Source organism: Pseudomonas sp. NPDC090752 (assembly GCF_055584805.1).
In genome coordinates, this window is the sequence record NZ_JBVJLI010000002.1 from 57,672 (window position 1) to 473,071 (window position 415,400).

Sequence of the window (415,400 nt, forward strand, 5' to 3'; positions counted from 1 at the left end):
CGGCTTGCTCTACGAGGAAGGCCTGGATCGCGGTCTCGAAGAAGCCGTGCACGGTCGCACCGGCGATGTGGCCGTTGTGGTCGTTGTCCTGCGGGCGGGTGAGGATGGGATGGAAATGGGAGAAGGCGTTGCGGTTGGGGGATTCGGTCATGAGATATCCATAATTGGCGTCACCGTGAGGAAACTTCCCACAGCAAGACAGGAAGGACTATAGTCGCAATCTACTATAGATTGCATAACATGGTTCATCCCGATGAAACCGAGAAATACCCCGATGCCTACCCATCAATTAGATCATGCGAATTTGAGCCGCATGGTGGAAAACGGAAGAATCAACGCCACCCATATTGTCGGCCAGCCAGGCGGCTGGGCCATCCAGGTCGACGTCAATCACCAAGAGCACGTGCTGATTGCCCAGCGCAGTGGCAACGTACGGCTATTCAAAAAATTCGAAACACTGGTGAGCTACCTGCTTGAGATGGGTATCGACCATTTCGAGGTGGATACCTCAGCGTTTGATCCCGGCCAGATGAGCACCTATCAGCGCCCTGATCGTGCACAAGCCCTGAAGCGAGCCCATGAAGCGGCGGCTTACGAAGCATGGTTTGTCGATCAGGTAGAAGGGAGCTTGAAAGACCCGACGCAGCCCATGGAGGATGAGGAAGCAGAGCGGTTATTCGCAGCCCGCCGAAGCGAACTCAAAGCCAAAATCCGCTGATGCGCCTGGTGTGGCGCGACATGGCACGCAAAGACCGACTGCGTATCATGGACCACATTGCACAAGACAACCCGGCGGCGGCGATCTTACTTGACGAGAGCTTTGCAGAAAAAGCTCGACGTGCTGCTCGAAGCCCATCGATCTATAAGCCGGGAAGGTACCCAGGGACGCGTGAAATCGTCATCCGCCCCAACTATGTGATGGTCTATCGGAGAGTGGATGACAACGTAGAAATCATCCGCATTCTGCATGCAAGGCAGCAATGGCCTTGAACGAGAAGGCCGCCCATTTGGGCGGCCTTCACATTGCAACCGGCGACCGCTTACAGCTGCGGGCCAGCAGCCTTGATAGCGTCGGACACGTCGAACTTCGTGAAGTTTTCGGTGAACAGCTTGGCCAGACCCTTGGCCGCTTCGTCGTAGGCGGCTTTGTCAGCCCAGGTGTTGCGTGGGTTGAGCAGCTCGGTTTCGACGCCTGGAACAGCCTTCGGTACGTCCAGGTTGATGATGTCCAGGTGCTCGGTCTCGGCACCCACCAGAGCGCCGCTCTGGATGGCCGCGATCACGCCACGGGTGGTCGGGATGCTGAAGCGCTTGCCAACGCCGTAGCCACCGCCGGTCCAGCCGGTGTTGACCAGGTAGACCTTGGAGCCGAAGGCCTTGATGCGCTTGATCAGCAGCTCGGCGTAGACGCCAGCCGGGCGCGGGAAGAACGGCGCGCCGAAGCAGGTGGAGAAGGTCGACTTGATGCCGCCGCCCGAACCCATTTCGGTGGAGCCGACCAGCGCTGTGTAGCCGGACAGGAAGTGGTAGGCCGCCTGCTCGTTGTTGAGGATCGAGACTGGCGGCAATACGCCGGTCAGGTCGCAGGTCAGGAAGATGACCGCGTTCGGCTCACCGCCCAGGTTCTTCTCGGAGACCTTGGCAACGTGCTCCAGCGGGTAGGCGGCGCGGCTGTTCTGGGTCAGGCTGACATCGGTGTAGTCGGCGTGCTTGGCATCGTTGATAACGACGTTTTCCAGCACGGCGCCATGCTTGATGGCTTTCCAGATGACCGGCTCGTTCTTCTCCGACAGGTCGATGCACTTGGCATAGCAACCGCCTTCGATGTTGAAGACCACGCCCTCGCCCCAGCCGTGCTCGTCGTCACCGATCAGGTAACGGCTTTCGTCGGCCGAGAGGGTGGTCTTGCCGGTGCCGGACAGGCCGAAGAACAGGGTCACGTCGCCTGCTTCGCCAATGTTGGCGGCGCAGTGCATCGGCAGCACGTCGGCAGCCGGCAGCAGGAAGTTCTGCACCGAGAACATGGCTTTTTTCATTTCGCCGGCGTAACGCATGCCTGCGATCAGCACCTTCTTCTGGGCGAAGTTGATGATGACGCAGCCGTCGGAGTTGGTGCCGTCACGCTCTGGCACGCACTCGAAGTTGGCAACGTTCAGCACCTGCCACTCGTCGCGGCTAGCTGGGTTGTACTTCGCCGGGTTGATGAACAGGCAACGACCGAACAGGTTCTGCCAGGCAGTCTGGGTAGTCATCTTCACTGCCAGGTAGTGGTCGGCAGCAGCCCCTACGTGAACGTAGGAAACGAAGTGATCCTGGGCGTTGTTGAACGCCTCGACGCGGTCCCACAGGGCATCGAACTTGTCGGCCGGGAACTTGCGGTTGATCGGGCCCCAGCCAATCTGGTCCTGGGTGGAAGGTTCTTCGACGATGAAACGGTCAGCCGGCGAACGGCCAGTACGGTGGCCAGTTTCGACGACCAGTGCGCCAGTATCGGCCAGCACGCCTTCACCGCGGGACAGCGCTTCTTTAACCAGCTCATCGACGCTCAGGTCGGTGTACACGGTGTTGTTGGCTTGCGTCATGAGATACCCCATCCGGCCCGAGGCCGAGTGCTCCAAACGTTTTGTAGTTGTCTCGAAAAAACTACTACAGCGAAAAAAGTGGCCGGATTATGCCAGAAACGCCCAAAAAAAGTAGGCCCCTCCTGTCGTAACCGCGCTTTTGCGCAATTCGGCAGGAGAATCCCCTGTGATTAAACGTTTCAGTGGTGAGTTTCTGACGCTGCGTCCGTGCCGCCACCGGCAAACAGTTGCGTCACATCGCTGGCATCGAAGAAATAGCGCTCGTTGCAAAACTGGCAATCGATCTCCACCTTGCCGCCACACTCGTCCACCAACGCCTTGGCATCTTGTTCGCCCAAACTGACCAGCGCATTGCCGGAACGTTCGCGGGAGCAACTGCATTTGAAGCGCAGTGGCTGAATGTCGAACAGGCGTACGGCGTCTTCATGGTAGAGGCGATGCAGCAGCGTCTCGTTGTTCTCGGCCCACTCTTCAGTCTTGAGGGTCTTGCCCATGGCGATCACGTGCTGCCAGCTGTCTTCACGCTCTTCATCATCCGGCTGGCGATCTCGCGGCAGTTGCTGCAACAGCAGGCCACGGGCCTTGCCGCCTTCGGCATTGAGCCAGAAGCGGGTGTTGGTCTGTTGCGACTGCAAGAAGTAGTTGGTGAAGCATTCCGACAGGTTGGCGCCGTCGAGGTCGACAGTGCCCTGGTAGCGCTGGCCCTTGATCGGGTCGATGGTCAGGGTCAATTGGCCGTCGGGCATCAGCTGCGCCAGCGTGGCATCGGCGGGAATCTGCTCAGCTTCGTAACGCGCCATACCACGGATGTCGCGCTCGCTGGAGCACTCCACCATCAGCATCGGGATCGGGCCAGCCGAGCGCGCCTGCAGAATCAGCAAACCGTCGAACTTCATCGCACCGACCAGCAACGAGGTGGCGGCCATCAGTTCGCCGAGCAGCGTCGCCACAGGCTGTGGGTAAGGGTGACGCGCCAACACCGCAGCGTAGCTGTCATCGAGCGCCACCCACTCGCCGCGCACATCGCGGTCGTCGAAGATGAAACGTTGGGTGAAATCGGTATCCGGCAAATCGCTCATAGGTTTTGGCTATCTAAAATTGATGACAAAATGGTTACACGGGGTGTCGAAAACAAGCGAGGGCCCGTGACAGAGCGCTCACAAGGCGCTCCGATTCCTGTTTGCAATAGAGGTATTTTATGGACAATCGACCACTGTTCCAAGCCAAGTGGTCCTGGGGCCCATTGGCAGCCTGCACCGTGCTGCCGACAGCTCTACTGTGTTTCTGGTTATGGCCTTTTGGCCAGATCCTGTGCCTGACTTTCGACGAATGGCTGTTCCATAGCCTCAATGCGCCGTTGGCCGATAACACCCTATGGCGGTCTATCTGGACCGTCGGCAGCCTGCGCCCGTTCGACATCGTCGTCGGCCTGATCCTGCTGACCGTGCTGATCCGCGGTGATTGGGTGTTCAAAGCCAGCCAGGTGCGTGAAGCCTTCTTTGGCTTCCTGGTCACGCTTATCCTCTTAGTGGTGGTTCGCGCGCTGTTTTCCAAGTGGGTGGATGCAATGGGTTGGCAACACGATAGCCCGTCGATGGTGTTCGACAATGTCGTGCACCTCAGCGACTACTACCCGAACCTGGAGAAAGCCTGGGAACTGAAAGACCGCTCCAGCAAGAGCTTCCCGGGCGATCATGCCTCGGTGCTGCTGATCTGGGCGCTGTTCATGAGCCTGTTCAGCCGCCGCCTGGTGCAACACCTGGTGATCTGGGGCCTGGCGTTGCTGTTCATGCTGCCACGTCTGGTGGCGGGTGCGCACTGGGGCCAGGATGACTACATCGGCGGCTTGCTGATGGCGGTGCTGGCAGTGGGCTGGAGCTGCCATACGCCACTGGCGGCTAAAGGCAGCGCTTTGCTGATGCGCTGGACGGCTCCATTGTTCAGGCTCGCAGCTAAGCTACCGTTGATCGGGCGACTGGCGTTAATGCGCTAGATCCCGTGGCCGCTTCGAGCCCCATTCGCGGGGCAAGCCCGCTCCCACAATGACCGCGCAGGCCGTATCTTGTGGGAGCGGCCCGCGAAGGGGCTGCAATTGATTACTCAAAACTGCCATGCAGCTGATGGATCTGCCGCCGCTGCTTCTTGTTCGGTCGGCCATCGGTGGTGACCCCCATCGTGCCCGCCTTGCGCATCGCCGCGGCCTGCTCACGACGGCGCATACTTTCCTCGGTTTCGGCATACAGCGTCTGTGCTTCGGGCGCCCCACGGCGCACCACCGACAGCGCCTTGACCACCACCGTGCGCTCATCGAAACCGGTACGCAGCACAAACTCGTCACCCACCCGAGGCTCCTTGCCCGGCTTGCAGCGCTCACCCCGGCAATGCACCTTGCCGCTCTCGATAGCAGCCTTGGCCAGTGCACGGGTCTTGTAGAACCGCGCCGCCCATAACCACTTGTCCAAACGGACCTTATCGTCTTCTTCGGCTTTGTGTGCCATCCCGTTACCTCGAATTCTGTCTTTAACCGAACTGTACTACCGTAACTGACGGATGCAAAAAGTCCCCGCCGTGCTTAAAGTTCACCACCTTATCCCCAGGGTGTGCTTAGTGAAGACATTTGACCATCTGACTGTGATCGGCCTGCGTGAGTGGGTCGCCCTGCCCGACCTCGGCGTGGCGGGCCTGCGCGCCAAGATCGACACCGGCGCCAGTACCTCCAGCCTGCATGCCACCGAGGTGGAACCTTTCGAGCGCGACGGTCAGCCGTGGGTACGCTTTACCGCTCACCTGGGCTCGGTCGTGCAACTTCGCCACCGCCGCTGCGAAGCGCCGCTGGTCACCATGAAGACCATCAAGAGCTCCAACGGCCATGCCCAGACCCGCTATGTGATCCGTACCCCGCTGGCCCTCGGTGACCGTGTCTGGCAAGTCGAATTTACCTTGGCCTGCCGCAAGAGCATGCGCTATCGCCTCTTGCTCGGTTCCAAGGCCCTCGTGCATGGCCAGTTGGTGGTCAACCCCGGGCTTAAATACGTGCAAGACAAACCGGCCTTTCCGGCCACCCTTACCCCTGTCACAGGTGCTGCATGAAGATCGCTGTGCTGTCGCGCAATCCGCGTCTGTATTCCACCCGCCGCCTGGTCGAGGCCGGCACCCAGCGTGGCCACGAAATGGTGGTGATCGATACCCTGCGGGCTTACATGAACATCGCCAGCCACAAGCCGCAGATCCACTATCGCGGCAAGCCGCTTGAGGGTTTCGATGCGGTAATCCCGCGTATAGGTGCCTCGGTCACCTTTTACGGCTGTGCGGTGCTGCGCCAGTTCGAGATGATGGGTGTTTATCCGCTCAACGAATCGGTGGCCATCGCCCGCTCCCGTGACAAGCTGCGCTCGCTGCAGTTGCTGTCGCGACGTGGCATTGGCCTGCCGATTACCGGTTTCGCCCACTCGCCGGACGACATCCCTGACTTGATCCAGATGGTCAACGGCGCGCCGCTGGTGATCAAGGTGCTCGAAGGCACCCAGGGTATCGGCGTGGTGCTGTGCGAGACCACCCAGGCGGCCGAATCGGTAATCGAGGCGTTCATGGGCCTCAAGCAGAACATCATGGTTCAGGAGTACATCAAGGAAGCCGGCGGTGCCGATATTCGCTGCTTCGTGGTGGGCGACAAGGTGATCGCTTCGATGAAGCGCCAGGCCAAGCCCGGCGAGTTCCGCTCCAACCTGCATCGAGGCGGGGTCGCCAGTCTGATCAAGATCACGCCTGAAGAGCGGATCACGGCCATTCGTGCAGCCAAGGTGATGGGCTTGAGCGTGGCGGGGGTGGATATCCTGCGGTCGAATCATGGCCCGCTGGTGATGGAGGTGAATTCTTCACCGGGGCTGGAAGGGATTGAGGTAACCACCAGCAAGGACGTGGCCGGGATGATCATCGAGCATCTGGAGAAGAATGGCGGGCCTAACCAGACCCGGACCAAAGGGAAAGGTTGAGGTTGAACACACCGGCCTCTTCGCGGGACAAGCCCGCTCCCACAGGTTCAGTGAAAGCCGAACCCTTGTGGAAGCGGGCTTGTCCCGCGAAGAGGCCAGCACAGCCAATGAAGATCAAACAGCGTTACGCGGCAGCAAAAGCCCCAACGGCAACCGCACCCGCGCCTCGATCCCGCCGCCGGACCGGTTGCGCAATTCCACATTGCCGCCATGCTGGGCCGCAATCCGCTTGACGATCGCCAACCCCAGCCCGGTGCCCTTGCCACCCCGGGCGCGGTCGCCACGAATGAACGGGTTGAAGATGGTTTCAAGCTCCGACTCGTCGATCCCTGCACCCCGGTCCAGCACGCTGAGCACGACGTACGGCGCGCTCTCATCGCCCGATACATAGGCGGCCACCTCGACACCTTTACCAGCATGATGCAGGGCATTACCAATCAGGTTACCCAACATGCGCTTGAGCGATACCCGGCGCACCGGAAACGGCGGAATCGGCTCCAGGCACAGGCGCACGCGTTGTTCCGGCTGGTTGTACGGCGCTACCACGTCGCGTACCAGGTCAGCCAGATCGATCTCCTCCACCGGTTCGTCGCGGCCATCGCGGATGAAGGCCAGGAACTGATCGAGAATCGCGTCCATATCCTCGATGTCGCGGACCATGTCATCGCTCAGATCGTTGTCGCTGTCGAGCAACGACAACGACAGCCGCAGCCGCGTCAACGGTGTACGCAGGTCGTGGGATACGCCGGCAAGCATCAGTTCGCGTTCCCGCCCGGCCTGTTCGACATCCTCGGCCATCTGGTTGAACGCTCGGTAAACCTCGGCCATCTCACTCGGTGTATCGCTGATCGGCAACCGCACACTGCGCCCCTGGCCTAATTGACGGGCCGCAAATACCAGGCGCTTGAGTGGCTGGTTCAACTGACGCACGAAGATCCATGCCGAAGCGGTCGACAACAGGCCGATAGCCAGGAACCAGCCCAGCACGTTCCAGATCTTCTGGCCACGCAGCGGGTGCGGGTACAACGGCACCTTGAGCCAGCCCGGACCAAGGCTGGGCGCATTGACCCACAACGCTGGCGGCGCGTGAATGCGCAAGCGTACTTCGGTGTCTTCGCCCAGCTCAGCCTGCATCTGCCGTTGGTAGATTTCGCTGTAGGGCCAATGCTGCTCACCTTCCGGCACACCGGCACCGGTCACCCGGATCAGGCCTGCGGCCTCGGCAATCTTGTCGCGGTTTTCCTCGTCGGCCGCCCAATAGGCACGCAGCGTCAACGCCACACCGTGGCTGTATTGCCGATCAACCAGCACGTCCTCGTTCATCAGCAGGTAGACCAGGGTCAATGCCTTCGAGAACAGGACGACGATCAGCACCAGCCACAACGTGCGGGCGAAGAAGCTTTGCGGGAACCAGAGCGGTGTTTTCATCGACGAAGAGGCATCATTTACCGGCGTTTCCGTCCGGTACGAAGACGTAACCCACGCCCCACACAGTCTGGATGTACCGCGGTTTGGACGGATCCGGCTCGATCATGCGGCGCAGACGCGATATCTGCACATCGATGGACCGCTCCAAAGCGTCCCACTCGCGGCCACGGGCCAGGTTCATCAGCTTGTCGCGGGTCAGCGGCTCACGGGCATGCATCACCAGCGCCTTGAGCACGGCAAATTCACCGGTGGTAAGCATGTGCACTTCGTCGCCGCGCTTGAGTTCGCGGGTGGCAAGCGAAAGCTCGTAGTCACCGAAGGTGACCGACTCGTCTTCGCTGCCCGGAGCACCCGGCACGCTCGGTGCCTGGCGGCGCAGCACGGCCTTGACCCGCGCCATCAGTTCGTCTGGGTTGAACGGCTTGCCCAGGTAATCATCTGCGCCCAGCTCCAGCCCCTTGATGCGGCTGAGTTCGTCGCCCTTGGCGGTGAGCATGATGATCGGGATCTGGTTGTTCTGCTGGCGCAGGCGCTTGCACGCGGACAGGCCGTCTTCGCCCGGCAGCATCAGGTCGAGCACCACCAGGTTGAACACCTCGCGCTGCAGCAGGCGGTCCATCTGTTCGGTGTTGGGAACCGCGCGGGCTCGGTAGCCCTTGCTGGTGAAGAAACGTTCCAACAGGCTGCTGAGCCCGGGATCGTCGTCGACGATGAGAATCTTTTCACCTTCAGCGGTGTTCGGGGTGCCGGTCATGAATAACTCCTCTGGTATCGCCGCGCATTATGGCGTAGCCATTGCCACGCGTGCCGTGAGCATTGTTAGCAGATTTTTCCCCCGACGCCAGTTCGAGACCTGAACGACTGGCCTGGCGCCATCACCGCAAGCCGTCTTCGATGGGTATAATGCGCGCCTTTCATCCAGCGCCGCCGGGCGAAACACGCGCCTTGCAGCCCCCGTATTCACAAATGTCAGGTGGTTTACATGGACAGCATCAACAGCCGTATCGCCGAGGAACTGGGCGTGCGCCCTCAGCAGGTCGAGGCGGCCGTGGGCCTGTTGGACGAGGGCTCCACCGTGCCCTTCATCGCCCGTTACCGCAAGGAAGTGACTGGCAGCCTGGACGACACCCAACTGCGCCACCTGGAAGAGCGCCTGCGCTACCTGCGCGAACTCGACGAGCGCCGCGCGAGCATCCTCTCCAGCATCGACGAACAGGGCAAGCTGACCCCTGAGCTGGCGCGCGAAATCAAGCTGGCCGACACCAAGACCCGCCTCGAAGACCTTTACCTGCCGTACAAGCAGAAGCGTCGCACCAAGGGCCAGATTGCACTGGAAGCCGGCCTCGGCGAGCTGGCAGATGGCTTGTTCAATGACCCGCAACTGGCGCCGGAAAGCGAAGCCGCACGTTTTGTCGATGCGGAAAAAGGGGTAGCCGACGTCAAGGCCGCGCTGGAAGGCGCCAAGTACATCCTCATGGAGCGCTTCGCCGAAGACGCCGCCCTGCTCGACAAGCTGCGCAACTTCCTCAAGCAGGAAGCAGTGCTCAGCGCCCGCGTGGTCGCTGGCAAAGAAGAGGAAGGCGCCAAGTTCCGCGACTATTTCGCCCATGACGAACTGCTGCGCAACGCGCCGTCACACCGCGCACTGGCCATTTTCCGTGGCCGTAACGAAGGCGTGCTGAGCGCATCGCTGAAGGTCGGCGAAGAACTGCCAGGCACCCTGCACCCCTGCGAAGTGATGATCGGCGGCCACTTCGGCGTGGAAAACCGCAACCGTCCCGCCGACAAGTGGCTGAGCGAAGTGGTGCGCTGGACCTGGAAGGTCAAGCTCTACACCCACCTGGAAACCGACCTGTTCGGTGAGCTGCGCGACAACGCCGAAGGCGAGGCGATCAACGTCTTCGCCCATAACCTGCACGACCTGCTGCTGGCTGCCCCAGCCGGCCCGCGCGCTACCCTGGGCTTCGACCCGGGCCTGCGCACTGGCTGCAAGATCGCCGTGGTCGACGCCACCGGCAAGCTGCTGGACTACACCACGGTCTACCCCCACGCGCCGAAGAATGATTGGGACCGCACCCTTTCCGTCATGGCCGCGCTGTGCGCCAAGCACTCGGTGGAGCTGATCGCCATTGGTAACGGCACCGCCAGCCGTGAAAGCGACAAGCTGGTGGCCGAACTGGTCAAGAAATATCCAGCGCTGAAGATCACCAAGATCATGGTTTCCGAAGCCGGTGCCTCGGTGTACTCGGCATCGGAACTGGCAGCCCGCGAATTCCCCGACCTGGACGTGTCGATCCGTGGCGCTGTGTCGATCGCCCGGCGCCTGCAGGACCCGCTGGCCGAGCTGGTGAAAATCGACCCGAAATCCATCGGTGTCGGCCAGTACCAGCACGACGTTTCCCAGCTGAAGCTGGCGCGTGGCCTGGACGCCGTGGTCGAGGACTGCGTGAACGCCGTGGGCGTGGACGTCAACACTGCCTCCGTGGCGCTACTGACCCGCATCTCCGGTCTCAATGCGACCCTGGCGCAGAACATCGTCAGCCACCGCGACGCCAATGGCCCGTTCGCCACCCGCGCCGCGCTGAAGAAAGTCAGCCGCCTGGGCGAAAAAACCTTCGAGCAGGCTGCCGGCTTCCTGCGCGTGATGAACGGCGATAACCCGCTGGACGCTTCCGCCGTGCACCCGGAGGCCTACCCGCTGGTCAAGCGCATTGCCGCCGACACCGATCGCGATATCCGCTCGCTGATCGGCGACAGTAGCTTCCTCAAGCGCCTCGACCCGAAGAAATTCACCGACGAAAGCTTCGGCCTGCCGACCGTCACCGACATCCTGCAGGAGCTGGACAAGCCCGGCCGTGACCCACGCCCCGAGTTCAAGACCGCCACCTTCCAGGACGGCGTAGAAGACCTCAAGGACTTGGAGCCGGGCATGATCCTCGAAGGTGTGGTTACCAACGTGACCAACTTTGGCGCGTTCGTCGACATCGGCGTGCATCAGGATGGCCTGGTACACATCTCGGCGCTGTCGGAAAAGTTCATCAAAGACCCGCGCGAAGCGGTCAAGGCCGGTGACGTGGTCAAGGTCAAGGTCATGGAAGTGGACATCCCGCGCAAGCGCGTCGGCCTGTCCATGCGCATGAGCGACACCCCGGGCGAGAAGGTCGAGGGCAACCGCGGCGGTAACCGTGGCAACGGCGGCAACCGCCAACCGCAGGCCCAACGCCCACGCGAAACCGCCACCGCAGCCCCGGCCAACAACGCCATGGCTTCGCTGTTCGCCAACGCCAAGCAGCTGAAGAAGAAGTGATGGAGATCCCCAAGGAGCTGGTTGAAAGTGCCTACAGCCAGCTCCTCGGCTGCCGCGTGCAACGCCTGGACACCGGCGTTGCCGAGGTGGCCCTGGCGCTCGAACCGCACCTGCGCAACCGCGGCCAAAAGCTGCACGGCGGGGCCATCTTCAGCCTGGTGGACATCGCCATGGGCCTGGCCTGCTCGGCCAGCCATGGCTTCGATCAGCAGAGCGTGACCATAGAATGCAAAATCAACTACATGCGTGCGATCAGCGACGGTGAGGTATTGTGCACCGCCCGTGTGCTGCATGCGGGCCGCCGCACCCTGGTGGTCGACGCCGACGTAGTCCAAGGCGACAAGCTGGTGGCGAAAGCTCAGGGAACCTTCGCGGTTCTCTAGCTCACCAAGCGGTATCTGCGGTATTTTTCGGCAGTGCGCTGGCACTGCCGGAACCGCGTAAACCAGGCGACAACGCCAGTTCCTTTCTTCCTACCCTTGTAGACCGTCAACTCTACCCCCATATTGGGGCGACTGATGCGTGAAGGAATCCATCTTGAGCGACCTCCTCAACCGCCGCCTGAGCCTGCTCGGCGCCAATCTTCCCCTGCTCAAGCAGTGCCTGCACGGTATTGAGCGCGAATGCCTGCGCGTGACCGACGAAGGTCGCCTGGCCCAGACCCCGCATCCTGAAACCCTGGGTTCGGCGTTGACCAACGAGCAGATCACCACCGATTATTCCGAGTCCCTGCTCGAATTCATCACCCCGGCCCTGCCCGACCCGGCCAAGGTTCTCGAAAACCTCGAAGAAACCCACCGCTTCGTCTACAGCAAGCTCGCCGGCGAATACCTGTGGAGCCCTTCGATGCCGTGCACGCTGCCGGCCGAGGAAGACATCCCGATCGCCGAGTACGGCACGTCGAACATCGGCAAGCTCAAGCACGTGTACCGCAAGGGCTTGGCCCTGCGTTACGGGCGCACCATGCAGTGCATTGCAGGGATTCACTACAACTTTTCGTTGCCCGAAGCGCTGTGGCCCCTGCTGCGCGAAGCCGAAGGCAGTACTGAAGATGATCGCGACTATCAGTCTTCGGCCTACATTGCCTTGATCCGCAACTTCCGCCGCTACAGCTGGTTGCTGATGTACTTGTTCGGTGCTTCGCCAGCGCTGGACAAAGGATTCCTGCGCGGTCGCCCGCACCAACTCGAAGAGCTGGACGCCGAAACCCTGTTCCTGCCCTACGCTACCAGCCTGCGCATGAGCGACCTGGGCTACCAGAGCAACGCCCAGGCTGGCCTGACGCCCTGCTACAACAACCTGGCCAGCTACACCGACAGCCTGCGCAAGGCGGTGGGTACGCCCTACCCGCCCTATGTCGAAGTCGGCACGCACGTGGATGGCGAATGGGTGCAGTTGAACACCAACATCCTGCAGATCGAGAACGAGTACTACTCGAACATCCGGCCCAAGCGCGTCACCTACACCGGCGAACGGCCGATCCAGGCCCTGACCTCGCGCGGTGTGCAGTATGTCGAAGTGCGCTGCCTGGACATCAACCCGTTCCTGCCAACGGGCATCGACCTGTCCGAGGCTCGCTTCCTCGACGCGTTCCTGCTGTTCTGTGCGCTGGAAGACAGCCCGCAGCTGGACAACGGCGAATGCGGCCAGTGCACAGACAACTTCCTGACGGTAGTCAAGGAAGGCCGGCGCCCAGGCCTGGAACTGAACCGTGACGGCCAACCGGTTGCCCTGAAGACATGGGCCACCGATCTGATCACGCGTATCGGCCAGTTGGCCGAGCTGCTCGACCGTGCCCAAGGCGGTGACGAGCATGCCAAAGCCCTGGAGACACAGCAGGCCAAGGTCGATGATCCGGAGCTGACGCCATCGGCTCAAGTGCTCGCGCGCATGACCGAACACGACGAAAGCTTCATCGAGTTTTCCCTTCGCCAGAGCCGCCTGCACGCCGAAACCTTCCGCGAGCAACCGCTGTCCGTCGAGCGTCAGCACGCCTACGAAACCTTGGCCCGTGAATCGTTGGCCGAGCAATCGCGCCTGGAACAGCAAGAAGTCGGCGACTTCGACCTGTTCGTCGGCGCCTACCAGGCCAGCATCCTGGCAATCAGCAACTGATGAACCGCACCGCCACCCCGCGCAAACCGCGCGCCAGCAGCCAGGCCAGGATCGAAGCGATCCTGGCGGCGGCTCGCGAGTTGTTGGCCGAGCAAGGGGTGGTGGCGCTGTCGATCTACAGCGTGGCCGAGCGGGCGCAAATACCACCGTCTTCGGTGTATCACTTCTTCGCCAGCGTTCCGGCGCTGCTCGAAGCGCTCACCGCCGATGTGCACCGGGCGTTTCGCGACGCTTTGAGCGCACCGATCGACAGCAGCGCGTTGACCACGTGGCAGGGACTGTCGCGGTTGATCGAGCAACGCATGCTCGACATCTACAGCGAAGACGCTGCAGCACGTCAGTTGATCCTGGCACAGCATGGCCTGAGCGAGGTGGTGCAAGCCGACCGGCAGCACGACATGGAACTGGGCGATTTGATGCACAAGCTGTTCGACCAGCATTTCCGCTTGCCACAGATGCCGGGGGATGTGGATGTATTCGCCTTGGCCATGGAACTGAGCGACCGCGTGTATGCGCGCTCAATGCAAATGCACGAGGCGATCACCCCGCGCCTGGCCGAAGAAGGCAAGCGGGTATTCGAGGCCTACCTGGGCTTGTACCTGCCGCCCTACCTGCCACGCCGCCAGGCCTGACTCAGCAACATATACCGCCCAGACGGCAACGTGGATTGCTGGAATGAACGCTCATTCAACGTTCATTGCGAAAACCCACCATGCCCGACGCCCCCCTTGACGACAGTGCCTACCTCGACGCCAGCGACACTCCGCTAACCACGCTGCCAGACGGCGGCCACCTTCAGTTCGCAGCGCGCAGCGATGCGTTGCTGGACGCGGATCAGCGTCGGCAGGACGCCGCGAGTGCCTTGCATGCGCTCAGCAAACAAGCCCCGATGCTGCGCGCCACGTTGCACGACACGTTGAGCAAAATGCTGAACTTGGACCCCAGCGCCTGCGGCCTGCAGAACGGCCACAGCCAAGTAACACTGCTCACGCTTGCTGCACGGGTTTACGCGGACCCGACGGCTGTCCAGGCGTTCGCCAGCTGGCGAACCTGGGGCCTTGCCTCGCCATCCGGACGAGACGCCTGGACCGGTGGCGAATGGATTGCGGCACTCACCCCAATGGTGACGAATACGCTGGAGCGTGCACAGGCAGATTACTGGGCATCGCGCAAAGTCGGTACGGCCGACTCGCGTCAGGCTCACCTGGTGTACCAGTTACGTGCGCATTTTCTGGCAAGCCAGGACCTTGCTTTCGGCCTGAACAAAATTGGCGCCAAGGCCTGGGCGCAGGGGCGCTCGCCGGCAGCGCAAGGCCACGCCCTGGTGCAATGGCGGCATGCCGACGGTACTCACCAGACGTGTGCTTCAGCCCTGCTGTTTGTACCACGCGCAGGGCAGAGCCAATGGCTGCTGTATCGCCCGGATGCCAATCAGCCGGTGCGCAGCTTCCAGCATCAACTGGCGTTGCAGGCCTGGATCCACGAGCATCGCCAACTGCTCTGGCCTCAGCCAAGCGTTGCGCTGGAGGCGGACAGTGATGATCAGGCGATTACCGTCACGCCCCTGAGCGAGGACGGTTTCACCCGGCTTGCACTACAGATACAGCATGAAAATCTGCGGCTGACCCTGCATCACGTGCGCCAGGCCGCACAACTGAACGCGACCGATCCGTTGCCGTGGAGCGACGTCGAGGCCTGGGAGCAGACCCGCTACCTCCAGCCGGTGCTAGTGTTGCCGGCCAGTCTTCGCCAACTGATCGATACGCAAGTTGCCGAAGATACGGCGCTGGCCGCGCAGGAGCTGCATTTTGACAGCCTGCCGGATAGCTTGCCCAGCGGCTGGCGCCAGCAGCGCATCGAACGCCAGGAAGACCTGCTTGCCCGCTACCTGGGCAGCGACCTAGCCCCCGAGTCGGCGCCAATGGCCGCATTGCGGGCGCTCCAGAGCCCGCTGCAAGCCGTGCAGTTGCAACAGCAACAGCTGCTCGAGGACCTGCCAGCCGATGTCAGCCACTCTGCATGGGCAGAGCGCTATGGCGAAACTGGCCGTTTCGATCAGTTGAGCGCAGGCTTCAGCCAGGCACTGCGGCTTGAAGGCAACCTGCAAAACCTGTTGGGCGAGCTGTCGGCCACCCACCTGAACTGGGTCGAACAGATCTGCGAAATGCCCGAACCCAGTCTGCAGCGCCACGTTCATCCTTGCGCGTTATATCTGGTGATCGGCGCGCGATCGTGGCATCTGAGCGGTCTTCTCACCGTGCATGACAGCAACCCGCAAGACACCTCGCTGCTGCTCTACAAAGTTGGTAACAACGGCGGCCTCATGGCCTTCGAAGACGCGGCCCAGCTCACTAAGCGCCTGCTCGACACACTCGAGGGTTGCTTCCCTGAAACGCTGCTGGAAAGCATCTGGCCACAGGAGATACAGGCCCTGCTCACGGCGCTGGACGACACCAACGAGGTACCTTCCATCACCTTCAAGCCCATCGACTCGCACCTCTTCGACTACTGCACGCAAACCGTGATAGCCAGCCTTGCGCTCCCCGACAACAACGCGCCGGTGCCCCGAGAAGCGGCCAGCAGGCGACTGCGCATCAGTGTCAACCAGGCCAGGTTGCAAGCCTTCGCTCGGCATGCCGAACGTAACCGCACCGCCAACTTGCTGGAGCGGCTGCACCCCCTGCGGCACCTGGATCTGGCCCAGCGCACGCGCCTGGCAGAACAGGTCGACGCACTGCGCAAGGCCATGCTGGCCAACGCTCGCTTGCTGGACAGAGACCTGCCGGAGCGCGGCCAGTTCGCCGTCGCCAGGCTGGAGCAGCGCCTGCGCGAAGATTTCACGCCCGGCTCGATCCCTGCCATCACCTTGAACATGGCCGACAGGGTGTTCGAGCAGCGGGTCTCGCTTGCCGAGTCTGGCCAGGCGAATGCCTACAAGCAGGTCAAGGTGTTCAGCCAGGAACGCAGCGATGTTGCACTGGAGCATTTGCTGCCATGGGCGCTTGATGACGACCTGACCCTGCGCCTGGGCAATGCCACCATCCACTTCGAAGGCGGCAGCGCCGATCAAGCGCTGCGCCTGGGTGTCACCCACACCTACATCGCCAACCTGGTCAAGCAGCTGGATATTGCCGGCGCCTACGAGCGGATGATCCTGGAAGCATTCCAGGGAAAAACCGGCGAGACGCGCTGGCAGGCCGAACTGCGCCGGGAAACCCTGCGCGCGCCCTTCGCTCGGCAACTCGAGATCATAGCCGCCAGCCGTCACCCGGGGTTGGACGCAACTGGCCAACAACTGCTCGAACGCTTCGTCCAGGAACAACTGACGGCCACCGCTGTGCGTACCGTCGACTACCACACGCTGGAACTCAAACCTGGAGTTGCCGCCGACGGCTCATCCCAGGCGACCACCCTGAGCGGCATCTTCGTGCTCAAGGCGGCCAGCGGGCCGGCTTTGCTATTACTACCGGAGGCCCCCAACAACCAGATCGTCAGCCAGTACGAGGATACGACCCAAGCATGCCAGGCATTGGCTGACATGGCCGTGGACGACGCCATGCACAGCTACCTCGCGAAACTGCCGATCGGCGGCAACGAAGCCGCACACCACAGCTACATCAAGACGGCGCTGATCAAGAATTTCTCAGGCTTCATCGGCCTTGGAATTACCCGCCCCGAGGCCCTGCCGAGCTTGCTGGCCAACCTGCAAATGGGCCGCTTGGTACTCACGAACCGTACCACCTCGCGAAGCCAGGTCGACCTGTACCTGGAAACCGAAGCGGTGCGCCACGGCCACGTCTATGACTATCTCAAGATGGCCCTTGGATTTATCCCGCTGGTCGGCACCGCCATTGGCCTGTATGACGGCTGGCACTTCGCGACCGCCAGCGTTGAAGCGTTCTTGCGCGGCGATCCAGAGGCCGGTGTCGAGTTCCTCAACAGCGTGTTCGTATGCCTGACCGAAGCCCTGCTGGACCTGACCCCACTGGCGTTGTTCAACAACCCTTCCAGCATTGCGCGCCTGGCGACTCAGCGGCGCCAGCGCCTGGCCGTACCCCGCTCGTTGCGCCTGAATCCGCAGCGCAACGCCAATCCTTTCAGTGGCTATGAAAGCGATGTTCCCGCAGGGCGTTGGTCAGACCATCCCTCACCGCATGGCATCGGCGTACATCGGCATAGCGAAACCGGCGTCGATTACATCACCCGCCATGGCCGTTATTATCCGGTCGACTGGGATGACACCTACCGCACCTGGCGCTTGGCAGGGAACGATGCCACTACCTACAAACAACCGGTCAAGCGCAACGCCCAGGGCAGCTGGGAAGTCCATGGCAGGCTCACTGGCCAGTTGATAGAGGGTGGCCTGGCAGGCGGTGGCGCCCAGCTGAGTGCGCTGTACAACCGAGGCTGGGCAGCGGCGCGTGAAGTGCTGAGGCGCCAGCCGGCAATGCTTTCGCCACGGCAGGTATTACAAGATATCGTTGATACCCAGCACAAACACCGGGTCCAGACAAAGGCCCACGTCGAGGCCTACAACCAGGCACGCGGTGTGGGCCCCAACGGCCCAACGGGTGCCGTCGCCTCCGAACAGGTCATAGCCCAGGCCCAGCAGATGGCGACCGAGCACGTTCAGGCCTACGTGGCATTCGGCGAGCAAAGCCTGAAACGCTTGCACGGGCTGCGGCCAGACTTCAAGCACAGCGACTACGTCGCGTTCCAGCGCGATCTGGCTCTGGACCTGAGCAAACAGAACATCCTGTTGATGAAGTTGCATCATGCGCGTCTGCAGAATCGCTTGCGCCGCAGCCATCAACTGCAACAGGCAACCGACGGCCTGAGCCAGGGCGAGGTGTTCGACCACCTCAGAAAGATTCATAACGTCTACGGCGAGCTTGCCGAATCGCTGCACCACTTTGAAGCCGACCTGCATCGGCACGAGCGTATCCGTAGTCAGTTGAAAGGCGCCGACCTTACCAATTACGACCGACAGGTGCACGGCCTGGACATGCACCTGGAACCGCTGGACTACCGCCTGATGGAGATGTCGACGCGGATTGGCGGCATCATCAACCCCCGCAGTTCAATCGACTACGAGTTCGTTCTGTTCTTGCGCACCATCAACCGCGAAATCGTCGATGTGCGCAGCACCTTGTTCAGCCAAGGCGAGATGCGCCTGGCCCTGCTCAGCCGGCGCGATGAACACCGTATGCTGACCCAGCTCAAGACGCGCTACCAGCGGTTCCAGGCGCACCTGCGCAGGTGGCGGGATGATTTCCCCGACTACGTCTCGAGCCCTGCGATCCAGCGCGCTGAACAGGCCATGGCCGAACTGACGGCAGAAGTCGACACCCGCCTCGCCGCCACTGTCCCGATCAGCAGATCGAAACCGCGCAGCCACCAGGGAGCCAGCAAACCAAGGCTGTTCGAGACTGTAGACCAACAGCTGCTGATTGGCCGCGAAGTCAGTGTCGAAGGCCAGCGCCGCCTACAAATCAGCCAACCTGTGGACAACGTGCCCCATGTCACCTTCACCCCTGGCGCCGATGGCCTGTGGCACAGGGTTCAAGGCCCGCTGGCCCCCCCCACGGCCAGCATGCAAGTATTGGAGCTGACGGCCACTGGCCGCCTGGCCAGGATCACCCAGCAAACCGCCGACCTGCACCGCTACAAGACCCTGAACATGCTGCCCAGGGACCTGCAAGACCTCGCCGAAGGCCATGGCGCATCACTGCGCGACATTGCCGGCGACCTGACCCGCAAGGCCGGTGAGCACATCACTGACGCGCAACGCGCCCTGGTGCAACGTCTGCAGCAGGGCGCAGAGCAACTGGACACCCTGGGCCGCACCTTGCGTATCGAGCAGACCAAGGTCGGACAGCAACCCAGCATCGCGCATCTGGAATACCTCAAGGAACAGGGCGAAATCGAGGTGCGCTGGTCACGCGAACTGGAGCCGATGAAAGACAATCGAGGCCAGCCGCGGGAGTATTTGGAGGAGTACCGCATTGACGACGCCAAGACCGGCGAAGCGCTCTGGTATGCGCATTTCCATTTCAAGAAAAAACCCAGCACCGGCTTTCCCCGCCTCGAGGCTGGGCATATCAAACTGGCCAGTGAGCGCAACCAGAAAGCCGGAGCCTGGCGCGGGCCGGTGAACGAAGCGCAAGCTACCCAGCATTTCGCTGGCTTGCGTCCAGCCAGCAGCTGAAACGACGACGCCCCGGGGCGCAGTACCCCGGGGCCCGTCCCTCACAGCTTGGCGATGGACACTTCGGTCGACTTCACGAAAGCAATTACCTCGCTGCCCACCTGCAATTCCAGCTCTTTCACCGAGCGGGTAGTGATCACGGAGGTGACGATACCGGAAGCGGTCTGCACGTCGATTTCCGACAGCACAGGGCCTTCGAGGATTTCTTTCACGGTGCCTTTGAACTGGTTGCGGACGTTGATGGCTTTGATAGTCATGATTTGATTCCTTCTCGTTGGCTTCAGTCTGGTGAGTGAGTCATTCAGTGCGCCCACCGCAGTTGCGTGGGCAAAGGGGCTACAGGATCCGGCTCGGGCGCAGTGCCCGGGGCCGACAGCACACGGTTGAGCACTTCGCTTTCCAACGCAGCCAGGCGGTGCGAACCACGCGCCCTGGGCCTTGCCAGGTCGACGCTGAGGTCGAGGCCAACCTCGCCGTCCTCGATCAGGATCACCCGGTCAGCCACGGCCACCGCCTCGCTGACGTCATGGGTGACCAACAGCACGGTGAAGCCATGCTGACGCCACAGGCGTTCGATCAGCTGCTGCATCTCGATACGCGTCAAGGCGTCCAATGCACCCAGCGGCTCGTCCAGCAACAGCAGACGTGGCTGGTGGATCAGCGCACGGGCCAGGGCCACACGCTGTTTCTGGCCGCCGGACAAAGCCGCCGGCCATTCATGGGCGCGGTCCGCCAGGCCGACCGCCTCCAGCGCATCCAGTGCACGTTGACGCCAGTCACCGCTCAGACCCAGGCCGACGTTGTCGATCACCTTCTTCCAGGGCAGCAAGCGTGCGTCCTGGAACATCAGGCGGGTTTCTTCACGGGCCTCGGCCAACGGCGCGGCACCGGCCAGCAGCTCACCGGCGCTGGGCCTGTCGAGCCCGGCCAGCAAGCGCAGCAAGGTGCTCTTGCCGCAGCCGCTACGCCCGACGATGGCGACGAACTGGCCGGCCGGGATGTGCAGGTCGATACCCTTCAGCACTTCGCGCTGGCCAAAGGTCTTGCGCAGGCCGTTGGCGGCCAGCGGGATGCCACGCAGCAGGCGTGGCGGCTGTTCTTTGAGCACGGTCATGCGCCCTCCTTCCTGGCAACCTGATAGGCCGGGTGCCAGCGCAGCCACACACGTTCCAGGCCGCGAGCGGCGAGGTCGGCGAGCTTGCCGAGCACGGCGTACAGGACGATGGCCAAGACCACCACGTCGGTCTGCAGGAACTCACGGGCATTCATTGCCAGGTAGCCGATGCCGGCGTTGGCGGAAATGGTCTCGGCGACGATCAGCGTCAGCCACATGAAGCCCAGGGCGAAGCGCACGCCGACCAGGATCGACGGCAGCGCACCCGGCAGGATCACCTGACGGAACAGGCCAAAGCCGGACAGGCCATAGCTGCGCGCCATTTCCACCAGCGCTGGGTCAACGTTGCGGATGCCGTGGTAAGTGTTCAGGTAGATCGGGAACAACGTCCCCAGCGCGACCAGGAAAATCTTCGCCGACTCGTCGATGCCGAACCACAGGATCACCAGCGGAATCAACGCCAGGTGCGGCACGTTACGGATCATCTGCACCGAGCTGTCGAGCAGGCGTTCGCCCCAGTTCGACAGGCCAGTGATGAAGCCCAGCACCAGGCCGATACTGCCGCCGATCACGAAGCCCAGCCCGGCACGCCAACCACTGATGGCCAGGTGGGTCCAGATTTCGCCGCTGCGCACCAGCTCGACACCGGCGCTGACCACCGCACTCGGTGCCGGCAGGATGCGCGTCGACAGCCAGCCCGCGCTGACCGCCAACTGCCAGACTGCCAGCAGCAGTACCGGCAGCGCCCACGGCGCCAGGCGCTGGGTCAGGGTGGAGGAAGTTGCACGACTCATGGCCAGCCCCTCAGCTCTGCGACACGGACTTGGGCAGGATGTCGTTGGCCACCATCTCGCCGAATGGGCTCACGTAGCCGCCCGTTTTCGGTTGCTCCGGGCGCTGCACATCCAGGTGCGGGAACAGCAGTTCGGCCACACGGTAGGACTCTTCCAGGTGTGGATAACCCGAGAAGATGAAGGTATCGATGCCTAGTTCGGCATATTCCTTGACCCGCGCCGCAACCGTCGGGCCATCGCCGACCAGTGCAGTACCGGCACCACCACGGACCAGGCCGACGCCCGCCCACAGGTTGGGGCTGACTTCCAGGTTGTCGCGGTTGCCGCCGTGCAGGGCAGCCATGCGCTGCTGGCCCACCGAGTCAAAGCGTGCCAAGGATGCCTGGGCACGGGCGATCGTCTCATCGTCCAGGTGCGAAATCAGGCGATCGGCAGCGGCCCAGGCTTCTTCGTTGGTTTCCCGCACGATCACGTGCAAGCGGATGCCGAAGCGCACTTCGCGGCCTTGAGCGGCAGCTTTTTCGCGCACTTGGGCGATCTTCTCGGCAACGGCCGCCGGTGGCTCGCCCCAAGTCAGGTACAGCTCGACCTGCTCGGCCGCCAGGTCTTGTGCCGCTTCGGACGACCCCCCGAAATACAGCGGTGGGCGAGGTTGCTGAATCGGTGGGTAGAGCAGCTTGGCGCCCTTCACCTGGATGTGCTTGCCGTCGTAGTCGACATTTTCCCCTTCCAGCACCTTGCGCCAGATACGGGTGAACTCGACCGAGGCTTCGTAGCGTTCCTGGTGATTCAGGTGCAGGCCGTCACCGGCCAGCTCGTCCGGGTCGCCGCCGGTCACCAAGTTGAACAGCGCCCGGCCGTTGGACAGGCGATCCAGTGTTGCTGCCTGGCGGGCCGCCACGGTCGGCGAAATGATGCCCGGACGCAGGGCGACGAGGAATTTCAGGTGCTGGGTCACCGGAATCAGCGACGCTGCCACCAGCCAGGAGTCCTCGCAGGAACGCCCGGTCGGGATCAACACCCCACCGAAGCCAAGGCGGTCGGCGGCCTGGGCGATCTGTTGCAGGTAGCCATGGTCAACCGCACGGGCGCCGTCGGAGGTGCCCAGGTACTTGCCGTCACCGTGGGTGGGGAGGAACCAGAAAATGTTAAGGCTCATTGGAGTTGTCTCCTCAAGGGTGGCGGGGGCCACGCGGCGCCCCGGCACAGGCATATCAATCAAGGCGCGCTAGCGACCTTGGCCGGGGGTGTCCAGATCACATCCTTGATGCTCAGCGGCTTGGGGATCAACTTGAGCGCCTGGAAGGTGTCGGCGATTTTCTGCTGTGCGGCCACGACCTCGGGGGTCAGCGGCGCGGCACCGTAGCCTTGGCGCTTGACCGCAGTGAGGGTGATGTCGGCCGGCAGGCCGAGCAGCGGCGCGACCTGGTCGGTGACTTGCTGCGGCTGGGCCTGGGACCATTCGCCCACGGCGCGCACTTCTTCGATAAGGGTGCTGATCACTGCCGGGTGCTGGGTCGCGTAGTTGCGGGTGGCCAGGTAGAACTGGTGGTTGTCGACCAGGTCCTTGCCATCACGCAGGGTGCGCGCCTGCAGCTGCTGCTCGGCGGCAGCCTGGTAGGGGTCCCAGATCACCCAGGCATCGACGCTGCCACGCTCGAAGGCGGCGCGGGCATCGGCTGGGGGCAGGTAGACTGGCTGGATGTCGCTGTACTTCAGGCCCGCGTCTTCCAGGGCGCGGACCAGCAGGTAGTGGACGTTCGAGCCTTTGTTGAGGGCAACTTTCTTGCCTTTGAGCTCTTTCACCGACTGAATCGCCGAGCCTTTCGGCACAAGGATCGCTTCGCTGTGTGGCGCAGGCGGCTCGTAAGCGACGTAGAGCAGATCTGCGCCAGCTGCCTGGGCGAACACGGGCGGGGTTTCGCCGGTGACACCAAAGTCGATGGAGCCGACGTTCAGGCCTTCAAGCAGCTGCGGGCCGCCGGGGAATTCGGTCCATTGCACCTGGATGCCCTGCTCGGCCAGGCGCTTCTCCAGCGTGCCCTTGGCCTTGAGCAGCACCAGGGTGCCGTATTTCTGATAACCGATACGCAGGCTTTCGGCCTGAGCTTGGGTAATCGCGCCGAAGGACACAGCCGCCGCAAACAGGGCGACCAGACCGCGACGCAAGAAGACTGTGCGCATGGCGCTCTCCTGTGCGATGGGGTTCGGGTTGCACCTGCTGCCTCGTTGACGGGCTAGTAAGGTGGGGTGATGCTGGGTGTAGATCGATGGAGTGACAGTACCAGTGTCTACATATATCTAGAAATCATATTTTTTCATTTGTTTATTCTTTTTAGGCCTAAGCATCCTGACAATCTGCACGCATAAAAAAGGGCCGTCGAAACGGCCCGAATATCCCTGCTATGGCTAAGAGCAATGCAACGAGAATTCTTCAGCGGTTGGGTTGCGGAGTTAGGCGCAGATACGGTTTTACTGCCCGGTAGCCTTTGGGGAAGCGCTGCTTGATCTCTTCCTCGTCTTTCAACGAAGGCACGATCACCACCTCGTCACCGTCCTGCCAGTTACCTGGCGTGGCGACCTTGTGGTTGTCGGTCAGCTGCAGCGAGTCGATCACCCGCAGAATTTCGTTGAAGTTGCGCCCGGTACTGGCCGGATAGGTGATGGTCAGGCGCACCTTCTTGTTCGGGTCGATGACGAACAGCGAACGCACGGTCAGGGTGTCGCTGGCGTTCGGGTGGATCAGGTCATACAGGTCGGAAACCTTGCGGTCGGCGTCGGCGATGATCGGGAAGTTGACCACGGTGTTCTGGGTCTCGTTGATGTCATCGATCCACTTGTGGTGCGAGTCGACCGGGTCTACCGACAGGGCGATGGCCTTGACCCCGCGCTTGGCGAAATCGTCCTTGAGCTTGGCGGTCAGACCCAGCTCGGTGGTGCACACCGGGGTGAAGTCCGCCGGGTGGGAGAACAGCACACCCCAGCTGTTGCCGAGCCACTCGTGGAAGCGGATCTTGCCGGCGCTGGAATCCTGTTCGAAGTCGGGGGCGATGTCGCCGAGTTTGAGACTCATGGGGTGCGGCTCCTGTGCTGTGTTCTGGCCTTGTGGGGTTCAATGTGCCTGCATCCGGTTAAAAATAAAAAGAATAAATAATGATTTATTTATAACCGTAAGGAATACAAAATTGCAGACACAAAAAAGCCTCGCACTAGGCGAGGCTTTCTCTATGGCTACGGCTTACAGGAAGCTGTAAGTGTAGTTCACGATGAAGCGAGCTTGGTCCTGGTCGGCGCTGCTTTCGCCTGCACCACGGTAGACGCCCTGACGCAGGCTGAAGCCCAGGCCTTTGAGGGTGCCTTCCTGGATGGTGTAGTCGACGCGTGCGTCGCGTTCCCACTCGTTGTAGGTGCCATTACCCGATTTGTTACGGATATCGTCACCACGCAGGTAGGCAACCGAAGCTTTCAGGCCCGGTACACCCAGCGCAGCGAAGTCATACGAGTACTGACCGAAGGTGGTGTTCTCACCGGCACGGGCGAACTGGTTGATCATGCTGTCGGTGAACAGGTAGAAGCTGGAACCGCCAGCGCCTTCCGACGTGCCGCTGTCGTTGGTCAGGTTGCCCTGGTTCAGCCACACGAAGCCGCCGTCGTCGCCGATCTGCTGATGACCGAGCATCAACGCATGGCCACCCAGGGTATAGGTGAACATGGCGGACCAGGTCTTGTTGTCGATCTCGCCGGTGTTCTTGGCGTAGCCACCATTGTTGTTGAAGTTGTAAGCGCTGTCGTTGCCGTTTTTACCGTCGCTGCTGCTGTCGAAGTAGCGCAGGTCGGTCTTGAACGACTGGTTGTCAGCGATCTTGAAGACGTGGGTCGCACCCAGGAAGTGCTGTTTGTAGAAGTCTTCCAGGTTCGAGTAGTAGTACTGCAGGGTCAGGTCTGGAGTGAGCTTGTAGTCCAGGCCGCCGTAGCGGAACTTGTTGCTTTCGGCATTGGAACCGGCCACCGACAGACCGGTGCGGTTGCTCGAAGCACGACCCATGGCGTGGGTCAACTGACCGGCGTTGATGGTCAGGTTGTCGATTTCCTTCGACTGGATGGTGCCACCTTCGAAGGTTTGTGGCAGCAGACGACCGTCGTTGGAAACGAGGATTGGCAGGTTAGGAGCCAGGGCGCTACCGAAGTGGGCTTCGGTCTTGGAGAAGCGAGCCTTGGCATTGCCGCCGAAGCGAGCCCACTGAGCTGCGGAACCTTTGCCGTCATCCGGGAAGAAACCACCTTTGTGGTAACCCTCGCCACCGTCCAGGTGGATACCCCACAGGGCCTGGGCGTCGACGCCGAAGCCAACGGTGCCTTCGGTGAAGCCGGAGATGTAATCCAGCTTGAAGCCTTGGCCGGATTCACGCTGATCAGGGCGCTCGAAGTTGGTGGAGGCGCTTGCATGCGCTTCACGGTTATCGTTGTTGAAGTACATGGTGCGCGAGCTGAGCGACAGTTTGCTGTCTTCTACGAAACCGGCAGCGCCTGCTTGTTGGGCGAGAACCCCCAGTGCCACGGCCAGAGCCAGGCTGGACTTGTACATGTTTTGCTCCTCTACGTTCTAATTTTTGTGTATCTCTGGCGGTGGGATCTTTTGCCCCGCTCACCGTGGATTGGCGATTTAGTCGCAAAGCGTGACCGGTAAGTCAATCGTTACCGAAGATTTCACGACTTTGGTCTAAGGCCACCTGCGCTACAGGATAATGACAATCCTATAAATCCAAAATGACCGTTTTATGAATTTGTAAGATTTTTACGGAATATGGTCGGAACCATTACTACCAAAAGCTGTATCGGCACCTCCGTTTGATAGCTTTAGGTTATTTGCAAACGTTTGCTCATAACCTTATTCCGCGTCGTTCTGTAAAGCCGATGAAGCCTAGCAGGCTCGCCGCGTTTCGCCATTGAGCATCGTCAAGCCCCAAGGCTTAAAGCTTTTGGCTCCTAAGCTAATTCTAAAAAGTTATTTATTTAGCATTTCTTAGATCATCTAGTCTTCTCGCCATCCATCACATCGATTGCCTGACGAGAGGTTCAACCATGATCCCGCATGCTCCCCTGCGCCTGTTCGCTGCCCTGACCCTCGCCGGCACCAGCTGGTTTGCCCAGGCTGCCGATCTGACCGTGGCCTACCAGACCACCGTCGACCCGGCCAAGGTGGCCCAGGTAGATGGCAGCTACGAAAAAGCCAGCAAGGCCAGCATCGACTGGCGCAAGTTCGATAACGGCGCCGACGTGATCACCGCCGTGGCCAGCGGCGACGTGCAGATCGGTTACCTCGGTTCCAGCCCGCTGGCCGCTGCCGCCACCCGCAAGCTGCCGGTCGAAACCTTCCTGATCGCCACACAGATCGGCGCCGGTGAAGCGCTGGTAGCCCGCGACAGCATCAAGACTCCGCAAGATTTGATCGGCAAGAAGGTCGCCGTGCCTTTCGTTTCCACCGGACACTACAGCCTGCTGGCCGCGCTGAAGAGCTGGAACATCGACCCGTCCAAGGTGCAAATTCTCAACCTCGCGCCACCGGCGATCATCGCCGCCTGGAAGCGCGGTGACATCGACGCCACCTACGTCTGGGACCCGGCCCTGGGCGTGGCCAAGGAGAATGGCAAGGTACTGATCACCTCCGGCGAACTGGCCAGCAAAGGCGCACCAACCTTCGATGCCTGGATCGTGCGCAAGGACTTCGCCGACAAGCATCCTGACGTGGTCAAAGCCTTCGCCAAGGTCACCCTCGACGCCTACGCCGACTACCGCAAGGACCCAAAAGCCTGGCTGGCCGACCAGGCCAACGTCGACAAGCTGGTCAAGCTGTCCGGCGCCAAGGCCAGCGACATCCCGGTGTTGCTGGAAGGCAACGTCTACCCCCTGGCCGCCGACCAGGCCAACGCCTTGGGCGCGCCGACCACCCAGGCCCTGACCGATACCGCCACCTTCCTCAAGCAGCAAGGCAAGGTCGATTCGGTGCTGCCGGATTATTCGCCGTACGTCAGCGCCAAGTTCCTGCCTAACTGAAAACCTGATTCGGAGCCCGTCATGGCCTTGCTTGAACTGGAGCGCATCAGCGCACAGTACCCTGGCGCCAGCACCCCGGTGCTGGCCGACATCAACCTGAGCCTGGGGCCGCGCCAGCTGCTGGTGGCCCTCGGGCCGTCCGGCAGTGGCAAGACCTCGCTACTGAACCTGATTGCCGGCTTCGTCGCCCCCAGCGGCGGGCGCATCAGCCTCGACGGCGTTCCCGTGCAAGGCCCTGGTGCCGAGCGCGGCGTGGTGTTCCAGGACGACGCCCTGCTGCCCTGGCAGAACGTGCTGGGCAACGTCGCCTTCGGCCTGGAGCTGGCCGGCGTGGCGCGTGCCCAGCGCGAGGCCAAGGCCCGCGAGATGTTGGCGCTGGTTGACCTGGAAGGGTTTGCCGAACGGCGCATCTGGCAATTGTCCGGTGGCCAGAAGCAGCGCGTCGGCCTGGCCCGCGCGCTGGCAGCCGACCCCCGGGTACTGCTGATGGACGAGCCGTTCGGCGCCCTCGATGCGTTCACCCGCGAGCAGATGCAGGAACTGTTGCTGCAGGTCTGGCAGCGCACCGCCAAGCCAGTGTTCCTGATCACTCACGACATCGAAGAGGCCGTGTTCCTCGCCAGCGAACTGGTGTTGCTGGCACCCAACCCCGGTCGCGTGGTCGAGCGCCTGCAGCTGGACTTCGGCCAGCGCTACGCCGCAGGTGAATCAGCCCGGGCGATCAAGTCCGACCCACGCTTCATCGAAACCCGCGAGCATGTGCTGGCGCGGGTCTTCTCCCAACGCCAAAGCCTGCAGGAGCGCACATGAGCAGCCTGGACCTGCCGGTCGTCGACAAGCGAAACAACCCAACCCGGCCCGCGGTAAGGGCACGCCGCCAGCTGTCCACCCGCTGGATCAGCACGCTGACCCTGGCCAGCCTGTTGCTGGTGTGGTGGCTGGTAACCGCCGCCGGTTGGATCGAGCCCCTGTTCCTGCCCGCACCCGGCGACATCCTCGCCAGGGCCTGGACCCTGCTGACCCAGGGCTACATGGATGCCAGCCTGTGGCAGCACCTGGGCGCGAGCCTGGGCCGCATCGGCCTGGCGCTGGTCGCCGCGACCTTGACCGCCATCCCGGTCGGCATCGCCATCGGCTACAACCGCGTGGCCCGCGGCATCCTCGACCCGCTGATCGAGTTCTACCGGCCGATCCCACCACTGGCCTATTTGCCGCTGATCGTGATCTGGTGCGGCATCGGCGAGCTGTCCAAGGTGCTGCTGATCTACCTGGCAATCTTCGCCCCGATCGCCATCGCCACCGCCACCGGCGTGCGCACGGTCGATCCGACCAAGCTGCGCGCCGCGCAATCGCTGGGTGCCAGCAAGGTGCAACTGATCCGCCACGTGATCCTGCCCAGCGCCCTGCCCGACATCCTCACCGGCATCCGCATCGGCCTTGGGGTCGGTTGGTCGACCCTGGTCGCCGCCGAGCTGATCGCCGCCACCAGCGGCCTGGGTTTCATGGTGCAGTCGGCGGCGCAGTTCCTGGTTACTGATGTGGTGGTGCTGGGCATCCTGCTGATCGCCCTGATCGCCTTCGCCCTGGAAATGGGCCTGCGCGCCCTGCAACGCAAGCTGGTGCCTTGGCACGGCCAAAGCCACTGAGACGAGAAAAGACATGAGCCTGACCGTTACCCCCCTCAGCCCGGCCCTCGGCGCGCAGATCAGCGGCGTGGACATCAGCCGCGAAATTACCGCCGAACAGCGCGATGCCATCGAGCAAGCACTGCTCAAGCACCAAGTGCTGTTCTTCCGCGACCAGCCGATCAACCCCGAGCAGCAAGCCCGGTTCGCCGCGCGCTTCGGCGACCTGCACATCCACCCGATCTACCCCAACGTGCCGGACACCCCGCAGGTACTGATTCTCGACACGGCGGTGACCGACGTGCGTGACAACGCCGTGTGGCACACCGACGTGACCTTCCTGCCGACCCCGGCGCTGGGCGCGGTGCTCAGTGCCAAGCAGTTGCCGGCCTATGGCGGCGATACGCTGTGGGCCAGTGGCATTGCCGCGCTTGAAGCGCTGTCGGCGCCGCTGCGCGCGATGCTCGACGGCCTGACTGCCACCCACGACTTCACCAAGTCGTTCCCGTTGGAACGCTTTGGCACCACACCGGACGACCTCGCACGCTGGGAAGCGACCCGGCGCAACAACCCTCCGCTGTCGCACCCGGTGGTGCGCACCCACCCGGTGAGCGGGCGCAAGGCGCTGTTCGTCAATGAGGGGTTCACGACGCGGATCAACGAATTGAGCGAACTGGAAAGCGAAGCGCTGCTGAAGCTGCTGTTCGCCCATGCGACGCGGCCGGAGTTCACTGTCCGCTGGCGCTGGCAGGAGAATGATGTGGCGTTCTGGGACAACCGGGTGACGCAGCATTTTGCGGTGGATGATTACCGGCCGAACCGGCGGGTGATGCATCGGGCGACCATTCTTGGGGATGCGCCGTTCTGAGGTGTTCTGCACTGCCTCTTCGCGGGGCAAGCCCGCTCCCACAATGATCAGTGTTGCCAGGACCATTGTGGGAGCGGGCTTGCCCCGCGAAGAGGCCGGCACAGACTTCTACCTGACCAGATGCAAATACTGCATATGCCGCTCGTACTGGTCGAGAATGTCGTTGATGATCTGCTCCTTGCTGTAGCCCACCAGGTCGTAATTCTGGCTGCCCTCGCTCAAGTGCACCTCCGCCCGGTAATAGCGACGGTTCTTCAACTCCTGCGTGCCCAGCCCGCCCAACGCGAACGACGGCGTGAAGTAACCGCGCATCTGCACCTGGTAGATGAACGGTTGCTCCTCACCATGGCCGACCTTCAGGCTGACGTTGTCATGGCTCGGGTCATCCTGGGTCACCAGCACCAGGCCCTTCTGCTCGAACACCTCGCGCACCTCGGCAATCGCCGGGCGCACCACGTCGTCCATGAAGCGGTACACCTCATCGCGTGACGGGAAGTGCACGGCCTGGCTCAGGCGCTGGCGCCAGCCGCCACGGCCCCGGCGCGACTGCGCGAAGGGTGCCAGCGAATGCATCTGCGCGATCTGCCGTTGCGATTCCAGGTAGAACGCCTTGTGCAATCCCCACATCATGCACAGCAAGATCAACGAGAACGGCAGCGACGTCAGCACCACGGCGGACTTGAGCGAATCGATGCTGCCGGCGAACAGCAGGCTGCTGGTGATCAGTGCGGTCATCGCGCCCCAGAAGATCCGCAGCCAGTTCGGGCCGTCTTCGTCAGCGCCGCCATCCTTGGCCGACAAGGTCGACAGCACCACGGTGCCGGAGTCGGCCGAGGTGACGAAGAACACGAAGCTGATGAACACCGTCACCGCGATCACGGTCTTGCTCCACGGGTAGGTTTCCAGCAGCAGGTACAGGCTCATCGACGGATCGTCCAAGGCCGATTGGCCGAGGGCGGTCATGCCGTGGTTTATCACCTGGTCCAGCGCGCTGTTGCCGAAAATCGACATCCACGCCAGGGTGAAGCCCAGCGGGATCAGCAGCACGCCGAAGACGAACTCCCGGATGGTCCGGCCACGCGAGATACGCGCGATGAACAGCCCCACGAACGGCGCCCAGGCAATCCACCAGGCCCAGTAGAACACTGTCCAGCCACCCAGCCAGTCGCGGTTTTCGCCATAGGCGTACACATCGAAACTTTTGCGCGGCAAGGCGCCGAGGTAATCGCCGAGGTTCTGGATCAAGGTGTTGAACAGGTGCTGGGTCGGCCCTGCGAACAACACGAACAGCAGCAGCGCGCAGGCCAGGAACAGGTTGATGTCGCTCATCACCCGCACGCCCTTCTCCACCCCGGCGACCGCTACTGCCACTGCCGCGCCCATCATCAGGGCGATTAGGATGACCTGCACCCACTGGCTATGGCTGATACCGAACAGGTAGTCGAGGCCGGCGTTCAGGTGCAGCACACCGAAACCCATGTCAGCGCCCAGGCCGAACACCGTGGCGATAATGCCGAAGCCGTCCACCGCATAGCCGATCGGCCCGTTGATGCGCTTGCCGATCAGCGGGTAAAGCGCCGAACGCAGCGCCAGCGGCAGGTTGTGGCGGTAGGCGAAATAGGCCAGCGCCATGCCGACGAAGGCGAACACGCCCCAGCCATGCAGGCCCCAGTGCAAGAACAGGATCTGCATCGCCTGGCGCCCGGCCTCGGCCGTGCCCGCTTCGCCTTGCGGCGGCTGGAGCATGTGGGTCAGCGGTTCGGAGACGCAGAAGAAGAACAGCGTGATGCTGATGCCGGCGGCGAACAGCATGCCGGCCCACGACAGGTAGCTGAACTCGGGCTCGTCGTGGTCGGCACCGAGCTTGATCTTGCCGTAGCCGGACAAGGCGGTGACCACCACGAACACCAGGTACAGGGTCATGGCCAGCATGTAGTACCAGCCGACCGTGTTGGCCGCCCAGTTCTGCGCCGCCAGCAGCCATTGACCGGCTGCTTGCGGTTGGGCAATGACCACAAGGCCGAAGATGAGAATGAAACTTGCCGCGAAGTAGAACACCGGAGGGTTCATGCGGATCGTGCTGTTGGCAGGGGTCGGTGCACTCATGCTTCATGCACCTCGTCGAAGGACGTGAGGTTCGGGTTGAACGGGTTCAGCAAAGGAATCCTCCTGTTGAACACCGGCAGCGGACCAGCGTTTTTTCGTTGAACAAGCGTTCAAGTTAAACATGGATAGGCATTCGATGCGACCCGGGGTGCTGATCGGCGCGGCCTACCGCGGGCAAGACCGCGCCTACAAAAACCCTACAGGCCGCGTAGGCGCTGGTTTGCCCTCGATACGATCAGAAAAGCCTACAAAATTCAGGTCAGTTCTTGTCCTGGCAATCCAACTGTAGATTGGCCTGGGTAATGTTGCTTTCTGCCGGCACGCTGCGAGTCAGCCATACATTGCCACCAATGGTCGAACCTTTGCCGATGGTAATCCGTCCCAGGATGGTCGCCCCCGCGTAGATCACCACGTCATCCTCGACGATCGGGTGCCGCGCCAGGCCCTTGTGCAGCGTTCCCGACTCATCGCTCGGGAAGCGCTTGGCGCCCAAGGTCACGGCCTGGTAGATGCGCACACGCTCGCCAATGATCGCGGTCTCGCCGATCACCACACCGGTCCCGTGATCGATGAAGAAGCTCGGCCCGATCTGCGCACCTGGGTGGATGTCGATACCGGTGGCCGAATGCGCCAGCTCCGAACTGATCCGCGCCAGCAGCGGCAAGCCGGCCTGGTACAGGTGATGGGCCAGGCGGTGGTGGATGATCGCCAGGATCCCCGGGTAGCACAGCAGCACTTCATCGACGCTGCGCGCTGCCGGGTCACCGTGGTAGGCGGCCAGCACATCGGTATCAAGCAACACACGCAGGCCTGGCAAGGCGGCGGCAAAATCCTGGATCAAACGCAGCGCTTGGCTGTCGACCGCAGCCAGGTCGGCCTTGCTCTGCCGCGCGGCGTAGCGCAGTTCCAGGCGCGCCTGGGCCAGCAGCGCGGTCAGCGCGGCATCGAGGGTGTGGCCGACGTAGAAATCTTCACTCTCCTCGCGCAAGTCAACCGGGCCCAGGCGCATCGGGAACAGTGCACCGCACAGTTGTTCGAGGATGTGCCGCATGGCCTCGCGCGACGGCAACTCGCGCCCGCCCTGTTCGCCAATGCTGCGGCCATTGCGGCTGCGCCACTGTTCGCGGGCGCTGCGCAGGCCGCTGACGATGCTGTGCAACTGCCAATGCGCGGATGAGGGGTGTTCGCTCACGGTAATCTCCTGACAGGCCTATCAGATAGTTTGCAAACCACTTTACGGCAAATCCGGCTCTTGGAAAAAACAACGCTTTATTCCATCCTGCGCTAAGTCGGGCATAAGCTGCGCTACCCTCAATGCAGCCTATGCATGGCCAAAAGCAAAAAAAGCATAAGAACATAAGTTTTTATTATTTCCTGGCCTATAAAGCCAATTCTATAGTCGCCACCCACAACTTCCACAACAAGCGCGGGGCCTGACATGTCGAAATTCGCCAAACCACTTCTCAATGCCAGTCTGGCTATCCTGCTGGGTACCGGGCTGCTCAGCCAGGCATTTGCCGGCGAGCAGTTGAAGACCATCCAGGAAAAAGGCGTGATCAACGTCGGCCTCGAAGGGACTTATCCACCGTTCAGCTTCCAGGACGAAAACGGCAAACTGGCCGGTTTCGAAGTAGAACTGTCGGAACTGCTGGCTAAAGAGCTGGGGGTCAAAGCCAAGATCCAGCCGACCAAATGGGACGGCATCCTTGCCGCACTGGAATCCAAGCGTCTGGACGTGGTGGTCAACCAGGTGACCATCTCCGAGGAACGCAAAAAGAAGTACGATTTCTCCGAGCCCTACACCGTTTCCGGCATCCAGGCGCTGATCCTGAAGAAGAAAGCCGAACAGCTGAACATCAAGACGGCGCAAGACCTGGCCGGCAAGAAGGTTGGCGTGGGCCTGGGCACCAACTACGAGCAGTGGGTGAAGCAGGACGTGCCGAAAGCCGAAGTGCGCACCTATGAAGACGACCCGAGCAAGTTCGCCGACCTGCGCAACGGCCGCATCGACGCCATCCTGATCGACCGCCTGGCCGCGCTGGAATACGCGCAAAAAGCCAAGGACACCGAGCTTGCCGGTGATGCCTTCTCGCGCCTGGAAAGCGGCGTGGCCCTGCGCAAAGGCGAACCTGAGCTGCTGGCTGCCCTGAACAAGGCGATCGACAAGCTCAAGGCTGATGGCACGCTGGCCAAGCTGTCCGAAAAATACTTCGGTGCTGATGTCACGAAATGATCGCTGAAAGCCTGCAACTCGTTGTCGATTCCGCGCCCTTCCTGCTCAAGGGCGCGGGCTACACGGTGCTGCTGAGTGTCGGCGGCATGTTCTTCGGCCTGGTGCTGGGCTTTGCCCTGGCGCTGATGCGGCTGTCGAAGATCCTGCCGCTGGACTGGCTGGCACGTATCTATGTGTCGTTCTTCCGTGGCACCCCGCTGCTGGTGCAGCTGTTCGTGATCTACTTCGGCATGCCGCAGATCGGTATCGAACTCGACCCGATCCCGGCCTCGCTGATCGGCCTGTCGTTGAACATGGCCGCGTACATCTGCGAAATCCTGCGGGCGGCGATCTCCTCGATCGACCGTGGCCAGTGGGAAGCCGCCGCCAGCATCGGCATGACCCGGACCCAGGCCATGCGCCGGGCAATCCTGCCGCAAGCCCTGCGCACCGCGCTGCCACCGCTGGGCAACAGCTTCATCTCACTGGTCAAGGACACCGCCCTGGCGGCGACCATCCAGGTGCCCGAACTGTTCCGCCAGGCGCAGCTGATTACCGCACGCACCTTCGAAGTGTTCACCATGTACCTGGCGGTTGCGGTGGTCTACTGGATCCTCTGCAGCATCCTCGCGCACTTCCAGAACCGCATGGAAGCGCGGGTCAACCAGCACGACCAGGAGCACTGAAGATGATCGTAGTAGAAGGCCTGACCAAGCAGTTCAAGGGCCAGACCGTGCTCAACGGCATCGACCTGACCGTGCAACCCGGCGAAGTGGTGGCCATCATCGGCCCCAGCGGCTCGGGTAAGACCACCTTCCTTCGCTGCCTCAACCTGCTGGAAACGCCCGATGCCGGGCGGATTCAGATCGGCGCCATCAGCATCGATGCCAACCGCCCGCTCGGCAGCCAGCAAAGCGCGATTCGGCGTTTGCGCCAGCAGGCCGGGTTCGTGTTCCAGAGCTTCAACCTGTTCCCCCACCGCACCGCGTTGGAGAACGTCATCGAAGGGCCGGTGGTGGTCAAGAAGACGCCACGTGCCCAAGCCATGGAACTCGGCCGCAAGCTACTGGCCAAGGTTGGCCTGGCGGGCAAGGAAGACGCCTACCCCCGGCGCCTGTCGGGCGGCCAGCAGCAGCGCGTGGCCATCGCCCGGGCATTGGCCATGGAGCCCGAGGTAATCCTGTTCGACGAACCCACCTCGGCGCTCGACCCGGAGTTGGTTGGCGAAGTGCTGGCAACCATCCGCGGCCTGGCCGAGGAGAAGCGCACCATGATCATCGTCACCCACGAGATGAGCTTTGCGCGCGATGTGGCGAACCGGGTGATCTTCTTCGACAAGGGAGTCATCGTCGAGCAGGGCGAGGCCAAGGCCTTGTTTGCCAACCCGAAGGAAGAGCGGACTCGGCAGTTCTTGCGCAAGTTTTTGGGCACCGCCGCTTCTGAGTAAGACTCTCGGGCCCTTTCGCGGGGCAAGCCCGCTCCCACATGAACCTGGAGCGGGCTTGCCCCGCGAAGAGGCCGGCACATCCAACACAAATCCCCACTTCTATATATATTCCAAAAGGTTAGTTCATAAACCTTTAATAAGCCTTTAGGGTATATAAACCGGACCACCGGACCAGCAAACGTTGTCGCCATCAGCTGAAGCGACGCATCCACTTTGTGAGGTTCGGTACTGATGTCCACCCTGCCAAAAATCCCATTCCACAGCGACCTCGACAGCTCGCCCCTGCTGCTGCCGGCCAAGGTCCTGCGCAACGACGCCGAAGCCCTGCAAGCGGCCCGCGAGCTTGCCGAGAGCGCCCGCGCGCAAGCGTCCCGGCGCGACCAGCAACGCAAGCTGCCCTGGGCCGAAATCGAGCAGTTCACGCGCAGCGGCCTGGGCAGCATCAGCGTGCCCAAGGCCCACGGCGGCCCCGATGTTTCGTTCGCCACCATCGCCGAAGTGTTCCGCCTGATCAGCGCCGCCGACCCGGCCCTGGGGCAAATTCCGCAAAACCAGTTCGGCATGCTGCAACTGCTGCGCCTGACCGCCACCGAGGCGCAGCAGGCGCTGATCTTTCGCAGCGTTCTCGACGGCTGGCGCATCGGCAACGCCGGGCCAGAGCGCGGCAGCAAGGACACCCTGACGCTCAAGGCCAGGATCACCCGCAACGGCGACGGCTATCGCATCAGCGGTGAGAAGTTCTACTCCACCGGGGCATTGTTCGCCCACTGGGTCGCGGTCAAGGCGCTGGACGACGAGGGCCGTCAGCGCCTGGCCTTCGTCCGTCGCGGCGCGCCGGGGCTGCGCATCGTTGACGACTGGTCCGGTTTCGGCCAACGCACCACCGCCAGCGGCACCGTGCTGCTGGACCAGGTGCCAGTCGATGCGGACCTGGTGATCGACAACTGGCGCCAGCGTGATACGCCGAACATCCAGGGCGCCGGGTCACAGCTGATCCAGGCCGCCATCGATGCCGGTATCGCCGAGGCAGCCATTGAAGATGCCATCCGTTTCGTGCGCGAAAAATCCCGCCCTTGGGTAGACGCCAATGTCGAGCGTGCCAGCGACGATCCCTACGTGATTGCCGACATCGGCCACCTGAAGCTCGAACTGCATGCTGCCGAAGCGCTGCTGCAAAAGGCGGCGCGGGTGCTCGACGAGGTCAATGCCGGGCCGATCGATGCTGCCGCCGCCGCGCGAGCCTCGATCGCTGTGGCCGAAGCCAAGGTGTTGACCACCGAGATCTCGCTGCAGGCCAGCGAGAAGCTGTTCGAGCTCGCTGGCAGCCGCGCCACCCTGGCCGAGTTCAACCTCGACCGCCACTGGCGCAATGCCCGGGTGCACACGCTACACGACCCGGTGCGCTGGAAGTACCACGCGGTCGGCGCTTACTACCTGAACGGCACCCTGCCTGCGCGGCATTCCTGGATCTGAATTTTGGCCTTTTGGGGCTGCTTTGCAGCCCATTCGCGGGCAAACCCGCTCCCACAATTTCGAGGAGTGTGCCGTCACTGTGGGAGCGGGCTTGCCCCGCGAATGGGCCGCACAGCGGCCCCAGCGGTCTGGAGAACACCATGACGACAACACTAATCACCAGCGACACCCAAGCCCTGGCCATCGCCGAAGAAATCGCCCAGCAACTGCGCCGCGACAGCGCCCTGCGCGACCGCGAGCGCCGCTTGCCGCACGCCGAACTCGACCTGTTCACCCAATCAGGCCTCTGGGCCATCAGCGTGCCCAAGGCTTTCGGCGGCGCCGGCGTATCCAACGTCACCCTGGCCCAGGTCATCGCCCGCATCGCGCAAGCAGATGCCTCCCTTGGCCAAATCCCGCAAAACCACTTCTACGCCCTGGAAGTCCTGCGGGTAAACGGCAGCTCCGAACAACAGCAACGCCTCTACGCCGAAGTTCTGGCCGGCCAGCGCTTGGGCAACGCCCTGGCCGAACTGGGCACCAAGACCGCCCACGACCGCACCACGCGGCTGACCCGCGAAGGCGACGGCTACCGCATCAACGGTCGCAAGTTCTACGCCACCGGCGCCCTCTACGCCCAACGCATCCCGACCTCGGTGATCGATGAACAGGGCGTGCAGCAGCTGGCCTTCGTTCCCGCCGATAGCCAAGGCCTGCAGGTGATCGACGACTGGAGCGGATTTGGCCAGCGCACCACCGGCAGCGGTTCGGTGGTGTTCGACAACGTATTCGTCCGCGCCGACGACGTGGTGCCGTTCCAATCGGCCTTCGAGCGCCCTACCCCGGTCGGCCCGCTGGCGCAGATCCTTCACGCCGCCATCGACACCGGCATCGCCCGGGCCGCCTATGAAGATGCCCTGCACTTCGTGCGCACACGCAGCAGGCCGTGGGTCGACTCCGGCCTGGACAAGGCCAGCGAAGACCCGCTGACCTTGAAGAGCTTCGGCCACCTGACGATTCGCCTGCACGCCGCCGAGGCCTTGCTCGAACGCGCTGGGGTTTACCTCGACCGCGCCCAGGCCGACAGCAACGCCGATACCGTCGCCGCCGCTTCCATCGCCGTCGCCGAAGCCCGCGCGATCAGCACCGAGATATCCCTCGCCGCTGGCACCACGCTGTTCGAGCTGGCCGGCAGCCAGGCCACACTGGCCGAGCACAACCTCGACCGCCACTGGCGCAACGCCCGCGTGCACACCCTGCACGACCCGGTGCGCTGGAAGTACCACGCCATCGGCAATTACTACCTCAATGCAGAAAACCCACCGCGCCGGGGGACCATCTGATGCCTAAGCAAATCCTCCTCAATGCCTTCAACATGAACTGCATCGGGCACATCAACCATGGCCTGTGGACCCACCCACGCGACACCTCGACCCAGTACAAGACCCTCAGCTACTGGACCGACCTGGCACGATTGCTGGAGCGTGGGCTGTTCGACGGCCTGTTCATCGCCGACATCGTCGGCACCTACGACGTCTACGGCCAGTCGCTGGACGTGACCCTGAAAGAGTCGATCCAGCTGCCAGTCAACGACCCGCTGTTGCTGGTCTCGGCCATGGCCGCCGTCACCCGCCACCTCGGTTTCGGCCTCACCGCCAACCTCACCTACGAGACGCCATACCTGTTCGCCCGGCGCCTGTCCACGCTCGACCACCTGAGCAACGGCCGGGTCGGCTGGAACATCGTCACCGGCTACCTCGACAGCGCCGCCCGCGCCATGGGCCTGGAGCAGCAGCCGGAACATGACCGCCGCTACGATCAGGCTGATGAGTACCTGCAGGTGCTGTACAAACTCCTTGAAGGCAGCTGGGCCGACGATGCGGTGGTCGAAGACCGCGAGCGGCGGGTGTACGCCGAGCCGGAAAAAGTGCGCAAGGTCCAGCACCATGGCGAGTTCTACAAAGTCGAGGGTTACCACCTGTGCGAACCCTCGCCGCAACGCACCCCGGTGCTGTTCCAGGCTGGCAGCTCGCCACGCGGCCTGACTTTCGCCGGCAACCATGCCGAATGCGTGTTCATCAGCGGCCAGGACAAAGCCGCCACCCGCGCCCAGGTCGACAAGGTGCGCGCCGCTGCCCAGGCGGCCGGCCGCAATCCCCAGGCGGTCAAGGTGTTCATGGGCATCACGGTCATCGTCGCGCCCACCGAGCAGCAGGCCCAGGCCAAGTACGCCGAGTACCTGCGCCATGCCAGCCCGGAAGCGGGCGTTGCGCACTTCGCCGCCTCCACCGGCATCGACTTTGCCGCTTTCGAACTGGACGAGCCAATCGGCGCCAGCCAGGGCAACGCTATCCAGTCGGCCACCCGCCAATTGCAGGAAAACGCCTGGACCCGCCGCCGCCTGCTGGAACAGCACGCCCTCGGCGGGCGCTACGTGACCCTGGTCGGCGCGCCCGAACAGGTTGCCGAACAGTTGATCGCCTGGATCGACGAAACCGGCCTGGACGGTTTCAACCTGACCCGCACCGTCACCCCGGAAAGCTTTGAAGACTTCATCGACCTGGTGGTCCCGCACCTGCAACAGCGTGGCCGCTACAAGACCGCCTACGCCGACGGCACTCTGCGCGAAAAGCTGTTCCAGAGCGACCACCCACACCTGCCGGCCGACCACCCCGGCTCGGCCCATCGCCACACCTCTCCCCCTGCCACGACTGGAGTTGCACACCATGCTTGAGAAACTGTTCCGGCCCGTCGCGGCCATCGCCGTCACCCTCGGCCTCGCCGGCGGCGCATCCGCTGCCGAGCCGCTGAAAATCGGTACGACCTCGGCCTTCGCCATCCCGCTGGAAGCCGCGGTGGAAGAAGCGCACAAGCAAGGCCTGGAAGTGAAGCTGATCGAATTCAGTGACTGGATAGCCCCAAACGTCAGCCTCAACAGCGGCGACATCGACGTGAACTACTTCCAGCACATCCCGTTCCTGGAGAACGCCAAGGCCGCGGCCGGCTTCAACCTGGTGCCGTTCGCTCCCGGCATCATCAACAACGTCGGCCTCTATTCGAAGCAATACAAAAGCTTTGCCGAACTGCCCGAAGGCGCCAGCGTGGCCATCGCCAACGACCCGATCAACAGTGGCCGTGGCCTGCAGTTGCTGGCCAAGGCCGGGCTGATCACGCTCAAACCTGGTGTCGGCTACAAGGCCACCGAGGATGACATCGTCGCCAACCCGAAGAAGCTGAAAATCCTTCAGGTCGAGGCCGTGCAGCTGGTCCGCGCCTACGACGACGCCGACCTGGTGCAGGGCTACCCGGCCTACATCCGCCTGGCCAAGACCTTCGATGCCACTTCGGCGTTGCTGTTCGACGGCCTGGAAAACAAGGAATATGTGATCCAGTTCGTGATCCGCCCGCAGAGCAAGGACGACCCGCGCCTGGCCAAGTTCGTCGACATCTACCAGCATTCGCCCGCCGTGCGCGAAGCGCTGAACAAGGCCCATGGCAGCCTCTATCAAGCCGGTTGGGAAGGCTGACATGAGCCAGGCCAGCGCCCTCAAGGCGCCCACCGCTCAAACCGCGCCGCCACCGGCTCGGGAGCAGGTCTTGCGCCCGGAGGTCAACCAAGCCCATGTGCGCTTCGTCGGCCTCGGCAAGACCTACCCGGGCCAGGCGCAGCCGGCACTGCAGGGTATCGACCTGAATATCCGCCGTGGCGAGATCTTCGGCATCATCGGCCGCAGCGGCGCCGGCAAATCGTCGCTGCTACGCACCATCAATCGCCTGGAGCAACCCAGCCAGGGCCGGGTGCTGATCGACCAGGTGGACATCGCGCCGTTCGATGAAGACCGCCTGGTGGCGCTGCGCCGGCGCATCGGCATGATCTTCCAGCATTTCAACCTGATGTCGGCCAAGACCGTGTGGCAGAACGTCGAACTGCCACTGAAGGTGGCCGGCGTGGCCAAGGCCGAGCGCCAGCGCAAGGTCAGCGCCTTGCTGGAGCTGGTCGGCCTGCAGGAAAAGCATCATGTATACCCGGCACAACTGTCGGGTGGGCAGAAGCAGCGAGTCGGCATCGCCCGAGCGCTGGTGCACGACCCCGAAATCTTGCTGTGCGACGAGGCCACCTCGGCGCTGGACCCGGAAACCACCGCATCGATTCTCGAACTGCTGCGCGACATCAACCAGCGCTTGGGCCTGACGGTGGTGTTGATTACCCACGAGATGGCGGTGATCCGCGATATCTGCCACCGCGTGGTGGTATTGGAGCGCGGCGAAGTGGTCGAACAGGGCGACGTCTGGCGGGTATTCGGCTCGCCGCGGCATGACGTCACCCGCACCCTGCTGGCGCCGTTGCAGGCCAAGCTGCCTGCGGCTTTGCAGGCAAACCTGCGGGCCAGCCCGGTGGGCCGCGACAGTGCGGTGGTACTCAAGCTGACCGTGCTCGGCGAACCCGCGTTGTCCGACCTGTTCAGTGACCTGGGCGGCCGTGTGCGCTTGCTCCAGGGCGGCGTGGAAACCATCGGCGAGCACGCGCTCGGCCAGCTGATCCTGTCGATTCAGGGCTCGCCGCACGACACCCATCAATTGCTGGAACGCGCCCGCCGCTGGGCCGAAGACGTGGAGGTACTGGGCCATGTGGTTTGATCGCTTGCTCGAAGGCTTGCTCGATACCCTGCTGATGGTCGGCGTGTCGTCGCTGATCGCACTGCTGCTGGGCGTGCCGATGGCGGTGCTGCTGGTCACCAGCGACAAAGGCGGCATCTTCGAGGCGCCCCTGCTGAACCGGGTGCTCGGCGCCTTCGTCAATCTGTTCCGCTCGATCCCGTTCCTGATCCTGATGGTCGCACTGATCCCCTTCACTCGCCTGGTGGTCGGCACCACCTACGGCGTCTGGGCCGCTGTCGTACCGCTGACCATCGCTGCCACGCCGTTCTTCGCACGGATTGCCGAAGTGAGCTTGCGCGAGGTCGACCATGGTTTGGTGGAGGCCGCACAGGCCATGGGCTGCCGGCGCTGGCACATCGTCTGGCATGTGCTGTTGCCCGAGGCACTGCCGGGGATCGTTGGCGGGTTCACCATTACCCTGGTGACGCTGATCAACTCCTCGGCCATGGCCGGTGCGATCGGTGCCGGGGGGCTTGGGGATATTGCCTATCGGTATGGGTACCAGCGGTTCGACAGCCAGATCATGCTGACCGTGATTGCCATGCTGGTGGCGTTGGTGGCGGTGATTCAGCTGGGTGGGGACAGGCTGGCGAAAGGGTTGAACAAGCGGTGAGTCTTTCGCGGGTCAAGCCCGCTGCCACAGGTACATTTTTGCCCTCAAGGCTTGTGCTGTACTTGGACTGCCCCCGAAAAGTTGGACAGTTTCAGCTAGCAACCTGAGTCCTGTACTCGACAGGGCTCAGGCCGTTAAGCCTTAGCTTGATGCGGTCATGGTTGTAGTAGTGAATGTACTCATCCAGACCTGCTTTCAGTTCTTCAACGCTTTCAAACCGCTTCAGATAGAAAAACTCAGATTTGAGCGTACCGAAGAAGCTTTCCATAGCCGCGTTGTCGAGGCAATTACCTTTGCGCGACATGCTCTGCTTCACCCCGCGCAGGTAGAGTTTACGTCGGTATTGGGGCTGCTGATAGTGCCAGCCCTGGTCTGAGTGGATCACCAGCTTTGGCTTCTCTCCCAAGCCATCCAGCGCCTTGTCCAGCATGTCTCCAACCAGGCTGTAACGCGGGCGGTTGGCCATTTCGTAGGCCACGATCTCGGCGTTGTACAGGTCCATCACGGGTGAGAGATAGAGCTTCTGATCGGCGACTTTGAACTCAGTGACATCGGTCACCCATTTCTGGTTGGGCCGTTGAGCCACGAAGTTACGCTCTAAAAGATTCATTGCCACCTTGCCCACAGCGCCCCGATAAGAACGGTATTTCTTGGGTCGCACGACCGAATGCAGGCCGAGCTCAGCCATCAATCGCTCAACGACCTTTTTGTTGACCAACGTCCCACCCTTTCGGATCGCGAGCGCCACACGGCGATAGCCGTAGAGCTTTTTATGCTCGTGATAAACCTGCTGTATCTGCTCTTTGAGCGCGGCATGCTTGTCCGGCTTCTGCTGGCTTTTGACCTGATAGTAGAAGGTGCTGCGCGCCAACTCGACCAGCCGTAACAGGTCAGGTAAAGGGTATCGGCGCTTGAATTTGCAGACGATCAGGACTTTTTCGTCTGTCTTCGTTCCTTTTCCTCCCGCAGAGCCTTTAATTCCTTTAGGACATCGTTCTCCATGCGCAGGTATTCGAGTTCAGACAACAACTGCTCTCGGCTTTTTACCTCGTCGTTGGTATCGGTGGGCTTTATTGGCTTAATTTTCTTGGGCACGGCGGTAGGCTTACTTTTGGCGGCAGTGGGCGCTGCGGGGCTACCACTGTAGTACCGCCGTTGCCAGATGCCTATCTGCGAAGACTGTCCGAGATCAAAGTGAGCCGCCGCTTGGCGCAACGAGAGACGATGCTCGTGCATGTACGTCAGCACCCGGCGCTTGAAGTCGTCGCTGTAGCGGTGTCCAGATGAGCGATTGCCGGTACTGGCTCCAGCCTCATGACTGGCGACCCATCGGCGTAGCAAACTGAAGTCGACGCCGAAGTGGCGGGCTACTTTTCGGAAACCATCGCTGCCATCCAGATAGGCTGCAATCGCGGTGAGCTTGAGTTGCTCGGTGTACTTGCCCATAGATCCCCCAAGGGTTGGATTGGTGTCCAACTTCTTGGGGGCAGTCCAACTTGTGGGAGCGGGCTTGCCCCGCGAAGAGGCCCTCAGCCCCAGCGCAGCTCCCCAGCCGGCACCGGCCGCCCAAACCAGTACCCCTGCCCCAGCTGGCACTGCTGCTCCAGCAGAAACCTGGCCTGCTCCGCTTGCTCGATGCCCTCGGCATGCACCTGCATGCCCATGCTGTGCGCCAGGGCAATGATCACCCGCACGATGGCGATGTCGTCGTCATCCATCGGCAGCCCGGCGACGAAGCCCTGGTCGATCTTCAGCTTCTGCACCGGCAGGCGTTTGAGCCGCAGCAACGACGAATACCCAGTGCCAAAGTCATCGATGGCCAGGCTCAGGCCCAGCTCGCGCAAGCGGTGCAACTGTTCCAGCGCAACCTCCGGGTCTTCCATCACCGCACTCTCGGTCACCTCCAGCTCCAGCAGCCCCGGCGCCAGGCCGGTTTCGTGCAGCACCTGAGCGACCTGCCGGTACAGCTCGCGCTGACCAAACAGCCGGCTGGATATATTCACCGCGACAAATGCCAGCGTGCGCCCATCGGCCTGCCAGCGAACCATCTGCTGACACGCCTCGCGTAGCACCCATGCATCGATCTCGGCAATCAGCCCGGTACGCTCGGCGATGGGGATGAACTCGGTCGGAGGCACCAGGCCACGCAGTGGATGTTGCCAGCGCACCAGCGCTTCTACCCCGACCATTTTCGAGGTGAGCAGGTCGTAGACCGGCTGGAAGAATACCCGCAGTTCATCCTGGGCCAGCGCGTGGCGCAATTCACCGGCGGTTTCCACCCGCTGCTGCGCGTGCGCCGTCAGCTCTTCGGTGTACAGCGCATAGCACGCGCGGCCATTGTGCTTGGCCTTGAACAGCGCCGCGTCGGCGTTGCGCAGCAGCTGCTCGGCGCTCAGCGCATCGCTGGGGAACAGGCTGATGCCGACGCTTGCACTGATGAACAACCGATGCCCGTCGAATTCGAACGGTTCACGCATGCGCTCGATCAGCGCCTGCGCCAGCTTGCCGGCTTGGCCGACTTGCTGACAATTCTCGGCCAGCACACCGAACTCATCACCGCCCAGGCGCGCCAGGGTCACGCCATTGCCCAACACCTGGGCCAAGCGCTCCCCCGCCAGTTTAAGCAACTGGTCACCGACGGTATGGCCAAGCCCATCGTTGATGCTTTGAAAATGGTCGAGGTCAAGCAGCAACAGGGCGCATCCGCGCTTGTTGGCTTGCGCCGAGGCCAGGGCCTGCTCGACGCGGTCGCTGAACAGTAAGCGGTTGGGCAGGCCGGTGAGCGGGTCGTGGTGGGCCAGAAAGGCCAGCTCCTGCTCTGTATGCTTGATCGCGCTGATGTCGCTGAACACCGCCACGTAATGGCTAAGCTCGCCGTTGTCATCGCGAATGGCGCGGATCGTCTGCCATTGCGGGTAGATTTCACCGCTCTTGCGCCGGTTCCAGATTTCCCCGCTCCACTCGCCCTTCTCGGCCAGCGTGGCGTAGATCTGTTGATAGAACGGCACACCGTGGCGGCCCGACTTGAACTTGCTCGGACGCTGGCCCAGCACTTCGTCCTGCTGGTAGCCGGTGATGCGCATGAAAGCGCGGTTCACGTGTACGATCAGGCCTTGGCGGTCGGTGACCAGCACACCTTCCAGGGTGCAATCGAATACCGCCGCCGCCATGCGCAGGCGCTCTCGATCCTCTTTACGCTGTTGCACGCCGCTACCAATGAAGTTGAGCACTCGAGCTGCAGCTCTGCGTAAGGCCTCGCGAACAGAAACAGACATCATGTCGGGGGGAAAAGCCCATGAAAAAAGATGGGGCATTATAAAGGTAGAAACATGCCGTGACGTCCTATCTGAAAGGCTGACTGGTTTTATTTCCCCGCCAAGGGATAATCACAACTTTCCCCTGTGTCTTCGAGGGTTTTGACACCTATGTGGTACAACGGTCTGCTCGATTTGTCGGCCTGGCAACTGGTTGGCGTTACCCTGCTGATGACTCACGTGACCATCGTCAGCGTTACCATCTACCTGCACCGCTACTCCGCGCACCGCGCGCTGGAGCTCAACGGCGCGCTCAAGCATTTTTTCCGCTTCTGGCTGTGGCTGACCACGGCGCAGAACACCCGCGAGTGGACTGCCATTCACCGCAAGCACCACGCCAAGTGCGAAACCCCGGACGACCCGCATAGCCCAGTACACAAGGGCCTGAGCACGGTGTTGCGCAAAGGTGCCGAGCTGTACCGCGAAGAAGCGCGTAACCCCGAAACCCTGCGCATCTACGGCAAGAACTGCCCGGAAGACTGGATCGAGCGCAACCTCTATTCGCGCTACAAGCTGGGCGGCATCGCCTTGATGGCGGTGATCGACCTGCTGCTGTTCGGCACCATAGGTATCACCATCTGGGCGGTGCAGATGATGTGGATTCCGTTCTGGGCGGCCGGTGTGGTCAACGGCCTGGGGCATGCGTTGGGCTATCGCAACTTCGAATGCCGCGACGCCGCCACCAACCTGGTGCCGTGGGGCATCATCATCGGCGGCGAAGAACTGCACAACAATCACCACACCTACCCCAACTCCGCCAAGCTGTCGGTCAAGCGCTGGGAGTTCGACATGGGCTGGGCGTGGATACGCCTGCTGTGCCTGCTGCGCCTGGCCAAGGTGCAACGTGTGGCGCCCATCGCCCACCGCGTCGAAGGCAAGGCCAGCCTGGACATGGACACCGCCATGGCGATTCTCAACAACCGCTTCCAGATCATGGCCCAGTACCGCAAGCTGGTGATCGGGCCGTTGGTCAAACAGGAGCTGGCCAAGCTCGATGCCTCGGTGAGCCACCGTTTCCGTCGCGCCAAGCGCCTGCTGTCGCGGGAAACCAGCCTGCTCGAAGACCGCCATCATGTGCGTATCGAATCGCTGCTCGCGCAAAGCCAGGCACTGAAGACCATTTACGAGAAGCGCCTGGCGCTGCAGCAGATCTGGGCCCGTACCAGTGCCAATGGCCACGACATGCTCGCCGCCATGAAAGATTGGGTGCACGAGGCTGAGGCCAGTGGCATCCATGCCCTGCACGACTTCGCCGCGCAACTGAAAACCTACTCCCTGCGCCCAACCGGCGCCTGATCGCCGTTGATCGGCACGCCCTGCAACAGGGCGTGCCCGCCGGAACTTCCCCCCTGAAAACTGACTCAAACCCGGCACATCGCCCGCGTGGCGGGCCGGTCTGTGGCCGCACGCTCCCCCGTCGAGATCCGCTCCGTGCACATGGCCAAGAACACCCATTCACCACTGCCCGGCAACGCCCCTCCTGAAGCTGCCCAAACCTTGCTGGCCTTGCTGCATGCGCAAGGCGAAGTCGCCCGCCTCAGCGAACGTGAACAGCTCTACAGCTCGTTGCTCGACAGCGTCAATGCGGTGCTCTGGGCCTTTGACTGGGAAACCCGCCAGGTGCTCTACGTCAGCCCCGCCTACGAGCGCATTTTCGGCCGCCCGGCCAGCCAGGTGCTGGCCGACTTCAACGAGTGGCGCGACAGCATCTACCCCGACGACCTGGAGTACGCCGAACGCAGCCTGGCCCAGGTGCTGGTCAAAGGCGCCGTGGAAGACCGCGAATACCGCATCATCAACGCCAGCGGCCAGGTGCGCTGGCTGAGCGACAAGTGCTACATCAACCAGCAACGCGAAGGCGACCGGGTGATCATCGTCGGTATTGCCGAGGACATCACCGAAAAGAAGCAGCTCGAAGGTGAACTGCAACGCCTGGCCACCACCGATGTGCTGACCCAGAGCAGCAACCGCCGACACTTCTTCGAATGCGCCCAACAGGCCTTCGACAGCGCCCGTGACGAGGGCACCCCGTTGGCCTTCCTGCTGCTGGACATCGACGACTTCAAGCAGATCAACGACAGCTACGGCCATCAGGAAGGCGATCAGGTCCTGCAACGCATCGCCGACGCCGGTAAAGCCGTGCTACGGCGGGGCGACCTGTTCGGGCGCATTGGCGGAGAGGAATTTGCGGCGGTGTTCCCAGGCTGCACGGCGCAGGTCGCGGAACAGATCGCCGAGCGCCTGCAACGTGAAATCCAGCGGCTGAGTTTCAGCCATGGCGAGCAGGTGTATGGGGTGACGGTAAGCCAGGGGCTGACCGGGCTTGGCGATGAGGATGAATCGCTGGATACCTTGTTTGCTCGGGCTGACGAAGCGATGTACCGGGCCAAGCGGCAGGGGAAGAATCAGATCGTCAGCAGTTAAGGATCAAAAGGCCAAAATCCCTGTGGGAGCGGGCTTGCCCCGCGAACACCGGCGAAGCCGGTGCCCTCCACTGCGGTGCTTTTTTCGCGGGGCAAGCCCGCTCCCACATGAGTCCTATGAAGAGGCCTCTGGTTCTGCAACTGGCGGCTCTTCATCCCTGATCTCAACGACCGGAGCTTTGACCTGCTCCTGCGGTTTGACCAACGAGTTATCCACCCTGCGCAACCGGCTCAACTCCGGCAACCCAACCTTGAGCAAGCGTGCGGTCTTGCTGTCGGCGACCTTTTCCACCCCCTGGTCTGCCGACAATCGCGATAATTGGCCAGCCAGATTCATGGCCAGAATTTCCCGCGAATACACACCGCCACCCAGCTGGTAGATCGCCGCAATCAGCTCACGCAGGTTCAACGGCAGGCGCCAGCGAGTACGCAGTGCCGAGCCGAATGCTGCGCCGAATTCTTTGAGTGAAGACTGCACAAGGTCCTCGTTCAGCTCACCACCGGCCAGACGCCACTCCTGCAGAGAACGCAGCACCGCCAAATCACCCAGGCAGTGCAGCAGCCCGGCGCAATAGCAGCGTTCAGCGTCCAGTTCGAGCATGCGCGCCAGGGTGCGAGCGTACTCGGCAGTGTGCAGCGACAGGTTCCAGAAATGCGCCGCAGGCTGTGCCAGCAGCGGATCGCTCAAGCGCGCACTGCGTTTGAGGGTCAAGCCAAGCATCAGGTTCATGCTCTGGGTACTGCCAAGCTTGTTCAGCGCTTGCAGCAACGTTTGCACCGGTGCGTCGCGGTGCAGGGAAGCGCTGTTGGCCGCAGCGATCAGCACGGCGGTAACCTGGGGATCGTTGCGCACCTCCTCTTCAAGGACCTTGAGGTCCAACCCCTGTGGGTTGAGTGCGCGCTTGATCGCCAATTGCACATCGGCGAACAATGGGCCGCCGTCGGCGGTGGCGCGGCGCTGCTCGAGGTAGGCCGGCAGGCTGGCACCGGGCTTCAATGGCGGCACAGGGCAAGCAATCTGTTCGCCCACGGCCAGCAGCAGTTCTTCCAGGCTCTTGCGCAGTTTTTCCATGTTCAGCGGCTTGCTCAGGTACGCCGTAGGTCGCAACGGCAGTGCCTCGCGCACGCTGGCGCTGTCACTGTGACTACTGATAAGGATGAACGGCAATCCCGAGCCTTTGGCGCGCACCTTGCGCAGCAGGTCAAGGCCATCGACGCCGGTCAGTTCGCGGGCGGCGATGATCAGGTCGGGCTTGCTGGCCAACGCCGAGAGCGCTTGCGAGCCATCGGCGCACACCTGCAGCCGGGCATCGCAGCGCACGCTGAGCAGCATCTCACGCAGCATGTCGCGTACCCAAGGGTCGCCTTCGGCAATCAGTACGCTAGGTGGGGTGGGGTCTGCAGCGTTCATGGCCAACTCCTGAATATCCCTGACACGCAATCCGTTGCAGCTTCCAAGGCAAGTCCTGCAACAACCATAGCGCCACGGGCCTTTGTTGGGCACAAAAAAAACCCGCCTAGGCGGGTTTTTTTATGAAGCGCGTCACATCAAGCGAGTTCAGCGAAGCACTCTTCGATGATGGCCAGGCCTTTGTCCAGCAGTGCGTCTTCGGCGGTCAGCGGAACCAGGATACGCAGAACGTTACCGTAGGTGCCGCAGGACAGCAGGATCAGACCCTTGTCGCGTGCCTTGGCGACTACTTGCGCAACAGCGGCGGCGTTCGGGGTGTGGGTGCCTTTTTCGAAAACTTCCACAGCGATCATCGAGCCCATACCACGGACGTCGCCGATGATCGGGTGCTTTTCCTGGATCTGGCGCAGGCCAGCGGTCAGGCGCTCACCGACAGCTTTGCTGCGGTCCAGCAGCTTCTCTTCCTCGAACACCTGGATAACGGCCAGAGCCGCGGCGCAGGCGATCGGCGAACCGGCGTAGGTGCCGCCCAGGCCGCCCGGGGCGATGGCATCCATGTACTCGGCCTTGCCGCAAACACCGGCCAGCGGGAAGCCGCCAGCGATGGATTTGGCGAAGGTGGTCAGGTCAGGCGCGACGCCCATCTGTTCCATGGCGAAGAAGGTGCCGGTACGGCCAGCGCCGGTCTGTACTTCGTCGGCGATCAGCAGGATGCCGTGCTTGTCGCACAGCTCGCGCAGGCGCTTCATCAGCTCTTTCGGCGCTGGCAGGAAACCGCCTTCGCCTTGCACCGGCTCGAGGATGATCGCGGCGATGTCGCGCGGCTCGGCATCATTCTTGAAGATGCGCTCGACCGAAGCGATGGCGTCGTCAACGCTGACACCGTGCAGCTCGCTCGGGAACAGAGCGCGGAAGATGCCGCCTGGCATCAGGCCCATGCCAGCAGAGTACGGCACAACCTTGCCGGTCAGGCCCAGGGTCATCATGGTACGGCCGTGGTAGCCGCCGGTGAAGGCGATCACACCAGCGCGGCCGGTGGCGGCACGGGCGATCTTCACGGCGTTTTCAACGGCTTCGGAGCCGGAGGTGACCAGCAGGGTCTTCTTCTCGAAGTCGCCTGGAACCAGCTTGTTGATTTTTTCGCACAGCTCTACGTAGGGTTCGTAGGCCAGCACCTGGAAGCAGGTGTGGCTGACTTTGGTCAGCTGCTCTTGCACGGCTGCAACCACTTTCGGGTGCAGGTGGCCGGTATTCAGTACAGCGATGCCGCCAGCGAAGTCGATCAGTTCGCGGCCTTCAACGTCGATCACGGTCGAGTTCTTCGCGCTTTCAACGAAGATCGGGTGGATCTGGCCAACGCCACGTGGGACGGCGGCGATACGACGTTGCATCAAGGATTCGTTGGTCTTGCTCATAATGCCCTCATTTGCACCGATCATCGGCGCTTTTATTCGGGGGCGGCTGGGAGTGTTCGCGAACAGTATTCGTTGATCGACTGCCGTGAACGCCCTGGCCACCAGGTACTGCTATGTCAAAAAGGCCAGCGAGACGTCGCTCTCGCGCCCCGCTGGCAGAGGTAAAGCCTTTACTGTGCGATCAAACGCTGATGCACAGGTATTTGATTTCGAGGTAGTCCTCGATACCGTACTTGGAGCCTTCACGGCCCAGACCCGAAGCCTTGATGCCGCCGAACGGCGCGACTTCGTTGGAGATCAGGCCGGTGTTGATACCCACCATGCCGTACTCCAGGGCCTCGGCGACACGGAACACACGGCTCATGTCACGGGCGTAGAAGTACGAGGCCAGGCCGAACTCGGTGTCGTTGGACATGGCGATGACTTCGGCTTCGTCCTGGAAGCGGAACAGCGGCGCCAGTGGGCCGAAGGTCTCTTCCTTGGCGACAGCGGCAGTCTTCGGCACGTCGACCAGGATCGTTGGCTCGAAGAAGTTGCCTTCGATCAGCTTGCCACCGGACAGCACCTTGGCGCCTTTGGAGACGGCGTCTTCGATGTGTTCCTGAACCTTGGCGACAGCCTTGCCGTCGATCAGCGGGCCAGTGGTGGTGCCGTCTTCCAGGCCGTTACCGATCTTCAGCTTGGCCACTGCAGCGGCCAGCTTTTCGGCGAACGCGTCGTAGACGCCGTCCTGCACGTAGATACGGTTGGCGCAAACGCAGGTCTGGCCGTTGTTGCGGTACTTGGAGATGATCGCGCCTTCGACCGCCTTGTCCAGGTCGGCATCGTCGAACACGATGAACGGGGCATTGCCGCCCAGCTCCAGGGAAACTTTCTTGATGTCCTTGGCGCATTCTTCCATCAGCTGGCGACCGATTTCGGTCGATCCGGTGAAGGACAGTTTGCGTACCAGGGAGTTGCCGGTCAGCTCGCCGCCGACTTCGCCAGCGCTGCCGGTAACGACGCTCAGCACGCCAGCCGGGATACCGGCACGGGTAGCCAGCTCGACCAGGGCCAGGGCGGAGTAAGGGGTTTGCGAAGCGGGCTTGAGCACCATGGTGCAGCCAGCGGCCAGGGCCGGGCCGGCTTTACGGGTGATCATCGCGGCCGGGAAGTTCCATGGGGTGATGGCCGCGGTAACGCCAATTGGCTGCTTGATGACGATCAGGCGCTTGTCAGGCTGGTGGCCCGGGATGGTGTCGCCGTACACGCGCTTGGCTTCTTCGGCGAACCACTCGATGAACGAGGCGGCGTAGGCGATTTCTCCCTTGGCTTCAGCCAGTGGCTTGCCTTGCTCGGTGGTCATCAGGCGAGCCAGGTCGTCCTGGTTCTCGATCATCAGTTCGAACCAGCGACGCAGCTTGTTCGAGCGCTCTTTGGCTGTCAGTGCACGCCAGGCCGGCAGGGCCTTGTCGGCGGCTTCGATAGCGCGGCGGGTTTCCGCGGTGCCCATCTTTGGCACGGTACCGATGACTTCACCTGTGGCCGGGTTGGTCACATTGATGGTCTGGCCGCTGTCCGCATCCAGCCACTCACCGTTGATGAAGGCTTGCTGGCGGAACAACTGAGCGTCTTTGAGCTGCATGTCGGCTTCCCGAATTGTTGATTGTTGAAAAGCGCCCAAGGCAGGGCATCGAGCGTTTGAAATCTCAAACGAATGCTAAGCGGCTGCTGGGGTGTAGGACAATAGGCTGTTCGAAAAAAAGAACGAATGGTTGAACAGGCCGGGCAAAATTTCATGATTTTGCACAATGGCAACTGGCCTCTTCGCGGGCAAGCCCGCTCCCACAGGTACCCCACAGCCTTCAGAAACTGTGAGAATCCTGTGGGAGCGGGCTTGCCCGCGAAGAGGCCATTACAGGTTAGACGAACGAGTTGAAAAAAGTGTGAATCAGAATGCCTTGGCCAGGTCGATCACCAGCGCCCGGTACCCAACACTCCCCGGCTGCCGACTGTGAACCTTCAATTCCACCAGCACTTCCTGCGTCCCCCGCCGCACCTCATTAAGCACCGTGGTAGTGAGCTTCTCAGGCGTCAGGAAATTCACCGAGGCCGAATAGATGAACTGGGTGTCGGTCTCCGGCCGATAAGCCACCACCGAGGTCACCGGGCTGTACCACTCGTCGCCACGTTCCTTGCCGTATTCCCAGACCTGCTCGACCGAGCCCTTGGCCTCGTCGATCTTGTACTCCACCGCCCGGCTGTAATTGCCGCTGAGCTTTGTCGGGGCGAAGTCACGCCCCCAGCCATTGTCGAAAACGGTCAACGTACCTTTACCGGTCAGCCATGCAGTGTGCTGAGTCCACGACCAATCGAAGCCTTCACCAGCAACTGGCTTGAGCACCTTATTCTGCAGGCGCTGCGGCCAACCTTGCGGCGAGGCGAGAATCCACTTCACCGCTTTGTCTCGGCCGATCTTGACCACGCCCTGATGGCGAGCTGAAACGATAATGCTGTCGTCATCGGCATCGTAGTCGATGGCATTGACGTGCGCCCAGTTGCGCCCGGTGCCGACACCCGGGGTGTCACCGAACGGAAGATCGCCTTCCGCCAGTTCGTTGGCCAGGCGCTCGTCCTGTTTCTGAACGCCATCCGGCAGTTGGATGGCTGCTTTGCCGAGGGTTTCCAGCAGGTCACCGCGATAGGGATCGAGAATCTGGTTCAGGTCCCAGAAGTCCAGCACATCGCCGGCCTCGTTGACCTCGATGATGTGGTCGCGGATTGAGCGCACGCGTTTGCCATCCGGGCGGCGGTAGTCACTGGTGCCGACGCGCAGCAGGTAGGTGCCGTTGCTCGTCTCGCGGATCTCGTGGGAAAAGTCGGCAAATTTATCCGGCAGGTTGCGCTGCCAGATGCGCCGGCCCAGCAGGTCGTACTTGGAGTAGGTCTGGCCCTGGCCCCAGATCAGCTTGCCATCACGGGTCTGCTGGAAGCCCATGGTGCCGCCCAGGCCGTCGCGGCGGTTGGAATCGTGGATCTGCTCGATATCCAGGTACCAGCGCACGTCGCCGTTGCTGTCGGATATCCAGTTGTTGCCGACCTGGTCCCACTCGGCGGCGCCACCCAGGCCATTCCACTTGAAGGCACGCGCGCCCGGAATATCACCCTGCAGGTGGTTGAACAGGTACAGGCGGTTCTCGAAGCCCGCCGCGACCTTGATCGGCTCGACTTCCGGCAATGCGGCAGTCTGTTTCGCCACCACTGGCAGACGCACGGCCGGGGCGTAGATCTGATAGCGCTCGCGAATGCGCTCGCCGTCCAGCTTGTAGCTCACTTCCACCTGGTTGACGTAGTCCGGGTACAGCCCGAACACCGGGATGCCGCCGTAGGTCCAAAGCGAACGGTCGGACACCTCATAGGTGATATCCACCCCGCGCTCGCCACGGCCCAGCACGCGCACATGGGCAGCGCTCAGGGTACGCCCACCGTCACGGATGATCGCGGTCAGCGGCGCCAGGCGGTACGGATTGACCACCACATCACCGAGCAGCGCTGCGTCACGCTCGGGGACCTTGGCCGTGAGGCAGGCGCCTTCAGGCAGTGCGGGGGTTTCAGTCTTGGCATTCATGGCAAAGCTCCTTGTGCTCAGAAGTCGTAACGGGCGGTGGCGCCAAAGGTGCGCGGGGTACCGAGCACGCCGGCATAACCACCGTTGGCGGAGTTCCACAGGCTGGTGAAATAGGTCTTGTCGCCGGCGTTCTTCACCCACAGCGACAGGTCGACCACGCCGTCGCCCTGGTCCAGGCGCACGCCGGCGGAGAGGTTGACCAGCGCATAGCTGGGGATCTGGCCGAAGTCAGAATCGTCGATGGTGCCGACTGCCTTCGAGCGGAAGGCGTAGCTGGCAGTGACATAGGGTTCGACATGCTCGGTGGCCTGCCACTTGTACTGGGTGTTGAGGTTGGCGATGTACTTGGAGGCGCCGACCACCTGGTGGCCGGACAAATCGCAGGTGGCGGTGGCATTGGCCAGGCTCACTTCAGGCGGGCATGGCGCGTCGTCGTACTCGGTGTAGCGCACGTCGTTCCACGAGCCGTTGAAGTTGACCGTCAGGCCACGAATCGGCAGCGCCGTGGCTTCGAACTCCAGCCCCCGCGAGCGCACCTGGCCGGCGTTGGCCAGGTACTGGACGCGGTTGACCTGGTCGTAGACGTTGGCCTGGTAGCCATGCACCTCGGCCCAGAACAGGTTGGCGTTGAGTTGCAGGCGGTCGTCGAACAGGGTGCTCTTGAGGCCGATTTCGGCGTTGTTGACGCGCTCGGTGCCAACCAACAGCGAGTCGGTACCCAGCCGTGGCGCTGCGCCGACGGTGAGGTTGATGCCGCCAGACTTTTCGCCGTGGGTCAGGGTGGCATAGCCCAGCAACTGCTCGTTGAAGCGATAGCTCAGGCCAAGCAGGCCGGAAGGGCTGAAGCTGTACTGGTTGAGGTCGCCGGAATCGTAGGCGCCCACCCTCCCTTGGCGCGCCGTGGCGGCAGCACCGGTCACCGCTGCGCCGCCGCTTGGCGCATCGCGGGTCACCCAGGCGCTTTTCTCTTCATAGGTGCCGCGGATGCCGGCGGTGAAGTCGAGGCGGTCGGTGACGTGCCAGGTGCCCTGGGCGAACAGCGCATAGCTGTCGGTGTCGATGTGCCCGTCGCCGATCGTGTTGACGTTGTTCAGGGCGCCCGCCGGGGTGAGGTTCCAGACATCCGCCTGGGGGCCGTAATAGGTGAAGGACTTGTTATCCAGGTCCTGCTTGAAGTAATACGCGCCCAGCACATAGTCGAAAGCACCACCGGTGGGCGATGCCAGGCGGATCTCCTGGGAATACTGCTTGTCGCGTACCGACACGCCGGCGCTGTAGAACACCGGCACGTTGAGGCCGTCATCGTTGCGCGGGGTGAAGTCCCACCAGCGGTAGGCGGTAATCGAGGTCAGGGTGAAATCGTTGGGCAGCGTCCAGTTGGCCTCCACCGACGTACCGCCCTGGAACACCGTCACCTGCTGGTCGGCGTCGAAATTGACCTTGCGATCCTTGCCTGACACCAGCGTGGCGCCGGCCTGGGCGGCCAGGCTTTCGTAGCGGTTGACGCCGTTGATGGTCGGCCCGGTGCTGTACAGGCTGAGGATGCCGTTGTTGGAGTCCTCTTCGTTGTACTCGCCGATCCAGCGCAGGTTGAACGTTTCGCTCGGCTGGAGCAGCAGCTGGGTGCGAAAGCCCTGGCGCTTGCCGCCGTTGAGGTCATCGCCGTTGTGGATGTTTTTCACGTACCCGTCGTCTTCAGTGCGGTAGGCACTGATGCGCCCGGCCAGGGTGTCGCTGATCGGCCCGGAGAAACTGCCCTGGGTCTGCAGGTAGCCATCTTCGCCGATGGACTGCTGGATGCTGCCCTCGCGGTGGAAGGTCGGCTTGCGCGTGGTGATATTCAGCACCCCGGCCGTGGTGTTCTTGCCAAACAGCGTGCCCTGCGGGCCGCGCAGCACTTCCAGCTGCTCGACATCGAGCAGGTCGAACACCGCCATGCCGGGGCGGCCGAGGTAGACGTTGTCGAGGTAGATGCCGACGCTGCCTTCAAGGCCATCGCTGGCCGGGTTGTTGCCCAGGCCACGGATCGAGATGCTCGATTGGCGGGCATGCACATAGGCCACGTTGGTGCTGGGCACCAGCTGTTGCAGATCCTGCACACGGTAGATGCGCTGGGTTTCCAGGGTTTCGCTGTTCAGCACGCTGATCGGCGTGGGCACGCTCTGCGCGGTTTCTTCGCGGCGGCGTGCATTGACGGTGACGGTGCCAAGCTTGGCCTCCTGTTCCACGGCAGGCGCGGTGCTGTTCGGTTCTTCGGCATAACTGCCATTGGCAGCCGCCAGCAACACGCCGGCTGCCAGGGGTTGCAAAGTGAAACGCGACGCGCGCGCAGGCCAACGGGAAAGTCGGGTCATGCAAATGCTCCTTGAGGCATTGGCCCTGGCGAGCATTTCCGTTGACGGAACCGAATCGCGGTCTGCTGGGCTTATATTCTTTTAAGAGATATAAATATGTTCAATTCATATTTTGTGGAATAAGTAACACCCTTTATAAGGGGGCTCACCCTCTTCATCAATTGCATTCGACCGAAGATTTTCATGTAGAAAATGCATATAGACCTCCGCCAGCTCCGCCACTTCATCGCCCTTGTCGAGCACCGCAGTTTTGTCGCTGCTGCGGCGGCGGTGAACCTGTCGCAATCGGCCTTCAGCCGTAGCATCCAGACCCTGGAGCACAACATCGGCTGTCGCTTGGTCGACCGCGCCAGCAAAGAGCTGGCCCCCACCCGCCAGGGCCTGCTGGTGCTGGAGCATTCGCGGCGGCTGGTGCACGGCGCGCATAACCTGGTCAACGAGATTCATCAGTTCAACGGCGCCACCACCGGCGTGGTGCGCTTCGGCTCAGGCCCTGCCCCCGCAGGCGGATTGGTGCCGCGGGCAGTGGCGCGCTTCGTCGCTGAATACCCGGCGGCGCGCACCTGTTTTCAGGTGGATAACTGGCAGGCGCTGAATCGCAAGCTGATGGCCGAAGAGATCGAATTTTTCGTCGCCGACACCCGCCAGTTCGAGTCAGACCCGGACTACCGCGTGCACAAGCTGGCACCGCAGCGCTGGCATTTCTGCTGCCGCGCCGGGCATCCGCTGACCCAGCGGGACCAGGTGAATGCCCGGGATGTCTTCGATTACCCGCTGGCGACCACCTTCCGCCCACCGAATATCCGCAAGATCCTCAGCGACCTCAGTGGCAGGCAGGACTTTCTGCCGACGGTGGAATGCGAGCACGGTTATGCGCTGCTCAATGTGGTGCTGCACTCGGACACCATTGGCATTGCCTGCAGTGCCAATTTGCGGCCGTATCAGTCGGGGCAAGGGCTGGTGGCGCTGCAGCTGGCGGACCTGGCGGCGGAGCAGGAGGAGTCGTTCTATACCCGCTATGGGGTGGTGAGCCGGGTGGGATATGGGTTGTCACCATTGGCGCAGGGGATGGTCAGGCAGTTGATTGCTTGTGATGCCGATATCTGAGATTTCAAACACGGATCTGGAAGCTGATCACCGAACCTGTGGGAGCGGGCTTGCCCGCGAATGCGTCGGGGAATTCACCATCGTATTCGCGGGCAAGCCCGCTCCCACAAGGTTCTCTGCTGGCCTTAGCCCTTGCGGGTCGTCCGGCTTAGCTGGCCATCCACGCCAACCGGCACTTCACCGGCCAACGTCACCCGGCGCACGACACGCGGCTGGGTACCGTAGTCATCCACCGCATAATGCTGCGTCGCGCGGTTATCCCAGATCGCCACATCCCCCGCTTCCCAGCGCCAGCGCACGGTGTTCTCCAGCCGCGTCACATGCCCTTGCAGCACCGCGAACAGGTGTTGTGAATCGGCCAGCGAATAGCCTTTGATGCGCTTGACGAAGTGCCCCAGCTGCAACGCCCGCTCACCACTGACCGGGTGTACCCGCACCACCGGGTGCTCGGTCTCATACACCGTCGAGGTGAACACCTTGCGGTAACGTTCGAGCTTGGCCGGGTCGACATCCGGCTTGATGCTCGCGTAATCGTATTCGTTGCTGTGCACCGCCCACAGTTTGTCGGCCAGTTCACGCAGGGGTTCGGGCAGCTCCTGGTAGGCCGCTGCGGTGTTGGCCCACACCGTATCGCCACCGGAAGCCGGGGCGACCACGCTGCGCAGGATCGAGGCCTTGGGGTAGGCATCAACGAAAGTCACGTCGGTATGCCACGAGTTGGCCCGCTGGCCTTCGGCACCATCGAGCTGCAGCAGGTAGCTGGTGCCGTCGACCACCGGTACGGTGGGGTGGGCGACCGGCTCGCCGAGCAGCTTGGCGAAGCCTTCCTGGCTTTGGTCATCCAGATGCGCCTGGCCCCGGAAGAAGATCACCTTGTGCTGCACCAGGGCAGCTTGAATGGCTTCGATCGTGGCGGCATCCAGGTCGGCGGACAATTTCACTCCACGGATCTCGGCACCGATCCGGCCGGCGACAGGGTGGATATCGAGTTCGAGGGATTGCGGCGCGGTGGCCAGTGCTGCATTGCTCATGGTCGTGGTCCTTACGGTCATTGTCGGGGTTGATTGAGATTCAACGGGCGGCTTGTACGGCGTGTTCCTGCTTCAGGGCGGCATCGAGAAAGCGTGGTTCGATCCAGTCAGCAACCTGGAAGCTTTTGCGGATCAGGCGCTCGCGCGCGGCCAGGTCGACGCCTTGCTGTAACTGGGCGACAAAGCCGGCGTCCAGGCGTGGGTCGAAGTAGTGGGCAAGGTCTTCCTTGGCCAGGTCGTCACTGAGGATGCTGCGCGGCCAGCTGGCGTTGTTCGCCACCAGGTCGACGAAGGCGTCGCGATTGTGTTCGTCGCGCAGCCAGTGGGTAGCGCGCTCCTGGGCGTTAACCAGTCGCTGCACCAGCTCGGGGTACTGGCGGATGAATTCACCGGTACCCAGCAACACGGCCTGGGTACTGCCGGCGCCCTCCAGGTCGCGCGAGTTGACCGGCAACTCGACCAGGCCGCGCTCACGCAGCGAGAGCAGGTTGGACAGGCCCCAGGTGGCGTCGATCTGCTTGGCGGCGAGCGCAGCGTTGGCGGCGTTGAAATCCAGGTTGATCACTTTCAGGTCGCGCTCGGACAGCCCTTGGCTGGCCAATGCGCTGGCGAACGACAGCTGGTTGGCGGTGCCGCGGAACACCGCCACACGCTTGCCCTTGAGGTCGTGCAGGGTCTTGATGCCAGAGCCCGGCACCACGCCCAGGTAGCTTTTCACACCACGCACACCGGCAGACAGCACGCGGGTGTCGAGGCCATTGGCCTTACCAACGATTGCCGCCAAGTCGCCGAGGTAGGCGAAGTCAGCCTGGCCGTTGGCCAGCGCTTCGTTGACCACCGGACCGGCCCCCTTGAAGAAGTGCCAGTCGATGCGGATGCCGTCTTTGGCGAATTCCTTTTCCAGCAATTGCTGATCGCGCAACACATCGACCACGCCGCCAGCACTGTGCTTGCTGCCGGCGCTGAGGTCGGGTACGGCGATGCGGATACTCTCGGGCTTGGCCGATTCGGCAGCCTGGGCGCTCAGGGCGAAGAAACCGACCAGCCCGAGGGCGGTGATCAGGTGGCGCAGTGGGGTGTTCATGGCAAGGCTCCTTGGCAGGCTGCCACCGGCGATGGCCGGCGCTATGGCCAGAAGCTAGGCAGGTCTGGTTAGAACCTACAAAGATCAAAACTTCATTTTTTAGTAACCAGAAGACATAAACCAAGGGCTGCGCGGCTCGCCGGGCGGGTTGCGGAATACGCATGGAAAATATGAGGAAAACGCAACGGCGGGAGGCTTCCACATGCGGGGCGTGCATGCTCTTATCTCTTGAAAGCCACATATGGAAGTTTTTAATTCCATAAGTGCATAACCTTGAAACGCTTCGAGAGACGGCTGATGAATGGAATTCTGAGCAGGAATCGGGGGGGGCCGCTGCGCGGCCCATTCGCGGCACAAGGCCGCTCCCACATTGACCGCGCCCTGTTCTTGCCTTGGTTATTGCCGGTGTTGATTGTGCTGCTTTGGGTTTTGGCCAGCCGACAGCACTGGATGAGCGAGCAGATTCTGCCGGCGCCTTCGCTGGTGTGGCAGAGCGCGGTGGAGTTCGGCACTGGCGAGCTATGGGAGCACTTGTGGATAAGTTTGCAGCGGCTGTTCTGGGGGTTGCTGGCGGGGATCGCCAGCGGTTTGCTGCTGGGGACTTGGCTGGGGACTTCGCGCACGGCGCAAACGCTGGTGCTACCCACCTTCGTGGCACTTGCGCAGATACCCACCCTCGCCTGGATTCCACTGTTCATGCTGTTTTTTGGCATCGGTGAACTGCTCAAGCTGGTGGTGCTGGTGAAAGCCGTGGTAGTGCCGGTCACCCTGCATACGTTGGTCGGCGTCCGCGATGCCCAGCCCAAGCTACGCGAAGCCGCCGCAGCCTTGCGCCTGTCGCGTCACCTACTGTTCCTGCGGCTGTTGCTGCCCGCTGCCCTGCCCGCTTTCCTCACCGGCGTACGCCTGGCCCTGGCCACCGGCTGGACTTCATTGCTGGCCGTGGAGCTGCTGGCCTCAAGCGAAGGCATCGGCTACCTGATGGTGTGGGGCCGGCAGCTGTTCATGCTCGACCTGGTGCTGCTGTGCATCCTGGTCATCGGTTTGGTCGGCGCGCTGATGGAGCGCGGCTTTTCTGCCCTGGAAAAACGCCTGCTGTACTGGCCGCAACCGGCCACTGGCGAGCAGCCGCGCGGGCCCGTCCCCAAGGGCTGGCAAAGCCTGTTGCTGCCTGCGGCACTGCTGGCCCTGTGGCAGGCCAGCAGCAGTCTGGGGTGGGTCGACCCGAACATCCTGACCTCGCCTTTGGGTGTGGTGCACACGTTGTTCGCCGGGCTGGCCGATGGCTCACTGCCGCAGGCCATGCTGCTGAGCCTGCAACGCACGCTCAGCGGCCTTGTGCTCGGCGGCGGCGCGGGATTGCTGACCGGCCTGCTGCTGGGCTTGTCTCGCCCTGCCGAACGCGTGTTGGGGCCCAGCCTCTCGGCCTTGCGCCAGGTGGCACTGTTTGCCTGGGTGCCGCTACTGACCGCCTGGTTCGGCCTGGGTGAAGGCGCCAAGAACGTGTTCGTCGGCCTCGCAGCGTTCTTCCCGCTGCTGATCGCCACCCAACGCGGCATCGTCAGCCTATCGCCGCAACTGGGCGAAGCCGCCCGCACGCTGCGCCTGAACCTGTGGCAGCGCCTGCGCCTGCTGGTGCTGCCCGGCGCGGCACCGGCGATTTTCGCCGGCCTGCGCCTTTCGCTGATTTACGCCTGGCTGGGCACCATCGGCGCGGAATACTTCATGCCGTCGGACGGCGGCATCGCCAGCCTGATGATCGGTGCGCAACAGCTGTTTCGCATGGATCAGGTCATGGCCGCCATGCTGCTGATCGGCCTGGTCGGTGCCCTGCTTGGCATTCTCGGACAACGCCTCGAATCGCGCGCCACGCGCTGGAGAACTGCATGAACGCTTTCAACACATCACACCTGCTGGCGGCCAATCAACCCGATGCCACGCCCGCGCTGGTCAGTTTCGAGGGGGTCGGCAAGGTCTTTAGCGTCGATGGCCAGCCTCTCGAGGCCATCCGCAATTTCAACCTGGCGGTCAAAGAAGGCGAATTCATCGCCATCGTTGGCGCCTCCGGCTGCGGCAAGTCCACCCTGCTGCGCTTGCTGGTGGGGCTGGACACCGACTACAGCGGCAGCATCCGCGTCGATGGCCAGGCCGTGGGCGGTATCGGTGGTGAACGGGGCATCGTGTTCCAGGAGCACCGCCTGTTTCCGTGGCTGACGGTGGAACAGAACATTGCCCTGGGCCTGGTCAACGAACAACTGACCCAGGGCGAGCGCGCCCGTCGGGTGCATGAATTCGTGCTGCTGGTGGGCCTGGTCGGTTTCGAGTCGGCTTACCCGCACCAGCTGTCCGGCGGAATGGCCCAACGCGTGGCGATCGCACGGGGGCTGGTGGCAAGCCCGCGCATTCTGCTGCTGGACGAGCCGTTCGGTGCGCTCGATGCATTGACCCGCCAGCAACTGCAGGACGAGCTGCTGGCGATACGCGAACGCGCGGGCATTACCACGTTGCTGGTGACGCATGATGCCGAGGAAGCGACGTACCTGGCGGATCGGGTGGTGGTGCTGGAGCCGCGGCCAGGCAGGATCAAATCCGTGGTCGACATCGACCTGCCGCACCCGCGCCTGCGCACGGGGGTGGCGTTGCATGGGTTGCGTGAGAAGGTGTTGCATCAGATAACTGGAGATGGCGGGTACCTGCCGCCGGTGCGGAGAGTCGAAGGTTTGCGGCCAGAGCTGATTGCATTGTGATAATGCGTCCAACCTGTGGGAGCGGGCTTGCCCCGCGAAGAGGCCAGCCCAAACACCCTGGGTGGATGGCCAGGGCTGCGCCCTGGTTCGCGGGGCAAGCCCGCTCCCACAGAGTTCTCGGCTGATCAAGACAAGTCGTGCAAATAGCCCCAGGGATAAATCCCCCGCTCATGTCCGTCGCTGAACACCAACTGCACGCCATAACCCTGCGACTCGATCCGTTCGATGCGCACCTCAGCGGCCACCACCGCAATCGCGCCCAATACCCGCGCCGCCCGGCATTGCGAGCAAGGGCAGGCACCGCGCAGACGAGCATGGCTGATGCTGTGCTCGCCGTCCTCCCATTGCAGTACCAACTGCCCAACCCCACGCAAGTTGCGGATCGCGGCTGGGGCTTTCATCAAACTGCCCCGCGCAATTGCGCCAGGGCAATACGCACCGCCTTGCGCACCTCAGGGTCGCTGTCGGCCTCGGCAGCCTGCAGCACCGGAAACGCACGCGCCTGGCCCAGCTCACCCAAGGCCAGTGCCGCTTCCTTGCGCAGGTTGGCAATACCATGCCCGAGCAGTTCGCCGAGCGCGTCGAGTGCAGCGGCATAACGCAAACGGCCCAGCGCGCGCGCTGCACGCAAACGCACCTGCCAGAAGCCATCGCCCAGCGCCGCCACCAGCGCCGGGCCGGCTTGCTCCTGGCCTACTTTGCCCAAGGTCGTCGCGGCTTCTTCGCGCACTTGCCAGGCCGCATCCTGCAATGCCGATATCAGTGCTGGCAGCACCGCGCTGCCACGCGCAAGGCCTAGCGCGCCAATGGCCGCGCGGCGCACTTCGGTGTCCGGTTCGGTCTCGGCCAGCCTGGCCAGGGCCGGCAACGCCGGCTGGTGCTTGAGCCAACCTAGAATGCCCACCGCCTCGCGCCGCACAGCCGCATCGTCATCCGCCAATGCCTGCAGCGCCGGCGCGGCGGCGTCTTCCAGGCGCAGCTCGCGCAAAGCCCGCAGAGCACTGGCACGCACGAACGCATCGGCGTGCTGGAGCCATGGCAGGATCAACTGCCCGGCTTCGAGGCTCTTGAGTTCGCTCAGGCTCTGCGCGGCTGCCAGGCGTACCGGCTCGGCGGTGTCGGCCAACGCTGCGCACAGCGCCTGCACTACCTCGGGTTCTTCCCAGGCTTCGAGCAGCCGCGCGGCCTCACTGCGGACTTCGTCTGCCGTGTCGACCAGCAGCGCATCGGTCAGCCACGGCAGGCCATCCGGGTCTTCCAGGTCGGCCAACTCGATCAGGGCGATGCGGCGCACGCCCGGGTCGGTGGCTTCGAGGCGCGGCAGCAGGGCAAGGATGTCGAGGTTGTCGGTTGTTCGTTCAGTCATAGCGCGATCCGTAGCGGAGGGTGGTCAGTGTCCGGCAGCCCCAGTGGTGTCAGGCGCGGCAGTTCGCGGCCTTCCTCGTGGCGCAGCAGGGCCAGGCAGTGACGCTTGAGGTGGGTGAAGGCCGGGCTGGTCAGCAAGCTGGCACGGCGCGGGCGGGGGAAGTCCAGGCGCAGGTCCTCGATGAAGCGCCCGGGACGCGGGCTCATCACCAGGATGCGGTCAGCCAGGAACAGGGCTTCATCGATGTCGTGGGTGACGAACACCACGGTGGTGCGAATGCGCGTCCAGATCTCCAGCAGCAGCTCCTGCATTCGCGCACGGGTTTGCGCATCGAGGGCGCCGAAGGGTTCGTCCATCAGCAACAGGCGCGGCCGGTTGATCAGTACCCGGGCGATCTCGGCACGCTGCTGCATGCCGCCTGACAACTGGCTGGGCCAGCGCCCGGCGAAGTCGGCAAGGCCCACCAGCTGCAGCATCTCTCGCGCCTGGCGCTGCCGTTCGGCCTTGCCCAGGCCTTGCATCTTCAGGCCAAAGGCGACGTTGTCGAGCACGCTGCGCCAGGGCAGCAGGGTGTGATGCTGGAACACCATGCCGCGCTGCGGCGATGGGCCGTCGATGGCCTGATCGTCCACGGTCAGTTGGCCCGTGCTGGGCACCAAGTGCCCGGCCAACGCGCCGAGCAGGGTGGACTTGCCGCAGCCGGACGGCCCAAGGATGCACACGAACTCACCGGGGGCGACGGCAAAATCAAGCCGTTGCACCGCTTCGAACGCATCGGCGCCCTGCCCCAGGCGGATCGACATACCACGCCCTTCGATCCGCCCAGGTTCCTGGGCCTGTTGATAACTGCTCATCAGGCCGCCCTCCGCGTGCGATACCACGGCGTGGCCAGCGCGCCGAGGTGCTTGACCAGGGCACTGCTGCCCATGCCCAGCACGCCGATCAGCAACATGCCGACGATGATGTCCGGGTAGTTCTGCAAGGTGTACGACTCCCAGGTGTAATAGCCGATGCCGAACTGCCCGGCGATCATCTCGGCGGTGACCAGGCAGAACCACGAGGTGCCCATGCCGATGGCAAGCCCGGTGACAATGCTCGGCAGCGCGCCAGGCAACACCACCTCGCGCAGAATGGCCCAGCGCCCGGCGCCCAGGCTGCGCGCCGAGGCCACCAGCCGCGGGTCGACCGCCTCGACACCGTGCACGGTGTTGAGCAGGATGGGGAACAGCGCCCCGGTGAAGGTGATGAACACCATCGACAGCTCCGACGACGGGAACATCAGTATGGCCAAGGGGATCCAGGCCACCGCCGGAATCGGCCGCAGCACCTCCAGTGGCGGCAACAGCGTGTCTTCAGCCCATTTCGAGCGGCCGATCAGCAGCCCCAGAGCCACGCCGAACAATGCCGCGACGGCATAACCGGCGAACACTCGCGACAGGCTGCTGCCCAGATGCGCGAGCAAGGCACTGGAAGTGAGCAACTGCCAGGCCGCCTCCAAGACCGACCTGGGCGTAGGCACATAGGTGAAGGTGAACAAGCCAAAGTCGAGCCTGGCGCTGGCAGCCACCTGCCAGAACAGCAGGCAGGCGAGCAACGATGCCAGGCGTACGGGCCAGCGTTTGCGGGTCATGAAAATGCCTCCCGGTCAGCGCTGGGCGACCAGCTTCTGGTTGGCGCTGACGAAGTCCAGCGCTTCACCGCCATGTGCCTTGGCGTACTGTTCGGCCTGGCCCTTGAGCAGGAAAGCCGCCAGCTCGCCCTTGCCGTTGCGCACGAACCAGGCCTGGTTGGCCAACAGCTTGATGCCACTGTCGGCAGCCTGGGCGTAGATGGCGCGGATGTCCTTGCCTTCCTGCTCCAGCTGGGCCAGGGCACTCAGAGCAGCCTCAGGTGACGCGTAGTGGCGAACCTTGTCTTCACCACGCACCCAGATCTGCGCCAAGCGGCTGAAATCGGTGATCGGCTTGCCGGTCAGCGCATCCACGGCCTTGAGTGGCAGCGGGTCGTAGTTGTTCAGCGCCTTGTCGTAGTCCACACCCGCTTGCTTGAAGGCGGCGCGGATGTATTGGTCGTCGATGAACTGCTGGGTGTCGAGACCGCGGTCGGTCTTCTTCAGCAGCTTGAGCGTATCGATGGAAGTAGCGACGGCCTGGCGGTACTCGGGCTTCCAGGTCAGGTCGCGGGTCTGCAGGCCCAGCGGGCCGTGGAACAGGTAATTGACCTCGGCTTCGATGCCGGTGACCTTCTCGATAAGCTCGCTGTACTTCTCCGGCTCGGCGGCTATCAGGCGGTCGGCCTCCAGGCTGGCGCGCAGGTAGGCGGTGACCACTTCGGGGTATTTGTTCGCGTAGTCGGCATCGACCAGGGCGCCGTGGAAGGTGGGCGCGTTGGCCTGGGCGCCATCGTAGATCTTGCGGGCGAAACCGCGGTTAGGGAACAGCTCGGCGAACGGCACGAAGTCGGCGTGTGCCTCGATGCGGTTGCTGCGCAGCGCGGAGCCTGCGATTTCGGGTGCTTGGGCGATGATCCTTACGTCTTTCTGCGGGTCCCAGCCTTGTGCGGCGACGGCGCGCAGCAACATCCCGTGGGCCGTGGAGGCGAACGGTACGGAAATGGTCTTGCCCTTGAGCTCGCTCAGCGACTGCACAACAGACGACGCCGGCACGACGATGCCGTTGCCGCTGCCGTGCACGCTACCCGACAGCACGCTGATGAACAGGCTGCGTTTGCCGGCATCCAGGTGGGCGACGCCGTTGAACGAGCCCGGGAAGTCGGCCATGGCACCGAAGTCGAGCTTGCCCGCGACCATCTCATTGGTCAGCGGCGCGCCGCTGGTGAAGTTTTTCCATTCGATCTGGTACTGCGCATCCTTGTACTTGCCGTCGTGCGGCAGGTACTTGTCGAGCAGGCCCAACTCGCGGACCAGCAGCCCGCCGGTGGCGCAGTTGATGGTGGTGTCCTGGGTGCCGATGGCAATACGGATAGTTTCGGCGCTGGCGTTCAGGCCAGCGAGCGCCAGCGCGAGGCCGGCCACGGTTGCTACAAGGCGCATGGGTGTTCCCCTCGAATCGTTATAGGTATTGAGGTCGTCTCCGCCACCAGGCTTGGGTGGTGGGAAACGAGGGGCATTGCAGGTGGGCGTCCGGTGGTTCGCCGGATGGCAGGCGTGGTTCAGCGCAGCAGGTATGGGATCTCGACCTTCACTGCACCGGTGGGGCAGTCTTTTTCGCAGGGCATGCAGTACCAGCACTCGTCGAAGGCCATGTAGGCCTTCTGTGTGGCCGGGTTGATGGCCAGCAAGTCCATGGGGCAAACCTCGACGCACACGGTGCAGCCTTTTTCGGCGATGCACTTGTCCTCGTCGATGGTCACCGGGGCGCTGCTGCGGAAGAAGATTTCTTGCGGCTGGTAGGCCATTTCACGGTTTCCTCGGGCCGTCTTGGGCACCTTTATCTATAAGCTTGCACAACCCCCTGTGGGAGCGGGCTTGCCCCGCGAACACCGGCACAGCTGGTGCCATACCACGCGTTGTTTTCTTCGCGGGGCAAGCCCGCTCCCACAGGGTTTGATGTCGCCTAGGCGGCATCGGCCTTGACGCGCAGCCGGTCGTAGGCGGTCTGCTCCTCGGCATCCAGGGCAATCAAGTAGGGCTCGACAGCTTTCTTGAAGCTGGTCATCTCGCCGTTTACGCCCTTCTTCAGGTGGCAATGGCAGAACCAGTCGCCATCGTTGCGCTCGGGGAAGTCGACCCGGTGGTGATACAGGCCCCAGCGGCTTTCTTGGCGGAATAGCGACGCGCGTGCGGCCATCTCGGCGCAATCGCGGATCACGGCAACTTCCATCGCGCGCATCAGTTCATGGGGGCTGTTGGCCTTCATCTGCGCAAGGTCACGCTCGATCTCGGCGAAACGCGTCAGGCCGATTTCCATCTTTTTGGTCACCTTGGGCGGCTGAAGATAATCGTTGACCAGGCGCCGCAGTTTGTACTCGACCTGGGCCGGCGGCAGGCCGTGCTCACGGTGCAGCGGCGCGAACACACGCTCACGCTCACGCTCGACCTGGGCGACATCGACCTCGGCCAGCTCGCGCCCGACCACGTAGTGCGCCGCGTTCACACCAGCGAACCAGCCATAGGCGAAGGCGCCGAGCATGTAGTTGTGCGGCACCGCAGCCATGTCGCCCGCCGCATACAGGCCTTTGACGCTGGTCTCGGCCTTTTCGTTGACCCACACCCCCGAGGCCGAGTGCCCCGAACAGAAGCCGATCTCGGAGATGTGCATTTCGACCATGTGCTGGCGGTAGTCGGTGCCGCGCCCGGCATGGAACTGGCCGCGGCTGGGGCGCTCGTTGCTGTGCAGGATCTCTTCGATGTTCTGGATGGTTTCCTCGGCCAGGTGGTCGAGCTTGAGGAACACCGGGCCATTGCCGCCTTCGAGTTCCTGATGGAACTCCCACATCATCTGCCCACTCCAGTAGTCGCACTCGATGAAGCGCTCGCCCTTGCTGTTGGCGGTATACCCGCCGAGCGGGCCGGTCACGTAGGCGCAGGCCGGGCCGTTGTAGTCCTTGATCAGCGGGTTGATCTGGAAGCACTCCAGGTTGGCCAGTTCGGCACCCGCGTGGTAGGCCATGGCATAACCATCGCCGGCGTTGGTGGGATTTTCGTAGGTGCCCATCAGGTAGCCCGACGACGGCAGGCCGAGGCGCCCGGCGGCACCGCAGGCTAGGATCACGGCCTTGGCGCGGACCACGCGGAACTCGCCGCTGCGGCAATCGAAACCGAGCACACCGGCCGCCGCCCCTTCGCCATCGAGCAGCACGCGGGTGCAGACCATGCGGTTGCTGATCTCGACCCGGACGCGCTTGAGCTGGCGGTAGAGCACCTTCTTGATGTCGTGGCCTTCGGGCATGGGCAGCACATAGGCGCCCATGTGGTGGACCTTCTTCACCGCGTAGTCGCCGGTCTCGTCCTTCTCGAACTTCACGCCCCAGCGGTCGAGCTGTTCGATGGTTTCAAAACTGTGGGTGGCATAGGCATACACGGCGGCCTGGTTGACGATGCCGTCATTGGCCACAGTGATTTCCTTGGTGTACTGCTCAGGCGTGGCGTGGCCGGGGATGATCGCGTTGTTGAGGCCGTCCATGCCCATGCTGATGGCCCCGCTGCGCTTGACGTTGGCCTTGTCCAGCAGCAGCACGCGCAGGCTTTTGTCCTGCTCCTTGGCCTTGATCGCCGCCATCGGCCCGGCGGTGCCGCCGCCGATGACGATGATGTCGTAGTCCTGGGTCTCGATACTCATGCCTTGCCCCCCTTCTGGCGGTCGATGCGCAGGCGGTACTGGAACGCATCGCCGCGGTAATAGAGGTGTTCGAAGTCCAGCGGCGTACCGTCAGCGGCGTGAGTGAGGCGCTCGATGCGCATGATTGGCGAGCCCTCTTCCACGTCCAGCGCCAGGGTCAGGTCGCTGTCGGCCAGCACGGCGTCGATGGCCAGGTCGGCGTGGCCGAGCGCGATGCCGCAGTCGTTTTCCAGCAACAGGAAGATGTCGCGGGTGACCAGGTCGGCCTTTTCCAGTTTTTCGCCGACGGCCTTGGGCAGCCAGGTGATCTCCAGCGACACCGGCTCACGGTTGATCAGGCGCACACGACGGATCTCGGTGACCAGGCTGCCCTCCTCGACCTGCAGCCGCGCCGCCACCAGCGCATTGGCCGGCACATGGCGCAAGCTGCGCAGACGGTTCAGTACTTCGTAGCCCATCTGTGTCATCGACTCGGCCAGGCCCTGCAGGGTACTGACGTTCTGAAACGCCTTGGGTTTGGCGACGAAGGTGCCCTTGCCATGGATCTTGAAGATCAGCCCCTCCTTCTGCAGGTCGCCCAGCGCCTGACGCACGGTGATGCGGCTGACATCGAACGCCTTGCCCAGTTCGCTTTCAGAAGGCATGCGGCTGTGCGGCGGGTAGGTGCCATCGAGGATGCGCTCGCGCAGCAAGTCCTTGAGCTGGGTGTAGAGCGGTACCGGGGACAGGGGGAGCAGTTCGGCCATGGGTCTCTTCGCTGAGTGGTGACTTGTTATAACAAGTTGTAACCAGAGAATAGGGGCATAAGAATCCGCAAGGAAATACCGATATTGCATATATATAGATACCTTTGGGTTGCCTGTTCCGCCCTCTTCGCGGGACAAGCCCGCTCCCACAGTTACTATGCGAACCCAATAGGAAAAAGGGCCACAGATCAAGGCGATGGACGCCACCGAATCAGATGGGTATCATGCGTGCGCGTTGCACTCGTAGCTCAGCTGGATAGAGTACTGCCCTCCGAAGGCAGGGGTCGTGGGTTCGAATCCCGCCGAGTGCGCCATATCAAAAAGCCCTGGGCCTGTGCCCGGGGCTTTTTCGTTTGTGCGACATATCGCATTTCTGGCACTCCCGTGCCATGGGTCATTGGTGATAGCGTGGGTGCCTTCCCGTTTCCTCGACGGGTATCCCATAACAATGATTTGCGAAGGAATGCGCGCGCCCATGCATTTGAAAAAATTCACTGCGACCACCTTGTTGCTGGCCAGCATCGGCCTGTTCACCCAGTCCGCCCAGGCCAACCTCACCCAACAACAGTCCGCCGCCATCGTCCAAGCCTTCGACGGCACCGACCCAAGCGACTTCAAACAGTTCCTCGGCAAACTCAAGGGTAGCGAGCAGGCCAAGGCCGACAACCTCGGCGCAACCCTCGACGCCTACCTGGCCAGCAAGCCACTGAACGCCGAGCAACAGAACGAAATCAACCGCTTGCTTGGCCTGTATACCCGCATCAAATATGGCAAGGCCGCCACCGAAACCCTGCGCGAGCTGGTGGCCATTCCCACCTTCAGCGTCGACGGCGTGCCGCAGCACGAGAACCCTGAGTTCCTGAAGATCGCCGACAAGATCAAGGCGCTGGCCGAGGGCTTTGGCCTGGCCTTCCGCAACGTCGACAACCGCGTCTATGAAATCTCGCTGGGAGCCGGCAAGGACGTAGTCGGCATCCATGCCCACGCCGACGTGGTGCCGGTCAACCCAGACAACTGGAAGCTGGCCGACGGCACCAAACTCGACCCGTTCAAGGTCACCCTGGTGGGCGACCGCATGTACGGCCGTGGCACCGAAGACGACAAGAACGGCATCGTCGTCGCGCTGTATGCGCTGAAGGTGGCGAAAGACGAAAACCTGCCACTGGCTCGGCAGTTCAAGCTGCTGATCGACACCACAGAAGAAACCAGCGGCGATGCCATTCCTTATTATTTCGAGCGCAACCCCACGCCCGCCTACAACCTGGCGCTCGACGGCGGCTACCCGGTGGTGATCGCCGAAAAAGGCTACGGTACGGTCATGGCCAGCTTCAGCAAGCGCCCGGGCAAAGGCGAGGGCGCGGAAATTATCGACCTCACGGGCGGCTTGGCCACCAACCAGATCCCCACCACCTCGGTGGCGACCCTGGTCAGCGACAACCCGGAACAGTTGGCCAAGCAGCTCGAACAAGCTGGTGCCAAATACGTGAAGGACAATGGTGGCGACTTCAGCATCGCGGCCAAGGTTGATAGCAAAAACGTGTTGCTTACCGTGACGGGGGTCTCGGCCCACTCCTCCGAGCCGGAGTCAGGGGTCAACCCTGTGGCGCGCATGCTTGGCTTCATCAATGGCCTCGGCCAGCAGGTGCCGCTCAAGCAAAACCACTTCACCGATGCTGCCCGCTACACCGCCGACAACTGGGGCCTGGATTACCTGGGCAAGAAGCTCGGCGTGGACTTCAAGGATGAGTTCATGGGCCCGCTGACCGCCTCACCAACCTTTGTCGGCGTGAATGAAAAAGGCCTGAAGCTGGCAGTCAACCTGCGCATTCCCAAAGGCAAGCCGCTGGCCACGATCAAGGACGAACTGGCCGACAAACTGGGTAAATGGACCCGCCAGAGCCACACCTCGGTCGCCTTCGACTACAGCCTTGACGAGCCGATGTACCGCAACCCCGAGGGCGAATGGGTCAAGGCCCTGCTCGATGTGGCCAGCGAGAATCTGGGCATGAAGCACGCCTTCGGCACCTCCGCCGGCGCCACTTCGGTGCATGACCTGCCCAACGGCGTGCAGTTCGGCCTGGCCATGCCGGACGTGAAATACACCGGGCACAATGACAACGAGTTCAAGACTGTGGAGCAGTTCATGCTGGACTTGCAGGTGGTGAGTGAAATGGTTGCGCGGATTGGGCAAATGCCGAAGCTTTGAGCCAGCAGAGATGATTGCCCATGACGTTTTTCAATCGCCTCCATGCCGTTTCCTGCATTGCCGTGCAGAGCGTCGTGCTGGATGCTTTATTTACTCCAAGAGCCCGTTTTTTCCACCCGCAGAGGCCTGTATGAAGAACGTCGAACAAATCCTCAAGACCAAGCTGCACCATCAGACCGTGCACACCATCGGCCCTGATGAGTCGGTATTGGAGGCCCTGAAAAAGCTGGCAGAAGAAAACATCGGTGCGCTGCCCGTGGTAGAGGACGGCAAGGTGGTGGGGATCGTCAGTGAGCGCGACTACGCCCGCAAGCTGGTACTCAAGGGCCGCTCCTCAGCAGCCACGCCGGTGCGTGAAATCATGAGCGCGCCAGTGGTCACGGTGGAGCCCAAGCAGAACCTCGAGTACTGCATGAACCTGATGACCAACCGCCACCTGCGCCACCTGCCGGTGGTTCACAACGGCGAACTGCTGGGCTTGCTGTCGATCGGGGACCTGGTCAAGGAAACCATCGCCGAGCAGGCCAACCTGATCCAGCAGCTGGAGCAATACATCCGCGGCGAATGAACAAGCCTCAGTGATAGGCGCGCTCCAGCTCGTCCAGTTGATGGTCGAAGCTGCGCAAGCGCGCCGACCAGGTATACACCAGCACTTCCAGGTCCCGATTGAGCACTGCAGTGTTGCCATGGCCAGTGCTCGACGGTTCGCACAAATCCAGCTGATAACGCTCGCGGGCCATGGCCGTGGCCACGCTGGACAGGTCGCGGGCATTGGCCAGCCAGTGGTGGTGGTGATCGTGGATCTCGCGGTCAAGCGTTCGGCATTGGCGTTTCAGCGCATCCAGGCTCTGCTCCAGCGGCGTCCCCTTGAGCTCGCCCATGACCTCCTCGAAGGTGCGCCCTGAGTGCCAGTAACTGCCCCAGAAATAGCGGTCGAACACCGTTTCCACCCGGCGCAACGCGACTTTGGTGTTCCAGATGGTGAGCAACGTTCGCCCCTGGATCACTTCGCGCTTGTTCAGGTGCAGCTGCTGCCAGGCAATCCACGTCAGCCCCAGCAGCGCCACCGCCGCAGCGACTGCGGCAGCAGCGTACAGGAACTGCACGGCCTGGTTCATCTGGTGGGTATGGCGGATGCCGTAGAAGTAACCGGCCGTCAGTGTGCCCAGGATCGTCACGGAGCACCAGAATCCTGGTGCGTAGGGATCTTTCATGGCGCCTATCCCCTTATTGTTTTCCTGAGCATAGCAACGGCCCAACACTCGTCAGGTGCCGCTCGGCGCTTTATTTTCGGGGGCGGCGTAACGCTTCGTTGAGTTGATCGAAGGGCACTGCCCAATCGGCGTCTTCAATGATGCTTTCCTTGAGGAAAGCGCGTTGAGAGTCGGACCAGAACGGTGCATCCACCAGCTTGGTTTCGTTTCTCAGCGGTGAATGGCTGGTGATGAATTGGTCGATACTCTGTGCATCGTCGGGCAGGCCCAACTGCTTGAACAACTCGGCAAATGGATGGATCGGCGCTTCCATGTTTCCTCCTCTGTGCCGGGCGAGCCGTCCACGACGCCAGCCCGGCATTGGCTTGAGCACATCAGCACAGCTCGCGAACTTCGGCTTGCGGTACCAGTTTCAGGTACTGCTCCATACTCATGTGGATCAGGTGATCGTGGTCACCCGCCTCCAGGTAGACATCGCCCTGGCGGGTAAGACTCGAATCGAGCAGCATCTTTATCTGGTAAGCATCACCCATCGCCGGAATGGCGCCGCGCTCGCAATCGCCGAACAGGCTCGGCAGGCCGCTTTCACGGGTCATTTGCCAGGCGCCGGTCATGCGCACCTTGCTCATGTCCAGGTGCCGGTTGGCCGGTAGCACCGCCATGATGTAGTTGCCATGGCGGTCGTCGAGCATGACCGACTTGGCCACCCGCTCGGCAGGTACACCTGCGGTGCGAGCCGACTCCAGGCTGGTCGCCGAGTGGGGATGGGGAATGATGTCGTAATCGCAGTTGGCCTGGTCCAGGCGCTGCTGCAGGGTCTTGGCCATACGCATGATGCACCTCCGGTTTCGCCCCCTCTCCAATTTTAGGCCGTGCCGGGGCAGGCATGACTAAACTTCGTATATAGAGGCGAACAAGGTGACGACAGGTGATCGCTCGCTGCTGGCGCTGCTGGTTGCTGGTGCTGATGCTTGGCCTCGCCCCGGGCAGCCAAGCTGCGCCTGGTGCGGTCTGGGTACTGAGCATCGACGATGCCATCGGCCCCGCCAGCGCCGACTACGTGCTGCGCGGGTTGGACCAGGCTCGGGATCAGGGCGCGCAACTGGTGGTAATCCGCATGGACACACCGGGTGGCCTGGACAGCGCCATGCGCCAGATCATCAAGGCGATCCTCGCCAGCCCCGTGCCGGTGGCCAGTTTCGTTGCCCCCAGCGGCGCGCGGGCCGCCAGCGCCGGCACCTACATCCTGTACGCCAGCCACCTGGCGGCCATGGCTCCCGGGACCAACCTCGGCGCGGCCACGCCGGTGCAGATCGGCGGTACGCCGAAGGATGACCAGGCTAAACCCGGCAGCGATGAAGAGACCCTTGCACGCAAACAGGTCAATGATGCCGCCGCGTATATCCGTGGCCTGGCGCAGTTGCGTGGGCGTAATGCCGACTGGGCGGAAAAGGCCGTGCGCGAGGCGGTAAGCCTGCCGGCCAGTGAGGCGCTCAAGCAGAAAGTGATCGATCAGCTGGCCAATGACCTGCCGGACCTGCTGCGTCAGCTCGACGGCAAGACGTTGCTCGCCGCCGACCAGCCGCGCCAGCTGCACACCCTCAACGCCAGCGTGGTCGAGCACCTGCCGGACTGGCGCACGCGACTGCTGGCGGTAATCACCAACCCCAGTGTGGCGCTGATTCTGATCATGATCGGCGTCTATGGCCTGCTGTTCGAATTCATCAACCCAGGTTCCGGGGTGGGCGGAGTGGTCGGTGGCATCTGCCTGCTGCTGGCCCTGTATGCCCTGCAGCTGCTACCGGTGAGCTTCGCTGGCATGGCGCTGGTCCTGCTCGGTATCGCGTTCATGATCGCCGAGGCGTTTCTGCCCAGCTTTGGCGTGGTCGGCTTTGGCGGGATAGTCGCATTCGTGGTGGGGGCGGTGATCCTGATCGACACCGACGCCCCTGGCTTCGGCATTCCCCTGGCACTGATCGCCACCCTGGCGGTGCTCTCCGCGCTGCTGATCGGCGGCGTGCTGGGCATGGCCCTGAAGACGCGCAAGCGCGCGCTGGTCAGCGGCGATGCCGGCCTGGTCGGCAGCCTGGTCAGCGTCACCCAGGTGCAAGCAGGTAACCCGTTCTGCGGCTCGGTACAGGCCCAGGGCGAACAATGGCAGGTGCAGTGCACCACGCCGCTGCAGCTTGGCCAAAACGTGCGGGTCACCGCGCGGCATGGCGTGATGCTGGAAGTGAGCGCTGCCGCCCCTACCGTGCAAGGAGACTGACGATGTTCGTGCAATTGGGTTTCGGCGCCCTGCTGTTGCTGCTGGGCGTGCTGTTGTTGTCCGCATTTCGCATCTTGCGTGAGTACGAGCGCGGCGTGGTGTTCCAGCTGGGGCGCTTCTGGCAGGTCAAGGGGCCGGGGCTGATCCTGCTGATTCCGGTGATCCAGCAGATGGTCAGGGTCGACCTGCGCACCGTGGTGCTGGACGTGCCGCCGCAGGACGTGATCACCCGCGACAACGTCTCGGTGAAGGTCAATGCGGTGCTGTATTTTCGTGTGCTCGATCCGCAGAAGGCGATCATCCAGGTCGAGGACTTCCTGGTCGCCACCAGCCAGCTGGCCCAGACCACCCTGCGCGCAGTGCTGGGTAAACACGAACTGGACGAGCTGCTGGCCGAGCGCGAACAACTGAACCTGGACATCCGCCAAGTGCTCGATGCACAGACCGACGCCTGGGGCATCAAGGTCGCCAACGTCGAGATCAAGCACGTCGACCTCAACGAGTCGATGGTCCGCGCCATCGCCCGCCAGGCCGAAGCCGAACGCGAACGCCGGGCCAAGGTGATCCATGCCGAAGGCGAACTGCAGGCGTCGGAGAAGTTGATGCAAGCGGCGCAGATGCTCAGCAAGGAGCCGGGCGCCATGCAGCTGCGTTACATGCAGACGCTGGGGTCGATTGCCGGGGACAAGAGCTCGACCATCGTGTTTCCGATGCCGCTGGATCTGCTCAAGGGGATGATGGACAGGGACAGGTGACAGGGGCCTCAATGAGGCCCCCGCAATGAATCAGATCGGCGCGCGACGCAGGGTCGCCAGGAAGGTCGCCGCACCGATGAACAACCCGGCAAAGGTGCGGTTAAGGCGCTTCTGCTGCTTGGGCGTGCGCAGCAGGCGCAGCACCCGCGACGCCAATCCGGTGTAGCCCGCCATGACCAGCATGTCGACACTGATCATGGTCACCGTGATCGCCACATACTGCGGCAACAACGGCGCATGCGGGTTGAGGAACTGCGGCAGCACTGCCAGCATGAACACCAGCGCCTTGGGGTTGCTGACGTTCACCAGGAAGCCACGGAACACCAGGCTCAGCGGCTTGCCGATCGGGCGTACAGCGGAATCTTCGGTCATGTCCATCGGCAATGCGCGCCATTGCTTGTAGGCCAGGTAGACCAGATAAGCGACACCGAACCATTTGATGAGGGTGAAGGCGGTGGCGGAAGCCGCGAGGACGGCGCCGACACCGGCGGCGATGATGGCGATCTGCACGATCAGGCCAATCTGCAGGCCTAGCGCGTTCCAGTAGCCGCGCCAAAAACCGTACTGCAGGCCGCTGGACATCGAGGCAATCGCCCCGGCCCCAGGTGAAAGGCTGATCACCCAACACGCAGCAAAGAAGCCCAACCACACTTCCATCGACATCACACACCTCGCTCGAACAAATGTTGCAAAACGTTAAGCTAAGGTGTTGGCGAAAAAATGACCAGTAAATTCTGTGGGATTTCTGTCGTCAGCATTGGCCTCTTCGCGGGCAAGCCCGCTCCCACAGGTTCACCCCTGCCCGCGAGAGCGGCGCGGTACCTGTGGGAGCGGGCTTGCCCGCGAAGAGGCCAGTACAGACAACATCAATAAATCAGGACAATGCCTCGAGTTCGGCCTGCATGCTTTCCAGCGTCTCCAGCGCCTCCATCCAACCTTCTTCAAGCTCGCCTTCGCGCTGCTTGAGCTTGGTCTGCCGTGCCAGCAGATCACGCAATTCATCCTTGCGCGCCGCCTCATACACACCACTGTCACCCAACGCAGTTTCGATCTCGGCCAGTTGCGCATGCACCTGATTGAGCTCGGCCTCAAGCTTGTCGGCAGCCTTCTTGTGCGGTGCCAGTTGCTGACGCAAGGCCGCGGCGGCCTGGCGCTGGGCCTTTTTGTCGGTCTTGTCCGGGTTGACCGGAGCGTTGCTCACCGGCGCGCTGCGCTGGCGGTACTCGACCAGCCAACGGCTGTAGTCGTCCAGGTCGCCATCGAAAGCTTCGACTTTGCCATCGGCTACCAACAGGAAATCGTCGGTGGTGCTCTTGAGCAGGTGTCGGTCGTGGGAGACCACCACCACGGCACCGGCAAACTCCTGCAACGCCATGGTCAGCGCCAGGCGCATCTCAAGGTCCAGGTGGTTGGTCGGCTCGTCGAGCAGCAACAGGTTGGGCCGTTCCCAGGCGATCAGCGCCAAGGCCAGGCGAGCCTTTTCACCCCCGGAGAAGTTCACCACTGGCTCGTCGACACGATTGCCGTGGAAGTCGAAACCGCCCAGGAAGTCGCGCAGGGTCTGCTCGCGCTCGGTCGGCGCAATGCGTTGCAGGTGCAGCAGCGGGCTAGCCTTGTCGTCCAGCGAATCGAGCTGGTGCTGGGCGAAGTAGCCAACGGCCAGGTTTTCACCCAGCACCAGGCGGCCAGACAGCGGTTCGAGTTCGCCGGCGAGGTTTTTGATCAGGGTCGACTTGCCGGCACCGTTAGGGCCGAGCAGGCCGATACGGGCACCCGGAACCAGTTGCAGCTTGACCTTGTCGAGGATCGCCTTGTCGCCATAACCCAGGCAGCCTTCGGAAAGGCTCAGCAGCGGGCTGGAGATTTTATGCGACTCGCGGAAGACGAAGTCGAACGGGGAATCGACATGCGCCGCCGACAGCTCTTCCATGCGCTCCAAGGCCTTGATCCGGCTCTGTGCCTGGCGGGCCTTGGTCGCTTGAGCCTTGAAACGGGCAATGTACTTTTCCATGTGCGCCCGCTGCGCCTGCTGCTTCTCGTAGGCTTGCTGCTGCTGCGCCAAGCGCTCGGCACGGGTGCGCTCGAAGGCGCTGTAGCCGCCCTTGTACAGGTTGAGCTTGCGCTGCTCGACGTGCAGCACATGGTCGACCACGGCATCAAGGAAATCGCGGTCGTGGGAAATCAGCAGCAGCGTGCCTGGGTAACCTTTGAGCCAGTCTTCCAGCCACAGGATCGCATCGAGGTCCAGGTGGTTGGTCGGCTCGTCGAGCAGCAGCAGGTCGGACGGACACATCAGCGCCTGGGCCAGGTTCAGGCGCATCCGCCAACCCCCGGAGAAATCGCCAACGCGGCGGTCCATCTGCTCGTTGGTGAAGCCAAGGCCGGCCAGCAACTTGCGCGCGCGGGCGTCGGCGGTATACCCGTCGGCGCTTTCCAACTCACTGTGCAGTCGCGCCAGGGCGGTGCCGTCGTGGGCCGTTTCGGCCACCGCGAGCTCGGCCTGGACCTTGCGCAGGCGCACATCGCCATCGAGCACATAGTCCACCGCCAGGCGATCAAGGGTGTCGACCTCCTGGCGCATGTGGGCAATACGCCAGTCGCCGGGCAGTTGGCAGTCGCCGGAGTCGGGCGACAGCTCGCCGCGCAGCAGGGCGAACAGGCTGGATTTTCCGGCGCCGTTGGCACCGATCAGGCCGGCTTTGTGGCCGGCGTGCAGGGTCATCTCGGCGCCTTCTAGCAAGCGCTGCGGACCACGCTGTAAAGTGAGGTTGGATAGTCTGATCATGATGGTCGCGGAGTCTACCAGCTTCCTCGACCCGGAGCGTAAGTCGAATGATGCACACCGACCTGTGGAATCACGCCCTGGCCCTGTATGCCCGACCCGGTATCGAAGGGGCCTGCCTCAGTGCTCAGGCATTGGGCAGCGATGTTTGCCTGCTGCTGTGCGCAACCTGGTTGCAATGCCGTGGGGTTGCGCCGAACGCCGAGCGCGCTCAGGCCTTGCGCGCACTCGCCGAGCCTTGGCAAGGGCAGGTGGTCACGCCGCTACGCAGCTTGCGCCAGCAATGGCGAACGCAGGCGCAGCACGACCCGCAACTGGCGGCGTTGCGCGAGCAGGTCAAAGGCTTGGAACTGCAGGCTGAAAAGCAATTGCTGCAACGGCTTGAGGCCTGCGCGCAACAATGGCCGACAGGCTCGCGAGAGCCTGTCGATGATTGGCTGGCCTGGCTGGCGCCCGACCAAGCCCGTGACCACGACGCGCTGGGGCAACTGCGCGTCGCGGCCGCAGGGCTTCAGGAGGCCGAAGACGGCGCCTGAGCCGGGGTGCTTGCCGGGGCCGCTGGGGCTGCCGGGGTCGCAGAGTTGGTCACCGCTGCGCTGGTAGCGGGGGTGGCTGGTTTGCTCGCAACCGGCTTGGCGGCGGCGGGTTTCGCCGGGGCTTTGGCAGCGGGTTTGGCAGCTGGCTTGGCGGCAGGTTTAGCAGCGGGCTTGGCCGGTGCTTTGGCGGGTGCTTTGGCAGCTGCAGGCTTGGCGGCAGTCGTCCTGGCGGGCGCTTTGGCTGCAGCTGGTTTGGCAGCAGGCTTCGCGGCGGCAGTTCGTGCCGGTGCCTTGGCGGCTGGCTTCGCGGCGGCAGCTTTGGCCGGTGCTTTGGCAGCCGCAGGTTTCGCAGCAGGCTTGGCCGCAGCAGTTCTTGCGGGTGCCTTGGCGGCAGCTGGCTTGGCAGCAGCAGCCCTGGCAGGCGCCTTGGCAGCAGCAGGCTTGGACGCTGCGGCGCGAGCCGGAGCCTTGGCGGCGGCAGTTTTTGCTGGCGCCTTGGCAGCAGGTTTTGCTGCTGGCTTGGCCGCAGGTTTGGCAGGCGCTTTTGCAGCCGGTTTAGCAGCAGCCGGTTTAGCCGACTTGGCGGCCACCGCACGCTGATCCAGTGCCTTGCCCGCTGCCTCGCGCACTTTGCCAACACCCTGGGCAAGTTTCAGGCTGTCCTGGGCATCGCGTTTGAGTTGCTGGATATAAGTACGGGTTTGCGTCTGGCGATCTTTGAGCGAGTCGAGCAACGACTCAAGTTCACCGATGGCTTTCTGCGCTTTACCCTGCGCCTTGGCTTTGCCTGCCTTGGCCGCGCCCTGCAACTTCAGGCGACCGGTGTGCAGTTTTTCCTGGGCCTTGCCGCGCTGCTTTTCCAACTTGGCCAGCAGTTTTTCAGCATCAGCCAGCGCTTGCGAGCAGGCATCTTCCAAGTGTTCGAGCAGGCTGCCCGAAAGTTGCTGGAGCAGGTGTAACGGCGTACTTACTGGCTTCTTCTTGGCCGACATGGTTTACCTCCTGGCTGACGAAATTGCGGCTCATACTATGCTTCTGCTGCTACCGCCGCTAGGGCATGTTGACAGTCTCATTAGCGCCGCGTTGCATGCCTGGGCAAAGTTGTTATCTTGCAGCTCCGTGCAAGTGTAGTTGCTTAACAAATCGTTGCCGATATTTACGCAAATCACCTCATCAAGGCTGGCATACTTCCCAGCTCTTGAGCTTGGAGTTAAGCATGCCTCGTTACTTTGTTCTCGGCCTGTGCCTGATGACTCCTTTGGCACTTGCCGCCGACGAAACGCCCCCCGGCAACGATCATGACCTGGCCTACAGCCTGGGCGCCAGCCTGGGTGAGCGCCTGCGCCAGGAAGTGCCGGGGCTGCAACTGGACGCACTGGTCGAAGGCCTGCGCCAGTCCTATCAGAATCAACCACTGAGGCTCGACCAGGCGCGCATGCAGGCCATCCTTCAACAGCACGACGAGCAGGCGAGCAACGCCGCAGAGCAAGCCGAAGTAGCCAAACTGCAGGCCGTCGAAGCGCGTTTCATGGCCAATGAACGGGCGCGCGCTGGCGTGCACGAGCTGCCTGAAGGCGTGCTCTACAGTGAACTGAAAATTGGTAACGGCGCGCAGCCCAAGGCCAATGGCAAGGTGCAGGTTCGCTATGTGGGCAAGCTGCCGGATGGCACGGTGTTCGACCAGAATCAGCAGCCGCAGTGGTTCACGCTGGACTCGGTGATCGAAGGCTGGCAGGTGGCGCTGCCGCACATGAAAGCGGGGGCCAAATGGCGGCTGGTGATCCCTTCGGCTCATGCCTACGGTGCCGAGGGCGCGGGGGACCTGATCGCGCCCTACACGCCGCTGGTATTCGAGATCGAGTTGCTGGCGGTCGGCGACTGACGCCGAACGTCAGGCCTCGACCGCGTCCTCTTCCTTGTGCGCGTTATGCAGCACCTCGATCAGGCAGTCTTCGAGTTCGAAGCGCTCATGCAGCAAGCTGCCCAGCTTGCCCAGCTTCTCTGCAAAGCGTTCGGTGTCTTTGCACTCGCCCTTTTCGCAGTGATCGTTGAAAGCCAACGCAATCTGAGTGCTGTCGTTGATGCGCGGATTGATCTCTTCCGCCAGCTTCAGCGCCTTTTCGTCACCGAAAGCCTTGGCCTCGGTCACCAGCTGCTCGCTGACTTCGAAATGCCAAGCTGACACGTAGTCGACCAGCACCGCGCAAAAATCACGGTTCTTGTCCTTGTCCGCAAACGCCGGTTTGGCATCGCGCAAGGCACGAAAAGCCTGCACCAGCTCTTCTCGCTCCTTGAGCCAGCGGTCGATCAGCTTGTGAACCCCACCCCAGCGTTCCTGGGCGTTCTGACAACTATCGAGCATGGCAATCTCTTCCCTTCTGGGTAGATGCCGCTGCACCTCGCACCACGACCGTGCGGCACAAAGGTGACATCAGCAGGACGGCATCGAGCAGTTGTATTTTCGGTGTGCGTGCTGGGAGATTATTCCCGCACGTGCTGCCCATCAAGGTACGCAGCAGACAAAGTTCATACAAGTGTTTAATACCCTGCTGCACCACCGCTGGTCGCGCTATCGCTCAGTGCTTGCGCTGGGTCATGCTTTGCCAAGGCTGCGGAAACGATACGCCAGCAGGAATGACAAGGGCAGCGCAGCCAGCAGCAGAAAAGCCAGCAGGCTCCATTCGGGCAGCGTCAGGTCGAGAAAGCTCCAGGTCAACGAACTGCAGTCCGGTCCGCCGAGCACCAGTTGCCGGGCAGCCTCGCCCCAGGAGCTTTCCAGCACTTGGCGTAGCGACGCCGGGCAGGCATGGTCGATTCTGGCCGCGCCCTGCAACCAGACATGCCTGGCCGCCAGTAGCGCGCCAACAGCCGCAAAGGCCAAGGCCGCCTGCCCATAGCGCCGAACACCTACATCGCCCGGCGCGTGCACGGCCGCGCACAAGCAGACGATTGCGTACGCACCCAGAAAAAAACGCTGACTGAAACACAGTAGGCATGGCACCAAACCCAGGCTGATTTCCAGGTAGAAGGACGCGGTCAGCACCGCCAGCGAGACAAGGCAGGCAGGTAGAAAAAACGTGCGCAGGCGGGCCGGCAACATGGGCGGTGGGCGTCCGGGGTAAATGAATTGGTTTGAAACGGTAGAGGAAACGCGGGCTTTGTTTCAAGGCGCGACAGCAGAGGTAATTCACCGAGAGGCGCTAGAAATTTCTTCCTCGGTAGTAGGAAATTTCTCATGAAAGGTGCTGCAGATAGAACAGGCGTCGCGGGATAAGACGCCAATACCCATGAGCCCGCAGCCATTGCGGGCCCATGGGTTACTCAGGCGCGTACGCCTTCTGGCAGCGGCAGGGCCAACAGACGCTCGTCCAGCAGGCCGAGGCCTTCCTGGAACAATTGGTTGCTGCGCTCGGTTTCGCCCAACCCGGCCAGCAATCGGGCCAGCTCGGCGCAGGCTTCCGGGTTGCGCTCCATGCTCAGGCTGCTTTCCAGGTAGTCCCGAGCCTTGCCCCACAAGCGGTTCTGCAAGCTCAGGCGGCCAAGCGTAAGCAGCAGACTAGGATCCTGCGGATGCGCCTTGAGCCAGCCTTCGGCCGTTTGCAGCTGGCGAGCGGGATCATCGCCACGCACCAGGCCATACAGGCGTGCAAGATGGCTTTCGTATTCACGCTTGAGGGCAGTGCGCAACACCTGCTCGGCTTCACCCTGGGCGCCAACCTGACGCAGTTGCTCGGCATAGGCCAGTACCAGTCGCGGCTCCTGGCGCTGCGCTGCAGTCAGCTGCTGCCACGCGCGCTCCAACGCCTGACGGGCACTCTGATCATCGTCGCCACGGGTTGCCGCGAGGCTCAGATTCTGGCCCCAGGCGCGCTGTTCAAGCGCGGCGAGTTCTTCGGCCGGCAGCACTTTGCCTTTACGCAGGTCGGGCAACAGGCGGATCAATGCCGACCAGTCACCGCGCTCCAGATACAGGCGTTGCAACAGGCGCAGGACTTGGCTGTTGTGCGGGTGACGCTCCTGCATGGCCAGCAGGGTTTCCAAAGCACCCTCGCTTTCGCCCCGGTCCATCTGCAATTGCGCGTGGGTCAGCGCGATCGCAAGCTCGGCTTGGGGCTGGCGCTCAAGCGCTCTTTCCAGCAGGTTGTCGCTGTCTTCGGTGCGCCCCTGTTCATTGGCGGCACGGGCCGCACCGAGGTAATACAGCAGCGGCTGACGTTCAGCCTCGGCTGCGCGGTGCAAGTGGCGCTGGGCACTGGCCCAACGGCCTTCGGCCAGGTCCAACTGACCTTGCTCGATGGCAATGCGAAGGCGTCGGCTGCGGTTGCGGCGCGACCATGGGTTGACCACGCCGCTGGAGGTCAGTACCAGGCCAACCAGGTAACGCAGAAGCCACAACAGCACCACCACGGCAACCAGCGCTGCAAGCGCCGCCCACAGCCCGGACTGGTAGCGGAAGCTACCGTAGGAAATCAGCACGTAGCCGCTGTGCTTGGCCACCGCTATACCCAATGCCGCAGCAACTACGATCGCCAGCACGGCCAACAGGTAGACACGCTTCATGGCTTGCCCCCTTCACCCTCGGCAGGCAGATGGCGACGCTGGATGTAGGTCTGCACCGCTGCCAGGCTGTCGCTCAGGTCGGGGGTAACCACCGAAACCGGTTGCTCGGCCAGCGCGTTGAGGCTGTCGAGCATCGCCTTGCTCTGTGCGTTGTCCGCGTTGAAGTTGGCCAGCAACACACTGCGGGCATCATCCAGCGCCTGGCTGTAGACCTTGGCCTCGCCATTGAGCGCAGCCCACTGGGCTTGCTCGATGGTCAGGCTGAGGGCCAGACGCAGTTGATTGAGCGACTGCCCGGCCAGCAGCGGCCGCACATTGTCGTCGGCGTCGAAATCAATCTGGAAGTACTTGGAGATCTCTGCCCACCACTGCGACAAGCGGCTGGCGCCATCGCCATCGGCAGTCAGCGCACCGAGCGCGTCGGCATTGCTGTCGAATTCGGGCGACTGGGCACTGAGCTGCTGCACCAGTTCACGTTGAGCGGCCAGCTTCAGGTACAAGCCGGTGCGATCGGGTTGCTGGGTGCTGTTGAGCGTCGCCAGGCTACGCGCCAACTGCTCGCGGGCGGCGAACGAACCAGGGTCGCTCTGTTCACGCAAAATCTCGTCGGCACCTTCGACCAGCGCCTTGGCACTGGTGATGTCCTGCAAGGCCGAAAGCCGCAGCGTGGCCAGGCGCAGCAGATGCTCGGCTTCGGCCAGGCGCCATTCCTTGCGACTTTCGCCCAGCACAGTTTCCACGCGCTGGCTGAGACGCTGTTGATCACCCTGCAATTGCGCCACCAGGCGGCGGCGGTCTTCCAGTTCGCTGGCCGCCGGCAGGCTGGCCAGTTGGGCGCTGATCTGCTGTTCGCGCTGCTGCAAGGCCGCTGCACGCTGGTTCAGCGCTTCGAGATGCTCGCCCTGGCTCAGTTCACTGCCCTGCAGATGTCGCACCTGCCAGACACCCCAGCCGCCCACGGCGACCCCGGCCGCGCCAACCAACAGCGCCAGCAAGGCCAGGCCAGTGCCGGAACGTTTGGCGGGTGCAGGGGTGACCGATTGCGCCGGCTCCTGCGCCGACGGCTGATCATTGTGTGACAAGACAGTTTCGCTCACGTATCCATCCTTTGCATGGGGGCGCATCGCACTGATGCTTAGCGCCTTAAGAGGCAGGTACAGCGCTGCGCTGCACGGCTGCCAGCAAGGCCGCGGCACTCGCGCCACGGCAATCCACAACCTGTAGAGCCCCTGCGGCTCTGGCCTGTTCGGCGACCCGTGGGCTCGGCACGAACAACGGCAGACGCGCCACCTGCAACCAGTCGGCGGCAGCCATCTGCTGCAGGTGTTCAAGACCCTGCCCACTGCTGACCACTACGCCATTGAGCCGTTCCGCTTGAATGCGGCACATCAGCGTGCCTGCAGCGTACGCCGGCAGGCAACGACGATACAGTTCCAGATATTCGACACTAGCACCTTGCTCTGCAAGACGCTCGGCCAGCAGTTCACGACCTCCGACACCACGGACAATCAGGACGCGTGCTGTAGGAACAGCGACAGCCTCGCGCAAGCCCGGTAGCGCAAGCAAGGCCTCACTGTCGTCGCCTTGCGTAGGGAAAGTCACCTTCAGACTGGCGGCCTGCAGCACCGCCGCCGTTGCCTCACCTACGGTAAACCAGGCCACTGTGGGGGCCTGCAAGTCTGCGCGCGAGTGGTGGTCCAGTAGCAATCTGGCTGCCGGTTTGCTGACCACGATAATCGCCTGATACTGACCCAATGCCGCGATCTGGCGACGCTGCACGTCATTCAACGTGACCGGCTCGATTGCCAGCAAGGGCAGGCAACTGCTGGCCACGCCAGCAGTTGCCAAGCTCTGCGCCAGCGCCGCGCAGTCCTCTTCAGGCCGGGTCAGCAACAGGCGCCAGGGGCTCACGGGTGGCCGGCCTCGCCGTAGACTTCCTTGAGGATGGCTTCGGCACCTTGGCCCAGCAGGGCTTCGGCAACCTGCACACCCAAGGCTTCGGCGCACGACCGCGGGGCGCGGGCATCGGCCACCAGCAGGGTGCCACCACTCGGCTGGCCCACCAGGCCACGCAGCCACAACTGTTCCCCTTCAAGCACGGCGTAGCAGGCGATCGGTACCTGGCAACCGCCATTCAGGTGCTTGTTCAAGGCACGTTCGGCCACCACCCGGTCAGCTGTATCGGCATGGTGCAGGGGCGCCAGCAGTGCGTGGATCTCACTGTCGGCGCTGCGGCACTCGATGCCTACGGCGCCCTGGCCACCGGCAGGGAGGCTGTCATCGACGCTGATACTGGAAGTGATGCGGTCTTCGAAGCCCAGGCGGATCAGCCCCGCCGCCGCCAGGATGATAGCGTCGTACTCGCCAGCATCGAGCTTGGCCAGGCGGGTGTTGACGTTGCCGCGCAGGAAGCGGATTTCGAGGTCCGGGCGACGCGCCAGCAGTTGGGCCTGGCGGCGCAGGCTGGAAGTGCCGACGATGCTGCCGGCAGGCAATGCCTCCAGGCTGGCGAAGCGGTTGGACACGAACGCGTCACGCGGGTCTTCGCGCTCGCAGATACAGTACAGGCCCAGGCCTTCAGGGAAGTCCATGGGCACGTCCTTCATCGAATGCACGGCGATGTCGGCTTCGTTGTCCAGCAGGGCGGTTTCCAGCTCCTTGACGAACAGGCCCTTGCCACCGATCTTCGCCAGCGGCGCGTCGAGCAGCTTGTCACCGCGGCTGACCATGGGTACCAAGGTCACCAACAGACCGGGATGCGCCTGTTCCAGGCGGGCTTTGACGTATTCGGCCTGCCACAGGGCCAAGGCACTTTTACGGGTGGCAATGCGGATTTCGCGAGTGGACATGGAACGCCCCGATGCTTAGGAATGCCGTCGATGATAACAGCATCGTCGGGATCGCTAGCAGATGTGGGTCAGCAAGTGGGCCTCTTCGCAGCTCAAGCCGCTCCCACAGGTTCACCACTGCTGTAGGAGCGGCTTTAGCCGCGAACAAGGGCGAAGCCTTGCCGTGCAAAATCAGAGGGTCTGCATCATCTTGCGCACACCAGCCACGTGCCGCCGGCTGACGGTCAGGGCATCACCATCGAGGCCTTTGAGGAACAGCTGGAAATGCCCCAACGGCGTACGCTGCAGGCGTTCGATGCGCTCGCGGGCGACCAGGGCGTTGCGGTGGATACGCACGAAGCGTTCACCAAACTCATCCTCCAGGGCCTTTAGCGGCTCATCGAGCAGCACTTCCCCGGCTTCGTGGCGCAGCGTTACATATTTATGGTCGGCAATGAAATAGATCACCTGGGGCAGCGGGATCAACTCGATGCCCTTGCGGGTCCGCGCGCTGATATGGCTTCGCGGCCCCCCGCCTTCGCTGCCAGGCCGGGTCAGCGCCGCCAGCTGGGCGCGGTTGGGTTTTTCCGCCTTGCGCAGGGCATCGCGCAGGCCTTGCGGCTGGATCGGCTTGGTTACATGGCTGAGGGTGCTGTCCTTGAACGCCTCGGCGCCGTATTCATCGTCGCCGGTGCAGAACACCACGGTCGGCGGCGCCTCGCGCTCGCACAGGCGGGCCGCAACCTGCAGGCCATCGAGGCCCGGCATGCCGATGTCCAGCAGGACCACATCGGGCTTGAGGCTATCGATCAAGGCCAGGGCCTCCTCGCCGTTGGTGGCGCTGGGCTCCAGCACGTTGTACCCCTCCAGCTCCCCGAATAGCCGTGTCAGGCGTTCACGGGCTTGGGATTCGTCATCAACGATCAGGACATTCATAATTGCTCTGGATTCCTGAGTGAGTCTCGCACAGGTATAGCGTAGACAGATGCAGGTCGAGCGACACTGCGGTCACGCTCTAGACCGATACGAAGGCCAAAGATTCACTGAGCCGGCAGATTCGCTGCCAGTCCTTTGTCCAACTGTAGACGGTCCGTGGAACACTGCCGTTCAATCGGTAAATATCGTCTTTGCCCGCCCTGGCCAATGTTTGCTGACGATTTCTCTCGACCGGCGTCCTTCGGCGACACGCTCAAGCCTGCTATTATCGGCGCCTCTTTTTCGTTCACGCCTTCCACGAGTGAATCCATGAGCACCGACAAGACCAATCAGTCCTGGGGCGGCCGCTTCAGTGAACCCGTCGACGCCTTCGTCGCCCGCTTCACCGCCTCGGTCGATTTCGACAAGCGCCTGTACCGCCACGACATCATGGGTTCGATCGCCCACGCCACCATGCTGGCGCAGGTCGGCGTCCTCAGCGACGCCGAGCGCGACACCATCATCGACGGCCTGACCACCATCCAGGGTGAAATCGAGGCCGGCAACTTCGACTGGCGCGTCGACCTCGAAGACGTGCACATGAACATCGAAGCACGCCTGACCGACCGCATTGGTATCACCGGCAAGAAACTGCACACCGGCCGCAGCCGCAACGACCAGGTGGCTACCGATATCCGTCTTTGGCTGCGCGACGAGATCGACCTGATCCTCGCCGAGATCACCCGCCTGCAGCAGGGCCTGCTGGAGCAGGCCGAGCGTGAGGCCGAGACCATCATGCCGGGCTTCACCCATTTGCAAACCGCACAGCCGGTTACCTTCGGCCACCACCTGCTGGCCTGGTTCGAAATGCTTAGCCGCGACTACGAGCGCCTGGTCGACTGCCGCAAGCGCGCCAACCGCATGCCGCTGGGCAGCGCCGCGCTGGCCGGCACCACCTACCCGATCGACCGCGAGCTGACCTGCAAGCTGCTGGGCTTCGAAGCCGTGGCCGGCAACTCGCTGGACGGCGTCTCGGACCGTGATTTCGCCATCGAATTCTGCGCCGCTGCCAGCGTGGCGATGATGCACCTGTCGCGCTTCTCCGAAGAGCTGGTGCTGTGGACCAGCGCGCAATTCCAGTTCATCGACCTGCCTGACCGTTTCTGCACCGGCAGCTCGATCATGCCGCAGAAGAAGAACCCGGACGTGCCAGAGCTGGTGCGTGGCAAGACCGGCCGCGTGTTCGGCGCCCTGACCGGCCTGCTGACCCTGATGAAAGGCCAGCCGCTGGCCTACAACAAGGACAACCAGGAAGACAAGGAGCCGCTGTTCGACGCCGCCGATACCCTGCGCGACTCGCTGCGTGCCTTCGCCGATATGATCCCGGCCATCAAGCCCAAGCACGCGATCATGCGCGAAGCGGCACTGCGCGGCTTCTCCACCGCCACGGACCTGGCCGATTACCTGGTGCGCCGCGGCCTGCCGTTCCGTGATTGCCACGAGATCGTCGGCCATGCCGTGAAGTATGGCGTCGACACCGGCAAGGACCTGGCCGAGATGAGCCTGGACGAACTGCGCCAGTTCAGCGACCAGATCGAGCAGGACGTGTTCGCCGTGCTGACCCTGGAAGGCTCGGTGAATGCCCGTGACCACATTGGTGGTACGGCGCCGGCGCAGGTGCGGGCTGCTGTCGTGCGTGGCCAGGCCCTGCTAGCTTCGCGTTAAGCCCTATTGCGAGGGCTTCGCCCTCGTTCGCGGGGCAAGCCCGCTCCCACAGTTACAGCGCCGTTCTAAAGAGCAGTGGAGTATTTGTGGGAGCGGGCTTGCCCCGCGAATGGCCTCACACCAATTTCAGCGCTTGCCGCTGCGAATCATCTCCATGAAGGCCGGCATCGCCGCCTCCTTGTCCGCTACGATCCGCGCCATGTGCGGGTTTTTCCCCAGCAACTCGAGCAAGGCTTTCGCCTCAGGGAAGTCCGCCAGGAAGTCGATGTTCAGCACTTTCTTGCCCACGGCATAGGCCAGATCGACCGAGAAGCAGAACATCAGGTCGGCTACGGTCAGCTCTTCACCCGCCACATAAGGCGCAAAACGACCATTACGTTTGAGCGTGGCAAACCCTGCCAGCAGCTCGGTACGCGCGCGCTCCTTGATCAATGGCTCGACCGGCATGCCGAAGAACGACTCGGCATAGCAGGTACGTGCCGGCAGCTCGATATACAACTCGATCTCCTTGAGCAGCTCGCGCACCTTGGCCTGCTCAAACGGGTCGGCCGGCAGCAGCGCCTTGCCGCCACAGGTCTGCTCGATGTAGTCGAGGATCACGCTGGTCTCGCTGAGGAAGCCGTGCTCGGTCTCCAGCACCGGCACCTTGCCGCGCGGGCTGACTTCCAGCGCCTGCGGTGCTTGGCCACCGAAGAAGGTGACCTCTTCAAATGGCAGGCCTTTTTCCAGCAGGGCCAGCTTGACCATGTTGTAGTAGTTGCTGACCGAGAATCCGTGAAGCTTGAGCATGGGTAACAGCCTCCAGGCCGTAAGGGGATGGCCGGGCTTTTATAGCCCCTGTGCCTGCGCCTGACCAGCGTCATGCACCCGGTCGATGACCGGGCATTGCCGACGCGGGCGTGGCAAACTGTGCGTCCACCCACAGGAGTACCGCCATGAGCGAGCCCACCGACATCGACAATGACGACGAAGCCTTCGCCGAGGCGACGCTGACCCAGGCCATCGAGAACCAGATCGAAAGCGGCGAGCCTCCGGCAGCCAAGGCCACCTTCAACAAGCTGAAACTGGTCGGCTACGAGCGCGAAGACATCCTCAATCTCATGGCCCACGTGCTGGCCATCGAGATCGACAAACTGCTCGAAGAAGACCGCGCGTTCGATACCGAGTGGTACGAAACCGCCCTGCGCGCGCTGCCCGACCTGCCACCTGAGGCAGATCAAGGCGAGGACGAATAACCCGACTACACTCCAGGGTCAGGCACCGCTGGCGGTGCCGCCATCCTTGTCTGGAAGTCAGGAGTCGCCATGTCCTTCACCCCCGAACTGATCGCCGAACTGGAAGTACTTGCCCTGTTCAATCTGGACAGTCACCAGGAAGGCATCAAAGTTGGCAGCAACGCTTCCCCCGCCTTGGTCGCCGCAGCCAAGCGCCTTCATGAAAAAGAGCTTACCGATCAGCCCGATGGCGGTTACCTCACCAGCCTCGGGAATGATGCGGCTGAAAGCGTCCAGCTGTTGCTGAGCATCCTCAAGTCTCCACAGCCCGCATAAGTCTGTACCGGCCCTTTCGCGGGGCAAGCCCGCTCCCACAGGTATTGCACAAGCCTCAGAATGTGGGAGCGGGCTTGCCCCGCGAAGAGGTCGGTACTGCCATCAAGAAATTGACGTCAAGGAATCATATTCCGCTTATCCGAGTGTACTACTCAGGCTAAACTCGCCACAGCTCCCCTGCCTACCCTGAGTGTGCAATGAACCACGAAATCCGCCCGGACCTCGACGAAGGCATCGATCGCAAGGTGCTGGCGAATCTGCGTGCACGTTTCCTGCGCCTGAACGCAGGCAGGTTGCAACGCGCCACGGACGGGCTGTCGACCCGTCAACAACAGGTGCTCACCCTTCTGCCGCTGTTGTTCCACGTCAACCACCCGCTGCTACCAGGTTACGTATCCGGCAGCACACCCGCCGGCGTGTCTGGCTTCGAACCCGATGCCGAGCTGGTCGCCGAAGGCCAGCGGCTGGCCCGTTCGTTCTCCTACAAGACACGCCTGGGCAACCCCAATCGACCTATCCACGGCCTATTCCTGATGGGCAGCCTGGGCTCGCTGGCACAGGCCGAACAGAGCGACATGGACCTGTGGGTCTGCCACGCGCCTGGCCTGGCTGAAAGCCAGTTGGATGAGTTGCAACGCAAATGCCAACTGCTGGAAACCTGGGCGGCCAGCCTGGGCGCAGAAGTGCACTGCTTTCTGATCGACCCGCAAAACTTTGCCCAGGGGCGTCGCGACAGCCAACTCAGTTCTGATGATTGCGGCACCACCCAGCATTACCTGCTGCTCGACGAGTTCTACCGCACCGCCATCTGGCTGGCGGGGCGTACGCCATTGTGGTGGTTGGTGCCGGTATATGAAGAGCACAGCTATCAGCGCTATACCGAAACCCTGCTGTCCAAGCGCTTTATCCGCAGCACCGACGCCCTCGACCTGGGCAACCTGGCCCACATCCCGTCCGGCGAATTCGTCGGGGCCGGGCTCTGGCAGCTATTCAAAGGTATCGACTCTCCGCACAAGTCCCTGCTCAAGCTGCTGCTGACCGAGGTCTACGCCAGCGAACACCCGGCCGTGCGCTGCCTGAGCCTGGATTACAAGCAGGCCGTATTCGCCAACCACCTCGACCTGGACGCGCTCGACCCTTATGTGATGGTCTATCGGCGCATAGAACGCTACCTGCAACAGCGCGGCGAAACCGCACGCCTGGAGCTGGTGCGGCGCAGCCTCTACCTGAAGGTCAACAAGAAGCTCAGCGGCCTGGACCCCACGCGCAACACGGATTGGCAGCGCCGCTTGCTGCAGCGCCTGGCTGATGAGTGGGGCTGGGACGAACGTCAGCTCGCCTTGCTCGACAGCCGCAGCCAATGGAAGGTGCGCCAGGTGGCCATCGAGCGCCGCGAACTGGTGGCCGAACTCAACCACAGCTACCGATTCCTCAGCCAGTTCGCACAGAACCAGAACGCCAGCAGCCGTGCCGATCAGCGCGACCTCAATGTGCTGGGACGGCGTTTGTACGCCGCCTTCGAGCGCCGCGCCGGCAAGATCGAGGTGATCAACCCAGGCATTGCTCCGGACCTCGCCGAGGACACCCTGACCCTGGTCCAATCGCCGAATCGCAAGGAGCCCGGGAGCCACCACTGGGGCCTGTACAACGGCAATCTGGGGGTGCACGAGTGGGAGCACTTCACCCCAATCAAGCGCAGCCGCGAGCTGCTCGAATTGTTGACCTGGGCCCACCGCAACGGTGTCATCGACAGCACCACGCGCCTTGCGCTGCACCCCGGTGAAAGCGACCTGAGCGAATTCGAGCTGTTCAACCTGCTCGGCAGCCTGCAGCAGAGCATCCCCTTGCCGTTGGAAACCGTCGGCGAAGTACGCCTGCTGCAGCCGAGCGTGGCCGACGAGATCTTGCTATTGGTCAACGTCGGCGTCGACCCGCTGCGCCACCACCGCGACCTGAACATTCTGATGACCACCGAGCGTACCGACTCGCTGAGCTATGCAGGCGTGCGCGAGAATCTGGTGCTCACCCTCGACCAAGTCACCCTCAACAGCTGGAACGAAGTGCTGGTGCAGCGCTATGACGGCGAGCACGCCCTGCTACGCTGCTTGCGCGATTTCCTCAATAGCCTCGGCCAGCGCAGCCACCGGCCGCGCGTGCGGGTGCGCTGCTATTGCCACAACCGCGCCCAGGCCATCAGCCAGCGGGTCGAGGAAATTTTCGACACCGTGCAACTGCTGCTCGACCAACGCCAGAACCACCGCTACCTGCTGCAGGTGGCGCATTTCACCCACATACTGGAGCTGCTGCCCGGCCAGGTCAGCCTGGCGACCCTGGCCGATCACGACGCGGTGCTGGATTACCTGAGCGAGGAACGCAGCACCTACAGCCCACTGCACCTGGATGCCAATGCCCTGCAGGACCACGACCTGCCGTTGGTACTGGAACAGGGCCGTCCCGGCTGTATCCAGGTGTTCTACCGCCTGCTCGACGACTGGGCCGACCTGTATGTGCTGGATGAACACAATGCTTTGTGGCAGCAACGCCTGCCCTTGCACGACGAAAACCACCTGCTGCTGCCACTGCAGCGCTTTTTGCGTTCGGTGCTGATGCGCCACGACGCCCGCATGCCGCTCGACAGCCTGCAGCAAGCACCGCTGCACATCGACTATGCCCAGCTGCTGCCCTCGGGCCCAGGCAAGGCGCGCAGCTTCGAGCCGCGGCCGACGCCAAACGACAGCAACCCTCAGCCCTACTATGAGGTGCAGGCCATTCTCCAGGCAGGCACAGGTGATGGCGTGCATGTCACGCTCTATTGCAACCAGCAGGAGTTCTCCGAGCTGGATCACGGCGACGACCTTTACACCGTCGTCGCCCGGCAGATTTTAAGCCAGCGCCGCAGCGCCGGGCACTATCGCTGCTACATCACTGACCTGGATTTGTCCGAGCTGCTCGATGATGATCAGGGCTCGACCCTCCTGTACCTGCGCTACAAGCGCGAACTGGAACAGGCGCTCAATGATGGGCTAACCCAGTTGCAGGCAACCTTGGCGCCTTGAGCAGGCCCTGATCAATCAGAGATCGAAATCACCTGCGGCTTCTGGTTGATACTCAACCGCCAACAGCTCCAATTTCAGGGTCTTGCCACCGGGCGCAGGCCAGTCGATCTGGTCGCCCACCGACAACCCCAGCAGCGCGCAACCAATCGGCGCCAGGATCGAAACCTTGCCTTCGCCACCGGCATCCTTCGGGTACACCAGGGTCAGGTGGTAGTCCTTGCCGCTGGCTATTTCACGGCAGTGCACCCGCGAGTTCATGGTCACCACGCCGGCCGGCACTTCCTCATGACCGACAACCTGCTCGGCGCGGTCGAGCTCGTCCTGCAGGGCGAGCACACCCGGGGTACTTTCGTCGAGGCTGTCGATCAGGCGCTCGAGACGCTGTACGTCCAATCGGGTGAGGGTGAGGGAAGGCTTGGTGCTCATGATCCAGTCAGACTCCATTGAACAGGCGATTTACCGTGGGCAAATAAAGCAAAACCCCGCCCAAGGGCGGGGTTTGTGAATGCTTTGGCGTCACCGACGCACTACCCGACACTACCACAGCCGGGTAAATACTCAAGCCCGTGCGCGCAGGGCCTCGGCTTCACGGCAGATCTGCCGGCGGCGCTCGTCATCGGCCGAGCGCCACTCGCGGATGTGCTCGACGTGACGCTGGCAACCGGTGCAGACGCGCTGCTCGTCCAGGCGGCAAACGTTGATGCACGGCGAAGGCACTGCAGGGCTGACATTGCTGTAGAGCGGCTTGGGCGGCCGGGTTGGGGCAGTCATATCAGATCTCGTCGAAATCCAGCTTCTCGCCGGCCCGCTCCCAGACGATGCGCTCGAGCATCTCGCCGAGAAGCTCTTCGCTCTTCTCGCACACCCACTTGCCGCTCTCCTGGTCGTAATCGAAGTGGAAGCCACCCGAACGGTCGGCCAGCCAAAGCTGACGCAACGGCTCCTGCCGGCTGAAGATCAGCTGGCTGCCATTGTCGAACTTGATGGTGAGGACGCCGGCGGAATTCTCCATGTCCAGGTCCATACCGCTCTCGTCGAACAGGTCTTCCAGGGCCTGTTGGGTCGCGTCGACCAGATCATGGAAACGCGCTTCGCTCAAACTCATTGCAGGAACCTCGAAATTGGCTGCGTGACAGGCAAGCCGGGCAAGATACGGGCGCTTGGCGCCGAATGCAAAGGTTAGCCGCCAGGACACAAGGATAGCCCGCTCGACGGACCGGCCCTTGCATAGGCAATCTGGCGGTCGCTCGGTATACTCGGGCGCAATACTGCATATTTCAAAGGATTTCACCCATGAAGCGCCTGATTTCCTCGCTCGCGGCGCTGGTCGCGGTTGCCTGCCTCGTTTCGGCCTGCGGTCAGAAAGGCCCCCTGTACCTGCCGGAAGACGGCAAGGACGGCAAAGGCAGCCACAAGTCGCACCAGCACCAGCACGCTCCGGCGGTCCAGCCGCAAGAAGAGCAGCCGATCCAGCCCGAGCAGACGCCAGAGCAGTAAGGAAATCAGATGAACGCTTTCAATTACCGCGACGGTGAACTGTTCGCGGAAGGCGTGGCCCTGTCGGCCATTGCCGAACGTTTCGGCACCCCGACCTACGTTTACTCGCGCGCCCATATCGAAGCCCAGTACCGCAGCTACACCGATGCCCTGCAGGGCGTCGAGCACCTGGTGTGCTTCGCGGTCAAGGCCAACTCCAACCTCGGCGTGCTGAACGTGCTGGCGCGCCTGGGCGCAGGCTTCGACATCGTGTCCGGCGGTGAGTTGGAGCGTGTGCTGGCCGCAGGCGGGCGTGCTGATCGTGTGGTGTTCTCAGGCGTCGGCAAGACCCGCGAAGACATGCGCCGTGCGTTGGAAGTCGGCGTGCATTGCTTCAACGTCGAGTCCACTGACGAGCTTGAGCGCCTGCAGGTGGTAGCCGCCGAAATGGGCAAAATTGCCCCGGTCTCGCTGCGGGTCAACCCGGACGTTGATGCCGGTACCCACCCGTACATCTCCACCGGCCTCAAAGAGAACAAGTTCGGCATCGCCATCGCCGACGCCGAAGCCATATACGTGCGCGCCGCGCAACTGCCGAACCTGGACGTGGTCGGTGTCGACTGCCACATCGGTTCGCAGCTGACCACCGTCGACCCGTTCCTCGACGCCCTCGACCGCCTGCTGGACCTGGTCGATCGCCTCGCCGACTGCGGCATCCACCTGCGCCACCTGGACCTGGGCGGCGGTGTTGGCGTGCGCTATCGCGACGAAGAGCCGCCACTGGTGGCCGACTACATCAAGGCCATCCGCGAGCGCGTCGGCACCCGCGACCTGGCCCTGGTGTTCGAGCCGGGCCGCTACATCGTGGCCAACGCCGGTGCCCTGCTGACCCGCGTGGAATACCTCAAGCACACCGAACACAAAGACTTCGCCATCATCGATGCGGCGATGAACGACCTGATCCGCCCGGCCCTGTATCAGGCCTGGATGGGTGTCAGCGCGGTCAAGCCACGTGAAGGCCAAGGCCGTGCCTACGACCTGGTAGGGCCGATCTGCGAAACCGGCGACTTCCTCGCCAAGGACCGCGAACTGAACCTGGCAGAGGGTGACCTGCTGGCCGTGCAGTCGGCAGGCGCCTATGGTTTCGTCATGAGCTCCAACTACAACACCCGTGGCCGTTGCGCGGAAATCCTGGTCGACGGCGACCAGGCTTTCGAAGTGCGTCGTCGCGAGACCATCGCCGAACTGTACGCTGGCGAAAGCCTGCTGCCGGAGTGACCCCATGCTTCTGCGTTTTACCAAGATGCATGGCTTGGGCAACGACTTCATGGTCCTCGACCTGGTCAGCCAACACGCCCACATCCAGCCCAAGCATGCCAAGCAATGGGGTGACCGCCACACCGGCATCGGCTTCGACCAGCTGCTGATCGTCGAGGCACCGAACAACCCGGAAGTGGACTTCCGCTACCGGATTTTCAATGCCGACGGCTCCGAGGTCGAGCAGTGCGGCAATGGTGCGCGCTGCTTTGCCCGCTTCGTGCTGGACAAGCGCCTGACCGCGAAGAAGCGCATCCGCGTGGAAACCAAGGGCGGCATCATCGAGCTGGACGTGCAGAACGACGGCCAGGTGTGCGTCGACATGGGCCCGCCGCGCCTGATCCCGGCCGAAATCCCCTTCATCGCTGACGCGCAGGCGCTGAACTACCCGCTGGAAGTCGACGGCGAATTGCATTCGATCGCCGCCGTGTCCATGGGTAATCCACATGCCGTGCTGCGCGTCGATGACATCCACACTGCGCCAGTGCATGCCCTGGGCCCGAAGATCGAAAACCACCCGCGCTTCCCGCAGCGGGTGAATGCCGGCTTCCTTCAGGTCATCGACCGCCATCGCGCCAACCTGCGGGTCTGGGAGCGTGGTGCCGGTGAGACCCAAGCCTGCGGCACCGGCGCTTGCGCTGCAGCCGTGGCGGCCATCAGCCAGGGTTGGATGGATTCTCCGGTGTCCCTCGACCTGCCCGGCGGCCGCCTGCACATCGAATGGGCCGGCCCCGGCAAGCCCGTGTTGATGACCGGCCCGGCCGTACGCGTCTACGAAGGACAGGTTCGTCTCTAAGCGAGTAACCGCCATGACCGATCAGCCCAAGGTTGTACCCCAGCACGCCACCGAGCTCGACGCCGAGGCGGTGATCGCCTACCTGCGCGCCCACCCGGCGTTCTTTGCCGAACACGATGAACTGCTGCTCGAACAACGCATCCCCCACCAGCGCGGCGACAGCGTGTCGCTGGTGGAGCGCCAGCTCAAGCTGTTGCGCGACCGCAACATCGAGATGCGCCATCGCCTGTCGCAATTGATGGACGTGGCCCGGGACAACGACCGGCTGTTCGACAAGACCCGGCGGCTGATCCTCGACCTGCTCGATGCCGGCAGCCTGGAGGAAGTGGTGATGGCCGTCGAAGACAGCCTGCGCCAGGAATTCCAGGTGCCGTTCGTCAGCCTGATCCTGTTCGGTGACAACGCCGCGCCCGTTGGCCGCTGGGTCAGCAATGCCGAGGCCCAGCAGGCAATCGGCGGCTTGCTCGGCGGTGGCAAGACGATCAGCGGCAACTTGCGCGAGAAAGAACTGGCCTTCCTGTTTGGCGATGAGCAACGCCTCGAAGTAGGCTCCAGCGCCGTCGCGGCGCTGGAATACCAGGGGCTGCATGGCGTGCTGGCGATCGGCAGCCGCGACCCGCAGCACTACAAGAGCAGCGTCGGCACCCTGTTCCTTGGCTACATTGCCGAAGTGCTCGGCCGCGTAGTCCCGCGCGTTACTCAGACCCTGCGTCCGGTGCGCTGATGGAGCGCCAGCTGGAGGCTTATTGCGCTCACCTGCGCAACGAGCGCCAGGTATCCGAACATACCTTGCTGGCCTACCGCCGTGACCTCACCAAGGTCATCGAATACTGCGATACCCAGGACATCGCCGGCTGGGACGCGCTGCAGATCCAGCAACTGCGCCAGCTGATTGCCCGCCAGCACCACCAAGGCCAGTCCTCACGCAGCCTCGCCCGGCTGCTGTCGGCGGTGCGCGGCCTGTACCGTTACCTCAACCGCGAAGGCCTGTGCCAGCACGACCCGGCCACTGGCCTGAGCGCGCCCAAGGGCGAGCGGCGGTTACCCAAGGTGCTCGATACCGATCGCGCCCTGCAATTGCTCGACGGAGGCGTAGACGACGACTTCATCGCCCGCCGTGACCAGGCCATCCTTGAGCTTTTCTACTCTTCCGGCCTGCGCCTGTCCGAGCTGACCAACCTCGACCTGGAACAGCTCGACCTTGCCGCCGGGCTGGTACAGGTACTCGGCAAGGGCGGCAAGGCCAGGGTGCTGCCCGTTGGCCGCAAGGCCCGCGAGGCACTGCAGCAATGGCTGCGCTTGCGCGGCATCGGCGGCCCGCGTGACGGCGCCGTGTTCATCACCCGTCAAGGTAACCGCCTGGGGCCGCGCGCCATCCAGCTGCGGGTCAAGGCGGCTGGCGAACGCGAACTGGGCCAGCACCTGCACCCACACATGCTCCGCCACTCATTCGCCAGCCACGTGCTGGAATCGTCCCAGGACTTGCGTGCCGTACAGGAAATGCTCGGCCATGCCGACATCAGCACCACGCAAATCTATACCCACCTGGACTTCCAGCACCTGGCCGCGGTGTACGACAGCGCCCACCCTCGGGCCAAACGCAGCAAAGGCACAGACTCATGAGCATCCAGCTGATCACCTTCGACCTCGACGACACCCTGTGGGACACCGCGCCCGTGATTGCCAGCGCCGAAGTGGTGCTGCGCGACTGGCTTGAAGCGAACGCGCCGATTCTTGGCGGGGTACCGGTTGAGCACCTGTTCGCCATCCGTGAACGCCTGGTACTGGCCGAGCCTGGGCTCAAGCACCGCATCAGTGCACTGCGCCGGCGCGTGCTGTTCCACGCCCTGGAAGAAGTCGGCTACAGCGAAAAGCAGGCCCAGGAACTGGCCAATGAAGGGTTTGAAGTGTTTCTACATGCTCGGCATCAGGTCGAGGTGTTCCCCGAGGTTCAGCCGGTGCTGGAGATCCTGCGCCACCAGTACACCCTGGGCGTAGTGACCAACGGCAATGCCGACGTAAGCCGCCTGGGATTGGCGGACTACTTCAAATTCGCGCTGTGTGCGGAAGATCTGGGGATTGGCAAACCGGACCCTGCGCCGTTCCTGGAGGCCCTCAAACTGGGCGGGGTAGAGGCCGGCGCAGCGGTACATGTGGGCGACCACCCCGGCGACGATATCGGCGGCGCCCAGCGCGCCGGGTTGCGTGCTGTGTGGTTCAACCCGCAGGACAAGGCCTGGAAGGGCGAGCAGGCGCCGGATGCCGAGATTCAGCGGTTGTCGCAGCTGCCTGACGTGCTATCTCACTGGCGCTGACAGGCACCTGTGGGAGCGGCTTCAGCCGCGAAGCAAGCGACGCGGTGGATGGCACCGGCTTTGCCGGTGTTCGCGGGACAAGCCCGCTCCCACAGGGATCGCGCAGCTTTCTAAGTTTTGTGGAAGACAGTTGCTCCCACAGAGGCCGGCACAGGCCTTATATAACTGACAGGCACAAAAAAGCCCGCAGCGACGGCGGGCTTTTTTGCATGCGAACATTTAGATAGGGCGGCTGCCGTACTTGTTGTCCGGCTTCTTGGGCGGGTCGGCGACCACATTGGCCTCGACTTCCTGCACCTTGCCACCGCGCGAAAGGAATTCTTCCATCGCCTTGGCCAGGGCATCACGCTCCTTCTGCTTGGCTTCCATGCTCGGCATCTCGTCTACCGAGACAGCCGCCTTGGATTTGCCCTTGGCAGCGGGTGCCGGACTGCTGTCGTCATCGCCAGCGTCTTCGGCGCCATCATCAGCCGCCGCTTCAAGGCCCTCATCAGCCTCGTCTTCGTCACCTACTTCGAGGTCATCATTTTCCAGATCGTCGTCGCTCATGTTCTACCTCATGACTTGCGAAAAGCAGGTTAGTTATAGACCAGTGCAGCCGTAGACCGGCAGCCACCAGTGAAAATTCAACTGGCCGTGGGTTAGGCCACTGCCCTTGGGTCAGCGCTCCTGATGGGAGGCGGCACCCAGCAGGCCCTGCTCCTGGCAGGGCCTGACAAATCCTTCAGCCCCTGCTGGCCACGCGCTATTGGCAAGCCTAGCAAAGGCTGAGCGAGCGTGCGGACATCTCGTCCCACACCCCTCGGCGCGCATTCTAGCGCGCCCGTGGAAAAAGCAAAGCTCCATAAATGCCCTACACGTTGTAAGTTTTTGGCCTACGTCGCGAACGGGAGTGATAAACCGTTTGCACTGCGCGAAATAGCAAAAAACAGGCAAAAAAATGCCCGGCATGCCGGGCAATTTTTTCCAGCGTCGCAGTTACAGGTTGTAGCCGCGTTCGTTGTGTTGAGCCAGGTCGAGGCCGACCGACTCTTCTTCTTCGTTGACCCGCAGGCCCATCACGACGTCCAGCACCTTGAGGATCACGTAGGTGACGATAGCGGTGTAGACGACGGTAAAAATCACGCCCTTGGCCTGGATCCAGACTTGCGCACCAATGTCGGTGACCGCGCCGAAGCCGCCCAGCGCGGGCGCTGCGAACACGCCAGTCAGAATCGCGCCAACGATGCCGCCGATACCGTGCACGCCGAATGCATCCAGCGAGTCGTCATAGCCCATCTTGCGCTTGAGGCTAGTGGCGCAGAAGTAGCAGATCACACCCGATGCCAGGCCGATCACCAGGGCGCCCATCGGGCCAACGGTACCGGCGGCCGGGGTGATGGCGACAAGGCCCGCGACCACACCCGAGGCGATCCCCAGGGCGCTCGGTTTACCGTGGCCGATCCATTCGGCGAACATCCAGCCTAGCGCGGCGGCGGCCGTGGCGATCTGGGTCACCAGCATGGCCATGCCGGCGGTGCCGTTGGCGGCGGCGGCGGAACCGGCGTTGAAGCCGAACCAGCCGATCCACAGCATGGCCGCGCCCATCAGGGTGTAGCCCAGGTTGTGCGGGGCCATCGGCGTGGTCGGGTAGCCTTTGCGCTTGCCCAGCACCAGACAGCAGACCAGGCCCGCGATACCGGCGTTGATGTGCACCACGGTGCCGCCGGCGAAGTCGAGTACGCCCCAGTCCCACATGAGCGCGCCGTCACCGCTCCAGACCATGTGCGCGATCGGTGCATAGACCAGGGTGAACCAGATGCCCATGAACACCAGCATCGCGGAGAACTTCATGCGCTCGGCGAATGCACCGACGATCAGCGCCGGGGTGATGATGGCGAAGGTCATCTGGAAGGTGATGAATACGGCTTCTGGGAACAGCGCGGTGGCCGAGGTCAGGCCCTCTGGCGTGACGCCGCTGAGGAAGGCCTTGGAGAAGCCGCCAACGAAGGAATTGAAATTGAGCACGCCCTTTTCCATTCCGGTGGTATCGAAGGCCATGCTGTAGCCGTAGATGACCCACAGGATGCTCATCAGACCGGTGATGGCGAAACACTGCATCATCACCGAAAGCACGTTCTTGGAACGCACCATGCCGCCGTAGAACAGGGCCAGACCTGGAATGGTCATGAACAGTACCAGCGCCGTTGCGGTCAGCATCCACGCGGTGTCACCGGAGTTCAGCGCTGGGGCAGCCTCCTCTGCCAGGGCAAGGCCTGGCATTGCGAGGGACAATAGGGCTCCTAGCCCTGCGATCTTACGCAGAGTCATGTTGTTTTCTCCTGGGGCGTTGGGTTTGGTGAGGCTTTTTTTGGCGCTTAGATCGCGTCGGTATCGGTTTCGCCGGTACGGATGCGGATTGCCTGCTCCAGATTCACCACGAAGATCTTGCCGTCACCGATCTTGCCGGTGTTGGCTGCCTTGGTGATGGCTTCGATCACGCGATCGAGGTCCTTGTCGTCGATGGCGACGTCGATCTTCACCTTGGGCAGGAAGTCGACCACGTATTCCGCACCGCGATACAACTCGGTGTGACCCTTCTGCCGACCGAAGCCTTTGACTTCGGTGACGGTGATGCCCTGCACGCCGATTTCCGACAGTGACTCGCGCACGTCGTCCAGCTTGAACGGCTTGATGATGGCTGTGACTAGCTTCATGAAACTCTCTCCCGATTTGGTGGACTTGCCCCAGGAAAACAAACCCGTCTCAAGTCTAAGCGCAGCGGTTGGCTTTGTAACGCGTCGTCGGCATCCGGCTCCGCGTGCGCACTGCCTGGTCACAAGGAACTGCATCAGTGCATGGCTCGTACTGGTCTTTGCAGAAACCTTGCCAGTTCCGTTAAACCACGGGAAAACAGCGCGTTACGCGAAACGGCCAGGATTGGCCAGTCGCCAGCATCGAAAAGATGCACGGCTTTGGTGCGCTGCAATGCACAACGCCGCTCGAAAAGCGTGCAGCCGGAAGCAAAAGGGCGCCGTGCTACACTGCGGGCCATTTTCAATCTCCGTGGACAGCCGAACATGCTCGCGCCCAAAGCCCTTCTCGACGCCCTGAGTGACCAGGCCTCGCGCCTGTTCAGCGGCGACACCGCCCAACCCCGCGCCGAACTGGAAAGCCAGTTCAAAGTGCTGATGCAGGGTGCCTTCAGCAAGCTTGACCTGGTGAGCCGCGAAGAATTCGACAGCCAGATGGTCGTTCTGGCCCGCACCCGTGCCCGCCTGGAGGCCCTGGAGAAACAAGTTGCCGAGTTGGAGGCGCGCCTGGCGCCAGCGGCGCAGGAGTAAGGTGCACGCGCCTGCGCTCAGGCGGAGGCGCGCAGTCGATCATGGTCTGCGCCGTTCACCTTGGGCGGGAGTTCATTGGCGTGCAGGTCCCCGCGGAACAACGCGGCTCCACACACCGTGAACAGTGTCTTGAACAGGTTGTGCGAATTGCGAATTTCGACCTGAATAGCTTCGATGGCCGAATTCCCCGGCTGTAGCACGACCGCTCGGTTGGCCCACTCGATAGCCGCGAAGCGGCTCTGTTTGCGTGTACCTTGCCCGTGCATCCAGGCCAGGCCAAGTTCGGCGCTGGCACGCGCGGCAATGCCGCAATCCGGGAACTCGACCAGTTCGAGCAAGTAAGCCACCGCCTCTTCACGCTCGCGCGAATCACCGAACTTGCGCTGCAGAATGGCCACCTGCAGGCGCGCCTGGGCATCGAACGCTTCATTCCCCAGGCAGTCGAGCAGCAAGCGCCTGACCGCCAACATCGCACTGCGCTCGCTCAGGTCTTCGTCATCGCGCATGCGCTGGCAGGCCAGGTCGTACTTGGCCATCTGGCTGCCTGACTCGACGGCACGCATCAACCAATCCGCCGCCGCCCCAGCATCCAGGTAGTGGGCCGGCGTAGCTTCCAGCTGACCGCTGTGCAGGGCGTATAGCGAGGCCGCGGCATCTGGCAGCTTCCACTCGGCACATTGCTCATAAAGATAAAAGGCCGCTTCGTACTGTTGAGCCGCCCACAAAAGGCGCGGTACCTCGATGACGTCAAACCCCATGCCCTCTCGCCCACACTGGCGTTTTACCGCAGCGTGCAACCAGGTACGTGCCTGTTCGTCGCATTGGACAAAGCCCCACAGCCCGAACCGGTGCCCCACGGCCCGCAACGCACAGGCCGCCGCTTGCCTGCGGTTATCGCACAGCCGCTCGATGGCGATACGAAACGCGTGCGTATCATCCTGCACGTCGTGAAACAGCACGAGACAGACAAAACTGCGAAATGGCTCACCGATGGCCGGAACGAACCCTTGGTCAGGATAAAGTCCGACACTGGTTACGAAGTCTTGCATGGCCCCGAGGGGGTCATGCAGCGAGGTGCTGCGAAACGCCGCACGGTGGGCCAGCATCGTGGCGTGTTCCCTGGGTCGGAGCGGGCGTTTGGCCCATGCATCGAAGAGACGCTGCCATGCAGCAGTCTGCTGCGACTCACCGCCTTCAGGTAGCCAGAACTGATCTTCGAGTGCCCGCCAGCGAATCGCGTTACGCAGCTTCTCGCTCCAGCCCTGGCACAAGGGCCCGCCAGCAACCGCCTCGATGGCTTCATAGCTTCCCCCCCAGCGAGGTGTGCGGTAGCTGGCGTAGGTTTCAACCGCCTCGAAGCAACCGGGAAACCAGGCCAATGCATGACGCAGCCAGTAATCCTCGGCACGCTCTTGGGTGGCGCGCGAACTCAGGCACGCTGGCAACACGTGCGGTAACTCGACCAACGGCGCCAGGCCATATCTCACCAGCCAAGGTGCTGCGGCTTCTTGCACTTCGACATCGGCATGGGTACTGGGCCGAGACCGCGCCACCTGGCCATTGAACAACTCGACCAGCCAACCCGGCTCACGGAAATGCGCGCTGATCCGCAACAAGCCGATTGCCGCCGCCACAGGTTGCGGGCACCGCTGCATGGCCCGCAAAAAGTGCGCCGCCGCCTTCTCACATGCCTGCTCGGCGGCCAACCAGCGCTCTGCGCAGACCTCACTGGCCGCCTGCGTCCCGCGGATGTGGCATGCACGGTTGAGGCAGTGAAACCCCATGGCCACCTGCGGGTGGTAGGCCTTTGGGCAGGCGTCGATCCAAGTCCTGAGCCGCTGCGTCAACGCCTTGCTGCCGTCGACATCCCAATCGACCAGCATGTGCCCCTGAACGGCTTCCAGATAAGCCGGGCACTCCCCAGGCGGCGTTTGCTGCCAATGCGCCTGGAGGGCATCAAAGAAACGGTTGAGTTCAGCGAAATCATTGGCCTGCAGCCGTTCATGGATCTGCTGGCGGGTGCGAGTGAGCGTTTGCACGGGCAGTACCTTAAGTCCATTTTCAGAAGCCGCGCTGCCATCCCATGGCAAGGGCAGTAACGCTTGAACACTAAGCCATAGCGTTGCATCGCGCAAAGATATTGGATCCATTATTTGCCGAAATGTATGAACAACCAGGGGAAATCCCTGACCTGAAAAACAAAGACGCACTCTTCTTGCGGCCGCAGTCGCCCCATTCGCTAAGCTTGCCCAAGCCGCAGGAAGCGGCACACATCAGCGACAATGGAGTGCCCATGTCCCTTGCCCTCGTCCATAGCCGCGCCCAAATGGGCGTGCAGGCGCCTGCGGTCAGCGTAGAAACCCACCTGGCCAACGGCCTGCCCCACCTCACGCTGGTTGGCCTGCCGGAAACCACTGTCAAAGAAAGCAAGGACCGGGTGCGCAGTGCCATCGTCAATTCTGCGCTGAATTACCCGCAAAGGCGCATCACCCAGAACCTGGCACCCGCCGACCTGCCCAAGGATGGCGGGCGGTACGACCTGGCCATCGCCCTGGGTATTCTTGCCGCTGACGGCCAAGTACCGCTGGCGGGCCTGGTCGACCTCGAATGCCTGGGCGAACTGGCGCTTTCCGGCGCCCTGCGCCCGGTACAGGGCGTGCTGCCTGCCGCACTCGCAGCACGCGAGGCGGGCCGGGCACTGGTGGTACCACGTGAAAACGCCGAGGAAGCGAGCTTGGCGGGCGGGCTGGTGGTGTATGCGGTGGGTCATTTGCTTGAGCTGGTGGCACACCTCAACGGCCAAGTACCTTTACCGCCTTTTGCCGCCAATGGTTTGATCCTGCAAAGTCCGCCCTACCCTGATTTGAGTGAAGTACAGGGGCAGATCACCGCCAAACGCGCGTTGTTGCTGGCCGCGGCCGGTGCGCACAACCTGTTGTTCACCGGCCCACCGGGCACCGGCAAGACCCTGCTCGCCAGCCGTCTGCCCGGCCTGTTGCCGCCGTTGGATGAACAGGAAGCACTGGAAGTGGCGGCAATTCAGTCAGTCAGCGGTCACACCCCGCTCAGTAGCTGGCCGCAACGGCCCTTTCGCCATCCTCACCACTCGGCCTCAGGCCCAGCCCTGGTCGGCGGCGGCAGCCGACCGCAGCCGGGTGAAATTACCTTGGCGCACCATGGCGTCTTATTCCTGGATGAGTTGCCCGAGTTCGAGCGTCGCGTGCTGGAAGTGCTCCGCGAGCCGCTGGAGTCCGGCGAAATCGTGATCGCCCGGGCCCGAGACAAAGTGCGCTTTCCGGCGCGTTTCCAACTGGTGGCAGCCATGAACCCGTGCCCGTGCGGCTACCTCGGCGACCCCACCGGCCGCTGCCGCTGCAGCACAGAGCAGATCGCGCGCTACCGTAACAAGCTGTCCGGCCCCCTGCTCGACCGCATTGACCTGCACCTGACCGTGGCGCGTGAAACCACTACCCTCAACCATCAGCCCAGTGGTGAAACCAGTGCCGCTGTGGCTGCCTTGGTCGCTGAAGCGCGCGAAGTTCAGCAACGTCGCCAAGGCTGCGCCAATGCGTTTCTCGACCTTGAAGGACTGCGCCGACATTGCCCGCTTGCAGCGGTCGATCAGGCCTGGCTGGAAAGCGCCTGCGAGCGGCTGACGCTGTCCCTGCGCGCTGCCCACAGGCTGTTGAAAGTAGCGCGCACCCTGGCAGACCTGGAAGGCGTCAGGTCGATTGGCCGGGCGCATCTGGCCGAAGCGCTGCAGTACCGGCCGGGCAGCCCCTGACGTCAGAGACTCTCTTCGCTGCACCGGCACAGCAATGTACGCACTCGATGAAAGTCATAGCAGCAATGTATTTTGCGCCCAAAATAATTGAGCGCAATATTACTTCCAGACAGCAAGCAATCGTCGACACCCCTGACTGAATCTGGAGAACGACCATGACCCTTCGCAACGTTTTCGCCCTCACCCTCGCGCTCGGCACCAGCGCAGGTGCGTTTGCCCAGCCCACCGAAGCAGCGCCCTACCGCTATGGCATGGATCTGGATATCGCCCAAGTGATCAGGCTGGAGCCTTCAGCTACCACTCAAGGCCACACCAGTACCGCCACAATGACCTACCGAGACACAACGGGCCAAGTGCGCACCATTGAGTACTATCAGCCCGACACCACGCAAGCCAACCAGAACTGACACCCACGCAAGATCGAAAAAAGGCCGCACTCGCGGCCTTTTACAATGGACCCTGAAACACTTTGAAATATCTTCATATAAAATGTAGTTGTACGACATCCTATCTACTGTGTTCGACTGCGCACGTTTCAACAAGAACAATAATCGGAGACATCCCATGTCGAGCATTCATTCGGCCGAGGGGAGTGCTGCCGCACCCTCTCAAAGCCGCGTCACACGGCTGATAAAGCTGCTGGGCCCTGGCATCATCGCGGTACTGTCCTGGCTTGGCGCAGGTGATCTGATAACCTCATCCGTAGCCGGCGCCAACTACGGTTACGCCATGATGTGGGTACTGGCCGTTTCGCTGCTGCTCAGGTATCTGATCGTCAACATCATTGCCCGCTTCCAGCTGTGCAATAACCAAGGCATGACCATCCTCCAGGGCTACGCGCAACTGCACCCAGTGTTCGCCTGGTTCATGCTGGGCTATGCGCTGTTGATGGGTCATCTGATGAACGCCTACATGATCAAGGGCGCAGGCGAAGCGCTGGCGATGCTGCTGCGCATCGACTATCCGCTGCTGTGTTCGATAGCCGTGGTGCTGGCAGTGTGGATGCTGGTCGGGCGCAACATCTACGCGATGATCGAAGGCGTGATGAAAATCCTGCTGGCCGTCATGACCCTGGCCTTCCTGGCCCTGGCCGTGATGTCCGGCCCCGATGTCGCCGGCATCGTCAAAGGCACCATCGGTTTCAGCATTCCCGCCGACGAAGGCGTGCACGGCGCCCTGCTGGTGGCTGTGTCGGTAATCGGTGCGGTGGCAGGCTCGGTGGCCAACTTCGTGCACCCGTACGTGATGCGCCAGAAAGGCTGGGTCGGCCCGCAACACAAACGCATCCAGCGCAACGACCTGCTGTTCGCGGTGTTCATCGGCATCATCATCAACCTGGCGATCTGGATTGTCGGCGCGGAAATCCTGCGACCCAACGGTATCGAAGTGAAGACCCTCGGCGACCTGGGCAAGGCGCTGGAAATATTCTTTGGCCCGATCGGCTGGTACATCTTCTTCATCGGCGTGTTCGCCACGCTGTTCGCCAGCATCTCCGGCAAGACCACAGCGTTCCCGATGCTGATTACCGATGCCTTCCAGCATGTACAGCCGCAGCGGCGCGAGCGCTACGGTAAAGAGTTCCACAAAGACCCGATGCACAAGTGGTTCATGCTGTTCATCCTGGTCACTCCGCTGGTCTGGTCCATCCCCGGCATGCCCGACTTCGTGACGCTGACCATTGGCGTGAGTGCGCTGAACATCATTGGCTTGCCAGTGATTTCTCTGGGCCTGTTGATCATGTCCAACCAGAAGTCGCTGCTGAGCAAGGAGTATCGCAACAACCTGTTCGAAAACATTGCGCTGGCGTTTGCGACCGGGCTGGCATTGTGGGTGGCGTTCCAGCTGGGTGTGGATCTGTTCGCATAAGGCTGAGCGTTGCAACTACTGGCCCTTTCGCGGGGCAAGCCCGCTCCCACAGAGGCTGTGGTGTACCTGTGGGAGCGGGCTTGTCCCGCGAAAGGGTCGGTGCGAAATGCACTGGCCTACCGTCCAGCCAGTGCCTCTTCCACCACTTTCAGCAACACCTCTTCGCTGAATGGCTTGCCCAGGCAAGCCACCGCCCCCTGGTGCAGCGATGCCTCCATAGCGAGGTCATCCCAATGCGCCGACATGCAGATCACCGGCAACCGCCAGCCCAGGCGCGCCAGCTCTCGCTGTACCTCAAGGCCGGTCAACCCCGGCATCTTCAGGTCCAGTAGCACGCACCCCGCGGCAGGCGCCTGGTCCGACGCCAGCAGCTCTTCACCCGAAGCGAACAGCAACGAGACGAAACCGGCCGAACGCAGCAGGTTGGCCAGGCTTTTGCGCACCGAAGCATCGTCGTCGACGATGCACACCTCTCTGTTCATGCGGCGCCTTGGCCCTCGGCGCGTGTGGCGATCAGGTGGTGCATGGCGACCAGCTCGACCAGCGAGCGGGACTGCATCTTGTTCATGATGTTCTTCTTGTGGACCTTGGTCGTCACCTCGCTGGTGCCGATCTGCCTGGCAATCTGTTTGTGCGACAAACCATCCACCACCAGGGCGAACACCTGGCGCTCCCGCTGGGTAAGGCGCTGGTATTTTTCCTTCACCTGCCGCCCGTGGTGCCATTTGCGGCCTTGCACCAGGGCGCGCGCGCGCGCTGCATCGAGCACTGCCAACAGCTGGGTTTCGTCGAAAGGCTTGGTCAGAAACTCGACCGCACCGGCGCGCATGGCCTGCACCGTCATCGGGATAGTGCCGTGGCCGGTCATGAAGATGATCGGCCACGGCAATTCGAGCCGGTGCAGGGCAGCCTGCACTTCAAGGCCGCTGGCCTCAGGCAGGTTCATGTCCAGCAGCAGGCAGGCATAGGGCGTGTCGACCTGGCCATCGAGCAGTTCTTCGGCCGAGGCATACAGCCGGTGGGCGATATCCTGTGAACGGAACAGCCGCCCCAGGGCTGTGCGCACCGAGGGGTCATCATCGACTACCAATACCGGCACGCTCGTGCAGTCGCCAACAGGTTCGATGACCTCGGCCAGATTACCCAGCAGTGATTGGCTGGGCGCCATGCACGGCACGTCGAGGGTGATATCGACCGCCAGCCGGTAGCCCCGGCGCGGCACTGTCTGGATCAGGCCGGGGTTGCCAAAGGCCTTGCGCAACAGCGAAACCTGCACCTGCAGGTTGTTGTCTTCGACCACCGTGCCAGCCCACACCTGGCTGAACAGCTCGTCCTTGGCGACCACCCGGCCCTTGGCCCGGATCAACGTGGCCAGCACCTCGAACGCGCGCCCGCCCAACGGGATCGGCTTGCCATCGAGCAAAGCTTCTCGCCGCTCCAGTGACACCTGGGCATTGCCTAATCGGATCATCGACTTCTCTCGCAGGCGCGGGCGGTTGCGCGGCCTTGTGCAATCTAGGCCAGCACACGCATTGATACAATTATCCCGTGGGATAGGTTGGCCTTAGGATACAAGCGCCCGCTTTTCTGCTGGGTACCATAACGGTCAAGATGGTACCCGTTCCTGCCAAGCCGTCTGCACGCGCCAGCATTCAAGGACCCGCTGCGTATACTCGCGTCTCATGATGTCGCTGCCAGGGGGTGCCGGATGCTCGATGAACGCCTTGCGCAGAGGCCTGTCGATTACGATCAGTCGATCGACGAGGGCTGGTTGAACCGGTGCGACATCACGCAACTGGGCCAGGAAGGTGACCTCACCTACTTCCGCCTGCGTGACCCTTTCACCCGGCAGACCTGGCTGGCCGTGCGCGCACCGGTCGAAGCCCCGGCGGCCTGCCAACGCCTCGAACGCGACTACCGCCTGCCGCTGGACCCACAGTGGGCCGTGATCCCCTCCGCTTTTCTGCGTTCGGCCGAAGGCCCGCTGCTGGTGTACCCGGCCGGCCGCTCCGTCGCCGACCTGATTGCCCAGGGCCCCACAGCGCTGGAGCCCTTTTTCGAGGTGGCCGTGAACGCCGCCAACGCACTGGCGCAGGCCCATGGAGGCGGCGTGCTGCATGGCGCGCTGCAACCCGAGCACGTGTGCATCGAGCAGCCACAACGCGTCCGGCTGGGCTGCTTTCGTGCCGACAGTGCCGAGCTGGTCAGCGGTCAGGATGCACTGATCGGTAATTGGTCATACCTGGCACCCGAGCAGATCTGCCCCCACGGCAGCAGCAGCGATCAACGCAGCGACATCTACGCCCTCGGCGCAATCCTCTACCAGCTGCTGCTGGGTGAGCTGCCGCTGAACGGGCGAGACAAACTGCACTGGCGGCAGTTGCATGCAGGGGTGCAACCCCGGCCTGCCGACGAAATCGACCACAAGGTGCCACTGCCGCTCAGCCGCCTCCTCGCCAAGGCCTTGGCCAAAGAGCCCGACGCGCGCTACCAGAGCGCCCAAGCCCTGGCCATCGACCTTGCCCATTGCCAGCGGCAGTGGGCCACGAAAAAGGCCATCGAACCCTTCGAGCCGGGCTGCGCCGACAGCATTGCGACCAGCCACAAACGCTTGTATGGCCGCAGCGCCGAACTGACGGCCATCGCCTTGTTGCTGAAATCGTTGCGGCGCGGCGGCACGGCACAGGCGTTGTTCATCCATGGCGCCGCCGGCATGGGCAAATCCAGCCTGGTCGATACCGCGCTGAAGGCCGGCGCTGACGGTTACTGGGCGACCGGCAAGTGCATCAGCCCTGAACAGGCCGTGCCCTACGGGCCCTGGATCGAAATCCTGCAATCGCTGACCACCCAGTTGCTGGCGAAGAACAGCCAGGACCTGGATGCGCTGCGCCGCGAGATCCTGCGCCGCATCAAAGGCCGGGGCCGGCTGCTGGGCAAGCTGGCCCCGGACCTCAAGCTGATCACCGGCCCGCTGCCTGAACTACCGGAAAAACCCACACGCCTGGCCTTGCAGAAGGAGCTGCGGGCCATTGTCGAATTTCTTCATGTATTCAGCCGCCCCGGCCACACGCTGGCGTTGTTCCTCGACGACATGCAATGGGCCGACGATGCCACACGCCACCTGCTGGCGGAGCTGCTCGAAAAGCCACCGCACAACCTGCTGCTGATCGTCGCCCAGCGCAACGATACGGCGCCTTGCAGCACCGCCGCCAGCGCCCCTGCGGCCATTCGCAGCACCACCTTGAGCCTTCGCCCGCTCACCGTTGGCGCCGTGATGGAGCTGATTGGCGAGCGCTACCATGCGCCGCCTGATGCCGCATTGCAGGTTGCCGAACTGGTACACGCCAAGACCGCCGGCAACCCGTTTTTCATCAATCAGATTCTCACCGCCATGGTCGAGGATCGGCTGTTCACCTTCGACACCCATGCCATGTGCTGGACCTGGTCACTGGAAGCGGTGGCGCGCCACCGTTATGCCGACAACGTTGCCGACCTGATGGTCCAGCGCCTGGCGCGCCTGCCGGCGGCCCAACGCGATGTGCTGCGCATGGCCAGCGCCATCGGCAACCATTGCGATGAGCGATTGCTGCAGCGCCTGTTGGCCCTGCCCGCCGAGCCACTCAAGGCCTTGATCACCGCAGGCTTCCTGCTGCCTGGGCGCAAGGGACTGGGTTTTGCCCATGACCGCGTGCAGGAAGCCGCCTACGAACTCACGCCAAAACGTGAGCGGGCGCTGCTGCATGCGCGCATTGCGCAGGCCATGCACCACACCTGGCAAAACGAGCCGCGCGATGGCGTATTCGCGATCGCCAACCAGTTACAGCGCGCAAGCCCACGGGCCATCGCCGCCGAGGACTGCGAGGTGTTCCTGCCCTTGCTGTGCGACGCCGCACTGCGCGCTCGCGACAACGGCGCCGTTGACCAGACCGCCGGCTACCTGAACACAGCCGATCACCTGTTACGCCTGACTGCCGCGCCCGGCACCCATGCTACCCACGCCTTCGCCATCGCCTGCATGGCGGCCGAGTGCGACATGCAGCTGTCGCGCACAACCCAGGCTGAAGCACGCATCATCGAATGCCGGCAACGGGCGCGCACGGCGCTGGATCTGGCCAGGGTCTGCCGTCTGCAGGCACGTCTGCAGACGATGCAAGGCGATTATCAAGCGGCCATCAATGCAGCGGTTAGCGGCCTCGAGCTGCTGGGCATCACCCTCTCCCGCGGCATTGATCAGGCGCAGGTCGAGGCCAGCCATGCCCGCGTGCAGGCGCTGATCGAACAGAAGGGCCGGCACTGCCTGGAGTCGCTGCCACGCACCGACTCGAAAGAAGTGACGGTTGCCATCGGCCTACTGGCGACCCTCTCGTCCTCGTTTTTCGTGCAGGACGACATCGGCTTTCTGCACCTGGCCAAGCTCATGGAGCTATCCCTGATCCATGGCGTCGCGCCCGGCAGTACCTACGGCCTGGCCTGGTACGGAGTGATGATCGCGGAGCGCTTCGATGCCTACCATGACGGGCATGCCTACAGCCTGGCAGCGCTCAAGCTGATCGAACGGCACAGCTTCGAGGCCGACTTGACCAGCGCGCTGCTCGCCCTCGACCAGGTCAGCGCCTGGACCGCGCCCATGGAGTTCGCCCGGCGCACGGCGCTGGAGGCGATAGATTCCGGCCGCCTGAGCGGCGACCTGGCCATGAGCTGCTACGCCTGCAACCACCAGGTCTCGGACTCGCTGTTCATGGGCCGCTACCTGCAGGAAGTGGCCGAGGAGGTCGTGCAAGGCCTGGCCACTGTAGGCCGTTATGGCTACAGCGATGTTGAGCAAATCCTGCTGGCCCAGCAGGCGTTCGTCGCCAACCTCCGTGGCAGCCCATTGTCAGGCTCGACCGCGGAGGTGAAGTCGCACACGACGCTGTTTTTCAAACACCTGTTCAGCGGCATGTCGGCTTTCTATCTGGGCAACATCAATCAGGCCATGCGCAGCCTGGCCAGCGCCGGCGAGCACGCCTGGGCGGCACCGGCGCACATCAACCTGGCCGACTACCACCTGTTCCACGGCCTGACCCTGGGCAGCCCCGAAGCCCCCGGCAGCCTCGCCAGCAAACAGGTTACGCTGCAGGCCATACGCGAGCGCTTCGCGGGCTGGGCGAACTTCAACCCGCTGACCTTTCGCAACAAGCTGCTGCTGATCGAGGGCGTCATCGCCAAGCTCGACGGCGACGGCCTGGCCGCCATCCGCTGTTTCGACCAGGCGCAGATCGCCGCCACCGCAGCCGGCTTCATCCACGAGCAGGCCCTGGCCCATGAGCAGCTGGCCGAAGTGTGTATCCCCAGCGGGCTGATCTCTGGCGCCAACCTGCACCTGCGCATCGCCCGCGACTGTTTTCATATCTGGGGCGCGACCGGCAAGGTTCGCCAGCTGGAGACCCTGCACCCGTTCCTGCGCACGCAGCCCGTGCAGGAAACCTACCGCACCTCCAGCCAGGCGCGGCTGGATCTGGAAGCCGGTATCGAAGCGGCGCGGGCGCTGTCCGAGGAAGTGCTGCTCGAAGGCCTGATCGAAACGCTCATGGGCCACCTGACCCAGCATTCCGGCGCCGATCATGGCGCCCTGTTGATCGTCAGCGGCGCCGAGTTCCAGATGGCGGCCCTGGCCGACATCGACGACACCGGCCTGCACGTGCGCATGGACAACTGCCAGAAATTCCTCACTCAGGCACCGCTGTCGATCATCAACGCCACCTTGCGCACCAAGAAACCGCTGGTGCTCAACGACGCCCTCAGCGACTGCCCGGAAGCCTTCCGCCAGGACCTGCACGCGCGCAATGCACGCTCGGTGCTGTGCCTGCCACTGGTGATCCAAGGTGTGCTGATCGGCCTTGTCTACCTGGAAAACCGCCTGGTGCCGAACCTGTTCGGCAGCCAGCGCCTGGCCATGCTGGAGATACTGGCCTCGCAGGCGGCAGTGTCGCTGCAGACGGCCAAGTTCTATACGCGGCTGGCCGAGGATAACCAGGCCCGCGCGCAGATGGAGGAAGAACTCCGCCGCTCACGCGCGGAGCTGGCCAGCAGTGCGCACCTGCAGGTGATGAACGAGCTGTCGGCATCGATCGCCCACGAGATCAGCCAGCCGTTACTGGGCATCGCCTCCAACGCTGCGGCCAGCCTGCGCTGGCTCAAGCGCGAGCAACCCGACCTGGACGAAGCGATCGCCGGCCTGGAAGACATCCGCAACGACAGTGAACGCGCCGCCAACATCGTGCGGGCGCTGCGTTCACTGGCCAAGCAATCGCCGATGCAGCTCAAGGCCGTCAAGCTCGATGAGCTGATCCTGCAAGTGGTGCGGCTGACGTCGGCGGATGCCGGCAAATGCGCGGTGAACGTGCAGACCCAGTTGCAAGCGGCAGTCAACGTGATGGCCGACCCGGTGCAGTTGCAGCAGTTGGTGTTCAACCTGATCACCAATGCGCTGGAAGCGCTGTCGGGGTATCGCAGTGATGGGGTGTTGCAGATTTCATCTGCAGTGCTCGATGACCGGGTGCAGATCTGTGTGGACGACAACGGACCCGGGATCGCGCCGGAAGAACGCGATCGCGTGTTCGGGGCGTTCTACACCACCAAGAGCGGCGGCCTGGGCATGGGGCTGGCGATCTGCAGTTCAGTGGTGCAGGCCCATGGTGGGGAGTTGCACGCGCAGGTTTCGCAGCTGGGTGGGTGCCGGATCAGGTTCAGTTTGCCTGTGAGCCCTGCATAGCCTGTAATGGCCCTTTCGCGGGGCAAGCCCGCTCCCACAAGGTGGGGTGCCGGCCTTGTGGGAGCGGGCTTGCCCCGCGAAGAGGCCGGCACAGAACTACATCAACGCGCGGTCAACGCCGAATAGCTGTTCATCAGGTTGCGGTAGTTGGGAATGCGCTGCGACAGCAGGTTGCCCAACCCTTCGATGTCGTTGCGCCAGTCGCGGTGCAGCTCACAGGCCACCGAGAACCAGTTCATCATCTGCGCGCCCGCCTGGGTCATGCGCACCCAGGCCGCTTGCTGCACGGTCTCGTTGAATGTGCCCGAGGCATCAGTCACCACGAACACCTCAAAGCCCTCGGCCAGCGCCGACAGTGTCGGGAACGCCACGCACACATCGGTCACCACGCCGGCGATGATCAGCTGCTTGCGGCCGGTGGCCTTGATCGCCTTGACGAAGTCTTCGTTGTCCCATGCGTTGATCTGGCCAGGGCGGGCAATGTACGGCGCGTCCGGGAACATCTCTTTCAGCTCCGGCACCAGCGGGCCGTTCGGGCCTTGCTCGAAGCTGGTGGTGAGGATGGTCGGCAGGCCGAAGAATTTGGCCAGGTCGCCCAGGGCCAGCACGTTATTCTTGAATTCGTTGGGCGAGAAGTCCTGTACCAGCGAGATCAGGCCGGTCTGGTGGTCGACCAGCAGGACCACGGCGTCGTCTTTGTTCAGGCGCTTGTAATCAGGTTGGCTCATGGGGGGTAACTCCTTGGGTTGGGATAAAGGCCCGGCACTGTCCTGAAGGGCTTATACCGAGGGATAGAAACGGCTTAAGGGTGAGCGTCGAGGCGCGCCGACTGGCGCCAGGCCTTAGGTGGCTGGCCGACCAGGCGGCTGAAGGCGCGGGTGAAATGGGCCTGGTCGCAGAAGCCGCATTCCAGGCTGACATGGGTGATCGGCGCTTCGGTGGCCAGCAGCCGCTTGGCCTTCTCCATGCGCGCGAGCAGGCGCCAGGCCTGCGGCGACAGGCCGGTGTTGACCTTGAAGGCACGGGAGAAATGGCTGCGGGTGAGGTTGCACACCCCGGCGATCTCGATGATCGACAGCGCGCTGCGCAGCATCAGCTCCTTGGCCTGGCGCAGGCGTGCGGGGGTCAGCGCGCCGGGGGCATGGGGGTTGTCGTGGGGTGTGCCAGGGTGCATGGCGACTCTCCTGTTCAATGCAGAAAGTCTCGCCTGCCCCACATGACAAAGTCCTGAGCCAAAGCTGAATAGTTCTTAATTATGTCGTACTGGCCCTTCGGCCATGGCGATACCTTAAACTGCGCCTCGTACTCAGTTTCAGGCGAATGAGCCATGCAAGAAAATCGCGCTCCTCGCACCGTGGCCATGGTGCTGTTCAATGATGTGCTGTTGCTGGATGTCACCGGCCCCATGGATGCCTTCGCCATCGCCAACCGCTTTCTCCCCGAAGACCGGCGTTACCGGCTGGTGACCGTCGCTGAAAGCCAAGGCGCCATTCGCGGCTCATCGGGTTTGAAGGTGTTGGCCGACCTGCGCCTGGAAGACCTGCCGGCCAGCGTCGACCTGCTGCTGGTGCCGGGCGGGCCGGGGGCCTATGACGTTGCCCTGCCCACCTTGGAGCGCTGGTTGCCGCAGGCGGTGCGCAGTGCCAAGCGCTTCGGTGCCATCTGCACCGGGGTGTTTCTACTCGGCCGGGCGGGCTTGCTCGGCGGGTACCGCTGCACCACCCACTGGAACTACGTGGAACGCCTGGCGCGCATGTTTCCCGAGGCGAAGGTCGAGACCGAGCAGATCTACGTAGTCGACCGCGACCTGATCACCTCTGGCGGCATCACGGCGGGCATCGACCTGGCGCTGGCCATCATCGCGGAAGATTACGGCAAGGCGCTGGCCCTGGAGGTCGCCAAGGTATTGCTGGTGGCCCGCCATCGTCAGGGTGGGCAGACGCCCTACAGCCCGCTGCTGGCTGCGGTACCGCGCGATGGCTCGGCGGTCGCACGGGTGCAGGCCTATATCGTCGACCATATCGACCAGGCGTTTACCGTGCAAAAGATGGCCGATCTGGTGGCGATGAGTGCGCGCAATTTCGCCCGCAGCTTTCAACGCGAGGTGGGTATCACGCCGTTGCAGTACCTGCAGAACGCGCGCATCGACCAGGCGCGCAAACTGCTTGAAGGCAGCGATCGGCCGTTGAAGGTGGTGGCGGCGCAGTGCGGGTTTGGCAGCGACCGGCATATGAGGAAGGTGTTCTGCGAGCGGATCGGCATGACGCCGGCGCAGTATCGGGCACAGTTTGGCGAAAGCTGACTGTCACTTTTTTCAGGACAATGTTTCTCCAGCCGCCCAGATTGTCTGAAGCGACCGTAGCCGCCAGAATTGTCCGCCACACTGTTCGAATGCTGCCCCGGCAGCTCATGGAGTACGAGCCAATGCCACACGAAGGCAGCCTTCTGCAAACCGCGGTGATTTTCCTGTTCGCCGCCGTCATCGCCGTCCCTTTGGCCAAACGCCTGCAACTGGGAGCTGTGATCGGCTACTTGCTGGCCGGCGTGGCCATCGGGCCGCAAGCGCTGGGCCTGATCCGCGACACCGAAAGCGTGGCGCACATTTCCGAGCTGGGCGTGGTCCTGCTGCTGTTCATCATCGGCCTGGAATTGTCGCCCAAGCGCCTTTGGCTGATGCGCAAATCGGTGTTCGGCGTCGGTACCGCGCAGGTGCTGCTGACGGGTGCCGCCATCGGCGCTATCGCCCTGTTCGGCTTCGGCCAGTCACTGGCGGCGGCCCTCGTGGTCGGCCTGGGCCTGGCGCTGTCGTCCACCGCCCTCGGCCTGCAGAGCCTGGCCGAGAGCAAGCAGCTCAATGCCCCACATGGCCGCCTGGCGTTCGCCATTCTGCTGTTCCAGGACATCGCCGCGATCCCGCTGATCGCCCTGGTGCCGTTGTTGGCCGCCAGCGGCCCGGACACCAGCCACGGCGACAGCCTTGAGCATGGCCTGAAGGTATTCGCCAGCATTGCCGTGGTGATCGTCGGCGGCCGCTACCTGCTGCGCCCGGTGTTCCGCATCGTCGCCCGCACCGGCCTGCCGGAGGTGTCCACCGCCACTGCGCTGCTGGTGGTGATCGGCACCGCCTGGCTGATGGAGGAAGCCGGTATTTCCATGGCGCTGGGCGCTTTCCTTGCCGGCCTGCTGCTGGCCGACTCGGAATACCGGCACGAGCTGGAGTCGCAGATCGAGCCGTTCAAAGGCCTGCTGCTGGGGCTGTTCTTCATGAGCGTCGGCATGGGCGCCAACCTCAGCCTGCTGCTGGAAATGCCGCTGGTGCTGCTGGGCCTGACCCTGCTGCTGGTGGCGGTCAAACTGGGCCTGCTGTTTGGCGTCGGGCGTCTGGCCGGTGGCCTCAACAGCGCCAGCGCCCTGCGCCTGGGCATGGTCCTCGCTGCCGGTGGTGAGTTCGCCTTCGTGGTGTTCAAGCTGGGCAAGGATCAGGGGCTGTTCGATACCCAGACCTACGACCTGCTGCTGATGACCATCACCCTGTCGATGGCCATCACCCCATTGCTGATGCTCGGCTGCGCCCGCGCCCTCAAGCGCCCGCAACCGGCGCGTGAAGTGCCCGAGCAATACAAGACCATCGATGCCGGCACCCCGCGTGTGGTGATCGTCGGCATGGGCCGCATGGGCCAGATCGTCTCACGCATCCTGCGGGCGCAGAAGATACCCTTCGTTGCCCTGGAAACCTCGGTGGATGCCATCGAGATGACCCGCATGTTCGAACAGGCCCCGGTGTTCTACGGCGACCCGCTGCGCCCCGAGGTGCTGCATGCGGCCAAGGTCGGTGAGGCGGAGTATTTCGTCATCACCACCGACGACCCGGAAGTCACCACGCGCACGGCGGAACGGGTCAAGCGCCTGTACCCGCACCTGAAAGTGCTGGCCCGTGCGCGTAACCGGCAGCATGTGCACAAGCTTGTGGATGTGGGTGCGGAGCCGATTCGTGAGACGTTTTATTCGAGCCTGGAGATGAGCCGACGGGCGCTGGTCGGGCTGGGGTTGAGTGATGAACAGGCGACAGACCGGATCGAGCGGTTTGCCCAGCATGACGAGGAAGTGCTGGAGGCCCAGGGGCACGTGCGCGATGACCGGGCCAAGGTGATGCAGACGGCGAAGGAGGCGCGGGTGGAGTTGGAGCGGTTGTTTGATTCGGATGCGGATTAACGCGATTGCCACTCATCATAGGCGGCCTGCTCAGCCAGGTACTGGCGGGCAGCGCCCAAGCCAGCGGCCTCTAACTTTTGGGCCAGGTCGAGGGAAATGGGTGCACGCCCATTGAGCACAGCGGCCATATGGTCATCTGGATAACCTAACAGGTTCGCTAAATCCGCTACGGTCATTGAAATTGCGGGCAACACGTCCTCACGCAGTGACTCTCCTGGAGACGGTGGGTTGAAGAGGGGCATGGGAAATCTCCTGGAATGGCTTCCTGATGCTCCTCCTTTTCCTCGCTGGATATCAGTTCATGATGTCTGAACGTATTGTCAGATTTCTCCAAGTCCCTTCTCACAGACAGGGCTGCTTTGCAGCCCTTCGCGGGCAAGCCCGCTCCCACAAGTTATTCGCTGCCAGTCAAGCTTGCGCACCTCCTGTGGGAGCGGGCTTGCCCGCGAAGGGCCGCCAGCGGACCCAATAAGCCGCCTCTCAGCAGCGTCCTACTAAATTGCGAACCATGTCCTACGGAATCGCAATAGCTGAAGAATTACCCTACAAACCGTGTCGACGCCCGTCTGATTGTCCGGGGAAGGCCTGCTCTCTAGGCTGACCCGGTCGCTGTCGGTTCAGCGATCGGGCGTGGAAACCCGGGAGGTGCTATTGGAACGGCTGTCGATATGGCAGCTGTGCGCGGGAGGCCGAATGGCCTGCCGGGGTTCCGATAGCCCGGCTTTCCACCCCGCGTACAGCCGCCACCCTTCGCGTGGAAACGGATGGTGCGGTCAATCTCTATCGGAAATTGACTATGAAAAAGATTGTCCCGATCCGCCCCTACCCCCAACTGCCCACCGCGCGTTCGACCGCTGCGGCGCTGGCCATCCACCCCTTTTCTCCGTCAACCCCAACGTCCCTGCCCACGATGCCTTGGTGCATGTGGCCCAATACCTGCGCGGCGCATACGAGTCTGGCTATAAAGCCCTTGAGCACTTGGACGAAACGGGCAAGAGCCTGTTCTGGAGCAACCTCAATGCCATCGAAATGGCTGAAGGCGTGGTCGAGGCTTTGCTGGATGGGATTGAGTCTCAGCCTGTGAATTGATGTGGTCTGTGCTGGCCTCTACGCGGCTGAAGCCGCTCCCACGGGATTATCACCGCTCTTTAGTTGAGCGCTGTCCATGTGGGAGCGGGTTTATCCCGCGAAAGGGCCGGCACAACAACAAAAAAGGCCGGCACCCACAAAGGGAACCGGCCTTTTCACTTAAAGCTTGTTAGCTATTACTTACCCGCAGTAAGCGCGTTATAGCTGGTCATCAAATTCCGATAATCCGGAATGTGGTTAGAGCACAGCGCCGCCAGCCCTTCTACGTCATTGCGCCAGTCGCGGTGCAGCTCACAGGCCACGCCAAACCAGGTCATCATCTGCGCACCCGCCTGGCTCATGCGGTCATGGGCCGCGTCGCGGGTCATCTGGTTGAAGGTGCCGGAAGCATCGGTCACCACGAACACATCGAACTCTTCTTCCAGGGCAGCCAGGGCCGGGAAGGCGACGCAAACTTCAGTCACTACGCCAGCAATGATCAGCTGCTTCTTGCCAGTGGCTTTCACCGCCTTGACGAAATCTTCGTTGTCCCAGGCGTTGATCTGGCCTGGGCGAGCGATGTAAGGGGCGTCCGGGAACAGTTCTTTCAACTCCGGTACCAGCGGGCCATTCGGGCCTTGCTCGAAGCTGGTGGTGAGGATGGTCGGCAGGTTGAAGAACTTGGCCAGGTCAGCCAGGGCCAACACGTTGTTCTTGAACTTGTCCGGCTCGATGTCACGGACCAGCGACAGCAGGCCCGCCTGGTGGTCGACCAGCAGTACGGCGGCGTCGTCTTTGTTCAGGCGGTTGTATTTGAATTTGGTCATGTTCGTCGCTCCAGAGATTTAAGAAGTTTTCAGCAATTCGGGGTGTTTCGCGTTGATGGGCACAGATTAAAATCATCCCTATCGCGGCGGTAGACGGCAAAAATTGCCTTTAGCGTTCCATCTGGAGAACGATCATTGGAAGACCTCAACTCCCTCTACTATTTCACCCAGGTGGTAGAGCACGGCGGCTTCGCGCCGGCCGGGCGGGCGCTGGACATGCCCAAGTCGAAACTCAGCCGGCGCATCGCCGACCTTGAGGACCGCCTGGGCGTGCGGCTGCTGCACCGCACCAGCCGGCACTGCTCGCTGACCGAAATCGGCCAGGCCTACTACAACCGTTGCCTGGCCATGCGCGTGGAGGCCGAGGGCGCAGCGGAGATCATCGAGCGCAACCGCAGCGAACCGCGCGGCCTGGTGCGCATCAGCTGCCCGACCACCCTGCTCAACTCGTGGGTCGGGCCGATGCTCACCCGCTACATGCTCAAGTACACGCAGGTGGAACTGTTCATCGAGAGCACCAACCGCCGCGTCGACCTGCTGCACGAAGGCTTCGACGTGGCGCTGCGGGTGCGCTTCCCGCCACTGGAGAACACCGACATGGTGATGAAGGTGCTGAGCAACAGTACCCAGTGCCTGGTGGGCCAGCCGCAGTACCTGGAGCAACTGCCCGAAGGCTTTGACCCGCAGTTGCTCGGCACGCTGCCCAGCGTGCATTGGGGCAGTGCCCAGCGCGAGTACCAGTGGGAGTTGTTCCAGGGCGAGGACATGAGCCGCAGCATCGTGATCCCGCACACGCCGCGCATGGTCACCGACGATCTGTTCGCTCTGCGCCACTTCGTGGTGGCCGGGGTTGGCATCGCGCACCTGCCGCGGGTTGCCGTGCGCGAAGACCTGGCCGAGGGGCGGTTGGTGGAGCTGATCCCCGAATGGCACCCGCGCTGCGGCATTGTCCATGCGATCTTCCCGTCGCGGCGTGGGTTGTTGCCGTCAGTGCGGTCATTGATCGATCACCTGGCAGAGGAATTCGCCACCTGCGACATGGCTTGACGGTCCATCCAGCACACGCTTACAAGACCCCTGGCCTACCCTTGCTCCACAGTCCCGGATCATTCACCCCGGAGCCCCCATGATCCGCGCCACTCACGGACCAGGCCGCGCCCTGCTCGCCACCCTCGCCCTCTGCCCGGTCCTCAGCCAGGCAGAAGAATCTGGCTGGTCGCTGCTCAGCCGCAACTATTTCCTGCACAGCGACTTCCGTTCACCTTCCGCCAGCGGGCAGAACTATCGCCAGGAATGGGCCCAGGGCTTCATCGGCGAAATCCGCTCGGGCTTCACCGAAGGCACCCTCGGTATCGGCATCGACGCCCACGGCTTTCTCGGCCTAAAGCTCGACGGTGGTCGTGGCCATGCGGGTACCGGCCTGCTGCCCCGCGACAGCGATGGCCGGGCCGCGTCCGACTATTCCAGCGCCGGCGCCGCCCTCAAGCTGCGCATGGGCAACACGTACTTGCGCTACGGCGAAATGACCGTGGAAACCCCGGTGTTCGACACCGGTGACAAACGCCTGCATCCGGAGTACGCCACCGGTTGGTTGGTGGAAAACACTGACCTGCCCGACTGGCGTCTACAGGCCGGCCGCTTCACCGCGTTCAACAATCAGGACAACAGCTCGACCCACGACGACTTCAGCGGCTACGGTGCCACCACCCATGGCCGCGCGATCAGCCTGGCTGGCGCCACCTTCGCGCCTGCAGGCCCGTTTGGCGGCGCGCTGTATGCCGGCCAGCTGCAGGACACCTGGCGACAGGCCTACCTCAACCTGAACCTGGCCGAGGGCAACTGGCGCCTGGACGGCAACCTGTACCAGACCCGTGACACCGGCAACGCCAGTGCTGGCGCCATCGATACCCTCGCGTACAGCGTGGCGGGTAAATACCGCTTCGGCGCCCAGGCCGTAACCTTGGCTTACCAGAAGATCGAAGGTGACACCCCGTTCGACTTCGTCGGCGGCGACTCCATCTACCTGGCCAACTCGATCAAGTACGCCGACTTCAACGGCCCCGGCGAGCGCTCGTGGCAACTGCGCTATGACCTCGACTTCGCCACCCTCGGCGTACCCGGCCTGAGCCTGATGGGCCGCTACGTCAGCGGCAGTGCGATCGATGGCACGCATGCACCGGCAGGCGGCGCCTACATGGGCCAACAGGGCCAGGGCGGCAAACACTGGGAACGCGACATCGACCTGAAATACGTGGTGCAGTCGGGCGCCGCCAAGGACCTCAGCCTGTCGTTCTCCCACGTCAGCCACCGCGCCAACCAGGCCCAGGCCGGCGACGACATCGACCGTATCTACCTGATCATCGAATACCCACTCAAAGGCAGCTTCTGACATGAGCACCCCCTCTTCCGGCGCCTGGAGCCCCTTGCGCAACACCACCTTCCGCATGCTGTGGATCGCCACCATCGCCTCCAACATCGGCACCTGGATGCATGAAGTCGGCGCCGGCTGGCTGATGACCACGCTATCGGCCAGCCCGCTGCATGTGGCGCTGATCCAGGTGGCCGGCGCGCTGCCGATGTTCTTCCTGGCCCTGCCGGCGGGGGCGGCGGCGGACATCGTCGACAAGCGCCGCTACCTGCTGCTGGTGCAGGTGTGGATGTCGGCCGTCGCCGTCGTGCTCGCCGCGTTGACCCTGCTGGGGCTGATGAACGTGCCCCTGCTGCTGACACTGACCCTCGCGCTGGGCATCGGCACGGCCCTGATGATGCCGGCCTGGAGCGCCCTTACCCCGGAGCTGGTGGGCAAGGAGGACCTGGCCAACGCGGTGGCCATCTCCAGCGTCGGCATCAATGTCTCCCGCGCCATCGGCCCGGCCCTGGCCGGTGTGGTGGTGAGCCTGGTCGGCCCCTGGCTGACCTTCGCCCTGAATGCCGTGTCGTTCGCCGGGGTGATCGTGGTGCTGTTGCTGTGGAAGCGCGAAGTGCAGGCGCCGCTGCTGCCGGCCGAGCGCTTCGTCGGCGCCATGCGCACCGGCCTGCGTTTCGCCCGTAGCTCGAAGCCCTTGCAGGCGGTGCTGGTGCGGGCATTGGCGTTCTTCCTCTGCGCCAGCGCCGGCACCTCGCTGCTGCCATTGATCGTGCGTGGCGAGATGCACGGCACCGCGGCCGACTTCGGCCTTCTGCTCGCCGCAATCGGCATCGGCGCAGTGGCCGGCGCGACCTTGCTGCCGCGCCTGCGTGAGCGCATCAGCCGCGATCGGCTGGTGATGCTGGCCAGCCTGCTGTACGCACTGTTCCTGCTGGCCCTGGCGCTGGTGCGCAACTTTTATGTGCTGCTGCCGGCGATGCTGCTCAGCGGCGCGGCGTGGATTGCCGTGCTGTCCAACCTGCAGGTGGCGGCGCAAACGTCGGTGCCGGCCTGGGTGCGCGCGCGGGCATTGTCGGTGTACATCCTGATCTTCTTCGGCGCCATGGCCTGTGGTGGATTGCTCTGGGGCAGCGTGGCCAGCCATGCGTCGATCACCTTGAGCCTGCTACTCGCAGCAGGCGGCCTGGCGCTGGGGACGTTGCTGACCTGCAAGGTCACGCTGCCGGAAACCACCGCCGAGGAGCTGACGCCGTCGCTGCACTGGCCAGTGCCGGTGTTGAGCGACGACATGGACAATGAAGCCGGGCCAGTGATGGTCACGGTCGAATATCACATAGAGCCGGCCAAGGCCGAGGCGTTTCAGCAGGCCGCGCGGGAGCTCGAAGCCATGCGCAAGCGCAATGGCGCACTGTCGTGGGGGCTGATGCGTGACAGTGCGGAGCCTTCGTTGTGGCTGGAGTTCTTCTTCGAGGAATCATGGCTGGAGCATCTGCGCCATCACCATCGGGTGACCCGTGGCGAGCTGAAGATCGAAGCGCGGGTGAGGATGCTGCAGACCGAGGGAGTGCCAGTGCGGATTCGGCATCTGTTGGCAGGGCAAGAGCACAAGGCTCAGCATTCAGAGTGATCTGACCGGCCCTTTCGCGGGACAAGCCCGCTCCCACAGGTAACCCACTGAACCTCTGAACAGTGGCGTACTTGTGGGAGCGGGCTTGCCCCGCGAAGAGGCCAGCATAGACTGCACAAAAAAGGGGCCATTCACTGGCCCCTTCTTCATTTCAGCTTAGAACGCGAAACACGAACAACCCAGTGCGCCCCAGAAACCCTGGTAGTCATTCACCGGCACGCTCGACTTGCGGGCCGTGTCATGACTGTGTGCATGCACGCCACACGGCCCGCTGCACACGTGCACCGCCGCCGCCAGCGATGGCGTACCCACACGCCAGTGCCCAGGCACCTTGGCCACCGGCGACCATTCCGGCAGCACCGGCACCTGCGGTGGGCCAAGCCGGTCGAACTCGCCAGCGCCGTACACCACCTTGCCATCGACGATGGTCAGCACCGACTCGATGCCCTTGATCGCTTCTTCATCAACGCTGAAGAAGTCCAGCGACAGCGCCGCCAGGTCCGCCAGCTGGCCTACCTTGAGCTGGCCTTTCTTACCCTGCTCGCTGGAGAACCAGGCACTGCCCTGGGTGAACAGCTGCAGCGCGGTGTCGCGGTCCAGACCTTGCGGGTACAGCTCCATACCCCCTACGGTCTTGCCGCTGACCAGCCAGTACAGCGAAGTCCAGGGGTTGTAGCTGGAAACGCGGGTAGCGTCGGTGCCGGCACCCACCGGCACGCCCATCTCAAGCATGCGCTTGATCGGCGGCGTCTGTTCGGCGGCCTTGGCGCCGTAGCGGTCGACGAAGTACTCACCCTGGAAGGCCATGCGGTCCTGGATGGCGATACCGCCGCCCAAGGCGCGAACGCGCTCGATGTTCTGCGGGGTGATGGTCTCGGCATGGTCGAAGAACCACGGCAGGCCATTGAACGGGATGTCGCGGTTGACCTTCTCGAACACGTCGAGCATGCGCGTGATCGATTCGTTGTAGGTAGCGTGCAGGCGGAACGGCCAGCGCTGCTCGACCAGGTGACGGACCACCGGTTCCAGTTCTTCTTCCATGGTTTGCGGCAGGTCCGGGCGCGGTTCGAGGAAGTCCTCGAAGTCGGCGGCGGAGAACACCAGCATCTCGCCGGCGCCGTTATGGCGCAGGAAGTCGGTACCGCTGTGCAGCTTGACGCTGGAGGTCCACTTCTTGAAGTCGTCCAGCTCTTCCTTGGGCTTCTGGGTGAACAGGTTGTAGGCGATGCGCACGGTCAGCTGGTTGTTGTCGGCCAGCTCCTGGATCACCGAATAGTCGTCCGGGAAGTTCTGGTAGCCACCGCCGGCATCGATGGCGCTGGTCAGGCCCAGGCGATTGAGCTCGCGCATGAACTGGCGGGTCGAGTTGACTTGGTATTCCAGCGGCAGCTTCGGCCCTTTGGCCAAGGTGGCGTAGAGGATCATCGCATTGGGGCGGGCGATCAGCATACCGGTCGGGTTGCCGAACTTGTCGCGCTGAATTTCGCCACCCGGCGGGTTCGGCGTGGCCTTGTCGTAGCCCACGGCTTTGAGTGCGGCGCGGTTGAGCAGTGCGCGGTCGTACAGGTGCAGCAGGAACACCGGGGTGTCGGGCGCGGCCTGGTTGATTTCGTCCAGGGTCGGCATGCGTTTTTCGGCGAACTGGAATTCGTTCCAGCCACCGACCACACGCACCCACTGCGGGGTTGGCGTGCGTGCGGCCTGGTCCTTGAGCATGCGCAGGGCATCGGCCACCGACGGCACGCCTTCCCAGCGCAGCTCCAGGTTGTAGTTCAGGCCGCCGCGGATCAGGTGCAGGTGCGAGTCGTTGAGGCCCGGGATCACCGTGCGCTGCTTGAGGTCGATGATCTGCGTGGCAGCGCCCTTGTGGGCCATGGCCTCGGCGTCGTTGCCCACGGCGATGAAGCGGCCGTCCTTGATGGCGACGGCGGTGGCCGTGGGGTTTTCACGGTCGACCGTGTGCAGCTTGCCGTTGAACAGAATCAGGTCGGCGGTCATGGAACCTCCTTGGATGGATGCGTGGGCGGAACCGGCGGAGCCGGTGAAGGGCAATGCGGACCAGAGCGCGCCGGCGGCACCGAGCACGGTGCTCTTGGCGAGGAACTGGCGACGGCTGTTGTCGTTGGGGTCCTGGGACATGGTCTTCTCCGTCTATGTGAGGCGGCAGGCGCAACTGCGGAGCATGCCGGTTCCAGCCTGGTCAGGGATTGCATGGATGTGCGGTGGGTGAAGGTTAGCCTTGATCAGATTTTGTGCAGCCCGTCTCGGCTCAGCCACGCAGCCAGTCGGCGCAGCGGCGGGTGACCCACGGCATGATGAAGAACACCACGGGCAGGATGACGAACAGGTTGACGATCAGGTTACTGGTAATCACCCCGCCCAACTGCGGGAAGCGACCGAAGAACGGCGCCAGCAGTTGCGGAATGATCATGGTCATCGGGCAGATCACCAGGTAGGTCAGCAGTGCCTGCTTCCAGCGCGGCGGCTGCGGGGCACTGGTATTCGGAGGGGTGAACCAGAACTCCGGGTCTTCGTGCACCTGGGTGTTATCGCCGCCGTTCAGCAGGGGCAGCACTTCGTTGACCAGCGCTTGCCGCTCACTGGAGTTGACCCAGGCCTGCAGCAGGCTGGCGTCGGCGAAGCGCACCACGGTGGTGAAATGCAGCCCGCCGTCGTCGGGGCGGATGACGTTGACGTCGAGGTGCCCCGGCTGGCGCCGCGCAGTGCTGACCGTACGCTTGAGCCAGGCTTCATAGACGGCCAGCGACTCGGCGCGGACCTTGTGCTGAATGACCAGCGTCACCACGTTGCGGTTGTCTTGGAGTGCGGTGTTCATCGGCGTTCCTTGGGATGAGCTTGCCCGCATCCACTGTGCAACGGCGGACGGGCTGAGGATTGGATGGGTGTGCTGCCCTGGGCGGGCACCGACTGGCGGTGCCCCGGGCTCGGCTTACTTGCTGGCGTTGAAGGCGTTGTAGCTGGTCATCAGGTTGCGGTAGTCCGGGATGTGGTTGGAGCACAGCGCGGCCAGGCCTTCAACGTCGTTGCGCCAGTCGCGGTGCAGCTCACAGGCGACGCCGAACCAGGTCATCAGTTGCGCGCCGGCCTGGCTCATGCGGTCGTGGGCGGCATCGCGGGTCATGGCGTTGAACGTGCCGGAAGCGTCGGTCACCACGAACACGTCGAACTCTTCTTCCAGGGCAGCCAGGGCCGGGAAGGCGACACAGACTTCAGTCACTACGCCAGCAATGATCAGCTGCTTTTTGCCGGTGGCTTTCACCGCCTTGACGAAGTCTTCGTTGTCCCACGCGTTGATCTGGCCAGGGCGAGCGATGTAGGGGGCGTCCGGGAACAGGGCTTTCAGTTCCGGTACCAGCGGGCCGTTGGGGCCTTGTTCGAAGCTGGTGGTGAGGATGGTCGGCAGGTTGAAGAACTTGGCCAGGTCAGCCAGGGCCAGCACGTTGTTCTTGAACGCGTCCGGCTCGATGTCGCGGACCAGGGACAGCAGGCCAGCCTGGTGGTCGACCAGCAGAACGGCGGCGTCATCTTTGTTCAGGCGGTTGTATTTGAAGTTGTTCATGGGGTAGCTCCTAAGGGTTTTGATTTTGAGTAAGTTGGGTGTTTCGCGTTGATGGGAGAAGATTAAAACCAATGCCTTTGGAGCGGTAGATAGTGGTTTTTGGCTTTAGCGTTCTGTTTTAGGAACGATGGTTTTTGTGAGTCTGTGCCGGCCCTTTCGCGGCTGAAGCCGCTCCCACGGGGAATGCACAGGCGTCAGTATCTGTGTCGTTATCTGTGGGAGCGGCTTTAGCCGCGAAGAGGCCAGTTCAGGCACCCATTGCTTGCCTGCCCAACCTGCTCTATTACTACCCACAGCCTCCCCTCACTCCCGAGACCATCATGCTGGCGTTCATCCAGTCGTCCCCGTTGTTGCTCGGCTGCACCCTGATCCTGCTCGACCTCATCCTCTGGCAACTGATCCCCATCCAGCGCCGCGCCTGGCGCATCGGCGCTCGGCTGGCGATCTTCCTGCTGTTCAGCTGGGTGCTGGTGGCCGCCGGGATGAGCCCGCTGCAACCGCCACCCTGGGTCGACGATGTGTCGCGCAACCTGATGGCGACCGTGCTGGCGATTGGCTGGTGGCTGTTCGGAGCGCGCACGGTGACGGTGGTGTTCGGACTGCTGCTGGTGGCGCGTGGCAGCCATGGCGGGCGGTTACTGCAGGATGTGCTGGGAGCGCTGATCTTTCTGGCCGCCGTGGTGGCCGCGGCAGGTTATATATTGCAGCTGCCGGTCAAGGGTTTGCTGGCCACCTCCGGAGTCATGGCGATCGTCATCGGCCTGGCCTTGCAAAGCACCCTGGCCGACGTGTTCAGCGGCATCGTGCTGAACACCACCCGGCCTTATCAGATCGGCGATTCGATCTCCATCGATGGCACCGAAGGCAAGGTGGTCGATATCGACTGGCGCGCCACGCGGATGATCACCGGCACCGGCAGCCTGGCGGTGATCCCCAATTCGGTGGCGGCCAAAGCCAAGCTGCTCAACCACAGCCGACCGGCCGACCGGCATGGCGTCTCGATCAGCGTGGTGGTGCCCGCCAAGGTACGCCCGAGAAAAGTCTTCGACGCGCTGGAAAAGGCCTTGCAAGGCACCAGCGCCCTGCTACTTGCGCCCGCCCCCAAGGTGTCGGTGAAAACCTCGACGCTGGAGTCGGTGGAATACGAAGCCAGCGGATTTATCGCCGACGTGGCGCGCAAGACCGAAGTGCGCAATCAGCTTTTCGACCTGGCCCACCGGCACCTTGAGGCCAGCGGGGTGATGTGGAACGTGGACCTGGCCATGGCGCCGCGCAGTCGCCAGCGTGAGGTGCTGGACGAGGTGCGGGTGTTCCGTTCGTTGAATGACGAAGAGCGCGATGCTCTGAGCCAACGCATGACCGCCGTGGAGTACCTGGCCGACCAGGTGATACTTGGCGTGGGCGAGCATTCCGATCATCTGTTGGTGATTGGCAGCGGCGTGATTTCGGCGTCGGTGCGCGATGGCGACAAATTGCTGGAGGCCGGGCGCATGGGGCCGGGGGAAGTGCTGGGGATCGAGGGCATCATCGATGAAGATGACTCGTTTGCCGAGTTCCGCACGTTGACCAGCTGCGTGCTTTACCGCATCGACAAGGAGCAGGTGAAGAGCTGCCTGGTGCAGCGGGGTGAGGTGCAGACGGCATTGACCAAGCTGCAGCGGTTCAGGCGCCAGAGTCGGGAGTCGTTGTTGTTGCAGAAGCCGACACTGATCAAGAAAGGTGGGTTTCTTAGCTGGTTGCACAAGTAATCCATTGCCTGTCCTGGCCTCTTCGCGGGCAAGCCCGCTCCCACAGGTACCCCACAGTTGCTGAATGCTGTGGAGATCCTGTGGGAGCGGGCTTGCCCGCGAAGAGGCCGGCAGTTACAGCACAACTCTCAAGCATTGCCCCGCGTGATACAGCGAGAACCCTGACTCGTAGAACGCCGTGCGCAACGACGGCGCACTCACCCCGGTCATCGCCGAGAACGGAATCGGCAAGCTGTCCGCCTCACCCTTGAGCAAGAATTCGGCAAACGCCCGGCCGATCACGGTCCCAGTGGTATTCCCCCGCCCGTTGTAGCCGGTAACCGCAACCAACCCAGGCGCCGGCTCAAACAGGCGCATCAGGTGGTCAGGCGTAAAATCGATGCAACCCGTCCAGTGCATCTCCCACTCGACCTTACCCAATTCCGGGTAGTAATGGCTCTGGATGCGATCAGCCCAGCTGCGCACGAACCACGCCGGCTTGTTGTCGACCCGGCCAAGGCTGCCGAGCAGCAGGCGGCCCTGATCGTCGCGGCGGATGCTGCTGAGCACGGTGCGGGTGTCCCATGAACCCTGGCCGTGGGGCAAAACCTTATCAGCCGCAGCGCCGTACAGCGGTTTAGAGGCCACTTGGTAGTAGTAACCGCGGAAGAACTGTTTCTGCAGGTTGCTCCAATCGCCTTCGGTGTAAGCACCGGTGGAGATCACCACCTTGTCGGCACACACAGAACCGCTCGCAGTCTTGACCCACCAGGCGTCGCCGTCGCGCTCCAGGCCCTCGACGGCCGATTGCTGGAACAGCTTGCCGCCCAGGCGCGCAACCGCTGCGGCCAGTCCTTGGGTGTAGGCCATGGGGTTGATGGTGCCGGCGCGGCGGTCGAGCAACGCGGCGGAAATCTTGTCGGTCCCGCAGTATTCCTGGCACTGGGCGCCGGTCAGCAGCTCGACATCGGCGCCGCGCCGGCTCCACTGCCCATGGCGTGCTTCGAGGTCGGCGATGCCGGTGGCGTTGTGCGCCATGTGCAGAGTGCCTTTGTGCTGCGCCTGGCAGTCGATGCCGAGGCGCTCGATCATGGCGAACACCTCGCCAGGGGCCTCGCCGAGCACCTTGTTCAGGCGGCTGCCCTGTTTCTGGCCCAGGGTCGCCTCGACATCGTCGGGGCGAATCCAGGTGCCGGCGTTGACCAGGCCGACGTTGCGTCCGGAGCCGCCGTGGCCAATCTTCCAGGCCTCCAGCAGGATCACCGACTTGCCCTGTTCGAGCAGGTGAATGGCCGCCGACAGGCCGGTAATGCCGCCGCCGATGACGCAGACATCGGCCGTGTGCTCGCCGACCAGGGCCTGGGCGGCGACGGTCGGTTGGCTGACGTGTTCCCACAAGCATTGTTGACGCAGTTCGGACATGGCCCGGCTCCAACCGTATTGTTCTTGTTGGGCGCGCGCTGTGCGGCCCTTTCGCGGGGCAAGCCCGCTCCCACAATGATCCTGCCAACACCGATCATTGTGGGAGCGGGCTTGCCCGCGAACCGGGGGCTATGCCCCCGGCCATACAGCATCAATCAAACACGATACCCTGCGCCAGCGGCAGCTCGCGCGAGTAGTTGACGGTGTTGGTCTGGCGACGCATGTAGCCTTTCCAGGCATCCGAACCGGACTCACGCCCACCGCCGGTTTCCTTCTCGCCACCAAACGCACCGCCGATCTCGGCACCGCTGGTACCGATGTTGACGTTGGCGATGCCGCAGTCGCTGCCCGAGGCGCTCTGGAAGCGCTCGGCCTCACGAATGTCGGTGGTGAAGATGCACGACGACAGGCCCTGTGGCACTTCGTTGTTCAGGCGCAGGGCCTCTTCGAAGTCGTCATAGGCCAGCACGTAGAGGATCGGCGCGAAGGTTTCGTGGCGCACCACGTCGCTCTGCGCGGGCATCTCGGCGATGGCGGGGGAAACGTAGTAGGCGTTCGGGTACTGGGCGGCCAACTGACGCTCGCCACCGAATACTTCGCCACCTTCGTCGCGGGCCTTGGCCAGCGCGCCCTGCATGGCGTCGAACGACAGCTTGTCGATCAGCGGGCCGACCAGGTTGTCTTTGCGCGGGTCGCCGATGCGCACTTTGCCGTAAGCGGCTTTGACACGGGCAACCACGTCGTCCTTGATCGAACGGTGCACGATCAGGCGGCGCAGGGTGGTGCAGCGCTGGCCGGCGGTGCCGACGGCGGAGAACAGGATGCCGCGCACGGCAAGGTCCAGATCGGCGCTTGGGGCCAGGATCATGGCGTTGTTGCCGCCCAGCTCCAGAATGCTGCGGCCAAAGCGGGCCGCCACGCGCGGGCCAACTTCACGGCCCATGCGGGTGCTGCCAGTGGCGCTGACCAGCGGCACGCGCGGGTCGTCGACCAGGGCTTCGCCCGCTTCGCGGCCACCGATGACCAGTTGCGCCAGACCAGCTGGGGCGTCAGCGAAGGCTTTCAGGGCTTTTTCGAACAGTGCCTGGCAGGCCAGGGCGGTCAGCGGGGTTTTCTCGGACGGTTTCCACACCACCGCGTTGCCGGCCACCAGCGCTAGCGCGGTGTTCCAGGCCCACACAGCGACCGGGAAGTTGAAGGCGCTGATCACCCCGACCACGCCCAACGGGTGCCAGGACTCGCGCATGTGGTGGCCCGGGCGTTCAGAGGCGATGGTCAGGCCGTACAGCTGGCGCGACAGGCCCACGGCGAAATCGCAGATGTCGATCATTTCTTGCACTTCGCCCAGGCCTTCCTGGGTGATCTTGCCGGCTTCGATCGACACCAGCTCGCCGAGGTCGGCCTTGTGCTCACGCAGCACTTCGCCGAAAAGGCGCACCAACTCGCCACGGCGCGGGGCCGGCACGCTGCGCCAGGCTTCGAAAGCGCTGTGCGCCTGATCGATGATAGCGGTGGTCTCGGCCTTGCCGAGCAATTTCACCGTGGCGATCTGGCTGCCGTCGATCGGCGTGTGAACAGGGTAGTCGCCCTGAGTGTAAGCCGTGGCGGCAACGCCAAGGCGTTCGAGCAATCCAGCAACCATTTGTGCATCTCCTACATCGGGTGATGGGTTGGAAAAATGATGGGGATCAGTATTAATCCGATCACATCGGTGCAACAAACGACCTTTATTCCGCATATCATTCCGTCAGGTAATGATTTGAGCCGCAGAGAAACCTATGTCCAAACGCCTGGTGCCTTCCATGACCGCCCTGCAGTGTTTCGAGGCTGCAGCCCGCCACTTGAGCTTCACCCGCGCCGCCGAAGAGCTGCACCTGACCCAGAGCGCGGTCAGCAAACAGGTGGCGCAGCTCGAAGAAATGCTGCGCCACCACCTGTTCCTGCGCATCCGCCGGCGCCTGCAGCTGACACCCGCGGGCAGCCTGTACCTGGCCGAGGTCAACAAGATCCTCACTCAGGTCGACATGTCCAGCCGCTATGTGCTGACCTACGGCGAACAGACCGAGATATTGAAGGTAGCCACTCAACCGAGTTTTGGCGTGCGCTGGCTGATTCCGCACCTCAAGGGCTTCGGCAAGCGCCACAGCAACATCCACCTGGACATCCGCAACGAGATGGAGCCGTTCGCCTTGCTACAAGGCTCGGCGGACGTGGTGTTCTTCTATGGGCAAGGCACCTGGCCGGGGGCGACCTGCATCGAGTTGTTCGGCGAAGAAGTGCTGCCGGTGTGTGCGCCGGAGCTGCTGGCGGGGCGCGAACTGAGCGGAGCCGCAGAGTTGGCCGAGCTGGTGCTGCTGCAGAGCACCTCGCGCCCGGAGGCCTGGCACGAGTGGTTCCTGGAACTGGGATTGAACAGCGTCAACGCCTACCACGGGCCGCGTTTCGATACCTTCTACATGGCACTGAGTGCAGCCGAAGCGGGTTGTGGGGTGGCCTTGGTGCCGCGTTATCTGGTGGCCAGGGAACTAGCCGAGGGTAGCTTGGTAATTGCTTGGGACCATGCGATGCCGAGTGCCGGGAAGCATTACCTTGCGTATGCCGAGCACGCGGCGGAGGTGCCGAAGGTGCGGGCTTTGGTGGAGTGGATTCGGGAGCAGCTCTAGGCGTGAGGGCCTCTTCGCGGGGCAAGCCCGCTCCCACAGAGGATTGTTGTAGCGGGCATGCCCCGCGAAGAGGCCCTGAAGGTCGATCAAAAAAGGAATGACACACCTACTTTTTTTCGCTTGTAGCCGATGTACATTCCCAGCTTTCATGTAAATGTCCAAACCTAACCAGGAAGCTAGCGATGCCCGCCCACGATTTCGTCAGCCCCGACAGCATTCGCGCGCAGTTCTCTGCCGCCATGTCGCTCATGTACAAACAGGAAGTGCCGCTGTATGGCACGCTGCTGGAGCTGGTGAGCGAAATCAACCAGCAGGTCATGGCCCAGCAGCCCAAGGTGGCCGAGGCTCTGCGCTGGACCGGTGAAGTCGAGCGCCTGGACCAGGAACGCCACGGCGCCATCCGCGTCGGCACGGCCGAAGAGCTGGCCACCATCGCCCGGCTGTTCGCCGTCATGGGCATGCAGCCGGTCGGCTACTACGACCTCAGCTCGGCCGGCGTGCCAGTGCACTCCACCGCATTCCGCGCCGTGCACGAACAGGCGCTGCACATCAGCCCGTTCCGCGTGTTCACGTCGCTACTGCGCCTGGAGCTGATCGACAATCCAGCCCTGCGCGAGCTGGCCCGGAGCATCCTGGCCAAGCGCAAGATCTTCAGCGCCCGTGCTCTCGAACTGATCGCGCAGTGCGAGCGCGAGGGTGGCCTGAACGCGGCCAACGCCGAAGCTTTCGTGCAGGAAGCGCTGCACACCTTCCGCTGGCACCAGGACGCCACGGTCAGCGCCGAACAGTATCAGCAGCTGCACGACCAGCATCGCCTGATCGCCGACGTGGTGGCCTTCAAGGGCCCGCACATCAACCACCTGACGCCGCGCACCCTGGACATCGACGCGATTCAGCTGGGCATGCCGGCCAAAGGCATTCCGCCGAAAGCCGTGGTCGAAGGGCCGCCCACCCGCCGTCACCCGATCCTGCTGCGCCAGACCAGTTTCAAAGCGCTGCAGGAGACGGTTGCATTCTACGATCACCAGGGTAGCCATACTGCCCGTTTCGGCGAGATCGAGCAGCGTGGCGCGGCGCTGACGCTGAAGGGACGTCAACTGTATGACCGTTTGCTCGACGCTACCCGTGCGGCATTGGGTGGCGCGCCTGCGGAGTCGAATGCCGAACGATACGGGGCGCTGCTGAAGGAGCAGTTTGCTGAATTCCCTGATGATCTGGTGCAGATGCGTGAGCAGGGGCTGGCGTATTTCCGCTATTTCGCCACCGAGAAGGGCCTGGCCGCGCGTGAGCAGGCTGATCGTCCAACCACCTTGCAAGGCTTGATCGACGCGGGCCATGTGCACTTCGAGGCGCTGGTGTATGAGGACTTCTTGCCGGTGAGCGCGGCGGGGATCTTCCAGTCCAACCTGGGCGATGAGGCCCAGGCCGACTATGGCAGCAATGCCAACCGCGACGCCTTCGAGGCAGCGCTGGGGCTGCCGGTGCAGGATGAGCTGGCGTTGTATGCGCAGAGTGAGCGGCGGTCGTTGCAGGCGTGTGCGCAGGCGTTGAATCTGGGGGCCATTTAAGGTTTCTGGGCCTCTTCGCGGGCAAGCCCGCTCCCACAGGCTGAGCGCTGACCTCACGGCCGATGCTGTACCTGTGGGAGCGGGCTTGCCCGCGAAGAGGCCGGTACTACCAACCTTTATCTACACCCGAAACCGATCCACTTCCTGGCGCAACTGCGCCGCCAACCCTTCCAGTTCCCGGGCGGTGAAGGCCAGTTCATTGGCCACATCACGCTGCTCGCTGTTGGCCTGGGCAATGCTCTGCAGGTTGCGGCTGAGCACGGTCGCGGTGCTGCTCTGCTCCTGGGTCGCGGTGCTGATCACGGTGAACTGCTCACCTGCCGCGCGGCTCTGCTCATCGATGCGCGCCAGCGCATCGGCGACCTTGTCGTTGCGCTGCAAGCCTTCCTGCATCAACTGATTGCCCTGCTCCAGGGTACTGATGGCATGACCAGTCTGCTGCTGGATGCTGGCAATCATCCCGGAGATCTCATCGGTCGCCTGACGCGTGCGCGCCGCCAGGCCACGGACCTCGTCGGCGACCACGGCAAAGCCGCGGCCCTGCTCGCCGGCACGGGCCGCTTCGATCGCTGCGTTGAGCGCCAGCAGGTTGGTCTGCTCGGCAATCGCGGTAATCACTCCGACGATGCCGCCGATTTCCTGGGAACGCGCGCCCAGGGTATCCATAACCGTCGCAGTGCCGCCCAGGGCCTCGGCGATCTGGCGCAGCGAGCTGGACGCTTCATCCATGGCCGAGCGGCCAATGCGCGTCTGCTGGGCGTTGTCGCGGGCCATACGCTCGGTGCCGGCCATGTTGTCGGCGATGTTCATCGAGGTGGCGCTGAACTCTTCCACCGCACCGGCCATGCTGGTGATTTCGCCGGACTGCTGGTCCATGCCTTCACAGGCACCCGCCGACAGGCCGGCCAGCGAGCGGGCGCGGCCACTGACCTGCTCGGACGCGCCGCGGATGTGCTCGACCATGGTCGCCAAGGCTTCGCCCATCTTGTTGAAGCTGCGCGCCAGCTGGCCGATCTCGTCATGGCTGGTCACCGCCAGGCGTGCGTTCAGGTCGCCGGCGCCCAGCGCCTCGGCCTGACGCACCAAATCATCCAGCGGGCGCAGCTTGCGGCGCAGCAGCCACAGCGTGGCGGCCACTGCCAGCAGCATGGCCAGCAGGCTGCCGATGGCCAGGCGCAGGCCGACGCTCCAGGTCACCTCGCGGATTTCTGCCTTCGGCATGCTCGCGACCACGGTCCACGGCCCCTCAGCAAAAGGTGCCGAGGCGCTGAACAGATCCTGATCGGCGTTGGCAGGCGGCACTAGCCATTGGCCTTGCTCGTCACGAATGGCCAGCGAGCCGGTTTCGCCGATACGAAAGCGCTTGAGGTTGTTGAACTGAGCGTTCTGCGCGTCGGTGTAGTCGAAACCCACGAACAGGACGGCAATCACCCGACCATTGCCGTCGTTCACCGGTACATAGCGGGTCATGTAATTGCGCTCGAACAGCACAGCCCGGCCGACGTAGGTCTGCCCAGCCATCAGCTTGGCATAGGCCGGATGCTGACGGTCGAGTTGGGTGCCGATGGCGCGGCTACCGTCCTGCTTCTTCAGGTTGGTGGTAACCCGCACGAAATCATCGCCGCTGCGCACGAACAGCGTCGCGATGCCCGCCGTCATCTGCTGGAATTCGTCGACCACAGCGAAGTCGTTGTTCAGCAGGTGTTCGCCCAGATACAACGCCGGGGTGGTCTGGCCTGCGACCTGTACGGTCTCACCGGCATGCAGCGCCAGGCCCGAGGCAAAGCGGCGCTCGAAAAGGCCGCTGAGGCGCTGGGTGTTGTCCTTGAGCGAACCGTGGAAGGTGTCCAGCTGGTCGGCCAGCAGGCGCGCCTCGCTGGCCAGGTGCGCCTGGCGGGTGGCGAGGTTGGCGTCGTCCAGGGAACGTAGGGCGAACAGGGTACTGCCTGAGATCACCAGCGCCAGTACGACGGCGAGGGCGATACCGAGCTGCGAGGCGATGCGGGCACGCGGTTGAGACATAAAGAAGCTCCTGGCAAATGGCCGGGATCATCCTGATCACGCTGACCGCCTGCTGGTTATCGACGGAGATGCGCGCCCTCTTTCCGGGACGCTGGTGCAAGTAAGTCGGCGGCGCGGGTGAATACTTGAGTGTCGGGCCGGGATATTCGCAAACCTTTGCGTTTTTCTTTGCCGGCCTCGTCGCGGGGCAAGCCCGCTCCCACAATGACCGAGGCACCACCGACCACTGTGGGAGCGGGCTTGCCCCGCGAAGAGGCCGGCAAAGACAATCAAAGAGCTGGCAAAATTTGTACATCCGGCAAATTCACCGCCGCCGCCTCTTCCTGCAAGAACACACTCAAGCGCCGCAACCGCTCACCCCCCGGCCGGGTGCGCGGCCATACCAGGTAGTAATCCATGCCACTGGGCACCGCGGTCGGCCACGGCAGGCTCAAGCGCCCATGAGCCACATCCTCGGCGACCATCAGCAGATCACCCATGGAGATCCCGTAGCCCCGGGCTGCGGCGATCATGCCCAGCTCCAGCGTGTCGAACACTTGCCCTCCCTTGAGCGAGACACTGTCGGCCAACCCCATTCGTTCCAGCCATTCACGCCAGTCACGCTTGTCAGGAGTAGGGTGCAGCAACTCGATGCCGGCCAGCCTGCGTTCGTCCCAGCGACCTTCCTTGAGCAGGTCCGGCGCACCCACCGGAATCAGCAACTCGGCAAACAGCCGCCGCACCTCCCAGTCCGGCGGGAACACGCCATCACTGAGCAATACCGCGCAGTCGAACGGCTCTTGGTTGAAATCCACATGATCGACGTCCATCCAGGCGCTGGTCAGTTGCACTTCGTTGCCCGGCTGCAGATGGCGGAACTGGCTCAGGCGCGCCAGCAGCCAGCGCATGGTCAGCGTCGACGGCGCCTTCATGCGCAGGATGTCGTCCTCGCCGCGCAACGTGTCGCACGCCCGCTCCAGCGCCGCGAACCCTTCACGCACGCCGGGCAGCAGCACCCGTGCGGCCTCGGTCAGCTGCAGGCTGCGGCCGCTGCGGATGAACAGGCGGCAGGCAAAATGCTCCTCCAGGGTGCGGATGTGCCGGCTGACCGCGCTCTGGGTGATCGACAGCTCCTGACCGGCGCGGGTGAAAGAGCTGAGCCGGGCGGCGGCTTCGAATGCGCGCAGCGCATACAGCGGAGGCATCTGGCGGGACATGAGGCACCTGCATTCGGGGCGGAGAAGGAATGCTCAGAATCATATAGGCATGAGTTCAACTCATGCCAACCATCGTTTTTATCCTTTTGTGCAAAGTTGACCAAAGCCTCAGAATCGTCCCTCGCTCACAGAGTCAGGCCAAAAGGACTACATCCATGCACGTTGCGCCCACCACAGAACTCAAGGCTTTGCTGCGCCTGGCCGGGCCGCTGATCGCCTCGCAGTTGGCGCACATGCTGATGGTGCTCACCGACACCCTGATGATGGCCCGCATCAGCCCGCAGGCCTTGGCCGGCGGCGGCCTGGGCGCGGCCAGCTATTCGTTCGTGTCGATCTTCTGCCTGGGCGTGATCGCAGCGGTCGGTACGCTGGTGGCGATCCGCAAGGGTGCCAATGACATCGAGGGCGCCACGCGCCTGGCGCAGAACGGCCTATGGTTGGCCTGGGGACTGGCGCTGGTCGCGGCGCTGGCACTGTGGAACCTGAAGCCGGTCCTGCTGATGTTCGGTCAGCAACCTGAAAACGTCGACGCGGCCATGGAATTTCTCACCTTGCTGCCGCTTGCGTTACCCGGCTACCTGACCTTCATGGCCCTGCGCGGCTTTACCAGCGCCCTCGGCCGCTCGACGCCGGTGATGGTCATCAGCCTGGTCGGCACGGTGCTCAACTACCTGTTCAACGTCGCGCTGATCGAAGGCATGTTCGGCCTGCCCAAGCTGGGGCTGATGGGTATCGGCATGGTGACCGCCGTGGTATCGATGGGTATGGCCATCGCCCTGGCGCTGTACATCCGCTGGCACCCGGCTTATACCGCCTACCCGCTGCGCAAGGGCCTGTCGCGCCCTTCCCTGCCGGCCCTGCGCGAGCTTTGGCGGCTTGGGCTGCCCATCGGTGGAACCTACATGGTGGAGGTCGGCCTGTTCGCCTTTGCCGCGCTGTGCATGGGCGTACTGGGCAGCACCGAACTGGCGGCACACCAGATCGCGCTGCAGATCGTCTCGACCGCATTCATGGTGCCGACCGGGCTTTCGTATGCAGTGACCATGCGCGTGGGGCTGTATTACGGCGCCGGCAACCTGCTGGCGGCGCGCAGTGCCGGGCGGGTAGGCATGAGCTTTGGCGCGATGCTCATGTTCGCCTTTGCCGCGCTGTTCTGGCTGCGTCCGGAAATGCTGGTGGGCCTGTTCATCGATGGCAATGACCCGGCGTTCGCGGGGATCTACAAATTGGCGGTGAGCTTGCTGATGGTCGCGGCCTGGTTCGAGTTGTTCGATGGCGTGCAGACCATTGCCATGGGCTCGATCCGCGGGCTGAAGGATGCCAAGACCACCTTCCTGATTGGCCTTTGCTGCTACTGGCTGGTCGGGGCGCCGAGCGCCTGGCTGCTGACCTTCACCCTGGGCGTCGGCGCTGTCGGTGTGTGGTGGGGGCTGGCGCTGGGGCTGGCCTGTGCCTCGGTGGCACTGACCCTTGCCTTTGAGTGGCGGATGAAGCGGATGCTTGGGAAGGCCAGGGTTGTGGCCATTGCTTCGGCCTGACTTCATGGCCTCTTCGCGGGCAAGCCCGCTCCCACAGGTGCTCCACTGAACTCAAGAACAATGAGATACCTGTGGGAGCGGGCTTGCCCCGCGAAGAGGCCCTAGATGACTTCCACCAGCTTGCGCTCGGACGCCTGCTGCAGATACTCCACTAATTCCTCCACCGGCAGCGGCTTGCTGACCAGGAACCCCTGCACCTGGTCACAGCCGAACCCGCGCAACAAAGCCATCTGTTCGTGGCTCTCGACACCTTCGGCCACAACCTCAAGATTGAGGTTGTGCGCCAGGTTGATCATCGCGTGTACCAGCTTGCGGTTTTCCTCGCGCATCTCCATTTCGGCGACGAAGCTGCGGTCGACCTTGAGCAGGGTGATCGGCAGGCTGTTCAGGTGCACGAACGAAGAGAAACCGGTGCCGAAGTCGTCCAGCGAGAAGCGCACGCCCAGACGCCCCAGGGCATCCATGGTCTGGCGGACCAGCTCGTTGCGACGCATCACTGCCGTTTCGGTCAACTCGAACTCCAGCCAGCGAGCATCGACACCGTGCTCGATGATCAGGCGGCTGAGCGTTGCCAGCAGCTGGCTGTCCTGAAACTGGCGAAAGCTCAGGTTCACCGCCATGTGCAGCGGCGCCAGGCCGCTCTCGCGCAGGGCCTGCATGTCGCGCAGGGCGCGGGAAATCACCCAGTACCCCAGCGGCACGATCAGACCGCTCTGCTCGGCCAGCGGCACGAATTCGCTCGGTGGCAGCAGGCCGCGCTCGGCATGCCGCCAGCGCACCAGCGCCTCCAGGCCGACGATGCGGCCATCGGCCAGGTTCAACCGTGGCTGGTAGTGCAGCTCCAGCTCGTCGCGGCGCAGGGCGCGGCGCAGCTCGCCTTCGAGGTCGGCCAGGCTGCGGGCGTTGCGGTTGATCCGCTCGTTGAACACATGGAAGGTGCAACCCTGGCTGCTCTTGGCCTGGCGCATGGCGATGTGTGCATGCCACATCAACGGGTCGGCGCCACTTTGCGCGCGGGCGTGGGCCAGGCCCAGGCTGCAGCCGAGCAACAGGCTTTCGCCGTCGATCCAGTAAGGTTCGGCCAGGGCTTCGACAATGCGTTCAGCGATCCACTCGGCGCGGCCAGTGTCGCGGCGGGTGTCGATCAACAGGGCGAACTCGTCGCTGCCTAGACGCGCCAGCTGGTCGCCGGCCTCCAGTTGCTGCTTGAGGCGCGACACCACTTGCAGGATCAGGCGGTCGCCCCCCTGATGGCCGAGGGCATCGTTGACGTGGCGGAAGTTGTCCAGGTCCAGATGCCCGAGGGCCACGCCGCGTCCGTCGTTCTCAGCCAGGCGTGCAGCCAGCAGGGCCTGGAAGCCCTGGCGGTTGGCGATGCCGGTCAGGGGGTCCTGTTCGGCCAGGCGCTGCAAGGTCGCGACCAGCACGCCGCGTTCGCGCACGTGGCGCAACGAACGGCGCAGGGCATCGGCGTTGAGTTGGTCACGCACCAGCCAGTCGCTGACGCCGGTGGGTGGCGCCTCGGGCTCGTGGTCGAGCAGCAGGATGGCCGGCAAGTCGCAGCGCCCCGGCGCCGGTTGCAAATCAGGGGTGGCCAATATCACCGCCTGGCGGTCATGGCTGAACAAGGTGTCGACCGCCGCCCAGTTAGGTGCGGTCAGCAGAACTGCCGTGCCGTCCAGCGGCAGCAGGCACTCGCGCAGCAAGGCGGCCCATTCCGGCTCATCAGCCAACAACAGCAAACGCAGAGGTTCGACAGGCGTGGACAAGCGGGCTCCTTAAAGCATGGGCGGTGACACGAGGGAGGTCGGGTATGCTACTGCATAAATGAAAATGATTTTCACTTTTAGACATATCCTTGCCCACAGCGCGTCCCGACACATTTTGACGTGCATCCTGCTCGAAAGTCGTGAAACCGGCAATTACGATTTTTTCCGTGAATAACATGAGCCTGACTAATGGTAATTCGGCAGGCAGAAAGTCTGACTCAGACGTCAGACGGTCGCGCCACAACTGCCGCATGCCTGTTAGAATGCGCGGCTATTTTCTGGCGACCCCCGGTTTCTAGCATGTCCCGACTCAATCCCAGGCAACAGGAAGCCCGTGACTACGTCGGCGGCCCTCTTTTGGTGCTCGCCGGTGCAGGCTCCGGCAAGACCAGCGTGATCACGCGCAAGATTGCCCACCTGATCCAGAACTGCGGCATCCGTGCCCAGTACATCGTTGCGATGACCTTCACCAACAAGGCCGCACGCGAGATGAAGGAACGGGTCGGCACCCTGCTGCGACCGGGGGAAGGCCGAGGCCTGACGGTGTGCACCTTCCACAACCTGGGGCTGAACATCATCCGCAAGGAGCACGACAAGCTCGGCTACAAGCCAGGCTTCTCGATCTTCGACGAGTCCGACATCAAGGCGCTGCTGTCGGACATCATGCAAAAGGAATACTCAGGCGACGACGGCATCGACGAGATCAAGAACATGATCGGTGCCTGGAAGAACGACCTGATCCTGCCCCCCGAAGCCCTGGAAAAAGCCCGCAACCCGCGCGAGCAGACCGCCGCCATCGTCTACACCCACTACCAGCGCACGCTCAAGGCGTTCAACGCGGTGGACTTCGACGACCTGATCCTGCAGCCGGTCAAACTGTTCCAGGAGCACCCCGAAGTGCTCGAGCGCTGGCAGAACCGCGTGCGCTACCTGCTGGTGGACGAATACCAGGACACCAATGCCAGCCAATACCTGCTGGTGAAAATGCTCATCGGCCTGCGCAACCAGTTCACCGTGGTGGGCGACGACGACCAGTCGATCTACGCCTGGCGGGGTGCGCGCCCGGAGAACCTGATGCTGCTCAAGGAGGACTACCCCTCCCTGAAGATCGTCATGCTCGAACAGAATTACCGCTCCACCAGCCGCATCCTGCGCTGCGCCAACGTGTTGATCGCCAACAACCCGCACGCGTTCGAGAAGCAGCTGTGGAGTGAAATGGGCGTGGGCGACGAGATCCGCGTGATCCGTTGCAAGAACGAGGAAGCCGAAGCCGAACGCGTGGCCATGGAAATCCTCACCCTGCACCTGCGCACCAACCGCCCGTACAGCGACTTCGCCATCCTCTACCGCGGCAACTACCAGGCCAAGCTGATCGAGCTGAAGCTGCAGCACCACCAAGTGCCGTATCGCCTGTCGGGCGGCAACAGTTTCTTCGGCCGCCAGGAAGTCAAGGACCTGATGGCCTACCTGCGCCTGCTGGTAAACCCGGACGACGACAACGCCTACCTGCGGGTGATCAACGTCCCGCGCCGGGAAATCGGCTCCACGACCCTGGAAAAGCTTGGCAACTACTCGACCGAGCGCGGCATCTCGATGTACGCCGCCAGCGAGGAGCTGGGCTTGGGCGAACACCTGGACGCGCGATACACCGAGCGTCTGCAGCGCTTCAAGCACTGGCTCGACGGGGTGCGCCACAAGGTTGCCCTGGAAGACCCGATCGCCGCGCTGCACGAGATGATCCGCGACATCGACTACGAGAACTGGATCCGCCAGCAGACTGCCAGCGACAAGGCGGCGGAGTTCCGCATCAGCAACGTCTGGTTCTTGGTCGAAGCGCTGAAGAACACCCTCGAGAAGGACGAAGAGGGTGACATGACCATCGAGGACGCCATCGGCAAGCTGGTGTTACGCGACATGCTCGAACGCCAACAGGAAGAGGAAGAGAACGCCGAGGGCGTGCAGATGATGACCCTGCATGCCTCCAAGGGCCTGGAATTCCCCTACGTGTTCATCATGGGCATGGAGGAGGAAATCCTCCCCCACCGCTCCAGCATCGAAGCCGACACCATCGAAGAAGAACGCCGCCTGGCCTACGTGGGCATCACCCGCGCGCGCCAGACCCTGGCCTTCACCTTTGCCGCCAAGCGCAAGCAATACGGCGAAATCATCGACTGCACGCCCAGCCGGTTCCTCGACGAACTGCCGCCGGACGACCTGGCCTGGGAAGGCCTGGACGATGCGCCCGTGGAGGTCAAAGCCGCGCGCGGCAACAACGCACTGGCCGATATTCGGGCAATGCTCAAACGCTGATCACCCCTTATTCTTTAACTCTGCCGCTTTATGCGGCCACCATTGCTACATCGGAGATACACAGTGGAAGCACTGCAGCAGAAGATTCGCGAAGAAGGCATCGTGCTTTCCGATCAAGTTCTCAAAGTCGACGCGTTTCTCAACCACCAGATCGACCCTGCGCTGATGCAGCTGATCGGTGACGAGTTCGCCCGCCTGTACGCCGATGCCGGCGTAACCAAGATCGTCACCATCGAAGCCTCGGGCATTGCCCCGGCGGTGATGACGGGCCTGAAGCTGGGCGTGCCGGTGATCTTCGCGCGCAAGCACCAGTCGCTGACCCTGACCGAGAACCTGCTGACCGCTTCGGTGTATTCCTTCACCAAGCAGACCGAGAACACCGTGGCCATCTCGCCGCGCCACCTCAACAGCAGCGACCGCGTGCTGGTGATCGACGACTTCCTGGCCAACGGCAAGGCGTCGCAGGCGCTGATTTCGATCATCAAGCAGGCCGGCGCTACCGTTGCCGGCCTGGGCATCGTCATCGAGAAGTCGTTCCAGGGCGGCCGTGCCGAGCTGGACAGCCAAGGCTACCGCGTTGAATCGCTGGCTCGGGTGAAGTCGCTGGAAGGTGGCGTGGTCAGTTTCATCGATTGATCGTGTCGTCTTCTTCGCGGGCAAGCCCGCTCCTACAGGCTCACCGCAGGCATCAAGCTTGCGCGGTCCCTGTGGGAGCGGCGGTGCGGCGATCCGACTTGCCCGCGAATGGCTTCACACTGCCCTATCTGGCTGCCGCCAACCCCGCCAGCAGCAACCGCTGATAAAGCTCTTCCTTCAGCCCATGCGGCTTATCCAGATGCATCCTCGCCAGATGCGCTTCATACCCCTCCGGCCCCGGCGCATCCAGCGCGGCCTTACCTAGCTCCAGCACCTCGCTCAAACGGAACTTACTCTTCAGCCAGTTCAACGCCCGCAGCAAGTCCCGCTCCTCTGCCGTGAAATCAGTCCCCAGCGGATACTCGGGGAACAGCCGCGCATGCCGCCCTCGAATGGCCTCCAGCCGCTCCGGCGTGTTGTCGGTAAACCGCGCATCCAGTTCAAAGTCCCTGGCCAACTTGCCGGCCCTTTTAGCCTGCTCGATCAGCTCGGCCTGGAACCGCGAATCACTGATCGCCAGCAACCGTGCAATCACTTCACTGTCGGTCTGCCCGCGCAGGTCGGCGATGCCGTACTCGGTCACGACGATATCGCGCAGGTGCCGAGGGATGGTGCAATGGCCGTAGCTCCACAACAGGTTCGAGCTGACGTCGCCTCCCGCCTCACGCCAGCTGCGCAGCAGCAGGATCGAGCGCCCGCCCTCCAGCGCATGGCCCTGGGCGACGAAGTTGTACTGCCCGCCTACCCCACTGAGCACGCGGCCGTCTTCAAGCTGGTCGGCCACGCCGGCGCCGAGCAGGGTCATGCTGAACACCGTGTTGATGAAGCGAGCATCCCGGCGCTGGCGGCGTTTCAGTTCTTCCTGGCCATACAGCTCGTTGATATAGCTGATACGGGTCATCGCAAACTGCGCGCGCTGTTCCAGCGGCATTTCGCGCAAGCGCTGGTAAAACGCCCTTGGGCCGAGGAAGAATCCACCATGCACCAGCACGCCCTGCTCGTCGGCCGGGCGCCGCACCACGCCGGCTTCAACCAGCGCCAACAGGCCGTTGACGAACATCTCGCTACAGCCGTAAAGCCCTTGAGCGAAGGTATTTAGCCCTCCTTCGCGCTCGATCAGCGCCTGCCAAGGGCCGACATCCAGCTCATTCATCAAGGCTCGATAGCCTGCATTGTCGCCCTGTCGCGCCAGCAACGCGGCGGCCACAGCATCGCCCATGGCGCCGATGCCGATCTGCAACGTGCCGCCATCGCGCACCAGGGTGCTGGCGTGCAAGCCAATGCAGTGGTCCTGGGTGGTGACCGGCATGTTCGGCGTGGAGAACAGCCGGCGTTGCTCGACCTCATCGATCAGCAGGTCGAATGCCTCCATGCCCAGCTCCGCGTCGCCGGGCATGTAGGGCAGCTCGGCGTGCACCTGGCCAAGCATGAGGATGGTTTCGCCGGCTTCGCGGCGCTTGGCGATCATCGGCAGTAGGTCGAGGGTGATGTCGGGATTGCAGGAAAGGCTCAAGTGCACCGGCTTCTCCGGCGTGGCGGCCACCAGCTGGGCGATGAGGTTGAGGCCCTTGGCGTTGATGTCGCGGGCGGCGTGGCTGTAGTTGCTGCTGACGTAGGCCTGCTGGGCGGAATCACTGTGCAGAAGGCTGCCGGGCTGCATGAAGAACTGCTCGACGCGGATGTTGGGTGGCAGCGTGTCGTTGCGCAGGTCGGCGAGGTAGGTGAGTTCTTCGTAGTCGGCGAAAACGCGTTCGATGAAGGGTTCGAGGAAGCGCCGTTGCAGGCCATCGCCCAAGGGTGGGCGGCCCAGGGACAAGGCTGTGTAGAGGGTCAGGCGCCGCTCGGGCAGATCGCGAACCCGGGCGTACAGCGCGTTGACGAAGGCATTGGGTTTGCCAAGGCCCAGTGGCAGGCCCATGTGGATGTGGGCCGGCAGGCGAGATAGCACCTGCTCTACGGCTTGATCGATGGAGCAGAGGTGCATCTGGGCCTCCTGAGTCTTCTATGGGTTCAGGGGTTGGACAGGCGCTTGGGTTGATTCGTTGCCAGTGCGGGCCTCTTCGCGGGGCAAGCCCGCTCCCACAGGTTCTGCTGCGCTGGGGACTCTGTGGGAGCGGGCTTGCCCGCGAAGAAGCAGATACTGACTCCACATAAACAAAGCCCGCCATGGGAGGCGGGCTCGGTGTGATTCAGCTGTATCTCAAAGCCCAGACATCTTCTTGATCGCACCCTTCAGGTCATCATCCGAGCAATCCGCGCAGGTGCCTTTCGGTGGCATGGCGTTAATGCCGGTAATGGCCTTGGCGAGGATGCCGTCCAGGCCACCCTGGTGGTCTGCACGCTCTTTCCACGCAGCAGTATCACCAATTTTCGGCGCACCCAGCAGGCCCGTGCCATGGCACGCATTGCAGTGCTTGGCAATGATGTCATCCGGCGTCTTGGCACCGCCCCCGCCCGCCGTGGCAGCCACTTCCATGCCTTTGCATTCCTGGCCCTGGACGCACACCTGACCGACCGGCTCAAGGCGCTTGGCGAGGTCGTCATTGGTCGCAGCGGTTGCGCTGATTGCCCAAAGGGCGAAAACGGCTGCTGGTACGGCCAGCATCTTCTTGATTTGGTTCACGCGTACACCCTCATGGTGGCTAATCACGCCCGCGGCCACGGTAGTGCGAGCGTTGAAAAGTATAGCGGGAACCCAGAAGGCGTGAAACGACCCTACTTGGGAAAGGGGTATTGCCGAGTCAATGCACTGCGCTGGATCAAAAATTCGACGGCGTGGCGGCACTGATCAGCCGGGCAGGCTCATCGAAAGGGTTGCGAAAGCGGTGCGGGCGGGTGCTTTCGAAGTAGTAGCTGTCGCCTTGTTCGAGGATGAAGATCTCGGTCCCCACCACCAGTTCCAGGCGGCCTTCGAGGAGGATGCCGGTTTCTTCGCCGTCGTGGGTGAGCATCTCGGCGCCGGTGTCGGCACCCGGTGGATAGACCTCGGTGAGAAACGCGATCGCCCGGTTGGGGTGCGACTTGCCCACCAGCTTCATGGTCACCGCGCCGTCGGAAATGTCGATCAGTTCGTCGGCCTTGTAGACGATCTGCGCGGACCTTTCAGCTTCAAGTTCGACCGAAAAGAACTCGACCATCGACATGGGAATCCCGCTAAGCACCTTGCGCAGCGAGCTGATCGAAGGACTCACGCTGTTTTTCTCGATCATCGAGATGGTGCTGTTGGTCACCCCCGCGCGCTTGGCGAGTTCACGCTGGGACAGGCCCTTGAGCTTGCGGATGGCTTGCAGTCGTTCGCCGACGTCCAAAGCTGGAGCCTCCTGAAACGGTGAGATGGCGGGGTGAATGTGAACGATATCATGGCAATGCCGTTCAGTATTTACAACACACCGCCCCTCAGGCTGTCTGCTTCAGCGTGTCATTCGCCGAAATAGTCCAGTGGTACGCGCTTCAAGTTGCAGAAAATCTGGTACGGAATGGTGCCAGCGTGCATCGCCACTTCGCTGGCCAGCACCTGCTTGCCCCACAACTCGACCGGGCTGCCGATGGTAGCCTCGGGCACGTCGGTCAGGTCGATGCACAGCATGTCCATGGACACGCGGCCGATCAGCTGGCTGCGCTTGCCCGCGACCATCACTGGAGTACCGGTGGGGGCCTGGCGAGGGTATCCGTCGGCGTAGCCCATGGCGACCACACCCACGCGAGTCGGCCGCGGGCTGATGAACTGGGCGCCATAACCCACCGGCTCGCCGGTGGGCAGCTCACGCACGCTGATGACCCGCGATTGCAGGGTCATGACCGGCTGCAGGCGCTCGGCCTGGGCCTGCTGCACCTCGAATGGCGTGGCGCCGTAGAGCATGATGCCTGGGCGCACCCAATCGCTTGGGGCCTGCGGCCAAGCCAGCACGCCGGGCGAGTTGCGCAGGCTGCATTCGGCCGCCAGGCCCTGGCGGGCGGCGTCGAACACGGCGATCTGTTGGGCGGTGGCGTCGGCATCCAGTTCGTCGGCGCGGGCGAAGTGGCTCATCAGCACAATGCGCGAAACCTTGCCACTGGCCAGCAGGCGCTGGTAGGCCGCGTGGTAGTCCTTGGGGTGCAGCCCGGCACGGTGCATGCCGGTATCGAGCTTGAGCCAGAGGGTCAGCGGCTTGTGCACCGACGTTTGTTCGATGGATTCCAGTTGCCACAGCGAATGCACCACGCACCACAGGTCGTGCTCGGCTATCAGCGCCAGCTCGCTGGCTTCGAAGAAGCCTTCGAGCAGCAAGACCGGGGCTTTGATGCCCGCCGCACGCAGCTCCAGCGCCTCTTCGATGCAGGCCACGGCAAAGCCGTCAGCTTCCGGCTCCAGGGCCAGGGCGCAGCGCACGGCGCCGTGGCCATAGGCATCGGCCTTGATCACCGCGAGGGCTTTGGCGCCGGTCAGTTCACGGGCGAGGCGGTAGTTGTGGCGCAGGGCCTGGAGGTCGATCAGGGCGCGGGCGGGACGCATGGCGGCTGCCTTATGGTGGTTCGGGTTGAAATAAGTGTTGCCTTCTTCGCGGGCAAGCCCGCTCCCACAGGATCTGCGCAGTTCCACAGATTGCACTGTACCTGTGGGAGCGGGCTTGCCCGCGAAGAGGCCAGTACAGGCGACCTTATTGCTGGTGGGCAGGCTCGGTCCGCCCGTGCTTGGCCACTTCCCGAGTATTGCCATACCGGGAAATATCCAGCCCCTCAGCACTGATCTGCGGCTTCTTGCGCGCAATCAGGTCGGCCAGCAAGCGACCGGAACCACAAGCCATGGTCCAACCCAACGTGCCGTGACCGGTGTTGAGGAACAGGTTACGGAACTTGGTCGCACCCACGATCGGCGTGCCGTCCGGGGTCGCCGGGCGCAGGCCGGTCCAGAAGCTGGCCTCGCTCAGGTCACCGCCGTGAGGATAAAGGTCGTTGACGATCATCTCCAGCGTTTCGCGCCGACGCGGGTTCAGCGACAGGTCAAAACCGGCAATCTCCGCCATGCCGCCCACGCGGATGCGGTTGTCGAAACGGGTGATGGCGACCTTGTAGGTCTCGTCGAGAATGGTCGAGGTCGGCGCCATGTCGGCGTTGGTGATCGGCACGGTCAGCGAGTAGCCCTTGAGCGGGTACACCGGCGCCTTGATGCCCAGCGGCTTGAGCATTTGCGGCGAGTAGCTGCCCAGCGCCAGCACGTAGCGGTCGGCGGTTTCCAGCTTGCCGTCGATCCACACACCGTTGATGCGGTCGCCGGCGAAGTCCAGCCGCTGGATGTCCTGGCCGAAGCGGAATTCGACACCCAGCTTCAACGCCATGTCGGCCAGTTTGGTGGTGAACAGCTGGCAGTCGCCGGTCTGATCGTTGGGCAGGCGCAGAGCACCGGCGAGGATGTCCTTGACGCCAGCCAACGCCGGTTCGACGCGGGCGATACCCTCGCGGTCGAGCAGTTCATAAGGTACGCCGGACTGCTCGAGCACAGCGATATCCTTGGCGGCAGCATCCACCTGCGCCTGGGTGCGGAACAGCTGGGTGGTGCCCAGGGTGCGGCTTTCGTAGGCGATACCGGTTTCGGCGCGCAGTTCGTCGAGGCAGTCGCGGCTGTACTCGGACAGGCGCACCATACGCTCCTTGTTCACCGCATAACGGCTGGCGGTGCAGTTGCGCAGCATCTGCGCCATCCACAGGTACTGGTCGACGTCGCCGGTCAGCTTGATGGCGAGAGGCGCGTGGCGTTCCAGCAGCCACTTGATGGCTTTGAGCGGTACGCCTGGGGCTGCCCAGGGCGAAGCGTAGCCTGGCGAGATCTGGCCGGCGTTGGCAAAGCTGGTTTCCATGGCCACCGCCGGTTGGCGATCGACCACCGTGACCTCGTAACCTTGCCGGGCCAGATAGTAGGCACTGGCGGTTCCGATGACACCGCTACCAAGTACCAGAACTCGCATTGTTGATCCCTCGCACGCGGCGCACCGCATTTTTGTTGAAATGGCATGGATGCGCGCAGTATAAAAATTAGAGGCCAGTGCAATTCACTATATAAAAGCCTATATTTGGCGAGAATTCTCGGCAAAATCGCCTTTCACGGAGGGGCATCCCCTATGAGAACCCAGCACCAGAGCAAGCGTGAACTGGACAAGATCGACCGCAACATCCTGCGGATCCTGCAGAATGACGGGCGTATTTCCTTCACCGAACTGGGCGAGAAAGTTGGGCTTTCCACCACCCCTTGCACCGAGCGCGTCCGCCGCCTGGAGCGCGAGGGCATCATCATGGGCTACAACGCCCGGCTCAACCCGCAGCACCTGAAGGGCAGCCTGCTGGTGTTCGTCGAAATCAGCCTGGACTACAAGTCGGGCGACACCTTCGAGGAGTTCCGCCGCGCGGTGCTCAAACTGCCGCACGTGCTGGAATGCCACCTGGTCTCGGGCGATTTCGACTACCTGGTGAAGGCGCGTATTTCCGAGATGGCGTCATACCGCAAGCTGCTGGGCGACATCCTGCTCAAGCTGCCGCACGTGCGCGAGTCGAAGAGTTACATCGTGATGGAAGAAGTGAAAGAAAGCCTCTGCCTGCCGATCCCGGACTGAGGCTAGACCAGCACCTGGCGGGTGGTGGCAATGAACCGGTGAACCAGCTGCTCGGCTTCGGGCTCGATCATCGGTTGCGGGCCGCGCCCGCGTGGGCAGGCCATGCGTGGGGTGGTACCGAACAGGCGGCAGATCATCGGCCGCTCTTCGTACACCGTGCAGCCTTCGGGACCCAGGTGCACGCAGTCCAAGCGTTCCAGCGCAGCGTCCTGCTCGGCCTGCGACTTGCGCGGCAGGCGGGCCATCTCTTCGGCTGAAGTGGTCACCGGCCCGCAGCAATCGTGGCAGCCGGGTTCGCATTCGAAAGAAGGGATGAGTTCACGCAGGAACTGGATCTTGTGGCGGTTGCAGGACATGGCTGGGTACAAAGCAGGAATTCAGGCAAGATTATAGGCCCATTCGCCCAGGACCTGCCCAATGATCCACAGCGCGCAGCACGCCGCCTCCTACTACGCCGCCAGCAGCGCGCCACACGCCGACTACCCCTTCCTGCAAGGCGAGCACAGCGCCGACGTGTGCATCGTCGGCGGCGGCTACTCAGGCCTGAACACCGCCATCGAGCTGGCCGAACGCGGCCTTTCGGTGATCCTGCTGGAGGCGCGCAAGCTGGGCTGGGGCGCCAGCGGGCGCAATGGCGGCCAGTTGATCCGTGGCGTCGGCCATGGCCTGGAGCAGTTCCTCCCGGTGATCGGTGAAGAAGGCGTGCGCAGCATGAAGCTGATGGGCCTTGAAGCCGTGGAGATCGTCCGTGAGCGTGTCGAGCGCCACGCCATCGCCTGCGACCTGACCTGGGGCTACTGCGACTTGGCCAACAAGCCCGGTGAGCTGCAAGGCTTTGCTGAAGACGCCGACGAACTGCGCAGCCTGGGTTACCGCCACGAACTGCGCCTGGTGCAAAAAGACGAAATCCACAGCGTGGTCGGCTCCGACCGTTACGTCGGCGGCCTGATCGACATGGGCTCGGGGCACCTGCACCCGCTCAACCTGGCACTCGGCGAAGCCGCCGTGGCCAGCCGCCTCGGGGTGCAGCTCTACGAGCAATCGGAAGTCAGCCGCATCGAGTACGGCCCCGAAGTGAAGGTGCACACCGCCCAGGGCCGGGTGCGCGCCAAGACCCTGGTGCTGTGCTGCAACGCCTACCACAACGACCTCAACCGCGAGCTGGGCGGCAAAGTGCTGCCTGCTGGCAGCTACATCATCGCCACCGAGCCGCTCGGTGAGGAGCGCGCACGCCAGCTGCTGCCGCAGAACATGGCGGTGTGCGACCAACGCGTGGCACTGGACTACTATCGCCTGTCCGCCGACCATCGCCTGCTGTTCGGCGGCGCCTGTCATTACTCCGGCCGCGACCCGCAGGACATTGCCGCCTACATGCGGCCGAAGATGCTCAAGGTATTCCCGCAGTTGGCCGACGTGCACATCGACTTCCAGTGGGGCGGCATGATCGGTATTGGCGCCAACCGTCTGCCGCAGATTGGCCGCCTGGCCAGCCAGCCGAACGTCTATTACGCCCAGGCCTATTCCGGTCACGGTCTCAACGCCACGCACCTGGCCGCACGCCTGCTGGGCGAGGCGATCAGCGGCCAGCAGAGCGGGCGTTTCGACCTGTTCGCCAAGGTGCCGCACATCACCTTCCCCGGCGGCAAGCATCTGCGCTCGCCGCTGCTGGCGTTGGGGATGCTCTGGCACCGGCTGAAAGAGCTGGTCTAGATCACCTGAGTACCTGTGGAAGCGGCTTTAGCCGCGAAACAAACGACGCGGTGAATGACACCGGCTTCGCTGGTGTTCGCGGCTGAAGCCGCTCCACAGGTTGGGAGTCAATCTCTCCAGAAAGGTTTGCTACCTTCTTCCCGAGCCTGTTCCCAGCTCAACCCGATATCCCGCAACTGGTTGTCATCCAACTGCAGCAGCGCCCTGCGGGTGTGCCAGCGGTGCAGCATCAAGCCCCAACGGCCAAGGCCTGCCGGCGCATCGAAAACCTGGGCCTGCTGCCCCGCTTCCAGTTCCTTGGCCATCAGTTGCAAGCGCACATCGCTCATGCCACCCATCGCTGCGTTCTCCCATTCAGTGGTTACCGTGGAGAAAGCATGCGCGCTGGCAGCGTCGACAATACAGAACCACCACAGGGTTATTATTCCCATACAGAATTGGCGGCACACGGGCTGAATGCTGTATTTTCAGCGCAACTGTACTGGTCGCTGCTGCAATGCTGCGCAGGAGTATGCCGTGACGCTCTACCTGAACCTAGCCGAGCTGCTCGGCGCCCGCATCGAGCAAGGCCTGTACCGCCCCGGCCAACGCCTGCCGTCGGTACGCGCCCTGAGCGTGGAACACGGCGTCAGCCTGAGCACCGTGCAGCAGGCTTACCGCATGCTGGAAGACAGCGGCATGGTCTCGCCACGGCCCAAGTCCGGCTACTTCGTCAGCGACCACCGCCACCTTGCCGCCCTACCCGCCGTCAGCCGCCCGGCCCAGCGCCCGGTGGATATCTCGCAATGGGAGCAAGTGCTGGAACTGGTCCGCAGCACCCCGCGCAAGGATGTGATCCAGCTTGGCCGCGGCATGCCCGACATCGACAGCCCCAGCCTCAAGCCCTTGCTGCGCAGCCTCGCCCAGCTGAGCCGGCGGCAGGACATGCCGGGGCTGTATTACGACAACATCCACGGCAACCTCGCCCTGCGCGAGCAGATCGCCCGGCTGATGCTCGACTCCGGCTGCCGCCTGAGCCCGGCCGACCTGGTGGTGACCACCGGCTGCCACGAAGCGCTGTCGTGCAGCATCCGCGCGGTGTGCGAGCCCGGCGACATCGTCGCGGTCGACTCGCCGAGCTTCCACGGCGCCATGCAGACCCTCAAAGGCCTGGGCATGAAGGCGCTGGAAATCCCCACCGACCCAACCACTGGCATCAGCCTCGAAGCCCTGGAGCTGGCGCTGGAGCAGTGGCCGATCAAGCTCATCCAGATCACCCCGAGCTGCAACAACCCGCTCGGCTACATCATGCCCGAAGCGCGCAAGAAGGCCCTGCTGAGCCTTGCGCAACGCTACGACGTGGCGATCCTCGAAGACGATGTATACGGCGACCTGGCCTACACCTACCCGCGCCCGCGCACCCTCAAGTCATTCGACGACGACGGTCGCGTGCTACTGTGCAGTTCGTTCTCCAAGACCCTCGCCCCCGGCCTGCGCATCGGCTGGGTGGCGCCGGGGCGTTACCTGGAGCGCGTGCTGCACATGAAGTACATCAGCACCGGCAGCACCGCCACCCAGCCGCAACTGGCCATCGCCGACTTCATCGCTGCCGGCCATTACCAGCCGCACGTGCGGCGCATGCGCAGCCAATACCAGCGTGGTCGCGACCAGATGAGCGACTGGGTGAGCCGCTACTTTCCGCCAGGCACCCGCGTCAGCCGACCCCAGGGCGGGTTCATGCTATGGGTAGAGTTGCCTGAACATTTCGACACGCTGCGGCTCAATCGCGCTTTACTGGAACAGGGCGTGCAAGTGGCGGTGGGCAGCATCTTCTCGGCTTCGGGCAAGTTCCGCCACTGCCTGCGAATGAACTTTGCCGCACGGCCAACGCCACAGATCGAGGACGCGGTGCGCAAGGTGGGTGAAACCGCCCTTCGTCTACTGGATGAAGACAGCACCGACGGGTAACGTTGCGCCGCTCTCCAGGGTCCAACTTCTCAGGCATTTGCTGCACAGGACGATCCACCATTGAGATTCCAGCGCGTTCTGCCTCTGCTGCTGGCCCTGCTCGGCCTTGCAGGCTGTGCCAGCGTCGGCGCACCCCGCGAAACCAGCCAGGCCCTGCCGGCCAAGGATTCTGCCTTCGGCCGCTCGGTACTGCGCCAGGCCATGCCCTATGCAGGGCGCTCAGGCTTTCGCCTGCTGCCCAACAGCAACGAGGCGTTCCGTGCCCGCGCCGAGCTGATTCGCAACGCTCAGGCGAGCATCGACCTGCAGTACTACATCGTCCATGACGGCCTGAGCACCCGCGCCCTGGTGCACGAGCTGCTGCGCGCCGCCGACCGTGGCGTGCGTGTGCGCATCCTGCTCGACGACACCACCAGCGATGGTCTGGACACCATCATGGGCACCCTCGATGCCCACCCGAACATCCAGATCCGCGTGTTCAACCCACTGCACCTGGGGCGAAGCACCGGTGCCACGCGCGCCGTAGGGCGGCTGTTCAACCTGTCGCGCCAGCACCGGCGCATGCACAACAAGTTGTTCCTGGTGGACAACAGCATGGCCATCGTCGGCGGGCGCAACCTGGGCGACGAATACTTCGATGCCGAGCCCAACCTCAACTTCACCGACATCGACCTGCTCGGGGTCGGCCCGGTGGCCGAGCAGCTGGGGCACGGTTTCGACCAGTACTGGAACAGCGCCCTCAGCCGACCTATCGGTGACTTCCTCTGGCAACAGCCCGATGCCGACGACCTGCGTGCCAGCCGCCATCGCCTGGAGGTGTCGCTGGCCGAGGCGCGGGTGAAGCGCAAGGCGCTGTATGACCGCTTGATGGCCTACCAATCCCAGCCGCGCCTGGATGTCTGGCGCAACGAGCTGATCTGGGCCCACAGCTCGGCACTCTGGGACGCGCCGAGCAAGGTACTGGCCGATGACGAACCAGACCCGCATCTGTTGATGAGCCAGCAGTTGGCGCCGGACCTGGCCAGCGTGCGCAAGGAGCTGATCCTGGTGTCGGCCTACTTCGTACCAGGCGAGCCGGGGCTGCTGTACCTGACTGGCCGTGCCGATGCCGGGGCTTCGGTCAAACTGATGACCAATGCACTGGAGGCCACCGATGTGCCAGCGGTGCATGGCGGCTATGCGCCGTACCGCCGCGCACTGCTCGAACACGGCGTGCAACTGTTCGAGCTGCGCCGCCAGCCGGGCGACCCCAGCGCCGGGCGACTGAGCTTCCATGGCAGCTCCGATTCGAGCCTGCACAGCAAGGCGATCGTCTTCGACCGGCGCAAGACCTTCATCGGCTCGTTCAACTTCGACCCGCGCTCGGTGCTGTGGAACACCGAGGTGGGCGTGCTCGTGGACAGCCCTGAGCTTGCAGAATACACCCGCGAACTAGCGCTGCAGGGTATGGCGCCTGCGTTGAGTTATCAGGTGAAGCTGGCCGATGACAAACTGGTCTGGGAGACCGAGGACAACGGCCAGTTGCACACGCTGGTGGCGGAGCCGGGTGGGCTGTGGCGGCGCTTCAACGCCTGGATCAGCAAGGCCGTGGGCCTGGAAAAAATGCTCTGAGGCTCAGGCAGGCGCAGCTTCGAAAGCCCCGCGCCGCCGAGTCAGCACCACCAGCCCCGCCGCCCCGGCCGCCATCAGCCACAACAGCGCATGGCCGCTGACCCACTGGCTCCCGGCCCCGGCCAGCAACGGCCCGAGCAGGCAGCCGATGCCCCAGAGCTGCGCCACGTGGGCATTGGCGCGCACCAGCGCATCATCACGATAACGTTCGCCGATCAGTATCAACGACAGGGTGAACAAGCCACCGGCGCTGGCCCCGAACAACACCCACAGCGGCCAGATCACCGGCGTCTCCAGCAGCAGCGGAATCGCCAGGCTGGACACCATCAAGATCACCGCACAACCGGTGAACAGTTTTTGCCGTGACATACGGTCGGCCAATGCACCGATCGGCAGCTGCAGCACCGCATCACCCACCACCACGGTACTGACCATGAACAGGGCGATCTCGGTACTGAAGCCCTGCTGCAGGCAGTACACCGGCAGCAGGGTAAGGATCATCGCCTCGAAGGCGGCGAACAACGCGATGGCCCAGGCAATCACTGGCAGCCGACGGCAGAAGGCGAACAAGTCGCCGAAGGTGACGCTGCAGGCATTGGTGCTCGGGGCCCCGCCACGCCCCAGCAATAGCAAGGGGGCCAGCAGCAACAGGCCGGTCGCGGCCCAGAAGCCGAAGTCATCGTCAGAGCCGAGAAAACCCAGCACCAGCGGCCCGGCCAGCTGGCTCAAGGCATAGCTGCTGCCATACAGCGCCACCAGGCGGCCGCGCCACTGCTCGACCACCAACTGGTTGATCCAGCTTTCACCGAGGATGAACACCACAGTCAGCGACATGCCGATCAGCAAGCGCAGCGCCAGCCACAGCGGGTAGCTCGGCAACAGCGCCAGCAGGCCAATCGACATCGCCCCGCCCCACAGGCATAGGCGCATGGCCGCAGGCACGCCGACCCAACCAGCCAGGCGGCTGGCCAGGCTGGCGCCGAGCAGCACGCCGAGCGCCGGCATGGCGGCCATCACGCCGATGGCAAAGCTGCCGTAGCCCCAGGCCTCCAGGCGCAGGGACACCAGCGGCATGCTCACGCCGAGCGCGAGCCCGACGCTCAGCACCGATGCCAGCACGGCAAAGTAGGTTCCCCAGCGCATAAAGGCCTCCCAGGCAGAATTCTCATGACCCATTCGCGGGCAAGCCCGCTCCCACAGGCACCCCACTGTTTTCAAATACAGTGGATGACCTGTGGGAGCGGGCTTGCCCGCGAAAAGGACCTACTGGATTACAGTTTGATCCAGGTCGCTTTCAGCTCGGTGTACTTCTCCAGCGCATGCAGCGACTTGTCACGGCCGTTGCCCGACTGCTTGAAACCACCGAACGGCGCGGTCATGTCGCCGCCGTCGTACTGGTTGACCCAGACGCTGCCGGCGCGCACGGCACGGGCGGTCTTGTGGGCCTTGGAAATGTCCGAGGTCCAGATACCAGCGGCCAGGCCATACGGGGTGTCGTTGGCGATGGCGATGGCCTCTTCGGCGGTGTCGAAGGCGATCACCGACAGCACGGGGCCAAAGATTTCTTCCTGGGCGATCTTCATGGCGTTGGTCACGCCGTCGAAAATGGTCGGCTCGACGTAGGTGCCACCGGTCTCTTCCAGGGTGCGCTTGCCGCCAGCCAGCAGCTTGGCGCCGTCCTGGTGGCCGGCGTCGATGTACGACAGCACGGTATTCATCTGCTGGGTGTCGACCAACGCACCGACGGTGGTCTGCGGATCCAGCGGGTTACCTGGCTTCCAGCCTTTGAGGGCCTCGACCACCATGGGCAGGAACTTGTCCTTGATCGAACGCTCGACCAGCAGGCGCGAACCGGCGGTGCAGACTTCGCCCTGGTTGAAAGCGATGGCGCTGGCGGCGGATTCGGCAGCGGCTTGCAGGTCCGAGGCGTCGGCGAAGACGATGTTCGGGCTCTTGCCACCGGCTTCCAGCCAGATGCGCTTCATGTTCGACTCGCCCGCGTAGATCATCAGCTGCTTGGCGATTTTGGTCGAACCGGTGAACACCAGGGTGTCAACATCCATGTGCAGGGCCAGGGCCTTGCCGACGGTGTGGCCGTAGCCTGGCAGCACGTTCAGCACACCGGCCGGAATACCGGCTTCGATGGCCAGCTGGGCGATGCGGATGGCAGTCAGCGGCGATTTTTCGGATGGCTTGAGTACCACCGAGTTACCGGTGGCCAGGGCCGGGCCGAGTTTCCAGCAGGCCATCAACAGCGGGAAATTCCACGGCACGATGGCACCGACCACACCTACTGGCTCGCGGGTAACCAGGCCAAGTTGGTCATGTGGGGTTGGCGCGACTTCGTCGTAGACTTTGTCGATGGCTTCGGCATTCCAGTGCAGGGCTTGCGCCGCGCCTGGGATATCGATGGTGGAGGAGTCGCCGATCGGCTTGCCCATATCGAGGGTTTCGAGCAGCGCCAGCTCTTCTACGTTCTTGCGCAGCAAGTCGGCGAAGCGGATCAGCTTGGCCTTGCGCTTGGCCGGGGCCAATTGCGACCAGACGCCGGAATTGAACGTGGCGCGGGCGTTTTCCACGGCGCGGTTGGCGTCGGCCAGATCGCAGCTGGCGACCTTGGCCAGGAAGCGTCCGTCGACCGGGCTCAGGCAGTCGAATGTTTCACCGGATGCGGCGTCGGTGTATTCGCCGTTGATGAAGGCGCGACCTTCGATCTTCAGTTGCTGGGCACGTTGTTCCCAGTCCGCACGGGTCAGGGTGGTCATACGAAACTCCTCCTCTTGTTTAGGTGCAACGCCGCACTGAGGACTCACTGGCGTTGTCAGAATTCTGGCCGGGCGACAAGCGCACACGGGCAAGCGATACCCTAAACCAGGCCAGGCAAACTATCAATATATTTGACACGAATGGCCTAAACGCCTACTGATGTTCATTTTATTAAACAACAACAGGAGCCGTACCATGAGTATCGCCAGCATCATCGACTTCGCCCAAGTGCTCACCGAAGCCGAACGCTACCGCCCGGCGGCGGAAAAAATCCTCAAGGGCGAGCCGGACCAGGCCGTCTACAACCATTACTCCAGCCCGTGTGGGCAGTTCGCTGCGGGCGTGTGGGAAGGTGAAGTCGGGCAATGGACGGTGAACTACACCGAGCATGAATATTGCGAGATCGTCCAGGGCGTTTCGGTGCTGCGCGATCAGGATGGCGGCGCCAAGACCCTGCGTGCCGGTGATCGGTTTGTTATCCCGGCGGGCTTCAAGGGCACCTGGGAGGTTCTGGAGCCGTGCCGAAAGATCTATGTAATTTTCGAGCAGAAGTAATTATGTAACACAGGTGCGTTTCATCGCTGGATGACGATGGCCCAGCCCACTCCGGGCCATCAGCAACCACAAGGTAACGCACCATGACCAACGACGAAGTCCAACAAGCCCTCGCCCACCTGATCGGCACCGCCTACCAGCCCTCGGTGAAAGACACCATCACGTCCCTCACCGGCCGCACCCGCATCGTCGGACCAGGTGAGCCAAGCACCCGCATGTTCGACCCTAACCGGATTCACGTGAGGGTGGACGCCCAGGGCCTGATCACCAGCTTCATGTTCGCCTGAGCCTGAACCGCAGGCATAAAAAAACCCGCGTCCTTTCGGATGCGGGTTTTTTTTCAGGTCGCCGATCAATTACTTGATCTTGGCTTCCTTGTACACCACGTGCTTGCGAACAACGGGATCGTATTTCTTGATCTCGATTTTGTCCGGGGTGGTGCGCTTGTTCTTGTCGGTGGTGTAGAAGTGGCCGGTACCGGCACTCGAAACCAGACGGATCAATTCACGCATGATGTTCTCCCTTAGACCTTGGCGCCAGCTTTACGGATGTCAACCAGAACGGCGTCGATGCCGCGCTTGTCGATGATACGCATGCCTTTGGCGGAAACGCGCAGACGCACGAAACGGTTCTCGGATTCAACCCAGAAACGGTGGTGCTGCAGGTTCGGCAGGAAACGACGACGGGTTTTGTTGTTTGCGTGGGAAATGTTGTTCCCGGTTACTGGACCCTTACCAGTAACTTGACAGACTCTCGACATGACTCAGCCCTCTAAAACCACATGCCCAACCCGGCATGGGTTGGCCGCTTAATCTCTCAGTCTTTGGCGCCAGGCGCCGTGATTCTGGAGGTCTTATCGACCGGATCCGCTGATGCGACAGGCCGAGCCCCTAGAAAAGAGCGCTGCTTTATACCAGAAAGACTGCGTTGCAACAACAGATGATGAGCATCTGACTGAGACAAATCGTGCGCGGGCAGCATAGCGACTCGCCCGGCGCGCTGTCGACCACTCGTCGCCAGGCGGTCGAAAAAGAGGGTGGTCATTTGCCGATGCGCACACTAGGGTAGGACGTTTCCAGACTGCACCGGCAGATGGGCCACAGATCAGCCAAGGAGCCACCATGCGTGCTGCCGCCCTTTCCTTATTGTTCACCTCGCTGTTTGCCGCAGGCGTTGCCCAGGCAGCTCCGCTGAGCGTCTGCAGCGAAGCCAGCCCTGAGGGCTTCGACGTGGTTCAGTACAACTCGCTGACCACCACCAATGCGTCGGCCGACGTGCTGATGAATCGCCTGGTCGAATTCGACGCCACGCAAGGCAAGGTCGTACCGAGCCTGGCGCAAAGCTGGACGGTGTCGGCCGATGGCCTGGTCTACGACTTCAAGCTGCGTGATGGCGTCAAGTTCCACACCACGCCGTACTTCAAGCCCAGCCGCGAATTGAATGCCGATGACGTGCTGTTCAGCTTCCAGCGCATGCTCTACCCCGCCCACGCCTGGCACAAGACTGCGCCCGGTGGCTACCCGCACGCGCAGTCGTTGCAACTGGGCAGCCTGATCAAGTCGATCGAGGCCGCTGACGGCGACACTGTGCGCTTCACCCTGACCCATGCCGACGCCACGTTCCTGGCCACCCTGAGCATGGGCTTCGCTTCGATCTACTCCGCCGAGTACGCCGACAAGCTGCTCAAGGCCGGTACCCCGGACAAGCTCAACAGCCAGCCGATCGGCACCGGACCGTTCGTCTTCCAGCGCTTCCAGAAGGACGCCGTGGTGCGTTATCGGGCCAACCCCGACTACTTCGACGGTAAACCGGCGGTCGACCCGCTGATTTTCGCCATCACCACCGACGCCAACGTGCGCCTGCAGAAGCTCAAGCGCGGCGAGTGCCAGGTGGCCCTGTCGCCCAAGCCACTGGACGTCGCCGAGGCGGGCAAGGACGGCAACCTCAAGGTCGCCACCACGCCGGCCTTCATGACCGCGTTCGTCGCCATCAACAGCGAACACCCACCGCTGGACAAGCCCGAGGTGCGCCAGGCGATCAACCTGGCCTTCGACAAGCAGGCCTACCTCAAGGCCGTGTTCGAAGACACCGCCACTGCCGCCAACGGCCCCTACCCGCCCAACACCTGGAGCTATGCCAAGGACCTGCCCGGCTACCCGCTGGACCTGACAAAAGCCAAGGCGCTGCTGGCCAAGGCCGGTTTGGCCGAGGGTTTCAGCACCACGATCTGGACCCGCCCTTCGGGCAGCCTGCTCAACCCCAACCCGAGCCTCGGCGCGCAGATGTTGCAGGCGGACCTGGGCAAGATCGGCATCAAGGCTGAGATTCGCGTGATTGAATGGGGCGAGCTGATTCGCCGCGCCAAAGCCGGCGAGCATGACCTGCTGTTCATGGGCTGGGCCGGTGACAATGGCGACCCAGACAACTTCCTCAGCCCGCAGTTTTCCTGTGCGGCAGTCAAGTCGGGGACCAACTTCGCGCGGTTCTGCGACAACCGCCTGGATCAGTTGATCAGCGCCGGGCGCACGACCAACGATCAAAGCGTGCGCAGCCGGTTGTACCAGCAGGCGCAGACGTTGATCCAGCAGCAGGCGCTGTGGGTGCCATTGGCGCATCCTACGGCGGCGACGTTGTTGCGGGAAGGAGTCGAGGGGTATCAGGCGAGCCCGTTTGGGCGATTGGATTTCAGTAAGGTTTCGGTGAACCGCTGAACCTGTGCCGACCTCTTCGAGGGCAAGCCCGCTCCCACAGGTATCGCACCCGCCTCAAGTGCTGTGCGGTCCCTGTGGGAGCGGGCTTGCCGAGACGTCGGACCGCCGCGAAGAGGCCGGTACTGTCAGCACAAAGCCCTAGACCACGATCCACCCCCGCTCCACCATCGACAACGGCTCCCCGTCGCCAACGATGATGTGATCCAGCACCCGCACATCGATCAGCGCCAGCCCTCGCTTCAACGACACTGTCAGGTGCACATCATCCTGGCTCGGCTCGCTGTTACCCGAAGGATGGTTGTGGCACAGAATCAGCGCCGCCGCGTTGTGTTGAAGTGCCCGCCGCACTACCTCCCGAGGGTAGACACTTGCCCTGTCTATCGTGCCTCTGAACAAAATCTCGAACGCCAACGGTCGATGTTTGGTGTTCAGAAACAGACAGCCGAACACCTCGCTCGCCTCATGTCGCAACATGGCTTTCAGATAACTGCGCACTGCCGCCGGGCTGTCCATGACCGACTCGCGCTCAATGGTGGTTGCCAAGTGCCGTCGCCCGATCTCCAGCAGGGCCTGCAACTGGCTGTACCTCACCGGCCCTAGTCCAAGCTCACCAACGAAGGCTTCCCGACTGGCCTCCAGCAGCTGACGCAGCCCGCCAAACTTAACCAGCAGCCCTCGTGCCAGCTCCACGACATTGCGGCCGCGGACGCCCGAGCCGAGAAACACGGCCAGTAGCTCCGCATCAGTCAGGCTGCCTGCCCCACGCAACAACAACTTTTCCCTCGGCCGTTCATCCGCCGGCCACTCCCTGATATTCATCCCTGCTCCCTGGTCCTGCTGCGGCCCGTTTGGCCCCTGTGTTAATCTATTTCGCCTCGTACATGCGACGTTGTGCCGCAGGCATTCGTGCAACGTCGCCGCCCGCTCTCACTGGAATAAGGCAAGCCTATGCAGCGGCTGTATCGCAAGCGCATCGTTCTCGGCGTGGGGGGCGGCATTGCCGCCTACAAGAGCGCCGAGCTGATCCGCCGTCTCCTGGAGCACGGCGCGCAGGTGCGCGTCGTCATGACCCGTGGTGGCGCTGAATTCATCACCCCGCTGACCCTGCAAGCATTGTCCGGCCACCCGGTGCACATGGACCTGCTCGACCCTGCCGCCGAAGCGGCCATGGGCCACATCGAGCTGGCCAAGTGGGCCGACCTGGTGCTCATCGCCCCGGCCACTGCCGACCTCATGGCGCGCATGGCCCAAGGCATGGCCGACGACCTGCTGACCACCCTGGTGCTGGCCACCGACGCCACGGTCGCCGTGGCGCCTGCGATGAACCAGGCGATGTGGCGCGACCCGGCGACACAAGCCAACCTTGAACTGCTCAAGACCCGCGGCATCCAGGTGTTTGGCCCGGCCTCCGGCAGCCAGGCCTGCGGCGACGTCGGCCTGGGCCGCATGCTCGAAGCCACCGACCTGGCCTGGTGCGCCGCCGAGAGTTTCAAGCGCCAGGCGCTCACCGGCAAACACGTGCTGATCACCGCCGGCCCGACCCAGGAAAACATCGACCCGGTGCGCTACATCACCAATCATAGCTCCGGGAAGATGGGTTTCGCCCTGGCCGAAGCGGCCGCCGAAGCCGGGGCTCGGGTGACCCTCGTCACCGGCCCGGTGCACCTGCAGACGCCCGACCGGGTCAACCGCATCGACGTGGTCAGCGCGCGGGACATGCTCGCCGCCTGTGAAGCCGCCATGCCCTGCGACCTGTTCATCGCCTCGGCAGCGGTCGCGGACTACCGCCCAGAAGTGGTTGCTGCGCAAAAGCTCAAGAAGGATCCTACGACCGGCGACGGCATGCTGCTGCAGATGGTGCGCAATCCCGATATCCTTGCCACCATTGCTGGCCGCGCCGACCGCCCGTTCAGCGTCGGCTTCGCCGCCGAGACCGAACACCTGCTCGATTACGCCACGCGCAAGCTCAAGGACAAGAACCTCGACCTGATCGTCGCCAATGATGTGGCCAACCCCAGCATCGGCTTCAACAGCGAAGAAAACGCCCTGACCGTGATCGACCGCCAGCAGCACCAGACCCTCTTCGCGCAGACCAGCAAGGGCAAGATCGCCCGGCAACTGGTCGCCTTCATCGCCGAACGGCTCAACAAGGTTCAATAAGTTACATGCACGCTCTTCAAGCCAAGATCCTCGACCCACGCCTGGGCAGCGAATTTCCGCTGCCGCAATACGCCACCCCTGGCTCCGCTGGCCTCGACCTGCGCGCCCTGCTGAAAGAGGACACCGTCCTCGAGCCGGGCCAGACCCTGCTGATCCCGACCGGCCTGTCGATCTACATCGGCGACCCGGGCCTGGCGGCCATGATCCTGCCGCGCTCGGGCCTGGGCCACAAGCACGGCATCGTACTGGGCAACCTGGTCGGGTTGATCGACTCGGACTACCAGGGCGAGTTGATGGTGTCGTGCTGGAACCGCGGCAACACGCCATTCACCATCGCCGTTGGCGAGCGTATCGCCCAGCTGGTGCTCGTGCCGGTGGTACAGGCGCATTTCGATATCGTCGAGGCCTTCGATGAAAGCCAACGCGGCACCGGCGGCTTCGGCCACTCCGGCAGCCACTGAGCCGCCCGGCGGCCGTTTCAGGCCATGGATGGCGAACTCTCTGGCGAAACCACCGTCCAAGCGTTCAGTTTACGCCTCCCCAGGCAGCCCTTGACTACTGGAGCTCCCGAGATGAACGACATGGCCCAACTGGTCCCTGCTTTGCCTGACAGCATTTTCCGCGCCTACGACATCCGCGGCGTGGTCGGCAAGACACTGCACGCTGAAACTGCCTACTGGATCGGCCGAGCCATCGGCGCGCAGACCCTCGCCCAGGGCGAACCACAGATTTCCGTTGGCCGTGACGGCCGCCTGTCCGGCCCGATGCTGGTCGAGCAATTGATCAAAGGCCTGGTCGACGCCGGTTGCCAGGTCAGCGACGTCGGCCTGGTACCGACCCCCGCGCTGTACTACGCCGCCAACGTGCTGGCCGGCAAGTCGGGGGTGATGCTCACCGGCAGCCACAACCCTTCGGATTACAACGGCTTCAAGATCGTCATCGCCGGCGATACGTTGGCCAACGAACAGATCCAGGCCCTGCTGACCCGCCTGAAAACAGACGACCTGACCCGTGCCGAAGGCAGCGTGCAGAAGGTCGAGATCCTTGAACGCTATTACCAGCAGATCGTCGCCGACGTGAAACTGGCGAAAAAACTCAAGGTGGTGGTGGACTGCGGCAACGGCGCGGCCGGCGTGATCGCGCCACAGCTGATCGACGCCCTGGGCTGCGAAGTCATCCCGCTGTTCTGCGAGGTGGATGGCAACTTCCCCAACCACCATCCGGACCCAGGAAAACCAGAAAACCTCGAAGACCTGATCGCCAAGGTCAAGGAAACCAACGCTGACATCGGCCTGGCCTTCGACGGTGACGGCGACCGCGTCGGCGTGGTGACCAATACCGGCAACATCGTCTACCCCGACCGCCTGCTGATGCTGTTCGCCCAGGACGTGCTGGCGCGCAATCCGGGTGCCGAGATCATCTTCGACGTCAAATGCACCCGCCGCCTGACTCCGCTGATCGAACAGCACGGCGGCCGTGCGCTGATGTGGAAGACCGGCCACTCGCTGATCAAGAAGAAGATGAAGCAGACTGGCTCGCTGCTGGCCGGCGAGATGAGTGGGCACATCTTCATCAAGGAGCGCTGGTACGGCTTCGACGACGGCATCTACAGTGCCGCACGCCTGCTGGAGATCCTCAGCAAGGCCAATCAGGATGCCGAAAGTCTGTTCGCCGCGTTCCCGAACGATATTTCCACGCCGGAAATCAACATTGATGTGACCGACGAGGGTAAATTCAGCATCATTGATGCACTGCAACGCGACGCCGACTGGGGCGAAGCCAGCCTGACCACCATCGATGGTGTGCGGGTTGACTATGCCCAAGGCTGGGGCCTGGTGCGCGCCTCCAACACCACGCCGGTGCTGGTGCTGCGCTTCGAGGCCGAAAGCGACGCCGAATTGCAACGTATCAAGGATGTTTTCCGCGCGCAGTTGCTGCGGGTTGCCCCTGAGCTGCAACTGCCGTTCTGACCGACTATCTGTTCCTTACAGGAGCCCTGCATGACCCTCGATCGCGATGCCGCTTCCCATGTAGCCGAAGTTTTGTCCGAGGCGCTGCCTTACATTCGCCGCTTTGTCGGCAAGACGCTGGTGATCAAGTACGGCGGCAACGCGATGGAGAGCGAAGAGCTCAAGACCGGCTTCGCCCGGGACATCGTGCTGATGAAGGCCGTGGGCATCAACCCGGTGGTCGTGCACGGCGGCGGCCCGCAGATCGGCGACCTGCTCAAGCGCCTGTCGATCGAAAGCCACTTCATCGATGGCATGCGCGTCACCGACGCGGCGACCATGGACGTGGTTGAAATGGTCCTGGGTGGCCAGGTCAACAAGGACATCGTCAACCTGATCAATCGCCACGGCGGCAGCGCCATCGGCCTGACCGGCAAGGACGCGGAGCTGATCCGCGCCAAGAAGCTCACCGTAAGCCGCCAGACGCCAGAGATGACCCAGCCGGAGATCATCGACATCGGTCATGTCGGCGAGGTGGTCAGTGTCAACACCGACCTGCTGAACATGCTGGTGAAGGGTGATTTCATCCCGGTGATCGCGCCAATCGGCGTGGGTGCCAACGGTGAGTCCTACAACATCAACGCTGACCTGGTTGCCGGCAAGGTAGCCGAGGCGCTGAAAGCCGAGAAGCTGATGCTGCTGACCAACATTGCCGGCCTGATGGACAAGCAAGGTCAGGTCCTGACCGGCCTGACCACCGAGCAGGTCAACGAACTGATCGCCGACGGCACCATCTACGGTGGCATGCTGCCGAAGATCAAGTGCGCGCTGGATGCCGTCCAGGGCGGCGTGACGACCTCGCATATCATCGACGGTCGCGTGCCGAATGCGGTGCTGCTGGAGATCTTCACCGACAGCGGCGTGGGCACCCTTATCAGCAACCGCAAGCGTCACTGATTCACCTGATTCATGCACATCGCCGGCTTGCCGGCGATGTTTTTTTCAAAAGTCATGGCACAATGCCTGCTCGCTGAACTGTGTTCTGTCTTTTGGAGAAAACGCGTGAAATACGCATCACACGGACTCGTGCTGGCAGCCGCCCTGGCTGTCGGGTCCATCGCCGGCTGCGCCACCGAAACATCCACCGCCGTTGCCGTGCAAAAGGGCGAGAGCGTCAACCGCCCCTACAGCGGCTTGCGTGCGCCGATTGCCGTCGGCAAGTTCGACAACCGCTCAAGCTACATGCGCGGCATCTTCTCGGACGGCGTCGACCGCCTCGGCGGCCAGGCCAAGACCATCTTGATCACCCACCTGCAGCAGACCAACCGCTTCAGCGTGCTCGATCGCGACAACATGAGCGAGATCCAGCAGGAAGCAGCGATCAAGGGCCAGGCCCAGCGCCTCAAGGGCGCCGACTTCGTGGTGACCGGCGACGTCACCGAGTTCGGCCGCAAGGAAGTCGGTGATCACCAGCTGTTCGGCATCCTCGGCCGCGGCAAGACCCAGATCGCTTACGCCAAAGTGGCACTGAACATCGTCAATATCAGCACCTCCGAAGTGGTCTACTCGAGCCAGGGCGCAGGTGAGTACGCCCTGTCCAACCGCGAAATCATCGGTTTCGGCGGCACCGCCAGCTACGACTCGACGCTCAACGGCAAGGTCCTCGACCTGGCCATGCGCGAAGCCGTAAACAAGCTGGTGGGCGCAGTAGAAAGTGGCCAGTGGAACCCCAAGGCTCAGTAACCAGTTCATTCCAGGAAGGACGTACTCATGCTTATCACCCTCCCGGCCCTGCGCAGCTGCGCGGGCCTGCTGCTGGGCGGCCTGCTGCTGACCGGCTGCAGCGGCCCGAAGACCCTGTACCAATGGGAAAGCTACCAACCCCAGGTCTACGGCTACCTTAAAGGCGATGCGAAAGAAGAACAGGTCACCGCCCTGGAGCGCGACCTGGAGAAGATCAAAGCCAAGAACGGCGCCGTGCCGCCGGGCTACCACGCCCAGCTAGGCCTGCTGTACTCCAGCCTGGGCAAGGATGACCAGATGATCCAGCAGTTGCGCACCGAGAAGGCCCTGTTCCCGGAATCGGCCGCCTACATGGACTTCCTCATGAGCAACGCCAGCAAGGGGGCCGTGAAATGATCAAGCGCATCACCCAACTGCTGGTCGGCGCCTGCGTGCTGGCCTTGTTCGCTGGCTGCGCCGAGCGCAAGACCATCGACTACTCGGCCTACAAGCAGAGCCGGCCGAAGTCGATCCTGATCCTGCCACCGCTGAACGAGTCGCCGGACGTCAAGGCGACCTACAGCATGCTGTCGCAGGTCACCTACCCGCTGGCGGAAGCCGGTTACTACGTGATGCCGGTAGCACTGGTGGACGAAACCTTCCGCCAGAACGGCATGACCACCCCTGCCGACATCCATCAGCTGCCGACCACCAAGCTGCATGAGATCTTCGGCGCCGATGCCGGCCTGTACGTCACCGTGTCGGATTACGGCACCCGCTACATGGTGCTGAGCAGCGCGACCATCGTTACCGCCAACGCCAAGCTGATCGACCTGAAGACCGGCACCACCCTGTGGACCGGCAGCGCCACCGCCTCCAGCCAGGAAAACCAGCAGGCGCAGGGCGGCCTCATCGGTATGCTGATCACGGCGGCGGTGAACCAGATCATCAGCAGTGTGCAGGACGATGCAGGCTACCCGATCGCGGGCATGACCAGCGCTCGCCTGCTGTCGCCGCACGCCAATGGCGGCATCCTCTACGGGCCTCGTTCGCCGAAATACGGCACCGATTGACCGACTGCAAATGAAAAAGGCGACCTTCGAGGTCGCCTTCTTCGTTACCGGGCCAGGATCAGATCCCGTACTGTGCCCGATAGGCCTCCACAGCCGGCAGGTGCTGCTTGAGCTGTGGGTCATCGGCCAGGAACTCCAGTACCTGGGTCAGCGAAACGATGCTGACTACCGGAATACCGAAGTCGCGCTCCACTTCCTGGATCGCCGACAGCTCGCCATTGCCGCGCTCTTCGCGGTTGAGTGCGATCAACACGCCGGCGGCCTTGGCCTGCTGGGCGTTGATGATCTGCATGACTTCACGGATGGCGGTACCAGCCGTGATCACGTCGTCGATGATCAGCACCTCACCGGCCAGCGGCGCGCCGACCAGGCTGCCGCCTTCGCCGTGATCCTTGGCTTCCTTGCGGTTGAAGCACCATGGCACGTCGAGTTGGTGTTGATCGGCCAGGGCCACTGCGGTGGTCGCCGCCAGGGGAATACCCTTGTAGGCCGGGCCGAACAGCACGTCGAACGGGATCTTGCTGTCGACGATGGCTGCAGCGTAGCAACGCCCCAGCTCGGCCAAGGCGGAACCTGTGTTGAACAGGCCGGCATTGAAGAAATACGGGCTGGTACGCCCCGATTTCAGGGTGAATTCACCGAAGCGCAGCACGCCGCGATCGATGGCAAAACGGATGAAGTCGCGCTGATACGGCTGCATGTAAGGTCCCGGACACCACGGATTTAGCTAAATGGGTTGAGCTCGGGTATCATACACGCACGAGATTTTTGGGGCCATTTATGCGGATCATCAGTGTGAACGTGAATGGCATTCAGGCTGCAGCCGAGCGTGGATTGCTCAGCTGGTTGCAAGCCCAGAATGCCGACGTCATCTGCCTTCAGGATACCCGCGCCTCGGCCTTTGAACTCGACGACCCAGCTTTCCAGCTCGATGGCTATTTCCTTTATGCCTGCGACGCGGAGGTGCCCGCCCAAGGTGGCGTGGCACTTTACTCGCGCATGCAGCCCAAGGCAGTCATCACCGGCCTGGGCTTCGAGACAGCCGACCGCTACGGGCGTTATCTGCAAGCAGATTTCGACAAAGTCAGTATTGCCAGCCTGCTGCTGCCTTCGGGCATGAACGGCGACGAAGACTTGAACCAGAAGTTCAAGTTGATGGACGACTTCGGCAAGTACCTGGACAAGCAGCGCCGCAAGCGCCGCGAGTACATTTACTGCGGTTCGTTCTATGTGGCGCAGCAGAAGCTCGACATCAAGAACTGGCGTGACAGCCAGCAGTCGCCGGGTTTCCTGGCGCCGGAGCGGGCCTGGATGGATGCGATTACCGGCGAGATGGGCTACGTCGATGCCCTGCGCGAAGTCAGCCGTGAAGGCGACCAGTACAGCTGGTGGCCAGACAACGAGCAGGCCGAAATGCTCAACCTGGGCTACCGGTTCGACTACCAGATCCTCACCCCGGGCCTGCGCCGTTTCGTGCGCAATGCCCGCCTGCCGCGCCAGCCGCGCTTCTCGCAACATGCGCCGCTGATCGTCGACTATGACTGGACGTTGACCATCTGAGTCCTGCTCAGACACAAAAAAGCCGACATCACTGTCGGCTTTTTCGTGTCTACGCGAACGATCAGTCGGCCAGTGCGGCCTGCTGCAGTTCGAAGATCTCGTTCATGCCCTTTTGCGCCAGCGCCAGCATGGCGTTGAAGTCTTCAGGCTGGAACGGCGCACCTTCAGCGGTGCCCTGTACTTCGATGAAGCCACCGGCGCTGGTCATGACCACGTTCAGGTCGGTCTCGGCGGCGGAGTCTTCCAGGTAGTCGAGGTCAAGCACCGCTTCGCCCTGGTACATGCCCACCGAGACAGCGGCAATCATGTGCTTGAGCGGATTGCCGGCCTTCAGGCCGCCGCGCTTCTTGATCACTGCCAGGGCATCGACCAGCGCGACCATGGCGCCAGTGATCGACGCGGTGCGGGTGCCACCATCGGCCTGAATAACGTCGCAGTCGATGTACAGGGTAATGTCACCGAGCTTGCTCATGTCCAGCGCGGCACGCAGCGAGCGGCCGATCAAACGCTGGATTTCGAGGGTGCGACCACCTTGTTTGCCACGGCTGGCTTCGCGCTGGTTACGCTCGCCAGTGGAGCGCGGCAGCATGCCGTACTCGGCGGTCAGCCAACCTTGGCCCTGGCCTTTGAGGAAGCGCGGCACACCGTTCTCGACGCTGACCGTGCAGATGACCTTGGTGTCACCGAACTCGACCAGTACCGACCCTTCGGCGTGCTTGGTGTAGTTGCGGGTGATGCGGATCGAGCGGAGCTGATCGGCGGCGCGACCACTTGGACGTTTCATCTGGGATACCTGTACTGGGACTTTGAATCTGCCCAGCATTATAGAGCCCGCTGCCCGCAGAGGACATGCCTATTGTCGCGCCCTCGGCAGCCCGTCGCTTTTTCTGACCTGCAAGCAGGTGCTCTGTAACATGGTCGGATTGGGCGCCGGAGGGCGCACTGCGCTACAATCCCGCGCCTTCCATTCAATTACGCGAGGTACTCTCCATGGTGCACAGCATGACCGCTTTTGCTCGTGTCGAGCGCGCCGGCAGCCAAGGCACCCTGGTCTGGGAACTGCGCTCGGTCAACCACCGCTACCTTGAACCGCACCTGCGCCTGCACGACGCCCTGCGCGACCTCGAAGGCGCAGTGCGTGAAGGCCTGCGCCAGGGTCTGTCGCGCGGCAAGGTCGAATGCACCTTGCGCTTGCACGAAGACAGCAATGGCAAACCGCTGAAAGTCGACCGCGAGCGCGCCGCGCAACTGGTCGCCGCCGCCGAAGAGGTGGCCGGCCTGATCAAGCAGCCAGCGCCGCTCAACCCGCTGGAAGTGCTGTCCTGGCCGGGTGTGCTGGTGGCCGATGCAAGCGACCCGCAGGCGCTCAACGCCGAAGCCTTGGCACTGTTCGACGAAGCCCTGGCCGAACTCAAGGCCGGGCGTCAGCGCGAAGGCCAGGAGCTTGCCCGGCTGATCAACGAGCGGCTGGACAACATGGCCACCGAGGTCACCACCCTGCGCGCCCTGGTGCCGCAGATGCTGGCGGCTCAGCGGCAGAAGATCGTCGACCGCTTCGGCGACCTCAAGGCCGAGCTCGACCCGCAGCGCCTGGAGCAGGAAATGGTGCTGCTGGCGCAGAAAAGCGACGTTGCCGAGGAGCTCGACCGACTCAGCACTCACGTCAACGAAGTGCGCCGGGTGCTCAAGTCCGGCGGCGCTGCCGGCCGGCGCCTGGACTTCCTGATGCAGGAACTCAACCGCGAGGCCAACACCCTGGGCTCCAAGGCCTTCGACCCGCGTAGCACGCAAGCGGCGGTCAACCTGAAGGTGCTGATCGAACAGATGCGTGAACAAGTACAGAACATCGAGTAAGGCCACCCCGACCATGAATCACAGCAGCGGCACCCTCTACATCGTTTCGGCACCTTCGGGTGCTGGCAAGACCAGCCTGGTAACCGCCCTGACCAAGGACGACCAGCAGATCCGCGTCTCAGTCTCGCACACCACCCGCGCCATGCGCCCGGGTGAGCAACACGGAGTGAACTACCACTTCGTCGTTCACGAGGAATTCAAGGCACTGATCGAACAAGGTGACTTCCTCGAGCATGCCGAGGTCTTCGGCAACTTCTACGGCACCTCGCGCAGCGCACTGCAGCAGACCCTCGACCAGGGCTTTGACCTGATCCTGGAAATCGACTGGCAAGGCGCCCAGCAAGTACGAAAGCTGATGCCCGACGCGCTGTCGGTATTCATCCTGCCGCCGAGCCAGGAAGCCCTGCGCCAGCGTCTGGATGGCCGTGGCCAGGACAGCGAAGAGATCATCGCCGGCCGCATGAAAGAAGCGGTCAGCGAGATGGTGCACTACGACGAGTACGACTACGTCATCATCAACGATGACTTCGGCGTGGCGCTGGAGGAGTTGAAGGCGGTGTTCGTGGCCAACCGCTTGCTGTTGAAGAAGCAGCAACAGCGCAACAGCGGGCTGCTGAAAGAACTGCTTGCCTGATTTATTGGGGCCGCGTTGCGGCCCTTCGCGGGCAAGCCCGCTCCCACAAGAAAAGCACAAGTCTTTCGTGCAGTGACTTACCTGTGGAAGCGGGCTTGCCCGCGAAGGGCTGCAAAGCAGCCCCAATGACTTATTCCTGCAGCTGCAAAGTCGCCTGCTGACGCAGGGTCGCCCCCAGGAAGTAAGCCGGCGCGCGCATCCGCGACAGCATCATCAGCACGATCCCCAGTGCCGAGATGATCGCCGCAATCACGAACACCAAGCCCAATCCGGCCACATGCGAGCCACTGCCAAAGTCCGGCGAGGCGCTGTCGATGGCGGTGCGCACGAAGATCACCGACAAAATCACTCCACCCAGCAGCGGGCACACCCCGCGCATGAAGAAGTGGCGCAGGCTGGCGAACAGGCTGTGGCGGAAGTACCACACGCAAGCGAACGCGGTCAGTGAATAGTAGAAGCAGATCATCATGCCCAGCGCGGTGATGGTGTCAGCCAGCACGTTCTCGCTCAGGCTGCGCATGGTCACGTAGAACAGGCCCGCAGCCACACCGGCGCAGATGGTCGCATAGCGCGGCGTCTGCGAACGCGGGCAAACACTGGCGAACTTCTGCGGAACTGCGCCATAGTAACCCATGGCAAGCAACGTGCGCGCCGGCGAAACGAAGGTCGACTGCAGCGACGCAGCGGTGCTAGCCAGTACTGCGATGGACATCAGGATTGCCAGCGGCCCCATCACCGGACCGGCCAGGTGGGCAAAGACGTTCTCCTGGATGCGCGGGTTGTTCAGGCCCAGGCCATGTTCGCTGATACCCGCGAACTGCAGAGTGGCGATGGCAGTGACCAGGTACAGGCCGAGAATCAGCAGTACGGTCCAGGTCGCCGCCTTGCCCGGCACCTCTTCGCTGCCAATGGATTCTTCGCTGACGGTCAGGCACACATCCCAGCCCCAGAAGATGAAGATCGACAACGACAGGCCGGCAGCGAAGGCCGAGAACGACTCGACACCGAACGGGTTGAACCAGGCCAGATCGAAGGCCAGCGGCGGTGGCGCGGTGGTCTCGCTGAAGGCGGCGAAGGCAAAGCCGATCAACACCAACAGCTGCAACGCCACCAGACCATATTGCACGGTCATGGTGGTGGCCATGCCGCGGCAACAGATCCACACCGCCATGGCAATGAACACGCAACAGGTGGTGATATTGATCAACAGGTTGTCCGCCAGGGCCGCCAGCTCAGGGTTGCCGGTGATCTGACTGAGGAACAGGTAGAAGAAGTCGACGGCGACTCCCGCCAGGTTGGACAACACGATGGTGGTGGCGACGACCAACCCCCAACCGCCGATCCAGCCAATCATCGGGCCGAATGCACGGGCCGACCAGGTAAAGGACGTGCCGCTGTCCGGCTCGGCTGAGTTCAGCTCGCGATAGCCCAGCGCGACCAGCAGCATGGGCAGGAAGCCGACGATGAACACGGCAGGCAGGTGCGCACCGACCTCCCGCACGGTGGGGCCAAGGGCGCCGGTCAAGGTGTAGACCGGGGCGATCGTGGAAATGCCCAGCACCACGCTGGCCAACAGGCCGAGGCGGCCCTTTGCCAGGCCTTTGCTGCGCTGAGTGCTGCCCGAGCCGGCCGCATCGGGTGGGCGGCCAGCTTCTGTGTAATTGCTCATGAGTATTTGCCGTAACTATTGGAATTGTTGTCACAGGCCTTGCGAACAAGGCGCTTTCACTCATTGAAAGCTTGCGAATCGGTGTTGGTCATCCAAGACCTTTGGGTAAGACCCTACCGTGCAGCATGGGCAATGCAGGCCTCGCGGAAGGCCTGGAACAGGCGCAGCGAGACCGGGTTGTCGGCAAAACGCCATTCCGGGTGCCACTGCACGCCGAGCACAAAGCCCGGCGCATCAGGCATCGACACCGCTTCGATCAGGCCATCCGGGGCCCGTGCCTCGACACGCAGGCCAGGGGCCAGGCGGTCGATGCCCTGGCTGTGCAGCGAGTTGACCTCAAACTGCGCAGCCAGGCCCAGGCGCTCGAACACCCCGCCCGGCGCAATGCCGACAGGGTGACGAGGGCCGTACTGCACCTCCAGGGGTGCGTCCTCAGGTTCTCGGTGGTCCAGGTAGCCGGGCAGCTCCTGCACACGCTGGTGCAGGCTACCGCCAAGGGCCACGTTCAGTTCCTGGAAACCACGGCAAATGCAGAACACCGGCACGCCGGTGTCTATCGCTGCCTGCAGCAGCGGCAAGGTCAGGCGGTCACGTGCAAGGTCGTGCCGGGTCCCTTCCGCGCTGGGGGCGCCATTGTAATGATGCGGCTCGATATTTGAAGGCGAGCCGGTAAAAAGAATGCCATCGAGCCGTGCCAGCAGCGCCTGCGTGTCGCTGCCACCATCGCGGGCTGGCAGGATCAGCGGCAGCCCGGCAAAGCCGGCGGCCTCGACATACTTGTCGCCCACCGTGTGCGACGAGTTCTTTCCCACCTGCTGGCGGCAGGCGCTGACACCGATCAAAGGGACCGCAGTTGCGCTCATGGGCTTACACCGTGTGCAGGTACCAGTTGTACTCGAGGTCGGAAATCGACACTTCGAACTCGGCCAGTTCGCTTTCCTTGCAGGCCACGAAGATGTCGATGTAGTCCGGGCTGATGTATTGGTTGAGCACTTCGCTGTCATCCAGCGCGCGCAAGGCATCGCGCAGGTTGTTCGGCAGGCTCTGTTCCAGCTGCTCGTAGGAATTGCCTTCGATCGGCGCGCCAGGTTCGACCTTGCTGGTCAGACCGTGGTGGATGCCGGCGAGGATTGCCGCGAGCATCAGGTAGGGGTTGGCGTCGGCGCCCGCCACGCGGTGTTCGATGCGCACGTTTTCGCTGCTGTCGGTCGGCACACGAACGGCCACGGTACGGTTGTCCAGGCCCCAGCTCGGTGCGTTCGGCACATAGAACTGCGCGCCAAAGCGGCGGTACGAGTTGATATTCGGGCAGAGGAAGGCCATCGACGCCGGCATGGTCTCAAGCACGCCGCCAATGGCATGGCGCAGGGCGTCGCTTTGCAGCGGGTCTTCATGGCTGAAGATGTTCTTGCCGGTCTTCTTGTCCAGCAGCGAGATGTGTACGTGCAGGCCGTTGCCCGCCTGGCCCGGGTAAGGCTTGGCCATGAAGGTGGTGTCCATTTCATGGTCGTAGGCGACGTTCTTGATCAGGCGTTTGAGCAGGATCGCGTAGTCGCACGCCTTGAGCGGGTCGGCGACGTGGTGCAGGTTGACTTCGAATTGTGCCGGGGCGCTTTCCTTGACGATGGCGTCGGCGGGCAGGCCTTGCTCTTTGGCCGCTTCCAGCATGTCCTGCAGGCAGTCGGCATATTCGTCGAGGTCGTCGATCAGGTAGACCTGGGTCGACTGCGGACGTTTGCCGGAGAGCGGCGAACGCGGTGGCTGCGGGCGGCCGTTGAGGTTGTCCTGGTCGATCAGATAGAACTCCAGCTCGAACGCGGCGCAGATATCCAGACCCAGGTCGTCGAACTTGCTCACCACCTGGCGCAGCACCTCACGCGGGTCGGCGAAGAACGGCTCGCCTTCGATCTCGTGCATGGTCATCAGCAACTGGGCGGTGGGGCGCTTCTGCCAGGGTTCGTTGCACAGCGTGCCGGGGATCGGGTAGCAGATGCGGTCGGCATCGCCAATGTCCAGGCCCAGGCCGGTGCTTTCAACGGTGGAGCCGTTGATATCGAGGGCGAACAACGACGCCGGCAGGTTGATTCCCTTCTCGTACACCTTGTGCAGGCTGGCCCGCTCGATGCGCTTGCCGCGTACCACGCCGTTCATGTCGGAGATCAGCAGATCGACGTACTGGGTGTCCGGATGGGCCTGGAGGAAGTCTTTCATCTCGCTGGAGGAACTGGCGCACGGGGTGACCGACGTCATGGTGTACATCCTTTGATTTGCTGCGGCGATGTGGGGATACGGCTGGCGCCTAACGGGCGACGATGGTTGCAGCTGTTGTTCTTTTCACTTTCCCATCGTGGGGATTGGTTACCCGACCGGGCGCATTGATTCCCAGGGGCGGTTCCACTATAAAATGGCCTCAACGCAACAGACATTGGCATTTCGGCAAGCAGAGCGTGCACCAATGCAATATCAGATCACCCATGCCGACCTTTCCCTGGTCCTGGCCCTGGAGCGCGGGCGCTCGTTGGCCAAGGCCGCCGAACTGCTCAAGGTCGACGTTTCGACCGTGTTCCGCTCGATTCGCAGGCTGGAGTCAGCGCTCGGTACCGCGCTGTTCGTCAAAAGCCGCAAAGGCTACTTGCCGACCGACACCGCACAGGCCTTGGCCGAACAGGCCGAACGCGCCGAGCAGGCGCTGGATGCCGCGCGCATCGCGATGACCAGTGGCGAGCAGGTGGTCAGCGGTACCGTTCGTCTGACCTGTACCGAAGCGGTGATGCACAGCCTGCTGCTGCCGGCACTGGCCGAGTTCATGCCGAACTACCCGGCGTTGTCGCTGGAAATGGGCACCTCGAACACCTTCGCCAACCTCAGTCGGCGTGATGCCGACATAGCCCTGCGGCTGACCAACACGCCACCGGAACACCTTGTCGGACGCTGTCTGGGCTCGACTTCCTACGTGATCTGCGGTCAGCCACAGTGGCGCGAACGCTTGGCCGAGGCGCACACCAGTGTGCCGTGGATTGCCCCCGACGACTCGATGCAGGACCACCCCACCGTGGTCTGGCGCAACCAGCAGCATCCGGGGCTGAGCCCGCGCTACCAGTGCAGCAGCATGTCGACCATCGCCCAGCTGGTGAGCACCGGGCTCGGCGTGGCGGCGCTGCCTGACTACATGGTCCACGCCCTGCCCGGCGTCGATGCGCTGAGCGGGCCGCTGGCCGGTTGCGACACCCAGCTGTGGCTGCTGACCCGGCCGGATTGCCGGGCGTTGCGCTCGGTGCAGACATTGTTCGAAGAGTTGACCCCGCGGTTGCGTGGCGCGATGTTGTGAGATACAAGATGAGGGCGTCTGTTCCGGCCCTTTCGCGGCTGAAGCCGTTCCCACTGGCAAAACAGCGCTTCCCTATTGGCTGGTGATTTTTTAAACTATCGAGTCCGCCTGCCCATATTGGGCTGCACGCCCATCGCATTTGCTACTGAGGAAGACCATGGCCCGCGTAACTGTTGAAGACTGCCTGGAACACGTGGATAACCGTTTTGAGCTGGTCATGCTCTCGACCAAGCGCGCCCGTCAGCTGGCGACCGGCGGCAAAGAGCCACGCGTAGCGTGGGAAAACGACAAGCCGACCGTCGTTGCTCTGCGTGAAATCGCTGAAGGCATCGTCACCAACGAATTCATCGCCGCTGAAGAGATCGTCACCGAGGATCCGGTCTTCGCCGCGTTCGAGGACGAGTCCAACGAGGCCGTCTAAGCCATGCCTGGTCGACGTCGCGCGGCACAAGGTCCTCTTCCTCGGCAAGAGGTGAAACCATGCCGGGCATAGAAGCCTTAGCCGAACGGCTGTCGACCTACCTGGGCCCCGAACAGGTCAACCTGGTTCGCCGGGCCTACTTTTACGCCGAACAGGCGCACGACGGGCAGCGCCGCCGCAGCGGCGAGCCCTACGTGACCCATCCGCTGGCCGTGGCCAGCATCCTCGCCGACATGCACATGGACCATCAGAGCCTGATGGCAGCCATGCTGCACGACGTGATTGAAGACACCGGTATTGCCAAGGAAGCCCTCAGCCAGCAATTTGGCGAGACCGTGGCCGAGCTGGTCGATGGCGTCAGCAAGCTGACCCAGATGAACTTCGAGACCAAGGCCGAGGCGCAGGCCGAGAACTTCCAGAAGATGGCCATGGCCATGGCCCGCGATATCCGCGTGATCCTGGTCAAGCTGGCCGACCGCCTGCACAACATGCGCACGCTGGAAGTGCTGTCGGGCGAAAAACGCCGGCGCATCGCCAAGGAAACCCTGGAAATCTACGCCCCCATCGCCAACCGGCTGGGCATGCACACCGTGCGCGTGGAGTTCGAGGACCTCGGCTTCAAGGCCATGCACCCGATGCGCTCGTCGCTGATCCACCGGGCGGTCAAGAGCGCACGCGGCAACCGCAAAGAGATCGTCGCCAAGATCGAGCACTCGCTGGCCAACTGCCTGGCCGCCGACGGCATCCAGGGCGAAGTGAGCGGCCGACAGAAACACCTCTATGGCATCTACAAGAAGATGCGCGGCAAGCGCCGCGCCTTCACCGAGATCATGGATGTGTACGCTTTCCGCATCATCGTCGACAAGGTCGATACCTGCTACCGCGTGCTCGGCGCCGTGCACAACTTGTACAAGCCGCTGCCCGGGCGCTTCAAGGATTACATCGCGATCCCCAAGGCCAACGGCTATCAGTCATTGCACACCACGCTGTTCGGCATGCACGGTGTACCCATCGAAATCCAGATCCGCACCCGTGAGATGGAAGAGATGGCCAACAATGGCATCGCCGCTCACTGGCTGTACAAGTCCAATGACGACGAGCAGCCTAAAGGCAGCCACGCTCGTGCCCGCCAATGGGTCAAGGGCATCCTCGAACTGCAGCAGCGTGCCGGCAACTCGCTGGAATTCATCGAGAGTGTGAAGATCGACCTGTTCCCCGACGAGGTCTACGTATTCACGCCCAAAGGCCGGATCATGGAGTTGCCCAAAGGCTCCACGGCCGTCGACTTCGCCTACGCAGTGCATACCGACGTCGGCAACAGCTGCATCGCCTGCCGCATCAACCGTCGTCTGGCGCCACTGTCCGAGCCGCTGCAAAGTGGTTCGACGGTCGAGATCGTCAGCGCCCCTGGGGCACGGCCGAACCCCGCCTGGCTCAACTTCGTGGTCACTGGCAAGGCCCGTACACACATCCGTCACGCGCTCAAGCAGCAGCGTCGCTCCGAGTCGATCAGCCTCGGCGAGCGCCTGCTGAACAAGGTGCTGACCGGTTTCGACAGCAGCCTGGAGAAGATTCCTCAGGAACGTATCAACGCGATCCTCGCCGAATACCGCCTGGAGCTGATCGAAGACCTGCTCGAAGACATCGGCCTGGGCAACCGCATGGCCTACGTGGTCGCCCGTCGCCTGCTGTCGGCCGAAGGCGAACAGCTGCCGGCGCCGGAAGGCCCGCTGGCGATCCGCGGCACCGAAGGCCTTGTGCTGAGCTACGCCAAGTGCTGTACGCCGATCCCCGGCGACCCGATCGTCGGCCACCTGTCGGCGGGCAAGGGCATGGTCGTGCACCTGGAGAACTGCCGCAACATCAGTGAAGTCCGCCACAATCCGGAGAAGTGCGTGCAGCTCTCCTGGGCCAAGGACATCACCGGCGAATTCAATGTCGAGTTGCGCGTCGAGCTGGAACACCAGCGCGGCCTGATCGCCCTGCTGGCCAGCAGCGTCAACGCCGCCGACGGCAACATCGAAAAGATCAGCATGGACGAACGCGACGGCCGCATCAGCGTTGTCCAACTGGTGGTCAGCGTGCACGACCGCGTGCACCTGGCTCGTGTGATCAAGAAGCTGCGTACGCTGACCGGCGTAGTCCGCATCACCCGCATGCGTACGTAGTCCGCCAACCGCAAGGAGTCATCATGAGCAAGACCGTCATCAACAGCGACAAAGCCCCTGCCGCCATCGGTACCTACTCGCAAGCGATCAAGGCCGGCAACACCGTGTACATGTCGGGCCAGATTCCGCTGGATCCAAAAACCATGGAGCTGGTCGAAGGCTTCGAAGCCCAGACCGTCCAAGTGTTCGAGAACCTCAAGTCGGTCGCCGAAGCTGCTGGCGGTTCGTTCAAGGACATCGTCAAGCTGAACATCTTCCTCACCGACCTGAGCCACTTCGCCAAGGTCAACGAGGTGATGGGCCGCTACTTCGAGCAGCCGTACCCAGCCCGCGCCGCCATTGGCGTTGCCGCGCTGCCGAAAGGCGCCCAGGTCGAAATGGACGCCATCCTGGTCATCGAGTGATGCCGCCGGTGACGGGCCCCTGCCCGTCACCCTCCTGTTCAAGGTTACCCCCACCATGCGTCAAGCACTGCCCCTCGCGCTGGCAGCCCTGCTTCTGAGCGGCTGCGCCAGCCACAAACCCGAAGATTTAAACGGCACCTGGATCAATCAGGACGCCATCAATGCCGCCGTCAAAGGTGGCAGCCTGCGACAGGCCCTGAACGAACACGGCCCGGTGTTCGAATGGAAACTCGATGTGGCCAACCAGCGGGCCAGCTTCAGCAACGGTTTCGAGGCCGCCGACGGCCAGTTCAGTGCCAATGACAAGCAATGGCAAGCCAGCTTCCAGGGCGGCCAGACCGAACAGCTTGCGCTCGATGGCAATGAGCTGAAGACCACTGACCAGAGCGGTGCCGAGCAGACCTTCGAGCGCAGCAAGCAACCTGGCAACACACCGCTGGGTGGCAGCTTCGAGAAGGCGCTGTACCAGGCTTACCTGGGTGGTGAATGGAAGATCGTCGAAGGTGAAGGCAAGGGCGGCGTGGTGCGCTTCGCCGACAACGGCACCGTAACCGGCCTGCCCGGTCCGGACCGTTATGCCCTGTGTCTGGCGGGCGACTGCGCCAGCATGGGCGGTAGTAACGACAGCCTATGGCTGGAGCGCAACCAGCGTGGTGCGCCGTTCATCTTCAAGCGCGATGACGACAAGCTGGAGATTTTCCGTGCGGTGAACCGTGCGCAGCCGGATGAGATGCCCGCGCTGGCGGCCGGTGCTCGGCAGTGGGTGCTGGAGAAGGATTAGGCCTCACCGGTCTCCGCGGGCAAGCCCGCTCCCACAGGCACAACACTGCCCTTGAGAACAGTGGTGTGCCTGTGGGAGCGGGCTTGCCCGCGAAGAGGCCGGTCGTATCAACTCTTCTCGTTCAGAATCGCCGCATACCCTTCCTTGTAACTCGGATACTCCGGCACCCAGCCCAACGCCCGCACCCGCGCATTGCTGCAACGTTTGCTGCCGGTCCGGCGCACCTGCTGCTCATCGGACCATTCGGTAACGTCCAGGTAGCCCCGCAACCAGCCGACCACATCAGCCAGCGGCGCCGGGTCGTCATCCACGCCTATATAGCAATCGTCCAGCGCCGCGCCTTCTGCGTCCTTTTGCAGCAGGAAAGCCAACAGGCTTGCAGCGTCCTCGGCATGGATGCGGTTGCCATACAACGGTGGCTGCTCGGCCACTCGATACCCCTGGCGTACCTGGCTCAGCAACCACTCCCGGCCCGGCCCATAGATGCCAGTCAAACGCACTACGCTTGCCGGAACACCGCTGGCCAGTGCCAATCGCTCGGCCTCCAGCATCACACGCCCTGAATAGCCTTCAGGCTCGGTGGCCGCAGTCTCGTCGATCCACTCACCTGCCTTTTGCGCAAAGACGCTGCTGCTGGACACGAACAGCAAGCGCCGCGGGTGCTGGCCACGCTCGGCAAGCCACCCCAGCACATGGCGCAAACCGTCAACATACGCGGCCTGGTAACCGGCCTCATCATGCTGACTGGCGGCCACGCAGTACACCAGATAGTCCGGCGAATGCTGCGGCCATGAGGATGGAATGCGTGAGTCGGAAAGGTCGGCCGCTATCGGTTCAACACCTGCAGGCAGGTGCTCGACCGAGCGCCGCAGGCCGCTGACATGCCAGCCTTCAGCCTGCAATTGGCGGGCTAACCGGCCCCCTACGTCACCGCAACCTACTATCAAAGCGGAAAGGTCTGACATCACTAAACTCCCTAGACCAAAGGATCAGGCTAGCCGGATTACACGATAGGCGGCTAGACCATGGGCGAAAAAAGCAACAAGATTACTTTTGTTAACAAGAATTACTTGCAATAATGGCACCCCTATCTGTTCTCGGCCTATCTCGAGGCCTTGGAGAACGCTCACTTTTTTTCTTCATCAGGTCCGGCCAGCATGACACGTACTCAACCTTCCGCTTCGCCAACCCCGTCGCGCGCCTGGCGCGCCATCGCCGCGCTGATGTTCAGCCTGGTGCTGGCCCCAGTGGCCATGGCCGATGAGCCTACTGCCAATGCCAGCACCCCCGCTGCCGCAACCGCTCCAGCTGCCCCGGCCGCAGAAGGCCAGGCTCCAGCGGCAGACGGGCAGGTTGCCACGCCGGTCGATGCACCTGCAGCAGTAGACCCAAGCGTCGAAGCGCTGGTCGAAGACACTTCGCTGGGCATGGCCCATGACCTGTCGCCATGGGGCATGTACAAGAACGCCGACATCGTGGTGAAGATCGTCATGATCGGCCTGGCCATCGCCTCGATCATCACCTGGACCATCTGGATCGCCAAAGGCTTCGAGCTGATGGGCGCCAAGCGTCGCCTGCGCGGTGAGATCGCCCAGTTGAAGAAGTCGGCAAGCCTCAAGGAAGCCAGCGACGTCTCCAACAAGGAAGGTACCCTGGCCCACACCCTGGTCCACGACGCCCTCGAAGAGATGCGCCTGTCGGCCAACGCCCGCGAGAAGGAAGGCATCAAGGAACGCGTCAGCTTCCGCCTTGAACGCCTGGTCCACGCCAGCGGTCGCAACATGAGCAGTGGCACCGGCGTGCTCGCCACCATTGGTTCCACTGCACCGTTCGTGGGTCTGTTCGGTACCGTATGGGGCATCATGAACAGCTTCATCGGCATCGCCAAGACTCAGACCACCAACCTTGCCGTGGTTGCCCCCGGTATCGCCGAAGCCCTGCTGGCGACCGCCCTGGGCCTGGTCGCCGCGATCCCGGCCGTGGTCATCTACAACGTCTTCGCCCGTTCCATCGCTGGCTACAAAGCACAGGTTTCCGACGCTTCGGCGCAGGTGCTGCTGCTGGTCAGCCGTGACCTCGACCACCAGGGCAGCGACCGCGCCGCCCCGCACATGGTGAAAGTGGGGTAAGCCATGGGCCTGCATCTCAACGAAGGTGGCGACGACCTCGCCGAAAACCACGAAATCAACGTCACGCCGTTCATCGACGTGATGCTGGTACTGCTGATCATCTTCATGGTTGCTGCACCCCTGGCCACGGTCGACATCAAGGTCGACCTGCCGGCTTCGACCGCCAAGCCGGCGCCGAGGCCCGAGAAGCCGGTGTTCGTCAGCGTCAAGGCCGACCAGAAGTTGTACGTCGGCGACGATCAGGTGCCTGCCCCCGCACAGCTTGGCGCGATGCTTGACGCCAAGACCAAGGGTGACAAGGAAACCACCATCTTCTTCCAGGCCGACAAAGGCGTGGATTACGGTGACCTGATGGAAGTGATGAACACCATGCGTGCGGCCGGCTACCTCAAGGTCGGCCTGGTCGGACTCGAGACGGCAGCCAAGAAATGACGAAAACGCGCTCAAACATGGCGCGCTACGGTAGCAGCCTGGCGATCGTGCTGGGTGTGCACGTGGTCGCCGTGGTGCTGACGCTCAACTGGTCGGTGCCCCAGGCCATCGAGCTGCCCCCGGCAGCCATGATGGTCGAACTGGCACCGCTGCCGGAACCCGCGCCACCACCACCGCCGAAGGCCGCTCCACAGCCGCCGGCACCGGTCGAAGAACCGCCGTTGCCCAAGCTGGTAGAGGCGCCGAAACCTAAAATCGCCATCGCCAAGCCGCCCAAGCCGAAGCCCAAGCCTCAACCACCGAAGCCTGAGAAGAAGCCTGAGCCGCCCAAGGATGAGCCACCGGCCAAGGAACAAGTGGTCGACACGCCGCCAAGCAATACGCCACCGCAGAAGTCGGCGGCACCGGCGCCGAGCATCGCCTCCAACAGCCAAGCGTTGCCGACCTGGCAAAGCGACCTGCTGCGCCACCTGGCGAAGTACAAGCGCTATCCGGAAGACGCACGCCGTCGCGGCCTGCAGGGCATCAACCGCCTGCGTTTCGTGGTCGACGCCGAAGGCAAGGTGGTGTCGTACTCGATGGCAGGCGGTTCGGGCAGCGCGGCACTGGACCGGGCAACCCTGGAAATGATCCGCCGGGCCGGCACCGTACCCAAGCCGCCTGCGGAGTTGCTGAACAACGGCACGATCGAAGTCGTGGCGCCGTTCGTCTACTCACTGGACCGTCGCTGATACTTTTGTTTCTGTCACAAATCGGCAAGTCTGATAACGTGCGTCTATCAATTGCAGCCGCTATGCTGGGCTCGCAACTTCATGGACGCACGTTATGACCCTCACAGAACTCCGCTACATCGTCACCCTCGCCCAGGAGCAGCACTTCGGCCATGCCGCTGAGCGTTGCCACGTCAGCCAGCCGACTCTGTCCGTCGGGGTGAAGAAGCTTGAGGACGAGCTTGGCGTGCTGATCTTCGAGCGCAGCAAAAGCGCGGTGCGCCTGACCCCGGTCGGCGAAGGCATCGTTGCCCAGGCGCAGAAGGTATTGGAGCAAGCCCAAGGCATCCGCGAGCTGGCCCAAGCCGGCAAGAACCAGTTGACCGCCCCGCTCAAGGTCGGCGCCATCTATACCGTCGGCCCCTACCTGTTCCCGCACCTGATCCCGCAGCTGCACCGCGTGGCGCCGCAGATGCCGCTGTACATCGAAGAAAACTTCACCCACGTGCTGCGTGAAAAGCTGCGCAATGGCGAACTGGACGCGGTGATCATCGCCCTGCCGTTCAACGAAGCCGACGTGCTGACCCTGCCGCTGTACGATGAACCGTTCTGTGCCCTGATGCCCGCCGACCACCCGTGGACGGCGAAAAAGACAATCGACACCGCCATGCTCAACGACAAGAGCCTATTGCTGCTCGGCGAGGGTCACTGCTTCCGCGATCAGGTCCTGGAAGCCTGCCCGACGCTGAACAAGGGCGGTGATGGTGCCAAGCACACCACGGTCGAATCCAGCTCGCTGGAAACCATCCGTCACATGGTCGCCTCGGGCCTGGGCGTGTCGATCCTGCCGCTGTCGGCGGTGCACAGCCACCATTACGCGCCGGGCGTGATCGAGGTCCGTCCGCTGACCGCGCCAGCACCCTTCCGTACCGTAGCCATCGCCTGGCGCGCCAGCTTCCCGCGGCCGAAGGCCATCGAGATCCTTGCCGACTCGATCCGCCTCTGCTCGGTGGCCAAGCCGCCGGTGGAACAACCGGCCTGAGCCATGACTGAGCTGTCGAAGGTCTCGGTCACTGCGCTCAAGGGTGTCGGCGAAGCCATGGCGGAAAAGCTTGCCAAGGTCGGCCTGGAAAACCTGCAGGACGTGCTGTTCCACTTGCCCCTGCGCTATCAGGACCGTACCCGCGTGGTGCCGATCGGCGCCCTGCGCCCGGGCCAGGATGCGGTGATCGAAGGTGTGGTCAGTGGCGCCGATGTCACCATGGGCAAGCGCCGCAGCCTGGTGGTACGCCTGGGTGATGGCACCGGCGTGCTCAGCCTGCGCTTCTATCACTTCAGCAATGCGCAGAAGGAAGGCCTCAAGCGCGGCACCCATGTGCGCTGCTATGGCGAGGCTCGCCCCGGTGCCTCGGGCCTGGAGATCTACCACCCGGAGTACCGCGCGCTCAATGGCGACGAACCGCCGCCCCCGGTGGAACAGACCCTGACACCAATCTACCCGTCAACCGAAGGCCTGACCCAGCAACGCCTGCGCCTGCTCTGCCAGCAGAGCCTGGGCATGCTTGGCCCACGCAGCTTGCCGGACTGGCTGCCGGACGAACTGGCCCGGGACTACCACCTGGCGCCGTTGGACGACTCCATCCGCTACCTGCACAACCCTCCGGCGGACGCCGACCTCGACGAGCTCGCCGAAGGCCAGCATTGGGCCCAGCATCGCCTGGCCTTCGAAGAGCTGCTGACCCACCAACTGTCGCAGCAGCGCCTGCGTGAAAGCCTGCGCAGTTTGCGCGCGCCGGTATTGCCCAAGGTCAAGCGCCTGCAGGCGCAGTACCTGGCCAACCTGGGCTTCCAGCCGACCGGTGCACAGCAGCGTGTGGCCAACGAAATCGCCTATGACCTGAGCCAGCACGAACCGATGATGCGTCTGGTCCAAGGCGACGTTGGTGCTGGCAAAACAGTAGTGGCCGCGCTCGCCGCGCTGCAGGCACTGGAGGCCGGCTACCAGGTGGCGCTGATGGCGCCCACCGAGATTCTCGCCGAACAGCACTACATCACCTTCAAGCGCTGGCTCGAACCGCTGGGCCTGGAAGTTGCCTGGCTGGCCGGCAAACTCAAAGGCAAGGCCCGCGTCAGCGCTTTGGAGCAGATCGCCAACGGCGCACCCATGGTGGTCGGCACCCACGCGCTGTTCCAGGAAGAAGTACAGTTCAAGCACCTGGCCTTGGCGATCATTGACGAACAACACCGCTTCGGCGTGCAGCAACGCCTGGCCCTGCGCAAGAAAGGCGTGGCAGGCGAGCTGTGCCCCCATCAGCTGATCATGACCGCCACGCCGATCCCGCGGACCCTGGCCATGAGCGCCTACGCCGACCTCGACACCTCGGTGCTCGACGAGCTGCCGCCAGGGCGTACCCCGGTAAACACCGTACTGGTCGCCGACAGCCGCCGCTTCGAAGTGGTCGAGCGGGTCCGCGCTGCCTGTGCCGAGGGGCGCCAGGCCTACTGGGTGTGTACGCTGATCGAAGAGTCCGAAGAGCTCACCTGCCAGGCCGCGCAGAGCACCTATGAAGATCTCGGCAGCGCCTTGGGCGAGCTGCGCGTGGGCTTGATCCACGGGCGCATGAAGCCTGCGGAAAAAGCCGCGGTGATGGCCGAGTTCAAGCAAGGTGACCTGCAGTTGCTGGTCGCGACCACCGTGATCGAAGTCGGCGTGGACGTGCCCAACGCCAGCCTGATGATCATCGAAAACCCTGAACGCCTGGGCCTGTCCCAGCTGCACCAGTTGCGCGGCCGGGTTGGTCGGGGCAGCGCGGTGAGCCACTGCGTGTTGCTCTATCACCCGCCTCTGTCGCAGATCGGCCGTGAACGCCTGGGGATCATGCGGGAAACCAACGATGGCTTCGTCATCGCCGAAAAGGACCTGGAGCTGCGCGGCCCTGGCGAGATGCTCGGCACCCGTCAGACCGGCCTGCTGCAATTCAAGGTCGCCGACCTGATGCGCGATGCCGACTTGTTGCCAGCCGTGCGCGACGCCGCCCAGGCCCTGATCGCACGCTGGCCGGACCACGTCAGCCCGCTACTCGACCGTTGGCTGCGCCACGGCCAGCAATATGGCCAAGTGTGACGCCAGTACCAGAATGGATCCAGCTTTGCGACCAGACTGGTTATACTTCGCATTTAAAAGAATCAGTGGATACGGACCATGACTGAAGTTGCCCTGGACACCGCAACCCCACACGCACCGTCTGTCATCCGGCTGTTGCTCGATAAACTGGGCGTGGCCTATCGCGAGGTCTCCGAACACCCGCAAGCGCCTGCTGCCTCGCGGGTACAGGCGATCCTGCTGGACGACGAGATCGGCGCTTTGATGGTGCTGTTCCCGCAAAGCAAGCTGCTGGACCTCAACCGCCTGGAAGAGTTGACTGGCCGCAAGCTCAAGGCCGTACCGGTGGCACGCCTGAAGCAAATGCTCGACAAGCACCAGCTCAAAGCCTTGCCGGCCATTCCGGCGCTGACCAGCTCGCCCTGCCTGTATGAAGGCAAGCTGCTCGAAGCTGACCGCCTGCTGATCCAATCCGGCGAAGCCGGGCTGCTGCTGGAAATCGAGCAGAAAGACTTCAAGCGCATGATGACAAAGGCAAGCGCTGGCAGCTTCGGCCAACCGATCCGGGAAATCCGCCCCAACCTCGACCGCCCGGATGACGACTCCAAAGAGATCACCCAGGCCGTCCAGGCGTTCACCGCCCGACGCATCCAGAAGCGCCTGGAAGAAACCATCGAGATTCCGCCGCTGGCCGACACTGCGCAGAAGATCATCAAGCTGCGCGTCGACCCCAACGCCAGTATCGACGACATCACCGGCGTGGTCGAAACTGACCCGGCGCTGGCTGCACAGGTGGTCAGCTGGGCCGCATCACCCTATTACGCCTCCCCCGGCAAGATCCGTTCGGTGGAAGATGCCATCGTCCGCGTGCTGGGCTTCGACCTGGTGATCAACCTGGCCTTGGGCCTGGCGCTGGGCAAGACCCTGAGCCTGCCCAAGGATCACCCGCAGCAGGCCACGCCGTATTGGCAGCAGTCGATCTACACCGCCGCGATCATCGAAGGCCTGACCCGCGCCATGCCGCGCGCAGAACGCCCGGAAGCCGGCCTGACCTACCTGGCCGGGCTGCTGCACAACTTCGGTTACCTGCTGCTGGCGCACGTGTTCCCGCCGCACTTCTCGCTGATCTGCCGCCACCTGGAGGTCAACCCGCACCTGTGCCACACCTATGTGGAGCAGCACCTGTTGGGTATCAGCCGCGAACAGATCGGCGCCTGGCTGATGAAGTTGTGGGACATGCCGGAAGAGCTGCAGACCGCGTTGCGCTTCCAGCACGACCCTTCATACGAAGGCAGTTACTCGGCCTACCCCAACCTGGTATGCCTGGCCACGCGCCTGCTGCGCTCGCGCGGGATTGGCTCGGGGCCTCAGGAAGCCATTCCCGACGCGCTGCTGGAGCGCTTGGGGATTACCCGGGATAAAGCCGAGGATGTGGTGAACAAGGTGCTTGAGGCCGAGAGCCTGCTGCGCGAACTGGCTTCGCAGTTCAACGCGCCCCACTGAAGCTTTCGCCAAACCTGTGGGAGCGGGCTTGCCCCGCGAATTAGGCACCTCAGAGCATGGCACCGGCTACGCCGGTGTTCGCGGGGCAAGCCCGCTCCCACAGAAGCAACTCCTGTCTGCCCAGGCAGCGCTTCAGCCTTTCTTCTTTCTAGGCTTCAGGTACTTCATCAAGCCCTGAAACCACATCACCAGCGCCGGATTGCCCTTGATCTGGATGTTCTTGTCCTGAATGCCCTGCATGAATGCCAGCTGCTTGTTGCTCGCCTGCAGCGTGGCGAAGCCGTAGGCGGCATCCTTGAAGGCAATGGCGAAGGCCGGCTGTGGGTGGCTGCCACCCTTGCTGCTGATGCGTTCGCCGCTGACAGTGAAATGTCGGGCTACTTTGCCGTCCAGGGTCTGCATCTGGAACACCAGATCCTTGTCCTTCAGCTGCTGCTGGAATGCCGGGTTGTTGCGGCTGGCCCTGGCCATCAACAGCCCCATGGCCCAGAGAAGAAAGCGAAACTTCATCAACGCGCCTCGAATGAAAAATGACTGAGGCGCGCAGTTTAGCCTTTTCCTGAACTAATTACGCAAGTTCGCTGCACGTTAAACGCAGAAAGCACAACGGGCGCCCTGGGGCGCCCGTTTGAAGAGAGGCTAAGGGTGTCAGGCGTCGATCACTTGGCCTTCTTGGCCGGTTTGGCGGGGACGTTGACGCTGTCGCGCAGGTTCTTCCCCGGCTTGAAGGCGACCGTATTGCTGGCCTTGATTTTCACCGGTTCACCGGTCTGCGGGTTCTTGCCAGTGCGGGCGCCGCGATGGCGTTTTTCAAAGGTGCCGAAGCCGACCAGGGTGACGGTGTCCTTGTCCAGGGCACCGGTGATGCTGTCGAGAATCGCGTTCAGCACCTGATTGGCCTTTTCCTTGGTCAGATCGGCCTTTTCGGCGATGACGGCGGCGAGTTCTGGTTTACGCATAGTGAAGCCTCTTTGACGGAATTTTTTGTTGTTATTGCCGTGCTGCCATGAAAGCAGCGTTCAAGGCACCGCAGGCTCTAATCTGCGGCAGACGGAAGTGAGAATGGCACGCCCTCCGGGGCCGCGCCAGTGTCTGGGCGGCCATTGTGGGGGCAACAACAGGGTAAATCCGACAGAACGCCCGCTATTCAGGCCATCAGCGGCGGTAACTGCCGATTCAAGGCCAGTTTTTCCATGACAGCGGTGCCGGTCAGGGCGTAGCCCAGCAGCTGACCGTTGGCATCGCGACAGAGCACTTTCAGATCACTGCCCTGCCCTTCGACGTGCCAATTACCTTCACGCCCAGCAGGCGGTGGCGATACCACCAGCGGGCAGGCCGGGGTTTTAACGGTAATGGGCATCGGGCCATAGCTGACTTGGGTGGGGTTGCCGGCCAGGGTCTGGGCCAGGGCACGCGCGCACGCCATCAGCGGCATCACGTAAAGCAGGTTGATACCCTCAACCTCGGCACAATCGCCCAAGGCGAAGATATTGCCGTGGGAGGTGCGCAGTTGACGGTCGACGACCACGCCGCGATTGATCTGCAGGCCGGCTGCCGCCGCCAGATCAGTGCGAGGGCGCAGACCGATGGCCGACACCACCAGGTCACAGGCGATCACGCTGCCATCGGACAGATGCGCTTCAAGGCCTTCGTTCGCTTGCTCCAGGCGCGTGAGCACCGGGCCGAGGTGAAAGCGCACACCCAGACCATGCAGCCCGTCCTGCACGGCAGCGGCCGCAGCGGGGTGCAACAGCGTGGGCATGACTTGTTCGCACGGTGCCACCACATCGACCTGGAAACCTCCCAGGCTCATGTCGTTGGCGAACTCGCAGCCGATCAGGCCGGCGCCAAGGATCAACACGCGCTGTTTGCCAGCCGCGGCAGCGCGAAAACGGCCGTAGTCTTCCAGGTCGTTGATCGGGAACACCTGCCCGGCGCCGTCGCCTTCGATCGGCACCTGCACAGTCTGCGCGCCCCAGGCGAGCACCAGATCGCGGTACTCGACCGCCTCTTCGCCGATCCACAGGCGCTTGTGGCCCGGATCGATGCCACTGATGAGGGTATGGGTGCGAATCTCGGCCTTGAGCTGCTCGGCCATGGCCCCCGGCTCGGCCATGCACAGGCCATCGGCGTCCTTGTGCTTGGCAAAGCCCGTGGAGAGCATGGGCTTGGAATAGGACCGACCGTCGTCGGCGGTAATCAGCAGAAGCGGCGTCTCGCCATCGAGCTTGCGAAATTCGCGAGCCAGGTTGTAGCCGGCGAGGCCGGTACCGATGATGACCACGGGGGACGTCATGTCGTGCTTTCCTCTTTGACGTTGGTGCGATCAGCCGATGGCGATCATTTCGAAGTCGCTCTTGCCAACGCCGCAGTCTGGGCACAGCCAGTCTTCCGGCACGTCTTCCCAGCGGGTACCCGGAGCGATACCGTCATCCGGCCAGCCTTCGGCTTCGTCATAGATCAGGCCACAGACAATACATTGCCACTTCTTCATCGGTCGTACTTCCTCGGTCAGGCTTTGTTATGCGGGCATTATGCAAGCAGTCGGGGCAATCATGCTAAGCTCGCCGCCTCTCTGGCTGTAACAAAGCATACCGACGTGTCGTACGAATCCCCGCAAGCAGCCGCTGTCGCGTGGCTGCCGTATTCACAGCTGGCGACCGATATCGACCAGCCTACTCTCGACTGGCTGTTCGACGAAGGCTCCCTGACGCGCCGCCTGACCCGCCTCTCCCACGATCAATTCAGCGTCACCCCTCTGTTCGAGGGCTGGCAGCCGCTGCGCGATGACGAATGCCTGGCACTGGGCATCGCGCCAGGCGCCGAAGGCTGGGTGCGCGAGGTGTACCTGCGCGGCCATGGCCAGCCCTGGGTGTTCGCCCGCAGCGTGGCCAGCCGCTGCGCGCTGGAGCGCGGTGGCCTGGACCTGGAAACCCTGGGCAGCCGCTCGCTGGGCGAGCTACTGTTCTGCGACCAGGCTTTCGTCCGCCACCCGATCGAGGTGTGCACTTACCCACAGGGCTGGCTGCCCTCGGAGGCCGCCCATGAAGGCCTGTGGGGGCGGCGCTCGCGCTTCGAGCGCGACGGCCTCGACCTGCTGGTGGCCGAAGTATTCCTGCCGACCCTGTGGCAAGCGGCCAAGGAGGAAAACCGCTGATGTACCTCAACCTGCTCAAGTCGCTCAACCGCGTGCACCCGCGTGCCTGGGACTTCGTCCAGCTCAGCCGCATGGATCGGCCGATTGGCATCTACTTGCTGCTCTGGCCGACCCTGACGGCGGTGTGGATCGCCGGGCAGGGTTCACCGACCGTGGCCAATGTGCTGATCTTCGCTCTGGGTGTGGTGCTGATGCGCGCCGCCGGCTGCTGCATCAACGACTTCGCCGACCGCAAGGTCGATGGCCACGTCAAACGTACTGCCGACCGCCCATTGGCCAGTGGCCGGGTCAAGCCTCGCGAGGCACTGGCGCTGTTTGCCCTGCTGGTGGCGGTGAGTTTCCTGCTGGTGCTGTGCACCAACACCCAGACCGTGTGGCTGTCGTTCGGCGCAGTGGCGTTGGCATCCTGCTATCCGTTCATGAAGCGCTACACCTATTACCCGCAGGTGGTGCTGGGTGCCGCGTATTCCTGGGGCATTCCCATGGCCTTCACCGCCGCTGGCGGCGAGCTGCCGGCCAGTGCCTGGCTGCTGTACATCGCCAACCTGCTGTGGACGGTGGGCTACGACACTTATTACGCCATGGTCGATCGTGACGATGACCTGAAGATTGGTGTGAAGTCGACCGCGATCCTGTTCGGCGACGCCGACCGGGCGATCATCCTGACCCTGCAGCTGCTGTCCCTGGGCTGCCTGTTGCTGGCGGGTAGCCGCTTCGAGCTGGGTGGCTGGTTCCACCTCGGGCTGCTGGGCGCGGCGCTGTGCTTTGCCTGGGAGTACTGGTCGACGCGCAAGCTGGACCGCGAGTCGTGCTTCAAGGCGTTTTTGCACAATCATTGGGCGGGGCTGTTGATGTTTATCGGAGTGGTGCTGGATTACGCCTTCCGTTGATCACAGCTAAACCTGTGGGAGCGGGCTTGCCCGCGAATGCAATGGCGAATCCACCGCCGCATTCGCGGGCAAGCCCGCTCCCACAGGGTTAGGGGGTGGCCGTTAGGGCTTGGCGACGTGCCAGACGTCCTTCATGCCATCGCCGGTGGTTTCACCGGCCTTCTTGTCCTTGACGAAGGTATACAGCGGCTTGCCGTCATAGGCCCACTGTTTCTGACCATCATCACGCATCACCGTGGTCCATTTGTCCTTGGGCGCTTCGTCATCTGCCTTCACCAGCAGCGGCGGCCAGTTAGTGGCGCATTCGCCATTACACATCGACTTGCCGCCAGCATCCTTGTCAAACGTATACAGCGTCATGCCGTTGTGATCGACCCACATGCCATCCTTCTCCATCGCATGGTGGGCAGACGCTACCCCGGGCAGCGCCAGTGCAGCGAAAAGGGCCATCCAGCTCAGCGTGTGTCGTGTCATTGGAATCACCATAAATTCGGGGGTGGAATGAGTTCTGCGCGCCGCCGCAGCGGCCATCTCAAGCCTAGCCCAGTCATGCAATGTCGCCAGAACGGCCAACGCCTTGTCACACAGCTGCAATAATTCCGTTATCTAATGCGGGCCAGACACGATATTCCAGGAGAGGTTGAGAGCATGGTTGGCAGAAACATTCTGATCGTCGACGACGAAGCGCCTATCCGCGAGATGATCGCCGTTGCCCTGGAAATGGCCGGCTACGACTGCCTGGAAGCTGAGAACTCGCAACAGGCCCACGCGATCATCGTCGACCGCAAGCCGGACCTGATCCTGCTCGACTGGATGCTGCCCGGCACCTCCGGCATCGAGCTGGCGCGCCGCCTCAAGCGCGACGAGCTGACCGGTGATATCCCGATCATCATGCTCACCGCCAAGGGCGAAGAGGACAACAAGATCCAGGGCCTGGAAGTCGGCGCCGACGATTACATCACCAAGCCGTTCTCGCCTCGCGAGCTGGTGGCGCGCCTGAAGGCGGTGCTGCGTCGCACCGGCCCCAGTGACAGCGAAGCACCGATCGAAGTTGGCGGCCTGCTGCTCGATCCGATCAGCCACCGCGTGACCATCGACGGCAAGCCGGCCGAAATGGGCCCGACCGAATACCGCCTGCTGCAGTTCTTCATGACCCACCAGGAACGCGCCTACACCCGCGGCCAGTTGCTCGACCAGGTATGGGGCGGCAACGTCTATGTCGAAGAACGCACCGTCGATGTACACATCCGTCGCCTGCGCAAGGCACTGGGTGAAGCCTACGAAAATCTGGTACAAACCGTCCGGGGCACTGGCTACCGCTTCTCGACCAAGAGCTGATCGAGCACCCAAGCGTCTAGCGGCACGTCGTTGTACAAGGACCGTCAATTGAACCAGAACTGGCACGCGACCCTGATTCGCCACCTGTTGCTGCTGATCACTGTCTGCCTGATCGGCGGCCTGGTCAGCGGCTATTACGGCTGGAGCCTGGCCATCGGGCTGGGTTTCTACTTGGGTTGGACCCTCAAGCAGTTGCTGCGCCTGCACGACTGGCTGCGCAACCATCAGCCCGACGAAGCTCCGCCCGACGGCTACGGCCTGTGGGGCGAGGTATTCGACAGCATCTATCACCTGCAACGCCGCGACCAGCGCGTGCGCGGCCGCCTGCAAGCGGTGATCGACCGTGTGCAAGAGTCCACCGCCGCCCTGCGTGACGCGGTGATCATGCTCGACAGCGACGGCAACCTGGAGTGGTGGAACCGCGCTGCGGAAACCCTGCTGGGCTTCAAGACGCCACAGGATGGCGGCCAGCCGGTCACCAACCTGGTACGCCATCCGCGCTTCAAGGAATACTTCGAGTCGGAAAACTACGCCGAACCGCTGGAAATCCCTTCGCCGATCAATGACCGCCTGCGCGTGCAACTGCACCTCACCCGCTACGGCAACAACGAGCACCTGATGCTGGTGCGTGACGTCACCCGCATCCACCAGCTGGAACAGATGCGCAAGGATTTCGTCGCCAACGTCTCGCACGAGCTGCGCACGCCGCTGACGGTGATCACCGGCTACCTGGAAACCCTGCTGGACAACGTCGAAGACGTGAATCCGCGCTGGAGACGGGCATTGCAGCAGATGACCCAGCAAGGTTCGCGCATGCAGACGCTGCTCAACGACCTGCTGCTGCTGGCCAAGCTGGAAGCCACCGACTACCCGTCGGACAACCAGCCGGTGGCGGTGGACGCCATGCTCAACGCGATCAAAAACGATGCCCAGGCGCTGTCCGGTCCGCGCAACCAGCGCATCACCCTGGAAGCCACGCCGGGCCTGCGCTTGAAGGGCAGTGAATCGGAGCTGCGCAGTGCCTTCTCCAACCTGGTGTTCAACGCAGTGAAGTACACCCAGGACGAAGGCAACATTCGCATCCGCTGGTGGGCCGACGACCAGGGCGCGCACCTGTCGGTGCAGGATTCGGGGGTCGGCATCGACGCCAAGCACCTGCCGCGCCTGACCGAGCGTTTCTACCGGGTCGACTCCAGCCGCGCCTCCAACACCGGCGGCACCGGGCTGGGGCTGGCGATCGTCAAGCATGTGCTGATGCGCCATCGCGGGCGCCTGGAAATCAGCAGCGTGCCGGGGCATGGCAGTACATTCACCTGTCATTTCACGCCGGCACAATTGGCCAACGACAGGGGCTGATGCCAAGGGCCACTTTGCTTTTGCCGCCCCAGCCGCTACATTGGATCCCCTGTGCCAGCAAACGCTGGCACTTTTCTTTCTACCTTTTCTAAGACGGACCCCGTAAAAACTCCATCATGGACCCTTCCCCTGGTATCAGCCTCACCTCGCTCTTCGCCGATTTCGGCATGATCCTCTTTGCCTTGTTCCTGGTGCTGCTCAACGGCTTCTTCGTTGCCGCCGAGTTCGCCATGGTCAAACTGCGCTCCACGCGCGTCGAGTCCATCGCCGAACAGCACGGCTGGCGCGGCAGCATCCTGCGCAAGGTACACAACCAGCTCGACGCCTACCTGTCGGCCTGCCAGCTGGGCATCACCCTGGCCTCGCTGGGCCTGGGCTGGGTCGGCGAGCCGGCGTTCGCCCACCTGCTCGAACCGCTGCTGGCCTACTTTGGCGTCGACACGCCCGAGCTGATCAAGGCCGTCTCGTTCTTCGTCGCCTTCTTCGTCATCTCGTACCTGCACATCGTGGTCGGCGAACTGGCGCCCAAGTCGTGGGCGATCCGCAAGCCCGAGCTACTGTCGCTATGGACCGCCGTGCCGTTGTACCTGTTCTACTGGCTGATGTACCCGGCCATCTACCTGCTCAACGCCAGCGCCAACACCATCCTGCGCATCGCAGGGCAAGGCGAGCCTGGCCCGCACCACGAGCACCACTACAGCCGCGAAGAACTCAAGCTGATCCTGCACTCCAGCCGTGGCCAGGACCCGAGCGATCAAGGCATGCGCGTGCTGGCCTCGGCCGTGGAGATGGGCGAGCTGGAAGTGGTCGACTGGGCCAATTCGCGCGAGGACATGGTCAGCATCGACGCCCATGCGCCGCTCAAGGAAATCCTCGCCCTGGTGCGCCGCCACAAGTTCAGCCGCTACCCGCTGTACGATGCCGAGCGTGAGGAGTTCACCGGGCTGCTGCACATCAAGGACCTGCTGCTGGAGCTGGCCGAGCTCGAACACCTGCCCGAGACCGTCGACCTCGAAGACCTGGCCCGCCCGCTGGAACGCGTGTCCCGGCACATGCCGCTGTCCCAGCTGCTGGAGCAGTTCCGCAAGGGCGGCGCGCACTTCGTGCTGGTCGAGGAAGCCGATGGCAAGGTGATCGGCTACCTGACCATGGAAGACGTGCTGGAAGTGCTGGTGGGCGACATCCAGGACGAACACCGCAAGACCGAGCGCGGTATCCTCGCCTATCAGCCGGGCAAGCTGCTGGTGCGCGGCGACACACCGCTGTTCAAGGTCGAGCGCCTGCTGGGTATCGACCTGGACCACATCGAGGCGGAAACCCTCGCCGGGCTGATCTACGAGACCCTCAAGCGCGTGCCTGAAGAAGAGGAAGTGCTGGAGGTCGAAGGCCTGCGCATCATCATCAAGAAGATGAAAGGGCCGAAGATCGTGCTGGCCAAGGTGCTGAAGCTGGACTGACCTTGCTCAAGGGTTGCCGGCGGTAAAGTCCGGCAACCCGCCAATCGGCCGGTCGAACTGAAACGGTATCGACTCCAGCGCCAACCCCACATTGCGCTGCACCACAAAGTGCAGGTGCGGCCCGGTGCTGTTGCCGGTATTGCCCGACTTGGCCAGCGCCTGCCCCAGCGCCACCTGTTGCCCCTCCGCCACCACCACCGAGCCGCGCATCAGGTGCAGGTATACGCCCATGGTGCCGTCCGCGTGCAGAATGCGCACGAAGTTGCCCGAAGGGTTGGTCCCTCGCCCGCTCTGGGTGTTCTCGACTTTCACCACCATGCCACCGCGTGCCGCGATGATCGGCGTGCCTTCGGGCATGGCGATGTCCATGGCGTAGCGGCCTCGAGGGCCAAAGTGGCTGAAACGGCCGTTGGGGCCTTGGGTCAGGCGGAACGGCCCGCCTTTCCACGGGAACGGATAACGGTAGGCCTGCGAACGCTGGCCGGGGTCGCCCATGGCGTACTGGAAGTTGCTCGCGTACTTGAGCGGCCCGCTGGGAGATGCCAGCACCGAGCTGAGCACTTTGGTCGAGCGCGGCCCGATCACCGCCCTTATGGTGCGTGGAGCATTGCCGCCGAAGGCGTTGGCCAGCTTGTCGATTCGCAGTTCGACCTGCATCGGCACGTACAGCTCGTTGCGCACCATGAAGCGGACGCCGCCGGGGAAGGTTTCGGTCTGCAGGCGCACCTGGCTATCCAACCGCTCGAACATCGGCTCGCGCAGCTCGAAGGCTTTTGCGCCTGGGCTGGGGCGATCGGAATAGGAGGCCACGCCGAAATTGTCGGTGGTTTTGTAGAGCGTCATGCCCAGAGTCGACGCTGAGGCCGAAAGCAAGGCACAGCAAAGCAGCAAGCGGGCGATGGCGGGCATGATAGTGGCTTTTTGACAGGTAGTATTCTGTCGAAGCCTAGCAGCGGGATCTGGGAGTGGTATTACAGTTGGTCGGAAGATTGTGGCGGGATTGTGCTGACCCTGTGGGAGCGGGCTTGCCCGCGAAAGCGAGGGTGGAGTCACCATCGTATTCGCGGGCAAGCCCGCTCCCACAGGGTTCGTTGTAGGTCGAATCAGGCGCCCGGGGTAAAGTGCTTCTGCGACGTACCACGGGCAATCAACCGCGACAGGTAGTCGAGCTTCTGCGCATCCTGATCGACGAACTTGAAGGTCAGCTGCAACCAGTCGCTTTCCGGCTTCGGCTCCAGCGCCGCGATGGCATGCAGGTAACCGTTGAGGCGGGCCACTTCGGCGTTCTCGCCCTGCTCCAGATCAAGCACGGCCCCTTCCAGCACCTGCGGCAACGTCGCGCTGCGGCGCACCACCAGCAGCGCCTCCTTGAGGCTCAGTGCCTTGATCACGCAGGGCTGGGTGCCGCTGGACAGGCGCAGTTGGCCTTGGCCACGGCCGGTCTGCGCAGCCGCAGCAGCGGCCGTCTGGGGTTTCGGGGCGTTGATCAGCGGCTTGGCCGGGGCAGTTGCAGGTGCTGCCAGCTTGACCGCTTCGGGCTTGCCGCCAGTCAGTGCGCTCAGCGAGTCGTTGGCGAATGCCGAGTTGACCCGCGCCGGGCCACCGGCCATCAGGCTGTCGAGCTTGCCGATCTTGGTCAGGGCTTTCTTCACCTTGGTCAGCAGCTGCTCGTTGGTGAACGGCTTGCCGACGAAGTCGGAGACGCCGGCCTGAATGGCCTGGATAACGTTCTCCTTGTCACCACGGCTGGTCACCATGATGAACTGCAAATTCTTCATCTCCGGCTGCTGCCGACACCAGGTCAGCAGTTCCAGGCCGGACATCTCCGGCATTTCCCAGTCGCACAGGACCAGGTCGAATGGTTCCTTGGCCAACAGGGTCATGGCCTTGCGGCCGTTGACCGCGTCTTCGATGACCATGCCCGGGAAGGCATTACGCAGGCACTTCCTTACCAGATCACGGATGAACGGCGCATCATCCACGACCAGCACATTGACTTTACTCATCGATACTCCTCTTGAACCCCGACTAGCCGACCGTCGATGGGTGGCCATTTGCCGATAACTGGGCCACGCCGGGACTTCTTTACATCGTTCGCGGGTGCCTGCTGACTGCTCTGGCGCAAACGAAAACGCCCGGCGAATGCCGGGCGTCGATGCTCGGGAGCAATCTTATTTATCGTCCGGTTCAGCCGGAACATTAGCGCTTTCGGCATCATCGATAGCCGTGCCCTGAACTTCCGCCTTCATGCGCTTGAGACCCATGTGGCGCACGTCGGTGCCCCGTACCAGGTAGATCACCAGTTCCGAGATGTTTCGCGCGTGGTCGCCGATACGCTCCAGCGAGCGCAGGGCCCAGATGACGCTCAGTACCCGCGAGATCGAACGCGGGTCTTCCATCATGTAGGTCACCAGCTCGCGCAGGGCGGTCTTGTACTCGCGGTCGATGGTCTTGTCGTACTGCGCCACCGACAGCGCCAGCTCGGCGTCGAAGCGGGCAAAGGCATCGAGTGCATCACGGACCATGTTGCGCACCTGGTCGCCAATGTGGCGTACCTCGACGTAGCCGCGCGGCGACTCACCTTCCTCGCACAGCTGGATGGCGCGACGGGCGATCTTGGTCGACTCGTCGCCGATACGCTCAAGGTCGATCACCGACTTGGAGATGCTGATGATCAGGCGCAGGTCGGAGGCCGCCGGCTGGCGACGGGCGAGGATGCGCACGCACTCCTCGTCGATGTTGCGTTCCATCTGGTTGATCTGTTCGTCGACTTCACGCACCTGCTGGGCCAGACCGGAGTCGGCCTCGATCAGCGCGGTGACCGCGTCGTTGACCTGCTTCTCGACCAGGCCGCCCATGGCCAGCAGGTGGCTGCGCACCTCCTCCAGCTCGGCGTTGAACTGCTGGGAAATATGGTGCGTCAGGCTTTCTTTGTTGATCATCGTTTCGCTCCGCGAAGCAGCTGCAAGTAGTTCGTGTCGTGCCCTGGCTGCAGGCTTAGCCGTAGCGACCGGTAATGTAGTCTTCGGTCTGCTTCTTCGCCGGGTTGGTGAACAGAGTGTCGGTATCACCGAATTCGACCAGTTTGCCCATGTACATGAAGGCGGTGTAGTCGGAAACGCGAGCCGCTTGCTGCATGTTGTGGGTGACGATAACGATGGTGTACTTGGATTTCAGTTCGTAGATCAGCTCTTCGACCTTCAGCGTCGAGATCGGGTCGAGTGCCGAGCAGGGTTCGTCGAGCAGCAGCACTTCGGGCTCGACGGCGATGGTACGGGCGATCACCAGCCGCTGCTGCTGGCCGCCGGACAGGCCCAGGGCCGAGTCATGCAGGCGGTCTTTGACTTCGTCCCACAGCGCCGCGCCCTTCAGCGCCCACTCCACGGCTTCGTCGAGCACGCGCTTCTTGTTGATGCCCTGGATGCGCAGGCCGTAGACCACGTTCTCGTAGATGGTCTTGGGGAACGGGTTGGGCTTCTGGAACACCATGCCCACGCGGCGGCGCAGCTCGGCCACGTCCTCGCCCTTGCGGTAGATGTTGTTGCCGTACAGGTTGATGGCACCTTCCACACGACAGCCGTCAACCAGGTCGTTCATGCGGTTGAAGGTGCGCAGCAGGGTCGACTTGCCACAGCCGGACGGGCCGATGAAGGCGGTCACGCGCTGCTTGGGGATATTCAGGCTGACGTCGAACAGCGCTTGCTTGTCGCCGTAGAACAGGCTCAGGCCCGGTACTTCGATGGCCACGGTTTCTTCGGCCAGGCGCAGGCCCTGCTTGTCGCGCCCCAAGGCAGACATGTCGATGCCGTGGGTGTGGGAGTCTTGCTGCATGGTCATCTCCATACGCTATCAATTCGTTTCAAAGGGCCGCCCGGATGCGGGCGGCACGCTTGCAAATCAGGCTCAGTGGTCGAGCGCCTTGTACTTCTCGCGCAGGTGGTTACGGATCCACACCGCCGAAAGGTTGAGGGTGGCGATCACCATCACCAGCAGCAGCGCGGTGGCGTACACCAGCGGCCGCGCGGCCTCGACGTTAGGGCTCTGGAAGCCGACGTCGTAGATGTGGAAGCCCAGGTGCATGATCTTCTGGTCAAGGTGCAGGTACGGGTAGTTGCCGTCCAGCGGTAGCGATGGCGCCAGCTTCACCACACCCACCAGCATCAGCGGCGCCACTTCGCCAGCGGCGCGGGCCACGGCGAGGATCATGCCGGTCATCATCGCCGGGCTGGCCATCGGCAGGACGATTTTCCACAGCGTCTCGGCCTTGGTCGCGCCCAACGCCAGCGAACCTTCACGCACCGTGCGCGGGATACGCGCCAGGCCTTCCTCAGTGGCGACGATCACCACCGGCACGGCCAGCAGCGCCAGGGTCAGCGAAGCCCACAGCAAGCCCGGCGTACCCAGGGTAGGCGCCGGCAGCGACTCGGGGAAGAACAGCCGGTCGATCGAGCCACCCAGCACGTAGACGAAGAAGCCCAGGCCGAACACGCCGTAGACGATCGCCGGCACGCCCGCCAGGTTGTTCACGGCGATGCGGATCAGCCGGGTCACCGTGCCTTGCCTGGCGTATTCGCGCAGGTACACGGCCGCCAGCACACCAAACGGGGTGACGATCACGGCCATGATCAGGGTCATCATCACCGTGCCGAAGATGGCCGGGAAGATACCGCCCTCGGTGTTGGCTTCACGCGGGTCGTCGCTGAGGAATTCCCAGACCTTGGCGAAGTAGGTGCCCATCTTGGTCAGCCCGGACATGCCGTTCGGCTGGATGGCGTGCACCACCTTGCTCAGGTTGATCTCAACTTCGCGGCCGTTGCCGTCGCGAGCCACCAGGCTGTCGCGAGAGAACGCCTGGTGCAGGCCGCTGAGGCGCTCTTCGATAGCTTTGTAGCGGCTGTTCAGTTCGGCGCGCTCGGCGTCCATGTCGGCCTGGGCAGCAGCGTCCAGCTTGCCGTGCAGTTCCAGCTTGCGGCTTTGCAGGCGCAAGCGTTCGAGGCCATGGTTGATGGCACCGATGTCTTTCTTTTCGAGCTGCTGCAGTTCACCGTTGAGTTGGTTGGCGCGCTTGAGGCGGGCCTGCAGCTCGTTCCAGGCGCCAGGGCCTTCGGCGACCACGCGGCCTTCTTCCTTGACGCTGACCAGGCGGCCATAGAAGTTGCCCCACTCGCGGCGCTCCAAAGCGATCAAGTCGGCCGGGCGCTGCTCGTCGACCAGCCAATCGCCGACCACCCAGGTGAAGTCGCTGCCGTTGAGGTCGCGGTTACCCACCTTGATAAGCTCGCGGGTCATGAACTCCGGGCCAACATCCGGGACCGGCAGTCCGGCACCCTTGAGGCGCGCGCGCGGCACCTGTTCTTTCTGAACCACTTCACCGATGACGATGTGATCTGCCTGGCCCGGCACTTTATAAGTGGCCTGGACCAGGTCGGCCGGCCAGAAGTGGCCGAGGCCGCGCACGGCGATCACCGCCAGCAGCCCGACGGTCATGATCACCGCCATGGCGACTGCGCCACCGCTGATCCAGACGCCGGGGGCGCCGCTCTTGAACCAGCCTTTGAGGGAATCCTTTTTCACGGATCGCTACCTTTCTATCAAAGCGACGAGTATTTCTTGCGCAGACGCTGGCGAATCAGCTCGGCCAAGGTGTTCATGACGAAGGTGAACATCAGCAGCACGAGGGCGGCGAGGAACAGCACACGGTAGTGGCTGCCGCCGACTTCGGATTCGGGCATTTCCACCGCCACGTTGGCGGCCAGGGTGCGCATGCCTTCGAACAGGTTCATCTCCATCACCGGGGTGTTGCCGGTGGCCATCAGCACGATCATGGTCTCGCCCACCGCACGGCCCATGCCGATCATCAGCGCCGAGAAGATACCCGGGCTGGCGGTGAGGATGACCACGCGGGTCAGGGTCTGCCACGGCGTTGCGCCCAGGGCCAGGGAGCCCAGGGTCAGGCTGCGCGGCACGCTGAACACGGCGTCTTCGGCGATCGAGTAGATGTTCGGGATGACTGCGAAGCCCATGGCGATACCGACCACCAGAGCGTTGCGCTGGTCGTAGGTGATGCCGAGGTCGTTGGTGATCCACAGGCGCATGTCGCCGCCGAAGAACCAGGTCTCCAGGTACGGGCTCATGGTCAGGGCGAACCAGCCGGTGAACAGGATCACCGGGATCAGGATCGCGGCTTCCCAACCATCCGGCACCCGCAGGCGCAGCGATTCAGGCAGGCGGCTCCAGGTGAAGCCGGCCAGCAGGATACCGAACGGCATCAGCAGGAACAGGCTGAACACACCCGGCAGGTGCCCTTCCAGGTACGGCGCCAGGAACAGGCCAGCGAAGAAGCCGAGGATCACCGTCGGCATCGCTTCCATCAGTTCGATCACCGGCTTGACCTTGCGGCGCATGCCCGGGGCCATGAAGTAGGCGGTATAGATGGCAGCGGCAATGGCCAGCGGGGCCGCCAGGATCATCGCGTAGAACGCGGCCTTTAGGGTACCGAAGGTCAGGGGCGAGAGGCTCAGCTTGGGCTCGAAGTCGGTGTTCGACGCGGTGGACTGCCAGACGTACTTGGGCTCGTCGTAGTTTTCGTACCAGACCTTGCCCCACAGCGCGCTGAAGGACACTTCCGGGTGCGGGTTCTTCAGGCTCAGCGGCAGCAGCTTGCCGCCTTGTTCGATGATGATGCGGTTGGCACGTGGCGACAGGGCCAGGGTGCCGGCACCTTCAGCAACCGGTTCGACCAGCAGGGTACGGTGCGCGGTGCTGTGGAACACACCGAGCTTGCCTTCGCTGTCCAGGGCGATGAAGCCCTTGCGGCGCTCTTCGGCATCGATTTGCACGATTGGCGCCTTGCCCATCTGGAAGGTACGTATCTGCTTGAAGCGCGATTCGCCGTCCGGGTCGCGGGCCATGAACCATTGGGCCAGGCCGCCTTTGGAATCACCGATGATCAGCGAGATGCCGCCGACCAGCTGCGCGCTGGCGGTGATCTCGGTGTCGGCGTTTTCGGACAGTTTGTAGCGGCCATTGAGGCTCTTGTCGCGCAGGCTGAAGACGTCAGCGGTGGCGCGGCCGTTGATCACATACAGCCACTGCTGGCGCGGGTCGATGAAGATGTTCTTCACCACCTCGGTCATCTGCGGCAGCTCGATGCGGTTCTGCTCGGTGGTGACCTCTTCGGTCATCATGTTTTCAGTGCGCGTCAGCTGGATAACCTGCAGGTGCGCGCCGGTGGAGCCGGCCAGCACCAGGGTATCGCCATTGACGTTGACGCTGACGTGCTCCAGCGCACGGCCCTGGTCATCGAGCGCGAACGGCTCCTGACCATACGGGTAATCGATGCCGGGGGTGATGGTCTTCTTGTTGTCCGGGTAAGTGATCTTGTAGGTGTGGTGGAACACCAGCGCCTTACCGTTGGACAAGCCCAGCACCACCATCGGGCTGCCCGGCTGATCGGTGCTGATCGAACTGACCTGGGTGCCCTCTGGCAGCGGCAGGTCGACTCGCTTGAGTTCGTTACCGGTCTTGGTGTCGAAGAACAGTGCCTGACCCTTGTCCGAAACACGCATGCCGACCAGGTTTTGCTCTTCAAGCGCAATCATCAGTGGCTTGCCGGCATCCTGCTGCAGCCAGGTCGGCTCCAGGGCCTTCTTGCTGGTCAGCTCGGCGCCCTGGAACAGCGGCAGCACCACATAGGCCAGATAGAAGAAGATCAGGGTGATGGCTGCCAGCACGGCAAGCCCGCCCACCAGTACATACCAGCGGGTCAGGCGGTCCTTGAGTGCGCGAATGCGGCGCTTGCGTTGCAACTCGGGCGTATTGAAATCAATCCGCACGGGCGGGGAATTTGGGGTCATTGTGGAGTTGGCCAAATCATTCATGCGCACACCCTAGCGGTCCCGTATGACAAAAACATGACAGAGAGTTGACGCGACAAAGCCCGCCGCTCAGATACCCTGGCTTCGGGCTGAAAATACGTGGAGTGGGCCGGGCATCAGCACCGGCCCCTTCCTCAGTTACTTACTTCTTTGCAACATTACCGTTGTGATCCAGGCCCAGGTCAGCCAGGGCCTTGGCGGCAACTTTGGCCGGCAGCGGGATGTAGCCATCCTTCACCACGACCTGCTGGCCAGCTTGCGACAGCACCAGCTTGACGAACTCAGCTTCCAGCGGGGCCAGAGGCTTGTTCGGGGCCTTGTTGACGTAGACGTACAGGAAGCGCGAGAGCGGGTAGGTACCGTTGAGGGCGTTGGCTTCGTTGTCTTCGACGAACTCGCCACCTTCTTTCTTGGCCAGGGCGACCGTCTTGACGCTGGCGGTCTTGTAGCCGATGCCCGAGTAGCCGATGCCGTTCAGCGAGGAGCTGATGGACTGCACGACAGAAGCCGAGCCAGGCTGTTCGTTGACGTTAGGCTTGAAGTCGCCTTTGCACAGGGCCTCTTCCTTGAAGTAGCCGTAGGTGCCCGATACCGAGTTACGGCCGAACAGCTGCACGGGCTTGTTGGCCAGGTCGCCGGTCACGCCCAGGTCGCCCCAGGTCTTGACGTCGGCCTTGGCACCGCACAGGCGAGTGGAGGAGAAGATTGCATCGACCTGGGCCATGGTCAGGCCTTTGATCGGGTTGTCCTTGTGCACGAACACGGCCAGGGCGTCGACGGCGACCGGGATGGCGGTCGGCTTGTAACCGTACTTCTGCTCGAAAGCCTGCAGCTCGACGTCCTTCATCTTACGGCTCATCGGGCCGAGGTTGGCGGTGCCTTCGGTCAGCGCGGGTGGCGCGGTGGAAGAGCCGGCAGCCTGAATCTGGATGTTTACGTTCGGGTATTCCTTCTTGTAGGCCTCGGCCCACAGCGTCATCAGGTTGGCGAGGGTGTCGGAACCTACGCTGGAGAGGTTGCCCGAAACACCGGTGGTCTTGGTGTAGGTCGGGATGGCTGGGTCGACAGCGGCTACCGCATTGGCGGTTGCAACGCCAGCGGCGGCGAAGGTGAGGGCCGCCATCAAACGCTTCAGTTTCATGCCTTGCTCCTAGCAGGAATATTGTGGGTGTTGGATGGAACGGGCCCAAGTATCAGCAGGCCGCATGAACACGATATGACCCCAATGTGACAATTGGATGAAAGGCCATCATGTGGCCTCTTCGCGGCTAAAGCCGCTCCCACAGGCGTAGCGCATTCCCTGTAGGAGCGGCTTCAGCCGCGCAGAGGCCAGCAGAAGCGACGCAAATCAGCGCTTTTTAGCAAGCAGATACAGGCCCACAGCCAGGCCAACCGCACACAATCCTGCAACATAATAGGCCGGCGCCATCGGGCTCACCTTGAGCAGCGCAGTCACCACCATCGGCGTCAGTCCCCCGAAGATGGCATAGGCCACGTTGTAGGAGAACGACAGGCCGCTGAAGCGCACCGCCGCCGGGAACGCCTTGACCATCACATAAGGCACGGCACCGATCACACCCACGCACAAGCCAGTGATGGCATACAGCGGGAACAGCAGTTCCGGATGGGTCGGCAGGCTGTGGTAGAAGGTCCAGGACGACACCAGCAACAACAGGCTGCCGATCACGAACACACGGCCCGCGCCAAAGCGGTCGGCCAGGCTGCCGGAACCGATGCAGCCAAGGCTGAGCAGCACGATCGCCAGGCTGTTGGCCTTGAGCGAGTCGGTCGGGCTGACGTGGTAGAGGCTCTGCAGCAGCGCCGGGGTCATCAGGATGACCACGACGATACCCGCCGACAGCAGCCAGGTCAGCAGCATCGACAGGATGATCGGCCCGCGGTGATCACGCAGCACGGTGGCCAGCGGCAGTTCTTCAGCCAGCGCCTTGCGCTGCTGCATCTCGGCGAACACCGGGGTTTCATGCAGCCAGCGGCGCAGGTACACCGCGAACAGGCCGAACACCCCCCCGAGCAGGAACGGAATACGCCAGGCGAAGTCGGCGACTTCTTCCGGGCTGTAGAGGGTGTTGATCAGCGTCGCCACCAGCGAGCCCAGCAGAATGCCCGCCGTCAGGCCGGCGGTCAGGGTGCCGCAAGCGTAACCCGTATTGCGCGCTGGCACGTGCTCGGAGACGAACACCCAGGCGCCCGGCACCTCACCACCAATCGCCGCGCCCTGGATCACACGCATCAGCAGCAGCAGAATCGGCGCCCACAGCCCAACCTGCGCATACGTCGGCAGCAAACCCATGATCAGCGTCGGCAGGGCCATCATGAAGATGCTCAGGGTGAACATCTTCTTGCGCCCGAGCAGGTCACCGAAGTGCGCCATGATGATCCCGCCCAGCGGTCGCGCCAGGTAGCCGGCGGCGAAGATGCCGAAGGTTTGCATCAGGCGCAGCCACTCAGGCATGTCGGCCGGGAAGAACAGTTTGCCGACCACCGTGGCGAAGAACACAAAAATGATGAAGTCGTAGAACTCCAGGGCTCCGCCCAGGGCGGACAGTGAGAGGGTCTTGTAGTCACTGCGGGTCAGCGGCCGCGAAGGCTGCTCGATACTGCTCGGCACGGAAGTCATCGCTCGTTGTTCTCTTGTAAGTGATGCAGGCCGCTTGGCACGCGGCTTCTGGATTGCTTGGACAGGCGAAGATAGCAAATTGCCGAGCCGTGCCGAAAGCGATACAAAATCCATACAGATATTCATGAATGCGCGGTCGTCGCTAAGCCTTCGGCTATATATACTGGCCATTCGTAGGAAAAAGACGCAGCTCAAGTGGGATATTGCGCGAAAACGCCGGTCTTGATGTCAGACGGTTTCGCAGAATTTCCCTACGGCCGTCCAGCAAAACGAAATCGGCGTAGTATGTTTCCAGCTGAATCGTTTACCCGGCCTTTGCGCCACACCAACGAAAGCGTCACGGGTCAGAGGCCCCACCGCATGATTGAGCTCGAACAAGAAGATCCCATCCCGCAAGGCGACCTGGCCTTGCAGATCACCGCATTGCCCCGCGAAACCAACGGTTTCGGCGACATCTTCGGCGGCTGGCTGGTCGCCCAGATGGACCTGGCTGGCACCGCCATGGCCAGCCGCGTCGCCGGTGGCCGGGTGGCCACGGTGTCCATTGACCGCATGGCCTTCCTGGTGCCGGTGGCCGTGGGCGCGCAGCTGTCGTTTTATACCCAGACCCTGGAAATCGGCCGCAGCTCGATCCGCATGATGGTCGAAGTGTGGAGCGATGACCCACTGTCCAGCGAATGGCGCAAGGTCACCGAAGCGCTGTTCGTGTTCGTCGCCATCGATGGCAGTGGCCGCACACGCTCGGTGCCTCGTCGCTGAGCCTTGCGGGCGTTAAACTCATTGCACGTCACCGGGTCGAAGGTCCACGGGCAATCAATGAGATAAGCGCAATGGCTACCTACAAGGTCGAAACCGAGCTACACGGCGAACTCAACTGCTGGCGCATCACCAGCGACCGCGTCGATTTACTGATCGCCCAGCAGGGTGCGCAGATCCTCAGCTATCAGCGTATTGGCGAGCCGCCTCTGCTGTGGCTGAGCGACCAGGCCATCTTCCGCCAGGGCAAGTCGGTGCGCGCGGGTGTGCCGGTGTGTTGGCCGTGGTTTGGCAATCTGCAGCGCAACCCGCCGTCGGTCCAGGCCATGTACCGGGGCGAGCAGGCGCCTGCCCACGGGCTGGCGCGCACGCGCGACTGGCAGTTGCTGGCAGTAGAGGAAAAAGGTGCGGACCTGCACATCGAATTCGTGCTGCCTGAGGCCAACGGCGAGCTGCCGGACTGGCCACATGATGTGGAACTTAAGCTGCACGTGGCACTGGGGGATCAACTGACCTTGAGCCTGATCAGTCGCAACATGGGCAACAGTCCGGTCACCATCAGCCAGGCCCTGCACAGCTATTTCGCCGTCAGTGATGTGCGCCAGGCGCGGGTCGAGGGTGTCGAGGGGCTGGATTACATCGAAACCCTGGCTGACTGGGAACAGCGCCAGCAGCAGGGTGCGCTGGCATTTACCGGTGAAACCGACCGCATCTACCTGAATACGCCTGCAACGTTGAGCATCGTCGACCCACACTGGAGCCGGCGCATCACACTGACCAGCAGCGGTTCGCGCTCGGCGGTGGTCTGGAACCCATGGACCGAGCGGGCCAGGGAACTGGCGGACATGGCCGATGATGGCTGGCAGCGGATGCTGTGCATCGAGACGGCGAATGTCTGGGAGGATGTGGTGACCTTGGAGCCTGGGAAGCAGGTTGCGCTAACCGTGTCGATCAGTAGCGCATCGCTCTGATTCATCCGTTTTAGTGATCCAACGGGCCTCTTCGCGGGGCAAGCCCGCTCCCACAGGTACCCCACCGGACCTTAGGGCAGTGCAATACCTGTGGGAGCGGGCTTGCACGCGAAGAGGCAGGTATGGGCACATCAAAGGTCAGCGTCTTCCACCACCCTCACCTGCCCCGCATCCAGTGCATACGCCGCATCGGCCAGGTCATTGCTGACCTTCTCAACCTTCAACGTCCCACTGACCCACAGCGGCGTGTAGATATCATCGATCTTCAACCCCTTCGGATAGCGCACCAACACTAGCTGATTCGGCGGCGGCGGCGGCACGTGGATGCAGGCGCCCGGGTACGGCACCAGGAAGAACAGCGTGCTGTTGCCCTTGGCATCGCTTTCCAGCGGCACCGGATAGCCGCCCAAGCGGATATCCTTACCGTTCATGGCCGCCACGGTCTTGGTGGAGTACATCACCGCCGGCAGGCCCTTGCTCTGCTTCAGGCCACCCTTGTCGGTGAACGTGCCCATCGCCTCCGGCGAGTTGTGGTCGATTTCAGGCATCTGCTCGAGGGCTTTCTGGTCCGACTTGGGCATCAGCTCCAGCCAGTCGGTTTCAGGCAGTTCGGCATGGGCCAAGGTACTGGCCAGGAGCAGTGGAATGAGGAAAAAGGCACGCATGGAAATGCTCGGCAACTCGGATGAATTGCCGGCATTCTAACCAGTATTCAGCGTTTCTTGATTAATCCGTAGATCACCAGCAGGACCACGGCACCGACCAGCGCGCCGAAGAAGCCCGCCGCCTGCCCGGCCTGGTAGATCCCCAGCGCCTGGCCGCCATAGGTGGCGAGCAGAGAGCCGGCAATACCGAGCAGGATAGTCATGATCCAGCCCATGCTGTCGTCGCCCGGTTTGATGAAGCGCGCCAACAGGCCGACGATGAGGCCGATGAAGATGGTTCCAATGATGCCCATGGCATTCCCTCTGCAGTGAAAAATGGAACAAGCCAAAGCCTAGACGGGCTTTGGCGTGTTGCCATGTTCAGAGGGCAAGGCGCATGCAGAAGTTCGATCAGTTGCTGATCAACGCCTCTACTTCGGCAATCTTGGCCTTGAGGGTGGCCATGTCCTGGCAACGCAGGGTGGCGTGGCCGACCTTGCGCCCGACCTTGAAGGCCTTGCCGTAGTGGTGCAGGTGGCAGTCATCGATGGCGACAACTTTGTCCACTGCCGGCACTTCACCGATGAAGTTGAGCATGGCGCTCTCGCCGACCTTGGCGGTCGAACCCAACGGCAGGCCGGCAACGGCGCGCAGGTGGTTCTCGAACTGGCTGCACTCGGCGCCTTCGATGGTCCAGTGCCCGGAGTTGTGGACGCGCGGGGCGATTTCGTTGGCCTTGAGGCCACCGTCGACCTCGAAGAACTCGAAGGCCATCACGCCGACGTAGTCCAGCTGCTTGAGCACACGACCAACGTAATCTTCGGCAAGGCCCTGCAGCGGGTGCGAGGCGCTGGCCACCGACAGCTTCAGGATGCCGCTCTCGTGGGTGTTGTGCACCAGCGGGTAGAAGCGCGTTTCGCCATCGCGGGCGCGCACGGCCACCAGCGACACTTCACCGGTGAACGGCACGAAGCCTTCCAGCAGGCACGGCACGCTGCCCAGCTCGGCAAAGGTGTCCACCACGTCTTCAGGAGTACGCAGGACCTTCTGGCCCTTGCCGTCGTAACCCAGGGTGCGGGTCTTCAGCACGGCCGGCAGGCCGATGCTGGCGACTGCGGCGTCGAGGTCGGCCTGCGAGAGGATGTCGGCAAAGGCCGGGGTCGGGATACCCAGGTCGCGGAACATGCTTTTCTCGAACAGGCGATCACGGGCGATGCGCAACGCTTCGGCGCTCGGGTAGACCGGGACGAACTGCGAGAGGAAGGCCACGGTCTCGGCCGGGACGCTTTCGAACTCGAAGGTCACCAGGTCGACTTCGTCGGCCAGCTGGCGCAGGTGGTCCTGGTCACCGTAGTCGGCACGCAGGTGCTCGCCCAAGGGCGCGGCGCAGGCGTCCGGCGCCGGGTCGAGGAAGGCGAAGTTCATGCCCAGCGGAGTGCCCGCCAAGGCCAGCATGCGGCCCAGCTGGCCGCCACCGATTACACCGATCTTCATGGGTTCTGCCTCAAGCCTGACGTGGGTCTGGGTTGTCCAGCACGGTGTCGGTCTGCTCGGTGCGGAACTGCTTGAGCGCCGCGTGATACTGCGGGTACTTGGCGCCGAGGATGCTCGCCGACAGCAGCGCGGCGTTGATCGCCCCGGCACGGCCGATGGCCAGGGTGGCAACCGGCACACCGGCGGGCATCTGCACGATCGACAGCAGCGAATCGACACCCGACAGCATCGACGACTGCACTGGCACGCCGAGCACCGGCAGGTGGGTCTTGGCGGCGCACATGCCTGGCAAGTGCGCAGCGCCACCGGCGCCCGCGATGATCACCTCGATGCCACGGCCTTCGGCTTCTTCAGCGTACTGGAACAGCAGATCCGGGGTGCGGTGGGCGGAAACCACCTTCACTTCGTAGGGAATGCCGAGTTTTTCCAGCATATCGGCGGTGTGGCTAAGGGTGGACCAATCGGACTTGGAGCCCATGATCACGCCAACCAGTGCACTCATCGTCGAGCCTCTTCGCTTGTGCGCCCGCAGGCGCGTCAAAAAACAACAAGCCACGCGGGACGACCGGCGTGGCTTGTTTGCTGATCCGGACCGGAGCTGCCCGGTCGAAAGGCCGCGCAGTATAGCGTAACCCAAGGCGTTGCTGGCACCCCTGGCGACCAACTGTCGGCCTTATTTTTCGGGGCCTTGGCTGACTTTTGGGTCAACCGCAACGCCCCCCTCCAGCTTGCGCCACAGCAGGCGCACGTTGGCTTTGCGCACCAGCGCACAACGATACAGGCGGATTTCCAACGGCACATGCCACTGGCTACCACCGCAGATCGCCAGTTCGCCACGCTCCAGTTCACCGCGCATCGACAAACGCGGCACCCAGGCGATGCCCATGCCCTCCAGCGCCATGCTCTTGAGGCTGTCGGCCATGGCTGTTTCGTAGACCGTGGTATAGCGCAGGTTACGCTGGCGCAGCAGCAGGTTCACTGAACGCCCGAGGAACGCGCCGGCGCTGTAGGCCAGCAATGGCACACTGCTGTCGCCTTCGAGGTCGAACAATGGCTGGCCATTGGCGTCCACGGCGCACACCGGCAGCATTTCCGTGGTGCCCATGTGCAGCGACGGAAAAATCTCGGCGTCCATCTGCAGTGCCGCATCGGGGTCGTAGAACGCCAGCATCAAGTCGCACCCCCCCTCACGTAATGCATGCACGGCATCCCCTACGTTAGTCGCAACCAGGCGGGTGGCGATGTTCAGACCGTCATTGCGCAATTGGGCAACCCACCGTGGGAAAAAGCCCGACGCCAGGGAGTGCGCCGCAGCGATCTGGATGACCTCGCCCTGCCCCCCTTCAAGATGATGCAAGTGGCGGAGAACTTCGCTCAACTGGTCGACAACGGTACGTGCTGTGACAAGAAACAGCTGGCCAGACTCGGTCAGTTCAATCGGCGTGCGGGAACGATTCACCAAGGTCAGCCCCAGGGCTGCTTCCAGGCTACGTATGCGCCGGCTGAAGGCCGGCTGCGTCACGAAACGCCGCTCTGCGGCTTGGGAAAAACTGCGGGTCGAGGCCAGAGCACTGAAGTCTTCCAGCCATTTGCTTTCCAGGTTCAAGAAGCATTTCTCCCGGCATGCACCAAAATGGAACACGCTCGAATGTCAATTGGCGTCACACGAAACACTATGCCGTTTGTGCATAGGTTAGCGTGCAACAGCATTGGCCGCAAAATCGCCTTCAGGCCTAGGATTGGCGCCATTCCGGCATGTGCCGGGCCCAAATCGAGATGATATCCATCATGTCCTCCGCTGCATCGTTCCGCGTCGAAAAAGATCTGCTTGGTACCCTTGAAGTCCCTGCCGATGCCTACTACGGCATCCAGACTCTGCGCGCTGCCAACAACTTCCACCTCTCCGGTGTTCCGCTGTCGCACTACCCGAAACTGGTAGTCGGCCTGGCGATGGTCAAGCAGGCCGCTGCTGACGCCAACCGTGAGCTGGGGCACTTGAGCGATGCCAAGCACGCCGCGATCAGCGCAGCCTGCGCACGACTGATCAAGGGCGACTACCACGAGCAGTTCGTGGTCGACATGATTCAAGGCGGTGCTGGTACTTCCACCAACATGAACGCCAACGAAGTCATCGCCAACATCGCGCTGGAGGCCATGGGCCACCAGAAGGGTGAGTACCAGTACCTGCACCCGAACAACGATGTGAACATGGCGCAGTCGACCAACGACGCCTACCCGACCGCCATCCGCCTGGGCCTGCTGCTGGGCCACGACGCGCTGCTGGCCAGCCTCGACAGCCTGATCCAGGCCTTCGCTGCCAAAGGTAAAGAGTTCGACCACGTACTGAAGATGGGCCGTACCCAGCTGCAGGACGCCGTGCCAATGACCCTGGGCCAGGAATTCCGCGCCTTCGCCACCACCATGACCGAAGACCTGCAGCGCCTGCGCTCGCTGGCCCCGGAACTGCTGACCGAAATCAACCTGGGCGGTACCGCCATCGGTACCGGCATCAACGCCGACCCGGGCTACCAGCTGCTGGCCGTACAGCGCCTGGCAACCATCAGCGGCCAGCCGCTGGTACCGGCTGCCGACCTGATCGAAGCCACCTCGGACATGGGCGCCTTCGTGCTGTTCTCCGGCATGCTCAAGCGTACCGCAGTCAAGCTGTCGAAAATCTGCAACGACCTGCGCCTGCTGTCCAGCGGTCCACGCACCGGCATCAATGAAATCAACCTGCCAGCGCGTCAGCCAGGCAGCTCGATCATGCCAGGCAAGGTCAACCCGGTAATCCCGGAAGCCGTCAACCAGGTGGCCTTCGCCATCATGGGTAACGACCTGGCCCTGACCGTCGCCGCCGAAGGTGGCCAGCTGCAGCTGAACGTGATGGAGCCTTTGATCGCCTACAAGATCTTCGACTCGATCCGCCTGCTCCAGCGCGCCATGGACATGCTGCGCGAACACTGCATCGTCGGCATCACTGCCAACGAACAGCGCTGCCGTGAACTGGTCGAGCACTCGATCGGCCTGGTCACTGCCCTGAACCCTTACATCGGCTACGAAAACGCCACCCGTATCGCCCGCGTTGCCCTGGAAACCGGCCGCGGCGTTCTGGAACTGGTGCGCGAAGAGAAGCTGCTGGACGAAGCGATGCTCAACGACATCTTGCGTCCGGAAAACATGATCGCTCCGCGTCTGGTTCCGCTCAAGGCGTAACCCGACGGCTGCAAACAGTCTCACCAGGTCGAGGGACTAGACACCTCTCAACCTTTCAAAGGCCCGAGCGCACGCTCCGGGCCTTTTTTTTGGCCGTACGATACCGGCACACAACTTGCTCCATAATGCCTCCCAGCCCCACGGGAATACCGAGCATGCTGCATAGCCACTTGACCACCCTCAATGCGGTATCGCTGATCCTCAACCTGTTTCAGGAACAGGGCTGCGAAGCTTCGACGCTGCTGGCTGGCAGCGGCATAGGCGCGGCCGACCTGGGCCATGCCGATGCGCGCATCACTACCCAGCAAGAGTTGCAGGTGTGCGCCAATGCCGTGGCCCGGCGCGAGGACATTGGCCTGGAGCTGGGCCAGCGCATGCATGTGTCGTGCTACGGCATGCTCGGTTACGCGCTGCTCTCCAGTGCCACTTTGGGTGACGCCCTGCGCCTGGCGCTACAGTATCCGGCACTGCTGGGAACAGTTTTCCAGCTGCGCCTGGTCGACGATGGCCAGCGGGTCTGGTTCAGTGCCAACGATTACCGCGACGCCCCGGCGCTGGCCGCGTTCAATGCCGAGTTTTGCCTGGTTTCGCTGAAAGTCATCTGCGATGACTTGCTGGGCCGCCCGCTGCCGCTGCTCGGCGCCCGTTTCGAACATGCCCGGCCCGGTTACCACGCGCGCTATACCGGTGCATTCCCTTGCCCGCTCGGTTTCGATGCCGAAGACAACGCCTTTGCCTTCGAGCGCCGTTGGCTGGACGCGCCGCTGCCGCTGGCCGACCCGATCACCCACAAGGCCATGAGCGAACGCTGCCGGCGCCTGAACCTGGAGTTCACCGGACGCCAGGCTTGGCTGGGGCGGATTCGCCAGTTGCTGCTGCAGCAACTGGATGCGGCGCCGGGCCTGGAAGGCTTGGCGCGGCAGATGAACTGCTCGTCGCGGACCTTGCGCCGACACCTGCAGGCGCTGGGCAGCAGTTATCAACAGCTGCTCGATGAGTTGCGTTTCGAGCGCGCCAAGCAACTGCTGGCCGATGAGCAGATGCCGATCTACCGCATAGCTGAAACGCTGGGCTTCAGCGAGACGGCCAGTTTCCGGCATGCTTTCCAGCGCTGGAGCGGGGTGGCGCCGAGCCATTTTCGGGGCTGACCTTTAGGCCCTCTTCGCGGGCAAGCCCGCTCCCACAGATACAGCGCGGTTCTCGAAAGCTGTGGTAATCCTGTGGGAGCGGGCTTGCCCGCGAAGAGGCCCGGAAGACCCATCTTGGCCATATCGATCCCCTTCTGGCCGTTCTCGACGTTCTCTCACACGTGCCAGCCCGTGAAAATGGGCCTACGCCAGTCCCCCCGGAGAACAACAATGCTGACGATCTATTCCGATGATCACCGCCTGCACCACGGCCGCTGCGAGCTGATCGACGGCAAGCTGATGCCCTGCTTCGAGATGCCCTCGCGCGCCGACCATGTGCTCGACCAGGTGAAAAAGCGCAACCTCGGCGATGTCCAGGGCCCGACCGACTTTGGCCGCGCCCCGCTGCAACGCATCCACAGCGCCGACTATCTCGACTTCTTCGAAGGCGCCTGGGAGCGCTGGGCTGCACTGGGTCACGACGGCGACCTGCTGCCCTTCACCTGGCCGGCCCGCACGCTGCGCCAGGTCAAACCGAGCGGCCTGCATGGTGAACTGGGTTACTACAGTTTCGATGCCGGTGCACCGATCACTGCCGGCACCTGGCAGGCCGCCTACAGCGCCGCACAAGTCGCCCTCACCGCCCAGGCTGCAATCCAGCAGGGCGCCCACTCGGCGTTTGCCCTGTGCCGCCCGCCTGGACACCACGCCGCCGCCGAAGTCATGGGCGGTTATTGCTACCTGAACAATGCCGCGATCGCCGCCCAGGCCTTCCTCGACCAGGGTCGCAGCAAGGTGGCCATCCTCGACGTCGACTACCACCACGGCAACGGCACCCAGGATATCTTCTACGCGCGAGACGACGTGTTCTTCGCCTCGATCCACGGCGACCCGCAGGCCGAATTCCCATTCTTTCTCGGTTATGCCGACGAGACCGGTGAAGGCGCAGGTGAAGGCTGCAACATCAACTACCCGCTGCCGGCCGGCAGTGACTGGGCAGCCTGGAGCGCGGCCCTGGAAGCTGCCTGCCAGCGCATCGCCGACTACGACGCCGACGTCCTGGTGATCTCATTGGGCGTGGACACCTTCAAGGACGACCCGATCTCCCAGTTCAAGCTGGACAGCCCGGACTACCTGGAAATGGGCCAGCGCATCGCCCAGCTCGGCAAGCCGACCCTGTTCGTGATGGAAGGCGGCTACGCTGTGGAGGAAATCGGTATCAACGCGGTCAATGTGCTGGAAGGCTTCCAGCGCGCCCAGCCAGGAGCCCGGTAATGGTCCGACTCAAGCGTCTGCTCGCCCCGTTCATCGCTGCCACTCTGCTCACAGGTGCGCTCCAGGCCCAGGCCGAACAGCGCACCCTGCGTGTGTACAACTGGTTCGACTACATCACCCCGCAGACCTTGACCGATTTCCAGAAGGACAGCGGCGTCAAGCTGGTCTACGACATCTTCGACACCAACGAAGCGCTGGAGGCCAAGCTGCTAACCGGCAACTCCGGCTATGACGTGGTGGTGCCGTCCAACGTGTTCCTCGCCAAGCAGATCGAGGCCGGTGTGTTCCAGCCGCTGGACCGCAGCAAGCTGCCGAACTGGCAGCACCTGGACCCGGCACTGATGAAGCTGATCGAGGCCAACGACCCGGGCAACAAGTTCGCCGTGCCCTACATGTACGGCACCGTGCTGATCGGCTTCAACCCGGCCAAGGTCAAGGCGGTGCTCGGCGACCAGGCGCCGGTGGACAGCTGGGACCTGATCTTCAAGGAAGAGAACATCGCCAAGCTCAAGCAGTGCGGCGTGGCGTTGCTCGATTCGCCTTCGGAGATCCTGCCGCTGGCCCTGAAGTACCTGGGCCTGGACCCCAACAGCGGCAAGCCTGAGGACTACAAGAAAGCCGAGGCGCTGCTGCTGAAGATCCGCCCACATATCACCTACTTCCATTCCTCGAAGTACATGGCCGATATCGCCAACGGCGACATCTGCGTAGCCGTCGGGTATTCCGGCAGCTTCTCCCAGGCCGCCAACCGCGCCCGGGAGGCGAAGAATGGTGTAGTGGTGGACATGCGCCTGCCCAAGGAAGGCGCGCCCATCTGGTTCGACATGCTGTCCATTCCGAAGGGGGCAGCCAACCCGGAAGATGCGCATGCGTTCATCAACTACCTGCTGCGCCCGGAGGTGATTGCGCCGATCAGCGACTTTGTCGGGTACCCGAACCCGAACAAGGATGCGACCGAGAAAGTCAGCCCGGCGATTCGCAACAACCCCAACCTGTATCCGACGGCGGAGGCGATGGCCAAGCTGTATACGCTCAAGCCGTTGCCGCGTGATGCGGAGCGGGCGCGGACACGGGCCTGGACCCGGATCAAGTCCGGGACCTGAGCCGCCCTCTTCGCGGCTAAAGCCGCTCCTACAGGTTACGCAGTACTCCTGTAGGAGCGGCTTCAGCCACGAAGAGGCCGCCAAGCCTTGCGCAAGCGCATCAAGGCCTCGGCAATTGCCCCTTCCGGCACCGCCGCAAACCCCAGTACCAGCCCCCCGCGTTTATCCACAGGCACCTCGCTGTCCTCCAGCCAATAACTGCTCAGCGGATTCACCTCCACCCCCACCTCTTCAGCCTTGGCCACCAATTCCTGCTCCCGCGCAAAGTTATCCACATCCACCTTCACATGCAGCCCGGCAGCAACCTCCGGCATACCGCCGAGCCCAGGAACATCCACAGGCCAACCAGCCTTCAGCACATTGCGCCGACTCAACGCTGCCTTGCGCATGCGCCGAATATGCCGCTGGAGGTGCCCTTGAGCCATGAACTCAGCCATCACGCACTGGGTACCGACCTCGGAATGCCGCATCGCCAGCGCCCTGCCCTGGCTGAATGCCTGCACCAGCCGCGTGGGCAGCACCAAGTAGCCAAGGCGCAATGCGGGGAACGCAATCTTGCCGAAGGTGCCGACGTACAACACCCGCCCCTGGCGGTCCAACGCCGCTAACGGCGCCAAGGGTGCGCCGCTGTAGCGGTACTCGCCGTCATAGTCGTCCTCGATGATCCAGCCATCGCGGCGCTCGGCCCAGGCCAGTAGCGCCAGGCGCCGGGCCAGGCTCATGGTCACACCCGTGGGGTACTGGTGGGCGGGCGTGACGTAGGCCAAGCGACAATCCTGCAGCTGCTCCAGACGCGCGCAGTCCATGCCCTCCTCGTCCACAGGTATGCCCGACACCTTGCCACCGGCCACGGCGAAGGTATGGCCGGCGGCTCGATAGCCAGGGTTTTCCACAGCCACGCCGTCGCCCGGTTGCAACAGCAACTGTGCACAAAGGCTGATGGCCTGCTGCGCACCACTGGTGATCACAATTTGTTCAGCGGTGCAGGACAGGCCACGTGAGCGGCGCAGGTAGGCCGCGATCAACTCGCGCAGCGTGCGCTCGCCAGCCGGGTCGCCATAACCAAGCTGTGCAGGATCCGGATTACGCCAGAAACCCGCATGAAGCTTGGCCCACACGTCGAACGGGAACAGGTCGAAGGCTGGAATGCCGACGCGAAAAGCCCGCGGTGCGCCGGTTCTTGGCAGCGGTAGATGATTACTTTTCAGACGCTCCAAAGGCTCACTGGACAGCGTGTTGCTGGATAAATCCTCAGTATTTTCCGAAGAAACTGTGGATAATCCTGTTGATAAACCCCGGGATAACCCTGTGGATAGTTGTGTGGATAGTTTATCCAGCTGGCTCACGTATGTACCGTCTCCTACCCGGCTTTCAATGTAGCCCTCGGCATACAGCTGATCGTAGGCCCGCACCACGCTGTTGCGCGACAGCGCCAGCATGGACGCCAGATCTCGTGTGGCGGGCAGGCGCGTGCCGCTGCTCAGCCGCCCGTCCAGTACCCGCGCACGCAGTGCCTGATAGAGCTGCTGACTCAGACCGCGGCGGCGGTCGAGGACCAGCCCGGCAGGGTCGAAGGGCAGCATGAGGGGACGTTCGCTCATGGCATTGGACCTATCAAAACAGTCATGAATGGATCTTACACAGAACCAATAGCCTGCCTAGGATGGAGCCATTCGACAAGGAACCCGCGCATGTACAACAGCAAGCCCCATCAGGAACACGACCGCGAGCGTTTGCACCAGCATATGTTCGACACCCGCCTGGCCGTGCTGGTCAGCCAGGGCGAACACGGTTTGCTGGCCACCCACTTGCCAGTGCTGGTCGATACCCATGAAGGCGAATTTGGCACCGTCTACGCGCACCTGGCGCGCGCTAACCGTCAATGGCAGGACCTGGAGCAAGGCGGTGAAGCGCTGTTGGTGTTCCCCGGCGCCGACGCCTATGTGAGCCCCAGTTACTACCCGAGCAAGGCCGAGAATTCCAAGGTAGTGCCGACCTGGAACTACCTGGCCGTACATGCCTATGGCCCAGTCGAGGTGATCCACGACGCGGCTTCTCTGTTGAACATCGTCAGCCGCTTGACCGAACGTCACGAACAAGGTCGCGATGTGCCTTGGAAGGTGACAGACGCCCCCCGCGACTATCTCGACGGCATGCTCCGCGCCATCGTCGGCATCCGCCTGCCCATCGCTCGCCTGCAGGGTGCGCGCAAGCTCAGCCAGAACCGTTCGGCAGAAGACATCGCCGGCGTGCGCGAAGGCTTGAGCGCCAGCACCGATTTCGTGGACAACCAACTCGCAGCGCAGATGCGCCAGCTCTGAAGGAAAACCCCATGCCCAGCGTTACCCTGCGCCCCGTCAGCGCCCAAGACCACGCCGCCTGGCTCGAACTGTGGGAGGCCTACCTGCGCTTCTACCAGACCGAACTGGCCGAAGAAGTCAGCCTCAGTACCTGGCAACGCCTGCTTAACCCCAATGAAGCCACTCACTCGACCCTCGCCTGGGTCGATGGCAAGGCAGTTGGGATGGTCAACTTCATCTACCATCGTTCCAACTGGAGCATCGAAAACTCCTGCTACCTGCAGGATCTGTATGTCGACAGTAACCAGCGCGGCCTGGGCATTGGCCGCCAGCTGATCGAACACGTCTACGCCACCGCCAAAGCCGCTGGCTGCATCAAGGTGCACTGGCTGACACATGAAACCAACGCCACCGCCATCAGCCTGTACGAGCAGGTTGCCGAGCGGCCAGGCTTCATTCAATTTCGCAAAGGACTGTAGGCCGATCATGACTGATGCCTTGAACTGGAAACCTGCCACTGCGCCGCAAGCCGAGCCCATTGATGGCCGCTTCATTCGCCTGGAGAAGCTCGACCCGGCACGCCATGCGGATGATCTGTGGGCAGCATTGCAGGGCCCGGACTCCGATCCAGTGTTGTGGGATTACCTGCCCTACGGCCCCTTCACCGAGCGCGCCACCTTCGACCGCTGGCTGGAGGGCAACGCTGCTGGCCGCGATCCGCAGTACTACACCGTGATCGACCGCGCGAACGGCCAGGCACAAGGCGTTCTGACGCTAATGTCGATCGTGCCGGAGCACGGCCGCATCGAGATCGGACACATCGCCTTCGGCGCCCCCATGCAGCGCACGCCCAAGAGCACCGAGGCGGTGTACCTGCTGGCCAAGCTTGGCTTTGCGCTGGGCAACCGGCGCCTGGAATGGAAGTGCAATAACGCCAATGCCAGATCCAAGCGTGCGGCGGAGCGGTTCGGCTTCCAGTTCGAAGGGGTGTTCCGCAAGCATCTGGTGGTCAAGGACCATAACCGCGATACGGCGTGGTATTCGATTACCGATGATGAATGGCCGCAGGTGGCGGCGGGGTTCGAGCGGTGGTTGAGCGATGTGAACCAGCAACCGAGAGGCCAAGTAGAGACCTTGGAAGCCTGTCGCAAAGGCTGAAAAGTGTATTGATGCTACCGGCCCCTTCGCGGGCAAGCCCGCTCCCACAGGGCTCAGCGCAATCCTTGTGGGAGCGGGCTTGCCCGCGAAGAGGCCGGTAGATTCGGCACAAAAAAAGGGGAGCATCCGCCCCCCAGAGGTTAACCGCTTGTAGATGAAGGCTTCTGTCAGCCTTCGATCTCGATCAGGATTTCGCCCGGCGTCACGCGATCGCCCTTGGCCACATGGATGGCCACGACCTTGCCGGCGATGGCCGCCTGCACTTCGGTTTCCATCTTCATCGCTTCGGTGATCAACACGGCCTGGCCGGCCTTGACCACGTCGCCTTCCTTGACCAGCACATCGACGATGTTGCCGGGCATGGTGGTGCTGACGTGGCCCGGGGCGCTGGCTTGCTTGCGCTTGCTGCTGCCGCCGCCGACGAACTCGTTGAGTGGCTCGAACACCACTTCTTCCGGCATGCCGTCGATCGACAGGTAGAAGTGACGTTTACCCTCGGCCTTGACGCCAACGCCGGTGATGTCGACCCGGTAGGTCTCGCCGTGCACGTCGATGACGAACTCGGTCGGAACGCCTTCACCGCCTGGGGCGGCGACTGCGCCGGCTTCCGGAATCGGCAACAGGGCTTCGGGGGTCAAGGTGCCAGCTTCGCGTTCTTCGAGGAACTTGCGGCCAATGTCCGGGAACATGGCGAAAGTCAGTACATCCTCTTCACTGCGCGCCAGCGCGCCGATATCGCCCCGCAGCTTGGCCATTTCCGGCTTGAGCAGGTCGGCCGGGCGCACGTCGATCAACTCTTCGCTGCCGATGGCCTGGCGGCGCAGTTGCTCGTTGACCACACCCGGGGCCTTGCCATAACCGCCTTGCAGGTACAGCTTCACCTCGTTGGTGATGGTCTTGTAGCGCTCGCCGGCCAGCACGTTGAAGAACGCCTGGGTACCGACGATCTGCGAGGTCGGGGTCACCAGCGGTGGGAAGCCGAGGTCCTCGCGCACCCGCGGGATTTCCGCCAGCACTTCGTTCATGCGGTTGAGCGCGCCCTGCTCCTTGAGCTGGTTGGCCAGGTTGGAAATCATCCCGCCCGGCACCTGGTTAACCTGCACGCGGGTATCCACGGCGGTGAACTCGCTCTCGAACTGGTGGTACTTCTTGCGCACGGCGTAGAAGTACAGGCCGATCTCCTGCAGCAGCTCCAGGTCCAGGCCGGTGTCGAACTCGCTGCCCTTGAGCGCGGCGACCATCGACTCGGTACCCGGGTGGCTGGTGCCCCAGGCGAAGCTGGAAATGGCGGTATCGATGTGATCGACACCGTTCTCAACGGCCTTGAGCTGGCACATTGCAGCCAGGCCAGCAGTGTCATGGGAGTGGATGAACACCGGCAGCGACTGCTCGGCCTTCAGCGCCTTGACCAGCTCACCGGTGGCGAACGGGGTCAGCAGGCCGGCCATGTCCTTGATCGCAATCGAGTCGCAACCCATCGCTTCCATCTGCTTGGCCTGGGCGACGAAGGCGTCGATGGTGTGTACGGGGCTGACGGTATAGGCGATGGTGCCCTGGGCGTGCTTGCCGGCAGCCTTCACCGCCTCGATGGCGACGCGCAGGTTACGCACGTCGTTCATCGCATCGAAGATGCGGAATACATCGATACCGTTGACCGCGGCCTTGGCCACGAACGCCTTGACCACGTCGTCGCTGTAGTGGCGATAGCCCAGCAGGTTCTGGCCGCGCAGCAGCATCTGCAGGCGAGTGTTGGGCAAGGCATTGCGCAGCTTGCGCAGGCGCTCCCACGGGTCTTCCTTGAGGAAGCGCACGCAGGCGTCGAAGGTGGCGCCACCCCAGACTTCCAGCGACCAGTAGCCGACTTTGTCGAGCTTGTCGCAGATCGGCAGCATGTCTTCGGTGCGCATGCGAGTGGCCAGCAAGGACTGGTGGGCGTCGCGCAGGATCGTGTCGGTAACAAAGATTTTCTTGGACATTATTAGGTTCCTCACAGGCCTGCGTGGGCGGCGATGGCGGCGGCGATGGCCAGGGCCAGCTCTTCGGGTTTGCGCTTGATCGAGTAGTTGGTCAGTTCAGGGTGGCTTTCGACGAAGCTGGTGTTGAACTGGCCGCTACGGAATTCCGGGTTGCGCAGGATTTCCTGGTAGTACGCGGCGGTGGTCTTCACCCCTTGCACGCGCATGTCGTCCAGGGCACGCAGGCCGCGGTCCATGGCTTCTTCCCAGGTCAATGCCCAGACCACGAGTTTCAGGCACATGGAGTCGTAGAACGGCGGAATGGTGTAGCCGGTATAGATTGCCGTGTCGGTACGCACACCCGGGCCGCCGGGGGCGTAGTAGCGGGTGATCTTGCCGAAGCTGGGCAGGAAGTTGTTCTTCGGGTCTTCGGCGTTGATGCGGAACTGCAACGCGTAGCCGCGATGCTGGATATCTTCCTGCTTGACTGACAGCGGCAGGCCCGAGGCAATGCGAATCTGTTCGCGGACGACGTCGATACCGGTGATTTCTTCGGTGATGGTGTGTTCCACCTGCACCCGGGTGTTCATCTCCATGAAGTACACCTCGCCATCGGCGAGCAGGAACTCCACGGTACCGGCGTTCTCGTAGTTCACCGCCTTGGCCGCACGCACCGCCAGGTCGCCGATGTAGGCGCGCTGCTCCGGGGTGAGCTGCGGGCTCGGGGCAATTTCGATGAGCTTCTGGTTGCGGCGCTGGATCGAGCAGTCGCGCTCGAACAGGTGCACGACGTTGCCGAAGCTGTCACCGAGGATCTGCGCCTCGATGTGCTTGGGATTGACGATGCACTTCTCCAGGAACACTTCCGCCGAACCGAAAGCCTTGGTTGCCTCGGAAATGACCCGGGGGAAGTTCTGTTCCAACTCTTCACGGCTGTTGCAACGGCGAATACCACGCCCGCCACCGCCCGAGGTGGCCTTGAGCATCACCGGGTAACCGATGCGCTCGCCTTCGCTCAGGGCTTCGTGGATGTCGGCAACGTTGCCTTCGGTGCCTGGCGTCACCGGTACACCGGCCTTGATCATGGTGCGGCGCGCTTCGGTCTTGTCGCCCATGCGGCGAATCACCTCGGCGGCCGGGCCGATGAACTTGATCCCGCGCTCGGCGCAGATTTCTGCCAGTTCAGGGTTTTCCGACAGGAAACCGTAGCCCGGGTGCAGTGCGTCACAGCCGGTCTCCACAGCAAGGTTGACCAGCTTGCGCGGGTTCAGATAACCGGCCAGCGGCTCGGCGCCAATGCTGTAGGCCTCGTCGGCACGCTTGACGTGCAAGGCGTGACGGTCGGCGTCGGAATAGATCGCGACAGAGCGAATGCCCATCTCGGCGCAAGCACGCACAATGCGAACTGCGATTTCACCCCGGTTGGCGATCAGGATTTTTTTTATCACTGGAGTTTTCCCAAAGCCGTAGGAACAGTCGAGCCGGTTTCACCGGTCGGCGCGTGACCAGACGTCGCTGGCCAGTCGCACATTCACCCTAGCGCTGTAGGTCGATAAACAAAAATCAATATTTGTTAGGGGCTGTATTAGCAAAAGCTTATAGTTCGGTTACAAGGTATTGCCAAAGGCTGGAGAAAAATGCGTAAGTCATTGATGCGTATGACTTTGCGTCAATTACAGATCTTTAACGAGGTGTGTGATTTACGCTCGTACAGCCGTGCGGCGGAGGAGATGGCGCTGACGCAACCCGCGGTTAGTCTACAGATCCGTCAGCTCGAAGAGCTGGTCGGGCAGCCGCTGTTCGAATACGTGGGCAAGAAGCTCTACCTGACTGAGGCAGCCGAAGCGCTGCAGCGCGCCAGCCGGGACATCTTCGGACGCCTGGAAAGCCTCGACATGCAGTTGTCGGACATGCAGGGCTCACTGCAAGGGCAGTTGAAACTGGCGATCGAATCCAGCGCCAAGTACTTCGTGCCACACCTGTTCGCCGCCTTCAAGCAACGTCACCCGGAGGTCAACCTGACCCTTACGGTAGTCAATCGCGCCCAGGCGATCCGGCGCCTTTCCGATAACCGTGACGACCTGATCATCATGTCCATGGTGCCGCAGGACATGGGCCTGGAGTTTCTGCCGTTTCTCAACAACCCGATCATCGCCGTGGCACCACCTGAACATCCGCTGTGCAAGCTTGAGCAGCTGCGCCTGCAGGACCTTGAGCCTCATACCCTGCTGGTCCGCGAACAGGGCTCGGGAACGCGTAAGGCCTGCGAGGAATACTTCAAGGACAAGCGCGTGCACTTCACCCAAACACTGGAAGTGGCCTCGGCCGATGCCCAGCGCGAATGCGTGATCGCCGGTCTCGGTATTGCCTTGCTGACCCGCCATGCCGTCAACATGGAGCTGGCCGCAGGGGTGCTCAGGGAGCTGCCGGTGGAAGAACTGCCGCTGTACCGCAGTTGGTGCGTAGTGCAGTCCAAGGCCAAGCGGCAGTCACCGGTGGCCCTGGCATTTTTGGCATTCATCCGCAGCGAACGTGCGCTGATCAGCGCGCTTGTTGAGCGTTTTTCGGGGAAGTTGCCGCTGAAGCCTGCCACACCGTAAGTGCTTCCAACTCGGGGTAATCCGCCAAGTCGCGGAGCAGTTGGCGTTGGTCACAATAGCTTTCGATCGCGCGGCGGTACTCCATGCGACGCTGATCCTTTTCCTGCTGTTTGCGAGCTTTGGCGTTGGGTTGGTACGAGCCATCGAAGTCACGAGCCATGTCTGTCTCCCTGATCGAGTGCGGGGAGCTTCAGACTGACTGCAATGTTTTACCGTTTTGCTGAGCAATGGTTACAAATCAGTGAAAGACGCAGCTTATGACTGCATCCAGGATCAGTCATCCATCGCCTTGATCGACTTGGGCGACAAGCGCAGGCTGCGCAAGCTGCGCTTGACGCTCTTGAGGTGATTGACCAGGCTTGGCCCGCGCGCCATTGCCACACCCATGGCTAGCACGTCGATCACCACCAAGTGGGCAATGCGCGAGGTCAGCGGGGTATAGATTTCGGTGTCCTCGTGCACATCGATCGCCAGATTGACGGTCGAAAGTTCGGCCAATGGCGTTTGGCTCGGGCACAGGGTAATCAGGTTGGCGCCGCTCTCACGCACGAGGTTGGCGGTGATCAGCAGGTCTTTGGAACGCCCCGACTGGGAAATGCACACCGCCACATCACCCGGTTTGAGTGTGACCGCCGACATCGCCTGCATGTGCGGATCGGAATAAGCGGCCGCACTGAGCAGCAGGCGGAAGAACTTGTGCTGCGCATCGGCCGCCACCGCCCCAGATGCACCAAACCCGTAGAATTCCACGCGTTGCGCCTTGGCCATGGCACTCACCGCCTGCTGCAACGCGTGCGGGTCGAGGTGTTCACGCACTTCCATCAAGGTGTGCAACGTGGTGTCGAAAATTTTCAGGCTATAGTCGGCAACCGAGTCGTCTTCATGGATTGCGAACTGCCCGAAACTGGCACCAGCGGCCAGGCTCTGCGCCAACTTCAGCTTGAGGTCCTGGAACCCCGAACAACCGATCGCCCGGCAAAAACGCACAATGGTCGGTTCGCTGATGCCCACGTTGTGCGCCAGGTCGGCCATCGAGCTGTGCATGACCGCAGCCGGGTCGAGCAGCACGTGGTCGGCCACTTTCAATTCCGATTTGCGCAGCAGGTGGCGCGATTGGGCGATATGTTGCAACAGATTCACGGGCTGGACTCGGTTATGATCGGCTGGCCGGGATGTAGCTTTCTTGTAGTTATACTACATGGACGCCAACCCGCCCAGTTAAACGAAGGTGGAGCGTAGTGGTTTGACTATTCCTTGCGACATTCTGGTGTTTGGTGGCACCGGCGACCTGGCCCTGCACAAACTGCTGCCGGCGCTCTATCACCTGTATCGCGAGGCACGTCTGAACACTGCCGTGCGCATCATTGCCCTGGCCAGGCGCAACCTCTCGCGCAACGACTACCTCAAGCTCGCCGAACGCAATTGTCGAGCGCAGATTGCCCGCGATGATTTCGACGAAGACGTGTGGCAACGCTTTTGCGCACGCCTCGACTATTTCCCCATGGATGCCTCGCAAAGCGCCGACTTCGGCCGCCTGGCGCGCTACCTCGGCGAACCTGGCGGGCTGACTCGCATCTATTACCTGGCCACCGCCCCGAACCTGTTCGTGCCGATTGCCAACCACCTGCGCGTGGCCGGGCTGGCCGACCCCGAAGCGCGAATCGTGCTTGAAAAGCCGATCGGCCACTCACTGGCCTCGGCCACTGCAATCAATGAAGCGATCGGCGCGGTCTTCGACGAAAACCAGGTGTTTCGCATCGACCACTACCTGGGCAAGGAGACCGTGCAAAACCTCATGGCCCTGCGTTTCGCCAATGCCCTGCTGGAACCTGTGTGGCGCAACGGGCAGGTCGACCATGTGCAGATCAGCGTCTGCGAAACCCTCGGTGTAGAGAACCGTGGTGGCTACTACGACCGCTCCGGTGCCACCCGTGACATGCTGCAAAATCACCTGCTGCAGCTGCTGTGCCTGGTGGCCATGGAGCCGCCCGCACAGTTCGAGGCCGAAGCGGTGCGTGACGAAAAGGTGAAGATCCTGCGCGCCCTCAAGCCGATCACCGGCCAGGACGTGCAGGACAAGACCGTGCGCGGGCAGTATGGGGCTGGGTACATCGGCGGCCAGGAAGTGCCCGCCTATTACTTCGAAAAAGACGTGGACAACGACAGCGACACCGAAACATTCGTTGCCGTGCACGCCCACATCGACAACTGGCGCTGGGCCGGCGTGCCGTTCTACCTGCGGACCGGCAAGCGCATGGCGCGGCGCTCGTCGCAGATCGTCATCCAGTTCAAGCCCGTGCCACACGAGCTGTTCAGTGGCGGTCAAGTCAACCAGCTGATGATTCAGTTGCAGCCGCAAGAGCGCATCAGCCTGCGCATGATGACCAAGAGCCCAGGCAAGGGCATGCGCCTGGAACCGGTGGAGCTGGACCTCAACCTGGCTCAGGTGTTCGGCCAGACTCGCCGTTGGGAGGCGTATGAACGCCTGCTGCTGGATGTACTGGAGGGTGACTCGACACTGTTCATGCGGCGTGACGAAGTGGAAGCGGCATGGGCCTGGATCGACCCGATCATCAATGGCTGGGAGGAACACTTCCAGGCCCCCCGTCACTATGCCGCCGGCAGCAACGGCCCTGAACAGGCCAACAGCCTGCTGGCCAGACACGGCCAACATTGGCACGGCTGAAGCGCTCACGCCGCTCGCCGATGAGCGGCACCGTTACAGGGTGAATATTTATACAGTGGGTGTTTGCCCCGTAACCGGCCTGCCCCTAGAATGGCCGGATGCACACAGATGACCTCTCCCTCCTGCTGAACTCCCTCAATGATGCCCAACGCCAGGCCGTCGCGGCCACGCTCGGGCGTCAACTGGTGCTTGCTGGCGCCGGCTCCGGTAAAACCCGCGTGCTGGTGCACCGCATCGCCTGGCTCATCCAGGTCGAGCAGGCCTCGCCGCACTCGATCCTGTCGGTGACTTTCACCAACAAGGCTGCCGCCGAGATGCGCCAGCGGATCGAACAACTGCTGGGTATCAACCCGGCCGGCATGTGGGTGGGTACCTTCCACGGCCTTGCGCACCGCCTGTTGCGGGCGCACTGGCAGGAAGCGCGCCTGGTGCAGAATTTCCAGATTCTCGACAGCGACGACCAGCAGCGTCTTGTTAAACGGGTGATCCGCGAGCTGGGCCTCGACGAACAGCGCTGGCCGGCGCGCCAGGCCCAGTGGTTCATCAACGGGCAGAAGGATGAAGGCCTGCGCCCGCAGCATATCCAGGCCAGTGGCGACTTGTTCCTGGGCACCATGCGCAGCATTTACGAGGCCTATGAACAGGCCTGCGAACGCGCCGGGGTCATCGACTTCTCCGAACTGTTGCTGCGCGCCCTGGACCTGTGGCGTGATCACCCAGGCCTGCTCGAGCACTACCAGCGGCGCTTCCGCCACCTGCTGGTGGACGAGTTCCAGGATACCAACGCCGTGCAGTACGCCTGGTTGCGTCTGTTGGCGGGCAGTGGCGGCGGCAGCTTGATGGCCGTGGGCGATGACGACCAGTCGATCTACGGCTGGCGCGGTGCCAAGATCGAAAACATTCACCAGTACACCGCCGACTTCCCCGACGCCGAGATGATCCGCCTGGAGCAGAACTACCGCTCCACCGGGGGCATCCTCAAGGCCGCCAACGCCTTGATCGCCAACAACAGCGGGCGCCTGGGCAAGGAGCTGTGGACCGACCTCGGTGAAGGTGAGCCGCTCACCCTTTATGCGGCTTACAACGAGCACGACGAAGCGCGCTATGTGGTCGAGACCATCGAGAGCCTTATCAAGCAAGGCTGCTCGCGCAACGAAGTCGCCATCCTTTATCGCTCCAACGCCCAATCGCGGGTGCTGGAAGAAGCCCTGCTGCGCGAGCGCATCCCCTACCGCATCTACGGTGGCCAGCGCTTCTTCGAACGTGCCGAAATCAAGAACGCCATGGCGTACCTGCGCCTGCTCGAAGGCCGTGGCAACGACGCGGCCCTGGAGCGAGTCATCAATGTGCCGCCGCGCGGCATTGGCGAAAAGACGGTTGAAGCCATCCGCGAGCACGCCCGTCACAGCCAGCTGTCTATGTGGGAAGCCATGTGCCAGCTACTTGCCGCCAAGGCTCTCAAAGGCCGAGCTGCCAGCGCGCTGGGCGCGTTCATCGAGCTTATCGAGAACCTCGCCGGCAAGACCGCCGACGTGCCGCTGCACACCATGACCCAGACAGTCATCGAGCAATCCGGACTGATCATCTATCACCAGGAAGAGAAAGGCGAAAAAGGCCAGGCTCGGGTAGAAAACCTTGAGGAGCTGGTCAGCGCCGCACGCAACTTCGAAAGCAGCGACGACGATGCCGACCTGTCGCCGCTGTCGGCCTTCCTCGGCCACGCCTCGCTCGAAGCTGGCGAATCCCAGGCGGACGAGCATGAAGACAGCATCCAGCTGATGACCCTGCACAGCGCCAAGGGCCTGGAATTCCCTTATGTGTTCCTGGTGGGCATGGAAGAAGGCCTGTTCCCGCACAAGATGAGCCTGGAAGAACCCGGCCGCCTGGAAGAGGAACGCCGCCTGGCTTACGTGGGCATTACCCGCGCCATGCGTCAGCTGTTCATGACCTATGCCGAAACCCGTCGCCTTTATGGCAGTGAGACCTACAACAAGGTGTCACGCTTCGTACGTGAGATTCCGGCAGGTCTGGTGCAAGAAGTGCGTCTTTCCAACAGCGTCAGCCGCCCGTTCGGCGGCGCCAAGAGCACCAGCGCCAGCAGCCTGTTCGCCAATGCCAATATCCCGCAGACAGCCTTCAACCTGGGCCAGCGGGTGCAGCACTCGGTATTTGGTGAAGGCGTGATCCTCAATTTCGAAGGTTCCGGTGCCCAGGCCCGGGTGCAGGTGAACTTTGCCGAAGGCAGCAAGTGGCTGATGTTGGGGTATGCCAAGCTCGAGGCCATCTAAGGGCGGCAATGATTGCCCTTGTAACATTCAGGCAAAAGCTAGAAACATCTTGTCGCTGGTCATGTGCCCGGGAACCTGTGCACCATGACGCGCGTGCAATCCACAACAGGGGATATCCCATTTATGCAACGTTTTCTTAGCATCGCACTGGCGCTCTGCGTCGGCCTGACGCTGAGCCTGGACGCCAGTGCCAAGCGCTTCGGCGGCGGCAAGAGCTCGGGCTCCGCGCCTATCCACCAGACTCGCCAGGCTACGCCAACCACGCCTGCCGCCGCGCCGACCGCACCTGGCCGTGCTCCGGCCGCCGCCAGCGGTGCTTCGCGCTGGCTGGGCCCACTGGCCGGCCTCGCCGCCGGTGGCCTGCTGGCGTCCATGTTCATGGGTGACGGCTTCGAAGGTTTCCAGATCATGGACTTCCTGATCGTCGCGCTGATCGCCTTCCTGGTGTTCCGTTTCATCGCTGCGCGCCGCCGCCAGCAGCAGCCGCAAATGGCCGCTCCGGGCCACGCACCGTTCCAGCGTGAAGCCCACGGCCAGCCTGCCCAGCCGTCGATCTTCGGTGGTTCGGCCGCGCCTGCAGCTGCCGCCGCCCCGGCCATCAACGCTCCGGCCTGGTTCAACGAGAAAAGCTTCCTGGCCGCAGCGCAAAGCCACTTCCAGTCGCTGCAGCAGCACTGGGACGCCAACGAGATGGACAAGATCGCCGAGTTCGTCACGCCGCAGATGCTCGAGTTCCTCAAGCGCGAACGTGCCGACCTGGGTGATGGCTTCCAGGCCACCTACATCGACAACCTTGAAGTGCAGCTGGACGGCGTGGACGATCGCTCCGACCGTACCGACGCCACCCTGACCTTCCGTGGCGTATCGAAGACCTCGCGCTTCGACCAGGGCGAAGCCTTCAGCGAAAGCTGGCACATGGTTCGCGCCCAAGGCGAGAACCAGCCTTGGCTGGTCGCTGGTATCCGCCAAAACGGTTAACCGTCGCACGTTGCACAAAAAACCCCGGGCCTGTCCCGGGGTTTTTGCTTTTGCCAGACCGCCCTACTAGGGTATAACGCGCAGCGTTGTCATCAAGGTCAGAGGAAATGAACCGTGGAAGAAGTGATCGAACAACTCCGTGAAGCCAATGAGCCGGTACCGGTGCCCCTGGAGCTTCCCGACGAAGATCAACTGGTCGAGATCGAAGAACAACTGTTCATCAACATTCCGTTCGTGTTCAAAGAGTTCCTGTTGACCGTCAGCGACGTGGTATATGGCTCGCTGGAGCCGGTGACCGTGATGGACCCGCAATCGCATACCTACCTGCCTGATGTGGCGGCCAATGCCTGGGATACCGGCGTACCCCGTGAGCTGATCCCACTGTGCCAGGACGGTGACAACTACTACTGTGTCGAGGAAGACGGCACCGTAGTGCTGTGGGATGCCGACGAAGAGCTGGTAGGCGAAGACAGCTGGGAGTCGGTGTGGCACTGGGCGCGGGACGTCTGGCTGGAAAGCTGATCTCGAAGCTTGCGCAGATCACTGTGGGGCTTTAGCCGCGAAGCAAGCAACGCGGTGGATGGCACCGGCTTCACCGGTGTTCGCGGCTGAAGCCGCTCCCACAGAGGTTGCGCAATTTTAGCAAGACCGCTTCAGTGCGTATTCTCCCGGCTGTTTTCCAGCGTCTCCAGCAAGGCGATCTGCATGCGCGTGTGCACGCGGATGAACCAGCGCCACAGCACCGCCACCACCACTGCCGCCACAACCGCAATGATCAACAGCAGTTCGTTGGTCGGCAGGATGCTCGCCGATAGCGCCGACAACAGCAGGAAGATCACCAGCAGCGACAGCAGCGGAATAACCTCGGCCACCACACGGCGCACCCGCTGGGTATGGCGCCCGGCCATTTCCGGCTTAACACCCATCTCGGCCAACAGCATCGACAGGGCCTTGAGCTTGCGATAGGCCGCGATGAGGAACGGCAGCGACAACAATAACGCCGCGCCCCAGATCACCGCCTTCTGCTGGCTGACATCGCTCACCCACTCACTGAGCCAGATGCCGATACGTTCAGCGAAATATCCGCCGCTGAAGAAGATTGCGATCACCAACGCCAGGTTCACCCCGACCTGCAGCAGGATGCGCCGAATCATTGCTGCCAGCATCGCGCCTTCACCTTGCGGCTGGATGCTGCGCAACCATTCGCCATACAGCGACAACACGCGCGACAGCCGGCTCGGCATCACCTGGCCCAGCTTCAGCGACAACGGGTCGGCCGCACGGATCAGGTACGGCGTCAGCAATGTGGTAATAGCCGACACGGCCACGGCAACCGGGTAGAGGAAGTCGCTGGTCACCTGCAGCGTCATGCCCAGGGCCGCGATGATGAACGAGAACTCGCCGATCTGCGAAAGCCCCATGCCAACCCGCAGCGAAGTACGCCCGTCGTTGCCGGCAATGAACGCGCCCATGCCGCAGGACAGCATCTTGCCCAGCACCACGGCCAGGGTGATGACCACGATCGGCCAGGCGTAATCGAGCAAAACTTGCGGGTCGATCATCAAGCCGATGGCGACGAAGAAGATGGCGCTGAACAGGTCGCGCACCGGCTCGATCAGCCGTTCGATCTTCAGCAACTGACGCGACTCGGCCATGATCGCACCGATCAGGAAGGCACCCAGCACCATGCTGTACTCAAGTTTTACCACCAGCAGGCAGAAGCCGAAGCACAAGCCCAGCACGGTGATCAGCAACATCTCGTTGCTCTCGAATTTCGCCACGTAGGCCAGAAGGCGCGGCACCAGCAGAATACCGATGACCAGCGCCACGATCATGAACAGCGACAGCTTGCCGACCGTGGAGAACACTTCGCCAGAGCTGACCGAGCCGCTGACCGCGATACCGGAAAGCAGGGCGATAATGCCGATGCCAAGGATGTCTTCGACGATCAGCACACCGAAAATCAGCTGGGCAAAGCGCTCGTTCTTCATCTTCAGGTCGTTGAGCGCCTTGACGATGATGGTGGTCGAGGAGATCGCCAGGATCGCGCCGAGGAACAGCGAATCCATGGTGTTCCAACCGAACCAGCGGCCGATCTCGAAGCCGATCCAGATCATCAGGACGATTTCCAGAAACGCTGCGATGAACGCCGTGGCCCCCACCTTGAACAACTTGCGCAGGCTGAACTCCAGCCCCAGGCAGAACATCAGGAAGATCACCCCCAGCTCGGCCAGGGTCTTGATCGTGTCTTCGTCATGAATCAGGCCGAAAGGTGGCGTGTGCGGGCCGATGATGAACCCGGCGACGATGTAGCCCAGCACCACGGGTTGTTTGAGCCGATGAAAGAGAATCGTCACCACCCCGGCGACCAGCATGATCACGGCCAGATCCTGGATGAAGCTGATGGCATGCATGGCGCGATACTCCTTTGTCGATGCCCGGGCAGACCGCTCCTCTGCCCAGGCAAACCCGGGCGAGCAGCAAGTACATACTGTATTGAATGCAGGATGGCCCATATTGCGTGGGCGTACTCAGGTTAACATCGCACCCCGCCGCAAAAAGGCGGCGCAATATGTAGAAACAGATCGGCCGGTTATCCGCCGCCGATGGCAAGATCGGCGTGACGACGCAGCGTCGGCCAACGTCCCGTACCAGGAAGGCAAAACTTCAAGAGGGGAAAACAGAAGTGTCTACAGATACCCGCCCCGATTCAGCGCAACCTCACCGTGAGCACACTATGGAACCTGGAAACGCCCAGCTGAGCATGACCGTCCTGATGACCCCGGACATGGCCAACTTCTCTGGCAACGTACATGGCGGCACCTTGCTCAAGTATCTCGATGAAGTGGCCTACGCGTGCGCCAGCCGTTATGCCGGCAGCTATGTGGTGACCCTGTCGGTCGACCAGGTGATCTTCCGCGAACCGGTGCACGTCGGCGAACTAGTGACGTTCCTGGCTTCCGTCAACTACACCGGCAATACCTCCATGGAGGTGGGCATCAAGGTGGTCACCGAGAACATCCGCGAGCGCTCGGTGCGTCATTCCAACAGCTGCTTCTTCACCATGGTCGCGGTCGACGACAACCGCCGTCCGGTGGCGGTGCCACCGCGCCAGCCAGTGTCCAGTGAAGAGAAGCGCCGCTTCCTTCAGGGCCAGCAGCGCCGGCAGATTCGTCAGGAACTGGAAAAGCGCTACCAGGACCTGAAGACCGACGCCGTTTAAAACGCCAGGCGCTGCGCCTCGAAGCGCACGCGTGGGTGAGCGATGCGGTCCTGCGCCCGCACCAGCTGCAGCTCGTAGCTGGTGCAGGCCTGGGTTTCCAGAAGCACCTCATGCACGGCTGCTGCGGTGTATTCGAAAGCCTGCAACCAGTTGTCGCCCAGCAGCACGCGGGCAAGGAACAGGCCGGAGGTCAAGTCACCCACACCCACCGGCTGGCGCGGGAAGGCCAGCAGCGGCCGGCGCAAGTGCCAGCTCTGGTCACGGGTGACCAGCAACATCTCGAACATATCCTCCACTCGCCCTGGGTAGGCCAGGTGTTTCACCAGCACGACCTGTGGGCCACGTTCCAACAGGCCACGGGCCATGCCTACGCAATCCTCCAGTGACTGCGCCCGCCGACCACAGAAGCTGTCCAGCTCAAGCTGGTTGGGGCACAGGATGTCTGCCCGGGCAACGGCTTCCTCCAAGAGAAATTCACTGACCTCCTGCGGCACGATGCAACCTTTCTCTGCGTGGCCCATGACCGGGTCGCACAGGTACAGCGCCTTCGGATTCACCGCCTTGATGCGCTCGACACCCGCCAGGATCGCCCGGCCCTGTTCGGCGCTGCCCAGGTAGCCGGACAGCACCGCATCGCAGTGGCCCAGTTCGCCGATGTTGGAAATACCTTCCACCAACGCAGGAATTTGCGCTGGAGCAAGCACTTCGCCCGCCCACTGGCCATACTGAGTGTGATTGGAGAACTGCACGGTATTAAGTGGCCAGACATTGACCCCGATCCGTTGCATGGGAAACACCGCGGCACTGTTGCCAGCGTGGCCGAACACCACGTGGGACTGAATGGCAAGCAGGTGCGGGGTACGTTTCATGCGGGCGTTTTCCAAAGCTGTTTCAAGGATTGTGCGTCGCGCAGTATGAACTCGATTGCCACCTGTACGACAGACCAGGGACACAGTTAAGCTGGATCAACCTGTTTGGAGCATATGCAAATGTTGACCCTGGAGAATCTCTTCGTCCTGATGCTATTGGCCACGGCAGGCGCGTGGTTATGGCACAACCACGGGCTGCGTGAGAAGGCCTTGGCGCGGGTCAAACAGCACTGCGCAAAACTCGACCTGGAGCTGCTTGATGATGCCGTCGCGCTCAAGCGCATCGGCTTCATCCGTGACGCCAATGGCAGGAAGCGGCTGGCGCGGGTGTATGCCTTCGAGTTCACCGTGACCGGCGAACAGCGCCATCCAGGTACCGTGACTCAGTTCGGTGCCCACAGCATGCAGATCGAGCTGGCGCCCTACCCGTTCGAGATCAATACGCCGCCACGCACCGGCAACGTCATTGAGATGCAGCAGTGGCGCCAGGAACATAATCGCTGGCGCAACTGATCAGCTCACACGGCACCGAGCTAGTACAGCCTGTAGCGCCTGCTGGGGCTGCGGCTGATCGAAGATCAGTTCGATGCGCGTGTCCTTGCGCCAGGCGCTAGGCTGCCAGTCAGGTAAGTTGCCATTCAGCCCATTGAAGGACTGCCAGCCTTCGCTGCTGTGGATAACGCCCTTGGCTCTACGCCAGTCGTACGTTTCGAGCATTTCACGCAGAGCCTGGGGATTAAACTGTTGGCTTGGGTGCCAGCGCCAGCCGATGCTCCAACCGCCCTCACCTTCGTGAGCATGGCAAATGGGCTGACGAACATCAGTCCACAGGGCAAGAGGGGCTGTGGATGGATTATCCATAGCGGCTTTATCCACTGAATATTGCGAAATTACACCTGTGGATGAAATCGGAAGACTGGAAGTTGCTAACACCCCCTGTGCAGTCCATACACTAGCGATTGCTGGAAAATCCTTATTTATCAACAACCTATGTTTTTCATCAACAGCCTCGCTTTTGTTGAAGATTAACAGCCAAGCCGCTTCCAGTGCCTGTCGTTGCGCCTCAGGTAAACGCTCCCCACGCGCCAGCGACTGAGCATCCACAACCATTACCAGCGGCTGCACTGCCAGCACGCCAACCCAGGGAGCTTGGCGCAATTGATTCAATAACTGAACGGGATGACCCAAGCCTGAGGGTTCGATGAACAGACGGTCCGGACGCGCTGTGCGCAGCAAGCGCCCGAGCCCGACCTGGAACGGGGTGCCATTCACGCAACACAGGCATCCTCCCGCCACCTCGGCAATGGCTATGCCGCCTTCGTCACGACTCAGCAACGCCGCGTCCAGGCCGACCTGACCGAATTCATTGACCAGCACAGCCCAACGCTCGGCCGCCGGGCGCTGGGCCATCAACTGCCGGATGACACTGGTTTTACCGGCCCCCAAAGGCCCGGCGATGACGTGGGTGGGGATGTTCTGCAGCATGCGATCACTTCGGTGCGTAATTCACCCCACTATGCCCCGTCAAGCCAGCCAGTCAAGGCTGAGCAACAAGCGCCGCTCCTGGCTTGCCGGCGAACGGTGGACAAGGCCAGCACCTTCGTTGCCCAGCCATTTTTCGCCCTTGAGCACAGCCACATCCCCCGGTTGCAGTCTTTTGATGTTATCCACAGGTGCTTGCGCAAGATGCAATCCATGCCGTTCGATCGCGCCCTCCTCAAGCCATTCGCTGCCTGGGCCCACGTAGCTGGTCAGCAGCCGCAGGGGAACGTTATCCACATGAAAGCGAGGGCACATGGCGCCCTGCAATACCCGCAGCCGCAGCCCGACACGCCGCGCGCCAAGCAGGCAGGTGAAGGCGGATACCAACCAGCGTACATCTGCGACAAAACTTTCGTAGCCATGCAGCTCGGCAGCCTCGGCCAACAGGTGTGGAAGCAGCGGGGTTTCATGCTCATGCACATCGAGCACACGCAGGTCCTCCAAGGGTTGGCCAAGGCCTACCAGCAGCGCCGCGAAATCTTCGATCTGAGCAGGTAAATGGCGCTGCCAGACGGCCATATTGACGCCATCGTTGAAAATTTCGGTCAACACGCGTGGCGCATCGGCATGGATCTGACGGATATCCACAGGCTGAAGCACCGGCGTCATGCTACTTCCTCAGCATGCCAATGCCCGAATGGATCAGGTAGACGCAGCCAGCCCATCTGACCCAGCGCCATCTCATCGTCGGTCAGCAAGCAGTTATCCAACGCTGTGGATAACTCGGCGAAGTCGATGTTCTGCCCGATGAAAACCAGCTCTTGACGGCAGTCTCCGCTTTCAGCCACCCAATGCCTGAGAATGTCCTGCGTGCTCTGCTCATCCTGGGGCCAGTGCTCTCGTGGCACGAAACGCCACCAGCGCCCAGCCAGCCCGTGGCGCATCATGCCACCTGCCTGCGACCAGCTGCCGGCCTCCTGATACTTGCTGGCCAGCCAGAAGAAACCTTTCGAGCGCAGCAAGCGGCCATTGCTCCATGGCTTGTGGATAAAGTCGAAGAACCGCTGCGGGTGCAGCGGCCTGCGAGCTTCCCAAGTGGTCGCAGCAATGCCGTATTCCTCGGTTTCCGGTATGTGCTCCCCGCGCAGTTCCTGCAACCAGCCCGGCGCCTGCGCGGCCTGCTCGAAGTCGAACAGGCCGGTATCGAGGATTCGTGCCAGCGGCACCTGGCCCATGACCATCGGCACGATCTGCGCCCGGGCATTGAGGCTGCGCAAAATGGCGATTAGCTCTTCGCGCTCATGCTGGCTGATCAGGTCGATCTTGCTCAGCAACAGCACATCGGCAAACTCGACCTGTTCGATCAACAGGTCACTGATTGAGCGCTCGTCTTCCTCGCCCAGGGTTTCGCCGCGACTCGCCAGGCTGTCGGCAGCCTGGTAATCGCGCATGAAGTTCAGGCCATCGACCACCGTCACCATCGTGTCGAGCCGTGCCATGTCGGACAGGCTGCGGCCCTGCTCATCTCGGAAGGTGAACGTCTCGGCGACCGGCAAGGGCTCGGAAATGCCAGTGGACTCGATCAGCAGATAATCGAAGCGGCCTTCCTCGGCCAGCCGCGCCACTTCTTCCAGCAGGTCTTCGCGCAGGGTGCAGCAGATGCAGCCGTTGCTCATCTCCACCAGTTTTTCTTCGGCGCGGTTGAGGCTGACATTGCGTTGCACCTCACTGGCATCAATGTTGATTTCGCTCATGTCATTGACGATGACGGCGACGCGCAGGTTGTCGCGATTACGCAGCACATGGTTGAGCAAGGTGCTTTTGCCGGCCCCCAGGAAGCCGGACAGCACGGTGACAGGAAGACGATGGGACATGGCGAAACCTCGACAGGCGGGCGCATTCGAAACGATGCATTGCATAATGTTATAAAGTAACAATACAATTTCGCCAAGCCGTACTCGTCGGAAGTTTTTCTCGGGGGATGGAAATGAAACTGTTACATGCAGCCGCGTTGCTGCTGGTCACTGCGCCTTTTCCGACGCTGGCGATGCCGTTGAACAACACAATCGCGCTGTGCACACGGAGCGCCACACTGCTTGCCTGCAAGGATGGCAACGGTAGTTATTACAGTGTGCGGACAGAGGACAGCCATCTTTACCTGCGCGGCTTCGACAACGCATCGCGCCGACTCTGGGCGCAAACCAACAGCCGCTACGGCACGCTGACGTTTTTCACAGGTCTCGCCAGCGATGGAAAGGCCTGGGTTGGATATAGCCGACGCGTTGGCTGGACCACGTTGAACCGCGTTTCCAGCTCAAGCGGTCAACGTTTCAATCTGCATTGCAGCTTGGTCGGCGGATGCCGCTGACATACCCTACCTGGTATCACCCATGAATGATCTGACGCTCCCCGACATCGCTGCACAGACACAACAGCAAACGTTGCCACTCAGTTGGGTAGGCATGAGCGGAATCGCATTGCCCGTTCAGTTCGATGGGCACAGGGTGGCAGCCAAGGCCGATGCCGGTGTGAGCCTTGTGGATGGCACGTCACGTGGTATTCACATGTCGCGACTGTACCTCTCGCTAGAGCGCCTTGAGCATGAAGCGCTCACCCCGTTGGCAATCCGCCGTCTGCTTGCAGATTTTCTCGTTAGCCACGAAGGACTATCCAATGCTGCCTACCTGCGGCTGAGTTTCGAGCACTTGCTCAAACGAGCGGCTCTAGTCAGCCCGTTAGCAGGATGGAAAAGCTACGCGGTTAGTCTCGATGCGAAGATCGAAAATGAAATGTTCCACGTGGAACTATCTGTACGCGTTCCCTATTCATCCACATGCCCATGCTCCGCAGCGCTAGCCAGGCAGTTGATTCAACAACAGTTCCAGGCAGACTTTGCCCAGCGAAACCTGAGTCGCGAGGAAGTTCTGAACTGGTTGGGCAGTAGCCAGGGCATTGTCGCCACGCCCCACAGTCAACGCAGCATGGCCGAAGTCCATGTTCGCTTGCGCGACAATCTAGAGAGTATTCCTGCAACCACGCTCATCGAATCGATAGAGATGAGTTTGGGTACCGCAGTTCAGACAGCCGTAAAACGCGCCGATGAGCAGGCGTTCGCTTTGGCCAATGGCCAGAACCTGATGTTCTGTGAAGACGCCGCACGACGATTGCATAAGTCGCTACGACAGTTGGATTGGAGCACTGCCTTCAAGCTTCGCGTGGAACATGCAGAAAGCCTGCATGCCCACGACGCGGTCGCCAGGTGCCAGTGGCAATGGTAAACCTCAAGTCCGAGGCTTGACCGTTCCACAGTCGTTGCCCAGCCAGACGGCACGGGTGTTCATGCTGCCCTGCTGCTGCACACCCGATGCATTGAAAGTGCCGTTTACCTGGGTGGTGAATTCCTTGTCGCTGAGGAAGGTTGCCTGACCGGTCCCTTGTGCTTTCGGGCAGCTAAACTGGAACTTCCAGACATTGCCAGTGCGGTCCGTGATCTTTTGCGTGCAACCGGACTTCGGGTCTTGTAGCGGAATGTCATTGGTCTTCACCTGCTCTGGCGTCAGGCATGAACGAACACCGTTACCGCCTATAGTAACGCCCTGCTTGGCCAGCACCCCTTCCATCATTGCCCGTTGCTCCGGTGGCAAGTTCTTCAGTTGGCCGAGCATGAACTGCATATCGGGCAACGGCTTGCCATCGACCTGCATATTGCTGGTGGTTAGCTCCCACAAGCCGGGTTGCAACATCTGCGCATGCGCCAGCGAGCTACCCAGGCCAAGGGCCAGAGCCAACAGTGGCAGACGAATCTTCATGGACGAACGCTCCTCGAAAAAACCGGCCAAGTGGCCGGGCTCAGGCTTAGACGCCAAATCCGCTTTCAGGTTGCAAGCCGGGCCTGGAACGTGTTCTGTTATCCGCTGTGTATTCGGCAAGCAGGATGCGTATGGATTACCACAGCCCCTACTTCTTCGGCTACGTGCTCGGCGTCATTCATCTACTAGGCATCATCGCCGCACTGCATGCGGTATTCACCGTGCGTACGGCCCAAGGCGCGATTGCCTGGGCCATGTCACTGTTCTTCATTCCTTACTTCACTCTCATCCCTTACCTGGTTTTCGGTGCCCGCTCGTTCTATGCCTACATCCAGGCACGACGCCTGGCCAACCAGGAAATGCATGTGGCCATGGCTAACCTGAACTGGCGGCCCTGGGTAGAGGAAGCACTCACTGCTCGCGAATCAGACAGCTATGCCGCGTTACGGGCCATGCCAAAGCTCGGGCGGATGCCTTGCCTGGCCAACAACCAGGTGAAGTTGTTGATCAATGGCAAGGCAACGTTCGATGCCATCTTCGCCGCTATCGAGCAGGCCCGGGAAGTGGTTTTGGTGCAGTTCTTCATCATCCATGACGACACTCTGGGCAAGGCGCTGCAGCAACTGCTGCTGCGCAAAGCTGCCGAGGGCGTGCAGGTGTTCGTGCTGTACGACCGAGTCGGCAGCCACGCCTTGCCCGCCCGCTACAGCCAGGCGCTGCGCGATGGTGGCGGGCAGATCCATGCCTTCGCTACCCGCCGCGGCTGGTTCAATCGCTTCCAAGTGAACTTTCGCAACCACCGCAAGATTGTCGTGGTCGATGGTGTGACCGGCTTCATCGGTGGCCACAACGTCGGTGACGAATACCTCGGTGAGCACCCTCCTTTATCGCCCTGGCGTGACACCCATGTGCAGATCAGCGGGCCGGTGCTGGCCTGCCTGCAGGAGTCGTTCGCCGAGGACTGGTACTGGGCAACGCGCCAGCTGCCTCCGCTGATCCTGCCCGACACCTACCCGGACAATGGCGTGTTATGCCAAGCGCTGGCCAGCGGCCCGGCAGACCCACAGGAAACCTGCTCGCTGTTTTTCATTGAAGCCATCCACTCCGCCACCCACCGGGTATGGATCACCAGCCCCTACTTCATTCCCGACGAGGCCGTGTTTGCCGCCTTGCGCCTGGCCGTGCTGCGAGGTGTAGACGTGCGCATTCTCATCCCCTCGCGCCCGGACCACCGCATCGTCTACGCCGCTTCCAGCCTGTTCGCCTTCGAGGCGGTGCGTGCAGGCGTACGCATGTTCCGGTACCAGCCAGGCTTTCTGCATCAGAAGGTGGTGCTGGTGGACGACGAGGTCAGCGCCATCGGCAGTGCCAACCTGGACAACCGATCCTTCCGGCTCAATTTCGAAATCACCCTGCTGACGGTCGATCGACAATTTGCCGATCAGGTCGAGGCGATGTTGATCGAAGACTTCGAGCAGGCCAGGGAAATTACCGCTGAGGATAGCCGCGATACTCACCGTATCCAGCAATTGGGGATGCGCATCGCGCGGTTGATATCGCCGATCCTCTAACGTAACCAGGGCCGCTAGTGCGGCCCTGGGTTGGGTGTCAGCGGTAGAGATCTTCGCGGGTCCAAGGTAGATCGTGCTGCCCATCGGCATAGGGCTTCACAGCTAGAATCTGGTGCAGGTTGATCCAGCCCTTCTGGAACGCATAGGCACAACCCGCCAGGTACAAGCGCCAGATGCGCAAGGTTTTCTCCGGCACCAGGGCTGCAGCGCGGTGTAGCTGGTGCTCCAGATTCTCGCTCCAGTGGTGCAATGTCTTGGCGTAGTGCAAGCGCAGGCTCTCCACGTCCACCACCTCCAGCCCCGCCTCGCAGATGCTTGCAGTGATCATCGACAAGTGCGGCAACTCACCGTTGGGGAACACATAGCGGTCAATGAACTCACCTACGCCGCGTCCGACCGGGCGGCCGTCAATATGCTTGGCGGTAATGCCGTGGTTCATCACCAGGCCGCCTTCACGCACAGCGCCGAACAGCTTCTGGCAATACAGCGGCAGGTTGGCATGCCCGACATGCTCGAACATACCGACGCTGACCACCTTGTCGAAACGTCCATCCTGGGGCAGGTCACGGTAGTCGAGGATCTGCAGGTCGACCTGTTTGGCCAGGCCTTCTTCCTTGACCCGCTGACGCCCAAGCTTGAGCTGCTCCTTGCTCAGGGTAATGCCCTGCACTATGGCACCGTACTCCCGCGCGGCGAAGCGGGACAGCCCGCCCCAGCCACAGCCCACGTCGAGCAGATGCTCGCCCGCCTGCAAGCGCAGCTTGCGGCACAGGTGGTCGAACTTGTCCTGTTGGGCCTGGTCGAGGGTGTTGTCCTGTTCACGGAAGTAGGCGCAGGAGTACGCCATGTCTTGGTCGAGCCACAGTTGGTAGAAGGCGTTGGAGACATCGTAGTGATACGAGATGGATTTGGCGTCAGTACGTTTGTCGTGGGCCAGACGCTGTGGAGGGCTTGCGTCGTCATCGGTGAGCAATGCTTCGCTCAGCTCGTCACACACTCGAATGGCTTCGCCGATATCACCTTCCAACTCCAGCTTGCCCTCGACAAAGGCAGTGCCCAGTTCGTCCAAGCTCGGATGCGTCAGCTGGCTGATCAGCTGCGGCTCCTTGACCAGGATAGTGACCTGGGGGCTTGGTCCCAGGTCGAACTGGTTGCCATCCCACAGTTTCAGGCGAAGTGGCAAGTGCAGGCTCTGCAGTGCCGGCGGAAGTTGCGCAAGCATGGACGACCCTCCTTCTGGGCTCGATGCATGAAATTTCGAACACCACCGAATCAGGGTAGTTCATTCGTGCAAAGTTTCCGCTAAGCGAGACAGAGGTCTAGAACCAACTGATCTTATGCGCGCGCTAGATTGTATACAATTTCACTGGCTCCGCTTAATCTTATGCCCCTCTCGCGCTTCTTCATCTGGAGTTGAATCCATGAAATCCTATGACGTGGTGATCATCGGCGGCGGCCCTGGCGGCTACAACGCGGCGATTCGCGCCGGCCAACTGGGCCTGAGCGTTGCCTGTGTGGAAGGCCGCTCGACCCTCGGCGGCACCTGCCTGAATGTCGGGTGCATGCCATCCAAGGCGCTGCTGCATGCCTCCGAGCTTTACGAAGCCGCCAGCGGCGACGAGTTCGCCCACCTTGGTATCGAAGTAAAGCCGACCCTGAATCTCGCCCAGATGATGAAACAGAAGGACGAGAGCGTAACCGGCCTGACCAAGGGCATTGAGTATCTGTTTCGCAAGAACAAGGTCGACTGGATCAAGGGCTGGGGCCGGCTGGACGGTCTCGGCAAAGTCATCGTCAAGGCCGAAGATGGTAGCGATACTCCGCTGCAGGCCAAGGACATCGTCATCGCCACCGGCTCCGAGCCTACTCCCCTGCCGGGCGTGACCATTGATAACCAGCGCATCATCGACTCCACCGGCGCCCTGGCCCTGCCCCAGGTACCCAAGCATATGATCGTGATCGGCGCCGGCGTCATCGGCCTGGAGCTAGGCTCGGTATGGCGCCGCCTAGGCAGCCAGGTCACCGTGATCGAGTACCTCGATCGCATCTGCCCGGGCACCGATGAAGAAACCGCCAAAACCCTGCAAAAGGCCCTGACCAAGCAAGGCATGGCGTTCAAGCTCGGCAGCAAGGTGACGCAGGCCACCGCCTCGGCCGATGGGGTCAGCCTGACCCTGGAACCCGCTGCCGGTGGTACCGCCGAAACCCTGCAAGCCGACTATGTGCTGGTGGCCATCGGCCGCCGCCCTTACACCCAGGGCCTGAACCTCGAGAGCGTCGGCCTGCAAACTGACAAACGCGGCATGCTCACCAACGACCATCACCGCACTTCGGTGCCGGGTGTCTGGGTCATTGGCGATGTCACCTCCGGCCCGATGCTGGCGCACAAGGCCGAAGACGAAGCGGTGGCCTGCATCGAGCGCATCGCCGGCAAACCCCATGAGGTCAACTACAACCTGATCCCTGGGGTCATCTACACCCGCCCCGAGCTGGCCAGCGTCGGCAAGACGGAAGAACAGCTCAAGGCCGAGGGCCGTGCCTACAAGGTCGGCAAGTTTCCCTTCACCGCCAATAGCCGGGCCAAAATCAATCACGAGACCGAAGGCTTTGCCAAGGTCATCGCCGATGCCAACACCGATGAAGTACTGGGCGTGCACTTGGTTGGCCCAAGCGTCAGCGAGATGATCGGCGAGTTCTGCGTGGCCATGGAGTTCTCGGCCTCCGCCGAGGACATCGCCCTCACCTGCCACCCGCATCCGACCCGCTCCGAAGCATTGCGCCAGGCGGCGATGAATGTGGAGGGGATGGCGATGCAGATCTGATCTTCAAAGGCCAGAAACAACGAAACCCCCTTGCGGGGGTTTCGTTTCATTGGATTTAGAGAATTAAAACTGTCGCAACAAGCCCCGGAATTAGTGGTCTTCAGCCTTCACTTGAGAAAGCGCAAAACTGTCGCAACCTCTCCAAACCGTAATTTAATTTCATGCTCTGGAGAATTAAAACTGTCGCGCCCAGAAACGACGCGACTTGCATATTCACCTCGAAGGTCGACGGCTGGCAGGACGCTGGGCGTGGGCGTCATCGATCGCAAGCGCAGCATGCCAGGGTTCTCAATGGGTTGATCGTAGAAAATATAGGCATGCTAGGTAACCTCCGGCAAGCACATCTTCTCGAGCTCGCGCCTAAGGCTAGGATGTCCACCTAATTGAAGTGGACACCAGTTTTGGCACATCTAGCGGATGTTTCATGCCCCAGCCGAACCCACAAAGCCAGTGAGAGCGAACACCTTTACCGCATCGATGGGTACCCACCTAGCCGCTCGACAATCCAGTCTACGAATACACGGACACGGGCATTTAACTGCTTGTTTGATGGGTAAATTACTGAAATGGGTATCGTTGAGCAGGTGTGCTTTTCAAGAATGGGCACGAGTAGGCCGGACTCAACAAGTCGAGCTGCCACAGAAGCGAATGTTTGTCCTATTCCCGCTCCATTCACGATCATATTGATATGGCTGGCACTGTCATTCGAGGCGACATCGAAGCGAGAGATGAGATGATCACCACCTCGCTTGCGAAAGCGTAATGGCCAGACCTCACCATTCGAAGCGCTGAAATAGCCGACGATCTGGTGGTGATCCAAATCAGCCGGGGATGACGGCGTACCATGCTCCATCAAGTATTCGGGGCTTGCACAAGTCACCAACTTGTCGATGAAAAGCCTCTTTGCAACCAATGAAGAATCCGCTAACTGCCCAGCCCGGATTACGCAGTCGACTCCCTCCTCGATCAGGTTGACAGGGCGGTCGCTGACTCCCAGTGCTACCTGGATGTGAGGGTGACGTGTTCTGAACTCCTTGAGCACCGGTATCAAGAGCAACTGTGCCAGTGAAGAGTGCAGGTCGACGCGTAGTCTGCCGCGCGAGGCTGCGCCCATGTCTCGTAGCTCAGCCTCAGCCTCGTCTAGCCGCGCAATTACCTGAGCGACCTTGCGGTAATACTCAGCGCCCTCAGTGGTGAGCGCAATCGTACGTGTCGTTCTCTGAAGCAGCTTTGTACCAAGGTGTGCTTCGAGTTCCTGTACCGCCTTGCTTACAGATGAACGAGGCATACCCAGGTGAGCAGCCGCTTTGGTGAACGACCGGGTCTCAACGATCCGTTGAAAGGTGCGAATTGCCGTCAGATGATCCATCTGGTGATTCTAACCGGGCGCGATCCATTGTCCACATCTGTGAATTATGTAGCCGCTTTCTAGTGGCTTATCTTTGTCGCTTGTAACGTTAGTCTGTGGTCAACTTTTTCAGGAGACTTCAGATGACAGAGCTTACGAATGCCCAAGCTCACCTCCTTCAACAACGTTACGGCAACCAGGTGAAGCCTGAAAAGCTCATCATGACGCCAATGGTCGAAGCGATGCTCCGCCACAAGTCTGTCAGGACATTCCTACCGGATGCGCTGCCGGACGGAGCTATTGAGACGATGGTCGCTGCTGCCCAGTCGGCATCCACCTCCTCGGCTCTAAACCAATGGAGCCTGGTAGCTGTTACGGATGTGGCCTTGAAGACAGAGATCCACGACACCGTCGCACGGGAAGTGAAGGTTGATGGTCTCCCATGGATTTTGGAAGCTCCCGCACTCCTGCTCTGGGTAGCAGACACCTCACGCTCGGCAGCAATTACCCGCGACCAAGGCGGCGATCCAATCGTCCTGAATTACCTGGACTCGTTTTTGATGGCATCCGTGGACGCCACCTTGGCAGCTCAAAATGCTTCACTTGCCGCCGAGTCGATAGGCTTGGGGATTGTTTACCTGGGGGTCATGCGAAACATTGCCAAGGAGCTGGCCTGCATCATCAACCTGCCTGAGCATGCCTTCGTCACCTTTGGCATGGCTCTGGGGCGCCCTGACCCAAACCGTACAAGTGCGATCCGTCCTCGCCCTGCACAGCCTGTGGTGCTCCACTACAACCGCTACAGTCAAGATGGCTACCGCGACTACGTAGATGACTATGAGGAGGCCTGCCAGGACTTCCGCACCCAACAAAACATGTCACCCAAGACTTGGAAGGGGGCCATTCACAATTCGATGACCAGCATGGAGTACATGGGCGGTCGTAAAGATCTGCGCGAAATGGTGGAGGAGAAAGGCTTCACGCTTCTTTAGTAGAAAGGCGTATTCGCCGTACGCTTACCATGCCAGTGACCACGAGGCGCAAATTGGCCCCGCTAAGTTTTCTGCATCGCTGAGCACCAGATTACTGTGCTAAGCATGACTGGGGGCGGGAGCTGAGGCGCTCGCTGAAAGGCTGTATTCATCGCGGGAATAGTAAAGTAACAGCAGCACGAAATCCCCAGCCCTTCGGGCCATTGGTCTCGCTTTCTATCCAGTAACGGGGCCCAGCTTGTATTGTCATTGGCTGACCGCCGATCTTCAGTAATTGGGTGACCGTCAAATTGACAGGGATCGACCATTCATGGGTATCCCAGTTGTAGGTCGATTCACTGTTGATACCAAACGTAGTAAATGAAGCATTTGTGTACGAAAAAAATGGCTGCAGGAAGGTTTGGTTGATCTTGACCTTACCATCCCCTGGGGTGTTCTCCAGTCCCCACAGATGATTGGCTAGCATGCCGCGTGTCCAGCCGTTGGACTGCTTCAATGCCACGGCAGTAGGGCCCGCTGCCCATTGCTCTGCGCTTAGCAAATCATCACTGCCGGTTGGCAGGAGCAGGGCTGGTCCCGCGCCCCATATCCAGCCGCCTTCAGTAGCCTTCTTCGGTGAGAAGAAAAAGCTTTGGGTGATATCCCCTATACCCAATTTGTCGGCGCTCCCACCCTCCACCAAACCGTGTTGGTCGATCACCGGCAAGATCGTTCGAGAAATGAGGTTCCATTCCGAATTTAAGGAGAACGGGAGCACAGGTTGGATGTTCGTGACGCTATGCATGCCCTTCCCGGAAGGACCGATTTTCTGGTCCCAGTTGTACTGGACAGGCAAGCTGTACATAGCGGCGATAGGATTCTGGGCCTTCTTGGCCAATTCCGAATTGTCATCCGCTTGCCCCGTGATGCAAATGACCTGTGCAACGCCCAGCAGTGAAAACCTGATGATCGATTTTTTGGCTAGCATGGTCAGTTTCCCAATCCCCTCAACACAGACACGCTCAGTCGGCTAGGTGATATTGATTACGATGTCGCTTGGCCTCGTACATCGCCGCATCGGCTGCTTTGATCAATTCCGCTGGAGTCGTTGAATGATGTGGTGAGCGTGCAATACCAATACTCGGTGTCACGAAGTCGATAATCACGTCACCGATGCGGACGGGTTTGCTCAAGATACTGAGTAGTCGATTGGCAAGGCGCTCGGCCTCCTCCACGTTGTCGCCGTGCATCAGCAAAGTGAACTCATCACCTCCCAGTCGAAATGCGCGATCCGGCTTCCGTACGGAGTTTTCCAGGCGCCTTGCGAGATGTATGAGTAGCTCATCTCCCATTTCATGGCCGTAGGTATCGTTGACCTGCTTAAAACGATCAAGGTCAATGAAAAGAAGCGTCAGGGGCAGGGCTTGCTCTACCAAAAGCTCTCTTAGGTAATGGTGAAACGCCTTCCGGTTGCCTAGTCCTGTTAGAGCATCGTTGTGCGCCATCGCATAAAGCTGATTCTGATATTCCACGTGCGCGCTGATGTCATGGAGAATGCCACGGTACCCGCAGAAATTCTTTTGACCATCCATGATTGGGGTAATACGGGCTTGATAATGACCCACGGTGCCGTCTGCGCGACGCAGGCGAGCCGACAGCGACGAGCTCTCATCCCGCTGCATGGGATGCAGGACCGTCTGCAGCACTTCTTCATTTTCCATTAGGGTGGCCAACCCGACCCCATATAAGCGTTCGGCGGGGTAACAAACCTGCGAACAAAAAGCGGGATTCATGGTTAGCAAGTGACCCGTCTCATCGAGCTCAAAGTAACCCTCCTGGATCTCCGCAAGAATCGCGGTATCCCGCGCTTCACTTTGTTCCAAGCGGTCTAAAGTCCGATTCGCTTCATGCGCTAGATCGCCCAGCTCGTCGCGTCCCTGGTCCTGCAATCTGGAATTCGTGCTGCCCGGGCCGATCATAGAGAGTTCGGCGTGCATCCTTCGAATTCGGCGCAGCAGAAACCATTCCAACCCGAGGTGAATTGCTACCCAGGCCATGACCAGACTCCCCACCAGGAATGCGATGAATAAATTCAGCTCACGCCCCCCCTCCTGGTATAGGTGACGATCACGAATCAGCCGCATACCGAGCTGGGCGTCTCCAAGGCTGTCGTGAAAGATGAGGTCCACACTTTGGTGATCAGCATCGACCAATTTACGCTGTGACAGACTCATCAGGTTTTGATCGGTGCCGGCTGAAGACGTGTAAGCGGAGTCGTCGGGAGGTGCCCAAATAAGCGCGCCGCCTAGTTGTTTTTGCAATTGACTCACCCGTTCGGCATCCAGGACCGTTCCGCCAAATAGATAGCCAGACGGCGTGCCGACGCTGACGAGGATCATCGGGACATCTCGCACAATCAGTAGCTGGGCACGAGGCGTTGCGCTCCAAGCTGACCGGAGCGCTTCCAGACGCTCAACAATTGCCGCTTGAAAACTGTCGAGCGTTACCGGATGAAACGCCGACGCTGCGGGGATGCTTCGGCGAAGCAATGGCTGTAGGACTGTCAACCCGTTTGAATCGGTTTGGATGAGGAAATCAAACCCCGTTCCTCCTGACTGAAGGGGCGCCCTCGATTGTTGTAACAACGTACTGACATTGCTCAGACGGTCAACGTCGCGCTTGAACAGGACTTCCATCATTGCCCGCAACCGATCAGCTTCGACCAGAAGCAAGTGCTCATCCTCCTGATCAAGCCGGTTGAGCAAAATGTTCTGCCCCCACAACCACATCAGGATCAGCACCAAGATCATTGGAGCCGCTAGCAAACACAAGAGCTTCTTGCGCAGGCTCATGGCTGGCTCATTAGCTTTGAATTCATCTGTACCCCTACGTTACCGGACATTTGGGAGATCCATTGGTAGCGCTTGTTCGTACCGCGTCAGCAAGCTTGCGAAGGTTCTTCTGTTGAGCGACTACAAGGCTGGCGACGCTGTTTTGTGCCGGCGTTTGTACCGTAGTCCGACACGTAATCTCCTCTAGGCCAGGCCGCTTCAAGCGCCACACCGCATCGAGCAACGCATAGTGATCAGGTACTGAATCGAAGCGCTGCACATCGACCCGCAGTACAGCCTTCTTCGCGCTGCCAACCGGGCCACCGAGAAAGTCCTGTAAGGCACTGCCGAACTCATCAACGAGGTTCGCACCCCACCATTCAGTTTCTAGAATGACCAAGCCGCTATCACCTTGCCGTACCACAAGTTGAGGGCGATCAACCTGAGGCGGTACCGCCACCCGGACGACTTGAATCGGCTCTCCAGCGACTCGGTTCGCTTGGGGTGGCACAAGGGTGTGGTAATTGTTGGGTGTGCTGCTGCAGCCAGCGATCACTGTCAGCAACAACGCCAACGGGGTACGGAAGAAAAGAGGCATAACGATTCACTCCTTGACCAGTGTTCCATCAATGCTGCAGCTTTTCCGTACCTGCAGCTTTGGGGCGCCCGCGGATCAGGGATTCAGGATGCCTACCCAAATAGTCCGCCAGATCTCGCAGCGAACGAGACATGCGTTCGAGCTCCTGCAGGGTATCTCCCAGCTTTTCGCGCTGAGGCGAATCATCCGCGATCGCCGAATTGGCCGAGCGCAGGGTTGTCTGCAATTGATCCAAGGTAGCGGTCACACCGGGGAGTGTCTGACCGTCGACGCGCTTGAGGGTCATGCGCATTTCTCGCAGCGTGCCATCCAGGTTCCCGGCAATACTTTCCAAGGGAAGCTTGCCGAGCCGCTCGACCACGTGTTGCAGCTGTTCCTGAAGTTTTTCAAGGCTGCCAGGCACCGTTGGAATGACGATGGGTTGCGCGCTGTCGTCAAACGCTACCTTGGTGGCGTCTGGGTAGAAATCCAATGAGATGAACATCTGCCCGGTTATCAGATTTCCACTGCGGGCTTGGGCCCGGAGGCCGTGTTCGACAAAGGTACCGATGAGGCGCCGAGCGCCGGCATCATCATCAAGTGAGTGATTAAACGCTTGCAGCATTTTCTGATGCACAGGCCCTAACCGCTGCGGATAAATCACTGCATCGACTACGACAGGAAAGGCCTGCTTTTTCGCATCGTAATCTAGGGTCACCGACGTAACTTTGCCGAACTCGACCCCCTTGAATTCCACCGGAGCGCCAGGAGACAGCCCCCGCATAGACTGGTCGAATCGCAACCGCAGATATTGCGCTTTGCCTGTAGGCGGAGCGAGGGCGGCATCGCGGTCGGCAAAGAGTGTGAAGCTTTGCTGATCGGCAGCCGGTTCAGCACGAGTAAAGCTATCAGGCGCAGCGAATGCCAACCCTCCCATGAGCACCGATGACAACGATTGGGTTTCGACTTTCAGACCGTTAGCCCCTACTTCCATGTCGATGCCGCTTGCGTTCCAGAAGCGGGTATCCGTGGTGACAAAATTGTCGTAGGGCGCTTGCACAAACACGTCAATGTCGACGCCCTCGCCGTCTTCTCTCAACGCATAGGAAACAACCTCTCCGACGGGAATGCGGCGGTAGTAAATGGACGATCCGATGTCGAGTGATCCCAGATCATCGGCGGTCAAGTGAAAGCGCTTACCCTTCTCGCCATACGTGACCGGGGGCGGAGATTCCAGGCCGATGAAAGTTTTTTCCGCGACGTTGGATTCACCCGCATCAGCGCCGATGAAAGCCCCGGATAGCAAAGTGTCGACGCCTGACACACCTCCGGCACCAATACGGGGTCGGACCACCCAATATCTCGCTCCTTGTGTGGCAAACGACTCGGCCTCGTTGGAGAGCTCCACCTTGGCCACAACACTCTTGCGGTCGTCAGAGAGCTCTACAGATGACACCTCGCCAATGACCACGCTGCGATAGCGGACCTGAGTTTTGTGCGCAACAAGACCTTCACCGGTGCGAAATGAAATCGAGATCACCGGCCCCTTTTCCAGGTAGTTGCGCACTACAAGCGAGGCCCCCACTAACAGGGCCAGAATGGGCACGATCCACACTAGTGAGAAGTTGAGGCGTCGCGTGCGTACTTGGGCCTGACCTGCAATCCGTTGTTCAGTCTCCTGCGCCATCGCTGCGCTCTCCTTGATGTGGCTGGCTATCCCAGATCAAACGGGGGTCAAAGCTCATGGCTGAAAACATAGTCAATACCACGACCAAGCCGAAGAATAGGATGCCTGGTCGTGGCTCGATGGTGCCTAACCCATGCAGCTGCACCAGCGCTGCCACCAAGGCTACGACCATCACATCCAGCATCGACCAATAACCGATGAGCTCAACGAAGCGGAACAATTGAGAGCGCTGACGTCGCGCCCAACAGCTGCGGCGTTGCGCGGTGAGTAATAAAAGGGCCAAAGAGAAAAACTTGATGGCCGGGACGCCGATACTGGCGATGAAAATGATGAGCGCAATATCCCAGGCCCCTGCCTCCCAGAATTCCAGCACACCGCCACCAATAGTGCTGTCACTCCCCTGACCGAGCATTTCGGTGCGCATAACAGGCAACACGTTAGCCGGGATGTAAAAAATCAACGCAGCGAAAAGAAAGGCCCAGCCGCGCGCAATCGAATTGGCTTTACGACGATGCAATGGTGCACCACACCGGGTGCAATGGTGTGCCGATATTCGTACGTCACAAGTCTGGCCGCAACCATGGCAGAGGCGGACTCCCAGATCTTGAGCCAACGCTGAGTCATTCATACCTGATCCCATAGGTCGCGGATGTCACGGCCCGCGATATAGATCAGCAACATGCTCAACGCCGCCAGTGCGATCAAGCCGATTCCCGGTATTACATCAAGCAGACCGGCCAGCTTGATCACTGCAACCATCGCACCCAGCAGACACACCTCTAGCATGCTCCAAGGGCGCAGTTTTTCCAGCGCCTGCATGCAGCCCGCAAATCCAGGTGCTCGGCGTCCACGCATGGCAAATCCGAGCACCCAGCAGAGCACCGCAATTTGCAGGACCGGCGCAAAAATGATCGCCAATGCCAAAACAAGTGCGATGAAGGTAATGCTGCCGGTGCTGAGAATCATCACGGCATCCCAGAGGGTCGCTGAATTTGAAATGCCCTTCATGTCGATGGTCATTACCGGATATGCATTTGCGAAAATCAGCAGCACCCCACCCGTCACGCTCAGCGCCAGGCGCTGCTCCACGCTCAAACTACAGTGTCGATAGAGCACGCCTCGACACCGGGTGCACCGTGCGCACTGATGCCGGAGCAAGGGAGTACGCTGATACACCGCATCGCAGTACTCGCAAATAATGAGTTCAGGTAAATGAGTCATGGTGGATTTCGTTTGTCGTCCAAGGCTCAAATGGGTGACAGTCCCGGCAAGCTTAGTCACTAAAGCAAAAGAACTGGCTAGAAATGATACACATTTCATGACACAGCTATATCGCCACCGGATTTTTCTCGCACTCAGAAGTAATCAAATTGATCTAAATGCGTTGAGGGGACGGCGATGATGAATCCCGCTCCTGGTGCTTCACGTGCCACCCTCAGACTACAATTTTAGCGCTTGATTCTGGCGTGATAGTGGGAAGCGGGCGCATCAAAACTTCCTTTTCAGGTAGCCCGCACATTGCTCATATGGCTATTGATAGGATTGTTCCGCGCTTAGCCCGGAGTACCGACATAAGGCGCTTCAATGACCAATATCATCCATTAACGAGGTCGTAATACACGAGGAGTAGGCTTCGCCAACTGATATGCCGTTCACGGCGATTTACAAGCTCTCTGAGAGCTAATAATTATAACGCCTCAATGATATCAAAATGCCAGAGATTAACGATTCAGCTCAACAATTCGTTCGTTTTTTGAGTTTTTGCTTGAAAGGCGTCTGATGTCGCCTAATGTGTAGAGTCAGTCGAGTAGAGTTGCGTCTCGTTCATGACTAGCGATGTCGTGATAAGAGTGCATTTATCACCGCCTTAGTCATTTGGACGTGACTACTCATTTTCGCTGTATGAAATACTTCGCTGGCAGTTACCGCTTTGGTACAGCGCATCAATACAAAGGGAGCTTGTCATGAGATTGATTGCGAAACCGAGCATTGAAAAAGCGTCTGTAAATCCTTCATCTCTCTGGAAGTTAGGCTCATCATTCTTGTTGGCGAGTGCTATCGCGCTTACCACACAGGCGTGGGCAGCCGAAACGCCGAAACCCGCCACCGATGCCACCAAAGCCGCCAACGACGCCTTGCTCAAGGAGCTTCCGTTCAACGACAAGACCTCTTTCGAGCTGGCACATAAGGGATTCATTGCTCCACTGCCCTCCGAGCCGATCAAAGGCCCCAGCGGTAACATGATCTGGGACCCGAACAAGTACGGGTTCATAAAAGAGGGCGAGGCAGCACCGGCTTCCACCAACCCCAGCCTGTGGCGACAGTCGCAGTTGATCAATATTTCCGGCCTGTTCGAAGTGACCGACGGCATCTATCAGGTGCGCAACTACGATCTGTCGAACATGACGATCGTCGAAGGTAAGGAAGGTATCACCATTTTCGACCCGCTGATTTCCAGCGAAACGGCCAAGGCAGCCCTCGACCTCTATTACAAACACCGGCCGAAAAAACCGGTGGTCGCCGTGATCTATACGCACAGCCATGTGGACCACTACGGCGGCGTTCGCGGCGTGATCAACGAAGAGGACGTCAAGTCTGGCAAGGTGAAGGTGTATGCGCCCAAAGGTTTCCTGGAGCATGCCGTGGCCGAAAACGTCATGGCCGGTACAGCGATGAGCCGCCGGGCGAGCTACATGTACGGCAACCTCCTGCCACCCAATGAAACTGGCCAGCTGGGCGCCGGTCTGGGCACCACCACATCTGCCGGTACCGTGACCCTGATTCCGCCGACCGACATCATCGAGAAGACCGGCGAGAAGCACGTGATCGACGGGCTGACCTATGAGTTCCTCTATGCGCCAGGCAGTGAAGCGCCGGCTGAGATGCTCTATTACATTCACGAGAAGAAAGCGCTCAATACCGCTGAAGACTCCACCCACACCCTGCACAACACTTACTCGCTGCGCGGCGCCAAAATTCGCGAGCCGCTGCCGTGGTCCAAGTACCTCAACGAAGCGTTGAAGATGTGGGGTGATGACGTACAGGTAATGTATGCCATGCACCACTGGCCGGTCTGGGGCAACAAGGAAGTACGCGACCAGCTGTCTTCACAGCGCGACATGTATCGCTATATCAACGACGAAACCCTGCGTCTGGCCAACAAGGGTCTCACCATGACCGAGATCGCCGAGCAGGTGAAACTGCCCAAGGGCATCGCCCAGCGCTTCTCCAATAGGGGTTACTACGGCTCCCTCAACCACAACGTGAAGGCCACCTACGTACTGTACCTGGGCTGGTTCATCGGTAACCCGGCTACCTTGTGGGAGCTGCCGCCGGAAGAGCAGTCCAAGCGCTATGTGGACATGATGGGTGGCGCAGATGCCGTGCTCAAAAAAGCCAAGGAGTACTACGACAAAGGCGACTTCCGCTGGGTAGCTGAGGTGGTCAACAAAGTGGTCTTTGCCGACCCGAATAACCAGGCGGCGAAGAATATGCAAGCCGACGCGCTTGAGCAGCTGGGCTATCAAGCCGAGAGCGGCCCATGGCGTAACTTCTACTTGACCGGTGCCAAGGAACTGCGTGAAGGGGTCAAGCAGCTGCCGACTCCAGACACCGCCAGTCCCGATACCGTCAAGGCCATGGACCTGGACCTGTTCTTCGATTACCTGGCCATGCGCCTGAAGGGGCCTGAGGTCGAAGACAAGCACATCACCCTCAACTTCGACTTCACCGATCTCAAACAGCAGTATGCGGTGGAGATGGTCAACGGTGTGCTTAACCACACCGAAGGCCTCCAAGCGAAAAACGCCGATGCGAAGGTAACCCTGACGCGCGACACCTTGAACAAGCTGATGCTCAAGGAAACCACTCTCAAGGACGCTGTCTCGTCAGGTGCGATAAAGGTGGATGGTGCTGAAGCCAAGCTCGAAGAGTTGATGAGTTACATGGATAACTTCGACTTCTGGTTCCCAATCGTTACGCCTTGATGGCTCTCAAGCGTTAGCGGGCGCAGGCAAGGTTCCCGACATTGATCGAGACCTTGCCACGCTCACGGGACGGGGGCTTTGATCAGCTCTCGCAGCTCTCTGAATTCGGAGCGAGCCACCATGAAAACTTATCCAGCGGGCTCAGCGCTGGGAGGGCGACTACGACCTCTCTGCGTGTCAGTCCTAGCTCTGGCTGCATTCGTTCACCCCAGTTCCAGTTGGGCAGGGGGAATATTCATCTACGAGGCGGGCCAGGAAGGTAACGGACTGGCCAACGCGGGCTCTGCTGCCCTCGCCAATGATCCCAGTGTGTTGATGAGCAACCCAGCCGGACTTACTCAACTCAAGGGAACGCAGATCAGTGCCAATGCCCAAGTGATTCTCGGGGATCTGCGTTTCTCCCGGAACGACAGCAATCAGTTTGACGGCAATGAGGGCGGCAACTCTCTGGAATATCTGCCAGGAGCGAGTTTTTTCGTAAGTCATCAAATCGATGAACGCTCGGCCATCGGCTTCGGCATGTACGGCAACTTTGGGCTGGCGTTGGACTATGACGACGACTGGGCGGGCCGCTACTTTACGCAGGAGGCCGCGATCATTGGGGTTTCGTTGCAACCCACATGGGCTTACAAATTCACCGATGATCTGTCGATCGGCATTGGCCCACGCATCATGGTTGGCTATTACCGTACAGAGATGGCCATCAACAACAACCTGTTGGGGCTGGCCGACCGCCCTGATGGCCAGCTGGAATACAAGGACACTGACGTCGGCGTAGGCGTGAATCTGGGCGTGCTCTATCAAGTCGATCCCCGTACGAAGCTCGGGCTCGCCTACACCAGCAAGGTCAAGCTGGAATTCGAGGATAAACCCCACCTAAGCGACATCAGCAACCCGCTGCTCAACGCAGCGTTACGCCGCTTGGATGTCGACTCACTAGAGCTCGACCTGAATGTGCCGCAAACCGTCACCGCCAGCATTGCCCACGAGCTCGATGGACAGTGGACGCTTTTGGGCAGCCTCGGCTGGCAGGACTGGAGCGACTTTGGGGATGTCGGCGTTGATGTCGATGCCAACGGTGGAGGCACGAGTCGAACCGTTGACCGCAAATACAAAGACACCTGGCACGCCTCGATTGGTGCGATGTATCAAGCGACCCCGCAATGGCGCTGGAGCGTAGGTCTTGGCTACGACAGTTCGGCAGTGGATGACGAAGACCGCACTGTCGACAACCCGATGGGTGAGGCTTGGCGTTTCGCAACCGGTGTCAATTACACGGTGGATGAAGGGTTGGACCTGCACCTGGCCTACACCTTGGTCTGGTTGGGAGATATGGACGTTGATCAGACCAAGACTCGCTCGGGTACCACATTGTCGGGCAGCTATGACAACAGTGCATTGCACATCATCGGCGGAGGCGCCACTTGGCGCTTCTGAGTGACGCGTTTATCGCTGACATAAGGAAGGAAACTCTGATGAAAACCAAGGTATTGGCCGCAAGTCTGTGCCTCACTACGCTCATGCTGCATGGCTGCGCGAGCAAATATGTAGAATCCGATCAGTATTCTGGATTTCTTAAAAATTACAGTGTTTTGAAGGAAGACAAATCGCCCTCGGGCGCGCCGGTCATGCGCTGGATCAAGCCTGGGGTAGACGTCAACCGTTACACCAGCGTGTACCTGGAACCCAGTCAGCTCTATCCAAAACCGCAGCCCACTGAAAAAATTCCACAATCGACGCTGCAAGGCATCACTCAGTATTACGACCAAACCCTCAAGAACCATTTTTCCCAGGCGCTGCCTTTGGCGACCAGCCCTGGCCCAGGCGTTTTAGTAGTACGGCCTGCAATTACCGCTGTTAGTGCGAAGACCAAAAGCCTGCGTCCCTATGAAGTGATTCCGATTGCGCTGGTAGCTGCCGGGATCAGCACTGCAACTGGCATCCGTGACCAGGACACAAGTATCGCTACCGAAGCAGCCTTCCTGGACGGCGATACCAATCAGGTAGTGGCTGAAGTAGTGCGCAAGGGAGCGGGTACCGAGTTGGATAACTCGTCGCAAGTCATGCAGGCCAAGGATGCCAAGGCAGTGCTCGATGGCTGGGCCAAGGACATGGTCAGCTCATTCCAGGCACTGAAGAAGTAATTGATAGCGCCCTGCTTGAGAAACCAAACGGGGCGTTTCTTCCACTAACTAGAGGCGCGAGATCATGGACAGCGTTCGCGATGAAGATGATTCAAGGGACAGGGCGCGCAACAAGTCGCGTAGCATTTACGATGGTCCATCCTCCGACATGGAATTAAGGGTGATTGAGGTCAGACGTCAGAGTGGAAGCGAGGCACTTAAGCTCGCGAACTTATTAAGTCAAAATATGCGACCGCTGAGCTTACCCAATCTAAATTATAAGCTGCCGGCGATATTAGGTGCCCCGCTAGCGAAGCCATTACGATTCTTAGCCACGTCAGCGCCCACGGTAGGGCATGCGTTGGTGGCTCTAATTAGATACATGCGGCAATACAATCAGCTATTCCACTTTAGGCTGGACCACCGAGCGGGACAAGCGGTGCTTATATTTGAACCTTCAGAACCCGGCGAGTCACTCAGTCCCCAGACTGTTGAAAAATGGCTAATAGCAGCATGGCAACTGATTGGCGAGCTACGCGGTGCAACATTGAAACCACTCTCGCTTTGCTTTAGGCACAAGCCATTAAGTGATACAGCTAAATACGCCGCTTATTTTGGCTGTCCCGTATTTTTTCTACAGGGCAGTGATAGCCTGATTATGGAATCGAGCGTATTGGATGAGCGGAGTGTCAAACATGACGCTGAGCTGCATCAGATGGTACGATATTGCCTTGAGCTCCGAGCTTTACCTGCGGATGGGTTGAAACCACAGGTGGAAGCGCAAATTAAAATACTTCTCCCATCTCAGCGCTGCACGCTGGAGCAAGTTGCGCTAGCGTTGCAGTTAAATCCGCGCACGCTTCAACGTCGACTTGCTCAGGAAGCTATCGATTTCGAAGAATGTTTAGACCGTATCCGCCGATGCCAGGCTGAGCAAATGCTTAGAAAAACTTCTCTTTCAGTAGGTCAGATCTCCGCTGAGCTTGGCTATCGTAGCACTACCTCGTTTTGCCGAGCCCATCTGCGTTGGTTCGAGATGACGCCGCTGGAGCATCGACGCCAGTATGACAATACAGTCAAAGCATGACCTGAAATTTCTTAATCCGCATCTTCCAGCATCCCTTTTCAACGCCTAAAGAGTATGTGAATAAAAAAGCGGCCAACGAGTGACCGCATAAACGAGGAGCATCCAATGGAACTTGCAGACTTACCTTTTTTAGCCTAGTCGTTGCGCGGCACCAGCGCAAGGCGGTTCACATTGAAAAGCTCAAATCGCGAACTGCACAGTCTCAAGCGTAGGCTTGAGTCATTAGGGAGGCGCTATGTTTCGATTTATCAAGACCACCATTGCGGGGGGCGTTTTATTTATTCTGCCTCTTTTGATAATTATCATTCTGGTCGAAAAGGCGATTCATATCCTTCGCCCAGTAATTCAAAAGATAACGCCGCTATTCGCTGGCCACACTATAGTGGGGGGCACATCCCTTACGATCTTGGCACTGCTGGCACTGGCGTTTATTTGCTTCATTGCGGGTATGTTGGCTAAAACCGCATTTGCCACACGAGTTTTAGGTGCTTTAGAAGATAGGATTTTGAGCAACCTGCCCGGCTATCAACTGATAAAAGACGCTACGGCCCGCTTTGCTGGCCTTGAGAACATGGAAGGAGCCAAAGTAGGGCTGATTGCTGAAGGCGAGGGCTTCCGTTTTGGCTTGGTGTTAGAGACTCATGAGAAGTGGCTGCTGGTTTACTTGCCTGATGGAGGGCCGGCTGGCGCCACTGCAGGAGAAGTCCGGGCCCTACCTAATGATCAAGTGACGCTTACAGATGTGCCGTGGCTATCGTTGGTAGCCTGCCTCAGACGAGGTGGTCGGGGCACATTGGACTTGATGAAAAATTACGTAGGCAAACCCATCGGAACGAGGTGAATCGCCTCTAGCTTACGCTCTTCAAGCTGAGAAAGTGGCATTTGTCATCTCTAATGGAGCCAACTGCGTCGTACCGCTTCGATCTGAATACTTGGTGGTTACGCTGACGACTCATGGCCCGTCCCTGTTGAATCTCATTATGAGGCTTGGAGGTCTCTACGAAACCAGGGGCGATTCAGTATACCCGACGGCTGTCCAGCCGCCGGGTCATAGGATCATCGACGAGGGATGAAATAGGCAACGCGACCGATGGTCATCAACCAGACGTGGGTTGAGCTGTCGACCGGGGTGTCACCTGGGAATAGCAACATGGTGTGCATGGGCTGATTCTCCGATCAGGGGATAGGGTCAAAACCGGGATTGGCTTGTGCCTTTCCTGACTAGGTATTTAGGGGTGTCGACTATCAAGTTGACGAATTCAACGAAAAAAAGCTCAAGCTGAAAACCAGTCACTCATCGAAGCTCCTGACCTCACGTAGCGACCAAGCCAAGGCCAGTCGTGACCCTAGCGAGTACCTACATTTGAGGGCAGAATCACCAGCTTTGCCTACGTTGCACTGGGTTGAGGGGGATGGTGTGGGAGCAGAGCTAGATCGGCTAAAGGACCGCAAAAGGAGCAGAGCGTTAATCGAAGACCTCTACCTCGACGCGAACCGAGTTTACGTAATCCACTACTCCTGTGAATCGTTTTACGAGAACGACACCGGGGAGTCGAAACGTGTGACATCCATTGCCACACGAAACCTTAAAACCGGCCAGACCAAATCGTGGTCCATCCATAAAGAAGCAGAGCTCAGCAAACAGCTTTCGAGCATGCAAGCAGAACTCGATAAATTCGAAAAGTCGATGCTGAAAGGCTTTTTCCAATGGCTTGATAAGCACAAGGATTGCCGTTTCCTGCACTGGAACATGCGAGACGAAAATTTCGGGTTCTTTGCGCTGGAGCATCGGTTCCGGGTGCTCGGCGGCAAGCCCGTAGAGCTGCCGGATGACAAGAAGGTCGATCTTGCGCGTGAGCTGGTTGCGCTGTACGGAAGAAGCTATGCCCCGCATGCCGATAGCAAAGGAAGGAAAGGCAGGATTATGGCGTTAGCTGAACTCAATGCTGCTAGCGATCAGGATGCCCTGCCGGGCGCTGATGAGGCTGCAGCATTTGTGAATGCTGAGTACATCAAAATGCATCAATCTACCTTAAGAAAGCTCGATATGTTCGCGAACTTCTTCGAACGCACGCATGAGAAGTCCTTGAAGACAAAATCGAAATGGTACGAGCGGAACGGGGTACACCCTGTTGTATTGATTGAAATCATCAAAGACCATCCGATCTACACGACAATTATCGTACTGAGCGCTCTTGCCGTAGCCACCGTCAATTTCAGCCGTTTCTTGGCACTTTTCCATTAGCTGCCTAGTGCGAAGGGCTGCTTCATAGCATAAGCACCATGATGCAACGCGTCTGACAGACGCAGACTGGGATGTAGATACAAGAAAGCCCGCCATGGAAGGCGGGCTATCAGGTGTCTCCAAGGGGAGGCTATGCGCCAACGAAGTCTCGGAGCCAGCCGTCACAGGATAATACTCAAACTCACAGATTGAAAGCTTGGCCGAAACGCCGCTATCTTGACATCACTCTGCAAAGGAATACTCTCGTAAGCCGAATTTCGATGGCTACGGGCATGCGCTGGAAGAACCTACAAATTAACGGCCGAGAGCTCTGTATGGCGCATCTGCAGCCAACGGTGCGGACCTACCAGCTCCCCGCCTGCGACGTGAGCGTTGAGTTCACGTTCGGCTTCCACTGCTTCACCGACAACAAAGAAAACGGCCCACTGCTCCGGCATCCTCGCACCACAATTCGGCCTTGCAGCCAGGGAGGATTTCTTCCGCGATGGCGGCTGATTCGAAGCCTCAATGGATTACCTTGGCTTTGTAGGAGGAGACGGCGGTTTCAGCGACTCCAGCGACCGATGAAATGACTGCTTCAGATCTTCATCGGTCGCAGATGGTACGGGCTCACGCCTGTTGCGTTTCGCAGGTTTTTCTTCCTCGGGCAAAGTGACGCGTTTTAGCACCGCGCGCTCCGCCTGAGTAGCCGAAGATTCGAATACCTTCGCCTGCACGCGCTTGTCACGATCTGCCCGGCTGAAGCTCACCACATTGGTCTTAAAATCAGTGGGAAGGTCAAAGGGGCACTGCAGGTCTTTGTGCGCTTTGCTAGATCCATATTTGATTAACTGCAAATTCAGCTCTTCAACCTCTCTTGCACTGCTGGTGTATGCGCTGGACCGGTAGGCCTGGAGTAAGTCATCGAGCTCAATCTGTTTCCTTCCAACGGCGCGGCACTCCAAATAAGCGAGCTTCAACAATTGCACTGCAAGCCGTTTGATACCGAACGTGAAGCGGTAGAGCTCTGATGCGAATTCAGTTTTTCCTGCCTTTACCCGACCTCCGGTCAGCCTGATGCATTCGTCCACGTAATCAGACCAATCCAGGCTCTGTGGTTGCTCGGGAAGCATGATGCGTGGTTCTGAAAGCAGTCTCTGTTTGTCCTCACTGTTACGACCAAGCAGCTTGTGCACGAGGCTATAATTGGACACAAAAATCATCGGCATTCCGATTGCAGCCATGGTCAGCAGGATGTCGGTAACCTTAGAAGCTCCCGAACCAGTATTGATGTGCTGGGTCTCCTCCAGCACGACCATGCAGACGCCATCTCGATTGGCTCGGCGGCGACACAGAACGAGCAGCTTCGCTAAATTTCCACCGCGCCCTTCATGATCGCTCCCATGTACGAAATCCAAGAGAAGCTGCTTGCCGCTGGCTTTGCCACGCGCGCTCGCATACCAATGTGATGTAAGCTGAACCTCGCCGTCGAACATATCAGCAGTAAGTTCAAGAGGAGCAGGCATGGCCCTACGTAAAGCAGCAATTGTCTGGCTCTTACCTACTCCCGCTAAGCCCGTCAGGCAGATGGGTGACACCTCAACTTCCGGAGGGTTGAAGACCCCTGCGGCGTATCCCGCCTCACTACTAAAAAGCTTGAGGTTGTGTAAATAAGCTAAACCGATCATTTCTTGGATGAAATACAGAGAAAACTCATTAGGAAGGTACATACTCTTGAGTCGTTCAGCCAGAAGCTCGGCAGCTACATGAGGACGAAGGTACTCTACATCCGGCAGAGGGTCTGGCCTAATTACAACTCGTTTGCGGATGCTATCAATATCCATATAACCATCGAAACGACATTCGATAATCCGGTTCATTTGGAAGCACCTCTAAAGCGATTAAAATCTGCGGTATCGCGCAGCGCAGCGCCCCCTTTTGAAGGACGTCCGGGTTTTCGCTCACCGGCATCCCAGCGCTTGCCTGTATCCTGTTCGAACCTATCATAGTAAAGTTGACTATGAGCAGGTAATCCCTCCCGAAGATCCGCAGCATTGTTTTTACGAATTCTGTCTATTTCTTTCAGGTCGGCCAGCGTGATATCAGAGGCGTCCTGAGGACTTCGTGATGGCCGCACAAAGTCGAGCTGATAGAGAACTCCTTTAACCTCTACCCATATGTGCCGAACGCACATCGTAAGTACATACGCTGAGGTTTTTATAACGCCCTTGCGGGCAACTTGATCAAACAAGCCGGTATCTGATAATGCACGGGACTTATACTTTCTGCCGTAAAAATACACCCCGTCGGTCTTAATGACAGCTGGGCGAATCTCAAGAAAATCCCTGACTGCTGTGTCGAAAGGAACTCCAATCGAAGAGTCTCGACCACGCATGCTCCAGTAACTGTAAATGTCGTGTGGTGTAGGCCTGATTCCGGCCAGAATCATTTCCTCATCCATACGTCTTCCCGCATCAGAGGTATGATTGTCCGTCAGAACGCGTAGAATTTCGCGCTTGGCCATCTCCACAAAATTTAAGGTGCTGTGAAAATAGCTCGGCTGCTCAAGCGTCTTCTTATCTCTTGGGTGAGAGGACTCGACTGTGGCTTTGGATTGCCCCGAAAACGTTGGCGTTAGTTCAACCGACTTCAACCAGTTAATCTCTGGCTCGACCTCATAGCCTGCAGCAGGCCCTCTATCCAACACCATTCCGCCGGATAGCCCGGCGCTACTCCATTCATCAGGGGTGATGGGTACCCCGAACTGTTCACAGTATTTAACCTTGTCGCACGCCATTGAGTAGAGTGCCATGCGATAAGCGGCCATAGTCTCTTTACCTTCCGAAAAGCCAATTCCTAGCACCATACCGGATAGCCCGCACACCGCCCTGACAACACAAAAGCTATCGACTGCACTTTCCTCGGTTAATCCCGAAAGCTTCTCGGAAATGTAATATCCGTCGAATTCAACCCGTTGATTCACGTTAATAAGATTGTCGGCAAAGCTTCCCTCTGAGCCGGACTCAGCACGAGCGCGATGTTGGCCCTTCAGGGCGATCCTCAGGGACTTCGCGCTTATCATTTTTTTAACCCAATACTTAAACTGAGCAAAAGATGGAAATGGATTGCCGGTGGGGTGCTTAAATTCAGCTGCAGCACCGCTCCGTTTTGAAACAACACAGCCGAATTCCCCAATGAGGATTTCGCTGTAAATCTTGTTTTGAGTTTTATAGGGCGACTTGTATGCCAGAAACCCTTTCAATATCTTTTGCTGCATTACTGCATCACAGCGGTACCCGTGTTTTTTTCCCTTCCGAGAAGGCCGACCCAACTTTGTCTTCCGGCCAGGGCCTTCTCTGTTCCAACCCCCAATTCTATGAAAGATAGGCAGCAACGCCCACTTGGTACGGCCAAATACTAAATACGAGTAGAACCAGAGCCTCATCCTTGCGGCGTTTTGCTGGGGTCTTTGGGCCTTGGCGTCCGCATTTATGACACCATCAGGATCGTCACTTGCAAGAACTTCGTCTAAGCGAGCGACCAAGCTGGAGATCGCAGCAAAACGTTTGTTTACCTTACACTCGTAGCTTTCTTTGGTGGATGCTCGCCGACTCTCTAAAAACTCGATAGACGCACCCTGAAGAGGATCAAGCCAAGGAGGCGTGGCGTCCCCGTCGCCATCCTCGAGTAGCCACCCATTTTCAACGGCCTCCTCAAAATCCACTTGAGACAGTTGAATGAGCTGACAGCTGACCTGCTTTCCGTCATCCATAAACTCAACCAGGCGGACCCGGTTTCGCCGGCCATCACTGACGAGAAAATGATATACAGTTCCCTGCGTAAGGTTGAGAAATCCATCTGGAGCGATGATCCGAGAGCCGGCCCTCATGGTGCGGTCTCTTCGAAAAGAGAGCCGAACTTCTGAAGCGGATCGCATCCCCCAGTAACGAGAGGACGATCGATCAAGATCGGTTCGCTGAAATCGACCAGAAGCTTTCGATCCCACACATCCTGATAAATCTTAGCAATGAATTGGTCGCGAAAGCCCCACCGGGTTCCGTACTCTATAGCCACATAGGCTACAGGCTTCCCGGCTTGCACAGCCTCACCCACTGCGCCACTGAAGTCTTCCAGCAGAGCCGGCGCAAGCGAAAAATCCAAATCGTGCATGCCAAATAACAGATCGAGGTTCGCTTGGATCGTTGGAGTCAGCATGTCGCGCGATACCTCCACGGTCCGAATGCCGCCACTCGCATAGTAACGCCGCTCTAACTCCAGCCTCAGCTCAGCATGTTCCCGATCCTGGCGCTGCTGAACCAGGGTTTTAGGAGATTTGCTTCGGCGCTCGTGGAAGGCCGCAGCCTCATCCTTGACAGTCCAATTAACCGCATAGGGATGGCATCGACTGTTCATCAGATACAGTAAAAGGTCACCCTGATAGGGGTAAGGCGTTCTCCATCTGCCATGCGAATCTTCGACCACGATCGTATGATGCTTGAAACCGATCTCACTCGCGATATCGACGGTACCGCGCAAAGGGGGAGGAAAGGTTCCTTTGGTAAGCGGGTGCCCTCGCAACGGATGTCCTGTATTCACAGGCCACAGCATTCTCTGCTCGTGTAATTCAAAGAGGTCAGGATGGTAGAGGGCTAACTGCGCAAACACCTTCTCTGGCCCGGAGAGCAGATGAATCGTGCGCCCTAGCTTGCGGCTGCGAAGCCTACTGATTCGAGAGCCTCTGGGCGCCTCTCTTGGGACCGCCAAGGTTGACGGCTTGTATTCTTGACCCCACTCAAACCCGCCTTGGCGGCTCATGATCAGGTCATACCTCTCTTGCGGTTTCATCCAAGCATTCCAATCTCATCTAGGTTCCATAGGCGGCCTGCTGGGGATAACCCCAGGCTCACTTCGGAAACCCTTACGCTGCGGGCAGAAAACCACGCGTCTCACTGTGGATAACGCGCAGGTTCTTGTGGATGAGCGAAGCCGTGCGAGACTTGACGTCTCACATGCATGAGATAGACAATGGACAAGTCAGGTGCCTTTTCTGACTTATCCACAGGGGCCCAAGGTCGCACTTGGGCCCTTGTCTAACTGACTTCTAGCTCTCTCGATGGGGCTAGCGGTTAGCAGATATTCGTTCTATAGAGCTTCCTTAGGCTTCACCGCCGCTTGGGAACCGCCCACCTCTCACCAAAACCTGCATCAGGCCTTGCTTACCCAGGGGGTCACTGACAATTCGTTAATTGAATATGTTAACGCTTGAAATTCCCGGCTGACAACATGTTTGAACACAAAACACCTCCCACGTAGAAACAAATTTCCGCCTATACAAAGCGTACACAGGATTCCGGTCGCATCGAGCGCTCGCAGGCCACCAGCTCATGCTGTGGGATCCGACAGCGCTATTAGCGAATAATATAACCAGCGATACATTAATCGCGGATAGAACTTTCCTATTACTCCAGCGAGCGCTTATGTTGGTATTTTTGGGGATCACCTTGATGAACCTCAATGGCCGACACCGCCCCTACCTTCATTGGCTTCCAGATGAATGCTTTTACAGCCTTTGCTGCCGTCAGCATTTATTCTGGGGCAATGATACCAATGAAGAGACGGTGGCTCTTCTATTCGGACCTGATTCCCCATCGCTACTGCACGACTTTCCGAAAAACTTGTCGCTATTAAACGATGAGGCACAACGATCATGGGGCAACTCAGAGGAGATTATCAATTACCATTCCATAGTACCGATATTTTTCCCATTTCAGTCAACCGAGCGCGTGGAGGAAATCAAGGAGATATTGCAAGGCTCAAAGGTCAGCTCGTTAAAGTATAGGCTTGGACTTATCACTGGTCGGTTCGGTGGATCACACCCATTGAAGGCTTGCTTAACTTGCATGAAGAACGATGAGGACAGGTACGGGACTACATATTGGCAACTATCCCACCAGCTACCAGGCGTAACTGTCTGCCCGCTACATAGAAAACTACTGAGGGAGTCCTCTGAAAACAGGCAGTGGTCTCGCCGCTTCCGCTGGGTTCTTCCAGATGAGTGCACACTCATAAAAAATGCGGATTTGGAGGTAAGCTCGGCGAGCCTTGCTGCTCTACATTCCCTGTCAATTGCTGCCGTAGCACTGTGGAAGTTGGGACCTAGATATCACTTCGATGCCGCTAAGGTCGCAAAAATTTACCAACAGGCTATTAGAAGATTCGGTACCGCCCAGAAGGGGCGCGAGGCCGCGGCTGAGGGCTTTGCGAGGTACTGCTCAGTGCTTCAACCGCACCCATCCTTTTCAGCCCTGCCACGCACGCAGCGGGGTGCAATAGGGTTCATTTCGCAAATGGCCCGCAAGCCCCGTGGTTACTGCCATCCGCTGAAGCATTTGACCCTCATTTCGTGGCTATTTGGTCACGTGGACGGCTTCATGGCAGCTTATAATAAATTGGATGAACAGCTCAATAAATCGGGTAGCCTTGATCTGCAACTGTTGATACCCGATACCGCAGTCCGTGAACAAGCTGAAAAATTCAAGAGAGAACCGGGTGCCCCAAGACCGAAGAAAATCTTCGTGCCTATTCAACAAGAGATTTTGAAGGCGTTGAAATGTGGTGCAAGCAAAGGCGAGGTATGCACTCGCTTCGATGTATCTATCAGTACAGTTAATCGCTTACTACGCCAAAACCCAGAAGTGAGACTCGCAGGGAGCAACGAACAACTTCGCAAGAAGCGTGAGGAGCTGCGCGCGGTTTGGCTTGCGACTGTGGATGAAAGGCCTACTGCTAGCGCAAAAACCGTCAGAAAACAGATACCTAAAGTATACGCATGGCTGTACCGAAATGATCGAACTTGGCTCTTATCTCAATGCGTGACTCTTCCATGCGGAAGGATCGGAAATCATGTTTCGGTAGATTGGGATGCGCGAGATGAAAGATTATTCGCGAGGGTCATGCAAATAATGAAAAGATCTCCGTTCGAAAACTCAAGACTGCGCAAGCGTTACCTTTACCAGTTAGTACCCAACCTATTCGCTTCGCTTGAGCAAAAGTCGCACTACTCCAAGACGAGAGAGCTTGTTGACAAGCTCTGCAATTAGCCTACATCCATATGTGTCCAATTCTTGATAACGATCTGATGCATGCTTGCCTAGATAACGACCGCGATGCCTCACTTACAGGCACCCCCGAGTCAGCCATTGCTAAATGGCGGCTATTTTTATTTAGATAAAATATGAAAACGAGCCTATTACTCATTGATCGAGGTAACTATCCCGAACGAACGCCAATATCGAGTTCTGGACGCCACGCCTCGAAACCTTTCAGCAGTAGACGCCGTACTCAATCCTCGTGAGGTGGATGCGGACTCGCTGGTAGTCCCTAGGATCCACCAGGAGGCTGCAAGGAGCGCGCCTGTCTAGACCGATTGCAGGTCGCGATAGCCATCCAGCAGCGAGGCGCGCGTTGCCAAGGACATGGGCCGCTTGGGCCAGGATCTGATCTCGACGGGCAACGTAACAACGGTATTGAGCGCTCCAGCAACGCACCGGCGAGGAAGCACAGGGACCGAGGAGGGCTATCGTAAGCATGAGGTCTCCGCTAACGCGCCTAACGCGAGGGGGTAACGATTACCTTACTGCAAAAATTGATCAGCAACGCCATCGACGGATGACTGGCACCTTAAAGGGGTGTGCGCCTCTCGCAATTGGAACCATACCGGTGACCCAGGCGGAACGACCCGGAACGAAGCCCCAGTCTGCTCGGGCGTCAATTTCTCTCCCTTGTGTCGGTGCTCACCAGTGGGAATCGTATAAGAGGTCCCACATGAATTGGTCGGTAATATAAATGTTTATCCGAAAGTATTCCCCAAACGGTCTAAGAGGTCTTTCATCTCTTCATGAATATTACCACTATCCAATTTACCTACCCCCCGCTTAGATTCCTCAGGGGGATATCCGTCCATGTGGTGAGAATTCCAATAAGAATCAATCGACGGAGGATTGGGGTCTTGACGTAGGTAATCGCCGAGGAATGATTCAAAACTTTGAAATACTGATGCTATCAAATATAGCAATTCGTGCAGTTGGGATCGACCGACTAAAAATCTAAAGGCGCGAGGGTCGCGCAAGTCATCACGGTAGAACTTCAAGGTGGCACGTCTCCCCCTTGACATCAAGTTAAAGCTATCACCTTCAATCAGCTCTATGATTTTAGCTTCTAAGACATGAAAAACCGTTTCAGCGGACAGGTGGTATGGGAGTGCGTTGAGGCTCGAGAAAAACTCAGCGAGGTTAAGGGCCTCAGGTTCTGTGTTCGCGGTGGGCTCCGCGTCGCCTAGGCTACGGCCTACGCACCCGCTCCACATCACGTCTAAAGAGTGACCATGAACGGAGAAAGGTTTCCCGCAAAACTGGCAACTCGCAAGTAATTCAACGTTATGCTTGGCACACACATTTAAGAGAGGATGGTTGCGTCTCCAATACGAGTATCCTCGCACACACAGGTCTTCTTTTGCACAGACCGGGCAATATGATCTTGTTCTAGAAAAGTCATCAAAGCAAAAGAATCCTGCCTCGAACTCGTTCGACGAATATGAGAAGCTGTCCTTCGCTTTTAAGACTCCATAAATAGTGTAGTCAGTATGGGAGTGCAATAGCTTGTTGAATCCGTAACAACCATCCCATCCGAGAAGCGTAGCTATTGAATTTACTTGCTTATTACGCCAGCGTAGGTGTCGAAATTGAGGTGCCCCAAAGATTTCTAGAGCACGGGTAGGCAATTGTAGAAAGAGATTCCGCTCCACAAATGACCGGAGCGACTCATCGGGTTGAATTCTCAACAGCATGAAAAATCTCGCTGGTGGTTAGCGCTAGGTCGGAAGCAGGCGAAGATCGAGACGCCTCGCAGGAGACGAGATGAAAGGCGTCATCGACTACCGGGAGACTTAAATCCAGGCAGTGAGCGGCTGTTGCGACACCCTGGGTCCGCAGACGAGATTGCACCGAGCCATCACTACCCAAGGTCCAGCGTTGTATCTAACCGTCACCGGCTTTGCCGCCGTCGACGACAGACGAGCTGAATTTATCACTGGTCCGAAGCAGATGGGGCGGTTTAGACGAGAAGCCAGCGATCGCAGGAGCGGATGAGACCGACCTCCCCGCCTCCTGCGACAGTTTTAATTATCCTGCGACAGTTTTAATTCTCTAAATCCATCATGGACTTCCAACCTCAGTGCTTTATTCCACAGTCACTGACTTCGCCAAGTTACGCGGCTGGTCAACGTCAGTCCCCTTCAATACTGCCACGTAGTACGACAGCAGCTGCAGCGGAATGGTGTACAGAATCGGCGCCAGTGCATCACTGATGTGCGGCACCTTGATCACATGAGTGCCTTCGCCATTGCTCATGCCGGCATGCTCGTCGGCGAACACCACCAACTCACCGCCACGGGCGCGGACTTCCTGCAGGTTCGACTTGAGCTTTTCCAATAGCTCGTTGTTCGGCGCCACGGTCACCACCGGCATGTCGTTATCCACAAGCGCAAGCGGGCCGTGCTTGAGCTCACCGGCCGGGTAGGCCTCCGCGTGGATGTAGGAAATCTCCTTGAGCTTGAGCGCACCTTCCATCGCTACCGGGTACTGCGCGCCACGACCGAGGAACAGGGTGTGGTGCTTGTCGGCAAACAGCTCGGCGACCTTCTCGACGGTGCGGTCCATGGCCAATGCTTCGCCCAGACGGGCCGGCAAGCGACGCAGTTCTTCGACCAGCTCGGCTTCGACACCGGCTTCGAGGGTACCGCGCACCTGGCCCAGCGCCAGGGTCAGCAGCATCAGCGATACCAACTGGGTGGTGAACGCCTTGGTCGAGGCTACGCCAATTTCCGGGCCGGCCAGGGTCAGCAGCGTCAGGTCGGACTCGCGCACCAGCGAGCTGATGCCTACGTTGCAGATCGCCAGGCTGCCGAGGAAGCCGAGCTCCTTGGCGTTGCGCAGGGCCGCCAGGGTATCGGCGGTCTCGCCGGACTGGGAGATCGAGACGAACAGAGTGTCCGGCTGCACCACCACCTTGCGGTAGCGAAACTCGCTGGCGACTTCGACCTGGCACGGGATTCCGGCCAGGCTTTCCAGCCAATAACGGGCGACCATACCGGCGTGATAGCTGGTACCACAGGCAACGATCTGCACATTACGAACTTTGGCGAACAGGTCGGCGGCCTGTGGACCGAACGCCTGGACCAACACATGGTCCTTGCCCAGGCGGCCTTCCAGCGTGCGTTGGACCACGGACGGCTGCTCATGAATCTCCTTGAGCATGAAGTGGCGATATTTGCCCTTGTCGGCCGCTTCGGCACCTTCATGGTACTGCACGGTTTCACGTTGAACAGGGTTGCCGGCCTGGTCCCAGATTTTCACCTGGTCACGGCGGATCTCGGCGATGTCGCCCTCCTCCAGGTACATGAAGCGGTCGGTGACCTGACGCAGTGCCAACTGGTCGGACGCCAGGAAGTTCTCGCCATGGCCAAGGCCGATTACCAGCGGGCTGCCACTGCGCGCGGCAACCAGGCGATCAGGCTGTTTCACGCTGATCAGCGCCAGGCCATAAGCGCCATGGAGGCGCTTGACCGCAGCCTTGAGTGCATCGGCCAGGTCCGGGATGGTTTTGAGGGTGTGGTGGATCAGGTGGACAATGACCTCGGTATCGGTCTGCGAGGCGAACACGTAACCCAGGCCTTTGAGCTCTTCACGCAGCGCTTCGTGGTTTTCGATGATGCCGTTGTGCACCACTGCCACTTCATTGCCCGAGAAATGCGGGTGTGCGTTGCCTTCGGTCGGTGCGCCATGGGTGGCCCAGCGGGTGTGGGCAATGCCCAACTGGCCGACCAGCGGATCGGCGGCATTGGCAGCTTCCAGTTCGGCAACCTTGCCGATGCGGCGGCGGCGCTGCAGTTCACCTTGCTGTGTGTAAACCGCCAGGCCGGCGCTGTCGTAGCCACGGTACTCAAGACGCTTGAGGCCTTCGATAAGGATGGCGGTGATGTTGCGCTCGGCGACGGCGCCTACGATTCCACACATGATTATTGCTCCTGGCTGATCGCGGCACAGATCAGGTTGATGCCGCGGGCTTGAATGTGTTCGCGTGCCGCCAAGGGCAGGCGTTCGTCGGTAATAAGGGTAGTGACGCTGCCCCAGGGCAGCTCAAGATTGGGGATCTTGCGCCCGACCTTGTCGGACTCGACCATCACGATCACTTCGCGGGCCACCTCGGCCATGACCCGGCTCAGGCCCAGCAGTTCATTGAAGGTGGTGGTGCCGCGGTTCAGGTCGATACCATCGGCACCAATGAACAGCTGGTCGAAATCGTATGAGCGTAATACCTGCTCGGCCACCTGGCCCTGGAACGATTCTGAGTGCGGGTCCCAAGTGCCGCCGGTCATCAGCAACACCGGCTCGTGCTCCAGCTCGCTGATGGCGCGTGCCACGTTCAGCGAATTGGTCATCACCACCAGGCCCGGCTGACGACCCAGTTCAGGGATCATGGCCGCGGTGGTGCTGCCGCTGTCAATGATGATCCGGGCGTGCTCGCGAATACGGCCGACGGCGGCACGAGCGATGGCTTTCTTGTAGGAAGAAACCGGCAGTGCGGTTTCGCCAAGCATCTCTTGCGGCACCGGCACGGCACCGCCGTAGCGACGCAGCAGCAGGCCATTGGCCTCCAGGGCTGCAAGGTCTTTGCGAATGGTGACTTCCGAGGTTTCGAAGCGCTTGGCCAACGCGTCCACACTGACCTCGCCCTGCTCGCTGAGCAGCGCCAGGATGTTGTGGCGGCGTTGAGGCGTATTTCGTTTCGACATGAGCTATTAAGTTTCGATTCGAAAGATAATGATTGCAATCAAAACCTAAGATGGCGGTTGCGTCAAGGTCGCAGATCGGAAATTTGGCCTGTGCATAATGTGTAACCACAAAAAAGCCGACTTATTCACATAGGTCGGCTTTGGTCACTAAGGCTGTGAATAACTCAGTTTTTCTTGATTTTCTCAGGCCTCTTCCAGCCGGAGATATTACGCTGACGAGCTCGAGCCACGGCCAGATCACCCGCATCGACCGCCTGGGTAATGGTGGAACCAGCAGCCGTCGTGGCACCCGCTTTTATTTCCACAGGTGCCACCAGCGAGTTGTTCGAGCCGATGAACACATCCTCGCCCATCACGGTCTTGAACTTGTTCGCGCCATCGTAGTTGCAGGTGATGGTGCCAGCGCCGATGTTGGTACGGGCACCGATCTCGGCGTCGCCCAAGTAGGTCAGGTGGCCGGCTTTGGCGCCTTCGCCAAGATGGGCGTTCTTCAGTTCGACAAAGTTACCCACATGGGCCTTGGCATCGAGCACGCTGCCCGGGCGCAGGCGGGCAAACGGGCCGGCATCGCTGCCCTCGCCCATTACCGCGCCTTCAATATGGCTGTTGGCCTTGATCACCGCACCTTTGCGCAGGGTGCTGTCTTTGATCACACAGTTTGGGCCAATCTGCACGTCGTCCTCAATGACCACCTTGCCTTCGAGAATCACGTTGATATCGATCAGTACGTCGCGACCAACGGTAATTTCACCGCGCACATCGAAGCGCGCCGGATCACGCAGGGTTACACCCTGGGCCATCAGACGACGGCCTTCGCGCAGTTGGTAGTGGCGTTCGAGTTCAGACAGCTGGCGACGGTCGTTGGCGCCCTGCACTTCCATCGGGTCGTGCGGTTGCTCGGTGGCGACCACCAAGCCATCGGCGACTGCCATGGCGATGACATCGGTCAGGTAGTACTCACCCTGGGCGTTATTGTTCGACAACCGGCCCATCCAGTCGGCCAGACGCGCGGCAGGCAGAGCCAGAATGCCGGTGTTACCTTCCTTGATCGCCTTCTGCGCTTCGCTGGCGTCTTTATGCTCCACGATCGCGATCACCTGGCCCTTGGCGTCACGTACGATGCGCCCATAGCCGGTCGGATCTTGCAGGGTAACGGTGAGCAGTCCCAACTGCTGCTCGCTGACCTGGGTCAGCAGGCGCTGCAAGGTTTCAACTTCAATCAGCGGTACATCGCCGTACAGTACCAACACGGTGTCGGCAGTGATTGCCGGCAGCGCCTGGGCAACCGCATGGCCAGTCCCCAGCTGCTTGTCCTGCAGGACGAAATTCAGGTCGTCGGCAGCCAGGCGCTCACGGACCTGCTCAGCACCATGACCGATCACCACATGGATTCCTTGCGGCTTAAGCTGGCGCGCAGTGTGGATAACATGGCCGAGCATGGAGTTGCCGGCCACCGGGTGGAGTACCTTGGGCAGCGCTGAACGCATGCGGGTACCTTGGCCGGCGGCGAGAATAACGATATCGAGCGACATTGACTGGCTACCAATCCTGGGCGGTCAGTGTTATGACCGTGGGGAATTCTGAAAAAGAAAAAGGGTAGCCGAGGCTACCCTTTTTCTCAATCGCAACAGCAGTGATCAGCCGGGGCCGATTACTTGCCTTTGCGCATTTGCTGGACGGTACGCAGCTGAGCTGCGGCCTCGGCCAGACGTGCGGCGGCGGCGCCGTAATCGAAGTCCGCGCCTTTCAGATTCAGGGCGTTCTCAGCAGCCTTGAGGGCTTCCTGAGCCTGCGCTTCATCCAGGTCTGCAGCACGTTGCACGGTATCGGCAAGCACCTTGACCATGTTCGGCTGAACCTCGAGGAAACCACCAGAGATGTAGAACACCTCTTGTGCGCCACCCTGCTTGGTCAGCGTGATCGGACCTGGCTTCAGATTGGTGATCAGCGGCGCGTGGCCTGGAGCGATACCAAGATCACCCAGGTTACCGTGCGCAACCACCATCTCGACCAGACCGGAGAAAATTTCTCCTTCCGCGCTGACGATATCGCAATGGACTGTCATAGCCATCTGCTTGCCTCAACCTGATAGCGCCCCTTGCGGGGCGCAGGAATTACAGTTTCTTGGCTTTCTCGATCGCTTCGTCGATGCTGCCGACCATGTAGAACGCTTGTTCTGGCAGGTGGTCGTAGTCACCTTTGAGGATGCCGCTGAAGCCAGCGATGGTGTCTTTCAGGGAAACGTACTTGCCTGGCGAACCGGTGAAGACTTCGGCCACGAAGAACGGCTGCGACAGGAAGCGCTGGATCTTACGAGCGCGGGCTACCAGTTGCTTGTCGCTTTCGGACAGTTCGTCCATACCCAGGATCGCGATGATGTCCTTCAGCTCTTTGTAGCGCTGCAGAACATACTGAACGCCACGAGCGGTCTCGTAGTGCTCGTTGCCGATCACGTTCGGGTCCAGCTGGCGCGAAGTCGAGTCGAGTGGGTCGACCGCTGGGTAGATACCCAGGGAGGCGATGTCACGGGACAGAACGACGGTGGCGTCCAAGTGGGCGAAGGTGGTCGCTGGCGACGGGTCGGTCAAGTCGTCCGCAGGTACGTATACGGCCTGAACGGAGGTGATCGAACCTTCCTTGGTGGAGGTGATGCGCTCTTGCAGAACGCCCATCTCTTCAGCCAGGGTCGGCTGGTAACCTACTGCCGAAGGCATACGGCCCAGCAGTGCGGATACTTCGGTACCGGCCAGGGTGTAACGATAGATGTTGTCGACGAACAGCAGAACGTCGTTACCTTCGTCACGGAACTTCTCAGCCATGGTCAGGCCGGTCAGCGCTACGCGCAGACGGTTTCCTGGTGGCTCGTTCATCTGACCGTAGACCAGCGCTACCTTGTCGAGAACGTTGGAGTCCTTCATCTCGTGGTAGAAGTCGTTACCCTCACGAGTACGCTCACCCACACCCGCGAACACGGAGTAACCACTGTGTTCCATGGCGATGTTACGGATCAGTTCCATCATGTTTACGGTCTTGCCGACACCGGCACCACCGAACAGACCAACCTTACCACCCTTGGCGAACGGGCAAACCAGGTCGATAACCTTGATGCCGGTTTCCAGCAGGTCGTTGCCGCCTGCCTGGTCAGCGAACGAAGGCGCTGGCTGGTGGATACCGCGACGCTCTTCTTCACCGATCGGGCCGGCTTCGTCGATCGGGTTGCCCAGTACGTCCATGATACGGCCCAGGGTGGCCTTACCAACAGGAACGGAAATGGCAGCACCGGTGTCGACAACATCCAGACCGCGCTTCAGGCCTTCGGTCGAGCCCATCGCAATGGTACGAACCACGCCGTCGCCCAGCTGCTGCTGAACTTCCAGAGTGGTTTCCGCGCCTTGTACTTTCAGCGCGTTGTATACACTCGGCACGACGTCACGTGGGAATTCCACGTCGATGACGGCGCCGATGATTTGAACGATACGTCCGCTACTCATAGCTGGATCCTCTGAATTTTTGAACCGTTAAACCGCGGCAGCGCCGCCGACGATTTCCGAGATCTCCTGGGTGATCGCAGCCTGACGCGCCTTGTTGTAGATCAACTGAAGCTCTTTGATCAAATCACCGGCGTTGTCTGTGGCGTTCTTCATGGCGATCATCCGGGCCGCTTGTTCAGCAGCGTTGTTCTCGACCACCGCCTGGTAGACCTGCGACTCCACGTAACGCACCATCAAGCCGTCCAGCAGCTCTTTTGCGTCGGGTTCGTACAGGTAGTCCCAGTGGTGCTTGAGTTCCTGATCCGGGGTTGCCACCAACGGTACCAATTGCTCGACCGTCGGTTGTTGGGTCATGGTGTTGATGAACTTGTTCGAAACCACCGAAAGGCGATCGATACGGCCGTCCAGGTAGGCGTCCAGCATCACTTTGACGGAGCCGATCAGATCGTTGATCGATGGCTCTTCGCCCAAGTGGCTGATCGCGGCTACAACGTTGCCGCCAAAGATGCGGAAGAAAGTCGCACCTTTGCTGCCGATCACGCACAGGTCGATTTCCACGCCCTGTTCGCGGTTTGCGCTCATGTCCTTGACCAGGGCCTTGAACAGGTTGGTATTCAAGCCACCGCACAGACCACGGTCACTGCTCACCACGATATAACCGGCGCGCTTTACAGGGCGCTCGATCATGAACGGGTGGCGGTATTCCGGGTTGGCGTTGGCCAGATGACCGATCACCTGGCGGATACGCTCCGCGTAAGGACGGCTAGCAGCCATGCGCATTTGTGCCCTGCGCATCTTGCTGACCGCCACTTTCTCCATGGCGCTGGTAATTTTTTGCGTGCTTTTGATGCTCGCAATCTTACTGCGAATCTCTTTTGCGCCTGCCATGTATCACCTATCAGGTTAGCAAGCGGGGGCCAGGGCCCCCGCTGCGGCTTACCAGGTCTGGGTGGCCTTGAACTTCTCGATACCGGCTTTCAGGCCAGCGTCGATTTCGTCGTTGAAGTCACCCTTCACGTTGATCTTCGCCAGCAATTCGGCGTGATCACGGTTGAAGTAGGCGATCAGCGCTTGCTCGAAGCTACCGACCTTGGAGACTTCTACGTCAGTCAGGAAACCACGCTCAGCGGCATACAGCGACAGGGCCATGTCCGCGATGGACATCGGCGCGTACTGCTTCTGCTTCATCAGCTCGGTTACGCGCTGACCATGCTCCAGCTGCTTGCGGGTCGCTTCGTCCAGATCGGACGCGAACTGGGCGAATGCAGCCAGTTCACGGTACTGAGCCAGAGCGGTACGAATACCACCGGACAGCTTCTTGATGATCTTGGTCTGAGCGGCACCACCTACGCGGGATACCGAAACACCGGCGTTCACTGCAGGGCGGATGCCCGAGTTGAACATGGCCGATTCCAGGAAGATCTGACCGTCGGTGATCGAGATCACGTTGGTCGGAACGAACGCAGAAACGTCGCCAGCCTGGGTTTCGATGATCGGCAGCGCGGTCAGGGAACCGGTTTTGCCCGTTACAGCACCGTTGGTGAACTTCTCTACGTACTCTTCGGAAACGCGCGATGCACGCTCCAGCAGACGGGAGTGGAGATAGAACACGTCGCCTGGGTACGCTTCACGTCCTGGTGGACGGCGCAGCAGCAGGGAGATCTGACGGTAGGCAACGGCCTGCTTGGACAGGTCATCGTAAACGATCAGTGCGTCTTCACCGCGGTCACGGAAGAACTCGCCCATGGTGCAACCGGCGTATGGCGCCAGGAATTGCAGTGCGGCGGATTCCGAAGCACTGGCAACCACCACGATGGTGTTGGCCAGGGCGCCGTTTTCTTCCAGCTTGCGAACGATGTTGGCAACGGTGGAACGCTTCTGGCCGACAGCAACATACACACAGAAAATACCGGAGTCTTTCTGGTTGATGATGGCGTCGATGGCCATGGCGGTCTTGCCGATCTGACGGTCACCGATGATCAGCTCACGCTGGCCACGGCCGACAGGGATCATGGCGTCGACGGATTTGTAGCCAGTCTGTACAGGCTGGTCTACCGACTTACGCCAGATCACGCCTGGAGCCACTTTCTCGACCGCGTCGGTCTGGGTGTTGCCCAGAGGACCTTTGCCGTCGATCGGATTGCCCAGTGCGTCGACGACGCGACCCAGCAGTTCCTTACCAACCGGAACTTCCAGGATGCGGCCGGTGCACTTGGCGCTCATGCCTTCGGCGAGGGTGTCATAGGCACCCAGGATCACTGCACCGACGGAGTCTTGCTCCAGGTTCAGAGCCATGCCGTAGACGCCGCCAGGGAACTCGATCATTTCGCCGTACATGACGTCGGCCAGACCGTGGATCCGCACGATACCGTCGGATACCGAAACAACGGTACCTTCGTTACGGGCTTGGGAGCTCACATCGAGGTTGTCGATGCGGCCCTTGATGATTTCACTAATTTCGGAAGGATTGAGTTGCTGCATTGCTCTGCTGCCCCTTCAAACTCAAGATTTCAATGCTTCGGCCAGTTTCGCGATTTTGCCGCGAACAGAGCCATCGATTACCAGGTCACCAGCGCGGATGACGACGCCACCAATCAGGCTGGCATCCTCCGACGCGTGCAGGCGCACTTCCTGGCCTAACCGTGCACTGAGAACCTTGGCGAGTTTGTCTTGCTGTTCTTGGTTCAACGCAAAAGCACTGGTGACTTCCACGTCCACGGATTTCTCTTGCTCGGCCTTGTACAGGTCGAACAGAGCGGCAATCTCCGGCAACAGCAGGAGACGGTCGTTTTCCGCGGCAACATGAATGAAATTCTGTGCCTGTGCATTGAACTTGTCACCGCACACGTCAATGAACGTGGCGGCCTTTTCTGCGCTCGTCAGTCGCGGGGCCTTGAGCAGGCGCTGCATGGTGTCGTCTTGCGACACCGCAGCAGCCAGGCCGAGCATGGCTGACCAATTGGCCAGTTGCTGATGGGCCTGGGCATGCTCAAAGGCAGCCTTAGCGTAAGGTCGGGCCAACGTGGTCAGTTCTGCCATGATCGCCCTCGCTTAAATTTCAGCGGCCAGTTTGTTAACCAGCTCCGCATGCGCGTTTTGATCGATTGTGGCGCCAAGGATCTTTTCAGCACCGCCAACGGCCAGGGCACCCACTTGGGCACGCAGGGCGTCTTTAGCGCTGTTCAGTTCCTGTTCGATCTCGGCCAGAGCCTGAGCTTTCACACGGTCAGCTTCGACGCGGGCCTGTTCACGGGCTTCCTCGACAAGCTGAGCAGCGCGTTTCTTGCTTTGCTCAATGATTTCGGCTGCCTGTGCTTTAGCTTCACGCAGTTGCTGACCCACTTTCTCTTGGGCCAGCTCCAGGTCGCGAGCTGCGCGGTTGGCAGCGTCCAAGCCGTCGGCAATCTTCTTTTGGCGCTCTTGCAGAGCAGTGATGACCGGAGGCCATACGTACTTCATGCAGAAGAGTACAAAAATCAGGAAAGCAACGGATTGGCCAATCAGGGTTGCATTAATGTTCACGCCAACACCTCGCTCGGTCTTAATTCATACAGCCATCAACTCGTGGTGACGAGTGATTAGCCGGCGATCTGACCAACGAACGGATTCGCGAAGGTGAAGAACAGAGCGATACCAACACCGATCATGGTTACGGCGTCGAGCAGACCGGCAACGATGAACATTTTGACCTGCAGCATCGGAACCATCTCAGGCTGACGAGCAGCACCTTCCAGGAATTTGCCGCCCAGCAGGCCGAAACCAATGGCGGTACCCAGAGCACCCAGGCCGATCAGCAGAGCAACAGCGATAGCGGTCAGACCAACTACAGTTTCCATCTTTCCTCCCGACTTTTACGTCGTATTGGTTAGGTTTTTAGTTTGAAGCGGTAAAACAAATCGTTTGGAACAGCTGCCCTTGCGGACTTTTTAAGCCCTCCCCCAAACGAGCGGGGAAGGCTATCAGACACGCCAGGCGGTCTTAATGGTTATCTTCGTGAGCCATCGACAGGTAGACGATGGTCAGCATCATGAAGATGAAAGCTTGCAGGGTGATGATCAGGATGTGGAACACAGCCCACGCCCATTGCAGCACCACACCCAGGCCGCTGAGCCACAGCAGGCCGGAGCCGAACATTACAGCGATCAGGATGAACACCAGCTCGCCGGCATACATGTTGCCGAACAGACGCAGTGCCAGCGAGATCGGCTTGGCGATCAGGGTGACGAATTCCAGCAGGAAGTTCACCGGGATCAGCAGGATCTGCACGAAGATGTTCTTGCTGCCGAACGGGTGCAGGGTCAGCTCACCGATGAAGCCGCCCAGGCCCTTGACCTTGATGCTGTAGAAGATGATCAGGGCGAACACGCTGAAGGCCATGGCCAGGGTCGCGTTCGGGTCGGTGGTCGACACAGCGCGGAACGGAATGTGCGGGTCACCGGAGATCAGGATGGCCAGCTGAGGAATCCAGTCGACCGGTACCAGGTCGACGGCGTTCATCAGGAAGACCCAGACGAAGATGGTGAGCGCCAGCGGAGCGATCACCGGGCTGCGGCCGTGGAAGGAGTCCTTCACGCTGCCGTGGACGAAATCGACCATCACTTCGACGAAGTTCTGCAGGCCGCCAGGCTGGCCGGAAGTCGCCTTCTTCGCCGCCATGCGGAAGATGAACAGGAAGATCAGACCCAGCGCGACGGACCAACCCAGGGTGTCCACGTGGAACGCCCAGAAGCCCATTGCCTTGGCTTCTGCAGCCGAATGGGCAAAGCCCCAGCTGCCGTCTGGTAATTGACCATAGGTCAGGTTCTGCAAGTGGTGCTGGATATAACCCGAAGCGGTTTCTTCTGCCATGGTTGCCTCAAACGCCCTAAGGTCTCGAATGTCTTTTATTCATCAGCAGGGGCGCAAACCAGCTGACCATAAGGGTCAGCACGAAGACGCCGAATACTGCCAACGGCGCCAATGGCTTCACTCCTGCAAAGGTCAGTGCAAACAGCACTGCCGTCAAAATCATCTTGCCAGCCTCGCCTGCGTAGAACGACTTGACGATGGCTTGTGCCGCCCGGGCTCCGCTGAAGCGAAAAGCCTTCCAGGCGAAATACATATTGGGCAGCCAGGCAATCAAACCTCCGCAGAGACCTGAATATCCACTGACCGCACCTTTCCACTGCCACAACACCAGGGTTGCCAGCAGCAGTACGACAAATTGAGCCAACAGTACCGGAAAAACTGCCCAGCGATGGAAAGGCAGGCGGTTTGGCGTGCGGATTTCCATCAAAACTGCTCCTCGGAAGTCGACCAACAAGTCAGTATCGACTTGGCATAATTTGTGCCGACAAAATGCGCGCAGAGTATAGGGGTGGATTAACCCCTATTCAACTCTTCGGTAGTGATTTCCGACTGCGCGCTACAACGGGAATTGTTTCAGCGGATGTGAGCAAGCACGCCTTGCAACTCGTCAAGCGAGTTGTAACGAATAACCAACTGGCCTTTTCCCTTGTTGCCGTGACGTATCTGCACCGGGGAGCCCAGGCGCTCTGCGAGCCGCTGTTCAAGGCGTTCGATATCCGGATCAGGTTTGCTCGCTTCGACCGGCTCAGGTTTGCCACTGAGCCACTGGCGCACCAGTGCCTCGGTTTGGCGCACAGTGAGGCCGCGTGCGACAACATGACGCGCCCCCTCTTCCTGTCGATCTTCTTCCAAACCGAGCAACGCACGGGCATGGCCCATTTCCAGATCGCCGTGGGCGAGCATGGTCTTGATCGCTTCAGGCAGCGAGATCAGGCGCAGCAGGTTGGCCACGGTCACCCGCGACTTGCCCACTGCGTCGGCGACCTGTTGCTGAGTAAGCTCGAACTCCTGCTGCAAGCGCTGCAGCGCCAGGGCCTCTTCCAGCGGATTGAGGTCTTCACGCTGGATGTTCTCGATCAGCGCCATGGCGATGGCGGCTTCGTCCGGGACTTCGCGGACCATTGCCGGCACGGTGTCCAGGCCAGCCTGCTGAGTGGCGCGCCAACGGCGCTCACCGGCAATGATCTCGTAGCGGTTGCCATCGATCGGGCGGACCACGATCGGTTGCATCACGCCGTGGGTGCGGATCGAGTGCGCGAGTTCTTCCAGGGCTTCTGGATCCATGTCGCGGCGCGGTTGGTATTTACCACGCTGGATCAGCTCGACCGGAAGGTGTTGCAGTTCTTTCTGGTCGATCTTCACAGCCTGCTCTTCGAGCGCGCTGACGGAAGGACCACTGAGCAGTGCATCCAACCCACGTCCGAGACCTCGTTTCTTGACGGCCATACGGATTCCTTAAGTTGTTTGTGCAGTGCGTGATGGACGACGCTGACGGCGGACCAGTTCCCCGGCCAGGGCCAGGTAGGCAAGTGCGCCGCGCGATTGCTTGTCGTACGCCAGGGCCGGCATGCCGAAGCTCGGTGCCTCGGCCAGACGAATGTTGCGCGGAATGACCGTGTCGTACAGCTGCTCGCCGAAATGCTCCTTGAGCTGCGCCGAAACATCGTTGTTCAGGCTCAGGCGCGGGTCGTACATGGTCCGCAGCAGGCCTTCGATCTTCAACTCGGGATTCAGACGAGCGGCAATCCGCTTGATGTTATCCACAAGGTCGCTGAGACCTTCCAGTGCGTAATACTCGCACTGCATCGGGATAATCACGCCATCGGAGGCAACCAGGGCGTTGAGCGTCAGCATCGACAGCGACGGTGGGCAGTCGATGAGGATGAAGTCGTAGTTCTCGCGGATCGGCGCCAGGGCATTACGCAGGCGGCTCTCCTTGACCTGCATTTCCAGCAGCACCACTTCCGCGGCAGTCAGGTCGCGGTTGGCCGGCAACAGCTGGAAGCCACCGTGCTCGGAGTAGTGCATGGCCTGGGCAAGGTCGCATTCCCCGATCAGCAGGTCGTAGACCGAGTGCTCGAGTTCATGTTTGTCGACACCGCTGCCCATGGTGGCGTTGCCCTGCGGATCGAGGTCGATCAGCAGCACACGACGCTTGGTCGCAGCCAGCGATGCGGCGAGATTGATACAGGTGGTGGTTTTACCCACGCCACCTTTCTGGTTCGCGATTGCGAATACCTTAGCCATTGTTGCGTGTGTTCCCAGTCATGCCTTGCGGCGCAGTATCAGCAGATGGCGCTGGCCCTGGCAACCCGGAACGGTCAGGGCCTGCTCGCTTTCCACTGTGAAGTCTGCGGGCAATGCTACCAGTTCATCGGCAGGATGCAGCCCCTTCATTGCAAGCCATTGCGTCCCGGTGTCGCCCAAGTGGCGGGTCCAGTTGGTGAAGTTCTCCATGCTGCTGAAGGCACGGGAGATGATGCCGCTGAATGGCTTCGGTGGCTGGAAGGCCTCGACCCGGCTGTGGATAACCGTGAGGTTGTCCAGCTGCAGCTCCATTTTCACCTGGGTCAGGAAGCGGGTCTTCTTGCCATTGGCGTCCAGCACCGTCACCTGCTTGTGCGGATGCAGAATAGCCAAGGGAATACCCGGCATGCCACCGCCGCTGCCGACATCCAGCCAGCTGTCACGCGCGCTGTGGATAAATTCCATGATGCTGAGGCTATCGAGCAGATGGCGTGAAACCATCTCGTCCGGATCGCGCACGGCGGTCAGGTTGTAGGCTTTGTTCCATTTGATCAACAGGGCCAGGTAACCCAGCAGCCGTTCCTGCTGCTCGGCAGTCAGCTCGACTCCGAGCTGACGCGCACCTGTGGACAACTCTTCTGCGTGTTGCGGGGTGACCAGGGAACTCAAGCGCTTTGCTCCAATTCGCGGCCAGCGCCGCGTTTTTTCAGATGAATCAGCAACAGGGAAATCGCCGCCGGCGTAACGCCAGGGATGCGCGAAGCCTGGCCCAGGGTTTCCGGGCGGGTCTGGCCGAGCTTGCCTTGGATCTCCTTGGAGAGGCCGGAAATCGTCGTGTAGTCGATATCCACAGGCAGGCGAGTGTCTTCGCTGGCACGCAGGCGAGCGATCTCATCCTGCTGACGGTCGATGTATCCGGCGTACTTGGTCTTGATTTCGACCTGTTCGGCGACCTGTGGATCGATTTCATCACCGCCTGTCGCCTCGATCAGCCCCGCGTAGTCAATCTCCGGGCGTGCCAGCAGGTTGAGCAGGCTGTATTCGTGGCTCAGTGGCGTACCGAACTTATCCACAATGGCCTGGCCTTGCGGGGTGTTCGGGCGTACCCAGGTCGACTTCAGCCGTTGTTCCTCACGTTCGATGCCGTCGCGCTTGGCGCAGAACGCTGCCCAACGTTGATCGTCGATCAGGCCAAGCTCTCGGCCTTTCTCGGTCAGGCGCAGGTCGGCGTTGTCTTCGCGCAGGATCAGCCGGTATTCGGCGCGCGAAGTGAACATGCGGTACGGCTCTTGGGTTCCCAGGGTAATCAGGTCGTCGACCAGTACCCCGATGTACGCCTCGTCACGGCGTGGGCACCAGCTTTCGCGACCCTGCGCGCGCAGCGCGGCGTTGGTCCCGGCCAGCAGGCCTTGCGCACCGGCTTCTTCGTAGCCGGTAGTGCCATTGATCTGGCCGGCGAAGAACAGGCCGTCGATGACTTTGGTTTCGAGGCTGTACTTGAGGTCACGCGGGTCGAAGTAGTCGTACTCGATGGCATAGCCCGGGCGCACGATGTGGGCGTTTTCCATGCCGCGGATCGAGCGCACCAGTTCCAGTTGCACGTCAAACGGCAGCGAAGTGGAAATGCCGTTGGGGTAGAGCTCGTGGGTGGTCAAGCCTTCCGGCTCGATGAACACCTGGTGGCTTTGCTTGTCGGCGAAGCGATGGATCTTGTCTTCGATCGACGGGCAGTAGCGCGGGCCGACACCTTCAATGACGCCCGAGTACATCGGCGAACGGTCGAGGTTCGAAGCGATGATGTCGTGAGTGCGCGCGTTGGTGTGGGTGATCCAGCAGCTGACCTGGCGCGGGTGCATCGCGGCATTGCCCATGAACGACATGACCGGGATCGGTGTATCGCCCGGTTGTTCGGTCATCACCGAAAAGTCCACCGAGCGCCCGTCGATACGGGGCGGAGTACCGGTTTTCAAGCGGCCGACGCGCAGCGGCAGTTCACGCATGCGGTGGGCCAGGGCAATCGACGGCGGATCACCAGCACGACCGCCGGAATGATTCTGCAGACCTATGTGGATAAGGCCACCGAGGAACGTACCGGTGGTCAGCACCACGGAATCGGCGAAGAAGCGCAGACCCATTTGTGTAACCACGCCCTTGACCTGGTCCTGCTCGACGATGAGGTCATCACAGGACTGCTGGAATATCCACAGGTTGGGCTGGTTTTCCAGGATCTCGCGCACCACCGCCTTGTAGATGGCGCGGTCAGCCTGCGCACGGGTGGCACGTACGGCTGGGCCCTTGCGATTGTTCAGTACGCGGAACTGAATGCCGCTCTTGTCGGTGGCCAGTGCCATCGCACCGCCGAGCGCATCGATCTCTTTGACCAGATGGCTTTTGCCGATGCCACCGATCGCGGGGTTGCAACTCATGTGACCGAGGGTTTCCACGTTGTGGGTCAGCAGCAGGGTTTTCACACCCATGCGAGCAGACGCAAGCGCAGCCTCGGTACCGGCATGGCCGCCGCCGATGACGATCACTTCAAAACGGGAAGGGAAATCCACCACGCACCTCGTGCCTGTTTTTGCGAATAGAGAAGGTAAGCCGACAAGTATAGGGACTTCACCCCCTCTAAAGAAACCTTTTGCGCAAATTTTGACCAGGCTGTGGATGAGTGGCTGGCAATAGAAATCAGAGAGTAGAAATTTAAAAAGCTTTGTTTTTATGTTTATTCTTATGCACACCTGTTTCTGTGGATAAGGTGCTGTATCCCTCTATTTACGCTGTGTAGAGAAAAATTAAACCCTGTGTCTGGAGTACCATGAGGGCTCTGGATAACGCCATTTAGCCTGTGGATGAAATGCAGATTTACCCACAGGCCGGTTTGTCCTCAGAAAAAAAGCAGGGTTATCAACGGAGCCTATGGCGAGTTTTCCACAGGGCTCCTGAGTACAGATTTACGCCGGTCACTCAAATTTCAGGCAAAAAAAAGCCGCCCCCAATGGGAGCGGCTGTGGATGGTTTACTTAAAACTATTTGCCGATACAGAAACTGGAGAAGATCCGTCCCAGCAGGTCATCAGAGCTGAAGGCCCCGGTGATCTCAGCCAATGCCTGCTGCGCTTGGCGCAGGTCTTCGGCCAACAGCTCGCCGGCACCTGCCAAAGTCAATTGTGCGCGACCGTGCTCCAGATGAGTACTGGCCTGGCGCAGGGCGTCCAGATGCCGCCTACGGGCGCTGAAACCGCTCTCAGCAGTCTGTTCATAGCCCATGCAGGCTTTGAGGTGATCCCGCAACAGCTGCAAGCCCTGGTCATCGCCCTTGGCACTCAGGGTGATCGTCACATGACCGTCATCGCATTGTTCCAGCGCAACCTGCTCGCCACTGAGATCGGCCTTGTTGCGAATCAGCGTAACCTTCGCCGGGTCCGGCCGTTGGTCGAGAAACTCGGGCCAGAGTGCGAATGGGTCGCTTGCCTCCGGCGCCGTGGAGTCGACTACCAGCAATACTCGGTCGGCCTCGCCGATAGCTTTGAGCGCACGTTCCACACCGATCTTTTCCACATGATCATCGGTATCGCGCAAACCGGCGGTATCGACCACATGCAGCGGCATGCCATCAATGTGAATATGTTCACGCAGAATATCCCGGGTGGTGCCGGCGATGTCGGTGACAATGGCCGCTTCACGCCCGGCCAGGGTATTGAGCAGGCTCGATTTGCCCGCATTCGGCCTCCCGGCGATTACCACTGTCATACCGTCGCGCAACAGTGCGCCCTGCCCAGCTTCGCGCTGCACGGTGGATAACTCGGCGCGAACCGTATCGAGCATCGACAGCACATGGCCATCGGCGAGGAAGTCGATTTCCTCCTCCGGGAAGTCGATGGCTGCCTCGACGTAGATACGCAACGCGATCAGCGCTTCGGTCAGGCTGTGTACACGTTTTGAAAATTCGCCCTGCAGCGAGCGCAAGGCATTACGTGCGGCCTGGCTGGAACTGGCCTCGATCAGGTCGGCGATGGCTTCGGCCTGGGCCAGGTCGAGCTTGTCGTTGAGGAATGCCCGCTCGCTGAACTCCCCTGGGCGGGCCAAGCGACAGCCGACCTGCACGCAGCGCTGCAGCAGCATGTCCAGAACTACCGGGCCACCATGCCCCTGCAACTCGAGCACATCTTCGCCAGTGAACGAGTTCGGCCCAGGGAAGAACAGCGCGATGCCTTCATCCAGCACCAGCCCTTCCTGGTCGCGGAACGGGCCGTAGTGGGCATGGCGCGGGGTCAGCGTGCGGCCGGTAATAAGCTGGCCAGCCTCGGCTGCCAGTGGCCCGGACAGCCTGATGATGCCGACGCCCCCGCGACCTTGGGCGGTAGCGATGGCGGCAATGGTTTCACGCACAGTGTTCATGCTCGAAAGCCTCTACGACAAAACGACAGATAGCAAAAACGCCCCCGAGGGGGCGTTTTTATTCACAGGCTAGCGCAGTAGCCCGTCAAGCAGCAGCTTTTTTCGTCGCTGCTTCGATACGGCGGGTGATGTACCACTGCTGCGAAATCGACAGGCAGTTGTTCACAACCCAGTACAGCACCAGGCCAGCCGGGAACCACAGGAAGAAGAAGGTGAAGATGATCGGCATCATTTTCATCACCTTGGCCTGCATCGGATCCGGCGGCGTCGGGTTCAAGCGCTGCTGAATGAACATGGTGGCGCCCATGATGATCGGCAGGATGAAGAACGGATCCTTGATCGACAGGTCGGTGATCCACAGCATCCATGGGGCCTGGCGCATTTCCACGCTTTCCAGCAGTACCCAGTACAGGGCCAGGAACACCGGCATCTGCACCAGGATCGGCAGGCAGCCGCCCAGTGGGTTGATCTTCTCTTTCTTGTACAGCTCCATCATCGCCTGGGACATCTTCTGGCGATCGTCACCGAAGCGTTCCTTCAGTGCGGCGAGCTTCGGCGCAACGGCACGCATACGCGCCATCGAGCGGTAGCTGGCGGCCGACAGCGGGAAGAACAAGCCCTTGATGAGCATGGTCAGGACGATGATCGACCAGCCCCAGTTACCCAGCAGACTGTGGATATGTTGCAGCAGCCAGAAGATCGGCTGGGCAATGAACCACAGGAAGCCGTAGTCGACGGTCAGTTCCAGGCCTGGGGACAACTCTTTGAGCTTGGACTGAATTTTCGGACCGGCATACAACATGGCACTGGTTTCGACCTTGCCGCCCGCAGGCACGCTGAGGGTTGGGCCGGTGTAACCGATGATGTAATTGCCTTGGCTATCCTTGCGGGTCTGGACAACGTTGTTGTCCGATTTTGCAGGGATCCAGGCCGTCACGAAGTAGTGCTGCAGCCAGGCAACCCAGCCGCCAGACACATTTTCTTTCAAACTACCCTTGTCGATGTCCTTCATCGACACCTTCTTATACGGCTCACCGGCTGTCCACAGGGCTGCGCCCAGGTAGGTGGCAGTGCCGGTCGCCGTGCTCGAAGACGGATCGCCGCTGGCGTCACGCTTGAGCTGGGCAAACATGTTGCCGCTCCAGGCTTGAGCGCTCTGGTTGTCGATCAGGTAGCTGACGTTCAGGTCGTACTCACCGCGCTTGAAGCTGAAGCGCTTGATGTAGTTGACGCCGTTGTCGCTGAACTTCAGGTCGACGACCAGTTGTTCCTGGCCATCGGCCAGCTGGAAGGACTTCTGCTCCGCGGCGTACAGAGGACGACCGGTGGAACGTGCATCCGGGCCGTTGGCGCCGGTCAGGCCGCTCTGGGCCAGGTAAACACGCTCGCCACCGTTGTCGAACAGCTGGAACGGAATGTCCGGATGATCCTGACGTCGTGGGTACTTCGGCAGATTCAGCTGGACGATGTCACCACCGACTGGATCGATAGCCAGTTCCAGGACATCGGTCTTGACCCGGATCAGATCCTTGCTGAGTGCAACGGGTGCCAGTTCGGCAGCGTTGGACTCGCCGTTGGCGCTCGGTACATCGGCGCTGGCGCCGTTGTTGGCAGCGGGTACGCCATCGGGCAGGCCCGGAGCAACGGTGCTGGCAGCAGTATTCTGAGTCGGCAGGGCAGCCTGGCCGTAGTCATCGTTCCACTTCAGGACCATGACGTAGGACACGATTGCCAGCGCGGCGATCAGGATCGTGCGTTTAATATCCATGATTACTCGGCTATCGAAGAAGTTCGGGAGGAAGGCGTGGGGGGAACGGGATCGAAACCGCCGTCGTTCCACGGATGACAACGCCCCAGGCGACGAACGGTTAGCCACCCGCCACGCAAGAGGCCATGTGTTTCGATGGCTTCCAACGCATAACAGGAGCAACTGGGGTAGAAACGACAGTGGTTGGCCATCAGGGGACTGATGGCGTAACGGTAAAACTGGATCGGAACGAGGGCCAGTTTACGCATTTTGACTGTCTACCCCTGCGGAATTGGCATCTGCCACTGGAGTAGGCCGGCTGCGCGCCAGGCGTTTCCAGAGCTTGCCAAAATGTTGGTGCAATTCCGGGTTTTCTATCTCACCCAATCCCTTGCGCGCGACGATCACTATGTCCAGGCCAGCGAGCAGGTGCTGGTGCAGACGGAAGGAATCGCGCATCAAGCGCTTGAGGCGATTGCGTTGAACGGCGAGCTTGACGCTCTTCTTGCCGATCACCAAGCCAAGGCGTGGGTGATCGAGTCCGTTCTCGCGAGCAAGGATCAGCAGGTTTTTCCCTGGAACCTTGCCGGTTGGGGAGTCGAAGACCGCTTTGAAGTGCCGGGGTGTAAGCAGTCGCTTTTCCCGACTGAAGTCCTGACTCACCACCTGTGCCGAAAAATCAAATGGCCAGACGCTTACGGCCTTTGGCACGACGACGCGACAGAACAGCACGGCCGTTCTTGGTAGCCATACGGGCACGGAAGCCGTGGGTGCGAGCGCGCTTGATGGTGCTTGGTTGGAAAGTACGTTTCATGGCGTTGTTACCTGGGTTTGTCGACAACGGGCCGGAATGGCCCCCTTTTTAAGAGATCGGCGATTCTAGAGAAAGCAAGCCGATAGGTCAATTTCCAACCAGTCTTTCCTTATGGATGGTTTCCCTGGGCGAGATGCTCTGGCGATCGAATGGGCGGTGCTTGATCGTGCAGGCATAAGGACGACAAAATGAAAAAAAAAGAAGAGACATATAAAAAGCTTTTCTGAAGAACTTATAACTCTTAAGTGGATAACTGTCTGTGGATAACATCGTGTAGCCCTCTATTTTCGCCGTGTACAGAGGTTTGAAACCTTGTCCACAACCGGTGCTGCGCTTGTGTCGTTCGTGAATATAGCCTGTGGATTAAAAGGCTGATTATCCACAGGCGAGTTATCAACAAGGCTCGGCCCAGGGTTGTGCATAGCCCTTATGTGTGGTTATCCACAGAGCTTATTCACACCAACCAAGAGGCTTTTTGGCCGCTAAATGGCTGTTTTGTCACGGGTCGAAATGTTTCCACATGTGGATAACTGATCGCTCGACCGGTACAATGGCGGTTTGTTTTTGCCTCATCCGGCTTTCAAACTCAGGGGATATCCGTGTCAGTGGAACTTTGGCAGCAGTGCGTGGAGCTTCTGCGCGATGAACTGCCTGCCCAGCAATTCAACACCTGGATCCGTCCGCTACAGGTCGAAGCCGAAGGCGACGAGTTGCGCGTGTATGCGCCTAACCGATTCGTTCTCGATTGGGTGAATGAAAAGTACCTTGGCCGTCTGCTCGAACTGTTGGGTGAGCACGGCACCGGCATTGCGCCTGCCCTTTCCTTATTAATAGGCAGCCGTCGCAGCTCTGCACCACGGGCTGCACCGAATGCACCGGTCAGCGCAGCAATGGCCGCGTCCCTAGCCCAGAATCACGCGCAGCCAGCCGCTGTGCAGGTTTCGGCTGTCGCAGATTCAGTCTCGTCTCCGGTTGCCGAGGTGGTTCAGGTCAACGATTCGGCGCAAACCTCCCCGCATGACGGCTACGATTCGCTGGCGGATAGCGCGCCGGCACCTGTTGTGGCTCCAGGTCGTACTGAACAGCGCAACGTTCAGGTTGAGGGGGCGCTCAAGCACACCAGCTACCTGAACCGCACCTTCACCTTTGAAACCTTCGTTGAAGGCAAGTCGAACCAATTGGCCCGGGCCGCTGCCTGGCAGGTGGCCGACAATCCCAAGCATGGCTACAACCCACTGTTCCTTTATGGCGGCGTGGGCTTGGGCAAGACGCACTTGATGCATGCTGTGGGTAACCACCTGCTGAAGAAAAATCCGAATGCCAAGGTCGTGTACTTGCATTCCGAGCGCTTCGTCGCCGACATGGTCAAGGCGCTGCAGCTCAACGCCATCAACGAATTCAAGCGCTTCTACCGTTCGGTCGATGCGTTGCTGATCGATGACATCCAGTTCTTCGCCCGCAAGGAGCGCTCGCAGGAAGAGTTTTTCCACACCTTCAACGCCCTGCTTGAAGGTGGTCAGCAGGTAATTCTCACCAGCGACCGCTACCCGAAAGAAATCGAAGGCCTGGAAGAGCGCTTGAAGTCGCGTTTCGGCTGGGGTTTGACGGTGGCCGTGGAGCCGCCGGAACTGGAAACCCGCGTGGCGATCCTGATGAAGAAGGCCGACCAGGCCAAGGTCGAACTGCCACACGATGCAGCGTTCTTCATCGCCCAGCGGATTCGCTCCAACGTGCGTGAGCTCGAAGGTGCATTGAAGCGGGTTATCGCCCACTCGCACTTCATGGGCCGCGACATCACCATCGAGCTGATTCGCGAATCGCTTAAAGACCTGCTGGCGCTGCAAGACAAGCTGGTGAGTGTGGATAACATTCAGCGCACGGTCGCTGAGTACTACAAGATCAAGATCTCGGATCTGTTGTCCAAGCGTCGTTCGCGCTCTGTTGCACGCCCACGTCAGGTAGCCATGGCGTTGTCTAAAGAGCTGACCAACCACAGTCTGCCAGAGATCGGCGACATGTTTGGTGGCCGTGACCACACCACCGTGCTGCACGCCTGCCGTAAGATCAACGAATTGAAGGAATCCGACGCGGACATCCGCGAGGACTACAAGAACCTGCTGCGGACACTGACCACCTGATGGCCGCCAGCGCAGTTAATTGAAGGCAAGGGACTAGACCATGCATTTCACCATTCAACGCGAAGCCCTGTTGAAACCCCTGCAACTGGTCGCCGGTGTCGTCGAGCGCCGTCAGACCTTGCCGGTCCTGTCCAACGTACTGCTGGTCGTGCAAGGCCAGCAGCTGTCGTTGACCGGTACCGACCTGGAAGTCGAACTGGTAGGCCGCGTGCAGTTGGAAGAGCCAGCTGAGCCGGGCGAGATTACTGTTCCTGCGCGCAAGCTGATGGACATCTGCAAGAGCCTGCCGAACGACGTCCTGATCGATATCAAGGTCGATGAGCAGAAGCTGTTGGTCAAAGCCGGCCGTAGCCGTTTTACCCTGTCGACCCTTCCTGCCAACGATTTCCCTACTGTGGAAGAAGGCCCGGGTTCGCTGACCTGCAACCTGGAGCAGAGCAAACTGCGTCGCTTGATCGAGCGTACCAGCTTCGCCATGGCCCAGCAGGACGTGCGTTACTACCTCAACGGCATGCTGCTGGAAGTGTCGCGCAATACGCTGCGAGCAGTTTCCACCGACGGGCACCGCCTGGCCCTGTGCTCGATGAGTGCAGCCATCGAACAGGATGAACGTCACCAGGTCATCGTGCCGCGTAAGGGTATCCTCGAATTGGCGCGCCTGCTGACCGATCCGGAAGGAATGGTCAGCATCGTTCTGGGCCAGCATCACATTCGTGCGACAACTGGCGAGTTCACGTTCACCTCGAAATTGGTCGACGGCAAATTCCCCGACTACGAGCGTGTACTGCCCAAGGGTGGCGACAAGCTGGTGATCGGTGATCGTCAGGCACTGCGTGAAGCGTTCAGCCGTACCGCGATTCTGTCCAACGAGAAGTATCGCGGTATCCGCCTGCAACTGGCGGCCGGTCAGCTGAAGATTCAGGCGAACAACCCAGAGCAGGAAGAAGCTGAAGAAGAGATCAGCGTGGAATATGACGGCAGCTCGTTGGAGATTGGCTTCAACGTCAGTTACCTGCTGGATGTCTTGGGCGTGATGACTACAGAGCAGGTGCGTCTGATTCTGTCCGACTCCAACAGCAGTGCGCTGCTGCAGGAAGCCGGTAATGACGACTCGTCCTACGTTGTCATGCCGATGCGCCTGTAACCGTAGCAGGCGAAATGTCCCTTCGACGGATCATGGTCACCGCGGTGCGAAATCTGCACCCGGTGACTCTCTCACCCTCCCCCCGCATTAACATCCTCTATGGCGCCAACGGCAGCGGCAAGACCAGCGTGCTGGAGGCCGTGCACCTGCTTGGCCTGGCCAGGTCGTTTCGCAGTACCCGGTTGAACCCGGTCATTCAATACGATCAAGCGGCATGCACGGTGTTTGGCGAAGTACAGCTGGCTGAAGGCGGCACCAGCAACCTGGGTGTTTCCCGTGAGCGGGCCGGCGATTTCACCATTCGCATCGACGGGCAGAACGCCAAGAGTGCCGCGCAGTTGGCAGAACTGCTACCCCTGCAACTGATCAACCCCGACAGTTTCCGCTTGCTGGAAGGTGCCCCAAAAATTCGGCGGCAGTTCCTCGATTGGGGAGTGTTCCACGTGGAACCTCGCTTCATGCCAGCCTGGCAACGGCTGCAGAAGGCATTGCGACAGCGGAACTCATGGTTGCGGCATGGTACACTTGACCCAGCTTCGCAAGCCGCCTGGGACCGGGAATTGTGCCTGGCCAGCGCGGAAATAGATGAATACCGTCGCAACTATATCAAGGCCTTGAAGCCCGTCTTCGAGCAAACCCTGAGCGAACTGGTCGAGCTGGACGGGTTGACCCTTAGCTACTATCGAGGCTGGGACAAGGACCGGGAACTCAACGAAGTACTCGCCTCCTCTCTCCTTCGCGATCAGCAGATGGGCCACACCCAGGCCGGCCCGCAGCGTGCTGATCTGCGTCTTCGTTTGGCTGCCAATAACGCGGCCGACATTCTGTCGCGTGGTCAGCAAAAGTTGGTGGTGTGTGCATTGCGCATTGCCCAAGGCCATCTCGTTAACCAGGCTCGCCGCGGTCACTGTATTTATCTCGTGGATGACTTGCCGTCCGAGCTGGATGATAAGCATCGCCGCGCATTGTGCCGCTTGCTTGAAGAATTACGCTGCCAGGTGTTCATCACCTGTGTAGATCAAGAATTACTGAGGGAAGGCTGGCAAACGGAAACGCCAGTTGCTTTGTTCCACGTGGAACAGGGCTGTATCACCCAGACCCACGACCATCGGGAGTGAAGGCATGAGCGAAAATCAAACGTACGATTCCTCCAGCATCAAGGTGCTGAAAGGTTTGGATGCCGTGCGCAAGCGTCCCGGCATGTACATTGGCGACACCGATGACGGTAGCGGCCTGCACCACATGGTCTTCGAAGTGGTCGACAACTCGATCGACGAAGCCCTCGCCGGGCATTGCGATGACATCACCGTCATCATCCACACGGACGAATCCATCAGTGTGCGCGATAACGGTCGCGGCATTCCGGTCGACGTGCATAAAGAAGAAGGCGTTTCTGCGGCCGAGGTCATCATGACTGTGCTGCACGCCGGCGGTAAGTTCGATGACAACTCCTACAAAGTTTCCGGTGGTCTGCACGGCGTAGGTGTTTCCGTAGTGAACGCCCTGTCCGAGAAGCTGGTGCTCACCGTTCGCCGAAGCGGCAAGATCTGGGAACAGACCTACGTGCACGGTGTTCCACAGGCGCCTATGGCTGTTGTGGGTGAGAGCGAAACTACGGGTACTCACATCCACTTCAAGCCATCAGCTGAGACTTTCAAGAATATCCACTTCAGCTGGGACATTCTGGCCAAGCGTATTCGCGAACTGTCGTTCCTCAACTCTGGCGTTGGTATCCTGCTGAAGGACGAGCGCTCGGGCAAAGAAGAATTCTTCAAATATGAAGGCGGCCTGCGCGCCTTCGTTGAATACCTGAACACCAACAAGACGCCGGTCAACTCCCAGGTGTTCCACTTCAACGTGCAGCGTGACGACGGCGTAGGTGTTGAAGTCGCACTGCAGTGGAATGACAGCTTCAACGAAAACCTGCTGTGCTTCACCAACAACATTCCGCAGCGCGACGGTGGTACTCACCTGGTCGGTTTCCGCTCCTCGCTGACCCGTAGCCTGAACAGCTACATCGAGCAGGAAGGCCTGGCCAAGAAAAACAAGGTCGCCACCACCGGTGACGACGCCCGTGAAGGCCTGACCGCGATCATTTCGGTCAAGGTACCGGACCCCAAGTTCAGCTCGCAGACCAAAGACAAACTGGTCTCCTCGGAGGTGAAAACCGCCGTGGAACAGGAGATGAACAAGTACTTCGCCGATTTCCTGTTGGAAAACCCCAACGAAGCCAAGGCCGTGGTCGGCAAGATGATCGACGCTGCCCGTGCCCGTGAAGCGGCGCGCAAGGCGCGTGAGATGACTCGCCGTAAAGGCGCATTGGACATCGCCGGCTTGCCGGGCAAACTGGCTGACTGCCAGGAGAAGGACCCCGCCCTTTCCGAACTCTACCTGGTGGAGGGTGACTCCGCGGGTGGTTCGGCCAAGCAAGGCCGTAACCGCCGTACTCAGGCGATCCTGCCGCTGAAGGGCAAGATCCTCAACGTCGAGAAAGCCCGTTTCGACAAGATGATCTCGTCCCAGGAAGTGGGCACGCTGATCACCGCGCTGGGCTGTGGCATCGGCCGCGAAGAGTACAACATCGACAAGCTGCGTTATCACAACATCATCATCATGACCGATGCTGACGTTGACGGTTCGCACATCCGTACCCTGTTGCTGACTTTCTTCTTCCGTCAGTTGCCGGAGCTGGTCGAGCGTGGCTACATCTACATTGCCCAGCCGCCGCTGTACAAGGTGAAGAAAGGCAAGCAGGAGCAGTACATCAAGGACGACGAGGCCATGGAAGAGTACATGACCCAGTCGGCCCTCGAAGATGCCAGCCTGCACCTGGACGAATCGGCGCCAGCCGTTTCCGGTGTGCAGCTGGAAGCCCTGGTTAACGAATTCCGTAGCGTGATGAAGACGCTCAAGCGTTTGTCGCGTCTGTACCCAGAAGAGTTGACCGAGCACTTCATCTACCTGCCGGAAGTTACCCTGGAGCAGTTGGGCGACCACGCCGTCATGGAAAGCTGGTTGGGCAAGCTGCAGGAGCGCCTGAACAACAGCCAGAAGTCTGGCCTGGTGTACAAGGCCAGCCTGCGCGAAGACAAGGAGCGTAATGTGTGGCTGCCGGAAGTGGAAATCACCTCCCACGGCCTGGCCAGCTACATCACCTTCAACCGCGACTTCTTTGGCAGCAACGACTACCGTACGGTAGTCAACATTGGTGCCAAGCTGTCCAGCCTGCTGGGCGAAGGTGCTTATGTGCAGCGTGGTGAGCGTCGCAAGGCGATTGTCGAGTTCAAGGAAGGCCTGGACTGGCTGATGAACGAGACCACCAAGCGGCACACCATCCAGCGATACAAAGGGCTGGGTGAGATGAACCCGGACCAGCTGTGGGAAACCACCATGGATCCGACCGTGCGCCGTATGCTCAAGGTGACCATCGAGGACGCGATCGCTGCCGACCAGATCTTCAACACCCTGATGGGTGATGCGGTTGAGCCACGTCGCGAGTTCATCGAAAGTAACGCCCTGTCGGTATCGAATTTGGACTTCTGATCCGCTGTATATCGACAGTCATTGATAAGCCCGCGCAAGCGGGCTTTTTATTGGCTAAAGGGTGCGCCCTCTCATCGCGCATCAAGCGCCAAGCGCTTTCAGGCGCCGATAAAGCGTGCGCTCACTCATGCCCAGGTGGCGTGCCAATTCACTGCGTGGTCCTTGGAATCGCGCGAGCGCCTGTGCCAGATCACTCAGGTCGCGTGTCTTGCCCAAACCAGGGGGTTGCGGGCCGAGGTCTTCCGGCAAATGCTCAGGTCGGATCACCCCGTCATCGGTAAACAGCCGGGCCCTTTCCAGGATGTTACGCAGCTCACGGATATTGCCCGGGAATGGATGCAGTGCCAATTGTCGCAGGGCAGCGTCAGTCAGGGCCGCGGGCGGCATGCCAGCCATGCGCTGCAACAGGCTCTGCGCAAGCAACGGCAGATCCTCTACCCTTTCGCGCAATGCGGGTAGACGAATCGGGAAGCCGCTGATGCGGTAATACAGGTCTTCGCGGAATGTGCCCTCTGCAACCATCTGCTTGAGTGGTTTGTGCGTTGCAGACACCAGGCGGAAATCCGCATGCACGGTGCGCGTGCTGCCCACTGGACGGAAACTACCGGACTCGATCAGGCGAAGCAGTTTGACCTGCATCGCCAACGGCACTTCGCCGATCTCGTCGAGGAACAGTGTGCCGCCGTGAGCGGCTTCGGCCAGTCCGATCTTGCGCTGATTGGCTCCGGTGAACGCCCCCTTCTCATAGCCGAACAATTCGCTCTCGAACAGCGACTCGGTCAGTCCAGTGCAGTCGACCACCACCAGTGGGCCGTTGGCCCGTGGGCTGCCCATATGGAGCGCCCGAGCGAACAGCTCTTTGCCGGTACCGGATTCGCCCTGAAGCAGTACCGGAATCTGCGCGGGGGCCGCACGCTGCAGGCTGGCCAGCGCCGTCTTGAACGCTGGTGCGCGGCCGACCAGGCCTTGTTGCGCAGGCTGCGCCGAAGCCAGGGTAATGGTGGTCAGGCGTTCGACAAAGGCTATCACCCTACCTTGTTCATCGAGGATTGGCCGCAGTTCCACATCCACATGCTCAGGCCCGCGCGGCGTGTGATGGATGTGCAGCACACGTTCCGGCAACTTGCTGTCCCATGCCTTGCGCAATGGGCAATGCTCGCCGGCCTGGTCGCAAGGCACGGCGTAGTGATGGGAAACGCGATGGCATTTCTCACCTAGCGGCGCCTGATCGTCGCGGCCGAACTGTCGGCGATAAGCGGCATTGGCGGCGAGGATGTTGTAGTCGGTGTCCAGCACGATGGAAGGCAGTACATCGTGTTCGAGGTAGGAAACCAGAGCTAGGATGAGGGAATGGGATTCAGGCATGACGGCACCGGTGGATTTACCCGGCGCAGCGTAACAAGGACTGCCAAACACTGCCATTGGCTGACAGTCGACTGCCACCCTAGCTGACAGCATGCCAGTCATTCGGCAGCACCTGCCGCATTTGCGGGGCCTGGCCAGGGGAAATTGCTGGCATGCATCTTGATAAACCACGTGTCACTGCCTACGCCTGTACAAGGCGCGGTGGATTATTTGGAGAACGTGATGATCATCGGCAACAACCTTCAGGTGGAAGCCTTCTTCGACGAGGCGACCTCGACCATCAGCTACCTGGTACTGGATTGTGAGACCCTTCACTGCGCGTTGATCGACAGCGTGCTGGACTACGATCCAAAGTCGGGCCGCACCAACACCGCTTCAGCTGACCGGTTGATCGAACGGGTGCAGGCCCTGGGTGCGAAGGTGCAGTGGGTGCTGGAAACCCATGTGCACGCCGACCACCTTTCGGCTGCGGCCTACCTCAAGGATAAACTCGGTGGCCATACCGCCATCGGCGCCGAAATCACCAAGGTGCAGAAAACCTTCGGCGCGTTGTTCAATGCCGAGCCGGGCTTTGCCCGTGATGGCAGCCAGTTCGATGTGTTGCTGACGGATGAGGAAGGCTTCTCGATCGGTAATCTGCATGCCCGAGCCTTGCACACACCGGGACACACTCCCGCCTGCATGAGCTACCTGGTAACGGATGCGGGTGAGCAAGCGCTGTTCGTTGGCGACACCCTGTTCATGCCCGACTACGGTACCGCACGCTGCGACTTCCCCGGTGCCGACGCGCGTACCTTGTATCAATCGATCCGCCGCCTCTTGGCCTTCCCTGACCAGACCCTGCTGTTCATGTGCCACGACTACCTCCCCGGCGGGCGCGACATGCAGTACGTCACCACCGTGGCCGAGCAGCGCGCCAGCAACATCCACATCCATCAAGGCATCGACGAGGACAGCTTCGTGTCCATGCGTGAAGCCCGCGACAAGACCCTCGACATGCCCGTGCTGATCTTGCCCTCGGTGCAGGTCAACATGCGCAGCGGCCATTTCCCGGAGCCCGAAGCGAACGGCGTGAGTTACCTGAAGATCCCGCTGAACAAACTCTGACTGCCCTGCCCTACATAACCAGATTCCCAGGATTTACTGCCATGCCTGCCTCGTTGTCCCCTGCCAATTCCGACCATCACAAGGTGGTCATCATCGGTGCCGGCGCCGCCGGGATCGCCACGGCTTCCAGCCTTATCAAGCGTGACCCTTCATTGGACATCGCGCTGATCGACCCCGCCGATGTGCATTACTACCAGCCCGGCTGGACAATGGTCGGTGCTGGCGTGTTCAAGGCGCCAGGCACTGCTCGCACCCTGGCGTCGACCATTCCCCGGGGTGTGCGCTGGGTGAAGGCGCGGGTGCAGGGCTTCGACCCCTCGGGCCAGTTGGTTCTGTTGGATGACGGCCGCTCCATCAGTTATGAACAGTTGGTGGTCTGCCCTGGCCTCAAGCTGGATTGGGCGGCTATCGACGGGCTCAGCGAAACCCTCGGCCGCAATGGCGTGACCTCCAATTACCGCTATGACTTGGCGCCCTATACCTGGGAGCTGGTGCAAAATCTCAAGCAAGGTCGCGCCCTGTTCACCCAGCCGCCCATGCCGATCAAATGTGCCGGCGCACCGCAGAAGGCGCTGTACCTGTCCTGCGACCATTGGTTGCGCAAGGGGCGGTTAGGTGATGTCAAAGCCAGCTTCTTCAACGCCGGCGCCGTGCTGTTCGGCGTATCCGACTATGTGCCCGCGCTGATGACCTACATCGACAAATACGCGGTGGATCTCAACTACAGCCAACGCCTGGTCGCGGTGGATGGCCCGAACAAGCGCGCGTCTTTTGTCCGTACCCTGGCCGATGGCAGCAGAGAAACCCGCATCGAAACGTTCGACATGCTGCACGTGGTACCCCCGCAGGTTGCGCCGGACTTCATCCGCAAAAGCCCGCTGGCCGATGCCGCCGGCTGGGTCGATGTGGACCCGCACACGCTGCGCCATCGCCAGTTTGCCAATGTCCACGCCCTTGGCGACGTCGCCAGCACCAGCAATGCCAAAACTGCCGCTGCTGCACGAAAGCAGGCACCGGTGGTCGCCAACAACGTGCTGGTGGCATTGGGCAGGTTGCCGACCCTCGCCCATTACGACGGTTACGGCTCCTGCCCGCTGACGGTCGAGCGCGGCAAGATTGTCCTCGCTGAGTTCACCTATGGAGGTAAGGTCGCGCCGAGCTTTCCACGCTGGCTGCTTGATGGCCGCCAGCCGACACGGCTGGCTTGGCTACTCAAGGCGCGGGTGCTGCCACCGTTGTACTGGCAGGGCATGCTCAAAGGCCGTGAATGGCTGGCACGCCCGCAGACGTTAGCCGAGGGCGTGCAGTGATCGAACAGCAATTGCTGGGTGCCGGGTTGGGAGCAATCATTGGCGCGGTGCTGGCGCTGACAGGCGCGGGTGGCGGCATCCTCGCAGTGCCGCTGCTGGTTTTCGGCCTTGGCTTGTCGATGGTCGAAGCGGCACCGATCGGCCTGCTTGCCGTGGGTCTCGCTGCAGCTGTGGCGGCGATACTTGGCTTGCGCCAAGGGTTGGTGCGCTATCGCGCTGCCCTCTTCATCGCCCTGATCGGCATCGGCGCAGCGCCGTTCGGGCTGATGCTCGCACATCGGCTGCCCAACACCCCTTTGGCCTTGGTGTTCGCTGGGGTGCTGGTGTATGCCTGTTTGCGCATCTGGCGCAAAGCGACGAGGGAGTTGCGCGGAGAAAACAATGACGCACACCGCTTCATCGAACCCTGCGTGCTCAACCCGTTGCAGGGCCGTTTGCGCTGGACCTTGCCTTGCGCGAGAGCCCTGGCCATGACCGGCGCAGTGTCGGGGTTGTTGTCCGGTTTGCTGGGTGTGGGGGGCGGCTTCGTGATCATTCCCGCCTTGAACCGCTACACCAACCTGCGCATGAAAAGCATCGTCTCGACCTCGCTGGCGGTGATCGCCCTGGTGTCTACGGGTAGCGTGGTCAGCGCCAGCCTGGCCGGGGTGATGCACTGGCAAGTTGGTGCGCCCTTTGCCGTGGGGGCGGTGCTAGGCCTGTTGCTGGCGCGACCTCTGGCGAGCAAGCTGGCCGGTCCCCGCCTGCAGCAGCTGTTCGCGGTGGTCGGCTGCAGCGCTGCCCTGTTGCTGGCCGGCAAGGCGCTACTCGGCTAACAGCTCATCCTGTTCGGCGGCGCACAGCGCCAGCAGGTAGTCCCAGACTACCCGCAGGCGCACCGATTTGTGCAGCTCGCGACGGGTGCAGATCCAGTAGCTGCGCTGGATGGTTTCGCTGGGCAATACACGCACCAGCGTTGGGTCGTGGCGGGCCATGTAGTTGGGCAGCACGGCAATGCCCAGGCCGGCGCGCGCAGCGGTTTGCTGGGCGATCACGCTGGTGCTGCGAAAGGCCACGCTGGGCGTGCGGCAGAAACTGTTGAGGAACAGCAGCTCCTGGCTGAACAGCAGGTCGTCGACGTAGCCGATCCAGCTATGGCGCGCCAGGTCTTCACGGCTATGCAGCGCAGGTGCCCGGTCCAGGTACGCCTGGCTGGCATACAGCGCCAGTCGGTAATCGGTGAGTTTGCGGGTGATCAGCAGGTCGGCATTGGGCCGTTCGAGGTGAATGCTGATTTCCGCTTCGCGGTTGAGAATGCTGACGAAGCGCGGTACAGCGACCAGCTCCACTTCCAGCCCCGGGTAGCGCTCGAACAGCGCGTTCATGCGCGGGGTGAAGAACATGATGCCGATGCCTTCGGTGACGCCCAGCCGGATCTTGCCCAGGGGGGTGATGGCCTGGGTAATTTCTTCCTGCGCCAGCAGCGCGACATTCTCCATGGCTTCGGCGTGCTTGAGCAGCGCCTGGCCGGAGGGTGTCAGCTCAAAGCCTTGGGCGTGCTGCACGAACAATGGGGTGCCCAGGCTCTTCTCGATGCTTTCGATATGACGGGCGACCGTGCTGTGGGTGGTGTTGAGGCGCTTGGCGGCACTGAGCAGGCGGCCGCTGCGCTGCAACTCCAGGAAAAACCGCAGATCATTCCAGTCGAACATGCATCCATTCCCTGTTTGTCGCTGTGCTAAAACGCACAGCAGCTGCGCGAAAACTCGTGTTCCCACAGCGAAATTACTCACTAAGATGGATCGGAACAAGAATAAAAATCAGGCGCGAGGTTGCACATGCCATCAGCCGATTCTGTGTTCGACTACGTGGTCGTTGGTGCCGGTCCTGCCGGATGCCTGCTGGCCAATCGTTTGTCCGCCGATCCTTCCTGTCGCGTCTTGCTGCTCGAAGCGGGTGGCCGCGACAACTATCCCTGGATTCACATCCCTGTCGGTTACCTCTACTGCATCGGCAACCCACGCACTGACTGGTGCTTCAAGACCGAAGCGCAAGCCGGCCTGGGTGGTCGTAGCCTGGGTTATCCACGGGGCAAGGTGCTGGGTGGCTGTTCGTCGATCAACGGCATGATCTACATGCGTGGCCAGGCGGCGGACTACGACACCTGGGCTGCGCAAGGCAACGACGGCTGGGCCTGGAAGGACGTGCTGCCCCTGTTCAAGGCCAGCGAAAAACACTTTACTGGCGACAGTGAGCACCACGGCGGCGCGGGCGAATGGCGGGTCGAGCGCCAGCGCTACAGCTGGCCGATCCTCGATGCCTTCCGCGATGCCGCCGAGCAGAGTGGTATTGCCAAGGTCGACGACTTCAACACCGGCGACAATCTGGGCTGTGGATATTTTCAGGTCAACCAGCGCAGCGGCGTTCGCTGGAACGCCTCCAAGGCTTTCCTGAGGCCTGTGGACAAGCGCCCCAACCTCACCGTGTTGACCGGCGTACAGGTAGACCAGGTGTTATTGAACAACACCCGCGCCCGCGCCGTGAAAGCGCTTTGGCAAGGCGCATGGCATGAATTTGCTGCGCGCCGCGAGATCATCCTTTGCGCTGGCGCTGTGGGCTCACCTGGCATCCTCCAGCGTTCCGGCATCGGCCCGCGCCCGCTGCTGGAAACCTTAGGGATAGGCGTACGCCACGATATGCCCGGTGTCGGCGGCAACCTGCAAGACCACCTGCAATTGCGCCTGATCTATCAGATTCGCAATACCCGCACCCTCAACCAGATGGCCAACAGCCTGTGGGGCAAGATGGGCATGGGCCTGCGTTACCTCTACGACCGCAGCGGCCCGCTGGCCATGGCGCCGAGCCAGCTTGGGGCGTTTGTACGCTCCAGCCCCGAGCAGGCCACCGCCAACCTGCAATACCATGTCCAACCGTTGTCGCTGGAGCGCTTTGGCGAGCCGCTGCATCAGTTCCCTGCGTTCACTGCGTCGGTGTGCAACCTGCGTCCGGTAAGCCGTGGACGCATCGACATCCGCAGCCCCGACATGAACAGCGCGCCGCTGATCGACCCCAACTACCTCAGCGATCCACAAGACCTGCGCGTTGCCGCCGATGCTATCCGTATCACCCGGCGCATCGTCCAGGCCCCTGCCCTCGCCGCTTTCGACCCACAGGAATACCTGCCCGGCCCTGCCCTGCAGACCGAGCAAGACCTGTTCGACGCCGCTAGCAAGATCGGCACCACCATCTTCCACCCGGTCGGTACCTGTCGCATGGGCAGCGGCCCGCTGGACGTTGTGGATAACCAACTGCGCGTGCATGGCATCCCCGGCCTGCGCGTGGCGGATGCCTCGATCATGCCGCAGATCACCTCCGGCAATACCTGTTCACCGACACTGATGATCGCCGAGAAGGCGGCACAACTGATCCTCAAAGGAGCCGCAGCCAAGACCTACCTGAACGAAGACGCGCTACCGACGCCCTGACCGGGTGCGTGCAGTACCGGCAGCTCGCGGTCAGACGCTGCCGACAGTGGAACAAAAAGAATAATCACTGTGGCCTGCGGGCCGAGGACAGCAACGATGTCGGATTACATTCAAGAGCAGGGTGCGACGGCGGCCAGCCCCAGTCGTCGTGAAGAACGAAAGATCATTTTCGCGTCATCCCTCGGGACGGTTTTCGAGTGGTATGACTTTTTTCTCTACGGCGCGTTGGCCGCGGTTATCAGCAAGCAGTTCTTTGCCGGTGTGAACGACACCACCGCCTTCATCTTCGCCTTGATGGCCTTTGCCGCCGGCTTCCTGGTGCGGCCCTTCGGTGCGTTGGTGTTTGGCCGCCTGGGTGACATGATCGGGCGCAAGTACACCTTCCTGGTGACCATTGTGCTGATGGGGCTTTCGACCTTCGCCGTCGGCCTGTTGCCCACCTATGCGAGCATCGGCATCGCCGCGCCGATCATCCTGGTGATACTGCGCATGCTTCAGGGCCTGGCACTGGGCGGTGAGTACGGTGGTGCAGCCACCTATGTGGCCGAGCACGCGCCCCACGGCAAGCGCGGTTTCCACACCGGCTTCATCCAGTCCACCGCCACCCTCGGCCTGCTGTTGTCATTGCTGGTTGTGCTGGGCAGCCGCTACATCAGTGGCGATCAGTTCGAAACCTGGGGCTGGCGCCTGCCGTTCCTGCTGTCGATCGTGTTGCTGGCGATATCTACCTGGATCCGCATGAGCATGCACGAGTCGCCAGCCTTCGTGAAAATGAAGGCCCAGGGCAAGATCAGCAAGTCGCCGATCCGTGAGTCGTTCACCTCCTGGCCCAACCTCAAGGTGGTGCTTACTGCGCTGTTCAGTATCAACGCGGGCCAGGCCGTGACCTTCTATACGGCGCAGTTCTATGTGCTGTTCTTCATGACCCAGATGCTCAAGATGGATCCGGCCCAGGCCAACACGCTGCTGATCATCAGCGTGGTGATCGGTGCACCGTTCTTCGTGTTCTTCGGCTGGCTGTCCGACCGGATCGGTCGCAAGCCGATCCTGATGCTCGGCTTGCTGCTGGCGACGGTGCTGTACTTCCCACTGTTCAAGGCGCTGAGCCACTACGCCAACCCGCAGATCGACGCGGCCAGCCGCCAGGCGCCGATCGTGGTCACCGCTGACCCGCAAGGCTGCACCTTCCAGTTCGACCCGGTCGGCAAGGCGCGTTTCGACAGCCCTTGCGACAAGGTCAAGACCTTCCTGGTCAAGCAGGGCCTGCCGTACAGCTCGGTGAATGTGGCCGGCAGCCAGGTGGTGGTGAATATCGGTGACAAGAGCATCAATGGCTTCGACGAAGCGGCCATGCGCTCGGCGATCGAACAGGCCGGTTACCCGGCCAAGGCAGATCCAGCGCAGGTCAACCAGGTGATGGTGGTGGTGTTGATCGTAGCGATGATCCTGATCGCGACCATGACCTACGGGCCGCTGGCGGCAGTGATGGTCGAGCTGTTCCCCACGCGGATCCGCTACACCTCGATGTCCCTGCCCTACCACATCGGCAACGGCTGGTTTGGTGGCTTCCTGCCCACGGTGTCGTTCGCGCTGGTGGTGTACACCGGGGACATCTTCTACGGCTTGTGGTACCCGGTGCTGGTGACCGGCATCAGCCTGGTGGTGGGAATCTTCTGCCTGAAAGAAACCAAGGATGTGGATATCGACAAGGTTTGATGATGTCCTGAAGCCATAAAAAAACCGGCTGTAAAAGCCGGTTTTCTTATGCCCTGAAAAAACTTATGCACGTTTTTCAGAAAAATGTCATACGTGGAAATAAACAGCTAATTCAAACACTTAGCCTTCACTTCAGGCATCGCGCAAAAAAACTGCTAACAAGTTATCCACAGAACGTCAGGCAATCTGCTCCTGCGGTTTTTCGTCCACCGGTGGCAGCGAGCCCAGGGCCCGTTGGGTGGCTTCATTCCAGGCAGCGGCACGGTCGTTGAGCTCGGCAATGGCGCGAGGGCCGGTGCCGTTGGCATACATCGGCTCACCGATTACCACCTCGATGGTGCCCGCGCGTTTGCCCCAACCGGTTTTCGGCCAGAATTTGCCAGCGTTGTGCGCGATCGGCAGCACCGGCAGCCCGGCATTCACTGCCAAGGCGGTTCCCCCGCGGGAGAACTTGCCCACTGTGCCGAACGGCACCCGGGTGCCTTCCGGGAAAATCAGCACCCAGGTTTTCTGCTTGAGCAGTTCGTCACCCTTGCTGGCCACCTGGCGCAGTGCTTCCTTTGGGTTGTCGCGGTTGATCGCGATCGGCCGCAGCATGGCCATGGCCCAACCGAAGAACGGCACGTACAGCAGCTCGCGTTTGAGCACTTGGCTCAGGGGCGAGAAGTACTGGGACAGGAAGAACGTCTCCCAGGTGCTCTGGTGGTTGGACAGGATCACGCAGGGCTCACTCGGCACATGCTCGGCGCCGGTGATCTTGTAATCGATGCCAAGGACCGTGCGGCTCAAAAACAACGCACAACGACACCAGTACACGTTGATGAATTTGTAACGCTTAGGGAACGACAAGAAGGGCGCGACAAAAAAGCTCAGCGAGCACCAGAGTAGCGAACTGGTGCCCAGCAGCAGGTAAAAAAGAAAGATTCTGATCGCCTGCAGGATCGACATAGTGGCATGTACCGTTGCGGGGCGTGCCCGCCTGAGAAAATGCGCCCGTAGGCGCATCGTTTAAATTAGTTCTCTGGCGATAGCTGCCAGATCGTCGAAAATCAGTGTAGTTTCCGCGACGCCCTTTTCCAGAGTTCGCTCGCCCTTGCCGGTTTTCACCAACACGGGTTGTGCACCGACGGCCAGGGCGGCCTCCAGGTCACCTTTGCTGTCGCCGACGAACCATACGCCGCGCAGGTCCGCCTGGTAATGGTCGGCGATTGCCCGCAGCATGCCGGGCTTGGGCTTGCGGCATTCGCAACCCTCGTCCGGCCCATGCGGGCAATACACGATATGGCCGACTTCGCCGCCCTGCTCGGCCACCAGCGTGCGCAGGCGCGCATGCATGGCTTCGAGGGTTGCCAGCGAGTAGTAGCCACGGGCAATGCCGGACTGGTTGGTGGCCACGGCCACCGTCCAGCCAGCCTTGCTCAACTGCGCGATGGCCTCGATCGAGCCGGGGATCGGGATCCACTCCTCCAGCGACTTGATGTAGGCGTCGGAGTCTTGGTTGATCACCCCGTCACGATCGAGAAGCAGCAGTTTCAAGGCTTACCCCAGCAGCGAAATGTCGGCCACGCCCAGGAACAGACCGCGCAGGCGGCTGAGCAGGGCATAACGGTTGGCACGCACCTTGGCGTCCTCTGCGTTGACCATCACCGCTTCGAAGAAGGCGTCGACCGGGTCACGCAGGGCCGCCAGGCGGGCCAGTGATTCGCTGTACTGGCGAGCAGCTGCCATCGGTTGCACGGCCTGGTCGGCCTGCTGGATGGCCGAGTACAGGGAGAACTCGTTGGCGTTGTCGAAGTACTTCGGCTCGACCTGCTCGGCGATGGCGCCTTCGGCTTTGCTCAGCAGGTTCGATACGCGTTTGTTCACCGCGGCCAGGGCTTCGGCTTCCGGCAGCTTGCGGAAGGCCTGTACGGCCTGCACGCGCTGGTCGAAGTCCAAAGCAGAACCCGGCTTCAGGGCACGTACCGACAGGTAAGTGGCGACGTCGATGCCTTCGTCTTCGTAACGTGCACGCAGGCGATCGAAGACGAACTCCAATACCTGTTCGGCGAGGCCTGCAGCCTTGACCTTGACGCCGAACTGCTTGACCGCGAACTCGACCGCACCGGTCAGGTCCAGGTCCAGCTGCTTCTCGATCAGGATACGCAGCACGCCCAGGGCAGCACGACGCAGGGCGTACGGGTCCTTGCTGCCGGTGGGCAGCATGCCGATGCCGAAGATGCCGACCAGGGTGTCGAGCTTGTCGGCGATGGCCACGGCAGCACCGGTGAGGGTCTGCGGCAGCTCGGCGCCAGCACCGCGCGGCATGTACTGCTCGTTCAGGGCCAGGGCGACGTCTTGCGGCTCGCCGTCATTGAGCGCGTAGTAGTAGCCGGCAACGCCCTGCATCTCAGGGAACTCGCCGACCATCTCGGTGGCCAGGTCGCATTTCGACAGCAGGCCGGCACGGCTGGCGCGCTGGGCGTCGCCGCCGATCAGCGGAGCAATGAACGCTGCCAGCTTGGAAACGCGCTCGGCCTTGTCGTAGACAGTGCCCAGCTGAGCCTGGAACACCACATTCTTGAGGCGTTCGTTGAAGGTTTCCAGCGGCTGCTTCTTGTCCTGCTTGAAGAAGAACTCGGCGTCGGTCAGGCGCGGGCGCACGACCTTCTCGTTACCCTGGACGATCTGCTGAGGGTCACGGCTCTCGACGTTGGCCACGGTGATGAAGCGCGGCAGCAGCTTGCCTTCGCTGTCCAGCAGGCAGAAGTACTTCTGGTTGTCCTGCATGGTGGTGATCAGGGCTTCTTGCGGCACGTCGAGGAAACGCTCCTCGAACGAGCACACCAGCGGCACTGGCCACTCGACCAGCGCAGTCACTTCGTCCAGCAACGCCGGCGGCACGATGGCAGTGCCTTCCTGCTGCATGGCCAGTTCTTCGGTGCGCTTGGCGATCAGCTCGCGGCGCTCGGCGAAGTCGGCCAGCACGTAGGCTTTGCGCAGGTCTTCGACGTAGTTGGCCGGCGTGGTGATCAGCACGTTTTCCGGGTGGTGGAAGCGGTGACCGCGTGACTCACGGCCGGCTTGCTGGGACAGGATGGTGCAATCGACCACCTGGTCGCCGAGCAGCATCACCAGCCACTGGGTCGGGCGCACGAACTCTTCACGGCTGGCCGCCCAGCGCATGCGCTTGGGGATCGGCAGGTCGTTGAGCGAATCTTCGACGATGGTCGGCAGCAGGCCGGCGGTGGCCTTGCCCGGGATGTGCTGAGAGAAGCGCAGTTTGGCGCCGCTCTGGTCGATTTCCGACAGCTCCACGCCGCACTTCTTGGCGAAGCCCAGGGCAGCCTGGGTCGGCTCGCCGTCTTTGAAGGCCGCTTGCATGGGCGGGCCGTCGATATTGATGCTGCGGTCAGGCTGCTGCACGTCCAGCTGGCGGATCAGCACGGCCAGACGGCGCGGCGCGGCATACACCTGCTTGCCGGTGTAGTTCAGGCCAGCGGCCTGCAGGCCCTTCTCGATGCCGGCCAGGAAGGCGTCGCCGAGGGTCGCCAGGGCCTTGGGTGGCAGCTCTTCGGTGCCCAGTTCTACCAGGAAATCTTGAGCACTCATTGTGCAGCCTCCAGCTTAGCCAACACTTCGTCACGCAGTTCAGGGGTGGCCATCGGGAAGCCCAGGCGTGCACGGGCTTGCAGATAGCTTTGCGCCACGTCCCGGGCCAGGGTACGCACGCGCAGGATGTAACGCTGGCGCTCGGTCACCGAGATGGCGCGGCGGGCGTCGAGCAGGTTGAAGGTGTGCGAGGCCTTCAGCACCATTTCGTAGGTCGGCAGCGGCAAGTCCAGTTTGATCAGGCGGTTGGCTTCGCTTTCGTAGAAGTCGAACAGCTCGAACAGTTTCTCGACGTTGGCGTGCTCGAAGTTGTAGGTCGACTGTTCCACTTCGTTCTGGTGGAACACGTCGCCGTAGGTGACCTTGCCGAACGGGCCGTCGGCCCAGACCAGGTCGTACACCGAGTCGACACCCTGAATGTACATGGCCAGGCGTTCCAGGCCGTAGGTGATTTCACCGGTGACCGGGTAGCACTCGATGCCGCCCACTTGCTGGAAGTAGGTGAACTGGGTCACTTCCATGCCGTTAAGCCAGATTTCCCAGCCCAGGCCCCAGGCGCCGAGGGTCGGCGATTCCCAGTTGTCTTCGACGAAACGGATGTCGTGGACCAACGGATCCAGGCCGATGGCTTTCAGCGAGCCAAGGTACAGCTCCTGGAAGTTGGCAGGGTTGGGCTTGAGCACAACCTGGAACTGGTAGTAGTGCTGCAGGCGGTTGGGGTTTTCGCCATACCGTCCGTCGGCAGGGCGACGGCTGGGCTGCACGTAGGCGGCGTTCCAGGTCTCTGGGCCGACGGCGCGCAGGAACGTGGCGGTATGGAAAGTGCCGGCGCCTACTTCCATATCGTAGGGCTGGAGCACCACACAACCTTGAGCTGCCCAGTAGTTCTGCAGGGCGAGGATCAGGTCTTGGAAGGTACGCACGGCTGGCGTAGGCTGGCTCACGAAATTCACCTGTATCTGGGGATGCGGATGTAAAGAGCGGGAGTATAACCTGATTCGCCTCGCCCTCTACTCATTGGAGCCTTATGCCACGCTGCTTTTGGTGTACCGACGATCCGTTGTACCAGGCCTACCATGACCAGGAATGGGGAACACCGCAGCGTGATCCGGCGTTGCTGTTCGAGATGCTTTTGCTCGAAGGGTTCCAGGCCGGGCTGTCATGGATCACGGTTTTGCGTAAACGCGAGCGCTATCGCGAGGTGCTGGAGGGCTTCGACCCGGTCAAACTGGCGCAGATGAGTGATGAGCGCATCGAAGAATTGATGCTCGATGCGGGCATCATCCGCAATCGCCTCAAGCTCAATGCCGTGCGCCGTAATGCCAAGGCCTGGCTGGCTGTGGACAACCCGGCCGAGTGGCTTTGGTCGTTTGTCGGAGGCGCGCCGAAGATCAACCATTTCAAGGCCCGCGGCGATGTCCCGGCGATCACCGACGAGGCCAAGGCCATGAGCAAGGCCCTGCAGAAAGCCGGCTTCACGTTCGTCGGCCCGACCATCTGCTACGCCTTCATGCAGGCTACCGGCATGGTCATGGACCACACCACCGATTGTGATCGCTACGCCGCCTTGCTGCGCTGAGGGGTTACAATGCGCGCCTTGCTGAAATAAGGAATTCGCCTGTGGAAAAGTTCAAAGGCGCCCTGATGGTCGGGGTGCTGCGTCTGTTTGCCAAGCTGCCCTGGGGCGCGGTGCAGCGCGTCGGCGCCGGGATCGGTTGGCTGATGTGGAAAATCCCCAATGGGTCGCGCAGTGTCGTGCGCATCAACCTGGCCAAGTGTTTCCCGGAGATGGACCCGGTTGACCGCGAGCAACTGGTTGGCCAAGCCCTTCGGGACATCGGCAAGTCCTTCGTCGAGAGCGCCTGTGCCTGGATCTGGCCGCCACAGCGCTCGCTCGATCTGGTCAAGGAAGTGCACGGCCTTGAAGTGCTGGAGCAGGCCCTGGCCTCGGGCAAGGGTGTGGTCGGCATTACCAGCCACCTGGGTAACTGGGAAGTGCTCAATCATTTCTACTGCAACCAGTGCAAACCGATCATCTTCTACCGCCCGCCGAAGCTCAAGGCGGTGGATGACTTGCTGCGTGAACAGCGCGTGCAGATGGGCAACCGCGTGGCGCCTTCGACCAAGGAAGGCATTCTCAGCGTGATCAAGGAAGTGCGTCGCGGTGGCCAGGTGGGCATTCCGGCCGATCCGGAGCCGGCGGAATCGGCGGGTGTGTTCGTGCCGTTCCTGGGCACTCAGGCGCTGACCAGCAAGTTCGTGCCGAACATGCTGGCCGGTGGCAAGGCGGTGGGGGTGTTCCTGCATGCGCTGCGGCTGCCGGATAGCTCGGGCTTCAGAGTGATTCTGGAAGCGGCGCCCGAGGCAATGTACAGCACCGATGTGACTGAGTCGGCGGCGGCCATGAGCAAGGTGGTCGAGCGTTATGTGCGCGAGTACCCGAGCCAGTACATGTGGAGCATGAAGCGCTTCAAGAAGCGCCCGGCGGGCGAGCCGCGCTGGTATTGAGCCTTTGAGGTTCTTCCAGAAGGCTGAATACAAATCTACCTGCTTTAGCAGGGACACTGTGGGAGCGGGCTTGCCCGCGAAGAAGGCACCGCAGAGTATGGCACCGGCTTTGCCGGTGTTCGCGGGCAAGCCCGCTCCCACAAGGATTGTGCCTGCTGTCAGAAATGAGCCAGGTAGTAACCGTGTCAGCTTGAAGTTTTGTTGAGCTTCTTCAGGAACACGGTCATCTCTTTCTCGGCCTGCTTGTCGCCATGCGCCTGCGCCGCGACGATCCCGTCTACCCAGGCCTTGCGCGCAGCTGCCAGGTCCCCCTGCAGCTGATACGCCTTGCCCAGTAGTTTCCAGGCTGCGGAGTACTTCGGATCCTGCTCCACGCACCGCGCCAGATGCAGCGCCGCCTCAGCGCCATTGCCCTCGTCCAGCCAGGCCTTGCCCAGGCCAAACCGCAGCAATGGGTTATCCACACCCTTGGCCAGCATCTTCTCCAGCGATTCGCGCATGCTCTCTTCTCCTAGAAGAAACTCAAGCCAACGTGGAACAGCTTCTCCACGTCCCGAATATGCTTTTTATCCACAACGAACAGAATCACATGGTCACCCGACTCGATCACCGTGTCGTCGTGAGCGATCATCACCTCTTCGTCACGGATGATCGCGCCGATGGTGGTGCCCGGCGGCAGGGCGATCTCTTCGATGGCCTTGCCGACCACCTTGCTCGATTTCGAGTCGCCATGCGCTACCGCTTCGATGGCCTCCGCCGCGCCGCGGCGCAGGGAATGCACGCTGACGATATCGCCACGGCGCACGTGCGCCAGCAGCGTACCGATGGTAGCCAGCTGCGGGCTGATGGCAATGTCGATTTCGCCGCCCTGCACCAGGTCGACGTAGGCAGGGTTGTTGATGATGGTCATCACCTTGCGCGCGCCCAGACGCTTGGCCAGCAGCGAGGACATGATGTTGGCCTCGTCATCGTTGGTCAGGGCCAGGAAAATATCGGCGTCGGCGATGTTCTCTTCGAGCATCAGGTCCTTGTCCGAAGCGCTGCCCTGGAGTACCACGGTGCTTTCCAGGGTGTCGGACAGGTGGCGGCAGCGGGCCGGACTCATCTCGATGATCTTCACCTGGTAGCGGCTTTCGATGGCTTCGGCCAAGCGCTCGCCGATCTGCCCGCCACCGGCGATGACCACGCGCTTGTTGGTCTCGTCGATGCGCCGCAGTTCGCCCATCACCGCGCGGATGTCTTTCTTGGCGGCGATGAAGAACACTTCATCGTCGGCCTCGATCACCGTGTCACCGCGAGGGGTGATCGGCCGGTCGCGACGGAAGATCGCCGCCACGCGGGTGTCGACGTTAGGCATGTGCGCGCGGATCTGGCGCAGTTGCTGGCCCACCAACGGGCCGCCGTAGTACGCCTTGACCGCCACCAGCTGCGCCTTGCCTTCGGCGAAGTCGATCACCTGCAGCGAGCCGGGATGTTCGATCAGGCGCTTGATGTAGTTGGTCACCACCTGCTCGGGGCTGATCAGCACGTCCACTGGAATATGGTCGTTGTCGAACAGCTCCTCGCGGGTGAGGTACGCCGACTCACGTACCCGGGCGATCTTGGTCGGGGTGTGGAACAGCGTGTAGGCGACCTGGCAGGCGACCATGTTGGTTTCGTCGCTGTTGGTCACTGCCACCAGCATGTCGGCGTCGTCGGCGCCGGCCTGGCGCAGCACCGTCGGCAATGAGCCGCGACCCTGCACGGTACGGATGTCCAGGCGATCGCCGAGGTCTCGCAGGCGGTCGCCGTCGGTGTCGACCACGGTAATGTCGTTGGCTTCGCTCGCCAGGTGTTCCGCCAGCGTGCCGCCCACCTGCCCTGCGCCGAGGATGATGATTTTCATCCGCTACTCCCTAACCTGTTTTCTTACCCGCGCGAGGCGGCGATCTTGATCAGCTTGGCATAGTAGAAGCCGTCGTGGCCGCCTTCCTGGGCCAGCAGCTGGCGGCCATGGGGCTGGCGTACACCGGCTTCAGTTGCCAGGTCCAGCTCACGGGCGCCCGGGGTGCGGGCGAGGAAGGCTGCGATCACTTCGGTGTTCTCGGTCGGCAGGCTGGAGCAGGTGGCGTACAGCAGCATGCCGCCCACTTCCAGGGTCGGCCACAGGGCATCGAGCAGTTCGCCTTGCAGCGCGGCCAGGGCTGGGATGTCATCGGCTTGGCGAGTCAGCTTGATGTCCGGGTGACGGCGGATCACACCAGTGGCCGAGCACGGTGCGTCGAGCAGGATGCGCTGGAACGGCTTACCGTCCCACCAACTGGCGGTGTCGCGGGCGTCGCAGGCGATCAGTTCGGCGTCCAGTTGCAGGCGGTCGAGGTTTTCCCGTACTCGGGACAGACGCTTGGCTTCCAGGTCGATGGCGACCATCTGCGCCAAGCCGGCTTCGGCTTCGAGCAGGTGGCAGGTCTTGCCGCCTGGGGCGCAGCAGGCATCGAGCACGCGCTGGCCGGGGGCCAGTTCGAGCAGGTCGGCCGACAGCTGCGCGGCTTCGTCCTGCACGCTCACCCAGCCTTCGGCGAAGCCCGGAAGGCTGCGCACGTCACAGGCCTCGTTCAGCACGATGCCGTCGCGGCTGTACTGGCAGGCGCTGGCGCCGACACCGGCCTCGGCCAGCAGTGCCAGGTAAGCATCGCGGCTGTGGTGGCGACGGTTGACCCGCAGGATCATCGGCGGGTGAGCGTTGTTGGCGGCGCAGATGGCTTCCCACTGCTCGGGCCAGAAGGCTTTGAGCGCTTTCTGCAGCCAGCGCGGGTGCGCGGTACGCACCACCGGGTCGCGCTCCATGCCCGCGAGCAGTTCCTCGCCCTCGCGCTGGGCGCGGCGCAGTACGGCGTTGAGCAGGCCTTTGGCCCACGGCTTTTTCAGCTTGTCGGCGCAGCCAACGGTCTCGCCAATGGCGGCGTGGGCCGGAATGCGTGTGTAGAACAGCTGGTACAAGCCTACCAGCAGCAGCGCCTGCACATCGGCGTCGGCGGCCTTGAAGGGCTTCTGCAGCAGCTGCGCGGCCAGCAGGTCGAGGCGTGGCTGCCAGCGGGCGGTGCCGAATGCCAGGTCCTGGGTCAGGCCACGGTCGCGTTCGTCGACCTTGTCCAGTTGAGCCGGCAGCGAGCTGTTCAGCGACGCCTTGCCGCTGAGGACAGCGGCCAAGGCGCGGGCGGCGGCGAGGCGTGGGTTCATTGGCCGAGCACCTTGCCGCTGGCGAACTTCTCGCGGCGGCTGTTGAACAGGTCTGCGAAGTTGAGCGCCTTGCCACCTGGAAGCTGCAGACGCGTCAGGCTCAGGGCCTGTTCACCACAAGCGACGACCAGACCGTCCTTGCTGGCGGAGAGGATCTCGCCAGGGGCGCCCTGGCCAGTGGACAACGTCGCGGCCAGCACCTTGACGCTTTCGCCGTCAAGCGTGCTGTGGCACACCGGCCACGGGTTGAAGGCGCGGATCAGGCGCTCCAGCTCGACAGCCGGGCGGCTCCAGTCGATGCGTGCTTCGTCCTTGTTCAGCTTGTGCGCATAAGTCGCCAGGGCATCGTCCTGCACTTCCCCCTGCAGCGACCCGTCGGCCAGGCCAGCGATAGCTTGCACCACGGCCGGCGGGCCCATTTCGGCCAGACGGTCGTGCAGGCTACCACCGGTGTCTTCGGCGCTGATCGGGGTGACGACCTTGAGCAGCATCGGGCCGGTGTCCAGGCCCGCTTCCATGCGCATCACGGTTACGCCGCTCTCGGGGTCGCCAGCTTCCACGGCGCGCTGGATCGGTGCCGCGCCGCGCCAGCGTGGCAGCAACGAGGCGTGGCTGTTGATGCAACCCAGGCGCGGGATGTCCAGCACGGCTTGCGGCAGGATCAGGCCGTAGGCGACCACCACCATCAGGTCCGGTTTGAGCGCGGCGAGTTCAGCCTGGGCATCTGCGTTGCGCAGGGTTGGCGGCTGCAACACCGGGATGTCGTGGGCCACGGCCAGTGCTTTGACTGCGCTGGGCATAAGCTTCTGGCCACGGCCGGCCGGGCGGTCGGGCTGGGTGTAGACGGCCACGATCTGGTAAGTGCTGTCGAGCAGGGCCTTGAGGTGTTCGGCGGCAAACTCTGGAGTGCCTGCAAAGACGATGCGCATGGAGTTCTCGCTTCAAAAAAGAAAAAGGCTTGCCGGAGCAAGCCTTCTGGAAGGTGGGGATCAGGCTTGCTGGCGGTGCTGCTTTTCCAGCTTCTTCTTGATCCGGTCGCGCTTGAGCTGCGACAGGTAGTCGACGAACAGCTTGCCGTTGAGGTGATCGAACTCGTGCTGCACGCACACCGCCAGCAGGCCTTCGCATTCCAGCTCGTACGGCTTGCCGTCGCGGTCCTGGGCCTTGACCCGTACCCGCAGCGGGCGGTCGACGTTTTCGTAGAAGCCCGGTACCGACAGGCAGCCTTCCTGGTACTGGCCCATGTCGTGGGTCAGCTCTTCGACGGTCGGGTTGATGAAGACGCGCGGCTCGCTGCGGTCTTCGCTCAGGTCCATGACCACCACCTGCAGGTGCACGTTGACCTGGGTCGCGGCCAGGCCGATGCCGGGCGCTTCGTACATGGTTTCAAACATGTCGTCGATCAGCTGGCGCAGGGCGTCGTTGAACTCCGTCACCGGTTTGGCGATGGTGCGCAGGCGCGGGTCTGGGAATTCGAGAATGTTCAAGATGGCCATAAGGTCAGGCAGTCACTGTGCGTTCGGTTGAAAACTGAGCACACATAATAAAGGGAATCGGCGATTTCGGCACCTGGCAAGCTCGTCTAGGGTGTCTATGGGATTGATAGCGTTCATTTCATGGACAGCTTTTCAAAGTGTTACCCACACAGTTATCCACAGGTTGTGCCACGTAAATGGCCCTGTTTCGATCAAGGATGATCACCATGCCAATTCACCATTCGTCGCATTGCTCGCCTGCCGAACTTGAGGCGCGGCTTCGCCTGCATCGCCTTCCCAGCACGGGCTTGCGTCGGTTTCAAACGTTGCTTGAAGCTTTCGGCAGTGCCTCTTCGGCGCTGAGTGCACCGTCAGGTGCGTGGCGCGCACTGGGGTTTACCCAGGCCACCATCGACGCCCGACGCAGCGCCGAGGTACGCGATGGGGCAATGGCTGCAATGGCCTGGATAGAGCGGCCAGGCCAGCATTTACTGATGTGGGACAGCCCTGGCTATCCTGCTCTGCTGGCTGAAATCGATGATGCGCCGCCGCTGCTATTCGTCGCGGGCGACCCTGCCCTGCTCGATCGGCCGCAACTGGCCATTGTGGGCAGTAGGCGTGCTTCACCCACCGCAATCGACAACGCCAGGGCGTTTTCCCGCTACCTGTCGCAAGCCGGTTTCACCATCACCAGCGGCTTGGCCTTGGGCATCGACGGTGCCGCTCATCGGGGCGCACTGCAGGCTGGAGGGGGCACGATTGGCGTGCTCGGCACGGGGCTGCAAAAACTTTATCCACAGCGCCACCGCGACCTGGCCAAGGCGATGATCGACAGCGGTAGCGCGCTGGTTTCCGAGTACCCGCTGGATGCCGGCCCGCTGCCGGGCAACTTCCCGCGACGTAATCGCATCATCAGTGGCTTGTCGCTTGGCGTGCTGGTTGTAGAGGCAAGCCTGGCCAGTGGATCACTGATCACGGCGCGCCTGGCGGTTGAACAGGGCCGCGAGGTGTATGCCCTCCCCGGCTCCATCCACCACCCCGGTGCCAAGGGCTGTCACCAGTTGATCCGCGATGGTGCGTTGCTGGTGGAAAGCGTGGAGCAGATCCTCGAAACCCTGCAGGGCTGGCAGAACCTGCCCCCGGCTGTTTTGGACAAACCCGCACATCCATTGCTCGATTTGCTGCATGCCGCACCGCAGACCAGTGAGGGGCTGGCGCTGTGCAGCCAGCAGCCGCTGGCGCAAGTATTGGCACAGTTGACCGAACTGGAGCTCGAAGGCCGGGTGAGTAATGAAGCTGGCCGTTGGTTTGCCCGCCTGGGCTAAGTAAACTGCGCCCATGGCCTAAATGCGGAGAGACACAAATGGTGAGCAGTTTTCGTGTGCAACAAGCCGCACGTGAAATCCGGGCGGGCGCAGTAATCGCCTACCCGACGGAAGCGGTCTGGGGCCTGGGCTGCGATCCCTGGAACGAGGACGCGGTGTATCGCTTGCTGGCGCTCAAATCCCGGCCTGTGGATAAAGGCCTGATCCTGATCGCCGACAATATCCGCCAGTTCGATTTCCTGTTCGAGGATTTTCCTGAAGACTGGATCGACCGCATGGGCAGCACCTGGCCAGGGCCGAACACCTGGCTGGTGCCGCACCAGGACCTGTTGCCGGAGTGGGTGACGGGTCAGCACGACACCGTGGCGCTGCGGGTCAGTGATCATCCGCAGGTGCGTGAGCTGTGTGCGCTGGTGGGGCCGTTGATTTCCACCTCGTGCAACCCGGGCGGGCGGCCTGCTGCGAAGACGCGGTTGCGGGTGGAGCAGTATTTCCATGGCCAGCTGGACCTGGTTCTCGGTGGGGCGTTGGGGGGGCGGAAGAATCCGAGTGTGATTCGGAATCTGGCGACGGGCGAGGTCGTGCGGCCGGGCTGAATTGCCAAGTGTAAGCCCCCCACTCTGTGGGAGCGGGCTTGCCCCGCGAAGAGGCCGGTCCAGTCACCCAATGTGTATGGCCAGGGCTTTGCCCTGGTTCGCGGGGCAAGCCTGCTCCCACAGTGGTCTGATTCGCCTGCAATCGTTCGGATCTTCACCCCAATGGCTGTCCAGCCTGCAGTTTGGGAAAATTCCTACCATCACAGTCTCAAGCTGTCACCTTCTCACCTGGAACGACCCTCTCTAGCTTGCTCGTCAGGAAAAGACGTCGTAAGTCAGGGGAGCATCCGGAGCAATGCCGCTATTCGAGAATGCCGAGTACCTGATTAGGGCGAACTTAGAGCAGCTCGCGTCTAATCATCGGGTCAGAGCAGTGGAAATCGGTTGATTTACCGCAGATCAATTCGAAGCGATAAACAGGCAGAAACAAGGGCAGGATTTGCCGGTGCTGGAGGACCCAGGCATCGTTTTCATTGGCAGCCATGCCTACAGCAGCCGAGTGGTACGAGATGGGTACACGATTGATGACATGGTTCTGCAGATAAAGGCAGCATTGGCGGCGACATCAATCTGGAAACCGGCCACGCACATGACCGCTCTTCGCAGCACGATTGGCCGAAATGATGGCTATGGCAATGAAATATTTGATGAGGCGATTTTTGAGCTGACGGCTCGCAAGCCCGAGGCAGAGTTTTATTCCATTGCCCCTAAAGGGGATAGAAACAAGCCCAAATAATAAAGGCCGCTTAAGCGGCCAAAAGATAAGGATGTGCTCGCCCGGATAACTTGGAACTCAACCGGCGCACCAGCACACCCTCGGGAAGAAAGGCTACGCTCCTGAATCTGCAGGGTCAAGCACCTACCTTTCACTTTTCAGAGACGCAGTATTTTGGGCGATTTTGCCAGAATGGCTACCAAGCCTAAGTTTGAGAAAAATCCTACATCCCGCATCGAATACCATCACCTTCTCAGTGGGAAGTCCTGTCTCTAGGCTTCAAACCGTCGCCGAACAACTTGGCGATCGGGTGTGGTAGCCCGGATGCATTCTTTCCATGACAGTCTATGGCGGCTGTGCGCGGGAGGCTTTCGAGCCTGCCTGGATTGGAAAATGCCCGGGTCTACCACCTCGCGTGCAGTCGCCACCCAATTCACGTGGTAGAGGTTGGGTGCGGCTTTGAGGAGCATTTTCCATGACCAAGAAGCTAGTGCCCGATCCACCCCTTCCCTGCACCTCCACCCGAGCCTTCGGCCGCTGCGACGCCGGCCATGAAGCCCTGTTCAGCGTAAACCCCAACATCTGCGCCGCCGATGCTTTGGTGCATGTCGCCCTTTACCTGCGCAGCGCCTATGAAACCGGCTACAAGACGCTCGACTACCTGAGCGAAGAAGGCCGCGGCATGTACTGGTCGAACCTGCATGCGATTGAACTGGCTGAGGGATTGGTCGAGGCGATACTCGATGGCATCGAGTCGGCACCAACAAACCAAGCCGCACAGGCATAGCGCTAAATTCAAAGCCGACACAATACCTGTGGGAGCGGCTTCAGCCGCGAACACCGGCGAAGCCGGTGCCAATCACCGCGTCGTTAGCTTCGCGGCTGAAGCCGCTCCCACAGGAGGTTATCTACTGAATTGAAGTTGCGTCCGTCTCAGGGCAGTAAGACCGTAGACCCCACGGTCCTACGCGCCGACAACGCTTCCTGCGCCTTCGCCGCCTCACTCAGCGGATACCGCTGCTGAATATCCACAACCACCTCGCCGCTCGCGATCACCGCAAAAAGGTCATCCGCCATCGCCTGGGTGTTCTCGGCATTGTTGGCATAGGTCGCCAAGGTCGGCCGGGTCACATACAGCGATCCCTTCTGCGCCAGAATCCCCAGGTTCACCCCGCTCACCGCGCCCGAAGCATTGCCAAAGCTCACCATCAACCCGCGCGGCTGCAGGCAGTCCAGCGAGGTCAGCCAGGTGTCGGCACCCACGCCGTCATACACCACCGGGCATTTCTTGCCATCGGTCAGCTCCAGCACCCGCTTGGCCACATCTTCGTGGCTGTAGTCGATGGTGGCCCATGCCCCCAGCGCCTTGGCCCGCTCGGCTTTCTCGGCAGAGCTCACAGTGCCGATCAGTTTGGCACCCAGCGCCTTGGCCCATTGGCACGCCAGCGAACCGACGCCGCCAGCCGCCGCGTGGAAGAGGATCACGTCACCCGGCTGCACGGCATAGGCCTGCTTCAACAGGTATTGCACGGTCAAACCCTTGAGCATCACCGCCGCCGCCTGCTCGAAACTGATGTTGTCGGGCAGCTTGACCAGATTGGCTTCCGGCAGCGTGTGCACTTCGCTGTAGGCGCCCAGCGGGCCGCCACCGTAGGCCACGCGGTCACCCACTTTCAGGCGGGTGACGCCCTCACCTACCGCCTCGACCACCCCGGCACCTTCGGTGCCCAGGCCCGAAGGCAGCGCTGGCGGGGCATACAGCCCATTGCGGAAATAGGTGTCGATGAAGTTCAGGCCGATTGCATGGTTGCGCACACGGACCTGCTGCGAGCCGGGCGGTGCCGGGTCGAATTCCACAAGCTGCAGCACTTCGGGGCCGCCATGCTGGCTGAACTGGATACGCTTGGCCATCTCGCACTCCTGTTGTCGGGATCGGGAAAGGCCCTCTATCGGACGCCTTTGCTTGATCGCCGTCAACTGCGGCGCGTGTGCTGGCGGTGATATGCTACGTCGCGAATTCTTCCCTGCCCGTTCCTGGTGACCCGATGACTAGCCGCACCGAGGCCGTGAAAGCCTACCTGCTCGACCTGCAAGACCGCATTTGCTCCGCCCTCGAAACCGAGGACGGCGGCGCCCGCTTCGTCGAGGATGCCTGGGTGCGCGAAGCCGGTGGTGGGGGCCGCACGCGGGTGATCGGTGAGGGCAAGGTGATCGAGAAAGGCGGGGTCAACTTCTCCCATGTGTTCGGCGCCGGCCTGCCGCCGTCGGCCAGTGCCCATCGCCCGGAGCTGGCGGGCCGTGGTTTCGAGGCCCTGGGCGTGTCGCTGGTAATCCACCCGCACAACCCGCATGTGCCGACGTCCCACGCCAATGTGCGCTTTTTCATCGCCGAAAAAGAGGGGGAAGAAGCGGTGTGGTGGTTCGGGGGCGGCTTCGACCTGACGCCGTACTACGGCAACGAAGAAGACTGCATCCACTGGCATCGCGTGGCCGAACAGGCCTGCGCGCCGTTCGGTGCCGACGTGTATCCGCGCTACAAGGCCTGGTGCGACCGCTATTTCCACATCAAGCACCGTGGCGAACCACGCGGTATCGGCGGATTGTTCTTCGATGACTTGAACGAGTGGGACTTCGACACCTGCTTCGCCTTCATCCGCGCCATCGGCGATGCCTTCGTCGACGCCTACCTGCCGATCGTCCAGCGCCGCAAGGTCACGCCGTATACCGCCGAGCAGCGCGAGTTCCAGGAATACCGTCGTGGTCGCTACGTGGAATTCAACCTGGTCTACGACCGTGGCACCCTGTTCGGCTTGCAATCCGGTGGCCGTACCGAGTCGATCCTCATGTCGCTGCCGCCGCAGGTGCGTTGGGGTTACGATTGGAAGGCGGCGCCCGGCAGTGAAGAAGCCCGCCTGACCGAGTACTTCCTGCAAGACCGCGACTGGCTAGGCCAGTAAGCCTGTGGATAACCGAGGAGCCCCCATGGACCAGTACGTCGTATTTGGTAACCCCATCGGCCACAGCAAGTCGCCGTTGATTCACCGGCTGTTCGCCGAGCAGACCGGCGAAGACCTGGAATACGCCACCTTGCTGGCGCCGCTGGACGAGTTCAGCGACTGCGCCCGTGGCTTCTTCAAACAAGGCAGCGGCGCCAACGTCACCGTGCCGTTCAAGGAAGAGGCCTACCGCCTGTGCGACAGCCTCACCCCTCGCGCCCAGCGCGCCGGCGCGGTGAACACCTTGTGCAAGCTGGCCGATGGCACGCTGCGTGGTGACAACACCGACGGCGCCGGCCTGGTGCGTGATCTGACGGTGAATGCCGGGGTCGAGTTGGCTGGCAAACGTATCCTGATCCTGGGGGCCGGTGGTGCGGTGCGCGGTGTGTTGGAGCCGATCCTGGCCCACCATCCGCAGTCGCTGGTGATTGCCAACCGCACAGTGGAAAAAGCCGAGCAGCTGGCGCGCGAGTTCGATGAGATGGGGCCGGTGGTGGCCAGCGGTTTCGCCTGGCTGCAGGAGCCGGTGGACGTGATCATCAACGCCACGTCGGCGAGCCTGTCCGGTGAACTGCCGCCGATTGCCGACAGCCTGGTCGAGGCGGGGCGGACGGTGTGCTACGACATGATGTATGGCAAGGAGCCGACGCCGTTCTGCCAGTGGGCAAGCTCGCTGGGCGCGGCCAAGGTGTTGGACGGGTTGGGGATGCTGGCTGAGCAGGCGGCCGAGGCGTTCTTCATCTGGCGTGGAGTGCGGCCGGACACTGCTCCGGTGTTGGCTGAGTTGCGCCGGCAATTGGCTCGCGGTTGAGATTTGGGGCTGCTTTGCAGCCCATTCGCGGGACAAGCCCGCTCCCACAAAAACACCGTGATCTCCTGTGGGAGCGGGCTTGTCCCGCGAATGGGCCGCAAAGCGGCCCCAATCACTCCACAAATTGAATCGGGCACACCTCGGCCCCTTCCAGCTTCTGCAACTCCTCGATCACCTGCGGCCTGGCCCGCAGCAAGGTCAAACTCCCCCCGCCCCTGCGCAACCGCCGCGCCTCACGGTGCAACATATCCACGCCCGAGTAATCGATGAAATTCACCTGCCGGGCATCGATCACCACGTTCGGCCCTTGGCAGCGTTGCAGCCGCACCTGCAGATAATGCGCCGCACCGAAAAAGATCGACCCACCCACCCGCAGCACGTCGGCCTGCCCTTCGCGGCTCTGCTGCACCCGTGGCCGCGAGGTACGCTTGAGGTAAAAGAACAGCGACGCCAGCACGCCCGCATAGATCGCCGTCTGCAGCTCCAGCAGCAAGGTGGCGGCGGCGGTCAGGGCCATGACCAGAAACTCCGCACGGCTGACCCGAAACAATGCGCGTATCCCCCGGTGGTCCACCAACCCCCAGCAGATCAGCAGGATGCTGCCGGCCATGGCCGGAATCGGCAGGTGCGCGATCAGGCTGGCGCCCGCGACGGCGAACAGCGCCACCCATAGTGCCGAAAACACCCCGGCCATGGGTGAGCGAGCACCGGCGTCATAGCTCAGGCCCGAGCGGGTGAAGGAGCCGGACGATAAGTATCCGGAGAAGAACGCGCCGACCATGTTCGACAGGCCTTGGGCGCGGATCTCCTGGTCAGCGTCGATCAGCTGTTCGGAGCGTGCCGACAACGAACGGGCGATCGACAGGCTGGTGACCAGGCCCAGCATGCCCACTGCTACGGCGCTGGGCAGTAGTCGCAGTATCAGTTCCACATCCAGCAGCGGTAGCGGGCTGAGCGGCGGCAATTGACCGGTAAACGACGGCACACGCGGTACGTGGCCAAAGTAGCCGGGAAGCAGCCAGGCCAGCAGGCTGACGGCGATCAGACTTATCAACAGGCTCGGCCAGCGTGGCCGCAAAAGTTTGAAGACGACGCCGACCAACAAAGTGGCCAGGCCCAGGATCAAGGAGGGCAGGTCGACCTCGCCAGCGTGGCTGGCCAGGTCTTGTACCGTTTTCAACGCCGTTGCCTGGCTCGGCAGGTCCATGCCCAGCAGGTTGGGCAGTTGGCCGAGGGCGATGACGATGGCGGCGCCGAGGGTGAAGCCGAGGACCACCGAATGGGACACGAAATTGACCAGCGCGCCGAAGCGCAACAGCCCGAGCAGTAGCTGGAAAATGCCAGCGAGGAAGGTCAGCAGCAGTACCAGCGTCACATAGTCGCTGCTGCCAGCCACGGCCAGCGGGCTGATGCTGGCGTACAGAACGATGGAGATGGCGGCGGTCGGGCCGCAGATCAGGTGCCAGGACGAGCCCCACAAGCAGGCGATCAGCACCGGCACGATGGCCGCGTACAGGCCGAATTCGGCAGGCAGGCCGGCGATCAGGGCGTAGGCGATGGATTGTGGCAGGGCAAGAATGGCACCGCTCAGGCCAACCAGCAGGTCCTGACGCAGGCTGCGTCCCGATTGACGGGGCAGCCAGGTGAGGAAAGGCAGCAGGTGGATGAGGCGGTGCATGGTTTATTCAGAATCCTTGTCAGTGTGCAATACCCTGTGGGAGCGGGCTTGCCCCGCGAACACCGGCGAAGCCGGTGCCATGCACTGCGGTGACTGCTTCGCGGGGCAAGCCCGCTCCCATAGATCTCACAATATGGTGTTTAGAGCCTGAACAGCATCACCGCCTTTTTTGGTAGTCACTCCTGCTAGCCAGCCTTCCAACAGCTCGGGATGCGTCTTCACCCAAGCCCTGGCTGCCTCATCGAAACTGATCTTCTTATCCACAACCTCGGCCATGATGCTGTTTTCCATGTCCAGGGTGAATTTCAGATTGCTAAGCAACTTGGCCGGGTTCGGACAGGCTTGTGGATAACCTTTGCGGGTCAGGGTATAGACCTCGCCCTTGCTGCCAAACCACTTCTCCCCGCCCGTCAGGTAATGCATCTTCAGCTTCACGTTCATCGGGTGCGGTGTCCAGCCCAGGAAGGTGATGAACTGGTTTTTCTTCACCGCGCGGTCCACTTGCGCCAGCATCGCCTGCTCACTGGATTCGACCAGCTTCCATTGACCGAGGTTGAATTCATTCTTGTCTATGACGTCTTTCAGCGACAGGTTGGCGGGGGCTCCCGAGCCGATCCCGTACAGCTTCTTGTCGAACTGGTCGGCATGCTTTTGCAGGTCGGCGAAATCTTTCACGCCGGCATTCCACACGTAGTCGGGCACTGCCAGGGTGAATTCGGTGCCTTCCAGGTTGCGCGACAGCTGCTGCACGTCGCCATTGGCAATGAACTTGTCGTGAAAGCCTTGCTGCGCCGGCATCCAGTTACCCAGGAAGGCATCGACTTTGCCGTCCTTCAGGCCACCATAAATGATTGGCACTGCGAGGCTGTCGATCTTCACCTGGTAGCCAAGGCTTTCCAGGAGCAGGCGGGCGACCGCGTTGGTGCTGGCGATATCGCTCCAGCCAGGGTCGGCTAGCTTGACGGTGCTGCATTGCGCGTCTTCGGCGTGGGCTGCGGCAGTGCCCAGGCTCAGGGCCAGGGCGATCGCGGCGGGGGAGAACGTGTGCATGGCGGCCTCTCTTCTCAATCCATGGGTGCGGGCTGTGGATAACGTGCCTTGCGCTCGAGGTCGTCGAGATCGATGTGGTTACGCATGTACTGTTGGCTGGCATCCACCAGCGGTTGGTGGTCCCAGCTCTTCAGTTTGCCGATGGCCAGCGCCTCGGCCACCAGGCGGCGGCGCCGCTGGCTGGCCAGGACCTGCTGGCGCAGGCTGGGGATATCCCAGCGCTGCCTGGCTTCATCGAGCAATGCCTGCAGCAGCGCCTGATGGTCCGGGCTGCCGGTGAGGTTCTCCCGCTCGTGCGGGTCGCGGCTCAGGTCATAGAGTAGACAGGGGTCGTCCTCGCTGTACACGAACTTGTACGCGCCACGGCGGATCATCATCAGTGGGCCGACCGTACCTTCGGCCATGTACTCGCCGATCACTTCGTCGTGCCCGCCCTGCCCTTGCAGGTGGCCAAGCAGCGAGCGGCCGTCCAGGTGCAGGCTGTTATCCACAGCACCGCCGGCGAGTTCCACCAGGGTTGGCAGCAGGTCGCAGGTCGATACCGAGGCGCCGACCCGGCTTGCGGCGAAGCGTTTGGGGGCGTGGACCAGCAGGGGCACCCGCGCCGACATCTCGAACCAGTGCATCTTGTACCAGAGCCCGCGCTCGCCAAGCATGTCGCCGTGGTCGCCGGAGAACACGATCAGCGTGTCGTCGGCCAGGTTGCAGTCTTCCAGGGTTTGCAGCAGCTGGCCGATGTTGTCGTCGATGTAGCTGCAGGCGCCGAAGTAGGCGCGCCGGGCATCGCGGATCTTGTCGACAGGCAGGGGCTTGTTCCACAGGTCGTAGACCTTGAGCAGGCGTTGCGAATGTGGGTCCAGTTCATGTTGGCTGAATTTGGCGCGCGGCAAGGGGATATCCACACCCTCGTAACGATCCCAGTAGCGCTTGGGGATGGTGTACGGGTCGTGCGGGTGAGTCATCGAGACGGTGAGGCAGAACGGCCGACCATCATTTTCGCGCACATGGTCGTAGAGGTATTGGCGGGCCTTGAACACCACCTCCTCATCGAAATCCAGCTGATTGGTGCGCACGCAGGGGCCGGCCTGCAGCACGGACGCCATGTTGTGGTACCAGCTCGGGCGCTCATCGGGCGCATCCCAGTTCACCGCCCAACCATAGTCGGCCGGATAGATGTCGCTGGTCAGGCGTTCTTCATAGCCGTGCAACTGGTCGGGCCCGCAAAAGTGCATCTTGCCCGACAGCGCCGTGCGGTAGCCGAGGCGGCGCAGGTAATGGGCGTAGGTCGGCACATCGGCGGGGAAGTCGGCAGCGTTGTCATAGGCGCCGATGCGGCTGGGCAACTGGCCGCTGACCAGGGTGAAGCGCGACGGCGCGCACAGTGGGCTGTTGCAGTAGGCCGAGTCGAATACCACGGCGTGTTCAGCAAGCCGGCTCAGGTGCGGCATCTGAATGGGCGAAGGGCCGTAGATCGGCAGCAAGGGCGCGGCCATCTGGTCGGCCATGATGAACAGGATGTTGGGGCGCGTCATGGTTGGCTTCCATCGTTGAAGGTTATGCGAACCGCTTGCCTATCAAGATGCGACTGTGGATAACATGGGTAAAGCCCATGGCGGGCAATGACTGGGATTAGCTGAGCTTATGTTTGAGCATCTCGCCGAGCTGTCGCTCGATGCCTTGCGCGTGTTCGAGGCTGCTGCTCGTCTGCGTGGCTTCACGGCGGCGGCGCTGGAGCTGGGCACCACTCAGCCGGCGGTGAGCCAGCAGGTCAAGCGGCTGGAGGCGCAACTGGGCACCCGGCTGTTCGACCGTATCTACCGTGGCATTGCGCTGACCGATACGGGCCAGTTGCTCTTCGAACAGGTACACCAAGGCCTTCAGGCCATGGACGACGGTATTGCCCAAGCGAGTGGTCGCGGCCAGCGCGAGGTGTTGCAGGTGGCCACCGACTTTGCCTTCGCGTCGTTCTGGCTGATGCCACGTCTGCAGCGCTTTCACGAGGCTTATCCACACGTGGATGTAAGCCTGGTGACCGGTGAGCGCAGCCAGGGGATGTTGCGGCCGGATATCGATGTGGCGGTGCTGTTTGGCGACGGGCGTTTTCACCAAGGTGAGAGCCGCTGGCTGTTCGATGAGGAGGTTTTCCCGGTTTGCAGCCCACGGTTAATTCATGGCAAACCCTTGTCAGCCGTGGCTTTGCAACGATTACCCCTGCTTCATTTGCGCGGCGAGCAGGCCAGTGGATGGTTCGATTGGGCGGGAGTGTTTCGTGGGTTTGATGTGGCCAGTGCCCCGCCGCCTGGGCAATTGCGTTTCGATAACTACACCTTGCTGATTCAGGCGGCGATTGCCGGACAAGGGGTGGCGATCGGCTGGGGTCACCTGGTCGATGGTTTGGTCGAGCAAGGGTTGCTGTGCCGGCCGCTGGAGGGCAGCTTGCGTTCCAAGCGGGGGTATTACGTGGTGCTGCCGCCGCGTAAACGGCGGAGGGCGCTGATCGAGCGGTTCGTGGATTGGCTGGAGCAGGAGCGTATTCGCTGATCAGGATACGAAGTTCAGATGCTCGCCGCGATGCAGATCGAGTTCCAGCATATCGGCCATCCCCGCGGCTACCCGTTCCAGGTCCGCCAGGGCCTGCGGGGAATTGACCACTGTCCAGTGCAATGTGCTGCGCTGCAGGGCATCAACACTCTTGTCGACGCATTCGCGCTCTTGCTCGGTGTAATCACTCGGACGATCCAGCACATCGAAATCGCCCACCAGCAGCACCCGGCGTATAGTCGTGCGAGACAACCCAGCCACCAGCGCCTCGGCCATCCGCCCTTGTCCGGCCAGCTCACCCGACAACAGCGCAATCACCGCCGAGCCACCTGCCGCGGCCTGCTCCGCCTGGTCGGCATCGCCCAACCCGCCTATCTTGAAATGCAGACCAGGGCGCGGGGCATGGCGGTTGAGGTCGTCGACCACGGCCGTGACTTCGTGCCGGCGCGCTAGCATTTCGGCAGTCAGGGCACTGCCCAGGCTGCTTTCAGCCCCGAACAGCACCAGCTTGAATACTGGGGTTTCGGCATTTTTCACCGCATCGCTCCCTTTGCAGGTGGGTGATGGTTGGACCGCAATCAGGAGACATCGTGCAGAGGATCAAGGGTTATCACGCCCATGTTTATTACGACGCATCCACCATGGAACAGGCGCGGGAATTGTGCGAGGAAGCGACGCGGCTGTTTCCCGTGACCATGGGGCGCATGCACCAGAAACCGGTTGGGCCGCACCCGGACTGGAGCTGCCAGCTGGCGTTCGGGCCGGAGGTGGTCGGGGTGGTGTTGCCGTGGTTGGCGTTGTATCGCCGGGGTTTGGTGGTGTTTCTGCATCCGGAGACGGGGGATGAGCTGGCTGATCACCGCAATCATGCGATCTGGATGGGGGCTGTGAGGCCGTTGAAGCTGTCGATTTTTGGTGGCTGAGCGGGCCCTTTCGCGGGGCGAGCCCGCTCCCACAGGATGGCTGCACTGCTCAGGTGCAGTGGTGAACCTGTGGGAGCGGGCTTGTCCCGCGAAAAAGGCAACGCGGATCAGCGCCGGGCGCGGCGCACACCTTCAGCCAGTGCCGAGCACAGACTCAATACATCGCTGACAGCCTGGCCGGCATCCTTGGCCTGGGCGATCTTGTCGACCAGCGCCGAGCCCACCACTACGCCATCGGCCAAGCGCGCGATTGCCGCAGCCTGCTCCGGCGTGCGAATACCGAAACCAACACTGATCGGCAGGTCGGTATGCCGACGCAGGCGGGCAATGGCCTCGGTCACGTGCTCGGTGGTCGCAGAACCCGCACCGGTCACACCAGCCACCGAAACGTAGTAGACGAACCCGGAGCTGCGCTCCAGCACACGCGGCAGGCGTGCATCGTCGGTGGTCGGGGTGGTCAGGCGGATGAAATCGATGCCCGCGGCCTGAGCCGGGGTGGCGAGTTCGGCGTCGTGCTCTGGCGGCAGGTCGACGATGATCAGGCCATCGACACCCGCTTCTTTCGCTTGGGCAACGAACTTTTCCACACCGAAGCGGTGGATCGGGTTGTAGTAGCCCATCAGCACGATCGGTGTAGCCTGGTTGTCGACGCGGAATTCGCGGACCATCTGCAGGGTCTTGGCCAGGGTCTGACCGGCTTCCAGGGCACGCAGGGTAGCCAGCTGGATAGCCACGCCGTCTGCCATAGGGTCGGTGAACGGCATGCCCAGTTCGATCACATCGGCGCCAGCCGCTGGCAGGCCCTTGAGGATCTGCAGCGAGGCGTCGTAGCCAGGGTCGCCAGCGGTGACAAAGGTGACCAGCGCGGCGCGGCCTTCGGCCTTCAGTTCGGCGAAGCGTTGTTCAAGACGGCTCATGCCTGTTTCTCCTGGGCGGCCATGTGGTTCATCACGGTTTGCATGTCTTTGTCACCACGGCCGGACAGGCAGATGACCATCAGGTGGTCCTTGGGCAGGTTCGGCGCGCGCTTGATCGCCTCGGCCAGCGCGTGCGAGCTTTCCAGCGCTGGAATGATGCCTTCCAGGCGGCAGGTGGCATGGAACGCGTCGAGGGCTTCGTCGTCGGTGATGCTGACGTACTCCACACGTTTCACTTCATGCAGGTAGGCATGCTCTGGACCGATGCCCGGATAGTCGAGGCCTGCGGAAATCGAGTGGGCGTCGGTGATCTGGCCGTCGTCGTCCTGCAGCAGGTAGGTGCGGTTGCCGTGCAGCACGCCCGGTACGCCACCATTGAGGCTGGCGGCATGCTTGTCGGTGTGCACGCCGTGGCCACCTGCTTCGACGCCGATGATCTTGACGCTTTCATCTTCGAGGAAGTCGTGGAACAGGCCCATGGCGTTGGAGCCGCCGCCGACGCAGGCGATCAGGCTATCGGGCAGGCGCCCTTCTTTCTCTTGCAACTGGGCGCGGGTTTCCTTGCCGATGATCGACTGGAAGTCGCGGACCATCGCCGGATAAGGGTGCGGGCCAGCCACGGTGCCAATCAGGTAGAAGGTGTCGTCGACGTTGGTGACCCAGTCGCGCAAGGCCTCGTTCATGGCGTCCTTCAGCGTGCCGGTACCCGCGGTGACCGGGACGATCTCGGCACCCAGCAGCTTCATGCGGAACACGTTGGCCTGCTGGCGCTCGATGTCGGTGGCGCCCATGTAGATCACGCAGGGCAGGCCGAAGCGCGCGGCGACGGTGGCGGTGGCCACGCCGTGCATGCCGGCGCCGGTTTCGGCGATCAGGCGCTTCTTGCCCATGCGCTTGGCCAGCAGCACTTGGCCGATACAGTTGTTCACCTTGTGTGCGCCGGTGTGGTTCAGTTCTTCACGCTTGAAGAAGATTTTCGCGCCGCCGCAGTGCTCGGTCAGGCGTTCGGCGAAGTACAGCGGATTGGGGCGGCCGATGTAGTCGCGCTGGAAGTAGGCCAATTCTTCGAGGAACTTGGGGTCGGCCTTGGCCGCTTCGTACTCGCGGGCCAGGTCCAGCACCAAGGGCATCAGGGTTTCGGCCACGTAGCGGCCGCCGAACGAGCCGAACAGGCCATTGGCATCGGGGCCGGCGCGGTATTGGGACTGGGTCATGGGTCGCTCCAGAGCGTGATAAATGAGTGATGGGCTTTACTCTAACCACGGCAAGCCCGGTTGAAAACCGATAAGATTGCGTTAATACGTCAGGAAAACTCACACGTCACATGGCTCAAGACCTCCCTCCCCTGAACGCCCTGAGGGCCTTCGAAGCGGCTGCCCGGTTGAATAGTGTCAGCCAGGCGGCGGAAGCGCTTCATGTCACCCATGGCGCTGTTAGCCGGCAACTCAAAGTGCTTGAAGAGCATCTGGGCGTGGCGCTGTTCGTCAAGGATGGGCGCGGCATCAAACTCACAGATGCCGGCATCAGGCTGCGTGATGCCAGTGGTGAAGCGTTCGACCGGCTGCGGAGTGTGTGCGCTGAGCTCAGCCGGGACGTCAGTGAGGCGCCCTTCGTGCTGGGGTGCTCGGGCAGCCTGCTGGCGCGCTGGTTCATCCCCAGACTTGGGCGTTTGAAGGCCGACCTGCCGGAACTGCGCCTGCACCTTTCGGCAGGTGAAGGTGATCTCGATCCGCGCCGGCCTGGCTTGGATGCGCTGCTGGTGTATGCCGAACCGCCTTGGCCCGCGGATATGCAGATTCACGTTCTCGCCGAAGAGCGCATAGGGCCAGTGCTCAGCCCCCACTTTGTTGGCTTCGACCGATTGCACGACGCACCTGCCACCGCCTTGCTGGACGAGGCCCTGTTGCATACCACCTCGCGTCCTCAGGCGTGGCCAACATGGGCAGAGGATCAGGGGTTGAACCCCGGCGCGTTGAAATACGGTCAGGCCTTCGAACATTTGTATTACTTGCTGGAGGCTGCGGTTGCAGGCCTCGGCGTCGCCATCGCCCCGCAGCCGCTGGTGGCGGATGATTTACGCGCCGGGCGCCTCAACGCGCCGTGGGGGTTTTCACCGACCCCGGCAGCGCTGGCGTTGTGGGTACCCCGGCGCGCCGCGGATGGGCGCGCCGAGCAGTTGGCGCAGTGGCTGCGCCGCGAGTTGGAACGGCAGGCAGATTAGTTGCGGCGATACAGCAGGTAGGCGGCCAGCAGGCCGAGGGCGCCAATGGCGACACCTGCGGTGGTCACTGGGTGCTCCTGAGCATAATCACGGGTGGCGATGCCGGTCTCGCGGGTGCGGGTCTTCACTTCCTCATAGGCATCACTGATCAGATTGCGCGAGTGTTTCAGTGCGCTTTCGGCGTTGCTGCGGATGGCCTTCACCGATTTCTGGGACTCCTCCGACGCGTCGTGCTTGAGGCTCTCCAGGCTTTTCAGCAGGCTTTCGATCTCTGCTTCCATGCTCTCCAGGGACGTTTTACGCAGCGAGTTGCGGTGCATGTTGACTCTCCTTTGCAGTATGGGCTGTAAAGATTGCGACTGCGCCGCGTGGGGAAAGTGCGATCGAACTTTCCCGAGGGGTGACGGCTCGCAGGTAAATCAGGCCTGCGCTGCTAGGCTCAATCTCACTGTCATCCAAGGAGAGCGCTCATGACCGATCATCACACTTACAAGAAGATCGAACTGGTAGGTTCCTCGCCCACCAGCATCGAAGAGGCGATCAACAATGCCCTGGCTGAAGCGGCCAAGAGCATCAAGCACCTGGAGTGGTTTGAAGTAGTCGACACCCGCGGCCATATCGAGGGCAACAAGGCGGCGCACTTCCAGGTGACGCTGAAAGTGGGCTTCCGGATCGCCAATAGCTGAAGTGTTTCCAGTTGGTAACGCCGGGCATGATGGCGTTATACAGTCAAAGGGCGCCTTTGACGGCGCCTTTTCAATGTTCGTCTGATCAAGGAACGCGAGTGATGAAGAAACTGATTCTGGCGATGGGCCTGATGACACTGGCTGGCGGCGCGCTGGCTGCGGGCAAGCCTTGCGAGGAGCTCAAAGCGGAAATTGCTGCCAAGCTGGATGCCAAGGGTGTGAAGGGGTACACGCTGGAAGTGGTCAACAAAGGCGACGTGGCCGGCAAGGTGGTCGGTAGCTGTGAAGCTGGCAGCAAGGAAATCGTTTACCGCCGGGGTTAAATGGTGGTTTCTTCGCGGGGCAAGCCCGCTCCCACTGGATCCGTTTGGGAGCGGGCTTGCCCCGCGAAGGGGATCACTCGGCATTCAAGGCCTGCGCCATCAATTCATACGACCGGACCCGGTCCGAATGTTCATACAGGTCGCAGGTAAAGATCAGCTCATCCGCCCCAGTCTGCTCCAGCAGCACTTCAACCTTGGCCCGCACCTTTTGCGGGCTACCGATCATCGCCAGCCCCAGGAAGCTGGCCACCGTCTCCCGTTCATGCGGCAGCCACAGCCCGTCCATGCTGGCCACGGGTGGGCGCTGCATCAGGCTCTGCCCGCGAATCAGGGCCAGAATACGCTGGTACACCGAGGTCGCCAGGTACTCGGCCTGCTCGTCGCTATCAGCCACCACCATGGGGATGCCCAGCATCACATAAGGTTTGTCCAGCGTGGTGGAAGGCTTGAAGTGGTTGCGGTAGACGCGGATCGCCTCATGCATGAAACGCGGTGCGAAATGCGAGGCAAAGGCGTAGGGCATGCCGCGCATGCCGGCAAGCTGAGCGCTGAACAGGCTGGAGCCGAGCAGCCACATGGGCACTTCCGTGTCATGGCCGGGTACTGCGATCACTTTCTGATCATCGGTGCGCGGGCCCAGGTAGCGTGACAGCTCCTCGACATCGTCCGGGAAGTCGTCGGCGCTGCCCGAACGCTCGCGGCGCAGGGCGTGGGCGGTCATCTGGTCGGAGCCCGGCGCACGGCCCAGGCCCAGGTCGATGCGCCCCGGATAGAGGCTGGCCAGCGTGCCGAACTGTTCGGCGATCACCAATGGCGCATGGTTGGGCAACATGACACCACCGGAACCGACCCGAATGGTCGAAGTGCCGCCAGCCAGGTAGCCGAGCAGCACGGAAGTCGCCGAGCTGGCGATGCCATCCATGTTGTGATGTTCCGCGACCCAGAAGCGGTTGTAGCCAAAGCGCTCGACATGCTGCGCCAGGTCCAGCGAATTGCGTAGCGCTTGCGCGGGGCCGCCGTCGGCACGCACTGGCACCAGGTCGAGGGTGGAAATTTTCAGGTTACGCAGCTGCGTCATCGGAGCCTCCGCAAAGTGATTGGCCGAAGGCCTTTTCATCTCTGTATGGGCACATTTGGCGGATTCAATGCTTGCTGTGCGATTGCGCTGAACTTGCCGTAGGTGGCTGGCCTCTGAAGCCATAAGCAAGTAACCGTGTGACCAGGAGGCAACATGAAAAAGACAGCATCGGCGATCTGGCAAGGTGGTTTGAAGGACGGCAAGGGCCTGCTTTCGACTGAAAGCGGCGCGCTCAAGCAGAACCCCTACGGTTTCAACACACGTTTCGAAGGTTCACCCGGGACCAACCCCGAAGAGCTGATCGGCGCGGCCCATGCCGGTTGCTTCTCGATGGCGCTGTCGATGATGCTCGGCGAGGCGGGGTTGACGGCTGACCGTATCGACACCATCGCCGAAGTGACCCTGGACAAGCAGCCCGACGGCTTCGCCATCACCGCGGTGCACCTGATTCTCAAGGCCAAGGTGCCTGGGGCGAGCGAGGCGCAATTTCTTGAAATTGCCAACAAGGCCAAGGCGGGTTGCCCAGTGTCCAAGGTGTTGAACGCCAAGATCAGTCTGGATGCAACGCTGGTGGGCTAAGCGGCGCAACTGGGGCGGTTTGCTGTAGTCTAAACAGCGTCGGCAGCGCTGCTGCCCTTCCAGGAGCCGTTCCATGATCCGCGTAGCAATCGCCGTACTGGCGTCTCTGCTGGCCACTTCTGCACTGGCGGCGGTCAAACCGTGCGAGGAACTGAAAGCCGAGATCGAAGCCAAGATCCAGGCCCGGGGTGTGCAGTCGTACACCTTGGAGATCGTGCCCAACAGCGAGGTCAAGGATCAGAACATGATCGTCGGCAGCTGTGATGGCGGGACCAAGAAGATCATTTATCAGAAGAATGATCGGTAGAAGCTGAGGGCCGCGCCGCGGCCCTCTCGCATTCAGGGAATGCAGAACACGTTGCTGGGCTCGTTGACCACCACCTTGCGACTGGCGTCGTACAACAACACCTGCGGCTGCATGGCGGGGGCCCGCGCTTCCAGACGATAGCGTTCACCGGCCTTGAAATCGTCATAGCGCACGGTCAGGTAGCAGATGCGATCCCTGGGCTCGGTCATCATGCCACCGCCGTAAAACTCATAATCGAAACGCACCACCAACTCGTGCTTGCCAGGGGTCACCTGGAAATAGCGGCCATCCTCCAGGCGCTGGCCATCGAGCTTGTCGGCCATGATCACCCGGCCGGGGGTAATGGTGTAGAGGTCGATCCAGGCCTGTTTTGTGTCGACGGGGGGCAAGGGGCTGGCGCAACCCCCCAGTGCACTGAGGGCCATCAGCATCATGGGCTGGCGCATGGTGAAACTCCCACTTGCGATTTACATACCCAAGCATAGCGCCGTTTGCACAGGTCAGGTGCGCTGGCAGCCTGCTGGCAACCCTTGGCCAACCAGTTTTTGCTGGTGATCGTAGAGTTTGATCCATGGACGGAAACCAATGCTCCCTGCTTGCAACTGGTAGCGCTGCCCGGCGTTGAAATCCTTGAAGGTCAGGTTGAGCTGGCAATCGCGCCACAACGGCTCGTTGACCGGACCGATATTGCTGGGTGTGACCGGGAACTGGTAACGCACGGTCAGCTCGTGGCTGCCGGGTGGCACTTCGAAATAGCGAGTGTCGGCCCAATCGCGTTCGTCCACCTGAACCGCGTGCAGCGAGTTGTCATCTTGTGGGGCCAGATCCACCCAAGCCTGGTTCGGATCAGGGTCAGGCAAGGTCGAACAGGCCGATACCAGTAACAACGAACCGGCGACGAACAGTGCACGCATGGCGAAACTCCCCCTTGGCGAGATAGTCTTGGAGCGTCGGCCGTGAGCGAGTTGGATTGCCCAAGATGGTGTGGTTTTTTCTTTTGAAGCGCTCAGGCCCTGGGCCACTCGACCGTGTTTTCAGGGGGTTGGTTCCCGTGCTGGCTGCCTTTCTGCTGAACGGTTGCAGCAGCCTTGGCTATTACGCCCAGTTGGGCGAAGGTCAGTGGCAGTTGCTGCGCGCGCGCCAACCTGTGGAAAAGGTGCTCGCCGACCCCACCAGCAGCCCGCAATTGCGCGCCCGCTTGCAACACGCGGAGCAGGCGCGAGTGTTCGCCAGCGAGCAGTTGAAGCTGCCGGATAACAATAGCTACCGAGTGTATGCCGACTTGGGGCGGCCCTATGTGGTGTGGAACGTGTTCGCCACGCCCGAGCTGTCGCTGCAACCGGTGACGCACTGCTTCCCCATCGCCGGTTGTGTGGCCTACCGCGGCTACTATCGCCAGGGTGCCGCGCGCGGTGCAGCAGCGCTGATGCGCGAGCAAGGTATGGATGTTTACGTGGGCGGGGTCGAGGCCTACTCGACGCTGGGCTGGTTCGATGACCCGATCCTCTCGTCGATGGTCGGCTGGGGGGACGAGCGCCTGGCCACGCTGATCTTCCATGAGCTGGCGCATCAGCGCGTCTATGTGCAGGACGATACCGAGTTCAACGAGTCCTTTGCCACCTTCGTCGAGCACGAGGGGACGCGGCAATGGCGCGTGGCGCGTGGGCTTGCAGCGGATCAAGGGGATCAGGGCCAGCAGCGCGAGCAGTTCATTCGATTGGTGCTGGCCAGTCGCGAGCGGCTGCAGGCGATCTATGTCGGGCCACTGGATGATGCGCACAAGCGGACGGCCAAGCAGGCCGAGTTCGAGCGGTTGCGGCGTGAGTATCGGCAGGTGCGTGACAGCCAGTGGGCGGGGGACAAGCGTTATGACGCCTGGATGTATGGGCCGATGAGCAATGCCAAGCTGTTGCCGTTTGGGCTGTATGACCAGTGGGTGCCGGCGTTTGCAGCGGTGTTTCGCAAGGTTGGCGGGGATTGGGCGCGGCTTTATGAACGGGTTGAAGCGTTGGGGCGGTTGCCTGCTGATGAGCGCAAGGCGGCGTTGGTCCGGTTGCTGGCGAGTCAGTGAAATCTTGGGGCTGCGAAGCAGCCCCATGGGCATCAAGCCTGGATAAATGCCTGATGCATCTCGGCCAGAGTCGCGAAATGAAACTCCGGCGCATGCGCCGTCAGTTCTTCTTCACTGCCAAACCCGTACCCTACCGCCACCGCCTGCAGCCCGTTGCTGCGCGCGCCGATCAGGTCGTGCTTGCGGTCGCCAATCATCAACGTCTGCGCCGGATCCAGCCCCTCCTCGTCCAGCAGGTGGCGAATCAGCTCAACCTTATTGGTGCGGGTGCCGTCCAGCTCGCTGCCGTAGATCACCTTGAAGTGATGGTCGAAGGCGAAATGCCGGGCGATCTCGCGGGCGAACTCCCACGGTTTGGACGTCGCGATATACAGGGTACGGCCCTGGCCATTCAGGGCCTCGAGCAATTCCGGCACCCCGTCGAAGACCAGATTCTCGTACAGCCCTGTGACGCGGAAACGCTCGCGGTAGAAATTCACCGCCTCCCACGCCTTGGCCTCATCGAAGCTGTAGTACTGCATGAAGGCCTGCAGCAGGGGGGGGCCGATGAAATGTTCCAGGCGCGCCAGGTCCGGTTCGTCGATGCCTAGCTTGGCCAGGGCGTACTGGATCGAACGGGTAATGCCCAGGCGTGGATCGGTCAGGGTGCCGTCGAGGTCGAAAAGGATGTTCTGCTGGTGCATGGAGGTCTCGGTAGTCAGGTTCATTCCGGGCGGTCGTAGCCTTCGGCCAGGTGCTGGTCTTTGAGCTTCACGTAGTTGCCGGCACTGTAGGGGAAGAAGGCGCGTTCCTTGTCAGTCAGTGGCCGGGCCCGCTTCACCGGGCTGCCGACGTAGAGGTAGCCGCTTTCCAGGCGCTTGCCGGGCGGCACCAGGCTGCCAGCGCCGATGATCACCTCGTCTTCGACGATGGCGCCGTCCATGATCGTGCTGCCCATGCCGACCAGGATGCGGTTACCCAGGGTACAGCCATGCAGCATGACTTTGTGACCAATGGTTACTTCGTCGCCGATGATCAGCGGGAAGCCATCGGGATTGAACGGCCCGGCGTGGGTGATATGCAGTACGCTGGCGTCTTGCACGCTGGTGCGCGCGCCGATGCGGATGCGGTGCATGTCGCCGCGGATCACCGTCAGCGGCCACACCGAGCTGTCGTCGCCGATCTCCACGTCGCCCAGCACCACCGCCGAACGGTCGACGAAGGCCCGCAGTCCAACTTTCGGAGTGTGTTGCTGGAAGCTTCGGATGGCCATGATAGGGTCTCTCATCTGTGCCGATAGGCAGGCTGCCTGCTGCGGTCGGCGTCGATTGTAATTAAGATGGGCCAGTGTTTCTTCTGCCAAGGTAGCCAAACCGTGAGTGCGAACAACCCACTTCTGCAGTCCTATGATCTGCCACCCTTCTCGGCGATCCGTGCCGAACACGTGCTGCCGGCGATCGAAGCGATCCTGGCCGACAACCGCAAAGCCATTGCCGAGATCCTCGAAAAGCAAGGCAAGAACCCCACCTGGGCCGGCTTGGTGCTGGCCATGGATGAACTCAATGACCGCCTCGGCGCCGCCTGGAGCCCGGTCAGCCACCTCAATGCGGTGTGCAACAGCAAGGAGCTGCGCGAGGCCTACGAGTCCTGCCTGCCGGCGCTGAGTGCCTACTCTACCGAACTGGGCCAGAACCGTGCGCTATTCGAAGCCTATGAGGCCTTGATCAACAGCTCGGAAGCCGCAGGCTTCGACGTGGCCCAGAAGACCATCCTCGAACACGCCCTGCGTGACTTCCGCCTGTCGGGTATCGACCTGCCGTCCGATCAGCAGCAGCGCTATGCCGAAGTGCAGAGCAAGCTCAGTGAGCTTGGCAGCCGCTTCTCCAACCAGCTGCTCGATGCCACCCAGGCCTGGACCAAGCATGTTACCGACGAGGCCGCGCTGGCTGGCCTGACCGACTCGGCCAAGGCGCAAATGGCTGCCGCTGCCCAGGCCAAGGGCCTCGAAGGCTGGCTGATCACCCTGGAATTCCCCAGCTATTACGCAGTGATGACCTACGCCAGCGACCGCGCCCTGCGCGAAGAGTTGTACGCCGCGTATTGCACCCGTGCCTCGGACCAGGGCCCGAATGCCGGCCAATTCGACAACGGCCCAGTCATGCGCGAGATTCTCGACCTGCGTCAGGAACTGGCCGCCCTGTTGGGCTACAAGAACTACGCCGAACTGAGCCTGGCGACCAAGATGGCCGAGTCCAGCGACCAGGTGCTGAGCTTCCTGCGCGACCTGGCCAAGCGTTCCAAGCCGTTCGCTGCCCAAGACCTGGAGCAGCTCAAGGCCTATGCCGCCGAGCAAGGCTGCGCCGAGCTGGCCAGCTGGGACGCCGGGTATTTCGGTGAGAAGCTGCGCGAGCAGCGTTACAGCGTGTCGCAGGAAACCCTGCGCGCCTACTTCCCGATCGACAAGGTGCTGTCCGGCCTGTTCAGCATCGTCCAGCGCCTGTACGGCATCGAAATCGCCGAACTCAAAGGCTTCGACAGCTGGCACCCGGACGTTCGCCTGTTCGAGATCAAAGAGGACGGTCAGCACGTTGGCCGCTTCTTCTTCGACCTCTACGCCCGCGCCAACAAGCGTGGCGGTGCCTGGATGGATGGCGCCCGCGACCGTCGCCGCACCGCCGTCGGCGAGCTGCAGAGCCCGGTGGCCAACCTGGTGTGCAACTTCACCCCGGCCGCGCCTGGCAAGCCTGCGCTGCTGACCCACGATGAAGTCACCACCCTGTTCCACGAATTCGGCCACGGCCTGCACCACCTGCTGACCCGCATCGAGCATGCTGGTGTTTCCGGTATCAACGGCGTGGCCTGGGATGCGGTCGAGCTGCCTAGCCAGTTCATGGAAAACTGGTGCTGGGAGCCGGACGGTTTGGCACTGATCTCCGGCCACTACGAAACCGGCGCGGCCCTGCCCCAGGACCTGCTGGACAAGATGCTGGCAGCGAAGAACTTCCAGTCCGGCATGATGATGGTGCGCCAGCTGGAGTTCTCGCTGTTCGACTTCGAGCTGCACGCCAGCCACGGCGATGGCCGCAGCGTGCTGCAGGTGCTCGAAGGCGTGCGCGACGAGGTGTCGGTCATGCGCCCACCGGCGTACAACCGCTTCCCCAACAGCTTTGCGCACATCTTCGCTGGCGGTTACGCGGCAGGCTACTACAGCTATAAGTGGGCCGAAGTGCTGTCGGCCGACGCCTTCTCGCGCTTTGAAGAAGAAGGCGTGCTCAACGCCGAGACTGGCCGTGCCTTCCGCGAGGCGATCCTGGCCCGCGGTGGTTCGCGTGAGCCGATGGTGCTGTTCGTCGACTTCCGTGGCCGTGAGCCTTCCATCGATGCATTGCTGCGCCACTGCGGGCTGAGCGAGGACGCGGCGGCATGAGCGAGGTAGCTGTGAACAAGACCAAGAAGCGCTTCATCGCCGGGGCGGTGTGCCCGGCGTGCAGCGAGCCGGACAAGCTGATGATGTGGAGCGAAGACGACGTGCCGCACCGCGAGTGCGTGGCCTGCGGCTTCACCGACACCCTGAATGAGCAGGGCCTGTCGGTGCCCAAGGAGCTGGGTACCCGGGTCAACCACCTGGCGCCCAAGGCGGCGCCGGCCAAGGTTCAGACCGTGCAGTTCTTCCCCAATCCGAAGCTGAAGAAACCCTCGGAGTAAGGCCTGGCCTGACCGGAGGCGCTGGTAACGAACGGGCAACCCCGATACTGTATATGAATACAGTATCGGGGTGAGCCATGAATCCTCCAACAGCGCAAAAAGGCCGTGGCACGGCGCACAATCCACATAATCGCTTCGCACCGAGCCATTCGGTGGTGGAGGATGACGGGTGGTATCAGGAAGTGCCGCTGACCCAGGGCACCGAGGTACGGATCGAGACCGCCAAGACGGTCATCAGCCGCAACACCTCGCCCGACCTGCCGTTCGACCGTTCCATCAACCCCTACCGCGGCTGCGAGCATGGCTGCATCTACTGCTATGCCCGCCCTTCACACGCTTATTGGGACTTGTCCCCGGGCCTTGATTTCGAAACCAAGCTGATCGCCAAGACCAATGCTGCCCAAGTGCTTGAACAGCAACTGAGCAAGCCGGGCTACGTCTGCGCACCGATCAACTTGGGGTCCAACACCGATCCTTACCAGCCGATCGAGCGCGAACAGCAGCTGACCCGGCGGCTGCTGGAGGTGCTGCTGCGTTTTCGCCATCCGGTGACCATCGTCACCAAAGGCTCGCTGGTACTGCGCGATCTCGACCTGCTGGCCGAGATGGCGCGCCAGCGGCTGGCGCGGGTGATGATTAGCCTGACCACCCTGGATGACGACCTCAAGCGCGTGCTGGAGCCCCGTGCGGCATCGCCGAAAGCGCGACTGCGGGCGATCCGCGTGCTGCGCGAGGCGGGGGTGCCGGTGGGCGTGCTGTGTTCGCCCATGATTCCGATGATCAATGACAGCGAACTGGAGCGGCTGCTCGAAGCCGCCAAGGAGGCTGGCGCGCAGAGCGCAGCCTATATGATGTTGCGCCTGCCTTTGGAAGTGGCGCCGCTGTTCGAGCAGTGGCTGCAGGACCATTACCCGCAGCGCGCCAGCCATGTGTTGAGCCTGATTCGCCAGAGCCGGGGTGGTGAGCTGTATGACAGCCGTTTCGGTGCGCGGATGCGGGGTGAGGGTGTATTCGCCGAACTGCTGGCGCAGCGCTTTGCCAAGGCCATGCGGCGGCTGGAGTTCGCAGGGCGGGAAGCGCAGGCATTGGATTGTTCCGCCTTCTGCCCGCCAGGGGGTCAGATGGCATTGTTTTGATACCACAGTACAACTAATCCAAGTGCATAATTTCATGCGGGGGTCTTGGCAGTTGATGTTTTTTTGCTATTATTCAGATCCCGCCTTTCCTGTCTGGAACGCCCGTTCTAGAGCCTCCGAATTAAGCTTCAGTTAAGTTTTCCTCGCTAGCGTAAGAATCCAGTCAGCGAAGACTGTGATCATTTACCCGTGTGCGTCATCTAAATCTGCGCATAGCCAGAATCTTTCACCGGTAAAATGGATTTACCTACACACCGTCAAGAGGATGAATCATGCCCGTCAAGGACCCATCCAAGGTCGTTCCGCAGGTCCCTGCGGAGAGCGCCGATGCCGCCCTCAAGCACATCGTCGACGGCTTCCTGCGTTTTCACCATGACGTATTCCCCGAGCAGCAAGAGCTGTTCAAGAAACTCGCCACCGCGCAAACGCCGCGCGCCATGTTCATCACCTGTGCCGACTCGCGGATCGTCCCTGAGCTGATCACCCAGAGCTCGCCAGGCGACCTGTTCGTGACCCGTAACGTCGGTAACGTGGTACCGCCCTACGGCCAGATGAACGGCGGTGTGTCCAGCGCCATCGAGTACGCGGTTTCCGCGCTGGGCGTGCACCACATCATCATCTGCGGCCACTCCGACTGTGGCGCCATGCGTGCGGTGCTCAACCCTCAATCGCTGACCAAGATGCCAACCGTTTCTGCCTGGTTGCGTCACGCCGAAGTGGCCCGCACCGTGGTCGAGAACAACTGCAACTGTGGCAGCGAGCATGAAACCATGCAGGTGCTGACCCGCGAGAACGTCATCGCCCAGCTGCACCACCTGCGCACCCACCCGTCGGTGGCGTCGCGCCTGGCGGCTGGCGAGCTGTACATCCATGGTTGGGTCTACGACATCGAGACCAGCAAGATCGAAGCCTACGACGCCGCCAGCGACAGCTTCATGCCTTTGGCCGCTGGTGAGCCGATCCCCTGCGCCACCCCGAGAGGCCGCTACTAAGCGACCCGTCCAACGCTAGAACCTTGATAGCCGGCTGCACCCTTTAGGGGTGTGGCGCGGCCTTCTGCTGCCTTGAATTCCCTGATTGCCCTGCCGGCGTGCTCGCTGGCGGCCCGCGCCTGCGCGTTCGTCAGGGGCCACGTGCCCACGGCCAGAGGAATGGCCGTGTGACTTTAGAAAGGAGAAACACGGTGAACATGACACAGTTGAAAGCGGCCCTGCCGCGTGAGTTATTGGCGTCAGTGGTGGTATTCCTGGTGGCCCTGCCGTTGTGCATGGGCATCGCGATCGCCTCGGGCATGCCGCCGGCCAAGGGGCTGATTACCGGTATCATCGGCGGTCTGGTGGTGGGCTTTCTGGCGGGCTCGCCCCTGCAGGTCAGCGGCCCGGCCGCCGGCTTGGCGGTGCTGGTGTTCGAACTGGTGCGCCAGCATGGCGTGGCCATGCTCGGGCCGATCCTGCTGCTGGCGGGGCTGCTGCAATTGCTGGCCGGGCGCCTGCGCCTGGGCTGCTGGTTCCGGGTGACGGCGCCGGCCGTGGTGTACGGCATGTTGGCCGGCATTGGCGTGCTGATCGTGCTGTCCCAGGTGCACGTGATGTTCGACAGCGCACCGCAGCCCTCGGGCCTGCAGAACCTGCTGGAGTTCCCCGCGACCGTTGCCGGGGCCTTGCCGCTGGAAAGCGCAGGCTCGGGCTGGCAAGCCGGTGCGCTCGGCTTGGGTACCATCTTCATCATGTGGGCCTGGGAGCGCCTGAAACCGCAAAAGCTGCGCTTCGTGCCGGGTGCTTTGTTGGGGGTGGGGGCGATGACGCTCATCAGCATGTGGTTGGTGCTGCCGGTGAACCGTGTACAGGTGCCAGCTGACCTTTCCCAGGCGATCGACTGGATCCGCCTGGACGACCTGATGAAACTGGCCGACCCGACCCTGCTGGTGGCCGCCTTCGCCCTGGCCTTCATCGCCAGCGCCGAAACCTTGCTGTCAGCTGCCGCCGTCGACCGCATGCACAGCGGCCAGCGCTCGGACTTCGACCGTGAGCTGTCGGCCCAGGGCATCGGCAACATGCTCTGTGGCGTGCTGGGCGCCCTGCCGATGACCGGGGTCATCGTGCGCAGTTCGGCCAACGTGCAGGCCGGAGCACAGACTCGCGCCTCGGCCATCCTGCATGGCGTGTGGTTGTTGGCGTTCGTCGTGGTGCTGAGCAGCGTGCTGCAGCAAATCCCGGTGGCGAGCCTGGCGGGCGTGCTGGTGTACACCGGCATCAAGCTGGTGGACTTCAAGGCGTTTCGTGGGTTGGGCCGCTATGGCCGTATGCCAATGTTCACCTATGCGGCCACGGCCCTGGCGATCATCTTCACTGACCTGCTGACCGGTGTGCTGCTGGGCTTCGCCCTGACCCTGCTGAAGCTGGCCTTCAAGGCGGCGCGGCTGAAGATCAACCTGGTGGATCTGGAGAAAAAGGGGCACATGGAGCTGCGCCTGAGCGGCGCGGCGACCTTCCTCAAGGTGCCGGCGCTGACCCAGGTGCTGGAGACCGTGCCGGCGGGCACCAAGCTGCATGTGCCGCTGGGCAACCTCAGCTACATCGACCATTCATGCCTGGAGCTGCTTGAGGACTGGGGGCGGAGCAATGCGGCGCATGGCTCGCGGCTGCTGATCGAGCAGCGCCGGTTGAAGCGGCGGATCGAGGGGCGGATGCGTACTACGGCTGGAGCGGGGGCCTGAGCTTGCCTCTTCGCGGGGCAAGCCCGCTCCCACAAAAGTTGCAGCGCTGCTGTCCCTGTGGGAGCGGGCTTGCCCCGCGAAGAGGCCGGTACAGGCAACATCAGGCCGGCTGGCCTAACTCCACACCCAGCTGACGCGACAGGCATGGCCAGCGTTTCCACGCCGCGCCCGTTTCAGGGCTGCTCAACTTCTCGCGATAGGCTTCAACCGATTCCGCAGCAAAACTCTCGTCATTCAGCATTTCATCCACCGAATGGTGCACCACCTCATCCAGCTTATTGGCGAACTCCTCGCCGATAAGCTGATGGGCAATCAGGTTGGCCACGGTGGTGTCGACTGGAATCAGCGGTTGTTGGAAATGCCGGATATACAGGTCGTTCACTTCCTCCACCAGCCGATGCGCCAAGTAGGCCTCGTCCAGCAGGCAATCCACGCCCACGTGCCCCGCCATGACCTCGGGCGGCTGCAGGAAATAGGCCTCGGCAATCTTCAACACCGGTTTGATCTGCGAGTCGATTCCGGCTTCGAGCGCCACCGCATGGGCAGCCTCCAGCAGTTCCGGAACCTGTTCGATGTAAGCGCTGACGAAGCGCGCCAAAGTACCCTGGGCGTCCTGCTCAGGCAGTTGGATCGAGGGGTGAAGGTGGGGCAGTTGGGCCTCGAGACGCGCTTTCAGTTGGCCGGTACGGCTCTCGTGATCGTGGGCTTGGCTAATTTGCTCGCGTACAGCTGCGATGTTCATGACAACTCCAGGGACAAGACGTTTCAAACGGAAGACACTAAATTAGCTCGGTATACAGAATACCTAAGACGCATTTGTTATAAGCCTCGCAAACGTGTGCGCACTTGGCTATATATTGGCGCCATTATAGTGCCATGCCCCCTCTAGACTGGGCTTTTCGCGGCATTGAATGAATTCGTGAAGTTCATTTCATCCGCGCCGTTGCGTGCCATTGGTCGCTGTCTATACTCCGCTTGAACGTGATTCGTTGATGAGGCCCGACTGCTTTCGCAGGGGCTCGGTCGTCGAAGCCAGGCAGTCTTGACCGCCGTTCCCTCTTGCCGCAGGCCACGCCTCCGGGACTACAAGAATTAGAAGGGGAACCCGCAATGATGCGACATCCACATGTCTGGATGGGCCTACTGTTGTGGACGGTTTTCGGTCAGGCCAACGCCGCCTGGACCGTGAACATGGCACCGGGGGCGACGGAAGTCTCCAACGCCGTGTTCGACCTGCACATGACCATCTTCTGGATCTGCGTGATCATCGGCATCGTGGTGTTCGGCGCGATGTTCTGGTCCATGGTCATCCACCGCCGTTCCACCGGCCAGCAGGCCGCGCATTTCCACGAGCATACCTGGGTGGAAATCATGTGGACGGTGGTCCCCTTCCTGATCCTGGTGGTCATGGCCATACCGGCCACCAAGACCCTGATCGACATCTACGACGCCAGCGAGTCGGACATCGACATCCAGGTCACCGGCTACCAGTGGAAGTGGCACTACAAATACCTGGGCCAGGACGTGGAGTTCTTCAGCAACCTGGCTACCCCCGCCGACCAGATCCACAACAAGGCGCCCAAGGACGAGCACTACCTGCTCGAAGTCGACCAGCCACTGGTGCTGCCGGTGGGCGCGAAAGTGCGCTTTCTTGTCACCGCCGCCGACGTCATCCATTCCTGGTGGGTACCGGCGTTTGCGGTCAAGCGCGACGCCATCCCGGGCTTCGTCAACGAAGCCTGGACGCGCATCGAGAAGCCCGGCATCTACCGCGGCCAGTGCACCGAGCTGTGCGGCAAGGACCACGGTTTCATGCCGGTTGTGGTCGAGGTCAAGTCCAAGGCCGACTACGACACCTGGCTTGGCGAGCGCAAGGCCGAAGCGGCCAAGCTCAAGGAGCTGACCAGCAAGGAATGGACCCTCGAAGAGCTGGTCGAGCGCGGCGACAAGGTTTACCACACCACCTGCGTGGCCTGTCACCAGGCCGAGGGCCAGGGGCTGCCGCCGATGTTCCCCGCGCTCAAGGGCTCGAAGATCGCCACCGGGCCGAAGGAAGGTCACCTGGGCATCGTCTTCCACGGCAAGCCCGGCACCGCCATGGCCGCGTTCGGCAAGCAGCTCTCGGAAGTCGATATCGCCGCCGTGGTCACCTACGAGCGCAACGCCTGGGGCAACAACAAGGGCGACATGGTCACACCGAAGGACGTGCTGGCGCTCAAACAGGCCGAAGCGCAATGAACCTCGCAGGAGACAGGACATGAGTGCAGTCATCGACGACCACGCCCACGGCCATGACCACGCGCATGGCCCCGCCAAGGGCCTGATGCGCTGGGTGCTGACCACCAACCACAAGGACATCGGCACGATGTACCTGTGGTTCAGCTTCATCATGTTCCTGCTCGGCGGTTCGTTCGCCATGGTGATCCGCGCCGAGCTGTTCCAACCCGGGTTGCAGATCGTGGAACCTGCGTTCTTCAACCAGATGACCACCATGCACGGCCTGATCATGGTGTTCGGCGCGGTGATGCCGGCCTTCGTCGGCCTGGCCAACTGGATGATCCCGCTGATGATCGGCGCGCCGGACATGGCCCTGCCACGGATGAACAACTTCAGCTTCTGGCTGCTGCCGGCGGCGTTTCTGCTGCTGGTCTCGACCCTGTTCAGCCCCGGTGGCGGGCCGAACTTCGGCTGGACCTTCTACGCCCCGCTGTCGACCACTTACGCGCCGGCCAGCGTGACCTTCTTCATCTTTGCCATTCACCTGATGGGCGTCAGTTCGATCATGGGTGCGATCAACGTGATCGCCACCATCCTCAACCTGCGCGCGCCCGGCATGACCCTGATGAAAATGCCGCTGTTCGTCTGGACCTGGCTGATCACCGCGTTCCTGCTGATCGCGGTGATGCCGGTGCTGGCCGGGGTGGTGACCATGATGCTGATGGACATCCACTTCGGCACCAGCTTCTTCAGCGCCGCCGGTGGCGGTGACCCGGTGCTGTTCCAGCACGTGTTCTGGTTCTTCGGCCACCCCGAGGTGTACATCATGATCCTGCCCGCCTTCGGTGCGGTCAGCTCGATCATCCCGGCGTTCTCGCGCAAACCGCTGTTCGGCTACACCTCGATGGTCTACGCCACCGGCGCGATTGCCTTCCTGTCGTTCATCGTCTGGGCCCACCACATGTTCGTGGTCGGCATCCCGGTGGTGGGCGAGCTGTTCTTCATGTACGCGACCATGCTGATCGCCGTGCCCACCGGGGTGAAGGTGTTCAACTGGGTCAGCACCATGTGGGAAGGCTCGCTGACCTTCGAGACGCCGATGCTGTTCGCCATCGCCTTCGTCATCCTGTTCACCATCGGCGGCTTCTCCGGCCTGATGCTGGCCATCGCCCCGGCCGACTTCCAGTACCACGACACCTACTTCGTGGTGGCGCACTTCCACTACGTGCTGGTGCCGGGGGCAATCTTCGGCATCTTTGCCTCGGCCTATTACTGGCTGCCGAAGTGGACCGGCCACATGTACGACGAGACCCTCGGCAAGCTGCACTTCTGGCTGTCGTTCATTGGCATGAACATGGCCTTCTTCCCCATGCACTTCGTGGGTTTGGCCGGCATGCCGCGACGGATACCCGACTATAACTTGCAGTTCGCCGACTTCAACATGGTCTCGTCAATCGGCGCCTTCATGTTCGGCGCCACGCAGATCTTCTTCCTGTTCATCGTCATCAAGTGCATCCGTGGCGGCGCGCCGGCTCCGGCCAAACCCTGGGATGGGGCCGAAGGGCTGGAGTGGTCGATCCCCTCGCCTGCGCCCTACCACACCTTCCAGACCCCACCGGAAGTGAAATAGGACACCGCCCATGACCGGCCAACCGCTCAAACGCCTGGTGCTGCGCCTGCTGATGCTGACGGTGGTGATGTTCGCCTTCGGCTTCGCCCTGGTGCCGATCTACGACGTGATGTGCAGGGCCTTCGGCATCAACGGCAAGACCGGCGGGCAGTACGAGGGCAGCCAGGTCAGTGACCCGACGCGTTCGGTGCGGGTGCAGTTCATGTCGACCAATGCCAGCGACATGGTCTGGGACTTCTACTCCACCGCCGACCAACTCGAGGTCAACCCGGGGGCGGTGAATCAGATGATCTTCATTGCCCACAACCCGACCGACCGGCCAATGAGCGCCCAGGCCATACCCAGCATTACGCCGGCGGAAGCTGCGGCGTATTTCCACAAGACCGAGTGCTTCTGCTTTACCCAGCAGGTGCTGCAGCCCGGCGAACGCATCGAGATGCCGGTGCGCTTCATCGTCGACCGCGACCTGCCGGCCGGCGTGAAGCACCTGACACTGGCCTACACCTTGTTCGACATCACCGCTCGCCACCCGCCGGTCGCGCATGTCGCGGCCCAGGGCGTTCAAGGCGCCCGTTAAGGGAAGGAGAACAGCAATGGCAAGTCATGAGCACTACTACGTACCGGCGCAGAGCAAGTGGCCGATCATCGCCACCATCGGCATGTTCATCACCGTGTACGGCCTGGGCACCTGGTTCAACGACATGAAGGCCGGCCACCCCGATTCCCATGGGCCGCTGATCTTCTTCGTCGGGGCGTTGTTCCTGGCCTACATGCTGTTCGGCTGGTTCGGTGCGGTAGTGAAGGAAAGCCGCGCCGGGCTGTACAGCCCGCAGCTGGACCGATCGTTCCGCTGGGGCATGAGCTGGTTCATCTTCTCCGAAGTGATGTTCTTCATGGCCTTCTTTGGCGCGTTGTTCTATGTCCGGGTACTGGCCGGGCCTTGGCTCGGTGGAGAGGGCGCCAAGGGTGTGGCGCACATGTTGTGGCCCAGTTTCGAGTTCGCCTGGCCGCTGCTGCACACGCCCGACCCCAAGCTGTTCCCGCCGCCCAAGGAAGTCATCGACCCGTGGCATCTGCCGCTGATCAATACCATCCTCCTGGTCAGCTCCAGCGTGACCATCACCATTGCCCACCACGCCCTGCGGCGTGACCATCGCGGCCCGCTGAAACTGTGGATGGCGCTGACGATTGTGCTGGGCCTGAGCTTCATCGCGCTGCAGGCCTACGAGTACCACGAGGCTTACAACGAGTTGGGGCTGACGCTGGGGTCAGGCATCTACGGCGCAACCTTCTTCATGCTCACCGGCTTTCACGGCGCCCACGTGACGCTGGGTACGATCATCCTCATCGTCATGTTCGTGCGCATCCTGCGCGGGCACTTCAATGCCGACAAACACTTCGGGTTCGAGGCGGCCAGCTGGTACTGGCACTTCGTCGATGTGGTGTGGGTGGGGCTGTTCATCTTCGTGTATGTGCTGTGATCAGAACGGAGCATGAGACACCAGCTGGCCACTGATAAAGCCATACGCCACCAGGCAGATGGTCAGGCTGGCAAGGGTGACACGCACGGTCAGCGCCTTGAGCAGGCGGGTCGAGTTTTCATCGTCCTTGACCAGAAACACCAGGCCACTGAACAGGCTGGCAACCGTGGCCAACAGCATCAGGACAATCGCGGCCTTGAGCATGGCGGTAACTCCGGGGGGATGCGGTGATGGGGATAAGTATAGCGAGGCGCCCGTGAGGCCGTTTCGCCCAGGTTGGGTGCCGACCCTGGTAGTGCTTGCGCTGCTGCCGGGGTTGATTGCGCTTGGCTGCTGGCAATTGGGTCGCGCCGACGAAAAACGTGCACTGCTGGCGACCTATGCCGAGCGCAGCGTTGACACCCCGCTTACCACTACCCAGTTGCAGCAGAACCAAGACAGCGCCTTCCGCCGCGTGCACCTCTACGGCCGTTTCGATGCCGAGCACAGCGTGCTGCTGGACAACCGCATGCGCGACGGCCAGGTGGGCGTCGAGCTGCTGCAGCCCTTCCATGACCAGCCCAGCGGCCTGTGGCTGCTGGTCAACCGGGGTTGGTTGCCGTGGCCGGACCGCAGGGTGCCGGTAACCTTCGACACCCCGGCGCAGGCTTTGGCCCTGGATGCTTCGGTCTACGTGGCCCCGGGCAGCCCCTTTCAACTGCACCCCGACCCGGTCGGCGGCCAGTGGCCGCATCTGCTCACGGCCGTGAGCCCGGCGCAGCTGTGGCAACAGCTAGGGCGCGAAGGTTTCGTCCATGAGCTTCGCCTGCAGCCTGGCCCAGCGACCTACCGCCTGGACTGGCCGGTAGTCGCGATGGGCCCGGAAAAGCATTTGGGCTACGCGGTGCAGTGGTTTGCCCTGGCCACCGCGCTGGTGCTGCTTTACCTCTATTTCGGTTGGCACAACAAAAAGGAGAACCACCATGGCCGCCGCCACCACTCCACTGAACGTGCCTGAACGTCGCAAACCCAGAGCCCGCGGGCGTTTGCAGCTGATTTTGATTCTGCTCGTGGTGCTCGGGCCGATGATCCTGGCCACCAGCATGTACAAGCTCAAGTTCTGGGTGCCAGAAGGTCGAAGCTACCACGGCACGATGATCGGCAATGGCGAGAGCCGCAGTGATATCGGCATCACCGGCGAGGATGCGCGCTGGCAGTTGCTGGTCAGCGCCCCTGAAGCCTGCGCCGAAGAATGTCAGCGCCTGGTGTACCTGGCGCGGCAGATCCAGGTCGGCCTGGGCCGCGACGCCAGCCGCGCCAGCCATGCCCTGGCCGCTGCACAGCCGTTGAGTGCTGACTATCAAACCCTGCTGGGGCGTGAATACCCGCAATTGCAACGCTACCCGCTGGATGCCCAGCGCTATATCCAGAAGGTCGGCGAGCTTGCCCCGCACCTGTGGATCGTCGACCCGCACGGCAACCTGGTGCTGCGTTACGACGGCAAGGTCAACGGCAAGCAGGTGCTGGATGACCTGCGCCACCTGCTCAAGCTGTCCAACATTGGCTAGGAGCCTGCCATGGCCAGACCCGGATTTCGCCTCGCTGTGTTCGCCACCCTGCTGGCGCTGGTGGTCGTCCTGCTCGGTGCCTATACCCGCCTGACCCATGCAGGCCTGGGATGCCCCGACTGGCCCGGCTGCTATGGCTTCATCAGCGTGCCGAAAACCGATGCGCAGCTGGCCCATGCCGAGCTGCACTTCCCCGAGCACCCGGTGGAGGAAGCCAAGGGCTGGGCCGAGATGGTCCATCGTTACTTTGCCGGGACGTTGGCGCTGGTGATTGCACTGCTCGCATTCCAGGCCGTAAAGCGCCATGCCCGCGACGGTCAGCCGTATCGCTTGCCGGTACTGCTGCTGGGCGTGGTGCTGGCCCAGGCGGCGTTCGGCATGTGGACGGTGACGCTGAAGCTGTGGCCACAGGTGGTCACCGCCCATCTGCTCGGCGGCTTCACCACCTTGAGCTTGCTGCTCCTGCTATCCCTGCGTCTATCCCGGGCCTTTGCGCCATTGCCGAAATTGCCGCTGAGCCTGCGCCGAATCGCTGCGCTGGCGCTGTTGGTGGTGGTCGGCCAGATCGCCCTTGGCGGGTGGGTCAGCGCCAACTACGCAGCGGTTGCCTGTATCGACCTGCCCACCTGCCATGGCCAGTGGTGGCCGGCAGCGGATTTCAGCAACGGCTTTCACCTTACCCAGCACGTCGGCCCCAACTACCTGGGCGGGCAGCTGGACAGCGATGCCCGCACCGCCATCCATATCAGCCACCGCTTGGGCGCCTTGCTGGTCACCTGCGTGCTGCTGATGCTTGGCTGGAAGCTGCACCGCTGTGGCCTGCCGGGCCTTGGAAGGTTGGTGCTGCTGGCCCTGGCGCTGCAGATCGGCCTGGGCATCAGCAACGTGCTGTTCCACCTGCCGCTGGCTGTGGCCGTGGCGCATAACGCCGGCGGTGCGCTGTTACTGCTGAGCATGGTGCTGGTCAACTACCGCATCCGCGTGGTCGACAAGGTGCGCGTCGGGCATGGCTGGCGCCTGACCCCGGTTACCGGCGTTGGCGTATCCCATCACATGAGGAATGATTCGTGGCGACGCTTCTGAGTGCCCGGCGTGCCAGCTGGCGCGATTATCTGGAGCTGACCAAGCCCAAGGTGGTGGTGCTGATGCTGATCACCTCGCTGGTGGGCATGTTCCTCGCTACCCGTGCCGGTGTGCCCTGGAGCGTACTGCTGTTCGGCAACCTGGGCATTGCCTTGTGCGCGGGCGGCGCCGCAGTGGTCAACCATATCGTGGACCGGCGTATTGATGCGCTGATGGCGCGCACCCACAAGCGACCGATCGCAGAGGGGCGCGTCGAGCCGCTGCCGGCACTGTTGTTTGCCTTCGCCCTGGCGCTGCTGGGCATTGCCCTGCTTCTGGTGTTCACCAATGCCCTTACCGCCTGGCTGACACTGGCCTCCTTGCTCGGTTATGCGGTGCTCTACACCGGCTATCTCAAGCGTGCGACACCGCAGAACATCGTCATCGGTGGCCTCGCCGGCGCAGCCCCGCCGTTGCTTGGTTGGGTGGCAGTCAGCGGCCACATCAGCGCCGAGCCCCTGCTGCTGGTGCTGATCATCTTCGCCTGGACCCCACCGCACTTCTGGGCCCTGGCCATCCACCGCAAAGAGGAATACGCCAAGGCCGATATTCCGATGCTGCCGGTGACCCACGGCGAGCGCTACACCAAGCTGCACATACTGCTCTACACCCTGATTTTGCTGGCGGTCACCTTGCTGCCCTATGCCATCCACATGAGCGGCCCGCTGTACCTGGCCTGCGCCCTCGCCCTGGGCCTGCGCTTCCTGCAATGGGCCTGGGTGTTGTACCGTGGCAGCCGGCCGCACGCGGCGATCGGCACGTTCAAGTACTCTATCGGCTACCTGTTCGCGCTGTTCATCGCGTTGCTCGTTGACCACTACCTGTTGCTGAACCTATGACCCGAACCCAGAAAACCGTCTTCATCCTCGTCGCCCTGGTCGCGTTGATCATGGGCCTGACCGTCAACAAGGTGCTTAACGGCCGTGACCAGCCCAACCCGACCGAGCTGATCGACGCCGGCATCATCCTCCTGCCGCAGAGCCGTACAGTGGCGGACGTGACCATGACCAACCAGGACGGCCAGCCCGTGCAGCTGGATGACCTGAAAGGCAAATGGTCGCTGCTGTTCTTCGGTTACACCTACTGCCCGGACATCTGTCCGACCACCCTGGCCCAGTTGCGCCAGGTGAAGAGCGAGCTGCCCAAGGACGCCGTGGACCGGCTGCAGGTGGTGCTGGTGAGTGTGGACCCGAACCGCGACACGCCGAACCAGCTCAAGCAGTACCTGGGCTATTTCGACAAGGATTTTGTCGGGGTGGCGGGGTCGATCGAGGATACCCAGAAACTGGCGAATGCCTTGAGCATTCCGTTCATTCCGGCGGATACCAGCAAGCCGGGGTATACCGTGGATCACAGCGGCAACCTGGCCATCGTTGGGCCGGATGGGCGTCAGCGCGGGTTCATTCGCGCGCCGTTCAACAACCAGAAGCTGGTGGCCCAGTTGCCGGGGTTGGTTAAGCGGGACTGATGCAGGCCTAAAAGCTTCGCGGGCAAGCCCGCTCCCACAGGTACGGCACAAGTCTGAAGCTTTGTGCTATCCCTGTGGGAGCGGGCTTGCCCGCGAAGACTTCAGCGCGATTTAACGGCTTAGAACGCCGGCACCACCGCACCTTTGTACTTCTCGGTAATGAACGCCTTCACCTCAGGCGAGTGCAGCGCCGCGGCCAGCTTCTTCATGTCTTCCGAGTCCTTGTTGTCCGGGCGGGCAACCAGGATGTTCACATACGGCGAGTCGCTGCCTTCGATGGCCAGGGCGTCTTTCTCCGGATTCAACTTGGCTTCCAGCGCGTAGTTGGTGTTGATCAGGGCCGCATCGACCTGGGTCAGCACGCGCGGGATGGTGGCGGCTTCCAGCTCACGGAACTTCACGTTCTTCGGGTTCTCGGCAACGTCCTTCACAGTCGACAGGATGTTGCTGTTGTCCTTGAGCTTGATCACGCCTGCCTTGGCCAGCAGCAGCAGGGCACGGCCGCCGTTGGTGGCGTCGTTGGGGATCACCACGGTGGCACCGGACGGCAGTTCTTCGAGCTTCTTCACCTTGGTGGAGTAAACGCCCAGCGGCTCGATGTGCACGCCGGCCACGCTGACCAGGTGGGTGCCCTTGGCCTTGTTGAACTCATCCAGGTACGGCTGGTGCTGGAAGAAGTTGGCGTCCAGGCGCTTCTCGGCGACCTGCACGTTCGGCTGGATGTAGTCGGTGAACTCTTTCACCTTGAGCTTAACGCCCTCTTTCTCCAACTGCGGTTTTACGAAGTTGAGAATCTCGGCGTGCGGCACCGGGGTGGCGGCAACGGTGAGGTCTCCGGCGTGGGCCGAGAAGGCCGCGACGGCGGCAGCAACAGCAAGCAGCTTCTTCATTGATCACTCCTTGTGAGGGCCGCGACGGCCCCCGAACGGGTCGGCTGGGCCGACCCCATTGGGGTTACTTACGGGAAAAATGCACGACCAGTTTGTCGCCCACGCTCTGCAGGACTTGAACCAGCACCAGCAACAGCACCACGGTGACCACCATCACGTCGGTCTGGAAACGTTGGTAGCCGAAGCGGATGGCCAGGTCGCCCAGGCCGCCCGCGCCGACCACACCGGCCATGGCGGTGTACGACACCAGGGTAATGGCGGTGACGGTGATGGCTGCGAAGATGCCCGGACGGGCCTCTGGCAGCAGCGCGTTGGTGATGATCTGGCGGGTGGTGGCGCCCATCGACTGGGTGGCTTCGATGATGCCGCGGTCCACCTCACGCAAAGCGGTTTCCACCAGGCGTGCGAAGAACGGCGTGGCGCCCACCACCAGCGGCGGGATGGCACCAGCAACGCCCAGCGAGGTGCCAGTGATCAGCACGGTGATCGGGATCATCACGATCAACAGGATGATGAACGGCAGCGAGCGCAGGATGTTGACGACCAGCGACAGCAGCGCATACACGCCCTTCTGCTCGAACATCTGCCGCGGGCCGCAGAGGAATAGCAGCACGCCCAGCGGCAGGCCCAGCAGCACGGTGAAGAACAGCGAGCCGAACAGCATGATCATGGTGTCGATGGTGGCCAGCCAGATTTCGGCCCAGTCGACATTGGCGAAGAAATTCAGGGCGTCCATCAACGCAGTACCTCCATATGTACGTCAGCTGCCTTGAAGCGGGCGAACGCCGCCTCCATGTCACCGCCGATCAGGGCGAGGGTGAGCTGGCCATAGGGGACATCCTTGATGCGGTCGATACGCCCGGCGAGGATGCTGTAGTCGACGCCGGTTTCGCGGGCCACGGTGCCCAGCAGCGGCGCATAGGTGGCGTCGCCCTGGAAGGTCAGACGCACGATGCGGCCCGGTACGTGGGCGAAGTCGTCGCGTTGTTCGCCTTCGTCGACCTGCTCGTCTTCCTGGACGAAGCGCTTGGTGGTCGGGTGCTGTGGGTGCAGGAACACCTCGGCCACCGAACCTTGCTCGACGATCAGCCCGGCATCCATCACCGCCACGCGGTCGCAGACCCGGCGGATCACGTCCATTTCATGGGTGATCAGCACGATGGTCAGCTTCAGCTCACGGTTGATCTCGGCCAGCAGTTGCAGCACCGAGGCCGTGGTCTGTGGGTCGAGGGCACTGGTGGCCTCGTCGCACAGCAGAATCTTCGGGTTGGTGGACAGGGCGCGGGCGATGCCGACGCGCTGCTTCTGGCCGCCGGACAACTGCGCCGGGTATTTTTTCGCGTGGTCTTGCAGGCCAACGCGGGCCAGCAGCTCGGTGACGCGCTTGTCGATCTGGCTGCGAGACAGCCCGCCGGCAAGGGTCAGCGGTAGGGCGACGTTGTCGGCGACGGTCTTGGAGGCCAGCAGGTTGAAGTGCTGGAAGATCATCCCGACCTGCTGGCGGAAGCCGCGCAGCTGGGTGGCATTGAACGCGGTGACATCTTCGCCGTCGACGATGATCTTGCCGCCAGAGGGCTCTTCCAGGCGGTTGATCAGGCGCAGCATGGTGCTTTTGCCGGCGCCGGAATGGCCGATCAGGCCGAACACCTGGCCGGCTTCGATGGTCAGGCTGGTCGGGTTCAGGGCGGGGATTTCCCTACCGGCGACGCGGTAGGTCTTGTGGACATGTTGGAACTCGATCACGTAGCGAACCTTGTGGGGCGCATGGAAATTGGGGTCAGCGGTTGGCTGGGGTGGCGCATTTTAGCCTTTTCCCATAGTTGTTCTTAGCATTTATTTCGTAATGGACCAATCCATCGGGCATAACACGACAGCTGGTAATCCTGATTGAACGCTCGGCAAAGCCCTCCAGTCACTACAAGAACAAGCCCGAATGGGCACGCCTGAAGACTGATGAGGAGAGCTGAGATGCCCAGTAAAAAGACGGATGCGCCGAAGCAGAGTGAGCTCGCCGGAGTCGCTACCCCTGATCGCGCCAATACCAATAGCAAGCTGCAAAGCCTCGAGGATGTGCGTAGCGATGCCACGGGCCAGGCGTTGCGCACCAACCAGGGTGTGCGCATTGCTGACAACCAGAACACCCTCAAGGCAGGTGATCGCGGGCCCTCGTTGCTCGAAGATTTCATCATGCGTGAGAAGATCACCCACTTCGACCACGAGCGCATCCCGGAACGTATCGTGCACGCCCGGGGCACGGGGGCCCACGGCTTCTTCCAGAGCTATGGCAACCATGCCGAACTGACCAAGGCCGGTTTCCTGCAGGATCCGGAGAAGATCACACCGGTATTCGTACGCTTTTCGACGGTCCAGGGGCCTAGGGGGTCAGGCGATACAGTACGGGATGTGCGCGGTTTTGCCGTCAAGTTCTACACCGATGAAGGGAACTTCGACTTGGTTGGCAACAACATGCCGGTATTCTTCATCCAGGATGCGATCAAGTTTCCAGACTTCGTACATGCGGTGAAACCAGAGCCCCACAATGAGATGCCTACCGGTGGCTCGGCACATGACACTTTCTGGGACTTCGTTTCGCTGGTACCGGAGTCGGCGCACATGGTCATGTGGGCCATGTCCGACCGCGCCATCCCGCGCAGCCTGCGCATGATGGAAGGCTTCGGCGTGCATACCTTCCGGCTGATCAATGCCGAAGGCGTGGCCAGCTTCGTCAAGTTCCACTGGAAACCGAGCCAGGGCGTGCACTCGCTGCTGTGGGACGAGGCGCAAAAGCTTGCGGGCAAAGACACCGACTTCCAGCGCCGAGACCTGTGGGAGGCCATCGAGACCGGCGATTATCCTGAGTGGGAACTAGGCGTGCAGATCGTGGCCGAGGCCGATGAGCACAAATTCGATTTCGACCTGCTGGACCCGACCAAGATCATTCCCGAAGAGCTGGTGCCGGTTACACCGTTGGGCAAGATGGTGCTCAATCGCAATCCGGACAATTTCTTTGCCGAAGTCGAGCAGGTTGCCTTCTGCCCGGGGCATATCGTGCCGGGCATCGATTTCACCAATGACCCTTTGCTGCAGGGCCGGTTGTTCTCCTACACCGACACCCAGCTCAGCCGTTTGGGCGGGCCCAACTTCCACCAGATCCCGATCAACCGCCCGGTTGCGCCTAATCACAACAACCAGCGCGATGCCCTGCATCAGCACGTGGTGCACAAGGGACGTGCTTCCTACGAGCCGAACTCCATCGATGGCGGCTGGCCGAAAGAGACGCCACCGGCCGCGCAGGACGGCGGCTTCGAGAGTTATCAGGAGCGTATCGACGCACACAAGATTCGCCAGCGCAGCGAATCGTTCGGTGACCATTTCTCGCAAGCGCGGTTGTTCTTCCAGAGCATGAGCCCCACTGAACAGCAGCACATCATCAAGGCGTACAGCTTTGAATTGGGCAAAGTGGAGCGCGAAGCGATCCGCGCGCGCGAGGTCAATGAGATCCTGGCCAACATCGACCTCAAGCTGGCCGCCGCGGTGGCCGCCAATCTCGGTTTGCCTGCGCCCAAGGCAGGGACAGTCAAGGTCAAGGGTAGCCAGTTGGCGCAATCGCCGGCCCTGAGCCAGATGAACCATCCGGGCGTGATCGGTATCAAGGGACGCAAGATAGCCGTGCTGCTGGCAGACGGGGTGGATGCGGTCAGCGTCGACCGGCTGGTCAAGGCCTTGGAAGCACACAGTGCCCGTATTCTGTTGCTGGGCCCGACCTCGGCACCGGTGAAAACGGCGGACGGCCAGCAGTTGCCGGTGGATGCATCGATGGAGGGCATGCCCTCGATCATGTTCGACGGGGTGCTAGTGCCGGCGGGCAAGGCTGCACTCGATGCGCTGGGCGCCAGTGGGCTGGCCAAGCACTTCCTGCTGGAAGCCTACAAGCACCTCAAGGCCATTGGTTTTGCGAAGGAAGGCAAGGTGTTGGTCGATGGGCTGGGGCTGAAGGAAGATAAAGGCTTGCTGCTCGGGGATGACCAAACAGCCATGGATGCCTTTGTCAAAGCGGTCGAAGGGCATCGGGTTTGGGAGCGGGAGGCCGCTGCAGAAGCAGTGCCAGCCTGATAGGACCTTTCGCGGGGCAAGCCCGCTCCCACAATGGTTCTGCTAACGCCGATCATTGTGGGAGCGGGCTTGCCCCGCGAAAAGCTCACTGCTGATGCGGAACTAGAACCACCTGCGCCGGCAACTTGCGCTGAATCTCATGCTTCTGCTTGAGCTGGTAGTTACTGTCGAGCTTGCTGACCCGCTTCTGCAGCAGGTTCTTCAACCAAGGCGCATCCTCAGTGCGCGGCACCTGGAACACCACCTCGCACTGATAATTCACCACATCCTTGGCAATTTCATCGAGCTGACGGCGCATGGCCGCGATATCCGTGGTCTTCAGCGCGATCACCGTGCTCGGTGCTGTCGGGTCGATTACTCGCGCCACAGGCTTGGCTTCGGCGGCTTTCAATGCAGCCTCGGCCTTCTCCAGTTCAGCCTTGCGTGCCTGGGAAACGGCGTCGCCGCCGGTTACTGCCGGTGCCCTCGGCATCAGGGCACGGGCGCGCGCCAGGGCGGTCGCGGCAGCGTTGACATCGCCCTTCTGCAAGACAATCTGGCTGCGCTTGAGATAGGCCTCGGCCAGCTGGCGCTGGTACTGCTCCAGGCGGGCATCGTCAGGCGTTTGCGCCTGCAGGGCGGCAAGCTGGTCCTCGGCGGTGGCCAGTTCATTGGTGGTAATACTTTGCTGCAGCTGCTGCCAGGCATCGGCTTGCGCAGGTGCACTGGCCTGCTCGACCGGCGCGCTGGAACACGCGGCCAGGAACAGGGAAAACGCGGCAACAAGCAGATAACGGGATGCGAACGGCTTCATTCCTGCGACTCTCTATTTGCGCAAAAAGCGAGCAAGTCTACACCCAGGTGCGCACGCTCGAAAACAAGTCTTACAGACCTTTTACCCGCGAAAAGGTTGCAGGGCGCGCCTGGGCGCACCCCGGTTTTCAGCGTTTTGGCAGGGCCAGGCTCAGCAAGAATAGCACCGCCGCGCAGACCACGATCGATGGGCCGGCCGGGGTGTCCTTGAACCACGACATCGCCAGGCCGCCGCAAACAGCGGCTACACCCAGCAGGCTGGCGCCCAGCGCCATCTGCTCTGGCGAGCGCGCGTGACGTTGTGCCGCAGCGGCCGGGATGATCAGCAACGAGGTGATCAGCAGCACGCCGACGATCTTCATGGCCACGGCGATCACCACGGCAATCAGCAGCATCAGGGCCATGCGCAGGCCGGCCACCGGCAGGCCTTCGACCATGGCCAGCTCTTCGTGCACGGTCACCGCCAGCAACGGCCGCCACAGCGCCGCAAGCAGCAGCAACACCAGCGCGCTGCCGCCGAGGATCCAGGCCAGATCGGAAGTGCTGATGGCCAGCAGGTCGCCGAACAGGTAGGCCATCAGGTCGATGCGTACGTCGTGCATGAAGCTCAGCACCACCAGGCCCAGCGACAGGGTGCTGGGGGCGAGGATGCCGAGCAGGGTGTCCGAGGCCAGCGGCTGGCGCTGTTGCAGGGTGACCAGCAGGATCGCCAGCAGCAGGCAGCCAACGGTGACTGCCAGCGCCGGGCTGATGTCCAGCACGAAGCCCATGGCCACGCCCAGCAGGGCGGCATGCGACAGCGTGTCGCCAAAGTAGGCCATGCGCCGCCACACCACGAAGGAGCCGAGCGGGCCCGCCACCAGTGCCAGGGAAAGACCCGCGAGCAGGGCGTAGAGAAGAAAATCAGCCATGCTTGCAGTGGTCTCCGTGAACATGGGTGCCAGGGGCAACCACCGAGCCGTGCAGGTCGTGGCTGTGGTCGTGATGGTGGTGGTAGACGGCCAGGCTGGGTGCGTTCTGGCCGAACAGCTCGACGAACGCCGGGTCGTTACTGACCTGCTCTGGGTGGCCGGAGCAGCACACATGGCGGTTCAGGCAGACCACCTGGTCGGTGGCGCTCATCACCAGGTGCAGGTCGTGCGAGACCATCAGCACGCCGCAGCCGTGGCGGTCGCGCAGGCGGGTGATGAGGTTGTACAGCTCGGTCTGGCCGACCACGTCGACGCCCTGCACCGGCTCGTCCAGCACCAGCAGTTGCGGCTCACGCAGCAGTGCCCGGGCCAGCAGCACGCGCTGCATTTCGCCACCGGAGATGGTCTGGATCGGGTTGTCGATGACCTGTTCGGCGCCGACTTCCTGTAAGGCCGACAAGGCTGCCGCGCGGTCTACGCCGGGTACCAGGCGCAGAAAACGCAGCACCGAAAGTGGCAGCGTGGCATCCACCTGAATCTTTTGCGGCATGTAGCCGATGCGCAGCTTCGGCTTGCGCCAGACCTTGCCACGGTGCGGCTTGAGCAGCCCGAGCACGGCGCGAACCAGGGTGGTTTTACCGGCGCCGTTGGGGCCGATGAGGGTCACGATCTGGCCCGGGGCCACCGACAGGTCGATGCTGTCGAGCACCGCCTCGCCGCCGAATGTGACGCCGACCTGCTCCAGGCGGATCAGTGCATCGCTCATGCCGCGCCCCGGCAGTTGCCGCATAGGCCGACGATCTCCACCGTTTGCGTTTCGACGCTGAAGCCCACGCCCTTGGCGCTGGCGATGATCGCGTCACTGATGCTGTCCTGCTCCAGCTCGATGGCCACATGGCATTCGCGGCAGATCAGGAACTGCCCCTGATGCACATGCTCGGGGTGGCTGCAGCCGATGAAGGCGTTGAGCGAGGCGATGCGGTGCACCAGGCCGTTTTCCAGGAGGAAGTCCAGCGCTCGATAAACGGTCGGCGGCGCGGCGCGGCGGCCGTCCTGCTCACTGAGCACGGCGAGGATGTCGTAGGCGCCCAGCGGCTTGTGGCTCTGCCACACCAGCTCCAGCACGCGCTTGCGCAGCGCGGTCAAGCGCAGGCCCTGGCGGGTGCACAGCACTTCGGCCTCGGCCAGGGCGCTGTGCACGCAATGGGAATGATCATGGGGACGGTGAGCCAGCGGCGTGATGGACATGGGCAGCGACGGTTCTGGATGGAGACGTTATTATGTTACCTGTTTCTGACGACCCGAGTATTCACCGTGTCCCGATTCCTTGTGCTTTTTGTCGCTTTCATCGCCTGTTCGGCGCAGGCCGACGTGCGTGTGCTGACCAGTATCAAACCGCTGCAGCAGATTGCCGCCGCCGTGCAGGACGGGGTCGGCAGCCCTGAAGTGCTGCTGCCGCCTGGCGCTTCGCCGCACCATTACGCCCTGCGCCCATCCGATGTACGCCGCGTCGGCGATGCCGACCTGCTGTACTGGATTGGACCGGACATGGAGAACTTCCTGCCACGGGTGCTGGGCAGTCGCAGCAAACCGACAGTGGCCGTGCAGTCGCTGGAGGGCATGAAGTTGCGCCACTTCGGCGAAGACAGCCACTCCCATGAGGGCGACGACCATGATGATCACGACCACGATCACCGTCCGGGCAGCCTGGATGCGCACTTGTGGTTGTCGTCGGTGAACGCCCGGGTCATCGCGGCGAAGATGGCGGCGGACCTGGCGGCGGCCGATCCCTCCAACGCAGCGCGCTACCAGAGCAACCTGAAGGCCTTCACCGAACGCCTCGATGGGCTGGATGCGCGCATCAAGGCGCGGGTCGCGGCCATCGCCGACAAGCCGTACTTCGTGTTCCACGAGGCATTTGATTACTTCGAGTCGGCTTATGGCCTGAAGCATACCGGCGTGTTCAGCGTGGCGGCCGAAGTGCAGCCGGGCGCGCAGCATGTTGCGGCCATGCGCAAGCGACTGCAGGAAGTGGGCAAGACCTGTGTGTTCAGTGAGCCGCCGATCAGGCCGCGGTTGGCTGAGACGCTGACGGCCGGGTTGCCGGTGCGGTTGGCGGAGCTGGATGCGTTGGGTGGCACCGATCCGGTGGATGCCAAAGGCTACGAGCGGTTGCTGGACAAGCTGGGCAATGACCTGGTGGGGTGCCTGGAGCAGCTCTAGCGTCTGCACTGGCCCCTTCGCGGGCAAGCCCGCTCCCACAGGTTCGGCAGCGCCGCAAAAACCTGTGGGAGCGGGCTTGCCCGCGAAGGGGCCGCCGCAATCTACAAAGCGAACGGCAGGTGCAAAGCCACTTGCTGTCGCTGCGCCAAGCGCACCTCGAATTCGCTCGGGTCATGGATCATCACGTCCATCCCGGCAAACGATTCGGCCGCGATCAACCGCGATAGCCAGAACCGCACGCACCCTACCCGCAACATTTCCGGCCACAGCTCGGCCTCGGCGGCGGTAAACGGCCGCAGCGCCGCGTAGGCCGCCAGCAATGCCTGGGCGCGAGGTACGTCGATCGCACCGTGCTCGTCCAGGCACCAGTCGTTCACGGTGATGGCGATGTCATACAGCATCGGCCCCGAGCAGGCGTTGTAGAAGTCGATCACGCCGGTCAGGTGGGTGCCTTCGAACATCACATTGTCACGGAACAGGTCGGCATGCAGATTGGCCCGTGGCAAGGCCAGGATCTGCGCCTTGTGCGCGGTGATCTCGGCCAGCGCCGGCTGCAGCAGCGCAGCCTGTTCGGTGCTCAGGCGCGGCATCAGCTCGGCGCCGGACGCCAGCATCCAGTCCAGGCCGCGGTCGGTCTTGCGCTCGATGACCTTGTCGCGGGTGGCCAGGTGAATGTGCGCCAGCAGCTCGCCCACTTGGGCACAGTGCTGGTTGTTCGGCGCCTTGATGTGCTTGCCCGACAGCCGCGGCTGCAGCAGCGCCGGCTTGCCGCACAGTTCGCGCAAGCCATTGCCGTCGCGGTCGCGAATGGCGTAGGGCACCGGCATGTCGGCATCGTGCAAGGTGTCGAGCAGCTCGATGAAGAACGGCATGTCCTCGCTGGGCCCGCGCTCGATCAGCGTCAGCACGAACTCCCCCTGTTCGAGGCTGACGAAGAAGTTGCTGTTCTCGGTGCCGGCGGCGATGCCCTGGAAATCGAGCAGACGGCCCAGCTGGTACGGCGCCAGAAAGGTTTCCAGCTCAGGCCGGGTCACGGGGGTGAAGACTGACATGATGAAATGATGCCCATACGGGCACTTCCGCCGGGAAGTGCCGGGTTGATGTGAACGGTGCGCGTCAGATTACCACTCGAAGATCTTCCAGGACGGAATCAGCATGTCCGGTTGGTCGGAACGAATGAAATTGCCATCGGAGCCATCGGCGCGTACCAGAAAATAAGGCTTGCCGTTTTTCGGCGTGATCTTGATCGCATACAGGAAGCCGTTCTGCCGGTATTCCTGGATGGTTTTATCGCCTTCCGTGCGAATGGTCACCTCGGGATCTGCCGAGGGGGCGTCTTCCGCCGCCAGGGTGACGACAGGCATGGTTGCCAACAGGCCGAGCAGTAACAGGCGATTGAGTGTACGCATGATAACCTTGTCCCTTTGTCGTCATTGATCCGGCTATTCTAGCTCCGGACCCGCCGAAAAGGTTGATTCTGCTCATGAGCCAAGCGCCCCTCGTCCTGGTGGACGGTTCCTCCTACCTCTACCGCGCCTTCCACGCGCTGCCGCCGCTGACCACCTCCAAGGGCATGCCCACCGGCGCGGTCAAGGGGGTGCTGAACATGCTCAAGAGCCTGCGCAAGCAATACCCCGACAGCCTGTTCGCGGTGGTCTTCGATGCCAAAGGCGGCACCTTCCGCGATGCGATGTTCGCCGAATACAAGGCCAACCGCCCGAGCATGCCCGATGACCTGCGGGTGCAGGTCGAGCCGCTGCATGCCAGTGTCCAGGCGCTGGGTTACCCGCTGTTGTGCGTCGAGGGCGTCGAGGCCGATGACGTGATCGGCACCCTGGCCCGTAGCAGCGCCGCCCAAGGCCGGCCGGTGATCATCTCCACCGGTGACAAGGACATGGCGCAGCTGGTGGACGGTCACGTCACCCTGGTCAACACCATGACCGGCAGCGTGCTGGACGTTGCGGGCGTGCACGAGAAGTTCGGCGTCGGTCCGGAACACATCATCGACTTCCTCGCCTTGATGGGTGACAAGGTCGATAACATCCCAGGCGTGCCCGGGGTGGGCGAGAAAACCGCAGTCGGCTTGCTGACCGGCATCGGTGGTGGCCTCAGCGACCTGTACGCCAACCTCGACAAGGTGCCGACCCTGGCCATCCGTGGCGCCAAGACCTTGCCTGCCAAACTCGAAGAGCATCGCGACGCGGCATTCATGTCTTACGAACTGGCGACCATCAAGTGCGACGTGCCGCTGGACGTCGAAGTGGACGCGCTGGTGTGTGGCGAGCCGGACCGCGAAGCGCTGATGGCGCTGTACACCGAGATGGAGTTCAAGAGCTGGATCGCCGACGTGCAGCGTGACGCCGCCAGGGCCGGCGCTGAAGTTGCGCCGGTTGATGAGCCTGCGGAAAAGGTCGAGCCAAAATACGAGACCATCCTCGACCAGGCACGCTTCGACGCCTGGCTGGAGAAGCTACGCCAGGCACCGCTGTTCGCCTTTGACACCGAGACCACCAGCCTGGATGCGCAAAAGGCGCAACTGGTTGGCCTGTCGTTTGCGGTCGAACCACATGAAGCAGCCTACGTGCCGCTGGCCCACGATTATGAAGGTGCGCCCGCTCAACTGGACCGTGCAGCCGTCCTACTGGCTCTCAAACCGCTGCTGGAAGATCCCGCGAAGGCCAAGGTCGGGCAGAACGCCAAGTACGATATCAACATCCTCGCCAACGGCTCGCCGGCCATCCACATGCAGGGCGTGGCCTTCGACACCATGCTTGAGTCGTACGTGCTCAACTCCAACGCCACCCGTCACGACATGGACAGCCTGGCGCAGAAGTACCTCGACCATGCCACCATCTCGTTCGAAGACATCGCAGGCAAGGGCGCCAAGCAGCTGACCTTCAATCAGATCCACCTGGACAAGGCCGGCCCTTACGCCGCCGAAGATGCCGACATCACCCTGCGCCTGCACCAGGCGCTGCAGGTGCGCCTGGCCAAGACCCCGAGCGTGCAGCCGGTGTTGATGGACATTGAGATGCCACTGGTGCCGGTGCTGGCCAGGATCGAGCGCCAGGGTGCGCTGGTCGATGCCGCCTTGCTGCAGGTGCAGAGCGGCGAGCTGGGGGTGAAGATGGCCGAGCTGGAGCGTCGTGCCTACGAGCTGGCCGGTGAAGAATTCAACCTCGGCTCGCCCAAGCAGCTGGGTGCGATCCTCTACGACAAGCTGGGCATGCCGGTGCTGAGCAAGACCGCCAAGGGTCAACCGTCCACCGCCGAAGCCGTGCTCGACGACTTGGCCCTGCAGGGCTACCCGCTGCCCGAGGTACTGATGCAGTACCGCAGCCTGAGCAAGCTCAAGAGTACCTATACCGACAAGCTGCCGGGGCAGATCAACCCGCGCACCGGGCGTATCCACACCTCCTATCAGCAGGCCGTGGCCGCTACCGGGCGTTTGTCGTCGAGCGACCCGAACCTGCAGAACATTCCGATTCGTACCGCCGAGGGCCGGCGTATTCGCCAAGCCTTCATTGCCAGCCCCGGCTACAAGCTGCTGGCGGCGGACTATTCGCAGATCGAGCTGCGCATCATGGCCCACCTGGCCAAGGATGAAGGCCTGCTGCATGCCTTCCGCAACGACCTTGACGTGCACCGAGCCACTGCTGCGGAGGTATTCGGCGTGGCCCTTGAGGCGGTTACCACCGACCAGCGCCGCAGCGCCAAGGCGATCAACTTCGGCTTGATCTACGGCATGAGCGCCTTCGGCCTGGCCAAACAGATTGGCGTCGACCGCAAGCAATCGCAGGACTACATCGACCGCTACTTCGCCCGCTATCCAGGCGTGCTGGCCTACATGGAGCGCACCCGCGCCCAGGCCGCCGAGCAAGGCTTCGTCGAGACGCTGTTTGGCCGTCGCCTGTACCTGCCGGACATCAATGCCAAGAACCCCGCCCTGCGCAAAGGCGCGGAACGCACGGCGATCAACGCACCGATGCAGGGGACCGCCGCCGACATCATCAAGCGGGCGATGGTCAACGTCGACAACTGGCTGAGCGCAAGCGGCCTGGACGCCCGGGTGATCCTGCAGGTGCACGATGAACTGGTGCTGGAAGTGCGCGAAGACCTGCTGGAACAAGTGAAAGATGAAATTCGCGGGCACATGAGCAGCGCCGCGCAACTGGATGTTCCGCTGTTGGTTGAAGTGGGTGTTGGTTCGAATTGGGACGAAGCTCACTAATTGAGCTGGGAAACCTGTGTAGGATCCGGGTTGTAGCGACGCGGATCCTGGCATGGCTCGATGCCATTAGTTCCGGGGTTTCATGAAACTATCGCAAATAGTTTTGAGGGCTTCGGAACTAAACCGGTGAAGCGGAACTCAGAGTAACTGAATGGCTGGTGAAGCCTTTCGATGCTCCTATGTTGTGTTAAGTGTTGGCAGATACCTGGACCCCGCCCTAGCGGTCCAGACTTGGACCCCGAACTTCCCCCTCCCCATACGAAGTCCGGGGTTTTTTTTGCCTGGAATTTGACCGCTGGCCTGCAGCGGTTACTTGTGGGAGCGGGCTTGCCCCGCGAAGCGTACGACGCGGTGCATGGCACGGGCTTCGCCCGTGTTCGCGGGGCAAGCCCGCTCCCACAGGTTATGGATGAAGCCCTCAGGCTACTGGCTTGTCTTCCAATTCCATCCACCCGGCCAGCACTTTATAGGCCTCTTCCAACCCCTGACGCTTGGGCGCCGAGAACAGCTGGATGGTTGCAGCGTCACCCCAACCCTTGCGGATTTCCGACTGCACCTTGAGCAAGGTGTTCTTGCCCGCGCCGTGGGTCAGTTTGTCGGCTTTGGTCAGCAGGATGTGCATGGGCATGCGGCTGGCCTTGGCCCAGTCGAGCATCATCTTGTCGAAATCGGTCATCGGGTGGCGCACGTCCATCATCAGGATCACGCCGCGCAGGCACTCTCGGCCGCCCAGGTAGGCTTCCAGGTGCTTCTGCCAGTGTTGCTTGAGTGGGATCGGGACTTTTGCATATCCGTAGCCTGGCAGGTCGACCAAACGCCGTTCATCGTCCAGACTGAAGAAATTCAACAGCTGGGTGCGCCCTGGAGTCTTCGAGGTACGCGCCAGGCTGGCATGAGTCAGGGTATTGAGGGCGCTGGATTTGCCGGCGTTGGAACGGCCGGCGAAGGCCACCTCGTAACCCTGGTCGTCCGGGCATTGTTCGACCTTGGCAGCGCTGAGGGCGAATGTGGCTTTCTGGCAGAGGCCGAGGATGGGGTTCTTGACTTGCATGGGATATCCGATGTGGGTGTTGCCAAAGCCTAGGCCGGCAAGCGGTGTCGTTTCCGTTTGGTTGGCGGAAGTATATAATGCCCCAGTTTTTGTGTGCCCATTCTCCCAGCGAAGGAGAGCGGGCATGGGGTGCCGAACTATAGCTTGCGCATCAGAACGCAGCGCGTCCCCCAACCCTGTCAGGTCGTTTCGCATGGCGAATTGGCTGCTAGCTGTCGGTATGTTCCTGCCGTATTTCAGCGCACAGGCTACACAGGATCCCGAGGCGTTGTACAACCGCACGTGTGCGGCCTGTCACGCCGGGCAGTTGCCACAGGCACCCAAGCGGGGTGACCGGGCAGCTTGGGAGCCAAGGCTGGCGCAAGGCATGGAGGTACTCATGGCGCATGTGACTCAGGGTTTCAAGGCTATGCCGCCGCGTGGATTGTGCATGGACTGCAGTGCCGAGGACTACCGTTTGGTCATCCTTTGGATGAGCGGCAGTCCCGATACATAACATTTCACCCTTAGCCGTGTTGGATTAGCTGATGAACAAACTAGTCGTGAGTCTGCTGTTGACCTTGGGTGTCGCAGGTGCGGCCACTGCTGCGGAGCCCATCAAAGGCGATGCCGCCGCCGGCCAAGCCAAGACCGCCGTCTGTGGTGCCTGCCACAACCCCGACGGCAATAGCCTGGCGCCGAATTTCCCGAAGCTGGCCGGCCAGGGCCATCGCTATCTGGAAAAACAATTGCACGAAATCAAATCCGGCAAGCGTACGGTGCTTGAGATGACCGGCATGCTCGCCAACTTCAGCGACCAGGACCTGGCCGACATCGCTGCCTACTTCTCCAGCCAGAAAGGCAGCGTGGGCGCCGCCGACCCCAAACTCGTCGAACGTGGCCGGGCATTGTTCAACGGCGGGGACCTGGAAAAAGGCCTGCCCGCTTGCACCGGTTGCCACTCGCCCAATGGCGCAGGCCTCGCCCTGGCCGGCTTTCCGCATTTGGGCGGCCAGCACTCACAGTACGTGACCAAGCAGCTCACGGACTTCCGCGAAGGCAACCGCACCAACGACGGCGACGCGATGACCATGCGCACCATTGCCGGCAAGCTCAGCAACCACGACATCGAAGCGTTGGCCAGCTACATCCAGGGCCTGCATTAACATTCGGTTAATGCAGCAACGCTAATGATGAAAGGGCGGCGCGGGCCGCCCTTTTTTCTGTCCGCTGCCGTTACACTACAGAACTCGGGCCCTTCTCGACCTGTCTTAATACAGGTCGTGTCGAGGCGACCAATGACTGCTCAGGAGTAAAGCATGCGTAAACTGATTCTCAGCGCTGCGCTGGTCGCCGCCAGCGTATTCGGTATGGCCGCCGTTCAGGCCGCAGAGCCTGCCACGGCCGGCAAGGAATACCTCGAGCTGAGCAACCCCGTTCCGGTATCCGTCCCCGGCAAGATCGAAGTGGTCGAGCTGTTCTGGTACGGCTGCCCTCACTGCTATCACTTCGAGCCGGTGATCAACCCGTGGGTTGAAAAACTGCCGAAGGACGTCAATTTCAAACGCGTGCCTGCTATGTTCGGCGGCCCGTGGGATGCCCACGGCCAGATGTTCCTGACCCTCGAAGCCATGGGTGTCGAGCACAAGGTGCATGCGGCGGTATTCGATGCCATCCAGAACCAGCGCAAGCGCCTGACCGACCCTCAGGACATGGCAGACTTCCTCGCCACCCAGGGTGTCGACAAGGACAAGTTCCTCGCCACCTTCAACTCGTTCGCCATCAAGGGCCAGGTCAACCAGGCCAAGGAGCTGGCCAAGAAGTATGAAATCACCGGCGTACCAAGCATGGTGGTCAACGGCAAGTACCGCTTCGACCTGGGCACCGCCGGCGGCCCGGATGGCGTGCTGAACGTCGCCGACCAGCTGATCGACAAGGAGCGCGCCGCTAAGTAAGCGGCGCACCCCATGCCCCGCTTCAGAAGCACGCGCGGCATTGGCCTGCATGAGCCGCAGGTCAACGAACATCATCTGCAGGCCAACGGCCTGCCGGAAGATGGTCGTCTGCGGCTGCTCAGCTTCAATATTCAGGTTGGTATCAGTACCGAGCGCTACCGGCATTACCTCACCCGCAGCTGGCAGCACTTACTGCCGCACACCGGGCGTGCCGGCAACCTGCAGAAGATTGGCGACCTGCTCAACGACTTCGACCTGGTGGCCCTGCAGGAGGCCGATGGCGGCAGCATGCGCTCAGGGTACGTGAACCAGGTGGAACATCTGGCCCAGTTGGGCGGCTTCCCCTACTGGTACCAGCAGCTCAACCGCAACCTCGGCCGCTTCGCCCAGCACAGCAATGGCGTGCTCAGCCGTCTCAAGCCGCAACTGCTTGAAGATCACCCGCTACCCGGCCCTTCCGGTCGTGGTGCGATTTTGGTGCGATTCGGCGAGGGCGACGATGCGCTGATCGTGGTCATGATGCACCTGGCGCTGGGCGCCAAGACCCGTGCTCGCCAGTTGGCCTACATTCGCGAGCTGATCGGCGGCTACCGCCATCAGGTGCTGATGGGCGACATGAATACCCATGCCAACGACCTGCTCGATCACTCCCCCCTGCGCGATCTCGGCCTGATTGCACCCCAGGTCGAGGCCACCTTCCCCAGCTGGCGCCCGCAGCGCTGCCTGGACCATATCCTGCTCAGCCCAAGCCTGACCCTGGAACGGGTCGAGGTGCTGGCACAGCCGATTTCCGACCATCTTCCGGTCGCAGTCGAGATCCGATTGCCTGATGCATTGACTGTGGATACGCTGCCGGTCTTGAGTTAGATCAGTAAGCGCGCACGTGGCCCTCAAGTGTTTGGGCCATGCGCCGACAGCGTTTCATTACAGCCCAATAACCAGATGCATCACCCGTCGCGGATCCAGGCATGACCGAAGAAGCCGAGCGCTGGAAAGAAAAGTACCTTAAAAGCATCGAACAGCAGGAAAAGCTCGAAAGACGCTGGGAAGCGCGCCTCGACTTGCTGCGCCGAGGCCTGGTGCGCAGTAGCCTGGCCGCTGAAGGCAGCGACAAGGCGGTGGATGCGTGCATGAAAGAGATGCGCGACGTCATCCGCAGCGACAGCATGGACGCCGGCCTGGCCGGGCTGATCCCGCGGCTTGAAAAGGCGGTGCTGGACTCGGAGCAGCGCCGCGAAACGCGCATGAATCAGGTCAGTGATGCGCTGACCGCGCTGGTGACCCAGCTACAAGGTTTGCCGCTGCCCGGCGAGGTCTCGCGGCCTTTGAAGAAACTGGCAAAAAAACTCGACGGCGGGGTCAGCCAGTCACGCGAGCTGCCGCCGCTGCTGGGCGAGCTTAGCGGCCTGCAGGGCCGCGCGCTGTCTTCGTTGAGCAAGCCGGATGAGCACGCCAGGCCAGGTATCTTGCAGCGGTTGTTCGGTCATCGTGACAACGAACCTCAGGCTGAAACCGACGCACACCCTGCACCCTTACCTATTATTCCTCCCGCCGAGCCGCAGGCTTTGCAGGAAGGCCCCGTGCTGGTGGATTTGCCGCCACGGGATATCGACGAACTGCGCCCCTTGGCAGAGCCTGCAGTTTCAGAGCCTGAGCAAGAGGTGCCAGAGAGCCTTGCAGTCGATCAGGTGCTAGACGTCGAACCCGAGCCGCCAGCACAAGAGGCCGCGCAGGCCGAAGCAGTCGAGACGGCATCGACAGCTGCCGACCCGCCGCCCCTGGAAGAAACCTTCGGCGAGGACGGCCCCTATTCACTCCCCGACGCAGTCGAACCGCCTTATAGTCAGGTGGCCGCACACATCGAGCAAACCCTGATCGGGCTGCTCGACGACCTCAGCCTGCCAGAGCGGCACAAGGCCCAAGCCCTTGAAATGCGCGAGCGAGTGGCACGCGGGCTGAACTGGTACGAGCTGATCCCGGTCCTCGACGACCTTGCCGTGCTCATGTTGGCGATTACCGACAGCGGCCAACACGAATTCGAGACCTACCTGCAGCAGCTCAATGAACGCCTGGAAAGCTTCCAGAGCCACCTGCATGAAGCCAGCGCCGGCCATGCTGATAACAGCACGGCTGCCCGCGAGCTGGACAACCAGCTGCGCGAACAGGTCGACGGGCTGCAAAGCAGCGTGCAGGGTGCAGCCGATGTCGACAGCCTCAAGCACATCCTGGAGAACCGCCTGGAAGGCCTGCTGGGCACGATGGACGAGCACCAGCACGCGCGAGACCGCCGCGAGCAGGAGCTTGCCGGGCGCCTGCAAGGGCTGGCCGAGCGAGTCGCGAGCATGGAGCAGGAGGCGCTGGGATATCGCGAGCACCTGGAAGAGCAACGGCAAAAAGCATTGATTGACCCGCTCACCGGCCTCCCCAATCGCGCGGCGTGGACCGAGCAGGTCGATCGCGAGATGCTCGACTGGCAGGCGCACGGCGGCCACCTGGCGATGGCCATACTCGACCTGGACCATTTCAAGCGGATCAACGACGGCTATGGCCATCTGGCGGGCGATAAGGTGTTGAAAATCGTTGCCGACCAACTGCGCAAGCGCCTGCGGGCGCGTGATTTCATCGCCCGGTTTGGGGGGGAGGAGTTTGTCCTGTTGTTGCCGCAGACCTCACCCGCGGCGGCGGCCCAGGTAGCCGAGGTACTGCGCGCAGCCATCGAAGCTTGCCCCTTCCACTTCAAGGGTGAGCGCGTAGTCATTACCGCCTCCATCGGCTTGAGCACGTTCCGCTCGGGCGAGCGCGGCGACCAAGTACTCAAGCGTGCCGATGCGGCGCTGTATCGCGCCAAGGATCAAGGCCGCAACCGGGTGGAACTGGCATAACTATCTACCACACCCCTGAATGACAGGAGGCCGAGACTGGCTGCCAGGTTGTTGAAACCTCAGCAGCCCTGCCATCGAGCCACTGATTCAGGAGTTTGAAAATGAGTAAATGGGTATTGCCACTGATGATCGGCGTGACCTTCCAGGCCAGTGCCATGGCCAAGGATGTCCTGTGGACCGCGCATATCAGTGCTGACGGCGAGGTTCTGCGGGCCTCGCCGAACTGGATCGAAAAAGTGAAGCACACGGGTCAAGACAACTACTTCAGCCAATACAAAGTGCTGGTCAACAAGGACATCGTCGAGCAGAACCCCGGATTCTGCTCGGCCTCGGCCATTGACGGCAGCACTGAGCAACGCTTGATGCACGGGCAAGCCAGGGTCATTGGCGTACCCACCGTCAACGGTGGCGTCACGGTCAATACGCAACTGGTCGACGTCGATGGGCCCAGCGGAAACAATTCGATGGAATTTCTCTTGATGTGCACGCGCTGAGGCGTTGCTAAAACCGGATCGTCTGAAAGGGGCTCGTTATACTGTTGCCATCCTGGCTTTTTCACTGCGACGTGTCCCTTTCGATGAAAACCTTATTCACAGCGCTGTTACTGCTAACCCTGACCGGTTGCTCTACGGGCCTGCGCATCGACCGCAGCCATCCTTCGGCCAACCAGGACGAGCGTATCCAGTTCGTCGTCCTGCATTACACCAATGCCTCACTCGAGCGCTCCCTGGCGCTGCTTACCCATGGCGAAGTCAGTAGCCACTACCTGATTGGTGACGGCCCGGCCACGGTTTATCAACTGGTCGATGAAAGCCGCCGTGCCTGGCATGCCGGTGACAGCCAATGGCAAGGGCGTACCTGGCTGAACTCCAGCTCCATCGGTATCGAAATCGTCAACCCAGGCTTCGACACAACGCCCAATGGCCGGGTCTGGTATCCGTACAGCGAAGCGCAAGTCCAGTCGTTGATCGCGTTGCTCAAGGACATCGTCAAACGTAACAACATCGATCCGCGCCACATCATTGGCCACAGCGATATCGCGCCGCTGCGCAAACTCGACCCAGGCCCGTTGTTCCCCTGGAAACGCCTGGCTGACGCTGGACTGGGAATTTGGCCAGAAGCCAATGCCGTCGCGCGGCAGCAAGCCTACTTCGACGTCAACCCGCCCACCATCGGTTGGTATCAGCAGGAGCTGGCACGTTTCGGCTACGCTATCGAGCAAACCGGCCAACTCGATGTGGCCACCCGTCATGTCATCGCGGCGTTCCAGATGCGCTTCCGGCCACAACGCTTCGACGGTACGCCAGATGCGCAGACGGCGGCCATGCTCCAGGTGCTTAACCGCATGCGCTGACTTACAGGAAGTTCACTCGCTCCGCCAAACGGGCAGGCTGATTCGCATTCCAGTTGCTATACCTTGTAGATCAACTGGATGCTGCCCATGTCGGCCCTGATAACCGCATTTCGCCAATTTTTATACCGTCCCTGGATGCTGGCCTCAATGGCAGCGTTGGCCAGCGCCGCGGTGTTGCTGACCGCCAGCATCGGCATTGCCCTGCAACAAATGAAGCAGAGCGAGAGTGCGCAGATGAATGCCCAAGGCGAGCGCTTCCTTGATCGCCTTGAGCAGGTGTTCGGCCAGTTACGCGAGGGGGTGGATGACCTGCAGGCGCAGCCACTGCGGGGGTGCAGCCCCGCTATGTTGGCGTTGTTGCAGCAGGTTGGCCTGGGTTCACGCTTCATTTATGAAGCGGCGTATGTCGACGTCAATGTCGCGTGTTCCAACCGAGGCGGAGCGAGGGCCTTCGTGCCGACGCGGGCTCCGGATATCCAAGGACCGACCTACAGTTACTGGCTCAACACCACTACCGAACCGAATGAGAACCTCGCCGCGCTGATGCTCGCCCGCGGCAACTTTCTGGTTTCTACCTCGCGCGGGCATCTGACCGATGTGGTCGACCTGCCACCCGGTGGCAGCCTGTTGGTCGTGCTGGACAACGGCACCCGGGCGATTCCCGTGCTGGGCCCGCCGCAAACCTGGCCACCGGCCAACAACTGGTCACCCTCCAGTACCACCTTCCTGTACGAACTGCATGACCGGCTTGTCTATCGCATGCCAACCAAATCGCCGGATTACCAGCTGGTGCTGATTGCCCCGCGTGCCAGCTTGCCGTTGCGCATGAACGGTATGCTCTGGCTGTTGTTCCCCGGGAGCGTCCTGGCCGCCTGTTGTATTGGTTGGCTGGTGCTGCAGTTGATCCTGCAGCGGCGTTCGATGAGTTCGGAACTGCAGAACGCCTTGCGTCGTGGCGAACTGCAGGTGCTCTATCAGCCGATCATGGAGCTCGACAGCCGACGCTGCGTGGGTGCCGAAGCGCTGGTGCGCTGGCGGCGACCGGATGGCACGCTGACCAGCCCGGACCTGTTCATCCCGCTGGCGGAAAATACCGGTCAGATTCGCCAGATCACCGATTTCGTTCTGCAGCGTGTGCTGGAGCAACTGGGCCAGCTTCTGCGCTCGCACCGCAACCTGTACATCTCGGTGAACCTGGCCGCCTGCGACGTGATGGTCCCGCGCATTGGCCGGGTGGCGGCGCGGTTGTTGGCGTTGCACCGGGTGGCGGCCAGCCAGATCGCCTTCGAAGTGACCGAACGTGGGCTGATCGATGTGGTGGTGGCCCGTGACAATCTGCAGGCTTTGCGTTCAGTGGGGCATCAGGTGCTGATCGACGATTTTGGCACCGGCTATTGCAGCTTGGCTTATCTGCAGACCCTGCCGGTGGACTGCTTGAAGATCGACAAAGCCTTCATCGACGCGCTGGGCCACGATGCCGCCAGCAGCGGCGTGGCCCCGCACATCATCCGCATGGCCCACGACCTGCACCTGCGGGTGATTGCCGAAGGCATCGAATGCGAGGCACAGGCGGTGCTGCTCAACAGCGAAGGCGTTAATTATGGCCAGGGTTGGCTGTTCGCCCATCCACTCAATGCGCGCCAGTTCGTCGAGCTGGTGACGCGCGGGCGGCAGGTGCGTCGCCAGCGCATCGATGATGAGCCGTGAGCAAGCATCTTCCTCTGTGGGAGCAGGCTTGCCCGGCGAAGCATGCACCGCTGTGGGTGGCACCGGCTTCGCCGGTGTTCGCGGGTCAAGCCCGCTCCCACAAAGGTTGGGTCAGATATTGAAGTGAGGGAAATATCAGACCGGCAACGCCATATAGAACTGAGTACCCTCCCCTGGCCGGGAAACGACACCCATGCGGCCACCGTGCAGTTGAACGATTTCTTTGCACAGCGCCAACCCGAGCCCGGCCCCGCCTTTCTTGCGCCCAACCTGCACGAAGGGTTCGAAAATCCGTCCCTGCTGTCCATAGGCAATGCCTTCGCCGTTGTCCTCGACACTGACGATAACCCGTTCCGCATGGCGCCGAGCATGCAGGCGGATACGCCCGCCGCTGGCGGTGTGGCGAATGGCGTTGTGCAGCAAGTTATCTAGCACGCGGTCGAGCTGGGCGATATCAGCCTGTATCCGCGGCAAAGGAGGCTCCAACGCCTTGATCAGCTCGATCTGCTTGTTTGCAGCCTGCTCGCCGAACCGCACCTGGGCGCGTTCGAGCAATTCGTCAACGACACAGGGCGCCAGTTCGAGCTTCTGTAGCCCGCTCTGGTAGCGGGAGAAGTTGAGCAGATCGTTGATCAACTGGTTCAGTCGCTGCATTTCTTCGCCGATGGTTTCCAGCAGGTCATACTCTCGCGTCTCGGCCGGGAACTTCACCCGTTCGCGCAACAGGCCGAAGGCCATGTGCATCCCGGTCACCGGTGTTCGTAGCTCGTGCGAGGCGCGCAGCACGAATTCGCTGCGAACGCGCTCGAAGGCGCGCTGCTCGGTGACATCGTGCAGCACCATCACTGCACCCAGGATCGGCCCTTGCGGGTGGCTGACCGGCGTCAGGCTGTAGGTCAGCAGGCGGGTTTCTTCCTCGACCTCGATGCTCAGGTCGTCGGGCGGGCGGTCCAGGTTGCCGCCACGCAGTACCTGGCGCAGCTGTTGCTCCAGCTCTGGGCGCTGCAAGGCTTCGGCGAGGCCGGTACCCACGCGGCTGTTACTCCAGCCAAGCTGCCGTTGGGCAACCGGGTTGAGGTGTTCGAGGTGCCCTTGGCGGTCAATGATCAGCAGGCCGTCGTCGATGCTGTCGAGTACCGCTTGCAGGCGTTGCTGGCCTGCTAGCAGTTCATCGACATTGGTGGCCTGGTGTTTGCGCAGGGCGTCGGCCATCAGCCCGAAGCGGCGGGTGAGCTGGTTGAGTTCGATGGCCTGGGTCACCGGCAAGGTGACATCGAAGTCGCCTCGGCCGAGTTGATCCGCTGCCTTGGCCAGAGCCTCGATGGGTTGGCCGAAGCGCCGGGCGATGTTGTGGGCGGTGATGAACCCTAACACCAATACCACCAGGCCCATTAGGCCCAGCAACCCGCTGACCAGCAAAGCGCGGTCGCGGCTGTGTTCTTCGCTACGGGTGATGTGGTCGAGGGCCTGTTTGTGCGAATCGATCAAGTCCGTGCGAACTTGATTGAAGGCGGCCCCCAGCGGCTGGTCAACGCCCATGCTGCGCGCCGGCGCTGGGCTGTCGCGGTAGGCCTGCAGGAAGGTCTGGTAGTTGCTGCTGGCCTTGCTGAAGCCGGTGCGTTCGCCACCGCGGTCCAGGCCTTGATTGAGCTGGGTCTGGAAATTGTCCTGCAGTGTTCTCAGGTTTTCGGGCGCGGTGTCTTCGTCGAGCATCAGGGTCAGCTGTTCGCCAAGGTTCTGCCGCAGCTTAAGGCCAATTTCCAGGGCGTGGGTGGTCTCGCGCACCGACTGTTGCTGGACGGTGGCCATCTGCAGCACGCTGAACAGGCCTAGCATCAGGCCCAGCAAGGCGACGGTCACCAGCGCCGAGATGCTGAGAAAAAGCCGCGTGCGCAGCTTCATTTGCAATCTCATAAGTTGTACTGCTTACGCTTGCGATACAGGGTCGAGGCATCGATGCCCAGCGTCTTGGCGGCCTGGTCGAGGGTGTCGCTGGCCGCCAGCACGGCGCCGATGTGCGCGCGCTCCAGTTCATCCAGGCTCAGTGCCGCGCCCACCCGAGGTGCGTTGCCGGCTGGCTGTTCGCCCATGCCCAGGTGGCTGATCTCCACGCGTTCCTGCGGGCAGATGATGCTGGCGCGCTCGACCACGTTGCGCAGTTCGCGGATGTTGCCCGGCCAGCGGTAATTGAGCAGCGCCGCGCGGGCTTCTTCGCTGAAGCCACGGGCCGGCCGTGAGTACTCCTTGACGAAGCGGGCCAGGAAGCGGTCAGCCAAGGTCAGGATGTCTTCACTGCGCTCGCGCAGCGGCGGGAGGTGCAGGGTGATGACATTGAGGCGGTACAGCAAGTCTTCACGGAAGCGGCTTTCACGCACCATCTCTTCGAGGTTGAGGTTGGTCGCCGCGAGGATGCGCACGTCGGCGCGGCGGGTCACCGGGTCGCCGACCCGCTCGTACTCTTTATCCTGGATGAAGCGCAGCAGCTTGGGCTGCAATGCCAGGGGGAAGTCGCCGATTTCGTCGAGGAACAGCGTACCGCCATCGGCCTGGCTGACGCGGCCCAACGTGCTCTCGCTGGCGCCGGTAAAGGCGCCGCGGGTGTGGCCGAACAGCTCACTTTCCATCAGCTCGGCATTCAGCGACGGGCAGTTGATGGTCACGCAAGCCTTGCGGGCGCGCTTGCTCCAGCTGTGAATGGCGCGGGCCAGTTCGCCTTTACCCGTCCCCGATTCACCAAGAATGAGAATGTTGGCGTCGGTGGTGGCCACCTGGCGTGCAGTCTCCAGCACCACCATCATCGCCGGGCTGTGCGAGTCGAGGCCGTCCTTGGGCTTGCGGACTTCACCCTCCAGGGCCTCCAGTCGTGCCGACAGCTGGCGCACTTCCAGCTGCTTGGCGGTGGCCAAGCGAAGCTGGTCGGGGCTGCAGGGTTTGACCAGGTAATCGGCGGCACCCGCCTGAATGGCATCGACCGCAGTATCGATCGCCGAATGCGCGGTGACGATCACCACGCGCATCCACGGTGCCTGGATGCGCATCTGGGCCAGCACATCCAGGCCGTTGTCCTCGCCCAGGCGCAGGTCGAGGAAGCAGAGGTCGAAGACCTGGCGCTGCAGCAGGGCTTCCGCCTGTGCGGCACTGTTGGCCGTGGCCACGTTGTAGCCTTCGTCTTCGAGGCAGTAGCGGAAGGTGCGCAGGATCGCGGACTCGTCATCCACCAGCAGAATGCGGCCTTGGTTGTCCTGGGCTGATTCCATTTGCTGCGCTCCTTAGGGGTGGGTCTTCGTTTAGTGTGGGAAAAATCGGGCAAGTTGCATGGTCAATTCTGAAGGATTCTGTCCTTTGCATGCTAGCCAATGGCCAAATATCGCCATGACCCTGTGATTTTTCGATGATTTTCTTAGAGCGCCGGGGTGGCACATTGGTTGCGACTATTTTCAGATTTTGCCTACAAAAGGAGTGCTGCCATGCCCTTCCCCATTCGAACGGCCATTTTGACCATCAGCCTGCTGTCCATTTGCGCACCTGCAATGGCTGACCCCGTTCAGGACGCGCGCCTGGAAGGTTCCCTGCAAACGGCGTTGGCGCTCAACCGCATGCTCAACCCGTTTCGTATTGACGTTGAGGTTGTTGAGCAGCGGGCACGGCTGACCGGTGAAGTGGAGAACGACGTCGAGCGACAGCTGGCTGAGCATGTCGCGCAGGCCACCCGAGGTGTCGAGCAGGTCGACAACCAACTGCGCGTCAATGCAGGCCTGGTCGAGCGCCCGCTTGAGCTGCGCGCCTACGCCCAGCGCCTTGAGGATGCCACGCTGGCTGCGGTCATCCGCGCGCGACTGCTGTGGAGCCGCACTACGGAAAAGGCGCCCATCGAGGTGCAGAGCAGTGAAGGCGTGGTGACCTTGCGCGGCAAGGTGGACAGCGCCGAGGCCAAGGAGCTCGCGGGTGTGGTGGCGCGCACCACCGACGGCGTGCACCTGGTCAACAACCTGGTCAGCCTGGACACCGCTGCCATGGCCAAGGCCCGGGAAAACCCGGTGGGCGCGCCCGTCGGGCCGCAGCCCAGTGACAGCTGGGTGGTCGACAAGATCCAGAACAGCTTCCGTTTCAGCCGCAACCTCGACGGCTTGAACATCAAAGTCGCGAGTACCGATGGCATGGTCCGACTGTCGGGTGAGGTAGTCAGCAGCGAGCAAAAAACCATTGCCGTGGAGATCGCCCGGCAAATCATCGGCGTGCGGGGGGTGGATGCCGACTTGCTCAAGGTAGCGACCAAGGTCGAGGGCTAAGTCGTGCATTTCGCACGACGCCAGGAAGGGCATCGTGCAGGATACGTCCCCGATGGAGTCACGGTTTTTATGTAAGCCATTGATTAATAAGGATTTTATTGAGTGGTGAAAGCTGGCATGCAGGCTGCAATTACCTGTTCAGGTTTGAATAGAAAAATTACAGCAGGAGAAGCCGGCATGAACCGCCCATCCGTCAACCGCTCGCAAGCCGCCGCACTGCCCCTGCGCCAGTTCCTCTTGCTTGGAATGGCGCTGCTGCTGACTTTGGCCGCAGGCCTCTTTTATTACAGCTGGCAGACCGCACGACTGGCCGAGCAGGTTGCAGCGCAGACCGCGCTGCTGACGCAGATCCAGGCGACTCGTGCCAACACGTTGGTGAGGGCAGCCGAACCGCTGCCTTCGGCCAACACTTCGCCGGCCACCGTTGAAAACGTCGTACCACAAGAACGCTGGGTGTTCTAGGACGCTGCCGTTCGACATACATGAACGGATCGATTTCAAAAAAGAAAGGAGAAGCATCATGCTGAGTTGGGCAATCACTTTCCTCATCATCGCCATCATTGCTGCCGTATTGGGCTTCGGTGGTATCGCTGGCGCCGCTACGGGTATCGCGAAGATCCTGTTCATTGTCTTCCTGGTCCTGTTCGTTGCCTCCTTCTTCTTTGGACGTGGCCGAGGTCGATAATGAGCAGGAAGCTTTGCAAAGCCATTGCCGCCGGCCTGATGTTGGCCGGTAGCGCGGCGGCAATGGCGGCTAATGACGGCCAGGTCCGGGTTGACCAACTGCTTGGCTCGGACCCTGAGTACCGGGAAACCTGGCAGGACGCGATCAAAGGCGAGGAACGCCTACCCGATTGGGTGATCAATCTCACGGGCAGTACTCAGGAGCAGATGTCGGCGGTGACCGAGGATGGAGACAAATACCTGGTCGGTCCGCTGTGCGAGTCCCAGGACAATTGCACCTACAAACGTCTGATCGTGGCGTTCAGTTGGGACAAGGATGACGCTTACGGGATGCTCGTAGAGGTACCCGAAGGCCTGCCGAGTGACAAGTCGCCAACCCGCCACGCGCAGTACCGTTGGCTGGGTGAGCCGGATGACGGCATGAAGGCCATGTTGCAAGAGCAACTCAAGCGCGACCCTAAGTGGTACTGATCCCAACGGACCAGTGGACGCGCACTGTCACGTAATAGAAGCGGAACCTTTCTATATTTCTCGCTTCTATGTTGCGCCGCCCCGAGGAGGGGCGGCACATGACCAAGGGGCCGGGCTGTTCTGATTGTTGCAGGATCGGAGTGGCCTAGGGGTACAGGGAGTGCCTCCAGCATTGGGCCGGGTCAGGAAAGGCATAATCGGAAGTTTCAGGTCTTGGGCATGTTTTCTTGCATGAGCTAAGCCTGGCTTCCGAGGTGCCATCTTCCCTTCTCGTCTACACCTTTCAGATAATTCCCCTTGAGACACATTTTGTCTCGACCGTACATCAAATTTTTTTCGTCCAATCCAGCGCTGTCGCAGGTGGCATTTCAGCCATTCGGATTGTCGAACAAGCCATCCCCAGAGCCATTTAAACCCGGACAAATCTGCCTAAAACTGGCGCTTTGGTCTTGTTCGGGATTCCGAACGTTATAAATCAATGACTTGCGAGTGCCTCATTTTGACGCAGATCAGTATGCCGGATCGGCATGGGGTATACGCTTCCGGCATTAGATTTCATCCTTTGCCATCGCAATAGTTGCCGCCTTTTCGCTGGCCCGAGCGCCTAGTCGCTCGCTCGCGGTGTCCTTACATGAGGTCTCCGGACGGAAGCCCAAAGCTCCCCGTGACGTTGCCAACGGCTCTGTTACGCGCTTTTCCGGTCGGTGCCCGTGACCACTAGAACAAAGGGTAAAGACATGAAGAAGGCAAAACTGAGCCTCGCCTGGCAGATCGTCATCGGTCTGGTCCTGGGCGTTGCAATCGGCGCGCTACTGAACCACTTCAGTGCGGAGAAGGCCTGGTGGATCAGTAACGTCCTCCAACCCGCCGGTGACATCTTCATTCGCCTGATCAAGATGATCGTCGTCCCGATCGTGATTTCGTCGCTGATCGTGGGCATCGCCGGGGTAGGCGACGCGAAGAAACTGGGCAGCATCGGCCTGAAGACCATTGTCTACTTCGAGGTGGTGACCACCATCGCCATCGTCGTCGGCCTGGTGTTGGCCAACCTGTTCCACCCGGGTGCCGGCATCGACATGAGTACTCTGGGTACCGTCGACATCTCCAAGTACCAGGCCACTGCCGCAGAAGTACAGCATGAGCACGCGTTCATCGAGACCCTGCTCAACCTGATCCCGTCGAACATCTTCGCAGCGCTGATGCGCGGTGAAATGCTGCCGATCATCTTCTTCTCGGTACTGTTCGGTCTGGGCCTGTCGAGCCTGCAGGCCGACCTGCGCGAGCCGCTGGTGCGTACCTTCCAGGGCGTATCGGAAACCATGTTCAAGGTCACCCACATGATCATGAACTACGCCCCGATCGGCGTGTTCGCCCTGATCGCCGTGACCGTCGCCAACTTCGGCTTCAGCTCGCTGCTGCCGCTGGCCAAGCTGGTGTTGCTGGTGTACTTCGCCATCGCCTTCTTCGCCTTCATGGTGCTGGGCCTGGTGGCGCGCTTGTTCGGTTTCTCGGTGATCAAGATCATGCGCATCATGAAAGATGAGCTGATCCTCGCCTACTCCACCTCCAGCTCCGAGACCGTGCTGCCGCGCGTGATCGAGAAGATGGAGAAGTACGGTGCGCCGAAGTCGATCTGCTCGTTCGTGGTGCCGACCGGTTACTCGTTCAACCTCGACGGCTCGACCCTGTATCAGAGCATCGCGGCAATCTTCATCGCCCAGCTGTACGGCATCGACCTGTCCTGGAGTCAGCAGCTGCTGCTGGTGCTGACCCTGATGGTCACTTCCAAGGGTATTGCCGGTGTGCCGGGCGTATCGTTCGTGGTGCTCCTGGCAACCCTGGGCAGCGTAGGCATCCCGCTGGAAGGCTTGGCCTTCATCGCTGGTGTCGATCGCATCATGGACATGGCGCGTACCGCTCTGAACGTGATCGGCAACGCCCTGGCGGCCCTGGTGATCGCACGTTGGGAAGGCATGTACGACGCTGCCAAAGGCGAGAAATACTACGCCTCGCTGATGGCGGACAAGAAGGAAGCGGCCGTGGTTGGCGAAACCGCCAAGCGCTAAGCCTGATGTGCTGAACAAGAAACCCCGACTCGTCGGGGTTTTTTGTTGGCTGTGACAGGGCTCTGGCTTTTCGCTGACCTCTGTGGGAGCGGGCTTGCCCGCGAACACCGGCGAAGCCGGTGCCATCTACCGAGGTGCTTGCTTCGCGGGCAAGCCCGCTCCCACAGAGTCTTGCGTCAGCCCTGGGTCTCCAGCCAAGCTTCTCGATACGCTATCATTCGGGCATTTTTCACAGGGGTATACGCGGATGCTCAACGGCCTTTGGCTCGGCTTTTTCCTGGTGGCGGCCGTCTGCGCCCTGGCCCAATGGCTGATCGGTGGCAACGCCGGTATCTTTGCCGCGATGGTCGAGAGCATCTTCGCCATGGCCAAGCTGTCGGTGGAGGTGATGATTCTGCTGTTTGGTACCCTGACGCTGTGGCTGGGCTTTCTCAAAATCGCTGAAAAGGCCGGCATCGTCGAATGGCTGGCCAAGGTCCTCGGCCCGCTGTTCGCCCGGCTGATGCCGGAAGTGCCGCCCGGCCACCCGGCGCTGGGGTTGATCACCATGAACTTCGCAGCCAATGGCCTTGGTTTGGACAACGCCGCCACCCCCATCGGCCTCAAGGCCATGCGCGCGCTGCAGGAGCTCAATCCCAGCAGCACCACGGCGAGCAACGCGCAGATCCTGTTTCTGGTGCTCAACGCCTCATCACTGACTCTGCTGCCAGTGACCATCTTCATGTACCGCGCCCAGCAAGGCGCGACCGACCCGACCCTGGTGTTCCTGCCGATCCTGCTGGCGACCAGCGCCTCGACCCTGGTCGGCCTGCTGTCGGTGGCGGTGATGCAGCGCCTGCGCCTGTGGGATCCTGTGGTGCTCGCCTACATGATCCCCGGCGCGCTGCTGTTGGGCGGCTTCATGGCCTTCCTCGGTACCCTGTCGGCCGCCGCGCTGGCCAGCCTGTCGTCGATCCTCGGCAACCTCACGCTGTTCGGCGTGATCATGTTGTTCCTGGTGATCGGCGCATTGAAACGGGTGAAGGTATACGAGGCCTTTGTCGAGGGTGCCAAGGAAGGTTTCGATGTGGCCAAGAGCCTGTTGCCCTACCTGGTGGCGATGCTTGTGGCAGTGGGCGTCCTGCGTGCCTCCGGCGCGCTGGAATTGGCGCTGGACGGCATTCGCCATGCGGTGAACTGGCTGGGCATGGATACCCGCTTCGTCGAGGGCCTGCCGACCGCGCTGGTCAAACCGTTCTCTGGCAGTGCGGCGCGGGCCATGCTGATCGAGACCATGCAGACCCATGGCGTGGACAGCTTCCCGGCGCTGGTCGCAGCCACTGTGCAGGGCAGTACCGAGACCACCTTCTACGTGCTGGCGGTTTACTTCGGCGCTGTCGGCATACAGCGTGTGCGTCATGCCGTAGGCTGCGCCCTGTTGGCCGAGCTGTCCGGCGTGATCGCTGCGATCCTGGTCTGCTACTGGTTCTTCGCCTGAGCCTGAGCCTGAGCGCTCTGCGCCACGGTCCAGCTCACCACCTGCCCGGCCAGCTGATCGCTGGCCGCGCCAAAACCGGCCACCACGGCTGATACCTGCGTATCGGCCAACGGCTGACGCACCTCGAAGCGCTTGCTGGCGAGGATACGCTGGCTGCGCCCCTGGACCAGCCGTGCGTCATAGCGGATCAGCACTTCCACAGCACCGCCAGCGCGATACTCACTCTGGAACGCCTGCAGTTCGCCAACCAGCTCATAGTCGGCCTGCAGGTTGCTGTCGTCGGCGCTCAGGCGCTGTACGCGGCCGTCACGCTGGAAGCCATCGAGCAGGCGGTTGCGCACCAGCAGTGGCACCGGGTCGCTCCAGCGCGCGCCTTTGTAGCTGCTGAGCACATCGCCCTGGGGGATTACGGCGATGCGTGGCCCGGCCAGCGTTTCGCTGGCCAGGGGCTTGTTCAGGCGCAGCGACCAGTCCACCGGTGTGGCGCTGTGGCTGGCCTGGTTGACCGGCAGGCGGTAGATATCCACAGGCTCGCTCTGCGGCAGGATCGAGCAGGCGCCTGTCAGGCTCATCGCGGCCGCCAGGGCCAGCAGGCGCAGCGAGGGTTTCATGGCTGGAACTCCTTGTTGTTGTCGCGGCCGAGCAGGTAGCCGCTCGGGTCGGCCTCCAGGCGTCGGGAAATACCCTTGAGTGAATTCAGTGTTTCGCGCAGCTCGCGGATGGCCGGGGTCAGCTGATTGAGGCCTTGCGCGCCGTCGTCGATGGACTGGCGATTGTCGTTGAGCAGGCTGTTGATGGTCGCCGCGCTGTCGGCCAACGACTGCATGGCCTGCTCGGCGCTGCCGATGGCCTGCTTGCCCTGGGTGCCGAGCAAGCCGTTGGCGTTGCGCATCAGTGCCTGGGTTTCGGCCAGCGTGGCGTTGGCCTGCTTGCCGACCTGGGCCAACTGCTCGATGGCATCGGAGATACCGCCCTTCTTGTTGGCGAATGCCCCGGTGGTCTGTTCCAGGTTGGCCAGGGTGCTGCTCAGGTGGTCGATGTTGCTGGCCGAGAACATCTGATTGGCGTTGTGCAGCAGCAGGTTGATGTTGGTCACCAGGTCGCTGCTGTCATTGAGCAGTTGGGAGATCGGCGATGGCGAGGCGATGATCACCGGCAGTTTGCCGTCCTTGCCCTTGAGCTCGGGGCTTTGCGGGGTGCCGCCGCTAAGCTGGATGAACGAGTTGCCGGTGACGCCGGCCAGGGTCAGCTTGGCCTGGGTGTCTTCCTTGACCGGGGTGTCGCCGCTCAGGCGCACCCGGGCCAGCACCCTGCGTGGGTCTTTGGGGTCCAGGCGCAGGCTGGACACGTCACCCACCTTGATGCCGTTGTATTGCACCGGGCTGCCACGTGACAGCCCCGAGACGGCTTCGTTGAAGACCACTTCGTAATCCTTGAAGGCATCGTCGACGCTGGATTTTGTCAGCCAAAGGCCGAACAGCATGGCGCCGACCACCACCAGCACGGTGACCAGGCCGATGAGGACGTGATGAGCTCGGGTTTCCATTGTTCAGCGCTCCTGCCCGGCACGGGCGGCGGCGTGTTCGGCCGCGCGACCGCGTGGGCCGTGAAAGTATTCGTGGATCCACGGGTCGTTTGTCTGTTCGACTTCGGCCAGGGGGCCGGCCACCAACACTTTTTTCTGCGACAGCACGGCGATGCGGTCGGTGATGGTGTACAGGGTGTCCAGGTCGTGGGTGATGAGGAACACGCTCAGGCCCAGGGCATCGCGCAGGGTGAGGATCAGTTGGTCGAAAGCCGCGGCCCCGATCGGGTCGAGGCCGGCGGTGGGTTCGTCGAGGAACAGAATGTCCGGGTCAAGGGCCAGTGCACGGGCCAGCGCGGCGCGCTTGATCATGCCGCCGGACAGCGATGAGGGGTACTTGTCGGCGGCGGAAATCGGCAGGCCCGCCAGGGCCAGCTTCACTCCGGCCAGGTGCTCGGCATCGGCGCGCGACAAGCCGGCATGCTCGATCAGTGGCAGTGCGACGTTCTCGGTAACGGTCAGCGACGAGAACAACGCGCCCTTCTGGAACAGTACGCCGAAGCGCCGCTCGACCAGCGAGCGCTGTTCCTCGCCCTGGCCGGCCAGGTCCTCGCCGAACACCTTGATCTGTCCTTCGTTCGGCCGCCGCAGGCCGATGATGCTGCGCAGGAGCACCGACTTGCCGCTACCGGAACCGCCGACCACGGCAAGGATTTCGCCGCGGTACAGGTCCAGGTCGAGGTTTTCGTGCACGCTCTGGCTGCCGAAGCGGTTGCAGATGCCCCGCGTCTCGATCACCGCTTCCCGGCCACTCACCAGCCCATCTCCATGCAGAATAGTGCAGCCACCGCATCCAGCACGATGACCACGAAGATCGATTGGACCACGCTGGAGGTAGTGTGGGCGCCTACCGATTCGGCGCTGCCGCTGACCTTGAAACCTTCAAGGCAGCCGATGGCGGCGATCAGGAAGGCGAAGAACGGGGCTTTGGCCAGGCCGACGATGAAGTGCTGCACGCCGATGTCGCTTTGCAGCAGCGAGAGGAATATGGCCGGTGAGATATCCAGGGTCAGCGCGCAGACCACCGCGCCGCCGATGATGCCGCAGATCATCGCGAGAAAAGTCAGCAGGGGTAGCGAGATCAGCAGCGCCAGCACCCGGGGCACCACCAGTAGCTCGATCGGGTTCAAGCCAAGGGTGCGGATCGCGTCGATTTCTTCGTTGGCTTTCATCGAGCCGATCTGCGCGGTGAAAGCACTGGCTGTGCGGCCAGCCATGAGGATGGCGGTCAGCAGCACGCCGAACTCACGCAGGAACGAGAACGCCACCAGGTCGACGGTGAACACGGTCGCGCCGAAGTCGGCCAGCACCGTGGCACCGAGGAAGGCCACCACCGCGCCCACCAGAAATGTCAGCAGCGCCACGATTGGTGCCGCATCCAGGCCGGTCTGCTCGATGTGCGAGACCACCGGCGTGACCCTCCAGCGGTGCGGCTGCAGGGCTCGGCGCAGCAGGGTTTCGAGGATCAGGCCGACAAAGCCGAGCAGCTGCAGGGTATCTCGCCAGAGCGTATTGACGGCACGGCCGATGCGTTCCAGCAGCAGGAGCAGCACATGACGCTCGGGTTCTTTGACCGGGATGCAGTAGTCCTGCACCGAGCAGTAGACGTTCTTGAGCAAGGCGCGGCTGGCGTCGGGCAAGTCGTTGGTGCAGCGCGACAGACGTTCGGCGCCGAGCAGCTCGGCCAGCAAGGAGGCGCCGGCGGTGTCCAGGCGGCCCAGTTGGCTGAGGTCGGCCACCGCGTCAGCGTCGTATTGCGTGCGCAGGCGCTCGCTGTCGCGCTTGAGGCTGGAGTAGTGAGCCAGGGTCCAGTCACCGGCAATGCGCAGGCAGGCCGGTTGGCTGCTGGTGTCCAGGGTGGCGCTGGGGGTGGTCATAGGCTCCATGCATCTGACAGGCGTAGAGGCTGATCATAGCGCAGCGGGCATTCAGCGGTTTGTTGAAAATGTGCTGTCCTGTAGCGCCTTATTGAACAAACACCAACTCAGCAGACCAACTGTGGGAGCAACTGTCTTCCACAAAACCTAGAAAGCAGCGTAATCCGTGTGGGAGTGGGCTTGTCCCGCGAACACGGGCGAAGCCCGTGCCATCCAGCGCGTCGCTTGCTTCGCGGCTAAAGCCGCTCCCACAGAGCATACCGCGCCTCATTTCGCGACCGCGTCGTCGACCACCTTGAAGCGCAGCACACCGATCACCTGGCCATCCTCGGTCAACACCCGTACCTGCCATTTGCCTACCGGGTTGGGCGGGAAGTTCTGTTTGTGGGTCCAGGCGCGGTAGCCTTCTTTGCGCCCGCCATGAATATCCAGGGCGATGCGGTCAACTTCCTTACCGTCCTTCTGCCACACATGGTAGATGCGCTCATTGAGGCCGCGCGGTGCATTGATGGCGGTGTAGGCATACAGGCCGCTGCTGCGGATGCGGCTGGCGGCAATTTCGTCGAGCGAGTCGCCGGGCTGGCGGTTGATGACTTCGGTGCTTACCGCCACTTCGGTCATCCACAGGGTCGCTGGGGGCACCCACGAGCGCAGCAGCCAGCCGCCGCCACCGACGGCGAGGGTCACCAGCACCAGCGTTACGCCACGGCGCCAGGTGTTGATCGGGAAGCTGCTGGCCAGGCTTGGGAAGGACAGCACCATGGCGGCAATCAGTGCCAGCTTGAAGCTTTGCGCGGTGGTCAGGTGGAGAATGATCGGCAGCGCGGTCAGCAACGCGGCGAACAGCGTCAGGGTGTGCAGCGCCAGGAACAGCCAGCGCCGTGGGGCCAGCCATTTGTAGTACAGCGGGTCGACGATCGAGACCAGGCCGGCGCCCGCGAGCAGGCCGGTGAACACCAGTTGGCCGCTGTTCCAGGTGGTGGTGATGAAAAAGAACGGCAGGACGAAGAACAGGCTTTCCTGGTGAATCATCTGCGTCGCGTAGCGCAGCAGCGGTTGTGGGATCTCACGCTTGAAGGTCCGGGCGAACAGGCCGGTGAGGGTGTTTTCGAACATCAGCCAGAGCCAGCTGACCAGCATGAGGATGGCGACCCAGCTGGCCAGGCTGGCCTGGCGGTCGACCAGGATGAAGCTGCCGATACCGGAGAGAAAACCGCCGAGCGCAATGACGCCGGGGTAGCGTTTGAGCAGCTCGATGATGCGCTGGACGATGTGGGGGATTGGGGGCATTGGGTCTGCAACAGAGTGATGGAGTGACTGTGCCGGCCCTTTCGCGGGCAAGCCCGCTCCCACAAGAAATGCACTGCACCCAAGGCTGGTGCAATACCTGTGGGAGCGGGCTTGCCCGCGAAAGGGCCGGTACTGACGAAAGAATACCGCCGAATCACCGCTCCCGTGTAGCACCGCTCGGTGGTTGGGGTGTAGGTCGCCGCCGACGCAACAACCCAGCAGCCAGAATCACGCCCACCATCAGCGCAATCAACCCATACAACTCGTCATACCCCAGCAACGGCTTCTCGATCCGCAGATACCCCTCATTCTTGAGCAGTTCCTTCAAGGCATCGTTGGCCTGCTCCAGGCTGACCTGGCGCAGCTTGCGCACGGGGTTGGCAAAGCGACCATTGTTGTAGTCGTTCAGCGCCCCCCAGTAATAGTCGGCCAGCGCGCTGTTACCCTGGGTACTCCAGCTCTCTTTCGCAACGGCGGCGTCCTTGATGCGAGCGAAGGTATCGGCATCGAGGCCTTCCTTGCGCAGATGGTCGAACAACTGCTGCATCACCTTGACCGCTTTGTCGATGTCGTCGCGTTCGAGGTCGGCGTTCATGCTCAGCATGCCGCTGTCGCCGAAGCTTTCACGCTGCACCGAGGGGCCGTAGGACAGGCCGTTGCGCAACCGCAGCTGGTCGTACAAGGCCCAGTCCAGGTAGCGCGAGAGCAGATCGAGGGTCGGCTGGTGATCGTTGTCCAGTACCGGTTCGATGAATAGCCAATGCAGTTTGACGCTGTCGCCCAGCACACCGCGGGTCAGGTCGCGGCGTTGCTCGGCCTGCTGGCTGATGCTTTCGAGATTGCGCCGCTCTTCCGGCTCGGTGGCGGGCAGCTCGCCGAAGGTACGGTCCAGATAGGCCGGCAAGAGACGGTCGAGGCCACCGACCATGATCAGGGTCATGTTGTTGGCGGCATACCAACGATCACGCAGGGCCTGCACCTGCTCAAGGGTCATGTTGTCCAGGTTGGAGCGCTCTGGGCATTTCAGGCCAAGCTCGGTGGCCAGCTGGTCGCTGGCCGGATGGCCGATGTCCTGGCGGTCGAGCCAGCGTTGCAGATGGCCATAGTGGCCGCCATCCTCGCGCTCGATGATGCGCTTGGCGGTGGCCAACGCCTTGGCGTCGATGCGGGTATCGCGGATTACCGCCAGCAGGAGGTCGAGGACCTTGCGCTGGTTGCGTGCCGGGGCTTCGATGACGAACGTGGTATCGGCGCTGCTGGTGTACGCATTCCATTCGCCGCCCAAGGCCTGCAGCCGTTCTTCCAGGCCGCCCTCGCCGGTCTCGTCGATGCCGCTGAACAACAAGTGCTCGAGCAGGTGCGGCAGCTCTTTCTGCTCGCAGTCGAAGTCGTCCAGGCCCACCCCGACGACCAGGCGGATCGCCACGTGGTCGCGCTCATAGCCGGATTTGAGGATCACCTGCAGGCCATTGGGCAACAGATAACCTTCGACCCGCGAGCGATCGAGGGCGTGTGAGGGCAGGCTGCAGATCAGCAGGCAAACGAATATCAGGCAACGCATGGGCGAGCTTGGGTCTCCAGGTATGCGAGATCAGGGCTGGCGGGCTTCATCCGGCACCGTATCGAGCATCAGCCCGCCGGTGTCCGTACCGCCCAGTACCACATAGGCACTGCTGCAGAACAAAGAGTTCAACCGCTTCATGTCGGCGATCAGTTCCAAGTGTAGCGAACTCGTCTCGATACTTTGCACTACCTTGCGCTGCAGGCGGCTGACGTGGGCGTGGGCCAGACGCCGTTCCTGAGCGCGGAAACGGCGTTTCTCCCGTAGGAGCAAGTGTGCGCTTTCTGGGTCGGCACTGAGGAACACCGACAGCCCCAGGCGCAGGTTGGACAGCAATTGCTCCTGCAGGCCGGTAAGCTCCTCCAGGCCGACCTGGGAAAACTCCCGGCGCTGACTGGTCTTCTGCTGCTGTACCTTGCGCAGCATGCGTTCGATCAGGTCGCCGGCCAGCTTGAGGTTGATCGCCAGCTCGATGATTTCGGCCCAGCGTCGGTTTTCCTGGTCGCTGAGGTCTTCCCGCGCCATCTGCGCCAGGTACAGCTTGATCGCGCTGTACAGCGCTTCGGCGTCCTCGCCCAGGGCGCGGACTTGTTGCGGCAAGGCAGCCTGGGTGCCGCGCAGGGCATTGAGCATGGCTTCGAGCAGGCTGTCGACGATGTCGCCCAGACGCAGGGTTTCGCGGGCGGCGTTGGCCAGGGCCAGGCTTGGCGTTGTCAGTGCCGAAGCATCGAGGTGACGCGGGCGCACCTGGCCGTTGCTGTTCTCGCGCTCGGGCAGCAGGCGGTTGCACAAGCGGCCCATGGGTTTGACCGTGGGCAGCATGATCAGGCAGCGCAGGGTGTTGTAGAGCAGGTGGAAGCCGATCACCAGTTCCTGCGGGCTGAAGCTCAGCGAGTCCATCCAATCGACCAGCGGGTGCAGCACGGGGATGATCAGCAGCAGGCCGATCAGTTTGTACAGCAGGCTGCCCAATGCCACGCGGCGGCCTGCCGCGTTCTGCATGCTGGTGCTGATGAACGCCAGCAGCCCGCTGCCGATGTTGGCGCCGACTACAAGACCGATGGCTACTGGCAGGCTGATCACTTCGGCGCCGGCCAGCGTCGCGGTCAGCAGAACTGCCGCCAGGCTGGAATAGGAAACCATGGCGAACAGCGCGCCAACCAGGGCATCGAGCAGAATGTCGCCGGTCAGTGAGGCGAACAGCACTTTCACGCCCTGGGCATGTGTGATCGGCGTGGCGGCCTGCACGATCAGCTCCAGCGCCAGGATGATCAGGCCCAGGCCAATGCCGACCCGGCCCAGCTGACCAGCGCGTGTCTGCTTGCGTGACAGGAAGAAGATCACCCCAAGAAACAGCAGCAGCGGCGACAGCCAGGACAGGTCGAGGGTCAGCACCCTGGCCATCAGCGCAGTACCCACGTCGGCGCCGAGCATGATCGCCAGCGCCGGGGTCATGGCCATCAGGCCCTGGCCGACGAATGAGGTGACCAGCATGGCAGTGGCGTTGCTGCTCTGCACCACGGCGGTGACCACGATGCCGGCGATGAACGCCAGGGGCCGGCGGTCCATGTTCTGGCTCAGGACCCGGCGCAGGTTGGAGCCGAACACCCGCAAGATGCCGGTACGGACGATGTGCGTGCCCCACACCAGCAAAGCCACGGCGGAGAGCAGGTTGAGCAGGGTCAGCATGGTGTAGCCCCCCTTTCTTATCTGGGCTCCAACAGCGAAGCCAATGGGTGAAGCGGCAAGCCTGGCCCGGGGGTGGGTGTTTTCTATCCAGTGCTTACACAAGCTGTAGTTGTTTTGCGCAACTCACGCCAGCTTGGCATGCCTGGCGGGTCATTGAAACCTGCTTGTCATGAAACCCTGGTCATGAAAAAGGGCCCCGAAGAGCCCTCTCGCTGCGCTCCAGGTACTTACTGACCCGGAATGTCCTTGCGCAGTTTCACCGGGTCGTGCTCCTTGCCGTCCTTGCGCGCCAGGGCAGTGCGCATACGGATGTTGATGGCCTCCACTGCCAGCGAGAATGCCATGGCGAAGTAGACGTAGCCCTTCGGCACGTGCACATCGAAGGATTCGGCGATCAGCACGGTACCGACGACGATCAGGAACGAAAGCGCAAGCATCTTCAGCGAAGGGTGCTTGTCGATGAAGTTACTGATGGCACCCGCGCAGAGCATCATCACCAGCACCGCGACGACGATCGCGGCGATCATCACCGGCACATGCGAGACCATACCCACTGCGGTGATCACCGAGTCCAGGGAGAACACGATATCGATGATGGCGATCTGGATGATGGTGTAGAGGAACTTGCCACCTGCGCCTTTCGGTTCATCAGCGCTTTCGTCTTCGCCTTCGAGGCCGTGGTAGATCTCCTGAGAGCTTTTCCACAGCAGGAACAGGCCGCCGAAGAACAGGATCAGGTCGCGGCCCGAAATGCCCTGGCCGAACACCACGAACAGGTCAGCCGTCAGGCGCATGACCCACGTGATCGACAGCAGCAGCATGATGCGGGTGACCATGGCCAGGGCCAGGCCGAAGATTCGGGTGCGCGGCTGCATGTGCTTGGGCATGCGGCTGACCAGAATCGAGATCATGATGATGTTGTCGATACCGAGCACGATCTCAAGCGCGGTGAGGGTGAAAAAGGCAACCCAGATTTCCGGGCTGGTCAGCCATTCCATGTGTCTTCCTTCGAACGGTAATGGCAAAGCGCCCAGGCATGGGCGCTTCGCGTTTGCGGTGGTGCGTGTTTATTAAAGACTACTGAACAGCGGGAAAATGCCCATCAGCAATGCGGCGGCCATTATGCACATGCACACCAGTACTGCCCACTTGAGGGTGAAACGCTGGTGGTCGCCGAATTCGATGCCGGCCAACGCCACCAGCAGGTAGGTCGAGGGTACCAGCGGGCTCAGCAGGTGAACCGGTTGCCCGACGATCGACGCACGGGCCATTTCCACCGGGCTGATGCCGTAGTGGCTGGCCGCTTCCGCCAGCACCGGCAACACGCCGTAGTAGAAGGCATCGTTGGACATGAAGAAGGTGAACGGCATGCTGACGATCGCGGTGATCACCGCCAGGTAAGGACCAAGCGCCTCAGGGATGACCGCCAGCAGGCTCTTGGACATGGCTTCGACCATGCCGGTGCCCGACAGAATGCCGGTGAAGATACCGGCGGCGAAGATCAACCCGGTCACGGCCAGGACGCTACCGGCGTGCGCAGCGATACGGTCCTTCTGCTGCTGCAGGCACGGATAGTTGACGATCATGGCGATACTGAAGGCGATCATGAACAGCACCGGCAGTGGCAGCAGGCCGGCGATCAGCGCCACCATCAGCACAGCGGTCAGCGCACCGTTGAACCACAGCAGTTTCGGCCTGCGCGCTTCAGGGAACTGCGACACGCTGATTTCGCTGTGGTCGATGTCGTCGGTCGGCAGGTGCAGTTCGCCCAGGCGGGCACGCTCACGCTTGCCGTACATATAGGCGATGGCCAGGATCGCCAGCACACCGAAGACCATGGCCGGGATCATCGGCACGAAGATGTCCGATGGGTCCACGTGCAGGGCACTGGCGGCCCGGGCAGTCGGCCCGCCCCACGGGGTCATGTTCATCACCCCGCCGGCGAGGATGATCAGGCCGGCCATGATCCGCGGGCTCATGCCCAGGCGGCTGTACAGCGGCAGCATGGCGGCGCAGCAGATCATGTAGGTGGTGGCGCCATCACCGTCGAGCGATACCACCAAGGCCAATACGGCGGTGCCGACCGAGACTTTCAGCGGGTCGCCCTTGACCAGTTTGAGGATCTTGCGCACGGCTGGGTCGAACAGGCCGGAGTCGATCATCAAAGCGAAGTAGAGGATGGCGAACATCAACATCACGCCAGTGGGCGCGAGCTTGCTGATGCCTTGAAGCATCATTGGGCCGATTTCGGCGGAAAAACCACCGAACAGGGCGAACAGGATCGGTACCAGGATCAGCGCGATCAAGGCCGACAGGCGCTTGGTCATGATCAGGTACATGAAGGTGATGACCATGGCAAAGCCAAGGAAGGTCAGCATGGCAATACTCCAGGCGTGGCGCGGCGAAAGGAACGTCGATTCGGGCGGATCAGCGCGTCGGGCGCTGCGCAGGGAGCAAGCGGAGGGGGACTGCAAAGAGGCGGGCACAGGAATACATCAGAATCACCATTGTTGTTGTTGATTGGGCCGGGCGCGGAAATTCCGGGTGCCCTGGCTGACCGGTCTTGTGCCGGTAGTGGCGGCTATCCTAGGGGGGTAAGCTTTCAGCCAGCTTTCGCCGAGGAAAGGGCGACGGGAGGTAGGTGATGCAGGATGTAACCGAGGGAGGTTGCCATTGCGGCAACTTGCGCTACCGCTTGAAGGGCGAATTGACGGATGTCGCCCATTGTCATTGCTCGATTTGTCGGCGGGTCAGCGGCGGGCTGGTGGTGACCTGGCTCACCCTTCACCGCCTTGGTTTCAAGTGGCTGGCGGGCAGGCCGCAGTGCTATGTGGCACCGGCTAGCTGCAAGCGTTACTTCTGCGGGGAGTGTGGCGCCCATGTGGCGTTGGTGACCGAGCACAGCCCGGACAGCATCGATGTGACGGTGGCGACGCTGGATCATCCGGAGCGGGTGGCGGCGCAGCGGCATATCTGGACCAGCAGCCGGTTGCCTTGGCTGCATCTGGATGAGGGTTTGCCTGGGGAGTCTGAGGAGAAACTGTAGTGCCCGTGTCGTCAATACTGGCCTCTTCGCGGGGCAAGCCCGCTCCCACAAGAATGGGTGCACCAAAGCTCTGTGGGAGCGGGCTTGCCCCGCGAAAGGGCCAGTGCAGACACTAGGGTAGCTGCAGGCCCCCCGCCGCCTTGTGCAGCGCCCGCAGATGCTCGCCGATCTGCTTCACATTCGCCTCGACCGCAGCAATTTCCTTGGCCCGTGAAGGTTCCAGCAGCGCCCTCACCTCTTTATCCAGGTCTGTGCTCAAGCGCAGCAACTGAGCCTGCCGCTCACTGCTGACTTTCTCCAGGTGCTCACGCTCCTCCGGCTGCGGCAAGCCATAGCCCTTGGCGTCCAACAACTCCGCCGGGCGGCTGAGGAAGCCACTGTTGGCGAGCATCTGCTTCAGCGTCTGGTCGGCCTTGCTGACACTGCCATCCTTCAGCGCGGCCGCATTCAGGTAGCGCTGCTTCACTTCGTCTTGGGCCAGCAATAACTGGCGGCGCAGGCTGGCTTGTTCAAGCAGCAGCAAGGCGGCGCTGGTGCGCAGGTCGGCCTGGGCGAACCAGCTGCGGCGCTGCTCGGCATCCTCTGCCAGCCAGTCCTCGACCTTCTCCTGCTTGACCGGCAGCTGCTTCCTGAGCACATCGAACATCGCTTGATAGCGCTCACGATAGGAGTCGAAACGATAACCCAGGCGCAAGGCTTCGCGTGGGTCATCGAGCACGCTGGTATCCGCCAGCCCCCTGCCCGCCAGCACGGCGAGCAAGCCGTTGGGCATGATGCTGTCGAGGTCGTTCAGGTGTGGGTTGGCGGTGCCGCTGCGCAGCAGTTTCAACGACTCGACGGCACAGTTGTTGGACAGGAACCAGTAGTTGCCGTCATACGTCCAGTGCATCTCGGCAGCCTGGCGTACCAGGTTTTCGATTTCGTCACGGTTGAGCTTCAGCGGCACCGATGCCAGGCTGCGTAACTCCGTCTTGGTGTACTCATCGATCACCTGGGCCAGCGGCAGCACGAACAGCCGGGACGGGTAGGCGCCAACCAGGCCGTCCCAGCTCGAAAGTTGCACATCGTTGACGAAGGCGCGGTACGACAGCACCAAATGCTGGTCGAGGTCCAGGCGGCAGTCCGGTCCGCGTGGGCGGCCGGGCTTGCAGATCACCAGGCGTAGCATGCTGTGGCCCCAGCGGCTGACCAGGTTCTGGTTGGCCTCGGCCAGCAGGAAGTCCACCTCATAGACCCGCTCCGGGTCGATATCGCCCAAGGGCTGGCGGGCGAAGTCGCTGCCGGCATTGAGGAATGGCAGGCCCTTGGCGCAGGTTTGCTGCGTTGGCGCCCAGCCGAAGTGCTCACGCAAATACTGGTTCAGCGCTGGCCGGCGGCAGCCGTAGCTCGGGTCGAGGAGGAAGTACTCCATGTTGACCGCAAGGTATTCCTTGGGGCTGCTCAGCTCGTAGCTGTCGGGGCTGCGGACGAACTGGCCGTTGTGCTGTTCGCGCTCGCCGCGACGGCCGACGTATTGCGGCCAACCCGCCAGGTCAAGAAAACGCGGGTCGTCGCTCAAGGTGAAGCGGCGTTCTGCCTGGCCGCGGCATTCTTCGGGCTGGCCCACCTTGCCGAGCGTGCCTTGGTGGCGCTTGCAGCGGGCGATCAGCGAGCGCTCCGAGCTGGGCCACAGCCGGGCGCGGTCGTAAATGTGGGTGAGTTCGTGAAGGACGGTAGCAAGCAGCTCTTCGCGCACGGTGCCATGCGGCCGGTCGGTCTTTTGCTGAGCGGCGCTACCATCGGCCAGGCTAGGCAGCAGGCGGCGGTTGAGCTCCAGGGTCGAGACCAAGGATGCCTGGCCATAGGCATCGGCGGGCATGTTGTCGCTCCAGCTGACCAGCACCCGTCGGTCCAGCTGTTGCTTGAAGCGCGATGGAAGCTTGCCCAGAGCCTCATCCAGCAAGGCCTGCGAAGCTTGCGCTTGTTGCGGGGTGAGGCTGGATCCCCGCAGGTCGAGCTGCAGGTTGGCAAGGGCGGGCGTGCCGAGCAGCGCCAGGGCGCAGCCGAGCAGCCAGGCACGCACGCGCTTCACAGCGCCAGGATGGCTTCGGCCAGCACCTGGTCGCTGGCGCCGCGCGCTTCAGGCACGCGCTCGCGCAAGGTGTCGAAAGCAGCTTCGAGCTGGGCGCCACGGATATCCCCGTTGCTGGCGACGAAACTGGCGGCATCGTCATGCGCTTCACGCACGACTTTGGAGTCGCGGATCGAGGTGGTGGTGTCAGAGGTGAAGTCGATCGAGCGGCCGAAGGCGCGCACGATGATGTTGCTGGTGGCCACCAGAGTCTGTGCCTGGGCCAAATCGGCCAGCAGCAACATGCCGAGGGTAGCGGCGATCAGCGGTTTACGCATGGAGCTTCTCCGGAACATACAGGGAGTCAAAAGTAATCATTGGACGAGAATTGCTTCTGCCAGTTCAAGGTCGCCGACAGGGTGATGAGCACAGTTGTGGCGCAACGCATCGAGCGCCGCCTCCAGGCGTGCTCCCCGGATCACGCCGTCACTGGCGACAAAGACCGCGGCATCGTCGCGGGCCTGCCTGACCAGCTTGCGGTCGAAGGGTGCGGTCGTGACCTGGCTGGTGACGTAGCCGGTGATGACCAGGCTTTGCGTGGTGGTGTCCATGGCATGGGCACTGCCCATGACGGCTACACAGAACAACAAGGGCAACAGATAACGCATGGGCCTTCTTAAGACAGGAACAGGAACGGTCAAGGCTAGCCCGCAAGTGCCGGCCAGAGCCAGCGCTTGCGTATTACAGCTTGTGAATCAGAGCGCCAGGATAGCCTGGGCCAGTTGAGCATCGCTGGCTTGCAGGGCCGGCATGCTCGAGCGGATGTGCAGGAAGGCGCTTTCGAGCTTGGCGCCGTGGATGGCGCCTTGGCTACCCACGTAGGTGGCGGCGTCGTCGCGGGCGGCCTGTACGATCTTGTCGTCACGGAACGACGAAGACAGGTCGGAGGTGGCATCAGTGGTGGCGGCAACGGCACGTACTACGGCATCGGTCGTGACGACGAAACTGCTGGCGTTGGCGGCGCCGGTCAGGCCGAGCAGCAGGGCTGCGCCAATCAGGTGTTTACGGGACATGGTCGTGGACTCCTGGGGAGGGATCTATGGATCTGCTTATCGGACGCTCACGGGGTTCGTCACGGTACCTTTGAACAACTGGTTTCTACCAGACTGTTTAGTCAAGCGTATCACGCGGCGGTATTTCCGGATGTTAATGAACAGTGCGCAAGCAAACTGTTATGGTCATTCCTGACTTAAGTGAAACTGTATGCCTTGCTGCTGCAAGGGCTCTGGCCCTAGGGCTTCGCCAATAAAAAACCCGCTGCAGTCACCTGCAGCGGGTTTGGGGAATTCGCGGTGCCGGCCGAAGCCGGCGAACCGGTGCTTAGCGCCAGAACGGCTTGCTCAGCTCTTCGTAACGCTGCGATTCGCTGATACCGGCGTCAGCCAGCAGGCGGGCATCCAGGCGAGCCAATTGACGGCGGCTGGCCATGCGACGCTGCCACAGCAGCAGGGTAGAGAGGGCGCGCAGTGGCAGCGAAGCGTTGGACTGCTGGGCGTTGTTTTCGAATACGAGACCGGAACTGAGGGTACGTTCCATGATGTTTCATCCTTCCGCTTATGGCGGGATTAGGTAGTGGTTTAACTGATGCCAATGATCCTCCTCTGTTGTCCAGAACAGTAGATACAGTTCAGTAGCAATGAGATGACCCAGTTAACTGTTAAACCCGACTGTTGCACCTAAAACTGCCACAACTGTACTGGTCCGCACTAATGTGGTGCGTTTTACGCTGATATTTGGTTTTGTAAGTGCTGAGGCGGGTGAAATAACAAGTACAGTAGTACAGTTTATTCTTGCTCAGGCGGAGGAGTGTATAGGCGAGAGGGGAGTAACTGTTATGCACTGTGCGCAGGAAGGTGTTTGAGTAGGCCTGAGCAGCTTGTATAAGCAGGCTGCTCAGGCCGATATCGCATCAGCTGGCGAGCATGCGCCCGCTTTCTTCCAGGTTCTCGTGCCAGCTCAATGCCTCACGCAAGATATGCGGAGTATGGCCACCACGTTGGCAAGCGCGATCGAAATAGTCGTTCAGCGCTGCGCGGTAATCCGGGTGAACGCAGTTGTCGATGATCGCCCGGGCGCGCTCGCGCGGCGCCAGGCCACGCAGGTCTGCCAGACCTTGCTCGGTCACCAGGATGTCCACGTCATGCTCGGTGTGGTCAACATGGCTGACCATCGGCACGACGCTGGAAATCGCACCGCCCTTGGCGATCGACTTGGTCACGAACACCGCCAGGTGAGCGTTGCGGGCGAAGTCGCCGGAGCCACCGATGCCGTTCATCATCCGCGTGCCGCAGACGTGGGTGGAGTTGACGTTGCCATAGATGTCGAACTCCAGCGCTGTGTTGATGCCGATGATGCCCAGGCGGCGCACGACTTCAGGGTGGTTGGAGATCTCCTGCGGGCGCAGTACCAGCTTGTCCTTGTAGCGCTCCAGGTTGCCGAACACGTCGGCGTTGCGGCGGCTCGACAGGGTGATCGAGCTGCCGGAGGCAAAACTCAGCTTGCCGGCGTCGATCAGGTCGAAGGTCGAGTCCTGCAGCACTTCGGAGTACATGGTCAGGTCTTCGAACGGCGACTCGATCAGGCCGCACATCACCGCGTTGGCGATGCTGCCGATGCCAGCCTGCAGCGGGCCGAGCTTGTTGGTCATGCGCCCGGCGGCCACTTCGTTCTTGAGGAAGTTGATCAGGTGGTCGGCGATGCCCTGGGTTTCGTCATCCGGCGGCAGCACGGTGGATGGCGAGTCTGGCTGGTCGCTGATGACGATACCGACGATCTTGGCCGGGTCGATCGCGATTGCGCTGCTGCCGATGCGATCATCGACTTTTACCAGCGGGATCGGCGTGCGGGTCGGACGGTAGGTCGGGATATAGATGTCGTGCAAGCCTTCGAGGTTGGCATTGTGCGACAGGTTGATCTCGACGATCACGTGTTTGGCAAAGATGGCGAAGCTGGCCGAGTTGCCCACCGACGTGGTCGGCACGATGTGGCCTTCTTCGGTAATGGCCACGGCCTCGATCACGGCGATGTCCGGCAGTTTCAGCTGCTGGTTGCGCAGTTGCTCGACGGTTTCCGACAGGTGCTGGTCGATGAACATCACCTGGCCGTCGTTGATGGCCTTGCGCAGGGTGCTGTCGACCTGGAACGGCATGCGGCGGGCCAGCACGCCAGCCTCGGTCAGCTGCTTGTCGAGGTCGTTGCCCAGGCTGGCGCCCGTCATCAGGCTGATTTTCAGTGGCGACTGCTTGGCGCGTTCGGCCAGGGCATGCGGCACAGCCTTGGCTTCGCCGGCGCGGGTGAAGCCGCTCATGCCGACGGTCATGCCGTCCTCGATCAGGCCAGCGGCATCAGCCGCACTCATTACCTTGCTGTGCAGGGAGGACAAGCGGATACGATCACGGTACATGGATTGTTATCTCAGGCTACTGAAGCTACTGCAGCGCAGTCTAGAGATTTACCCCGGCGCCGTCCCGCGACCATGGTCGTATGAGAAGCGCGGAAATAGAGCCGTTGATCTGGATCAGTAAAACAAGAAAGCCCCTGGAGAAATCTCGCCGGGGCTCTCTTTATATCGCACGGGTTTATGCGAAATGGCTTACTCGACAGCTTTGACCATATCCTCGATGACCTTCTTCGCGTCACCGAACACCATCATGGTCTTGTCCAGGTAGAACAGTTCGTTGTCCAGACCGGCATAGCCGCTGGCCATGGAGCGCTTGTTGACGATGATGGTCTTGGCCTTGAAGGCTTCGAGAATAGGCATGCCGGCGATTGGCGACTTTGGATCGTTTTTCGCCGCCGGGTTGACCACGTCGTTGGCGCCCAGCACCAGTACCACGTCGGCCTGGCCGAACTCGGCGTTGATGTCTTCCATCTCGAACACCTGATCGTACGGCACTTCGGCCTCGGCCAGCAGTACGTTCATGTGCCCGGGCATACGCCCTGCCACCGGATGGATCGCGTACTTCACGGTCACGCCGTTGTGGGTCAGCTTTTCGGTCAGTTCCTTGAGCGCGTGCTGGGCGCGTGCCACCGCCAGGCCGTAACCCGGGACGATGATCACGCTGTCGGCGTTGCTCAGCAGGAAGGTCGCGTCGTCGGCGGAACCGGACTTCACCGGGCGCTGCTCTTTCGAACCTTGCGCTGCGCCGACATCGACATCGCCGCCGAAGCCGCCGAGGATGACGTTGAAGAACGAGCGGTTCATCGCCTTGCACATGATGTACGAGAGGATTGCACCGCTGGAGCCCACGAGGGAGCCGGCGATGATCAGCATCGAGTTGTTCAGCGAGAAGCCGATACCCGCCGCTGCCCAGCCCGAGTAGCTGTTGAGCATCGACACCACCACCGGCATGTCGGCGCCACCGATCGGGATGATGATCAGCACGCCCATGATGAAGGCCAGGACCAGCATCAGGGTGAAGGCGCTGTAATGGCCAGTGAAGGTGAACAGCAGGCCCAGGGCGATGGTGGTCAAGCCCAGGATCAGGTTCAGCTTGTGTTGGCCGGCGAACTGTACCGGTGCGCCTTGGAACAGGCGGAACTTGTACTTGCCCGAAAGCTTGCCAAACGCGATCACAGAACCGGAGAAGGTGATCGCACCGATGGCCGCGCCCAGGAACAGTTCCAGACGGTTACCGGTGGGGATCGGGTCGCTGATGCTGGCGACGATGCCCATCGATTGCGGTTCAAGCACCGCGGCGATGGCGATGAATACCGCAGCCAGGCCGATCATGCTGTGCATGAAGGCAACCAGCTCTGGCATCTTGGTCATCTCGACGCGCTTGGCCATGATCGAGCCAGCGGTACCGCCGACCAGCAGGCCGACAACGACGTAGCCGATACCGGCAGTCGCGATCTCGGCGCCGAGCTTATAAATGAGGCCAACCGTGGTGAGGATCGCGATCCCCATGCCGATCATGCCGTACAGGTTGCCGCGCCGCGAGGTGGTCGGGTGCGACAGGCCCTTGAGCGCCTGGATAAAGCAAATCGAGGCGACGAGGTAGAGGAGCGTTACCAGATTCATGCTCATGCTTACTTCTGCGCCTCGTTCTTGGTTTTCTTCTTGAACATCTCAAGCATGCGACGGGTGACCAGGAAGCCACCGAACACGTTGACCGCAGCCAGGGCCACCGCCAAGGTGCCCATCAGCTTGCCGGCCGGAGTCACGGTCAGGGCGGCAGCCAGCATGGCGCCGACGATGACGATCGCCGAGATGGCATTGGTGACTGCCATCAGCGGCGTGTGCAGTGCTGGGGTGACGTTCCACACCACGTGGTAGCCCACATAGATGGCCAGCACGAAGATGATCAGGTTGTAGATGCCATGGGAAATCAGCATGTCTTCCATTGTCGTGCTCCTTAGCCGTTCTTGCGCACGACCTGGCCGTCGCGGCACATCAGGCACGCGGCGACGATGTCGTCTTCGAGGTTGATGACCAGTGCGCCGTCCTTGTCGAACAGCAGCTTCATGAAGTCCAGCAGGTTGCGGGCATACAGCGCCGAGGCATCGGCACCCACCTGCGCGGGCAGGTTGGTCGGGCCGACGATGGTCACGCCGTTTTCCATCACCACCTGGTCGGCGACGGTCAGCGGGCAGTTGCCGCCTTGGGCTGCCGCCAGGTCGATGACCACCGAGCCTGGCTTCATCTGCGCCACGGTTTCGGCACTGAGCAAGGTTGGCGCCTTGCGGCCGGGGATCAGGGCGGTGGTGATGACGATGTCCGCCTGCTTGGCGCGTTCGTGCACGGCCTGGGCCTGGCGTTGCATCCAGCTGGCCGGCATCGGCCGCGCGTAGCCGCCAACGCCTTCTGCACACTCGCGCTCCTCGTCGGTCTCGTAGGGCACATCAAGGAACTTGGCGCCGAGCGATTCGATCTGCTCCTTCACCGCCGGGCGTACGTCCGACGCCTCGATCACCGCACCCAGGCGCTTGGCCGTGGCGATGGCCTGCAGACCGGCAACACCTGCACCCAGTATCAGCACGCGCGCGGCTTTGACGGTGCCGGCAGCGGTCATCAGCATGGGCATGAAGCGGGGGTAGTGGTGAGCGGCCAGCAACACTGCCTTGTAGCCGGCGATGTTGGCCTGGGAAGACAGCACGTCGAGGCTCTGGGCCCGCGAGGTACGCGGGGCGGCTTCCAGGGCGAAGGCGGTAATGCCGTGCTCGGCCATCTTGCCGATCAGTTCACTGTTGAAGGGGTTGAGCATACCGACCAGCAGGCTGCCGCTATTGAACAGGGCAAGCTCCTGGTCGTTGGGGCCGACCACCTTGAGAACCAATTGCGCGCCGTAGGCATCGGCTGCACTCCCCAGGGAAGCACCCACGGCCTCATAGGCACTGTCCGGAATGCTGGCATTGAGCCCTGCCCCCCGTTGGACGGTGACCTGATGGCCCTGGCCAATCAGTTTCTTGATGGTTTCGGGGGTCGCAGCGACCCTTGTCTCACCGGTCTGCGTCTCGAGAGGAACACCAATGTGCACGACTATTTCTCCTGCGGTGACCTTTTTGTCTTTATAGAAGCCAGCGCACTTCGTTGGTGCGCAGGGTTGGCTGTTAAGCGCCAAGCCCGCCATATCCTGGGCGGGCGAAGCATTTTGCAGACGAACCCAGGGGCCTTCAACCGGTTATGGAGCGAAACAAAGTCAAAACTACAAGTCACCCTGTGACCGTATGTCGCAAGTGCTTGGCTGCAGCCCGTCAAACATAGGCTATTGGCAGATTAGGGAAAATTTTGAAATTTTTTGCGACGTTTTCGCAGATTGGCTGGTGAAGGTCGTAAATGTCCCTGAAATCCGCGTGGTTGATGGATTTGAGCGGGTTTTTGGGGCAACCCTTACAGTTTTCGCATAAGCGACAAATAAATATATCTGTAGGTGTTTAAAATAATTGACTACAGGGTCAGGACAGGTCGTTTTGATGTGCTTCGAGATACCGGCGCGCCTCCTCCGTTAGCCAGTCGCGGAAGGCCCTGAGAGACGCAGATTCGATCTTGCGCTCCGGGATCATCAGATAGTAGGCCTTGTCGCTGGACAGCGCGTATCTGTTTGCGACTACCAGCCTGCCCTCCTCCAGCTCCCGCTGGATCAAGAACGGCGGAATCAGCGCGACACCCATCTCATGCATGGCGGCCTGGGCAAGCATGGAGAATAGTTCGTAGCGTGGGCCCGTCATGTCGCTGGCGACATTCATGCCTAGGCCGTTGAACCACTGGCGCCATGCATAGGGGCGGGTGGTTTGCTGCAGTAAAGGCAAGCTGGCGATGCGCTGTGCGTCGAGCAGGCCCTGCCCGGCCAGCAATGCCGGGCTGCAGACGGGGACTGGGTTTTCTCCCATCAGGCGATGGGATTGCGTGCCAGACCAGTCGGCATCGCCGAAATAGATGGCGGCGTCGAATGGGGTGTCGGCAAACAGGAACGGACGGGTGCGGTTGGTCAGGTTGACGGTGACTTCGGGGTGACGCTGCTGGAAGTCCTTGAGACGTGGCAATAGCCACTGCGTGCCGAAGGTTGGTACTACGGCCAGCTCGATTACATTGGCGCCCTGCTGACGCATCACCGACAAGGTGTCCCGCTCTACCGCATCCAGTTGTGCGGCGACCTGGCGGCTATAGGAAAGCCCGGCTTCGGTCAGTTTCACGCCGCGGCGTGAGCGCCTGAACAATTCGACATTGAGGAACGCTTCCAGTCCAGCGATCTGGCGACAGACGGCACCTTGGGTCAGGGCAAGTTCCTGGGCGGCTTTGGTAAAGCTCTCGTGGCGCGCCGCCGCTTCGAAGCAGACCAGAGCGGTGGTGCTAGGTATCTTGCGGCGCATGTACGTTAACCTCACTCATAGTGCTCGCAATAGGGGGTTTTGCTGAGTTACGGAGTGATAAATTAGCACTAATGCGTGCGCAATCCTCGTTTGTCCTCGCTGCAGATCAGGCCTAGGATCAATGGCACAGGAACCTGCTCACTCTTTCGAGGATTTCGCTCATGGCCGGTAAAGCAAGCTTCAACTGGATCGACCCACTGCTGTTGGATCAGCAGCTCACTGAAGAGGAGCGCATGGTGCGTGACAGCGCTTATCAGTTCGCCCAGGACAAGCTCGCGCCGCGTGTGCTGGAAGCCTTCCGTCACGAGCAGACCGACCCGGCGATTTTCCGTGAAATGGGCGAGGTCGGCCTGTTGGGCGCCACCATTCCCGAGGCGTACGGCGGCAGCGGACTGAACTATGTGTGCTACGGCCTGATTGCCCGGGAAGTGGAACGTATCGATTCCGGCTACCGTTCGATGATGAGTGTGCAATCTTCGCTGGTGATGGTGCCGATCAACGAGTTCGGTACCGAAGCGCAGAAACAAAAGTATCTGCCCAAGCTTGCCAGCGGCGAGTGGATCGGCTGCTTCGGCCTGACCGAACCTAACCATGGTTCCGACCCAGGCTCGATGATCACTCGCGCCCGTAAGGTCGAGGGTGGCTATCGCCTGAGCGGCAGCAAGATGTGGATCACCAACAGCCCGATCGCCGATGTGTTCGTGGTCTGGGCCAAGGATGACGCCGGTGATATCCGCGGCTTTGTTCTGGAAAAAGGCTGGCAGGGCCTGAGCGCCCCGGCCATTCATGGCAAGGTCGGCCTGCGCGCCTCCATCACTGGCGAAATCGTCATGGACAATGTGTTCGTGCCGGAAGAAAACATCTTCCCGGACGTACGTGGCCTCAAGGGCCCGTTCACCTGCCTCAACTCGGCCCGCTATGGCATCTCCTGGGGCGCGCTGGGTGCAGCGGAAGCCTGCTGGCATACTGCTCGCCAGTACACCCTGGACCGCCAACAGTTCGGCCGCCCACTGGCTGCCAATCAGCTGATCCAGAAGAAGCTGGCCGACATGCAGACGGAAATCACCCTGGCTCTGCAAGGTTGCCTGCGTTTGGGTCGCATGAAGGACGAAGGTACCGCTGCGGTGGAAATTACCTCGATCATGAAGCGCAACTCCTGCGGCAAGGCCCTGGACATCGCCCGTATGGCTCGCGACATGCTGGGCGGCAACGGGATTTCCGACGAGTTCGGTGTGGCGCGCCACCTGGTGAACCTCGAAGTGGTCAATACCTATGAAGGTACCCACGACGTACACGCGCTGATCCTGGGGCGTGCGCAAACTGGCATCCAGGCTTTCTATTAATAAAGGAGCCGGCTCATGGGTGCGCTATCTCATCTGCGGGTGCTCGATTTGTCCCGTGTGCTGGCGGGGCCATGGTCTGGCCAGATCCTGGCAGACCTGGGTGCTGATGTGATCAAGGTCGAGCGTCCGGGGAGCGGCGACGATACGCGCGCTTGGGGGCCGCCCTTCCTCAAGGATGCACGGGGCGAGAACACCAGCGAGGCGGCTTACTATTTGTCGGCCAACCGCAACAAGCGTTCGGTGACCATCGACTTCACGCAGCCGGAGGGTCAGCGCCTGGTGCGCGAGCTGGCGGCCAAGTCGGATATCGTCATCGAAAATTTCAAGGTTGGCGGGCTGGCGGCCTATGGTCTGGATTATGCGAGCCTGAAGGCAGTCAACCCCAAGCTGATTTATTGCTCGATTACCGGCTTTGGGCAAACCGGGCCCTATGCCAAGCGAGCTGGCTATGACTTCATGATCCAGGGGTTGGGCGGGCTGATGAGCCTGACGGGTCGCCCTGATGGTGAGGACGGTGCCGGGCCGGTGAAAGTGGGCGTTGCGCTGACGGACATTCTGACCGGGCTGTATTCGACGGTTGCGATCCTGGCCGCCCTCGCCCACCGCGATCAGGCTGGCGTTGGTCAGCATATCGATATGGCATTGCTAGATGTTCAGGTGGCCTGTCTGGCCAACCAGGCGATGAACTACCTGACTACGGGTAACCCGCCACGGCGGCTGGGAAATGCCCATCCTAATATCGTGCCCTACCAAGATTTCCCGACGGCAGATGGCGACTTCATTCTTACCGTGGGCAACGATAGCCAGTTCCGCAAGTTCGCAGAAGTGGCCGGGCAGCCGCAATGGGCAGATGACCCGCGTTTTGCCACCAACAAGCTACGGGTTGCCAACAGGGTCGAGTTGATTCCGCTGATTCGCCAGGCCACGGTATTCAAGACCACGGCTGAGTGGGTGAGCCAGCTGGAAGCTGCCGGCGTGCCCTGTGGCCCAATCAACGACCTGGCGCAGATGTTTCAGGACCCGCAGGTGCTTGCGCGTGGTCTGGCGGTGAGCATTGCGCATCCTCTGGCTGGAAGCGTACCGCAAGTGGCCAGCCCAATTCGTCTGTCGGAGACGCCTGTGGAGTATCGGCGCGCGCCGCCACTGCTGGGAGAGCACACGGCGGCGGTACTGGGCGATGTGCTGGGGCTGGATGCTGATGCGCTGGGCCGGCTGCATAGTGCCGGCGTGCTTTGAAGCTATATAGAAGTGGGGAAAGCAGGGAGGCCGCAGGCCTCCCTGCTTTGCTTTTCAGCGATATTAAGGTTTCTTGAAATTAAGCCTTGACGCACTTTCGAATCCCCTTATAATGCGCCCCACTTCCAGCGACAACGGAACGAGAAACTCCTTGAGATTCAACGAGTTACTTAATTCTGGTGGTGCTGAAAGTGCTTCGGTCGTCTGATCGATAGCGGTTGAAAAGGTGGTTGACAGCGCTTCTAAACGCTGTAGAATTCGCCTCCCGCTACGAGAGATCGCAGCGAGCCAAGTGTTTGAAGCTAAACGAGTTTCTCGCAAAAAACTTCAAAATAAACGCTTGACAGGCTCTGAGGAAAGCGTAGAATGCGCGCCTCGGTTGAGACGAAAAGCTCTTAACCAAACGCTCTTTAACAAATTGAATCAAGCAATTCGTGTGGGTGCTTGTGAGTATGGACTGATAGTCAAAAAGATTATCAGCATCACAAGTGGCCATGCGAGAAATCACATAGTCATTTGAGATTGCTGAGCCAAGTTTAGGGTTTCTTAAAAACCCAAGCAGTATTGAACTGAAGAGTTTGATCATG

At 61.8% G+C, this 415,400-nt stretch carries 385 protein-coding genes, 1 tRNA gene and 3 pseudogenes (1 of these 389 only partly in view); 182 read left to right on the top strand and 207 right to left on the bottom strand.

Features of this window, described 5'->3' with window-relative positions; genetic code table 11:
* On the bottom strand, window positions 1-151 hold the 5' portion of the coding sequence (locus ACZ6YA_RS03275; protein WP_465895412.1) for an acyl-CoA thioesterase. It extends 290 nt beyond the left edge of the window; only the first 151 of its 441 coding nucleotides appear in the window; the start codon lies at window positions 149-151; its stop codon lies beyond the left edge, outside the window.
* A 123-nt stretch (window positions 152-274) separates the two neighbouring features.
* On the opposite strand from ACZ6YA_RS03275, the gene ACZ6YA_RS03280 reads away from it, so the two are divergent.
* Together ACZ6YA_RS03280 and ACZ6YA_RS03285 are read left to right on the top strand one after the other, a co-directional pair.
* Window positions 275-718, top strand: a complete 444-nt coding sequence (locus ACZ6YA_RS03280; RefSeq protein WP_465895414.1) for a hypothetical protein — start codon at window positions 275-277, stop codon at window positions 716-718.
* A complete protein-coding gene (locus ACZ6YA_RS03285; RefSeq protein WP_465895416.1) occupies window positions 718-990 on the top strand; it encodes a type II toxin-antitoxin system RelE/ParE family toxin in 273 nt (90 codons plus the stop codon). The genes ACZ6YA_RS03280 and ACZ6YA_RS03285 overlap by 1 nt, the downstream gene beginning before the upstream one ends.
* 50 nt (window positions 991-1,040) lie before the next feature.
* Here the strand turns inward: ACZ6YA_RS03285 and ACZ6YA_RS03290 are convergent, their stop codons facing one another.
* Together ACZ6YA_RS03290 and hslO are read right to left on the bottom strand one after the other, a co-directional pair.
* Window positions 1,041-2,582 carry a phosphoenolpyruvate carboxykinase gene (locus tag ACZ6YA_RS03290; RefSeq protein WP_465895418.1) on the bottom strand — a complete coding sequence of 514 codons (1,542 nt, stop codon included), beginning with the start codon at window positions 2,580-2,582 and terminating at the stop codon, window positions 1,041-1,043.
* 179 nt (window positions 2,583-2,761) lie between these two features.
* Window positions 2,762-3,661, bottom strand: a complete 900-nt coding sequence (gene hslO / locus ACZ6YA_RS03295) for an Hsp33 family molecular chaperone HslO (protein ID WP_465895420.1) — start codon at window positions 3,659-3,661, stop codon at window positions 2,762-2,764.
* 119 nt (window positions 3,662-3,780) lie between these two features.
* On the opposite strand from hslO, the gene ACZ6YA_RS03300 reads away from it, so the two are divergent.
* Complete coding sequence (locus tag ACZ6YA_RS03300) at window positions 3,781-4,575, top strand: phosphatase PAP2 family protein (protein ID WP_465895422.1); 795 nt, start codon at window positions 3,781-3,783, stop codon at window positions 4,573-4,575.
* A 103-nt stretch (window positions 4,576-4,678) separates the two neighbouring features.
* Here ACZ6YA_RS03300 and ACZ6YA_RS03305 read toward each other — a convergent pair whose 3' ends face one another.
* Window positions 4,679-5,080 carry an RNA-binding S4 domain-containing protein gene (locus ACZ6YA_RS03305; protein ID WP_465895424.1) on the bottom strand — a complete coding sequence of 134 codons (402 nt, stop codon included), beginning with the start codon at window positions 5,078-5,080 and terminating at the stop codon, window positions 4,679-4,681.
* A 109-nt stretch (window positions 5,081-5,189) separates the two neighbouring features.
* Here ACZ6YA_RS03305 and rimB point away from each other — a divergent pair, with 109 nt between their 5' ends.
* Together rimB and rimK are read left to right on the top strand one after the other, a co-directional pair.
* Complete coding sequence (gene rimB / locus ACZ6YA_RS03310) at window positions 5,190-5,672, top strand: retropepsin-like aspartic endopeptidase RimB (RefSeq protein ID WP_465895428.1); 483 nt, start codon at window positions 5,190-5,192, stop codon at window positions 5,670-5,672.
* Window positions 5,669-6,574, top strand: a complete 906-nt coding sequence (gene rimK / locus ACZ6YA_RS03315) for a 30S ribosomal protein S6--L-glutamate ligase (RefSeq protein WP_119137413.1) — start codon at window positions 5,669-5,671, stop codon at window positions 6,572-6,574. The genes rimB and rimK overlap by 4 nt, the downstream gene beginning before the upstream one ends.
* A gap of 114 nt (window positions 6,575-6,688) precedes the next feature.
* Here the strand turns inward: rimK and ACZ6YA_RS03320 are convergent, their stop codons facing one another.
* A complete protein-coding gene (locus tag ACZ6YA_RS03320; protein ID WP_465895432.1) occupies window positions 6,689-8,002 on the bottom strand; it encodes an ATP-binding protein in 1,314 nt (437 codons plus the stop codon).
* Window positions 8,003-8,015: 13 nt separating this feature from the next.
* Complete coding sequence (ompR, locus tag ACZ6YA_RS03325) at window positions 8,016-8,756, bottom strand: osmolarity response regulator transcription factor OmpR (RefSeq protein ID WP_087501919.1); 741 nt, start codon at window positions 8,754-8,756, stop codon at window positions 8,016-8,018.
* Between the two features lie 228 nt (window positions 8,757-8,984).
* Between ompR and ACZ6YA_RS03330 the strand changes: the two genes are divergently transcribed.
* From ACZ6YA_RS03330 to ACZ6YA_RS03350, 5 genes are all read left to right on the top strand, one after another.
* Window positions 8,985-11,309: a Tex family protein gene (locus ACZ6YA_RS03330; RefSeq protein WP_465895435.1), complete on the top strand. Its 2,325-nt coding sequence runs from the start codon at window positions 8,985-8,987 to the stop codon at window positions 11,307-11,309.
* Complete coding sequence (locus ACZ6YA_RS03335) at window positions 11,309-11,692, top strand: PaaI family thioesterase (protein ID WP_465895437.1); 384 nt, start codon at window positions 11,309-11,311, stop codon at window positions 11,690-11,692. The genes ACZ6YA_RS03330 and ACZ6YA_RS03335 overlap by 1 nt, the downstream gene beginning before the upstream one ends.
* 154 nt (window positions 11,693-11,846) lie before the next feature.
* On the top strand, window positions 11,847-13,424 hold the full coding sequence (gene gshA / locus ACZ6YA_RS03340) for a glutamate--cysteine ligase (protein ID WP_465895440.1): 1,578 nt from the start codon (window positions 11,847-11,849) through the stop codon (window positions 13,422-13,424).
* Window positions 13,424-14,056 carry a TetR/AcrR family transcriptional regulator gene (locus tag ACZ6YA_RS03345; RefSeq protein ID WP_465895441.1) on the top strand — a complete coding sequence of 211 codons (633 nt, stop codon included), beginning with the start codon at window positions 13,424-13,426 and terminating at the stop codon, window positions 14,054-14,056. The genes gshA and ACZ6YA_RS03345 overlap by 1 nt, the downstream gene beginning before the upstream one ends.
* A gap of 80 nt (window positions 14,057-14,136) precedes the next feature.
* On the top strand, window positions 14,137-19,632 hold the full coding sequence (locus ACZ6YA_RS03350; RefSeq protein WP_465895443.1) for a hypothetical protein: 5,496 nt from the start codon (window positions 14,137-14,139) through the stop codon (window positions 19,630-19,632).
* 41 nt (window positions 19,633-19,673) lie between these two features.
* On the opposite strand, the gene ACZ6YA_RS03355 is transcribed toward ACZ6YA_RS03350, so the two are convergent.
* The 7 genes from ACZ6YA_RS03355 to ACZ6YA_RS03385 form a co-directional block, all read right to left on the bottom strand.
* Window positions 19,674-19,889 carry a TOBE domain-containing protein gene (locus ACZ6YA_RS03355; protein WP_008095172.1) on the bottom strand — a complete coding sequence of 72 codons (216 nt, stop codon included), beginning with the start codon at window positions 19,887-19,889 and terminating at the stop codon, window positions 19,674-19,676.
* Between the two features lie 44 nt (window positions 19,890-19,933).
* Window positions 19,934-20,746: an aliphatic sulfonates ABC transporter ATP-binding protein gene (ssuB, locus tag ACZ6YA_RS03360; RefSeq protein ID WP_465895446.1), complete on the bottom strand. Its 813-nt coding sequence runs from the start codon at window positions 20,744-20,746 to the stop codon at window positions 19,934-19,936.
* The gene (gene ssuC / locus ACZ6YA_RS03365; RefSeq protein ID WP_119687941.1) at window positions 20,743-21,540 is read right to left on the bottom strand and encodes an aliphatic sulfonate ABC transporter permease SsuC; all 798 of its coding nucleotides are present in this window, start codon (window positions 21,538-21,540) and stop codon (window positions 20,743-20,745) included. The genes ssuB and ssuC overlap by 4 nt, the downstream gene beginning before the upstream one ends.
* A gap of 10 nt (window positions 21,541-21,550) precedes the next feature.
* Window positions 21,551-22,699 carry an FMNH2-dependent alkanesulfonate monooxygenase gene (gene ssuD / locus ACZ6YA_RS03370; protein WP_465895448.1) on the bottom strand — a complete coding sequence of 383 codons (1,149 nt, stop codon included), beginning with the start codon at window positions 22,697-22,699 and terminating at the stop codon, window positions 21,551-21,553.
* A gap of 59 nt (window positions 22,700-22,758) precedes the next feature.
* Entirely contained in the window at window positions 22,759-23,724 is a 966-nt protein-coding gene (locus ACZ6YA_RS03375; protein WP_465895451.1) for a sulfonate ABC transporter substrate-binding protein, read from the bottom strand.
* A 250-nt stretch (window positions 23,725-23,974) separates the two neighbouring features.
* Window positions 23,975-24,613 (bottom strand): peroxiredoxin, encoded by a 639-nt coding sequence (locus ACZ6YA_RS03380; protein ID WP_400801312.1) that lies wholly within the window; start codon window positions 24,611-24,613, stop codon window positions 23,975-23,977.
* A gap of 165 nt (window positions 24,614-24,778) precedes the next feature.
* Window positions 24,779-26,125 (bottom strand): OprD family outer membrane porin, encoded by a 1,347-nt coding sequence (locus ACZ6YA_RS03385; protein WP_465895453.1) that lies wholly within the window; start codon window positions 26,123-26,125, stop codon window positions 24,779-24,781.
* Between the two features lie 497 nt (window positions 26,126-26,622).
* On the opposite strand from ACZ6YA_RS03385, the gene tauA reads away from it, so the two are divergent.
* Genes tauA through tauD form a run of 4 tightly spaced genes read left to right on the top strand, consistent with a single transcriptional unit; the run spans window position 26,623 to window position 30,087 of the window.
* Entirely contained in the window at window positions 26,623-27,594 is a 972-nt protein-coding gene (gene tauA, locus ACZ6YA_RS03390) for a taurine ABC transporter substrate-binding protein (RefSeq protein ID WP_465895454.1), read from the top strand.
* A 21-nt stretch (window positions 27,595-27,615) separates the two neighbouring features.
* On the top strand, window positions 27,616-28,404 hold the full coding sequence (tauB, locus tag ACZ6YA_RS03395; protein WP_465895456.1) for a taurine ABC transporter ATP-binding subunit: 789 nt from the start codon (window positions 27,616-27,618) through the stop codon (window positions 28,402-28,404).
* Window positions 28,401-29,240, top strand: coding sequence for a taurine ABC transporter permease TauC (tauC, locus tag ACZ6YA_RS03400; RefSeq protein ID WP_465895457.1), 840 nt, complete (start codon window positions 28,401-28,403; stop codon window positions 29,238-29,240). The genes tauB and tauC overlap by 4 nt, the downstream gene beginning before the upstream one ends.
* A 13-nt stretch (window positions 29,241-29,253) precedes the next feature.
* On the top strand, window positions 29,254-30,087 hold the full coding sequence (tauD, locus tag ACZ6YA_RS03405; RefSeq protein WP_465895459.1) for a taurine dioxygenase: 834 nt from the start codon (window positions 29,254-29,256) through the stop codon (window positions 30,085-30,087).
* 108 nt (window positions 30,088-30,195) lie between these two features.
* On the opposite strand, the gene betT is transcribed toward tauD, so the two are convergent.
* Both betT and epsC read right to left on the bottom strand, forming a co-directional pair.
* A complete protein-coding gene (betT, locus tag ACZ6YA_RS03410) occupies window positions 30,196-32,157 on the bottom strand; it encodes a choline transporter BetT (protein ID WP_465895923.1) in 1,962 nt (653 codons plus the stop codon).
* Between the two features lie 295 nt (window positions 32,158-32,452).
* Complete coding sequence (gene epsC, locus ACZ6YA_RS03415) at window positions 32,453-33,385, bottom strand: serine O-acetyltransferase EpsC (RefSeq protein WP_465895460.1); 933 nt, start codon at window positions 33,383-33,385, stop codon at window positions 32,453-32,455.
* Between the two features lie 246 nt (window positions 33,386-33,631).
* Between epsC and tcyJ the strand changes: the two genes are divergently transcribed.
* From tcyJ to ACZ6YA_RS03460, 9 genes are all read left to right on the top strand, one after another.
* Complete coding sequence (tcyJ, locus tag ACZ6YA_RS03420; RefSeq protein ID WP_465895462.1) at window positions 33,632-34,426, top strand: cystine ABC transporter substrate-binding protein; 795 nt, start codon at window positions 33,632-33,634, stop codon at window positions 34,424-34,426.
* Complete coding sequence (gene tcyL / locus ACZ6YA_RS03425) at window positions 34,423-35,091, top strand: cystine ABC transporter permease (protein ID WP_012316742.1); 669 nt, start codon at window positions 34,423-34,425, stop codon at window positions 35,089-35,091. The genes tcyJ and tcyL overlap by 4 nt, the downstream gene beginning before the upstream one ends.
* Before the next feature lie 2 nt (window positions 35,092-35,093).
* Window positions 35,094-35,852: an L-cystine ABC transporter ATP-binding protein TcyN gene (tcyN, locus tag ACZ6YA_RS03430; protein ID WP_465895463.1), complete on the top strand. Its 759-nt coding sequence runs from the start codon at window positions 35,094-35,096 to the stop codon at window positions 35,850-35,852.
* Window positions 35,853-36,083: 231 nt separating this feature from the next.
* Window positions 36,084-37,325: an SfnB family sulfur acquisition oxidoreductase gene (locus ACZ6YA_RS03435; protein WP_465895465.1), complete on the top strand. Its 1,242-nt coding sequence runs from the start codon at window positions 36,084-36,086 to the stop codon at window positions 37,323-37,325.
* A 140-nt stretch (window positions 37,326-37,465) separates the two neighbouring features.
* Entirely contained in the window at window positions 37,466-38,647 is a 1,182-nt protein-coding gene (locus ACZ6YA_RS03440; RefSeq protein WP_465895466.1) for an SfnB family sulfur acquisition oxidoreductase, read from the top strand.
* Complete coding sequence (locus tag ACZ6YA_RS03445) at window positions 38,647-40,038, top strand: LLM class flavin-dependent oxidoreductase (RefSeq protein ID WP_465895467.1); 1,392 nt, start codon at window positions 38,647-38,649, stop codon at window positions 40,036-40,038. The genes ACZ6YA_RS03440 and ACZ6YA_RS03445 overlap by 1 nt, the downstream gene beginning before the upstream one ends.
* Entirely contained in the window at window positions 40,031-40,831 is an 801-nt protein-coding gene (locus tag ACZ6YA_RS03450) for a MetQ/NlpA family ABC transporter substrate-binding protein (protein ID WP_465895468.1), read from the top strand. The genes ACZ6YA_RS03445 and ACZ6YA_RS03450 overlap by 8 nt, the downstream gene beginning before the upstream one ends.
* 1 nt (window position 40,832) lies before the next feature.
* A complete protein-coding gene (locus ACZ6YA_RS03455; RefSeq protein ID WP_465895469.1) occupies window positions 40,833-41,942 on the top strand; it encodes a methionine ABC transporter ATP-binding protein in 1,110 nt (369 codons plus the stop codon).
* The gene (locus ACZ6YA_RS03460) at window positions 41,932-42,576 is read left to right on the top strand and encodes a methionine ABC transporter permease (protein ID WP_465895471.1); all 645 of its coding nucleotides are present in this window, start codon (window positions 41,932-41,934) and stop codon (window positions 42,574-42,576) included. The genes ACZ6YA_RS03455 and ACZ6YA_RS03460 overlap by 11 nt, the downstream gene beginning before the upstream one ends.
* 91 nt (window positions 42,577-42,667) lie before the next feature.
* Here ACZ6YA_RS03460 and ACZ6YA_RS03465 read toward each other — a convergent pair.
* Both ACZ6YA_RS03465 and dibA read right to left on the bottom strand, forming a co-directional pair.
* Window positions 42,668-44,022 (bottom strand): IS3 family transposase gene (locus ACZ6YA_RS03465; protein WP_465895474.1). Its coding sequence is split into 2 segments (ribosomal slippage): window positions 42,668-43,530 and window positions 43,530-44,022, totalling 1,356 coding nucleotides; the frame shifts between segments, so codons are not numbered across the junction.
* A gap of 83 nt (window positions 44,023-44,105) precedes the next feature.
* Window positions 44,106-45,854 (bottom strand): phosphodiesterase DibA, encoded by a 1,749-nt coding sequence (gene dibA / locus ACZ6YA_RS03470; RefSeq protein ID WP_465895475.1) that lies wholly within the window; start codon window positions 45,852-45,854, stop codon window positions 44,106-44,108.
* Between the two features lie 147 nt (window positions 45,855-46,001).
* On the opposite strand from dibA, the gene desA reads away from it, so the two are divergent.
* Window positions 46,002-47,186, top strand: coding sequence for a delta-9 fatty acid desaturase DesA (gene desA, locus ACZ6YA_RS03475; protein ID WP_465895476.1), 1,185 nt, complete (start codon window positions 46,002-46,004; stop codon window positions 47,184-47,186).
* Window positions 47,187-47,327: 141 nt separating this feature from the next.
* Complete coding sequence (locus tag ACZ6YA_RS03480; protein ID WP_465895925.1) at window positions 47,328-48,314, top strand: GGDEF domain-containing protein; 987 nt, start codon at window positions 47,328-47,330, stop codon at window positions 48,312-48,314.
* A 114-nt stretch (window positions 48,315-48,428) separates the two neighbouring features.
* On the opposite strand, the gene ACZ6YA_RS03485 is transcribed toward ACZ6YA_RS03480, so the two are convergent.
* The 5 genes from ACZ6YA_RS03485 to ACZ6YA_RS03505 form a co-directional block, all read right to left on the bottom strand.
* Window positions 48,429-49,724 carry an HDOD domain-containing protein gene (locus tag ACZ6YA_RS03485; RefSeq protein WP_465895477.1) on the bottom strand — a complete coding sequence of 432 codons (1,296 nt, stop codon included), beginning with the start codon at window positions 49,722-49,724 and terminating at the stop codon, window positions 48,429-48,431.
* Window positions 49,725-49,861: 137 nt separating this feature from the next.
* Window positions 49,862-51,139, bottom strand: a complete 1,278-nt coding sequence (gene gabT / locus ACZ6YA_RS03490; protein ID WP_465895478.1) for a 4-aminobutyrate--2-oxoglutarate transaminase — start codon at window positions 51,137-51,139, stop codon at window positions 49,862-49,864.
* Window positions 51,140-51,320: 181 nt separating this feature from the next.
* Entirely contained in the window at window positions 51,321-52,763 is a 1,443-nt protein-coding gene (gene gabD, locus ACZ6YA_RS03495; RefSeq protein ID WP_465895480.1) for an NADP-dependent succinate-semialdehyde dehydrogenase, read from the bottom strand.
* A 306-nt stretch (window positions 52,764-53,069) separates the two neighbouring features.
* Complete coding sequence (locus tag ACZ6YA_RS03500) at window positions 53,070-54,746, bottom strand: aryl-sulfate sulfotransferase (RefSeq protein WP_465895482.1); 1,677 nt, start codon at window positions 54,744-54,746, stop codon at window positions 53,070-53,072.
* A 17-nt stretch (window positions 54,747-54,763) separates the two neighbouring features.
* Entirely contained in the window at window positions 54,764-57,100 is a 2,337-nt protein-coding gene (locus ACZ6YA_RS03505; RefSeq protein WP_465895484.1) for a TonB-dependent receptor, read from the bottom strand.
* 192 nt (window positions 57,101-57,292) lie between these two features.
* Between ACZ6YA_RS03505 and ACZ6YA_RS03510 the strand changes: the two genes are divergently transcribed.
* Entirely contained in the window at window positions 57,293-58,207 is a 915-nt protein-coding gene (locus ACZ6YA_RS03510; RefSeq protein WP_465895485.1) for a LysR family transcriptional regulator, read from the top strand.
* A 125-nt stretch (window positions 58,208-58,332) separates the two neighbouring features.
* Here the strand turns inward: ACZ6YA_RS03510 and ACZ6YA_RS03515 are convergent, their stop codons facing one another.
* Both ACZ6YA_RS03515 and ACZ6YA_RS03520 read right to left on the bottom strand, forming a co-directional pair.
* Complete coding sequence (locus ACZ6YA_RS03515) at window positions 58,333-59,238, bottom strand: TauD/TfdA dioxygenase family protein (protein ID WP_465895487.1); 906 nt, start codon at window positions 59,236-59,238, stop codon at window positions 58,333-58,335.
* Window positions 59,239-59,278: 40 nt separating this feature from the next.
* The gene (locus ACZ6YA_RS03520) at window positions 59,279-60,322 is read right to left on the bottom strand and encodes an ABC transporter substrate-binding protein (RefSeq protein ID WP_465895488.1); all 1,044 of its coding nucleotides are present in this window, start codon (window positions 60,320-60,322) and stop codon (window positions 59,279-59,281) included.
* A 297-nt stretch (window positions 60,323-60,619) separates the two neighbouring features.
* Here ACZ6YA_RS03520 and ACZ6YA_RS03525 point away from each other — a divergent pair, with 297 nt between their 5' ends.
* A complete protein-coding gene (locus tag ACZ6YA_RS03525) occupies window positions 60,620-62,212 on the top strand; it encodes an ABC transporter permease (RefSeq protein WP_465895489.1) in 1,593 nt (530 codons plus the stop codon).
* Window positions 62,209-63,069: an ABC transporter ATP-binding protein gene (locus ACZ6YA_RS03530; RefSeq protein ID WP_465895490.1), complete on the top strand. Its 861-nt coding sequence runs from the start codon at window positions 62,209-62,211 to the stop codon at window positions 63,067-63,069. Before ACZ6YA_RS03525 ends, ACZ6YA_RS03530 begins: the two co-directional genes overlap by 4 nt.
* Before the next feature lie 125 nt (window positions 63,070-63,194).
* Here ACZ6YA_RS03530 and ACZ6YA_RS03535 read toward each other — a convergent pair whose 3' ends face one another.
* The 8 genes from ACZ6YA_RS03535 to ACZ6YA_RS03570 form a co-directional block, all read right to left on the bottom strand.
* Entirely contained in the window at window positions 63,195-63,470 is a 276-nt protein-coding gene (locus ACZ6YA_RS03535; RefSeq protein ID WP_465895493.1) for a DUF971 domain-containing protein, read from the bottom strand.
* Window positions 63,470-64,435: a HEAT repeat domain-containing protein gene (locus ACZ6YA_RS03540; RefSeq protein WP_465895495.1), complete on the bottom strand. Its 966-nt coding sequence runs from the start codon at window positions 64,433-64,435 to the stop codon at window positions 63,470-63,472. The genes ACZ6YA_RS03535 and ACZ6YA_RS03540 overlap by 1 nt, the downstream gene beginning before the upstream one ends.
* Complete coding sequence (locus ACZ6YA_RS03545; protein WP_465895496.1) at window positions 64,432-65,289, bottom strand: ABC transporter ATP-binding protein; 858 nt, start codon at window positions 65,287-65,289, stop codon at window positions 64,432-64,434. The genes ACZ6YA_RS03540 and ACZ6YA_RS03545 overlap by 4 nt, the downstream gene beginning before the upstream one ends.
* On the bottom strand, window positions 65,289-66,065 hold the full coding sequence (locus ACZ6YA_RS03550; RefSeq protein WP_465895498.1) for an ABC transporter permease: 777 nt from the start codon (window positions 66,063-66,065) through the stop codon (window positions 65,289-65,291). The genes ACZ6YA_RS03545 and ACZ6YA_RS03550 overlap by 1 nt, the downstream gene beginning before the upstream one ends.
* Before the next feature lie 15 nt (window positions 66,066-66,080).
* Window positions 66,081-67,487 (bottom strand): ABC transporter substrate-binding protein, encoded by a 1,407-nt coding sequence (locus ACZ6YA_RS03555; protein WP_465895500.1) that lies wholly within the window; start codon window positions 67,485-67,487, stop codon window positions 66,081-66,083.
* A gap of 119 nt (window positions 67,488-67,606) precedes the next feature.
* Complete coding sequence (locus ACZ6YA_RS03560) at window positions 67,607-67,852, bottom strand: 4Fe-4S dicluster domain-containing protein (RefSeq protein WP_096048974.1); 246 nt, start codon at window positions 67,850-67,852, stop codon at window positions 67,607-67,609.
* Window positions 67,853-68,010: 158 nt separating this feature from the next.
* Window positions 68,011-69,735 (bottom strand): fumarate reductase/succinate dehydrogenase flavoprotein subunit, encoded by a 1,725-nt coding sequence (locus ACZ6YA_RS03565; RefSeq protein WP_465895501.1) that lies wholly within the window; start codon window positions 69,733-69,735, stop codon window positions 68,011-68,013.
* On the bottom strand, window positions 69,732-70,481 hold the full coding sequence (locus tag ACZ6YA_RS03570) for a GntR family transcriptional regulator (protein ID WP_465895503.1): 750 nt from the start codon (window positions 70,479-70,481) through the stop codon (window positions 69,732-69,734). The genes ACZ6YA_RS03565 and ACZ6YA_RS03570 overlap by 4 nt, the downstream gene beginning before the upstream one ends.
* Before the next feature lie 237 nt (window positions 70,482-70,718).
* Between ACZ6YA_RS03570 and ACZ6YA_RS03575 the strand changes: the two genes are divergently transcribed.
* The 3 genes from ACZ6YA_RS03575 to ACZ6YA_RS03585 all read left to right on the top strand — a co-directional run bounded on the left by ACZ6YA_RS03575 (window position 70,719) and on the right by ACZ6YA_RS03585 (window position 73,255).
* Window positions 70,719-70,795 (top strand) — tRNA-Arg (locus ACZ6YA_RS03575).
* A 161-nt stretch (window positions 70,796-70,956) separates the two neighbouring features.
* On the top strand, window positions 70,957-72,687 hold the full coding sequence (locus ACZ6YA_RS03580) for a dipeptidase (protein WP_465895505.1): 1,731 nt from the start codon (window positions 70,957-70,959) through the stop codon (window positions 72,685-72,687).
* A gap of 130 nt (window positions 72,688-72,817) precedes the next feature.
* Window positions 72,818-73,255 (top strand): CBS domain-containing protein, encoded by a 438-nt coding sequence (locus ACZ6YA_RS03585; protein WP_465895507.1) that lies wholly within the window; start codon window positions 72,818-72,820, stop codon window positions 73,253-73,255.
* A gap of 7 nt (window positions 73,256-73,262) precedes the next feature.
* Here ACZ6YA_RS03585 and ACZ6YA_RS03590 read toward each other — a convergent pair whose 3' ends face one another.
* The 3 genes from ACZ6YA_RS03590 to ACZ6YA_RS03600 form a co-directional block, all read right to left on the bottom strand.
* A complete protein-coding gene (locus ACZ6YA_RS03590) occupies window positions 73,263-73,901 on the bottom strand; it encodes an NADH:ubiquinone oxidoreductase subunit N (RefSeq protein WP_465895508.1) in 639 nt (212 codons plus the stop codon).
* Between the two features lie 70 nt (window positions 73,902-73,971).
* Window positions 73,972-74,214 carry a DUF2789 domain-containing protein gene (locus ACZ6YA_RS03595; protein WP_465895509.1) on the bottom strand — a complete coding sequence of 81 codons (243 nt, stop codon included), beginning with the start codon at window positions 74,212-74,214 and terminating at the stop codon, window positions 73,972-73,974.
* Window positions 74,215-74,275: 61 nt separating this feature from the next.
* On the bottom strand, window positions 74,276-74,734 hold the full coding sequence (locus ACZ6YA_RS03600) for an aminoacyl-tRNA deacylase (protein WP_400801391.1): 459 nt from the start codon (window positions 74,732-74,734) through the stop codon (window positions 74,276-74,278).
* Window positions 74,735-74,829: 95 nt separating this feature from the next.
* Here ACZ6YA_RS03600 and ACZ6YA_RS03605 point away from each other — a divergent pair, with 95 nt between their 5' ends.
* Window positions 74,830-76,170 carry an NfeD family protein gene (locus ACZ6YA_RS03605; RefSeq protein ID WP_465895510.1) on the top strand — a complete coding sequence of 447 codons (1,341 nt, stop codon included), beginning with the start codon at window positions 74,830-74,832 and terminating at the stop codon, window positions 76,168-76,170.
* A 2-nt stretch (window positions 76,171-76,172) separates the two neighbouring features.
* Entirely contained in the window at window positions 76,173-76,925 is a 753-nt protein-coding gene (locus ACZ6YA_RS03610) for a slipin family protein (RefSeq protein WP_465895512.1), read from the top strand.
* A gap of 30 nt (window positions 76,926-76,955) precedes the next feature.
* Here ACZ6YA_RS03610 and ACZ6YA_RS03615 read toward each other — a convergent pair whose 3' ends face one another.
* Entirely contained in the window at window positions 76,956-77,588 is a 633-nt protein-coding gene (locus ACZ6YA_RS03615) for a LysE family transporter (protein ID WP_465895514.1), read from the bottom strand.
* Between the two features lie 211 nt (window positions 77,589-77,799).
* Window positions 77,800-79,710, bottom strand: a complete 1,911-nt coding sequence (locus ACZ6YA_RS03620; protein WP_465895516.1) for an ATP-binding cassette domain-containing protein — start codon at window positions 79,708-79,710, stop codon at window positions 77,800-77,802.
* A gap of 50 nt (window positions 79,711-79,760) precedes the next feature.
* Between ACZ6YA_RS03620 and ACZ6YA_RS03625 the strand changes: the two genes are divergently transcribed.
* Window positions 79,761-80,243, top strand: a complete 483-nt coding sequence (locus ACZ6YA_RS03625; RefSeq protein ID WP_465895926.1) for a TIGR02444 family protein — start codon at window positions 79,761-79,763, stop codon at window positions 80,241-80,243.
* Here ACZ6YA_RS03625 and ACZ6YA_RS03630 read toward each other — a convergent pair.
* A complete protein-coding gene (locus ACZ6YA_RS03630; protein WP_465895517.1) occupies window positions 80,219-81,235 on the bottom strand; it encodes an AlgP family protein in 1,017 nt (338 codons plus the stop codon). The two genes, ACZ6YA_RS03625 and ACZ6YA_RS03630, sit on opposite strands and share 25 nt — an antisense overlap.
* 224 nt (window positions 81,236-81,459) lie before the next feature.
* On the opposite strand from ACZ6YA_RS03630, the gene ACZ6YA_RS03635 reads away from it, so the two are divergent.
* The gene (locus tag ACZ6YA_RS03635; RefSeq protein ID WP_465895518.1) at window positions 81,460-82,125 is read left to right on the top strand and encodes an FKBP-type peptidyl-prolyl cis-trans isomerase; all 666 of its coding nucleotides are present in this window, start codon (window positions 81,460-81,462) and stop codon (window positions 82,123-82,125) included.
* Between the two features lie 9 nt (window positions 82,126-82,134).
* Here the strand turns inward: ACZ6YA_RS03635 and rsd are convergent, their stop codons facing one another.
* From rsd to ACZ6YA_RS03670, 7 genes are all read right to left on the bottom strand, one after another.
* Window positions 82,135-82,605 (bottom strand): sigma D regulator, encoded by a 471-nt coding sequence (rsd, locus tag ACZ6YA_RS03640; RefSeq protein ID WP_465895520.1) that lies wholly within the window; start codon window positions 82,603-82,605, stop codon window positions 82,135-82,137.
* 231 nt (window positions 82,606-82,836) lie between these two features.
* Window positions 82,837-83,343 (bottom strand): disulfide bond formation protein B, encoded by a 507-nt coding sequence (locus ACZ6YA_RS03645; RefSeq protein WP_465895522.1) that lies wholly within the window; start codon window positions 83,341-83,343, stop codon window positions 82,837-82,839.
* 221 nt (window positions 83,344-83,564) lie between these two features.
* The gene (locus tag ACZ6YA_RS03650; RefSeq protein ID WP_465895523.1) at window positions 83,565-84,803 is read right to left on the bottom strand and encodes a heme biosynthesis HemY N-terminal domain-containing protein; all 1,239 of its coding nucleotides are present in this window, start codon (window positions 84,801-84,803) and stop codon (window positions 83,565-83,567) included.
* Entirely contained in the window at window positions 84,800-85,900 is a 1,101-nt protein-coding gene (locus tag ACZ6YA_RS03655; RefSeq protein ID WP_465895524.1) for a uroporphyrinogen-III C-methyltransferase, read from the bottom strand. Before ACZ6YA_RS03655 ends, ACZ6YA_RS03650 begins: the two co-directional genes overlap by 4 nt.
* 46 nt (window positions 85,901-85,946) lie before the next feature.
* Complete coding sequence (locus ACZ6YA_RS03660; protein WP_465895525.1) at window positions 85,947-86,714, bottom strand: uroporphyrinogen-III synthase; 768 nt, start codon at window positions 86,712-86,714, stop codon at window positions 85,947-85,949.
* Window positions 86,711-87,652, bottom strand: coding sequence for a hydroxymethylbilane synthase (hemC, locus tag ACZ6YA_RS03665; protein WP_465895526.1), 942 nt, complete (start codon window positions 87,650-87,652; stop codon window positions 86,711-86,713). The genes ACZ6YA_RS03660 and hemC overlap by 4 nt, the downstream gene beginning before the upstream one ends.
* Before the next feature lie 171 nt (window positions 87,653-87,823).
* A complete protein-coding gene (locus ACZ6YA_RS03670) occupies window positions 87,824-88,567 on the bottom strand; it encodes a LytR/AlgR family response regulator transcription factor (protein ID WP_465895529.1) in 744 nt (247 codons plus the stop codon).
* Window positions 88,568-88,876: 309 nt separating this feature from the next.
* On the opposite strand from ACZ6YA_RS03670, the gene argH reads away from it, so the two are divergent.
* On the top strand, window positions 88,877-90,271 hold the full coding sequence (argH, locus tag ACZ6YA_RS03675; protein ID WP_465895530.1) for an argininosuccinate lyase: 1,395 nt from the start codon (window positions 88,877-88,879) through the stop codon (window positions 90,269-90,271).
* A gap of 126 nt (window positions 90,272-90,397) precedes the next feature.
* Here argH and ACZ6YA_RS03680 read toward each other — a convergent pair whose 3' ends face one another.
* The gene (locus ACZ6YA_RS03680) at window positions 90,398-91,060 is read right to left on the bottom strand and encodes a glutathione S-transferase (RefSeq protein ID WP_465895532.1); all 663 of its coding nucleotides are present in this window, start codon (window positions 91,058-91,060) and stop codon (window positions 90,398-90,400) included.
* Window positions 91,061-91,206: 146 nt separating this feature from the next.
* Here ACZ6YA_RS03680 and ACZ6YA_RS03685 point away from each other — a divergent pair, with 146 nt between their 5' ends.
* The 3 genes from ACZ6YA_RS03685 to ACZ6YA_RS03695 all read left to right on the top strand — a co-directional run bounded on the left by ACZ6YA_RS03685 (window position 91,207) and on the right by ACZ6YA_RS03695 (window position 94,877).
* Window positions 91,207-91,506: a hypothetical protein gene (locus ACZ6YA_RS03685; protein ID WP_465895533.1), complete on the top strand. Its 300-nt coding sequence runs from the start codon at window positions 91,207-91,209 to the stop codon at window positions 91,504-91,506.
* Window positions 91,507-91,575: 69 nt separating this feature from the next.
* On the top strand, window positions 91,576-91,821 hold the full coding sequence (locus tag ACZ6YA_RS03690) for a TIGR02647 family protein (RefSeq protein ID WP_465895534.1): 246 nt from the start codon (window positions 91,576-91,578) through the stop codon (window positions 91,819-91,821).
* Window positions 91,822-92,018: 197 nt separating this feature from the next.
* The gene (locus ACZ6YA_RS03695; RefSeq protein WP_465895535.1) at window positions 92,019-94,877 is read left to right on the top strand and encodes a class I adenylate cyclase; all 2,859 of its coding nucleotides are present in this window, start codon (window positions 92,019-92,021) and stop codon (window positions 94,875-94,877) included.
* A gap of 15 nt (window positions 94,878-94,892) precedes the next feature.
* On the opposite strand, the gene rnk is transcribed toward ACZ6YA_RS03695, so the two are convergent.
* The 3 genes from rnk to cyaY form a co-directional block, all read right to left on the bottom strand.
* Window positions 94,893-95,303: a nucleoside diphosphate kinase regulator gene (gene rnk, locus ACZ6YA_RS03700; protein ID WP_465895536.1), complete on the bottom strand. Its 411-nt coding sequence runs from the start codon at window positions 95,301-95,303 to the stop codon at window positions 94,893-94,895.
* Window positions 95,304-95,435: 132 nt separating this feature from the next.
* Entirely contained in the window at window positions 95,436-95,648 is a 213-nt protein-coding gene (locus ACZ6YA_RS03705; RefSeq protein ID WP_465895537.1) for a DUF1289 domain-containing protein, read from the bottom strand.
* A 1-nt stretch (window position 95,649) separates the two neighbouring features.
* On the bottom strand, window positions 95,650-95,982 hold the full coding sequence (gene cyaY / locus ACZ6YA_RS03710) for an iron donor protein CyaY (protein WP_217867854.1): 333 nt from the start codon (window positions 95,980-95,982) through the stop codon (window positions 95,650-95,652).
* A gap of 188 nt (window positions 95,983-96,170) precedes the next feature.
* Here cyaY and lptM point away from each other — a divergent pair, with 188 nt between their 5' ends.
* From lptM to ACZ6YA_RS03740, 6 genes are read left to right on the top strand one after another with little or no spacing between them, the layout of a single operon-like run.
* The gene (lptM, locus tag ACZ6YA_RS03715) at window positions 96,171-96,374 is read left to right on the top strand and encodes an LPS translocon maturation chaperone LptM (protein WP_056794120.1); all 204 of its coding nucleotides are present in this window, start codon (window positions 96,171-96,173) and stop codon (window positions 96,372-96,374) included.
* A 9-nt stretch (window positions 96,375-96,383) separates the two neighbouring features.
* A complete protein-coding gene (gene lysA / locus ACZ6YA_RS03720; protein ID WP_465895539.1) occupies window positions 96,384-97,631 on the top strand; it encodes a diaminopimelate decarboxylase in 1,248 nt (415 codons plus the stop codon).
* 4 nt (window positions 97,632-97,635) lie between these two features.
* Window positions 97,636-98,466: a diaminopimelate epimerase gene (dapF, locus tag ACZ6YA_RS03725; RefSeq protein WP_465895540.1), complete on the top strand. Its 831-nt coding sequence runs from the start codon at window positions 97,636-97,638 to the stop codon at window positions 98,464-98,466.
* Window positions 98,467-98,479: 13 nt separating this feature from the next.
* On the top strand, window positions 98,480-99,190 hold the full coding sequence (locus tag ACZ6YA_RS03730; RefSeq protein ID WP_465895541.1) for a DUF484 family protein: 711 nt from the start codon (window positions 98,480-98,482) through the stop codon (window positions 99,188-99,190).
* Window positions 99,190-100,089: a tyrosine recombinase XerC gene (gene xerC / locus ACZ6YA_RS03735; RefSeq protein ID WP_465895542.1), complete on the top strand. Its 900-nt coding sequence runs from the start codon at window positions 99,190-99,192 to the stop codon at window positions 100,087-100,089. The genes ACZ6YA_RS03730 and xerC overlap by 1 nt, the downstream gene beginning before the upstream one ends.
* Complete coding sequence (locus ACZ6YA_RS03740) at window positions 100,086-100,781, top strand: HAD family hydrolase (protein WP_465895543.1); 696 nt, start codon at window positions 100,086-100,088, stop codon at window positions 100,779-100,781. Before xerC ends, ACZ6YA_RS03740 begins: the two co-directional genes overlap by 4 nt.
* 219 nt (window positions 100,782-101,000) lie before the next feature.
* On the opposite strand, the gene sutA is transcribed toward ACZ6YA_RS03740, so the two are convergent.
* From sutA to ACZ6YA_RS03760, 4 genes are all read right to left on the bottom strand, one after another.
* The gene (sutA, locus tag ACZ6YA_RS03745) at window positions 101,001-101,330 is read right to left on the bottom strand and encodes a transcriptional regulator SutA (RefSeq protein ID WP_011536349.1); all 330 of its coding nucleotides are present in this window, start codon (window positions 101,328-101,330) and stop codon (window positions 101,001-101,003) included.
* A gap of 429 nt (window positions 101,331-101,759) precedes the next feature.
* A complete protein-coding gene (locus ACZ6YA_RS03750) occupies window positions 101,760-103,091 on the bottom strand; it encodes an ammonium transporter (protein ID WP_465895546.1) in 1,332 nt (443 codons plus the stop codon).
* A gap of 47 nt (window positions 103,092-103,138) precedes the next feature.
* Window positions 103,139-103,477: a P-II family nitrogen regulator gene (gene glnK / locus ACZ6YA_RS03755; RefSeq protein WP_002555808.1), complete on the bottom strand. Its 339-nt coding sequence runs from the start codon at window positions 103,475-103,477 to the stop codon at window positions 103,139-103,141.
* 134 nt (window positions 103,478-103,611) lie between these two features.
* A complete protein-coding gene (locus tag ACZ6YA_RS03760; RefSeq protein WP_465895548.1) occupies window positions 103,612-103,815 on the bottom strand; it encodes a hypothetical protein in 204 nt (67 codons plus the stop codon).
* A 25-nt stretch (window positions 103,816-103,840) separates the two neighbouring features.
* Here ACZ6YA_RS03760 and ACZ6YA_RS03765 point away from each other — a divergent pair, with 25 nt between their 5' ends.
* Window positions 103,841-104,104 (top strand): accessory factor UbiK family protein, encoded by a 264-nt coding sequence (locus ACZ6YA_RS03765; protein ID WP_465895549.1) that lies wholly within the window; start codon window positions 103,841-103,843, stop codon window positions 104,102-104,104.
* A gap of 17 nt (window positions 104,105-104,121) precedes the next feature.
* Here ACZ6YA_RS03765 and ACZ6YA_RS03770 read toward each other — a convergent pair whose 3' ends face one another.
* On the bottom strand, window positions 104,122-106,143 hold the full coding sequence (locus ACZ6YA_RS03770) for a DUF4034 domain-containing protein (RefSeq protein WP_465895551.1): 2,022 nt from the start codon (window positions 106,141-106,143) through the stop codon (window positions 104,122-104,124).
* A gap of 254 nt (window positions 106,144-106,397) precedes the next feature.
* On the opposite strand from ACZ6YA_RS03770, the gene ACZ6YA_RS03775 reads away from it, so the two are divergent.
* From ACZ6YA_RS03775 to ACZ6YA_RS03785, 3 genes are all read left to right on the top strand, one after another.
* Window positions 106,398-107,888: a YifB family Mg chelatase-like AAA ATPase gene (locus ACZ6YA_RS03775; protein WP_465895553.1), complete on the top strand. Its 1,491-nt coding sequence runs from the start codon at window positions 106,398-106,400 to the stop codon at window positions 107,886-107,888.
* A gap of 155 nt (window positions 107,889-108,043) precedes the next feature.
* Complete coding sequence (locus ACZ6YA_RS03780) at window positions 108,044-108,295, top strand: DUF2790 domain-containing protein (RefSeq protein ID WP_465895554.1); 252 nt, start codon at window positions 108,044-108,046, stop codon at window positions 108,293-108,295.
* A gap of 157 nt (window positions 108,296-108,452) precedes the next feature.
* Window positions 108,453-109,754, top strand: a complete 1,302-nt coding sequence (locus ACZ6YA_RS03785; RefSeq protein ID WP_465895556.1) for an Nramp family divalent metal transporter — start codon at window positions 108,453-108,455, stop codon at window positions 109,752-109,754.
* A 116-nt stretch (window positions 109,755-109,870) separates the two neighbouring features.
* Here the strand turns inward: ACZ6YA_RS03785 and ACZ6YA_RS03790 are convergent, their stop codons facing one another.
* Together ACZ6YA_RS03790 and ACZ6YA_RS03795 are read right to left on the bottom strand one after the other, a co-directional pair.
* Complete coding sequence (locus ACZ6YA_RS03790; protein WP_465895558.1) at window positions 109,871-110,236, bottom strand: response regulator transcription factor; 366 nt, start codon at window positions 110,234-110,236, stop codon at window positions 109,871-109,873.
* Complete coding sequence (locus ACZ6YA_RS03795; protein WP_465895560.1) at window positions 110,233-111,225, bottom strand: response regulator; 993 nt, start codon at window positions 111,223-111,225, stop codon at window positions 110,233-110,235. Before ACZ6YA_RS03795 ends, ACZ6YA_RS03790 begins: the two co-directional genes overlap by 4 nt.
* 237 nt (window positions 111,226-111,462) lie before the next feature.
* On the opposite strand from ACZ6YA_RS03795, the gene ACZ6YA_RS03800 reads away from it, so the two are divergent.
* Window positions 111,463-116,508, top strand: a complete 5,046-nt coding sequence (locus tag ACZ6YA_RS03800; RefSeq protein ID WP_465895561.1) for a trifunctional serine/threonine-protein kinase/ATP-binding protein/sensor histidine kinase — start codon at window positions 111,463-111,465, stop codon at window positions 116,506-116,508.
* Between the two features lie 101 nt (window positions 116,509-116,609).
* Here the strand turns inward: ACZ6YA_RS03800 and ycaC (ACZ6YA_RS03805) are convergent, their stop codons facing one another.
* Both ycaC (ACZ6YA_RS03805) and ACZ6YA_RS03810 read right to left on the bottom strand, forming a co-directional pair.
* Entirely contained in the window at window positions 116,610-117,236 is a 627-nt protein-coding gene (gene ycaC / locus ACZ6YA_RS03805; RefSeq protein WP_465895563.1) for an isochorismate family cysteine hydrolase YcaC, read from the bottom strand.
* A gap of 74 nt (window positions 117,237-117,310) precedes the next feature.
* On the bottom strand, window positions 117,311-117,682 hold the full coding sequence (locus ACZ6YA_RS03810) for a helix-turn-helix domain-containing protein (RefSeq protein ID WP_465895564.1): 372 nt from the start codon (window positions 117,680-117,682) through the stop codon (window positions 117,311-117,313).
* 153 nt (window positions 117,683-117,835) lie between these two features.
* Here ACZ6YA_RS03810 and ACZ6YA_RS03815 point away from each other — a divergent pair, with 153 nt between their 5' ends.
* The gene (locus tag ACZ6YA_RS03815; protein ID WP_465895566.1) at window positions 117,836-118,810 is read left to right on the top strand and encodes a GlxA family transcriptional regulator; all 975 of its coding nucleotides are present in this window, start codon (window positions 117,836-117,838) and stop codon (window positions 118,808-118,810) included.
* A 122-nt stretch (window positions 118,811-118,932) separates the two neighbouring features.
* A complete protein-coding gene (locus ACZ6YA_RS03820; RefSeq protein WP_465895567.1) occupies window positions 118,933-120,720 on the top strand; it encodes a monovalent cation:proton antiporter-2 (CPA2) family protein in 1,788 nt (595 codons plus the stop codon).
* On the opposite strand, the gene ACZ6YA_RS03825 is transcribed toward ACZ6YA_RS03820, so the two are convergent.
* A complete protein-coding gene (locus ACZ6YA_RS03825) occupies window positions 120,717-120,962 on the bottom strand; it encodes a HigA family addiction module antitoxin (protein WP_465895568.1) in 246 nt (81 codons plus the stop codon). The two genes, ACZ6YA_RS03820 and ACZ6YA_RS03825, sit on opposite strands and share 4 nt — an antisense overlap.
* Before the next feature lie 547 nt (window positions 120,963-121,509).
* On the opposite strand from ACZ6YA_RS03825, the gene ACZ6YA_RS03830 reads away from it, so the two are divergent.
* Window positions 121,510-121,809, top strand: coding sequence for a DUF3077 domain-containing protein (locus tag ACZ6YA_RS03830; protein WP_465895928.1), 300 nt, complete (start codon window positions 121,510-121,512; stop codon window positions 121,807-121,809).
* A gap of 176 nt (window positions 121,810-121,985) precedes the next feature.
* Here the strand turns inward: ACZ6YA_RS03830 and ycaC (ACZ6YA_RS03835) are convergent, their stop codons facing one another.
* Window positions 121,986-122,615 carry an isochorismate family cysteine hydrolase YcaC gene (gene ycaC, locus ACZ6YA_RS03835; protein ID WP_465895570.1) on the bottom strand — a complete coding sequence of 210 codons (630 nt, stop codon included), beginning with the start codon at window positions 122,613-122,615 and terminating at the stop codon, window positions 121,986-121,988.
* A gap of 135 nt (window positions 122,616-122,750) precedes the next feature.
* On the opposite strand from ycaC (ACZ6YA_RS03835), the gene ACZ6YA_RS03840 reads away from it, so the two are divergent.
* From ACZ6YA_RS03840 to ACZ6YA_RS03850, 3 genes are all read left to right on the top strand, one after another.
* A complete protein-coding gene (locus ACZ6YA_RS03840) occupies window positions 122,751-123,662 on the top strand; it encodes a LysR substrate-binding domain-containing protein (RefSeq protein WP_465895573.1) in 912 nt (303 codons plus the stop codon).
* A gap of 79 nt (window positions 123,663-123,741) precedes the next feature.
* Window positions 123,742-125,004: an OprD family porin gene (locus tag ACZ6YA_RS03845; RefSeq protein WP_465895576.1), complete on the top strand. Its 1,263-nt coding sequence runs from the start codon at window positions 123,742-123,744 to the stop codon at window positions 125,002-125,004.
* A 1-nt stretch (window position 125,005) separates the two neighbouring features.
* Window positions 125,006-126,610, top strand: coding sequence for an MFS transporter (locus tag ACZ6YA_RS03850; RefSeq protein WP_465895578.1), 1,605 nt, complete (start codon window positions 125,006-125,008; stop codon window positions 126,608-126,610).
* A 156-nt stretch (window positions 126,611-126,766) separates the two neighbouring features.
* Here the strand turns inward: ACZ6YA_RS03850 and ACZ6YA_RS03855 are convergent, their stop codons facing one another.
* From ACZ6YA_RS03855 to ycaC (ACZ6YA_RS03865), 3 genes are all read right to left on the bottom strand, one after another.
* Window positions 126,767-128,749 carry an amidohydrolase gene (locus tag ACZ6YA_RS03855; protein WP_465895580.1) on the bottom strand — a complete coding sequence of 661 codons (1,983 nt, stop codon included), beginning with the start codon at window positions 128,747-128,749 and terminating at the stop codon, window positions 126,767-126,769.
* A gap of 130 nt (window positions 128,750-128,879) precedes the next feature.
* Complete coding sequence (locus ACZ6YA_RS03860; protein WP_465895583.1) at window positions 128,880-129,446, bottom strand: antibiotic biosynthesis monooxygenase; 567 nt, start codon at window positions 129,444-129,446, stop codon at window positions 128,880-128,882.
* A 114-nt stretch (window positions 129,447-129,560) separates the two neighbouring features.
* Window positions 129,561-130,190: an isochorismate family cysteine hydrolase YcaC gene (ycaC, locus tag ACZ6YA_RS03865; protein ID WP_465895585.1), complete on the bottom strand. Its 630-nt coding sequence runs from the start codon at window positions 130,188-130,190 to the stop codon at window positions 129,561-129,563.
* 320 nt (window positions 130,191-130,510) lie between these two features.
* Here ycaC (ACZ6YA_RS03865) and ACZ6YA_RS03870 point away from each other — a divergent pair, with 320 nt between their 5' ends.
* On the top strand, window positions 130,511-131,938 hold the full coding sequence (locus ACZ6YA_RS03870; RefSeq protein ID WP_465895587.1) for a mechanosensitive ion channel domain-containing protein: 1,428 nt from the start codon (window positions 130,511-130,513) through the stop codon (window positions 131,936-131,938).
* A 114-nt stretch (window positions 131,939-132,052) separates the two neighbouring features.
* Here ACZ6YA_RS03870 and amaA read toward each other — a convergent pair whose 3' ends face one another.
* Together amaA and amaB are read right to left on the bottom strand one after the other, a co-directional pair.
* Window positions 132,053-133,339: an L-pipecolate oxidase gene (gene amaA, locus ACZ6YA_RS03875; protein WP_465895589.1), complete on the bottom strand. Its 1,287-nt coding sequence runs from the start codon at window positions 133,337-133,339 to the stop codon at window positions 132,053-132,055.
* A gap of 151 nt (window positions 133,340-133,490) precedes the next feature.
* Window positions 133,491-134,981 (bottom strand): L-piperidine-6-carboxylate dehydrogenase, encoded by a 1,491-nt coding sequence (gene amaB / locus ACZ6YA_RS03880; protein WP_465895591.1) that lies wholly within the window; start codon window positions 134,979-134,981, stop codon window positions 133,491-133,493.
* Window positions 134,982-135,117: 136 nt separating this feature from the next.
* Here amaB and ACZ6YA_RS03885 point away from each other — a divergent pair, with 136 nt between their 5' ends.
* The gene (locus ACZ6YA_RS03885; protein ID WP_465895593.1) at window positions 135,118-136,002 is read left to right on the top strand and encodes a LysR family transcriptional regulator; all 885 of its coding nucleotides are present in this window, start codon (window positions 135,118-135,120) and stop codon (window positions 136,000-136,002) included.
* 182 nt (window positions 136,003-136,184) lie between these two features.
* Window positions 136,185-137,570 (top strand): 2-oxoadipate dioxygenase/decarboxylase HglS, encoded by a 1,386-nt coding sequence (gene hglS / locus ACZ6YA_RS03890; RefSeq protein WP_465895596.1) that lies wholly within the window; start codon window positions 136,185-136,187, stop codon window positions 137,568-137,570.
* A gap of 120 nt (window positions 137,571-137,690) precedes the next feature.
* Here the strand turns inward: hglS and ACZ6YA_RS03895 are convergent, their stop codons facing one another.
* From ACZ6YA_RS03895 to ACZ6YA_RS03905, 3 genes and pseudogenes are all read right to left on the bottom strand, one after another.
* Entirely contained in the window at window positions 137,691-138,554 is an 864-nt protein-coding gene (locus ACZ6YA_RS03895; protein WP_465895930.1) for a methyl-accepting chemotaxis protein, read from the bottom strand.
* Window positions 138,552-139,592, bottom strand: a pseudogene (locus tag ACZ6YA_RS03900) (Cache 3/Cache 2 fusion domain-containing protein); the annotation flags it as partial. The pseudogene ACZ6YA_RS03900 and the gene ACZ6YA_RS03895, both read right to left, overlap by 3 nt.
* Before the next feature lie 269 nt (window positions 139,593-139,861).
* Window positions 139,862-140,788 (bottom strand): LysR substrate-binding domain-containing protein, encoded by a 927-nt coding sequence (locus ACZ6YA_RS03905; protein ID WP_465895598.1) that lies wholly within the window; start codon window positions 140,786-140,788, stop codon window positions 139,862-139,864.
* A gap of 155 nt (window positions 140,789-140,943) precedes the next feature.
* Between ACZ6YA_RS03905 and ACZ6YA_RS03910 the strand changes: the two genes are divergently transcribed.
* Window positions 140,944-142,326 carry a NorM family multidrug efflux MATE transporter gene (locus tag ACZ6YA_RS03910; RefSeq protein ID WP_465895601.1) on the top strand — a complete coding sequence of 461 codons (1,383 nt, stop codon included), beginning with the start codon at window positions 140,944-140,946 and terminating at the stop codon, window positions 142,324-142,326.
* Between the two features lie 101 nt (window positions 142,327-142,427).
* Here ACZ6YA_RS03910 and ACZ6YA_RS03915 read toward each other — a convergent pair whose 3' ends face one another.
* Window positions 142,428-144,095, bottom strand: a complete 1,668-nt coding sequence (locus tag ACZ6YA_RS03915; protein ID WP_465895605.1) for a putative bifunctional diguanylate cyclase/phosphodiesterase — start codon at window positions 144,093-144,095, stop codon at window positions 142,428-142,430.
* 300 nt (window positions 144,096-144,395) lie between these two features.
* On the opposite strand from ACZ6YA_RS03915, the gene rep reads away from it, so the two are divergent.
* Both rep and ACZ6YA_RS03925 read left to right on the top strand, forming a co-directional pair.
* Window positions 144,396-146,405, top strand: a complete 2,010-nt coding sequence (gene rep, locus ACZ6YA_RS03920; RefSeq protein ID WP_465895609.1) for a DNA helicase Rep — start codon at window positions 144,396-144,398, stop codon at window positions 146,403-146,405.
* A 63-nt stretch (window positions 146,406-146,468) separates the two neighbouring features.
* Window positions 146,469-147,041, top strand: coding sequence for a xanthine phosphoribosyltransferase (locus ACZ6YA_RS03925; RefSeq protein ID WP_465895611.1), 573 nt, complete (start codon window positions 146,469-146,471; stop codon window positions 147,039-147,041).
* Between the two features lie 124 nt (window positions 147,042-147,165).
* On the opposite strand, the gene ACZ6YA_RS03930 is transcribed toward ACZ6YA_RS03925, so the two are convergent.
* From ACZ6YA_RS03930 to dadA, 5 genes are all read right to left on the bottom strand, one after another.
* A complete protein-coding gene (locus tag ACZ6YA_RS03930) occupies window positions 147,166-149,025 on the bottom strand; it encodes an acetyl-CoA hydrolase/transferase C-terminal domain-containing protein (protein WP_465895613.1) in 1,860 nt (619 codons plus the stop codon).
* A 216-nt stretch (window positions 149,026-149,241) separates the two neighbouring features.
* On the bottom strand, window positions 149,242-149,646 hold the full coding sequence (locus tag ACZ6YA_RS03935) for a c-type cytochrome (RefSeq protein ID WP_403132515.1): 405 nt from the start codon (window positions 149,644-149,646) through the stop codon (window positions 149,242-149,244).
* Between the two features lie 154 nt (window positions 149,647-149,800).
* Window positions 149,801-150,349 (bottom strand): cupin domain-containing protein, encoded by a 549-nt coding sequence (locus tag ACZ6YA_RS03940; protein ID WP_465895617.1) that lies wholly within the window; start codon window positions 150,347-150,349, stop codon window positions 149,801-149,803.
* Between the two features lie 110 nt (window positions 150,350-150,459).
* Window positions 150,460-151,533, bottom strand: a complete 1,074-nt coding sequence (gene alr / locus ACZ6YA_RS03945) for an alanine racemase (protein WP_465895619.1) — start codon at window positions 151,531-151,533, stop codon at window positions 150,460-150,462.
* Between the two features lie 145 nt (window positions 151,534-151,678).
* Complete coding sequence (gene dadA / locus ACZ6YA_RS03950) at window positions 151,679-152,983, bottom strand: D-amino acid dehydrogenase (RefSeq protein ID WP_465895622.1); 1,305 nt, start codon at window positions 152,981-152,983, stop codon at window positions 151,679-151,681.
* A 153-nt stretch (window positions 152,984-153,136) separates the two neighbouring features.
* On the opposite strand from dadA, the gene dadR reads away from it, so the two are divergent.
* Entirely contained in the window at window positions 153,137-153,625 is a 489-nt protein-coding gene (gene dadR, locus ACZ6YA_RS03955; RefSeq protein WP_003258963.1) for a transcriptional regulator DadR, read from the top strand.
* 2 nt (window positions 153,626-153,627) lie between these two features.
* Here dadR and ACZ6YA_RS03960 read toward each other — a convergent pair whose 3' ends face one another.
* Window positions 153,628-153,981, bottom strand: a complete 354-nt coding sequence (locus ACZ6YA_RS03960; protein WP_465895626.1) for a YkgJ family cysteine cluster protein — start codon at window positions 153,979-153,981, stop codon at window positions 153,628-153,630.
* Window positions 153,982-154,042: 61 nt separating this feature from the next.
* On the opposite strand from ACZ6YA_RS03960, the gene ACZ6YA_RS03965 reads away from it, so the two are divergent.
* Complete coding sequence (locus tag ACZ6YA_RS03965; protein ID WP_465895629.1) at window positions 154,043-155,335, top strand: NAD(P)/FAD-dependent oxidoreductase; 1,293 nt, start codon at window positions 154,043-154,045, stop codon at window positions 155,333-155,335.
* 107 nt (window positions 155,336-155,442) lie between these two features.
* On the opposite strand, the gene ACZ6YA_RS03970 is transcribed toward ACZ6YA_RS03965, so the two are convergent.
* Window positions 155,443-155,673 carry a DUF1127 domain-containing protein gene (locus ACZ6YA_RS03970; protein ID WP_465895632.1) on the bottom strand — a complete coding sequence of 77 codons (231 nt, stop codon included), beginning with the start codon at window positions 155,671-155,673 and terminating at the stop codon, window positions 155,443-155,445.
* Window positions 155,674-155,851: 178 nt separating this feature from the next.
* Between ACZ6YA_RS03970 and ACZ6YA_RS03975 the strand changes: the two genes are divergently transcribed.
* Together ACZ6YA_RS03975 and ACZ6YA_RS03980 are read left to right on the top strand one after the other, a co-directional pair.
* Window positions 155,852-157,282, top strand: a complete 1,431-nt coding sequence (locus tag ACZ6YA_RS03975) for an aminotransferase-like domain-containing protein (RefSeq protein ID WP_465895635.1) — start codon at window positions 155,852-155,854, stop codon at window positions 157,280-157,282.
* Window positions 157,283-157,342: 60 nt separating this feature from the next.
* Window positions 157,343-158,893 carry a phospholipase D family protein gene (locus ACZ6YA_RS03980; protein WP_465895638.1) on the top strand — a complete coding sequence of 517 codons (1,551 nt, stop codon included), beginning with the start codon at window positions 157,343-157,345 and terminating at the stop codon, window positions 158,891-158,893.
* Window positions 158,894-158,896: 3 nt separating this feature from the next.
* On the opposite strand, the gene ACZ6YA_RS03985 is transcribed toward ACZ6YA_RS03980, so the two are convergent.
* On the bottom strand, window positions 158,897-160,036 hold the full coding sequence (locus tag ACZ6YA_RS03985) for an MFS transporter (protein WP_465895640.1): 1,140 nt from the start codon (window positions 160,034-160,036) through the stop codon (window positions 158,897-158,899).
* 128 nt (window positions 160,037-160,164) lie between these two features.
* Window positions 160,165-161,658 carry an aldehyde dehydrogenase gene (locus ACZ6YA_RS03990; protein ID WP_465895643.1) on the bottom strand — a complete coding sequence of 498 codons (1,494 nt, stop codon included), beginning with the start codon at window positions 161,656-161,658 and terminating at the stop codon, window positions 160,165-160,167.
* Window positions 161,659-161,854: 196 nt separating this feature from the next.
* Between ACZ6YA_RS03990 and ACZ6YA_RS03995 the strand changes: the two genes are divergently transcribed.
* Window positions 161,855-162,214, top strand: coding sequence for a cupin domain-containing protein (locus tag ACZ6YA_RS03995; protein ID WP_465895645.1), 360 nt, complete (start codon window positions 161,855-161,857; stop codon window positions 162,212-162,214).
* A gap of 83 nt (window positions 162,215-162,297) precedes the next feature.
* Window positions 162,298-162,501 carry an I78 family peptidase inhibitor gene (locus tag ACZ6YA_RS04000; RefSeq protein WP_465895647.1) on the top strand — a complete coding sequence of 68 codons (204 nt, stop codon included), beginning with the start codon at window positions 162,298-162,300 and terminating at the stop codon, window positions 162,499-162,501.
* 69 nt (window positions 162,502-162,570) lie between these two features.
* Here the strand turns inward: ACZ6YA_RS04000 and rpmG are convergent, their stop codons facing one another.
* Together rpmG and rpmB are read right to left on the bottom strand one after the other, a co-directional pair.
* Complete coding sequence (rpmG, locus tag ACZ6YA_RS04005; protein ID WP_003253507.1) at window positions 162,571-162,726, bottom strand: 50S ribosomal protein L33; 156 nt, start codon at window positions 162,724-162,726, stop codon at window positions 162,571-162,573.
* 11 nt (window positions 162,727-162,737) lie between these two features.
* Complete coding sequence (gene rpmB / locus ACZ6YA_RS04010; RefSeq protein ID WP_054894119.1) at window positions 162,738-162,974, bottom strand: 50S ribosomal protein L28; 237 nt, start codon at window positions 162,972-162,974, stop codon at window positions 162,738-162,740.
* Between the two features lie 361 nt (window positions 162,975-163,335).
* Here rpmB and ACZ6YA_RS04015 point away from each other — a divergent pair, with 361 nt between their 5' ends.
* Window positions 163,336-164,925 carry an ABC transporter substrate-binding protein gene (locus ACZ6YA_RS04015; RefSeq protein WP_465895650.1) on the top strand — a complete coding sequence of 530 codons (1,590 nt, stop codon included), beginning with the start codon at window positions 163,336-163,338 and terminating at the stop codon, window positions 164,923-164,925.
* Between the two features lie 138 nt (window positions 164,926-165,063).
* On the opposite strand, the gene radC is transcribed toward ACZ6YA_RS04015, so the two are convergent.
* Window positions 165,064-165,744, bottom strand: coding sequence for a RadC family protein (radC, locus tag ACZ6YA_RS04020; protein ID WP_465895651.1), 681 nt, complete (start codon window positions 165,742-165,744; stop codon window positions 165,064-165,066).
* 129 nt (window positions 165,745-165,873) lie between these two features.
* On the opposite strand from radC, the gene coaBC reads away from it, so the two are divergent.
* The 7 genes and pseudogenes from coaBC to ACZ6YA_RS04055 all read left to right on the top strand — a co-directional run bounded on the left by coaBC (window position 165,874) and on the right by ACZ6YA_RS04055 (window position 171,829).
* Window positions 165,874-167,085 carry a bifunctional phosphopantothenoylcysteine decarboxylase/phosphopantothenate--cysteine ligase CoaBC gene (coaBC, locus tag ACZ6YA_RS04025; RefSeq protein ID WP_465895652.1) on the top strand — a complete coding sequence of 404 codons (1,212 nt, stop codon included), beginning with the start codon at window positions 165,874-165,876 and terminating at the stop codon, window positions 167,083-167,085.
* A 5-nt stretch (window positions 167,086-167,090) separates the two neighbouring features.
* Window positions 167,091-167,546 carry a dUTP diphosphatase gene (gene dut / locus ACZ6YA_RS04030; RefSeq protein WP_054901314.1) on the top strand — a complete coding sequence of 152 codons (456 nt, stop codon included), beginning with the start codon at window positions 167,091-167,093 and terminating at the stop codon, window positions 167,544-167,546.
* Window positions 167,547-167,681: 135 nt separating this feature from the next.
* Window positions 167,682-169,055: pseudogene (locus ACZ6YA_RS04035) on the top strand (phosphomannomutase/phosphoglucomutase); the annotation flags it as partial.
* 30 nt (window positions 169,056-169,085) lie between these two features.
* Window positions 169,086-169,991: an acetylglutamate kinase gene (gene argB, locus ACZ6YA_RS04040; protein WP_241806754.1), complete on the top strand. Its 906-nt coding sequence runs from the start codon at window positions 169,086-169,088 to the stop codon at window positions 169,989-169,991.
* A gap of 105 nt (window positions 169,992-170,096) precedes the next feature.
* Window positions 170,097-170,777 carry a CsgG/HfaB family protein gene (locus ACZ6YA_RS04045; protein ID WP_465895654.1) on the top strand — a complete coding sequence of 227 codons (681 nt, stop codon included), beginning with the start codon at window positions 170,097-170,099 and terminating at the stop codon, window positions 170,775-170,777.
* A 27-nt stretch (window positions 170,778-170,804) separates the two neighbouring features.
* Window positions 170,805-171,173 (top strand): DUF4810 domain-containing protein, encoded by a 369-nt coding sequence (locus tag ACZ6YA_RS04050; protein WP_465895656.1) that lies wholly within the window; start codon window positions 170,805-170,807, stop codon window positions 171,171-171,173.
* Window positions 171,170-171,829 carry a DUF799 domain-containing protein gene (locus ACZ6YA_RS04055; RefSeq protein WP_465895659.1) on the top strand — a complete coding sequence of 220 codons (660 nt, stop codon included), beginning with the start codon at window positions 171,170-171,172 and terminating at the stop codon, window positions 171,827-171,829. The genes ACZ6YA_RS04050 and ACZ6YA_RS04055 overlap by 4 nt, the downstream gene beginning before the upstream one ends.
* Before the next feature lie 58 nt (window positions 171,830-171,887).
* On the opposite strand, the gene pyrE is transcribed toward ACZ6YA_RS04055, so the two are convergent.
* Complete coding sequence (pyrE, locus tag ACZ6YA_RS04060; RefSeq protein WP_014861506.1) at window positions 171,888-172,529, bottom strand: orotate phosphoribosyltransferase; 642 nt, start codon at window positions 172,527-172,529, stop codon at window positions 171,888-171,890.
* An 80-nt stretch (window positions 172,530-172,609) separates the two neighbouring features.
* On the opposite strand from pyrE, the gene ACZ6YA_RS04065 reads away from it, so the two are divergent.
* On the top strand, window positions 172,610-173,389 hold the full coding sequence (locus ACZ6YA_RS04065) for an exodeoxyribonuclease III (RefSeq protein WP_400801518.1): 780 nt from the start codon (window positions 172,610-172,612) through the stop codon (window positions 173,387-173,389).
* A 61-nt stretch (window positions 173,390-173,450) separates the two neighbouring features.
* Here the strand turns inward: ACZ6YA_RS04065 and rph are convergent, their stop codons facing one another.
* Window positions 173,451-174,173, bottom strand: coding sequence for a ribonuclease PH (gene rph / locus ACZ6YA_RS04070; protein ID WP_403132070.1), 723 nt, complete (start codon window positions 174,171-174,173; stop codon window positions 173,451-173,453).
* A 206-nt stretch (window positions 174,174-174,379) separates the two neighbouring features.
* Between rph and ACZ6YA_RS04075 the strand changes: the two genes are divergently transcribed.
* On the top strand, window positions 174,380-175,243 hold the full coding sequence (locus ACZ6YA_RS04075) for a YicC/YloC family endoribonuclease (RefSeq protein WP_465895661.1): 864 nt from the start codon (window positions 174,380-174,382) through the stop codon (window positions 175,241-175,243).
* A gap of 13 nt (window positions 175,244-175,256) precedes the next feature.
* On the top strand, window positions 175,257-175,877 hold the full coding sequence (gmk, locus tag ACZ6YA_RS04080) for a guanylate kinase (protein WP_465895662.1): 621 nt from the start codon (window positions 175,257-175,259) through the stop codon (window positions 175,875-175,877).
* A 130-nt stretch (window positions 175,878-176,007) separates the two neighbouring features.
* Here the strand turns inward: gmk and ACZ6YA_RS04085 are convergent, their stop codons facing one another.
* The 3 genes from ACZ6YA_RS04085 to ACZ6YA_RS04095 form a co-directional block, all read right to left on the bottom strand.
* Window positions 176,008-177,546 (bottom strand): APC family permease, encoded by a 1,539-nt coding sequence (locus tag ACZ6YA_RS04085; protein ID WP_465895664.1) that lies wholly within the window; start codon window positions 177,544-177,546, stop codon window positions 176,008-176,010.
* 113 nt (window positions 177,547-177,659) lie between these two features.
* Window positions 177,660-178,409, bottom strand: coding sequence for a gamma-glutamyl-gamma-aminobutyrate hydrolase family protein (locus ACZ6YA_RS04090; protein WP_465895667.1), 750 nt, complete (start codon window positions 178,407-178,409; stop codon window positions 177,660-177,662).
* A gap of 4 nt (window positions 178,410-178,413) precedes the next feature.
* Window positions 178,414-179,757, bottom strand: a complete 1,344-nt coding sequence (locus ACZ6YA_RS04095) for a glutamine synthetase family protein (RefSeq protein WP_403132517.1) — start codon at window positions 179,755-179,757, stop codon at window positions 178,414-178,416.
* Between the two features lie 244 nt (window positions 179,758-180,001).
* Here ACZ6YA_RS04095 and ACZ6YA_RS04100 point away from each other — a divergent pair, with 244 nt between their 5' ends.
* The 5 genes from ACZ6YA_RS04100 (at window position 180,002) to ACZ6YA_RS04120 (ending at window position 184,648) form a co-directional block, all read left to right on the top strand.
* On the top strand, window positions 180,002-180,874 hold the full coding sequence (locus ACZ6YA_RS04100) for a LysR family transcriptional regulator (protein WP_465895668.1): 873 nt from the start codon (window positions 180,002-180,004) through the stop codon (window positions 180,872-180,874).
* A 157-nt stretch (window positions 180,875-181,031) separates the two neighbouring features.
* Window positions 181,032-181,295, top strand: coding sequence for a DNA-directed RNA polymerase subunit omega (gene rpoZ / locus ACZ6YA_RS04105; protein WP_012312123.1), 264 nt, complete (start codon window positions 181,032-181,034; stop codon window positions 181,293-181,295).
* A 59-nt stretch (window positions 181,296-181,354) separates the two neighbouring features.
* The gene (gene spoT, locus ACZ6YA_RS04110; protein ID WP_465895670.1) at window positions 181,355-183,463 is read left to right on the top strand and encodes a bifunctional GTP diphosphokinase/guanosine-3',5'-bis pyrophosphate 3'-pyrophosphohydrolase; all 2,109 of its coding nucleotides are present in this window, start codon (window positions 181,355-181,357) and stop codon (window positions 183,461-183,463) included.
* Between the two features lie 23 nt (window positions 183,464-183,486).
* Window positions 183,487-183,867: a RidA family protein gene (locus ACZ6YA_RS04115; protein WP_043199829.1), complete on the top strand. Its 381-nt coding sequence runs from the start codon at window positions 183,487-183,489 to the stop codon at window positions 183,865-183,867.
* Window positions 183,868-183,922: 55 nt separating this feature from the next.
* Window positions 183,923-184,648 (top strand): hypothetical protein, encoded by a 726-nt coding sequence (locus ACZ6YA_RS04120; protein WP_465895671.1) that lies wholly within the window; start codon window positions 183,923-183,925, stop codon window positions 184,646-184,648.
* 107 nt (window positions 184,649-184,755) lie between these two features.
* Here ACZ6YA_RS04120 and ACZ6YA_RS04125 read toward each other — a convergent pair whose 3' ends face one another.
* Window positions 184,756-185,613, bottom strand: coding sequence for an SDR family oxidoreductase (locus ACZ6YA_RS04125; RefSeq protein WP_465895672.1), 858 nt, complete (start codon window positions 185,611-185,613; stop codon window positions 184,756-184,758).
* A gap of 192 nt (window positions 185,614-185,805) precedes the next feature.
* Here ACZ6YA_RS04125 and exbB point away from each other — a divergent pair, with 192 nt between their 5' ends.
* The 6 genes from exbB (at window position 185,806) to ACZ6YA_RS04155 (ending at window position 192,525) form a co-directional block, all read left to right on the top strand.
* A complete protein-coding gene (gene exbB, locus ACZ6YA_RS04130; RefSeq protein ID WP_465895674.1) occupies window positions 185,806-186,777 on the top strand; it encodes a tonB-system energizer ExbB in 972 nt (323 codons plus the stop codon).
* A 3-nt stretch (window positions 186,778-186,780) separates the two neighbouring features.
* Complete coding sequence (gene exbD, locus ACZ6YA_RS04135) at window positions 186,781-187,209, top strand: TonB system transport protein ExbD (protein WP_400801535.1); 429 nt, start codon at window positions 186,781-186,783, stop codon at window positions 187,207-187,209.
* On the top strand, window positions 187,206-187,940 hold the full coding sequence (locus ACZ6YA_RS04140) for an energy transducer TonB (protein ID WP_403132093.1): 735 nt from the start codon (window positions 187,206-187,208) through the stop codon (window positions 187,938-187,940). Before exbD ends, ACZ6YA_RS04140 begins: the two co-directional genes overlap by 4 nt.
* Before the next feature lie 94 nt (window positions 187,941-188,034).
* The gene (locus ACZ6YA_RS04145) at window positions 188,035-188,961 is read left to right on the top strand and encodes a LysR substrate-binding domain-containing protein (RefSeq protein WP_465895676.1); all 927 of its coding nucleotides are present in this window, start codon (window positions 188,035-188,037) and stop codon (window positions 188,959-188,961) included.
* A 3-nt stretch (window positions 188,962-188,964) separates the two neighbouring features.
* A complete protein-coding gene (recG, locus tag ACZ6YA_RS04150; protein WP_465895677.1) occupies window positions 188,965-191,043 on the top strand; it encodes an ATP-dependent DNA helicase RecG in 2,079 nt (692 codons plus the stop codon).
* Between the two features lie 78 nt (window positions 191,044-191,121).
* Entirely contained in the window at window positions 191,122-192,525 is a 1,404-nt protein-coding gene (locus ACZ6YA_RS04155; RefSeq protein ID WP_465895678.1) for an HDOD domain-containing protein, read from the top strand.
* 132 nt (window positions 192,526-192,657) lie between these two features.
* On the opposite strand, the gene ACZ6YA_RS04160 is transcribed toward ACZ6YA_RS04155, so the two are convergent.
* The 4 genes from ACZ6YA_RS04160 to ACZ6YA_RS04175 form a co-directional block, all read right to left on the bottom strand.
* Window positions 192,658-193,035, bottom strand: a complete 378-nt coding sequence (locus ACZ6YA_RS04160) for a helicase (RefSeq protein WP_465895679.1) — start codon at window positions 193,033-193,035, stop codon at window positions 192,658-192,660.
* A 149-nt stretch (window positions 193,036-193,184) separates the two neighbouring features.
* A complete protein-coding gene (locus tag ACZ6YA_RS04165) occupies window positions 193,185-193,484 on the bottom strand; it encodes an HU family DNA-binding protein (protein WP_039605050.1) in 300 nt (99 codons plus the stop codon).
* A gap of 188 nt (window positions 193,485-193,672) precedes the next feature.
* Window positions 193,673-194,821: an NAD(P)/FAD-dependent oxidoreductase gene (locus tag ACZ6YA_RS04170; protein ID WP_465895681.1), complete on the bottom strand. Its 1,149-nt coding sequence runs from the start codon at window positions 194,819-194,821 to the stop codon at window positions 193,673-193,675.
* Window positions 194,822-194,851: 30 nt separating this feature from the next.
* Complete coding sequence (locus tag ACZ6YA_RS04175) at window positions 194,852-195,019, bottom strand: rubredoxin (RefSeq protein WP_011536423.1); 168 nt, start codon at window positions 195,017-195,019, stop codon at window positions 194,852-194,854.
* Between the two features lie 105 nt (window positions 195,020-195,124).
* Here ACZ6YA_RS04175 and ACZ6YA_RS04180 point away from each other — a divergent pair, with 105 nt between their 5' ends.
* Entirely contained in the window at window positions 195,125-195,682 is a 558-nt protein-coding gene (locus ACZ6YA_RS04180; RefSeq protein ID WP_465895682.1) for a chorismate--pyruvate lyase family protein, read from the top strand.
* Complete coding sequence (gene ubiA, locus ACZ6YA_RS04185; RefSeq protein ID WP_465895683.1) at window positions 195,682-196,572, top strand: 4-hydroxybenzoate octaprenyltransferase; 891 nt, start codon at window positions 195,682-195,684, stop codon at window positions 196,570-196,572. Before ACZ6YA_RS04180 ends, ubiA begins: the two co-directional genes overlap by 1 nt.
* Window positions 196,573-196,674: 102 nt before the next feature.
* Here the strand turns inward: ubiA and ACZ6YA_RS04190 are convergent, their stop codons facing one another.
* Entirely contained in the window at window positions 196,675-197,046 is a 372-nt protein-coding gene (locus tag ACZ6YA_RS04190) for a COG4315 family predicted lipoprotein (RefSeq protein WP_465895684.1), read from the bottom strand.
* Between the two features lie 174 nt (window positions 197,047-197,220).
* Here ACZ6YA_RS04190 and phoB point away from each other — a divergent pair, with 174 nt between their 5' ends.
* The 3 genes from phoB to ACZ6YA_RS04205 all read left to right on the top strand — a co-directional run bounded on the left by phoB (window position 197,221) and on the right by ACZ6YA_RS04205 (window position 200,723).
* Window positions 197,221-197,910 (top strand): phosphate regulon transcriptional regulator PhoB, encoded by a 690-nt coding sequence (phoB, locus tag ACZ6YA_RS04195; RefSeq protein ID WP_003253341.1) that lies wholly within the window; start codon window positions 197,221-197,223, stop codon window positions 197,908-197,910.
* Between the two features lie 48 nt (window positions 197,911-197,958).
* On the top strand, window positions 197,959-199,266 hold the full coding sequence (gene phoR / locus ACZ6YA_RS04200; protein WP_465895686.1) for a phosphate regulon sensor histidine kinase PhoR: 1,308 nt from the start codon (window positions 197,959-197,961) through the stop codon (window positions 199,264-199,266).
* Between the two features lie 116 nt (window positions 199,267-199,382).
* The gene (locus ACZ6YA_RS04205) at window positions 199,383-200,723 is read left to right on the top strand and encodes a hemolysin family protein (RefSeq protein ID WP_346612673.1); all 1,341 of its coding nucleotides are present in this window, start codon (window positions 199,383-199,385) and stop codon (window positions 200,721-200,723) included.
* A gap of 6 nt (window positions 200,724-200,729) precedes the next feature.
* On the opposite strand, the gene ACZ6YA_RS04210 is transcribed toward ACZ6YA_RS04205, so the two are convergent.
* The 8 genes from ACZ6YA_RS04210 to ACZ6YA_RS04245 form a co-directional block, all read right to left on the bottom strand.
* A complete protein-coding gene (locus ACZ6YA_RS04210) occupies window positions 200,730-201,632 on the bottom strand; it encodes a M23 family metallopeptidase (protein WP_465895687.1) in 903 nt (300 codons plus the stop codon).
* A gap of 194 nt (window positions 201,633-201,826) precedes the next feature.
* Window positions 201,827-202,729 (bottom strand): response regulator, encoded by a 903-nt coding sequence (locus ACZ6YA_RS04215; RefSeq protein ID WP_465895689.1) that lies wholly within the window; start codon window positions 202,727-202,729, stop codon window positions 201,827-201,829.
* 165 nt (window positions 202,730-202,894) lie between these two features.
* Entirely contained in the window at window positions 202,895-203,665 is a 771-nt protein-coding gene (gene phoU, locus ACZ6YA_RS04220; RefSeq protein WP_465895691.1) for a phosphate signaling complex protein PhoU, read from the bottom strand.
* A gap of 55 nt (window positions 203,666-203,720) precedes the next feature.
* Window positions 203,721-204,554: a phosphate ABC transporter ATP-binding protein PstB gene (gene pstB / locus ACZ6YA_RS04225; protein ID WP_400801563.1), complete on the bottom strand. Its 834-nt coding sequence runs from the start codon at window positions 204,552-204,554 to the stop codon at window positions 203,721-203,723.
* Between the two features lie 72 nt (window positions 204,555-204,626).
* A complete protein-coding gene (pstA, locus tag ACZ6YA_RS04230; protein WP_465895693.1) occupies window positions 204,627-206,297 on the bottom strand; it encodes a phosphate ABC transporter permease PstA in 1,671 nt (556 codons plus the stop codon).
* A 17-nt stretch (window positions 206,298-206,314) separates the two neighbouring features.
* On the bottom strand, window positions 206,315-208,603 hold the full coding sequence (locus tag ACZ6YA_RS04235; RefSeq protein WP_465895695.1) for an ABC transporter permease subunit: 2,289 nt from the start codon (window positions 208,601-208,603) through the stop codon (window positions 206,315-206,317).
* Between the two features lie 139 nt (window positions 208,604-208,742).
* A complete protein-coding gene (locus tag ACZ6YA_RS04240; RefSeq protein WP_465895696.1) occupies window positions 208,743-209,741 on the bottom strand; it encodes a phosphate ABC transporter substrate-binding protein PstS in 999 nt (332 codons plus the stop codon).
* A 207-nt stretch (window positions 209,742-209,948) separates the two neighbouring features.
* Complete coding sequence (locus tag ACZ6YA_RS04245) at window positions 209,949-211,238, bottom strand: MFS transporter (RefSeq protein WP_465895697.1); 1,290 nt, start codon at window positions 211,236-211,238, stop codon at window positions 209,949-209,951.
* A 360-nt stretch (window positions 211,239-211,598) separates the two neighbouring features.
* Between ACZ6YA_RS04245 and ACZ6YA_RS04250 the strand changes: the two genes are divergently transcribed.
* Both ACZ6YA_RS04250 and ACZ6YA_RS04255 read left to right on the top strand, forming a co-directional pair.
* The gene (locus tag ACZ6YA_RS04250; RefSeq protein ID WP_465895698.1) at window positions 211,599-211,997 is read left to right on the top strand and encodes an acyl-CoA thioesterase; all 399 of its coding nucleotides are present in this window, start codon (window positions 211,599-211,601) and stop codon (window positions 211,995-211,997) included.
* A gap of 71 nt (window positions 211,998-212,068) precedes the next feature.
* Complete coding sequence (locus ACZ6YA_RS04255) at window positions 212,069-212,965, top strand: D-hexose-6-phosphate mutarotase (protein ID WP_465895699.1); 897 nt, start codon at window positions 212,069-212,071, stop codon at window positions 212,963-212,965.
* Between the two features lie 131 nt (window positions 212,966-213,096).
* Here the strand turns inward: ACZ6YA_RS04255 and ACZ6YA_RS04260 are convergent, their stop codons facing one another.
* The 5 genes from ACZ6YA_RS04260 to ACZ6YA_RS04280 all read right to left on the bottom strand — a co-directional run bounded on the left by ACZ6YA_RS04260 (window position 213,097) and on the right by ACZ6YA_RS04280 (window position 216,709).
* Window positions 213,097-213,630 (bottom strand): DUF3299 domain-containing protein, encoded by a 534-nt coding sequence (locus tag ACZ6YA_RS04260; RefSeq protein WP_465895700.1) that lies wholly within the window; start codon window positions 213,628-213,630, stop codon window positions 213,097-213,099.
* A gap of 47 nt (window positions 213,631-213,677) precedes the next feature.
* Window positions 213,678-213,923 (bottom strand): GlsB/YeaQ/YmgE family stress response membrane protein, encoded by a 246-nt coding sequence (locus ACZ6YA_RS04265; RefSeq protein ID WP_027592121.1) that lies wholly within the window; start codon window positions 213,921-213,923, stop codon window positions 213,678-213,680.
* Between the two features lie 97 nt (window positions 213,924-214,020).
* The gene (locus ACZ6YA_RS04270; RefSeq protein WP_465895702.1) at window positions 214,021-215,103 is read right to left on the bottom strand and encodes a 5-(carboxyamino)imidazole ribonucleotide synthase; all 1,083 of its coding nucleotides are present in this window, start codon (window positions 215,101-215,103) and stop codon (window positions 214,021-214,023) included.
* Between the two features lie 10 nt (window positions 215,104-215,113).
* Window positions 215,114-215,605 (bottom strand): 5-(carboxyamino)imidazole ribonucleotide mutase, encoded by a 492-nt coding sequence (gene purE, locus ACZ6YA_RS04275; protein ID WP_016489856.1) that lies wholly within the window; start codon window positions 215,603-215,605, stop codon window positions 215,114-215,116.
* Between the two features lie 171 nt (window positions 215,606-215,776).
* A complete protein-coding gene (locus ACZ6YA_RS04280) occupies window positions 215,777-216,709 on the bottom strand; it encodes a LysR substrate-binding domain-containing protein (RefSeq protein WP_465895703.1) in 933 nt (310 codons plus the stop codon).
* Window positions 216,710-216,891: 182 nt separating this feature from the next.
* Here ACZ6YA_RS04280 and aspA point away from each other — a divergent pair, with 182 nt between their 5' ends.
* The 4 genes from aspA (at window position 216,892) to ACZ6YA_RS04300 (ending at window position 221,821) form a co-directional block, all read left to right on the top strand.
* Window positions 216,892-218,316: an aspartate ammonia-lyase gene (aspA, locus tag ACZ6YA_RS04285; protein ID WP_465895704.1), complete on the top strand. Its 1,425-nt coding sequence runs from the start codon at window positions 216,892-216,894 to the stop codon at window positions 218,314-218,316.
* A 155-nt stretch (window positions 218,317-218,471) separates the two neighbouring features.
* Window positions 218,472-219,464: an AraC family transcriptional regulator gene (locus tag ACZ6YA_RS04290; protein WP_465895706.1), complete on the top strand. Its 993-nt coding sequence runs from the start codon at window positions 218,472-218,474 to the stop codon at window positions 219,462-219,464.
* Window positions 219,465-219,674: 210 nt separating this feature from the next.
* Window positions 219,675-220,718, top strand: coding sequence for a histone deacetylase family protein (locus tag ACZ6YA_RS04295; RefSeq protein ID WP_465895708.1), 1,044 nt, complete (start codon window positions 219,675-219,677; stop codon window positions 220,716-220,718).
* Window positions 220,718-221,821, top strand: coding sequence for a polyamine ABC transporter substrate-binding protein (locus ACZ6YA_RS04300; RefSeq protein WP_465895710.1), 1,104 nt, complete (start codon window positions 220,718-220,720; stop codon window positions 221,819-221,821). The genes ACZ6YA_RS04295 and ACZ6YA_RS04300 overlap by 1 nt, the downstream gene beginning before the upstream one ends.
* 62 nt (window positions 221,822-221,883) lie before the next feature.
* Here the strand turns inward: ACZ6YA_RS04300 and pdxR are convergent, their stop codons facing one another.
* On the bottom strand, window positions 221,884-223,422 hold the full coding sequence (gene pdxR / locus ACZ6YA_RS04305; RefSeq protein WP_465895711.1) for a MocR-like pyridoxine biosynthesis transcription factor PdxR: 1,539 nt from the start codon (window positions 223,420-223,422) through the stop codon (window positions 221,884-221,886).
* Window positions 223,423-223,512: 90 nt separating this feature from the next.
* Between pdxR and ACZ6YA_RS04310 the strand changes: the two genes are divergently transcribed.
* Genes ACZ6YA_RS04310 through ACZ6YA_RS04320 form a run of 3 tightly spaced genes read left to right on the top strand, consistent with a single transcriptional unit; the run spans window position 223,513 to window position 225,279 of the window.
* Window positions 223,513-224,142, top strand: coding sequence for an FMN-binding negative transcriptional regulator (locus tag ACZ6YA_RS04310; RefSeq protein WP_465895712.1), 630 nt, complete (start codon window positions 223,513-223,515; stop codon window positions 224,140-224,142).
* Window positions 224,143-224,153: 11 nt separating this feature from the next.
* Entirely contained in the window at window positions 224,154-224,600 is a 447-nt protein-coding gene (locus ACZ6YA_RS04315; RefSeq protein WP_465895714.1) for a GNAT family N-acetyltransferase, read from the top strand.
* 7 nt (window positions 224,601-224,607) lie between these two features.
* Window positions 224,608-225,279 (top strand): GNAT family N-acetyltransferase, encoded by a 672-nt coding sequence (locus tag ACZ6YA_RS04320; RefSeq protein WP_465895715.1) that lies wholly within the window; start codon window positions 224,608-224,610, stop codon window positions 225,277-225,279.
* A 167-nt stretch (window positions 225,280-225,446) separates the two neighbouring features.
* Here the strand turns inward: ACZ6YA_RS04320 and oadA are convergent, their stop codons facing one another.
* Both oadA and ACZ6YA_RS04330 read right to left on the bottom strand, forming a co-directional pair.
* Window positions 225,447-227,255 carry a sodium-extruding oxaloacetate decarboxylase subunit alpha gene (gene oadA / locus ACZ6YA_RS04325; protein WP_465895716.1) on the bottom strand — a complete coding sequence of 603 codons (1,809 nt, stop codon included), beginning with the start codon at window positions 227,253-227,255 and terminating at the stop codon, window positions 225,447-225,449.
* Window positions 227,256-227,266: 11 nt separating this feature from the next.
* On the bottom strand, window positions 227,267-228,682 hold the full coding sequence (locus tag ACZ6YA_RS04330; protein ID WP_400801595.1) for an acetyl-CoA carboxylase biotin carboxylase subunit: 1,416 nt from the start codon (window positions 228,680-228,682) through the stop codon (window positions 227,267-227,269).
* A 204-nt stretch (window positions 228,683-228,886) separates the two neighbouring features.
* On the opposite strand from ACZ6YA_RS04330, the gene ACZ6YA_RS04335 reads away from it, so the two are divergent.
* Window positions 228,887-229,834, top strand: a complete 948-nt coding sequence (locus ACZ6YA_RS04335; protein ID WP_465895931.1) for a LysR family transcriptional regulator — start codon at window positions 228,887-228,889, stop codon at window positions 229,832-229,834.
* Here the strand turns inward: ACZ6YA_RS04335 and ACZ6YA_RS04340 are convergent.
* Window positions 229,776-229,994: a PA3496 family putative envelope integrity protein gene (locus ACZ6YA_RS04340; protein WP_465895717.1), complete on the bottom strand. Its 219-nt coding sequence runs from the start codon at window positions 229,992-229,994 to the stop codon at window positions 229,776-229,778. The genes ACZ6YA_RS04335 and ACZ6YA_RS04340 overlap by 59 nt on opposite strands.
* A gap of 113 nt (window positions 229,995-230,107) precedes the next feature.
* Window positions 230,108-230,974, bottom strand: a complete 867-nt coding sequence (gene hexR, locus ACZ6YA_RS04345) for a transcriptional regulator HexR (RefSeq protein ID WP_400801598.1) — start codon at window positions 230,972-230,974, stop codon at window positions 230,108-230,110.
* 103 nt (window positions 230,975-231,077) lie between these two features.
* On the opposite strand from hexR, the gene zwf reads away from it, so the two are divergent.
* The 4 genes from zwf to ACZ6YA_RS04365 all read left to right on the top strand — a co-directional run bounded on the left by zwf (window position 231,078) and on the right by ACZ6YA_RS04365 (window position 236,308).
* The gene (gene zwf / locus ACZ6YA_RS04350; protein ID WP_465895718.1) at window positions 231,078-232,520 is read left to right on the top strand and encodes a glucose-6-phosphate dehydrogenase; all 1,443 of its coding nucleotides are present in this window, start codon (window positions 231,078-231,080) and stop codon (window positions 232,518-232,520) included.
* A gap of 98 nt (window positions 232,521-232,618) precedes the next feature.
* Window positions 232,619-234,808 (top strand): DNA helicase II, encoded by a 2,190-nt coding sequence (gene uvrD / locus ACZ6YA_RS04355; RefSeq protein ID WP_465895720.1) that lies wholly within the window; start codon window positions 232,619-232,621, stop codon window positions 234,806-234,808.
* 123 nt (window positions 234,809-234,931) lie between these two features.
* Complete coding sequence (locus tag ACZ6YA_RS04360; protein WP_465895721.1) at window positions 234,932-235,786, top strand: Tim44 domain-containing protein; 855 nt, start codon at window positions 234,932-234,934, stop codon at window positions 235,784-235,786.
* A gap of 114 nt (window positions 235,787-235,900) precedes the next feature.
* Complete coding sequence (locus ACZ6YA_RS04365; RefSeq protein ID WP_465895722.1) at window positions 235,901-236,308, top strand: SMI1/KNR4 family protein; 408 nt, start codon at window positions 235,901-235,903, stop codon at window positions 236,306-236,308.
* A gap of 131 nt (window positions 236,309-236,439) precedes the next feature.
* Here ACZ6YA_RS04365 and ACZ6YA_RS04370 read toward each other — a convergent pair whose 3' ends face one another.
* A complete protein-coding gene (locus tag ACZ6YA_RS04370; protein WP_465895723.1) occupies window positions 236,440-238,200 on the bottom strand; it encodes a cation:proton antiporter in 1,761 nt (586 codons plus the stop codon).
* A gap of 323 nt (window positions 238,201-238,523) precedes the next feature.
* On the opposite strand from ACZ6YA_RS04370, the gene ACZ6YA_RS04375 reads away from it, so the two are divergent.
* Window positions 238,524-239,009: an acyl-CoA thioesterase gene (locus ACZ6YA_RS04375; RefSeq protein WP_465895724.1), complete on the top strand. Its 486-nt coding sequence runs from the start codon at window positions 238,524-238,526 to the stop codon at window positions 239,007-239,009.
* Here ACZ6YA_RS04375 and pdxY read toward each other — a convergent pair.
* A complete protein-coding gene (pdxY, locus tag ACZ6YA_RS04380) occupies window positions 239,006-239,878 on the bottom strand; it encodes a pyridoxal kinase PdxY (RefSeq protein ID WP_465895725.1) in 873 nt (290 codons plus the stop codon). The genes ACZ6YA_RS04375 and pdxY overlap by 4 nt on opposite strands.
* A 120-nt stretch (window positions 239,879-239,998) precedes the next feature.
* On the opposite strand from pdxY, the gene ACZ6YA_RS04385 reads away from it, so the two are divergent.
* Window positions 239,999-240,391: a DUF3301 domain-containing protein gene (locus tag ACZ6YA_RS04385; RefSeq protein WP_465895726.1), complete on the top strand. Its 393-nt coding sequence runs from the start codon at window positions 239,999-240,001 to the stop codon at window positions 240,389-240,391.
* Here ACZ6YA_RS04385 and ACZ6YA_RS04390 read toward each other — a convergent pair whose 3' ends face one another.
* From ACZ6YA_RS04390 to zigA, 3 genes are read right to left on the bottom strand one after another with little or no spacing between them, the layout of a single operon-like run.
* Entirely contained in the window at window positions 240,392-241,363 is a 972-nt protein-coding gene (locus tag ACZ6YA_RS04390) for a CobW family GTP-binding protein (protein ID WP_465895728.1), read from the bottom strand.
* Window positions 241,364-241,402: 39 nt separating this feature from the next.
* Window positions 241,403-242,029 (bottom strand): DUF1826 domain-containing protein, encoded by a 627-nt coding sequence (locus tag ACZ6YA_RS04395; RefSeq protein WP_465895730.1) that lies wholly within the window; start codon window positions 242,027-242,029, stop codon window positions 241,403-241,405.
* On the bottom strand, window positions 242,026-243,234 hold the full coding sequence (gene zigA / locus ACZ6YA_RS04400) for a zinc metallochaperone GTPase ZigA (RefSeq protein ID WP_465895731.1): 1,209 nt from the start codon (window positions 243,232-243,234) through the stop codon (window positions 242,026-242,028). The genes ACZ6YA_RS04395 and zigA overlap by 4 nt, the downstream gene beginning before the upstream one ends.
* A 113-nt stretch (window positions 243,235-243,347) precedes the next feature.
* Between zigA and ACZ6YA_RS04405 the strand changes: the two genes are divergently transcribed.
* Window positions 243,348-243,728, top strand: a complete 381-nt coding sequence (locus ACZ6YA_RS04405) for a glutamine synthetase (RefSeq protein ID WP_465895733.1) — start codon at window positions 243,348-243,350, stop codon at window positions 243,726-243,728.
* A 22-nt stretch (window positions 243,729-243,750) separates the two neighbouring features.
* Window positions 243,751-244,638 (top strand): GTP cyclohydrolase FolE2, encoded by an 888-nt coding sequence (gene folE2, locus ACZ6YA_RS04410; protein WP_465895736.1) that lies wholly within the window; start codon window positions 243,751-243,753, stop codon window positions 244,636-244,638.
* A gap of 3 nt (window positions 244,639-244,641) precedes the next feature.
* On the opposite strand, the gene ACZ6YA_RS04415 is transcribed toward folE2, so the two are convergent.
* Entirely contained in the window at window positions 244,642-245,169 is a 528-nt protein-coding gene (locus ACZ6YA_RS04415; protein WP_465895738.1) for a DUF3617 domain-containing protein, read from the bottom strand.
* Between the two features lie 131 nt (window positions 245,170-245,300).
* Here ACZ6YA_RS04415 and cls point away from each other — a divergent pair, with 131 nt between their 5' ends.
* The gene (gene cls / locus ACZ6YA_RS04420) at window positions 245,301-246,740 is read left to right on the top strand and encodes a cardiolipin synthase (protein WP_465895739.1); all 1,440 of its coding nucleotides are present in this window, start codon (window positions 245,301-245,303) and stop codon (window positions 246,738-246,740) included.
* A gap of 37 nt (window positions 246,741-246,777) precedes the next feature.
* On the opposite strand, the gene cfaB is transcribed toward cls, so the two are convergent.
* Complete coding sequence (gene cfaB / locus ACZ6YA_RS04425) at window positions 246,778-247,962, bottom strand: C17 cyclopropane fatty acid synthase CfaB (protein ID WP_465895740.1); 1,185 nt, start codon at window positions 247,960-247,962, stop codon at window positions 246,778-246,780.
* A gap of 199 nt (window positions 247,963-248,161) precedes the next feature.
* Between cfaB and lpdA the strand changes: the two genes are divergently transcribed.
* The gene (gene lpdA / locus ACZ6YA_RS04430) at window positions 248,162-249,562 is read left to right on the top strand and encodes a dihydrolipoyl dehydrogenase (protein ID WP_465895741.1); all 1,401 of its coding nucleotides are present in this window, start codon (window positions 248,162-248,164) and stop codon (window positions 249,560-249,562) included.
* 466 nt (window positions 249,563-250,028) lie between these two features.
* On the opposite strand, the gene ACZ6YA_RS04435 is transcribed toward lpdA, so the two are convergent.
* On the bottom strand, window positions 250,029-250,931 hold the full coding sequence (locus ACZ6YA_RS04435; RefSeq protein ID WP_465895742.1) for a LysR family transcriptional regulator: 903 nt from the start codon (window positions 250,929-250,931) through the stop codon (window positions 250,029-250,031).
* A 122-nt stretch (window positions 250,932-251,053) separates the two neighbouring features.
* On the opposite strand from ACZ6YA_RS04435, the gene ACZ6YA_RS04440 reads away from it, so the two are divergent.
* Entirely contained in the window at window positions 251,054-251,902 is an 849-nt protein-coding gene (locus ACZ6YA_RS04440) for a nitroreductase family protein (protein WP_465895743.1), read from the top strand.
* 148 nt (window positions 251,903-252,050) lie between these two features.
* On the opposite strand, the gene ACZ6YA_RS04445 is transcribed toward ACZ6YA_RS04440, so the two are convergent.
* From ACZ6YA_RS04445 to ACZ6YA_RS04470, 6 genes are read right to left on the bottom strand one after another with little or no spacing between them, the layout of a single operon-like run.
* Complete coding sequence (locus ACZ6YA_RS04445) at window positions 252,051-252,869, bottom strand: transporter (protein ID WP_465895745.1); 819 nt, start codon at window positions 252,867-252,869, stop codon at window positions 252,051-252,053.
* Between the two features lie 34 nt (window positions 252,870-252,903).
* Window positions 252,904-254,733 carry a diguanylate cyclase domain-containing protein gene (locus tag ACZ6YA_RS04450; protein ID WP_465895747.1) on the bottom strand — a complete coding sequence of 610 codons (1,830 nt, stop codon included), beginning with the start codon at window positions 254,731-254,733 and terminating at the stop codon, window positions 252,904-252,906.
* A 34-nt stretch (window positions 254,734-254,767) separates the two neighbouring features.
* Window positions 254,768-255,310, bottom strand: a complete 543-nt coding sequence (locus tag ACZ6YA_RS04455) for a PqiC family protein (protein ID WP_465895749.1) — start codon at window positions 255,308-255,310, stop codon at window positions 254,768-254,770.
* A 28-nt stretch (window positions 255,311-255,338) separates the two neighbouring features.
* Window positions 255,339-256,976: a PqiB family protein gene (locus tag ACZ6YA_RS04460; RefSeq protein ID WP_465895750.1), complete on the bottom strand. Its 1,638-nt coding sequence runs from the start codon at window positions 256,974-256,976 to the stop codon at window positions 255,339-255,341.
* Complete coding sequence (locus ACZ6YA_RS04465; protein WP_465895751.1) at window positions 256,960-257,604, bottom strand: paraquat-inducible protein A; 645 nt, start codon at window positions 257,602-257,604, stop codon at window positions 256,960-256,962. Before ACZ6YA_RS04465 ends, ACZ6YA_RS04460 begins: the two co-directional genes overlap by 17 nt.
* On the bottom strand, window positions 257,601-258,197 hold the full coding sequence (locus ACZ6YA_RS04470) for a paraquat-inducible protein A (RefSeq protein WP_465895752.1): 597 nt from the start codon (window positions 258,195-258,197) through the stop codon (window positions 257,601-257,603). The genes ACZ6YA_RS04465 and ACZ6YA_RS04470 overlap by 4 nt, the downstream gene beginning before the upstream one ends.
* An 821-nt stretch (window positions 258,198-259,018) precedes the next feature.
* On the opposite strand from ACZ6YA_RS04470, the gene ACZ6YA_RS04475 reads away from it, so the two are divergent.
* The 6 genes from ACZ6YA_RS04475 (at window position 259,019) to ACZ6YA_RS04500 (ending at window position 266,417) form a co-directional block, all read left to right on the top strand.
* Window positions 259,019-260,962, top strand: a complete 1,944-nt coding sequence (locus ACZ6YA_RS04475; protein WP_465895754.1) for an alkyl/aryl-sulfatase — start codon at window positions 259,019-259,021, stop codon at window positions 260,960-260,962.
* Window positions 260,963-261,082: 120 nt separating this feature from the next.
* Window positions 261,083-262,399 (top strand): OmpP1/FadL family transporter, encoded by a 1,317-nt coding sequence (locus tag ACZ6YA_RS04480; protein ID WP_465895755.1) that lies wholly within the window; start codon window positions 261,083-261,085, stop codon window positions 262,397-262,399.
* Between the two features lie 38 nt (window positions 262,400-262,437).
* Window positions 262,438-263,106, top strand: a complete 669-nt coding sequence (locus ACZ6YA_RS04485) for a DUF3313 domain-containing protein (protein ID WP_465895756.1) — start codon at window positions 262,438-262,440, stop codon at window positions 263,104-263,106.
* A gap of 64 nt (window positions 263,107-263,170) precedes the next feature.
* Window positions 263,171-264,172: an AraC family transcriptional regulator gene (locus tag ACZ6YA_RS04490; protein WP_465895757.1), complete on the top strand. Its 1,002-nt coding sequence runs from the start codon at window positions 263,171-263,173 to the stop codon at window positions 264,170-264,172.
* A 235-nt stretch (window positions 264,173-264,407) separates the two neighbouring features.
* On the top strand, window positions 264,408-265,013 hold the full coding sequence (locus tag ACZ6YA_RS04495; RefSeq protein WP_465895758.1) for a hypothetical protein: 606 nt from the start codon (window positions 264,408-264,410) through the stop codon (window positions 265,011-265,013).
* A 720-nt stretch (window positions 265,014-265,733) separates the two neighbouring features.
* Window positions 265,734-266,417, top strand: a complete 684-nt coding sequence (locus ACZ6YA_RS04500; protein WP_465895760.1) for a hypothetical protein — start codon at window positions 265,734-265,736, stop codon at window positions 266,415-266,417.
* A gap of 512 nt (window positions 266,418-266,929) precedes the next feature.
* Here the strand turns inward: ACZ6YA_RS04500 and ACZ6YA_RS04505 are convergent.
* From ACZ6YA_RS04505 to ACZ6YA_RS04515, 3 genes are read right to left on the bottom strand one after another with little or no spacing between them, the layout of a single operon-like run.
* Window positions 266,930-268,276 (bottom strand): AAA family ATPase, encoded by a 1,347-nt coding sequence (locus ACZ6YA_RS04505; protein WP_465895761.1) that lies wholly within the window; start codon window positions 268,274-268,276, stop codon window positions 266,930-266,932.
* Entirely contained in the window at window positions 268,273-270,285 is a 2,013-nt protein-coding gene (locus tag ACZ6YA_RS04510) for a transposase (protein ID WP_465895763.1), read from the bottom strand. The genes ACZ6YA_RS04505 and ACZ6YA_RS04510 overlap by 4 nt, the downstream gene beginning before the upstream one ends.
* Window positions 270,282-271,241 (bottom strand): PDDEXK family nuclease, encoded by a 960-nt coding sequence (locus ACZ6YA_RS04515; protein ID WP_465895764.1) that lies wholly within the window; start codon window positions 271,239-271,241, stop codon window positions 270,282-270,284. Before ACZ6YA_RS04515 ends, ACZ6YA_RS04510 begins: the two co-directional genes overlap by 4 nt.
* A 659-nt stretch (window positions 271,242-271,900) precedes the next feature.
* On the opposite strand from ACZ6YA_RS04515, the gene ACZ6YA_RS04520 reads away from it, so the two are divergent.
* Entirely contained in the window at window positions 271,901-273,496 is a 1,596-nt protein-coding gene (locus ACZ6YA_RS04520) for a TnsD family Tn7-like transposition protein (RefSeq protein ID WP_465895765.1), read from the top strand.
* 222 nt (window positions 273,497-273,718) lie between these two features.
* Here ACZ6YA_RS04520 and ACZ6YA_RS04525 read toward each other — a convergent pair whose 3' ends face one another.
* The 22 genes from ACZ6YA_RS04525 to rpmH all read right to left on the bottom strand — a co-directional run bounded on the left by ACZ6YA_RS04525 (window position 273,719) and on the right by rpmH (window position 295,791).
* Complete coding sequence (locus tag ACZ6YA_RS04525; RefSeq protein WP_465895767.1) at window positions 273,719-273,985, bottom strand: antitoxin Xre/MbcA/ParS toxin-binding domain-containing protein; 267 nt, start codon at window positions 273,983-273,985, stop codon at window positions 273,719-273,721.
* A 1,647-nt stretch (window positions 273,986-275,632) separates the two neighbouring features.
* Entirely contained in the window at window positions 275,633-277,468 is a 1,836-nt protein-coding gene (gene glmS, locus ACZ6YA_RS04530; RefSeq protein WP_465895768.1) for a glutamine--fructose-6-phosphate transaminase (isomerizing), read from the bottom strand.
* Between the two features lie 2 nt (window positions 277,469-277,470).
* On the bottom strand, window positions 277,471-278,247 hold the full coding sequence (locus tag ACZ6YA_RS04535) for a DeoR/GlpR family DNA-binding transcription regulator (protein WP_465895769.1): 777 nt from the start codon (window positions 278,245-278,247) through the stop codon (window positions 277,471-277,473).
* Window positions 278,248-278,411: 164 nt separating this feature from the next.
* Window positions 278,412-279,779, bottom strand: a complete 1,368-nt coding sequence (gene glmU / locus ACZ6YA_RS04540; RefSeq protein ID WP_465895771.1) for a bifunctional UDP-N-acetylglucosamine diphosphorylase/glucosamine-1-phosphate N-acetyltransferase GlmU — start codon at window positions 279,777-279,779, stop codon at window positions 278,412-278,414.
* 119 nt (window positions 279,780-279,898) lie between these two features.
* Window positions 279,899-280,318, bottom strand: coding sequence for a F0F1 ATP synthase subunit epsilon (locus ACZ6YA_RS04545; protein ID WP_016489909.1), 420 nt, complete (start codon window positions 280,316-280,318; stop codon window positions 279,899-279,901).
* Between the two features lie 43 nt (window positions 280,319-280,361).
* Entirely contained in the window at window positions 280,362-281,738 is a 1,377-nt protein-coding gene (gene atpD, locus ACZ6YA_RS04550) for a F0F1 ATP synthase subunit beta (RefSeq protein WP_009684662.1), read from the bottom strand.
* 27 nt (window positions 281,739-281,765) lie between these two features.
* The gene (gene atpG / locus ACZ6YA_RS04555) at window positions 281,766-282,626 is read right to left on the bottom strand and encodes a F0F1 ATP synthase subunit gamma (RefSeq protein WP_172287441.1); all 861 of its coding nucleotides are present in this window, start codon (window positions 282,624-282,626) and stop codon (window positions 281,766-281,768) included.
* 48 nt (window positions 282,627-282,674) lie between these two features.
* Window positions 282,675-284,219 (bottom strand): F0F1 ATP synthase subunit alpha, encoded by a 1,545-nt coding sequence (gene atpA, locus ACZ6YA_RS04560; RefSeq protein WP_400804319.1) that lies wholly within the window; start codon window positions 284,217-284,219, stop codon window positions 282,675-282,677.
* Between the two features lie 21 nt (window positions 284,220-284,240).
* Window positions 284,241-284,777, bottom strand: a complete 537-nt coding sequence (locus ACZ6YA_RS04565) for a F0F1 ATP synthase subunit delta (protein WP_003253191.1) — start codon at window positions 284,775-284,777, stop codon at window positions 284,241-284,243.
* 12 nt (window positions 284,778-284,789) lie between these two features.
* Window positions 284,790-285,260 (bottom strand): F0F1 ATP synthase subunit B, encoded by a 471-nt coding sequence (locus tag ACZ6YA_RS04570; RefSeq protein WP_254482375.1) that lies wholly within the window; start codon window positions 285,258-285,260, stop codon window positions 284,790-284,792.
* Window positions 285,261-285,316: 56 nt separating this feature from the next.
* The gene (gene atpE / locus ACZ6YA_RS04575; RefSeq protein WP_003097235.1) at window positions 285,317-285,574 is read right to left on the bottom strand and encodes a F0F1 ATP synthase subunit C; all 258 of its coding nucleotides are present in this window, start codon (window positions 285,572-285,574) and stop codon (window positions 285,317-285,319) included.
* Window positions 285,575-285,716: 142 nt separating this feature from the next.
* Window positions 285,717-286,586 carry a F0F1 ATP synthase subunit A gene (gene atpB, locus ACZ6YA_RS04580; protein WP_465895776.1) on the bottom strand — a complete coding sequence of 290 codons (870 nt, stop codon included), beginning with the start codon at window positions 286,584-286,586 and terminating at the stop codon, window positions 285,717-285,719.
* 16 nt (window positions 286,587-286,602) lie between these two features.
* Complete coding sequence (locus tag ACZ6YA_RS04585; RefSeq protein ID WP_400804314.1) at window positions 286,603-287,010, bottom strand: F0F1 ATP synthase subunit I; 408 nt, start codon at window positions 287,008-287,010, stop codon at window positions 286,603-286,605.
* A 149-nt stretch (window positions 287,011-287,159) separates the two neighbouring features.
* Window positions 287,160-288,032, bottom strand: a complete 873-nt coding sequence (locus ACZ6YA_RS04590) for a ParB/RepB/Spo0J family partition protein (RefSeq protein WP_465895777.1) — start codon at window positions 288,030-288,032, stop codon at window positions 287,160-287,162.
* Between the two features lie 9 nt (window positions 288,033-288,041).
* On the bottom strand, window positions 288,042-288,833 hold the full coding sequence (locus ACZ6YA_RS04595; protein WP_465895778.1) for a ParA family protein: 792 nt from the start codon (window positions 288,831-288,833) through the stop codon (window positions 288,042-288,044).
* Between the two features lie 18 nt (window positions 288,834-288,851).
* Window positions 288,852-289,502: a 16S rRNA (guanine(527)-N(7))-methyltransferase RsmG gene (gene rsmG / locus ACZ6YA_RS04600; RefSeq protein WP_465895779.1), complete on the bottom strand. Its 651-nt coding sequence runs from the start codon at window positions 289,500-289,502 to the stop codon at window positions 288,852-288,854.
* Window positions 289,499-291,391: a tRNA uridine-5-carboxymethylaminomethyl(34) synthesis enzyme MnmG gene (mnmG, locus tag ACZ6YA_RS04605; RefSeq protein ID WP_465895780.1), complete on the bottom strand. Its 1,893-nt coding sequence runs from the start codon at window positions 291,389-291,391 to the stop codon at window positions 289,499-289,501. The genes rsmG and mnmG overlap by 4 nt, the downstream gene beginning before the upstream one ends.
* 468 nt (window positions 291,392-291,859) lie before the next feature.
* A complete protein-coding gene (mnmE, locus tag ACZ6YA_RS04610; protein WP_465895783.1) occupies window positions 291,860-293,230 on the bottom strand; it encodes a tRNA uridine-5-carboxymethylaminomethyl(34) synthesis GTPase MnmE in 1,371 nt (456 codons plus the stop codon).
* An 85-nt stretch (window positions 293,231-293,315) separates the two neighbouring features.
* On the bottom strand, window positions 293,316-294,998 hold the full coding sequence (gene yidC / locus ACZ6YA_RS04615) for a membrane protein insertase YidC (protein ID WP_465895784.1): 1,683 nt from the start codon (window positions 294,996-294,998) through the stop codon (window positions 293,316-293,318).
* A 2-nt stretch (window positions 294,999-295,000) separates the two neighbouring features.
* Window positions 295,001-295,246, bottom strand: a complete 246-nt coding sequence (yidD, locus tag ACZ6YA_RS04620; protein WP_400804301.1) for a membrane protein insertion efficiency factor YidD — start codon at window positions 295,244-295,246, stop codon at window positions 295,001-295,003.
* A complete protein-coding gene (rnpA, locus tag ACZ6YA_RS04625) occupies window positions 295,239-295,643 on the bottom strand; it encodes a ribonuclease P protein component (protein ID WP_465895932.1) in 405 nt (134 codons plus the stop codon). Before rnpA ends, yidD begins: the two co-directional genes overlap by 8 nt.
* A 13-nt stretch (window positions 295,644-295,656) precedes the next feature.
* Window positions 295,657-295,791 (bottom strand): 50S ribosomal protein L34, encoded by a 135-nt coding sequence (rpmH, locus tag ACZ6YA_RS04630; protein ID WP_003253163.1) that lies wholly within the window; start codon window positions 295,789-295,791, stop codon window positions 295,657-295,659.
* A 599-nt stretch (window positions 295,792-296,390) separates the two neighbouring features.
* Here rpmH and dnaA point away from each other — a divergent pair.
* Genes dnaA through gyrB form a run of 4 tightly spaced genes read left to right on the top strand, consistent with a single transcriptional unit; the run spans window position 296,391 to window position 302,616 of the window.
* Window positions 296,391-297,929, top strand: coding sequence for a chromosomal replication initiator protein DnaA (gene dnaA / locus ACZ6YA_RS04635; protein ID WP_465895787.1), 1,539 nt, complete (start codon window positions 296,391-296,393; stop codon window positions 297,927-297,929).
* A 40-nt stretch (window positions 297,930-297,969) separates the two neighbouring features.
* Window positions 297,970-299,073 carry a DNA polymerase III subunit beta gene (gene dnaN / locus ACZ6YA_RS04640; RefSeq protein ID WP_465895788.1) on the top strand — a complete coding sequence of 368 codons (1,104 nt, stop codon included), beginning with the start codon at window positions 297,970-297,972 and terminating at the stop codon, window positions 299,071-299,073.
* 14 nt (window positions 299,074-299,087) lie between these two features.
* A complete protein-coding gene (gene recF, locus ACZ6YA_RS04645; protein ID WP_465895790.1) occupies window positions 299,088-300,191 on the top strand; it encodes a DNA replication/repair protein RecF in 1,104 nt (367 codons plus the stop codon).
* Window positions 300,192-300,195: 4 nt separating this feature from the next.
* Entirely contained in the window at window positions 300,196-302,616 is a 2,421-nt protein-coding gene (gyrB, locus tag ACZ6YA_RS04650; RefSeq protein WP_465895791.1) for a DNA topoisomerase (ATP-hydrolyzing) subunit B, read from the top strand.
* A gap of 81 nt (window positions 302,617-302,697) precedes the next feature.
* On the opposite strand, the gene ACZ6YA_RS04655 is transcribed toward gyrB, so the two are convergent.
* Window positions 302,698-303,981, bottom strand: coding sequence for a sigma-54 interaction domain-containing protein (locus ACZ6YA_RS04655; protein ID WP_465895792.1), 1,284 nt, complete (start codon window positions 303,979-303,981; stop codon window positions 302,698-302,700).
* A gap of 222 nt (window positions 303,982-304,203) precedes the next feature.
* Here ACZ6YA_RS04655 and ACZ6YA_RS04660 point away from each other — a divergent pair, with 222 nt between their 5' ends.
* Genes ACZ6YA_RS04660 through ACZ6YA_RS04670 form a run of 3 tightly spaced genes read left to right on the top strand, consistent with a single transcriptional unit; the run spans window position 304,204 to window position 307,213 of the window.
* Complete coding sequence (locus tag ACZ6YA_RS04660; protein WP_465895793.1) at window positions 304,204-305,088, top strand: MBL fold metallo-hydrolase; 885 nt, start codon at window positions 304,204-304,206, stop codon at window positions 305,086-305,088.
* A 41-nt stretch (window positions 305,089-305,129) separates the two neighbouring features.
* Entirely contained in the window at window positions 305,130-306,398 is a 1,269-nt protein-coding gene (locus tag ACZ6YA_RS04665) for an NAD(P)/FAD-dependent oxidoreductase (RefSeq protein ID WP_465895794.1), read from the top strand.
* The gene (locus ACZ6YA_RS04670) at window positions 306,395-307,213 is read left to right on the top strand and encodes a sulfite exporter TauE/SafE family protein (RefSeq protein WP_465895795.1); all 819 of its coding nucleotides are present in this window, start codon (window positions 306,395-306,397) and stop codon (window positions 307,211-307,213) included. The genes ACZ6YA_RS04665 and ACZ6YA_RS04670 overlap by 4 nt, the downstream gene beginning before the upstream one ends.
* Here ACZ6YA_RS04670 and ACZ6YA_RS04675 read toward each other — a convergent pair.
* Window positions 307,202-308,089: a LysR family transcriptional regulator gene (locus ACZ6YA_RS04675; protein ID WP_465895796.1), complete on the bottom strand. Its 888-nt coding sequence runs from the start codon at window positions 308,087-308,089 to the stop codon at window positions 307,202-307,204. The two genes, ACZ6YA_RS04670 and ACZ6YA_RS04675, sit on opposite strands and share 12 nt — an antisense overlap.
* Window positions 308,090-308,215: 126 nt before the next feature.
* Here ACZ6YA_RS04675 and ACZ6YA_RS04680 point away from each other — a divergent pair, with 126 nt between their 5' ends.
* Both ACZ6YA_RS04680 and ACZ6YA_RS04685 read left to right on the top strand, forming a co-directional pair.
* The gene (locus tag ACZ6YA_RS04680; protein ID WP_465895797.1) at window positions 308,216-309,862 is read left to right on the top strand and encodes a GMC family oxidoreductase; all 1,647 of its coding nucleotides are present in this window, start codon (window positions 308,216-308,218) and stop codon (window positions 309,860-309,862) included.
* A 96-nt stretch (window positions 309,863-309,958) separates the two neighbouring features.
* Window positions 309,959-311,578, top strand: coding sequence for an MFS transporter (locus ACZ6YA_RS04685; RefSeq protein ID WP_465895798.1), 1,620 nt, complete (start codon window positions 309,959-309,961; stop codon window positions 311,576-311,578).
* 177 nt (window positions 311,579-311,755) lie between these two features.
* Here ACZ6YA_RS04685 and ACZ6YA_RS04690 read toward each other — a convergent pair whose 3' ends face one another.
* The 4 genes from ACZ6YA_RS04690 to glyQ are packed head-to-tail and all read right to left on the bottom strand — an operon-like array spanning window position 311,756 to window position 316,113.
* Window positions 311,756-312,526, bottom strand: coding sequence for a lysophospholipid acyltransferase family protein (locus ACZ6YA_RS04690; protein WP_465895799.1), 771 nt, complete (start codon window positions 312,524-312,526; stop codon window positions 311,756-311,758).
* Window positions 312,527-312,586: 60 nt separating this feature from the next.
* Window positions 312,587-313,114 (bottom strand): D-glycero-beta-D-manno-heptose 1,7-bisphosphate 7-phosphatase, encoded by a 528-nt coding sequence (gene gmhB, locus ACZ6YA_RS04695; protein ID WP_465895801.1) that lies wholly within the window; start codon window positions 313,112-313,114, stop codon window positions 312,587-312,589.
* A 3-nt stretch (window positions 313,115-313,117) separates the two neighbouring features.
* Window positions 313,118-315,169 (bottom strand): glycine--tRNA ligase subunit beta, encoded by a 2,052-nt coding sequence (glyS, locus tag ACZ6YA_RS04700; RefSeq protein ID WP_465895803.1) that lies wholly within the window; start codon window positions 315,167-315,169, stop codon window positions 313,118-313,120.
* Entirely contained in the window at window positions 315,166-316,113 is a 948-nt protein-coding gene (gene glyQ / locus ACZ6YA_RS04705; RefSeq protein ID WP_012312032.1) for a glycine--tRNA ligase subunit alpha, read from the bottom strand. Before glyQ ends, glyS begins: the two co-directional genes overlap by 4 nt.
* An 83-nt stretch (window positions 316,114-316,196) precedes the next feature.
* On the opposite strand from glyQ, the gene ACZ6YA_RS04710 reads away from it, so the two are divergent.
* Window positions 316,197-316,748 carry a DNA-3-methyladenine glycosylase I gene (locus ACZ6YA_RS04710; RefSeq protein ID WP_465895805.1) on the top strand — a complete coding sequence of 184 codons (552 nt, stop codon included), beginning with the start codon at window positions 316,197-316,199 and terminating at the stop codon, window positions 316,746-316,748.
* 41 nt (window positions 316,749-316,789) lie between these two features.
* The gene (locus tag ACZ6YA_RS04715; protein WP_465895806.1) at window positions 316,790-317,677 is read left to right on the top strand and encodes a lysophospholipid acyltransferase; all 888 of its coding nucleotides are present in this window, start codon (window positions 316,790-316,792) and stop codon (window positions 317,675-317,677) included.
* 185 nt (window positions 317,678-317,862) lie between these two features.
* Here the strand turns inward: ACZ6YA_RS04715 and ACZ6YA_RS04720 are convergent, their stop codons facing one another.
* Genes ACZ6YA_RS04720 through def form a run of 5 tightly spaced genes read right to left on the bottom strand, consistent with a single transcriptional unit; the run spans window position 317,863 to window position 322,392 of the window.
* Window positions 317,863-318,177 carry a tetratricopeptide repeat protein gene (locus ACZ6YA_RS04720; RefSeq protein WP_465895807.1) on the bottom strand — a complete coding sequence of 105 codons (315 nt, stop codon included), beginning with the start codon at window positions 318,175-318,177 and terminating at the stop codon, window positions 317,863-317,865.
* Window positions 318,178-318,188: 11 nt separating this feature from the next.
* Window positions 318,189-319,562, bottom strand: a complete 1,374-nt coding sequence (gene trkA, locus ACZ6YA_RS04725) for a Trk system potassium transporter TrkA (protein WP_465895808.1) — start codon at window positions 319,560-319,562, stop codon at window positions 318,189-318,191.
* A gap of 23 nt (window positions 319,563-319,585) precedes the next feature.
* The gene (gene rsmB / locus ACZ6YA_RS04730) at window positions 319,586-320,896 is read right to left on the bottom strand and encodes a 16S rRNA (cytosine(967)-C(5))-methyltransferase RsmB (protein WP_465895809.1); all 1,311 of its coding nucleotides are present in this window, start codon (window positions 320,894-320,896) and stop codon (window positions 319,586-319,588) included.
* The gene (gene fmt / locus ACZ6YA_RS04735) at window positions 320,893-321,825 is read right to left on the bottom strand and encodes a methionyl-tRNA formyltransferase (RefSeq protein WP_465895810.1); all 933 of its coding nucleotides are present in this window, start codon (window positions 321,823-321,825) and stop codon (window positions 320,893-320,895) included. Before fmt ends, rsmB begins: the two co-directional genes overlap by 4 nt.
* Before the next feature lie 60 nt (window positions 321,826-321,885).
* Window positions 321,886-322,392 carry a peptide deformylase gene (def, locus tag ACZ6YA_RS04740; RefSeq protein WP_400802735.1) on the bottom strand — a complete coding sequence of 169 codons (507 nt, stop codon included), beginning with the start codon at window positions 322,390-322,392 and terminating at the stop codon, window positions 321,886-321,888.
* Window positions 322,393-322,598: 206 nt separating this feature from the next.
* Between def and dprA the strand changes: the two genes are divergently transcribed.
* The 4 genes from dprA to ACZ6YA_RS04760 all read left to right on the top strand — a co-directional run bounded on the left by dprA (window position 322,599) and on the right by ACZ6YA_RS04760 (window position 325,794).
* Window positions 322,599-323,696, top strand: a complete 1,098-nt coding sequence (dprA, locus tag ACZ6YA_RS04745) for a DNA-processing protein DprA (RefSeq protein WP_465895811.1) — start codon at window positions 322,599-322,601, stop codon at window positions 323,694-323,696.
* A 38-nt stretch (window positions 323,697-323,734) separates the two neighbouring features.
* The gene (gene tsaC, locus ACZ6YA_RS04750; RefSeq protein WP_167063762.1) at window positions 323,735-324,292 is read left to right on the top strand and encodes an L-threonylcarbamoyladenylate synthase type 1 TsaC; all 558 of its coding nucleotides are present in this window, start codon (window positions 323,735-323,737) and stop codon (window positions 324,290-324,292) included.
* Between the two features lie 445 nt (window positions 324,293-324,737).
* Window positions 324,738-325,028: a hypothetical protein gene (locus tag ACZ6YA_RS04755; RefSeq protein WP_465895812.1), complete on the top strand. Its 291-nt coding sequence runs from the start codon at window positions 324,738-324,740 to the stop codon at window positions 325,026-325,028.
* Window positions 325,029-325,482: 454 nt separating this feature from the next.
* Entirely contained in the window at window positions 325,483-325,794 is a 312-nt protein-coding gene (locus ACZ6YA_RS04760) for a hypothetical protein (protein WP_465895813.1), read from the top strand.
* A 146-nt stretch (window positions 325,795-325,940) separates the two neighbouring features.
* On the opposite strand, the gene ACZ6YA_RS04765 is transcribed toward ACZ6YA_RS04760, so the two are convergent.
* Window positions 325,941-326,918 carry an NADPH:quinone reductase gene (locus ACZ6YA_RS04765; RefSeq protein WP_465895816.1) on the bottom strand — a complete coding sequence of 326 codons (978 nt, stop codon included), beginning with the start codon at window positions 326,916-326,918 and terminating at the stop codon, window positions 325,941-325,943.
* A 134-nt stretch (window positions 326,919-327,052) separates the two neighbouring features.
* Here ACZ6YA_RS04765 and hemF point away from each other — a divergent pair, with 134 nt between their 5' ends.
* Window positions 327,053-327,964 (top strand): oxygen-dependent coproporphyrinogen oxidase, encoded by a 912-nt coding sequence (gene hemF, locus ACZ6YA_RS04770; protein ID WP_465895818.1) that lies wholly within the window; start codon window positions 327,053-327,055, stop codon window positions 327,962-327,964.
* Window positions 327,965-327,989: 25 nt separating this feature from the next.
* A complete protein-coding gene (gene aroE / locus ACZ6YA_RS04775) occupies window positions 327,990-328,814 on the top strand; it encodes a shikimate dehydrogenase (RefSeq protein ID WP_465895820.1) in 825 nt (274 codons plus the stop codon).
* 112 nt (window positions 328,815-328,926) lie between these two features.
* Here aroE and ACZ6YA_RS04780 read toward each other — a convergent pair whose 3' ends face one another.
* The 3 genes from ACZ6YA_RS04780 to betC form a co-directional block, all read right to left on the bottom strand.
* Window positions 328,927-330,492, bottom strand: coding sequence for a SulP family inorganic anion transporter (locus ACZ6YA_RS04780; protein ID WP_465895821.1), 1,566 nt, complete (start codon window positions 330,490-330,492; stop codon window positions 328,927-328,929).
* Between the two features lie 126 nt (window positions 330,493-330,618).
* Window positions 330,619-331,542 (bottom strand): choline ABC transporter substrate-binding protein, encoded by a 924-nt coding sequence (gene choX / locus ACZ6YA_RS04785; RefSeq protein ID WP_465895822.1) that lies wholly within the window; start codon window positions 331,540-331,542, stop codon window positions 330,619-330,621.
* 14 nt (window positions 331,543-331,556) lie between these two features.
* A complete protein-coding gene (gene betC, locus ACZ6YA_RS04790; RefSeq protein ID WP_465895824.1) occupies window positions 331,557-333,074 on the bottom strand; it encodes a choline-sulfatase in 1,518 nt (505 codons plus the stop codon).
* A gap of 109 nt (window positions 333,075-333,183) precedes the next feature.
* Between betC and ACZ6YA_RS04795 the strand changes: the two genes are divergently transcribed.
* Window positions 333,184-334,083 carry a choline sulfate utilization transcriptional regulator gene (locus ACZ6YA_RS04795; protein WP_465895825.1) on the top strand — a complete coding sequence of 300 codons (900 nt, stop codon included), beginning with the start codon at window positions 333,184-333,186 and terminating at the stop codon, window positions 334,081-334,083.
* On the opposite strand, the gene ACZ6YA_RS04800 is transcribed toward ACZ6YA_RS04795, so the two are convergent.
* Complete coding sequence (locus tag ACZ6YA_RS04800) at window positions 334,084-334,620, bottom strand: NAD(P)H-binding protein (protein ID WP_465895826.1); 537 nt, start codon at window positions 334,618-334,620, stop codon at window positions 334,084-334,086.
* Window positions 334,621-334,673: 53 nt separating this feature from the next.
* Here ACZ6YA_RS04800 and ACZ6YA_RS04805 point away from each other — a divergent pair, with 53 nt between their 5' ends.
* Window positions 334,674-335,006 carry a DOPA 4,5-dioxygenase family protein gene (locus ACZ6YA_RS04805; RefSeq protein ID WP_465895828.1) on the top strand — a complete coding sequence of 111 codons (333 nt, stop codon included), beginning with the start codon at window positions 334,674-334,676 and terminating at the stop codon, window positions 335,004-335,006.
* Between the two features lie 107 nt (window positions 335,007-335,113).
* Here ACZ6YA_RS04805 and trpA read toward each other — a convergent pair whose 3' ends face one another.
* Both trpA and trpB read right to left on the bottom strand, forming a co-directional pair.
* The gene (trpA, locus tag ACZ6YA_RS04810; RefSeq protein WP_465895830.1) at window positions 335,114-335,923 is read right to left on the bottom strand and encodes a tryptophan synthase subunit alpha; all 810 of its coding nucleotides are present in this window, start codon (window positions 335,921-335,923) and stop codon (window positions 335,114-335,116) included.
* On the bottom strand, window positions 335,920-337,137 hold the full coding sequence (gene trpB / locus ACZ6YA_RS04815) for a tryptophan synthase subunit beta (protein ID WP_403132354.1): 1,218 nt from the start codon (window positions 337,135-337,137) through the stop codon (window positions 335,920-335,922). The genes trpA and trpB overlap by 4 nt, the downstream gene beginning before the upstream one ends.
* Before the next feature lie 110 nt (window positions 337,138-337,247).
* Between trpB and ACZ6YA_RS04820 the strand changes: the two genes are divergently transcribed.
* Window positions 337,248-338,144, top strand: a complete 897-nt coding sequence (locus ACZ6YA_RS04820) for a LysR family transcriptional regulator (protein ID WP_465895832.1) — start codon at window positions 337,248-337,250, stop codon at window positions 338,142-338,144.
* Here ACZ6YA_RS04820 and ACZ6YA_RS04825 read toward each other — a convergent pair.
* A complete protein-coding gene (locus ACZ6YA_RS04825; RefSeq protein WP_465895833.1) occupies window positions 338,141-338,464 on the bottom strand; it encodes an ElaB/YgaM/YqjD family protein in 324 nt (107 codons plus the stop codon). The two genes, ACZ6YA_RS04820 and ACZ6YA_RS04825, sit on opposite strands and share 4 nt — an antisense overlap.
* A 150-nt stretch (window positions 338,465-338,614) precedes the next feature.
* Between ACZ6YA_RS04825 and ACZ6YA_RS04830 the strand changes: the two genes are divergently transcribed.
* Both ACZ6YA_RS04830 and ACZ6YA_RS04835 read left to right on the top strand, forming a co-directional pair.
* Complete coding sequence (locus tag ACZ6YA_RS04830; protein ID WP_400802690.1) at window positions 338,615-338,830, top strand: dodecin; 216 nt, start codon at window positions 338,615-338,617, stop codon at window positions 338,828-338,830.
* A gap of 101 nt (window positions 338,831-338,931) precedes the next feature.
* Window positions 338,932-339,153 (top strand): DUF1161 domain-containing protein, encoded by a 222-nt coding sequence (locus tag ACZ6YA_RS04835; protein WP_465895835.1) that lies wholly within the window; start codon window positions 338,932-338,934, stop codon window positions 339,151-339,153.
* Between the two features lie 73 nt (window positions 339,154-339,226).
* Here ACZ6YA_RS04835 and ACZ6YA_RS04840 read toward each other — a convergent pair whose 3' ends face one another.
* A complete protein-coding gene (locus ACZ6YA_RS04840) occupies window positions 339,227-340,231 on the bottom strand; it encodes an LLM class flavin-dependent oxidoreductase (RefSeq protein WP_465895836.1) in 1,005 nt (334 codons plus the stop codon).
* 153 nt (window positions 340,232-340,384) lie between these two features.
* On the opposite strand from ACZ6YA_RS04840, the gene ACZ6YA_RS04845 reads away from it, so the two are divergent.
* A complete protein-coding gene (locus ACZ6YA_RS04845; RefSeq protein WP_027917152.1) occupies window positions 340,385-340,810 on the top strand; it encodes an OsmC family protein in 426 nt (141 codons plus the stop codon).
* A 73-nt stretch (window positions 340,811-340,883) separates the two neighbouring features.
* On the top strand, window positions 340,884-341,117 hold the full coding sequence (locus tag ACZ6YA_RS04850; protein WP_465895837.1) for a DUF1161 domain-containing protein: 234 nt from the start codon (window positions 340,884-340,886) through the stop codon (window positions 341,115-341,117).
* A gap of 32 nt (window positions 341,118-341,149) precedes the next feature.
* Here ACZ6YA_RS04850 and ACZ6YA_RS04855 read toward each other — a convergent pair whose 3' ends face one another.
* A complete protein-coding gene (locus ACZ6YA_RS04855) occupies window positions 341,150-341,563 on the bottom strand; it encodes a PA0061/PA0062 family lipoprotein (RefSeq protein WP_465895838.1) in 414 nt (137 codons plus the stop codon).
* A 54-nt stretch (window positions 341,564-341,617) separates the two neighbouring features.
* Entirely contained in the window at window positions 341,618-342,031 is a 414-nt protein-coding gene (locus ACZ6YA_RS04860; protein WP_465895839.1) for a PA0061/PA0062 family lipoprotein, read from the bottom strand.
* Between the two features lie 83 nt (window positions 342,032-342,114).
* Between ACZ6YA_RS04860 and ACZ6YA_RS04865 the strand changes: the two genes are divergently transcribed.
* Window positions 342,115-343,188 carry an aminopeptidase gene (locus tag ACZ6YA_RS04865; protein WP_465895840.1) on the top strand — a complete coding sequence of 358 codons (1,074 nt, stop codon included), beginning with the start codon at window positions 342,115-342,117 and terminating at the stop codon, window positions 343,186-343,188.
* A gap of 32 nt (window positions 343,189-343,220) precedes the next feature.
* Here the strand turns inward: ACZ6YA_RS04865 and ACZ6YA_RS04870 are convergent, their stop codons facing one another.
* Window positions 343,221-343,871, bottom strand: a complete 651-nt coding sequence (locus ACZ6YA_RS04870; protein WP_465895933.1) for an HAD family hydrolase — start codon at window positions 343,869-343,871, stop codon at window positions 343,221-343,223.
* A 20-nt stretch (window positions 343,872-343,891) separates the two neighbouring features.
* Window positions 343,892-344,440, bottom strand: a complete 549-nt coding sequence (locus tag ACZ6YA_RS04875; protein ID WP_465895841.1) for a gamma carbonic anhydrase family protein — start codon at window positions 344,438-344,440, stop codon at window positions 343,892-343,894.
* Window positions 344,441-344,506: 66 nt separating this feature from the next.
* Between ACZ6YA_RS04875 and prlC the strand changes: the two genes are divergently transcribed.
* From prlC to ACZ6YA_RS04900, 5 genes are all read left to right on the top strand, one after another.
* Window positions 344,507-346,594, top strand: a complete 2,088-nt coding sequence (gene prlC, locus ACZ6YA_RS04880; protein WP_465895842.1) for an oligopeptidase A — start codon at window positions 344,507-344,509, stop codon at window positions 346,592-346,594.
* Window positions 346,591-346,872, top strand: coding sequence for a YheV family putative zinc ribbon protein (locus tag ACZ6YA_RS04885; RefSeq protein WP_465895843.1), 282 nt, complete (start codon window positions 346,591-346,593; stop codon window positions 346,870-346,872). Before prlC ends, ACZ6YA_RS04885 begins: the two co-directional genes overlap by 4 nt.
* A 77-nt stretch (window positions 346,873-346,949) precedes the next feature.
* Window positions 346,950-348,008, top strand: coding sequence for a PA0069 family radical SAM protein (locus tag ACZ6YA_RS04890; RefSeq protein ID WP_465895844.1), 1,059 nt, complete (start codon window positions 346,950-346,952; stop codon window positions 348,006-348,008).
* Between the two features lie 272 nt (window positions 348,009-348,280).
* Entirely contained in the window at window positions 348,281-349,000 is a 720-nt protein-coding gene (locus ACZ6YA_RS04895) for a carbonic anhydrase (protein WP_400802602.1), read from the top strand.
* A 191-nt stretch (window positions 349,001-349,191) separates the two neighbouring features.
* Window positions 349,192-350,724, top strand: coding sequence for a SulP family inorganic anion transporter (locus tag ACZ6YA_RS04900; protein WP_465895846.1), 1,533 nt, complete (start codon window positions 349,192-349,194; stop codon window positions 350,722-350,724).
* A 100-nt stretch (window positions 350,725-350,824) separates the two neighbouring features.
* Here the strand turns inward: ACZ6YA_RS04900 and ACZ6YA_RS04905 are convergent, their stop codons facing one another.
* Complete coding sequence (locus ACZ6YA_RS04905) at window positions 350,825-351,466, bottom strand: hypothetical protein (protein ID WP_465895847.1); 642 nt, start codon at window positions 351,464-351,466, stop codon at window positions 350,825-350,827.
* Between the two features lie 368 nt (window positions 351,467-351,834).
* Between ACZ6YA_RS04905 and coxB the strand changes: the two genes are divergently transcribed.
* From coxB to ACZ6YA_RS04925, 4 genes are read left to right on the top strand one after another with little or no spacing between them, the layout of a single operon-like run.
* Entirely contained in the window at window positions 351,835-352,962 is a 1,128-nt protein-coding gene (coxB, locus tag ACZ6YA_RS04910) for a cytochrome c oxidase subunit II (RefSeq protein WP_465895849.1), read from the top strand.
* Window positions 352,963-352,981: 19 nt separating this feature from the next.
* Window positions 352,982-354,571, top strand: a complete 1,590-nt coding sequence (ctaD, locus tag ACZ6YA_RS04915) for a cytochrome c oxidase subunit I (RefSeq protein WP_400802595.1) — start codon at window positions 352,982-352,984, stop codon at window positions 354,569-354,571.
* 10 nt (window positions 354,572-354,581) lie between these two features.
* On the top strand, window positions 354,582-355,148 hold the full coding sequence (locus ACZ6YA_RS04920) for a cytochrome c oxidase assembly protein (RefSeq protein WP_400802593.1): 567 nt from the start codon (window positions 354,582-354,584) through the stop codon (window positions 355,146-355,148).
* 16 nt (window positions 355,149-355,164) lie between these two features.
* Window positions 355,165-356,052, top strand: coding sequence for a cytochrome c oxidase subunit 3 (locus ACZ6YA_RS04925; protein ID WP_465895850.1), 888 nt, complete (start codon window positions 355,165-355,167; stop codon window positions 356,050-356,052).
* Here the strand turns inward: ACZ6YA_RS04925 and ACZ6YA_RS04930 are convergent, their stop codons facing one another.
* The gene (locus tag ACZ6YA_RS04930) at window positions 356,053-356,256 is read right to left on the bottom strand and encodes a twin transmembrane helix small protein (RefSeq protein ID WP_465895851.1); all 204 of its coding nucleotides are present in this window, start codon (window positions 356,254-356,256) and stop codon (window positions 356,053-356,055) included.
* Window positions 356,257-356,308: 52 nt separating this feature from the next.
* On the opposite strand from ACZ6YA_RS04930, the gene ACZ6YA_RS04935 reads away from it, so the two are divergent.
* From ACZ6YA_RS04935 to ACZ6YA_RS04955, 5 genes are read left to right on the top strand one after another with little or no spacing between them, the layout of a single operon-like run.
* Window positions 356,309-357,049 (top strand): SURF1 family protein, encoded by a 741-nt coding sequence (locus ACZ6YA_RS04935; protein ID WP_465895852.1) that lies wholly within the window; start codon window positions 356,309-356,311, stop codon window positions 357,047-357,049.
* On the top strand, window positions 357,015-357,599 hold the full coding sequence (locus ACZ6YA_RS04940) for a hypothetical protein (RefSeq protein WP_465895853.1): 585 nt from the start codon (window positions 357,015-357,017) through the stop codon (window positions 357,597-357,599). The genes ACZ6YA_RS04935 and ACZ6YA_RS04940 overlap by 35 nt, the downstream gene beginning before the upstream one ends.
* 9 nt (window positions 357,600-357,608) lie before the next feature.
* Entirely contained in the window at window positions 357,609-358,682 is a 1,074-nt protein-coding gene (locus tag ACZ6YA_RS04945; RefSeq protein ID WP_465895855.1) for a COX15/CtaA family protein, read from the top strand.
* Window positions 358,667-359,560, top strand: a complete 894-nt coding sequence (gene cyoE, locus ACZ6YA_RS04950) for a heme o synthase (protein ID WP_465895856.1) — start codon at window positions 358,667-358,669, stop codon at window positions 359,558-359,560. The genes ACZ6YA_RS04945 and cyoE overlap by 16 nt, the downstream gene beginning before the upstream one ends.
* On the top strand, window positions 359,557-360,189 hold the full coding sequence (locus ACZ6YA_RS04955; protein WP_465895858.1) for an SCO family protein: 633 nt from the start codon (window positions 359,557-359,559) through the stop codon (window positions 360,187-360,189). Before cyoE ends, ACZ6YA_RS04955 begins: the two co-directional genes overlap by 4 nt.
* Before the next feature lie 119 nt (window positions 360,190-360,308).
* On the opposite strand, the gene ACZ6YA_RS04960 is transcribed toward ACZ6YA_RS04955, so the two are convergent.
* The 3 genes from ACZ6YA_RS04960 to ACZ6YA_RS04970 all read right to left on the bottom strand — a co-directional run bounded on the left by ACZ6YA_RS04960 (window position 360,309) and on the right by ACZ6YA_RS04970 (window position 362,822).
* Window positions 360,309-361,079: a MetQ/NlpA family ABC transporter substrate-binding protein gene (locus ACZ6YA_RS04960; RefSeq protein ID WP_465895860.1), complete on the bottom strand. Its 771-nt coding sequence runs from the start codon at window positions 361,077-361,079 to the stop codon at window positions 360,309-360,311.
* 64 nt (window positions 361,080-361,143) lie between these two features.
* Window positions 361,144-361,815: a methionine ABC transporter permease gene (locus tag ACZ6YA_RS04965; RefSeq protein ID WP_176515961.1), complete on the bottom strand. Its 672-nt coding sequence runs from the start codon at window positions 361,813-361,815 to the stop codon at window positions 361,144-361,146.
* Complete coding sequence (locus ACZ6YA_RS04970; RefSeq protein WP_465895862.1) at window positions 361,815-362,822, bottom strand: methionine ABC transporter ATP-binding protein; 1,008 nt, start codon at window positions 362,820-362,822, stop codon at window positions 361,815-361,817. Before ACZ6YA_RS04970 ends, ACZ6YA_RS04965 begins: the two co-directional genes overlap by 1 nt.
* A 225-nt stretch (window positions 362,823-363,047) precedes the next feature.
* On the opposite strand from ACZ6YA_RS04970, the gene katE reads away from it, so the two are divergent.
* Window positions 363,048-365,192, top strand: coding sequence for a catalase HPII (katE, locus tag ACZ6YA_RS04975; RefSeq protein ID WP_465895863.1), 2,145 nt, complete (start codon window positions 363,048-363,050; stop codon window positions 365,190-365,192).
* Window positions 365,193-365,277: 85 nt separating this feature from the next.
* Here katE and ACZ6YA_RS04980 read toward each other — a convergent pair whose 3' ends face one another.
* The 4 genes from ACZ6YA_RS04980 to zur all read right to left on the bottom strand — a co-directional run bounded on the left by ACZ6YA_RS04980 (window position 365,278) and on the right by zur (window position 368,143).
* A complete protein-coding gene (locus ACZ6YA_RS04980; RefSeq protein WP_465895864.1) occupies window positions 365,278-365,985 on the bottom strand; it encodes a PA5502 family lipoprotein in 708 nt (235 codons plus the stop codon).
* 127 nt (window positions 365,986-366,112) lie between these two features.
* A complete protein-coding gene (gene znuB, locus ACZ6YA_RS04985; protein WP_465895865.1) occupies window positions 366,113-366,895 on the bottom strand; it encodes a zinc ABC transporter permease subunit ZnuB in 783 nt (260 codons plus the stop codon).
* Window positions 366,888-367,661, bottom strand: a complete 774-nt coding sequence (gene znuC, locus ACZ6YA_RS04990) for a zinc ABC transporter ATP-binding protein ZnuC (RefSeq protein WP_465895866.1) — start codon at window positions 367,659-367,661, stop codon at window positions 366,888-366,890. The genes znuB and znuC overlap by 8 nt, the downstream gene beginning before the upstream one ends.
* Window positions 367,658-368,143, bottom strand: coding sequence for a zinc uptake transcriptional repressor Zur (gene zur, locus ACZ6YA_RS04995; protein WP_465895867.1), 486 nt, complete (start codon window positions 368,141-368,143; stop codon window positions 367,658-367,660). Before zur ends, znuC begins: the two co-directional genes overlap by 4 nt.
* Before the next feature lie 18 nt (window positions 368,144-368,161).
* Between zur and ACZ6YA_RS05000 the strand changes: the two genes are divergently transcribed.
* Window positions 368,162-369,118, top strand: a complete 957-nt coding sequence (locus tag ACZ6YA_RS05000) for a zinc ABC transporter substrate-binding protein (protein WP_465895868.1) — start codon at window positions 368,162-368,164, stop codon at window positions 369,116-369,118.
* Between the two features lie 101 nt (window positions 369,119-369,219).
* Here ACZ6YA_RS05000 and ACZ6YA_RS05005 read toward each other — a convergent pair whose 3' ends face one another.
* The gene (locus tag ACZ6YA_RS05005; protein ID WP_465895869.1) at window positions 369,220-370,170 is read right to left on the bottom strand and encodes a homoserine kinase; all 951 of its coding nucleotides are present in this window, start codon (window positions 370,168-370,170) and stop codon (window positions 369,220-369,222) included.
* 69 nt (window positions 370,171-370,239) lie between these two features.
* Complete coding sequence (locus ACZ6YA_RS05010) at window positions 370,240-370,527, bottom strand: DUF2782 domain-containing protein (protein ID WP_015268476.1); 288 nt, start codon at window positions 370,525-370,527, stop codon at window positions 370,240-370,242.
* A gap of 74 nt (window positions 370,528-370,601) precedes the next feature.
* Here ACZ6YA_RS05010 and polA point away from each other — a divergent pair, with 74 nt between their 5' ends.
* Entirely contained in the window at window positions 370,602-373,349 is a 2,748-nt protein-coding gene (gene polA / locus ACZ6YA_RS05015) for a DNA polymerase I (protein ID WP_465895870.1), read from the top strand.
* 418 nt (window positions 373,350-373,767) lie between these two features.
* Here the strand turns inward: polA and yihA are convergent, their stop codons facing one another.
* Window positions 373,768-374,400 (bottom strand): ribosome biogenesis GTP-binding protein YihA/YsxC, encoded by a 633-nt coding sequence (gene yihA / locus ACZ6YA_RS05020; RefSeq protein ID WP_465895872.1) that lies wholly within the window; start codon window positions 374,398-374,400, stop codon window positions 373,768-373,770.
* A 193-nt stretch (window positions 374,401-374,593) separates the two neighbouring features.
* On the opposite strand from yihA, the gene ACZ6YA_RS05025 reads away from it, so the two are divergent.
* The 8 genes from ACZ6YA_RS05025 (at window position 374,594) to ACZ6YA_RS05060 (ending at window position 382,277) form a co-directional block, all read left to right on the top strand.
* Entirely contained in the window at window positions 374,594-374,896 is a 303-nt protein-coding gene (locus ACZ6YA_RS05025; protein WP_465895873.1) for a c-type cytochrome, read from the top strand.
* 31 nt (window positions 374,897-374,927) lie between these two features.
* The gene (locus ACZ6YA_RS05030; protein WP_465895874.1) at window positions 374,928-375,545 is read left to right on the top strand and encodes a c-type cytochrome; all 618 of its coding nucleotides are present in this window, start codon (window positions 374,928-374,930) and stop codon (window positions 375,543-375,545) included.
* Window positions 375,546-375,698: 153 nt separating this feature from the next.
* Entirely contained in the window at window positions 375,699-376,334 is a 636-nt protein-coding gene (dsbA, locus tag ACZ6YA_RS05035) for a thiol:disulfide interchange protein DsbA (protein WP_465895875.1), read from the top strand.
* A gap of 12 nt (window positions 376,335-376,346) precedes the next feature.
* Window positions 376,347-377,201: an endonuclease/exonuclease/phosphatase family protein gene (locus ACZ6YA_RS05040; protein WP_465895876.1), complete on the top strand. Its 855-nt coding sequence runs from the start codon at window positions 376,347-376,349 to the stop codon at window positions 377,199-377,201.
* Window positions 377,202-377,302: 101 nt separating this feature from the next.
* Entirely contained in the window at window positions 377,303-379,216 is a 1,914-nt protein-coding gene (locus ACZ6YA_RS05045; protein ID WP_465895877.1) for a GGDEF domain-containing protein, read from the top strand.
* Window positions 379,217-379,317: 101 nt separating this feature from the next.
* Window positions 379,318-379,710 carry a hypothetical protein gene (locus tag ACZ6YA_RS05050; protein ID WP_465895879.1) on the top strand — a complete coding sequence of 131 codons (393 nt, stop codon included), beginning with the start codon at window positions 379,318-379,320 and terminating at the stop codon, window positions 379,708-379,710.
* Window positions 379,711-379,793: 83 nt separating this feature from the next.
* Window positions 379,794-380,570, top strand: coding sequence for an N-acetylmuramoyl-L-alanine amidase (locus ACZ6YA_RS05055; protein WP_465895880.1), 777 nt, complete (start codon window positions 379,794-379,796; stop codon window positions 380,568-380,570).
* Between the two features lie 87 nt (window positions 380,571-380,657).
* A complete protein-coding gene (locus ACZ6YA_RS05060; RefSeq protein WP_465895882.1) occupies window positions 380,658-382,277 on the top strand; it encodes an EAL domain-containing protein in 1,620 nt (539 codons plus the stop codon).
* Window positions 382,278-382,412: 135 nt separating this feature from the next.
* Here ACZ6YA_RS05060 and ACZ6YA_RS05065 read toward each other — a convergent pair whose 3' ends face one another.
* Window positions 382,413-384,179 (bottom strand): KinB sensor domain-containing domain, encoded by a 1,767-nt coding sequence (locus ACZ6YA_RS05065; RefSeq protein ID WP_465895883.1) that lies wholly within the window; start codon window positions 384,177-384,179, stop codon window positions 382,413-382,415.
* Between the two features lie 8 nt (window positions 384,180-384,187).
* Window positions 384,188-385,534, bottom strand: coding sequence for a sigma-54-dependent response regulator transcription factor AlgB (gene algB, locus ACZ6YA_RS05070; RefSeq protein ID WP_465895884.1), 1,347 nt, complete (start codon window positions 385,532-385,534; stop codon window positions 384,188-384,190).
* 210 nt (window positions 385,535-385,744) lie between these two features.
* Between algB and ACZ6YA_RS05075 the strand changes: the two genes are divergently transcribed.
* The 6 genes from ACZ6YA_RS05075 to ACZ6YA_RS05100 all read left to right on the top strand — a co-directional run bounded on the left by ACZ6YA_RS05075 (window position 385,745) and on the right by ACZ6YA_RS05100 (window position 391,264).
* Window positions 385,745-386,566: a BON domain-containing protein gene (locus ACZ6YA_RS05075; RefSeq protein WP_465895886.1), complete on the top strand. Its 822-nt coding sequence runs from the start codon at window positions 385,745-385,747 to the stop codon at window positions 386,564-386,566.
* A gap of 177 nt (window positions 386,567-386,743) precedes the next feature.
* Window positions 386,744-387,028 carry a hypothetical protein gene (locus ACZ6YA_RS05080; RefSeq protein ID WP_465895887.1) on the top strand — a complete coding sequence of 95 codons (285 nt, stop codon included), beginning with the start codon at window positions 386,744-386,746 and terminating at the stop codon, window positions 387,026-387,028.
* Window positions 387,029-387,086: 58 nt separating this feature from the next.
* A complete protein-coding gene (locus ACZ6YA_RS05085; protein WP_465895888.1) occupies window positions 387,087-387,251 on the top strand; it encodes a DUF1328 domain-containing protein in 165 nt (54 codons plus the stop codon).
* Window positions 387,251-387,721, top strand: coding sequence for an inhibitor of vertebrate lysozyme family protein (locus ACZ6YA_RS05090; protein ID WP_465895889.1), 471 nt, complete (start codon window positions 387,251-387,253; stop codon window positions 387,719-387,721). The genes ACZ6YA_RS05085 and ACZ6YA_RS05090 overlap by 1 nt, the downstream gene beginning before the upstream one ends.
* A gap of 737 nt (window positions 387,722-388,458) precedes the next feature.
* Complete coding sequence (gene gltP, locus ACZ6YA_RS05095; protein WP_465895890.1) at window positions 388,459-389,787, top strand: glutamate/aspartate:proton symporter GltP; 1,329 nt, start codon at window positions 388,459-388,461, stop codon at window positions 389,785-389,787.
* A gap of 247 nt (window positions 389,788-390,034) precedes the next feature.
* A complete protein-coding gene (locus ACZ6YA_RS05100; protein WP_465895891.1) occupies window positions 390,035-391,264 on the top strand; it encodes a nucleoside recognition domain-containing protein in 1,230 nt (409 codons plus the stop codon).
* On the opposite strand, the gene ACZ6YA_RS05105 is transcribed toward ACZ6YA_RS05100, so the two are convergent.
* The 9 genes from ACZ6YA_RS05105 to ACZ6YA_RS05145 all read right to left on the bottom strand — a co-directional run bounded on the left by ACZ6YA_RS05105 (window position 391,246) and on the right by ACZ6YA_RS05145 (window position 401,644).
* Window positions 391,246-391,875, bottom strand: coding sequence for an ABC-type transport auxiliary lipoprotein family protein (locus ACZ6YA_RS05105; RefSeq protein WP_465895892.1), 630 nt, complete (start codon window positions 391,873-391,875; stop codon window positions 391,246-391,248). The two genes, ACZ6YA_RS05100 and ACZ6YA_RS05105, sit on opposite strands and share 19 nt — an antisense overlap.
* Window positions 391,872-392,810 (bottom strand): MlaD family protein, encoded by a 939-nt coding sequence (locus tag ACZ6YA_RS05110; protein ID WP_465895893.1) that lies wholly within the window; start codon window positions 392,808-392,810, stop codon window positions 391,872-391,874. The genes ACZ6YA_RS05105 and ACZ6YA_RS05110 overlap by 4 nt, the downstream gene beginning before the upstream one ends.
* A gap of 3 nt (window positions 392,811-392,813) precedes the next feature.
* Window positions 392,814-393,605, bottom strand: coding sequence for an ABC transporter ATP-binding protein (locus ACZ6YA_RS05115; protein ID WP_465895894.1), 792 nt, complete (start codon window positions 393,603-393,605; stop codon window positions 392,814-392,816).
* A complete protein-coding gene (locus ACZ6YA_RS05120; protein WP_465895896.1) occupies window positions 393,602-394,735 on the bottom strand; it encodes an MlaE family lipid ABC transporter permease subunit in 1,134 nt (377 codons plus the stop codon). The genes ACZ6YA_RS05115 and ACZ6YA_RS05120 overlap by 4 nt, the downstream gene beginning before the upstream one ends.
* A 258-nt stretch (window positions 394,736-394,993) precedes the next feature.
* Entirely contained in the window at window positions 394,994-396,016 is a 1,023-nt protein-coding gene (locus ACZ6YA_RS05125) for a DUF5924 family protein (RefSeq protein ID WP_465895898.1), read from the bottom strand.
* A gap of 154 nt (window positions 396,017-396,170) precedes the next feature.
* Window positions 396,171-397,577 (bottom strand): M16 family metallopeptidase, encoded by a 1,407-nt coding sequence (locus ACZ6YA_RS05130; RefSeq protein WP_465895900.1) that lies wholly within the window; start codon window positions 397,575-397,577, stop codon window positions 396,171-396,173.
* A gap of 30 nt (window positions 397,578-397,607) precedes the next feature.
* On the bottom strand, window positions 397,608-399,266 hold the full coding sequence (locus tag ACZ6YA_RS05135) for a Na/Pi cotransporter family protein (RefSeq protein ID WP_465895901.1): 1,659 nt from the start codon (window positions 399,264-399,266) through the stop codon (window positions 397,608-397,610).
* A 227-nt stretch (window positions 399,267-399,493) separates the two neighbouring features.
* Window positions 399,494-400,264, bottom strand: coding sequence for a TerC family protein (locus tag ACZ6YA_RS05140; RefSeq protein WP_465895902.1), 771 nt, complete (start codon window positions 400,262-400,264; stop codon window positions 399,494-399,496).
* A gap of 72 nt (window positions 400,265-400,336) precedes the next feature.
* A complete protein-coding gene (locus ACZ6YA_RS05145; protein WP_400802525.1) occupies window positions 400,337-401,644 on the bottom strand; it encodes a CitMHS family transporter in 1,308 nt (435 codons plus the stop codon).
* A 266-nt stretch (window positions 401,645-401,910) separates the two neighbouring features.
* On the opposite strand from ACZ6YA_RS05145, the gene ACZ6YA_RS05150 reads away from it, so the two are divergent.
* Window positions 401,911-402,312, top strand: a complete 402-nt coding sequence (locus tag ACZ6YA_RS05150; protein ID WP_465895905.1) for a GFA family protein — start codon at window positions 401,911-401,913, stop codon at window positions 402,310-402,312.
* 112 nt (window positions 402,313-402,424) lie between these two features.
* Here the strand turns inward: ACZ6YA_RS05150 and ACZ6YA_RS05155 are convergent, their stop codons facing one another.
* The 10 genes from ACZ6YA_RS05155 to ACZ6YA_RS05200 all read right to left on the bottom strand — a co-directional run bounded on the left by ACZ6YA_RS05155 (window position 402,425) and on the right by ACZ6YA_RS05200 (window position 412,234).
* Window positions 402,425-404,383, bottom strand: a complete 1,959-nt coding sequence (locus ACZ6YA_RS05155) for a DUF7844 domain-containing protein (RefSeq protein ID WP_465895908.1) — start codon at window positions 404,381-404,383, stop codon at window positions 402,425-402,427.
* Window positions 404,380-404,700, bottom strand: a complete 321-nt coding sequence (locus ACZ6YA_RS05160; protein WP_403132471.1) for a DUF2388 domain-containing protein — start codon at window positions 404,698-404,700, stop codon at window positions 404,380-404,382. Before ACZ6YA_RS05160 ends, ACZ6YA_RS05155 begins: the two co-directional genes overlap by 4 nt.
* 36 nt (window positions 404,701-404,736) lie before the next feature.
* A complete protein-coding gene (locus tag ACZ6YA_RS05165) occupies window positions 404,737-405,030 on the bottom strand; it encodes a DUF2388 domain-containing protein (protein WP_465895911.1) in 294 nt (97 codons plus the stop codon).
* Window positions 405,031-405,117: 87 nt separating this feature from the next.
* Complete coding sequence (locus ACZ6YA_RS05170) at window positions 405,118-405,435, bottom strand: DUF2388 domain-containing protein (protein WP_403132475.1); 318 nt, start codon at window positions 405,433-405,435, stop codon at window positions 405,118-405,120.
* A gap of 307 nt (window positions 405,436-405,742) precedes the next feature.
* Window positions 405,743-405,958, bottom strand: coding sequence for a DUF1127 domain-containing protein (locus ACZ6YA_RS05175; protein ID WP_023378057.1), 216 nt, complete (start codon window positions 405,956-405,958; stop codon window positions 405,743-405,745).
* A 373-nt stretch (window positions 405,959-406,331) separates the two neighbouring features.
* Window positions 406,332-407,825 carry an acetyl-CoA hydrolase/transferase family protein gene (locus ACZ6YA_RS05180; protein ID WP_465895913.1) on the bottom strand — a complete coding sequence of 498 codons (1,494 nt, stop codon included), beginning with the start codon at window positions 407,823-407,825 and terminating at the stop codon, window positions 406,332-406,334.
* 189 nt (window positions 407,826-408,014) lie between these two features.
* On the bottom strand, window positions 408,015-409,451 hold the full coding sequence (locus ACZ6YA_RS05185) for an NAD(P)(+) transhydrogenase (Re/Si-specific) subunit beta (protein WP_465895914.1): 1,437 nt from the start codon (window positions 409,449-409,451) through the stop codon (window positions 408,015-408,017).
* Window positions 409,452-409,453: 2 nt separating this feature from the next.
* Entirely contained in the window at window positions 409,454-409,768 is a 315-nt protein-coding gene (locus ACZ6YA_RS05190) for an NAD(P) transhydrogenase subunit alpha part 2 (protein WP_003256966.1), read from the bottom strand.
* A gap of 11 nt (window positions 409,769-409,779) precedes the next feature.
* Window positions 409,780-410,901 carry a Re/Si-specific NAD(P)(+) transhydrogenase subunit alpha gene (locus ACZ6YA_RS05195; protein WP_465895915.1) on the bottom strand — a complete coding sequence of 374 codons (1,122 nt, stop codon included), beginning with the start codon at window positions 410,899-410,901 and terminating at the stop codon, window positions 409,780-409,782.
* 418 nt (window positions 410,902-411,319) lie between these two features.
* A complete protein-coding gene (locus ACZ6YA_RS05200) occupies window positions 411,320-412,234 on the bottom strand; it encodes a LysR family transcriptional regulator (protein ID WP_465895916.1) in 915 nt (304 codons plus the stop codon).
* A 161-nt stretch (window positions 412,235-412,395) separates the two neighbouring features.
* Between ACZ6YA_RS05200 and ACZ6YA_RS05205 the strand changes: the two genes are divergently transcribed.
* Window positions 412,396-413,577 carry an acyl-CoA dehydrogenase gene (locus ACZ6YA_RS05205; RefSeq protein ID WP_465895918.1) on the top strand — a complete coding sequence of 394 codons (1,182 nt, stop codon included), beginning with the start codon at window positions 412,396-412,398 and terminating at the stop codon, window positions 413,575-413,577.
* Between the two features lie 15 nt (window positions 413,578-413,592).
* Complete coding sequence (locus tag ACZ6YA_RS05210) at window positions 413,593-414,813, top strand: CaiB/BaiF CoA transferase family protein (protein ID WP_465895919.1); 1,221 nt, start codon at window positions 413,593-413,595, stop codon at window positions 414,811-414,813.
* A 268-nt stretch (window positions 414,814-415,081) separates the two neighbouring features.
* Here ACZ6YA_RS05210 and ACZ6YA_RS05215 read toward each other — a convergent pair.
* Window positions 415,082-415,400 (bottom strand): annotated as a pseudogene (locus tag ACZ6YA_RS05215) (hypothetical protein); the annotation flags it as partial.

What these genes read in the sequence shown, in the direction of transcription:
- ACZ6YA_RS03280 (WP_465895414.1), top strand. Translation starts at nt 275, where the DNA reads ATGCCTACCCATCAATTAGATCATGCGAATTTGAGCCGCATGGTGGAA.
- ACZ6YA_RS03285 (WP_465895416.1), top strand. Translation starts at nt 718, where the DNA reads ATGCGCCTGGTGTGGCGCGACATGGCACGCAAAGACCGACTGCGTATC.
- ACZ6YA_RS03290 (WP_465895418.1), bottom strand. Translation starts at nt 2,582, where the DNA reads ATGACGCAAGCCAACAACACCGTGTACACCGACCTGAGCGTCGATGAG.
- hslO (WP_465895420.1), bottom strand. Translation starts at nt 3,661, where the DNA reads ATGAGCGATTTGCCGGATACCGATTTCACCCAACGTTTCATCTTCGAC.
- ACZ6YA_RS03300 (WP_465895422.1), top strand. Translation starts at nt 3,781, where the DNA reads ATGGACAATCGACCACTGTTCCAAGCCAAGTGGTCCTGGGGCCCATTG.
- ACZ6YA_RS03305 (WP_465895424.1), bottom strand. Translation starts at nt 5,080, where the DNA reads ATGGCACACAAAGCCGAAGAAGACGATAAGGTCCGTTTGGACAAGTGG.
- rimK (WP_119137413.1), top strand. Translation starts at nt 5,669, where the DNA reads ATGAAGATCGCTGTGCTGTCGCGCAATCCGCGTCTGTATTCCACCCGC.
- ACZ6YA_RS03320 (WP_465895432.1), bottom strand. Translation starts at nt 8,002, where the DNA reads ATGAAAACACCGCTCTGGTTCCCGCAAAGCTTCTTCGCCCGCACGTTG.
- ompR (WP_087501919.1), bottom strand. Translation starts at nt 8,756, where the DNA reads ATGACCGGCACCCCGAACACCGCTGAAGGTGAAAAGATTCTCATCGTC.
- ACZ6YA_RS03330 (WP_465895435.1), top strand. Translation starts at nt 8,985, where the DNA reads ATGGACAGCATCAACAGCCGTATCGCCGAGGAACTGGGCGTGCGCCCT.
- ACZ6YA_RS03335 (WP_465895437.1), top strand. Translation starts at nt 11,309, where the DNA reads ATGGAGATCCCCAAGGAGCTGGTTGAAAGTGCCTACAGCCAGCTCCTC.
- ACZ6YA_RS03345 (WP_465895441.1), top strand. Translation starts at nt 13,424, where the DNA reads ATGAACCGCACCGCCACCCCGCGCAAACCGCGCGCCAGCAGCCAGGCC.
- ACZ6YA_RS03350 (WP_465895443.1), top strand. Translation starts at nt 14,137, where the DNA reads ATGCCCGACGCCCCCCTTGACGACAGTGCCTACCTCGACGCCAGCGAC.
- ACZ6YA_RS03355 (WP_008095172.1), bottom strand. Translation starts at nt 19,889, where the DNA reads ATGACTATCAAAGCCATCAACGTCCGCAACCAGTTCAAAGGCACCGTG.
- ssuB (WP_465895446.1), bottom strand. Translation starts at nt 20,746, where the DNA reads ATGACCGTGCTCAAAGAACAGCCGCCACGCCTGCTGCGTGGCATCCCG.
- ssuC (WP_119687941.1), bottom strand. Translation starts at nt 21,540, where the DNA reads ATGAGTCGTGCAACTTCCTCCACCCTGACCCAGCGCCTGGCGCCGTGG.
- ssuD (WP_465895448.1), bottom strand. Translation starts at nt 22,699, where the DNA reads ATGAGCCTTAACATTTTCTGGTTCCTCCCCACCCACGGTGACGGCAAG.
- ACZ6YA_RS03375 (WP_465895451.1), bottom strand. Translation starts at nt 23,724, where the DNA reads ATGCGCACAGTCTTCTTGCGTCGCGGTCTGGTCGCCCTGTTTGCGGCG.
- ACZ6YA_RS03380 (WP_400801312.1), bottom strand. Translation starts at nt 24,613, where the DNA reads ATGAGTCTCAAACTCGGCGACATCGCCCCCGACTTCGAACAGGATTCC.
- ACZ6YA_RS03385 (WP_465895453.1), bottom strand. Translation starts at nt 26,125, where the DNA reads ATGTACAAGTCCAGCCTGGCTCTGGCCGTGGCACTGGGGGTTCTCGCC.
- tauA (WP_465895454.1), top strand. Translation starts at nt 26,623, where the DNA reads ATGATCCCGCATGCTCCCCTGCGCCTGTTCGCTGCCCTGACCCTCGCC.
- tauB (WP_465895456.1), top strand. Translation starts at nt 27,616, where the DNA reads ATGGCCTTGCTTGAACTGGAGCGCATCAGCGCACAGTACCCTGGCGCC.
- tauC (WP_465895457.1), top strand. Translation starts at nt 28,401, where the DNA reads ATGAGCAGCCTGGACCTGCCGGTCGTCGACAAGCGAAACAACCCAACC.
- tauD (WP_465895459.1), top strand. Translation starts at nt 29,254, where the DNA reads ATGAGCCTGACCGTTACCCCCCTCAGCCCGGCCCTCGGCGCGCAGATC.
- betT (WP_465895923.1), bottom strand. Translation starts at nt 32,157, where the DNA reads ATGAACCCTCCGGTGTTCTACTTCGCGGCAAGTTTCATTCTCATCTTC.
- tcyJ (WP_465895462.1), top strand. Translation starts at nt 33,632, where the DNA reads ATGTCGAAATTCGCCAAACCACTTCTCAATGCCAGTCTGGCTATCCTG.
- tcyL (WP_012316742.1), top strand. Translation starts at nt 34,423, where the DNA reads ATGATCGCTGAAAGCCTGCAACTCGTTGTCGATTCCGCGCCCTTCCTG.
- tcyN (WP_465895463.1), top strand. Translation starts at nt 35,094, where the DNA reads ATGATCGTAGTAGAAGGCCTGACCAAGCAGTTCAAGGGCCAGACCGTG.
- ACZ6YA_RS03435 (WP_465895465.1), top strand. Translation starts at nt 36,084, where the DNA reads ATGTCCACCCTGCCAAAAATCCCATTCCACAGCGACCTCGACAGCTCG.
- ACZ6YA_RS03440 (WP_465895466.1), top strand. Translation starts at nt 37,466, where the DNA reads ATGACGACAACACTAATCACCAGCGACACCCAAGCCCTGGCCATCGCC.
- ACZ6YA_RS03445 (WP_465895467.1), top strand. Translation starts at nt 38,647, where the DNA reads ATGCCTAAGCAAATCCTCCTCAATGCCTTCAACATGAACTGCATCGGG.
- ACZ6YA_RS03450 (WP_465895468.1), top strand. Translation starts at nt 40,031, where the DNA reads ATGCTTGAGAAACTGTTCCGGCCCGTCGCGGCCATCGCCGTCACCCTC.
- ACZ6YA_RS03455 (WP_465895469.1), top strand. Translation starts at nt 40,833, where the DNA reads ATGAGCCAGGCCAGCGCCCTCAAGGCGCCCACCGCTCAAACCGCGCCG.
- ACZ6YA_RS03460 (WP_465895471.1), top strand. Translation starts at nt 41,932, where the DNA reads ATGTGGTTTGATCGCTTGCTCGAAGGCTTGCTCGATACCCTGCTGATG.
- dibA (WP_465895475.1), bottom strand. Translation starts at nt 45,854, where the DNA reads ATGATGTCTGTTTCTGTTCGCGAGGCCTTACGCAGAGCTGCAGCTCGA.
- desA (WP_465895476.1), top strand. Translation starts at nt 46,002, where the DNA reads ATGTGGTACAACGGTCTGCTCGATTTGTCGGCCTGGCAACTGGTTGGC.
- ACZ6YA_RS03480 (WP_465895925.1), top strand. Translation starts at nt 47,328, where the DNA reads ATGGCCAAGAACACCCATTCACCACTGCCCGGCAACGCCCCTCCTGAA.
- ACZ6YA_RS03485 (WP_465895477.1), bottom strand. Translation starts at nt 49,724, where the DNA reads ATGAACGCTGCAGACCCCACCCCACCTAGCGTACTGATTGCCGAAGGC.
- gabT (WP_465895478.1), bottom strand. Translation starts at nt 51,139, where the DNA reads ATGAGCAAGACCAACGAATCCTTGATGCAACGTCGTATCGCCGCCGTC.
- gabD (WP_465895480.1), bottom strand. Translation starts at nt 52,763, where the DNA reads ATGCAGCTCAAAGACGCTCAGTTGTTCCGCCAGCAAGCCTTCATCAAC.
- ACZ6YA_RS03500 (WP_465895482.1), bottom strand. Translation starts at nt 54,746, where the DNA reads ATGAATGCCAAGACTGAAACCCCCGCACTGCCTGAAGGCGCCTGCCTC.
- ACZ6YA_RS03505 (WP_465895484.1), bottom strand. Translation starts at nt 57,100, where the DNA reads ATGACCCGACTTTCCCGTTGGCCTGCGCGCGCGTCGCGTTTCACTTTG.
- ACZ6YA_RS03510 (WP_465895485.1), top strand. Translation starts at nt 57,293, where the DNA reads ATGCATATAGACCTCCGCCAGCTCCGCCACTTCATCGCCCTTGTCGAG.
- ACZ6YA_RS03515 (WP_465895487.1), bottom strand. Translation starts at nt 59,238, where the DNA reads ATGAGCAATGCAGCACTGGCCACCGCGCCGCAATCCCTCGAACTCGAT.
- ACZ6YA_RS03520 (WP_465895488.1), bottom strand. Translation starts at nt 60,322, where the DNA reads ATGAACACCCCACTGCGCCACCTGATCACCGCCCTCGGGCTGGTCGGT.
- ACZ6YA_RS03525 (WP_465895489.1), top strand. Translation starts at nt 60,620, where the DNA reads ATGAATGGAATTCTGAGCAGGAATCGGGGGGGGCCGCTGCGCGGCCCA.
- ACZ6YA_RS03530 (WP_465895490.1), top strand. Translation starts at nt 62,209, where the DNA reads ATGAACGCTTTCAACACATCACACCTGCTGGCGGCCAATCAACCCGAT.
- ACZ6YA_RS03535 (WP_465895493.1), bottom strand. Translation starts at nt 63,470, where the DNA reads ATGAAAGCCCCAGCCGCGATCCGCAACTTGCGTGGGGTTGGGCAGTTG.
- ACZ6YA_RS03540 (WP_465895495.1), bottom strand. Translation starts at nt 64,435, where the DNA reads ATGACTGAACGAACAACCGACAACCTCGACATCCTTGCCCTGCTGCCG.
- ACZ6YA_RS03545 (WP_465895496.1), bottom strand. Translation starts at nt 65,289, where the DNA reads ATGAGCAGTTATCAACAGGCCCAGGAACCTGGGCGGATCGAAGGGCGT.
- ACZ6YA_RS03550 (WP_465895498.1), bottom strand. Translation starts at nt 66,065, where the DNA reads ATGACCCGCAAACGCTGGCCCGTACGCCTGGCATCGTTGCTCGCCTGC.
- ACZ6YA_RS03555 (WP_465895500.1), bottom strand. Translation starts at nt 67,487, where the DNA reads ATGCGCCTTGTAGCAACCGTGGCCGGCCTCGCGCTGGCGCTCGCTGGC.
- ACZ6YA_RS03560 (WP_096048974.1), bottom strand. Translation starts at nt 67,852, where the DNA reads ATGGCCTACCAGCCGCAAGAAATCTTCTTCCGCAGCAGCGCCCCGGTG.
- ACZ6YA_RS03565 (WP_465895501.1), bottom strand. Translation starts at nt 69,735, where the DNA reads ATGAGTATCGAGACCCAGGACTACGACATCATCGTCATCGGCGGCGGC.
- ACZ6YA_RS03570 (WP_465895503.1), bottom strand. Translation starts at nt 70,481, where the DNA reads ATGGCCGAACTGCTCCCCCTGTCCCCGGTACCGCTCTACACCCAGCTC.
- ACZ6YA_RS03580 (WP_465895505.1), top strand. Translation starts at nt 70,957, where the DNA reads ATGCATTTGAAAAAATTCACTGCGACCACCTTGTTGCTGGCCAGCATC.
- ACZ6YA_RS03585 (WP_465895507.1), top strand. Translation starts at nt 72,818, where the DNA reads ATGAAGAACGTCGAACAAATCCTCAAGACCAAGCTGCACCATCAGACC.
- ACZ6YA_RS03590 (WP_465895508.1), bottom strand. Translation starts at nt 73,901, where the DNA reads ATGAAAGATCCCTACGCACCAGGATTCTGGTGCTCCGTGACGATCCTG.
- ACZ6YA_RS03595 (WP_465895509.1), bottom strand. Translation starts at nt 74,214, where the DNA reads ATGGAAGCGCCGATCCATCCATTTGCCGAGTTGTTCAAGCAGTTGGGC.
- ACZ6YA_RS03600 (WP_400801391.1), bottom strand. Translation starts at nt 74,734, where the DNA reads ATGCGTATGGCCAAGACCCTGCAGCAGCGCCTGGACCAGGCCAACTGC.
- ACZ6YA_RS03610 (WP_465895512.1), top strand. Translation starts at nt 76,173, where the DNA reads ATGTTCGTGCAATTGGGTTTCGGCGCCCTGCTGTTGCTGCTGGGCGTG.
- ACZ6YA_RS03615 (WP_465895514.1), bottom strand. Translation starts at nt 77,588, where the DNA reads ATGTCGATGGAAGTGTGGTTGGGCTTCTTTGCTGCGTGTTGGGTGATC.
- ACZ6YA_RS03620 (WP_465895516.1), bottom strand. Translation starts at nt 79,710, where the DNA reads ATGATCAGACTATCCAACCTCACTTTACAGCGTGGTCCGCAGCGCTTG.
- ACZ6YA_RS03625 (WP_465895926.1), top strand. Translation starts at nt 79,761, where the DNA reads ATGCACACCGACCTGTGGAATCACGCCCTGGCCCTGTATGCCCGACCC.
- ACZ6YA_RS03630 (WP_465895517.1), bottom strand. Translation starts at nt 81,235, where the DNA reads ATGTCGGCCAAGAAGAAGCCAGTAAGTACGCCGTTACACCTGCTCCAG.
- ACZ6YA_RS03635 (WP_465895518.1), top strand. Translation starts at nt 81,460, where the DNA reads ATGCCTCGTTACTTTGTTCTCGGCCTGTGCCTGATGACTCCTTTGGCA.
- rsd (WP_465895520.1), bottom strand. Translation starts at nt 82,605, where the DNA reads ATGCTCGATAGTTGTCAGAACGCCCAGGAACGCTGGGGTGGGGTTCAC.
- ACZ6YA_RS03645 (WP_465895522.1), bottom strand. Translation starts at nt 83,343, where the DNA reads ATGTTGCCGGCCCGCCTGCGCACGTTTTTTCTACCTGCCTGCCTTGTC.
- ACZ6YA_RS03650 (WP_465895523.1), bottom strand. Translation starts at nt 84,803, where the DNA reads ATGAAGCGTGTCTACCTGTTGGCCGTGCTGGCGATCGTAGTTGCTGCG.
- hemC (WP_465895526.1), bottom strand. Translation starts at nt 87,652, where the DNA reads ATGTCCACTCGCGAAATCCGCATTGCCACCCGTAAAAGTGCCTTGGCC.
- ACZ6YA_RS03670 (WP_465895529.1), bottom strand. Translation starts at nt 88,567, where the DNA reads ATGAATGTCCTGATCGTTGATGACGAATCCCAAGCCCGTGAACGCCTG.
- argH (WP_465895530.1), top strand. Translation starts at nt 88,877, where the DNA reads ATGAGCACCGACAAGACCAATCAGTCCTGGGGCGGCCGCTTCAGTGAA.
- ACZ6YA_RS03680 (WP_465895532.1), bottom strand. Translation starts at nt 91,060, where the DNA reads ATGCTCAAGCTTCACGGATTCTCGGTCAGCAACTACTACAACATGGTC.
- ACZ6YA_RS03685 (WP_465895533.1), top strand. Translation starts at nt 91,207, where the DNA reads ATGAGCGAGCCCACCGACATCGACAATGACGACGAAGCCTTCGCCGAG.
- ACZ6YA_RS03690 (WP_465895534.1), top strand. Translation starts at nt 91,576, where the DNA reads ATGTCCTTCACCCCCGAACTGATCGCCGAACTGGAAGTACTTGCCCTG.
- ACZ6YA_RS03695 (WP_465895535.1), top strand. Translation starts at nt 92,019, where the DNA reads ATGAACCACGAAATCCGCCCGGACCTCGACGAAGGCATCGATCGCAAG.
- rnk (WP_465895536.1), bottom strand. Translation starts at nt 95,303, where the DNA reads ATGAGCACCAAGCCTTCCCTCACCCTCACCCGATTGGACGTACAGCGT.
- ACZ6YA_RS03705 (WP_465895537.1), bottom strand. Translation starts at nt 95,648, where the DNA reads ATGACTGCCCCAACCCGGCCGCCCAAGCCGCTCTACAGCAATGTCAGC.
- cyaY (WP_217867854.1), bottom strand. Translation starts at nt 95,982, where the DNA reads ATGAGTTTGAGCGAAGCGCGTTTCCATGATCTGGTCGACGCGACCCAA.
- lptM (WP_056794120.1), top strand. Translation starts at nt 96,171, where the DNA reads ATGAAGCGCCTGATTTCCTCGCTCGCGGCGCTGGTCGCGGTTGCCTGC.
- lysA (WP_465895539.1), top strand. Translation starts at nt 96,384, where the DNA reads ATGAACGCTTTCAATTACCGCGACGGTGAACTGTTCGCGGAAGGCGTG.
- dapF (WP_465895540.1), top strand. Translation starts at nt 97,636, where the DNA reads ATGCTTCTGCGTTTTACCAAGATGCATGGCTTGGGCAACGACTTCATG.
- ACZ6YA_RS03730 (WP_465895541.1), top strand. Translation starts at nt 98,480, where the DNA reads ATGACCGATCAGCCCAAGGTTGTACCCCAGCACGCCACCGAGCTCGAC.
- xerC (WP_465895542.1), top strand. Translation starts at nt 99,190, where the DNA reads ATGGAGCGCCAGCTGGAGGCTTATTGCGCTCACCTGCGCAACGAGCGC.
- ACZ6YA_RS03740 (WP_465895543.1), top strand. Translation starts at nt 100,086, where the DNA reads ATGAGCATCCAGCTGATCACCTTCGACCTCGACGACACCCTGTGGGAC.
- sutA (WP_011536349.1), bottom strand. Translation starts at nt 101,330, where the DNA reads ATGAGCGACGACGATCTGGAAAATGATGACCTCGAAGTAGGTGACGAA.
- ACZ6YA_RS03750 (WP_465895546.1), bottom strand. Translation starts at nt 103,091, where the DNA reads ATGACTCTGCGTAAGATCGCAGGGCTAGGAGCCCTATTGTCCCTCGCA.
- glnK (WP_002555808.1), bottom strand. Translation starts at nt 103,477, where the DNA reads ATGAAGCTAGTCACAGCCATCATCAAGCCGTTCAAGCTGGACGACGTG.
- ACZ6YA_RS03760 (WP_465895548.1), bottom strand. Translation starts at nt 103,815, where the DNA reads ATGGCCCGCAGTGTAGCACGGCGCCCTTTTGCTTCCGGCTGCACGCTT.
- ACZ6YA_RS03765 (WP_465895549.1), top strand. Translation starts at nt 103,841, where the DNA reads ATGCTCGCGCCCAAAGCCCTTCTCGACGCCCTGAGTGACCAGGCCTCG.
- ACZ6YA_RS03775 (WP_465895553.1), top strand. Translation starts at nt 106,398, where the DNA reads ATGTCCCTTGCCCTCGTCCATAGCCGCGCCCAAATGGGCGTGCAGGCG.
- ACZ6YA_RS03780 (WP_465895554.1), top strand. Translation starts at nt 108,044, where the DNA reads ATGACCCTTCGCAACGTTTTCGCCCTCACCCTCGCGCTCGGCACCAGC.
- ACZ6YA_RS03785 (WP_465895556.1), top strand. Translation starts at nt 108,453, where the DNA reads ATGTCGAGCATTCATTCGGCCGAGGGGAGTGCTGCCGCACCCTCTCAA.
- ACZ6YA_RS03790 (WP_465895558.1), bottom strand. Translation starts at nt 110,236, where the DNA reads ATGAACAGAGAGGTGTGCATCGTCGACGACGATGCTTCGGTGCGCAAA.
- ACZ6YA_RS03795 (WP_465895560.1), bottom strand. Translation starts at nt 111,225, where the DNA reads ATGATCCGATTAGGCAATGCCCAGGTGTCACTGGAGCGGCGAGAAGCT.
- ACZ6YA_RS03800 (WP_465895561.1), top strand. Translation starts at nt 111,463, where the DNA reads ATGCTCGATGAACGCCTTGCGCAGAGGCCTGTCGATTACGATCAGTCG.
- ycaC (WP_465895563.1), bottom strand. Translation starts at nt 117,236, where the DNA reads ATGAGCCAACCTGATTACAAGCGCCTGAACAAAGACGACGCCGTGGTC.
- ACZ6YA_RS03810 (WP_465895564.1), bottom strand. Translation starts at nt 117,682, where the DNA reads ATGCACCCTGGCACACCCCACGACAACCCCCATGCCCCCGGCGCGCTG.
- ACZ6YA_RS03815 (WP_465895566.1), top strand. Translation starts at nt 117,836, where the DNA reads ATGCAAGAAAATCGCGCTCCTCGCACCGTGGCCATGGTGCTGTTCAAT.
- ACZ6YA_RS03820 (WP_465895567.1), top strand. Translation starts at nt 118,933, where the DNA reads ATGCCACACGAAGGCAGCCTTCTGCAAACCGCGGTGATTTTCCTGTTC.
- ACZ6YA_RS03825 (WP_465895568.1), bottom strand. Translation starts at nt 120,962, where the DNA reads ATGCCCCTCTTCAACCCACCGTCTCCAGGAGAGTCACTGCGTGAGGAC.
- ycaC (WP_465895570.1), bottom strand. Translation starts at nt 122,615, where the DNA reads ATGACCAAATTCAAATACAACCGCCTGAACAAAGACGACGCCGCCGTA.
- ACZ6YA_RS03845 (WP_465895576.1), top strand. Translation starts at nt 123,742, where the DNA reads ATGATCCGCGCCACTCACGGACCAGGCCGCGCCCTGCTCGCCACCCTC.
- ACZ6YA_RS03850 (WP_465895578.1), top strand. Translation starts at nt 125,006, where the DNA reads ATGAGCACCCCCTCTTCCGGCGCCTGGAGCCCCTTGCGCAACACCACC.
- ACZ6YA_RS03855 (WP_465895580.1), bottom strand. Translation starts at nt 128,749, where the DNA reads ATGTCCCAGGACCCCAACGACAACAGCCGTCGCCAGTTCCTCGCCAAG.
- ACZ6YA_RS03860 (WP_465895583.1), bottom strand. Translation starts at nt 129,446, where the DNA reads ATGAACACCGCACTCCAAGACAACCGCAACGTGGTGACGCTGGTCATT.
- ycaC (WP_465895585.1), bottom strand. Translation starts at nt 130,190, where the DNA reads ATGAACAACTTCAAATACAACCGCCTGAACAAAGATGACGCCGCCGTT.
- ACZ6YA_RS03870 (WP_465895587.1), top strand. Translation starts at nt 130,511, where the DNA reads ATGCTGGCGTTCATCCAGTCGTCCCCGTTGTTGCTCGGCTGCACCCTG.
- amaA (WP_465895589.1), bottom strand. Translation starts at nt 133,339, where the DNA reads ATGTCCGAACTGCGTCAACAATGCTTGTGGGAACACGTCAGCCAACCG.
- amaB (WP_465895591.1), bottom strand. Translation starts at nt 134,981, where the DNA reads ATGGTTGCTGGATTGCTCGAACGCCTTGGCGTTGCCGCCACGGCTTAC.
- ACZ6YA_RS03885 (WP_465895593.1), top strand. Translation starts at nt 135,118, where the DNA reads ATGTCCAAACGCCTGGTGCCTTCCATGACCGCCCTGCAGTGTTTCGAG.
- hglS (WP_465895596.1), top strand. Translation starts at nt 136,185, where the DNA reads ATGCCCGCCCACGATTTCGTCAGCCCCGACAGCATTCGCGCGCAGTTC.
- ACZ6YA_RS03895 (WP_465895930.1), bottom strand. Translation starts at nt 138,554, where the DNA reads ATGGGCGAAGCCTTGGCGACCATGGTCGAGCACATCCGCGGCGCGTCC.
- ACZ6YA_RS03905 (WP_465895598.1), bottom strand. Translation starts at nt 140,788, where the DNA reads ATGTCCCGCCAGATGCCTCCGCTGTATGCGCTGCGCGCATTCGAAGCC.
- ACZ6YA_RS03910 (WP_465895601.1), top strand. Translation starts at nt 140,944, where the DNA reads ATGCACGTTGCGCCCACCACAGAACTCAAGGCTTTGCTGCGCCTGGCC.
- rep (WP_465895609.1), top strand. Translation starts at nt 144,396, where the DNA reads ATGTCCCGACTCAATCCCAGGCAACAGGAAGCCCGTGACTACGTCGGC.
- ACZ6YA_RS03930 (WP_465895613.1), bottom strand. Translation starts at nt 149,025, where the DNA reads ATGCACCTCTGCTCCATCGATCAAGCCGTAGAGCAGGTGCTATCTCGC.
- ACZ6YA_RS03935 (WP_403132515.1), bottom strand. Translation starts at nt 149,646, where the DNA reads ATGCTGGCCGTACCAGCAGCCGTTTTCGCCCTTTGGGCAATCAGCGCA.
- alr (WP_465895619.1), bottom strand. Translation starts at nt 151,533, where the DNA reads ATGCGTCCCGCCCGCGCCCTGATCGACCTCCAGGCCCTGCGCCACAAC.
- dadA (WP_465895622.1), bottom strand. Translation starts at nt 152,983, where the DNA reads ATGCGAGTTCTGGTACTTGGTAGCGGTGTCATCGGAACCGCCAGTGCC.
- dadR (WP_003258963.1), top strand. Translation starts at nt 153,137, where the DNA reads ATGAGAACCCAGCACCAGAGCAAGCGTGAACTGGACAAGATCGACCGC.
- ACZ6YA_RS03960 (WP_465895626.1), bottom strand. Translation starts at nt 153,981, where the DNA reads ATGTCCTGCAACCGCCACAAGATCCAGTTCCTGCGTGAACTCATCCCT.
- ACZ6YA_RS03965 (WP_465895629.1), top strand. Translation starts at nt 154,043, where the DNA reads ATGATCCACAGCGCGCAGCACGCCGCCTCCTACTACGCCGCCAGCAGC.
- ACZ6YA_RS03970 (WP_465895632.1), bottom strand. Translation starts at nt 155,673, where the DNA reads ATGGGTGGCATGAGCGATGTGCGCTTGCAACTGATGGCCAAGGAACTG.
- ACZ6YA_RS03985 (WP_465895640.1), bottom strand. Translation starts at nt 160,036, where the DNA reads ATGCGCTGGGGAACCTACTTTGCCGTGCTGGCATCGGTGCTGAGCGTC.
- ACZ6YA_RS03990 (WP_465895643.1), bottom strand. Translation starts at nt 161,658, where the DNA reads ATGACCACCCTGACCCGTGCGGACTGGGAACAACGTGCCCAGCAACTG.
- ACZ6YA_RS03995 (WP_465895645.1), top strand. Translation starts at nt 161,855, where the DNA reads ATGAGTATCGCCAGCATCATCGACTTCGCCCAAGTGCTCACCGAAGCC.
- ACZ6YA_RS04000 (WP_465895647.1), top strand. Translation starts at nt 162,298, where the DNA reads ATGACCAACGACGAAGTCCAACAAGCCCTCGCCCACCTGATCGGCACC.
- rpmG (WP_003253507.1), bottom strand. Translation starts at nt 162,726, where the DNA reads ATGCGTGAATTGATCCGTCTGGTTTCGAGTGCCGGTACCGGCCACTTC.
- rpmB (WP_054894119.1), bottom strand. Translation starts at nt 162,974, where the DNA reads ATGTCGAGAGTCTGTCAAGTTACTGGTAAGGGTCCAGTAACCGGGAAC.
- ACZ6YA_RS04015 (WP_465895650.1), top strand. Translation starts at nt 163,336, where the DNA reads ATGCGTGCTGCCGCCCTTTCCTTATTGTTCACCTCGCTGTTTGCCGCA.
- radC (WP_465895651.1), bottom strand. Translation starts at nt 165,744, where the DNA reads ATGAATATCAGGGAGTGGCCGGCGGATGAACGGCCGAGGGAAAAGTTG.
- coaBC (WP_465895652.1), top strand. Translation starts at nt 165,874, where the DNA reads ATGCAGCGGCTGTATCGCAAGCGCATCGTTCTCGGCGTGGGGGGCGGC.
- dut (WP_054901314.1), top strand. Translation starts at nt 167,091, where the DNA reads ATGCACGCTCTTCAAGCCAAGATCCTCGACCCACGCCTGGGCAGCGAA.
- argB (WP_241806754.1), top strand. Translation starts at nt 169,086, where the DNA reads ATGACCCTCGATCGCGATGCCGCTTCCCATGTAGCCGAAGTTTTGTCC.
- ACZ6YA_RS04050 (WP_465895656.1), top strand. Translation starts at nt 170,805, where the DNA reads ATGCTTATCACCCTCCCGGCCCTGCGCAGCTGCGCGGGCCTGCTGCTG.
- ACZ6YA_RS04055 (WP_465895659.1), top strand. Translation starts at nt 171,170, where the DNA reads ATGATCAAGCGCATCACCCAACTGCTGGTCGGCGCCTGCGTGCTGGCC.
- pyrE (WP_014861506.1), bottom strand. Translation starts at nt 172,529, where the DNA reads ATGCAGCCGTATCAGCGCGACTTCATCCGTTTTGCCATCGATCGCGGC.
- ACZ6YA_RS04065 (WP_400801518.1), top strand. Translation starts at nt 172,610, where the DNA reads ATGCGGATCATCAGTGTGAACGTGAATGGCATTCAGGCTGCAGCCGAG.
- rph (WP_403132070.1), bottom strand. Translation starts at nt 174,173, where the DNA reads ATGAAACGTCCAAGTGGTCGCGCCGCCGATCAGCTCCGCTCGATCCGC.
- ACZ6YA_RS04075 (WP_465895661.1), top strand. Translation starts at nt 174,380, where the DNA reads ATGGTGCACAGCATGACCGCTTTTGCTCGTGTCGAGCGCGCCGGCAGC.
- gmk (WP_465895662.1), top strand. Translation starts at nt 175,257, where the DNA reads ATGAATCACAGCAGCGGCACCCTCTACATCGTTTCGGCACCTTCGGGT.
- ACZ6YA_RS04085 (WP_465895664.1), bottom strand. Translation starts at nt 177,546, where the DNA reads ATGAGCAATTACACAGAAGCTGGCCGCCCACCCGATGCGGCCGGCTCG.
- ACZ6YA_RS04090 (WP_465895667.1), bottom strand. Translation starts at nt 178,409, where the DNA reads ATGAGCGCAACTGCGGTCCCTTTGATCGGTGTCAGCGCCTGCCGCCAG.
- ACZ6YA_RS04095 (WP_403132517.1), bottom strand. Translation starts at nt 179,757, where the DNA reads ATGAAAGACTTCCTCCAGGCCCATCCGGACACCCAGTACGTCGATCTG.
- ACZ6YA_RS04100 (WP_465895668.1), top strand. Translation starts at nt 180,002, where the DNA reads ATGCAATATCAGATCACCCATGCCGACCTTTCCCTGGTCCTGGCCCTG.
- rpoZ (WP_012312123.1), top strand. Translation starts at nt 181,032, where the DNA reads ATGGCCCGCGTAACTGTTGAAGACTGCCTGGAACACGTGGATAACCGT.
- spoT (WP_465895670.1), top strand. Translation starts at nt 181,355, where the DNA reads ATGCCGGGCATAGAAGCCTTAGCCGAACGGCTGTCGACCTACCTGGGC.
- ACZ6YA_RS04115 (WP_043199829.1), top strand. Translation starts at nt 183,487, where the DNA reads ATGAGCAAGACCGTCATCAACAGCGACAAAGCCCCTGCCGCCATCGGT.
- ACZ6YA_RS04120 (WP_465895671.1), top strand. Translation starts at nt 183,923, where the DNA reads ATGCGTCAAGCACTGCCCCTCGCGCTGGCAGCCCTGCTTCTGAGCGGC.
- ACZ6YA_RS04125 (WP_465895672.1), bottom strand. Translation starts at nt 185,613, where the DNA reads ATGTCAGACCTTTCCGCTTTGATAGTAGGTTGCGGTGACGTAGGGGGC.
- exbB (WP_465895674.1), top strand. Translation starts at nt 185,806, where the DNA reads ATGACACGTACTCAACCTTCCGCTTCGCCAACCCCGTCGCGCGCCTGG.
- exbD (WP_400801535.1), top strand. Translation starts at nt 186,781, where the DNA reads ATGGGCCTGCATCTCAACGAAGGTGGCGACGACCTCGCCGAAAACCAC.
- ACZ6YA_RS04140 (WP_403132093.1), top strand. Translation starts at nt 187,206, where the DNA reads ATGACGAAAACGCGCTCAAACATGGCGCGCTACGGTAGCAGCCTGGCG.
- ACZ6YA_RS04145 (WP_465895676.1), top strand. Translation starts at nt 188,035, where the DNA reads ATGACCCTCACAGAACTCCGCTACATCGTCACCCTCGCCCAGGAGCAG.
- recG (WP_465895677.1), top strand. Translation starts at nt 188,965, where the DNA reads ATGACTGAGCTGTCGAAGGTCTCGGTCACTGCGCTCAAGGGTGTCGGC.
- ACZ6YA_RS04155 (WP_465895678.1), top strand. Translation starts at nt 191,122, where the DNA reads ATGACTGAAGTTGCCCTGGACACCGCAACCCCACACGCACCGTCTGTC.
- ACZ6YA_RS04160 (WP_465895679.1), bottom strand. Translation starts at nt 193,035, where the DNA reads ATGAAGTTTCGCTTTCTTCTCTGGGCCATGGGGCTGTTGATGGCCAGG.
- ACZ6YA_RS04165 (WP_039605050.1), bottom strand. Translation starts at nt 193,484, where the DNA reads ATGCGTAAACCAGAACTCGCCGCCGTCATCGCCGAAAAGGCCGATCTG.
- ACZ6YA_RS04170 (WP_465895681.1), bottom strand. Translation starts at nt 194,821, where the DNA reads ATGACGTCCCCCGTGGTCATCATCGGTACCGGCCTCGCCGGCTACAAC.
- ACZ6YA_RS04175 (WP_011536423.1), bottom strand. Translation starts at nt 195,019, where the DNA reads ATGAAGAAGTGGCAATGTATTGTCTGTGGCCTGATCTATGACGAAGCC.
- ubiA (WP_465895683.1), top strand. Translation starts at nt 195,682, where the DNA reads ATGTACCTCAACCTGCTCAAGTCGCTCAACCGCGTGCACCCGCGTGCC.
- ACZ6YA_RS04190 (WP_465895684.1), bottom strand. Translation starts at nt 197,046, where the DNA reads ATGACACGACACACGCTGAGCTGGATGGCCCTTTTCGCTGCACTGGCG.
- phoB (WP_003253341.1), top strand. Translation starts at nt 197,221, where the DNA reads ATGGTTGGCAGAAACATTCTGATCGTCGACGACGAAGCGCCTATCCGC.
- ACZ6YA_RS04205 (WP_346612673.1), top strand. Translation starts at nt 199,383, where the DNA reads ATGGACCCTTCCCCTGGTATCAGCCTCACCTCGCTCTTCGCCGATTTC.
- ACZ6YA_RS04210 (WP_465895687.1), bottom strand. Translation starts at nt 201,632, where the DNA reads ATGCCCGCCATCGCCCGCTTGCTGCTTTGCTGTGCCTTGCTTTCGGCC.
- ACZ6YA_RS04215 (WP_465895689.1), bottom strand. Translation starts at nt 202,729, where the DNA reads ATGAGTAAAGTCAATGTGCTGGTCGTGGATGATGCGCCGTTCATCCGT.
- phoU (WP_465895691.1), bottom strand. Translation starts at nt 203,665, where the DNA reads ATGATCAACAAAGAAAGCCTGACGCACCATATTTCCCAGCAGTTCAAC.
- pstB (WP_400801563.1), bottom strand. Translation starts at nt 204,554, where the DNA reads ATGCAGCAAGACTCCCACACCCACGGCATCGACATGTCTGCCTTGGGG.
- ACZ6YA_RS04235 (WP_465895695.1), bottom strand. Translation starts at nt 208,603, where the DNA reads ATGAATGATTTGGCCAACTCCACAATGACCCCAAATTCCCCGCCCGTG.
- ACZ6YA_RS04240 (WP_465895696.1), bottom strand. Translation starts at nt 209,741, where the DNA reads ATGAAACTGAAGCGTTTGATGGCGGCCCTCACCTTCGCCGCCGCTGGC.
- ACZ6YA_RS04245 (WP_465895697.1), bottom strand. Translation starts at nt 211,238, where the DNA reads ATGACTTCCGTGCCGAGCAGTATCGAGCAGCCTTCGCGGCCGCTGACC.
- ACZ6YA_RS04250 (WP_465895698.1), top strand. Translation starts at nt 211,599, where the DNA reads ATGATTGAGCTCGAACAAGAAGATCCCATCCCGCAAGGCGACCTGGCC.
- ACZ6YA_RS04255 (WP_465895699.1), top strand. Translation starts at nt 212,069, where the DNA reads ATGGCTACCTACAAGGTCGAAACCGAGCTACACGGCGAACTCAACTGC.
- ACZ6YA_RS04260 (WP_465895700.1), bottom strand. Translation starts at nt 213,630, where the DNA reads ATGCGTGCCTTTTTCCTCATTCCACTGCTCCTGGCCAGTACCTTGGCC.
- ACZ6YA_RS04265 (WP_027592121.1), bottom strand. Translation starts at nt 213,923, where the DNA reads ATGGGCATCATTGGAACCATCTTCATCGGCCTCATCGTCGGCCTGTTG.
- ACZ6YA_RS04270 (WP_465895702.1), bottom strand. Translation starts at nt 215,103, where the DNA reads ATGAAGATCGGTGTAATCGGTGGCGGCCAGCTGGGCCGCATGCTGGCC.
- purE (WP_016489856.1), bottom strand. Translation starts at nt 215,605, where the DNA reads ATGAGTGCACTGGTTGGCGTGATCATGGGCTCCAAGTCCGATTGGTCC.
- aspA (WP_465895704.1), top strand. Translation starts at nt 216,892, where the DNA reads ATGTCCTCCGCTGCATCGTTCCGCGTCGAAAAAGATCTGCTTGGTACC.
- ACZ6YA_RS04290 (WP_465895706.1), top strand. Translation starts at nt 218,472, where the DNA reads ATGCTGCATAGCCACTTGACCACCCTCAATGCGGTATCGCTGATCCTC.
- ACZ6YA_RS04295 (WP_465895708.1), top strand. Translation starts at nt 219,675, where the DNA reads ATGCTGACGATCTATTCCGATGATCACCGCCTGCACCACGGCCGCTGC.
- ACZ6YA_RS04300 (WP_465895710.1), top strand. Translation starts at nt 220,718, where the DNA reads ATGGTCCGACTCAAGCGTCTGCTCGCCCCGTTCATCGCTGCCACTCTG.
- pdxR (WP_465895711.1), bottom strand. Translation starts at nt 223,422, where the DNA reads ATGAGCGAACGTCCCCTCATGCTGCCCTTCGACCCTGCCGGGCTGGTC.
- ACZ6YA_RS04310 (WP_465895712.1), top strand. Translation starts at nt 223,513, where the DNA reads ATGTACAACAGCAAGCCCCATCAGGAACACGACCGCGAGCGTTTGCAC.
- ACZ6YA_RS04315 (WP_465895714.1), top strand. Translation starts at nt 224,154, where the DNA reads ATGCCCAGCGTTACCCTGCGCCCCGTCAGCGCCCAAGACCACGCCGCC.
- ACZ6YA_RS04320 (WP_465895715.1), top strand. Translation starts at nt 224,608, where the DNA reads ATGACTGATGCCTTGAACTGGAAACCTGCCACTGCGCCGCAAGCCGAG.
- oadA (WP_465895716.1), bottom strand. Translation starts at nt 227,255, where the DNA reads ATGTCCAAGAAAATCTTTGTTACCGACACGATCCTGCGCGACGCCCAC.
- ACZ6YA_RS04335 (WP_465895931.1), top strand. Translation starts at nt 228,887, where the DNA reads ATGCGTATGACTTTGCGTCAATTACAGATCTTTAACGAGGTGTGTGAT.
- ACZ6YA_RS04340 (WP_465895717.1), bottom strand. Translation starts at nt 229,994, where the DNA reads ATGGCTCGTGACTTCGATGGCTCGTACCAACCCAACGCCAAAGCTCGC.
- uvrD (WP_465895720.1), top strand. Translation starts at nt 232,619, where the DNA reads ATGCACACAGATGACCTCTCCCTCCTGCTGAACTCCCTCAATGATGCC.
- ACZ6YA_RS04360 (WP_465895721.1), top strand. Translation starts at nt 234,932, where the DNA reads ATGCAACGTTTTCTTAGCATCGCACTGGCGCTCTGCGTCGGCCTGACG.
- ACZ6YA_RS04370 (WP_465895723.1), bottom strand. Translation starts at nt 238,200, where the DNA reads ATGCATGCCATCAGCTTCATCCAGGATCTGGCCGTGATCATGCTGGTC.
- ACZ6YA_RS04375 (WP_465895724.1), top strand. Translation starts at nt 238,524, where the DNA reads ATGGAACCTGGAAACGCCCAGCTGAGCATGACCGTCCTGATGACCCCG.
- pdxY (WP_465895725.1), bottom strand. Translation starts at nt 239,878, where the DNA reads ATGAAACGTACCCCGCACCTGCTTGCCATTCAGTCCCACGTGGTGTTC.
- ACZ6YA_RS04385 (WP_465895726.1), top strand. Translation starts at nt 239,999, where the DNA reads ATGTTGACCCTGGAGAATCTCTTCGTCCTGATGCTATTGGCCACGGCA.
- ACZ6YA_RS04390 (WP_465895728.1), bottom strand. Translation starts at nt 241,363, where the DNA reads ATGCTGCAGAACATCCCCACCCACGTCATCGCCGGGCCTTTGGGGGCC.
- ACZ6YA_RS04395 (WP_465895730.1), bottom strand. Translation starts at nt 242,029, where the DNA reads ATGACGCCGGTGCTTCAGCCTGTGGATATCCGTCAGATCCATGCCGAT.
- zigA (WP_465895731.1), bottom strand. Translation starts at nt 243,234, where the DNA reads ATGTCCCATCGTCTTCCTGTCACCGTGCTGTCCGGCTTCCTGGGGGCC.
- ACZ6YA_RS04405 (WP_465895733.1), top strand. Translation starts at nt 243,348, where the DNA reads ATGAAACTGTTACATGCAGCCGCGTTGCTGCTGGTCACTGCGCCTTTT.
- folE2 (WP_465895736.1), top strand. Translation starts at nt 243,751, where the DNA reads ATGAATGATCTGACGCTCCCCGACATCGCTGCACAGACACAACAGCAA.
- ACZ6YA_RS04415 (WP_465895738.1), bottom strand. Translation starts at nt 245,169, where the DNA reads ATGAAGATTCGTCTGCCACTGTTGGCTCTGGCCCTTGGCCTGGGTAGC.
- cls (WP_465895739.1), top strand. Translation starts at nt 245,301, where the DNA reads ATGGATTACCACAGCCCCTACTTCTTCGGCTACGTGCTCGGCGTCATT.
- cfaB (WP_465895740.1), bottom strand. Translation starts at nt 247,962, where the DNA reads ATGCTTGCGCAACTTCCGCCGGCACTGCAGAGCCTGCACTTGCCACTT.
- lpdA (WP_465895741.1), top strand. Translation starts at nt 248,162, where the DNA reads ATGAAATCCTATGACGTGGTGATCATCGGCGGCGGCCCTGGCGGCTAC.
- ACZ6YA_RS04435 (WP_465895742.1), bottom strand. Translation starts at nt 250,931, where the DNA reads ATGGATCATCTGACGGCAATTCGCACCTTTCAACGGATCGTTGAGACC.
- ACZ6YA_RS04440 (WP_465895743.1), top strand. Translation starts at nt 251,054, where the DNA reads ATGACAGAGCTTACGAATGCCCAAGCTCACCTCCTTCAACAACGTTAC.
- ACZ6YA_RS04445 (WP_465895745.1), bottom strand. Translation starts at nt 252,869, where the DNA reads ATGCTAGCCAAAAAATCGATCATCAGGTTTTCACTGCTGGGCGTTGCA.
- ACZ6YA_RS04450 (WP_465895747.1), bottom strand. Translation starts at nt 254,733, where the DNA reads ATGAGCCTGCGCAAGAAGCTCTTGTGTTTGCTAGCGGCTCCAATGATC.
- ACZ6YA_RS04455 (WP_465895749.1), bottom strand. Translation starts at nt 255,310, where the DNA reads ATGCCTCTTTTCTTCCGTACCCCGTTGGCGTTGTTGCTGACAGTGATC.
- ACZ6YA_RS04460 (WP_465895750.1), bottom strand. Translation starts at nt 256,976, where the DNA reads ATGGCGCAGGAGACTGAACAACGGATTGCAGGTCAGGCCCAAGTACGC.
- ACZ6YA_RS04465 (WP_465895751.1), bottom strand. Translation starts at nt 257,604, where the DNA reads ATGAATGACTCAGCGTTGGCTCAAGATCTGGGAGTCCGCCTCTGCCAT.
- ACZ6YA_RS04470 (WP_465895752.1), bottom strand. Translation starts at nt 258,197, where the DNA reads ATGACTCATTTACCTGAACTCATTATTTGCGAGTACTGCGATGCGGTG.
- ACZ6YA_RS04480 (WP_465895755.1), top strand. Translation starts at nt 261,083, where the DNA reads ATGAAAACTTATCCAGCGGGCTCAGCGCTGGGAGGGCGACTACGACCT.
- ACZ6YA_RS04485 (WP_465895756.1), top strand. Translation starts at nt 262,438, where the DNA reads ATGAAAACCAAGGTATTGGCCGCAAGTCTGTGCCTCACTACGCTCATG.
- ACZ6YA_RS04490 (WP_465895757.1), top strand. Translation starts at nt 263,171, where the DNA reads ATGGACAGCGTTCGCGATGAAGATGATTCAAGGGACAGGGCGCGCAAC.
- ACZ6YA_RS04495 (WP_465895758.1), top strand. Translation starts at nt 264,408, where the DNA reads ATGTTTCGATTTATCAAGACCACCATTGCGGGGGGCGTTTTATTTATT.
- ACZ6YA_RS04505 (WP_465895761.1), bottom strand. Translation starts at nt 268,276, where the DNA reads ATGAACCGGATTATCGAATGTCGTTTCGATGGTTATATGGATATTGAT.
- ACZ6YA_RS04510 (WP_465895763.1), bottom strand. Translation starts at nt 270,285, where the DNA reads ATGAGGGCCGGCTCTCGGATCATCGCTCCAGATGGATTTCTCAACCTT.
- ACZ6YA_RS04515 (WP_465895764.1), bottom strand. Translation starts at nt 271,241, where the DNA reads ATGAAACCGCAAGAGAGGTATGACCTGATCATGAGCCGCCAAGGCGGG.
- ACZ6YA_RS04520 (WP_465895765.1), top strand. Translation starts at nt 271,901, where the DNA reads ATGAACCTCAATGGCCGACACCGCCCCTACCTTCATTGGCTTCCAGAT.
- ACZ6YA_RS04525 (WP_465895767.1), bottom strand. Translation starts at nt 273,985, where the DNA reads ATGCTTACGATAGCCCTCCTCGGTCCCTGTGCTTCCTCGCCGGTGCGT.
- glmS (WP_465895768.1), bottom strand. Translation starts at nt 277,468, where the DNA reads ATGTGTGGAATCGTAGGCGCCGTCGCCGAGCGCAACATCACCGCCATC.
- ACZ6YA_RS04535 (WP_465895769.1), bottom strand. Translation starts at nt 278,247, where the DNA reads ATGTCGAAACGAAATACGCCTCAACGCCGCCACAACATCCTGGCGCTG.
- glmU (WP_465895771.1), bottom strand. Translation starts at nt 279,779, where the DNA reads ATGTCGCTCGATATCGTTATTCTCGCCGCCGGCCAAGGTACCCGCATG.
- ACZ6YA_RS04545 (WP_016489909.1), bottom strand. Translation starts at nt 280,318, where the DNA reads ATGGCTATGACAGTCCATTGCGATATCGTCAGCGCGGAAGGAGAAATT.
- atpD (WP_009684662.1), bottom strand. Translation starts at nt 281,738, where the DNA reads ATGAGTAGCGGACGTATCGTTCAAATCATCGGCGCCGTCATCGACGTG.
- atpG (WP_172287441.1), bottom strand. Translation starts at nt 282,626, where the DNA reads ATGGCAGGCGCAAAAGAGATTCGCAGTAAGATTGCGAGCATCAAAAGC.
- atpA (WP_400804319.1), bottom strand. Translation starts at nt 284,219, where the DNA reads ATGCAGCAACTCAATCCTTCCGAAATTAGTGAAATCATCAAGGGCCGC.
- ACZ6YA_RS04565 (WP_003253191.1), bottom strand. Translation starts at nt 284,777, where the DNA reads ATGGCAGAACTGACCACGTTGGCCCGACCTTACGCTAAGGCTGCCTTT.
- atpE (WP_003097235.1), bottom strand. Translation starts at nt 285,574, where the DNA reads ATGGAAACTGTAGTTGGTCTGACCGCTATCGCTGTTGCTCTGCTGATC.
- atpB (WP_465895776.1), bottom strand. Translation starts at nt 286,586, where the DNA reads ATGGCAGAAGAAACCGCTTCGGGTTATATCCAGCACCACTTGCAGAAC.
- ACZ6YA_RS04585 (WP_400804314.1), bottom strand. Translation starts at nt 287,010, where the DNA reads ATGGAAATCCGCACGCCAAACCGCCTGCCTTTCCATCGCTGGGCAGTT.
- ACZ6YA_RS04590 (WP_465895777.1), bottom strand. Translation starts at nt 288,032, where the DNA reads ATGGCCGTCAAGAAACGAGGTCTCGGACGTGGGTTGGATGCACTGCTC.
- ACZ6YA_RS04595 (WP_465895778.1), bottom strand. Translation starts at nt 288,833, where the DNA reads ATGGCTAAGGTATTCGCAATCGCGAACCAGAAAGGTGGCGTGGGTAAA.
- mnmE (WP_465895783.1), bottom strand. Translation starts at nt 293,230, where the DNA reads ATGAACACTGTGCGTGAAACCATTGCCGCCATCGCTACCGCCCAAGGT.
- yidC (WP_465895784.1), bottom strand. Translation starts at nt 294,998, where the DNA reads ATGGATATTAAACGCACGATCCTGATCGCCGCGCTGGCAATCGTGTCC.
- yidD (WP_400804301.1), bottom strand. Translation starts at nt 295,246, where the DNA reads ATGCGTAAACTGGCCCTCGTTCCGATCCAGTTTTACCGTTACGCCATC.
- rpmH (WP_003253163.1), bottom strand. Translation starts at nt 295,791, where the DNA reads ATGAAACGTACTTTCCAACCAAGCACCATCAAGCGCGCTCGCACCCAC.
- dnaN (WP_465895788.1), top strand. Translation starts at nt 297,970, where the DNA reads ATGCATTTCACCATTCAACGCGAAGCCCTGTTGAAACCCCTGCAACTG.
- recF (WP_465895790.1), top strand. Translation starts at nt 299,088, where the DNA reads ATGTCCCTTCGACGGATCATGGTCACCGCGGTGCGAAATCTGCACCCG.
- gyrB (WP_465895791.1), top strand. Translation starts at nt 300,196, where the DNA reads ATGAGCGAAAATCAAACGTACGATTCCTCCAGCATCAAGGTGCTGAAA.
- ACZ6YA_RS04655 (WP_465895792.1), bottom strand. Translation starts at nt 303,981, where the DNA reads ATGCCTGAATCCCATTCCCTCATCCTAGCTCTGGTTTCCTACCTCGAA.
- ACZ6YA_RS04660 (WP_465895793.1), top strand. Translation starts at nt 304,204, where the DNA reads ATGATCATCGGCAACAACCTTCAGGTGGAAGCCTTCTTCGACGAGGCG.
- ACZ6YA_RS04665 (WP_465895794.1), top strand. Translation starts at nt 305,130, where the DNA reads ATGCCTGCCTCGTTGTCCCCTGCCAATTCCGACCATCACAAGGTGGTC.
- ACZ6YA_RS04675 (WP_465895796.1), bottom strand. Translation starts at nt 308,089, where the DNA reads ATGTTCGACTGGAATGATCTGCGGTTTTTCCTGGAGTTGCAGCGCAGC.
- ACZ6YA_RS04680 (WP_465895797.1), top strand. Translation starts at nt 308,216, where the DNA reads ATGCCATCAGCCGATTCTGTGTTCGACTACGTGGTCGTTGGTGCCGGT.
- ACZ6YA_RS04685 (WP_465895798.1), top strand. Translation starts at nt 309,959, where the DNA reads ATGTCGGATTACATTCAAGAGCAGGGTGCGACGGCGGCCAGCCCCAGT.
- ACZ6YA_RS04690 (WP_465895799.1), bottom strand. Translation starts at nt 312,526, where the DNA reads ATGTCGATCCTGCAGGCGATCAGAATCTTTCTTTTTTACCTGCTGCTG.
- glyS (WP_465895803.1), bottom strand. Translation starts at nt 315,169, where the DNA reads ATGAGTGCTCAAGATTTCCTGGTAGAACTGGGCACCGAAGAGCTGCCA.
- ACZ6YA_RS04710 (WP_465895805.1), top strand. Translation starts at nt 316,197, where the DNA reads ATGCCACGCTGCTTTTGGTGTACCGACGATCCGTTGTACCAGGCCTAC.
- ACZ6YA_RS04720 (WP_465895807.1), bottom strand. Translation starts at nt 318,177, where the DNA reads ATGCGCGAATCGCTGGAGAAGATGCTGGCCAAGGGTGTGGATAACCCA.
- trkA (WP_465895808.1), bottom strand. Translation starts at nt 319,562, where the DNA reads ATGAAAATCATCATCCTCGGCGCAGGGCAGGTGGGCGGCACGCTGGCG.
- rsmB (WP_465895809.1), bottom strand. Translation starts at nt 320,896, where the DNA reads ATGAACCCACGCCTCGCCGCCGCCCGCGCCTTGGCCGCTGTCCTCAGC.
- fmt (WP_465895810.1), bottom strand. Translation starts at nt 321,825, where the DNA reads ATGCGCATCGTCTTTGCAGGCACTCCAGAGTTTGCCGCCGAACACCTC.
- def (WP_400802735.1), bottom strand. Translation starts at nt 322,392, where the DNA reads ATGGCCATCTTGAACATTCTCGAATTCCCAGACCCGCGCCTGCGCACC.
- dprA (WP_465895811.1), top strand. Translation starts at nt 322,599, where the DNA reads ATGCCAATTCACCATTCGTCGCATTGCTCGCCTGCCGAACTTGAGGCG.
- tsaC (WP_167063762.1), top strand. Translation starts at nt 323,735, where the DNA reads ATGGTGAGCAGTTTTCGTGTGCAACAAGCCGCACGTGAAATCCGGGCG.
- ACZ6YA_RS04760 (WP_465895813.1), top strand. Translation starts at nt 325,483, where the DNA reads ATGACCAAGAAGCTAGTGCCCGATCCACCCCTTCCCTGCACCTCCACC.
- ACZ6YA_RS04765 (WP_465895816.1), bottom strand. Translation starts at nt 326,918, where the DNA reads ATGGCCAAGCGTATCCAGTTCAGCCAGCATGGCGGCCCCGAAGTGCTG.
- hemF (WP_465895818.1), top strand. Translation starts at nt 327,053, where the DNA reads ATGACTAGCCGCACCGAGGCCGTGAAAGCCTACCTGCTCGACCTGCAA.
- aroE (WP_465895820.1), top strand. Translation starts at nt 327,990, where the DNA reads ATGGACCAGTACGTCGTATTTGGTAACCCCATCGGCCACAGCAAGTCG.
- ACZ6YA_RS04780 (WP_465895821.1), bottom strand. Translation starts at nt 330,492, where the DNA reads ATGCACCGCCTCATCCACCTGCTGCCTTTCCTCACCTGGCTGCCCCGT.
- choX (WP_465895822.1), bottom strand. Translation starts at nt 331,542, where the DNA reads ATGCACACGTTCTCCCCCGCCGCGATCGCCCTGGCCCTGAGCCTGGGC.
- betC (WP_465895824.1), bottom strand. Translation starts at nt 333,074, where the DNA reads ATGACGCGCCCCAACATCCTGTTCATCATGGCCGACCAGATGGCCGCG.
- ACZ6YA_RS04795 (WP_465895825.1), top strand. Translation starts at nt 333,184, where the DNA reads ATGTTTGAGCATCTCGCCGAGCTGTCGCTCGATGCCTTGCGCGTGTTC.
- trpA (WP_465895830.1), bottom strand. Translation starts at nt 335,923, where the DNA reads ATGAGCCGTCTTGAACAACGCTTCGCCGAACTGAAGGCCGAAGGCCGC.
- trpB (WP_403132354.1), bottom strand. Translation starts at nt 337,137, where the DNA reads ATGACCCAGTCCCAATACCGCGCCGGCCCCGATGCCAATGGCCTGTTC.
- ACZ6YA_RS04820 (WP_465895832.1), top strand. Translation starts at nt 337,248, where the DNA reads ATGGCTCAAGACCTCCCTCCCCTGAACGCCCTGAGGGCCTTCGAAGCG.
- ACZ6YA_RS04825 (WP_465895833.1), bottom strand. Translation starts at nt 338,464, where the DNA reads ATGCACCGCAACTCGCTGCGTAAAACGTCCCTGGAGAGCATGGAAGCA.
- ACZ6YA_RS04830 (WP_400802690.1), top strand. Translation starts at nt 338,615, where the DNA reads ATGACCGATCATCACACTTACAAGAAGATCGAACTGGTAGGTTCCTCG.
- ACZ6YA_RS04835 (WP_465895835.1), top strand. Translation starts at nt 338,932, where the DNA reads ATGAAGAAACTGATTCTGGCGATGGGCCTGATGACACTGGCTGGCGGC.
- ACZ6YA_RS04840 (WP_465895836.1), bottom strand. Translation starts at nt 340,231, where the DNA reads ATGACGCAGCTGCGTAACCTGAAAATTTCCACCCTCGACCTGGTGCCA.
- ACZ6YA_RS04845 (WP_027917152.1), top strand. Translation starts at nt 340,385, where the DNA reads ATGAAAAAGACAGCATCGGCGATCTGGCAAGGTGGTTTGAAGGACGGC.
- ACZ6YA_RS04850 (WP_465895837.1), top strand. Translation starts at nt 340,884, where the DNA reads ATGATCCGCGTAGCAATCGCCGTACTGGCGTCTCTGCTGGCCACTTCT.
- ACZ6YA_RS04855 (WP_465895838.1), bottom strand. Translation starts at nt 341,563, where the DNA reads ATGCGCCAGCCCATGATGCTGATGGCCCTCAGTGCACTGGGGGGTTGC.
- ACZ6YA_RS04860 (WP_465895839.1), bottom strand. Translation starts at nt 342,031, where the DNA reads ATGCGTGCACTGTTCGTCGCCGGTTCGTTGTTACTGGTATCGGCCTGT.
- ACZ6YA_RS04870 (WP_465895933.1), bottom strand. Translation starts at nt 343,871, where the DNA reads ATGCACCAGCAGAACATCCTTTTCGACCTCGACGGCACCCTGACCGAT.
- ACZ6YA_RS04875 (WP_465895841.1), bottom strand. Translation starts at nt 344,440, where the DNA reads ATGGCCATCCGAAGCTTCCAGCAACACACTCCGAAAGTTGGACTGCGG.
- prlC (WP_465895842.1), top strand. Translation starts at nt 344,507, where the DNA reads ATGGGCCAGTGTTTCTTCTGCCAAGGTAGCCAAACCGTGAGTGCGAAC.
- ACZ6YA_RS04885 (WP_465895843.1), top strand. Translation starts at nt 346,591, where the DNA reads ATGAGCGAGGTAGCTGTGAACAAGACCAAGAAGCGCTTCATCGCCGGG.
- ACZ6YA_RS04890 (WP_465895844.1), top strand. Translation starts at nt 346,950, where the DNA reads ATGAATCCTCCAACAGCGCAAAAAGGCCGTGGCACGGCGCACAATCCA.
- ACZ6YA_RS04895 (WP_400802602.1), top strand. Translation starts at nt 348,281, where the DNA reads ATGCCCGTCAAGGACCCATCCAAGGTCGTTCCGCAGGTCCCTGCGGAG.
- ACZ6YA_RS04905 (WP_465895847.1), bottom strand. Translation starts at nt 351,466, where the DNA reads ATGAACATCGCAGCTGTACGCGAGCAAATTAGCCAAGCCCACGATCAC.
- coxB (WP_465895849.1), top strand. Translation starts at nt 351,835, where the DNA reads ATGATGCGACATCCACATGTCTGGATGGGCCTACTGTTGTGGACGGTT.
- ctaD (WP_400802595.1), top strand. Translation starts at nt 352,982, where the DNA reads ATGAGTGCAGTCATCGACGACCACGCCCACGGCCATGACCACGCGCAT.
- ACZ6YA_RS04920 (WP_400802593.1), top strand. Translation starts at nt 354,582, where the DNA reads ATGACCGGCCAACCGCTCAAACGCCTGGTGCTGCGCCTGCTGATGCTG.
- ACZ6YA_RS04925 (WP_465895850.1), top strand. Translation starts at nt 355,165, where the DNA reads ATGGCAAGTCATGAGCACTACTACGTACCGGCGCAGAGCAAGTGGCCG.
- ACZ6YA_RS04930 (WP_465895851.1), bottom strand. Translation starts at nt 356,256, where the DNA reads ATGCTCAAGGCCGCGATTGTCCTGATGCTGTTGGCCACGGTTGCCAGC.
- ACZ6YA_RS04940 (WP_465895853.1), top strand. Translation starts at nt 357,015, where the DNA reads ATGGCCGCCGCCACCACTCCACTGAACGTGCCTGAACGTCGCAAACCC.
- ACZ6YA_RS04945 (WP_465895855.1), top strand. Translation starts at nt 357,609, where the DNA reads ATGGCCAGACCCGGATTTCGCCTCGCTGTGTTCGCCACCCTGCTGGCG.
- ACZ6YA_RS04955 (WP_465895858.1), top strand. Translation starts at nt 359,557, where the DNA reads ATGACCCGAACCCAGAAAACCGTCTTCATCCTCGTCGCCCTGGTCGCG.
- ACZ6YA_RS04960 (WP_465895860.1), bottom strand. Translation starts at nt 361,079, where the DNA reads ATGAAGAAGCTGCTTGCTGTTGCTGCCGCCGTCGCGGCCTTCTCGGCC.
- ACZ6YA_RS04965 (WP_176515961.1), bottom strand. Translation starts at nt 361,815, where the DNA reads ATGGACGCCCTGAATTTCTTCGCCAATGTCGACTGGGCCGAAATCTGG.
- katE (WP_465895863.1), top strand. Translation starts at nt 363,048, where the DNA reads ATGCCCAGTAAAAAGACGGATGCGCCGAAGCAGAGTGAGCTCGCCGGA.
- ACZ6YA_RS04980 (WP_465895864.1), bottom strand. Translation starts at nt 365,985, where the DNA reads ATGAAGCCGTTCGCATCCCGTTATCTGCTTGTTGCCGCGTTTTCCCTG.
- znuB (WP_465895865.1), bottom strand. Translation starts at nt 366,895, where the DNA reads ATGGCTGATTTTCTTCTCTACGCCCTGCTCGCGGGTCTTTCCCTGGCA.
- znuC (WP_465895866.1), bottom strand. Translation starts at nt 367,661, where the DNA reads ATGAGCGATGCACTGATCCGCCTGGAGCAGGTCGGCGTCACATTCGGC.
- zur (WP_465895867.1), bottom strand. Translation starts at nt 368,143, where the DNA reads ATGTCCATCACGCCGCTGGCTCACCGTCCCCATGATCATTCCCATTGC.
- ACZ6YA_RS05000 (WP_465895868.1), top strand. Translation starts at nt 368,162, where the DNA reads ATGGAGACGTTATTATGTTACCTGTTTCTGACGACCCGAGTATTCACC.
- ACZ6YA_RS05005 (WP_465895869.1), bottom strand. Translation starts at nt 370,170, where the DNA reads ATGTCAGTCTTCACCCCCGTGACCCGGCCTGAGCTGGAAACCTTTCTG.
- ACZ6YA_RS05010 (WP_015268476.1), bottom strand. Translation starts at nt 370,527, where the DNA reads ATGCGTACACTCAATCGCCTGTTACTGCTCGGCCTGTTGGCAACCATG.
- polA (WP_465895870.1), top strand. Translation starts at nt 370,602, where the DNA reads ATGAGCCAAGCGCCCCTCGTCCTGGTGGACGGTTCCTCCTACCTCTAC.
- yihA (WP_465895872.1), bottom strand. Translation starts at nt 374,400, where the DNA reads ATGCAAGTCAAGAACCCCATCCTCGGCCTCTGCCAGAAAGCCACATTC.
- ACZ6YA_RS05025 (WP_465895873.1), top strand. Translation starts at nt 374,594, where the DNA reads ATGGCGAATTGGCTGCTAGCTGTCGGTATGTTCCTGCCGTATTTCAGC.
- ACZ6YA_RS05030 (WP_465895874.1), top strand. Translation starts at nt 374,928, where the DNA reads ATGAACAAACTAGTCGTGAGTCTGCTGTTGACCTTGGGTGTCGCAGGT.
- dsbA (WP_465895875.1), top strand. Translation starts at nt 375,699, where the DNA reads ATGCGTAAACTGATTCTCAGCGCTGCGCTGGTCGCCGCCAGCGTATTC.
- ACZ6YA_RS05040 (WP_465895876.1), top strand. Translation starts at nt 376,347, where the DNA reads ATGCCCCGCTTCAGAAGCACGCGCGGCATTGGCCTGCATGAGCCGCAG.
- ACZ6YA_RS05045 (WP_465895877.1), top strand. Translation starts at nt 377,303, where the DNA reads ATGACCGAAGAAGCCGAGCGCTGGAAAGAAAAGTACCTTAAAAGCATC.
- ACZ6YA_RS05050 (WP_465895879.1), top strand. Translation starts at nt 379,318, where the DNA reads ATGAGTAAATGGGTATTGCCACTGATGATCGGCGTGACCTTCCAGGCC.
- ACZ6YA_RS05055 (WP_465895880.1), top strand. Translation starts at nt 379,794, where the DNA reads ATGAAAACCTTATTCACAGCGCTGTTACTGCTAACCCTGACCGGTTGC.
- ACZ6YA_RS05060 (WP_465895882.1), top strand. Translation starts at nt 380,658, where the DNA reads ATGTCGGCCCTGATAACCGCATTTCGCCAATTTTTATACCGTCCCTGG.
- ACZ6YA_RS05065 (WP_465895883.1), bottom strand. Translation starts at nt 384,179, where the DNA reads ATGAAGCTGCGCACGCGGCTTTTTCTCAGCATCTCGGCGCTGGTGACC.
- algB (WP_465895884.1), bottom strand. Translation starts at nt 385,534, where the DNA reads ATGGAATCAGCCCAGGACAACCAAGGCCGCATTCTGCTGGTGGATGAC.
- ACZ6YA_RS05075 (WP_465895886.1), top strand. Translation starts at nt 385,745, where the DNA reads ATGCCCTTCCCCATTCGAACGGCCATTTTGACCATCAGCCTGCTGTCC.
- ACZ6YA_RS05080 (WP_465895887.1), top strand. Translation starts at nt 386,744, where the DNA reads ATGAACCGCCCATCCGTCAACCGCTCGCAAGCCGCCGCACTGCCCCTG.
- ACZ6YA_RS05085 (WP_465895888.1), top strand. Translation starts at nt 387,087, where the DNA reads ATGCTGAGTTGGGCAATCACTTTCCTCATCATCGCCATCATTGCTGCC.
- ACZ6YA_RS05090 (WP_465895889.1), top strand. Translation starts at nt 387,251, where the DNA reads ATGAGCAGGAAGCTTTGCAAAGCCATTGCCGCCGGCCTGATGTTGGCC.
- gltP (WP_465895890.1), top strand. Translation starts at nt 388,459, where the DNA reads ATGAAGAAGGCAAAACTGAGCCTCGCCTGGCAGATCGTCATCGGTCTG.
- ACZ6YA_RS05100 (WP_465895891.1), top strand. Translation starts at nt 390,035, where the DNA reads ATGCTCAACGGCCTTTGGCTCGGCTTTTTCCTGGTGGCGGCCGTCTGC.
- ACZ6YA_RS05105 (WP_465895892.1), bottom strand. Translation starts at nt 391,875, where the DNA reads ATGAAACCCTCGCTGCGCCTGCTGGCCCTGGCGGCCGCGATGAGCCTG.
- ACZ6YA_RS05110 (WP_465895893.1), bottom strand. Translation starts at nt 392,810, where the DNA reads ATGGAAACCCGAGCTCATCACGTCCTCATCGGCCTGGTCACCGTGCTG.
- ACZ6YA_RS05120 (WP_465895896.1), bottom strand. Translation starts at nt 394,735, where the DNA reads ATGGAGCCTATGACCACCCCCAGCGCCACCCTGGACACCAGCAGCCAA.
- ACZ6YA_RS05125 (WP_465895898.1), bottom strand. Translation starts at nt 396,016, where the DNA reads ATGCCCCCAATCCCCCACATCGTCCAGCGCATCATCGAGCTGCTCAAA.
- ACZ6YA_RS05130 (WP_465895900.1), bottom strand. Translation starts at nt 397,577, where the DNA reads ATGCGTTGCCTGATATTCGTTTGCCTGCTGATCTGCAGCCTGCCCTCA.
- ACZ6YA_RS05135 (WP_465895901.1), bottom strand. Translation starts at nt 399,266, where the DNA reads ATGCTGACCCTGCTCAACCTGCTCTCCGCCGTGGCTTTGCTGGTGTGG.
- ACZ6YA_RS05140 (WP_465895902.1), bottom strand. Translation starts at nt 400,264, where the DNA reads ATGGAATGGCTGACCAGCCCGGAAATCTGGGTTGCCTTTTTCACCCTC.
- ACZ6YA_RS05145 (WP_400802525.1), bottom strand. Translation starts at nt 401,644, where the DNA reads ATGCTGACCTTCCTTGGCTTTGCCATGGTCATCACCTTCATGTACCTG.
- ACZ6YA_RS05150 (WP_465895905.1), top strand. Translation starts at nt 401,911, where the DNA reads ATGCAGGATGTAACCGAGGGAGGTTGCCATTGCGGCAACTTGCGCTAC.
- ACZ6YA_RS05160 (WP_403132471.1), bottom strand. Translation starts at nt 404,700, where the DNA reads ATGCGTAAACCGCTGATCGCCGCTACCCTCGGCATGTTGCTGCTGGCC.
- ACZ6YA_RS05165 (WP_465895911.1), bottom strand. Translation starts at nt 405,030, where the DNA reads ATGCGTTATCTGTTGCCCTTGTTGTTCTGTGTAGCCGTCATGGGCAGT.
- ACZ6YA_RS05170 (WP_403132475.1), bottom strand. Translation starts at nt 405,435, where the DNA reads ATGTCCCGTAAACACCTGATTGGCGCAGCCCTGCTGCTCGGCCTGACC.
- ACZ6YA_RS05175 (WP_023378057.1), bottom strand. Translation starts at nt 405,958, where the DNA reads ATGGAACGTACCCTCAGTTCCGGTCTCGTATTCGAAAACAACGCCCAG.
- ACZ6YA_RS05180 (WP_465895913.1), bottom strand. Translation starts at nt 407,825, where the DNA reads ATGTACCGTGATCGTATCCGCTTGTCCTCCCTGCACAGCAAGGTAATG.
- ACZ6YA_RS05185 (WP_465895914.1), bottom strand. Translation starts at nt 409,451, where the DNA reads ATGAGCATGAATCTGGTAACGCTCCTCTACCTCGTCGCCTCGATTTGC.
- ACZ6YA_RS05190 (WP_003256966.1), bottom strand. Translation starts at nt 409,768, where the DNA reads ATGGAAGACATGCTGATTTCCCATGGCATCTACAACCTGATCATCTTC.
- ACZ6YA_RS05200 (WP_465895916.1), bottom strand. Translation starts at nt 412,234, where the DNA reads ATGCGCCGCAAGATACCTAGCACCACCGCTCTGGTCTGCTTCGAAGCG.
- ACZ6YA_RS05205 (WP_465895918.1), top strand. Translation starts at nt 412,396, where the DNA reads ATGGCCGGTAAAGCAAGCTTCAACTGGATCGACCCACTGCTGTTGGAT.
- ACZ6YA_RS05210 (WP_465895919.1), top strand. Translation starts at nt 413,593, where the DNA reads ATGGGTGCGCTATCTCATCTGCGGGTGCTCGATTTGTCCCGTGTGCTG.